The organism is Klebsiella sp. CSG-1, from assembly GCF_056521145.1.
Map to the genome: position 1 here is coordinate 398,643 of NZ_JBWNLD010000001.1, position 461,373 is coordinate 860,015.

Below are 461,373 nucleotides of genomic sequence, written 5' to 3' on the forward strand. Positions count from 1 at the left end.
CGCCCGCGCAATACGCGCCACGCGGCGACCGATATTGCCATAGCCAATCAGCCCCAGGGTTTTGTTGCGCAGCTCGCTGCCTTTAAACACTTCATAGGGACTCTCCGGGCTCACGTCCCACACCACATCGCGGCGCAGTCCGCTCTGAGTAGCCTGGGTGGCGTTCTCAGCACGGGTAAATTCACCGCGTTTCAGCGCCGCATGGGACTGCGGAATATGCCGCGCCAGGCTCAGCATCAGCCCGATGGTCAGCTCCGCCGCAGCGTCCGCATTGCGCCCCGGCGTATAGAGCACGCGGATACCGCGGGCCTGAGCGGCTTTGGTGTCAATGTTCACCGGATTGGCGCGGGTGCAGGCGATGACCTGCAGTCGCGGGCAGGCGGCGATCACCTCTTGCGTCACATCGTCATAGCTGGTGACCAGAACATCGGCATCATGCGCCAGCTCAATCAGCTGGCCCGCGCTCAGTTTCGGTTTGCCCAGCGCCCAGCCTGCCACCAGCAGCTCGCCGAGTTGCTGAAAGGCTGTGAGATCGCCGGAATGTTCGGCGGTAAAAACGATTTTCATGAATGTTGTTCCTGAGAAAGACGGTGGAGGGCATCCTGTCGGGCCTGCCAGACGGGCAGCATCTGCTCGCGCAGCAGCCGGTAAACCGGGTACAGGGCAGCGTAGCGGGCGTGGGCCTGCGGATCGGGCTGATAGCGGGTCTGCTCCAGCGTTGGATAGTGCGCCAGCGCGCCGACGCTACGGGCCGCCAGAATCGCCGCCCCGCGAGCGCTGAGTTCATTAAAGGTGCTGGAAACCACCGTGCGCCCGCTACAGTCGGCAATAATTTGTAGCCAGGTCGCCGAGGCCGCGCCGCCGCCGGTCAGGTACAGTTCGCCGCCCTGCGGGTAGCCCTGAAGCGAGTCGACGATGGCGTAAGCCAGTCCTTCAAACACCGCCCGCTGCAGCTCCGCGCGGGTCGTGTGCTGGCTGATGCCAAAATACCCGGCCCGCGCATCGGGGCTGAAAAACGGCGCGCGTTCGCCGTTGAGATAGGGTTGCCAGAAGACGCCGCCGCTGCCCGGTTCAACATCGGCGATAGACTGCTCCAGCAACTGGAGGTCCGGCGTCAGGGAAATATGCTGTTGCAGCCAGTCAATATTCGGCGTGCCGGCCTGCATCGGGAAGAGATTGATAAAGCTCCCCGACTCGGTGTGGGTGACATAGCGTGTCCCCTCATTCACCGCCTGGCGACCGTGGCAGACAATCCCGGTACAGCAGGTGGTACCGAGAATGGTGTAGATATCGCCATCGTTGACCGCTCCGCAGCCCAGCGCGGCGCTGCACACGTCGAGCGCCCCGGCGGCCACCGGCGTGGCGGCGGGGAGTCCGGTGAGGGCGGCGACCTCATCGCGCAGCGTGCCGGCCGGCGCATCGGGGGCCAGCCGCGGCGGGAACAGGTGCTGAAGATCGGCCAGCCCCATTTCGTTAAGCACCACCTCCGACAGCTCGCCGCTGTGCTGATTGAGCAGCGAGGTACTGGCGTCGGTAAAATCCAGCGCCGCCACCCCGGTTAAGCGAAAACGCACCCAGTCTTTGGCGAAAAACAGATAGTGAGCCTGCGCCAGCCGCTCCGGTTGATAGTGCCGCAGCCAGCTCAGCTGCATGCTGGTATTGCACGGTTGCAGGTGAGTGCCGGTGTCAGAAAAAAAGCGCCGGTCGAAGCCCGGACGGCGTAATAGCTCGCTCATCAGCTCGCGGCTGCGGGTGTCGCTCCACAGGATCCCCGGGCCAACCGGTTCGCCCTCGGCATCGCTCAGCCAGACGCCTTCGCCCTGCCCGGCAAGGCCGATCGCCCGCAGACGTCCGGTCTTCAGCTCCGGCTGTCGGGCAATTTGTTGCAAAATGGCCATCACCGACTGCCACAGCTGCGCCATATCCTGCTCGGCATGACCGTTCGCCGACAGGCGCGGGCCGGTACTCTCCGCCGCGCTGGCTCGAGCCTGAAAGTGCTCATCAAACAGCACCGCCTTAACGCGCGAGGTGCCGATATCGATTCCGAGATAAAAATCCATGCCTGACCCGTTAGTGGAGTGAAATTTAGTCGCGCTCGTAGCGGCGGCGCATCAGCTCGCACTCGAACAGAAACTCCAGACCTTCCAGCTGACGGCGGGCCTCGTTAATATCTTTGCCCCAGCAGGTCAGGCCGTGGCCGCGCAGCAGGAAGCCATAGCGCAGCGGGTTGGTCTGCGCATAATCTTCAATGCGCGCCGCCAGGGCGTCGATATCCTGGTCGTTATCGAAAATCGCCACCGGTACGGTATCGAGATGGCTGTGCTGGCCGGTCAGGGTTTTCTGCATCTCATAGCCCTGCAGCGCCAGGGTGGCGCTTTTTTCAATCCGTGACAGTACGGTGGCGTTGACGGTATGGACGTGCAGCACGACGTTCGCTTCCGGGAACAGACGATACACCAGGGTATGCAGACCGGTTTCAGCAGAAGGTTTACGCCCGGAAGGCGCTTTATTGCTGGCGATCTCGACCTGCAGGAAATCTTCCGTCGTCAGGCTGCCTTTATCGCGTCCCGACTCGCTAAGCCAGCACCAGGTCTCATCCTGACGCACCGACATATTGCCGCCGGTTGCCGGCGCCCAGCCTTTCGCGCCGATCCAATGACAGGTGGTGACCAGTTGCGCGAGTCTTTCTTGCCACATAGCAGTTCCTTAGTTTAGCGATGTTAATTTGAGAACCTTTACGGGCAGGCATTATTGCTGCAGGCAGTCTGGACACGGACAGCGCGGAACACCCGGAACGTACAGGAAGTACGTGAGGAGTATTCGCTACGCTCACCCTTCGGGCCGCCATCAAAGGCGTTCAAAACTCTACGCATTTGTGTGAGCACTGCCCGGGTCCAAAATGGCCCATAAAATAGCCTGTCCAAAGGTTCTTTAGCCGTCTAAATGGCTATTCACCCGATACTAACACCGCTAGCTTAAGTGAACAATATTTCAGGAAAGGCTTACATTGATAATGGTTATATCAGAAATGCATATGAAATTACTGTTTTTAACAATGATATAACCGGAGGTTTTCATGAAGCCCCTATTACCGACTATCCGGGTTCAAAAAGACGGGGGATCGTTCTGTAGGAAAGAAGTGCGATGCGCCTGCAGAAACCGGGCGCAAAATGCGTAGAGACGATTATGCCCGACAAGATCGTGATTTGCGGGATGGCAGGCATGGCAACCCCGCGCCGCCAGTCCCTGTCTGATTGTTGATAAAGTGCGCGTCTCGGGCATTGCCCGGTGGCGGCTGACGCCTTACCGGGCCTACGAGATCCGCCCTTCATATCAAGCCCGCAGCCCGTCAGAGCAATTCCAGCCCCCAATCTGCTCCGTAGGTCGGGTAAGGCGCCAGCCGCCACCCGACAAAATCGCAAACAGCCTCAAGCCCGCAACCCGTCAGAGCAATTCCGGCCCCAATCCGCCCCCGTAGTTCGGGTAAACCGCCAGCCGCCACCCGACAAAATCGCGAACAGCCTCAAGCCCGGACCCCGTCAGAGCAATCCCGGCCCCAATCCGCCCCGTAGGTCGGGTAAGGCGCCAGCCGCCACCCGACAAAATCGCGAACAGCCTCAAGCCCGCAACCCGTCAGAGCAATTCCGGCCCCCAATCCGCCCCCGTAGGTCGGGTAAGGCGCCAGCCGCCACCCGACAAAATCGCGAACAGCATCAACCCCGGACCCCGTCAGAGCAATTCCGGCCCCCAATCCGCCCCGTAGGTCGGGTAAGGCGCCAGCCGCCACCCGACAGAAATGCGGGCACAATCGCTAAATCTCAGCGCCTGCCTGCGTAATCTGTCAGCCGCTGCCCCATCGCGGGGCAAAACTTTGCACCGTGCACACTCTTCTGGCAACCATCGGCTGATAAACGACTTTTTATGTGCACACTGCCCATCACATTGTGTCACCCCTGCCTTGATTTTGTTGGCATATCTCTTGCTACCTCTCTGCCATCGCCATTCGGATAGCCACTCAGAGGTTCCACAATGTCAAACAGCAATGATTTTCCGCTCGTCGAAGCGCCCGCCTCCGGGCGTAAGGGCCTGTTTTCGATCTCCATGGTTTTGTTCAGCTTTACCTTTTTTACCGGCACGATGTTCGCCGGTGGCAAACTAGGCGTCTCTTTTTCCATCGTCAATCTCCTGTGGATTGCGGCGATCGGTAACTTTCTGCTGGCTCTGTATGCCGCCTCCCTCGGCTGGATTGCCGCACGCAGCGGGCTGAATACCGTTCTGATGGGACGTTTTTGTTTCGGTGAAATCGGCAGCAAGCTCGCCGATTTTATTCTCGGCTTCGCCGAACTGGGCTGGTACGCCTGGGGTACTGCGACGATCGCCATCTCGCTGGTCAAAATCCTCGCTCTGCCCGCCGCCATGACCATCCCGCTGATGATCCTGTTCGGTATCCTGTTCTGCGTCACCGCGCTGGTGGGCTACAAAGGGCTGGATGCGCTGTCACGCGTGTCGGTGCCGCTGATGTTCATTCTGCTGGTGGTCTCGATGTACCTTGCCGCCCACCACGCCGGCGGCTGGCAGGCAATGACCAAAATCGAACCGGGCGAGACCATGACCTGGTCGGCGGCGATCACTATGGTCTTCGGCACCTTCGCCAGCGGCGCGACCCAGGCGACCAACTGGACGCGGCTGGCCAACTCCAGCCGCACCGCTATCGTCGCCAGCATGAGCAGTTTCCTTATCGGTAACGGGCTGATGATTGTGGCCGGCGCCTGGTGCGCCATCGTCTACCAGCAGGCCGATATTGTGGAAGTGCTGATTTTGCAGGGGCTGTCGGTCGCCGCGGTGGTGATGCTGTGTCTCAACCTGCTGACCATTCAGGGGCCGACGATTTATAACGTCTCGGCGGCCGCCTGCCATCTGCTGCGCAGCGAGCGCCGCCGCACTCTGACCGTGGTCGCCGCCGGCGTCGGTATTCTGCTGGCCATTGGCGGGATGTATGAAATGCTGATCCCTTTCCTGGTGCTGCTGGGCAGCATTATTCCGCCCATCGGCGGCGTTATCCTCGCCGACTACTGGTTTTATCGCGGCGGCCGCTATCCGCTGCTGCACACCGCCCGCTTACCACGCTTTAACTGGCTGGGGCTTAGCGCCTACGCCGTGGGTGCGGTGGTGGCTTACCTGTCGCCGTGGATCGCCCCGCTGGTTGGCATTACCGTTTCTGCGCTGGTCTATATCGCGCTGACACGTCTGAGCAAACGTCAGCCCACCGCTGATTCGGTCGCGGAGCAGTAGTCATGAGCCTGACGGTCAGCGAAATCCTCGCCCTCGAGGGACTCTCCGCCCTGTGCCTGCGCGCGGGTCAACAGGGACTACAGCTGGCGGTGCGCTGGTACTACGTGGCGGAAAATGAAAACATCGCCGAATGGATCATGGGCGGGGAGCTGGTGTTTATCACCGGGATCAACCATCCCCGCGATGAAGACAATCTGATCCATTTGCTGATGGAAGGTAAGCAGCGCGGGATCGCCGGGATGGTGATCCTCACCGGTGACCAATATATTCAGGCGATCCCGCCGCGCCTGATCGCGCTGGCCGACGAGCTGGGTATTCCGCTGATTGAACAGCCCTATCTACTGAAGATGGTGATTGTGACCGAACGCATCGGTACCGCGCTGGTGCGCAGCGAGAATGCCCTGCAATCGCAGCGCGATATTCTGCTACAGCTGTTAACCGGCGACTATCCCGACCTGCAAATCCTGCATCAACGCGCGCTCCACCAGCAGCTGGATTTTACCCGCCCGCTGCGGGTGGCGGCGCTGCGCCTTGAAGGAATCCAGCGCCTGTTTCGCCAGCTTCCGCCGGAGCAGGCCGAAGCCTGGCTCCAGCAGGCCCGCCGCACCGTGCGCCAGCGCCTGCAGCAGCAGCTCAATCAGCAGGGCAACCCCTTTCCGCTGGTCGAACGCAGCAATATGTTTCTCTTCCTGCTCCCGGATGAAGAAGGCGAGTTTTATCAGCAGAAAAAGTGGCTCCAGGCGTGGCTGCATGCGCTGGCGGAAGGCGACGACGGGTTATCGCTGCTGTGCGGTCTTTCGGCGCCGGTGCAGCAGCTGCAGGGATATCCGCGCGCGCTGTCGCAGGCGCGTCAGGCGCTGGACCTCAGCGATAGCCTGCGTCCAGCCCAGCGCATCAGCGACTACCAGCAGCTGGGCTTTATCAAGCTGCTCTCCGCCGTCAGCGATCCCACCCTGCTGAGCGATTTTATGCACGACACCCTCGGCTGCCTGATCGAACCCGATCGCAAAAGCCCATGGCTGTTGCTGGAGACGCTGGAAACGCTGCTGCAGGAGAGCGGTAACGTGGTCAGGGCCGCCGAGCGGCTGGGCATTCATCGCAACACGCTGCATCAGCGTATTCAACGTATTGAAAAGCTGACTCGCAATCCGGTCAGCCATCCGCAATTTCATCTCAACGCCTCGGTCGCCCTGGCTATCTGGCGTATGTCGCAAAACCATTTACGGGAACAACCATGAAAATTATCAACGCGCGTCTGCGCCATCAAGAAGCGCTCTATACCCTTGAGTTACAGGACTGTCTGATTAACAGCATCACCCCGCAGGCCGCTGCGCAGGCGGCTGAAGCCAGCGATATCGACGCACAGCAAAAGCTGGTTATCCCGCCGTTCGTCGAGCCGCATATCCACCTCGATGCCACCCTGACGGCGGGCGAGCCGGAGTGGAATATGAGCGGTACGCTGTTCGAGGGGATCGCCCGCTGGAGCCAGCGTAAAGAGAGCGTCACCGTTGAAGATACGCGCCAGCGGGCGCTGAAAACTATCGGTATGCTGCGCGATAACGGCGTACAGCACGTGCGCACCCACATCGATGTCACCGACCCCTCCCTGACGGCGCTTGAAGCGATGCTGAGGGTGAAAAAAGAGGCGGCCCATCTTATCGACCTGCAGATCGTCGCCTTTCCGCAGGAGGGCATTGAGTCCTTCCCCGGCGGACGCGAACTGATGACCCGCGCCATTGAAATGGGCGCCGACGTGGTGGGCGGCATTCCGCACTACGAAAACACCCGTGATAAGGGCGTCAGCTCTCTGAGCTTTTTGATGGACCTGGCCCAGCGCCACGGCTGCCTGGTGGACGTGCACTGCGATGAAACCGACGACCCGCAGTCGCGCTTCCTCGAAGTGCTGGCGGAAGAGGCCCGGGTTCGCGGCATGGGCGCACAGGTCACCGCCAGCCATACCTGCGCGATGGGCTCCTACGATAACGCCTACTGCTCGAAACTGTTCCGCCTGCTCAAGGCCTCCGGCATCAACTTTATCTCCTGCCCGACGGAAAGCATTCACCTGCAGGGGCGCTTCGACAGTTGGCCGAAACGCCGCGGCGTGACGCGGGTGGCGGAGCTGGACCGCGCCGGGATCAACGTCTGTTTTGCTCAGGACTCGATTCAGGATCCGTGGTACCCGCTGGGCAACGGCAACATCATGCGCATTCTCGACGCCGGCCTGCATATCTGCCATATGCTGGGCTATGAAGATTTGCAGCGCTGCCTCGATCTCATTACCGACAATAGCGCCCGCACGCTGTGTCTCGGCGACAACTACGGCATTGCCGAAGGTCGCCCGGCAAACCTGCTGATCCTTGATGCGCAAAACGACTATGATGCGCTGCGCCGCCAGGCCAAAGTGCTGACCTCCATTCGTCACGGCAAGATCATTTTGCAGCGCCAGGCGGAACAGATTCACTACCCGGTATAAGCGTGACGTTGACGCGGTACGCATCCCGCGTCAACCCGCTGCTCGCGCAGGGATTTATGTGATACCTTCTTACTACTTTTTTGTGCCGGCCATGGGCTCCATGCGTCGGCATGGGCTCACTAAGAACAACCCGTACCCTGACACTATGAGCGAAAAAAAATGGATTAAGGCTGAGGATGTTGCCCGACTCGCCGGCGTCTCCCGTTCCGCGGTTTCCCGCACCTTTACGCCCGGCGCATCGGTGGCGGAAAAAACCCGGCAGAAGGTCCTCGCCGCGGCGGAAACGCTGGGCTATCAGGTCAATATCATCGCCCGCGCGATGAATACCGGCAGCAGCAACTTTATCGGCATCGTCACCGCCGGGTTTGATAACCCGTTCCGCAGCAAGCTATTGTCGCCGCTGGTCCACCAACTGGCGCTCAACGGGTTTATGCCGCTGCTGATGAACGCCGACGATCCGCAGCAGCTCGCCCCGTCGCTCAAGCAGCTGCTGAGCTATCACGTCGCAGGAGTCATTATCACCTCCGGAGCGCCGCCGCTGTCGCTGGCGGAGGAGTATCTGGAGCGGAAAATCCCGGTGACGCTGATCAACCGCCACGCCGATCTGGCCGGCTGCGATCGCGTATGCAGCGACAACGCGCAGGGGGCGAAGCTGGTGGCCGACCTGTTTGTTCAGCGCCAGTGGCGACAGGCCGGGTTTATCGGTGAAAGTCTGGATAACTTCAGCACCCGACAGCGCTACGACGCGTTCGTTGCCCATACGCAAGGCATAGACGTTGCCGCGCACTTCTGCGAAAGCAGCGGCTATCAGGCGGGCTTTAGCGCCGCCAGGCAGCTGCTTGCCGCGCATCCGCAGCTGCAGGCGCTGTTCTGCGCCACCGATATGCTGGCGCTCGGCGCGCTGGACGGTCTGCGGGCCGACAATCCTGCCGCTCCGCTACCTGCCATTATCGGCTTTGATGATATCCCGCAGGCGGACTGGCAGCCCTACCAGCTGACCACCGTGCAGCAGAATACCGCCCTGCTCGCCCACCATGCGGTGGATTTGCTGGTCACGAGGATCGCTAAATTCAACCTGCCGTCACGTCATCGCGAAGTGCCGGTGAAATTGATTGTTCGTCAGAGCACAAAATGAAATATTCATTTTATTCCAGAACGATCACAGAATAATTTTTTTAATCCATCCACACTCACTTCGCCCTTCGGGGCTGTTTTTTTTACGCACAATGCACACGTGTGCAAAAAGGAGAGTAAGCATGAAATACCTGGAATCAGATGCGCTGCAGGCCCGCTATCGCCTGGCCTGCGAGCTGGCGCAAGCCGGTGCTGAACTGGCATTCGAATACTACCAGCAGCGTGACCGGCTGGCGGTAGATCATAAAGGCGACGACCTGCAGGACGTGGTTAGCGTCGCCGATAAGCGGGTCGAGGAGTTTGTTAAACAGCGCATTATCAGCGCCTTTCCGCAGGATGGTTTTCTCGGCGAGGAAAGCGGAACACAGATGCCTGACGCCCGCGTGCTGTGGGTTGTCGACCCTATCGACGGCACCAGCTGTTTTCTTAACGGCCTGCACACCTGGTGCCTGTCGATGGCCATCGTCGCCGACGGCGAACCGGTTATCGGCGTGGTGTACGACCCCAACCATCGCGAGCTGTTCCACGCCCTGAAAGGCCAGGGCGCATGGCTCAACGATGCGCCCATCGCCCCGCATCCGGCGGCGACGGTCAAAGAGGGAGTGATGGGCGTCGGGACCTCGCACCGCGTGACGCCGGCGATCTTTCTGCCCTTTCTCGATGCGCTGCTGAGCGATGGCGGCATGTTTATCCGCAACGGCTCCGGGGCGCTGATGAGTGCCTGGGCGGCGGCAGGCAGGCTCATCGGTTACTACGAACCGCATATGAACCCATGGGACGCGCTGCCGGGGCTGGTGCTGATGCGCGAAGCCGGCGGCCTGAGCAATGACTATCTGGCGGAGGATGGGATTCGTCATGGCAACCCGCTGCTGCTGGCCAGCAAGAGGCTCTATCCACAATTAAAAACCATGCTTTGTCACCCATTACCTTAACCGTATCGGGTCAGGCTTTATCTGATTATGTACTCTACACAACGACAACATACCCTAAATAATTCGAGTTGCAGAAAGGCGGCAAGTGCGTGACAAATTCGTCGGGAACGAATTTGACCAGCCGAAGGCTGGCCTCCGGTGAGAGGCAGGAGCCTCTCATTAATCCCCAGCAGCTTACTCTGGTAAGTAACTGGGATGAGCGAACGCAGCCAACGCATCTGCAACTTGAAGTATGACGGGTTAAACCTCACGGACGAACCACACTAATCAGTCAGGCCTCCGACCTTCGGAGATACCATTATGTCTGGAAGAATTATCGCATTTTTTCGCGCTTCTCCGCCCAAGGCAGGCGTGCAGTTCGATGAACAACGCTTTCGCCGCGTGCGCTGGCAAACTTTTTTAGCCATGACCGTCGCCTACGTGACCTTTTACGTCTGCCGACTGTCATTTACCGTCGCCAAAAGCGCGCTCGTCGAGCTGGGTATTTCTCCTACCGAGCTGGGAATGATCGGCTCGGCGCTGTTTTTCAGCTACGCCATCGGCAAACTGGTTAATGGCTTCGTTGCCGATCATGCCAATGTGGTTCGCTATATGAGTCTCGGCCTGCTGCTGAGCGCCGGGATGAATCTGATGATGGGGATGACCAGCAATGCCCTGCTGCTGGCGGTTTTCTGGGGAATCAACGGCTGGGCGCAATCGATGGGGGTCGGTCCCTGTGCGGTATCGCTGGCACGCTGGTACGGATATAAAGAGCGCGGCACCTTTTATGGTATCTGGTCAACCGCCCACAACATCGGCGAAGCGCTGACCTACATCGTGATCGCCGCCGTCATTGCGGCCTTTGGCTGGCAAATGGGCTATTTATCAACGGCAGCGCTCGGCGCCGTCGGGGTGGCGCTGTTGCTGCTGTTTATGCGCGATTCACCGCAAAGCTGCGGCTTCCCGTCAATCAACGTGATTCGCGACGAACCGCAGGAAGAGGCGGAGGCCCGCGGCTCGGTGTTTAAAAATCAGCTGCTGGCGCTGCGCAACCCGGCCCTGTGGACGCTGGCGATGGCCTCGGCGTTTATGTATATCGACCGCTACGCGGTGAACTCGTGGGGGATCTTCTTTCTCGAGCAGGATAAAGCCTACTCTACCCTTGAAGCCTCCGGGATTATCGGGGTTAACGCCATCGCGGGTATTGCCGGCACCATTATCGCCGGCATGCTCTCCGACCGCCTCTTCCCGCGTAACCGCAGCGTGATGGCCGGGTTTATCAGCCTGCTCAACACCGCCGGCTTTGCGCTGATGCTCTGGTCGCCGCACGGCTACTACACCGACATTCTGGCGATGATTATCTTCGGCGCCACCATTGGCGCATTGACCTGCTTCCTTGGCGGACTGATTGCGGTCGATATTTCGTCGCGCAAAGCCGCGGGCGCAGCGCTCGGCACCATCGGTATCGCCAGCTACGCGGGGGCGGGACTCGGCGAGTTTCTCACCGGCATCATCATCGATAAAACGTCGATTATCGAAAATGGCAAAACGCTGTACGACTTCAGTACGCTGTCGCTGTTTTGGGTAGGCGCCGGCCTGATGTCCGCGCTATTCTGTTTTACCACCGCTGCGATTGTCTCCAGGCGACACGCGATAGAACGTCAGACCTCATTCTCGTCATAACCCTTTAACCGATAAGGAAGATTTTATGATGCCTGTACGACATCAGGTTTTGCTACGCTTGCTGTTTGCCTGCGCCCTGCCGCTGCTGGCCGCACCGGGGCATGCCGCCGCGCAGTTTGAGCTGGAAAAAGTGGTTGAACTCAGCCGCCACGGCATTCGCCCGCCGACACCGGGCAACCGGGAAGCCATCGACGCCGCGACTCAGCGTTCGTGGCCCCAGTGGACCACCCACGACGGCGAGCTGACCGGCCATGGTTATGCCGCGGTGGTCAATAAAGGGCGCGAAGAGGGCCTGCGCTTTCGCCAGCTCGGCCTGCTGACGGCGGGCTGCCCGGCGAACGGCGAGATTTACGTTCGCGCCAGTCCCTTGCAGCGCACGCGGGCCACCGCCCAGGCGCTGGTGGACGGCGCCTTTCCCGGCTGTGGCGTAGCCATTCATCACGTCAGCGGCGACGCCGATCCGCTGTTTCAGACCGAGAAATTTGCCGCCACGCAAACCGATCCCGCCCGCCAGCTGGCGGCAGTGAAGGAAAAAGCCGGCGATCTGGCACTGCGTCGGCAGGCGCTGGCTCCGGTGATTCAGTTGCTGAAAAATGCGGTCTGCGTGCCCGGCAAGCCCTGTCCGGCGTTCGACCAGCCGTGGCAGGTCGAGCAGAGCAAAAGCGGCAAAACGTCGATTAGCGGACTGAGCGTGATGGCCAATATGGTTGAGACGCTGCGCCTGGGCTGGAGCGAAAACCTGCCTCTCAGCCAGCTGGCGTGGGGCAACATCACCCGCTCCAGCCAGATCACCGCCCTGCTGCCGCTGCTGACGGAGAACTACGATCTGAGCAACGACGTGTTTTATACCGCGCAAAGACGTGGTTCGATTCTGCTCAACGCCATGCTGGAGGGGGTAAAAGAAGGCGCCACGCCTGACGTGCGCTGGCTGCTGCTGGTGGCGCACGATACCAATATCGCCATGGTGCGTACGTTAATGGATTTTAGCTGGCAGTTGCCGGGATACAGCCGCGGCAATATCCCGCCGGGCAGCAGCCTGGTACTGGAACGCTGGCGCGATACCCATAGCGGTAAACGCTACCTGCGCGTCTACTTCCAGGCGCAAAGTCTGGACGATTTACGTCGTCTGCAAATACCGGACAGCCAGCATCCGCTGCTGCGCCAGGAGTGGCGTCAGCCAGGCTGCCAGACGACCGCCGTCGGGACCCTGTGCCCTTACCAGGCGGCGCTGACAACCCTCGGCCGGCATATCGACCCGCACTCTGCTCCGGAGGTCGATATGGTTCTGCCGTGATTGGGCGATCGTGCCCGCACGCTTGTCAGGTGGCGGCTGGCGCCTTACCTGACCTACAAAACCCGATCTGAGCCCGTCCCGAAGGCCCGGTAAGGTGTCAGCCGCCACCGGGCAATTTTACAAGGTGCACTTTACCCATAAACAGAGGGGAATAACTGCGCTTTGACTCAGGCCTTTTTCGGCGCAAACGCCCCGGCCGCCACCTGCTCCGGGGTGACCACGCCGCTATCCAGCACCCAGCCGCTAATTAACGCCGCGGGAGTGACATCAAATGCCGGATTGTAAACGGCGGCATCTTTCGGCGCCCACTGCACCGCGCCAAAGCTGCCGGCGACGCCGGTCACTTCCGCTGCCGCCCGCTGCTCAATCGGAATCGCCTCGCCGTTCGGACAGTGGCTATCGAGTGTGGTTTGCGGTGCCGCCACGTAGAACGGAATAGCGTGATACTTCGCCAGTACCGCCAGGGAATAGGTGCCTATCTTATTCGCCACATCGCCGTTAGCTGCGATACGGTCAGCCCCGACCCATACGGCGTCAACCTGCCCTTTGGCCATCAGGCTGGCGGCCATCGAATCGGTAATCAGCCGATAAGGCACCCCCAGTTCACCCAGCTCCCAGGCGGTCAACCGACCGCCCTGCAGCAGCGGGCGCGTCTCGTCGACCCAGACGTTTTCCACCAGCCCGCGCTGATGGGCCAGCGCAATCACTCCCAGCGCCGTCCCTACGCCCGCCGTGGCCAGACCGCCGGTATTACAATGCGTCAGCAGGCGGCTGCCCGGCTTCACCAGCGCGCTGCCCGCTTCGGCGATGCTGGCGCACAGCTGTTTATCTTCTGCGATCAGGCGCAGCGCTTCCTCTTCCAGCGCCTGGGCATAGTTCTCTTCCGCCAGCGCCAGCTTCATGCGATCGAGATTATTCATCAGATTTACCGCCGTCGGGCGCGCGGCGCGCAGCGTTTCCAGCGCCTGAGCCAGTTCATCCCGGCTGAGGCCGCGCCGGGCCAGCAGCGCCAGCAGCAGACTGGCCGACAGGCCGATTAACGGCGCCCCGCGTACCCGCAGAGCGTGAATATGGTCCACCAGCAACGAAACGTTATCCGCCGCCAGCCAGCGTTTTTCCTGCGGCAATGCCTGCTGATCAAGAATAAAAAGCTGATTTTCGCTTACCCGCAGGCTGGTGGTCTGTAGTGTCTGCATATCGTTAAATCCCTGTTGCGTTGTTGTATCACATTGTGTCAGGATGAAATCCAGAAGTATAGACGTCTGAACGGCTTAATCAGAACTTTTGAGGATCGAGGCAATGTCGCAATACCATACCTTCACCCCCGGCGATGCCGTGGCATACGCACAACAATTTGGCGGCATCGATGACCCGTCGGAGCTGGTGTCCGCGCAGGAAGTGGGGGACGGTAACCTCAACCTGGTCTTTAAGATTTATGATACTCACGGCGTGAGCCGCGTTGTCGTGAAGCAGGCCCTGCCCTACGTTCGCTGCGTAGGGGAATCCTGGCCGCTGACCCTCGACCGCGCTCGTCTCGAGGCGCAAACCCTGGTGGCGCACTACCAGCACGCTCCGCAGCACACGGTGAAAATCCACCACTTCGACCCCGAGCTGGCGGTGATGGTGATGGAGGATCTTTCCGATCATCGTATCTGGCGCGGCGAGCTGATTAACAACGTTTACTATCCGCAGGCCGCCAGCCAGCTGGGAGAATATCTGGCCCAGGCGCTGTTTCATACCAGTGATTTCTACCTCCATCCGCATGAGAAAAAGGCTCAGGTCGCCCGGTTTATCAATCCGGAGATGTGCGAAATCACCGAAGACCTGTTTTTCAACGACCCGTACCAGGTTCACGAACGCAATAACTACCCGGCCGAACTGGAAGCTGAAGTGGCCGCCCTGCGTGACGACGCGTCGCTCAGGCTGGCAGTCGCATCGCTGAAACATCGCTTCTTCTCGCATGCCGAAGCATTGCTACACGGCGATATTCACAGCGGTTCCATTTTTGTTGCCGAGGACAGTTTTAAAGCCATCGATGCGGAGTTCGGTTATTTCGGCCCGATAGGTTTTGATATCGGTACCGCCATCGGCAACCTGCTGCTGAACTACTGCGGCCTGCCGGGGCATCTGGGCATTCGCGATGCGGCCGCGGCTCGCGAACAGCGTCTGCACGATATTCAGTCGCTGTGGAATACGTTTGCCGAACGCTTCCAGTCTCTGGCAGCGGAGAAAACGCGCGATGCGGCGCTGGCCTACCCCGGCTATGCCTGCGCGTTCCTGAAAAAAGTCTGGAACGACGCGATTGGCTTCTGCGGCACCGAGCTGATTCGCCGTAGCATCGGCCTGTCCCACGTCGCCGATATAGAGACGATTCAGGATGAGGCCATGCGCCACGAATGCCTGCGCCACGCGATCGCCCTGGGTAAAGCGCTGATTGTGATTGCTGACCGTATCGATAGCGTCGAAGAGCTGGTGGCGCGAGTGCGCCAGTACAGCTAAGTGCGGCCTGTATGCCGGGTGGCGGCTTACGCCTTACCCGGCCTACGGTCCTGATGCCTTATCCGACAACAGTACTGATGCTTTATCCGACACATCGTCCTGACGCCTTACCCCGCCTACACTCCTGATGCCTTATCCGGCATATCGTCCTGACGCCTTACCCCGCCTACGCTCCTGACGCCTTATCCGACACATCGTCATGACGCCTTATCCGGCCTACACTCCTGATGCCTTATCCGGCATATCGTCCTGACGCCTTACCCCGCCTACGCTCCTGATGCCTTATCCGGCATATCGTCCGGGGTTTTGTAGGCCGGGTAAGCGCAGCGCCACCCGGCAAAAAACCTACCCGAGATACTCAATCACCGACAACCCGCCGTTGTAATCCGTGCTGTAGATAATCCCCTGCGCATCGACAAACACATCGCAGGACTGAATGACCTGCGGGCGACCCGGACGGGTATCCATCATTTTTGCCGGCGCGGCCGGGACCAGCGCCCCGGTCTCCACCGGGCGATAAGGGTTGGAAATATCGTAGGCGCGAACGCCCGCATTCTGGTAAGTGGCAAAAATCAGCGTTGAGCTGATAAAGCTGCCGGGGCGATTCTCATGCAGATTATGCGGACCAAAGTGCGCCCCTTTCGCCACGTAGTCGGCTTCATCCGGCTGCGGGAATGTGGCGATACTCACCGGGTTTGTCGGTTCGCGGATATCAAAAAGCCAGATCAGCTTCTCGCCATCCTGCTGATTATCAAGCACCGCTTCATCCAGCACGACCAGCAGATTTCTGTCCGGCAGCGGCAGCGCCGTATGGGTTCCGCCGCCAAACGGCGGGCTCCAGTTACGATGGCTAATCAGCTTCGGCTGAGTTCTGTCCTTCACGTCGAGCAGCGTCAGGCCACCGTCGCGCCAACTGCCGTAAGCGGTGTCCCCGGAGATAATGGCGTGATGCAACGCGTAGCGCTTGCCCTGCGGCCAGTCCGCCGTCTCCCCTGCCGCCAGGTTCATTCCAGGCAACCACCAGCGTCCGGCCACTTCCGGCTTGCGCGGATCCGCCAGATCGATAGTCAGGAAGATATAATCGCTAAAACCGTCAATCAGCGCGGAAACGTAGGCCCAACGCCCGCCAACGTACCAGATCCGATGAATGCCGATACCGCTGAGTGACAAAAAGCCAATCTCGCGCGGATGCTCCGGACGTGAAATATCAAAAATCCGCAGCCCGGCGCTCCAGCCCTTATCCTGCACGTCGCTCACCGTTTCACCCACCGAACGCGTGTAGTAAACCTTCTCGTCGGCAAAACGGGTGTCGGCAAACAGATCGCGGGCATTAATAACCAGCAGCAGATCATCATGCGCCTGCAAATGCACGTTCCAGGTCCCCGGCGGCGCGGCAATGTAGTTTACCGCTTGCGGACGCGCCGGATCGCGCACATCCACCACCGAAAAACCCTGCGACACCATATGGCCGATATACGCAAAGCCACGGTGCACCATGAGCTGGACGCCGTCCGGGCGTCCTCCCTGATCGCTATGCCCAATCAGCCGCATATTGCGGCTGTAGTCGGGGCGCGGTAATTCAATCACCTTGAGCTCCTTTTGCCGGATGGTGGCGGCGCCTTATCCGACCTGCCAGACCACAGACCCGGTAAGCGCAGCGCCAGCGGGCGTTACTTGTTTTTTGCTTCCAGCGTGGCGAACCACGGGGCGATAAAGTCTTCCGTCTGGCCCCAGCCCGGAATGATTTTACCCAGCGAGGCAACGTTAACTGCCCCCGGCTGCGCCGCCAGCAGCGCCTGCGGAATAGCCGCCGCTTTGAAGTCATAGGTTGCAGGGGTCGGTTCACCGGCAATCTTATTGGCGATCAGGCGCACGTTAGTGGCGCCGATAAGCTTCGGATCCACCGCCACGCTCACCTTCCACGGGCTGCCGGATTCACGCATCAGCTGCAGATCCTGGTTAGAAATATCAATGCTGTAGAGTTTGATTTCGCTGCGACCGTTCTCCTTCAGCGCTTTATAGGCTCCCTGGCTGAACGCATCCCAGGTTCCCCAAATCGCATCGATCTTGCCTTTCGGGTATTTAGCCAGAATCGCACCCACTTTATTGGCGGTATCGCCCTGCACGTCGGACGAGACGGCGCCAATCGACTCCAGCTCTTTAATCCCCGGGTTTTGCTTAAGCAGCGTCTGGTAAGCGGCCTGGCGGCGCTCCATCGGCGGGAAGCCGGCGACCCACAGTTTGATGATGTTGGCTTTGCCGTTGAAGTCTTTCACCAGTTGGCCAAAGGAGAGCTCGGTCAGCGAAGCATCGTCCTGCTGGGTGACGGTGACGCCCGGGATCTCACCGTTGACCGCCGTATCGAATACGGCGACTTTAATTCCGGCATCCACCGCTTTTTTCACCAGCGCGGTCGAGTACGGATCGCGTCCCTGGGAGAGAATAATGCCGTCGTATTTCTGGCTAATCGCCTGGTTAACGAAGTCCTGGAATTTGGCATCATCGCCGTTGCTCAGGAAGGTGCTGATTTTAAAACCGAGCTTTTTACCCTCCTGGATGGCCCCGGAGACAAACTGGGTGGTGTTATCGTCGGATCCAAGATTGCGGATCACCGCGATACGAATCGGGCCGCTATGTTCGGCAATCGCCGCCGGGATCGGCGTCGGGGTTTCAGCAAAGGCCGCCGCAGAGTTGAACAACCCCAATGCGATGAGTGAAAGCGTTATCTTTTTCATGGTGTTTACCCTGTAAAATGTTATGTGCGGCGCTGAAAGTAGGTCAGTGCGAGCGCGCCAGCCAGCACCAGCCCTTTAATAATGTCCATGGCGTAGTACGGCACCGACAGCATCACCAGGCCGTTGGAGAGCACGCCAAGAATCACCGCCCCCACCAGCGTCCCCAGCGCGTTCGGTTTGCCGGAACCCGCCAGCGAAAAGCCAATCCACGCCGCCGCCACCGCATCCATCAGGTAGCCGCTGCCGGCATTAACCTGCGAGGAACCGATGCGCGAGGCCAGTAAAATGCCGCCCAGTCCGGCCAGCAGCGAGGCGATAACATAGGCCGCCACTTTATAGCGGGTGATGCGCAGCCCCGAGAGCCGTGCGGCCTCTGGGTTTCCGCCGATGGCGTACATTCTCCGCCCGTGCGTGGTGAACGAGAGCGCCAGCTGGGCCACCACGGTCACCACCAGCATCACGATCACAATCGTAGGCACCTGTCCCAGCGAACCGAAGGCGGCCGGAATCACGCCTTCCGCCATGTCACCGCTCGGCAATACCATGTTCTCGGTAATCGAGCCGCCGTAGCTGTAGGTCATTGCCACGCCCTGAATCACAAACAGGCTGGCGAGGGTGGCCAGCATGTCGGGAATGCGCAGTACGACAATCAAAAAAGCGTTGAACAGCCCCACCAGCGTACAGAGCGCCAGGGTGACAAGGATCGCCTCGGTAGTGCCGAAGCCGTGCCAGACAAACAGCGAAATCACCAGCGCGTTTGCCAGTGAAGCCGTGGACCCCACCGACAGGTCAAAGCCGCCAATGGTCAACGAAACAGAGACGCCAATCGCAATCACCGTCACGATAGCGATGGAGCGCAAAATGTTGATGATGTTGAACGGGTCGAGGAAGTTGTCCGAGGCGAGGCCAAAAACGGCAATCAGCGCCACCACGGTCAGCAACATGCCCCATTTATAAAGAAAATCAAAAAATCGCTGACGACCCGATGCCGTCGCGTTAACTGCCAGGGCCTTACTCACGCTGCTGCTCCTCCGGTGGAGTAATAAAGAAGTGTCTCTTCCCGGGCCTCAGCGCCCGGAATTTCTGCGACGATACGGCCGTCCCACAACACGCAAATGCGATCGCACAATCCCACCAGCTCAGAGAATTCGCCCGAGGCATAGATAATCCCCTTCCCGTCTCGCGCCAGGCCGTCGATCAAGGTGAACAGGTCGGTTTTGGCTTTCACATCGACGCCCTTGGTCGGCTCGTCGAATATCAAGACGTTGGCGTTGCCGCGCAGCCATTTGCCGATCGCCACTTTCTGCTGGTTACCGCCGGAAAGCCGGCGCAGGGTCTGGGCCGGGCCGGTGGTACGAATCCCGATCCGGGCGATCACCTCTTCCGCCCAGCGCCACGCCTGGCGATGGCCGAACAGGCTCCAGCGCGAAAAGCTGTTATCGGCGCTGACCGCCAGGTTCATGCCGATCGGTTCTTCGATAAAAATGCCCTCTTTGCGTCGCTCTTCCGGCACCAGCGCCAGCCCGCGCAGCACGGAATCTGCCGGGTCGCGAGGCCGCCACGGCTGGCTGTTCAACTCCCCGCGCGTCAGGCGGCTTTTGCTGGCGCCAAACAGCGCTTTGCACAGTTCAGTTTTTCCCGCGCCGGCCAGGCCGGCGATACCAAGAATTTCGCCTTTGCGCAGACGCAGCGAAATATCCTGCAGCAGCCCCTCATCGTGCAGACCGTCAACCTGTAACAGAATCTCTTCGCCGTGCGGCGGACGTTGCGGCGGGAAGATATCGCTCAGCTCATGGCCGAGCATCTTCTCGACGATCTGCTCGCCGCTCAGATCGTTCATCGGGCTGCTTTCAATCAGCTTGCCGTCGCGCAATACCGTCAGGGTGTCGCAAATAGCCTTCAGCTCATGAATACGGTGGGAGATGAACACCACGCCGATCCCCTGCTGTTGCAGGCGGCGCACCACCGTAAACAGGCGCTCACTTTCATGCTGATCCAACGGCGCGGTGGGTTCATCCAGAATCAAAAACCGGCAATGGTGCGACAGCGCGCGGGCCAGCAGAATCTGCTGTTTCTCCGCCAGGGTACAGCTGTCGATGGAGCGACGCACATCGAGCGTAATATCCAGCTGGGCCAGGGCCTCGCGCGCCTGCTCGCGCACTGCGCGCCAGCTAAAGCCCAGCCCCGGCTCCGCCAGACGATCCAGCATAATGTTTTCCGCAATGGACAGGCCGGGCACCAGCGCCACATCGACCTCCTGCTGCACCAGATGAATGCCCAGCTGTTTCGCATCCCGCGGCGAACGAACGCTCACCTGCTGATTATTGATGACAATCTCGCCCTCATAATGGGCGTGCGTTCCGCACAGCACCGCCATCAGCGTCGATTTCCCCGCCCCGTTAGCACCGGTCAGCGCGTGTACCGACCCTCCCCGCAGGGTGAACGCCACATTGCTCAGCGCCCTGAAACCGGAAAAGGCCAGATTAATGTTGTTCATCTCAAGACGATTCGCTGTCATCCGCCGGGACCTTTACGATTAATATTCTGATTTAACGAATTTTTCACAGCCGACCTTGACTGACAACTGCGTAAAAGGCATAAGATAAAACGAAATAATATTAGCCATCCGGATGTCCAGACATAACATCAGGTTAGCGAAACGAAATAAGGACAGCGTTCATGAGCAACAGCGATATCCGCGTGGTACCCGGCCCGGCTAACTATTTTTCCCATAACGGCAGCCTTGCCCACCTGCACGATTTTTACAGCGACGAGCAGCTTGCCCGCGCCATCTGGATCTACGGCGAGCGCGCCATCGCCGGTGCGCAGCCCTTCCTGCCGGAGGCGTTTCATGCCGTCGGCGCCAAAAAAGTGCTGTTTAGCGGGCACTGCAGCGAAAGCGACGTCGTGCAGCTGGTCGCGGAAGCCGGAGATGACCGCGCCGTGGTGATTGGCGTCGGCGGCGGCGCGCTGCTGGATACCGCCAAGGCGGTGGCCCGGCGGCTGGGTCTGCCGGTGGTGGCCATCCCGACCATCGCCGCCACCTGCGCCGCGTGGACCCCGCTGTCGGTGTGGTACAACGACGCCGGGCAGGCGCTGCATTTTGAAATCTTTGATGACGCCAACTTCCTGGTGCTGGTGGAACCGCAAATCATCCTTAACGCGCCGGCGGAATATCTGCTGGCGGGAATCGGCGATACGCTGGCGAAATGGTATGAAGCAGTGGTGCTGGCACCGCAGCCGGAAACGCTGCCGCTGACCGTGCGTCTGGGGATTAACGGCGCGCTGGCCATTCGCGACGTTCTGCTGCAAAGCAGTGAAACCGCGCTGGCGGATCAACAGCGCGGCGAACTGTCGCAGGCGTTCCGCGATGTGACGGATGCCATTATCGCCGGCGGCGGGATGGTCGGCGGCTTAGGTGAGCGCTATACCCGCGTCGCCGCCGCCCATGCGGTGCATAACGGCCTGACGATCCTGCCGCAGACTGATAAATTCCTTCATGGCACCAAGGTTGCCTACGGCATTCTGGTGCAAAGCGCCCTGCTGGGTCAGGACGACGTGCTGGCCCAGTTGATCAACGCCTGGCAGCGTTTCAACCTGCCCACCACCCTGGCGGAACTTGACGTGGATATCCACAACCGCGACGAACTGGAGCGGGTCATTGCCCATACCCTGCGTCCGGTGGAGTCGATCCACTTCCTGCCGGTGGAACTGACGCCGCAAAGCCTGGCCGCCGCGTTTGAGAAAGTGGAAAACTTCCGCAGACAGGTGCATTGACGGACAGGAATCTCGCTCTATACCTAATGATGCATCTCCCACTCACAGTACGAGGTCATCATGCAGATCGAGTTAACGGGTAAAAGAGCGTTGGTTACCGGCGCCAGTCGCGGAATTGGCCGCGCCATTGCGCTGTCGCTGGCGCAGGCGGGCGCCGATGTGGTTATCACTTATGAAAAATCCGCCGATAAAGCACAGGCGGTTGCCGACGAGATTGTGGCACTCGGCCGCCGCGGCGCGGCGATTCAGGCCGACAGCGCGAACGCCCAGGCGATTCAGCAGGCCGTCTCGCGCACGGTCGAGACCCTGGGTGGGCTGGATATTCTGGTAAATAACGCCGGGATTGCCCGCGGCGGCCCGCTGGAGTCGCTGTCGCTGGAAGATATCGACGCGCTGATCAACGTCAATATCCGTGGCGTGGTGATCGCCATCCAGGCAGCGCTGCCGCATCTACCCGCAGGAGGGCGCATTATTAATATCGGCAGTTGCCTCGCCAACCGCGTCGCCTCGCCGGGCATCGCGGTCTACGCCATGACCAAATCTGCGCTCAACTCTCTGACCCGTGGCCTCGCCCGCGATCTCGGGCCGCGCGGTATTACCGTAAACCTGGTGCATCCCGGGCCGACCGATAGCGATATGAACCCGGCGAACGGGGAACAGGCCGATTCGCAGCGTCAGCTTATTGCCGTCGGACATTACGGTCAGCCGGATGACGTTGCCGCCGCAGTGACCTTTCTGGCCAGCCCGGCGGCCGGACAAATCTCCGGCACCGGTCTGGATGTTGATGGGGGACTTAATGCCTGAAGGAAGGGCTTAACAACATTTCGCGCCGCCTTTTCCGCCGTAGCGTGCATCCTGTCGCTCGCGGAAGAACTCTTCATAGGTCATCGGCGTTTGCTCAGGATGCGTCTGGCGAATATGCTCGACATAATTATCGTAATCGGGCACGCCAATCATCATTTTCGCCGCCTGACCCAGATACTTCCCGGCTTTCGAAAGGGTATCAAACATAGTGCTCTCTCATGGTCCCCCTTTCCGGCATGCGGAAAGGGGGTGGGGTTTAATGTGCGCGCTTCGCCTGAGCCGCCATCGGCTGTGCAGCGGTAGGTAACGCCTCATAAGGCGTCTCTTTCGCCGTCGGTTTGTCCTCTTTCAACGCCGCCAGCGCGGTTTTGATGGAGAAGAACGCCAGCACCACCACGACCACCATAAAGAAGATGGTTAATCCCGCATCCAGCCGGTTGTTAAAGACCAGCTGCGCCAGCTGTGATTCGGTGTACTGGGCAGGAATATTGCCGCTATCGATCATCGCCTGGAACTTATTGGCAATCGCCAGGAAGCCGACTTTGGTATCCGGACTGAACGACTTTTGCCAGCCGGCGGTCAGGGTACAAATCAACAGCCAGGCCGTCGGCAGCAGCGCGACCCAGGCATAGCGTTCGCGCTTCATTTTAAACAGTACCACCGCACACAGCATCAATGCCATCCCCGCCAGCATCTGGTTAGCGATACCAAACAGCGGCCACAGCGTGTTAATGCCGCCGAGCGGGTCAACAACCCCTTGATGCAGGAAGTATCCCCATGCCAGCACGCAAAGCCCGGTTGCCAGCAGGTTGGCCGGCAGCGAGTTGGTTTTCTTCAGGCCCGGGCTGAGCACGCCCAGTAAATCCTGCAGCATAAAGCGCGCCGCACGGGTGCCCGCATCTACCGCCGTCAGGATGAACAGGGCTTCAAACAGAATGGCGAAGTGGTACCAGAAGGCGACATCCATCAGACCGCCCAACGAGCCGTGCAGGATGTAGGCCATCCCCACCGCCAGCGTCGGTGCGCCGCCGGCTCGCGAGATGATCGACTGCTCACCCACTTCGCTGGCTATCTGGCGCAGCGTGTCCGGCGTAATGCTAAAGCCCCAGCTGCTGACCACCTGCGCGGCAGAGGCCACCACATCGGTGGTGCCAGCCGGCGCCAGCACCGCCATCGGGCTGTTCATCGCAAAGTAGACGCCCGGATCGATAACGCAGGCCGCCACCAGCGCCATGATGGCGACAAAGGACTCCATCAGCATACCGCCATAGCCGATAAAGCAGGCCTGGCCCTCATTCGCCAGCATCTTAGGCGTGGTTCCGGATGAAATCAGCGCATGGAAGCCGGAGACCGCACCGCAGGCGATGGTAATAAACAGGAACGGGAACATGCTGCCGGACCACACCGGGCCGGTGCCGTCAATAAATTTGGTCAGCGCCGGCATGGTCAGCGTCGGGCGCATAATCAGAATACCAATCGCCAGCCCGACGATGGTGCCGATTTTCAGGAAGGTCGACAGGTAATCACGCGGCGCCAGCAGCAGCCACACCGGAAGAACGGCGGCAATAAAACCATAGCCCACCAGAATCCAGGTCAGCTGTACGCCGGTATAATCAAACCACGGCGCCCAGGTCGGGCTTTCCGCCACCCATCCACCGGAAACAATCGCGAACACCAGCATCACCAGGCCAATCACCGACACTTCGCCGATGCGTCCCGGACGCAGGTAGCGAATGTAGATCCCCATAAAGATCGCCAGCGGAATAGTGAAGGCCACGGTATAGGTGCCCCACGGGCTGTGGGTCAACGCTTTCACCACAATCATCGCCAGTACGGCGAGGATAATCACCATAATCATAAAGCAGGCCACCAGCGCCAGCACTCCGGCGGTTGGCCCCATCTCTTCTTTCACCAGCTCACCGAGAGAACGCCCGTCGCGGCGCGTAGAGACGAACAGCACCATAAAGTCCTGCACCGCGCCGGCCAGCACCACCCCGGCGAGGATCCAGATCATCCCCGGCAGATAGCCCATCTGCGCCGCCAGCACCGGTCCTACCAGCGGCCCCGCACCGGCAATCGCCGCAAAATGATGACCGAACAGCACTTTTTTATCGGTCGGGACATAATCAAGGCCGTCGTTATGCCGTACGGCGGGGGTCATGCGCGTCGGGTCAACCGCCAGCACATTTTTGGCGATGTAGAGACCGTAGAAACGATAGGCGATCAGATAAATGCAGACTGCCGCGACGACAATCCATAACGCATTAATCTGTTCACCTCGGTTTAAGGCGATGTAGCCGAGGGCAAAGGCTCCGACAACCGAGAGCAATGTCCAGATGAGGTATTTCCCTGAATGATTCATCGTTGCGTTCCACCGGTAAGGTAATCAGGATGTTACATTTTGTTTCTAGAACACAACGCCGGGTTTAACAACATTGAAACCGTACAGATGTCGTACAAAGACAGGGATTTATCTCACATTGCTAGCGAGATCACTTCTGGGGGGAAAATGGAATGTATCGTCAGCAAGAAAGCGCTACATGATACGTGGTCAGACAACCCCCGGATCGCGGCGTAAACGCCTGCACCAGGCAACCTTACCGCACCGGCCCGTCGCCCGGCTAAGCATAGCGCCAGCCGGGAGCAGAGCGCCTCAGCCGAGGACCGCGGTCCCCAGTCCCGTAGCCCCGGTAAGCGCAGCGCCACCGGGGAGTCGGCCGCAGAGTATTGCCACACGGAGGCCGCTCCCGGAGATGAAATATTGTGCATTCCCCAGGCGACAAAACCACAGACGGTTGTTAATCCGTAGCCCGGCTAAGGCGTTCACGCCGCCAGCCGGGAAAGCAGAGAGCATAGCCCGGGTCCCGTAGCCCCGGTAAGCGCAGCGCCACCGGGGAGTCGGCCGCAGAGTATTGCCACACGAAGGACGCTCCCGGAGATGAAATATTGCGCCTCCCGGGCGACAAAACCACAGACGGTTGTTAATCCGTAGCCCGGCTAAGGCGTTCACGCCGCCAGCCGGGAAAGCAGGGAGCTTAGCCCGGGTCCCGTAGCCCCGGTAAGCACAGCGCCACCGGGGAGTCGGCCGCAGAGTATTGCCACACGGAGGCCGCTCCCGGAGATGGAATATTGCGCCTCCCGGGCGACAAAATCACAGACGGTTGTTAATCCGTAACCGGCTAAGGCGTTCACGCCGCCAGCCGGGAGCAGAGCGCCTCAGCCGAGGACCGCGGTCCCCAGGCGGCAGGTACAGCAGCGGCGGCCCCGCTCGTCAAACACCGCAATCTCCCAGCTCTGGTTCTGACGCCCGAGGTGCAGAGGGCGACACTCGCCGCGCACGCGACCGCTCGAGACCGCCCGATGGTGGGTTGCATTCAGCTCGGTCCCCACCACGCACTGCCCCTCTTCGGTCATCAGCCAGCCGGCCATCGACCCCAGCGTCTCCGCCAGCGCCGCGGAGGCGCCGCCGTGCAGCAGACCAAACGGTTGATGAGTACGCGCATCAACCGGCATACTCGCCTCCAGCAGCCCTTCTTCCAGTCGGGTGTAGACAATCCCCAGGTGAGCAACCATCGTATTCTCGCTGGTGGCATTAAGCGCCTCCAGCGTCAACTGACGTTTCCAGGCCATTTACGCCCCCAGCGTCGAGCCGCCGTCCACCACGATATCCTGCAGCGTGATATGACTGGCGTGATCGGAAGCGAGGAACAGAATCGTGCTGGCAATCTCCTGCGGACGCGCAATTTTACCCAGCGGGATCCCGAGCTTAAACTGCTCGCCGAAACCGCGGATACGGCGCTGCTCGGCATCCTCACTCACCCACAGCGTGCGTTGCATATCGGTGTCGGTGGAGCCCGGCGAAACCAGGTTGCAGCGTACGCCGCTGCCCGCCAGCTCGAGGCCCACGGTCAGCGCCAGACTTTTCAGCGCCGCCTTTGAGGCGCCGTAGGCGCTCATGCCGATGCGCGGCGTATGCGCGGCATCGGAGGCAACGGTGACAATGGCCCCGCCCTGCTGGCGACGGAACTGGCCCATCGTCTGCTGGAACAGGTTAAACGCGCCGCCGACGTTGACGGCGAAAGTCTGCTGCCATGCCTCCAGACTCAGCTCATCGGTCGCGCCCATGCGCAGAATCCCCGCGGCGTTAACCAGCACATCCAGCCGATCGATGCCTTTCAGCAGATGCCCGCACACCTCGGCCACCTGCTGCGCATTGGCAACATCCAGGGTGTGGGTGGCAAACGGATAGTCATCGCCCTCAAAAGCGAGATCGAAACCGCTCACCCGGGCGCCGGCTTCAACAAACGCCAGCGCCGTTGCATAACCAATCCCTTTACCGGCGCCGGTGACCCAAACGGTTTGCCCCTGAAAATCCAGCGCGGCCATTATTTCACCTCACGGGAGAGCAGCGCCCACCAGGCGTCAATGGTCGGGTTTTTCGCCAGCATCACGAAGTCAATATCGCCGTGCACTTTGCGCCAGCGGGCGGCCAGCGCCATCATACGTACCGAGTCCAGACCGTAGTCGATCAGATTTTCGTCATCCATAGGCTCGTCGGATTCATCGAGCAGCGGCAGCACCAGCGCACGCAGCGCCGTTTTTGATGCCGGCAGCGGCAGCAGCTCTTCGGTCATCACTACGCGGCCACTACGACCGGCAACATATTTCAGCGACATCAGATGTTCTTCACGGCTAAAGTCAGCCAGCGCATCGGCGACGAAGAACGGCTTAATATCGCGCATAAAGGCGTCGGTAGCGGTAGTCATACAGCCGATATGGGCATAGACGCCGGTGATAATCAGCTGATCGCGGCCGCTCTCTTTGAGCATCTCTTCCAGCGGCGAGCGGTGAAACGCACTGTAGCGCCACTTCACCAGTACGGTGTCGTGTTCATCCGGCGCCAGCGCGGCAATCACGCGCTGCTGCTCCGGCGAACGGGTCAGGCCCGGCCCCCACATATCATTAAGCAGGGCGCGATCTTCATCGCTTTGCTCTTTCGGTTGCGCGGTGTAAAACACCGGAATGTTATTCTGTTTGCAGAAATCACGCAGCGCGGCAATATTGGCAACGACTTTCGCCATCATAGCGCTGTCTTCGCCCCAGAAGTTGAGGAAATATTCCTGCATATCGTGGATCAGCAGCGCAGCGCGGGATGGCTCAAAAGCCCAGTTCACTTTGTTCGCCGGGATGTCGCTGGCTTCCGGCAGCGTGTAAGCCTGTAATTTCGGGATGGCCATTCTCTCTTCTCCTTCAGCCCGGCTCGCGTGAAGCCAGCCACTGGCGTAATTGTTTTTTATCGACTTTGCCCACCGGCGTCAGCGGCAGCGCATCCAGGCACTCCACACGGTCCGGCAGTTTAAATTCCGCGACGCCCTGTTCGCGCAGGAAACGGCGTACCGCTACCGCACGCAGCGGCTCTTTCACCACCAGATACGCGCAGCTTTTCTCGCCCAGCAGGCTATCTTCCATGCTGACCAGCGCGGCATGGATCACCGCCGGATGGCGCAGCAGCAGGTTTTCAACTTCCTCCGCCGCGATCTTCTCGCCGCCGCGGTTGATCTGATCTTTTTCACGCCCCTGCACGGTGATGTACCCGTCTTCGTCGATCGAGATCAGATCGCCGGAACAGTAAAAACCGTCGGCATCAAACGCTTCGGCGTTATGCTGTGGACTTTTGTAGTAGCCGCGGAAGGTGTATGGACCCCGGGTCATCAGACGTCCCACCTCGCCACGTGGTAGCGGGTTGCCGTCGGCATCTGCCACCCAGACCTCATCGTCCGGGCACATCGGGCAACCCTGGGTATTGATGATGCGCTCCGGGCTGTCGTTGAGGCGGGTGTAGTTCACCAGCCCTTCCGCCATGCCGAAGACCTGCTGAAGCTGGCAGCCAATCTCCGCCGGAATCCGCGCCGCCAGCGTTGCCGACAGGCGCGCGCCGCCAACCTGCAGCAGCGTCAGCGAACGCAGCTGCGCATTCCCGGCCCCTTCGCGGATCGCCTGTAGCCACAGGCTGACCGCCGGCGGTACCAGTGAAGCGACGTTAATCTGATGTTGTTCAATCAGCGGGAAGCAGAGCGTCGCGCTCGGATCGGCGGCCAGAATCACCCGACCACCGGCGAGGAACACGCCGAGGGAACCCGGCGAGCTCATCGCGTAGTTGTGGGCGGCGGGCAGCGCGTTGAGGTAGCGAGTTTCCGCGCTGATGCCGCAAATTTCGTTACTGCGACGGATGCTGTAGTCGTAGTCGTTATGGGTGCGAGGTATCAGCTTCGGCGTCCCGGTACTGCCGCCGGAGAGCTGGAAAAAGGCCACTTCATCGGCAGGTGTCGGATTCGCGATAAAGTTCTCCGCCGGCCGCGCGATCGCCGCCGCCAGATCGTATTCACCGCAATCGTTGCGCAGCAGCACAACCCGTACTGACGCATGCTGCTCAACAAAGCCATTCAGGAAATGATCATCGGCAAACAGCGCATGCTCGCGATCGGCAATCAGCAGCGCGGGCTCAATTTGCGTCGCGTAGGCATTCAGCTCGCTGCGCTGATGGCTGAACAACGCATTCACCGGCGCCACCCCGATACGCAGCAGCGCAAACAGGGTGATGTAGAATTCGGCGACGTTGCCCAGCTGCACCAGCGCGGTTTCACCGCGCTTCAGCCCCAGACGCTGGAGCGACGAGGCCAGGTTATCCACCTGCTGATTGAACTGACGATAGCTGTGCTGCTTATCACCGTCGATAATGGCGATGGCGTCGCTGTCGGCGTGACGGGTAATCAGGTTGGTTAGCGGCAAATCCTGCCAGTAGCCCTTTTCGCGGTAGCGGGCGGCAAAACTTTCCGGCCAGCGGTTAAATGCAATCATCATTGCCTCTTAATTCAAGCCAAACACATTCAGCATGGTCGTCAGTTTGACGCCGGTTTCACGCCACTCTCCCAGCGGAGAGGAGGCCGGAACAATCCCCGCGCCGGCAAACAGACGCAGCGTACGCTGATGCAGGCGAGCGCAGCGAATCGTCACCACCCATTCGCCGTTACCTTCGTCATCGCACCAGCCAACAATGCCGCCAAACAGCTGGCGGTCGAACGGTTCAAGCTCGGCAATCAGTCGTTTCGCCACCTGATGTGGGAAACCGCTCAGAGCCGGGGTCGGATGCAGCAGGCAGGCCAGCGACATCGCGTTCTCCTGCGCCAGCGCGGTACCTTCAATCGGCGTCGCCAGGTGCCATAGCGTTGGCGTGGTGACCAGCTGTGGGGAATCCGGCAGCGACAGTTCACGGCAGCGCGGCGTCAGCACCGCCTTCATCGCCTGGGTCACCAGTTCGTGCTCGTGGCGATCTTTTCCGGAAGCCAGTAGCTTGTTACCCGCTTCGCGATCCAGTACGTCATCCGGCTGGCGGCGGGCCGAGCCGGCCAGCGGCAGGGAGCTGAAATGATCGCCCTCTTTGCGCAGCAGCAGCTCCGGGCTGGCGCCCAGCAGCACGCCGCCGTCGGAGAGCGGCACGTGGAAGTTAAAGCTGGCAGGGTTCTGCGCGATCAGGCGCTCGAGCAGCGCGCCGCTGTCCACGCGCTCGCGGGTGGTAATATCGATCAGGCGTGACAGGACAACCTTGTCCACTTCCGGCGTCGCGGTCAGCCCGGCGGCCCGCTCAACCATCGCCATAAACGCATCCTGTTGAGGAATCTCCTGACGCTCCACGACATCCATTGGCGTCTGGGCGGTAAAGTAGCGCGCCGACTGCTGTTTACCGGTGCGGGAGAAATTCTCCCAGTTCTCTGGAATAAACAGTTCGGAAGGCTGGTTGGTATCAAACGGGATAGCGCCGACCATCACCGGCTTACGGATCCCGGCAGCCTTCGCGTCAGTGAACGCGGCCGCCATATTCCGCTGAAACTCCCCATCGAGCAGCGCGCCATCGGCGGCAGAGTGGGAAAAACGGCTAAAACAGCCCGCGGTACGAAAACTGCGGTACGGCGACATAAAGAAGAAGCTTTCCGGCAACAGGGTCATTTTTTGTTCCTGTACATCCTCGGCCAGTGACGTTTCCATATCATCCTCCAAAAACGATAAAGATATTACGAATAATTATCATTTATATTTTGGTTGGCTAACCTAAAAGGTATTGCCTGCCATGTCAACCGTACAAACGGCATGTTGTGCGACTTAGGCTTGCATCCGCGCACGACAAAGTTGAAAATGAGACGCATTTATCCCAACTGAATCAGGATGCGAATTCGTGAATTTGTCCACATTATGTCGCCGTACCCTGCTGGCCTGCGGGCTGGTGCTTTTAGGAATTACCTCAGCTCTGGCAGCCGACTGGCCTCGTCAGGTGACCGATAGCCGCGGCGCACATACGCTGGAAAGCAAACCCCTGCGCATCGTCTCCACCAGTGTCACCCTCACCGGATCCTTACTGGCGATTGACGCGCCGGTGGTCGCCAGCGGCGCAACCACGCCGAACAACCGCGTGGCCGACGATCGGGGATTTCTACGTCAGTGGAGCGCCGTCGCGAAAGAACGTAAGCTCGCGCGCCTGTACATCGGCGAACCCAGCGCCGAGGCCGTAGCCGCACAAATGCCGGATCTGATTCTGATTAGCGCTACCGGCGGGGATTCCGCCCTCGCGCTGTATGACCAGCTCTCCACCATCGCTCCAACGCTTATCATTAATTACGATGACAAAAGCTGGCAGGCGCTGTTGACCGAACTGGGGCACATCACCGGCCAGGAAAAGCAGGCGACCGCGCGTATTGCTGAGTTTGATAAGCAGCTCGCCACCCTGAAGCAACAGATGAAACTCCCGCCGCAGCCGGTCAGCGCGCTGGTCTATACCGCCGCCGCCCACAGCGCCAACCTGTGGACGCCGGAATCCGCTCAAGGTCAGATGCTTGAACAGCTGGGCTTTAAACTGGCGACCTTACCCGCCGGTCTGCATGCCAGCCAGAGCCAGGGGAAACGCCATGACATTATCCAGCTGGGCGGCGAAAATTTAGCCGCAGGCCTCAATGGCAACAGCCTGTTCCTGTTCGCCGGTGACGGAAAAGATGCCGATGCGATTTACGCCAACCCACTGCTGGCGCACCTCCCGGCGGTAGAGAACAAACGCGTCTATCCGCTCGGTACAGAAACATTCCGTCTCGATTACTACAGCGCCATGCTGGTACTGCAGCGTCTCGCCACCCTCTTCGGCTAACCTTCATGCCCGGCAGGCGCTGCGCCCTGCCGCCAATCATCGCTCTGTGGCCCGGATAAGGCGTTGACGCCGCTATCCGGGCTAGCGGTTTCAGACCTCGCTGACCGTTTCAGGACGCTGGAAACGACGCAGCTCCCCCAGCAGCCCAATCAGTATTACGCCGACAATCACCAGCACCCAACCGCTGGCGCTCGCCGACGCGACCGGCGTCATTATCGCCCCCAGCCCACCCAGCAACGCGGCGCCAATGGCATCGCCAGTAACGTTCTGCGCGGTCCACAGACCGTTAATCCGCCCGAGCATCGCTTCCGGCGTCTGGGTCTGAATCAGGGTGTACTGCAACAGCGAGCTGATCGCGCTCAGCCAGCCAAACAGCGCCAGACACAGCGCGCCCAATGCCCAGACCGGCATCAGGCTAAATAGCGCGATGGCCACAAATGAGCCGACCGTCGTCATCAGCATCAGAGCGCCCGGTTTTGCCGTTTGCGCCAGCTGACCGCTGGTCAACGCCCCAAACGCTGCCCCCAGCGGAATAGCGGCATATAGCAAGCCAATCTGCGAGGCCGACATCCGCCAGCCGTCGGCCAGCGCCGGATAAAGCACCCGTACCGCGCTCGCCATCGTCAACAGACCGCCCAGCAGAGCAATCCCGCCAATCAGCGGGCTGTTGAAGAGGAACTTCAGCCCCGCCAGCAGCGACTTCAGCGGGTGTTCCCGCGGCTGCGGTGGCGGCGGTAGCAGCGGCAAGCGCAGCAGGGTCAGGGTGGTGATAAAGGTGCCCGCCGCCGCCAGGCCATAGTTCCAGGCTACGCCGCCGGTGGCCAGCAGCAGACCGCCGATCATCGGCGAAATCACCGATCCCAGGCGCACCGTCAGCATGGTGATCGCCCCGGCCTGCATCAGGTTTTCACGCCCGACCAGCGCCGGCGTCGCCGCCAGCAGCGCCGTCACGCCCAGCGAAGCAAAAAAACCGTCCCAGATACCCAGCAGATAGATAGCGATGAGCGATGGCTCAGGCAGCAGCGCGTTGAGGCACAGACCGACAAACCCCACGCCGCAGGTTCCCCGCGCCAGCAGAATCAAACGTTTCCGCTCATAGCGATCCGCCAGCACGCCGCCGACCATCAGGCCAACAAACATTGAGCAGCCGGTCAACGTGACCGAGAGCCCGACCTGCCAGGTGGAGTGGGTCATCATCTGGATTTGTACCGGAATCGCCACGCCCAGCAGGCCAAGCGACAGGATCGAGATAAAACGGGCGATAAAGACGGCGCGAAACGCCGGATGGGTTTGCAGCAGACTGAGGTTCAGCAGCCGGGATTGTCGGTTCATTACAGCGCCTTGTTATTATTTTCCATCAACGCGCGATCGTTCAGGCAGCGTACTTATTGGCTGCACTTCCTTAACCCGGTCATACGGTTAGCGATACTTCCAGGCAAGCGTGCGTTTGCCGCCGCGATGCATTCTGAATGATTTTGCGTATACCATTCTTGTGGGCCGCCATGCTAACATAACTGAATAGAATCGATAACGATAATTACTATCATTATCATGTCAGGGATGTGAATTATGTCGTTTTCTACGACCACGGTGCGCGCCGTTGCCGTACCTGGTCTGTTACTCGTTTTAGCCTTTGCTATCGCTCTCAGCCTGCTGATTGGCGCCAAACCTCTTCCAGTGAGCGTCGTCGTGGAGGCTTTTTCCGGTACCTGTCAGAGCGCCGACTGTACTATCGTGCTGGATGCCCGGCTGCCGCGGACCCTGGCGGGACTACTGGCCGGCGCCGCGCTGGGCCTGGCAGGATCGCTGATGCAGACTCTGACGCGTAATCCCCTTGCCGATCCCGGCATTCTCGGCGTGAACTCCGGCGCCAGCTTCGCGATTGTGCTGGGTGCCGCGCTGTTTGGCATCCACTCCCCGCAGGAACAGCTGCTGATGTCGTTTTGCGGCGCGTTTGGCGCCTCGCTGCTGGTGGCCTTTACCGGCAGTCAGGGCGGCGGTCAGCTCAGTCCGGTACGTCTGACGCTAGCCGGCGTGGCGCTGGCGGCCGTGCTGGAAGGGCTCTCCAACGGCATTGCGCTGCTCAACCCCGATGTTTACGACCAGCTGCGCTTCTGGCAGGCCGGTTCGCTGGATATTCGCACGCTGCAGACGCTGAAAATCGTCCTCCTGCCGGTGGTGATTGCCGCCGCCGTGACGCTGTTGTTAAGCCGGGCGTTGAACAGTCTGAGTCTCGGCAACGATACCGCCACCGCGCTCGGCAGCCGGGTCGCCCGCACTCAGGTTATCGGCCTGCTGGCGATTACCGTGCTCTGCGGTAGTGCCACGGCGGTAGTTGGCCCCATCGCCTTTATCGGCCTGATGATGCCGCATATGTCGCGCTGGCTGGTGGGCGCTGACCATCGCTGGTCGTTGCCGGTCACCTTACTGGCAACCCCTGCTCTGCTGCTGTTTGCCGATGTATTGGGTCGCCTGCTGGTCCCCGGTGAACTGCGAGTATCGGTGGTCAGCGCCTTTATCGGCGCGCCGGTGCTGATTTGGCTGGTGCGCCGTCAGCCGCGCGGAGGTGCAATATGATAGCCCCTTCTCGCCGACTGTTGCTCAGCTGTCTGATTCTGCTGGCTACCAGCCTGCTGGTCTCCCTCTGGGGCCTCGGCAGCGGTCTGGTGCCGTTAAGCGTCGAGCAGGTGCTTTCCGCTCTGCTGGGCGATGCGCCGCGTAATATCACCATGGTGGTCACCGAATGGCGACTGCCGCGGGTGCTGATGGCCCTGCTGATCGGTGCGGGACTTGGCGTCAGCGGCGCCATTTTTCAGTCGCTGATGCGCAACCCGCTGGGCAGCCCCGATGTGATGGGCTTCAACACCGGCGCCTGGAGTGGCGTGCTGGTGGCGATGGTGATGTTCGGCCAGAACCTGACGGCGATTGCGCTGGCGGCAATGACCGGCGGCGTGTTGACCGCGCTGGTGGTCTGGCTGCTGGCCTGGCGCAACGGCATTGAAACGTTTCGCCTGATTATTATCGGCATCGGCGTTCGCGCCATGCTGGTGGCCTTCAATACCTGGCTGCTGCTGCGCGCCTCGCTGGAGACCGCTCTCTCCGCCGGGTTGTGGAATGCCGGCTCGCTCAATGGCCTGACCTGGGGAAAAACCTGGCCCTCCGCGCCGCTGATTGTGCTGATGCTGATAGCGGCGGCACTGCTTGCCCGGCGCATGCGCCTGCTGGAGATGGGCGACGATACCGCCTGCGCGCTCGGCGTGCGGGTAGAACGTTCGCGCCTGCTGATGATGCTGGTGGGCGTGGTACTGACCGCCGCCGCCACCGCGTTAGCCGGACCGATCTCGTTTATCGCCCTGGTCGCGCCGCATATCGCCCGCCGCCTGAGCGGCACCGCGCGCTGGGGATTAACCCAATCGGCGCTCTGCGGCGCGCTGCTGCTGGCGCTGGCTGACTACAGCGCCCAGCGCCTGTTTATGCCTTATCAATTACCGGTGGGAGTGGTGACCGTCAGCCTCGGCGGCATCTATCTCATCGCGCTGTTAATTCAGGAGTCCCGCAAAAAATGACCGCCGAAACGACCCGTTTGCGCGGCGACCAGCTAACCCTGGCGTACGGCAAAAAGACCATCGCCGAATCGCTGAATGTGACCATTCCTGATGGCCATTTCACCGCAATCATTGGCCCTAATGGCTGCGGGAAATCGACGCTGCTGCGAACCCTGAGTCGCCTGATGACGCCGGCCAGCGGCCATGTTTATCTCGACGGTGAGCAGATCCAGCGCTATGCCAGCAAAGAGGTGGCGAAACGCATCGGTCTGCTGGCGCAAAATGCCACCACCCCGGGGGATATTACCGTTCAGGAGCTGGTGGCGCGCGGCCGCTATCCGCATCAGCCGCTGTTTACCCGCTGGCGTAAAGAGGATGATGACGCGGTCAACAGCGCCATGAGGGCGACCGGAATAACCGATCTGGCACGACAAAGCGTCGATACGCTCTCCGGCGGCCAACGGCAGCGGGCCTGGATTGCCATGGTGCTGGCGCAGGAAACGGCCATTATGCTGCTCGATGAGCCCACTACCTGGCTGGATATCAGCCATCAAATCGATCTGCTGGAGCTGCTGAGCGAGCTCAACCGCGAAAAGGGGTATACCCTGGCGGCGGTACTGCACGACCTCAACCAGGCCTGCCGCTACGCAACGCATTTGATTGCCTTGCGCGAGGGTAAAATCATTGCCGAGGGGGCGCCGAAAGAGATTGTCACCGCCGAATTGATCGAGCAGATTTACGGCCTGCGCTGCATGATCATTGACGATCCGGTCGCCCATACGCCGCTGGTCGTACCGCTGGGGCGCCGGTAAATCCCCTCACTGCGGACTTCGCCCGGTGGCGCTACGCTTACCGGGCCTACCGTTCTGTCTCCTTCCGCGAGCTCTGCATCGTCCCGTAGGCCGGGTAAGGCGGCAGCCGCCACCCGGCAATCTTCTCCGGGCTACCCCAAAATCTCCCGCACTACCGGACCATCGGGGCTTCGCCCGGGGGCGCTGCGCTTACCGGGCCTACCGTTCTGTCTCCTTCCGCGGGCTCTGCATCGTCCCGTAGGCCGGGTAAGGCGGCAGCCGCCACCCGGCAATCTTCTCCGGTCTACCCCAAAATCTCCCACACTACCGGACCATCGGGGATTCGCCCGGGAGCGCTACGCTTACCAGACCTACCGTTCTGTCCCCTTCCGCGGGCTCGGCATCGTCCCGTAGGCCGGGTAAGGCGCCACCCGCCACCCGGCAATCTTCCCCGCTGCTACCCCAAAATCTCCCGCACTACCAAACCATCGGGGATTCGCCCGGGGGAGCGCTGCGCTTACCGGGCCTGCCGTTCTGTCTCCTTCCGCGGGCTCGGCATCGTCCCGTAGGCCGGGTAAGGCGGCAGCCGCCACCCGGCAATCTTCCCCGCTGCTACCCCAAAATATCCCACACTACCGGACCATCGGGGATTCGCCCGGGGGCGCTACGCTTACCGGGCCTACCGTTCTGTCTCCTTCCGCGGGCTCTGCATCGTCCCGTAGGCCGGGTAAGGCGGCAGCCGCCACCCGGCAATCTTCTCCGGGCTACCCCAAAATCTCCCGCACTACCGGACCAATCGATTCGAAGGCCTGCGGGGAGATAATATCCACGTGGGCGCAGTTCTGGCTAAAGACCTCCAGCTCACCCACCCACGGTTCCCACGCCGCCTGCGGATCCATCCCCGCCTGGCGCGTTTTTTCAGCCACAAACAGCGTCGCTTTGCCATCAAACTTCGCGCTATGCGCGGTGGTCAGCAGGCGTACCGCATCGGCATAGTTGCCCTCGATGACACGGAACAGTTCGCCGGAAGCCTGCCCCTGCTGGGCGGCAAGGAAGGCCTCTCGTTCACGTTCAATCTCGGCCAGTACCTCCGGGTCCAGACCGTTAGCCTCTTTCTCCGCCCAGTTCTGCGTCTCCGGCGGCCAGGTGTCCAGCAAGCCGAGGAACGCCACCGCTTCGCCGCGCTGACGCAAACGGGCAGCAATGCCCTGCGCCAGCGTCCCGCCGAGGGAATAGCCAAACAGGTAATAGGGCCCGTGCGGCTGCTGCGCCAGCAAGGTCTGCAGATGCTGCTCGCACACTTCATCGAGGTTTGCCGCGCTCATCATCGGCCCTTCCGGTCGCGGCGACTGAATGCCGGTAATCGACCAGCGCGGGCTGAGATAGCGGGCCAGCACGCTGAACTGCCAGGCAAAACCCGATGCCGGATGGAAACAGAACAGCGTTGGTCCGTCGCTGACGCGCAGCGGCAGAATCGCATCAAAGCCCAGGCGCTGCGCTTGCTCATCGCTGAGATCGGACGCCAGCAGCGCGCTCAGTTTCCCCACCGTCGAGGCCACCATCACCTGCCCGGGCGTCACCTGACGTCCCAGCTCGCGGCTAAGCTGCGCCGCCAGGCGCATCGCCAGCAGAGAATGACCGCCGAGGGCGAAGAAATCGGCTTCAATGTCGTTCACTTCGCAGCCCAGCAGCCGGCTGAAGGCCTCCGCGACCGTGGCTTCAATACCCGGCTCCGGCGGACGACCGCCGCGCGCGGTGCCCAACGTCGGCAGCGGCAGCGCTTTGCGATCCAGTTTGCCGTTGGCGCTCAGCGGCAGTTCCGCTAGCTGAATCAACACCACCGGCACCATATGCGGCGGCAGCTGTTCGGCCAGGCGCGTTTTCAGCGCTGCCGTATCCAGCGGCAGGCCGGACTCTGACACCAGGTAGCCGACCAACTGGCGGGCATCGCCACCGGTCGCCGCCGCCTGATTGAAAACGCAGGCGTGGGTTACCGCCAGGGAAACGTCCGCTAGCGCGGACATGACGCGGTCGATTTCGCCCAGCTCAATACGCTGTCCGCGAATTTTCAGCTGGTCATCGCTGCGCCCGAGGTACTCCACCGCGCCGTTATCCAGCCAGCGCGCCACGTCGCCGGTGCGATACATCCGCTCACCGGCGGCAAACGGGTCGGCGATAAAGCGCGAAGCGGTCAGATCCGGGCGGCCCAGATACCCCTGAGCCAACTGTATGCCGGTCAGATATAAATCCCCGGCGACGCCCGGCGGAACCGGCCGCAGAGTGGCATCGAGAATACGCAGCCCGGTATTCCATACCGGCCAGCCGATAGGCACGCTGTTGCCGGTGACCGCCGCCAGCTCCGCCCCGCAGGCCGGATACCAGCTCACATCCACCGCCGCTTCGGTCGGGCCATAGAGGTTATGCAGCGGCGCGCCGGTCAACGCTTCCCACTCGCGGCACAGGTCGGTTGGCAGTGCTTCCCCGCTGCAGAAGACGCGCTTCAGCGTCCGGCAGGTCGTTACGTTTTCAGCATCCAGCGAAGCCACGAACGCCGCCAGCATTGATGGCACAAAGTGGGTGGTGGTCACTCCGTAGCGGGCAAAGAACTGCTGCATCGCCTGCGGATCGCGATGGGCTTCCGGTTCGGCCATCACCAGCTGTGCGCCGGTGATAAACGGCCACCAGAACTCCCATACCGACACATCAAAGCTGCACGGCGTTTTCTGCGCCACCACATCCCCGGCGGTAAGCGGATAGTGATTTTGCATCCACAGCAGACGGTTAACGATCGCGGTTTGCCCGACCATCACCCCTTTCGGGCGCCCGGTGGAGCCGGAGGTAAAGATGATGTACGCCGTCTGCTCCGGCTGTGAGAGCGCCAGCGGCGTGTCATCATCCGCCGCAAGCGGCTGCTGATAACACAGGGTTTCAAGACCCGGAATATCGCTGAAGCGGGCCAGCTGATCTTCTGCAGTAATCAGCAGCGTAGGACGCGCGTCCTCCAGCATCATCCGCAGGCGGTCGTCCGGATACCCGGTATCCAGCGGCAGCCAGGCCGCGCCGGCCTCGACGATGCCGTGCAGCGCGAGGGTGAGGAACACCGAACGCGGCAACGCCACCGCCACGCTGTCGCCGGGCTTAACGCCGCGCTCACGCAGCAGCCGCGCCAGCGCCACCACCTGCTGACGCATCTCCCGATAGCTGAACTGCCGGGTGGCATCCGCCAGCGCCGGGGCATCCGGCGTTTTCGCCGCCTGTTCAGCCACCAGGGCGCTGAGCGTCGTCGTCGGCAGCGCCACGCCGGTATCATTGACCTGCGCCAGCTGCGCCGTCTCGTCGGCCGAAAGCAGATTGGCCTCTGCGCAGCGTAGCGCCGGATCGGCGGCAAACTGGGTCAGCAGCGCGGATAACCGTGCCACGTGAGCGCGCAACGTTGCTTCGTCATAGCGCGCTTTGTTCGCCAGCACCTCCAGCGACAGTCCGCCGGACTCATCCGGAAATAGCGCCAGTTCCAGATCGTTGACCGGACCGGTCGCCAGGGTGTGGGTCACCGCGTCGATACCGTCAATATCGAGAACATAATCAAAAACTTTCACATTGAGCACCGGGCCAAACAGCGGTTCATCGCCCGCCGCTTTGCCGCTATCGCGCACGATTTGTTCAGCATCGTAGCGCTGGTGGCGGCGCATCTTTTTCAGCTGGGCGCTGAGACGCAGCGCCAGCTCCGCCAGGGTTTCTTGCCCATCGATATGTATCGCCAGCGGCAGGACGTTCAGTACCGGACCGGTTGCGGTCAATGCCGCCGATCCCATCCGCCGCATAAAGATAAAGCCCGCCGCATAGTCCATGCGGCTGCATAAACGGCCGAGCCACAGGGTGGTCAGCGCCAACGCCAGATCGGCTCGCTGGCACTGCGGTGCGCCGGCGGCCAGGCGGCTGAACAGACTGGCATCCAGATCCAGCTTCAGACGCCAGATATCGCTACTGGTCGCCCGCCCCGCCAGCGGCGCAGCAGAGAGCGACGCCGGTGACGGCAGGGCTTTGCGCTGTTCCATCCAGAACGCTTTATCGCGCTGCCAGGCCTCACTGCCGTAGTAGCGCTGATACTCTTCAACAACCTCAGCGAAAGGGGTAAATGGCGACGCCGGCGTCGCCTCCCCACGTTGCCAGGCGCGATAAATTGCCGCGATCTGGCGGGTAATAGCGGGGAAACTGAAGCCATCTACCAGCAAATGATGATAACGCTGATACCAGTACCAGCAGTCATCCGCCACGCGCAGCAGCTGGTGACAAACCAGCGGATTGCCGCCATCCACGCGTAAATTCTGCCCGAGGTCGGCCTGCATTATCGCCAGCGCGGCGTCGTGCGGATCGCGCGCCTCGCGCAGATCGCAATAGTCAGGTTCGGCAAAAGCGCGCTGCTCATCGACCCATTGCCAGGCTTCGCCGTTATCTTCGCAAAAGCGCATGCTGAGGGTGTCGGCCTGCGTCAGACCGGTGACGATCGCCCGTCCCAACAGCGCCGGGTCCAGGTTGCCGCGCAGCTCGACATAGTGGGCGACACTCCATGCGCCGGGCAGCGTAGAGAGGCGCTCCGCCATCCAGATCCCAGGCTGCGCCGCGACCAGCGGTAAACGAGTGCTCATGTCCGGCTCCTTGAGGTTGCATAGTGGGCAGGGGTAAGGGTTGACCAGTTCGCCGCCAGCCAGCTGTTGCACGCCTCTAAGGACTGCGGCGGGCATTCCACTACCCAGCCTTGCGGCAGCGCGCAGTGGTGCGGCCACAGGCTGTACTGCTGTTGTTCGTTGCGCAAAATGTAAAACTGCCCTTGCGGATTATCGAAGGGGTTGCTGAATTGCATACCAAACTCCTGTCTTTACTCGCCATCCTCCTGTCGGCTTTCGCCCTGGCTAGCGCCTCGGGGTATGCGGAAGGATGTTGAGTCTGAAGCGCACTTTGTTATTGCGCGCGGCTCAACGGCTGCCAGAGCTGGATGAGCCCAGCCGTCAGCCCACCGCGCCAGCAAAGCGCATCGTGCCCGCCGTCAACCTGACGCCAGAAAATCGTCTGCTGTGTCTGCTGTAGTTGTGTTAAAAGCGCCTGATTGGCGCGAAAAATAAGCGGCTCACGCTCTCCGGCTTCCAGCCAGATTCGCAGCCCGTGGGGGCGGAGCACTCCCTGGCTCAGGCGTTCGATCAGCAGGCCGGTTTGCGCGCCGCCGCGATGCGGCCACCAGTAGGAGCCAGACTGGCTCAGCACGCAGCCAAAGCGCTGCGGCCAGTAGAGCGCGGCAAACATCGCCGCCAGGCCGCCAAAGCTCTGACCGGCGACCACGGTACAATCGGCGCGGTCGCTAAAAGGCGCGATTTGCTGTACCCGAGGCAATAGTTCTTCCTGCACCGCCAGCCAGAAATCGGCGTTACAGGGCAGCTCCCGACTCCGGTGTTCGTTATCGATGACATCAATCAGCAGGTAGACCGCTGGCGGCAGCTTTGCCTCGCGCGTCAGCCCGGCCAGTGCGGACCAAACCGGCATACTCTCGGCCCAGAACTGGCCATCAAGCAGCACCGCCAGCGGACGCTCTGCGGCAACGGCCTCTCCGGTGGTGTAAACCCATATCCGCCGCGTATTACCCAGTCGGGCGCTGTGCCATTCAATGCACACCGGCGGTTGATAAGGCGCATTACGCAGCGACCAGCCCGGTTGTTCCGGTGCCAGCGGCAGCTCCAGCGCCGAAACGGCGTGGCCGCGCCCGCCTTTCCAGCTTTGTGGGTTTAACGGATCGGCTATCGCCCGCGGCAGCAGTCTGCGCCAGCCTTCCCGCAGCAGCGTGCGGTCCGGGCTGCCGCCGTTGAAAATCTCAGGGGCAAAATCGTCATCGCGATCGGAGGGAATAAAGCAGTAGCTGCCGCGCCAGGCGGGAGACAGCGTGGTTTGCCATTGCCAGGCATCGGTGCCGGGCACGCGCTTGAGGGTTTGCGGTACGGCATTTTGATGATGGTCGGTGACGCCGGTGATGTAAATCCACACCCGCTTCGTCAACGAGGTCTCTTCGCTGCCCGCCGGATCCCGCCACCAGAAGGTCACCCGGTAGCTATCGCCAACGGCCTCGGCCTGCGGACCGAAGATCCCCTGCCACCAGTCATCACTTCCTGTCATTAACATTCCGTCATTAACCCTATGTTTACCGTGATTTTTCTCAATAAACGTAATTTTTATTGATAATATTATTGATAACTATTTGCATTTGCAATAGCGTATTACCGCACTTTGGGAAGAGTCACTTCTAATTACACATGTCAGAAAGGGCCATTTGGTCAGCGATGGAATGCCTTCGCCCTCTACTGACCACATTTCTGCCGCCTCCCCTCCCGGTGGGAAGGGGTTCCAGGGGCATGCGGCAACGGAAAGCAGGACGTAAAATGAATAACAAGATCAAATCCTTGACCTTGCTGGTCAATCTGGGAATTTATGGGGTTGCCTTCCCGCTGTGTGCGGAAGAGACCCTCGACAGTAAAAAAGCGGCCACCGAAGAGACGATGGTGGTCACTGCCGCCGAACAAAACCTGCAGGCGCCGGGCGTATCGACGATCACCGCCGAGGAAATTCGTAAACGTCCCCCCGCTCGCGATGTCTCCGAAATTATCCGCACCATGCCGGGCGTTAACCTGACCGGCAACTCCACCAGCGGCCAGCGCGGGAATAACCGCCAGATTGATATCCGCGGCATGGGCCCGGAAAATACCCTGATCCTGATTGATGGCAAACCGGTCACCAGCCGTAACTCCATCCGCCTGGGCTGGCGCGGCGAGCGCGATACCCGCGGCGATACCAACTGGGTCCCACCGGAGCTGATTGAGCGCATTGAAGTCATTCGTGGACCGGCGGCGGTCCGCTACGGCAACGGCGCCGCGGGCGGCGTGGTCAATATCATCACCAAAAAAGGTGATAACGAGTGGCACGGTTCGTGGAACACCTACATGAACGCCCCGGAGCACAAAGATGAAGGCTCCACCAAACGCACCAACTTCAGTCTGAACGGCCCGCTGGGCGGCGATTTCAGCTTCCGCCTGTTGGGCAACCTCGATAAAACCCAGGCCGATGCCTGGGATATCAACCAGGGCCATCAGTCAGAACGTACCGGTATTTACGCCGATACGCTACCGGCCGGCCGTGAAGGGGTAGAGAACAAAAATATCAACGGCGTCGTGCGCTGGGATTTTGCGCCGATGAACTCGCTGGAGTTTGAGGCGGGCTACAGCCGCCAGGGCAACCTGTACGCCGGGGATACGCAGAACACCAATACTAACGATCTGGTGAAAAAGAACTACGGCAAAGAGACCAACCGTCTCTATCGCCAGACCTACTCGGTGACCTGGAACGGCGGCTGGGATAACGGCATCACCACCAGCAACTGGGCGCAGTACGAGCACACCCGCAACTCGCGTAAAGGCGAAGGCCTGGCCGGGGGTACGGAAGGGATTTTCAGCAGCGATCAATTCTCTGATATCGACCTGTCCGACGTGATGCTGCACAGTGAAGTCAGCGTTCCGTTCGACCTGTGGGTCAATCAGAACCTGACGCTGGGTACCGAATGGAACCAGCAGCGGATGAAGGATCTGGCCTCCAACACCCAGACCTTTATGGGCGGCGACATTCCGGGTTCAACCAGCACTGGCCGCAGCCCGTATTCTCAGGCGGAGATCTTCTCGCTGTTTGCCGAAGACAACATCGAGCTGACCGACTCCACCATGCTGACCCCGGCGTTGCGCTTTGACCACCACAGCATTGTGGGGAACAACTGGAGCCCGTCGCTTAACCTGTCCCAGGGGCTCGGGGATGACTTCACCCTGAAAATGGGCATCGGCCGCGCCTATAAAGCGCCAAGCCTGTACCAGACCAACCCGAACTACATTCTGTACAGTAAAGGCCAGGGCTGTTACGCCAGTGCAACCGGCACCGGTTGCTATATGATGGGTAACGAAGACCTGAAAGCGGAAACCAGCATCAACAAAGAGATCGGCCTTGAGTTTAAACGCGACGGCTGGCTGGCCGGGGTGACCTGGTTCCGTAACGACTACCGCAACAAGATTGAAGCCGGCTATGCGCCGATCTCCCAGACCGGTACCGGTAAAGTGAAAACCGATATTTACCAGTGGGAAAACGTACCGAAAGCGGTGGTAGAAGGCCTGGAAGGGACATTGAACGTCCCGGTTAGCGAAACCGTTAACTGGACCAACAACATCACCTATATGCTGCAGAGTAAGAACAAAGAGACCGGCGATCGTCTGTCGATTATTCCGGAGTATACGCTGAACTCAACGCTGAGCTGGCAGATATACCAGGATGTTTCCGTGCAGTCGACCTTCACCTGGTACGGCAAGCAGGAACCGAAGAAGTATAACTACAAAGGTCAGCCGGTAACCGGCAGCGAGAAGAACGAGGTGAGTCCGTACAGCATCCTCGGCCTGAGCGCGACCTGGGACGTCACCAAATACGTCAGCCTGACCGGCGGCGTGGATAACGTCTTCGACAAGCGCCACTGGCGCGCGGGTAATGCCCAGACCACCGGCGGCGATACCGGTTATATGTACGGCGCGGGCGCCGAGACCTATAACGAATCGGGCCGGACCTGGTATATGAGCGTCAACACGCAGTTCTGATTACGCGCCTGAAGACCAGGCCGTTCTCTCCCCCGGAGGACGGCCTGGCTATCTGGCCTCCTGACAGGACCACGACAAAGCTATCCCCTCGCCTGCATCCTGACGTAGGATGACCCTATGCAAACGACACACTCGACTTTTCTTTTTGCCGGCCATCGGCTGCATCAGATTGATTTCGACCCGGCCACCTTTGCGCCTCACGATATCCTGTGGCTCCCCCACCATCAGCAGCTCGAAAATTGCGGCCGGAAACGGCAGATGGAACATCTTGCCGGGCGTATCGCGGCGGCCTGCGCCCTGAAAGCTGTTGGCGTAAAAGGCGTTCCCGGAACAGGTGACCAGCGGCAGCCGCTGTGGCCTGTCCCCTGGTCTGGCAGCATCAGCCACTGCGACACCCGCGCGCTGGCCGTCGTCGCCGCCCGACCGGTTGGTATCGACATCGAAAACGTTCTCACCCCCGCGCTGGCGACGGAGCTGGAGAGCAGTATTATCAGCCCGACCGAACGCGCGGTGCTGAAGGCGAGCGGACTGCCCTTCGAATTGGCTCTGACGCTGGCTTTTTCGGCGAAAGAGAGCGGGTTTAAGGCCCTGCCTCTCGCGCAACAGTCAGGGACAGGATTTATGCACTTTCGGATAACCGACATTCAGGGCGAGGTCGTCACTTTGTGGACTGAGCAGCAGATGTACCAGGTGCATTGGATGGCGGTTGAGCCCTGCGTCATCACGCTTTGCCAAACGCAACACCGGTAATAAAGGAAGAACCCGCGCGGTCAGAGCCGCACGGGGGAAACGCCATGCTGGCTCAACACATCGTTTTCGCGAGGGCGATAATAGCCTGGGCATCAAAACCGTGGTGCTGGCGCATCCAGCCACGATCCGCCGCCGCCGCATATTCGCCATCAGGAATACCCAGCCGTTTCAGCGGAATACCGATACCAGCCTCCGCCATAACCTCTGCGACCAGGCTTCCCAGACCACCGTTCACATTATGCTCTTCAACCGTAATCACCGCGTTGCATCCCTTCAGCGCGGCCAGTAACGCTGGCGTGTCGCAAGGGCGAATCGAAGGTACGCTGACCACCTGCGCCTGAATACCTGATTCTGCCAGCGCTTGGGCAGCCTCGACAATTTCATGCACCGTCGAACCGGTAGCGACCAGCGCCAGATCGTGGCCTTCACGCAGCGTGTTTACGGCTCCGGGGACAAAGCGATAGTTTTCAGCATACAGCTCCGGCAACGCTTTGCCGTCGAGACGAATGTAAACCGGCCCCTGATGTTGCAGGGCGTAGTCGATTATCTGTCGACATTCCCGTGGCGATGACGGCGCATAAATCTCAATGTTGCCGAATCCCCGCATCACCGCAAGGTCATCAATCGCGTGGTGCGTGCTCGCCAACGGGCCATAGCTGGCTCCCGCGTTCAGACCAAATAATTTGACGTTGGTGTTGTTGTAACAGACATCGACTTTGATTTGTTCATTGGCGCGGGAAATCAAAAATGGCGCGGCATTGCAGGTCACCGCCACTTTCCCCCCCAGCGCCAGCCCGGCTGCCATCCCGACCATGCTTTGCTCGGCAATGCCGACGTTAACCAGCCGGTCAGGAAACTGTTTAATAAACGGCGCTATTTTTGCGGTTGATGTTGAGTCGGCGACAACAGGCACCAGATCAACTCCATTTTCTACGGCATCGATAAACGCCTGAACCATCACGTTTGCCAGGTGTTCTGCATTACTCATCTTTCAGTTCCTCCAGCGCCAGCGCAATCTCCTCACCTTTCGGCACCCGGTGGTGCCATTCCGGACGCCCCTGGATAAAGGAGATGCCGGCGCCTTTCGTGGTATTCGCAATAATGACGTTGGGTTTTCCTTCCTGCTTTAATCCTTCAAGCGTCGCGACAACCGAGGCCATATTATTTCCCTGACATTCGGTGACGGTCATACCAAAGGCCTTCCATTTTTCGGCAAGCGGATCGGTATTCATGATTTCGCGGGTTGGACCGGCCAGCTGCAGGTTGTTTTTGTCATTAATAATGATCAGATTATCAAGACCGTAATGTGCTGCGGCCAGTGCGGCCTCCCAGTTACTCCCCTCAGCCAGTTCACCATCGCCGGTGATCAGGAAGACGCGGCGGGCGCTGTGGTTCTTTTTCGCGGCCAACGCCAGTCCCACCGCCACGGGCAAACCGTGTCCTAAAGCCCCGGTATTCAACTCGATGCCCGGCGTCTTCTGGCGAACCGGATGGCCAGGCAGGTGGGAGTTGGCATGCTGATAGGTGCTCAGCCAGTCGACCGGGAAGAATCCCGCCTCGGCCAGCACGCAGTAGTAGCAGCCCACCGCATGACCTTTCGACTGGATATAGATGTCACGCCCTTCATCGGCAATGCGGTCCGGCGCAACGTTCAAAATGCGGAAGTACAGCGCGGTTAAGAGCTCCACCTGCGACAGGTCAGCGCCGGTATGACCGCCGGCAGGGCTGTTGGCGTTCAATCTGATAATGTGGCGGCGTACCGCGCGAGCCTGACGCTCAAGTGCCTGAACATCGTAGTTATAGGGATTCATTTAATACCTCTGAATTTAATTTCAACTTGGAATATTTATTCCTTAAGGGACTAAAAAAACCAGATATCCCCTGGCAGCGCAACGCAGCGCTTTCGCCGCTGCACCAGACTCAGGAACATTCTGCCTCCTCACCATCAGGCATACCTGCGCCTGGATAATTTTTCAGTTGATTCGAAACCACAATGAATATATATTCATATATGATTCTTTATTCAATTATGCAACCACTGTTCTGTTTTTGTCCATAGCTGTTTTAGAGGATTGATAAAAGTTAGAGTCTCATCACACTTAAATGTCTTTTTTTTTCGCGTATGATTACAGGCTCTAACATAATGGCTGCACGTTAATGATTTTCGGGGATATATATGGCTAAGCAGGATGAACAACGGCTATTAGTTAAGATTGCCACTCTTTACTACCTTGAAGGACGCAAGCAGTCCGACATTGCTCAACTTCTCTCGCTTTCTCAGTCATTTGTCTCCCGCGCTATCACCCGCTGCCAAAAAGAAGGGGTGGTCAAAATTAGCGTCGTACAGCCCTCAAATATTTTCCTGAATCTCGAAAAAGGCATTGAGGATCGCTACGGCATCAAGCAGGCCATCGTGGTGGACACCGAAGAGGATGCCAGCGACCACACCATTAAACGCGCCATCGGTTCAGCGGCGGCCCACTATCTTGAAACGCGGCTACGGCCAAAAGATCTGATTGGCGTCTCCTCCTGGAGCTCGACCATTCGGGCCATGGTTGATGAGGTCCACGCGCAGAACCTGAAAGCCAGCGGCGTGATTCAACTGCTGGGCGGTGTGGGTCCTAATGGCAATGTGCAGGCAACGATCCTCACTCAGACGCTGGCGCAACGGCTGAACTGTGAAGCCTGGCTGCTACCTTCGCAAAGCATTGAAGGCTCGGTGGAAGAGAAAAACCGGCTGATTGCCAGCCAGGATGTGGCCGATGTGATTTCACGTTTTGATGAAGTCGATATCGCTATCGTCGGGATTGGTATTCTCGAACCTTCGCAGTTGCTCAAAACATCAGGCAACTATTACCACGAAGATATGCTGCAGGTGCTGGCGGAGCGCGGAGCAGTCGGGGATATTTGCCTGCACTACTACGATAAAAACGGGCAGGCGGTGTTACGTGATGATGAAGATCCTGTTATCGGCATGGCGCTGGAGAAAGTCAAAAAATGCCCCAATGTCGTCGCGCTGGCCGGCGGTAGCGATAAAGTCGCCGCCATCAAGGGCGCCCTCTCCGGCGGTTATATTGACATTTTAATCACCGATTATCCTACCGCCCGGCTGCTCGTCACCGCGTAATCAGCCGCTAAAACATCTTTTCTCATGCCTTTGCGCCCTTCAGGAAGACGCAAAGGCACATCAAATAAATGCTTATATTTCAATTTAATAAATAGTTAAAGCGCCATGTCCCCTCGGCATCCCCTGCACATTTCACGATCCAGATAAGTGTGATTGCCAGCACAATTGATAACTTTCCCTCTGGCCCCAGAGAAACTTTCTGGCTAAGGTATTAAATAAATAATCACTATCGAATATATATTCAGTGATTAAAAAAGTGATAACGAAATGTCACATCATGGCCTGCTAAGCAGCAATGCGATAACGAGGAATGATCGCCCTTCCCTTCGCGCCAGGACGACGTGTGACTCAGGAGACTATCTAATGCTGGCAACACAGAAAGAGTTCATCATTGCGCTCGATGAAGGTACCACGAACGCCAAAGCGGTGGTGCTTGACGGCCATGGCAACGTTATTGTGAAGTTTTCTCAACCGTTAGCTATCCAGACACCGCGCGATGGCTGGGTAGAGCAATCCGGAGAGGCGTTAGTCGAGGCCTCACTGGAGGTGATAGCCAACGCTATCGACCACGTTGGCGCAGAAAACGTGGCGGCATTAGCCATCAGCAACCAACGTGAAACCGCCATCGGCTGGTATCGTCAGAGCGGCAAACCGATTAACGCAGCCATCACCTGGCAATGTACCCGTAGCGCGGGTTTCTGTGAGGCGCTGCGCCGCGATCGTAAAGAATCCCAAATTAAATCCACCACCGGGCTACCGATTGCCCCGCTGTTTTCCGCCTCAAAAATGCGCTGGCTGCTGGAGTCGCTGCCGGAAGGCCGGGCGATGGCAGAGCGCGGCGAGATTTGCCTCGGTACCATCGATAGCTGGCTGCTGTGGAACCTGACGCAAGGCGCAGCATTCCGCTGCGACTACTCCAACGCCGCGCGGACGCAGTTACTTAATTTACATACCGGTCAATGGGATGACGAAATGCTGGCGCTGTTCCAGATCCCTCGCGCCGCGCTGCCTGAGATTAAACCCTCCAGTGGGTTATTCGGTTATACCCGCGGTCTGGCCGCCATTCCTGACGGCATCCCGGTGATGGCGATGGTCGGTGATTCACATGCCGCGCTGTTTGGTCACGCGCTCGGTGAACTGGGCTGCGTTAAGGCCACTTATGGCACGGGATCGTCGGTCATGGCGCCGGTGAAGTCAGCCCAATGCGATATTGCCGCACTGGCCACCACCATCGCCTGGCACGATGGCGACAGCATCATCTATGGCCTGGAAGGCAACATCCCCCATACCGGCGATGCGGTGGCCTGGATGGCTGATAGTACGGGATTAAGCGAGCTCTCCGAGCGCGAACTGGCCCACGAGCTCAATACCCTGCCGGCTTCCGTCGATTCCACGCTGGGCGTCTATTTTGTCCCCGCGCTGACCGGTCTTGGCGCCCCCTGGTGGGACGACAGCGCGCGCGGGGTTATCTGCGGACTCAGCCGCGGCGTCAAGCGCGCCCACCTGATTCGCGCCGCGCTGGAATCCATCACTTATCAGATTGCTGATGTGGTGGTTGCCATGCGCCAGCATGACGACTTCCACCTGACAGCACTGATGGTCGATGGCGGGCCGACAAAAAATGATTGGCTGATGCAATACCAGGCCGATCTGCTGGGTTGCCCGGTGATGCGCAGCGATGTCCCCGAGCTGTCGGCAATTGGCGCGGCCCTGCTGGCCCGTAAAGCGATTCATCCCGGAACGCTGACTGATTTAAGCGCGTTCTTAACCGAACACAGCGAATTTCGCCCCGATATGGCGCGCCATCTGCGTTTACAGAAAAGATGGCAGGAATGGCGCCATGCGGTGGACAGAACATTATGGAAACCGGCCCCGTCCGCCTGACGCCCCACCAGGGATCCTGCTGCGCGACGAACCTGAATCATCAACATAAGGAGAGCTCCGGACCATACAACTGATTTTCAGGCCTTGCGTTGTTTCACCGTACCCGACAATAACAACATAGAGAGAACATTGTCATGAAATTACGTTTAACGTTGTTAACTGCTGCAACCCTGACCGCTTTTTCATTTTCCGCTCAGGCGGTAGAAAAAGGCACCATTATGATTATGGTCAACTCGCTGGATAATCCGTATTACGCCTCTGAAGCCAAAGGCGCCAGTGAAAAAGCCAAACAGCTGGGATATAAAACGACGGTTCTGTCACATGGCGAAGATGTCAAAAAACAGAACGAACTTATTGATACCGCCATTGGTAAAAAAGTTCAGGGTATTATTCTCGATAACGCCGACTCAACCGCCAGCGTCGCCGCCATTGAAAAAGCCAAAACAGCAGGTATTCCCGTGGTATTAATCAACAGGGAAATTCCTGTCGATGATGTGGCACTTGAGCAAATTACGCACAATAACTTCCAGGCGGGTTCGGAAGTCGCCAACGTATTTGTTGAGAAAATGGCGGAGAAAGGAAAATACGCAGAGCTCACCTGCAATCTTGCCGATAATAACTGCGTGACCCGCTCTAAATCTTTCCATCAGGTTATCGACCAGTATCCAGACATGGTCAGCGTCGCCAGACAGGATGCCAAAGGAACGTTAATCGACGGCAAACGCATTATGGACAGCATCCTGCAGGCTCATCCGGACGTTAAAGGGGTGATTTGCGGTAATGGCCCCGTCGCTCTGGGCGCTATCGCCGCGCTAAAAGCAGCGAACCGTACGGACGTGGTGGTGGTCGGCATCGACGGCAGCAATGACGAGCGTGATGCGGTTAAAGCGGGAACCCTACAGGCCACCGTGATGCTGCAGGCCCAGTCCATCGCCGCGCAAGGGGTGACCGACCTCGATAACTTCCTGCAAAAAGGGGTGAAACCGGCGAAACAGCGCGTCATGTTCCGCGGCATCCTGATCACTAAAGATAACGCAGACAAAGTTCAGGACTTCAATATCAAGTCCTGAGTTCGGGTTGTTGCGCCCCTTGCGGGGCGCACAGGAGAGTCTCATGTATAAAAAAACCTGGCTGGCATTGGCCATCGTCGCACTGGGAGGCTGCCGCATTGTCTCTCAGCAAGAGCTGGCCGATCTTAAATCCCCGCCCAATCCGCACATGGCGAATATCGATCGGACGTGGCAGGAGAAAATTGTGCCGCAGGTAGTGGCGCAGGCTCGCTCCACGGAAGCGTTAATGACCGCGCTGCATGCGGCCAAAGATTTCGACAGCGCTTGCAAAACATTGGGTTATCGCGCTCAGGAAGAAAATCCGTGCATTTTCTTCGTCAAGGTTGAAGGCAAGGTCATCAAGCTTGACGCCACCTCGCGCAGCGGAAAAATGACCGTACAGGAGCAAAACGGCAGCGCTATCGTGGTGCAAATTGGCCCGACGCTACGCGGGACCCAGCTACGCGATGGCTATAGCGGTGCCAGTTATGCAGACTTTAACGACCAGGTGCTGTTTGGTGAATACGGTCGGGCCATTAATGAACAGGCCGTAAAAATGATCCACAGCGCACAGCTAAAATCCGGCGAAATGGTTGAGGTCTATGGCGTATTTTCCGCCTGGGATATACCGCAAACCTTCCCTGATATTACACCAGCGAAAATTATTCACCCCGGAGGACAATAAGATGTCAGCGCAAGAAATCGTCACTCCCCAACCAGTCGAAGCTGAAGTTATTATCGAAACCCGCGGATTATCTCGCGTTTACCCAGGCGTTATCGCCTTAGATAACGTCGACTATCGGGTGTATCGAAATAAAGTCAACGTTCTGATCGGAGAAAATGGTGCGGGCAAATCCACCATGATGAAAATGCTTGCCGGTGTCGAAACTCCTTCCTCCGGACAAATTATTCTCGAGGGTTCTCCCGTTTCATTAAACTCGACTCACCAGGCTGAAAAACAGGGTATCAGCATTATTTTCCAGGAGCTGAATTTATTCCCGAATATGAATGTCATGGATAATATTTTCATGGCTAATGAGTTTTTCCAGAAAGGAAGAATCAACGAAAAATACCAATACGAGCTGGCTAAATCACTGCTGGAACGGCTGGAGCTCGATGTTGATCCCTATACCCCGCTTGGCGAACTGGGTATTGGCCATCAGCAGCTGGTCGAAATTGCGCGCGCCCTGTCCAAAGATACTCGCGTATTGATTATGGATGAGCCCACCTCCGCCCTCAGCCAGTCTGAAGTCAAAGTCCTGTTCAATGTTATCGGACAGCTTAAACGGCGCGGCGTCACCATCATTTATATCTCTCATCGTCTGGAAGAACTGATGGAAATTGGCGACCACATTACCATTTTCCGCGATGGCCGTTTTATCAGCGAACGGACCGTCAGCGATGCCAGTATCCCCTGGATCATTGAACAGATGGTCGGCGATAAGAAAAAGCATTTCGACTATCAACCGGCCCCCAAAGGCGAAGCGGTGCTGGCGGTGGACGGTCTGACCGCGCTGCACCATAGCGGCGGTTACAAGCTTAATGATGTGACCTTTACCTTATGTAAAGGGGAAGTCATCGGCATTTACGGCCTGCTGGGCGCCGGGCGTACCGAGCTATTTAAAGGGCTGGTCGGCCTGATGCCGTGCCAGAATGGCAGTATCCATCTCAACGGTGAAAATATCGGCAGGGCCCCTTTTCAGGCCAGACTCAAAAAAGGGCTGGCGCTGGTACCGGAAGACCGACAGGGCGAAGGCGTGGTGCAGATGATGTCCATTCAATCCAATATGACGCTCTCCGATTTCAGTCTTCAGGGGTTTCGCCGCGCCTGGCAATGGCTGAATCCGCATAAAGAGCATGCCAGCGTTAAAGAGATGATTCAGCAGCTTGCCATCAAAGTGAGCGATCCCGAGCTTCCCATCACCTCTCTGAGCGGCGGCAACCAACAAAAAGTGGTGCTGGGGAAGGCGTTAATGACGCAGCCGCAGGTCGTTTTCCTCGATGAACCCACGCGCGGCATCGACGTGGGTGCCAAAACGGACGTGTATCACCTGATTGGCAAAATGGCGCAACAGGGGCTGGCCGTGATGTTCTCCTCCTCAGAGCTGGATGAAGTCATGGCTCTGGCAGATCGTATTTTGGTGATGGCCGATGGCCGTATTACCGCCGACCTACCGCGTCATGCGGTCACCCGCGAAAAATTAATCGCGGCTTCAACACCTCAAGATTAATCAGGCTGGAATCCATCATGAACCAGAAATATATGATCTATATGTACCTGCTGAAGGCCAGAACGTTTATCGCTCTGCTGCTGGTTGTTGCGTTTTTCAGCGTGATGGTACCGAATTTCCTGACTACCTCAAATCTGCTGATCATGACCCAGCATGTGGCCATTACCGGCCTGCTGGCCATCGGGATGACGCTGGTCATTCTGACCGGGGGAATTGACCTTTCAGTCGGTGCCGTGGCCGGGATTTGCGGCATGGTGGCCGGTGCCCTGCTAACCAATGGCCTGCCCTTATGGAACGGTAGCGTCATCTTCTTCAACGTACCGGAAGTTATCTTGTGCGTGGCTGTCTTTGGCGTATTGGTAGGGCTGGTTAATGGCGCCGTGATTACCCGTTTTGGCGTGGCGCCCTTTATTTGTACCCTCGGAATGATGTACGTCGCCCGCGGTTCTGCCCTGCTGTTTAACGACGGCAGCACTTACCCCAATCTCAACGGCATGGAAGCGCTGGGCAACACCGGTTTCTCCACCCTCGGCTCCGGTACCGTCCTGGGAATTTATCTGCCGATCTGGTTGATGATCGCTTTTCTGCTACTGGGATACTGGCTGACCACGAAAACCCCGCTGGGCCGCTATATCTACGCCATCGGAGGCAACGAATCCGCGGCCCGTCTGGCCGGCGTCCCGATTGTTAAGGCCAAAATCTTTGTTTATGCCTTCTCCGGCCTCTGCGCCGCGTTCGTCGGGCTGATAGTCGCCTCACAGCTGCAAACCGCGCACCCGATGACCGGCAACATGTTCGAAATGGATGCGATCGGCGCCACCGTTCTCGGCGGGACTGCGCTGGCGGGCGGCCGGGGCCGGGTGACCGGTTCGATTATTGGCGCCTTCGTGATCGTCTTCCTCGCCGACGGCATGGTGATGATGGGGGTCAGCGATTTCTGGCAGATGGTGATTAAAGGCGTGGTCATTGTCACCGCCGTCGTCGTCGATCAGTTCCAGCAGAAACTACAGAACAAGGTCATTCTCATGCGCCGCCATGAAGAAAAGCTGGCGACGGTTCATCCCAGCGGCGCGGCATCCCGTTAATTCACGCATAGCACCGATTCTTCCGCCGGGCGTCACCGCCCGGCTTCGCTAAAGGGAAAAAAGTATGCACAGAAATTTTGACAATAAAACCATCGTCATTACCGGAGCCTGCCGGGGTATTGGCGCCGGCATCGCCGAACGCTTTGCCCGCGATGGCGCCAGGCTGGTGATGGTCTCTAATGCACCGCGCGTCCATGAAACCGCAGAAACCTTACGCCAGCGTTATCAGGCCGATATTCTGTCGCTGGAGATTGATGTCACCGATGAAGCCCAGGTCCAGTCCCTGTACCAACAGGCCGCAGCCCGCTTCGGCACCATTGATGTTTCAATTCAAAACGCCGGCGTGATCACCATCGATTATTTCGATCGCATGCCAAAAGCCGATTTCGAAAAAGTGCTGGCCGTGAATACAACCGGCGTCTGGCTGTGCTGTCGCGAAGCGGCCAAATATATGGTCAAACAGAACTACGGAAGTTTGATCAATACCTCGTCGGGCCAGGGGCGCCAGGGCTTTATCTACACCCCGCATTACGCCGCCAGCAAAATGGGCGTTATCGGCATTACGCAAAGCCTGGCTCATGAGCTGGCACCGTGGAACATCACCGTCAACGCCTTCTGCCCCGGGATTATCGAAAGTGAAATGTGGGACTACAACGACCGGGTGTGGGGCGAAATCCTCAGCAGTGAACAAAAGCGCTATGGCAAAGGCGAGCTGATGGCGGAATGGGTAGAAGGAATACCGATGAAACGGGCAGGAAAACCGGAAGATGTTGCCGGGCTGGTGGCCTTTCTCGCCTCTGACGATGCGCGCTATCTCACCGGACAGACGATTAACATCGACGGCGGCTTAATTATGTCTTAATGCCCGCCAGGGTTTTGACCACAAGAGTAATCACTATGATCGCAAAAGATTTTGCTCAACAGTTGTTTAACCTGCAGGACCGCGTTGCCTTTGTCACCGGCGCGGGCAGTGGTATTGGCCAGATGATCGCCTACGGGCTCGCCAGCGCGGGCGCGCGCGTCGTCGGTTTTGATTTGCGCGAAGACGGGGGACTGGCCGAAACCGTGAGTCATATTGAAGCGATAGGCGGCGAAGCCTGCTTTTACACCGGGGATGTGCGCCAGCTAAGCGATCTTCGCGCCGGCGTCGCGCTGGCCAAAAGCCGCTTCGGTCGTCTCGATATCGCCGTCAATGCCGCCGGTATCGCCAACGCCAACCCGGCGCTGGAGATGGAGACGGAACAGTGGCAGCGGGTTATTGATATCAACCTCACCGGCGTGTGGAATTCCTGTAAAGCGGAAGCGGAACTGATGCTGGAATCCGGCGGCGGCTCGATTATTAATATTGCCTCGATGTCCGGAATTATCGTTAACCGCGGGCTGGAACAGGCGCATTACAACAGCGCCAAAGCCGGCGTGATTCATCTCTCTAAAAGCCTTGCCATGGAGTGGGTCGGCAAAGGGATTCGCGTCAACTCAATTAGCCCGGGTTACACCGCAACGCCGATGAATACCCGTCCTGAAATGGTCCATCAGACCCGCGAGTTTGAAAACCAGACGCCCATTCAGCGCATGGCAAAAGTTGAAGAGATGGCGGGACCGGCTCTGTTTCTCGCCAGCGACGCCGCCTCATTTTGTACCGGCGTTGATTTGGTCGTTGATGGCGGATTTATCTGCTGGTAAGCGGAGCGTATGGCGACGTTCGTTCGAAAAAAGGCGCCCACGGGGCGCCTTTTTACTCATTCAGCCTTCTGCTCCCTACATCCCCGGAAACATCACGCTGTTCCCCGGCGCTTCCCGGTGCAGGTGAATAAAGTTCAGGTGACGCTCGTACTGATCGAGAATATCGGTGATCACCTGCTCCTTGCTGTAGTCCATCAGGTCATTGCCCTGGCTGCCCTCCAGCAGGAAGGTCTCCAGACGATAGTAGGTTGATTTACCGCTGCGCGCCCGGTAGGTGAAGCCCGGAATCGAATACTGCTGCGGCCAGATCTGATAGACAAAATTCTGTTCATCGCCCATATGCACCAGCAGTTCGAGATGGCCCAGATTATCCCCCTCTTCCGGCGGTAAACTTTTCAGATCCACATAGGCGCCGCGCAATTTAAGCTCCTGCGCCACCTCCTCCATCGCCGGGTAGCACACCGTCTCCATCATCTGGCGCGTATAGCGGGTTCCCGGATAGTTCATCAACCGCGACAGACGCTTCTTCCAGCTCAACCGATCCTGCACGCCGAGCGGGCGCGGGGCGGTATCGCGACTGGCGCTCTCGCGGCGATAGTCTTCGACCTTCAATGATTTATACAACCCCGCCATCACAAAAAAGATCACGAAGCTAAACGGCAGCCCCATGATCACCGTGGTGTTCTGCAGCGCCGAAATCCCGTTGGTCATCAGCATTCCGATGGTCAGCAGACCGATAGCGACCGACCAGAAGATCCGTAGCCAGTTCGGCGCATCGCTGTTGATATCTTTGAGTTTCGAGGTGAAGTTCCCCAGCACCAGCGCCCCTGAGTCAGCGGAGGTCACATAGAACAGTAACCCGGTGATGGTGGCGACCGAGGCGCTGAAGGTAAAGGCCGGGTACTGCGCCAGCAGATTATAGAAGCCGCGCTCCGGATGGGCCATCGCCTCTTCGGCAAAGGCGACATTGCCATGAATAATCTCGTACAGCGCGCTGTTACCGAACACCGACAGCCAGAGTAAGGTGAAGGTAAACGGAATAATCAGCGTCCCCAGCACAAACTGACGAATGGTGCGCCCGCGCGAGATACGCGCCAGGAACAGCCCCACGAACGGTGACCAGGCCACCCACCAGGCCCAGAAAAACAGCGTCCAGTTGTTCATCCACTCGACCGGGCGATCGAAAGCGAAGCTGTTGAGGGTCATGCCCATAAAGCGGTTCACGTAGTCGCCAACGTTCAGCACCAGCGCGTTCATCAGAAACTCGGTATCGCCCATAAACAAGATGAACAGAATCAGCCCCAGCGCCAGCACCACGTTCAGCTCGGAGAGAATACGAATCCCTTTATCGACCCCGGAGGTCACCGAAATCGTGGCGATAATCACCGACAGGACAATCAGCGCCGCTTTCGCCCCCAGCGAATCCGGAATATCAAACAGCACGTTCAGGCCATAATTAAGCTGCACGACCCCGATCCCCAGCGTGGTGGCAATCCCAAAAATTGTCCCGACCACCGCCGCGATATCGACGCTATGGCCAATTGGACCATCGATTTTTTTACCGAAGATGGGATAGAGGGCGGAACGTATGGTGAGCGGCAAATTATAACGATAGCTAAAGTATCCCAGCGCCATGCCCATCAGAGCATACATCGACCAGCCGGTCAGCCCGTAGTGGAACAAGGTCCAGACCATCGACTGGCGCGCGGCCTCCATGGTCTGCCCGGCCCCTTCCGGCGGCTGCATATACTGGGTGACCGGTTCGGCGACCGAGAAGAACATCAGGTCGATACCGATACCGGCGGCAAACAGCATCGCCGCCCAGCTCAGCATGCTGAACTCCGGTTTGGAGTGCTCAGGCCCGAGCTTCACCGAACCGAAGCGCGAGCAGGCAATGCAGACCACAAACACGATATACAGCGTGGCCGCCAGCAAATAATACCAGCCAAAAGTCGTCGAAACCCAGTTCAGGGTACGGCCAATCCAGGCCGCTGAAAAATCGCTGAAGAAGATAGTCATCAGGGAAAACAACAAAATCAGTCCGGCGGAAGTATAAAAAACCACCGGATTGATTTTGTCCTTTTCTCTGCTCGGCGAAAGGTCTGTCATCCAGTATCCCCACTGTTTTTGTAACTATTAAAATCCAAAACCGCAACAATTAAGACACATTTTATATTGAACGTCCAATCAAAAACCGCTTTAATAGATAAACAAATCTGATGAATGGAACCAACGAAATGCCCAAACTGGGGATGCAACCGATACGCCAGCGGCAGCTCATTGACGCGACCCTCGAGGCGATAAACGCGGTGGGAATGCACGATGCCACCATCGCGCAAATTGCCCGACGGGCGGGCGTATCGACCGGCATCATTAGTCACTATTTCAAGGATAAGAACGGTCTGCTGGAAGCGACGATGCGCGATATCACCGGCCAGCTGCGGCTGGCGGTACTGAGCCGTTTGCACGCGCTGCCGGGCGCCAGCGCCGAACGGCGGCTGCGGGCCATCGTGGCGGGTAATTTCGATGACAGCCAGATAAGCAGCGCGGCGATGAAAGCCTGGCTTGCCTTCTGGGCCAGCAGCATGCATCAACCGATGCTCTATCGCCTGCAGCAGGTCAGCAGCCGGCGTCTGCTGTCGAACATCGTCTATGAATTTCAGCGCGAGCTGCCGCGCCAGCAGGCGCAGGAGGCCGGTTATGGCCTCGCCGCCTTAATCGACGGACTGTGGCTACGCGCGGCGCTGAGCGGTAAACCGCTCGACAAAGCCCGCGCCGAAACGCTCGCCGACCATTTCATCAGCCAGTATCTGCCACCGACTTCTCAATAATGGAGGAAACCATGTCCCGAATGGCCGAACAGCAGCTTTATATCCACGGTGGTTACGTCCCTGCCACCAGCGGGAAAACCTTCGAGACCCTCAACCCTGCCACCGGGGAAGTGCTGGCGACAGTCCAGGCCGCGGGTCGCGAAGACGTCGACCGGGCGGTAAAAAGCGCCCAACAGGGGCAAAAGGTGTGGGCGGCGATGAGCGCCATGGCGCGTTCGCGGATCCTGCGTAAAGCGGTGGATATTCTGCGCCAGCGTAACGACGAGCTGGCGCGTCTGGAGACGCTGGATACCGGTAAACCGCTGAGCGAAACTTCCGCTGTCGATATCGTTACCGGCGCCGACGTGCTGGAGTATTACGCCGGCCTGATCCCGGCGCTGGAAGGCAGCCAGATCCCGCTGCGCGACAGTTCATTCATCTATACCCGCCGCGAACCGCTCGGCGTGGTTGCCGGGATCGGCGCGTGGAACTACCCGATCCAGATCGCGCTGTGGAAATCAGCGCCGGCGCTGGCCGCCGGAAACGCGATGATTTTTAAGCCAAGCGAAGTGACCCCGCTGACCGCCCTCAAACTGGCGGAGATCTACCGCGAAGCCGGCCTGCCGGACGGCGTCTTTAACGTCCTGCCGGGGATCGGCGCCGAAACCGGACGGTATCTGACTGAACACCCGGATATCGCCAAAGTCTCGTTCACCGGCGGCGTCGCCAGCGGCAAAAAAGTGATGGCTAACTCCGCCGCTTCGTCGCTGAAGGAAGTCACCATGGAGCTGGGCGGCAAGTCGCCGCTGATCGTCTGCGACGATGCCGACCTCGACCTCGCCGCCGATATCGCGATGATGGCCAACTTCTACAGCTCCGGCCAGGTCTGCACCAACGGCACCCGGGTGTTTATCCCGGCGCGCGCGAAAGCGGCGTTCGAAGAGAAAATCCTCGCCCGCGTGGCGCGAATTCGTCCCGGCGACCTGTTTGATGAAACGACCAACTTCGGCCCGCTGGTGAGCTTCCCGCACCGCGACAACGTCCTGCGCTATATCGAGAGCGGTAAGCAGGAAGGCGCGCGTCTGCTGTGCGGCGGCGGGGTGCTGCAAGGTGACGCCTTCGCCAGCGGCGCGTGGGTGGCCCCGACCGTCTTTAGCGACTGCCATGACGAGATGACCATCGTGCGCGAAGAGATCTTTGGCCCGGTGATGTCGATTCTGACCTATGAAGACGAGGCGGAAGTGATTCGCCGCGCCAACGCCACCGAATACGGTCTGGCGGCAGGCGTGGTCACCCCAGACTTAAATCGCGCCCACCGCGTGATTCATCAGCTTGAAGCCGGGATCTGCTGGATCAACAGCTGGGGCGAATCCCCGGCGGAGATGCCGGTCGGCGGCTATAAGCACTCCGGTATCGGCCGCGAAAACGGCGTGATGACGCTCCAGAGCTACACCCAGGTAAAATCCATCCAGGTTGAGATGGCTCAGTTTCACTCCATATTTTAACCAGGAGGTCATGTTTGCAATTTGACTACATCATTATTGGCGCCGGCTCTGCCGGCAACGTACTGGCGACACGACTGACGGAAGATCCGCACACCACCGTCCTGCTGCTGGAAGCCGGCGGCCCGGATTATCGTTTTGATTTCCGCACCCAGATGCCCGCCGCGCTGGCTTTTCCATTACAGGGCCGACGCTATAACTGGGCCTACGAGACCGAACCTGAGCCGTATATGAATAACCGCCGCATGGAGTGCGGCCGCGGCAAAGGTCTCGGCGGCTCGTCGCTGATTAACGGCATGTGCTACATCCGCGGTAATGCAATGGACCTCGACAACTGGGCCACCGCGCCAGGCCTGGAGAGCTGGAGCTATCTCGACTGCCTGCCCTACTACCGTAAAGCGGAAACCCGCGACATCGGCGCGAATGACTATCACGGCGGCGATGGCCCGGTGAGCGTCGCCACGCCGAAGCAGAATAATAATCCGCTGTTCCATGCGATGGTGGAAGCGGGTGTGCAGGCCGGCTATCCGCGCACCGAGGACCTGAATGGCTATCAGCAGGAAGGGTTCGGGCCGATGGATCGTACCGTCACTCCCCAGGGGCGCCGGGCCAGCACCGCCCGCGGCTATCTTGACCAGGCCCGCGGGCGCCCAAATCTGACGATTCGCACCCATGCGCTGACCGACCATATTATTTTTGCCGGTAAGCGCGCGGTTGGGGTCGAATGGCTGGAGGGCGACAGCACCGCGCCGTCAAAAGCGACGGCCAGTAAAGAAGTACTGCTGTGCGCGGGAGCCATCGCTTCGCCGCAGATCCTGCAACGTTCCGGTGTCGGCAACCCGGATCTGCTACGCCAGTTTGATATCCCGCTGGTTCACGCCCTGCCCGGCGTCGGCGAAAACCTGCAGGACCATCTCGAGATGTATCTGCAGTATGAATGCAAAGAGCCGGTATCGCTCTATCCGGCGCTGCAGTGGTGGAATCAGCCGAAAATCGGTGCCGAATGGCTGTTCGGCGGCACCGGTATCGGCGCCAGCAACCAGTTTGAAGCCGGCGGGTTTATCCGCAGCCGGGAAGAGTTCGCCTGGCCAAATATTCAGTACCACTTCCTGCCGGTGGCGATTAACTACAACGGTTCGAATGCGGTGAAAGAGCACGGCTTCCAGTGCCACGTGGGCTCCATGCGTTCGCCCAGCCGCGGCCACGTGCGCCTGAAATCACGCGACCCGCACGAGCATCCGGCGATTCTGTTCAACTATATGTCCAGCGAGCAGGACTGGCAGGAGTTTCGCGATGCGATACGCATCACTCGCGACATCATGAACCAGCCGGCGCTGGATAAATATCGCGGACGCGAAATCAGCCCCGGCCTTGACTGCCAGAGCGATGCCGAGCTGGATGAGTTCGTGCGTAATCACGCCGAGACCGCTTTCCACCCGTGCGGCACCTGTAAAATGGGCGACGACGAGATGGCAGTAGTGGATGGCGAAGGCCGGGTGCACGGTCTGGAAGGTCTGCGGGTGGTGGATGCGTCAATTATGCCGCAGATCATCACCGGCAACCTCAACGCCACCACCATCATGATTGGCGAGAAAATAGCCGATGCCATTCGCGGCCGCCAGCCGCTGCCGCGCAGCACGGCGCGCTATTATGTGGCCAACGGCGCGCCGGTGCGTCGTCAGGCTGCTGGATAGCAAGCCTGCTCTGGCTCGCGTTCTGACATCTCTGCCGGGCGGCGGCTGACGCCTTGCCCGGCCTACGACAGCGAGTCTGCCCCATAGAACCCGCTCTGCAAACCGGAAGCTATCCCGTAGAACCCGGTTTGCAAACCGACATCAGTCCCGTAGGCCCGCTCTGCAAACCGACATCAGTCCCGTAGGCCCGCGCAAGCGAAGCGCCGCCGGGCAAATCCCGGAGCACCACAAATATAAGGTCCGATAGCAAGCCTGCTCTGGCTAGTGTCCTGACATCTCTGCCGGGCGGCGGCTGACGCCTTGCCCGGCCTACGACAGCGAGTCTGCCCCATAGAACCCGCTCTGCAAACCGGAAGCTATCCCGTAGAATCCGGTTTGCAAACCGACATCAGTCCCGTAGGCCCGCTCTGCAAACCGGCACCAGTCCCGTAGGCCCGCGCAAGCGAAGCGCCGCCGGGCAAATCACCGAGCAACGCAGATAATTCCGGATGCACGCACTTTGTCAGCAGGCTGCAATTAGCGAAAATCCTCCAGCCGCTTCACCTGTCTCCCGTCACCATCAAAATTCTCCGCCGCCAGCCATGCGCGCAGCGCCGCATCACGCTGCGGCCATTCGCTATCAATGATCGACAGCTGGTCGCTATCGCGGGTGCGTCCTTTGCGCACCATTTTTTGCCGCAGACACCCTTCCCAGGTAAAACCCAGACGCTCCGCCGCCCGCCGTGAGGCGATATTCATCGAATCACATTTCCACTCCAGCCGGCGATAGCCCTGCTCGAAAGCGTTTTTCAGCAACAGCCACACTGCTTCCGTACCCAGCGGCGTATTCTTCATCTTCCGCGACCAGGTAACATGGCCGATTTCAACGGTCCCCATTGCCCGATCGATGGCCATATAGCTGACCAACCCAACCGCCCGCTCGGTCCGCAGATCGATAACCGCAAACGGTACCAGCGCATCATCGTTGACTTTACCGGCCACCCAGTGGGTCGTCGCTTCCACGCTTGCCGGGCAGGTGCTGGCCAGCCATGTCCAGTCGCTCTCATCTCCCAACGCGTAGGCGGCGAAAAGATCGGCGGCATGGCGCTGCACCTCCAGCGGCTCAAGCCGACAAAAGCGCCCGCTTAACGGCGTGCGTTTCAGGATCCTGGCCCCCTGCCAGTCTGCGACAACATCATTCACCACCTGACCATATTGATTGATTTCCGGCATGCCCGCACCCCGTTGAATTGTAATGAAATTGTTATATCAAGAAGCGCAGCGGACAGAAAGCGCGCCGCCGCTTTTTTTCATTAATAACCCAGCGCTATGAATTATTCTTTTTATGCATAAGCTTATCCGTATTTTGACTTTACGACTGCGGGGAAGCGGCCTAACGTAGCGAAGCATAAATAATCAAAACAACATTTTTTCAGGGATTGCACATGACCAAAAAACTGCTGTCTTTACTGGTGCTGACCGCACTCTCCGCCGCCGTCCATGCCGCGACGCCGCCCTCCACCCTGGTCGTTGCCCAGGGCCTTGACGACATCGTCAGCCTCGACCCGGCAGAAGCCAATGAGCTTTCCAGTATTCAGACGGTACCAAGCCTCTACCAGCGCCTGGTTCAGCCAGATCGCGACAACCCTGAAAAAATCACCCCGATTCTGGCTGAAAGCTGGCAGGCCGACCCGGCGGCGAAAACCTTGACCATCAAGCTGAAGCCTGATGCCAAATTCGCCTCGGGCAATCCGCTGCGTCCGGAAGATATTATTTTCTCCTATACCCGCGCGGTGACGCTGAATAAGTCCCCCGCTTTTATCCTCAACGTCCTCGGCTGGCAGCCGGACAACATCGCCAGCCAGCTGAAAAAGGTCGATGATCATACGCTGCAGCTGCACTGGACCGCTGACGTCAGTCCGGCGGTAGCGCTGAATATCCTCTCCACGCCGATCGCCTCCATCGTGGATGAAAAGCTGGTGGCGCCGAACGTCAAAGACAACGATTTCGGTAACAGCTGGCTGAAAATGCACTCCGCGGGCAGCGGCGCGTTCAAAATGCGCGTCTATCAACCGCATCAGGCCATCGTGCTGGAGGCCAACGACAGCTCGCCTACCGGTGCGCCGAAGCTGAAAAGCATCATTATTAAAAACGTCCCCGATCCGGCCTCTCGCCGCCTGCTGATTCAACAGGGTGATGCCGATATCGCCCGCGATCTCGGCGCCGATCAGATAGCCGCCCTGCAGGGGAAACCCGGCGTTAACGTGCTGAGCATTCCCTCCGCCGAGCAGAATTACCTGGCCTTCAACACCGGCAACAGCGCGAACCCGCTGCTGAAAAACCCGGCCCTGTGGGAAGCCGCGCGCTGGCTGGTGGACTACGACGGGATCACCAAAGATCTGCTTAAAGGCCAGTATTTTGTGCATCAGAGCTTCCTGCCGGTTGGTCTGCCGGGCGCGCTGGATAATAATCCGTTCAAATTTGACCCGGCAAAGGCCAAAGCGATTCTCGCCAAAGCGGGGATTAAGGACGCGCACTTCACTCTTGATGTCGAGAACAAACCGCCGTTCATTACTATCGCCCAGTCGATGCAGGCCAGCTTTGCCCAGGGCGGCGTGAAGATTGACCTGCTGCCGGCAGCGGGCAGCCAGGTGTATGCCCGCGTGCGTGCCAGGCAGCACCAGGCAGCTATTCGCCTGTGGATCCCGGACTATTTTGACGCCCACTCCAACGCCAGCGCCTTCGCGTGGAATGATGGCAAATCCAGCACCGTCGCCGGTCTGAACGGCTGGCAGATCCCGCAGCTGAATAAAGAAACCCAGGCGGCGGTCGCCGAAGCGGATCCGGCAAAACGCCTCGATCTGTACAAAAAAATGCAGGAAGAGCTGCAGCGCAGTTCGCCGTATGTGTTTGTTGATCAGGGGAAAACGCAGATCGTGGTCCGCGATAACGTCAAAGGCTATCAGCAGGGCCTCAACGCCGATATGGTCTGGTACGATAACGTCACCAAGTAATTTCCCTTGTTGCCGGGTGGCGTTACGCTTACCCGGCACGGGTTCTCGTTTTTTGTAGGCCGGGTCAGGTGAAGCCGCCCCCCGGCATGAAGAGACTTCCCATGCCACATCTTTCCACGCGCGTGCTTCAGGGGCTGCTTACCCTGCTACTCACGCTCTTCGGGCTCTTGCTCGTCACGTTCGCGCTCTCCGCGTTTTCACCTGTCGATCGGGTGCTACAAATCGTCGGCGATCATGCCAGCCAGTCGACCTACGATCAGGTTCGCCACCAGCTCGGACTCGATCGCCCGCTGCCGGTGCAGTTCTGGCACTATCTGGTTAACCTTGCCCACGGCGACCTCGGCACGGCCAGCTCCACCGGCCAGCCGGTGCTGCACGACCTGCTCGCTACCTTTCCCGCCACCCTCGAACTGGCCACCCTGGCGCTGATCGTCGGGGCGCTGTTCGGGGTGATTGCCGGCGTGCTGTGCGCCCGCTACGCCGGTTCCCCGTGGGATCTGGCGGTACGCACCTTGACCTTGATCGGCAACTCGGTTCCCATCTTCTGGCTCGGGCTGCTGATGCTGGCGCTGTTCTATGCCAAATTGCAGTGGACGCCGGGCCCCGGGCGACTGGACGATATCTATCAATATACCGTCGAACCGCGAACCGGCTTCGTGCTGATTGATACCTGGCTCTCCGGCGATAAAGAGGCCTTCAAAAACGCCATCGGCCATCTGCTGCTGCCGGTGCTGCTGCTGGGATACTATTCGCTGGCCAGCATCACCCGCCTGACCCGCTCCGCCTGCCTCAGCGAGATGAACAAAGAGTACATCCTGCTGGCGCGCGCCAAAGGCGCCAGCGAAATGACGATTCTGCTGCGTCATGTGCTCCCCAACATTCGCGGCACTCTGCTGACGGTCATCGCCCTGGCCTGGACCTCGATGCTGGAAGGCGCGGTGTTGACGGAAACCGTCTTCTCGTGGCCGGGAATTGGCCGCTATCTGACTACCGCGCTGTTTGCCGGGGATACCACGGCGATCATGGGCGGTACGCTGCTGATTGGCGCCAGCTTTGTTTTCATTAATAACCTCACCGACCTGCTGGTGCGGTTGACCGACCCGAGGGTGCGCTGATGCCGGCTTATCTGTTTTTGCGTCGTCTGCGTCGCTCCCCCGCCGCCTTTTGCGGGCTGATCGTTATCGCGCTGCTCCTGCTGGTGGCGCTGTTCGCGCCGTGGCTGGCGCCGCTCGATCCCAACTGGCAGGATGCGGCGGCTCGCCTGCAAAGCCCCGATGCCCGGCACTGGCTCGGCACCGACAGCTATGGCCGTGACCTGCTCTCCCGCCTGATTTACGGCGCGCGCCCGGCGCTGGGGCTGGTGGCGTTAGTCACTCTGATTACGCTCCCCGCCGGCCTGCTGGTGGGGATTCTTTCCGGCTATTACGGCGGCTGGCTGGAGCGTATTCTGATGCGGTTTACCGACGTGGTGATGTCAATGCCGCGCCTGATCCTCGCCTTTGCCTTTGTCGCCATGCTGGGGCCTGGGCTGGTCAACGGTGCGCTGGCGCTGGCGCTCACCACCTGGCCCGCCTACGCTCGCCAGGCGCGGAGCGAAATTCAGCGTCTGCGTCATAGCGATTATCTGGCCGCGGCGGAGATGATGGGCATTCGCGGCTGGCGGCTGCTGATAGGCCATATTTTGCCGCTGTGCCTGCCTTCCGCCATCGTGCGTCTGGCGCTGGATTTGGCCGGTATTATTCTCGCCGCCGCCGGACTGGGCTTCCTTGGCCTCGGCGCACGTCCGCCGATGGCGGAATGGGGCGCGATGATCGCCGACGGAATGCAGGTCATTTTCGATCAGTGGTGGATTGCCGCCGCGCCCGGAGCGGTGATCCTGATAGCCAGCCTTGCCTTTAACCTGCTGGGCGACGGCCTGCGCGATGTTCTGGAGCCGCAACATGACTGATACCCGACTCACCGTTCAAGGGCTATGCATCGATTACCCCTCTGCCCGGGTGGTGAATAACGTCAACTTTACGCTCGGCAACGAGCGGCTGGCGCTGGTGGGCGAATCCGGTTCCGGCAAATCGATGACCGCCCGCGCGCTGATGGGGCTGGTGCGTCGTCCGGGCGTGGTCAGCGCAGAAACGCTGAACGTGCTGGGCCACGATCTTCTGACCCTCAACGAACGCCGCTGGCGCGCGCTGCGCGGCAACGATATCGCCATGGTGCTGCAGGATCCGCGCTATGCGCTGAATCCGGTACAGAACATTCAGGCACAGCTGGAAGAGGCATTAACGCTGCATCAGCGCCTGAGCCGCCGCGCGCGACTGGAAGCGGTGAAAGCCGCCGTTGCTGCTGTCGGTCTCGATTTACCCATACTCAGCCGCTACCCCGGCGAACTCTCCGGCGGGATGGGGCAACGGGTGATGATCGCCATTGCGCTGTTGAACAACCCGAAGGTGCTGATTGCCGACGAGCCGACCTCGGCGCTCGATTCCCGCCTGCGCAATCAGATCCTCGAACTGCTGGTGGAACAGTGCGAGCAGCGGCAAATGGCGATGCTGCTGATTAGCCACGATCTGCCGCTGGTGGCGGAGCATTGCCACCGGGTGCTGGTGATGTATCAGGGCGCGCAGGTCGATGAGATGCCCGCCCGCGAGCTGCCTCAGGCCATGCATCCCTACACCCGTACGCTGTGGACCTGTCGTCCCGATGCGAGCACCTACGGCCAGATGCTGCCCACTCTCGACAGAACCCAGGACTTTACGGAGGCGGCGCATGGCAGTCGTTAATCTCGACGCATTACAGGTCATTTTTGCGGAAAAAACGGCGGTTTCCGCCGCCAGTTTCAGCGTTGAGGCCGGGGAAACTTTCAGTCTGATCGGCGCCTCCGGCTGCGGAAAATCGACGATTTTGCGGGTTCTCGCCGGGCTACAGCGCGAGTGGCGCGGCGGCGTTCAGCTGTTTGGCACAGCGATAGCTCCCGGAGTTCGTTTTCAGGGCGAGCTGCGCCGCAACGTGCAGATGGTGTTTCAGGATCCCTATGCCTCTCTGCACCCCAACCATACGCTGTGGCGTACCCTGGCCGAACCGCTGAAAATCCACGGTCTCGACGCCATCCGGCAGCGGGTCGACACCGCGCTGGAACAGGTGGGGCTCCCCGCCGACGCCGCGCGTCGTTATCCGCATCAGCTTTCCGGCGGCCAGCGTCAGCGGGTGGCAATCGCGCGCGCGCTGCTGCTGCGCCCGCAGCTCCTGCTGTTAGATGAGCCCACCTCGGCGCTGGATATGTCGGTGCAGGCGGAAATTCTCAATCTGTTGAACCGATTGAAACAGGAGCACGGTATGACCTATCTGCTGGTCAGCCATGATGCCGATGTGATTGCGCATATGTCGGATCGGGCGGCGTTTATGGCCGAGGGGGTAATTCAGCGCTTCTTCGACCGTGAAGCGCTGATACAGGGCGAACACCGGATGGCGTGATAGCCAGCCAACCGGGAAAATCCCCGGTGGCGCTGCGCTTACCGGGGCTACGGGGTCGTGCGGTCAGGTAGCCCGCATAAGGCGCTGGCGCCGCCAGCCGGGAAAATCCCCGGTGGCGCTGCGCTTACCGGGGCTACGGGGTCGTGCGGTCAGATAGCCCGCATAAGACGCTGGCGCCGCCAGCCGGGAAAATCCCCGCTGGCGCTGCGCTTACCGGGGCTACGGGGTCGTGCGGTCAGGTAGCCCGCATAAGACGCTGGCGCCGCCAGCCGGGAATAAGGTTGGTTTATTTCGCCAGAGTGGCGAAGCGGGCGAATACGCTGTCAAAAATCGCCAGCCCTTTCGCAATCTGCTCAGCGCTGATGGTGCATGGCGGCACCACGTGAATGCGGTTTTCCACCACAAAGGCCAGCAGACCCGCTTCGGTTAACGCCCCCTTAATCGCCGCCATATCCGCCGCGGTTAACGGCGTTTTAGCTTCGCGGTCGCTGACCAGTTCCAGCGCCTGGAACAGGCCACGGCCGCGGACATGACCGATAATCGCATGTTTTTCCGCCAGCGCCTCCAGCCCCGGACGCAGGACGTGATTCCCCATCTGCGCCGCGTTTTCGACGATGTTTTCCTCTTTCATGGCATCGATCGTCGCCACAATCGCCGCCATCGCCAGCGGATGGCCGGAGTAGGTCAGGCCACCGGCAAAGAAATGGTCGTCAAAATAACGGGCAATCGGATCGCTAATCAGCACCCCGCCCGCAGGCACATACCCGGCGTTAACCCCTTTGGCAAAGGTCACCAGATCCGGCACCACGCCATCTTGCTCGAAGGCAAACCAGCTGCCGGTACGGCCAAACCCGGCCATCACCTCATCGAGGATCAGCACAATACCAAACTCATCGGCCAGCGCCCGTACGCCCTGCATATAGCCGTCAGGCGGCACCAGAATACCCGCGGTACCGGGAATCGACTCCAGCAGAATGGCGGCAATCGCGCCAGGGCCTTCACACTCAATGATTCTGCGTAGATGCGCCAGCGCGCGCAGACACTCCTCCTCTTCCGTCACCGCATTAAATTCGCTGCGATAGAGGTAGGGGTTGAAAAAGTGCACGTGGCCGCGGGAGTACTCATTCGGTACGCGGCGCCAGTCGCCGGTGGCGGCAATCGCGCTGCCGGTATTGCCGTGGTATGAACGATAGGCCGACAGCACCTTGTCGCGTCCGGTGTACAGCCGCGCCATGCGAATGGCATTCTCGTTGGCGTCGGCTCCGGCATTGGTAAAGAACACTTTGCTGAAGCCTTCCGGCGCCAGCTCGACGATGCGTTTCGCCGCTTCGCCGCGGGCGAGGTTGGCGGTCGCCGGCGCAATCGTCACCAGCTCCTCCAGCTGCGCTTTCATCGCCGCCAGCACGCGCGGGTGCTGATAGCCGATATTGACGTTAACCAGCTGACTGCTGAAATCAAGGTAGGTTTTGCCTTCATAATCCCACAGTTCACAGCCCCTGGCCCCGGCAATCACCAGCGGGTTGATGTTGCCCTGTACCGACCACGAATGGAAAACATAAGCGCGATCCAGTTGGCGAACGTCATCGTTGCTTACCGTTACATCGTTCTGTATTGCCAGCTTCATACCCTGCCCTCTGATGTCATTGTTGTTCCCCCCATCATTGGTCGCCCGGCGGAAAAAGGGATAGAGCCAGTCGGTCGAAAAAGTTGTGACACCGTGTCACAACGCCACCTGACAACTGGCCCTGTGTGGTCGTGCACGGCGTTTTTATAGTGAGGACAACAATGCGCACAGGAGAGTGAAATGACCACCAACAACGTAGTATTTATTACCGGGGCCACCTCCGGTTTTGGGGAGGCAGCGGCACAGGTGTTTGCCGAGGCGGGCTGGTCGCTGGTGCTGAGCGGGCGTCGCCTGGCGCGCCTGCAAAAATTGTATGACCGGCTGAGCCTGCTGGTGCCGGTACATATTATCGAGCTGGACGTGCGTGACAGCGAGGCCGTTGCCGCCGCGGTGGCAGAGCTGCCTGCCGCCTTTGCCGATATCAAAACGCTGATTAACAACGCCGGGCTGGCGCTGGCGCCGCAGCCGGCGCAGAAGGTGGACCTGCAGGACTGGAAAACGATGATCGACACCAACGTTACCGGTCTGGTTAACGTCACCCACGCGCTGCTGCCGACACTCATTCAGCACGGCGCCGGCGCCAGTATCATCAATGTCGGTTCCATTGCCGGTCAGTGGCCCTATCCAGGCAGCCACGTCTACGGTGCCAGCAAAGCATTTGTGAAGCAGTTCAGCTACAACCTGCGCTGCGATCTACTCGGTACCGGGGTGCGGGTGACCGATCTGGCGCCGGGCATTGCCGAGACCGAATTCACTCTCGTGCGCACTAAAGGCGACCAGGCGGCATCCGATAATCTGTATCGCGGCACCACCCCTCTGAGCGCGCAGGATATCGCCGGGCAGATGTTCTACATCGCCACCCTGCCGGATCATATGAATATCAACCGCGTAGAAGTGATGCCGGTGCGCCAGGCCTGGCAGCCGTTCGCGATTGACCGGGATTGATTGTAGACCAACGCGATTTATCTCCCCCTCCCCGGTGGCGCTGCGCTTACCGGGGCTACCTGTTTCCAGCCGTCTGCGGCCAGGGAAAAGCGCTGACGGCAGCTGTAGTCATTCGGCAACAACAAGACTTAAGCGATGCTCTGGTATCCGCTGAAATCGGCGAAACGGAGGTCGTAAAGCAGGGGCTGGACGCCAGGGACGAGACCAGTAGCATCGAGTTGATGCCGACCGCAGGCTGAGCGCCGGGCGGCCGATTTCTTTGCGCGCAAGCGGGGATTGTAAAGAGGACTCCCCCTGTTTCCGTTGATGTGCCACAAACCTGTTTTGCCGATTGATGACGAACGGAACCATGTACCTTGCTGCCGGAACATCTCCCCGGGTCGCAGCACCAGCGGGGGATTTTCCCGGCTAGCGGCACCAGCGAGTTATGCGGTCTATCCGATCCCACGCCCCACGTAGCCCCGGTAAGCGCAGCGCCACCGGGGAGAGCGGCCGCAGGCGAGCGGGCCCCTCTTATTAGCGGCGGCTCTGCAGAAACTGGCGTACGCGTTCAGAGTCGGGGTTGGTGAAAAATTTCTCCGGCGGCGCTTTCTCAATCAACAACCCTTTTTCGAGAAACACCACTTCATCCGATACCTGGCGGGCAAAGTCCATCTCATGAGTCACCACCACCATGGTGTAGCCCTCCGCCGCCAGCGCCTTCATCACTCCCAACACTTCGTTGACCAGCTCGGGATCCAGCGCCGACGTCGGCTCATCAAACAGAATCACCTCCGGCGACATCGCCAGCGAACGGGCTATCGCCACCCGCTGCTTCTGCCCGCCGGAGAGGGTAATCGGCCAGGCGTCGGCCTTGTGCGCCATCCCGACCTTTTCCAGCTGCTGTATGGCTATTGCAGAGGCTGCATCGCGCTTCATCCCTTTGACGTGGAGCAGCGCTTCGCTGACATTCTGCTGCACGGTCAGGTGCGGCCACAGGTTAAAACTCTGGAACACCATCCCCACCCGCTCACGAATCTTCGACAGCTGGCGGTGGGACATGGCTTTGCCGTTCTGTTCATCAATCCCCAGCCGCTGGCCGCCGATATGAATCTCCCCGCGGTCCGGCTGTTCCAGCCAGTTCATGCAGCGCAGCAGCGTCGATTTACCGGAACCTGACGACCCCAGGATACTGACCACCGACCCCTTTTCGACGGTCAGATTGATGTCTCGCAGAACTTCAATATTATCAAACTGTTTAGAGACGTTTTTAATGCTTACTGCGGTGGTATCAGGCATGACTCATTCCTCTTTTAGCTCCGAGGGCGCTCAGTCGCTTAATCAGCAACTCCAGCAAAATGCTGATCGCCCAGTAGAGTGCAATCGCGACGATAAAAGCGTTAAACGGGATGAACCAGGTCGCCTGCACGCTGTTGGCCGCGGCGGTAATTTCCTGAACGGTGATAATGCTGAGAAAAGCGGTATCCTTCAGGCAAATAATCAGCTGGTTGCCGAGCAGCGGCAGCGCCGATGAGACGATATTCGGCAAAATAATCCGCCGGTATATCTGGTAGCGAGAAAAACCCTGCGCCACCGCGGCCTCGATATATCCGGCGGAGAAGACCCGGCGCTGGCTGCGCAGGATTTCAAAGAAATAGGCGCCGTGGTAGATCATCAGCGCTACCAGACCTGCGCTCCAGGCGTCCATACTGATCCCCACTTCCGGCAGGCCGTAATAGAGCAGATAGGCGAGGATTAAGAACGGAATTGCACGCATCAGGCTGACAAAACCGATAATCACGCGGTTAAGCCAGCGCTTTTGATATTCGGTCAAATAGCACAGCACAATGCCAATGGCTAACCCCACAACGGCGGCCACAATGAATAGCTCAAGAGTGGCAATCAGGCCGGCAATAAAGCTGTCGCGCGCTGACCAGATAATGGCCCACTGATTCATAGATCCTCCTGTTGTTATCGTGCCAGGCGTTTTGCTTTACGTTCCGCCAGTCCCTGCAGCTTCAGCAGCATGCCGATGATCACGACATAAAGCAGACCCGCCGCGAGAATCGGCGACAGGGGCTCATAGGTGACGGATGAGATACGGTTGGTCACGCGGGTCAAATCGACCACGCCGATCACCGCAATCGCCGGGCTGCCTTTAATCAGGAAAGACATTTCGTTCACCAGCGCCGGCAGGCTTTCGATCCACATTTGCGGCAGCATGATGTAGCGAAAATAGGTCCAGCGGCGCATCCCCACGGATTCTGCCGCCTCGCGCTGCTCGCGCGGGAAGGTGCGAAACGCATTGCGCCAGATTTCGGCGTTAAAAGCCGAGGTGTTGAGGGTCAGCGCCACGATTGCCGCCACGTTTTTATCAAGATTAATCCCCACCGTGGGCAGCGAGAGAAACAGAAACAGCACCAGCGTCACCAGCGGCGTGGCGCGCGCCAGGCTGATATAGACCACCAGCAGCTGGTCGACAATCGGGAGACGCAGCATCCTCACCAGCGCGATCAGCAGGCCAATCACCACCCCAAAGGCGATAGCGATAGCCGAAATCCAGAGGGTCGTCCATGCGCCTTCAATCAATAACTGCCAGGAAATTGCATCCATATGGCCCTCCTGTGGATTAAAAACGCGGCGGTAACCCGCCGCAAACTGTTACAAACCAGCCAGTTTATGGAACTGTTCCGGGCTGGTAATCGCTTCCGTCGGGAGGTTATCGTAGGTTTCGCCAAACCATTTTTTCTGCAGCTCCGCAAGCTTGCCGGTTTCACGCATATGGTTGATAAACTTGGTCATGTAGGCCAAAAGCTGCGGGGAGTTTTTCGGAATCGGCCACGCCATATAGCCCGGACCGGACACCGCCAGCCCTTTGGCAAAGACCTTCGGTTTGGCTTTCGCCAGGTCGTTGACTGAAATCACCACGTTAATCACGTAATCGAGGCGCTTATTGGCAAGGTCGGCGTAGGCTTCCGGGTAAGAGGGATACTCCACCACCGGCCCGAGCTTGCCGCCGGTTTTTTCCAGCATTGCTTTCAGCTCAGGCAGTCGCGCCAGCAGCGCGCTGCCCGCCTGGACGCCCACTTTTTTGCCGCTCAGGTCGGCGATGGTATCGAGTGAATTATCCCCGGCGCGTTTTACGAAGTAGTGTTGCGCCGAAGCCCATGGCGGCGTGAAGTCAAAGACCTTCAGACGGTCATCGGTGATCACCGCGCCGGTTAACGCCATATCGTACTGGCCGGTGGAGACCGCCGCTAACAGGCCGGTCCACGGCAAGATGCTCTGGTCGACGTGGAATTTCGCATACTTGCGTAGCTCCTCCAGCATATCTTTGTTAAAACCATCGGCCTGGCCGTTACTCATAAAGTTAAACGGCGCGTAATCATCTTCGGTCGCGACTTTCAGGGTGCCGGATTTTTCAATTTCCGGGAGATCTGCTGCCGCTGCGTGATAAGAGAAAGCCAGTGCCATAACGGCGCCCAGACACATTGAAGCCAACGATTTGTTCATCAATCCACCCCTAATTAATTCGCCAGACGTGTTCATTCCCGAACATGAAAAGGTTTTGCAAAACTTGTGCCGACGGAAGTTCCGTTCCGCGACTGATGAATGCGTTTTTACTGTAGGGAGCGTTTTTGTTTTCCGGATAGAGCCAGTTTCGTTGCGTCCGTGTGTCAGACTTTTTCAGGGTGGTATGGAATTTGCTGCAGGGTAGACAGAGTATTCACCTAAGGAGCCCCGCATGATCCGTCACCTTTTGCACGTCGAGTTCGACCAACGTCGCGGTTTACAGGAACAGGTGCGGGAGACGTTGGTTAACGCCATTTTGAGCGGTATCTTTTCCGCCGACACGCCGCTGCCATCCTGTCGTCAGCTGGCCAGCCAGCTGCGGGTGTCGCGCAATACCACGGCGCTGGTTTTTGAGAGTCTGGTCAGCGAAGGGTATCTCATCAGCCGCCCGCGCAGCGGATACTATCTGCATCCCGACTATCAGCATTCCGCCGCGACGGTTGCCGTGCAGGGTGCACCGGATGACGAGCGTACTGCACCACGCTGGGGCGCACGACTGCAAATCACCCCCAGCCAGCAGGAGTCGATTCTGAAACCCGCCGGCTGGATGAACTATCGCTATCCGTTTATCTATGGCCAGCCGGATACCCGCCAGTTCCCGCTGACCACCTGGCGTTCGGCGGCCAACTGGCTGCACGGCGGCGTGCGCGATCCGGCCTGGGTCGTCGATCATATCGACCAGGACGTCCCGATGCTGATTGAGCAGATCCGCACCCGGGTGCTGCCCAAGCGCGGCATCGCCGCCGCAGCGGATGAGATCCTGATTACGCTCGGCTCGCAGAACGCGCTCTACCTGCTCACCCGCCTGCTGATGTCGTCCAGAACCCGGGTCGGCGTGGAGAATCCCTGCTTCCGCGAAGCGATTAATACCTTCCTGCTGGCAGACGCCGACATCGTGCCGCACCCGGTGGACGAAGAAGGGATCGTGCTCGACGATGCTCCCTGCGATTACTACTACGTCACCCCCGGCCACCAGGTGCCGACGGGGGTGGCGATGAGCCAGGCGCGGCGCAGCCAGCTGCTGGAACATGCGGCCCGCTACGATGCGGTGATCGTTGAAGATGATTACGACTCGGAAAGTAACTTTACCCTCAACCCGCTACCGGCACTGAAAGCCAGCGACCGTAGCGGGCGGGTGATTTACGTCAGCAGCCTGTCGAAGGCGCTCTCTCCCGGCCTGCGGCTGGGATTTATGGTGGCCGACCCGGACCTGATTGATGAAGCCCGCGCGCTGCGGCGGCTGATTTACCGCCACCCGCCCACCAATATTCAGTATCAGATGGCCCATTTTCTCGCCCAGGGGCACTATGAAACCCACCTGCGCCGCTACCACTATGACTCCGCCCAGCGCTGGGAGCGGCTGAATAATGCGCTGCACCGCTACCTGCCGGAGTGCCGAATTATTCCCGGGAGCGAACATGCCAATGCTTTCTGGCTGTCGACACCGAAACAGATCAATACGCAGCAGCTGACCTGGCGTGCCGCCCATGCCGGGGTGCTGATTGAACCCGGCGCGCGCCATTTCCTCAACGCCACCCCGCCGGAAAACTTTTTCCGCATGGGCTTTCACGCCATCAATCCCGATGCGATTGCGCCCGGCGTCGAAGTGCTGTGCCACCAGCTGGCGCAGCTGGAATAGGCAGGCTCCATGGCCTGCCCTCCCCCGGGTAGCGCCGCTTGCGCCTTATCCGGGCTACCATCCCCACCGGTCCGTGGTCTGGGGCAGCACAACGCCGTAGCCCGGCTAAGCGTAGCGCCAGCCGGGGAATTCCGACTCCGGGTTACGCCACCTGCGCGTATTGCAGCATGACCTGCAGCAGCACGTTTGCGCCGGCAGCAACGTGTTCCGGCGAGGCATATTCGATTTCGTTATGGCTAATCCCGTCTTTGCAGGGAATAAAGATCATTCCCGTCGGCGCCAGATAGCTCATATACACCGCATCATGCCCGGCACCGGAGACAATCTCCCGCGATGGATAGCCAAGCTGTGCCGCCGCCTCGGCAATGGCCTGCCGGCAATCGGGATGAAACGGCGCCGCCGGATAGTGGCTGACCTCTTTCAACTGTACCGTCAGCCCGCTCTCCTGCTGCACGCGCGCGATAAAGGCGCGCAGCTGGCGGTCCATATCATCCACTGCCGCGTCGCTGAGATTGCGCATATCAATAGAGAACGTCACCTCACCCGGCACCACGTTGCGACTATTGGGATAGACCTGCACCATCCCGACGGTGCCGCGCCCCTCTTCGCTCCGCCCGGCAATCGCCACCACCTCCTGCATAATCCGCGTCGCCACCTGCAAGGCATCCTGACGCAGACGCATCGGCGTCGGCCCGGCATGTGACTCCTGCCCCGTCACCACGCAATCGTACCAGCGGATCCCCAGCACGCCCTGCACCACGCCGATGATTTTCTCTTCATCTTCAAGGATCGGTCCCTGCTCGATATGGGCTTCAAAGTAGGCGCCGATCGGATGATCGCCGGGAGTCTGGCTGCCGATATAGCCGATACGCGCCAGCTCCTCGCCCACCGTTTTTCCCTGCGCATCCTGCGCGGCATAGATGGTTTCCAGCGGGAATACGCCGGCAAAAACGCCGGACCCCATCATCACCGGCACAAAACGCGAACCTTCTTCATTGGTCCAGAACACCACTTCAATCGGCGCTTCGGTTTCAATATCGAGGTCGTTCAGCGTACGCACGACCTCCAGCGCCGCCAGCACCCCGTAGTTGCCGTCAAATTTCCCGCCGGTAGGCTGAGTATCGATATGGCTGCCGGAGACAATCGGCGGCAGCAGCGGATTGCGCCCTTCCCGGCGCATAAACACGTTACCGATTTTATCAACGGTAACGCTCATCCCCGCCGCTTGCGCCCAGCCGATGACTAAATCTCGTCCCTGTCGGTCGAGATCGGTGAGCGTCAGGCGACAGCAGCCTCCTTTCGGCGTCGCGCCGATTTCCGCCAGCGCCATCAATGAATCCCATAACCGCTCACCGTTAATACGCCAACCCGTTGCCTCGGCAACCGGGGTGAAAATAACCTCACTGCTCATTTTTGTCTCCTTGCGCGAAGGCAACGGCCAACTCCACCAGCAGACGATCGCTGCCGCGCGGCCCTAAAAAAGAGATGCCCAGCGGCAGACCGCCGGCCTGGGCGACCGGCAGCGTCACCTGCGGGCGCCGGGTCATCACCGAAATCAACAATAAATCGTGGGAAAGGCGCCGGGTGGTCTCAATCTCCTCAGCCTGCGCCGTCAACAGCGGCGCGCCGTCGGGCACGGTGGGCAGAACCAGTATCGCGTCGCCCAACAGCGCATCCCACCAGTGGGTAACGTGCTCCCGCCGCTGGCAGGCGGCCTCATACTGCGCCGGCGTCACCGCTTTTCCCCATAAGAAGCGTTCACGCACATCCGGTCCCAACTGCAGGCCATAGCGTTCTATCGTCTCCCCCTGCGCCTGCCAGGCCTCGAATCCCTGAATCTGCCGGAAGGCGAGATAGATCTCATCGATGTCCGGCAGCGGCGCATTCAGCGGCGTGATGGCGCCAAACGCGCGCTCAAGCCGCTGCCGAACGGGCAACAATGCCTGCTGGCTGCGCAACGGCAGGCGGGAAAAGAGGGTGTCATGGCACGCCAGCGCCACGCCGGCAATTGCCGGAGGCTTCGCGTCCAGCAGGCAATCAGCGACCGCCCGAAAGACCTCCGGCGTTTGGGCGAAGAAACCGCAGGTGTCCATCGTGGCGCACAGCGGCTGGCAGCCGTCGAGCGAAATGCGCCCGTGCGTGGGGCGCAGACCAAACAAGCCGCAGTAGCTTGCCGGGGTACGCACCGAACCGCCGGTATCGGTACCCAGCGCAAAATCGCACACGCCGTTCGACACCGCCGACGCCGACCCGGATGACGAGCCGCCGGGAATATGGTTCGGCGCGGCGCCGTTGCGCGGCGTCCCGTAATGCACATTGTGGCCGCTCATCGAGTAGGCCAGCTCGCTGGTGTGGGTTTTACCGATAAAACGTGCGCCGTTATCCAGCAGGCGCTGCACCACCGGAGCAGTGCGGCGTTTAATGCCGGAGAGCGCCAGTAAATGCGGGTTACCGCCGCCGGTGGGATAGCCCGCAACATCAAACAGATCTTTGACGGCAAAGGTCATCCCGCTGAGCGGCCCGCTCAGCGCGTGAGGTACCGGCTGCGGCGGGTAAGGCATAAATGCGTGATTATCATCCTGCATGCGTATCACCTCTTTTATTCGGCCGACCGTTCAGGCATACAGCGCCGGCTTTTCGACGGCCGTCGTCAGTTCTCGCCAGCGATGACAACTCACCACATGACGCTGGCCAACCTGTTCGATCACGGGTTGAGTTTGCGTACAAACGGCTCTCGCATGCGGGCAACGGTCGGCGAACGCGCAGCCCGGCGGCAAGCGGGAAAGATCCGGCGGCGAACCGGGAATGCAGTGCAGCGCGTCGCCTTTTTTTAAGCCGTCTTTGGGACGGCTGCCCAGCAGCACCTGGGTATAGGGATGGCGAGGACGGGACAAAATATCCGTCATCGAGGCCTCTTCGACGATCCGCCCGGCGTACATCACCGCCACCCGGTCGGCTATCTCCACCGCGGCGCCAATATCATGAGTCACAAAGATAATCGCCAGGTCGCGCTGCTTTTGCTGTTCGCGCAGCAGGATCAGAATCTGGATCTGCACCGTGGCGTCCAGCGCGGTCGTCGGTTCATCCGCCAGCAGCAGCTGGGGATTACACGACAGCGCCAGGGCAATCATCGCCCGCTGACGCATCCCGCCGGACATCTCATGCGGATAGGCGTCCAGCCGCCGTTCCGGGCTGGGGATCCGCACCTGGCGCAGCGCTTCCAGCGCCCGTTCTTTTGCCGCCTGACGCGATAGTCCTTCATGGCGACGCAGTCCTTCGACGATCTGCTGACCGACGGTATACACCGGGTCAAACGCCAACAGCGGCTCCTGGAAAATCATCGCGCAGCGGGCGCCGCGATAGGCCCGCAGCCGGGAAGCGCTCATCTTCAGCACCTCCTCATCGCCGACGCGTAGCGTCCCCGAGAGCACGCTGCTTGTTGGCGGATGCAGGCGCATCAGCGCCCTCAACGTGACGCTTTTACCGGACCCCGACTCACCGATCAGCGCCATCACTTCGCCTTTATGGACATCAAAAGAGACGCCGTTAACCGCATTCACCGTCTGGCCATCGCGGCGAAATTCCACCCGCAGATCGCGAATATGGACAAAAGCCTCATGCGACATGACTCACCTCCTGAATGGCGATGTTCTGATGCCAGGGCGACGACGGTTGGGCCATCAGGCAGGCGCTTTGATGCCCCTCGCCGACGCTTTCGAGCTTCGGTTTCACCTCGGAGCACACCGCTCTGGCGTGCGGACAGCGGGTATGAAACCGACAGCCCGCAGGCGGTGATATCGGGCTCGGCGGATCGCCGTTCAGTGGCGAGGTCAGGGTGCGGTTTTGCGGGTCCATCGATGGCATCGAGCTGAGCAATGCGCGGGTATAAGGATGAGCGGAGCGGGTAAACAACTGTTCCGCCGGCCCAATTTCCACCACCTCGCCGAGATACATCACCAGAATGCGATCCGACAACCAGCGCACCACGTGCAGATCGTGGCTGATAAACACATAGGTCAGCTCAAGGGTGCGCTTGAGCTCCTGCAACAGCTGCAGAACCTGCGCTTCTACCGATTTATCCAGCGCCGACACCGCCTCGTCGAGAATCACCAGCCGCGGCTTCATTGCCAGAGCGCGGGCGATGTTGACGCGCTGACGCTGGCCGCCGGAGAGCGCATGTGGATAACGGTGAGCAAAACGTTCGGGTTCGAGGCCAACGTGGGCCAGCAGATAGCGCGCATATTCGCTGGCATCTTTGGCGCTCACTCCGTGTACGCGCTGGCCGAAAGCGATACTCTCCTCCATCGTCATACGCGGATTGAGCGAAGCATAGCTATCCTGAAACACCATCTGTACCTGACGACGATACTCTTTCATCGGCAGGCGCGAGGAGCCCACCGTCAGGCCATCAAAGATCAGCTCGCCGCTGTCCTGATTAAGCAGTTGCATCAGCAGGCGCGCCGTCGTCGATTTGCCGCAGCCGGACTCCCCTACCACGCCCAGCGTTTCACCTTTCATCACCGTAAAGCTGACGTTATCCACCGCCTGCACCACTTCACGGCTTTTTGCGCCACCGGCACGAAAATACTTCAACAGCTGATTGACCTTCAGCAGCGGCTGAGCCGGGCCGCCAAGGTCGATATTGATAAAAGGTTGCATCGTTACTCCTTAATCGCCATCGCCGTGCGCAGGCGGTCAGCGAGGATGTTGAACGAAATGGAGGTGATAAAAATCATCAGTCCCGGCAGGGCCGCCACCCACGGCTGGGTGTAGATGGCCGTGCGTAAGGTGTTGAGCATCAATCCCCATTCTGGCTCCGGCGGCCGCACGCCCAGGCCAAGAAAAGAGAGGCCGGAGGCGAGGATCATGCACACCGAAATCAGGCCGGTGGAGAAGACAAAAATCGGCCCCAGCACGTTGCCGAGGACCTGGACGCGAATAATGGTAAAGGCGCTGGCCCCGGTAGCGCGGGCGGCCTCGATATAGTCCATATGGCGGACCTGGGCGGTGACGCTTTCCGCAATCCGCGCCACCTGCGGCACGAACACCAGCGTCAGCGACAGCAGCGCATTGCCAATCCCCGCCCCCAGCGCGCCGGAGAGCGCAATCGCCAGCAGCACTGAAGGGAAAGCGTAAAACACGTCGACGGTGCGCATAATCAGGGTATTGGTTTTCCCCCCCGTATAGCCGGCGATAATGCCGATGGCGCCGCCGATGAAAAAGGCGAACACCACCGGAACAATGCCCATAAACAGCGACAGCCGGGCGCCGAGAATCAGGCGCGACAGCATATCGCGGCCGAGTTCATCAGAACCCAGTACAAAGCCGTCGCTGCCGATAGGTTTAAGGCGTAAAAACATCGAGGTCTGATAAGGGTCTTTGACTATCAGCCACGGGCCAAACAGCGCCAGCGCCAGCAGCAGCAAAATGATGGCGCCGACGATCAGGCCGCCGGGATCGCGCAGCAGGCGGCGAAACACGCCGCGCCAGTAGCCCTGCCGGGCAGCCAGAACCGGAGAAACCGGCGCCATTTTCGTCGTCGCGGTATCCACCATAGTCAGCTCCTCTTAATTCGCGGATCGAGGGTGGTTTGCAGAATATCCACCAGCAGATTGAGCAGCACAAAGAACAGCGCCAGCACCCAGATAGTTCCCTGTAGCAACGGCAGGTCGCGCTGGAAAATCGCCGTATTCAGCAGCAGACCGGTCCCCGGCCAGGAGAAGACCGTTTCAACGAGAATCGAGCCGCCCATCAAATACCCCACCTGCAGCCCCATCACCGCCAGCGCGGTCGGCGCGGCGTTTTTCACCACGTGGAGGAAGATGCGCGATTCGTTCAGCCCGCGGGCGCGCAGGCCGACGATAAACTCCTGACTAAGAATGTCCGCCACCTGCGAACGCACGGTGCGGGCGATAATCCCGGTCGGGATCACCGACAGCGTAATCGCCGGCAGCAGCATGAACTGCAGATGCTCCCGGTCCCACTGCCAGCCAATCTCGCCAATCGGTCCGCCGCCGGTGGCCGGCAGCAGGGAGAATTTGACGCTGAAGACGATGACCAGCAGCATTCCCAGCCAGTAATGCGGCACGCTGACGCCGAAAACCGACAGCAGTGACGCCAGGCGGTCAACGATGCTGTTACGAAAATAGCCGGCGACAAAACCAAACAGGCTGCCCAGCACAAAGCCGATAATGGTTGCCAGCAGCGCCAGACGCAGCGAATAGCTGACCGCCGTCAGCACTTCGCCCAGCACCGGCCGGCCCGTCGCCACCGACATGCCTAAATCCCCATGCAGCGCCCGCCATAGCCAGTGCACGAACTGCAGCGGCAGCGGTTTATCAAAGCCATAGGCCTGCATTAATGTCTGGCGCAGCGCCTCGGAGGCATCCGGCGGCATCACCGAGACCAGCGGGTCGCCCGGGGCGATCTGCACCAGCATAAAACAGATCAACGCCACGCCGAGCATCGTCGGAATGGCCAGCAGAATGCGGTATAGCAGCGTATTGATCATCTGTTCCCCCTGTGCGGTTACTCTTTCTTACTCACCAGGCTGAGATCGATAAACCAGCTTTGTGGCTGGACCACCCCGGTCACCGCAGGCGATATGGCGCGCGGCCCGACGTCATGGGCGACAAACAGGAACGGCACCTGATCCACCAGCGCCGCGTGCAGCTCTCCGGCGGCTTTATCCATCTCCGCCGGGGTAAAGGCATGCTTCACCGCCGTCGCCAGTTTTTCCGTCTCCGGCGTCGAGAAGTAGCCCCAGTTGGTGGCGACCGGCGGGAAAGCTTTGGCGGTCGAGAAGCGGATCAGGCCGAAGTAAGGATCGTTGACCGCGGCGCTGACGTTGATCGCATCGATCCCCTTCGCCGAGGGATCTTTTGCCCCCAGACGCCAGTTGGTAAACAGGGTGTTCCATTCCGTCACTTTGATATCGACATTGAAGAAGCAGCTTTTCAGGCTCTGCTGGATATATTCATTCATCGGCAGCGGCTGCATCTGCCCGGAGCCGGAAGCGGAAGTCGCCACCGTGACGTGCAGCGGTTTTGCGGCGCTAAATCCGGCCTCGGTCATCAGTTTACGGGCGCTGTCCGGGTCGTATTTGATCTGGAAAGTGGGTTTGCCGTGCCACGGACTGTCGGCTTCATAGACACCGGTCGCTTCGGTCATGTAGCCGCCGAGATAGCTTTTGAGTTCGGCGCGGTTAAGGCACAGGTTGGCGGCTTTGCGCACGCGAATATCTTTCCACGGCGAGCCTTCTGCAAAGGAGAACTGCCACGGCCACAGGTGCGGCTGGGTGTTGGCGTAGATTTTAAACCCCTGGGCTTTAATCTGATCGACCGAATCCGGCGCCGGGGCTTCAATCCAGTCCACCTGTTTTGACAGCAGCGCGGCGGTACGAGCATTGGCCTCCGGCAGCGGGATCAGCACCACTTTATCGACCCGCGGAATGCGCGCTTTATTCCAGTAATCCGGGTTTTTATCGAGAATCAGCTGCTGGCGCGGAACCAGTTTTTCCATTTTAAAGGGACCGCTGCCCACCGCCTGAGCGGCGAACGCCGTCCACGCCTGCTTGCTGCGGGCCGCCGCATCGCCGATGCTGGCCGGCACCGCGTCATACTGTTTTTGCCAGGCCGTCGGCGAGACAATAAACAGGTTGGTGATGTTGTACGGCAGCAGCGCATCCGGCTCGGAGGTGGTCAGCGCGACCGTATATTGATCGATTTTTTCCGCGCCGATCAGCGTCGGCATACGGGACAGCGTGTTGCCAATCTGCCCCGGCGCATATTGCGGCGCAGCTTTGTTCAGCACCTTATCGACGTTCCAGACGATAGCGTCGGCGTTCACCTCGCTGCCATCATGAAACTTCACGCCGGGTCGCAGGGTAAAAATCCAGCGACTTTGATTCTGCGGGTCAACGTGCCACTCCGTCGCCAGACCCGGAACCAGGCCACTGGGCTTTTCGCCCTGCGAAAGATCCCACTCGACCAGGGCATCGTACAGCGGGATACCGGTGAAGCGGTTGCCTTCATATCCTTGATCGGGCTGCCCAAGCGTCAGGGGGATATCGGCGGCGGTCATGGCGATCCGCAGAGTAGAGGCACTGGACTGCAGGGAGGCAAAGAGCGCCAGCGCGCCGCTGACAGCAACGGCAAGATGACGTTTGCGCAAAAGTACGGTGTTATTTAGCATCACATTGTCCCTGTTAAATAAAAGTCGTTATTTAACAGGCAAGATGCATACCAGTTTATCAGTGCGAAAAATAAGTATGAAAGCGCTTATAAAATAAGAGCAACCTATTATATCCAAATGATTTTAATTGAAAAAATAAACAACTCTTATCTTTACGCACCACCAGAGTGAAAGTGGTTGCACAATTGCACCAGCCTGTTTATTGCCGCACGGGCGAAGCCGGATAATCACTTAGCCTCACGTTTTATAAAATAAATTCATCATTTCCGCGCGGTTATCAGCCCGCAGCGAACCCATCTATACTTCGTTTATCGCGCTAATCAGGGAGTCACCATGCCGCTACCCGACTTTCACCGCTCCGCCCCCTTCACCCTCGGGATTGAACTGGAGCTTCAGGTGGTCAATCCGCCTGGCTACGACCTGAGCCAGGACTCCTCGCTGCTTATCGACGACGTGAAGAGCGGGCTGAGCGTCGGTGAGGCTAAACATGACATCACCGAAAGCATGCTGGAAATCGCCACCGGAGTTTGTCGCGATATCCACCAGGCCTCGACGCAGCTGGGCGCCATCCAGCAAGCGGTTTTACGCGCGGCCGCCCGGCACCATCTGCAAATCTGCGGCGGCGGCACCCACCCTTTCCAGACCTGGCAGCGCCAGCAAATCAGCGATAATCCGCGCTATCTGAAAACCGTGGAGCACTTCGGCTATCTGGCGCAGCAGGCCACGATATTCGGCCAGCACGTCCATGTTGGCTGCCAGAACGGCGATGATGCGATTTATCTTTTGCATGGGCTGTCGCGCTTCGTTCCGCATTGTATTGCGCTGAACGCGGCCTCGCCGTGGCTCGACGGTGCCGACAGCGGTTTTGCCTGTTCGCGTCTGAATCTGTTCGCCGCGTATCCTGACAACGGACCGATGCCGTGGGTCAACAGCTGGCAGGAGTTTACCCGCCTGTTCCGGCGTCTCAGCTATACCAGCATGATCGACAGTATGAAGGATCTGCACTGGGATATTCGCCCCAGCCCCCGTTTTGGCACCGTCGAAGTACGGGTGATGGATACCCCGCTCACTCTCGCGCAGGCCATCAATGCCGCCGGATTCATCCAGACTCTCGCCTGCTGGCTGCTGACGGAGAGGCCGTTTAAACCGCACCCCGATGACTATCTGCTGTACCCTTTTAACCGCTACCAGGCCTGTCGCTACGGGCTGGAGGGCATTAATACCGATGTGCACAGCGGCGAGCAGCGCCAGCTTCGCGAGGAGATTTTACAGCTGATCCCCCGCCTCATGCCCTACGCCGATCGCCTCAATGCCGCCAGCGCCCTTGAGGCGATCGGGCGCCAGCTGCAGCAGGAGAAGAGCGAAGCCCGGCAGATGCGTGAGTTTGTCGCCGGCGGCGGCTCGCTGATCGGTCTGGTGCAAAAGCACTGCGAAATCTGGGCGGCATAGTCCGGCAAAAAGGTATACTGCGGCCAATATTGATTTCGCCGCCCCGCCTCTTCCTGCGGCATACCTGGAACGTTCTCATGACTTTTCGCCTCCTGCCGCTGCTGCCAGCGCTGCTGCTTCCCCTCTCCGCGTTGGCCAGCGGAAAATGCACCCTCACCGACCCGTCGCTGACGCTACAAAGCTATAGCGTCAATCCGCAGCGCGAGCGCATCGCGATGTACTGGAAAAAAACGGATGGCGAGGCCTTCGGATCGCTGCGGGCGCTGCTGGCGGATATCAATCAGGATGGGCGCGTGCAGATGGCGATGAACGGCGGTATTTACGCCAGGAGCTACGCGCCGCTGGGGCTGTATATCGAAAAGGGGGTGCAGAAGGTTCCGCTTAATCGCGCTTCCGGCGGCGGCAACTTTTTTATCCGCCCCGGCGGGGTGTTTTATCTGCAAGGCGAGCGGGCGAGAATCGTCAGTATCGACAAATTTAAGCCGACGCCGGGTATTGATTACGCCGTACAGTCCGGCCCAATGCTGATTGAAAACGGCACAATAAACTGGCGCCTGAAGCCGTCTGCCGGCTCACGCAAGCTGCGCAATGGCGTCGGTATCACCCGGCAGGGCCAGGTGATTTTTATGCTCAGCGATCGCGAAACCAACTTCTACGATTTCGCCTGCTACGCGCAGTCAAAGCTCAACGTGCGGCAGATGCTCTATCTCGACGGCACCATTTCAAAGATGTACCGACAAGGCGGCAGCATACCGTGGCAGTATCACCCGTTCGTCACCATGATTGCGGTGGAGACGAAACAGTAAATGAACCCGGCCCGGTCAGAGCCCCGGGCCGCGGCGTCAACGTCTGACTCCGGACCGCACAACGCCAGCCACGGAGCGCCTACATCCGGCGATGGCCCCACTCGCGTAAACGCTGGAACAGCACGAACAGCGACGGAATAAACACAATCCCGATCGCCGTCGCCACCAGCATGCCGCTGAACACCGTGGTGCCGATAATCCGGCGACTCTGCGCCCCGGCGCCGGTGGCCAGCATCATCGGCATAATACCGATAATAAAGGAGACGGCGGTCATCAACACCGCCCGAAAACGCCGGGTGGCCCCCTCGCGGGCAGCATCCACAACCGACATCCCCTCTTCCCGTCGGGCCCGGGCAAACTCGACGATTAATATCGCGTTTTTCGCCGCCAGCGCGATTAACAACACCAGCCCTATCTGCACATACACATCGTTGGCATAGCCGGCTATCCATAGCCACAGCAGCGCCCCGGCGATAGCGAACAGCACCGACAGCATCACGCTGGCCGGCAGCGTCCAGCTTTCATACTGGGCGACGAGGAACAACCACGCCATCGCCACCGCCGCCAGGACTATCCAGATGGCCTGGTTGCCGGTCTGCTGCTCCTGCCAGGAGATGCCGCTCCACGCGTAATCATACCCCTGCGGCAAATTCGTCAGCAGAATGTGCTCCATCACCGCCATCGCCGTGCGGCTGCTGACGCCCTGCGCCGCGGAGCCGCTCACCGACACTGACGGGAACTGGTTGTACTGCTGAATAAACGGCGCGCCGACGGTGGGGGTCACGGTCACCAGATTACTCAGTCGAATCCGCTCGCCGTGATGACTTCGCACGTACAGCTCGCCGATCTGTTCCGCCCGCTCGCGCCACTGCATCTCGTTTTGCACCACCACCGGGTAGACGCGATTGTTGATGCTGAAATCTCCGGCGCGCGTCCCGCCAAACGCCGTTTGCAGACTATTGAAGATCCGCGATACCGGCACATCCAGCCGCGACGCCTGGTCACGGTCGACCTTGAGCGTCAGCTGCGGCACGTTGCTACTCCAGGTGGTAAACACCTGGCTCAGCTGCGGATGCTGGTTCGCCATCCGCAGCACCTGCCGCGTTACCTGCTCCAGCTCGGCTGAGGATTGCCCGGCCTGTGCCAGGATGCGTAAATTGAACCCGGACGCATTGCCCAGTCCCGGCAACGTGGGCGGCGCAAAGGCCATAATGGTCGCCTCCGGCAGGCCCATCAGCTGCCCCTGCAATTTGCCCATCACCTCATTCAGCGGCGGCCGCTGATGCCACTCTTTCAGCATCACCGAGATAAAGCCGCCGTTGGAGGCGCTGGTACCGTTGAGAATATTAAAGCCGGACACCTGAATCACATCCTCAACCGCAGAATTGGCCAGCAGCAGCTCGCGCGCCTGGGCCATCACCGCTTCGGTACGCTCCAGCGACGCCGCCTCCGGCAGCTGTACGCTGGCAAAGAAATAGCCCTGATCCTCCTGCGGCAGAAAGCCTTTCGGCATCTGGCTAAAGCTGAAGGCCACCAGACCGGCGGCGGCGAGCGTCGCCACCAGCGCCAGCCACAGACGACGGTTCATCCATTCGACCAGCGCACCGTAGCCGTCACGCAGCGTCGCCAGGGCGCGGTTAAAAGCCCGCCAGATGGCGGCAGGCTGCGCGGGACGCGGGCGCAGCAGCAGCGCGCACAGCGCAGGCGTCAGGGTGAGCGCGACGATGCTCGACACCGTCACCGCCGTCGACAGCGTGACGGCAAACTGGCGATACAGCTCACCGACAATCCCCGGCAGGAGCGCCACCGGAACAAACACCGCCAGCAGCACCAGCGTTGTGGCGATCACCGGCCCGGCGATTTGCCGTAGCGCCAGCGCGGTCGCCTCCGTGCGCCCCACGCCTTCGGCGAGATGGGTTTCCACGCTCTCGACCACCACGATGGCATCATCGACCACCATGGTCAGGGCGAGAATAATGGCGAATAAACTCAGCGTATTGGCGCTATAGCCCAGCAGATAAAGCACGGCAAAGCTGCCAATCAGCGACACCGGGATCGCCAGAGTGACAATCAGCGTGGCCCGCCAGCTTTGCAGAAACAGCGATACCACCGCCACCACCGCCAGCAGGGTCAGCGCCAGCGAAACGCCAATCTCTTTAATCGTCGCCGCCACAAAGCGCGTCGTATCGAACTTCACCTCCCAGGTCAGATCCGCCGGAAAGCGGCTGTGCAGGCGGGTCAGTTCGGCGCGCACCGCATTGGCGACCTGCAGGGCGTTGGCGGTTGGCGTCGGATAGATACCGAGATAGGCGGAGTCTTTGCCGTTCAGCTGCGCGCCGGAACTGTAGCTACGCGCCCCCAGTTCAATAGTGGCCACTTCGGCGAGGCGAACCAGCTGACCGTGTTCCCCGCTGCGGATCGCTATCTGGCTGAAGCTTTCCGCATCGCTCAAGCGGCCGATGCCGTTGATGGTCAGCGTCTGCTGCTGACCGTTGAACACCGGCGGCGTGCCTACCTGCCCCGCCGCCCCCTGCACGTTCTGCTCCCGCAGCGCCTGAGCGATATCGTCGGTCGTCACATTCAGCGCGTTCATGCGATCGGGGCGCAGCCAGACGCGCATGCTGTAATCACGGGCGCCGAACATCTGCACTTCGCCGACGCCCGGCAGACGGGCCAGCGCCTCGCGCACCTGGGTGCTGGCGTAATTGCTGACGAACAGCGGAGAGAGCGTCTCCAGCGGCGAGTACAGGCTGACGCCCATCAGCAGGTTGCTCGCCCGCTTGCGCACCTGTACGCCGTTCTGCTGTGCATCGACGGGGAGTTGCGCCACCGCCTGCGATACCCGGTTTTGCACGTCAATCGCCGCCAAATCGGCATCGGTGCCTGCCGCAAAGGTCAGGCTCAGGCTGTAGCTACCGTCATCGGAACTGGTGGACTCCATATACAACATATGGTCAACGCCGTTGAGCTGGGTCTCCAGCGGCGCAGCGATAGCCTCGGCGACGTCCGCCGCGCTGGCCCCCGGCCAGCTGGCGCTGACGTTGACCACCGGCGGCGTAATCTGCGGATATTGCTCCACCGGAATCAGCTTCAGCGATACCGCGCCGATAAAGGTCAGCAGCAGCGCGATCACCATCGCAAAACGCGGGCGACGAATAAAAAACGTCAGCATCCCTTCTCCTTCCTTATTTCAGCAACTGAACGGCTGCGCCGTCATGCAGACGCTGCGCGCCGTCGGTCACCACGCGCTCGCCCGCTTGCAGACCGTTCGCCACAACAAACTGCTGCCCCTGCTGGCCGCCCGATGTCAAACGGCGCAGCGCAACGGTGTTACGTTCCGTCACCACCCAGCTATAAAACCCCTGCGCATCCTGCTGGACGGCGGCAACCGGGATCATCAGACTCTCCTGCGCCTGTCGCGGGCGAAGAATGACCGGCACGTTGCCGCCCGGCAGCAGGCGATGCTGCGGATTGGCGAATTCGGCGCGCAGCACTACGCTGGCGGTGCGGGTATCAATCCGGTTATCGACCGAGGTCAACACCCCGTCTTCCCGCCTGCCGTCGGGTTCAATCTGCGCCAGCCACGCCTGCTTCAGCGCGCCGATATCGGCATGCTGCCCGGCTTTACTGTAAAAGGCGGCTTCATCTAAGGCGAAAGAGACGCGAATCGGGTCGAGCTGGACGATATCCACCAGCATGCCGCTGGTCGGCCCCACCAGGCTGCCGACGTGAAAGCGGCTGTGGCCAATGCGTCCGCTGACCGGGGAGTCGATGCGCGTATACTCCAGCGTAATTTGCTGCGTGGTGACGCGCGCCTTCGCCTGCTCCACGGCGGCGGCGGCCACATCGCGCTGCATCCGGGCGTTATCGACATCGTTGCGGCTGATGGAGTGATTGTTTTTCAGCTGTTGATAGCGGGTCAGCAGCTGCTGGGCCTGACGCAGCGAAGCCTGCGCGCTTTTCAGCTCGGCCTCGGCCAGCGCCAGCGCAGCCCGGGGTTGGGCATCATCGAGGGTGAACAGCCGATCGCCTTTCCTGACGTACTGCCCGTCCTGAAAGTGGCGCTGCACAATGGTTCCCTCCGTGCGCGCGCGGATCTCCACGTCATGAATCGCTTCAATACGGCCGGGAAGCGGACGTTCAGCCACATGCGGCAGCAGCTGAACGACGGTCGCGCGTACCGGGATGGCGGGCGCGGCGGTGGCCGTCAGGGCGCAGCCTGCCAGGCCAAAGGTCAGGAAGACCAAGCGCAAAATGTTTCTCATCAGGATTCCTTGCTGGCGGTGCGGCGTCCCTCCCCTGAACGGAGAGGGACGCCGGGCGGATCAGGCGGTTTTACGTAACGGGCGGGTCAGACGCTTCTCGACTTCCACCACCAGGAACATCACGATGGCAATCGCCAGGGTGATAAACCAGTAGCGCAGCGGCAGCGACTCGGTGCCAAACATCGTCTGCATAAACGGCAGGTAGATAATCGCCAGCTGCAGGAGCAGCAGCACGCCGCTGACCAGCCAGATGCCTTTGTTGCGCAGCAGGCCGGTATTTAATGAGAAGCCCTCGCTGCGGCGGCAGTTAATCATGTACACCCACTGCGCGGTCACCAGCATCTGTAACAGCACGGTGCGGATAAACTCGGCGCTATGGCCGCGCGGCGCCAGCCAGGCTTCAAGAATAAAGGCGGCGACGGCAATCATGGTTCCGACGAAGGCGACGCGCCAGATGGCAAAGCCATCCATGACGTGCTGGCCGGTTTTTCGCGGCGGACGGTTCATGACGTTGCGCTCCGCGGCTTCGAAAGCGAGACCGAAAGAGAGCGTGGCGGAGGTCGCCATGTTCATCCACAGAATCAACACCGGCGTCAGCGGAATAATGTTCCCCGCCAGCAGAGCAATGATAATCAGCAGCCCCTGCGCCAGGTTAGTGGGCATAATAAACAGAATCGTTTTCTTCAGGTTGTCGTAGACGCGACGCCCCTCTTTCACCGAGCTGGCAATGGTGGCGAAGTTGTCGTCCGTCAGCACCATGTCGGCCGCCTCTTTGGTGACTTCAGTGCCTTTGATCCCCATCGCAATACCGACGTCGGCCTGACGCAGCGCCGGGGCATCGTTTACGCCGTCACCGGTCATGCCGACGACTTCACCGGTATCCTGCAGCGCTTTGACCAGCCGCAGCTTATGCTCCGGACTGGTACGGGCAAAAATGTCGTACTCCACGGCGGCTTTCGCCAGTTCGCCATCATCCATGTGCTCCAGCTGATAGCCGGTCATCGCCTGATGGCTGTTGGTGATCCCCAGCATCTGGCCGATGCTCATTGCCGTCTGCGGGTGATCGCCGGTGATCATTTTCACGCGGATCCCTGCGGTCTGGCAGGCGTGAATCGCATCAATGGCCTCCGGACGTGGCGGATCCATCATCCCGGCGATGCCGAGGAATACCAGGCCCTCGCGCAGATCGTCGTGGGTCAGCGTCGTGCTGCCGGCCCGCGCCGGTTTACAGGCGGCGGCAACCATGCGCAGCCCCTGGCTGGCGAAGCGAGAGATCTCATCCTCCCAGTACTGGCGATCGAACGGCGCCGTGCCCTGCCTGGTCATCTGCTCGCGGCACATCGCGAAAATCACATCCGGGGCGCCGGTGATCAGCACGCGCTCAGCGGTGTCGATTCTCTGCTGCGTCGCCATGTACTTATACTGTGAATCAAACGGAATTTTGGCAATCAGCTGCGTCGCAACCGACGGCAGCTTTGCCTTTGCCGCCAGCACTTTTAACGCCCCTTCGGTCGGTCCGCCGGTGATGCCCCACAGGCCGCGCGCATCCTGCACCAGTTGGCTATCGTTGCACAGGTCAATGGTGCGCAGATACGTTTCCAGCACGCTTCCGGCATGAACCTGTACCGGCTCATCGCTGCCTTCCAGATAGATATTGCCCTGTGGCTCATAGCTGTCCCCCTCAACCCGGTAGCAGCAGTCGGCCGTGATAATCGCTTTGACCGTCATTTCATTCATGGTCAGCGTTCCGGTTTTATCCGAACAGACCACGGTCATCGCGCCCAGCGTTTCTACCGTCGGGAGCTTGCGAATAATGGCGTGTTTGCGCGCCATCGCCTGCACCCCGAGGGAGAGAATGATCGAGATAATCGCCGGCAGACCTTCCGGGACCGCCGCGACGGCCAGGCTAATCAGGGAGAGCAGCAGCTCCCCCATGGGGATATCACGCAGGGCCAGGCTGAAGACGAACAGCGCCGCCATCATGGCGAGGATAATGACGAAAATGGCTTTACCCAGCTTATCCATCTGCACCAGCAGCGGCGTGCGATGCTTCTCGATACCGGCCATCATCTGGTTGATGTGCCCAAGCTCCGTATCCTGCCCGGTCGCCGTCACGACGCCGACGCCACCGCCGGCGCTGATGGTAGTACCGGAAAACACCATGTTGGTCCGGTCGCCCAGCGGCAGCTCGCCTTGTAGCGCATCGGTGATTTTATCCACCACCGTTGATTCGCCGGTCAGGATCGCCTCTTCTACGCGCAGGTTATGGGTTTCGATAAGGCGCATATCCGCCGGAACGCGGTCACCCGCCCGCAGAATAACGATATCTCCCGGCACCAGGTCGCGAGTGGGCAGGGTTTCGTGTTTACCATTGCGCTGCACCCGGGCGTTGCTGGAGAGCATATTGCGGATCCCCTGCAGGGATTTCTCGGCGTTGCTCTCCTGCACGTGGCCGATCAGGGCGTTAATGACCGTGACGCCGAGGATAACCAGGGTATCTACCCAGTGCCCCATCACCGCCGTCAGCGCCGCCGCGGCCAGCAGGACGAAAATCAGCACGTCGTTAAAGTGGGCCAGGAAACGCAGCCAGGCCGGCTTGCTTTTCTTTTCCGGCAGCGCGTTAGGGCCAAAGGAGGCCAGGCGCTCCGCAGCCTCGGCGGAGCGCAATCCCTCGGCGCGACTGTTTTTCTGCGCCAGTACCTGTTCAACGGTCTGCCGGTAGGCTGGCTGCGGTGCAGTGTCTCCCGCAGGAGGCGAATTATGGGGGTGATAGATTTTGGTCAAATTAAATTTTCCTTATAAATTCCGTTATTCGGAAAGCCTGAAATCATTTCTGGCCAATGAATAAATATGATTTTATATAGCGCGATAAAAGTTGATCCAGGACAATTTACAACCCCTCGCAAAATTTAAAATCCGTGATAAGTTAATTCTTCAAACAACTATTACAGAATATTAATAAACATATATTAAACGAGGTCAATTATGTTTGGAATCTACCGCGGACGCCGCCTGGCGCTGTACATTCTGCTGGCTATCATTATTGCCACGCTGGTGGGATATAGCACCTATAGTTTTGTAAAGTACACGCTTTAGCAGTGACATTAATTGACATTTAAATGCCATTAATTTAATTACAAATAATACCAACAATATTAACAGAAGGAATAAAAAGCATAATATTAGTGCTACGCATAATGGCGTAAAACAATCACTCAGGAAAGTATATTGCGTAAAATGTCATTTTACCTGACAATATGTTTTTTAACTGATGATTAACAAGTAATGAAACATCCGCTCGAAACGCTGATCGCCGCCGCAGGCATTTTATTGTTGGCCCTGATCTCTTGTTTACTGCTGCCAGCGCCATCCCTTGGGTTAACGCTGGCGCAAAAACTGGTCGATACCTTCCATCTGATGGATCTCAACCAGTTTTATACCCTGCTCTTTTGCCTGTGGTTCTTAGCGCTGGGCACGGTAGAATATGTGGTGTTGCGCTGGGTCTGGCGCCGCTGGTTTTCCCTTGAGCGCTAACCCGGTAAAGTCACGCATTCCCACCACCAGCGCCTCGCACCAGGCGGCATAATCATGGCCGCTTGATGAGGGATGGAAGCTAACGCGATAGCCTTTATCGCGTAGCGCCTGTTCAAATGCGAGGGTATTGCTGTAGATTCCGCCATCAGCTCCCGAGGTTTCAAACCGGCCCGCCTGGAGCCAGAAACGTAGCGGATAGCGCGGCGACTGCTGATACTGGCGCGTCAGCCAGCCGGCTTCCTCGCCTTTGGGCGCCCACCAGTAAGAGCCCGACAGGCTGAGAACATTGGCAAACAGCCGCGGATAGCGCAGCGCGACCCACGATGCGGCCAGGCCACCGTAGCTGGAGCCGGCGACAACGGTTTTTTGGCGGATGGCATCCAGCCCCTGTTGTCGCAGCCAGGGCAGCAGCTCATGGGCCATAAAATCGGCAAAGAAGGGATTGGGCGGCAGCTCTTTCGCCCGCCGCGAGTGATCGAGACTATCAATAAATACCACGTTGATCGGCGGCAACGCATGGCTGGCGATCAGGCTGTCCAGCACGTTGGCAAAGCGGTATTCATCCTGGTAGGTTTTGCCATCAAACAACATCAGCGTCCAGCGCGCGGGCTGCGGCAGGCGCGGGCGGTAGATCATCACTTCCCGGGTATTATGCAAAAAATCGCTGCGCAGCTGATGGCGGGTCAAGGTGCCATAGCGCAGCGGCTGCGCCATCCGCTGCGGCGTGCAGTAGCGCGCCGGATTGAGCGCCAGCAGCGAATAGCGGTTCCAGCGATCGCTGGCGCGGTTGACGCTGTGCGGGTTCAGCGGATCGGCCTGAGCGCTGACCAGAATCGCACGCCGCTGCTCGTGTCCGACGCCGTCGACCTGCGGGACATCCGGCGCCAGCTTATATTGCATCAGCGTATCTGCCGGTACCACGTAGCTGCGAAACCAGACATCGGAATGGCCAAGCCGAAACAGCGGATCGTGATCGCCCGCCGGGGATCCCAGCAGGAAGACGTTTTTTCTCGCCCCGCGCCACAGGAAGGTGACGCGCTGGTGTCCGGCATCCACCGGTTCGACCATCGGCGTCCCTTCCTGTTCGCGCTCCTGCCAGAAACGCGCCGTAGAACCGCCCGCCGCCAGTTCCTGCATCAGCTGCTGCAAACGAGGACTGACGGGATCCAGTGCCTGGGTTTTCGCCAGCGCGGTGGTCTCCTTCATCCGCCAGCGGAAACGCCAGCGGGCGCCTTCTTCGCCGTGGAGCACCAGCGCAGAAGCGCGGTTCACCGGCAGGGAGAACAGCAGCGTTTGCTCGCCATCCGGCGGCCCTCCCGCCAGCAGCGTGCGCAGCCGACGGTTATTTTCATCCAGCAGGCGGGCATCCGTTACCCCGGAAATCGTCGCCGAGACGTAGTTTTCCCCTAGCGTCGGCAGATCAAAACAGACTTCGCCGCTGGCATCGAATTTTCCCTGCAGCTCTCCCTGCCGCGAAGAAGATTCGCAGTTCATTGCCACCGCCGGTAGCGCACTCATACCGATCAGCAGACCACCCCATGCCATTTTCATCGCCCGATTTATCCCTGTAAAAATTTGTTACTAACGCTAATGCAAATGGTAATGATTTGCAATAACATCAATTCCGCTCGTTCAGGCCATTAGATTTTTCTGATGGGGGAAAGGGATGATTATGGCAATTTCAACCAAGGACATAGCGAAAAAAATGTTTAAATATAATAAGATAACTAAACTCTGGGTCACGGGTCTTGCCGTGGCAACACTCGCCGGGCAGGCGCTGGCGGAGGAGACGCTGGTGGTCACCGCCAGCAGTAGCGAAGATCCCACGGCTCCGGTCAAAGGTATCGTGGCGACGAAAACCCTTTCCGCCACGAAAACCGCCGCCGGGCTGGTGAAAACCCCGCAGTCGGTCTCGGTCATCACCCGCGATCAGATGGCGGCGCTGGACGTGACGTCGGTGTCACAGGCTCTGCGCTATAGCGCCGGGGTGTTCACCGAGTATCGCGGGTCGTCCAACCGCAATGACGAAGTCTTCGTGCGCGGCTTCAGCTATGTACCGAAGTATCTCGACGGCCTGAGCTATGGCGCCACCGCTTCGTCGCAAACCGGCACGATGGATCCGTGGCTGCTGGAGCGCGTCGAGCTGGTACGCGGCCCGGCCTCGGTGCTGTTTGGCCAGGTCAACCCCGGCGGGCTTATCAGCATGACCAGCAAGCGTCCCACCAGCCAGCCGGTGCATGAAATCCAGTTCCGTACCGGCAACGACAATCTGGCGGAAGGCGCGTTTGATCTTGGCGGGCCGTTAAGCGACGACGGCCACCTGCTCTATCGCCTCAACGGTATCGCCCGCAGCCAGAACAGCCAGGTCGAGGATTATAAAGAGACGCGCGTCGCCATTGCGCCGGCGCTGACGTGGTATCCCAACGATGCTACTCGCTTCACGTTGCTGACCAGCTATCAAAAAGATCCCGACGCCGGTTATCGCAACTTTCTGCCGCGCTACGGCACCGTCAACAACGTCGATGGCAGCTATATTCCGCGCGACTTTAACGTCAGCGACCCCAGCTACAATCAATCCTGGCGCGAACAGACGCTAATCGGTTATGAATTTGAGCATCAGCTCAACGATATGCTGACCCTACGGCAGAACGCGCGCTATGGGACGATAAAGCAGAAATATCGCTATCTGGTCTATTCCAGCAGTGAAGCCAATAGCTCCGTGCTCTCGCGCCGCGCCCAGCATGAGGAGCGGCAAACCGATGAGTTCGGTATTGATAACCAGCTTGAGGCGCAGTTCGCGACCGGTCAACTGGCGCACACCGTTCTCAGCGGCCTGGACTACAAAACCAGCAAGGATAAGCAGTACCTCGGTCGCGCCGGCGGTTCGCAGTACGATCTCGACTGGCGTGCCCCGGTCTATGGTGTAAAGGTCGATGAAAGCACCTTCCGTACCGCCAGCGATGAACAGCAGAATCTCGATCAGGTTGGCCTCTACCTGCAGGATCAGCTGAGCCTGGAAAACTGGGAGCTGCTGCTTTCCGGCCGCTATGACTGGGCGGAAGTGCGTACCACCGACTTTACCGACAGCAGTCGCAGCCAGAAAAACGACAGCAAGTTTACCTGGCGTACCGGTCTGCTGTACGCCTTTGACTTTGGCCTGTCGCCCTATATCAGCTACAGCACCTCCTTCGAGCCCAACCTGCAAACCAACCGGGCGCCGGGCGTCGCTCCGTTCGATCCCAGCGAAGGGAAACAGCTGGAAGTGGGCGTGAAATATCAGCCTACGCCGACGGCGTTGATGACTCTGGCGATGTATAACCTGACCCAAAGCAACGTCGCGACCTGGAACAGCGCGGCGGGATGGTATGAGAACAGCGGCAAGGTCCGCTCGAAGGGGGTGGAAGCCGAAGCGCACGCCACCTTCTTTGATAACCTCAACCTGATTGCTTCATACACCTGGACCGATGCGGAAACCGTGAATACCACCGTCGCCGGCACCGAAGGGAAAACCCCGGCGCGTATTCCGACCCATATGGCCTCGGCGTTCACCAGCTACACCCTGCCCAATGGCGCGCTAAAAAGCCTGACCGCTGGGGTTGGCGTGCGTTATATCGGCACCAGCTACGGCGATGCGAAAAACACCTTCAAGGTACCGGCGGTGGATCTGTATGACGCGATGGTCAGCTATGAGTTAGGCGAATTGAGCTCGAGCCTGAAAGGGGCGAAAGCGCAGTTCAACATCAACAATATTGCCGACACCAAATATGTTGCCTCGTGCGCCGGCGATAGCGCCTGTTTCTATGGCGTGGGTCGTACGGTTACGATGACGGTAAACTACGCCTGGTAGAAAGACAAAAACGCGTCCGCCGGTTTCCCCGACGGACGCGCCTCAGTGGGCGCGATTGTGATTCTCTTTACGGTAGGCACCCGGCGGCTGATGAAAGGTGCGGGTGAAAATGCGGGTAAACGTCTGCTGAGAATCAAAGCCGTATTTCAGGCAAATATCATAAACCCGCTGATCGGTATCGCGCAGATCGCGCGCCGCCAGCCGCAGTTTACGTTCGCGGATATAGCGCCCCAGACTCTCCCCTTTGTACTGCAAAAAGAGTCGTTGCAGATGCCATTTCGAATAACCAGAGTGGCGAGCAATATCATCAATACGCAGCGGCTGATGCAAATTGTCATCAATCCACCCAACGATAGTCTCAATCACCTGAGCGGAAATAGTCATAAGTCCTCTCCTCTTGAATCAAACCCGTATTTATCGCCACCAGCGATTAAATGATTGCGTCTTATCGGCAACCCAAACCGGCTCGCCAAGCATCGGCGTTAACAACCGCCACGGTCGTTGCTCGCTGGCCGCAGCCAGCCGCTTATAGGGATCGTCCCAGCTGTGTTTCGCCAGCACGAAGCGCCCCGCATGTCCCGGCAACACCGCGCGCGTACGGAGATCGTCGGCGGCCTGGGCGGTCTCGTCAGGCATCATGTGAATGTATTTCCAGTCCTGGTCGTACTGACCGTTCTCCATAATCGCCAGATCCACGGCGCCAAACTGTTCGCCGATGGCTTTGAAGTGCGGGCCGTAACCGCTATCGCCGCTGTAGTAAATCTTCTGCTGCGGCGTGACGAACATAAAGCTGGCCCACAGAGTCTGATTACGCTTCAGCCCCCGACCGGAGAAATGACGGGCCGGCAGGACATGCACGGTCAGTTCGTCGCTGATCTGCACCGCCTGATTCCAGTCCGCTTCGCTGATGATGGCGCTCTCCATGCCCCAGTAGCGCAGATGCGATCCCACGCCGAGCGGCGTCACCACGCGCTTGATTTTTGGCATCAGCGCTTTGATGGTGGCGTAATCCAGATGGTCGTAGTGATCGTGCGAAATAATCAGCAGGTCTATCTCCGGCATACGCTCTGCACGCCACGGATAGTCACCCGGGAAAGCTTTATTAATAAATGAGAACGGCGCGGCATAGTCGCTGAAGACCGGGTCGATCAGGATGCGTTTCCCCGCCAGTTGCAAATACCAGGAGGAGTGGCCGAGCCACACCATCGTATCCTGCCCGAGAGGCAGGCTGGCGAGATCGGTATTGACCAGCGGCAGCGGCTGCGCGGGACGGGCATTTTCGCGTTTAGTCACCAGAAACTCCCACCAGGCGGCCAGCATATTTTTCTGCCCGGTGAAGCCCGGCGTGGGGAGCTGATTATGAAACTGGCCATCGCGATAGTGCGGCGACTGTTCCACCAGACTGAGCTGCGCACCCTGCGGCGCCCGGCCAAACCCGGCATTTAAGACAAACGGCAAAGCGGTTGCTGAGGCTAATAACATAATGGCGACCACGCTGAAAGTGACACGGTTCATAACCTGACCAGATGAAACTCCCTATTATGAGAGTTTAGTGATATAACTTGATTATGAGTGAGTAAGCACTCATTATTAAGATGAATATGAAAGTCGTCAAGACGATTTTCAATTTTTTAACATCCACCGTTGCAGTGCCCTGACATGGCATGTTTAGATCGGGGTTTGATTTCGCGTGAGGTAAAATGTAGTGGCTCGTCCTAAGAGTGAAGATAAAAAACAAGCGTTGCTGGAGGCCGCAACGGCCGCCTTTGCCCAGTCGGGTGTCGCCGCCTCAACGTCGGCCATTGCCCGTAGCGCCGGAGTTGCCGAGGGGACGCTGTTCCGCTATTTCGCCACCAAGGATGAGTTACTCAACGAACTGTACCTCTCTATCAAATCGGGTTTAGTTAAAGCGATGGTTTCCGGACTGACGCCAAACGAAAAACGGCCGAAAGAGAACGCCCGCAATATCTGGGACGGCTATATCGACTGGAGTATTCGCCACCCGATGGAGCACAAGGCGATTCGCCGGATGGCGCTCAGCGAACGCATCACCGATGAAACCCGAACCCGCGTAAGAGAGATGTTTCCCGAGCTCAACGAAATGTGCCAGCTGTCGGTCAAGCCGGTCTTTCTGAGCGATGCCTACAGCGCCTTTGGCGACGCCCTGTTTCTGTCGCTGGCGGAAACCACTATCGAATTTGCCAGCCACGATCCGCAGCGCGCCCCCGAGCTGATCGCCCTCGGTTTTGAGACCATGTGGCAGGCGCTTCACGAGAACGACGCCTGATGGACCGCGCTTCGCTGCACGCCAGCGCCCACCGGATTGCGCTCGCCTATCCGTTTACCGAACACTGCTGGCCGTTCGGCCCCGAGTATGATGTGTTCAAAGTTGGCGGGCGCATTTTTATGCTCACCATGACCATTCGCGGTCGGGCGCTGGTGAATCTGAAAGCCGATCCGCAAAAATCCCTGCTCAATCGAGAGATTTACCGCAGTATTGAGCCGGGATATCACATGAACAAAAAACACTGGATTACCGTCGTTCCTGGCGAAGATATCAGCGAGAGTCTGCTGGCCGAACTTATCGATGATTCCTGGAATCAGGTGGTGAATAAACTGGCAAAAAAAGATCGGCTGCGGCTACGTCCGGCGGGATTTTCAGGCTAGCGCGATAAGTGTTATCGCATTTTTGTCTCTTATCATTTCCCCGCCTTCGCTGTACTCTTCTCCCACTAAACGCCCCGTAAGGGGCTGTAAACTCGAATTATCTTGAGCATAAACCGTGAGGAAGAGTTATGGATATCGTCTCCGTTGCCTTAAAGCGCCACTCCACGAAAGCCTTCGATGCCACAAAAAAACTGACTGCTGAAGAAGCCGAAAAGCTGAAAACGTTGCTGCAATACAGCCCGTCAAGCACCAACTCTCAGCCGTGGCACTTTATCGTTGCCAGCACGGATGAAGGGAAAGCCCGCGTGGCGAAAGCCGCCAGCGGCACCTATGTTTTCAACGAACGTAAAATTCTTGATGCTTCTCATGTCGTGGTTTTCTGTGCCAAAACGGCCATGGACGACGCCTGGCTGGAGCGCGTGGTGGACCAGGAAGAGGCCGACGGACGCTTCGCCACCCCGGAAGCCAAAGCCGCTAACCACAAAGGCCGCCTTTTCTTTGCCGATATGCACCGCAAAGATCTGCATGACGATAACCACTGGATGGCGAAGCAGGTTTACCTCAACGTCGGCAACTTCCTGCTCGGTGTCGCAGCGATGGGGCTGGATGCGGTGCCGATCGAAGGCGTCGATTTCACGATCCTCGATGCGGAGTTCGACCTGAAAGCGCAGGGCTATACCAGCCTGGTGGTTGTTCCGGTCGGCCACCACAGCGTAGAAGATTTCAACGCCGGGCTGCCGAAATCGCGCCTGCCGCAGGCAACGACCATCACCGAGATTTAATCTTCCCGCGCACGCCGCTCGCCGGCGTGCCAGATTCGTTCGGCATAGCGGCCAATCACCGCCAGCGAAACGGCCAGAATCAGGAAGAACACCACCTTGTGCATCCCGTCCCAGAAAAACTCGAAGAAACGCGTATAGAGATTGATAGCCAGGAAGGTCAGGCCAAAACCGCGCAGCATTCCGTCATCCGTTTTCAGACTGATATAAATACAGATGCCCGCCGCGACGCCGAATAGCAGCGCCCACGGCAGCTGCTGCAGCGGTGAAATACTGTACCAGGCGTCGAGATCCCGATAGCCAAAAATCGACAGAATCCACAGCGCAATAAACAGATACGTCAGGCCCATGGCCTTACTGACGGTAAACAGCCGGCGCTGAAGCAGCCACTTTTGCAGCATAAAACAGAGCGCCAGCAGCACGCCGCCAAACAGCACAAAACGAATCGGATAGTTCATGCCCAGCCAATAGGCCCCCCACCCCGACACGTAGCCGGTTTCCGCGCCGAACCAGTTGCCCAGCGCCAGCAGGAAGAACAGCCACACCAGCCCGGAACGGGCCGCCAGGCCGATAGCGCCATAGATAGCGCAGCCGACCAGAAACAGTGGCGCAATATGGCCGCTGCCGTCATCCAGCCGCTCGCCGAGCTGCCACAGCGCCAGCGCGGTAAACACCACGCCGACAAACAGAATCGCCTCGGTACTGTAGTGCCAGTAGGCGGCCCGCCGCTGGCGGCGGAATCCCCACAGGTAGCAAACCAGCGCCACCGCCGCAGGCAGCGCAATCCGCGCCAGCGCCGAGTCGCTGAACAGGCTCACCAGCCAGGCGATCAGTTCGCTATCGGCAAGCATGCTGCCCAGCGCGATCAGCAGGCAGGCCAGCGCCGTCCAGAAGGCGTAGCGGCTCAGGCGCTGCCAGTCAAAGGCGCTCACGCGCAAGGTGGCCGCCAGCCGCTGGTTTTCCGCGTGACTCAACGCCCCCGCGGCCTGCCATTCGTCCAGCGCGCGCTGAATCACCCGCTGTTGTTTCCTGGTCACGTTCATCTGCGTTCCCTGTCGTTATGAGTAGAGAGAATCCTGTTTATCCAGCCACGCCAGCGCCTGCTCGCCGGCTTCGTCCATCGGCAGGTACACCAGCAGCCGTGAGCCATTACGCGGGGCGGAATACCAGTACATCTGCTGCAGACTAAAGCGCCCGAGCTGAGGATGGTTGAAATTCTTCACCTGATTTTCCACGCCGCGAACGTCATAGCGCTGATGCCACAGCGTTTCAAACTCGGCGGAGGCGGCAAAAAAGCGCGCCAGCTTATTTTCCCACAGCGGGTCGCCCCGGTGTTCGGCCATGGCCGCGCGGAAATAGGAGACAAACGTCGGCAGCACATCGCGGTTCTCGATGCGGCTACGCCAGGTGTCGTGGGTGAGATAGAGATAAATACAGTTACGGTTTTCTTCGGGGAGCGCGGCAAAATCGACGCCCATCAGCCGACAAAAACTGTCGTTCCACGCCACGATATCGAAATTGGGTTTCTGGATACTGGCCGGCTGCGGCATCAGGCTATCGAGCATTCGCCGGGTCCCCGGAGCAATCCCCTCGCATATGCTCACCTGCGTCGTTTCCGGCGGCGTTAGCCCGGCGAGCACGAACAGATGGCGCGTCTCCAGCGGGCTGCACTGCAGCGCATTCGCGACGCCCATCAGCACCGATTCCGACGGATTGACCTCCCGTCCCTGCTCCAGCCAGGTGTACCAGGTCACGCCGACATCGGCCAGCATCGCGACCTCTTCCCGACGCAGCCCCGGCGTGCGTCGCCGGCCCACTCGCGGCAGGCCGAGACGCTGCGGGTCAAGGCTTTCACGCCGGGAGCGCAGAAAGGCGCCCAGCTGCTTACGGCTATCGTCGGGCGCTATCGGCACCGTTTCACGTTGCGGCATTCCCGTCATATTGACTCCAGCATGGTAGTACCAATACCAGTATAGACAGGAACTGGTACCCGTTTAATTTATCGGTAATGCTACGGCTATCCGCTGAATGACGCAATGGAGAGATCCGATGAATTCGTCTGCTGTTTCACCCGGCCGCGCCGGTTTACTGCTTCTGTTGACCGGCCAGATGCTGCCGCTGATCGACACCTCAATTACCAACGTGGCGCTGGACTCCATTACTCATTCACTGGATGCCAGCGCCACCCAGCTGGAGCTGATCGTCGCCCTCTACGGCGTCTCTTTTGCGGTGTGCCTGGCGATGGGCAGCAAGCTGGGCGATAACTACGGCCGCCGCCGTCTGTTTATGTGGGGGGTCGCGCTTTTTGGCCTCGCCTCTTTGCTGTGCGGCATGGCCAACTCCATCGGCGGACTGCTGGCGGCCCGCACGCTGCAAGGCGCAGGCGCGGCGCTGATCGTGCCGCAAATCCTCACCACCCTGCATGTGACGTTGAAAGGCAGCGCCCATGCGCGCGCGATCAGTCTGTATGGCGGGATTGGCGGGATTGCTTTTATCGTCGGGCAGATGGGCGGCGGCTGGCTGGTCTCGGCGGATATCGCCGGCCTGGGCTGGCGCAACGCGTTCTTTATCAATGTCCCGATCTGCCTGCTGGTGCTGGCGTTTAGCCGCCGTTATGTCCCGGAAACCCGCCGCGAAGCCCATTCGGCTATCGACTGGCAGGGCACCTTCAGCCTGGCGCTGATCCTCTGCTGCCTGCTGTTTCCGATGGCGCTGGGGCCGGAACTTCACTGGCCGTGGACGCTCCAGCTTTTGCTGGTGGCCATACTGCCGCTGTTGGCCTGGATGCGGACCAGCGCGTTGCGTAAGCAGCAGCGCGGCGAACAGCCGCTGCTGCCGCCCCGGCTGCTGAAGCTCACCAGTATTCGCTTTGGCATGGCTATCGCCCTGCTGTTCTTCAGCGCCTGGTCCGGCTTCATGTTCTGCATGGCGCTGACCATGCAGGCCGGTCTCGGCATGGCGCCATGGCAGTCAGGCAACAGCTTTATTGCCCTCGGCGTGGCCTATTTTGTCTCCGCGCTGTACGCGCCGAGGCTAATTGCCCGCTTCAGCATGGGACGCATTCTGCTGATTGGGCTGGCGGTGCAGATAGCCGGCCTGCTGCTGCTGATGGCCACCTTCGGTCACTTCGGCGCGCAAACCTCGTCGCTGGCGATGGTGCCCTCTACCGCGCTTATCGGCTATGGCCAGGCGCTGATCGTTAACAGTTTTTATCGCATTGGCATGCGCGATATCAGCGCCAGCGATGCCGGTGCCGGGAGCGCCATTCTCAGCACCCTGCAACAGGCGACGCTGGGATTAGGTCCGGCAATTCTCGGCTCGCTGTTTTTAACCCTCGCCCGAGGCGGCGGCACCTATCCGCAGGCGCTGATCGATTTCCTGGCCGTGGAGGTGGCAATGATGCTGCTCTTAGGCGCGATTGCCCTGTGGCTGCGCCATCATCTCAATATTCGTCCGGTGGCGACCGCCTCATAATTCAAAATGGCATGACGCCTGATTTGCATAATATACATCCAGCGGTCATCATTACCGCTGGATGTACAGGAGACGTTATGCAGGAATTAATCTCACACATTGCCGCATTAGGCATCGAAATTACCCCCACCACTTCGCTCATTATTATCTTCGGCATTATTTTACTGACGGCCATTGTCGTTCATTTTATTTTGCATAAAGGCGTGCTGCGCGCCTTCGAAAAACGCGCGCAGGCCAGCAGCCATTTGTGGCTGCAAATCATCACCCAGAACAAACTGTTTCACCGGTTGGCCTTTACCCTGCAAGGGATTATCGTCAATGTGCAGGCGGTTTTGTGGCTGCAAAAAGGCAGTGAAGCCGCCAATATATTAACCACCTGCGCCCAGCTGTGGGTCATGATCTATGCCCTGCTGTCTTTCTTTTCGCTGCTCGATGTGGTCTTCAATTTATCGCAGAAATTCGCCACCGCATCCCAGCTGCCGCTGAAGGGGATATTCCAGGGCATTAAGCTGGTCAGCGCGATTATTATTGGCATCCTGGTTATCTCATTACTGATAGGCCAGTCGCCGGCGATATTGATCAGCGGCCTCGGCGCCATGGCCGCGGTACTGATGCTGGTATTTAAAGACCCGATCCTTGGCCTGGTTGCCGGCATTCAGCTTTCCGCCAACGACATGCTGAAGCTCGGTGACTGGCTGGAAATGCCGAAATACGGCGCCGACGGCGCGGTCATTGATATTGGCCTTACCACGGTGAAAGTGCGCAACTGGGACAATACCATCACCACGATCCCCACCTGGTCGCTGGTATCCGACTCCTTTAAAAACTGGAGCGGGATGTCCGCCTCCGGCGGGCGCCGCATTAAACGCAGCCTGAATATTGATACCACCAGTATCCATTTTCTCGATGAGCAGGAGCAGCAGCGCTTAATTCAGGCCCGGCTGCTTAAGCCCTATATGGACTCGCGTTATCAGGAAATTAGCGAGTGGAACCAACAAAACGCCGCCGACCATTCGGTGCTGAACCTGCGCAAGATGACCAATATCGGCACCTTTCGCGCCTATTTACAGGAGTATCTGCGCAACCACCCGCGACTGCGCAAAGATATGACGATGATGGTGCGCCAGCTGGCGCCGGACGCCAACGGCCTGCCGATTGAGATCTACTGCTTCACCAGCACCGTAGTATGGGCAGAATATGAAAGCATCCAGGCTGATATTTTCGACCATATTTTCGCCGTGGTTGACGAATTCGGGCTGCGTATTCACCAGTCACCGACCGGCAACGATATTCGTTCGCTGGCGGCGGCACATCACGGGTAATACTCAGGCACTGGCGCGGGCAATGATGCGCCAGTCCATCATCACCCGTTCGGCGGTGGCATCCGGGTTGTCGATTTTCTTCAGCAGCAGGGTCACCGCCGTGCGGCCAATGTCGCGCGACGGCTGTTCCACGGTGGTCAGCTGCGGCGAGACCATCTCCGCCAGCTCCGTGCCATCAAACCCCATGACCGCAATATCGTCCGGAACCCGCAGTCCGGCCTGCGCAATCGCGCGCAGGGCGCCTGCCGCCAGCGAGTCGGCGACGGCAAATACCGCATCCGGCCGCTCTTTGGAGGCCAGCAGCGTTTCCATTGCCGCTTTACCGGCGGCAGCGCTGAGGTCGCTGGCATAGGCCACCTGCTGCCAGGCGAGCTCACGCACATGGAGCACGTTTTTATAGCCGCGCTCGCGCAGACGGGCATAGCGATAGCTCAGATCGTGGTTAATCAGGGCAATGCGCCGATAACCGCTCTCCGCCAGCCGCGACACCGCCCCCTGCGCCGCATCGATGTCGTTTATGCCGACGCAGGAGATACTGCCGGCATCGGCATACTCGGCGCACTGCACCCACGGCGCATCGCCGATCATCATCGTCAGTTCCGGTAGGCTGGAGAGCGCGTTCATCGTAATAATCCCGTCGACCACTTTCCCCGACAGCAGCCGCAGCCCGGAAGTCGAGCGCGCCAGATCGGACCCGGAATTACACAGTAATATACGGTAGCCGTGCTGTTCCGCCTCCTCTTCGATGCCCTTCACCACTTCCGCACAAAACGGGTTCGCAATATTCGACACCATCACCAGAATCATGTAGCTCCGTGCCGTCCGCAGCTGGCGGGCCAGCAGGTTAGGCTGATAGTTGCTCTCTTTAATCGCCTGCAGCACGCGTTCGCGGTTCTTCGGTTTGACGGTATCGCTGTTATTCAGCACCCGCGATACGGTTGCCACTGAGACACCCGCCAGACGGGCGATTTTCTGAATTGACATAAAGGCGGCACTTCCTGGGATAAGGGGGATAATGCGCAGGCTACCATAAACGGGCCGTCGGTGTGCAGCGGGAGCGCGCGCAAGCCCGCTGATGCCCCTGCATATCGCCATGGAAAACTATTAATTATCAGGGCTATTTTCCCCGGGCGTTAAGCGCGATGATTTTGCGGGTAAAATAAACACCGCGCTCGGGCGCCGAAAATTATAAAAGCTTATTATCAATACGTTAGGGATGATGTCATCAATGAAGATTCAAGTCGCACTGCTTGTCCTCGGCGGATCTCTCGCCGCCCTCACCGGCTGCACCGCCTCAAAATCATCGCCGGAGCGCCACGCGTACTATTTTGTCGCCCATCGTTCTGATTTTGTCGGCGGTAATTTTGCCGTAAATCGTCAGGAAAATTACCGCTTAAATCTGCCGACCTTCACCGGGATGTATAACCGCGGCAAACAGGACCGGACCGCCGGCGTCAGCGAAAGCGATGCCCGACGCAACGCCGATGCCATTAAGCAACAGGTCGCGAAGGGTACCCGGTCACAACACACCTTTACCGGTAATGCCAGCGATAGCTGGAATAATGACATGGAGAATAAGGACGCGGTGCTGTTCGGCAACGAGCTTTCCGCCGCCTATCTGGACGGGTATCTTGGCGTGAAATAAGCCATTGCGCGCCACCGACGTGGCGCACAACCTGCCGGCTATCGCCTGACGCTGACCCAGCGCTGCTGCCGATGGCTTTGCAAAATCGCCTCAACGATATACATCACATCCGCCCCTTCATAAAATGAGGCGAAACGCCGCTCGTCGGCGGCCGGCATCTTCCCGGCGCGTACCGCCTGATAGAAGCTCAACATCATATTCTTGAAAGCGTCCGGCCACCCCTCATTATGCCCGCCGGGGAAGTGGGCGCTGGCGGCGACGTCCGGCTGCATCAGGCTCGGATCATCGCTGAGCAGCTGATTTGGCTGCGCGCGCTGGCCAATCCACAGCCGCTGCGGAAGTTCCTGATCCCACGCCAGCGAACAGCGGCTGCCGTTAATTTCAACCGCCAGGCGGTTCTTTCTCCCGGCGCTGACCTGCGAAACGGTAAAACAGCCTTTGCTGCCGTCATCAAAGCGAAACAGCACGGACCCCATATCTTCCGTATCCACCTCGCGCACCTCAAAACGCTGAGATTCACCCGTCTGGCTGAAGGTGGACTCGCCGGAAACGGCCGCGTGGCGCGTCGGCCAGACGATAGAAAGATCCGCCATGACCTCGGTGATGCGCCTGCCGGTCATAAACTGCACCGTGTCGCACCAATGGGAGCCGATATCCGCCACCGCCCGCGAGGCGCCGCCCAGCGCCGATTCCACCCGCCAGTTGTAGTCACTTTGCTGCACCATCCAGTCCTGCAGATAGCTGCCGTGCGCCGAAAACAGCCGCCCGACCTGTCCGGCACGCATCATGCTGGCGGCCTGCTGGACCATCGCGAACTGGCGATAAACAAAGCTTACGCCGTGCACCACCCCCGCCTTCTCCGCCAGCGCGACCAGTTCGCGCGCCTCATACGGAAGCATGCACAGCGGTTTTTCCGAGAACAGATGCAGCCCGGCGCGCAGCGCCTGGCGGTTAATCTCCGCATGCAGGTGGTTCGGCGTGCAGTTATGTACCACCTGTAAGCCGGGATGTGCCAGCAGCGCCTCAACCTGACCATAAGCCTGCGCTACATTGAGCTGCCGCGCTTTTTGCTGCGCCTGCGCCAGATTGCTGTCGCACAGCGCCACCACCTCGATGTCGCCGACCCGGCGCAGCGCTTCAATATGCGCCGGACCAATAAATCCTGTCCCAATAATGCCGACCTGAATCATGCTTGCCCCTCGCGACCGCTGGCAAAATCATCAAACGCCCGTTCGGAGACGGGAATAATATGGCGGCGGATAAATTCGCTGCCCTCGCGCGCGCCGGCCTCCGCCTCCTTCAGGCAGCACTCCCACTCCAGCACCGCCCAGCCGTCAAAGTCGTATTCGGTCAGCTTGCTGAAAATGCTCTTGAAATCAATTTGCCCATCCCCGGGCGAGCGAAAGCGCCCCGCCCGCTGCAGCCAGGGCTGATATCCCCCGTATACCCCGCTGCGGCCGTCGCGACGAAACTCGGCATCTTTGACATGAAAGGCTTTGATCCGCGAATGGTAGATATCGATATACGCCAGGTAGTCCATCTGCTGGAGGTGCAAATGGCTGGGATCGTAGAGCATATTGCAGCGCGGATGGTTATCTACCCGCTGCAGAAAGCGTTCAAAGGTCACGCCATCGTGCAGGTCCTCACCCGGATGAATTTCATAGCAAAGGTCGATCCCCTGCTCATCGTAGAGATCGAGGAGCGGACGCCAGCGCCGCGCCAGTTCATCAAACGCCTCATCAATCCGTGACGGATTATGCGGCGGCCAGGGGTAAAACAGCGGCCACGCCAGCGATCCGGAAAATGTCGCGTGGGCCTGCAGGCCTAAGCGCGCCGATGCCACCGCCGCCTGGCGCACTTTTTCCACCGCCCACTGCTGGCGCGCCTGCGGATTTCCGCGCAGCGCGGCGGGAGCAAAGGCGTCGAACGCTTGGTCATAGGCCGGATGAACCGCCACCAGCTGCCCTTCCAGATGGGTTGAGAGCTCGCTGATGGTCAGGCCATGTTCCGCCAGCCGCCCGCGAATGTCGTCGCAGTAGGTCTGGCTCGTCGCCGCCCGTTCAACATCAAAAATAGCCGGATGATTACACGGGATCTGTAGCGCCTGATAGCCCAGTCCGGCGGCCCAGGCGGCGATCCCGTCCAGGGTGTTAAACGGCGCCTGGGCGCCGATAAACTGTGCCAGAAAAATCCCCGGTCCCTTCATCGTTTTCATACCCCCTCCTGATAGTTAGTGCTGTTCTTTCTCACGGTACTGGAAAGAGAAAAGGAAAATCAGCGCGATAACCGCCGCGGCCACCGCCGGGATCCACCAGAAGGTGACCCACGCCTGCGGCACGCTCTGCCCGGCCACCAGCTGGTTATACAGCGCGCCGGAAATTTGCGATCCCAGCAGCATCCCGATGCCGTAGGTGAACATGACGATCATGCTTTGCGCCTGGCCTTTGACCTTCTCCCCCGCCACGCGGTCGGTATAGATAAAGCCGACAACAAAAAAGAAGTCGTAGCACACGCCGTGCAGCAGGATGCCGAGATAGAGCAGGAAGCGCCCCTCTTCACTCACCCCAAGGGCAAAGAAGGCATAGCGCACAAACCACGCCGCCATCCCGACCAGCAGCATGTACTTGACCCCGAGGCGGCGAAACAGCAGCGGGATCACCAGCATAAACGCGATTTCCGACATCTGCCCAAATGACATCGCGGTGCTGACATCCGCCACGCCGGCATCCGCCAGATAGGAGGCGGTGTAGGCATAGTAGGTACCCAGCGGAATCGAGATCAGCGTGGCGCAGAGTGAGAAAATAAAGAAATGGCGCGTCTTGAGCAGCGCAAACGCATCGGCGCAGAGCAGGTCGCGAAACTTCAGCGGAATGCCTTTCGCCGCTGCCGGCGTATGTGGCAAAGTCAGGCTGTAGAGGGCCAGTAAGACCGAACACAGCGCCGCCAGATTAAAGATAGCCGTGGTATCGGAAATTCCGCTCACGCCAATACAAATCCCGGCAATAATCCAGCCGATGGTGCCAAAGACGCGGACCACCGGGAAGGTTTTATCGACATTATTCAGGCTGTGGAAAGCGATATTGTTGGTCAGCGCCAGCGTCGGCATATAGCACAGCGTATAGCCAAACAGCAGGCCGATAAGCAGCGCGCCATTGTGCGCGACCAGCGCCTGGGGAACGAACCACAGGATTGCGGCCCCCGCCAGATGCATCACCGCCATCACTTTCTGCGAAGCAAAGAAGCGATCGACCAGCATCCCCAGCACAAACGGCGATAAAATCGAGGCGATAGGCCCGGCAGAGAACGCATCGCCAATCAGCAGCGCCATATCGTAGCGCGTCATCACCAGCCCCAGGGTCACCGACCAGCTTCCCCAGATAAAGAACTGCATAAACATCATTAGCGCCAGGCGCGGCACCAGAAACCGGTGCTGTACGCCAACGCTTTCACGCCCTTCCGTCGTTGATACCATTTTGTCCGCCCTCAAAAAGTAATCGATTACAAAACGTCACCAGATGGAAAGTAATCGATTACAAAAAGAAGATCCTGCGCAAAATACGCTAAGCGCGAAGACGATCACAATAATAGGCAGATCGCCCCGGCGAACGCCGGGGCAAGGAGGCATTACGCCGGACGGCGCAGCAGCTTAAAGACCATAAACAGGAACAGGATCCATACCGGCAGCAGAATGGCCGACAGGCGCATGCCGTCGATGGTGCACATCAGCACCAGAATCAGCGCGAGGAAGGCAATACAGAGGTAGTTGCCGCCCGGCGCCAGCAGCGCTTTGAACTTCGGCTCCCGCCCTTTTCGGCGCTGGGCCGCGCGGAACTTGAGGTGCGCCATGCAGATCATTATCCAGTTCAGCAGCAGCGTTGCCACCACCAGCGCCATCAGCAGACCCAGCGCTTTCTGCGGCAGCAGATAGTTCAGCAGCACCACCAGCGAGGTAATGACCCCGGAGAGGATCAGTGAATTGACCGGCACGCCGCGTTTGCTGACGCGAGCCAGAAACTTCGGCGCATTGCCCTGGACCGACAGACCGAACAGCATGCGGCTGTTGGAGTAAACGCCGCTGTTGTAGACCGACAGCGATGCCACCAGAATGACGAAATTCAGCGCAGAAGCTACGACGTTACTGTCAAGATTATGAAAAATCATCACAAACGGACTGCTGTCGGACTTAATTTCCACCCACGGATAGAGCGCCAGCAGCACCACCAGCGAACCGATATAAAACAGCAGAATACGGTACACCACCTGGTTGACCGCTTTCGGAATGCTCTTTTGCGGATTTTGCGCTTCGGCGGCGGTAATACCAATCAGCTCCAGACCGCCGAAAGAGAACATAATCACCGCCAGGGACATCACCAGGCCATGCCAGCCGGTGGCGAAGAAACCACCGTGGCGCCACAGGTTATCAAATCCGGCTTTGCTGCCGCCGTGGCCGCCAAACAGCATCCACAGGCCAAAGCCAATCATGCCGATAATCGCCAGCACTTTAATTAAGGCAAACCAGAACTCCGCCTCGCCATACAGGCGAACGTTAACGAGGTTAACGGCATTGATGATGACAAAGAAGGCCGCCGCCCAGACCCAGGTCGGCACATCCGGAAGCCAGTACTGCATATAGATACCGGCGGCGGTGAGCTCAGCCATCCCCACCAGCACAAACATCACCCAGTAGTTCCAGCCGGAGAGAAAACCGGCAAACGGACCCCAGTATTTATATGCGAAGTGGGCAAAGGAGCCGGAGACGGGCTCTTCGACCACCATTTCGCCAAGCTGGCGCATGATCAGAAAAGCGACGATCCCGGCGACGGCATAGCCGATCAGGACCGCCGGGCCGGCCATCTGAATCGCCGGTCCGATACCGAGAAACAGGCCGGTACCGATAGCGCCGCCGAGGGCAATGAGCTGAATATGTCGGTTCTGTAAACCGCGATGAAGCGTCGGGCCGCTCTCCGCTGTGGCATCTGACTGCGTTGACGTGTCTTTCACGTCTTTCCCCTGTGAGTTTTTATGAAGGGGCACCTTTTAACACTTCTGCTCGCCCGACTTCAAGCTGCAGATGCGTTGATTGCGCGGCAATGGATGGTGACGGGCGGCGAAAAAGGGATAAACAGAAGGGGCGAGCGGCGTTGGCCCGCCCCGGATTTTACCATCAGAAATCGTAGCTCATCGATACCTTAACGGTACGAGGCTGCCCCTGGAACAGATAGGTGCCGGTATCATCAATACCTGACCAGTAGTTCTCATTGGTCACGTTATCCACCCCGGCACGCAGGACCATCTGGTTTTGATTCTGATTCAGCGCCAGACGGTAGCGTACGCCCAAATCGAGGGTCGTATAGCTGTCGAGCTTTTTGCTGTTCGCCGCGTCGGCATACTGTGAACCGGTGTGGTTCACCCGCGCGGTGGCCGTCAGCCCGTCAACCGGCTTGATGTCATACTCCGCACCTAACACCGCGTAGAAGCGAGAAACGCCGATGGCATCTTTACCCTCGTTGATACCCTGCGCCGTTTTGGTTTGCTTCGGATCCAGCCACTGCACGCTGCCGTTCAGGCGCAGGCCCAGCGTCGGCTCGCCGAAGACGTTCAGTTCGGCACCGCGGTTACGCTGCTCGCCATCCAGACCGTAGTAGCCGTTAGCATCGGAGATGGCGTTAGGCTTTTTAATTTCAAACAGCGCCAGCGACCCCCCCAGGGTGCCATAATCAATTTTCACCCCCACCTCATCCTGTTTTGAATGAGCGATCCCGGTACTCTGCCCGGCATTTGTCGCGGTATTCGGCGCCACGCTCCCCGGCTGCAGCGCCTCGGTGTGGTTGGCATACAGCGACAGCGTCTCCCACGGCTTGTAGACCAGACCGACCGTCGGCGTCCAGCGGCTCTGGGTATAGCGGGAAGAGGTATCTTCCAGACCGGTTTGATTACTGTAGTTACGCACCACCACTTTCTGATGACGCGCGGCGGCGGTAAGCAGAAGGCTGTTATCAAAGAAACCTAGCGTGTCGCTCAGCAGCCAACCCTGGGTACGGCTGCGTGAGGTGGTGAGCGGGTCGAAGTAGTTGCCGCCAAAATAAGCGTTATTCGGCATCGCCACATCATGGTTGTCATAGATATTGGTGGTCGGGTTTTTCGCCGACATACGCCACGCGGTGGCATCGGTTCTGACCTGGGCGGCATAGCCGACGTTGACCTGATGAGAGATAACACCGGTGTTGAAATTACCCCGCACACCGCCCATTCCGCTGATCGAGTCGATGATGCGGTTGGTATCCAGACGCCCGACGGTCGCATCGCCGTTCTCGTCAACCAGCTTCGGCGCGCTGTAGGTGCCGGTTTCATGCGAGTGCTGGCCGCCGAGGGCGCTGTACAGCGTCCAGCTGTTGGTCAGGTCATACTCGGCTTTGGCCATACCGAATTCGCTTTCGATATCGCTATAGCCCCACTTCTGGCTGTAGTTTTTGCTGTTATCCGGCAGCGCAGGAACAAAATCGATGCCGCTGATATTGATTCCCATCGTTCCGCCATGGAACGTCTTTTTCTGATAGCCGAAATCAAGAGAGGAGCGGAAACGGTCGCCGCGATAATCCAGCCCCAGCGACGCCAGCGTCGTGCGGCGCTTGTCATTATCAACCGCACCCTCACCTTCGTGGTGAACCAGGTTCACCCGGGCGCCAAACTGATTATCCTCGCCAAAGCGACGACCAAGGTCGAGGCTGCCGCCGACCTGAGAATCGGCGGTATAGTCCACGCCAACGCGGGTGGTCGGTATATCATCCGCACGTTTCGGTTCGAGGTTGATCATCCCGCCGACGCCGCTGCTGGCGACGCCATTGAGCAGACCGTTAGCCCCTTTGAAGACTTCAACGCGCTCCAGCATCTGGGTATCCATCACCTGACGCGGCACCACGCCCGCCAGACCGCCCATGGTCATATCATCGCCATCCAGCTTAAACCCGCGAATGCGATAGGTTTCGGCAAAGTTACCGTAGCCCTGCACCGCCTGAACGCCGGCGTCATTACTGACCACGTCGGCGATAGTTTGCGCCTGCTGATCCTGAATCAGTTTCGAGGTATAGCCGATAACGTTAAACGGCACGTCCATCGCTTTTTGTTCGCCAAGCATACCAATACGGCCGCCGTGGGCAATTTGTCCGTCAAGGAAGGCCGGTACCACCAGGTCGCCGCCGGCTTTAAAATCGCTGCCTTCGGTCGCCTGAACGAGCATAACCTCTTCGTTTTTGGGGCTATCCGCGGTGTTGTCTGCTGCCGCAGCGCTATGGGTAATGGCGCCAATGGTTAACGCCAGCAGCGTTTTGCGCAGCGGGAATGGGGAAGACGTGATGTGCATAATGAGTCCGTGATGAAGATAAATGAAACAAATGGCCCGCTGCCGGGCCAGAATTTTTTATTGCGCGTTCAGGTCGATGCGGACAACGCTGTCCGGACCTTTGGTGGAGTGATCTTTGTTGAACGGTTGTTTAACGGTCACAAACAGCGTCTGCCCCTCGGCATCGAGCAGCAGGCTGTTTGGATTCGCAGAGATATCCCACTGTTTTTTCAGCGCATAAGTGGTGCCATCGAGGCTGATAACCTTGCCGGATTCACGCTGGGAGATATAAATTTCATTGCGTTTCGGGTTGAACAGCACCGCCAAAGAGTCACCCACCTCCAGCTGCTTAATCACTTTGCCGCTGTGAATATCCAGCACCAGGGTGGTTTTCGCCTTCGAGTTATCGGTCACAAACAGGCGCCCGGTCTCGCTGTCTTCGGCGATGTTCAGCAGCAGAGCCGGTTTGTCGCCCAGCGGTTTCCAGCGCTGTTCAATCCGGTTGCTGCGCGGATTAATCACCAGGATCTCGCCGCTGCCGTTGGCGGCGTACAGGCGACCGGTTTGCGGAGAATAGTGCAGGCCAGTCATCCACTTGCCGGTATTTTTAATCCGCGTTTTCAGCTTCAGAGTGGTCGCGTCAACGACCCAGATTTGCGCCGGGTCGGCGACGGCGCCGACGTACAGGGTATTGCCCAACAGCAGGATCTGCCGCGCGCCGTAGGGCATCCCTTTCTCATTACGCTCGCTAAACAGCAGGCGTTTTTTGACCTTCCCGGTCGCGGTGTCGATGGCGCTGATGCCGCCGTCTAGCGAATGAGTAACGAACAGCGTTTTGCCGTCCGGCGTCATCTGTACGGCAAAGTTTTTCAGGTCGGTATGGCTCAGGCCGATGGTTTTCAGCGTTTTCGGGTCAAGCCTGTAGACAGCGCCGCCCTGCACATCTTTAAACCCTTCGGCGCTGGCCACGTACAACGCATCGCCCTGCGGGCTGAGCGCCATTTCGTACAGCCCCTCAGCCAGTTCACGTTTGAGCGGCTGTATGACGGTAACGGCGTTTTTCTCGGCGACCGGCGGGGTTACCCTCGTGGAAGGGGGGGTGGCGCAGCCGCTTAAGACGGCAGAAATGACCAGAGCTAATACCGGGATGGTGTATTTCATCATTGAAATCCTTAACAAAATCAATAAACCGGTGGTAGCTCTGCGCCGATATTATGTTGTTCCGGCATAGCAAGTCTGAACCCCACCCTACGCCTTCGCTGTTTCCTTGTGAGCGACTCACTGGCGCAGGTTAGTCCATTCTTAGCCTGCAAACAAAAAGAAGAATGAGAACTATACTCATTATCTTGTAGCGTGCAAGTCTAATCACGACCGACCCGCGCAAAAGCGATAATCGGCTGAAAACAAGGCATTCTTATGTGGGGGAGCGGCTCTCACGAGCGGGGGGAGAGAACAACAGACCCCGCGCGCTGACCGTGCGGGGTAAGGGGAAGAAGCGGGCCGCCGCCTGCCAATCGCACGGCCCGATATACGCTCACCGCAGAACAATAGCGGCCGGTGACGGCAGATTAATAGCGCACCATCACCGATTTTAGTTCGGTGTAATCATCGATAAAGGCGCTGCCGAACTCGCGGCCAATCCCCGACCCTTTCATGCCGCCAAACGGCACCGCCGGGTCGAGGAATGTGTGCATATTCACCCAGACAATTCCGGCGTTAATCGCGTCGGAATAGCGCAGCGCCTTGCGGATATTCTCCGACCAGACGCTGGCGGCCAGGCCAAACGGCGAAGCGTTAATGCGGGACAGCGCCTCCTCTTCGCTTTGGTAGCCAATAAAACTGCATACCGGACCGAAGGTCTCTTCCTGCATCAGCGTGCTGTTTTCGCTCCGGACCTTCACCGCCGTCGGTAAGACAAAATAGCCGTCGCCGGGCAGCGCTTCGCCGCCGCAGACAATGGTGTCGCCCTCTTCCCGCGCTTTCTCAATCAGCTGCAGCACCTTCTCAAACTGCGCCCGATTGGCCAGCGGCCCCATCAGCGTCTGCTCATCCAGCGGTGAGCCGGGGCGCAGCGCAGACAGGCGCTGCTTCAGTATTTCCAGCACCGCATCCAGCTTGCCCTGCGGCAGATAAAAACGCTCGGCGGCGGCGCAAATTTGCCCCTGATTCAGGTAGCCCGCTTCAATAATGCCGTCCGTCATCGCCTCGGGGGTGAGATCGTCGAGAAACAGCGCGGCGTTTTTGCCCCCCAGTTCGAGGGTGACGCGTTTTCCGGCGCCGGTCGCCGCCTGCTGGACTTTCTCGCCGGTCGCCACCGAACCGGTGAAGCTGACCTTCGCGCAGGCCGGGTGGGCAATCAAGCGCTGGGCGATTTCACCGCCCGCGCCGTTCACCACGTTAATCACCCCGTCCGGGATCCCCGCCTCTTTCGCCAGCTCATCAACCCGCAGCAGCGTCAGCGGCGTATACTCGCTCGGCTTAATCACGATGGTACAGCCGCACACCAGCGCCGCCGCCAGCTTCCAGATGGCGATCATTATCGAAAAGTTCCACGGCACGATCCCAACCACCACGCCAACCGGCTGACGACGGGTAAAGGCCGTGTACTGCTCTCCCGCCATCGACGGGAGCGAGACATCCAGCGTTTCGCCGGTGACCTTGCCCGCCCAGCCGGCAAAGTAGCGCAGGAACGCCACCGACTGATCCAGCTCAAGCATTCGCGCCAGGCCGATGGTTTTCCCGGAGCACAGGCTCTCCAGCTGCGCCAGCTCCTCACGGTGGCTGGCCAGAAGATCGGCCAGCCTGAGCAGCAGCGTGCCGCGCTGCAGTGTCGGCATCGCGCGCCAGGAGTCAAACGCCTGGCTGGCGCTGGCCATCGCCAAATCCGCCTGCCCGACATCCGCCGCCGTCACTTCGGCAATCGCTTTGCCGGTGGCGGGGTTTATCACCGCCAGCGTCGGTCCGTTGCCGGGCACAGCCTCTCCGGCAATAAACTGCCCGTGCGGTTGGCGTAAAAAAGCTGCTACTTCAGCAAGTAAGGTCACGTCGCTCATCGGTGGCATCCGTTTTTTCAGGAAATGTTCCTCATCACATCACGCCGGAAACAGGCTGCCTATCGTTCTAAAGAACGTCATTCTTTCGGACGATATTCAGCGCCCCGCCGCCGTGCTGTGATGGGGGTCTTAGCCAGGCGAGACAGACAGGGTAACGCTATGAATATCAAAATCGATGCGCTGAACTACTACGGCGCCACCAAAAAATATCAGCTGCATTTTCCGGCGCTGCAGGATGATATTGCCGCCGACGTGGTGATCATCGGCGGCGGCTTTTCCGGTATCAACACTGCGCTGGAACTGGCCGAACAGGGCATCACCAACGTGGTCGTACTCGAAGCCCGTCATTTAGGCTACGGCGGCACCGGTCGCAACGGCGGCCAGGTCATGGCCGGCATTGGTCACGATATCGAAGCGGTGAAAAAACACGTGGGCAAAGAGGGGCTGGAGACGCTGTTTAAAATCTCGAACCTTGGCGCAGGCATCATTCGCGAACGGATTAAGAAATACAATATCGATGCCGACTTTGTTCCGGGCTACGGTTATCTGGCCTATAACCAGCGTCAGTTGAAGACCCTGCGCCAGTGGGAAAAAGAGTTTAAGGCCGCCACTCCGGATGAGGATATCGCGCTCTATACCGGCAGCGATGTGCAGCAAATTGTCGGCTCCGACGTCTACTGCGGCGCGCTCAAGCATATGGGCGGCGGGCAGATCCACTCCCTGAATATGCTGCTGGGCTCGGCAAAAGCGGCGCATTCATTAGGGGTGAAAATTTTCGAATCCTCTCCGGTCGTTGAGGTGAATTATGGCAAAGAGGTGAGGGTTCGCACGGCGATGGGCAGCGTGAAGGCGGCTAAACTGCTGTGGGCCTGCGACAGCTTCCTCAATAATCTGGAGCCGGAGATCTATAACAAGACGCTGGTCACCTACTCTTATCAGGTCTCAACGGAACCCCTTTCCGATGAGCTGATCGAACGCATCAGCCCGCTGCGCGGCGCCTTCAGCGATATTCGCCCGGTCATCAACTACTACCGTATTACGCGGGAAAACCGCCTGCTGTTCGGCAGCGCCACGCGCTACCTTGAATATACGCCGAACGATTTTGCCGCCTGGAATCGTACGCTGCTGGCGGAAGTGTTCCCCTATCTTAAGGATGTCAAAATCGACTTCGCCTGGGGCGGCCCGATGGCCTGTAGCGCGAACCTGTTCCCGCAAATCGGCACTCTGCGCGACCACAATAACGTTTTCTACGTTCAGGGTTATTCCGGGTTTGGCGTCACCCCCTCGCATATCGTGTGCAAAATTCTCGCCGAAGGAATTAACGGCGGCTCAGATCGTTACCGCCTGATGAGCAGTATTCCTCACGCAACAATCCACGGTCGTGACAGCCTGCGTCTGCTGCTGGTCAGCGCCGGAAAACTCATGCATCAAACCGCCGGTTACTGGAAAGGCCGGAGTTAACCAGGAGAACATCATGCAAGCATTTAAACTCGATCAACCGGTTCCTGAACTGCAACCTATCGGCAGCGTCAGCCTGCTGGGGGCAACGCCGACCGAAGGCGATCCGCAGGTGGCGGGGGCTATGGTTTACGGCGAACCGCAGGACGCCTTTACCTGCGGTCTGTTTTCATCCACGCAGGGGAGTTTCACCATGACCTACCCGTTTACCGAACACGCCACCGTGCTGGAAGGCGAAGTTGAGCTGACCGTGTCGGGCGGCGAGCCGCAGCGCTTCGCGCCGGGCGACAGTTGGTTCGTCAAGCAGGGCACCGAAGTGGAGTGGAAAATCCTCACCCCACGCTTCGTCAAACACTACCTGGCGAACGTCGAAAGCCGCTAACCCACGCAGACAATCCCCGGTGCCCGGCGGTGGGGATTGTATTCATGCACCTGGTCACAGATTCAACCGCCGTTCTCCACCTTCAGGACGATATTCATTGAGCCGGATGCCAACCTAAATTATGACTATCCGGAATGGCTATTCACTTCCAGCCACTCCCTGCCCTTACCTATCTTGTGCAGAGGTTGACTATGTTCAGTAAAAGACTCGCCGGCCATCTCGAACGCGGCGTCGTCGGCTTTCCAACTACCCTCGCCAGCTCCGTCGGACTGATTATGGCCAGCCCGGTGATCCTGACCGTGACCAGCGGTTTTGGCATGGGCGGCGATACCTTCGCGCTGGCGGTACTGCTGGCGTTTATCATGATGCAGGCACAGGTCACCACCTTTGCCGAAGCGGCGACGCTGATCCCCACTACCGGCTCGGTATATGACTATATCGCCTGCGGGATGGGGCGCTTTTTCGCCATTACCGGCGCGCTGTGCGCCTATCTGATCGTGCATATTTTTGCCGGCACCGCGGAAACCATCCTGGCCGGGGTGATGGCGCTGGTGAACTTTGAGTCCATCAGCAGCCAGATGGCCGTCCACCAGAATACCTGGATGGTCGGCGTCGGGATGGTGGTGGTGTTCGGCCTGCTGAACGCCATTGGCGTCGAGATCTTCGGAAAGGTCGAAGTCGTACTGACCTTCGGGATGTGGAGCACGCTGACCATCTTCGGCCTGTGCGGGATTTTTATGGCGCCGGTGACCCATCTCTCCGGCTGGTTCGGCACGCCGCTGAATGTCAGCGATCTTTCAGGTCTGTTCGGCTATATCGGCATGGCGATGTTTATGTTCGTCGGCTGTGAACTGGTGACCCCCATGGCCCCGGAAATTAAACAAGCGCACCGGACCATTCCTCGCGCGATGGCGCTCGGCCTGCTGGGCGTCGCAAGCTGCATGTTTATCTATGGCGCGGCCATTAACCGTCAGGTAGAGAACGTGATGCTGGACGCGGCCAACAACGTCCATCTGCTGGATACGCCGATGGCTATTCCGGCCTTCGCTGAACGGGTGATGGGTCACGCGGGACAGTACTGGCTGGGCGTCGGCCTGCTGCTGGCGGGCTGCGCAACCATTAATACTCTGATGGCCGCCGTACCGCGGATTATCTACGGCATGGCGCTGGATGGCGCGCTCCCGCGCTTCCTGACCTGGCTGCACCCTCGCTTCAAGACGCCGGTTATCGCCATTGCCATTGGCGTGGCGATTCCCTGCCTGCACGCCTGGTATCTGAACGGCAATATCGATCGTATCGTGCCGCTGATCCTCGCCGCCGTCTGCGCCTGGGGCGTCGCCTATCTGCTGGTGACCCTCTCGGTGGTACTGCTGCGTATTCGTCGTCCGGATCTGCCCCGCGCCTACCGCTCGCCGTGGTTCCCGCTGCCGCAGATTATCTCCAGCGTCGGGATTATTATCGCCATCATCAATATCACCCCGCCGGGGATGGACAGCCGCGAAGTGCTGGTGCCATTCGGCATCATGCTCGGCCTGACCGCCGCCTATGCCCTTTTCTGGACGGTGTGCGTCCAGCGGGTCAACCCGTTCCGTCCAGTGCCGGTTGAAGAGGTGGTGGAACGCGCGATTGGCAACTATGAGAAACAGAACCAAGGGGAGATGACGCCAGATGCCCTCCGTCCCCTCATTTAGTACGCCGCTGATGAATGCGGTGCAGCGCGATCTGGCCGGCTGGGATAGCGAAAAGCTCAGCGAGCGCAGCGCGGTGCTGCACCTGAACGCCACCACCGATGTCATCTTCAGCGTTCGCCAGAAACGGCTGTTTATGGCCAGCATTCACAGCTGCGAATTTGTCGTCGAGGGGCCGGTCACCCGGCCCGCTCAGGGGAGAATTCGCGCCCATCAATCCGGCTGGCTTAAACGCCAGCCGGTGACCTTTCGGGCGGCAAAACCGGCCGCCGACCTCGCTCATTACCTCAACCGTTTTCCGCGTTTACAGCAGACACTGAGCGAACTGGACTATCGCCGCTTCTCCTTAACCATCGATAACCAGCGCTGGCGCTGCTGCATTGAGCCGTGGGCCGCCAGCGAAGTGGTCTGCAAAATGCCGCCGCTGCGCCGCTATCTGCGCCTCGAAAAACACCAGCGGATGCTGCTGTTGAGCGTTATGAATATGCTGTATCAGGCGATCGGTCAGTGGATGGCGCAGACGGCGACAGAGAAGTGACATCAAAGAGACAGTGAAAAAGAGCACCGCACAGGAGAGCGCTTCTCCGCCTTCATAGCGGAGAAGCGAACGGACATTACTTCAGCCCAAACCGGTGCGCCAGTTCATCAATCGCCTGACGCTGAAAGCGGGTAAAGGCTTCACGCGGTTGCTGTTGCTGAATAAACGCCAGCAGCGGATCCTCAACCTCGGTTTTCACACCGCTCAACGCCTCCATCACCGCCAGCCCGCAGAACGGTACATAGGATTCGGCATAGCCCCCTTCATGAACCAGCACCAGCTTACCGCCGCACAGGCGATCGGCGGCCTCCTGCACCCGTTCGGTCATGGCGCGGAAACTATCGCTGTGGAGCAGCATTCGCGCCAGCGGATCCATCGCGTTGGCATCGTAACCGCAGGCGACGATAATCAGCTCCGGTTCAAAGCGCGCCAGCGCCGGCAGAACGATCGTTTCCAGCGCATAGCGCCAGCCGTCGTCCCCCGCGCCGGCCATCAGCGGAACATTGATGTTGTAACCTTCGCCGGCGCCGGTGCCGCGCTCTTCCTCTCCGGCATAGCCTGGCGGAAAACAGCCGTCCTGGTGCAGCGAGATAGTCAGCACATCGTCACGATGCAGATAGATATGTTGCGTACCGTTACCGTGGTGCACATCCCAGTCGAGGATCGCCACTTTACCCAGCCCGAACCGCGCCTTCGCCCGCTCCACGGCAATGGGAATGTTGGCAAGAAAACAGAAGCCCATCGATTGTTCCGGCAGGCAGTGGTGACCCGGCGGCCGCGACAGAGAGTAGGCATTATCCAGCTCGCCGCTCAGCACCGCCTCTACCGCGGCACAGGCCAGTCCGGCAGAAAGGCAGGCGATTTCATAGCTGCCCGGTCCCAGCGGCGCCTCTTTGCCCAGCAGACCGCCGCCGCTATCGCTGATCGCCTTAAAGCGCTCCAGATAATGGGCCGGGTGAATGCGGCGCAGATCCTCCTCGCTGGCGGCCGCGCCGCCGCGTAGCTGAAGCTGCGAAGTCAGCCCCGCGACATCCATCAGGTTTTTCATCCGACGTTTGGTTTCCGGCGATTCCGCATGGCCCCCCCCTGCCGGAGGCTGTACCCAGCCACCGACCGGTAGCGTCACCGCATGCAGGCCGGTACTGTGCCAGAAACAACGTTCATCAAAGAAGAAACCGGTTTTTCTTTTCACTCTATCCTCCCGTTGGCTCACTCTTTCCGGCGGACGATGCCGCCAGAATTAATCCTGCTGAGATCAGCGCGCAGCCGCCTGCCGCCGCAAGCAGCGCATCGGCGCTGGAAAAACGTTGTAGCAGCGCCCCGGCCAGCGCCGGACCGGCCGCCATTCCGCCGCCAATCACCAGATTGATGCTGTTCATCAGGCGACCGTTGTTATCCAGCCCGGCAACGCGCGCGAGAATAAAAGGCAGAACAAAGGTCCAGGTGAATTTGAACAGCAGCGCGGCCAGCGCGAAGCGCACCAGCAGCGGATGGCTGACCAGCAGCACGATGCTGAGGATCAGCAGACCGTAGCCCAGCCAGACCGCTATCCGGTCCGGACGCCGCGTGCCGCGCAAAGCCGCCCCGCCCGCGCCGATAATGCCGAATACCGTCGCGGCCGCCAGCACCATACCAATTTGCGCGGCGGTCAATCCCGCCGCGCTGCCGATGGTGCCGATAAAGGTCCACACCGCGCTGAGGCTGATATAAAACGTCAGCACCGCCAGCACGGCTAATAGCTTACGCAGCGGGGCGACCGACGGCCGCAGGCGGGAGGCGGACATCGGCTGAAAACGTTGGGGAAAAGCCGGGACCAGCGGCAGACAGCAGAGCATGATAGCGGCGAGGATCAGGTACACCACCTTCAGGCCAAAGCTGGCAAACAGCGCGGGTAACACCAGCAGTCCCACCATTCCCAGCAGCAGCTGTCCCAGCACCCAGAAGGCATACACCCGGGAAGGATTGGCCGTCCCGGCCGCACAGCTGATACACAGAATCATCAGGGTGCCCCCCGCCAGCGAGGCGATGAAGCGGGCGATCAGCAGCGTTTCGTACTGACTGACCGCCGCCGAAACAAGATTGGCGACGAGAAATACCGCGCAGGCGCACAGGGCCACGCGGCGCCAGTTCAGACGACTCATCCACCACCATGCCGGCAGTGTCGCCAGGCTCATGGCGCCGAGTTCGGCGGAGAAAAGATAGCCAATCTCCGCCGGCGTCAGCTGCCATTCGCTGGCCAGCTGCGCCGCGACCGCTGGCGCGGTCATCAGAATCCCCGGCGCAACGGCAGCGAAAATGACGATGGCCGCCAGCAGGCGGGCGGTAAAAACCAGCCCTGACGGCTGGGATAAAGGCTTTTCAGCAACAGGCATACTCGACATCGTGGTGCGTGCTCCAGTCAAAAAAGTCTCCCCCCGGGCAGCAGTCCAGGGAGTGATACCGTCAGGCATCAGGAAAACGCCGCGGTCGGCGGCGCGCGCGGGATGCGATGAGTCAGATTACAGATGCAGCGTGCGCTGAGCGGATGGCATCCAGGTTCGGGAAACGAGCTCGGTACGATTGACCACTTCGGTCTTGGCAAAAATATTGCGTAAGTGGGTTTTCACCGTGGAGAGAGAAATATCCAGCTGACGGGCAATTAGCTTATTACTGGCCCCTTCACGGACCATGCCCACAATTTCACGCTCTTTCGCCGTCAGCATCGCCGGCAGGTCATCCTCTTCCCGGAGACAATCGTGGATTGCCAGCTCCACCAGCGGCAGCACCGCCTGGGCGCGCAGACGCTCTTCGCTGGAGAAAGCGACGTCGCGCATTAGGGAGATGCCGGCAATAATCCGTCGGTCGCGGCGAATAAAGACCTCCGTCATGTCGCGAACATTATTCGGCAACATAAACTCATGATAGTAATGACGGTTACGGTCACAGACGCCTGGCGTCATCGCCGCCATGGTAATCGCCTGATGGCTAAAGCGGGACGGCAGCAGCGGATCTAACGGCTGAAAACACTCCAGATATTGCTGGTGCGTATTCGCAGAAATATTATGCAAAATATAGTGTTCTGGTTTTAAACGATGATTAACCCGATAAAACACCGCCGACGACAGTGGAATTAACTGTGAAATAGTCTGTAAACAACGGGCAATTATCGCATCATTACGACTGGCTTTTAATAAAGCAGACATGATCCCCTCCCGTCGAGGTGAAAGTGCGTGAAACGCGGATGACCAACGATACAGGAAGCATACATTTCACATTTAAGTAACACAATCATTAACATATTAACAATGTGATATTGGTTGCAAAATTTTATTTAATGCATTGTTATTTAATACATTATTATTCCACATATCGTTGAGTTATCGACATAACATTAAAACATAAACAAAAGTTATTAACTTTATTCGCGGGCGTCGCACGGTTCACATTCTCACGCTTTTCAGCGCCAATCTCGTCCTTTAGAACGAGTGTCTTTTTAAACGACTCCTCTATACCTGATAAATATCACTCAGGTCATTTTCATCAGGCGCTTAACTTTGCAGGGAAGCGCAGGTTTTTCTGCTGCCCAAACAGGGCCGCAGGCAGAAAGAATTAGCCGGGGACCGAGTACGGCCTCGCGCCAGAATGGCCAATAAAATAACCTCACCGGACAGGATCAAAACGATGCTGAATATCGCCGCATTACGCCAGCAGCAAATTCCGCTGGCTATGGAGCCCCGGGCAACGGTGCCCTTTCATCTTTTGATCAAACCCATTGGCCCGGCCTGCAACCTCGCCTGCCGCTACTGTTATTACCCGCAGGGCGAGACCCCGGTGCGGAAAATGGACGATGCGACGCTGGAGTCGTTTATCCGCCGCTATATTGCCGCCCAGCCCGCCGGCGCCCGGGAGATTAATTTCGTCTGGCAAGGCGGCGAACCGCTGCTGGCCGGACTGCGCTTTTATCAGAAGGCGCTGGCGCTGCAGCAGCGCTATGCCCCCGCGGGCGTCACCATCAGCAACAGCCTGCAAACCAACGCCACGCTCATCAACGATGCGTGGTGCCGCCTGTTCCGTGAACATCATTTCACGGTCGGCGTCAGTCTGGAAGGCAGTGAAACGCTGCAAAACCACCACCGTCCGGATAAACGCGGCCAGGCCAGCTACCCAGCGGCGCTGCGCGGTATCGCCCTGCTGCACCGGCATCAGGTGGAATTTAATTTACTGGTGGTGGTCCACGACGAGATGACCCGGCACGCCGCTTCTGTTTACGACCACGTCGTGAGCCTTGGCGCCCGCTACCTGCAGTTTCAGCCGCTGATGAGCGAGGGCGATGCCCAGGCGCAGGGCTATCGGCTCAGCGCCGATAACTGGGGGCGCTTTATGGTCGCTATCTGGCGCCAGTGGCGTAAACGCGGCGATATCGGGCGGGTTTTTGTGATGAATATTGAGCAGGCGTGGGGGCAATATTTTACCCACACCAGCGCCACCTGCGTCCATGCCGCCCGCTGCGGCAGCAACCTGGTGATGGAGCCCGACGGCCGTCTCTACGCCTGCGATCACCTGATTAACGACCGGCATCATCTCGGCCAGCTCGACGACCGCCCGCTGGCTCAGGCGGTGGATAGCGCGACCCGTCTGCCCTTCGGCAGCGAAAAAAGCCGACGCCGGGAGTGCCAGCAGTGCGCGGTAAAAATCGTCTGCCAGGGCGGCTGTCCGGCCCATCTTAACGACGCAGGCTACAACCGGCTGTGCGCTGGCTACTTCCATTTTTTTAGCGAAATTCTTGCTCCGCTGCGCCCCTACTCCCGCGATCTGAAGGGGCTGCGCGCCTGGCGCGCCCGCTTTATCGACAGCCGGGTGACGCGCTAACCGATATTTTTCCATGGTCGCGCCGCCTTCATCTTCGGGCGCGATGCATCCCCGAGCCTGAACAGGAGACCCGGTAGTGAATAAAAAAACAGTGGCCGCCGCGCTGAGCATGATCCTCTCCGGCGCAGCGCACAGCGCGCAAACCGAGCGCCCCAACATCATCGTGATTATCGCCGACGATATGGGGTATTCCGATATCAGCCCCTTCGGCGGCGAAATCCCGACGCCTAACCTGCAGGCGATGGCCGAACAGGGCGTGCGCATGAGCCAGTACTACACGTCGCCGATGTCAGCCCCTGCCCGTTCGATGCTGTTGACCGGGAATACTAACCAGCAGGCCGGCATGGGCGGAATGTGGTGGTATGACAGTACCCTTGGCAAAGAGGGGTATGAACTGCGCCTCACCGATCGCGTCACCACTATGGCCGAACGATTTAAAGATGCCGGTTATAACACGCTGATGACCGGGAAATGGCACCTCGGCTTTGTGCCCGGGGCCACGCCAAAGGATCGCGGCTTTCGCCACTCGTTCGCCTTTATGGGCGGCGGCACCAGCCATTTTGACGATGCGATACCGCTGGGTACCGTCGAAGCCTTCCACACCTACTACACCCGCGACGGCCAGCGGGTTTCGCTCCCCGCCGACTTTTACTCCAGCGAGGCCTACGCCGCCCAGATGAACCAGTGGATCAAAGAGACACCGCCGCAACAGCCGGTTTTTGCCTGGCTGGCCTTTACCGCCCCCCACGACCCGCTGCAGGCGCCGGATGAATGGATTGCCCGTTTTAAAGGTCAGTACGAGCAAGGTTATGGCGAGGTTTATCGCCAGCGAATTGCCCGCCTGAAGGCGTCAGGGATCCTCCATGACGACACGCCGCTCCCTGGGTTGGATCTCGATAAAGAGTGGGCGGCGTTGACGCCGGAGCAGCAAAAATACACCGCGAAAGTGATGCAGGTATACGCCGCGATGATCGCCAACATGGATGCGCAGATCGGTACGGTGATGGAAACGTTGAAGCAAACCGGGCGTGATAAAAATACCCTGCTGATCTTTTTAACCGATAACGGCGCCAACCCGGCAGAAGGCTTTTACTACGAATCCGAACCCACGTTCTGGCAGCAGTTCGACAATCGCTACGAGAATATTGGCCGCAAAGGTTCGTTCGTCTCCTACGGTCCGCACTGGGCGAACGTCAGCAACGCCCCGTACGCGCGCTACCACAAAACCACCAGCGGCCAGGGCGGCATCAATACCGACTTTATGATTGCCGGGCCCGGGATTGTCCATCGCGGCAAAATCGACGCCACCACCATGGCGGTGTATGACGTCGCGCCCACCCTCTATGAGTTCGCCGGTATCGATGCCACCAAAGCGCTGGCGAAAAAACCGGTCCTGCCGATGGTCGGCGTCAGCTTTAAACGCTATCTGACCGGCGAAACCTTACAGCCGCCGCGCTCCCGCTACGGCGTCGAGCTGCATAACCAGGCGGCCTGGATTGACGGCGACTGGAAGCTGCGGCGGCTAGTAAAAACCTTCCCGCAGGCGGGGGACGCGCCGTGGGGACTGTTCAATCTTAAGCAGGACCCGCTGGAAACCCATGATCTCGCCACGCAATATCCACAGCGGGTGCAGACCATGAGTCAGGATTACGCGGCGTTTGCCGGACGCACCATGGTGGTTCACGCCGATGGCAAAGCCATCGACTATGTCGGCATCGACGCGAAAACCGGCCGCTACCTCGCGGTGGATCCGCAGACCATGAAACCCGTTGCCGCGCCGCAGGCGATACCGGCGCCGCAGCACGATTGATTCATCCGGCGCTCGTTCTTTCGGGCGATAGCCGGGAGCGCATCCCCTTTCTAAGGTACAAAGCAGGCGTTCTGGGAGAGAAACAATGAGTAGAGTGGTAGTGATTACCGGCGGCGGCACCGGGATTGGCGCCGCCTGTGCACGACTGATGGCGGCGGCGGGCGAGACGGTGTTCATTACCGGTCGCCGTCTCGCTCCTTTGCAAGCGCTGGCGGAAGAGACCGGCGCCGTGGCGCTGGCTGGCGATGCCGCCAACGGCGATGAGTGGCAGGCTCATCTGCTGCCGACGATTCTCGAACGCGCGGGCCATATCGACGTTTTAATCTGTAGCGCGGGCGGCATGGGCAACAGCGCCGTCGTGGAGACCAGCGACCGGCAGTGGCGTGCGGCGCTGGAAAGCAATCTCAACAGCGCGTTTGCCAGCGTCCGCGCCTGCCTGCCATCGCTGATTGCCCGGCGCGGCAACGTGCTGTTTGTCGCCTCAATCGCCTCCCTCGCCGCCGGGCCGCAGGCCTGCGGTTACGTCACCGCCAAGCATGCAGTGATTGGCCTGATGCGTTCGGTCGCGCGGGACTATGGCCCACAAGGGGTACGCGCCAACGCCATTTGCCCCGGCTGGGTGACCACGCCGATGGCCGATGAGGAGATGCAGCCGCTGATGGACGCGCAGGGTATCAGCCTTGAGCAGGCCTATCAGCAGGTGTGTCGCGACGTCCCGCTGCGCCGCCCGGCCAGCGCGCAGGAGATTGCGCTCGCCTGCCAGTTCCTCTGTTCCCCGCAGGCGTCGATTATCAGCGGTGCGACGCTGGTTGCCGACGGCGGCGCCAGTGCGGTTGATGTCCCGACGCTGGCGTTTGCTTAACGTTCTTACACAACAAGGATCTCACATGACTTCAGAAGCCGTATTTATTCAGGTCGGCGCGCTCGCGGACGGCTTTGCGCCTCACGGCAACGTCCTGCCGGTGGCCTCTTTGCCTGACGGCAAGTCCCTGACCTTTTATTTGGCCGATGGCGCCCGTCATCAGTTGACGATGGCCGATACCCACACCCTGCTGTGGGACGGCCAGCCCGTTTCCGGGCGCGTGACCGCCATTCGCCCCGATGTGCTGTTTATCGATTTTCTCGATCCCGGCAAGGAGAACGCCAGCATCAGCGCGGTGTGCAACCTGGCGCAAAATAACGCCACCCTGGTCTACGGTCAGCTACCGACGGAGCAAGCCGCACGCCTCGATGCGTTCAGCCGCGTCGAGCAGGGTCTGCCGCTGACGGCAGTCGAAGTCCACTTCCATTTTGCCCGTCTGAACCGCGAGCCGGGGCCGCTGCCGACCTTCACCCGCGCGCTGGTGGGGATGCGTAACCAGTACACCTACAGCCCGACCGAACGCTACGAGCATATTTATCTCAACGATAACTTCTATGCCTGGCAGTGTCTGGACGGTGTCGAGAAAGGTCTGGCGGATGTCGATCGCTGTCACTATGTGCAGGTGGCCGACGATCTGACGCTGTTCGTCTGGCGCGAGAAAATCATTCCGACGCTGGGCGTGATCCTTATCGATCTGCAGCAGATGCGCACCGACGGCAAGATTCTCGGCTATCAGGGAAGTGATTTTGCCGCGCTGAGCAATTTCCCGGTCGGGGCCAGCGCGCAGATTCTGAATGTGACGAACCCTTCGTCCTGAGCGTAACGCCGGAGCCCGACGGCTCCGGCACACGCCTCCGTCAGGCGCTGGCAATCTCCAGCCGCGCCAGCTGGGCGGCATTCAGCGTCAGCTGAGCGGCACGAGCAAAGCTCTCGACCTGGGCCACGCTGGTGGCGCTGGCAATCGGCGCGGTCACCCCTTCCCGGCCCATCAGCCAGGCCAGCGCCACTTCGCCAGGTTTCGCATGGTGCTGAGCGGCAACCTCTTCGAGGGTATCGATTATGCGCATTCCGCGCGGATTAAGGTATTTCCCGATGCCGCTGCCGCGCTGGCTTTGCGCCAGATCGGACGATTGACGGTATTTACCGGTCAGGAAGCCGGAGGCGAGGCTGTAGTAGGTGACGACGCCTATTTCCCGGCTGATGCACAGGTCGCACAGCGCCCCCTCAAAAGCGGAGCGGTGATAGAGGTTGTATTCCGGTTGCAGCACCTGCCAGGCCGGCAGCCCCTCTTTCCGCGCCACTTCCAGCGCCGAGGAAAGCTGCTGGGCATCCAGGTTAGAAGCCCCCGTCGCGCGGATTTTCCCCGCCTGCTGCAGCGCGTGAAAAGCGCTCAGCGTCTCGGCAATGGGGGTTTCCGGGTCCGGCCAGTGGGCGAAATAGAGATCGATATAATCGGTGTTCAGACGGCGCAGCGAGTTTTCCACGGCCTGCTGGATCCAGGCTTTCTTCAACCCTTTTTGCCCGGGTAACCCTAAATCAGAGCCCACTTTGGTGAAGATTTTTACCTTATCACGCATCCCCGGACGCGCCTGTAGCCAGCGGCCAATCAGGGTTTCCGACTCACCGCCCTGATTGCCATCCGCCCAGCGGGAGTAGACATCGGCGGTATCAATGGCGTCAAAGCCGTGGTCGACAAAAGCATCAAGAATGGCAAAACTGGTTTTTTCATCGCAGGTCCAGCCAAACACGTTGCCGCCGAAGACCAGCGGCGCGATGGAAAATCCGGTTTTACCCAATGGACGTGTATTCATGCCGTTCACTCCTTATCGCTTATATTCTGCATCCTTCGCCAGGCCGCAAGGGGCGGGAAAGAACCATGAGTGGAGAGTCAGAAAAGGAATCTTGCGGCGGGCCCATCCGTGCCCGCCGGACGCATCACAACATTATGTCCCGGAATAGACGTCAAAGCTAAAATATTTACCCGACAGTTTTTTATAGGTTCCGTCGGCGAGAATCTGCGCGATCGCGCGGTTAATTTCCTGACGCAGCGCGTCATCCTCTTTACGCAGACCAATCGCCGCGCCAGCGCCGAACAGCTTATTATCCTGCAAACTTCCGCCGACAAAGGCGAAATCTTTACCCTGCGGCTGCTGCAGGAAGCTGTAGTCCGCCATCATTCCGGAGAGCACCGCGCCATCAATACGCCCGGATTCCAGATCCCGCACCACGCTGTCAGCGCCCTGATAGGCCACGATATTAATTCCCGCCGGACGCCAGTGCTGATTGACGTACGTCTCCTGCGCCGAGCCCTGCTCCACGCCGATCGTTTTGCCTTTGAGCTGCTCCGGCGTATTGCCGGTCAGCGTATTTTTGCGCGCCACGAGGAACACCGGGCCGTTATACAGCTTGTCGCTAAAGCCAATCTGCTCTTTGCGTTTCTCGGTCATATACATGCCGGAGAGAATCGCATCGAATTTACGCGCCTTCAGCGCCGGAATAATGCCGTCGAAATTGCTTTCCACCCACACGCATTTCGCCTGCAGCTGCTGGCAGATGGCGTTGCCTAAATCAATATCGAACCCCGCCAGCTTGCCCTGCGGGTCTTTCCATTCAAACGGCGCAAAAGTGGGATCGACGCCAAAACGAATTTCTTTTTGTTCTGCGGCCAGCGTCGATGCGGACGCCATCAGCGCGACCCACAGCAGTAGTGATTTTTTCATTATTTACGAGCTCCAGAGATCAACGGCAGTGTGTTTCAACTAACCGGGCGAAAAACGACGCCCCGGTGGTAATAATGTCATCGTTAAAGTCATAGCCAGGGTTATGCACCATGCAGCCGCCTTTATCGCCCTTCTCGCCGTTACCCAGCAGGAAATAGCAGCCCGGACGCGCCTGCAGCATAAAGGCAAAATCCTCGCTGGCGTTCATCGGTGAAATGGATTCCAGCACCTGCTCGTTGCCAAAGACTTCCGTCGCTAATGCTTTGGCGAATGCGGTCTCCTCCACGCTATTGGTCAGCACCGGGTAGGAGTCGTAGACCTCAATCTCGCTGGTAGCGCCGTAGCTTTTGGCGGTAAATTCGGTGATGTCGTGAATCCGTTTAATCAGCAGGTCGCGTACTTCCTGCTTCATCGCCCGCACGGTCAGTTCCATCACCGCGCTTTCCGGGATCACGTTGGAGGCGATGCCCGACTGGAAGGTGCCGACGGTGACAACGGCGGTTTCCCCCGGCGGCACGTTACGAGCGACAATACTTTGCAGGGCCATCACCAGCGCCGAGCCGGCGAGAATGGGATCGACCGCGCGCTCCGGGTGGGCGCCGTGGCCGCCGTAGCCGTGAATGGTTATCTTGACGGTATCCGCCGACGCCATAAAGTTGCCGGCGTAGAAGCCCAGCTTGCCGACCGGCAGCCCCGGCATATTGTGCAGCGCAAACACGCAATCGCAGGGGAAGCGCTCAAACAGCCCGTCTTTTATCATCAGGTCTGCGCCGCCAATCGCCTCTTCCGCTGGCTGGAAAATCACATGCACCGTGCCGTTAAACTGGCAGGCCGGCGAGGCAATATATTTTGCCGCCGCCAGCAGAATAGTGGTGTGACCGTCGTGGCCGCAGGCGTGCATTTTCCCCGCAACGGTGCTGGCCCAGGGTAATTCCGTGGTTTCAAAAATAGGCAGGGCGTCCATATCGGCGCGCAGCCCAATCGTGCGCGCTGAATGCCCTTTCGTTAGCGATCCCACCAGCCCGGTTTTCCCCAGCTCGCGGGTCACCGCATAACCCCACTCCGCCAGTTTTTCCGCTACCAGTTCGCTGGTATTAAACTCTTCCAGACTTAATTCCGGATGGGCGTGTAAATAATGCCGGATCGCAATCATTTCTTCTTCAGCTGCTTTAATTTCTGGAATCACAAAATTGCTCATGCCGGTCTCCGGGAAATAAAAAATAGATATTCTGCTTCATTCAGGCTTCAGGTAAACGGTTGTCGAAAAGTGGGGGGCCAGAACCCCAAAACGTGAAGTATGAAGAATAAACTCAGACTCAATAACTTATCTGGATAAGCGTTTAATGCAAGCAAGATTTCTGATTTCCGGCGTGCGCTTCATCTCGTTTACTAATGATTATTCAGAAGGTTACCGGTAATGTGAAAAAAAGTGGGACGTTCAACAGAATGTAAAAAAGGCCAGCACCACTCTGCTAATAAACCTTATTATAATAGTGATTAAGACCATAAATAAGGCAAAATTTAAATATAAACTTTTAACTATTGGATTATTACCGCGTTTTTATTCTACGATCGCCACGCTTAAATCAGCTTATTAAATACCTGCAGATTTCCTCAGGCGGCGCCATGTTGTGGGCAGCAAGCTCGCCGGTAGCGCACGCAGCGCAATCACCCGGGCATCCCTGAAGATGATTCGCGACGCCTCCTCTGGAACCAACGGAAAAATAAACGCGCGCCATAAGATGGACGCAGAATAGCGTAGAACTCAAACATGAAATATCAGGCTCTTTTCCTGGCGTCAGCGCTGGCGCTGGCCGGCTGTAGCGCCCAGGGTGATACCGCCAGCCAGCAGCGCGCCAGTATCCAAAAAATACGCAGCGAAACGCTGAGCAAACTCTATTCGCTCTACCCGGAAGCCCGTAGCGATATCCAGCACGCCGATGGCTATGCCGTATTTGCCAGCAACAGCAGCAAAATTCTGGTATTAGGATTTGGCAGCGGCTACGGCGTGGTTAGAGACCTGCGCACCGGCAAAGATACCTATATGAAAATGGCCCAGGGCGGCGCGGGGCTGGGGATGGGCGTGAAGCAGCAGCGTACCGTACTGGTGTTCCACGATAAAGCGGCACTTCATACCTTTATTACCCAGGGCTATATGGTCGGCGCAGACGCTAATGCCGCGGCGAAATATGATGATAAAGGTGTCGCGCCGGTCGCTGCCTCAGCAAGCGGCGTTGCCAAAGATACCTCTTCGCTGCCGTCGAAAGTGAACGTTTATGAAATTACCGAGAAAGGGCTGGCCGCTCAGGCGATGCTCAATGGCTATAAGTACTGGCCGGATGAGGAGCTGAATAAAAGATAGACCTCACGGAATAAACAGGTCACCCGGCGGTAATCCCCTCTCCCTGAGCGGGAGAGGGTTTGCCGTGGGCCGATTCGCCCCCGCGGCATCGGTGCGACATTAATGTGAAAGGACGCCGTTCACCAGAATAGACGTAATGATGCCGGTGGCCGCCGCAATCAGGACATAGTTGCCGTTAATATACGACCAGTGCTGCCCCTGCGGAGGCGGCGGCAGGCCGCGATCGTTCCAGTTGCTGACCCGATAATCATTACCGCGGTAACGCTCCGGCGCAGGCTGCCCCTTACGGAAGTCATGCCCGTTCCACGCAAAGTGGTCTTGTTCATGGCGTTCCTGATGCGACTTTCCTTGCGCATGATTATTGCCGCGATTGTCGCCGGGGTTGTTACGTTCCGGGCCGCGATTATCCGCGCCCTGGCGATGGCTGTCGCCGTTGCCCTGAGGACCATTATTACCCGGTCCCTGCTGGCGATTACCGTCCGGACTACCGTGACCAGAACCGTTTTGCCACACCTGCTGTTGGCCTGGGTTGCCGTTGCCGTTCGGGCCGTCGGCCCAGGCTAACGAGCTTAATGCGCAGGACAACATAACGGCCAGAGAAATCATTTTTTTCATCGTACACCTCCTGATATGCCTCCTTTTTACCGTCGGAATGTGGAGAAAAAGTGAGTATCAGGATATCCAGGACAATTCCTGGCATTCTCGTTTCGCGTCATCACCGCGAGGGGCATCACCGTAGCGTCATATCCATCGCCGCAGATGGGGCGCAAAAAAAAGGCCGCTTTCGCGACCTTATGTTATGCAACGCTACCGGGATTATTCGGTGACTTTATTTTTCAGCTCTTCCGCACCCTGCTTGGTTTTATCCCAGCCTTTTTCGGTGGCGGCTTTAGTCTTATTCCAGCCTTTTTCCGTCCCTTCTTTGGTCTTATCCCAACCCTTCTCCGTTCCTTCTTTGGTCTTATTCCAGGTTTTTTGAGCGCCTTCGCTCACCTGGCTGCCTACGCTGTCGCTTTTACCTTGCGCCGCGTGTTCGGATTTCAGCTTCTGCTCTTCGCCCTCGTTCTGGGCCTGGTGCAGTTTTTCTTTCGCCGTGTTCGCCCCTTCATGGGCCGCCGCGACGGTATCATCAGTTGCGTGTGTTGTCGCAGCAAAAACAGGGGCTGCTACCAGAATCGCAGATAACGCAATCATTGCTTTTTTCATCATTTCCTCTCTAACGTGCTTAATGTTATGAGTCATCAACAGCATGGCATAACATTCCGCTCATGACTTTAGGGATAGTTCTTAAAACCAGATCCTCCCGTTTATCCCCATTTTCAGACCAACCGTTCCTCAGACGCCTGCTACCGCCAGAGAGCGAGACGGAGGCCATCTGCCTGCGGCGCCAGCCAGGCATCGGGGGTGAAGGAACCCGGTCCCGCTTACCGACGGACAAAAACAGCGCGCCGGCCGCGCCGTTTTTTTGCCCTGCTTCTCACTTTATCTATTGCAGCGTTTCGTTCATCAGCGGGCTATGCTTAAATAAGCTAAACCGGTTTAATTAAGTTTAGCATTGAGGTGGAAACAGTATGAATGCAAAAGTATGGGTGCTTGGGGATGCGGTAGTGGATCTGCTGCCGGAAAGCGGCGGTCGCCTGTTGCAGTGTCCCGGCGGCGCGCCGGCCAATGTGGCGGTAGGTATCGCCCGCCTGGGTGGCAACAGCGGGTTTATCGGCCGCGTCGGCGACGATCCTTTTGGCCGCTTTATGCAGCACACTCTGCGCGAGGAACAGGTGGATACCCGCTACATGCGCAGCGATCCGCAGCACCGGACCTCTACCGTGGTGGTCGATCTCGACGGCGAGGGAGAAAGAACCTTTACCTTTATGGTTCGCCCCAGCGCGGACCTGTTTTTACAGCCGGAAGACCTTCCGCCCTTCGCCGCCAACGAATGGCTGCACGTCTGCTCCATTGCGCTCAGCGCCGAACCCAGCCGCAGCACCACCTTCGCGGCGATGGAGAGAATAAAATTAGCCGGCGGTCGGGTCAGCTTTGACCCCAATATCCGCGCGGATCTCTGGCAGGACCCGGAGCTGCTGCACGCCTGCCTCGATCGCGCCCTGCGTCTGGCGAACGTGGTAAAACTGTCCGAAGAAGAGCTGGCGTTGATCGCCGGCAAAGAGGATGTAGCCGAAGGGGTAACCGCCCTGACCCAGCGCTATCAGCCTGAGCTACTGCTGGTCACTCAGGGTAAAGCCGGGGTGCTCGCCGCTTTTCAGCAGCAGTGCACCCACTTCTCCGCACAGCCGGTGGTCAGCGTCGATACCACCGGCGCAGGCGATGCGTTTGTCGCCGGACTGCTTGCCAGCCTTGCCGCTAAGGGAATGCCAACGGATCCCGCGGCGCTGGAACCGGCCATCATGCAGGCGCAAACCTGCGGGGCGCTGGCCACTACCGCCAAAGGGGCGATGACCGCCCTTCCCTACCTGCACGATCTTAACCCCTCATTTTGATCCTTTCGGGCTGCCCTCGCAGCCCACTTTGTTGCATCCATCACATTTATTAAATCGGTTTAGCAATTTATATTCCCAGATGTTAAAGGTCATGTTTAACATAGCGCCTAAACCGGTTTTGCAAAAAACACAATAATGTCAATTTTACGTTTGGGATGCGACCTACATGTATAAAAAAAGCACACTCGCGGTTGTTATTACTTTGCTAACCGGCGCGGCCTCAGCTCATGCGCAAACGGACCTCAGCAGTATCGAAGCCCGTTTGATCGCCCTGGAAAAACGCCTGCAGGATGCGGAAAACAGGGCTCAAACCGCGGAAAACCGCGCCGAGTCGGCGGAGAAAAAAGTCCAGCAGCTCACCACGCAGCAGCAAAAAACGCAGGACACGACCCAGCAGGTCGTTCAACGCACCGCTAACCTGGAGAAAAAAGCCGACGAAAAAAGCGGGTTTGAGTTCCACGGCTACGCCCGTTCCGGCGTCATAATGAATGACTCCGCCGCCAGTACCAAATCCGGCGCCTATATGACACCGGCGGGGGAAACCGGCGGAGCCATCGGCCGTCTGGGGAACCAGGCCGACACCTATGTCGAAATGAATCTCGAACATAAGCAGACCCTGGATAACGGGGCAACAACGCGCTTCAAGGTGATGGTGGCCGACGGTCAAACCACCTACAACGACTGGACGGCAAGCAGCAGCGATTTGAACGTGCGCCAGGCCTTCGTTGAGCTGGGCAATCTGCCCACCTTCGAGGGTCCCTTCAAAGGTTCAACCCTGTGGGCCGGGAAACGTTTCGACCGCGACAACTTTGATATTCACTGGGTCGACTCCGACGTGGTATTCCTCGCCGGGACCGGCGGCGGTATCTATGACGTGAAGTGGAACGACAGCCTGCGGAGTAACTTCTCATTATACGGACGCAACTTCGGCGATATTGATGATTCGAGCAATAGCGTGCAGAACTACATCCTCAGCATGAACAACTTCATCGGCCCGGTGCAGGTGATGGTCAGCGGGATGCGGGCGAAAGATAATGACGAGCGTAAAGATACCAACGGTAATCTGGTCAAAGGCGATGCGGCGAATACCGGGGTGCATACGCTGCTCGGTTTGCACAACGACAGCTTTTACGGCCTGCGTGAAGGGCTCAGCAAAACCGCCCTGCTCTATGGCCACGGGCTAGGGGCCGAAGTGAAAGGCGTCGGTTCCGACGGCGGATTGCGCCCGGGAGCAAATACCTGGCGCTTCGCCAGCTACGGCACCACGCCGCTCAGCGAGAACTGGTTTATCGCCCCGGCGGTACTGGCGCAGAGCAGTAAAGATCGCTATGTCGATGGCGACAGCTACCAGTGGGCGACGCTCAACCTGCGTCTGATTCAGGAGATCACTCAAAACTTCGCCCTGGCTTACGAAGGTGCCTACCAGTACATGGATCTCAAACCCGAAGGCTACAACGACCGCCATGCGGTGAACGGTAGCTTCTATAAACTCACCTTCGCCCCCACCTTTAAGGTCGGTAGCATCGGCGATTTCTTCAGCCGCCCGGAGATCCGTCTCTACACCTCGTGGATGGACTGGAGCAAAAAACTGGATAATTACGCCAGCGATGATGCGTTAGGCAGCAGCGGTTTTAAATCCGGCGGCGAATGGTCGTTCGGTATGCAAATGGAAACCTGGTTCTGACGGTTAACGCCTGATGCCAGAAAAACCGGGGCGGCGGCATGCCGGCCCTCGTCCCGGACACAATAACGACGCAGAGACTGCGCCCCCGTAAACCCGGGACCACAACACGAAAATTATTACGCATTCAGAGGGTACTATGGATTTTGAACAGATTTCCCGCTCGCTGCTTCCGCTTCTGGGAGGCAAGGAAAATATCGCCAGCGCCGCGCACTGCGCCACGCGCCTGCGTCTGGTGCTGGTCGATGATGCGCTCGCCGACCAGCAGGCTATCGGCAAAATTGAAGGCGTAAAAGGATGTTTTCGCAACGCCGGACAGATGCAGATTATTTTTGGCACCGGGGTGGTGAACAAAGTGTACGCCGCGTTTATTCAGGCCGCTGGCGTCGGCGAATCCAGCAAGTCGGAAGCCGCCAATATCGCGGCGAAAAAGCTTAATCCGTTCCAACGTATTGCCCGCCTGCTGTCGAATATCTTCGTACCGATTATTCCGGCTATCGTTGCCTCCGGTCTGCTGATGGGCCTGCTCGGCATGGTAAAAACCTACGGCTGGGTCGACCCGAGTAACGCTATCTACATTATCCTGGATATGTGCAGCTCCGCGGCGTTTATTATTCTGCCGATCCTGATTGGCTTTACCGCCGCCCGCGAATTTGGCGGCAACCCTTACCTCGGCGCGACGCTCGGCGGCATTCTGACCCACCCGGCGCTCACCAACGCCTGGGGCGTGGCCGCCGGTTTCCATACCATGAACTTCTTCGGCCTTGAGATTGCGATGATCGGCTATCAGGGTACGGTGTTCCCGGTGCTGCTGGCGGTGTGGTTTATGAGCATTGTTGAGAAGCAGCTGCGCCGCGTGATCCCCGATGCGCTGGACCTGATCCTGACCCCGTTCCTGACGGTGATTATTTCCGGTTTTATCGCCCTGCTGATTATCGGTCCGGCGGGCCGCGCGCTGGGCGACGGCATTTCATTCGTGCTCAGCACGCTGATTACCCACGCCGGCTGGCTGGCCGGACTGCTGTTTGGTGGTCTCTATTCGGTTATCGTGATTACCGGTATTCACCACAGCTTCCACGCTATCGAAGCCGGACTGCTGGGTAACCCGTCCATCGGCGTCAACTTCCTGCTGCCGATTTGGGCGATGGCCAACGTCGCTCAGGGCGGAGCCTGTCTGGCGGTGTGGTTTAAAACCAAAGATGCCAAAATCAAAGCCATTACCCTGCCATCGGCGTTTTCCGCCATGCTGGGCATCACCGAAGCGGCGATTTTTGGTATCAACTTACGCTTTGTGAAACCGTTTATTGCAGCGCTGATCGGCGGCGCGGCGGGCGGCGCGTGGGTGGTCTCCATGCATGTCTACATGACTGCGGTCGGCCTGACGGCCATTCCAGGGATGGCAATCGTGCAGGCCAGTTCACTGCTGAACTACATTATCGGGATGGTCATCGCCTTCGGCGTTGCCTTTGTCGTCTCCCTACTGCTGAAATACAAAACGGACGCGGAATAATGTCACTTCCATCACGCCTGCCTGCGATTTTGCAGGCCGTAATGCAGGGCCAGCCGCGTGCGCTGGCCGATAGCCACTATCCCCGCTGGCACCATGCGCCGGTCACCGGGCTGATGAACGACCCCAACGGCTTTATCGAATTTGCCGGGCGCTACCACCTGTTCTATCAGTGGAATCCGCTCGCCTGCGATCACACCTTCAAGTGCTGGGCGCACTGGAGCTCGGCCGATCTGCTGCACTGGCGGCATGAACCGATTGCGCTGATGCCGGACGAAGAGTATGACCGCAACGGCTGCTACTCCGGCAGCGCGGTGGATAACAACGGGACGCTGACTCTGTGCTACACCGGCAACGTCAAGTTTGCAGACGGCAGCCGGACCGCCTGGCAGTGCCTGGCGACGGAAAATGCCGACGGCACCTTCAGCAAAACCGGCCCGGTCCTGCCGCTGCCGGAGGGCTATACCGGCCACGTGCGCGACCCGAAAGTGTGGCGGCATGAAGACCGCTGGTACATGGTTTTAGGCGCACAGGATCGGCAAAAATGCGGCAAGGTGCTGCTGTTCAGCTCTGCGGACCTCTCCCAATGGACCAACGAAGGCGAAATCGCCGGCGCCGGTATCAACGGACTGCACGATGCCGGTTACATGTGGGAGTGTCCGGACCTGTTCCCGCTTGGCGACCAGCATATTCTGATTTGCTGCCCGCAGGGGATTACCCGCGAGAAAGAGCGCTACCTCAACACTTATCCGGCGGTGTGGATGGCCGGCGGCTTCGACTACGCCAGCGCCGCCTTCACGCACGGCGAGTTGCACGAGCTGGATGCCGGGTTTGAGTTCTACGCCCCGCAAACCATGCAGACAACCGACGGCCGCCGGCTGCTGGTTGGCTGGATGGGCGTCCCGGACGGCGAGGAGATGCGCCAGCCGACGCGGGCCAACGGCTGGATCCACCAGATGACCTGCCTGCGCGAACTGGAGTGGGTGGACGGCAAACTCTATCAGCGCCCGCTGCGCGAACTGAGCGCCCTGCGCGGCGAAGTCCGCGGCTGGCAGGGCAACGTTCTGCCGCTGGCGCCGCTGGAGATAGCCCTCGATACCGCCGGTGACGACGCGTTTAGCCTCGATTTCGGCGGCGCGTTGACCCTCGAGCGCGATACCCGCGGCCTTCGTCTGGCGCGGCGCAGCCTCGCCAGCGACGACATGCTCTATCGCTACTGGCGCGGCGAGGTTCGCTCGCTGCGGATCTTCGTCGACCGGTCGAGCGTGGAGATTTTCATTAACGACGGCGAAGGGGTAATGAGCAGCCGCCTCTTCCCGGACTATCCGGCACAGCTGATTTTCAGCGGCGCGACGCCGGTAACATTCTGCTACTGGTCGCTGGAGCCATGCATGGTAGAATAAGCGTTTTAAATTCAGGCGCATGTTGTCGTGATGAAAACCAAACGCGTTACCATTAAAGATATCGCCGAGCTGGCGGGTGTCTCGAAAGCCACCGCCAGCCTGGTGCTGAACGGTCGTGGCAAAGAGCTACGCGTGGCGCAGGATACCCGCGAGCGCGTGCTGGCGATTGCGCGCGAACAACATTATCAGCCCAGTATTCACGCCCGCTCGCTGCGCGATAACCGCAGCCACACCATCGGTCTGGTGGTGCCTGAAATCACCAACTACGGATTTGCCGTCTTCTCTCATGAGCTGGAAATGCTCTGCCGCGAGGCGGGCGTTCAACTGCTGATCTCCTGTACCGACGAAAACCCCGGCCAGGAAACCATGGTGGTCAATAATATGATTGCCCGCCAGGTTGACGGGCTGATCGTCGCCTCCTGTATGCACAACGACGCCGATTACCTCAAGCTCAGCGAACAGCTGCCGGTGGTGCTGTTTGACCGCTGTCCCAGCGACAGCACGCTGCCGCTGGTGATGACCGACTCCATCAGCCCGACGGCGGATCTGATTTCCCGCATCGCGCCTCAGCATCGCGACGAGTTCTGGTTTCTCGGCGGGCAGCCGCGTCTGTCGCCCTCCCGCGATCGTCTGGCAGGATTTACTCAGGGGCTGGCAAACGCCGGTGTCGAACTGCGTCCCGAGTGGGTGATTAACGGCAACTATCATCCGAGCTCCGGCTACGAGATGTTCGCCGCCCTCTGCGCGCGTCTCGGGCGACCGCCAAAGGCGCTGTTCACCGCCGCCTGCGGTCTGCTGGAAGGGGTGCTGCGCTATATGAGTCAGCACCATTTACTGGATTGCGATATTCATCTGGCGAGCTTTGACGATCACTATCTCTACGATTCGCTGTCGCTGCGTATCGACACCGTCCAGCAGGATAACCGTCAGCTGGCCTGGCACTGCTACGATCTGATAAGCCAGCTGATCGACGGCAACACGCCTGAGCCGCTACGGCGCTACCTGCCCGCGACGCTGCAGATTCGGCATCGTTGAAATAACGCGGCATCGGATGTGTCGAAGCGACGACTTTCGTCGTCTGAGACTGATGACCAACCCGTTTTAAACATCGTGCTCGCATTTTTGCCGGGTGGCGGCTAACGCCTTACCCGGCCTACAAAACCCCTAATATCCGCAGGCTATGCGTTTTCCGTAGACCCGCGCAAGCCACGCGCCGCCGGGCGATTCCGGAAAAGCGCATGTTGTCAGCCATCGGCGACGACTTTCGCCGTCTGAGACTGATGACCAACCCGCTTTAAACATCGTGCTCGCATTTTTGCCGGGTGGCGGCTAGCGCCTTACCCGGCCTACAAAACCCCTAATATCCGCAGGCTATGCGTTTTCCGTAGACCCACGCAAGCCACGCGCCGCCGGGCGATTCCGGAAAAGCGCATGTTGTCAGCCATCGGCGACGACTTTCGTCGTCTGAGACTGATGACCAACCCGTTTTAGACACCGTGCTCGCATTTTTGCCGGGTGGCGGCTAGCGCATTACCCGGCCTACAAAACCCCTAATATCCGCAGGCTATGCGTTTTCCGTAGGCCCACGCAAGCCACGCGCCGCCGGGCTGTTCCGGAAAAGCGCATGTTGTCAGCCATCGGTGACGACTTTCGCCGTCTGAGACTGATGACCAACCCGTTTTAAACATCGTGCTCGCATTTTTGCCGGGTGGCGGCTAGCGCCTTACCCGGCCTACAAAACCCCTAATATCCGCAGGCTATGCGTTTTCCGTAGGCCCGCGCAAGCCACGCGCCGCCGGGCGATTCCGGAAAAGCGCATGTTGTCAGCCATCGGCGACGACTTTCGTCGTAAGGACAAAAAAGGTAATGCGCCCTATGCATAGAACACACTTACGCATCGAGGCCGCTAATCCGCACCAGATGCACGGTGAGCCACAGCAGCTCGTTGCCGCCGAGGGTGATATCGAGCTGGGCCTTAACGTAATCGCGGATCCGCAGCGCGCAGCGGTAAGCGTCCGGATACTCCTTAATCACCTGCACCAGCAGAAAACTGTCCCGCGCGCCGTCCAGCTCCCCCTCCTGTAAACGCTGGAGGAAAAACTGCATATGGATCAGAAAGCGCGAGTAGTTAATCGACCCGGTGTCTATCTGCTGCTTAAAGTGGTACTGCACGAGATTAAAAATATCCTTCAGCATCTTCACCGACTGCATGGTCTGCGCCACGTCGTCGCCCTCGCTCTGGCCGTTAACCAGATGAAACGCGATATTCCCCGCCTCCTCTTCCGGCAGTTCAATCCCGTACTGCTGGCGAATAATCGTCACCGCTTCGCTGGCGACGCGGAACTGCTGCGGATAGAAACGCCTCACTTCCGGCAGCAGACGGTTTTGAATGGCGATCCCTTTGCGGCTGCGCTCAATGGCGAAGGTCAGGTGGTCGGCGAGGGTCAAGAAAATCTGCTCGCGAACCTTGCTGGCAAGCTGCATATTGGCGCGGGAAATAATCATCGCCGCCATTTCGATGACCTCGTCCGGGATGGCGGAGAGCGCCTCGAGATAGCCGCTGCGCGCGCCGAGCGCCTGGGTCACGAATAGCTTCTCAATCTTCTCCGCGGCAATCTCATCCCCGGGTCGGCTGTTGAAGCCAATGCCTTTCCCCATGACGATAACCTCCCTGCTATCGTCATCCATAGAGAGCACCAGGCTATTATTGAGCACCTTCTGAACAATCATCTCTGCGACTCATCGTGGTTGCCGTTTTGCGCGATGACATCCTTATACCACCAGAAGCTGCGTTTGCGGATCCTTTGCAGGCTCTTCAGGTCATCCTCTCCGCGATCGACATAAATAAAACCGTAGCGCTTGGCGTATCCCTGATGGGTGCTGACCACGTCAATCGCCGCCCACGGGCAGTAGCCCATCAGCTCGACGCCGTCGGCAATCGCCAGCCGCATTTGCTCAATATGCGCCTGTAAGAAGGCGATGCGGTAATCGTCATTCACCGTCCCGTCATGCTCGAGCTTATCCGGCGCGCCCATGCCGTTTTCGCTAATCAGAATTGGCAGGCCGTAGCGCTCGCACACTTTGCGCAGCGTCAGGCGCAGCCCCACCGAGTCGACGACCCAGCCGTAGGGGGTTTTGCCAACCCACGGGTTTTCCGCCGGGCGATAAACCCCCTCTTCGCCCAGCATAATTTGCTGGTCACCCGCGCGGGGCGCAACGTCTGCGCCATCGCCCCGACTGGCGGCAATGGTAGCGGTGGAGTAGTAGTTAATGGCGATAAAGTCCGGCCGCCCCTGCTGCAAAATCAGCGCATCTTCTGGCTGCAGTTCCGGCGCGAGGCCGCGGTCCTGCATGTAGGCCCACGCCAGGGCGTTGTAGCGTCCATGCACCGCCACATCCAGAAAGCTCCAGCAGCGCAGCGTCTCCCAGTTATGCGCGGCGATGGCATCCTCCGGTTTACAGCTTTCGGCGTACATCGACGTGGTGTTTATCGCCGGGCCGATGCGCAGCCCGGGGAACTCGCGGTGGCACAGGGCGAAGATCTGCGCCTGGGCCAGCATCATATGATGATTCTGCTGGTACAGCGCCTTCTTATCCGGCAGTTCACGATCGGCGGGCACGCCAATCGCCCCGGGATGGAGGATCATGGTGTTCTGTTCGTTAATGGTCAGCCAGAGCGGGACTTTGGCAGCAAACTCGCTGAACAGCAGCCGGGCATAGCGCACGAACGCCTCCCCGGTTTTGCGGTTCAGCCAGCCGCCTTTGAGCTCCAGCGCCCACGGCAGGTCGAAGTGGTAGAGCGTCACGATGGGAGTGATCCCGTGGCGGGTCAGGGCGTCGATCAGGCGGTGATAAAAGGCCAGCCCGCCCGGATTCACCGGGCCGTCGCCGTCAGGTATCACCCGCGACCAGGCCAGCGAAAAGCGGTAGGCCTTCAGCCCCATTTGCGCCATCAGCGCGACGTCCTCTTCCACGCGATGATAATGGTCGCTGGCGATGCGGAAGTCCGCCGTTCCCGGCGGATGGCTGAGCATGTCGACTACCGACGGTCCTTTACCGTCTTCATTCCACGCGCCCTCAACCTGATAGGCCGAGGTGGACGCGCCCCACAGAAAACCGTCCGGGAACCGGGCCTGCTGTTGATAGATCATGCCTGCGCCTCCTTAGCGGATTGCACCATCAGCGGTTCGCCGTAATCCACCTGCGCGGCGGCGGTGAGGCGCAGAGCGTGCTGTTCATCGCCGTTGACCACAATCACCGGCGTAATCAGGTCATACCCGGCCTGTTCGATGGCGGGAATATCAAAGCGGATCAGCGCCTGTCCCGACTCTACTCTATCGCCGACCTTCAGCGTCGAGCTAAAGTGCTGGCCGTTAAGATTAACGGTATCAATACCGATATGGATCAGCAGCTCAAGACCGCTGTCGCTTCGCAGGCCAACGGCGTGGCAGGAAGGCAGAAACATCATCACCGTGCCGCTAAACGGCGCGCGCAGGACTCCTTCCTCAGGACGAATCGCCAGCCCCTCGCCCAGCAGACCGCCGGAGAAAACGTCATCGTTCACTTCACTGAGCGCCACCACCTGACCGCGCAGCGGGCTTAATACTTCAGTTTCCCCCTCGCTTTTGGCGCTGACCGCAGGCTGCGGCGCCTCGCCCACCTCTTCTTGTTCCTCAGGAACATCTTTGAAGGCGATAAACCAGGTCAGGGTAAAGGTCACCACGATGGAAATCGCGCAGGTCACCAGCGCATGGACGATGTTCATCGGGTTTTCGCCGATAAACGCCGGCAGCGCCGCAAGACCTGGCGAGACAAAGGCGTAGCGCACCAGCCCGCTCACCCCGGCATAGACCCCGGCGCAGCCGCCGCCGATCATCGCGGCAATCAGCACCCGGCGGAACTTGAGCAGCACCCCGTACAGCGCCGGTTCGGTGATCCCCAGCAGCGCGGTAAAGCCCGATGAAGAGGCCAGCTGGCGCAGGTTGCTATTTTTGGTTTTCAGCGCCACGCACAGCGTCGCCGCGCCCATCGCCACGTTTGAGGCCAGCATCCCCGGGCCGTTAATCATCTCGTAACCGCTTTTACTCAGCTGACCGGTGGCGATCGGCGTCATCGCCCACGCGGTACCGGTAATAATCAGGAAGGGCTGCAGGGTGCCCATCAGCATCGGGATCAACCAGCTGGCGTGGCGGTCGATAGCGCCCGCCCCGGCGGCGACCAGGTCGTTAAGCAAAATGCCCGCCGGGCCGACCACCACCAGCGCCAGCGGCGCGGTAATCAGCAGAATCAGCATCGGCTTAACGAAGAATTTGATAATCGATGGCGACACTTTTTCGGCAAAACGCTCCACCCACGACATCAGCCACACGGTCAGAATGATCGGCAGCACCGAACCGGCATAATCGGAAAGCAGGACGTTGATACCGACAAAATCGACCGCTTTACCGGTCGCCAGCATCTGGCCGATGCCCGGATGCAGCAGCACGCCGGCGAGGGTCATCGCCAGAATCGGGTTGCATTCAAACTTCAGCGACGCGCCGTAGGCCAGCAGCACCGGCAGGAAGAAGAAGGCGGCATCGGCAATAATATTCAGCAGCTGATACGTCGAGCTGGTTTCGCTAATCACCCCCGTGAGCTTGAGAATGGCCAACAGCGCTTTAATCATCCCCGCGCCGGTAATCGCCGGGATCACCGGGGTGAAGGTGGTCGAAATGACGCTGATAACCCGCGCGACGATGCCGGTCGGCCTGGCGTTTTTGTCGCCGCTGGTCGGGCTTTTCTTCTCCGGCAGGGCCTTATGGAGCAGGCGATAAACCTGCTGCACCTCATTGCCGATAACAATCTGGAACTGGCCGCCCTTCTCCACCACGCTGATCACGCCGGGGATGGTGCCAATCTGCGCATCGTTAACCCTGGCGCGGTCGTTGAACTCCATGCGTAGCCGGGTCGCGCAATGGGTGAGCATGCGGATATTCTCCGCACCGCCCACCGCGTGGAGGATTTTGTCTGCTGTTTGGTTATAGTTCATAGTGTTCCCTGGTGTTGGGGCAAAAAAAAAGACCAAAACAGAGACGCTCCCCTTGGCGGGAGAGCATTTCTATTTTGGTCTTGCCTGCTTTCGCAGTAGCACGCCATCATAAAAATGGGTTATTTCGGCGGATTATCTAAGCGTCCCTGCTCAATGACAACGGCGACCGGGCAAAAGTGTGAGCTGGATTAAGTAAATTCTTAAGTGAAGATCACCCAAGGGCCTGCTGACGCAGCCAGCTCTGTAAGAGCTTGCCGTTGGGGGTCATCTCGCTATCCTGACGCACGCAGAGGTAGTAATCCCGGCCATCATCTATTGCCGCAGCGAAGATTTTCACCAGCTCGCCGCTCTTCAGATAGGGAGCGATCAGCGGCTCGCGCATCAGCGCACAGCCCAGCCCGGCCTGTACCCCCGCCAGGGTCAGCAGGCCATCTTCAAACAGCGGCCCCGTCGAGCGCGGCGGGCGTTTAACCCCCTGCTGCACAAACCACTGGTTCCATGTCGTGCGCTCCTCGTCGTGCAGCAGCGGCATCTGCAACAGCTGCTCCGGGGTATCAATATGCCCGTGGAGGCGCAAAAAGGCCTGGCTGCATACCGGCACCATTTTGCCGGAAATCAGCTTTTCGCTTTGATAGCCCACCCAGTGACCGTTGCCAAAGCGGATCGACATATCGGAAGCATCGCTAAGGTAGTTGCGGTGGTTGGCGTAAACCACGTTGATTTCGGTATGCGGATTGGCGTGCATGAACGACGGCAGACGGGGAATAAACCAGCCCATACCAAACAGCGGGATCAGGCTGATCGTCACCTGCTGGGTTTGCACCTGATCGACCAGATGTTCGGTGGCCTGGCGCAGCACGTTAAACGCCGCGCGGATCGAGCGATAATACTCCCGCCCCTGCTGGCTGAGGGTCAGCCGCCGCCCCTGACGTTCGGTAAGCGGGATCTGCAAATAGCCTTCCAGCACCTTCAGCTGGTGGCTGACCGCCGAGGGTGATATCGCCAGCTCCTGCGCCGCCAGGGTCACGCTGCCGAGGCGTGCGATCGCCTCGAAGGCGCGCACCGCCCGCAGCGGCGGATCGTTGGCTAACGTACTCTCCGACCAGCTAACCGGCCCCTCTGACTGTTCTGTTTTTTTCATATGTTGATTTTCTTAGCGTATTTCACGACTCGATGCTTTATTTAATTATATTAAAAATCATAAAGATAGTTAAAAACGCATTTATCATAAGAAAGAATATATGCGTATTTTACAATTTAATTCATTTGTTGGATGGTAGCTATTATTTGAGCATCTTGTCGGAAGAACCAGTTGGACACACTCATACAACAAATAATCAACGGGGTCATGCTCGGCAGCATCTACGCCCTGATCGCGCTCGGCTACACCATGGTGTATGGCATTCTGCGCATTATTAACTTTGCCCACGGCGATATTCTGATGGTCGGCGCGTTAACCACCCTCTCCGGGATGAACGCGCTGAATGCCCATTTCCCCAATCTGCCGCCGCTGGCGCAGCTGGGGCTGGCGCTGCTGCTGGCCATGGCGGTGTGCGCCCTGCTGGCGATGGCGATCGAGCGCTTTGCCTACCGCCGCCTGCGCAACGCCCCGCGCCTGGCGCCGCTGATCTCCGGGATCGGCGTCTCGGTACTGCTGCAAACCGTGGCGATGATCGTCTGGTCGCGTAATCCGCTGATGTTCCCGCAGATCCTGCCCATGGATCCGATCGCCGTGACCCACGGCAGCGCAGTGCATCCTCCGGCTCTCGTTACCGTCACCGGTATCGTCACCGTCGCGCTGGCCCTCGCGGTGATGCTCGGCCTGTGGCTGCTGGTGGAGTACACCCGCTTAGGTCGCGGTATGCGCGCGGTAGCGGAAAATCCACGCATCGCCACGCTGATGGGGGTTAACCCCAACGCGATTATCATCCTGACTTTCGCCATCGGCGGCGTATTCGCCGCGCTGGCTGGCGTGATGATGGCCAGCAACTACGGCAGCGCCGGCTTCTCTATGGGCTTTCTGCCCGGCATTAAGGCTTTTACCGCCGCGGTGCTCGGCGGCATCGGTAATATTCGCGGCGCGATGGTCGGCGGCCTGCTACTGGGCCTGATCGAATCCCTGGGGGCCGGCTATCTCGGCGACCTGACCCACGGCGTCTTTGGCAGCAACTACCAGGATATCTTCGCCTTTATGGTACTGATTCTGGTGCTGGTCTTCCGCCCGGCTGGTTTGCTCGGCGAACGCGTCGCGCACCGGGCCTAGGAGAAACATGATGACAACAGCACAACTCGATACGCCCGTCGTCTCCCGCCGCTTCTGGTCCGGGATGACGCTGTTCGTCTGCGCACTGCTGGTAGCGCCGATGGTCGCCAGCCAGCTCGGCGGCAACTACTGGGTGCGGGTCATCGACTTCGCCCTGCTCTATATCATGCTGGCGCTGGGGCTGAATATCGTGGTCGGCTACACCGGTCTGCTGGATATGGGCTTTATCGCTTTTTACGCCGTCGGCGCGTATCTGGCGGCGCTTTTGGCCTCACCGCATCTGCTGGAGGTATTCCCGATTTTAAATAGCTGGTTCCCGGACGGCCTGCACACCTCATGGCTGGTGATTATTCCGCTCGCTGCGCTGGTGGCGGCGGGCTGCGGTATCGTACTGGGCGCGCCAACGCTGAAGCTGCGCGGCGACTATCTGGCGATTGTCACTCTCGGGTTCGGCGAAATTATCCGCATCCTGATGCGTAACCTCGACCGTCCGGTCAACATCACCAACGGCGCAAAAGGCATTTCCGGGGTCGATTCGCTGAATCTGTTCGGGCTGAAATTTAGCGGCGTCTATCACTGGTTTGGTTTTAAAGTCCCGGCGCTGTGGCTGTGGTACTACCTGCTGATGCTGGTGATTGTGGCGATTATTTTCGTCTGCCTGCGGCTACAGCATTCACGCATTGGTCGGGCCTGGCACGCCATCCGCGAAGACGAAGACGTCGCCCGCGCAATGGGCATCAACCTGCGTAACTACAAACTGCTGGCTTTCGCTATCGGCGCTTCATTCGGCGGCGTGGCGGGGGCGCTGTTCGGCGCATTTCAGGGCTTCGTTTCGCCGGAATCCTTCACGCTACAGGAGTCAATTGCGGTACTGGCGATGGTGGTGCTCGGCGGCATGGGCCATATCCCCGGGGTGATCCTCGGCGCGGTGCTGCTGACCGCGCTGCCGGAGCTGCTACGCAGCCAGGCGGCGCCGCTGCAGCAGGCGCTGTTTGGCGAAGTGCTGATTGACCCGGAAGTGCTGCGCCAGCTGTTCTACGGCCTGGCGCTGGTGCTGGTCATGCTGCTGCGCCCTCAGGGTATCTGGCCCGCACGTCATCAGGGAGTCAAAGCATGAGCCTGTTAAGCGTACGCCACATGTCAAAGCGCTTTGGCGGCCTGACGGCGGTCGACAACGTCTCGCTGACCATTAACGAAGGTGAAATCTACGGCCTGATCGGCCCCAACGGCGCAGGGAAAACCACCTGCTTTAACCTGATTACCGGGCTTTACCCGGCGGACAACGGCGAGTTCGCTATCGCCGGCCAGCCCTATTTCCCGAAAAATATCGAGAAGGTCACCGCCGCCGGCATCGCCCGTACCTTCCAGAACGTGCGGCTGTTTAACGACATGTCGGTGCTGGAGAACGTGATGGTCGGCCGCCACGTACGCACCCGCAACGGTCTGTGGGCCGCGCTTACCCGGCATAAACGCGCCCGCGCCGAAGAGGCGCAGACCCGCGAGCTGGCGTGGCACTGGCTGGACTATACCGGCATTGCGCAGTTCGCCCACTACCGCGCCTGCGACCTCGCGTACGGCCACCAGCGGCGACTGGAGATTGCCCGCGCGCTGGCTACCGATCCGCGCCTGCTGGCGCTGGATGAACCGGCGGCCGGGATGAACGCCGCCGAGAAGATGGCCCTTGGCGAACTGCTGCTGCGCATTCGCGATGATGGCAAGACGCTGCTGATGATTGAGCACGACGTCAAGCTGGTGATGGGGATTTGCGATCGCCTGATGGTGCTGGATTACGGCAAAACATTAACCAGCGGCACGCCGGAAACCGTACGCCGCGATCCGGCGGTGATCGCCGCCTGGCTGGGAGGAAACACCCATGTCTGATCTGTTAACCGTGACCGGCCTCAGCGTGCACTACGGCGGCATCCAGGCGGTACGCGACGTCTCATTCAGCGTGCAAGCGGGTGAGCAGGCGACTTTGATCGGCGCCAACGGCGCAGGCAAAAGCTCCACCGTCCGCGCTATTACCGGGCTGGAACCCTTTAGCGGCGAGATTCTTTTCAACGGTAAAGCGGTACGTCGACGCAAAGCGGAGTCGCTGCTGCGCGAAGGGCTGGTGATGGTACCGGAAGGCCGCGGCATCTTTACCCGCATGACGGTGCTGGAAAATCTGCAGATGGGCGCCTGGCTGCGTCGCGATAGCGCGGCGGTCCGGCAGGAGATGGCGGAAATCTTCGCCAACTTCCCGCGCCTGGCGGAACGGCAGCATCAGCTGGCCGGGCTGCTCTCCGGCGGCGAACAGCAGCTGCTGGCGCTGAACCGCGCCCTCCTCAGCCAGCCGCGCCTGCTGATCCTCGACGAGCCCTCGATGGGCCTGGCGCCGCTAATGGTCGAGAACGTTTTTCGCGTGATCGCCACGCTCCGTCAGCGCGGCGTGGCGCTGCTGCTGATTGAGCAGAACGCGCGCCTGGCGCTGGAGGCCACCGACAGCGCGTGGGTGATGGACAGCGGCAGTATTGTGGAACGTGGCGCCTCGCAGGCGCTGCTGGCCGACGACCGTATCGCACAGATTTATTTGGGCGAAGTGCCCGCTTAACACTAACCAGCATCAGGGAAAAACAATGAAAACAGTCAAAATCAGTGCCCTCAGCGCCGCTATTGTGCTCAGCGGCTTTGCCTCATCCGCCGCATGGTCTGCGGCCAGCGAAACCGTGATTATCGGCCTGGCGGGTCCGCTGACCGGCCCTTCTGCGCGTATCGGCAAGGACCTCGAAAACGGCGCGCAGCTGGCGATTGACGATATCAACAAGCAGCACCCGACCATCGGCGGCAAGGCGGTAACCTTTAAGCTGCAATCGGAAGACGACCAGTCCGACCCGCGTACCGCCGTTGCCGTCGCTCAGCGTCTGGTGGATAGCGGCGTCGCCGGCGTCGTCGGCCACTGGAACACCGGCACCAGCATTCCCGCAGCACGGGTTTACCACGATGCAGGCATCGCCCAGGTCGCGCCGGTCGCCACCGGGCACGCCTATACCAGACAGGGCTTCGACACCAGCTTCCGCGTGATGGGCCACGACGATGACGGCGGCCAGTTTGCCGGACAGTATGCGATACAAACCCTGAAAGCGAAACGCATCGCGGTTATCGATGACCGTACCGCCTTTGGTCAGGGGCTGGCGGACGAGTTTATTAAGTCGCTGGACGCACAGGGGATCAAAATCGTCGACCGCCAGTACGTCGATGATAAAACCGTCGACTTCAGCGCCGTGCTGACCGCGATCCGCAGTAAAAACGCCGATCTGATTTTCTTCGGCGGCGTCGATAGCCAGGCCGCCCCGCTGGCGCGCCGTATCAAACAGCTGGGCATGAACGCCACCCTGATGGGCGCCGGCGGTTTTGTCAGCCAGACCTTCCTGCAGCTGGCGCAGAAAGAGGGTAACGGCGTGGTGGCGCTGGAGCCGGGACTGCCGGTCGAACAGATGCCGGGCGGTAAAGCCTTTGAGCAGGCCTACCAGGCGCGCTATCACACCCATATCGAGCTGCATGCCCCGTTCGCCTATGACGCCACCCGCGTGCTGGTGGCGGCGATGGAAAAAGCTGACTCCGTCGATCCGGCCGACTATCTGCCCGCCCTGCGCGCCATTAACTACGCCGGCGTCACCGGACAAATCGCCTTTGATAAAGAGGGCAACCTGAAATCGCCAACCTTTACCGTTTACAAAGTCGTCGACGGCAAATGGCAGCCGCAAACCGTACTCGGCGGCGCAACAACGAAGTAACGCAGTGAGGCAATGTGATGAGTGATAATAATGAGCTGGGCATTCTCGCCCGCCGCAAAATTGAAGCCGAAATTATTAAGCCGATTTATGACATCCTGGTGCGCGAAATAGGTAAAGCTCGCGCCCAGGCGGTCATCGGCGAAGCCATTGAAAACGCTGCGATTGAGGCGGGAAAAGCCTTTGCCAGCAAAGAGCCGGACGGCGCGAACATCCAGAGCTTCGTCGCCCTGCAATATCTGTGGGAAAAAGATAACGCCCTCGAGGTCAAGGTGCTGGACGCCGATGACCAGCAGTATAACTACAACGTCAACCGCTGCCGCTACGCCGAGATGTACCACGAGATGGGCCTCGGCGAAATTGGCCACCTGCTCTCCTGCGCCCGCGACGACAAGTTTATCGTCGGCTACGCGCCGGAGGTAGAGCTGACCCGCACCACCACTATTATGGAGGGCGGAAAGTGCTGCGACTTCCGCTATCGCGTGAAGAAGGACAAGTCATGATAGCCATCAACGCTGAACGTCTGTGGTCAACTCTTAACGAGATGGCGAGGATAGGGGCAACGCCGGCCGGCGGTGTCACCCGCCTGACGCTGAGCGACGAGGACCGCCAGGCGCGCGACCTGCTGCGCCAGTGGGCGCAGGAAGCCGGTTTTCCCTGCGAAGTCGATAGCATGGGCAATATGTTTATCCGCCGCGCCGGAAAAAATCCGCAGCTGGCCCCGGTATTGACCGGTTCGCACGTCGATTCTCAGCCGCTCGGCGGCCGCTATGACGGGATTTACGGCGTGCTCGCCGGGCTGGAGGCGCTACGCACGCTGAATGAACGCGGCATTGAGACCGAGCGCGATATCGTGCTGGTCAACTGGACCAATGAAGAGGGGGCGCGCTTCGCCCCGGCGATGCTGGCATCCGGCGTGTGGGCCGGGCAGTTCAGCGAAGCTTTCGCGCTGACCCGCGAAGATCGCGACGGCATCAGCGTCGGCGCGGCGCTGGAGGCCATCGGCTACCGCGGCGATCGTCCGACGGCCGCATTCCCGGTTCATGCCTGTTATGAGGTCCATATCGAACAGGGGCCGATTCTGGAAGAAGAAGGGGTTGATATCGGCCTCGTCCACGCGGCAATGGGCCAGCGCTGGTTCAACGTCGCGCTGGAGGGTTTTTCCGCCCACGCCGGCACCACGCCGATGGGCAGCCGTCGCGATGCGTTGACCGCTTTCGCCGAACTGGCGCTGGCGGTGGAGCAAATCGGCATCGCTCATCATCCCGACGGACGGGCGACCATCGGCATGGTGCAGGTGATACCGGGATCGCGCAACGTGGTGCCGGGTCGCGTCGAATGCAGCGTGGAATTCCGCCATCCGCAGAGCAGCGCGCTGGAGGCGATGGAGCAGGCATTGCATCGCGCCGCGGCCGAACTGGCCGGGCGCGGCGTCCCGGCCGAAGTTGAACGGATTTTTGACTACGCCCCGATCGCTTTCGACGCGCAGTGTCTGGCGCGCAGCGAGCGGGCGGTTCAGACGCTCGGCTACAGCGCCAGACGCATGGTCTCCGGCGCCGGGCATGATACCTGCTATATCAGCAAGGTCGCGCCCGCCAGCATGATTTTCATCCCCTGCGAGAAGGGAATTAGCCATAACGAGGCGGAGAATATTCTGCCCACCTGGGCAGAAAAAGGGGCGAACGTGCTGCTGCATAGCGTACTGCTCGCCGCCGGAGAAAAGTAAGCGCCCTTCTGTCGGTCGTTCTGGCGCCGCGCGGCGCCAGAACGACCGCTCACCGCCGTAACGGTCTGCCTGCCCCCTCCCGGAAAAGAGGGAACAACATGAATAAACAAATTAAAACAATATCTTACATTATTTATCCACGCGGACAAAAAGCCATTTTCTTCTGGATTATCTGCTAAAATCAGCCAACAGATCGCATACAGCAGGCAAATATGCGGACATAACGGCATCGAATTCCGTTATATTTCAGTTCAATTCCACTCAATGATTTTCGAATCGCGTCTTTTTACTGCTGACGCCAGGGGACGTGTGAAAACGAAAAAGAGACCCTCAGCATCGTCTAATATTCTCCGCTATATCTGGGGATCCGCGCTGGCGACGATTTTTTTAACCACCATTCTCTCCTTCTGGCTGCTTTCCGGCTCATGGGAAACGTGGAAAAGCGCGTATAACAATGTTATCCAGTTCGATATTTTCTACCGGGTACTACAGGTCTCTAATGACCTGGCCGGTGAGCGCGCCTTCGTTAACGAGCTGATATTAAGTTCACCTGAAGATAAAGAGTCGCGCTGGCAGGTGCTGGTCGCTCATCGCGACATCACCGACCGTGACATGCAGAAGATCCCGAAAAACCTACTCTCTCCGGCGCTGATGAGCGAAATGATGCAGCAGCTGGATCATTCCCGGCGCGTTGCCAACGGCTTTCGTACCGAGGTGCTGAGCGACCCGAAGCTCGCCGACCAGGCGATTCACGATATGGGGGTGGCAACGGATTTCTATCATAAGGCGCTGTTCAAGCGCACCAATGAGTTTCTGCTGCTGCAGCCCAGTGCGCTGGGGCCCATTCTGCGCGCGCTGGCGTTGGGCGAGTTGCGCGATGCTGCGGGCCGACTCGGTCCGCAGGTGCTGATTCCGCTGGCCACACACACGCCGATACCGCAAGCCAACCGGGAAGGATTGATTCGCGGTATCGAACGGATTAATACCGCGTGGTGGCTGCTGCAAACGCAGGGAGATGAGGTCGCCTGGCTTCCCCACTTCCAGAGAACGCTGGAAAACACGCTCCGGGACTTTGAACACCAAGGGATTGCGCTAATCAATCGGTTAAGCGCGGAGAGCGACAGCGGTAAGCCCTACAGCGTGAGCGCCGAACAGTTTGCCGTCGCCTATCACGCCAGCCTCGGTTCGTTTGACAATCTCCTGAACACCTATATGACCGGAGTTAAGGAGCACTACACTGCCGTTGAACATCGGGCCTTAAAGAATTTCCTGTTACGGCTGGTCGTGCTTGGGCTGGTGTATGCCCTGACCATTGCGCTGATTTTCTATATTCGCTCTCGCGTTTTACGCCCCATTGTGCGCTTAAATGAGCTCGCCGCGGCGCTAATTGCCGGAAAACAGCTCCATGTCCAAATCGATGACGATACGGCAGAAGAGGTGCAGGGCCTGTTTTCATCCCTGGGTACCCTCGGGAAAAAGCTCCGTGAAGATGCCCGCATCAGCCGCCAGTACCAGCGCCAGTCGGAAGAGGATCCGCTGACCCATCTGTTTAATCGCCGGGCATTTAGCACCCGGGCTGATGCGCTATTAAGTCAGTCCAGCGAGGCGCTTCCGGCCTGGTTAGTGATGCTCGACGTTGACCGCTTTAAGTCGATAAATGATAACTGGGGACACCCAATGGGTGACGAGGTGCTGGTTGCCCTTGCCAAAACCCTGAACAGGTTGAGCCGTCCGGAAGATGTGGTAGGCCGCCTCGGCGGAGAAGAGTTCGCGGTCCTGTTTCTGGCCGCTTCGTCAGACGAAGTCGCCAGCTATACCGCACGGATTCAGCAGGAAATCCGCAAGCTGACCTTCCATACGACTGGCGATATCACCTTTAAGATCACCGCCAGTTTCGGGGTATCCAAAGGCTGGCAGTGCCCGCTGCCGGAGCTGATGTCGCGGGCCGATAGCGAGCTGTATCACGCCAAGAACAGCGGGCGTGACCGGATTTGCGGTCTCTCCTGAGTTCACCGGCGCCAGCGTACCTTGCCATTTTCATCATGCTGTCGTTTAACAGCGCGAAGAGATAACCCTGATATCGCTTCAGGGTTATCTCTTCATTCGCTTAGTGCTTCTTACGGTTACGGCGCATGTCTATCGTCACCGCCGCAACAATAATAATCCCTTTGATAATATCCTGAACGTAAGCATCGACGCCGACGAAGGTGAAGCCGCTTTTGATTAAGCCGAGGATCATCGCACCAATCAGTGTGCCGGTGATGCGGCCGACGCCGCCCATCAGGCTGCTGCCGCCGATAACGGCCGCTGCGATAGCGTCCAGTTCGTAGGACATCCCCATACTGGACTGCCCGCTGCTGACGCGCGCCGCCAGCACAACCCCGGCCAGCCCCGACAGCGCGCCGGCGATGGTGTAGACGATAACCAGATACTTATTCACATTGATGCCGGACACTTTTGCCGAGGTCATGTTGCCGCCGATGGCGTAAACATATTTCCCGTAGCGAGTGTGTTTCAGCGCAATGTGAAACAGAGCGGCAATCACGAAGAAAATAATCACCGGCATCGCCCCCTGACCAATCGACGTAAAGCTGTCGGACAAGAAGCTGATGGGATTTCCCTGGGTGTAATATTGCGCCAGGCCGCGGGCGGAGACCATCATCCCGAGGGTGGCGATAAACGGTGGGATCCCGGTACGGGTGACCAAAAAGCCGTTGGTTAATCCGCAGATCAGCCCGACGCCAATTCCGGCGCAAATGGGAATGACCGCCGGCAGGTTAACCAGCGACGGGAACATCGGCGACAGGCTATCCGAGGTTTGCGCCAGGCTTGCCGCTACCACCGCGGCAAGGGCAATGACCGATCCGGAGGAGAGGTCAATCCCGGTGGTGATAATGACCTGCGTGACGCCGACGGCGATAATCCCGATAATGGCGACCTGCAGGACAATCAACACCAGGCGGTTAGTGTTCATCAGGAAAGACTGGTCGCGGACAAACCAGCCGGCAATTTCAAATGTCAGGGCGATGACCACCATAACAATAAAGATACCGGTATCTTTCGGTAATTTATGCCGTAAATTACCGAAGAAAGAGGATCGCTCATTTGCAGCTGTTGCGGTCAGTTTCATATTGCTCATTCTCTACACCTCAGTGGGATGCCAACGACAAAATGGTTTCCTGATCGGCCTCGTCTTTGTCGAGGATGCCGGTAATACGTCCTTCGTGCATGACCATAACGCGATCGCTCATGCCCAGAATTTCCGGCAGTTCAGAAGAGACCATAATCACTGCGACGCCACGGTTCGCCAGTTCGCTAATCAGATGATAAATTTCAGCCTTCGCCCCCACGTCAATCCCGCGAGTTGGTTCATCAAGAATTAATATTTTGGGCTGCGCTAAAAGCCAGCGGGCAATTAAGACCTTTTGCTGATTACCGCCGCTCAGGTTATTAATAATCTGATCCATGGTCGGGGTTTTAATATTCAGACGCCGGATCTGTTCCATACAGTCTTCCGCCATCTTCATATGTTTGACAAACCCGCTCTTGCCGATATATTCCGGCATATTGACGATGCTCATGTTTTCCATCACCGAAAGCACGAGGAACAGTCCGGACTTTTTGCGGTCTTCGGTCAGCAGCGCCATCCCTTTTTCGATGGCCACGGAAGGCGAGTCGATCGTCACCGGCTGGCCGTCAATCAGGACTTCGCCACTGTCAAAGCGCTCCATCCCGAACAGGCTCTCCATCACTTCGCTGCGCCCGGCGCCGACCAGGCCCGCAACGCCGAGAATTTCACCGCGACGGACGCTGAAATTCACCTCCTCGAAATAGCCTTTGCGCGACAGATTGCGGACCGTCAATACCTCTTCGCCAATCGTATTATTGAATTTCGGGAACAGCTGAGTTAATTCGCGGCCCACCATCTGGGTAATAAGCGACTGACGAGTAAATTCGCCCGTCTGCCGACTGCCCACCCAGGTCCCGTCGCGAAAGACGCTAATTTCATCGGTAATCGCGAAAATCTCATCCATCTTGTGGCTGATATAAATAATGGCTTTACCCTGCTCGCGTAAATCGCGAATGATGGTGAACAGGTGAGCCACTTCACTTTCCGTCAGCGCCGAGGTGGGTTCATCCATAATGACAATATCCGCGTTCCACGATACCGCTTTGGCTATTTCCACCATTTGCTGGGCGGCAATGCTAAGATCGCCCACCAGGCGGTCGGCGGATAAACGGATATTCAGTTTATTGAGCAGTGTCTGAGTCTGGCGGGCCAACTGTCGATGATCGACAAAGCCGTATTTCATCGGCTCGCGCCCCAGCCAGATATTTTCTGCCACCGTCATATGCGGCACCAGGTTCAGCTCCTGATGGATCATGGAGATCCCCGCGCGCAGCGCATCCATCGTATCCTGGAACTGCACCGGTTCGCCCTTCACCCGGATCGCGCCCTTATCGGGACGGTAAATCCCGATAAGGCACTTCATTAACGTCGACTTTCCCGCGCCATTTTCCCCCATCAGGGCGTGCACCGTCCCCGGGCGCACGCGTAATGAGACATTATCGAGCGCCTTCACGCCAGGAAAGAACTTACTGATACCTTCGGCTTCAAGTGCAAAAGCGTTCATACATCCCCCTCCGTACCGCTGAGCCAGAAATGATTATTTTTGATTACGGCTGACAAATTCAGACATATTCTCTTTGGTAATCAGCTGGTAAGGGACATCGATGACTTTTTCGACTTTTTCCCCGTTAGCCAGTTTGACGGCCGCATCCACCGCCCCTTCCCCCTGCCCTTTAGCATCCTGGAAAATGGTGGCGATCATCTTGCCGTTTTTCAGCATCTGCAGAGCGTCAGGGGTCCCATCGACACCGGCAATCAGAATGTGCTTCGGGTTGCTTCCCAGCGCCTGCAGCGCGCCAATCGCCATTTCATCGTTATTGGAGGCGATCGCCTGAATATCTTCCCCGCTGGTCATCCAGTTACTCACCACATCCACGGCATCGTTACGCATGAATTTCGCCGTCTGCTTCTGGACGATCTTGATATCCGGGTATTTCGCGACGACTTCTTCCACGCCTTTGGTGCGATCGCGGGTTGACTCGTTCGCCAGGTCACCCAGCAGAATCGCCACGTTGCCTTTGCCGTTCATCGCCTTCGCCAGCGCTTCCATCTGCAGACGGCCGGCCAGTACCGAATCCGAACCAACGTAGGCCATTTTGTCGGTCAGCGTAATCTGCGGGCGGCGGTTCACGAAGACCAGCGGAATGCCGGCTTTGGTCGCCTGATCGATAATCGGCTTCACGGCATTGGTATCGACCGGGTTGACGATGATGGCATCGACGCCCTGACCAATAAAGTTTTGCACCTGCTGCAGCTGCTGCGCGACATCACCCTTGGCATCCTCAACCTGCGATTTCACCCCCTCTTTTTGCATCTCTTTTTGCATGGCGGTACGCAGGATAGTCAGGAAGTTGTCGTCGAAAAGCGCCATGGAAACGCCGACGGAGAGATCTTTTGCCATCACCGCAGCGGGCAACATACAGACTAACAAAGAGGCAACAATCGTTTTCTTGATGTTCATAGTTGTTCCTTGGGGTTCAGTGATATGCCAGTTCATTGAGATGAAATGAAAAATTCATTTCGTAAATGCGTCTTGCTGCTAGCTGCCGGATCGCCGGCCAAAAGTCTCGCTTCTGACCGCGCTGTTTTTGCACATGTTTAGCAAAACCACCTAATCCAGTGGTTTTTTAGTGAATTATTAAAACAGCAGTTCATAAATCATACGATTTATCACCCGGTCAATTTCAGACGTTTTGTTTCATTAACAACTCACATGAAACTTTTATAATTAAATAACTGAAATGAAAATTTTAAAACTACCTGGCAACAAAACTTTGACAGATATCTAACATTGCGGCATAAACGCGCAAAAAATGAGAGGCGCTCAGCAGTTTGCAGACAAGTCACCGGCCTGACGCTGGCAATCCGCCAGAGAAGATTTTCCGCCTTAAAAAGAGGGGGATTTGAAACGTCAGCGGCATTTTCCGACGTCTGAGATCGCGCGAGCGCTTGTTATTGCCCATGGTCGCGGCATGACGGGGGCGATAAAAGAGGCGCTAAAGGCCCGCCCGCAGAGGATGAAATATATTGCGGGCACGGGGCAGCATGGCGGGTGGATGACCAAAATCACATCCAGCACGATCGGATGAGGGGTGTCGATGGGGAGATGGTTGAAACCGGGTCATTGCACTCGGCCCCGGCCACCAAAACGCAAAATAGTGACAAAGGCCGCCCCTCACGTGGCCGCAGCATAACGTGAGAACGGCGGCTCTATACAGGCAAAGCTAGTCCGTGACTTTCAAAGCCAGCTCATAGGCACTGGTTTTTCCTTCATCGCGTGCGCCGCCCATCTGATACACGCGGACGGTATATTTTCCGTTGGTTGCCAGGCGCTGCTCAAAAGCACCTTCTGTCATCGAGCCATTAAAAATGGTTTCGTTCGCGGGGTTGATCACGTTGAAATAAGGATGAGGCCATTTGCTCTTCAGGGTGACGTGCATTAGCTGACCCGCTTTTGCCACCAGCGTGTAATCTTTCACATCGGCGCCGCTCAGGGCATTTGTAATGGTGGTTCCGCTGGTGCCTTTATCGAAATGAACCGGGATCGTGTTTATCTTATAACCCGCCATGACAGATAATGGTGCCAATAAACAACCTGCACAGATCAAGCTACCAACAATTAACTTTAAATTTTTCATTTAATTAACACCTTATGTTTTTATATCTGGTGTTATAGCACATAAGGTATTCCAGAAAAATTTCAGGAAATAGATTGAAACGATTTCACCGTCATCTCGCGATGAAGTAAATCACTATAGATAGCGGTTAATATCCCACCGGGGCGAAACTCTTTCTTTATCCACTGCGTCACCTGTCCACTGGCCGCGTGCTGGGTCGCCAGCAGCATTCCTGAATCCTGGCGAGGGTTATGAATCTGGCGGGTAATCAGCCGGTTTTCCGCCATGGCCTCACGAACCATATAATCCGGCAGAAAACCAATGCCTTCACCGAGGATCTGGCACTGGCATTTGGTATTAAAGTCCGGCACCAGAATCGCCTCCTGCCCGTGCAGTAACCAACCCACTTTCTTATTAATCGTGCTGGCGGTGTCCTCCACCATAATATTGGGGTAAAGCCGTAGCTGGCTTTCTGCTATCGGTTCCGGCATAAACGCCAGCGGATGATCCGGAGCAATGGCGAAGACCCAACGAATGGCGCCAATTTCAGTGTAGTCAATGCCGCCACCGTCGAGCAGCGTATCCGGTGCGCCAATCGCGATATTAGCCTGCTGATTAATCATCGAATCCCAGACGCCGTTATACACCTCCGTGGTAACGGTAATTTGGCAGGTTGGAAACTGTTTTTTGAGCACCTGCAACAGACGCGCCGTATGTCGCGGCGTATAAAGCAGCTGGTTGATGCAGATACGGACCCGGGCCTCAATGCCCTGGGCGATGGTATCGATGCTGCGCTTGATGGCGTGGAAATCATTGAGTAAATCCGTGGCCTTACGGAAAAGATAGTAGCCGGACTCCGTCAGCTCGATGCTACGGGTATTGCGGGTAAACAGCACCACGTCCAGCCCCGTTTCCATGCGCTTGATGGTGTAGCTGATGGCTGATGTCGTTAGCCCCAGCTCGTCTGCAGCTTTGCTGAAACTACCAAAGCGCGCCGCCGTGGTAAACGCCAGCAGATTTTCTTCAGTAAAAATTGAGTTCATTCGCCCGCTCCTGCTTTCGTCAACCGCCCATTAGCCCTACCCTGCAATCGACTCTATTTCCTGTCCCTGTCATCGGGCAATCATTTTTGAATATCTTTTAACACCATGCGCAGGGTCCGCCCGCGCGGGCCGCGAAATTCTCCGCGGCGCCATGGTTCAACGCGGGCTTTTTGAGGTTGCCTCGCTCAGTTTTCGACCGGTATATTCGGAAATCAGCCCTACGCCGTTGCCGGCCAAAAAACCCAGCAGCGTCACCGGCCAGTTCATCCCGGAGGCGAAAAACAGCGTCATGCCAAGAAAACCGCCGGGAATAAACGCGGTGAGGGAAAAGCGCCCTTGCCAGACAATCACCGCGGAGAACGGCACCGTGGTGATAACGCTGGCCCAGAAGGATGACATTCCGGTGGCCGCAGTAAGTCCACCCGCAGCCATTGCCGCCAGAAATGCCCAGACGACGCCGGTGTAGTTAACAAAAAGACTCTTCACAAACCCCTCTTTACCGCCGCCTGCCGCATAAAAACTGCAAAAGGCGACAAAGCCGATCGTGCCCAGCAATCCCCAGCTCGGATCAAGCCCAACCTGCGAGGAGATCAGCTGCCAGATCCCGGCACAAAGGCCGACAGTAATCCCCGTTGCGGTGAGTCCGTTCATCTCTTCCCCCTCGTGATATTGGTCGTGGAAATGGGTTTCGTTCGGGAACTATATAGAAATAATCCCTTCTTGAATTACGGGAAATCGCATGCAAGAAACAAACATTGCACTGCCGCACAGTCTGCATCCATTATTAAAAAATATTCAACAATCAGTGGGGTTATCGCGAATAAAATTTAAGCGGGTTCTTTTATCTATTTTTGGTTGCTATGCTCAAGCCATCAAATAGTTTCAGCCGCAACAACAGGAGCAAGATGATGACCACGGAAAATATTAGTGCTGAATATCTTTTGGCCGCGGAGCAAGGTGATGTCGAACAATTAAAAGCCTGTTTAGCGCGCGGCGTCGATATTAATGTCAGCAATCGCCAGGGGCGAACCGCTATTACTCTGGCCAGCCTGAATAAACATTATGCCTGCGTTTCTGTACTCATTGCCGCTGGTGTCGATATTGATAAGCAGGACCAGACCTGTTTTAACCCGTTCTTACTGAGCTGCCTGAATAATGACGTCGAGCTGCTGCGCTTAATTTTGCCAGCTAAACCTGACCTTGCGCGTTTAAGCCGTTTCGGCGGCGTCGGTCTGACGCCGGCCTGCGAAAAAGGCCATCTTGAGATCGTTAAAATTCTGCTGACCGAAACCGATATTAACGTCAACCACACCAACTTTGTCGGCTGGACACCGCTGCTGGAAGCGATTGTCTTAAACGACGGCGGCGCAACGCAGCAAGCGATCGTTAAGCTGCTGCTGAACCACGGCGCCAATCCACATATGACCGATAAATATGGCAAATCGCCGCTGGAACTGGCATGGGATAAGGGCTTTGCTGAAATCGCCCACCTGCTGGTCGCCGCCGGTGCCTGAAGAAGGAGAATTGCCATCGACACCACCTCACGGCGGTGTGTGCAAGCGCTAACTGCGGATGAGAGCTTTCTCACTCAACGCGGCGGCGGACGGGTCGAGCAGGTCTTCTCGCGTGCGGTCAACCTGCTGATCCCCGATAAGCCAGGGCTCCTGACGCTGCTGTGCGCCGCATATGACAACGCGCCCAACAGCTGTAGGTTAGCACTCACCTACTTTGACAACCTGTTCCGGCCAGGGGAAAGCGTCCGGTTCACCGATTCAGGGATTTACATTGGCCATGATAAATGGATAGACATCCACCGCTGTGAGCGCTGGCAAATGCCAGGGGCCGTATTAAGCGCGGCAGCATTTACCCGGATAGCCTGGCGACGATGGCAAAACATTATCATTGAGCAACTGCATGAGGACGACACGTTATTTCTTTATCGCGGTGACAATCCGTTTTATAAAGCGATGGGGCGAGAATTACAGCATCGACGGGAAATATTATTTAATGCGCTTCGGCAAAATAAAAACATCAGTGCCGCCATTGCTAATATGCTCGGCCTGGGTATTGGCCTGACGCCCTCGGCGGATGATTACCTGGTAGGACTTAGCGTTATTTTATTTATTCATGGACACCCGGCCAATCAATACCGGAATGAATTTTTAGCGGCGCTGCAATGTGCCAGGCATAACACCACGCCGCTCAGCGCGATTACGCTGGAGGCAGCGATTAATCAGCGCTATCGCGAAAGTATCGCCGGGTTGATAAATATCATAATTAATCAACCCACAATCTTTTCTATTGAGGCAATTGCCGATATTAAAAATATTGGCTCAAGTTCCGGCAGCGACATGCTATTGGGCATGGCGGATGCCTGCGCGCTGAGCCAAACGTATGGAGGGAATTATGTCAGTTAAAATAGTCGTGAAGAAGAATACCTATTTTGATTCCGTCTCATTAATGTCGATATCCACCCGCGCCAATAAGATCGACGGCGTAGAGCAGGCATTTGTAGCGATGGCGACCGAAATGAACAAAGGGGTTCTGCATAACCTGGGACTGCTGACGCCGCAGCTGGAAGCGGCGAAAAACGGCGACCTGATGATCGTCATAAATGGCAAAGACGGCGCCGATAACGAGCAAATTCTGGCCGAGATCGAAGCGCTATTTAGCAAAAAAGCGGAAAGCGGCCAGCACGAAGCGCGCTATGCCACCCTCGCCAGCGCTAAAAAGCATCTTCCGGACAGCAATATGGCGGTTATCTCAGTCAACGGTCTGTTCGCCGCCCGCGAAGCACGACAGGCGTTACAAAGCGGCCTCAACGTGATGCTGTTTTCCGATAACGTCTCTCTCGAGGACGAACTGGCGCTGAAACAGCTGGCCCACGAGAAAGGTCTGCTGCTGATGGGGCCAGACTGCGGGACCGCCATCATTAACGGCACCGGTCTGTGCTTCGCGAATGCGGTACGTCGCGGCAACATTGGTATTATCGGCGCCTCTGGCACCGGTAGCCAGGAGCTGAGCGTGCGTATTCACGAGTTCGGCGGCGGCGTATCGCAGCTTATCGGTACCGGCGGTCGCGACCTGAGTGAAAAAATCGGCGGCATGATGATGCTCGATGCCCTTCAGATGCTGGAAGCGGATCCGCAAACGGAAATTATCGCCCTCGTCTCCAAGCCGCCTGCCCCGACAGTGGCGAAAAAAGTGCTGGAGCGCGCCCGCGCCTGCCGTAAACCGGTGGTCGTGTGCTTCCTGGGCCGCGCCGAACCAGCGGCCGACGAGCAAGGTCTGCAGTTTGCCCGCGGCACCAGAGCAGCGGCGCTGAAGGCGGTACTGCTGAGCGGCGTTAAGCAAGAAAATCTCGATTTACCCCCGCTGAACCCGGCATTGATTGCTGACGTGCGTGCGCAGCTCGCACCGCAGCAGAAATACATTCGCGGCCTGTTCTGCGGCGGTACTCTGTGCGACGAAACCATGTTCGCCGTCCTGGAAAAACACGCCGAAGTTTACAGCAACATTCAGCCGGATCCGGCTTATCGCCTGAGCGATATCAACCACAGCATCAAGCACACCTTCCTCGATTTCGGCGATGACGACTTCACCAATGGTAAGCCACACCCGATGATCGACCCCACCAACCGCATCAGCCGCCTGCTGCAGGAAGCGCGCGATCCTGAAGTTGCGGTGATCGTGATGGACTTCGTGCTGGGCTTTGGTTCGCACGACGATCCGGTCGGTTCGACGATCGAGGCGATCAAAGAGGCAAAAGCCATTGCCGCCGCCGATGGCCGTCGGCTGACGATCCTCGCTTACGTTTTAGGCACCGATATCGATACGCCATCACGGGAGCAACAGCGCCTGATGCTTAGCGAGGCAGGCGTCATTCTGGCCAACAGCAGTACCGAGACCGGCCTGCTGGCACGTGAACTTATCTGCAAAGGGGAGAACGCCTGATGAATCAGTCACTATTCAGCCAGCCGCTGAACGTTATTAACGTCGGGATCGCGATGTTCAGCGATGATCTGAAAAAACAGCATACGGCGGTGACTCAGCTCGACTGGACGCCGCCAGGCCAGGGCAATATGCGGGTGGTCAATGCCCTCGACGCGCTTGCCGATTCAGCGCTGGCGGATAAAATCGCCGCCGCCAACCAGCAGGCGCTGGAACGCATTATCCAGTCGCATCCGGTGCTGACGGGCTTCGACCAGGCCATCAACGTGGTGCCTGGGATGACGGAAAAAACCATTCTCCACGCCGGGCCGCCGGTCACGTGGGAAAAGATGTGCGGGGCGATGAAAGGTGCGGTCACCGGCGCGCTGGTATTTGAAGGGCTGGCAAAAGATCTTGCTGATGCCGCCGAACTGGCCGCTTCTGGTGAAATCACCTTCTCACCATGCCACGAGCATGACTGCGTCGGGTCCATGGCCGGCGTCACCTCCGCCTCCATGTTTATGCATATTGTCGAGAACAAAACCTACGGCAACATCGCTTATACCAACATGAGCGAGCAGATGGCGAAGATCCTGCGCATGGGGGCGAACGACCAGAGCGTTATCGACCGTCTGAACTGGATGCGTGACGTCCAGGGACCGATGCTGCGCGACGCCATGAAGGTGATTGGCGAAATCGATCTGCGCCTGATGCTGGCGCAGGCCCTGCATATGGGCGATGAGTGCCACAACCGCAACAATGCCGGCACCACGCTACTGATCCAGGCGCTGACGCCGGGCATTATTCAGGCCGGCTATCCGGTCGAACAACAGCGTGAAGTCTTTGAGTTCGTCGCCAGCAGCGACTATTTCTCCGGCCCGACGTGGATGGCAATGTGTAAAGCCGCGATGGATGCCGCCCATGGCATTGAGTACAGCACCGTTGTTACCACCATGGCGCGTAATGGCGTCGAGTTCGGCCTGCGAGTCAGCGGCTTGCCGGGAGAGTGGTTCACCGGCCCGGCACAGCAGGTTATTGGCCCGATGTTTGCCGGTTATAAGCCGGAGGATTCCGGTCTCGATATCGGCGATAGCGCGATTACCGAAACTTACGGCATTGGCGGGTTCGCTATGGCAACGGCGCCGGCCATCGTCGCACTGGTTGGCGGAACGGTGGACGAGGCCATCGATTTCTCCCGCCAGATGCGTGAGATCACCCTCGGTGAAAACCCGAACGTCACTATCCCGCTGCTCGGGTTTATGGGGGTACCGACCGCTATCGATATTACCCGCGTCGGCAGCAGCGGTATCCTGCCGGTGATCAATACCGCCATCGCCCACAAAGATGCAGGCATCGGTATGATCGGCGCCGGTATCGTCCACCCGCCGTTTGCCTGCTTTGAAAAGGCGATTTTGCGCTGGGTCGAACGTTACGGCGCTTAACAAAATCCCCGGCCGGCGGCGAAAGCGCTCTGGCCGGGCTGCCCGTGCAATAAATCGGATAACAATAACTCCATTACCTTCTGTACCGGGAACCTACACGATGAAAGAACTTGTGGTCGTTGCCATTGGCGGCAACAGTATCATCAAAGATAACGCCAGCCAGTCAATCGAACATCAGGCTGAAGCGGTGAAGGCCGTGGCGGATACGGTGCTGGCCATGCTGGCGTCGGACTACAATCTTGTCCTGACCCACGGCAACGGGCCGCAGGTCGGGCTGGATTTACGCCGCGCTGAAATCGCTCATGAGTGCGAAGGTCTGCCGTTGACGCCGCTGGCCAACTGCGTTGCCGATACCCAGGGTGGAATCGGCTATCTGATTCAGCAGGCGTTAAATAACCGTCTGGCCCACCGCGGCGAACAAAAAGCGGTGACCGTCGTTACTCAGGTCGAAGTAGATAAAAATGACCCCGGCTTTACCCACCCGACGAAACCGATTGGCGCATTTTTTAGCGAAGCCCAGCGCGATGATCTCCGGCAGAGGCATCCGGACTGGCACTTCGTCGAAGATGCCGGGCGTGGCTATCGGCGGGTGGTCGCCTCGCCGGAGCCAAAGCGCATCGTGGAAGCCGAAGCTATTAAAGCGCTGACCCGGCAAGGGTTTGTGGTGATCGGCGCTGGCGGCGGCGGCATCCCGGTAGTCCGCAGCGCGCAGGGGGATTATCAGAGCGTTGATGCGGTGATTGATAAGGATCTCTCAACCGCGCTGCTGGCACGGGAGATTCACGCCGATATTCTGGCTATCACCACCGGCGTTGAAAAAGTGTGCATTCACTTTGGACAACCTCGGCAGCAGGCGCTGGGGACGGTCAATATCAGCGACATGACCCGCTATATGCAGGAAGGCCACTTTCCGGCCGGCAGCATGTTACCCAAAATTGTCGCCAGCCTCGCGTTTTTAAAGCACGGCGGCAAGCGGGTGATTATCACCACCCCAGAGTGCTTACCCGCAGCGCTACGCGGGGAGACCGGCACCCATCTTGTGCACGACTGAGCAAATAAAGAACAAAGAAAAAGGAAGATCCATGAATAAAGACAATAGCCGTCGCGAATTTCTCAGCCAGAGCGGAAAAATGGTCACCGCCGCCGCCCTGTTTGCCGCCGCCGCTCCCGTCGTTTACGCCGGCGAGCGCTCGATATCCACGACGTCCTGCGACAACCACAAGGTCATCAGCCCCGACGACACGCACTACTATCTCGATAATGTCCTGCTGGAAAGCGGTTTTGAGTATGAAAATGGCGTCGTGGTACACACTCGCACCGAGCGGCAAACCCTCGAGATTGCCGACGGTAAAATCATCGCGCTACACAACAATCAGAGCCACCCTGATGCCTCCCTGCCCCGCTATGATGCCGGCGGTAAGCTGATGCTCCCGGCGATGCGCGATATGCATATCCATCTGGATAAAACCTTTTACGGCGGCCCGTGGCGTTCACTCAACCGTCCGGCGGGCACCACGATTCAGGACATGATTAAGCTTGAGCAGAAGCTGCTGCCTGAGCTCCAGCCGTATACCCGCCAGCATGCCGAAAAACTGATCGACCTGCTCCAGTCAAAAGGGTCAACGATAGCCCGCAGTCACTGCAATATCGAACCCACCTCCGGGTTGAAAAACCTCGAAAATCTGCAGGCGGTCCTGGCGCACCGCCAGCCGGGTTTCGCGTGCGAGATTGTCGCTTTTCCGCAGCACGGACTCCTGCTCTCAAAATCAGAACCGCTGGTACGTGAAGCGATGCAGGCCGGCGCGCACTACGTCGGTGGTCTCGACCCGACTAACGTTGATGGAGCGATGGAGAAATCCCTCGATACCCTGTTTCAGATAGCGCTGGATTATAACAAAGGGGTCGATATTCACCTGCACGAAACCAGCCCAGCGGGCGTCGCGGCGATAAACTATATGGTGGAAACCGTAGAGAAAACCCCGGCGCTAAAAGGCAAGCTGACTATCAGTCATGCTTTTGCGCTGGCGACATTGAACGAACAGCAGGTTGATGCCATTGCCAGCCGCATGGCGGCCCAGCAAATCACCATCGCCTCCACCGTGCCGATCGGTACCTTGCACATGCCGCTGCAGCAGCTGCGGGATCAAGGGGTATTTGTAATGACCGGCACCGACAGTGTGATTGACCATTGGTCGCCATACGGCCTGGGCGACATGCTGGAAAAAGCCAATCTCTACGCCCAGCTCTATATCCGCCCCAACGAACAGACCCTTTCGCGTTCGCTGGCAATTGCCACCGGCAACGTACTGCCGCTCAACGATAAAGGCCAGCGCGTCTGGCCGAAAGAGCAGGATGAGGCCAGCTTTGTGCTGGTCGATGCCTCCTGCTCCGCCGAAGCGGTGGCACGCATTTCACCGCGTACCGCGACCTTCCACAAAGGCAAGATGGTGTGGGGCAGCGTCGGCGCCTGAGCATGAGATAATCCCCCCGGCAAAGCGGCGCTTTCGCCCGGCGGCGCTACGCTTGCACGGGCCTACAGGCCAAATGTGGTCAGTAGGCCAAATGCGATCGGTAAGCCGAATACGGTCGGTAGGCTGAATGCAGGCAATAGGCCGAATGTGGGCGGCAGGACGAATACGGTCAGTCGGCCGGGTAAGGCGCAGTGCTTTCGCCCGGCGGCGCTACGCTTGCACGGGCCTACAGGCCGAATGTGGTCAGTAGGCCAAATGCGATCGGTAAGCCGAATACGGTCGGTAGGCTGAATGCAGGCAATAGGCCGAATGTGGGCGGCAGGACGAATACGGTCAGCAGGCCGGGTAAGGCGCCGTGCTTTCGCCCGGCGGCGCTACGCTTGCACGGGCCTACAGGCCGAATGTGGTCGGTAGGCCAAATGCGATCGGTAAGCCGAATACGGTCGGCAGGACGAATACGGTCGGTAGGCCGGGTAAGGCGCAGCCGCCACCCGGCAAATAAATGCAAAACCCCGACAAGCCGGGGTTTTGCATTTGACGAAGCGCGGTTATTTCTGCGGACGCATCGCCGGGAACAAGATCACGTCGCGAATGGTGTGGCTGTTGGTAAACAGCATCACCATCCGGTCAATCCCAATACCCAGACCGGCGGTCGGCGGCAGACCATATTCCAGCGCGGTGACGTAGTCTTCGTCGTAGAACATCGCTTCGTCATCCCCGGCGGCTTTCGCATTCACCTGGTCCTGGAAGCGCTGCGCCTGGTCTTCCGCGTCATTCAGCTCGCTGAAGCCGTTACCGATTTCACGGCCGCCGATAAAGAACTCAAAGCGGTCGGTAATTTCCGGATTCACGTCATTACGGCGCGCCAGCGGAGAGACTTCCGCCGGGTATTCGGTGATAAAGGTCGGCTGAATCAGGTGCGCTTCCGCCACTTCATCAAAGATTTCCGTGACGATACGACCCAGGCCCCAGCTCTTCTCAACGTGAATGCCGATGGACTCCGCAAGGGCTTTCGCTGCGTCGAAGTTATCGAGATCCGCCATCTCAGTCTGCGGACGGTATTTCTTGATAGCCTCACGCATGGTCAGCTTTTCAAACGGTTTGCCGAAGTCGAAGATCTGGTCGCCATATGGGACTTCCGTTTTACCCAACACGGTCTGCGCCAGGGTGCGGAACAGGGATTCGGTCAGTTCGATCAGATCCTTGTAATCCGCATACGCCATATAGAGTTCCATCATGGTGAACTCTGGGTTATGACGTACGGAGATGCCTTCGTTACGGAAGTTACGGTTAATTTCGAACACACGTTCGAAGCCGCCCACAACCAGACGCTTGAGATACAGCTCCGGCGCGATACGCAGGTACATATCCATATCCAGCGCATTGTGATGGGTGATGAACGGACGGGCAGACGCGCCGCCGGGGATCACCTGCATCATCGGGGTTTCGACTTCCATAAAGCCGCGGCCCACCATGAACTGGCGCATCGTCGCGAGGATCTGCGAACGGACTTTAAACGTGCGTCGGGATTCGTCATTGGCGATCAGATCCAGGTAGCGCTGACGATAACGGACTTCCTGATCCTGCAGACCGTGGAATTTGTCCGGCAGCGGGCGCAGCGCTTTGGTCAGCAGACGCAGCTCAGTGCAGTGGATAGAAAGCTCGCCGGTTTGGGTTTTAAACAGCTTACCGCGGGCGGCAATAATGTCGCCAAGGTCCCACTTTTTAAACTGTTCGTTGTAGACGCCTTCCGGCAGATCGTCGCGCGCGACGTACAGCTGAATACGGCCGCCGACGTCCTGCAGAGTGACGAAAGAGGCTTTCCCCATGATGCGACGGGTCATCATACGACCAGCAACAGAGACTTCAACGTTCAAGGAGCTGAGTGCTTCATTATCCTTGTCATCGAATTCAGTGTGCAATTGGTCAGAGGTATGGTCACGACGAAAATCATTCGGGAACGGGATCCCCTGCTCACGAAGCTGAGCCAGCTTTTCACGACGGGCTTTCAGTTCATTATTAAGGTCAATTGCCTCATCGGCACTTTGTGCTTGTTGTTCAGACATGTTGGTTCCTCATAACCCTGCTTTCAAACTTGCTTCGGTAAATTGCGCCAGGCCACTATCCAGCGCAGCCTGGTCAGTGCGGGTCTCTACACCAGTGCGCGGCCGATCGTTGACGTTATTGCCAAAGACCGAACGATAGAATCTTAACGAACCTGACCTTACTTAAGGCTGATCTCACTCAGTGATAGCCAAACTAAAGTTTTTTTCATTGATGGCTTGCCATCTATCCAGAATATCCTCCTCCTGACAGCTAAACGATGCAAGGAGCAGACTGACGCCAGCTCCGGGAAATTCCCCGGTCGCGCTGCGCTGACCGGGACGATGGGTTCGTACCGAGCCGGACGGGCGCTACGCGCCCCCTCCGGGGAGTTCACCGGTTGCGGCGCGGCGCTTGCCGACGCTGCAGGCGGCAGCGAAGGCCAGGATGACAATCACCGTTACGCAGCCCAGCGTCCACTCCCCCATCTGGGAGAAGAAATGCTGATACGCGGCGATTGCCGTTTCGCTGATCTGCGACTCGGTGGTCTGCTGCGCGACGATACCCGCCAGCCAGTTGGCCACCGCTCCGGTCGCCAGCATATAAATCCCGGTCAGCACCCCGGTCACGCCCGGCATATTCAGGCGAGTGATCTGCGCCATCGCCACCGGGTCGATAAACAGCTCGGCAAAGCCCATCAGCGCCAGTCCGCCGACCATCAGCCCCATCGAGGCCTGTCCATCGACGGCGCCATGACGTGCGTTCAGGGCCAGCACAATGAAGCCGCAGCCCATCAGCACCAGGCCAAAAGCAAATTTCAGCCAGACGCGAAGCACCGATCGCGTGCTGCCTTCCGGACGCATCAGCCAGGCCAGCGCCACGCCTGCCGCCATCACGGCGACGGCATTCACCGACTGGAAGAGAGCCGTCGGCACCTCAATGGTGAACAGCCGGCGGTTAACAAAGCGATCGATAAACAGGCTGATAGAGCTGCCGCCCTGCTGCGCCAGAACCCAGAACAGCGTGCCGGTCAGCATCAGCAGTACGATTTGCCACAGCGCGCGACGGTGCTGCGGGGAGTTCACCATAATGCGCGCCACCATTTGGGCGGCGAAGACGCAGACAACAGCCAGCAGATAGCCCGACCAGTTGTTTTCCAGCAGCAGCGTGAAGAACACCGGCGCCACGCAGAGCATAACCACCAGCCAGCCCCAGGTCGGCAGCACAAATTTCACCGCGCACAGCGCCTGTTTGTCGACGCCGCGGGTGTGGCTGAAGTGGCGATGGCCGCTGAGGAAAATCAGCAGCCCGATAAACATGCCGATCCCCGCCAGCGCAAAACCGATATGCCAGCCATACCACTGCGCCGCCAGCCCGCAGGCGATGGGCGCCGCGATCGAGCCGACGTTCCCGGCGGCATACAGCAGCGAGAAACCGCCGTCGCGGCGATGGTCGTCAACGGCGTAGAGCTCGCCCAGCAGGCAGCTGATGTTGGATTTGAACAGGCCGTAGCCGCAGATAATGATCGCCAGCGCGAGGTACAGACTCCAGGTTGCATCAGATTCAACGCCCAGCACGACGTGGCCGAGCGTCATCAACAGCGCGCCGGCAATGACCGCCGTGCGATTGCCGAGCAGGCGGTCGGCAAGCCAGCCGCCGAGAATGGGGGTAACGTACACCAGGGAAGCGTAAGCGCTGAACAGACTGATGGCGTGGCTGTCATCAAAGCCAAGCTGATGGGTGAGGTAGAGGATGAGTAAGGCACGCATGCCGTAAAAGCTGAAATATTCCCAGATTTGGATCGCTACGATGTAATAGATCGCGCGCGGTTGTGAGGGTGTTTTCATGAGGTCTCCTGCAGCGTGAAAAAGGGAAGTGGCACGCCACTTCCCCTGGAGCTTCAATTACTTGTTGTTTTCTTCTTTCAGCACTTTAACGGTGTAGCGACCATCCGCCTGACGATATGCGCCGTGGATATCGGTTTCGAAGCCCGGGTAGTGGGCGCCGATTTCGCACAGCATCTGCAGGAACTCCAGCACCGGACGGCTCTCTTCGGTGATCATTTCACCCGGCATGACCAGCGGAACTCCCGGAGGATACGGCAGGATCATGTTGGCGTTGACGCGGCCCACCATCTCTTCGAGATAGACCTCTTCAGTCTGACCGTGCAGCTCTTTCTGGAACGCGGCGTACGGCGTGATCATCATGGTCGGCAGCACTTCGAAAGCGCGGAACATCAGATCCGGCAGGTTGTGATGCGCAATCAGTTTGTGAATGTTCTGCGCCAGTTCCTGAACACGCATGTTTTCATAGAACTCCGGATCTTCACGATACAGAGACGGCAGCATGTTTTTCACGCGCAGGTTCAGGTCGAAAGCACGTTTAAAGTCGGTCAGCGCGCGCAGCAGGCTCAGCGCTTTGGTTTTGTCGATACCGATGCTGAACAGGAACAGCAGGTTGTACGGACCGGTTTTCTCCACCACGATGCCGTGTTCGTCGAGGTATTTCGCCACGATGCTGGCCGGAATACCGAACTCATCCATGGTACCGTCTTTCTTCATCCCCGGAGTCAGCAGGGTGACTTTGATCGGGTCGAGGTACATGTGTTCGTTATCGATGTTTTTGAAACCGTGCCATGCGCTATCGGAACGCAGCGGCCAGCATTCCGGGCCATCGATATGTTCCGGCTGCCAGACGTCGAAGAACCAGCCTTCGGATTCGCCTTTCAGACGTTTGATCTCTTTACGGAACTTAATAGAACGTTCGATAGAGCCATCGATCAGACGTTTACCGGCATTACCTTTCATCATCGCCGCGGCAGTTTCCGTCGAAGCAACCACGCCGTAGTGCGGAGAGGTGGTGGTGTGCATCATGTAGGCTTCGTTAAAGGTCTCTTCGTTAACATCGCCTTTAACGTGAATCATCGAAGCCTGAGAGAACGCCGCCAGCAGTTTGTGCGTGGACTGGGTTTCATAAATCACTTTCCCTTCCACACGGCCACCGCTCATCCCGCATTTACCGGCATAGATTGGCGAGAAGTTGGTGTAAGGCACCCACGCGGAGTCAAAGTGGATAGATTTCACATCCAGCGTTTTCTTGATGAAGTCGGTGTTATACAGCAGACCATCGTAAGTGGAGTTGGTGATAACCGCGTGCACCGGCCAGGTTGCGTTCGGCGTCTCTTTGACGCGTTTGGCGATAGTGGCGTGCTGGAATTCGCTCTGTGGAATACCGCCGAGGATGCCGTAGGCGTTACGGGTCGGACGGAAGTAAATCGGCGTAATGTCGCTCATCATCATCAGGTGAGTCAGCGATTTGTGGCAGTTACGGTCAATCAGCACGGTGCTGCCGGCAGGCGCAGAGTACATACCGACGATTTTGTTCGCCGTTGAGGTGCCGTTGGTCACCATGTAGCTGCGTTCGGCGTTAAAGACGCGCGCAATATACTCTTCCGCTTCTTTATGCGGGCCGCTGTGGTCCAGCAGGGAACCCAGTTCAGAAACCGAAATCGAGATATCGGATTTCATGGTGTTTGAACCAAAGAAATCATAGAAGATGCTGCCGACCGGGCTTTTCTGGAAGGCGGTACCGCCCATATGGCCTGGAGTACAGAAGGTGTATTTACCTTCACGCACATATTTGAACAGCGCTTTGGTCAGCGGCGGCAGAATGGTATCGATGTATTCATCGGTGTTCTGTTTGATTTTATCGGCGATGTCGTCGGCCGCACCCAGCGCATATTCGAAGAAACGCACCTGCATGCGCAGATCGTTCAGGCTGACGTCCAGCGTGGAGTAGGTGTTAGCGAAAGCGTACAGCGGCATATATTCGTTCAGCTTGCTGATCTCTTCGCACAGTTCAAGATTGTATTTATCCCAGTCGAAGATCACGCCGCACAGACGGGCATTGTTTTCGATCAGTTTCAGTAAATCTTCGCGGTCGTTCGGATAGACAATACGGAAGTCCAGGCGTTCAAGGGCGCGATGCAGTTCACGGATAGGCTCTTCTTTAAAGTAGACGCCCATGTGATTCATGATTGCGATAACGTTCATAGTCGAATCTCCAGATATGGAGAGCCCCTCCCGTCACGTGGTGACAGGTGCAGGAAGGAGCTCCAGGAAAAGGGGTTACGGATTAATGCGCGCTGGCGGCAGAGCTGTCAGTGGTGTCGTTTTCGTGCTGACGCTGATGCATTTTGCGACCGTAGAACATCAGGATAATCAGGCTGACGATAAAGGTACCGGCCAGTTCGAAGGAGCTTGCCCCCATCAGGGCGATGAAGCAGAACGCACAGCCCAGGACGGAGCAAATCAGGCTGACAAGGTTGCGAATGTTAATGCCTTCGAAGCGAATCAGGTCAACGCAGGAGTAGAAGTAAGGCAGCATGGTCAGCAGGACGGCGATACCGGTCAGTTCACCGAACAGGTCAGACGCTTTACCGCCGCTGGAGTTCATCAGGGTAATCAGCACCATCAGCGCGGTCATTTTCACCGCCGCCAGCAGCAGGCCTTTTTTCGGAATACCGTTGTTATCCACTTCACCATACACTTTCGGGAAGTTGCCATCGTTGGCGGCACGAACCCCGGCCTGACCAACCAGCATCATCCAGGAACCCAGAGAAGTCAGGCAGGCAAATGCGGTGAAAGCAGAGACTACCGGCGCAGCCCAGCCGCCAAGAATGGTTGAGGCGCTGATAGCGAACGGCGCGCCGGAGGCAGCCATCTGAGCCGCAGGATACATACCGGCGATAACCTGAGTCGCGGCGATATAAACCACGCCAGCCATCGCGGTTCCCAGCATGGTTGCCAGCGGAACGGTACGTTTCGGGTTTTTCACCATCCCGGTACTGACGGCGGCAGACTCAACGCCGACGAATGCCCACAGGCAGAGCAGAATACTTTTGATTACCGCATGGCTGTCTGGCGTGCTGGACGTGTTCCAGTTTGCCTGATAGGTCGCCGCATCAAACCAGTGCCAGCCGATAACCGCGGTCATCACCACCGGAATTAATACCAGCACCAGGCCAATGGTGGTCAGACGGCTTACCCAGGTACCGCCGAGCATATTCACGAAGGTGAATATCCAGACGATCGCAATACACGCGATACCGGCTGGAATCGGGTTATTCAGAATCGGGAAGAAAGTAGACAAATAAGAAACGGCGGTAATACCGATGGCCAGGTTACCAATCCAGTTGGCATGATAATAAAGGACGCCGGTCTGGAAACCGAATGCGGGAGATATTTCCCCGGCATACGCAATTGGGCCACCCTGCTGTGGGTTCTTGGTTGCCAGTCGGGCATAAACATAAGCCAGAGACATCGCACCAATAATAGAAATAACCCATCCCCAGATAGCAATACCACCGATGCTGGCGAGGTTCGCAGGTAATAATGCAATACCGCTCCCCATCATATTACCAGCGACGACGCCGGTACAGGCAAATAGCCCTATCTTCTTGGCAGAACTCATGTTTGCTTTTCTCCTAAGTTTATTTGGGAGGTACAGATCATGATATAGAACCTTTAATTGACCCGACCAACTGCCAACAAGATTACTGATTCAAAGAAGATAAGTCCTAAAGATAAAGTGAAATAACAACAAACATCAGACAAATGATATTTTGACCTTTTTCAATTAACATATCAGGATGACATGTTGATATCATAAAAAGATAAACATTGTTTAGTTACAGTCACTTGCAAGAAAGATGATGTGTTGAATTTGTGTTGTATTTCGCTATTCCGGCGTTAAATACATATAACAATCAGGGTGCTCATGAGAAACATAAATTTAACCTCACCATACTCAATATCCTGAGTATGGTGAGGGTTTACTTATTCTGAAGAGAGGAAATTATCGAGGTAAGGGACCACCCGGGTGACCGAGGTCTGGAATACTGCATTTTCAATCCAGTAAAAGGTGTTCTCGCCCGGGCGCAAATTAAATGCCGTCAGATAAGCATCCGCAGCTTCCCGGTTCTGCCCTTTCATCTCGTAGACTTTACCCAGCAGCACGTAATTCATCCACGACATCTCGAGGTCGATCCCGGTATTAATCGCGTTATACGCCTCATCGACTTTACCCTGGCCCAACAAATCCACTGTTTTAATTTGGTAAAATACCGCCGTATCTTTGATTCCCGGCATATCACCGACCCGGGTGATTTCAGCGTACAGCGCGTTGAGCTGCTCTTTATTTAACGGCTGCTGCGAATGACGTAATACATCCACCAGCGTTTTTTCCGCATAGGCGTAAGAAAAATCAGGCGAGTCTTTAATCACTTCATCGAGCAGCGCGCTGGCCTTACCTAAGGAGTCAACATCACCGTTCATTAATAACTGATGCGACTCGTAGAAATGCGTCAGCGCCGTGCTGTGCGACGGCTGATACTGTTTCAGCATCGTCTGCATGCGTTCCGACCACGGCTGCTTTAAGGCCTCCGATAAGCTGCTCAGCAGATCGTTTTGAATCGCCAGCTGGTTGTCGCTGGTGATGAAATAACGTTTGTCCATCATCGTTGAACCGTCGGCGTTATCCACCATCTGCACGGACATAAAGCACTGCTGCGCGCGATAGTGGCGCTGGTTGACGAACTCAATCGTCAGCGTTTTACCTGAACTGCTTGGCTCATTAATGTTGTAGTTGGTTTTGTCATGCACCATAAAGGTCGAGAAGGTGTTGAGCGACGTCGTCACCAGGCTGCCCAGGCCCACCGCATACGAGTGCTGCGATGCCCAGTTGGTGCAGGAATTACCTTTCAGCAGATGGATATCGATATCGCGCGGGTTCAGCAGCAAGCGCGCTTTATTCACCGGTGGCCGCGACTCGATCGACGACAGCGCAACCAGCGCCACGCAGGAACCCAGCGCCAGCAGGAACAGGATCCATACCCAGAAGGTAGTAATGCGTCGGCGCTTCTCCGGTTTTACGGCCGGCGTCTGGTCTGGCTCAACCTCGCCGGCAGAGCGCGTCGGGTCGGGCGTCAGTTCAGGCGTCGCAGCGGAGACCGCTGGGGGGATCGCCATCGCGGGCTCTTCCCCCTCTTCCGTACACCAGATGACCGGCACCGTAAGCTTATAACCGCGCTTGGGTACCGTCGCAATATATTCGAGGCTATTATCGTTGCCATCTTTCAACGACTTACGTAGCTCGGAAATACTCTGCGTGACGACGTGGCTGGTGACCACGTTACGTGTCCAGACATTATCAATAAGCTCGTCCCTGCTGAGCACTTCACCAGGGTGACGGGCAAAGAAGACCAATAGATCGATTAAGCGCGGTTCCAGAGTAAGCTGACGCCCCTTCCGGCTGATTTGGTTAACAGAAGGTGTAACCAGCCATTCTCCCACGCGAACAACAGGTTGTTGCATAAAAAAGAGCCCAAAACGAAAAGGGAAAGGCGCGATGATAACACATTTCCCCTCCCTATTTATGATAGGGGTCATTACCTTGATCGCGTTATATCATTCTGCACTTATTTCACTTAGCCAGTTTTTATTTCTAAACAAAACCGGTCATAGTTTATTAACATCTGAATCATTTCTGCAGAAAAAGTGAATACCTGTTCTGCTCTATCGCCTCGATAAGCGCCCGCACGGCCAGGCGATTCAGGATGCTATTCCCCCTGTTCTCTACCGACATGGCCCAGGAACAAGCGGATGATGACGCCCCAATGACCCGCTCATGCGCCGGCACAAGCCACATTGCCGCACCGACAGAGCAGTATTCCGGCCCGCGCAGCGACTGATTTTCCGCAGGACGCCGAACTATTCCGGGAAACATCCGCTTGCGCGGGCGCAGTCAGAGGCATTCTTCGGCGGCGGTAAAGCCGGTTATCCGCACTATCCCGCCGTCGCCGCGCAGTAGCTCCGCGGCCCCGGCTGGGACGAGCGCCTGCGTTCTGGTGGATTAAGCGCGCCCCTGTCGATGCTGCGCCACCGCCTGCTCCAGTGCGCTAATGTCCGGGCTGGAGAGCAGCGGCTGCAGGCTCAACAGCGTCTCTTCCTCTAATTCATAGAGATTCAGCTTCAGCAGTCGCTCCACATCGGGTTCGGGAAAACGATACTTAATAAAGGTAGCCGGATTTCCACCGACGACGCTATACGGCGGAACGTCTTTGGTGACCACCGCTCCCGCCGCCACCACGGCGCCTTCGCCAATTGTGACGCCCGGCATGATCATCGCCCGCATACCAATCCAGCAACCATCTCCGAGCACGGTATCGCCACGATGCTGATAGGCCTCATTCACGCATGACACAAACGGATAGAGGCTGATCCAGTCCATCCGGTGGGTACTGTTGCCGCCCATCAGGATCACCGCTTCTGGCGCGATACAGACAAAATTGCCGATAAAGAGCTTATCGACATGACCTAAGGGCTCCCACCCTTCGCTGACGGGATCGCCGTGCAGGTAGCGCACCACGCAACGTTCAAACCCGCGATCCCAACAGTCGCTATAGTAGCTGTGGCTGCCGCGAATGATCACATTCGGGTTGGTTACCGTCTGGTGCAGGCGTTCGGTGATTGACCAGTGTTTATCGGCCATCGAGGCATTCCTTCTTGCGTTAATATATCCGCTTGCTGACCCGTTATCATAAACCGGAAGAACTCAATACCGGAACAACCACTGCAAGCGTTGCTGGCATCATTATGGCTGACTCAGGGAATATTTTGTTGAGAATAAACTGACAGGAATTATGTTTATTTTCTCGCTACGCCATTATCCATAATTAAACAAAATAGCTCCACCCCGATCATATTCTTAATGATAAAAACGGGCACTTTCCCCACTCTGCCAGGTTTTTCTGTGTCCAGACTTCTTATTCTTACTGTCGTGTTACTGCTGACCTCCTGCGCGGGATATTTTTCGCCGCCGCCAAAAGAGACGAAAGGTGACGACGCCGGCCAGTCGAGTTCGCTCCCTGACTGTCGTAGTCGTCACCACGTTATTATCTGCGACTGGGGGAAAGCGTAACGAATAACCGCTCGCCTGTGGGCAGAGGCGAGCGGTTAGCTTATGGCGCCCGATCGGCTTCCGGCGTAGGAATCGTCGATAAGATCGGCCGGGAACGGCGGCTATAAAAATAGAGTCCGATCAGCAGCAGCGTAAACGGAATGCCAAACCATAGCGTCATGCGGAAGAAATCGGTAAACGCGGTGGAAATCAGCAGCGCCAGCATCAGAGCAGCCCCCAGCAGCGTACTCCAGGGATAACCCCACAAGCGAAATTTCAGCACCGTTTGCCTATGCTGGCGGCGGAAAAACAGGTGCGTGATAAAGATCATCAGCCAGGTGAAACAGGCTCCGTAGACCGAAATAGACATCATCGCGGCAAAGGCCTGCTGCGGGTAGAGCACGCTCAGGACAATAGAGACCATAATGCCGACGCAGGAGATTGCCAACGCATTCACCGGGATCCCGCGAGCGCTGATCCGACCGAACGCGGCCGGCGCCTGCCCGGCACGCGACAGCGAGAACATCATCCGCGTGGTAATATACAGCTGACTGTTCATGGCCGAGAGTGCCGCAATCAGGACGATAAAGTTAAAAATACCGCCGGCATACGGCAAGTGAATCACGTTCATCGCCACCAGGAAGGGGCTTTCGCTGGTGCCGGACTGACGCCACGGCACAATCGCCAGCATCAGCGCAATCGACAGCATATAGAAAATAAACAGGCGCAGGATGGTCCCTTTAAACGCCGACTTCACCGCCACCACCGGGTTTTTCGCCTCTCCTGCCGCCACGGCGATCATTTCAATGCTCAGATAGCTGAAGATAGAAACAATTGTCGCAAACCACATGCCGCGGACCCCAAACGGCATAAACCCACCGCCATCGATAAAATTATGCAGGCCGTAGGTTGGGTTGGCGGAGAAGGCCAGGATCCCCAGACCGATGACGATAAAAGCCACGATTGCCAGAACCTTGATCGTCGATAGCGCATACTCCACCTGCCCGAACCATTTCACGCCAATAACGTTAATCACCATCACCACGGCGGAGAACAGCAGCACCCAGGGCCACACCGGCGTATGCGGGAACCAGAACTGCATATACATTCCAATGGCGGTCACCTCGGTACCCACCGCCAGCACCACGCAGGACCAGTAGGAGTAGCGCACCAGGAAGCCGCACAGCGGACTGAGATAAAACTCGGCATAGTCGCCGAATGAGCCGGGAGTCGGATGCTCTGAGGTCATCTCCGCAAGGCAGCCCATGAGCAGCAGCGCAATCACGCCTCCGGTCAGATAGCTCAGCAGCACCGACGGTCCCGCCATCTGAATGGCGTAGGCGCTCCCCAGAAACAGCCCGGTACCAATCGCGCCGCCGATCGCCAACATCGACATTTGCCCGGCGGTAAGCTGTTTCTTCAACCCGCCCTGGCGCTGTGCAATCTCATCAAAACGCTTGCGATCTTTCATTAGTTCCTGCCTTAGCGACGGGCGGTGGTCACATCGAGAATAGCGGCGGTGACATAATCAATGTTGTCACCATTGAGACCGGGCAGACACATCCGTCCCGGCGCCACCAGATAAATGGCATAGCGCTGGCGCAGCTCGCTCATCTGCCGTTCGTCCAGGCCGGTATAGCTGAACATCCCGCGCTGATCGCGGATGCGCCGGTAATCCAGCTGAGAGCCGCCCTGCTCCAGGCCGGCGGACAGACGCTGGCGCATCTGCTGGATCCTCTGGCGCATGGCCGCCAGCTCTTCCTGCCAGAGCTGACGGAGCTGCGCATCGGCTAGCACCATGTCGACTATCCGGCTGCCGTGGGTCGGCGGACAGGAATAGCTACGGCGTATTAATGTCTTTAAGGCCCCCTGAACGTTAGCGGCGGTCTGCGCGTTGGCGCAACGCACGGTTAATCCCCCTACCCGCTGGCCGTATAAGGCGATATTTTTCGAAAAAGAGTTGGCGACGATAAAATCCAGATCGCTTGCCAGCGCCAGCCTCAGCGCATAGCAGTCCTCCTCCAGCCCGGCGCCAAACCCCTGATAGGCGATATCGAAAAATGGCAGCAGACCCTGCGCCTGAACCACGCCCAGAAGCGTCTGCCACTGGCTCTGGCTCAGATCGGTGCCGGTCGGGTTATGGCAGCATGGATGCAGCAGCACCGCCGTGCCGGCGGGTAGCGTCTGCAGGACCGTCAGCATGTCGGCAAAGCGCAATTCGCCGCGGAGATTGTCAAAATAGGGATAGCTGTTCACCTGCAGTCCTGCGCCGGAAAAAATCGCCTGATGGTTGGCCCAGGTTGGATCAGAGACCCAAATCTCTTTACGCTGTAAAAAGTGAACGAGAAAATCTGCCGCCAGCTTCAACGCCCCTGAACCGCCAACGGTTTGTACCGTCGCCAGCGCAGATTCCGGGGCGGCAGGCCCCAGCAGCAAGGTCTGTATCTGGCTGGCAAAGCTTGCGCTGCCTTCAATCGGCGGATAGCCGTGCGGCTGCTGCTGCGCCAGCAGGCGCCGCTCTGCCTGCTCGACGGCCCGCATCAGCGGAACCTTTCCTCGCTCGTCATAATATAAGCCGATGCCTAAATTCACTTTCCGCGGATTGTGGTCCTGCAAATAGGCTTCCATTAATGACATAATAGGGTCGGGAGTCGACGGTTTAATTTCTGCGAACATAGGTATCCTTAGCCATAATAAATATGACTGGCAGGTGAACATTTATTTTTTTATTTTCAGGCGGTAGCGCTGACGGTAATTTCTATTTTCATTCCCGGCACGACTAATTTATCAACGATCACCGTCGAACGATTTGGATAAGGGGCATTGAAGTAGCGCCGGTAAATATCATCAAGGCGTGCAACATCGTTGACGTCAGTCAGATAAATAATAACCTGGAGAACATTATCGCTGTGGCTCCCTGCCGCCTGTAGCGCCTGGGTGAGATTATCGAAAGTCAGGGCGATCTGCTGTTCCGCCGGGCCGGTTTCAATAGTGCCATCAGCCCGAACCGGTCCATGTGCGGTAAAGAGCATCCCGCCGCCGCGTGTCGCCCAGGAGAACGGCTGACCGATATCCGGAAGGCCGGTATGAATTACGTCTCGCATAAAGGATTCTCGTAGTGATAAAGCTGGCTGAAAAGTGCGCCATCGGTGGCAAACAGCGCGTCAAGAATGGTGTAGTGGTTAGCCCCCGGCAGGGCTATTGCGTCAACCGGCCTCCCCCGCTGTCGCAACCGCTGAGCGTAGTTTTCACTTTGCGCGATGAGCTCGGCTCGCTCGGCGGTGCCGTAAAACAGCGTCAGAGGGGGGATCTTCGTCGCTAAATGACGCAGCGGGCTGAGGTCATTCACCTCCTGGGGCGTCAGCTGCAGTGACCGGTTGACCGCTGTATTCAGCAAAGGCTCAAGCTCATAAATCCCGCTGATTGCCAGTACCGCATCGACACGCGGATGCGCCTGCCAGCAGGTCGCCAGATGGCCGCCTGCGGAGTGCCCACACAGATAAACCGGGCTACACAGACCCGGCTGGCGACCAATGGCGTCCAGCGCCGCCCCAATCTGGCGGTGGATCGTCGTTAACGTCGCCTGCGGCGCTAACGTATATTCCAGCAACATCACATCAAACCCACGGGCCAGCGGCCCGACAGTAATAAAGGCAAAATCCTCTTTATTACAGGATTGCCAGTACCCGCCATGAATAAATATTATCGTGCCCATTTTTCTGGCGGCAGAAATAAACCAGTCAATACCTTCCCGTGGATGTTCACCATAAGAAAAAGTCATCATATTTTCGCCGCACTGGTACGCTTGCTGACTTCGTCGCTGAAAGTCAGCCAGTATTTCCGCCTCATTATCTACGGTTGTGCTGTTATCATAACTCCCGACGCTGAGTTTCATATATTAAACTTTGTTTATTATTTAAGATGTGGCTTAACTATTAGCAATGAGAAAATATGTTGTCAAGCTTGCACAAAGTGGAATGCGTGAGAGTTAATAGAAATTAAATCTCAGAGCTAATAAGTTTTACCAGTGAAACTTTTATCGGGAAATGCGCGTGCGAAAATGATGACGGTCAAGGATTGGCGCTCACCTGTCCACGCATTCGTCGGCTTCTTCCCCCTTCCTGCCCAGCGTACTGTGACCGAGCCAACGTCCTGAGAAACCACTGAAGGGACAAACTGTACAAACATCGGGAAAAGTTCATACTCAACGCTATAAGTGAGCCAATACTTTTGATATTAAACTGGTCGTCGCCGAGTCAGGTCTCAGAACTTATAAAAAGGAATACAGACCAATGAAATACAAATTAGTCAAGCAGGTTGTCCATGATGATGTGTTAAGAAACAGCTTCATTAATTTGGCAATTAAGACCTTCGATCTCTCTTTTAAAGAGTGGTACAAGAAAGGCTACTGGACCGAGTCCTATATTCCTTATGCGTTTGTTGATCATAATAAAGTGATTGCCAATGCGTCGGCTAACATTATCGATCTCATGTGGCAGGGAGAACCCAGGCGCTATATCCAGATTGGGACCGTGATGACCGCCACCGATCATCGCGAAAAGGGCCTGGCCAGCCAACTGATTAACCATATTCTGACTGACTGGCAGGAGCAGGCCGACGGTATTTTTCTCTTCGCTAACTCCACAACCGTTGATTTCTATCCTAAATTCGGCTTTGAACAAACCGACGAATACCAGTACGCCCTGCCGGTTACGCCCGTTGCCGGGGATTTTCGCAAGCTGGATATGGATAAAGAGAGCGATGTGAATATCCTCAAATACTATTATCAGAAAGCCAACCCGTTCTCCCGCCTTTCGGCACACAATAACTTCGGTCTGTTGATGTTCTACTGTTCGGCGTTTATGAAGCACTTCGTCTATTACTCGGAGAAAAATAATGCCGTGGCGATCGCCATGCAAAACGATCATGCATTGCTCTGTTTTGATATTTTCTGTGACAGCGCGAGTTCGATGACCAGCATCGTGAATGAACTTGCGGCGCAACATACCCGGCAGGTTATTTTAGGCTTTACTCCCAGGGAAGACCGGGCAGGTGAATATGAAAAAATTGAAATTGATGATTTTCTTTTCATCTATACGGCAAAAGAAAATATCTTTAAGGAGCGTAAGCTGATGTTCCCGACGCTCTCGCATGCCTGAGTCTCCCAGCCATATTGCGACTGGCGCAAGCCCGTACCGAGGCTGAAGCCCAGGCGGCAACCACCTCTCCCGCGATGACCCCACCGGGGCGTGGCGGAAGAGGTGAAAACATTATTTAGTGACGATAAACAGAGACTTGCAGCGCGGACACAATAATGTTACCCCTTTTTTAATTTTGTTCACCGGCTGCCGTGATTTATGCCCGCATTGCGGGCAGGTTACCGTGGTATCAGAGGTGGAACTCAAGCGCTTCACTGCGTTGTCGAAGAATGACATAGACCTTTACCCGCTGAATGAATGTGGTCTATCATACCACCAACTGATTAAAAAACACACAACATCAGGGCGCACGGGGAAATGACCAGGGTGAGGAATTTATCGCGGTTTAATCCGCTATTTACGTGATGACATCGCGTCATGCTTAAATCAGGATGCCTCATTGCCGATTTTCTGTTCATCCCTCGCGATGGTGTTACTCGATCGTCAGATATTATTAACTGCATCAATATAAAGGAAGTTTTACTTATTTTCCGGAAGGCGTCCCGCTTGCGGCAGACTCGGTATGAGGTATCATGATGCGCAGCTTCAGGTGTTTTCACTAAAAACAGCACGATCGCCCTATTAAATGCAGAAATCCCGATAAAAATAAGATAAATAGTATAAGTCTTAAATTACCTCTTATATGATGAATGAGATATGGTAATGTTCATTCATATCGAATGATTACAGATAAACAAGAGATAAGAAATGACTGAAAACTCAACAATTCACGCTCAAAATTGTCGTACCGATATCGGGATTGGGAAACAGGTCACGGCCAGCGTAAAAGGTTACGTCGATGGCCATCTTTATATGATTGACATCACCGTTCATCCTGTTGAGATCACATTTGATTTTGGCGAAGAAAAAATTATGCGCGGGTCTTATTTTAGCTCTAAGAATCAGGAGATGGTATGGGCGGCGGAAAGAAAAGAGCTGACCATCTCCGATGAAAAAGGATCTTTCACGATAGCCTTTTAGTGTTCAGGTTCAATGTCGATAAAACGTGCCGTCGCTATGCCCTGAGCCAATACGGCCCGCTTCAATTAAAATTTCATCAATAACATCTTCCAGGCACGCTGAACCATGATTCTCACAAATCATATGAACCTGTTTCAATATTTCTTCCTGGGACATCTCTCCGCGTAAAGCGGAGGTCAGCATCACCGATGCCCAGCGCCGAACTTCCGGGTGCGTAATCATACATCTTTACCTCAAATAGCAACACACGCCTTTAAATTATAGGTGCTCACCGAACATTCACCCATTAAATGATGCTGTCGCCCCTGTCGGCGCGGCATAGAGGTTGACTCATCCTGCCGCAGCCGACCGCTCATCGCTGCGCTATGACAACAGTTTTACCGCCGCGTTTTGAATCTCGGCCGATGTTAAATCGCGATCGGAGGCAACATGCACAATGCGATGATCGCCGGTCAAGGAAGGAAATTCAGCAGACATGATCTGCAGCTGTTTTTGTTCACCGTTAGGATACTCACGTAATATTGTTGTTACCCCCGGCACTATTTTCGCGACAACTGCCGGTAATGCATTGAAAAAAACAATAACTTTCTTCATGAGTCTACCACCTGGCTGAAAGCATAATGATGACTATGCCATGCATTGTGTGATGAAAAAGAAAAGGCCCCGTCCGGGGCCCTTTCTTTATTTCCGACACGCCATTGTCGCCGTGCCGCTGGAAATGTAAGGAGCAATATTATCAAATGTAATCATTGATGTTTTACAAAAGATACATTTTGCGCCAAAGGGATTTTTTTCCGTCACATCGTAATTCGATGTTCTGTATTGTGACCCATGACAACATGGGCATCTGAAATGAATGTATTCAATCATAATGTTAACCTTGATGTGTGACAACATTCACTACCGCAGGGACTAGAGGTTATACTCTGGTGAAAACTCATCTGTGGTTTTCAAGGATAGTGCAGAAATCACCGTGCTGAACAGCAGGCCAAGAATACGCTTTCTTTGCGACCGTTCTCTGTATGATTAATCTGAGGTTTTCACCAGCTTAATCATGACTTATTTTAGTGATTGTCTAAGATATGTTGTTCGTTTTTTTAATTTGCCCTTGGGCATATCTGGTCTGCAAAAAAACTTATCGAAGAGAAAAATACCCAAAAGGAGATATCAGATGATAAATGCGATGAGAAAATTCCAGGAACTGTTGCAGATAATTTTTAAGACTCAAACCGTTGAAACCATTAACGCATGTAAATCAGCAATTGGCAAGCATTATTTTTTACAGCTTTTTAACAGTATTTTTTTGCCCGTAAAACTATGCAAATACTGACTATAACTGACAACTTTATCAGTAGCTTATTCCTGCTGGCGCCCCATGTTACACTTATTTTGTGGTATTCTGTCTCTCCCGGAGATTTTTGCTATGAGATCGGAAGACACCCTTGACTGGTACCCAGCCCAGCTCCCGCCCGTTAAAATCATTCTGGGCAATGCCGTGCTTGAAGTCGGAAAGCTTGGCCGCCCGATCAACGCCAGAACGCTACGTGAGTATCTGCAGGTGCTTCAGCGCACGCAAAAGAGCCGCGATGATAAAATTGCCCTGCAAACCGCAATCGACGTTTTGTCGGATAATCAACGCGTAAACGGAAAATTATAATGGCCACGGCGGCGGCTGCACCGCTATCGGGCTCGTTATCCCTTTCAATAACTTAAGTTTTTTTTAAATATTCTCTGAAGAGAATTAATTTGTATCTTTCACCTGTAAAAAGGTGCATCGTCGTAGTTGGCCCACAATGATATGCAGAGTCATTTGCCTGAGCCAACGTCAGAGTTAGCAACTCGCGCCGAACGCGTCCTTCGAGGTTTCAACATGAAAGCGGCAAACACTTTTTTTTGCCATCCATCCCAGCTACCGACGGTCAGAGCGATTATCGGGGACGCTGTGCTTGAAATTATCAGCAGCGGTGCGCCTGTGGGTGCAGCCGGACTGCTGGCGCTGCTGAAAAGCCCGGGAGCCAGGAAGAACTGGTCCGATGAAGGCCCCCTCTTGCAGATTGCGATTGATGCTCTGGAAGAGAGCTTATCGATTGATTTTAAAAAAATATAACCAACACTGATTAACTACACCGAAGGTCACACTATGTTTATGACACTATTTATTTATCTCGGAATTATCGGTTCCGTCGCCGCGCTGGCTTTATTTTCCCTGTCGCTGTTATGGATTGCCGTTTCAAATAACCCGGATAACACGGATATATAAACTTCATCGCAATTTAATCTTCCGCTAAAGGCCAGCACCTCGACGCTATCTCTTCCTCAGACATCCTGTTGCATCGCTACCGGCTGCATTGCAGATAGCATAACGACGCATCTCTGGCCAACCGCTCCCTGTCCTGCCCCCGCATGTGGAAAGTCCGGCAACGCCTTTCATCACCGGACCGGGCATGCGTTTATTTTATCCCGCGACGTGAAACGTAATCCCGCGCGGCTTCTCCGGTGTAAATCTGGCGTGGACGGTAAATATTCAGCGGCGACTCATGCATTTCGTTCCAGTGTGCGACCCAACCCAGCGTACGCCCCACCGCGGTCATGACGACAAACATCGACGAAGGTAGACCCATCGCTTTCAGGATCACGGCGGTATAGAAATCGACGCTCGGCGAAAGTCCATTCTCAACAAAGTAGGAATCGTTGAGCGCCACCTCTTCCAGAGCCATTGCCACCTGAAGCAGTCGGTCCGACATTCCCAGCTCCGCCAGCACCTTATGGCAGGTTTCGCGCAGAATGGCCGCCCGGGGATCGAGATATTTGTAGCGCGAGTTGCCAAAGCCCAGTCGGCGGAAAGCCAGAGGATCCCTTTTCACCTTACTGATAAACGCCGGGACCTGTTCGACGCTCTCAATATCCCCCAGCATTTGCATGCTGGCCTCGTTGGCGCCGCCGTGCATCGGCCCCCACATCGACGCCAGACCGGCCGCCACGCAGGCGAAGAGATTAGCCCCGGAGGAGCCGGCCGCACGAACCGTCGTGGTTGATGCACACTGCCCGTGATCGGCATGGAGCACCATAATCTGGTTCAAGGCTTGCTCAATAACCGGATTCACCTGGTACTTTTCCGCTGGAATCGCAAACAGCATATGCAGGAAATTCCCGGCATAAGAGAGATCGTTTCTTGGGTAGACCGCAGGTTGCTCGATAGAAAACTTATAGCTCATCGCCGCGAGGGTGGGCATTTTGGAAAGCAAGCGGGTGGCGGCCAGCGCACGATGCTCGGGGTTTTCGACATCCAGCACATCGTGATAGAACGCGGCCAGTGCGCCCACCATGGCACACATCAGCGCCATCGGATGGGAGTCGCGACGAAATCCGCTGCACATTTTCGCCATCTGTTCGTGCACCAGGGTGTGACGGGTAATTTTTTCCCGGAAGACCTGATAACTCTCCTCATCGGGCGCCTCGCCGTGCAGCATAATGTACGCCACCTCCAGGAATTCACACTGCCTGGCCAGCTGGTCTACCGGATAGCCACGGTGCAGCAGGACGCTATTTTCAGTATCGATATAGGAAATGGCCGACTCACAGCCGGCGGTATTGCTGAAGCCAGGGTCAAAACTGCATATTCCTGAATTCGCGAGCGCGCGGAGATCAATACCGAGGTGACCCAGCGTCCCGGACACCGTATTCAGAGGGATGGCCTCTTGTCCATCCAAAGAAAGTATTAACGGTTTCGTTCCCATCCTGTAAATTCCCCTCAACAGCCAACGCATGATCACCCTGAAGACATTCTTCAGGCCGAATTTCCAACATAGCCAGGGTGATGCGGCTATTCTTTGATATAAACGGTTAAACACGCGATAAAAGCGGGTTTTACCCGGGCTTCCTGTGCTCTAACCTGAATAAGGACTACCGTGTTAGCCAATACGCTTATTTTTGTCGTCGCCGCCATCCATATCTACATTCTGATCCTGGAGATGTTTTTGTGGGAGAGTCCGACCGGGCGCAAAGCATTCGGCCTTAGCGCCAGTTTTGCCCGCGAGACCCGGGTGATGGCAGCCAATCAGGGCCTGTATAACGGTTTTTTGGCCGCGGGTTTGCTGTGGGGACTCTGGAGTCCAGAGAGCGGATTTGAGTTTAAAGCGTTCTTTCTGATCTGCGTGGTGATCGCCGGGCTGTTCGGCGCCGCAACCGCCAGCCGAAAAATACTGTATGTGCAGGCACTTCCGGCAACGGTGGCGCTGATAGCGCTGTACGTCAGCTAATGCAGGCGTCGGAGAAGACCGCCGTCGACTTTGACGGCGGGACGTGAGTCACTCTCCGGGCGGTAAGTGCCGGGATGCCTCCCAGGCCATTGGCGAAAGCACCCATATGCTGGCCACTTTATGGACCCGCGCATCGGACATCGCTGGCCCGATACTCAGCAGCGAAGCCATAAGCCACAACAGATAGACTCCTTTTCTCTTCATCTCGGCGACTCCTCATCGCTGCGCACGGAATCTGGCGCCGGCTTGTGTCGTTCAATAATCGACAGGCAGCCTACCAGTACAACAATAACGGCCCCGAAGATCAGGCTGACGACGTTGGCGCCAAAGCCAAAACCGCCGTTTTCAACCGGCTGTGACAACAGATCGCCGCAGGCGGCACCGAAGGGACGGGTCAGGATATATGCCGCCCAGAAGCAGAACACCGCATTGGCACGGAAAACAAAGAGTGCCGTCGCAATGATTAAAATCCAGCCGCCAAAGAAGGCCGCTGCGCTGTAATAGCCCATGTTCAGCCCTTCAGCCAGACCATCCCCTACGGCTGTCCCCAGCGCAAAAGTAAACAAAATAGCCAACCAGTAGAACCGCTCTCTGACCCGGTTATCGATATGGTGAATGGACAGGGTCTTTTCCCGCGCGTACCACAGAACAAAAGTCACCAGCAGCGCCAGGGCGAAAAAGAGCGAGCTATAGGCTAGCGGTACATGCAAAGCATCGCTTAAATTGTCGGTCACCAGGGTCCCGAAAATGCTGATAAACACCACCGTCAGCCAATAGATCACCGGCTGATAGCGAGTTTCCCGCAGTTGAAAAACCAGAGTGACGAGCAACAGCCCGCCGACCACCCACGAAGTATTCAGCAGACCAAATCCCAAATCCATATTGAGATAATCGGCAGCGGTTTCCCCGACCGTGGTCGACATCATTTTAATTAACCAGAAGACCAGCGTGACCTCAGGCACTTTATTCAGCCACGGCGGCGATATTGTCGACGTATTCATATATCCCCTCTTATTACCTATCTTCTACTGGCACAGACCAGCGTTAACGTAGCGTGCAGACATACACCAATGCGGGCGGCAGATTGCGCATCACCACAATGCGCTGCCAGCGGAAATAGCGGGAAAGCAACGTTTCAGACAATGGGCTGTACTGAAACTGGATAAACAGTCCGTGCGCCGACATCTGTTGGCGGATCTGATTCAGAATGCGCATGCTGATACGCAGCGGAAGCGAGAGCAGCGGCAGGCAGGAAAAGACGATATCGTAGGGATTGATCAGCCTTTCCGCCGATGCGGCCACCACGTTAAGACGGCGATCGTCAATGGCCTGTAGCTGGCCGACGAATCCCGGATTAATTTCGTAGGCATCGAGCATCGCATCGCGGCGCATCCGCGACAGGATCCCTTTTGTTAACACACCGTTAGCCGCGCCCAGCTCGGCAATCGACAGGCTGACGCCCCAGTCAACCTGGTTCATCATCGCGCGACAGAGCGCGGCCGATGAAGGCAGCAGCGCCCCGGTCGTCCTCGGGTCGGCAATAAACTGGCGCAGGTAAGAAGAACCGCGCGTCAACGCGGCTCCGGCAGAATGAGAAAATGGATTGTTATGCATGATTATCACCTGACGGTAGCGGATAATGGATTATCCGCTACCGTGGATGACTCTGGCTCAACGCCCGGATTACAATTTTGTTCGCTTGAGGGGGCTTTCGTTGCGCTCAGGCAGGAGCAATGAAAAACAGCTGCCCCTGTGCGGTGTGCTCGTCACGACTATCCTGCCGCCGTGCAGCTCCGCAATGGTTTTGACCAGCGCCAACCCCAGACCGGTGTTCTCAGCGTTGCTACGGGCGTCATCCAGTCGGTAAAAACGGTCGAAAATATGCGGCAAATGTTCGGGGCTGATGCCTTCGCCATTATCTTCGACGCTGAGCACAATCTGACCATTTTCCCGCCCGGCGCGCAGCACAATTTTACCGCCGGAGGGCGTGTGGCGTAGCGCATTGGACAACAGGTTCGACAGCGCACGCTGCAGATGAATCGGGTCAGCGTAAAAATCCACTTCCCCTTCGCTGATCAGGGTGATGTTCTTCTCCTCCGCCAGCACATCATAGAGGTTTATCTGACGCGCAAACTCCGTCGCACTGGTGAGGTGTTCAAGATGCAGCGGCTCACGGCTGTTATCGGCCCGGGCGAGGAACAGCATCGATGAAATCATTCGCGACAGGCGCTCGCCCTCTTCCACAATGGCCGCCAGCGTGTCCCGGTACTCTTCCGCGCTGCGAGCTTTGCTTTGCGTTACGCTGGCGGCGGAAATCAGATTGTTGATGGGACCACGCAGCTCATGGGCTATATCCGATGAAAAACGGGTCAACTGCGTAAAAGAGGCTTCAAGACGGGTCATCATGCCGTCGAAGGATGCCGACAGCACATTCAGTTCCGACGGCCAGCGCTGGGTCGACAGGCGAGTGTGTAACTCCCCGGCGTGGATATGCTCAATCTCCCGGCTCATGGTGCGCAGCGGCAGTAACCCCCTTCGCGCCAGCCAGTAGCCAAGAGCAGAAAAGAGAACCACCGCCAGCGCCGCGACAATCTGCATTCGTTGCCAGTAGTCTTCAATGATCTCATTGTTTTTTGATACATTCAGCGCCGCCTGGACTCGCCACGGTTGATTATCTTTGAGGATAAATTCCGTTGAGACGATCAGATATTTTTCACTGACGTCGTGGCGGGAATATTTCCACTCGCTGTAGTGGAACTCACTGGACGGGGCCGGAAAATCCTGCTGCGGTACGTGCATATTTTTCGACTGCGCCCAGACCTTACCGTCCGGGCTGATAATACGTAGCGACAGCCGTTCCTGACGAGCGATGAACTCGAATAGCTCCTGCTGCCAGAGATCCTTCGGCCCCTGGCGCTCGCTGATGGTGGTTGCTATCTCCTGTTGAAAACGCAGCGTACTGCGTAGCTCGTCGATATCCTTCTGCCCGAGCTGGTTACGCATCGTCGAGTACAGCAGGCCGGTCACGCTGTACAATACCAGCCCCATGGCAAGGGAGAAGTAGAGCGTCAGTCGCAGCGTTATCGGAAAATTACGCGGAATCAGCATCATTCCTCTCTTCCAGTACGTATCCCGCGCCACGGATGGTATGCAGCAGCTTCACCTCATACCCGTCGTCGATTTTGCTACGCAGGCGGCGGACTGCAACATCAATCACGTTGGTCTCCGGGTCAAAATTCATATCCCACACCTGTTCGGCCAGCACGGTACGCGACAGCACTTCGCCACGGCGGCGCATCAGCAAACTCAGCAGCAGAAACTCCTTTTGCGTCAACTCAATACGTTTACCATTACGCGACGCCCGGTGCTTGAGAAAATCGAGTTGCAGATCGCTTATCTGCAGCACAGCCTCCTCGCTGCTGGCGGCATGAGGTGCGCCACGGCGCATAATTACCCGTACTCTCGCCAGCAGTTCGCTGAAAGAGAAAGGCTTAATCAGGTAATCTTCCGCCCCCAGCTCCAGGCCACATACCCGGTCTTCAACGTCATCACGGGCGGTGAGAAACATCACCGGCGTCAGCTTTCCTGCCTGTCGGGCCAGCTCCAGGATTTTCCAGCCATTCATCCCCGGCAGCATCACGTCGAGAATCGCCAGATTGTAGTCGTTAGTCAGCAAAAAGTGTAAACCGTCCACGCCATCGTGCGCGACATCGACCACAAAGTCGTTCTCCCGCAGCCCCCTGGCGATATAGTCCGCCGCCATCGTTTGATCTTCGACCAGCAGTAGTCTCATTGTGCCTCCGTCTGCGGCGCCAGGGCCGCACTTTTCCGCCCAGTTTTCTCAAAGAGAAGATACAGCACCGGGGTAATAAACAGGGTAATAAATTGCGAAAACACCAGCCCGCCCACCACGGCATTGAGATCGTTTTCCGCAAGCGTTAACGAGATCCCCACCGGGTCAAATTGATGAACGGTAACCAGCGGTAGACTGCTGCCCGGCTGCACCAGACTACCGGGATGTACATTGAGCGCGCCTGTTTTGCCGCTCACCGGAGCATAAATCCGCGTATAGCCCAGCTGCGCTTCGGCACTAAGAATATCTTCCTGCGCCGCCTGCGCCTGGGCCACATATTGTTGGCGGATACTGAGCAAAGTCTCCCAGTCGGAGGCTGAAATGTCGTTCTGCGCCTTCAACGCACGGCCACGCGCCAGATCCCGCTGCGCTTTATCCAGCTGCGATTGCGCCTGCTCCCGGGACGCCTGGTCCCGATGCAGAGTTGCCTGTTGCGTGGAATCCTCGAGAGTAAACAGCAGCTGTCCCTGCCGGACAAATGCCCCTTCCTGAAACGCCACGCGCTTAACCGTTCCGGTAATTTGCGATTGGATATCAACCTGATTAAGCGAGACCACATGCCCTTGCGTCGTCAGACTCAGTGGCAGCGAGGTGAGCTGCGCCGAAGACAAACTCACTAACGGCGGCGGCGCGTTTTTCGGGGAGGCTGATACGGCATTCTGGCGGAAAAAAAACAGATACAGCGCAAGGGGGCCTGCCAGCAGAAGGATGACCGGAAAGGGTCTGATGCGTAATACGTTCATGGCTCTATGCCGTCAGAAAAACAGTCATACCAGTCTACTCACCGCCGCCCGACAAAAAGGCGCCAGCCGAATGACAATTTTGTCATCTGCGTGGCGAAACGCAGCCCCTGATGGTGAGCAAAAATGGATAACGTGAGCGGTTTTTATACCTATTTGATGAATGCAATAGACGCATTAAAAAGTTAATATTAATCCCCGCATCAGAACGGATTCAGGCCGGATGTAATATTTAATCGCCGCAGAGCGAACCTGCAATAACCATCGCATTACCGTTTCAGGCAAGGTTTAAAAAATGAAAAAAATCATAGTAATAATTCTGGTTGCCGCGTTTGGCGTCATGTCGGTTTCTGCAATCGCCTGTCCGAAAGGTACCCATCCGCATGGCGGAACAGGTTCACATCATGCTGGCGGTACCTGTTATTAATCATTATGGCGACCACGGTCGCCATTTTTAATAACGACCATTCTGCGTTCGCTTACTGAAATCGACTCATAAATTAATAAAATTATACCTCTCCCCCAATGCCTCCCCATATATTTTTCTATGGCCTGCCCCTGACTCTTTATCATGCAATTTTTATTCTGGAGGGTTCTCATATAACGGTAATCTTCATTGGCCCCAAATTGCACTCAAATTTACGTACGGGAGAATTTTCTATATACAGACAAAATATGTTGATTCAGTTTCCTCAAAACGTAAAATCCGTTATTTTATTTAAATAGTTAGCAAAAAATTGAACCAACATACGTGATGTTTCAAAAGCAAAATCTCACCGTTAAGCTGTCGAGGCTTACAGATTCTGCTGATGCCATTCTTTGATCATCGCCTTCGAGATCTCTTTCTTGTAGCAGATGGGTGAAGCCCCACCGGCTTTGCTCCAGGCGCTGCGGCGGCCGCATGAGCTTCCGTTGCGTGCCGTATTAAATGGACAGGCGCAGGTGCCGGGATAGGATGCGATAGAGTCGTCGATAATTCTTTGCTTAACCTGGTCATCAGTTAGCTGGTTAGATTTGGCGATGGCCATCTCTGATACAAAAACGAAGACGGCAGCGAGTACGACAGTCGTGACTGATTTTATATTCATTTGGCTCTCTCGAGCGTTAGAGGAACCTCCAGGATATTCACTGAAATGTTAGTCAATATTGATCTTTCGCAATTGCCTGTGATGCTCCATTAAAAATGGTAGGTCAACTACGAGCTTTACCTCAACACTCACAACAGGCGTTATTGACCTGCCCGCGCATTAAAAGCCTGTGCCAGGCCTAATGCCTCACCTCGGGCTATCGTCGTCTCTTTGCCAGTTTCACTCAGGACTAAAAACGATAACACGCCACTCCTGACATACATAGCCAGAACACGCCGTTTCTGCCTGTAAATAAGATATGGGCATTTTATCAGTGGGGGATGATTCTACATGTAACGTTCAAACTGCCACGCTGCGATGGCCACCAGCATGCACAAAACGATGAGAACAACGCCCAGCACCCTGCGTCTCGTATAGAGCGCCACTCCTGCAGAGAGTCCAGTTAATGTCAGCGTGACTGGCCAGCCAGCAATTGCCGTCAGGTAGGCCACAATCAGGTAGTCCTTTATCAATTCACTTTCCTCTAACCAGATTGTCGGGTCGAGCGGGTGGCCGCCTGTTGGTTAATTCAGTCCGGCGTTCCGCTTTCTGTTGTGCGGGAAATGGGAGTGCATAAAGATGGTACGCAGATATGCCCATTTTGCAGCTAACCATTTAACTGAGTATGCGCGACAAATTGACTCGATTTTGCAGAAAATGTCCCAAATATGTCCCACGAAGGAGTATCAGCGACTGGAGAAAGTTGATTATTGCTTGATTTTGAATGGTACGCCCTACAGGGTTCGAACCTGTGACCTACGGCTTAGAAGAAAGTAGAGCGTTAAATAACACACTGTAATCACACATGTTTTCCGCGTTCGCATCCGGTTTTGTGTCGTTTCGTGTCGTTTAAATACATCCCTGTCTTTATCGTGCATTCCTGTCACGCCACATCTACGACACAGCAGCCTCGAGCTGACAGCGACTAAACAACCGCATTGTCCTGGCGCACATCGCAGATAGTAAACGTCACGACACCGATGACAGTAACATCATCAAGGGCTTCACCCTCGATCGCTTCGCCATCTTCGGTAATCAGTGACTTTCCTCTTGGCGTGGCAAGCTCCGTCCCGCCGCCGTGCTGGATCAGAACCTGACTACCATGCTTTGGCTTCAGGGATATATCCAGCACAACGTAACCGCCTTATGAGAAGCGAGAACCAACCGAGGAAAAATCTGCCGGGAGAATTTGTGCAGCTGTCTGTGTGGTTGCGGTTAGATCGTCTTTTCTACATCGATAGAATTTACCAGCACATGCAATCGGGAACGATGCAGAGGTGCCGATATATTTTTGCGTTGGTGCCACCGGTAAGGCTGTGACCACTTCCGTATATGCCACCGCCACCAGATGCCATAGAATCACCTCTTAAATGCTGATGCCACGGCGGGCGTAGTAGTCCTTGAAGTACTCGTAAATTGAATTTATTTCCGTATCAGATAATACACGGTCAAAAATCAATGCTGCGCCGATATCAGATGCCTCAACGACCTCACTTGTAATATTTCGACCAATCCTGTATTTCAGTTCAGGGTTTACAATGGCTTCAAATGTATCTGCCGGGGAATAGTCCACTTTCAGGTAATGCCCGATGACTTTGTCATGCAGCTCCACCGATTTTGAGAACGACAGTGACTTCCGTCCCAGCCTTGCCAGATGTTGTCTCAGATTCAGGTTATGTCGCTCAATGCGCTGAGTGTAACGCTTGCTGATAACGTGCAGCTTTCCCTTCAGGCGTGATTCATACAGCGGCCAGCCATCCGTCATCCATACCACGACCTCAAAGGCCGACAGCACTCCAGTGTGGCCAGAGTGCGTTCACCGAAGACGTGCGCCACAACCGTCCTCCGTATCCTGTCATACGCGTAAAACAACCAGCGCTGGCGTGATTTAGCGCCGACGTAACCCCACTGTTCGTCCATTTCCGCGCAAACAATGACGTCACTGCCCGGTTGTATGCGTGAGTTTACCGACTGCGGCCTGAGTTTTTTAAGTGTCGTAAAATCGTGTTGAGGCCAACGCCCATAATGCGTGCACTGGCGCGACATCCGACGCCATTCATGGCCATATCAATAATTTTCTGGTGTATACGGGCTGAGAGGCGGTGTAAGTGAACTGTAGCTGCCATGTTTTACGGCAGTGAGAGCAGAGATAGCGCTGATGTCCGGCAGTACTTTTACCGTTACGCACCACGCCTTCAGTAGCAGAGCAGGAGGGACCACTGATGGAGATGGAAGCCACGGGAGCACCTCAAAAACACCATCATACACTAAATCAGTAAGTTGGCAGCATTACCCCCACATTTTTTTGTTGCAATGCACACATAAAAAGATAACAATTGGTTACCCCTGTTACTATGTGAGCATATACAACTTGTTCAATTTCGCCATTTGGTTGCGATAGCCAAGGGCGGTAGCGTAGTATTTTACATATAAGCAAAAAATTAATATACAAGCAAGTCAAATGGAAAAGATATTAACGATAGTACGACATAAACCAGGTAGGTTCCGTTTTTTATTAAGAGCATTACATTCTGTTTATAACCAAACATTCAAGGAAGTAAAAGTAGCAATATATTGCATGGGTGCTGAACAGGATCTCTCTAAAGATGAGTATTCGTATATTAACACAATCCAGGAAAAATATAACCTTAGTCTAATACCGTTCAATCAAGATGTATCAGAAATAATTAAAAAAAGTGATTGTGAATATATATGTTTTTTAGATGATGACGATACCTGGGCTCCAGAGTATCTATCTCGCATTTCAAGTACGCTTACAGCGACACGTCTTAAATACCCGTCAATCAATGCCATAGCATGCCACAGTAATAAAGTGGTAGAGGTTGCGGAGAGAAATAGAATAATTATTAACACAACATACCCATGGAATCATTACTTAGCAGTTGGCCCGCTTAGTTTTGATGTAATTCATTACAAGAATAGCCTTCCAATTTCATCATGTTTTTTTGTTAAGAACTCAATATTTAATATTATAAATAAACATAACTTTTCTTCGCCATCTTTCTTTTGGCCCTTCTTAATTGATTATTTATCACAAAATGATCTTTGGATTCTTCCAGAACCTTTAGCATTCTATCATTTTAGAGAAATTACCGATTTCAAGTACGGCAATTTCACAGAGATTAACAGAGAAGAATGTGAGATTGATTATAGATTAATGATTAACAATATGATGAGAGATAGCAAAAACTCTACGCTATTAAACACACTCCTATCAAACCTAACTAATAGCAATATGGTATATAAACTATCCAACATTGAAAACAAATTAAATGAAAGAAAATAAAATGAATATAGAAAAATATGACACGGTAAGCTTTGATATATTTGACACATTAGTTAGCAGGAGAATATATCGCCCAGCAGATCTTTTCTCACTAATGCAAATTGAAATAGCCAATAATTCTAATATTTTATTATCTGGCCATGAAGAAATAATAGATAACTTCGCTGAAATGAGGGTCCAGGCCGAAGTTTCAGCGAGAGCTAAACGAGTCAATAAATTCGGAGGTGAACCAGAAGTTACTATTTTTGAAATATATGATGAAATTAAAGAGTTAAACGTTGGCATCTCAAAAGAAATTATCAACCAACTTATTCAACTGGAAATCAGCACTGAAAAAGCAGTATTATATAAAAATAATTCAGGATATAAACTATTTCAGGCAGCAGTAAAAAATGGCTCGAAAATAATTATAATAAGCGACATGTATTTCCCAACTAGTATTTTAAAGGAATTGTTAATTTCATGCGGCTATAATGTTGATAACATCCCCATATACTCATCAGGAGAAATGCGCGCATCAAAAAATAGCGGGGAATTATATACTCTTATAAAAGAACGTGAGAAACCTCGTCAAAATTCTTGGCTACATGTTGGAGATAATCCTCGTTCTGATATAAGTAATGCTAAAAAACATGGAATCCATACAATTCAAGCGGACTGGTCTGAATACGAGCATGGCACATCTTTTCATTGGAGAGCAAAAGATGTTGTTGGCGAATCATTATATAAAGCTTTATCACTTAAACAAACCTCATCATTTTACACAAAAGATCCATTAACTGAGATTGGTTTTAAAGTATTTGGGCCTTTACTTTTAGGCTATATATCATGGATGTCAAACCAGTTAAAAGTCCATAAAATTGATAAAGCTCTTTTCCTTGCTCGTGACGCACACTTAATTTACAAAATTTATAACAAATACTTTTCAGACGATCAGATAGAAAGCGAATATGTGTATATTTCTCGTGCCTCTTCTTATATGATAGGTATGACAGACTGGCCAATGCATAGAATATGGCATCTTTTTGGCGGTAAAAATAAAAAGAGTCTAAAGAAAATTCTTTCTATAGCTGGATTAGACGCCAAAAAATATATTTCAGATATACACAACGTTGGTTTTCCCAACGAGGAATATATACCTAAACAAGGTGATGAACATAAAGTTCACTGGCTAATAAATAAACTATTTTCTAATATCTTATTAAAAAACACTCAAAATAGAAATGAGTATTCTGGTTATTTTAAAAAAGCTTGTGGTGAACATAAAAATATTGCATTGATAGATGTTGGCTGGATGGGGAATATACAATCCGTTTTCGCTCGCTCACTTAGCGATGGCTGGGCTACTAAGAATATACACGGATTTTATTTGGCAACATTTCATGGTGCAAATGATAACCGCTCAATATACAATAAAATGTTTGGTTGGTTAGCGAACTACGGTATACCTCAAGAAAAATGTGATCTTTTCTTTGCTGGTGGCATTGAACTGATGGAGTTCGCTATGGCTGACAACACAGGCTCCACAATAGGTTATAAAAAGACTGCTGACGGCATTATCCCCGTAAGAGAAAAAAACAGTGATTCTGAGGTTAGCTATTTAAATAAAGCACAGCGACTTCAGTCAGGAATCATTGCTTTTTTCGAATATTTACATCCTTTATTAAATAAAGAAAATATTGATGAGTTAAACAGTACAACACTGTCTGAGCCATTCTTTCAATTAGTCTCTAATCCAACAACCTACCAAATTGAGGCATTGTCGTCACTCACTCATTCAGAATCGGTTGGAGGTAACGCGGAAAGGATTATGCTGGCAAAAAAACTACCTTTAAAAGAAAGGCTGTTCCCCGGTAAAATTTACGCATCAGAATTAGAGACCAGTTACTGGAAAGAGGGCTTCAAAAGATTAAACAGAAAGAAATTTTGGGCAGAATACAACTAATCTAAATCCATTATCTTTAAGAAGATTGATAATACTATAGGTTGTGTGTCGATAGCATCAATCTGCTTAAAAGCAATATCAATCCCCTGGCCGGTAACTCTTGTATACGGTTACCGGACAAAACATACAGCTCACCAGTCAACAACTGGACAGCCGCTAAGCCAAAGAGATTGAACTCACCTCACCGGGGGTATAGACTTGCCTTGATTCACAACAAATTGATTTCTTGAAAGAGATTTCTCTACCTCCCGGTTCCCGACCGTGAGGGATTTTTTTTTGCCAAACGTGCTGATATTCCCCCTTAACCCTTTATTTTATATGGCTATACCATTAGTATGCGCGCCGCTTTGTTATAAGAGGCGAGACAGTAGCAAGCATCATCATTTTGCCCTTCGGTAATACGAAGGGCTTTTTTGTCCTTAACTGATTGTTGGCTCGGTAGGCCATGTGATGCTTTCAGGATCGGAGGTGTCCACGACCTGAAGCGCTTTAATGTAAGCCATCCATTCCGTCAGACTAGCCTTATCGTCGTCGCTGATTGTTCCCAGCAGTAGCTCTGTTTGCCATACTGAGATGGTGTCTTTAGCAAAACTAATTAGCTTGGACCGATAATTTTCAGCAGCCGCTACCTCATCAGATGCCTTTTGTGTTACTGCCGCTGCCGTCATCTCCCAGGAATTGGATTCAGAGTTCCAGGTATAATATTTGTCTGGCCTGGCTTCTGAAATGACCATTACTCCATTTGATAGATACACATGCTTATTCGCATTTACAGCCTCAAACAGTTCAGAGTATTTTTCACTGGTTATTTCTTGCGCATCTGACGGTAGATTGTCGCCATACGTTAATGAATCGTCAAAGAATGATTGAGTTGTTACTGAAAATTTCACTTTAATATCCAATTGCAATATAAGAACCAGACATTGAGGCAGAAGCCTCACGACAAGAAACACCAAAGGTGGCACCCGTATTAGTTTTCGCTAAATTCCAGGCTATCTCCTGAGCGCCTGCGCCTGGTACATCAGAAGATCCTCCCGTAATAACCTGAAGAACTCCCGTTGGGAACGTAATCGGCCATGTAACATAAATCGACGAGTTTTCATAAACATTATCGGTACCGGCAGACGATGAGGTTTTCCCGGTGAACGTCCCCCACTGTAAAATCAAAGTGGAGGAATTACCGCTGACTGAAATAGGGATTTTGATATATCCACTACTGGACAACACGCCAGTAGCAAGGTCGGATTTTTCTGCCAATGCCGTATCGATACCAAGATTCGAGAGGGCCTGAGCAATTGCCTCTGAACCATCCGCCGCAATATCAGCAAACGGGTTTGAGCGGCTGAGAAACATTTTTGTCAGCGCCTGTAATACCTGTGTCGAATCATCTGGGTCTAGATCCATCCCGGAACTCTCAACAACATTCACCAGTTCAGTCTGAATCACGTTAAACCACGCAGCAACAAGCCGTGTTGGCGAAATACCACCAGCAACATTGCCGTCGGTAAACAATCCATCAAGCGCTGTTGACGGCTCAACATCACTAATTTTGAGCATGGAATATCCTCACTTCATTAAGCGATAGTTTTCAGAAAAAGAGGGTTGGCTGTTACTGGGCGTAGCCGAACAGCAGATTAAGGTGTGAAGGCGCTATTTTGCTAAGTGTGCATTCGAGTTGTTTATTGCCCCAGGCACGCAAAGGATCGCCGCAATAAGCCTGACCCGCTACGGTATATTTGATTGTCGTTTCAGGGGCAGTAATTAACCACGTAAACGGCCATTCATCACCGTTCAGCGCATCTCCACACACTGACATTCCGGCCATTGCCGGGCGAAACTGCGTTATCTTGATGGTATATCCCAGCGCTTCGGCAACACCGATATAGTAGGCCCGGTTCAGGCCGCCGTTACTGATAAATTTTGCCACCACCGCGCGCTGTCGATCGCCAATACTGCTTATTTCGCCGATAGAGCAGTCATCAGGTAATCCCAGCGTACTTTCCCATTCCGGAAGCATCATTGTTGCCGTAGACGGGAAAGCCCCGGTAATCAGCCCCTGAGCACTCGAATCAGATCGGGCGAACGCTCTCCCCAGCGCTTTCAGTACGGCATACTGCACGCTACCTTTTTCGCGTGGCCATGCGCGCCCGTTTGGTAACAGGGAATGTAAACTCTGTGCATAATCATCCTGTGAATACAGGCTCATGAGAATATCACCTCCCCGAGAACAGGAAGCTCCCCGATGGCCAGCACAATATTATCTGCCGGCTGCTCAAGCGAATACCCTGTTGTGCCGCTTACGGAGCTGATTACCCGGTTGAGATCTGACAGATAAATTTTCCCCGTTCCGTCCGGGTTACCTTCATCAAAAAACAGGTCATTGATGGCATCTTTGATAGCCTGCACAACGGTGCTGTCAGCACTATGTATACCCGCTATATCAAAGTTAACTTCGCGCCGGATTGGTGAACACACATAGACAATCGCGGTATCCGTCTGAAGAGGATAAATGTAATCAGCCACCCGTCCCTGATCCCCGGTGGCTTTTATCGCTCCCCATTCTTCCAGTTGTGAAACACCGTCAGTCCCTACAGGGAAGCCATTATTGGTGGTATCACTCCCGTCACACATAATATAAACACCAACGGTGCCAGCCCCCATTATCCGGCGCTTAACCCAGGCACGGGTTACCCCGGAAACCGCTAGTGCCCATTTTTTATAATCGGCATCACTTCCGCCCTGCAGTGGGTTCTGGTAAGCCAGCAGGCCGCGGCTACGGAAGTCTTCCTCACCCTCGATATCGGCACCACCACTGGCCGCTTCAATCAGCGTCAGAGTGGTATTCACACCAGAAACATTCGCATCGAGGGTTAACAGCGTCCCGGCATCAGCATTTCCTGATGCGCCACCTCCGCTAACATCATCACTAATATCGGGAAGCACCGCCGTCACCGATACACTTCCGGTACCATCAGCACCAATTTTTAATTCAGCATCAGTGGTGTACTGGTATCCATCTGAACGATTCAGGACTGACCCGGATGCCAGAATTGCCCCGACGGTTCCGTTCGCCAGGCAAGCGCTCGATCTGGCGGCACTGGCAGATTTTCGGTAAACCTGTTTCAGCGCCATCCAGCCGGCAAGGTGTTCCCCGGTTGCCGTAAATGGGTTCGTTTGCAGGGCAATATAATCCAGGTAGGCATAGTGCAAATGCGCCATACCCGCATCCATATCAGCCAGCACCTTAAGGTTTCCAAACCGTAGCAGCGCGCCGACGCTTTCAAGCTCTGCCTGCATAAACTGGCGATTCTCTTCGCGCAGTTCGCTCAGTGTTTTCCGTTTAAATGGCATTATTCAGTTGCTCCCATAGCCAGAAGAATTTGAATTCCTGCCAGTCCCCTGCCGGTGGCAAATACCGGATGATCAGATTTAGCCTGTCAGGGAATACAATTTCCGATTGCGCCTGTATTTCAGCGGCAATACCATCCGACTTCATCCAGGCCAGAGCCTCTTCGGCGTAATCTTCAGCTCTCATCGCCACTTCGCGCGTCAGTTTTTCACGCCGCAGTAGCCACAGTCTTGAGCCAATATTCAGGTCGCTGTCCAGATCCCCCCACCAGCCGCGGCGGTCAGTTCCTTCATAATCATCATCAGCGCGCGCCAGTCCGTCAGTAAACAAACTGATAATAATGGCCGTATGCATATCATTCTCAGATGTCAGTACGCCGTTACCGGTTTGCCAGTCAGCATGAATGGCATCCACATCCCAGAATGAGGAAATATCACTCATACCTGACTCTCTGTTTTTTCACTGGTAACGGTGCTGTCACCGGACTGAACTTCCTTAACGTCATGGTCATGATCATTGTGAGCGTCGCGTAACGCTTTTAACGTTGTGGCATTCGTCTCGCAGTTATCGATGATGTCACCCGTCACCAGGAGTTTTGGTGTGACCAGCTTTACCTGCTCTGTTGCCGTCGCGGTAATGTTTCTGGCATTGTTGATCTCTACATCTTTGCCTTTTGCATCAATGAAAATTCCCGCCTCGGTCAGATGAATATTCATCCCCTGCTGGTTATAGACTACGGTTTCGCCTGGCTTAAGCCCGGTATACCGGAAGCTTTGATGGTTGGAAGCAATGACGACGGGACTGGAGCGGTCTCCGCCGAGGAAGGCAATGACCACATCCGATCCCGCCGGCAACCCCGATGAAAAACCAAAATCAGAGAGCCGTGGGGCGCTGGCCACTTCCAACGGAGTCTGGTACTGGATTTCCTGTACAGCCCCGCTATCTTTCTGCGTGGTAATACGGCCAATGCCCAGCATGCCGGCTATGCGCGTGGCCGATTTCTTTAAATTTTGATTCATTGGTTTAGTCCGGGTATTTGCTGATAGAAAGCGTACGGCTGGACACTGAAAGCCTCCGGCGGCATCAGATAAAGCCGTGCATGGGTGCCGTCACTGTCTCTGATATAAGTCACCTCAGCGATAAGCATTTCCGTGTCAGGCAGCTGAAGACTGGGGATGTTGACCGGGATGAGAGTGTTTGGCTCCCATAATTTCCCGGACTTATCGCGCCATGAGTCAATCGTCACCGTCAACTGGCGGGAACGGCCATATCGGCGGTTCATCTCCCAGTCAATAGCGCGCTGTGCCTGTTGGGAAGCCATCAGCGTACTTTCAACAATAATGATCCGTTTTCGGTAACGCATACTGGCGGCCTCCGGATCGCGTGCCGTCGCAAGCGTCACAGAGTCATAAGCCGTATCCGGCGAAAATCCTGCTATCGGAGAGATGCTCATCGATACGCCGACGTAATCAGAAAAGCGGTCAGCCATCGAACGGCGGTAATAAGCCTGTTCAATATTTACCCCTTCAGCGATACCGCTGGCTGCGCGCGTTGTCCCCACCCGGGTCAGAAATAAGTTTCCGTCAGGCTGATCGTAATAAAGCAATGCCGACCAGCGGGAAACACGATCAAGAATTTCCTGCGGTGACTCCCCCCAGTTCAGGGAAAATTGTGGGACTTTTACCAGGTCATCAACGTCTGTACTTACCTGAATGTTGTAATGGGACGCGAGGCGGGACGCTATCTCAAGCGCATTGCTGTTATTAATGACGTTATTTGGCCATTCTGCGGAGCAATCCACGAGATCTGCGCACTTGCTACGGCCTGAGGCTCTGACCTCATGGCGCGAACGGGAAATAGCAGGCGACCAGTCATCAACATAACCCGTCACGACCAGATCGCTACCGAGCTTGACCTGACAGGGCATTCCTTCCTTTACCAGTTGCTTCTGGTCGCTGCCCGGAAAATAGTCCATCAGCCCCAGGTCAAAATCGGAGGGGAAACGCTCAATGCCACGGGTCACCCGCACAGAATCCCACCCCTCAATGATTTTCCCGCCCACTGTGAGAGATACGATCTCCTGATCGTTGTCCGTACTCATTGTCTCAACACCTTCATCGTCGTCGGCATAAATGCAGGATGCGGAACGCTGGCCTCCTGTATGAGTTCATTTGCACGCGAGGCATCCTGATAGAGTCGGTTTGCCAGTACCAGAGCAGGAACCGGCGCAGCCGTATTGATTTGCATCAGCTCACTCAGCCCGGATGAAATCTGAGCCATGGCATTCAGGAAAGCAGTTCTCACTCCCATCAGTGCCGAGTAGAGATCGTCATCGCCACGGTCACCCGCCAGTAGTAACGCGGTATCCATTTGCGCGGCTACGCGTTGCGTGATGTCTTCGGCCTCATTACGGCTGGTAGGGTTATAATCGGCGGCAGCATTCGTCATTGCCCCGGTACACAGCACAATGATCAGCGTGTTAATTGTGCCAGCCAGTTGCTGGCTGCTTTCGGAGCGCTGGTATTCGGTACTGGTTGAAGCCGCCAGTTTTTCAAACGCGGCAATTTTGTCACTTACCCCGCCGGCACTGGCCAGTATTCGATTGATCACATCGGCAACGCCCTGAACCAATTCATCGACCGATACAGATTCACTCAGTACAGCGATTGTATCCAGTACACCCTGGCGGTCCATTACGGCCCGGGCGGAAACCTGTTCAGACAACGCCTGATAGTCTTCTGAGTCATCGGCATCACGCTTGCCGTTAATACCCGACGAACTCCCGCCCACGCTCCCCTTGCTGTAACGTCCGTAACGATTATTACCGAACGTAGAATTCAACACGTTGCTGACGTTTGTTACTTCACTGATGGTGTTATCCACCATATTGGTCCAGAACGTCACGGTTCCCTTGATAGTCTGAATCCCCTGCGACACACCACGGATCTCGCTTTTAATTCTTGCGAGAGTACTGGCAACTGCCGTACTGACCAGCTTCAGATAGTTGGTGCCAACGGTATCCCCCGCGGCGGCGCTGTCGGTAACAGCGAAGACCTTTAACCCCGACTCAATTACCATCAGAGTAAATTCAAACGAACGGCCGTTTTCGGCAGAGCCGGAGAGTCGTAAGCCGTTCTCGGGTATGGAAACGGTCATCTCCCCCAGAGTGGGATGGATAAGCGTGCCACTTCCCCTGGTTTCACAGGCATCAATCAATGACTGCCGCTGGGAAATAACATCACCGCCGCCATAAACCAGGCTGTTTTGAACAAGAAAGCCGCGGATAATAAATCGCCGTGTCCCGCGCCCCATATCCTCAATCCAGGCAGTATCACGGTAGGGATATTCATGAACCGCCTGCCGCCGGCCGTGACTGCCTTCCTCGTTCACCACAGCAAAAGGCACGCCCCGAAACGAGCCGGGACGTAGTTGGCTCAACCAGTCCTCGCTTCCGCCTCCCCCCATCAGAGAAGTTATTGCATCCTGGATAATTGCCATCAGGCCTCCTGAATTAAAAAACCGCCAGGGTGGCGGTTTAATAGGGTTAGTAATTCATGGCGGTTGTTATTCTGCCGTTATCCTCGACGTTATAGGTATTCTTCTCACCCTTATCGTTGACCAGGGTGATTTCCAGCTTCATTTTCTGGTCGGCCATCGCCTCTTTGAGAGACCGGGTCAGGTTTTCACTGACCGGATCTCTCCCATTACCGGAAGCTGTCAGGATTGAGGAACTGTCAAACTTGTCCGGTTGTGGTACGAGGATGTTCTCTCTCTGCTGGCTGAGCACACGGCTGTCACGAAGACCAGACCAGCGGGGATCACTGATAGCCGTCTGAATTGCCGCCCGTATCTCATCTTCAGAATATGGCTGTGCCCCATTCTCATGCTGAATCATGGCCGCCATGACTGACTTCAGCACCTCCGGGTTATGCAGATCCATCTGCTGCCGGGGCTGAATACCTGTCGCGGCCGATACTGAATTGATATAGGACTGCGTATCATTTTCTGAGCGTGGCGCATAAGTGTGGATCACGCTGTTAAGCGTGTTATTCCCACGATCGCCATATAACATCAGTTGCCGGGCCATTGCCGCCAGCCCGTCGTTGCTGTTGTCATAAGTGACGAAACCACGATTCACCCCGGTCGCATTAGGCGCTATCCGGAGATTGCCCGGGTTATTATTTCTGAGGCCCAGTGCCTGGTTAGATGGCTGGCTGTAATTCACCTCTCCGCGTGGAGCTGGTGCACCTGCTGGCAGGATGACAGACAAATCATTACGGAGTTGTTCAGCTCTGTCACTGGCGCCATATTGCGCGTCGTAGCGTTTCCGGACGGCATCCGTCATAAAGCCGGCATCCACCGCTCCGCGCTCGCGCCGGGAAAGGGTGTTATACAGCGCCTTATCACCCTGAATGCGGCGTAACTTCCCGGCATCCTTGCTACTGATAAACCCCAGCGCATGCGACAGCCCGGTGAAATCGCCATTCGTGAACAAGTCGGTCACACCTTCAAGACCGTCTTTCACCGAGCCATCGGAAAGCAATTCCTTAAACAGAGAGTTTTTCGAACGGTTTTTCAGCCCATCCCATGCTGCACCCAGCTCATTCATGGAGCCGTTAATCTCGGACAATTGCCGGTTAAGTTCCGGATCAACTGTCAGGCCAAGTTCATCAGATTTAGCCAGCAATGCTTTCATCCGTACGCCTTCACGCATCAGCGCCAGCATTTCCGGCGTCAACCCGAGGGCATCGGAAACCGACTTCTGCTGGTCAGGTCGCAGGCTCGGGAAAACGCGCGCTATCGATTCCAGCGTTCTCAGCGTATCAACGGATCCATCGTTGTTTTTCTGGATCTGAACGCCAATCTGTGACAATGCTCCGAGCACCTGGCTGTTGGCACCGCTGGCGGCCTCCTTCAGGCTTTTAGCCATCCCCTCGATGGAGGAATTTGCACTGTCGCCATCAGCACCCAGTATCCGCATGGCGCCGGACAGGCGGGAAAAATCTTCCACTCGCATACCCGCATTTTTCGCGGCAACATCGAGGTTATAGGCTTCCCTTGAGGCCTCATGGAAACCGTAAGCAATCTGTTTTAGCCCATATCCCGCCGCTCCAACCACACCCAGCGATGCCAGCTTACCGGAGAGCTCACCGACCATCTTCAGCGGCGGCACCATATCCCCGATATACTGCACGTTATCACGGGCATTTTTGGACAGATTTTCGAAGCGGGAAATAAAGCCGTTCAATCCATCGAGAGTCTCCTGTCCTCCTAACTGGAGTCCCTCTTTGGTTTTATCCAGCTTTGGTTCCAGATCACGGATAGCCTCATTGATACGTTCAATGGCTTCCGTCGCCTGGTCGCTGGCCACCAGCTCAAAGTCGAAAGAATTACTCATCGGGTTTGGTATTCCTGAGTTTATTGATACGGGAGGCCTGCGATACCCACCACTTCAGACGGGCATAGGTCATGCCCCATGCCCTGTCTTCTGTCCAGCGGAAATAAAATGTGACGTCAGCGGCCGTTTCCTGCCAGGCGGTCAGGGCTTCCAGGTCAAAAAACCGAGCAAAAACTCCTCACATTTTCGGAAGTCGATAAAATCCATCGGCTGAAGGACACTTTCCCGCGTATCCGCGACCAGCGAGATCAGCAGGCGCATCGCCGCCAGTGAAGTGGACGATGCCTGCTTTTCGTAGAACTGCTCGGCCTGGCTGAGTGTCGGCGCCTTCAGCTCCAGTTGCTCATAGCGTGTTTTTTGCGCCTCATCGACCAGAGGCTTGATGAGGGGAATGACTTTGGTGCGTTCAAGTTCTGCCATCTTAGTTCTCCGTTACGTCCCTGCCTTCCCAGCGAACATCAAACACTGCATCTTCGCTTTCCACTTCCTGAACGTTCACCGTCCATAGCGCGCGACCGATAATAGTCTTTCCGTTCGCCAGCTCGGCAATCACGTTGACGTTCGTCTGTTTGTTAAAACCCAGTACGTTGGTACCGCCGCTGTCGCGAAGACGGGCAGAAATATACGGGGCAACCGGCTTTTCTTTGTAGCCATGCACACCGTCCATGCCTGTCAGCGTGGTACGGTTAACAGTGGAGGTCTGATACTTGAATGAGCCCTCCACCATAACGGTCACCCCGTTTACGGTGACATAAGCAGTACCTGCCAGGCGATTAGTGGTATCTCCAGCCATGTTTTATGCTCCTGTTGACTCAGCCTGCAGGCGGAACTGGTTAAGCAGCGCAAAGATGCGCAGCTGGTTCATAAGCGTTCCCGGCCACAACACATCGACGCGGTTCGGGTTTGTTTTGTTCTGCTCCACGATAATGTTTCTGGCGAAGGCCTCAGCGTCCTGCGCGTAGCCGTTAAAGACCAGCGTCTGGTATTCCGCGATCTGATCGGCCCTGATAATGTTTGGCGTTACAATCGCCGCCCCCGGCGCAAAACGCGTGCCATCTGCGGCCAGCTTCATGCGACCAAATTTACTGGTCACTGCCGTACGGAGATATCGCGTGACAAACATCAGACTGAACAGCGTTTCCACCTGCAGGTAACTGTCGTCTTCGTCGCCATAGCTGTTTTTCTGGTAGGTGATAATCAGGTTTTCAATCATCACCGTTCCGTCATCCCCCACAGTGTAAGTGGAGATGCCGCTGTACAGCAGGTTGTTGCGCTCCGTCAGCTCAAAACGATCCGCCAGGTCCGGTGCCAGCACGCCATAAACGGGCAGACTTTGTAGCGGGCGTCCTGGGTCATTACGCAGACTGGGTGCTGCGGCCCCTGTCAGTGCCGCCGCCCAGATATAACGCGGTGACGGCGAGCGGTACACGCCAAGCAGTGACTCATGCTGGTTATTACGGGTTTCCCCTTTAGTGCCAAGCTCGGCGTAAGTGCCGTTGGTAGTGGTGAATGCGTGGCCATAAAGCTGTTTATCCCATGCCCAGCGCCCGGTTGCATCGTTCAGAAATTCTCTGATGGCGTCCAGTGATGCGGTGTCATCATAAGGGTTGATGACAAAATCAAAGGTCTTATCCTGCAGGTTGCCCAGGGCATCAACAAAATCCGGCGCGCCGGCGCCGCCGGTCATGCCCGTGATGGTGAGTGTCAGGCCCGCGGGCGTCACCTCACCACCCTGAACACCGAGATAATTCAGCCTGATATCAATACCATTGCCCAGCAACCCGGCATTTTTGGCCGTCAGTGTCACGGTATCCGTTGCATCGGCTTTTACAGCAGCTGTCACCGGCAGTTCCGTTTTGCGGGTAATCGCCGCGACCAGCGCAGTGGCAATCTGAGCCGGAGTGTCAGTCGCCAGTACGGTCAGTTGTACGCGAACGCCAGCAATATAAAGAGAGATAACGCCGGTTTCTGCCGCCTGTGTGGCAACCTTGATACTGCCAGTTGCCACTGCCATCGAATCCGCATCATCAGCCAGCGGAAGGATCCAGACCTCCGCAGCAGTATCGTTTTTTTGATACGCCGTCATCATGCCATGCAGCATTGAGCCTTTTCCGGTGAGCTCACCCACCGCATTGGGAGAGGAGACTTTTACCGGGATTTTTTCCTGTGCAGAGCCTGATGCCAGCATCTGACCAATCAGCAGTGTTCGCTGTGTAGCGGTCGCCGTGTTGGCCATGGAGTTATCAAACTCCACATAAAAAAGCGGCACACGTAAATTGCCGGGAACTCGCGAAAATGGAACGGTCATTTAGTTACGCCCTCTTTTTTTGCGGCGTTTTTAACGCCCTTTTCCGGTACCAGGCTGACGTCGCCATCCTTCAGACGGCGGTGCCAGAACGTATTATCAGGTACCTCCGCGCCATCTTTGGGCAAAGGCTCCCCCCTGACAGGGCAGCGAACGCTGAGCCCGTCCTTCGGTTTTACAAACATGATTACTCCTGAAGGTCTATTTTTACGCCCGGCTGCGGCGTACCGTCCGGCATGTTGATGGTGATGTCGATACCCGCCAGCGGTACCGTATCGACCGGATAAAAGTCTTCCGGTCCCTGATAGTGCTCAATATCAATTTCGATAAGCAACTGGCCCATATGCGCTTCGCCATCCGCATCAACATCAATCGTCGAGCGAACCTCCGCATATTTCTGGATGTTCCGGGTTAACTCGTAGCTGTTAATCACCGCCCTTTCTACCTGTTCCCGGAGCTCTTCCAGCGCAACCTCCGCGCGCATGGCGCCATCATCAGTGGTTTCACTGTCGTACTCCTGAACCCGGCCGGTAATCCGAACGGTGGTCAGAGAGGTGAAGGCCGGGACATTTCGCCCCTGCGCCTTTTTGTGATCAAATGGCGTCTGAACAAGCAGCGCGGGGTACAGGTCCGGCGAGGTTGCCCAGTCACGTGGGGAATAAACACGATCGGCGGCAGCCGTTTTATCTTTCAGCGCGGCCACGACCATGTGTCGTATTGCGGAAGCATTCATCGGGTTTTCGCCACATTGAGAACAAGACGCGAGCCGCCATGGCTGTCGGGTTCGACGTTGGACACAACAAATAACTGATTGATGACCTGACCTCCGACCGTTTTGATATACACACGGTCAGATACGGCAGGTTGCGGTTTACCCAACTGACGAAATTCAGCATCACGTACCCCCAGCATCGGGCTGGAGGTGTTAATTTCTGAATCACCATCAAGGTTTTCTGCAACCTGCGCATAGCCACGGTCAAAAATACCGTTAATCGTAAAAGGAGTACCGTTGCGGGGACGGTACTCATGTTCATCGCCAAACACGCCATGGAGCGGACTCAGAAGATGTAAATCCCAGTCCACGCCCATCGGCTCACTCCGTTGTAATTTTCACACCACGCGCAGCAGATAACGCGCGCTGTCGCAGAGCATGGACATCGGCAATTACACCTGCTGCCAGCAGACGCTCGGCATCCTTACCGGAGACCGGAATAAGGGAGTTTTCCCGGTAGACCTCACCGTCATGGCGAATGCAATTCCCTTTCAGCACCACAAACTCAGGCTCCGCGTCTTCTTCCTGGTCATCTTCTTCAGCGGTATCCTCATCATCTGATGGTTCGCCGTGTTTATCGTCATGCTGTTGGGTCTCGTGAACGCTGCCACCTGCATTCAGCTCATCAATATTCAGACCATCATCTGCAGTTCCTTCCGCATTCAGATCATCGCCCAGTACAGTTTTGGTTGTTTTAGCCATATCAGACCACCGTCGCGCAGAGGGATGCATTTACCCGGCTCGGAATAACCAGCGGAGAGGATTGCATCAGAATAAGACGCTGGGCCGGATCTTCTTTCACCCAGGATTTTGGCGCATAGGCCAGAGGACCGTAGTTAAATGCCGGGTCAAGGATAACGCCAAAGGCGCGGGTACCCATCAGATCGGCGCCAGACATAATCACAGCGCCGTCGGGGATCATCGGCTTCTCGACATTATCAAGTGGGTCAATAAACCAGTCGTTATATAACCAGAGGTCAAAGTTACCCCAGCGCCCTTTATAAATAGCGCCCTTCATCGCCTGTGGGCCAGCATTAATCTGGTTACCAAACGGGCTCAGCGCCGGGAACGTGATGGCGTTATCTTTGATGGTGGTATCTAGTCGGAACGCCCGCCATGATTTGCTTGTGAACACCAGATCCGTTGCGACGGAACCGGATTCTTTCAGGAAAAGTGTCTGCCAGATTTCAATATCATCAGAGGGCTGGGTATTGGTGGCACCAGCGGCAACCGTCAGCGGCCACTTATCGGAACCACTCAGGGTAATAGTCAGATCCGGAGAGCGCCCGAAATCCACCACTTTGGTTTCATAGCCTTCCCCGGCAACCGTGACGGTACCGGACACCAGCGCACTCGCCGCCATCCACTCCAGGCGACGGTTGATCATGTCAATCTGATCAGTCATCTCAAACTGCAGGTTCAACATTTCGCGTTCTGCGGCTGTATATTCACCGCCAATACGCTCACCGATCTGACGGCGGATAGGTTTACGCAGGTCCGGCGCCCGCTTGTCTTTGATGTAAGCCGGTTTGAAAGTATTGGTCTGGTATTTACGGGACTCGACCAGCTTGCCCTCCACCAGTGGGGAGACAAATGGCGCCATACGACGCAGGCCGACATCCACGTCAATCGCCACTTCTTCAGTCTCATAAGTCACGACGTTCGGGAAGAAGCGATCAAGCAGCCAGTTCTGACTGGTTTTCAGGTTAGGAACGACCTGCACCAGCACACTGGTATCATAAATATTTTCCATATTCAGTCTCTTGCTAATGCCAGCCGCACGCTGGCATAAATTTTAAATGGGTCGGCGCCTGCCGGTTAAAGCATTCGCCAGGAGAAATGAGGGATACATCAGGAGGTGGTTAAAGGTGCCTGAGTGCTGTCTTTGAGGAAGATGGCCTGCGGGCGTAGTGCTGTTTTCAGTTCCGGTGCAGTCCAGGAATCGTCAAAAATAATATAATTCTGGTTGAACTCCCCCATCAGATACAGACCGCCGGACTGATCGCCATGGGTGGAAGCGTCAACATCATCAACCAGAATAGCTGCCGGTGTCTCGCTACCATCCGTTGCGGTTTTCACACTGGCGGTGTATTTGCCACTGGCGGTAATCATGCCAAGTACAGTGCCACGCTTATACACGCCGCCGGTGATCGTGCCGGTATCAGTGACCAGTTGTAGCGTACCGGCAATCAACTGATCCGGTACAAACGCTGAACTCTTCATGCCAGGCGCAAAGGCATTCTGACCAAATTGATCCATTATTTATCTCCTTTAATGGAGTTGTAGAGGCCGGTCATCTGGGTTACCAGTGCCGATTTACCGCTCTCTTTCTTGCCACTATCCGGATTCAGACGGGCCTGATGGCTGTCCTGCATCCGTTGGTCAAGTGTCCGCTTGCGGGTTGCGGCAGGTCGCGAGGCTGGTGCGGTTGAAGCCAGAACATTGATAGCGGCAGCAGAGCTCATGCCGGTATTGAATGCCAGCGACGCAGCCAGTGACGGATTCGCCGCGGCGTGCTTACTGCCGAAGATACGGGCACAACGTTTACGCTCGGCTGCACGGGCATTTTTCACCGCTTTGCTTTCTTTGCGGTCATCGTCGCCGTCATCTTCGGAATCGTCATCGTCTTCCGCTGCTTCCGGGTCGTCACCGTCATCTTCAGCGTCATCATCACGCTCGTCGTCTTCCGCGTCATCTTCGCGTTCATCGTCCTCGGCATCATCTTCGCGCTCATCCTCTTCCGCGCGACGGCCTTTCGCTTTTTTGGCTTTTTTGTCTTCTTCCTCTTCGGAAGCAGTCGCGCCACGGCCAAGGAGATGAGCAAAACTAAATGTCTTTTTCTTCGCCATTTCAGGCTCCTGTTTTTTCAAGTAAGTTTCTGAACGCAGCATCAGGAGGACATACCTCATCAGCCAGTCCAAGTTCCACACCATCAGCAGCCATAAAACAGGCAGCCTGAGTACTTTTGATAACCTTTGCGCTAATCCCCCGATTTCTGGCGACGGTATTCACAAACAATTCGCCCATGGTGTTGATATCCTGCTGAATAGCCGCCAGCGCTTCATCTGACAGCTCTCTCAGCGGTGACCCCTCTGCCTTACGGGAACCGTAGGTGATGATGGTGACTTTGAGTCCGTCATCTTTAATCCTCTGGGTCCAGTCAAGGTGCATAGTGATCACGCCAACTGAACCCACGCCGCCGGTGCGGGGAACAGAAATCCGGTCCGCCGCACTGGCAATCGCATAGGCGGCGGAATAGGCGCTTTCCGTCAGAATGGCATGGATGGGCTTTTTCCCGCGGGCGCCATAAATGACATCGACCAGATCGAAACATCCGGCGACCTCGCCGCCTGGCGAATCAATATCCAGGCAGATCCCCGCAATATCGGGGTCTTCCATCGCGGTCAGGAAGGCCTGACGAATGCCGTCATAGCCTGTCATGCCACTGTATGGACGCAGGCTGCCCAGCTTCTGCACCAGCGTCCCGCATATCGGGATGACAGCGACGCCCAGCACATTGTCATAACCCGGGTCGATACGGGATCCCCGTTCCCGGTTATCGTCGTACCCATACCAGTCATCATCCATGGCAAGAGAGGATTCGATTTTACTGATGCCAAACCGGTCCATAACGGATGCCATGATGACTTCAGCTTTACTTGGGTGCAGCGCCAGCGGTGTATTAAAAAGGCGCTGGGCCAGATGAGGTAGATTCACTTTTCCTCCGGATCGGTAATTGTCTGGCTGGCGAACTGGTCCGCCTGCGCCCAGCTAGGTAATGGAAGCCCGCGCTTCAGGCAGGACTCGATTTCCCGCTGGCGCTGGTCAAGAATCTCTTCCCAGTCCTCACCCACGTTTTCACCCACTTCAATTTCGAGAGTGGAAAGGCCGGCATCGAGGCCGAGAATGGCGCCTTTTTTCTCTGCCACCGGATCAACCCATCCTCGCCCCGGCCCCATCCAGCGCGCACGGGAATACGCTGCCCGGGCATCAACAAAATCAGGGGCATTATTCGGAAGGGGTAAATCCTCGTTATCGTGAACTTCCTCCACAAAGGCAGTCAGAACCGGCTGAGCGGTACCCATGGAAAAATCATCACGTCGGCGGGTGAGCGTTTTCCATGCCTCCAGCAAGGAAGATCGCGCAGAGCTGTAATTCACATCAGACCAGTCCTGTGTAACCTGCTGAGGAGATAACCCCGTACCGGATGAGAAATTACGTAATACTGCAGACTCGAAAACCTCAAAGTTGCTGTAAGGGCGGGCAGCGTTGACCGTTGTTATTCTCTCCCCTGGATAAAGGATCGGCATGCGGGCGCCATTCTGCAGAGTCAAACGACGATCATTATGAAACTCTGCACGACCATCCTGGTATGCTCCCAATCCCTCTTCGAAGTTTTCCCCCAGCGCGGACTGGATCATTTCGGGGTCGTACGGCGACTCAATATAAGCGGCGAAGATAGCATTCAGAATTGCCGCTTCCAGCTCGCTCTGGTCGTACTTCACCAGCATCTTCAGGCGTTGCACCACCGGAGTCAGAATGCCATTACCCCGATGCTGAGCCCCACGTTCATGGTCAAAGTCGTGCACAACGTGCGGACGCCCCCAGTCGGTTTCCCGCGGTATTCTCCGCCACGTCATCGTTTTGGCGCCACTCCACCAGTCACCGATATGTGCTTCACGTATGTGATAAGCCACAGGTGCGCCGTCAGCATCAATTTCAACGCCGCCGCGGATATTCGGCATATCAAAATTCTGCTGCGGGTTACTGAGTCTGTCGGGATCAACAACCTGCACCGTCGTGGCATAACGCCCCTTACCTGGTCCAAGGCGATCGGTGCGATACTGGAGCACCATCAGGGCATCGCCATCAATCAGCTTGTGGCGAAAGGCCAGACGCAACATTTGTGGAACGGTTAGCTTGCGTTCAACGTCACAATAACGGCCTGTGTCGTATGCCCAGGTTCTCCAGTGGGAAGCGAGTGCTTTTCCGTACTCTTCCGCCCATACTGCGTCAAAACTTTTATTACCTGTCATCATCCGTAATACACGATAGTCAGGCTTCATGATCGGACGGAAATTGGCGCCGACCGCATTATCAAGCAGGCGAGTTATGGCACCATTGGCCCATCCATCATTTCGGACCAGATCGCGCGCACGGGAAACAATACGGTCACGGTAGATATTAATTTCGTTATCCGGTGACCATAGTGCGGGCTGCCAGTTCGCCAGTTGATCGCTGAAGGAATCCGCGGCGTCATATGGCACCCGGCTACCGCCCGTCAACATGCTGGGTTTTGGTGCCTGATAAGGTCTCCCGTCAGGACCAAGGATTTGCACTTTATTCATCAGAATCTGAACCTCACTGGCTTCCGTGGCCGGGCGACAATTCCCAGTTGCGCCTGCAGCAACTGAATCAGCGCCAGCAGGTCGGCGAGAGAGCTTTGCTGATAGGAGACAGAGCGCGTCCCATCACCCTGCGTATAGGAGAATGAGACGCCACGGCTACCGGTAGTCAGATCAATATAAGCCTGCTGCGCTTTCTGCAGAGCGTCTCTGAGCTGCTCATCAGTCATCCCACCAGCAAGTAAGCTCGTGTTTCGGTTAAACATGGTTTTCCTTATTGCGGCAGGAGTTTAGAAATGTTCTTACGCTTAACAGGAGCCGTAGCCTCATCCACGATGGCACCCGGTAATTCGTAATTGATTTTTTCTTCTGGCTCGGCTGGCGCCGGCAGGAACTTATCGGGATCGGCCTGAAGGTTAGCGGCCCGAACATTAAGTTTTAATCCCATATGTTTCAGCCCGCACAACGCGGCATAGCTGTATACGAGACAGTCGAGCGCTTCGTTCGCCCGTCCGGGGGGAAGTTCCCAGACACTGAATCGCTGTCCGGCCACCACTTTGTAAACCAGTCGCTCAGCCAGTAGCTGGTTGAAATATCCGAGGTCACGATCATCCGGGAAGTGCATATAGCCCGCACCGGCAGTACCTAAAGCCGGCGGTTCAAGATGCAAACGACCACGGACAACATCTTTCGCAGAGTTCACGCCAAGAATAATTGGCCTGTAGCTGGCTTTACTTTTCGATGTCGGTCGCTTGGTTGGCCAGACGGGGTTGCGTTTCCCACCCTGCGCAGATTCGCCCTTGATAGCCCAGATGCGGCGCCCAAGGCGATCTTTGCAGAACTCATAAACCTTTTGCGTGTGGTGACCGCCGGAGTCCATACATGCAGCCAGAATATTCAGCCCTCGCCCGTCGCCGCGTCGCCATATCTGTTTCAGGTACGCATCGAGGCGCTTCCACGGCTCCTCAGTTTCCAGATCGCCATAAATGACGTCATGCGCAACTGACCACGATTCCTCGTCCCGGCCCCAGCCTGTGATCGTTATTTCGAATCGGTCATCCTGGGTATCGACGCCCGCAGTTAACAATGCCACGCCATCAGGAACGACGGCCGGGAAGACTTCACGGCGTGCCAGCAGGACATCAACCGGGAGCTGTTTCCCGTGGTTAGGTCGGTGCGGCAACCCCATCTGGGTGTTCCACCAGGCCTGTTCCTTATCTGGATCCCCTTTCGCATCGAGGTATTTCTTTGCAATGTCCGACGGCTTGTCTTTCTGCCAGGGACTAAACAGCTTTGACGCCTGGTACCCGGCGTGGTGATTATCCAGCGCCTCGGCCCCACAGTCCGGGCAAATCGCCCGGTATACGGCATGCCGTTCCGACTCCGACCAGCGCCAGACGACATCAACACAGCCCTCGTCGCCTTCATGCCATTTCTGGTCGTACTCCATTAATGGTGAATGACGGGAACCACAGCATTCAAATGGTTTGGTCTGGTGCCAGCGGATTGTCTGTAATGCCCGCAGGCGCTCACCTTCCGACCAGCCAGCACCACAACATTCACAATGGATCATGGCCAATTTCGTCAGGTGCTTATCACCCTCTTTCGGCCACTGAACATGCTTAAAGAAATCGAGGAACTGTCGGTGACCGCAATGAGGACAAACTACAGAAGCACGCCGCTGATCAGAATCCTCATAGCTGTCTGCAATCCGACTTTCGTCATCAACAGTCGGGGAACAAGCCCGCACAGAAAGCCAGTTAAGGCCAAATGTTGCGGTTCGTTCTTCCGCCAGGGCAATGGGATCACCTTCACGTGTAATCGGGTATTTATCCACCTCATCCGCCAACAGAACACGGATAGGTCGGCGCGCAAGGTTATCAGGGCTGCCGGCGCCAGCCAGCGCCAGAAACCCGCCAGTGAAGGCTTTATACAGAATGGTTTCTTTCGAACTCTTTTGCTTTGAATCACCGATGATGTTACGCAGAACTGGCGTCACACGAACCAACGGGCTGATGCGTTCTTTGGAAAACTGCTCGGCGGCCTCTTCCTTCGGCTGCAGGAGCAAAATCGGGCATGGATCGAGGTGCGCGAAATAGCCGAAAAGATTTTCCAGCAGCGCTGTTTTCATTAACTGGGTACAGCACATCACGGTAATAATGTGGACGCCCGATTCAGTCGCGGCCAGCATCGGGCCGCGTGCAATCTCAACCGTTGATGTTTGCCAGTTCCCGGAGGTGCTGCCAGCTTCTTTCGCCAGCTTCCGGTAGTCATCAGCCCATTGCGGGACGCTGATGCGTGGTGGCGGTGTCCACCCTTTCCGGACACTCAGTTGAAGACGCTCAATCTTCTGCTGGGTTAAACTCTGGTTCTCCGAGGACTGAGATATGTTTGTGGACATGTTCAATCAGCACCTCTGTCATCCTGTCCGCCGGCACATTCAGATCGGCAGCCATCAATGGTGCCACGCGTGAAGGCCAGTTAAGCCATGCATCACGCTGCTGGCGAAAGGCGTTAAACAGAACCTCCTCGGCGATGGCCAATTCAATTGTCTGGCCGCTGTCTTTTTCATACTGGAGCTTTGCCTGCAGGGCCATGTAATTTTCACGGATCCGCGCGGCCTCTTCCCTGGAAAGGTCAGCACCTTCTGTAAGCATTATCTGGCGAACGGTTTCATCAATTTCATCGTCGCCATCATTCCGGGGTGCTGAGGCTTTTTTCTTCTTCGCGTTTGATGCCCGCGGATCTTTTCCATCACGGTTTTTCTTCAGCGCAGCATCGCTCGCTTCAACATCTATCAGGTCGCCATCCATGACGATAAACCGACCAGCTTTAATCCAGCGGCCAATAGTTTTACGGTCAACGCCTGAATGCTGCGCGTACTGACTCTGGTTCATCGTGGACATGGGACATCACCTGGGACATTTTTGGGGTGGGACATTTACCTGGGACATTTTTGCAATGTCCCACATGAATGCCCCACTGGAATAAATGGAATAATCCACGCTGGCTCTGGCATGGCTGGCGATCTCATCAGGTGGGACATGGGACACAAAATAAAAATTTGTAGCTAGGAAAACACTGCGGCGCGCAATGCCCGTGACTTACAAAAGCCTCAGGAAGGACCCATTTTGATAATGGTTATCATTTGAGGGTTATTTTGCCGTTTTGATAGCATCTGCGATAGCACGACTCAATGCAGCAGGCATCAACGCCTCTGCCATAGCCTTCGAGCGGTCCATATACCCCAACACAGGGGTCACAGGAAGTGCATCGCCAAACCTCACCAGCAGCTTAGGGGCGCGCTGTTTCCGCTTTGGTCGGCGAGTACCATTCGCTGAGCGCCGGGCTCGTTTCTTTTTCGCCTTCTTCGGTTTACGCCGTTGCCAGACAGCATCAACACCGTTGACCTCACCAACAAACACATTCGGCTTCGCTTTCAACTGCGACAGCTTGTTGCGCGGCATGTTGCCGTATTTGTTCAGTTTGATGTTCTTTGGATTGAGCAGAGCCTGGCTGTTCAGCTTATGTTCACCGCCGAATTCAAAGGGTTCGAGATATTCAGCGGCGACATCACGCACAAAGACTTTTGCGCGAAGATCGTTCTTGCGGGCCCCTGAAGAACCCACTGCATTGACCGTGAACGGCGTCGGCGATTCCAGCTTCCGACCCAAAGCTACTTTTTGAGCTGCTGCAATCTGACGAACAACGGCTGTCATAGCCTGAGCTGTGGCATAGGGGATTTGCTTCTGCAACATCTGAAGTTGCCGGGATAAATCCTTAATCGTAGCCATAAGCTTGTTCCAGAGTAAGCGAAGTTATCAGGCGCTATTATTGTCTTTCGGTTTCTCCTGAGGAGTACCATAGCGGGCACGCATTTCGCGGCAGGACATAAAAGTAGGCTGAGCACCGTTTGAAGCGATCATCAAAACAATAGGTAAGCCTATGGTGATGATAATCAATAAGCCATTCCAGATGTAATAGAACATCATCGCGCCCTTATCTTCCCGTTAATTTTGTCTGGTGCCACGCGCAGAATTTATATCGCAACATTGCCACTTCTTCTCAGAGTTGCGCCGCCACTTCTCGTCTTTGCGAGCCGTCAAGATGTGGATCACCTCTTTGGTTGACGCCAGATCTATGCTTCTTGTCGGGTAAGCATTATCGAGCCATCTCGTAAGGTGGCTCTGTAATACCCTACTTCACGGTTTCAATAGTCGAGCCGTGGCTGTTGGTGATGTAAATCTGATCGCCCTTGTAAAGGAACTGGTAGCCAACACCACCAAGCTCAGGGATGTCCGGGAAAGCTAGTGAAGGAATACCTGAACAAATAATGGCAATGCAATCAGCCCGGTTTGCTCCAGTACGCTCGACCGTTAGTTGATGCTCATCACCAACTGGTTTCGTCATATCTTGGTCCTCATAGGACATCGGGATATGCTCAATGATGTCAGGCGCCATAACCTCCAGTTCATCAGCAAGAGCAAAAGCCTGACGCCATTGCTCAGAACCAGGACGAGCAACGGTGATTTCTTTTGCCTCATACAATGAAGTGGCGTTGTTAATAATCTGCTTAACGGTAAACATTTTCTTCTCCTGCTTCTGGTAATAAAAAGCCCCGCTATTGCGAGGCATCGTATTTACTTGTATTTGATATTTATTGCCAACGAATCAACCTGGTAATCCGTCGATGTAGCTAAATATAAAACTGGCATCCATCATATTACTTTGATTAAAGCGGCTTCTTTTTATTGCCTCAAACCCTTCCTGCTTACTAGGCCAATTATTGCAACAATCATTCATATTGTTGTTTTTTTCAAACCACAGTTTTTTGAAACTGAACTCTTCAGCAACCTTTTCAAAAGCAACAACTGTTTTCTTCTGAGTTCGTGTAGCAGTGATGATCACGTTGCATCCCATCTCAGCTAACTCTTTGGTAGATTTTTCAACCTGAGAGCCCAAATCCCCCAAAGTGGATATCCCAATCTTAAGTCCATCACGCTCAAATACAGCTATAAGATCCTTTTCTCCACCAGGGTGGGATATTGCTGCCATAAAGGATGCATAGCGATCACTTTGCTCAAACAGTTTTATCAGAAATATTAGCGTTTCACTTTTTCCCCTGTTGCTGGAACCGAATACACCCATCATTAAGTTCATCTTGCAGCACTCCTTACTGTGTCGTCTTCCCTGATATAATACTCATGCTGTGTTGATGCAACAGTTTTTATTAGATATTAGTAGCCTTGTCGGTTTGTTGTGGGCAGTTCACCAGCACTGATTTGTTGTGCGCCAGAATGTCGCGCTTGGTCTGCTTACCCAGCACGTCGATATCGTGGTCGGTCAGGTAGATTACCCTCACCCAGCTGCAGGCCGTATCAACGACTACCGGGGCGGGTAAACTTTTCGCGCAACTCCCGATCAACATCGTCATCGCCCATACGCTTAACGTCTTCCTGTACATCGCTGGCCCCTTTCGTGACTTCAGCACGGCGTTCTGCCGCGGCGACGGTGGCGGCGGCGTTCTCTTCGGTACGCTGCTGATCGGCTTTGGCTTCTGCCTTACTGGTCCCGCGAGCGTGGCCAATACCGAACGCGCCAGCGATAATCGCCAGCAAAGCAGTTGCCAGACCAATAATCATTTCAATGCCCATAGTGACCTCATACCAGTACAGATTTAGCCAGGTTAAACAGCGCTCTGCGTTTATCCAGACCGTTTCGACCACCGTTAATAAGCAGCGTTACACGCTCCACGTCGCCGGAATGAAGCAGGCAACCGTGGGAAACATAAAACCATGCGGCTGAACGCGCTGCGTAATCATCTCGCTCCAGCAGCTCAGGCTGGGTGACAAGTTCAAGCTTCAGCGCCAGTCCGCAGCTGCGATAGTTGCTCAGGCCCGTGACTTGTTTCAGACCGCGACCGCGATATTTCCAGCCATCACCGGCAACCTGATTACCGAGATTCTTTTTTCCCCACTCGCCCCCATACACCAGATTCGCGATTGCTCGCTGATTAGCTGGCTGCGTTGCCGTTCTGCCGAGTGCGGCGGCCTGCTGGGCGGTGATACGGTGTTTACCGAACGTAGGCACAAGGCTATCTGCTGCATAGTTCAGATTTTCCACCAGCCGGGTAAAGCCTCCGGACTCATGTCCCATCTGGGCAATGAACATTGCCTGATCGAGTGGAGCAGTGATGCCAAACTCTTTCATCGCGGCTGCAATATGCGGAAACCAGCGCACAGCTAACCCGGCGCTGATGCCAGCCGCCATTTGAAATTGTGATTGATTCATTAGTGCCTCAGTGCATCAACCAGACGCGCTATATTCCCCCTGAACCAGAGAACCGCGCCGCAGATAAGAATGTTTGCCAGTACCACCAGCCAGTGGGATGACTCGTACAAGCCAAACAGGAAACGGAAAGGGATGCTGGCATAAACCAGCACAGTGAAGTAAGCCATCAGCGATATCATGGGGCGGTGTCTTGACCCGTCGCGCCGATAGAACATCAACGCCCCAACAATTACAGCGCATATCACCGCATTGACGATTGCGCTCGGATCACTTGTTACCATTGCTTGTCCCTCCTCCACGTAAGCGAGAGAGAATCCCAAACAGGCTACCCAGATCCTGACTGTTAACGAACGTCAGCAATTTAATGGCTATGGCTGCAACGATTACAGCACCGAGTGCATCAAGCGGCCTGTCACGGTACCCCGTCCACTTTGAGAAGTAAGACCCCAGCAGAGGAGCACCAATCACACCGAAGATGAATGAAGTTATGAAGTAGCCCACCAGCTTTAGGCGGCTGATATTTACTGCCGTAGCGACATAGAACACTGCCCCAGCGAACGCACCAAATACCACGCCATAATCAATGCCAGTTGCAAGGCCGAACATACTGGCCCCCATCAGCCCGCCAGCAGCTACCGTTGTGCCAGAAACAGGATCGGACATTTAGCCCCCTCTTATTGCTGTGAGTCCTCTCAGAATTGAGGGGAAAAAGAAAAGGCCGCGCATAAGCGCAGCCTCAAATAATTTGTACCTCAGCTTTCCGAGGCGCCTTATTCATGGCGAAAAAAAGCCCGCTCAGAGGAACGGGCAGAAATGTAGGCAATACTGATTCTGTACCGGATCGAGACGCACCTAATAGTCCGAGCTACCGATTTACCAGGAGAGCGCTCATTTTTCCGTTACTACCTTTTAAACATAGCTGGAGAAGCCGAAACGACAACCCCACTACCAAATAGCTTAGTGGCATTGCGTGGTGCCGGGTGCCTCCCGGTGAGCATGCCCCAGTCGGCATGGCCCGCGCTGCATTTACAGGTTCTGTAACTGACTGGTCGCCCCTCCGCATAGGGGGATTCACCACACCAAAAATTTAACATCTGATGAAACTCGTTTCAATGCTCTACGACGATGTGACAGGGGTACTAATGCAATGCAAATAGTCCTACTCTCGGAGCAAGGATAACAACTTTTCCGTACTCTCTTCTGTAAGTTCGAAGTGGATCAATTCTTCGCCATTCTTGAGAATGTAGAGTTCTTTACTCCCTTTATCATCAGTAGTGATATCAAGGGCATAAATATCAGGCTTGCATAGCGTAATGCCGCCTGTCGTAACTAGCGTCTTATTAACGAGGTGACTCATGGGGATACTCTCCGAACTGGATTCTTTACTGGAAAAAATCCCACTGTGGAAAAGGTTAAAAACAGTACCCGACGAAGTGGATCGTCTCAAACAGCAGGTCGCCGAGCTTGAGGCATACATCAAATCCAGCGGTGGGGAGAAATGCCCCAGATGCTCACAGATGAGCTATAGCCTTGACCGAACCGTAGATGACCCCGATTTCATTGGGTTGGGAGTTCAGAGAGACTATTACAAATGCTCCAGCTGTGGGTATGAAACCTTTAAACAGCGCTGAGATTGCAGAAATGACAAAGCCCAAGAGGGTTAGCCTTGGGCCTTTAATTTTTTCTTGCTGCTCAGTTCGCTTTAACGTCCCGAGCCTATCACAATTCAAGCAGTTTCTGGCTCACTTTGCAAGTAAAATCTGTCGCCATTTGTGCCAAATGCATCACACATTGGTGCGTACAGCATCGATTCTGCCAAACTTAGCCATGTATCAACTCTTCGTCTGCATGTCATAAAGCACCAGTCTGGATGCTTTTCATAGAGCTCTTCCGCTATGCGGCGTTTGCTCTTCCGTAACCGGTAATGCTCCACCAGCAGGTGGTATAGCTCTTTGTGACCACCCGTAATGAGGACTGCCCCCAGTACCTTATCAATCAGCAGTCCCTCATCGTCTGTGCAGAAAGCCAGGCCGCTTTTGTTTTTCCCCGCGAGTATTTCACGAAAAAACGCCTCAAGCTCTGGCTTCGAGATGCCAGACTTCTTCATCCGGCGTAATGCTTCGTTGATGGCTGTTTTAGTGACTTTCCCGGAAGCCAGTAACTGGTTAAACATATTTCCACCACTACCGCCGCCGATGTAGGACCACCGGCCCCACATGCGCAGCTTCCCTTGAATCCAGATGGCCTCCAGCGTTTTCAGCCTGACCATTTCACCAGCTTTTCCAACCTCGGACGGGTTAATCATTATGCGTTCTCCACTATGCCAGCACGCCAATTGCCAGCGAACGATCCAGAAATCGAAACAGCAGCTCCAGCTGTGAGCCGTGCTTCTCCTCAAATGCCACGGTGTCAGCGTGCAACTCGTCGTGATGCGCTCTGCAAAGCGGCAACACAAACAGGTCATGCGCTTTTGTTCCCATTCCGCCTTGTCCGTGGCCTATCAGGTGATGGGGATCATCTGCTTGTTTGTTACAGCAGACACACTGCTGAGACTTAACCCAGCGCGTCCAGCTCTCGTTTACCCAGCGGCGGCGCTTTGGTCGCAGCATGAATGATTCCGGCGTTTCAGGATCTACGCGAAGACCGAGAATCTTTTTCTGCACCACTTCGCTCGCCGCTGGCTCCGGCACAATATCGCTCTCCTTCATCACTGGTTGATGCTTTATTTCCGGCAATCGCAGGGCTTTCCGGGCCAGCGATTCAGGGATTACGTGCGCCAGATTGTTTATCACCAGCCACCAGCACAACTCTGGGATCGTCAGTTGATGGTCTTCGTTGAACCCCAGCTGTGAGCGGATGACCGTTATCAGCCAGGATACCAGGTTCTCACGCGCAATGCCTGCCAGCGTCTCTGTGTACTGATCACGCACCAGGTTATCGCAGGCCCAGCAAAGGCGGATGCTGCCAGGCTCATGCCGAAACAGCGTAAAATTTTCGCTGTGCCACGAACCGTGCGGGTACTGGCATTCAAAACGACGCTCCAGCTCGGCCTCCAGCGAGCTGATACCACCCGCGCGCAGAATGACGTCTTTGTTTTCGAAGACTGGCTTCAAAACCGGGTCTTCTGCCAGTGGCTGCGTGGCGGGAGGGATGGCGCCGGTTGCGTAGTCGCTGTATTTTTCCGGTGCAGGCTCAATCAGTACCCGCCCTCTCCTGAACATCGGCATGAGATCAGCACCTGGGCGAAGAAGAACAACGCCCATGCGTGGGGCAATCTCAGGGGTTAGTAGTGCTCTCATATCATCTCCACGTCAGGCAGCTGCACGAAAACGACGGATGGTGATTTCTACTTTCCCTTTCTTCACGATGTTCCCCCACTCCACCAGCATGCGCTTAACCTGACTGTCGTCTTCCCAGACGCCTGTTAGAGTCAGGGCATCGAACAGCGCTTTGTTGTAGTTATCGATATCCCGACGGCGCTGATCCGGCGGATACAACACTATGTGAACCTCGGCCAGATCTGAGGATGGCCGGGGAACGGCCCGCAGTTGCTCAATAATCGCCGCTCTCGCTGCCTGCTGGAACTTGCGCCCTGTCTCGCTTACCAGATGCCTGCCTTTCAGCGGTCCCTTGCTCGGGGCGCGCCAGTAACTATTTACGCTCGGTGGAAATGGTAAAGTCAGTTTCATTTAGCCCCCTTAAAGGATCGCTACAACGTCTTTTGCGACTTCCCGCGTACTGCTTTTGCAGGAGATCGAACGGCGCGCGTTGATGAATTGCAGGTTAAAACCATGCTCCCGGTACAGGTCGAGAACCTTCGGTGCAGATGAGTTAGAAATCACTACCCGAGCCCCACGGTGAAAGGCTGATACGCATTGCTTCGCCAGGTCTACCTGGTTCTCCCAGTTAAAACCACCAGCGGCGTAGGCGGTGAATCCGGTTGTTCCCGGCATCGGTTCGTAAGGCGGATCGCAGTAAACCACATCCCCTTTCCCGGCCAGGCTGATTGTCCGGCGGTAATCAGCCGTCATGAATACGCAGTTATGCGCCATAGCCGCGAAGGCTTTCATCTCATCCATCGGGTAATACGGAGCCTTGTAGCCTCCCCAGCCCACATTGAACTTGTTCGCCTGGTTGTAGCGCATCAGACCATTGAAGCAATGCCGGTTGAGATACAGGAATGCAGCTGCGCGTTCAGTAGCATCCAGCGTCTGAGAGTTGAACTCGGAACGGATCAGCTCATAGCCCTCTGGTGACCGCATGTGCTCGAACATCCAGCGGGCCTTCAATTCCACTTCATCCGGCACGACCGCTAACATCTGATACAGATTAATCAGGTCCGGGTTAACGTCCGCCAGCAGATAATCTGCGTGCTTATCGCTGTTCAGGAATACCGACCCACCACCAACGAATGGCTCTATCAGGCGTTTCCCTGCCGGGATATGCACGAACAGGTCAGCCAGCTGGGTATACTTTCCACCAGCCCATTTCAAAAATGGCTTACTCATGAGCGGAACCCCGCTGGCACTGTATAAACCACATTGGCGAAACTGGATTTGAAACTATCATCCTGCTTAACCCACTTGCCGCCAGTCCAGGCTGGGCGTCCGGCGGCCTCCCATTTTTTGGCCTTGTCGAAATACTCGACGCAGTTCTCGGGAGCAAACAGCGTTTTGGGCCGCAGGTAGTCGCTCATCTTCGGATCCTGAGCCCATTTCGCGTTCAGGTAGTCAACCACCAGCATCAGGTCTTCAGGGCTGTAATCTTCAGCCAGGCGTCCCCGGATATAACCCAGCGTCGTTTTGGTTCGTCCCCCCTTGCCATAGGTCGAGTTGGTTACCCGATTGAAATGATCCAGAACGAGATCTGCCGGATCGGTCTGGTCTGGTTGCAGCGCAACCGGACAAGAGTCTTTACCTGTAATCTCTGTAGTACTCTCTGTTGTATTCTCTGTAAGATCATCGTGCCAATTTGACCTGATGACAGCGGTTCGTTTTGACCCGGTGGAGCGTTTCACAATGACCTCTTCCATCGTGTCATTTTGACCTGATGGAACGGCGCATTTTGACTTCTTCGATTTGGTCACTTTGACCTCATCTAAAAGCTCGCTTTCGTAGTTGATCGTGTAGTAGTTCGTCATGTCGCGCTGGGACTTGTTCAGCTGCTCAACTTTAAGCACGCCCAGGCTCTTCAGCCGGGTGAAGGTGCGCTTCAGAGTGGATTCAGACCAGAACGGGAATTGCTCCAGCCATTGCTCTGTCGTGTTGTAGATCCAGCGTACGCCGTCACGCTCCAGCCCTGAGTTAGTCTCCTGCAGCCAGTAGTTAACCTGCTGCAGCGCAATGGCTTCATTCAGGCCAATGCTGTACGCAAGGTCAGGATTGATGACTATCGGCCTTGATGGCATTAACAGGCTCATAAGACCCCTCTATTTCCCTGAATTTACGTCTGAACTGCTCGAGGGGGCTGAAACACTCGTGCTCGTACCCTTCACGCAGGTATATAACGCGCTGTGTCTGGGGCTCCCAGCGTATGACCCTGACCGGGACACCGTAGTGATCTCTGAACCATCGGTTGAGCTCTCGCATACTTTCTCCGCCTGGCCGTTAAAGTCCCCTACCACCCACTGAGCAAACTGGTAGCAGACAGGCTCGAACCCGCCTGGTACTCTTACCCCATACACGAACTGCACCGGTCCTGCTCCACCAGGAACTGGCCGCGCTACAAGTTGCGACCTGCGGTATTGTGTTGATAAACTGTTCATGCGTTAGTAATCTCCACTGATAACGACACGCCACGACGCCAGGAGCTGCAACTCGCTGGCGTCACTTCTTTTTGCGTGAAAAAAGCGTGATGATTGCGGCAATCTCTTCTTCACGAGCTGCCAGGTGGCGGCGATGATGCACCATGATTTCTTCGGCCTCATGCCTTTCAATAACGCCGTCTTCAAGTGCCTGTTCGATAATCTGATCAACCTGCCCTCTGGCGGCAGAGGTACGCATTGCCCGGCTAAACAAGTCCACGCGATCCAGCTCTTCCAGGTGCGGAACATCCACCAGCAAAGCACCACGACGGCGGGCGAAGTAGTCTGCCAGTAGTGACGTGTTGGAAATGTCTTCCATCGCTTCCAGCTCCGATACTTCAAAAAATCGACAGCCGTTTTTCTCGTAGAGGTTGTTGTTGAACTGCGTCACGGTCATTCCCAGTGCGCCAGCCATTGCTTCGCGCCCACCTGGATATGCTTTGCACATCGCTTTGACGGCTTCTTTGAGGTTTGGCTCTACCATATTGAATTTCCTTTTGTAGTTACTTTCAAGCAGCTGAATCTGTAGCCTTTTGGTAAAGGCTGGCGTCGTACTTCAGCTTGCCTTTCGTAATTCGTTCGATGACGAATGCTTGTTTTTGAGGGATGACTTCACCCCATCGGCACACTGCCGGGTGGGAAATACCAAGAACACTTGCGGTTTTTGATACGCCTCCGAAGTGTTCGATAACTTCTGATTTACGCATGGTTCCTCCTGGTTAACTTACGCCTTAAAGGTAACAAAAGGTACATTAAATAGCAAACAACAGTTACAAGGAATCCATGTAACATTGGTTACATGAAAACAGAGATGAAAGACCGAATAAGATCCCGTCGAGTCCAGCTCGACATAACACAGCAGACCCTAGCTAAACGCTTGGGGGTAAGCCGTGTTTCCGTAACAAAATGGGAGAGCGGCACTACTAAACCTGATGGTGAGAATCTCCATCAGCTGGCGGTGGCGCTGCAGACAACTCCAGAATGGATTCTTTACGGTCGAGGTGAGGAAACGCCGGATGATACAAAAGTTATTCCGTTCCTTAAGCCACCCACGGCAGTTCCTATTATCTCCGCTGTTCAAGCTGGGATGTGGACTGATACTTATGCATGCTCAAGGCTTTCTGATGTGATTTCATGGACGCAAACCACTGCAAACGTTTCTAATGAAGCATTCGGACTGGTAGTTCGCGGGGAGTCTATGACTAACCCTCATGGTCTGCCATCCATCCCAGAAGGATCGATCGTTATTGTTGAACCGCACTATGGTCAATTGGATGACCTTTACGGAAAAATTGTAGTGGCAATACTCGACGGCTCTGCTGAAGCTACCGTTAAAAAGCTGGTATGGGATAGCCCTTTCGCATACTTGATGCCACTTAACCCTGCCTTTAAACCCATCCCGATAGATGGTAATTGCCGGATTGTTGGTAAAGTGGTTCAGATTACCCAAAACATTTAAGTTACTCATTTCTAAAGCCAGATCTCCTTCTGGCTTTTTTTTCAATCCACAGGTAATAAAAAGTACATAGCTCTCTTGACCATATTGGTAACTAAAGGTACATTTAAATCACATCGCGAGTACCTGTAGTTACATACTCTGGTGTGGTAGTGAGCATTACGGCATATGGCACATGTGCCGCAGCGGCCTGAGAGTCCCTTTATCCATGCCTCTCAGAGCAACCGGAATGTGCAAGCTAAGTGTTTAAGGCACGACGTGCGCCCAACCAGCGCGGCGAAAAGGTGTGACGCCCGGGAAGAGTCCGGGACACAACGATGAGGGCATTGACGAGCAAGGCACAGAGTCTGGTTCGATTCCAGACGCCAGGATAGTTCTATATCTGGTGATGGGCAGGGAAAAGGTCCGTTCGATTCGGACACCGGCAGTGCTCTCTTCGTTGTGGCGTGTACAAGCGTACTGCAGCGCCGGTCGACGCAATTTTTAATCCACCCGATAACGTTTTCTTGAGGGTAAACACATGTCTTCATGTTACGCAGTAGTTTTAAACGGTAATACCGAAATTAAATACTTCCCGTTCCACGACTCACGTAGCGCTGACGATGCTGAAGCTATGGCGGATGAGTGGCGCTACAAGGCGATCGACGCTATTGGAGCGGAAGAGTCTTCTCGCTTCCACTTGCGCGTAGTTCGCCCAAAGGTCGTTTTTCAGCTTCCATCCGGAGCCGTGGTGGAGTGTGACCTTGATGACGTAGACATCAACCCGCGAGCCTGCGCCGACCTGGATTACCACCTCTGCGCATTCGGGTTCAATCGTGGTCTTGACTATTGCGGTAACTGGGACTTAGACGGCGCTGAAATTATCGAATACATCGCATAACGGCTTATTTGGCGGCTATCCAGTCTTCCACCAGCCAAACAGGAGGAAGAGGATAATGTTCTGATGGGTAACCGCCCTTTTTACACAAGACACGAGAGCACTACCGAGTGACGGGCCCATAACCCAATCCGCTCGGGCTGATGCAGCAGCTGGTGTTCTCCTGTGTTGTGTGGAGATAACTAACTAATCCTTTGCAGAGGAAACAGAAATGAAATTATCAAAGTTACGTAACGCCATTGTCTATCGGGCTACTTTGCCCAGTATTGAAGCGGTTGAAGGGCACCTGCAGGAATTGCCCTACTCTGAACTTACAGAAACGGAGTTCGCATGTGCTTCCTTCGTCCCTAATCCGATTACCGGCGAGCTGGTTACGCCAATTACTGGCGGTTATGCAATCGTGATTAGCCGCGATGAGAAAATAATCCCCCAGCACGTCGTGATGAAAGAAGCAAATGAGCGTATCCAGCGCATTGAAAATGCATGTGGTCAGAAACTAAAGCGCGCTGACCGTAACAACATTATCCAGGATGCTAAGGTTCAGCTCTGCAAACAGGCATTCATCAAGTCGTCTCTGATCCTGGTCTTGTATAACACTGAAGAAAATCTTCTGATCATTAATTCCGCCAATAAAAATATTGCCAATTTAGTCGGGGCGATGCTGGTTAAAGTGATCGGCTCAGTCAAAACAGTCACGATCAACATCAGTGATATCAAAAACGGCCTGACAACGCGCCTTAAAAACCATCTGGACGGCGAAGAATCAGCCTTTGCCGGGTTTGAGGTCGGTGATTATGTCCAGCTATCCCGCCTGGCAGAACAGAAAGAAGTTATTCGCTACTCTGCGGAACACACTTCCGTTACCAGTGAAATTCTGGAGAGCCTGAACACAGGTTTTATCTTATATAACATGGAATTAAGAGGCTGCGGCGTCTCTTTTCTGCTTACAGATAAGTTCCATTTCCGGCGGATCGATACCAAGGATAATGATTATTCTGATGATGACGACAAAGCCTACCGCTGGCGTCACCAGGCAGGTACGGACATGTTCCAGTTCTGTAAAGTAATTAACCAGCTTTGTGATCTGCTCGCCTACAAAGAGCCCGAAGAACAAAAACAAGCAGCCTGATTAGAACAGCAGCAATTACCCCATTCTCATGGGTTGGGTTGCTGCACCCTAAATTTACGCGTTGCAGCGCGTCAGATGGAGAACAAAAGATGGCTAAGACAGCAAAACAACTGATTAAACAGGCGTACGAAATAGCCAAAACTATGCCACCAGAACAGGCAGCAATCATCAGGGAACTGGCTACCGTCCTCGATGTGTCGAATGTAGCCCTGCGCCAGACACGCGCCGAACGTGACGCCCTTCTCGCAGAGGTCAAATCCTGGGCGAAGGAGTGTGATCGTATTACTGAGCGATATACCAAGAAGCGCATAAATCTGCATGTCCTCGAAGCAATGCGCGATTTGAAAGCAATTTCCCCCACCAGCTTCCGTAACGTGGAGGCTCTCTGATGGCTAAAGACTCAAAGGTTGTATACGGCGCCAGCGGCAAAACGAACGTTTTAACGTTCGAACCTGAAAGCCTGCACCTAGTTACCGACAAAACGCACCCGCTTTACGATGAGCGTATCCACCTGCCTATCAGCGAGGCAATGGTGCTGAACATCATGGACCAGGGCGTTCTTGAGCCGATTATCGTCTGGAAAGACCCGGAGACAGGGCTGTCTTGTGTGGTTGATGGTCGCCAGCGTGTGCGCCATACACTGGAAGCCAACAAGCGACTGTTGAAAGAGGGTAAAGAACCGTTACTGGTTCCAGCAGTCGCTAAACGTGGCTCCGCCGTTCGCATGGCGCAGGCTATGGTAAGTGCTAACGAAATCCGCCAGGCAGATACGCCACTGGGCCGAGCAAAGAAAATGGCTGATGCGCTGGAGCGCGGGCACGACGAGGACGATTTAGCGCTGATGTTTGGCGTGAGTGTCCAGACCGTACGCGCAACTCTGTCACTGCTGGATGCCACCCAGGCTGTTCGCGATGCAGTGGAGTCCGGAACGGTCACCGTTACCCTGGCGCGTCAGCTGGCATCGCTTAAACCTGAAGAGCAGCGGGAGAAGGTCTCTGAAATCGAAGCGGCAACTGCTGGCACAACCGGCCATGAAAAAGCCCGGCGTCAGCGTCAGATCCTCGGTGATGCAAAGCCTCGCCTGAAAACCCGCAAAGAAATTACTAAAGCCCTGGAATCTGCCGAGGGTGAGTATGCGAGCGCACTCCGTTGGGTGCTTGGGGAGGCGGTATGAATATTGATCCTGAGAATTACAGCAAATACACCCTACGTCGGTTCGACGCCTTGTTCGATGTGATCTGCTGGGTGCTGATTGCTGTAGTAACCGTTGGTATCTGCATGTTTATTGAATGGGTAACAGCATGAGTAAATCACTGAACGCACGTTGCATCCGCCGCTGGGAAGTGGAATTCAAACCTTTCTGTGATTCAAAAGTTAACCCCTACTGGCGCAAGCGTGATCTGCGCGGGTATATCCGTGAAGCGGCGCTTACCACCGCCTACAGCATGGTCGAGAGCATGGCTGAACGTAACGCCAAGGTTGACTATGACGGTGAGCCGAACGGATGGACGCCAGAATTTTCGGCATGGTATCGGGAATGCCATGAACAGTACCTGAAAGAAGCGCGGGACTACCTGGACGAAGACGCTACCAACGAAGAAATCGACGAAGAGATTGAGAACGAACTGGAGGCCTGGAATGACTAAGCAAACTGAAAAAATCGTGTTGATGGACAGTGATGAAGCGGCCAGCATCCAGACCTTAACTGGTTGGGTTTCGCGTGATGGTCGATTTTGGGGTGATGACGAGCATATGGCTCGCTGGAGTGGTGCGACGCACCGTAAGTGCAAAAACAAACCCGACGATCACCCTATTCATAGCACTCATAGCTATTGCGAAGAATGCCATCGAGAAAGTCGTCAGGCCAAATTCGCTGCACTTGAGCGCGCCGTGTGGGCTGGCGAGCCTCTCGTTATCTTCGACGACGACACCTATTTTTTTGACGTGGAATCGCTGGTTGATTACTGCTGGGAAAACTCGGTGTTTCCGAGCGAGCTGCAATTACTTATCTGCGAGCCAAACTACCCTCCAGAATTCGACCTGGCACAGCATTGCGAAGAAATTATGCCGGAAGGTGATGATTATTACTGCTTGCCTCAGGCCATGCGTGATGCTGCCGAAGCACTGAATAAGGCCATCAAGGAAAGCTTGCCAGTATCGTGGTCCGGTAGTGACCGCGCGGCCATCGTGTCGGATGACATTCTCAACGAAGAGCAGAAGGCTGACATCACGGCGGAGCGTACAGCATGAAAGAACGCGGAATGATTTTTAACGCTGAGATGGTGAGAGCGCTGCTGAGCGGCCGGAAGACGCAAACCCGGCGGATTATGAAGGTACAGCCGAAATCCAACCAACTTGGCTTGCTTCTTATCACTGACTCAACCAAGCACAGTGACATTGGCAAATACCACTGGGCGGAATCTAACGCTACTGGTAACCACGTGCGTTCAAAGCTCTTCTCGTGCCCGTTTGGTGCTGTAGGCGATCGTATCTGGGTGCGTGAAACGTTCAATTCTTTTTGGGTCACGGATGAAGAAATAGAGGAAATTCAGGAGGACATTTCAAAAGCTGCAGACCTTTGCGACTACAAGGCCGATTATCCTGATAGCAGTCAGCCAGCGGAAGGCTGGACTCCATCTATCCACATGCCGCGCTGGGCCAGCCGCATTCTTCTGGAAATCATCGACGTGCGCGTGGAGCGGCTGAACGCTATCAGCGAAGAGGATGCGCGAGCAGAAGGCATTATTGACGGTGGCTGTCTTAATTGCGGGGAACCTGAGCCATGCGGATGCGCCAATCCAGAGCCTGACGCTACCGATGCTTTTGCCTACCTGTGGCAATCGATCTACGGGCAGGAAAACTGGAATGCTAATCCCTGGGTTTGGGTCATTTCGTTTAAGCGCGTTGAAGGCGGTGCAGCATGAAAAGGGGACGTTATACCAACGAAAAGCCGCGTATTGAGAAAAAAATTAATACCGCTGCTATGAATATTTTGATTTCCCTTATGCCACGCCAATACCGACGGGAAGCATGGTCCCGCGGTGAAGGGATGATTTATTCAAACTGCATGTGGTACCAGACCTGGGAAGTCGTCACCGTTGACTACTGGGGAGAAGCAGATAGCCGAGAAGCGTTTGATATTCTCCACGACCAGCTAATCACTGAAACCACTGATTGGGATGGCATTGGGTATGCGTATGACGCCGAAAACTCAACTGGGGAAGAAATTGATAAAGAGCAGTTTTATTCACCGTGGAGGCTTAGCAACAAAGTTGGCCGGACTGAAATTATTCAGCACTGCCGCCAGTTGGTGAAAGAAGGCGTGAAATGGGAGGATGCCGCATGAGCGCAGAAATCATCGATCAGGCCAACGAGCTGGCAGAGCGCCGGCTGGAAATGACCATCCAGAACATGCGCATCAACCATGCGGCAGTATCAGCTACTCACTGCCGCGACTGCGGGGAAGAGATACCCGAGCGGCGCCGGGAACTGGTGGCGGGCTGCCAGCGCTGCGCTGACTGTCAGGAAGAAGAGGAATTACGCGGTAAGCATCGGAGGTGATATGGCATCTGACAAACCGATAACAGCACAGCAGGCCGCCGATTTGCTCATCGTGTCTGCGCGGGTGATCTACCGCCTGATTGAGTCTGGGGAGCTCGCCGGCCGCAAGGTCGGCAATAAGTACAGAACGACCGAGGCTGCGTGTATTGCATATTTGAAAACCCCGCGCGATCCTGTAATCGCGAACGCGGGTGAACATAAAGGAGAAGTTTTATGTCAATCACCCTCAGGGGCGGCGTGTGGCACTGTCATTTCTTTACGCCGTCAGGAAAAAGAGTTAGGCGATCTCTTGGCACGGGGGACAAAAAGCAGGCTCAGGAGCTCCACGACAAGCTGAAGTCGGAAGCATGGCGGGTTGACCAGATCGGCGATCTGCCCGTCAGAACCTTCGAAGAATGCTGTATCCGGTGGTTGCGAGAAAAGGACCATAAACGATCGCTGGATGATGACAAAACCAAAATTGAGTTTTGGCTGCAGCATTTTTCCGGCCGTGATGTCTCGAAGATAACGGCGGAGGAAGTTCATGAAGCCGTTAACGGGATGATCAACCGTAAGCACCTGCAGGTGTGGGAGAGTAAGCGTGATGCCGCGCTGAGGAAGGGTAAGCCTGTTCCGGAGTACAAACCACGGCAGGTTTCGCAGGCGACGAAGGCGCAACACCTTTCCTTCATTCGATCCCTTCTCAGGGCCGCGGCGAATGACTGGGGCTGGATAAAAACAGCTCCTGTTATCAAAACCCGCAAGCCGATCAGTAAGCGGATACGGTGGCTGACCAGAGAAGAAGCTGAGCGGTTGATCGAGTGCATGCCGGAGAGCATTAAGCCAGTGGTGATATTTGCACTGGCAACCGGCCTGCGCCGCTCAAACATCATCGGGCTTGAGTGGCAGCAGGTCGATATGCAGAGAAAGGTTGCATGGGTAAATCCGGAGAACGCAAAAGCGGGCAAGGCGATTGGCGTAGCTCTGAATGATACCGCATGCAGGGTATTAAGGGATCAGATAGGGAAGCACTCACGCTGGGTGTTCGTTCACACCACGGCAAAACATCGCCCTGATGGAACGCTGACGCCCGCGGTTAGAAAAATGCGCGTGGATGACAATAACGCCTGGCGCGCCGGGTTGAAAAAAGCGGGGATCGAGGATTTCCGTTTTCACGACCTCCGGCACACCTGGGCGAGCTGGCTAATTCAGTCCGGAGTCCCGCTTTCTGTACTGCAGGAAATGGGAGGATGGGAGAGCATCGAGATGGTGCGTCGTTATGCTCACCTGGCGCCGAACCACCTGACCGAACACGCACGGAAAATTGACGCCATTTTTGGCGCTAGCGACACAAATACGACACAAGGAGGAAATCAGGCTGGTTTAAAACTGGCGTAAGTACTTGTTTCTTAATGGCACGCCCTACAGGATTCGAACCTGTGACCTACGGCTTAGAAGGCCGTTGCTCTATCCAGCTGAGCTAAGGGCGCACTGAAATGCGGATGCTTCATGGGGTGAAACCGCCTGGAATTATACGGTCAACGCTCAGTGAGTCAATGCATTTTGCCATGAAACTGCTGCGGCATAACTAACTTGCCTACATATGCGACAAAGGTTGCGCAAAGATCGCCCGACACCTGTTTTCAGCACTTATCTATCATCGACGACAATAACGCGTCCCAATTCCCCATAAATGCCCCCAATATCCCTTTAAACCGCAGTGTCTTTAGCCACAAGTTTTGTCAAAGAGGGATAAAAACTCAAACGAGGACTGACAGCGAGGCTGGCTTCTGACAAAATATCCGCATCCCCCTTTCGTTACGATACAGATGGAATCCTCTCTCTGATGGCAGCAAAAATTATTGACGGTAAAACGATTGCGCAGCAGGTACGCTCTGAGGTTGCGGAAAAAGTGAAGGCCCGCACAGCGGCCGGAAAACGCGCCCCAGGGTTAGCCGTCGTACTGGTCGGCAGCAACCCGGCGTCGCAGATTTATGTCGGCAGCAAGCGCAAAGCGTGTGAAGAGGTGGGATTTGTCTCCCGCTCATACGATCTCCCGGAAACCACCAGCGAAGCGGAATTACTGGAGCTTATTGATACGCTGAATGCCGATACCACTATCGACGGTATTCTGGTACAGCTGCCGCTGCCTGCCGGAATTGATAACGTGAAAGTGCTGGAGCGTATCGCCCCGGACAAAGATGTTGACGGTTTCCACCCTTACAACGTCGGCCGTCTGTGCCAGCGCGCCCCGCGACTGCGCCCGTGTACGCCGCGCGGAATCGTCACTCTGCTCGAGCGTTACAATATCGACACCTACGGCCTGAATGCCGTGGTTATCGGTGCATCGAACATCGTGGGCCGTCCGATGAGCATGGAGCTGCTGCTGGCGGGCTGCACCACTACCGTAACCCACCGCTTTACGCGGAATCTGCGTCAGCATGTCGAAAATGCCGACCTGCTGATTGTTGCGGTCGGTAAACCGGGCTTTATCCCGGGCGAGTGGATCAAAGAAGGCGCCATCGTTGTGGATGTCGGTATTAACCGTCTGGAAAGCGGCAAAGTGGTCGGAGACGTGGTCTTCGAAGATGCCGCGGAACGCGCGTCATACATTACGCCAGTCCCGGGCGGCGTTGGCCCGATGACCGTTGCTACACTGATTCAAAACACGCTACAGGCGTGCGAAGAATATCACGACATTCAGGAGGCCTGAGATGGCGAATTTTTCTCTGGGCAAACACCCACACGTTGAACTGTGCGATCTACTGAAGCTGGAAGGCTGGAGTGAGAGCGGCGCGCAGGCAAAAATCGCGATTGCTGATGGCCTGGTGAAGGTTGACGGCGCGGTAGAAACCCGCAAACGCTGCAAAATCGTCGCCGGTCAGACGGTGAGTTTTGAAGGCCAGAGCGTCACCGTTACTGCCTGATCCTGCTAAATGAATGAACGCCACCTCCAACAGGAGGTGGGCTAAGACTGATAATAAAACGCCCGGCAAGCCGGGCGTTTTTTATCGCTTACTTCCGGCGCCAGGTAGTGCCCTGCGGGCCGTCCTCCAGCACGATCCCCATCTCATTGAGACGATCACGCGCCGCATCCGCAGCGGCCCAGTCTTTCGCTTTACGCGCATCCAGACGCTGCTGAATCAGCTGCTCGATTTCCGCAACTTCACCGTCGTCAGCCTGCGCGCCGCTTTGCAGGAAGACATCCGGCTCCTGCTCCAGCAGCCCCAGCACTCCGGAGAGCTTGCGCATATGGGCGGCCATGGCGTTAGCCGCGGCGACATCTTCCGTCTTCAGGCGGTTCACTTCACGCGCCATATCGAACAGCACGGAATAGGCTTCCGGGGTGTTGAAATCGTCATCCATCGCTTCAATAAAGCGCGCTTCGAAAGCGTCGCCGCCGGCCGGCTCTGCCGATTTGTCGGTTCCGCGCAGCGCGGTATACAGACGCTCCAGCGCAGAACGCGCCTGCTTGAGGTTTTCTTCGCTGTAGTTCAGCTGGCTACGATAGTGGCCGGACATCAGGAAGTAGCGAATGGTCTCCGCATCGTAGTACTTCAGCACGTCGCGCACGGTAAAGAAATTGCCCAGCGATTTTGACATTTTCTCGCGGTCAACCATCACCATCCCGGAGTGCATCCAGTAGTTAACGTATTCCCCGTCATGGGCACAGGTGGACTGGGCGATTTCGTTTTCATGATGCGGGAACATCAGATCCGAACCGCCGCCGTGAATATCAAAATGGTTGCCCAGCTGTTTGCAGTTCATCGCCGAACATTCAATGTGCCAGCCAGGACGACCGTTGCCCCACGGCGACGGCCAGCTCGGCTCGCCCTCTTTCGACATTTTCCACAGCACGAAGTCCATCGGGTTACGCTTGACGTCAACGACATCAACGCGCGCGCCAGCCTGCAGCTGATCCAGATCCTGGCGCGACAGCTGCCCGTAATTCGGATCGGTCGGTACCGAGAACATCACATCACCGTTGTCCGCTACGTACGCATGGCCACGTGCGATCAGTTGTTCGGTGATTTCAATGATCTCGGGAATATGATGGGTGGCGCGAGGCTCCATATCCGGACGCAGAATATTCAGCGCATCGAAATCATTGTGCATTTCGGCAATCATGCGATCGACCAGCGCGACAAAGCTTTCGCCATTCTCATTAGCACGCTTAATGATTTTATCGTCGATATCGGTAATGTTGCGCACGTACTTCAGCTTATAACCGAGAAAACGCAGGTAGCGGGCAACCACGTCAAAAGAGACGAAAGTACGGCCATGGCCGATATGACAGAGATCGTAAACGGTAATTCCACACACGTACATGCCCACTTCCCCGGCATGGATAGGTTTAAACTCTTCTTTTTGGCGCGTCAGTGTATTAAAAATTTTTAACATCGAAGATTCCGTGTAGACGTGTGTGGATATAAGTCGCGTATTCTAACCTTAATTCAACCCCGAAGCAGCACACAATGCAAGGTGATCGAACCCGGCGGTTATGCTATAACAGCCCCCTATGTCACGCCCAACTTTGGGTTTAAGCACCACAATCATCGGAACAGGATGCAAAAATGGTTACTTTCCACACTAATCATGGCGATATCGTCATCAAAACCTTTGACGACAAAGCGCCGGAAACAGTTAAAAACTTCCTGGATTACTGCCGCGAAGGTTTCTACAACAACACCATTTTCCACCGTGTTATCAACGGTTTCATGATCCAGGGCGGCGGCTTTGAGCCAGGCATGGAGCAGAAAACCACCAAATCCCCGATCCAGAACGAAGCCAACAACGGCCTGAAAAACACCCGCGGTACTCTGGCCATGGCCCGTACTCAGGCACCTCACTCCGCCACCGCGCAGTTCTTCATTAACGTTGTCGATAACGACTTCCTGAACTTCTCTGGTGAAAACCTGCAGGGTTGGGGCTACTGCGTATTTGCCGAAGTGGTTGAAGGCATGGACGTGGTCGACAAAATCAAAGCGGTCGCTACCGGCCGCAGCGGCATGCATCAGGATGTGCCGAAAGAAGATGTTGTGATCAAAAGCGTCACCGTCAGCGAGTAATTCGTGGCGACACTTTTTATTGCGGATTTGCATCTGCAAACAGAAGAACCGGCGATCACCGCCGGTTTTCTACGCTTTTTAGCCGGCGAAGCCCGTGAGGCGGACGCGCTGTATATCCTTGGCGATCTGTTTGAAGCCTGGATTGGCGATGACGATCCGAACCCGCTGCATCAGCAAATCGCCTCGGCAATCAACGCATTAACTCAATCAGGCGTGCCCTGCTATTTTGTTCACGGCAACCGCGACTTTCTCGTTGGCCAGCGCTTCGCACGCGCCTGCGGGATGACGCTGCTGGCGGAAGAAAAAGTGCTCGACCTGTACGGCCGTCGGGTCCTGATTATGCATGGCGATACGCTCTGCACCGACGATCCGGGCTATCTGGCTTTTCGTGCCAAAGTCCATACGCCGTGGATTCAGCGTCTGTTCCTTGCCCTGCCGCTGTTTATTCGCCGCCGCATCGCCGCCAGAATGCGCGCCGACAGTAAAGCGGCCAACAGCAGCAAGTCGCTGGAAATAATGGATGTCAATCCGCAGGCGGTGGTCGAAGCGCTGGAGAGGCATCAGGTGCAGTGGCTGATTCACGGTCACACGCATCGTCCTGCCGTCCACCCGCTAGAGGCCAACGGCAAACCGGCGTTTCGCGTGGTCCTCGGCGCCTGGCACAGCGAAGGGTCGATGGTCAAAGTCAGCAAAGACGACGTTGAACTGATCTCATTCCCGTTTTAATTTCCAGCCCATTTTCACCCTATCACCGGTGACGCAACCGTTTTCCTTACCGAAAGATCATGTTATTCTCTGTGGCCTCTAAAGCAGTGTGAAGCACACCCACAGGAGTTTTAAGACGCATGTCTTCCCGCAATAATACGGCGCGTATCGCCATCGTGATGGGGTCCAAAAGCGACTGGGCTACCATGCAGTTTACCGCAGAAATCCTTGATGCCCTGAACGTTCCGTACCATGTTGAAGTGGTCTCCGCACACCGGACGCCCGATAAGCTGTTTAGCTTTGCCGAAGGCGCGGAAAGCAACGGTTATCAGGTGATTATTGCCGGTGCGGGCGGCGCGGCGCATCTGCCGGGCATGATTGCGGCGAAAACCCTGGTGCCGGTGCTCGGTGTGCCGGTCCAAAGCGCGGCGTTAAGCGGCGTAGACAGTCTCTACTCTATTGTTCAGATGCCGCGCGGAATTCCGGTCGGTACACTGGCCATCGGCAAAGCCGGTGCCGCCAACGCGGCTCTGCTGGCGGCGCAGATTCTGGCGCTGCACGACGCTGAACTGCATCAGCGCCTGAGCGCCTGGCGTCAGGCCCAGACCGATGAGGTGCTGGAGAATCCGGATCCGCGGGGTGCGGCATGAAGCAGGTTTGCATCCTTGGCAACGGCCAGCTAGGCCGGATGTTGCGCCAGGCCGGTGAACCGCTGGGTATCGCCGTCTGGCCAGTCGGTCTGGAAGCCGATCCTGAAGCGGTGCCGTTTCAGCAAAGCGTGATCACTGCCGAAATCGAACGTTGGCCGGAAACGGCGCTCACGCGTGAACTGGCGCGCCACCCGGCGTTTGTTAACCGCGATGTGTTCCCGATCATTGCCGACCGTCTGACGCAAAAACAGCTGTTTGATAAGCTGGAGCTCGCCACCGCGCCATGGCAGCTGCTGGCAGATAAAAGCGAGTGGCCGGCGGTATTCGCACGTCTGGGCGAACTGGCTATCGTTAAGCGTCGCGTGGGCGGTTACGACGGTCGCGGCCAATGGCGACTGCGTGAAAACGACATTGCGCAGCTACCGGATGAAAACTATGGCCAATGCATTGTTGAGCAAGGCATCAACTTTTCCGCCGAAGTGTCGCTGGTTGGCGCCCGCGCGCAGGATGGCAGCACGGTGTTCTACCCGCTGACCCGCAACCTGCATCAGGAGGGCATTCTGCGTACCAGCGTCGCCTTCCCGCAGGCCAATGCCCGCCAGCAGGACCAGGCGGAAAGCATGCTTACCGCCATTATGAACGCGCTGAACTACGTGGGCGTGATGGCGATGGAGTGTTTTGTCACCGCTGACGGCCTGCTGATTAACGAGCTGGCGCCACGCGTGCACAACAGCGGTCACTGGACCCAGAACGGGGCCTCGATCAGCCAGTTCGAACTGCATCTGCGGGCGATTACCGGCCTGCCGCTGCCGCCGCCGGTCGTGAACAGCCCTTCGGTGATGATCAACCTGATCGGTACCGATCTGAACTACGACTGGCTGAAGCTGCCGCTGGTGCATCTGCACTGGTACGACAAAGAGGTGCGTCCGGGGCGCAAAGTGGGTCACCTTAACCTGACCGACAGCGATACCGACCGCCTGAGCGCCACGCTGGAAGCGTTAAAACCTATCCTGCCGCCGGAGTACGCCAGCGGTATCTTCTGGGCGCAATCCCAGCTGGCGTAATCCTCCTGACCCCTTCGGGCGAGCAGCGCATCCGCCGCCCGTTCGCCCGAATGAAACCGGCTATTTGCCGGGGAATTGATCTTCGCCCTTCCCCGGCAGACATTCAGGCGCGTAGAATCCCCTCCTTGCTTTAAAGATTTTCTTATTTAAAGACGCTTTCAGTTTGACTTCAGAAGGATGACCCATGAAAAATGGGACCGATTACCGCACTATTCTCACAGCGGACACGCCAATCATTGACGTCCGCGCCCCGATCGAATTCCGCCAAAGCGCACTTCCCGCGGCACTGAACCTGCCGCTGATGGACGACGCCGAGCGCGCCGCCGTCGGCACCTGCTATAAACGCCACGGCGCAGACGCGGCCTTAGCGCTGGGCCATCAGTTAGTCAGCGGCGAGGTGCGGGAAAAGCGTCTCGCCGCATGGCGCGACGCCTGCTTACGTTATCCGCAGGGCTATCTGTGCTGCGCCCGCGGCGGTCAGCGTTCACATATCGTCCAGCAGTGGCTGAAGGAAGCGGGCGTGGATTACCCCCTGATCGTCGGCGGCTATAAGGCGCTGCGCCAGGCCGCCATCCGGCTCACCGAAGAGCTGGTGCAGCGCCCTATCGTGCTGATCGGCGGCTGTACCGGCAACGGCAAGACACAGTTGGTCTGCTCCCGACCCGACGGTATCGATCTGGAGGGGCTCGCCCACCATCGCGGCTCATCGTTCGGCCGCACGCTGCGTGAACAGCACGCCCAGGCAACATTTGAAAACCATCTGGCGGTGGCGATGTTGAAACCAGCCGGGCAGCATCGCCGCTGGGTGCTGGAAGATGAAGGACATATGATCGGCGCAAACCACCTGCCGGAATGCATGCGTGAGCGCATGGCGCAGTCGCCGCTGGCGGTAGTGGAAGACCCGTTTGAGATCCGCCTGGAGCGCCTGCGGGAAGAGTATTTTGACCGTATGCACCGTGATTTTATTGATGCTTTCGGTGAAGAGAAAGGCTGGCAGGAGTACAGCGAGTATCTGCATCACGGTCTGTTTGCCATTCGCCGTCGCCTGGGGCTACAGCGTTTTGCCCAGCTCACGACCCTGCTTGATGAGGCGCTGGCTTCGCAGCAGCGAGGCGCCACGACCGATGCCCATTTTACCTGGCTGGTGCCGCTGCTGAAAGAGTACTACGACCCGATGTATCGCTATCAGCTGAGTAAAAAAGCGGAAAAAATTATCTTTCGCGGCAGCTGGAATGACGTCGCCTCCTGGCTGGCGAAGTAATCAAACGCCCTACTGCCCGGCTTGCGGCGAAAACGCCTTAGCCGGGCTAAAGGTCCGCCGATGGCGGTAAGCCTGCAGCCCCGGTAAGCGCAGCGCCACCGGGGAATATGCCTGTAGCCCCGGTAAGCGCAGCGCCACCGGGGAGTATGCCTGTAGCCCCGGTAAGCGCAGCGCCACCGGGGAGTAAGACTGTAGCCCCGGTAAGCGCAGCGCCACCGGGGAATATGCCTGTAGCCTCGGTAAGCGCAGCGCCACCGGGGAGTATGCCTGTAGCCCCGGTAAGCGCAGCGCCATCGGGGAGTAAGACTGTAGCCTCGGTAAGCGCAGCGCCACCGGGGAGTAAGACTGTAGCCCCGGTAAGCGCAGCGCCACCGGGGAATATGCCTGTAGCCTCGGTAAGCGCAGCGCCACCGGGGAATATGCCTGTAGCCCCGGTAAGCGCAGCGCCACCGGGGAGCCGCAGCCGCTTAGAAGTCGTAGCGCAGACGCACCAGGTTCATATCTCCCAGGTTGTCGGTGCTGGACGTAAAGACGTGCTCATAATCAACGCGGAAACCGTAATCCAGCTGGAAGCTGATCCCCAGTCCGTTATCAATTCGCTGATAGTTACGGCCGTTGACGTACTCCAGGCGGTCGCCCATAAAGTATGGCTGAATCGTTTTCACCGCGTACTGACCAATCGGGAAGGTATAACCGGCGAAGTACTCAATCCCCCAGGCATCCCCGGCGAAATAGTCGTAAACATCGGTTTTTTTGGTGGTCATAAAGTTCTGATACCAACCGCCACCGAAGGAGAAGGTCCAGTTATCCGGCTTCCAGCTCAGCGCCGTACCGAGGATATTCTGATCATAGGTTTTGTTGTCTGCTGTTGACGGGTCGCGCATCTCGGCACGGGTGTAGTTCCACGCGGTCCCCCAGGTCAGGTCCCTGGTGATGTGATAATCCACGCCCACGGAACCGCCGCCTTTACGCTTATAGCGCAGGCCATTGCCCGGCAGATATTCATTATCTTCAAACAAATAAGAGGCATAGAGGTCAACGTCACCCGCCGTTTTCTTATATTTCAGCATATTACGGGAACGGTACGAACCATCGTAGTCGCCGTTGATGCCGTTACCCGGCGCCTGGGCGATCATGTCGTAATCCCAGATATCGGTTTTCGCCCCAACCACATCGTAGTAAATACTGTTTTGCTGACCGTAGGTTAATGTCCCCCAGGTGTCGCTCTTCAGCCCGGTGTACAACATACGGCGGGTCGTATTATTGGCGCCTTCCGCATAGTGGTTATCCCAGTCAAACAATGCCGGAATATTGACCCCCAGCTCGTAATAGCTGATCCAGCTGATATCATCAAACAGATAATAATCAGCGGCGAAGCGGAAACGGGTCCCGCCATCAAAACCATTACGTTTATAAGACCCTTTATCGCCGTCGCCGGACATCATGTTGAACTGCGGACGAATACTCCCGCCGACGGTAAAGTTCAGGCGGCTCAGCGGATCTCCGGCCTGCGGGTCCTGTTTCAGTAACGTAATCTCAGCCTGGGATGCGAAAGAGGTTAACGCCAGTGCTGCGCCGATCGTCATCGCCAGCGTTTTTATTTTATGTGCCATGCTTTTTCCTTGAGTAATAAGCAACCTTATAGTTTCCAGCTGAATATTAACCGTGATTTGGCATGACGTGTTGTTGGGTTTTTAATGTTTAGTGCTCTTAAAAATCAGTGAGTTATCATTTTGTGCGCTTAAAAAATCAGCGATTATCATTTCATCGTTCTGTCATTAAAATGAAGTACTGACGCTCAAACATTATCCATGGAGGAATTATGTCGAAAAAACTACTGCAGCTGCACTTTGCCTTTAACGGCCCCTTCGGCAGCGAGATGTCCCGCCAGCTCGTGGAGCTTGCCGAGTCGATCAATCAGGAGCCGGGGTTTATCTGGAAGGTCTGGACGGAAAGCGAAAAGAACCACGAGGCGGGCGGGATCTATCTTTTCGAGGATGAAGAGACCGCCCTCGCTTACCTCAATAAGCATACCGCGCGCCTGAAATCGCTCGGCGTTGATGAAGTTATCGGCAAAGTTTTCGACGTCAATGAACCGCTCACCGCACTGAACCACGGTCATCTGCAGTAGCGTTCATTTCGCGACGGAGCTCGTATTTTTGCCGGGTGGCGGCCTGACGCCTTACCCGGCCTGTGTTCCTGTATATCAGCAGGCTGCGTTTTCCCGTATGTCCGGGCAAGCGCAGCGTCACCAGACGCTTGCCCGATGACGTCTCCATCCAGTCACTGACTGAACTGGCGAAACAAGGCTTTGCCTTTTAACAAACGCAACCCTAGCCAGCCACCGCATAACGACAGCAGGAGCGCACCACACAGCGGCAACATCACCCACAGTCGCCAGTCCGGCGTCCACGGAAAATCAAAGACTTTGGTTTGCAGCATCGCCAGCGCCACCTCCGCGCCGATGGCCGCCACTACGCCGGAAACCACGCCCAGCAACGCAAACTCCGCCCACAGCGTGGTACGCAACAGCGACTTTCCGGCCCCCAGCGTGCGCCAGACCACCAGCTCCTGATAGCGCTGGCGCATACCGACCTGAACCTGCGCCAGCAGCAGTAAAATGCCGCACGCGGTCACCAGCACCACCATCACCTCCAGCGCCCGACTGACCTGTGTCAATACCTGGCCCACCTGACGGAGAATCGCACCAATATCCAGCAGGCTGACGGTGGGGAATTCGCGATTAAGCTGCGTCAACAGCGTATTGCCGTTATCCCAGCGGAAACTGGTCAGCCAGCTTTGCGGCTGCCCGTCGAGCGCCCCCGGCGGGAAGATAAAGAAGAAGTTTGGCCGCAGGCTCTCCCAGTCAACTTTACGCACGCTGGACACTTTCGCGCTAAAGTCCTGAGTATCCCCGGTAAACGTCACGCTATCGCCAGGCTTGACGCCCAACCGCTGCGCCAGCCCCTCTTCAATCGAGACCTCCCCGGCTTTCGGCGGCCAGCTTCCGGCCACCAGCGGATTATGATCCGGCCGCTCGCTGCGCCAGGTCAGATTCAGCTCACGGTTCAACGCTTCGTCTTTATTGTTCTCCGCCGCCTGACCGTTAATCTGCGTCAGGCGGGCGCGCACAATCGGGTAAAACTCGGTCGCCGTAACATGATGCCCGGCGAGGAACGTTTTCACCGCAGCGACCTGCTCCGGAGCAATGTTGATTAAGAAGTAATTGGGGCTTTCCGGCGGCAGCTGCTGCTGCCAGCGAGCCAGCAGATCGCCGCGCAGCACCAGCAGCAGCGCCAGCAACATAAACGACAGCGAAAATGCCGCCAGCTGACTCAGGGTTGACCACGGCTGGCGCAGCAGACGGTTCACCGCCAGACGCAACGGCAGCGCTTTCAAGGTCAACCGTTTCAACATCCACAGCAGCCCCCAGCCCAACACGCCGCACAGCAGCGCCAGTACCACGGCACCGGCCAGTACCGCCCATAGCAGCGGGCTTCCGCCCATCAGCCACGCCAGCAGAATCACCACCACCGCACACACCAGCGGAATATACAATTTCAGCGGCCAGACGTTGGCAACGACATCCTGACGCAGTACCCGCAGCGGCAGCGTTGCCAGCAACAGGCGATAAGGTCGTAACCCCACCAGCAGCGAAATCACCACCATCGCGCCGATCGCCCACAGCCACGGCCAGCCGCTGGCCGGCGGTAAAGCCACCGGTAGCACCGGTTTTAGCATCAGCAGCAGAATCTGCTCGAGCCCCGCCCCCATCGCGCCGCCGGCCACCGCCGCCAGCGCCAGCAGCATCAGCCACTGGCCGACAATAAGCTTACGCAGCTGCGCGCGTCCGGCGCCAAGAGTTTTCAGGATCGCCACCAGATCGTAGCGGCTGCGGCAGTAATGACTCATCGCCACCGCCACCGCGGCCACCGCCAGCAACAGAGTCAGCAGCGCAGACAGCAGTAAAAACTGCTGCGAGCGTTCCAGTGATTTGCCTAAGGCGCTGTCGTCCTGCTCCAGGCCGATCCAGCGATGTTCAGGCCCCAGCTTCGGCAGGAGCCACTTTTCATAGTCCGCCAGCTGCTGCGGGGTTCCGGCGTACTTATAGCGCCAGGAGACACGGCTGCCGGGCTGTACCGCGCCGGTTTTCGCCACATCGGCGGTGTTCATCATCAGCCGCGGCGCCATCTGGAAAGGGTTGAAGCCGGCATCCGGCTCTTGTAGCACCTCGCCAGCAATACGCAGCGTGGCATCGCCGACATCAAGAGTATCGCCGATTTTTAAGTTCAGCAGCGCCATCAGGCGCGGGGCCAGCAGCACGCTTCCGGCCTGCGGTTTCAGGCCCGGTGGCTGCGTCTCCAGCTTACCGTAAAGCGGATAGGTATCATCCACCGCCTTCACATCCGCCAGCTGCGGCGTATCGCCGGCAAAGGTCATGGTGGCGAAGCTCAGCTGCTCTCCGACGGTGAGTCCGAGCCTGCGCGCCTCGTCAATCCACTCGGCAGGCACCTCACGCGAGCTGCGCAGCGTCCGGTCCCCGGCCATAAATTCGCGACTCTGTTGGCTGAGCCCCTTTTCCATCCGATCGCCGATCGACCCCAGCGCCAGCACGCAGGCCACCGCCAGGCTCAGCGCCAGCCAGACTATCAACAGCGAGGGCGAGCGCCATTCGCGCCAGAACCAGCGGGCAATCATGCTTCCTCCCGCAACAGGCCGTCCACCAGGCGCAGCCGCCGATCGCAGCGCGCCGCCAGCAGCGGATCGTGGGTCACCAGGATCAGGGTGGTACCATGCTCTCGATTAAGGGAAAACAGCAGATCGGCAATTTTGTCGCCGGTATGGCGGTCAAGATTGCCGGTAGGCTCATCGGCAAACAGCAGCTCAGGCCGACCGTTAAACGCGCGGGCGAGCGCCACCCGCTGCTGCTCACCGCCGGAAAGCTGCGCCGGCAGATGATGAAGACGTTTACCCAGACCCAGTTGCTCCAGCAATGCCCGGGCGCTGCCACGGCTTTGGTTATCGGTCTCACCGCGAAGCAGCGCCGGAAGCTCGACGTTTTCCAGAGCATTAAGCGTTGGAATCAGCATAAATGACTGAAAGACAAAGCCGACATGTTTGGCCCGCAGCCGCGCCCTTGCCTCTTCATCCATCGTATGCAGCGGCTGGCCGAGTAAGGAGACCTCACCGCTGCTGCCGTCATCCAGCCCGGCAAGTATCGCCAGCAGGGTCGATTTCCCCGATCCCGACTCGCCAATCAGGGCGATGGTCTGCGCCGGTTTGACAACCAGCTCAACTCCGGTAAGGATGGAAAGCTGATGCTCTCCCTGACCGACGGACTTCTTAAGATGATGAACTTCAAGTATGTTTTCCGCTGGCATTTGCCTTTCCTGTTTCTGATTTTTTTTGCCTGCCGCGCCATGGCCGCAGACAAGCTATTAGTTCTTGGCGATAGCCTGAGCGCCGGTTATCGCATGGCCGCCAGCGCCGCCTGGCCTGCGCTACTCAACGATAAGTGGCAGACCACCACGCCGGTCATCAACGCCAGCATCAGCGGCGACACCTCGCAGCAAGGGCTGGCAAGACTCCCGGCGCTGCTCAAGCAGCATCAGCCGCGCTGGGTGCTGGTCGAACTGGGAGGCAACGACGGGCTACGCGGCTTCCCGCCCCAGCAAACCGAACAAACTCTGCGGACGGTGATTCAGGATATCAAAGCCGCCAACGCTCAGCCGTTGCTGATGCAAATTCGCCTGCCCGCCAACTATGGCCGTCGTTATAATGAAGCCTTTAGCGCCCTGTATCCGGCCCTGGCCAAAGAGTTTGATATTCCTCTGCTGCCCTTTTTTATGGAAGAGGTCTATCTGAAACCCCAGTGGATGCAGGATGATGGCATCCACCCCAATCGCGATGCCCAGCCTTTTATTGCCGACTGGATGGCAACCCGGCTGGCTCCCTTAGTTAATCATGACTCCTGATCTTCAGGCGTCGCTTGCAGGTAAAGTTATGCAAAAATCGGTTTTAGTTACAGGCTGTTCCAGCGGTATTGGTCTTGAAAGCGCCCTCGATTTAAAACGCCAGGGCTTTAACGTCCTGGCCGCCTGCCGTAAAGCGGACGACGTGGCGCGGATGCAGGAGCTCGGGCTGACCGGTATTTTGCTGGACCTCGACGATCCGCAAAGCGTTGAACGCGCCGCTGCGGAGGTCATCGCCCTGACCAATAATCGCCTGTACGGGCTGTTTAATAACGCCGGATACGGCGTCTATGGCCCGCTCGCCACCATTAGCCGTCAACAGATGGAGGCGCAGTTTTCCGCCAACTTTTTTGGCGCACACCAGCTGACGATGTTACTTCTGCCGGCAATGGAGCCGCACGGCGAAGGGCGTATCGTCATGACCTCCTCGGTCATGGGGATCATCTCCAGCCCCGGTCGCGGCGCCTACGCGGCCAGCAAATATGCGCTGGAAGCCTGGTCCGATGCGCTGCGTATGGAGCTGCGCTATAGCGGCATTAAGGTCAGCCTGATTGAGCCCGGTCCCATCAACACCCGTTTTACCACCAACGTCAACCAAACCCAGCGCGATAAGCCGGTGGAGAATCCGGGGATCGCCGCACGCTTTACCCTCGGTCCGGAAGCGGTGGTGGAAAAAGTGCGCCATGCTTTTACCAGCGACAAACCGCAATTACGCTATCCGGTGACGCTTGTCACCCACGCCGTGGCGCTGCTCAAACGCCTGCTGCCGACGCGACTGATGGACAAAATTATCCAGGGCTGAGTTGAAGCTCCGGCTGTCGCCCCCATGTATACCCAAAATCGACTAAAGAGATGCGCTCATGTCAGTACAGAATGTTATCAATATTACCGAAGCTAACCTGCACCAGACGCTGGAGCAATCCGTTACTGCGCCGGTGCTGTTTTATTTCTGGTCAGCGCGCAGCCAGCACTGCGAGCAGCTGACGCCGGTTCTGGAAGGACTGGCTGCGCAATACAACGGGCAGTTTACGCTGGCGAAAGTGGACTGCGATGCTGAGCAGATGCTTGCCTCACAGTTTGGCCTGCGCTCAATCCCGACGGTTTATCTGTTCCAGAACGGCCAGCCGGTAGACGGCTTCGAAGGCCCGCAGCCGGAATCAGCCATCCGTGCGCTGCTGGATAAAGTGCTGCCCCGCGAAGAGGAGCTCAAAGCTCAGCAGGCGCTGGCGCTGATGCAGGAAGAAAAATATCTTGAGGCTCTGCCGCTGCTGAAAGACGCGTGGCAGATGTCGAACCAGGACAGCCAGATTGGCCTGCTGCTGGCGGAGACGCTGATCGCGCTGCAGCGTTCCGACGAAGCCGAAGCGGTGCTGAAAACCGTTCCTATGCAGGATCAGGATACCCGCTATCAGGGGCTGGTCGCGCAGATTGAGCTGCTGAAACAGGCGGCCGATACGCCGGAAATTCAACAGCTGCAGCAGCAGGTTGAACAGCATCCTGAAGATGCCGCGCTGGCCGCTCAGCTCGCGCTGCAGCTGCATCAGGTTGGCCGCAATGAAGAAGCGCTGGCGCTGCTGTTCAGCCATTTGCAGAAGGATTTAGGCGCCGGAGACGGCCAGGTACGCAAGATGTTGCAGGAGATCCTTGCCGCACTGGGTACCGGCGATGCCCTGGCGGCGAAGTACCGCCGTCAGCTCTATTCGCTGCTGTACTAATCCCCTTATCCACGTCAATCCCCCCGGTCGCGCTACGCTTACCGGGGCTACGGGGCGGAAACGCCGCACCTGTTCTCCGAAACGCCCCCGGTCGCGCTGCGCTTACCGGGGCTACGGGGCGAAAACGCCGCACCTGTTCTCCAAAACGCCCCCGTTCGCGCTGCGCTTACCGGGGCTACGGGGGCGAAAACGCCGCACCTGTTCTCCAAAACGCCCCCGTTCGCACTGAGCTTATCGGGGCTACGGGCGGCACTGTCGTGCCGCCATCCGGGGAGCCGTTACGTTTATGAGTGCTTTTTCAACTGCGTCACCACCAGCTGATGGCGGGCGTTAAAGAACTTGCGGTAGGTCAGATAGCCGGCGATGATCGTCGACAGACTGGCGGTAGAGAGCAGCATAAACGTCACCATAATCTGATATTTAATAGCCTTCACCGGATCAATGCCGGCAAAAATCAGCCCTGACATCATGCCGGGCAAACTCACCAGCCCCACCGTTTTAGCCGAATCGATAGTCGGGATCAGCGATGCGCGAATACTGTCGCGAATTAACCCGGCAGCCGCCATTTTCGGCATAGCGCCCAGGCTGAGCTTCTCCTGAATTTGCTGCTGCTCGCTGTTGAAGCGCTGTCCCATATTGTTGTAGCACAGCCCGACCGCCACCATCGCGTTCCCGGCCACCATCCCGGCGATCGGAATCACCTGCATCGGCACAAAAGCAATGGAGCCGGAGAAGACCAGCACCGCCAGCGTCAGTCCGGCGCCGGTCGTAATGGCAATAAATGACGACAGGAAGGCCTTATCAATATATTTGCTGCGCTTTTGCGCGTTCCATGCCGCGTTAAAGCAAATAAACAGCACCATCAGCAGTGTCAGCAGCGCGTGATTGACGTTGAAGATATATTTCAGGACGTAGCCGACAATAATCAGCTGCACCACCGCCCGACAGATACTCCAGACGATATCTTTTTCCAGCGCCAGTTTTTCCCGGTAGCTCACAATAATCGCCACCAGCACCAGCACCATCGAAAGCGCCAGCGATTCGTTGGTAATATTATGCCCGTTCATGAGACACCTCCTGAGCGCTGCCGCCGGCGGGCTGCAACGTGATCACCTCATCAGCATGGGCAATTTCATTGCGATCGTGGGTGACCCACAGCACCGCAATATTTTTTTCCGTCACATAACGATGAATAATATCGTTGACGTTGTGTTTATTACTTTCGTCCAGCGCGCTGGTAATTTCATCAAGCAACAATACCTGGGGCAAAAATTGCAAATTACGGATCAGCGAAACCCGCTGCTTTTCTCCCCCAGAAAGCTCATTGATTGATTTTTCCAGCGTATTTTCCGCAAGACCAAAGCGTTGTAAATCAGCGACCAGCGCCGCAGGATCCGGCTGCTGATGGCGAATCTGCCAGGGAAAAATCAGATTGTCATAGACCGAGTCACCAAACAGCGCCGGGGTCTGCGCGCAGTAGGAGACCTGCTGGCGGTAGGTTTCCGGCGAGAGCGCCGTAATATCCCGATCGGCAAAAAAAATCTGCCCGGAGGTAGGACTCAGCAGCGAGGCGATAATTTTCAGCAAGGTGCTTTTTCCACAGCCGGAAGGCCCGGTAATCAGCTTAAATTCTCCGGCCCGCAGCTGGAGATTTATATTATTAAGAATGACCGTCTCGTCGACCTGAAAGCCAACATTCGCAAGACGCAAAATAGCGTTATTTTCCTTCATTATTGTTCCACTTTTTTCCCACAACCCTGCTAGTTTACTCCAGTTTCCTTTCGCCTGGGTGAGGAGAAAGATATACTCAATTTAAACCTGCGTCATTTTTTCTGGCGCCTCATCAGGCAATAAAACAGGAGGTTTTTTGATGCTGATCTTTATCCCCGTACTCATTTTCGTCGCGCTGGTTATCGTCATGGCGGGCGTTAAAATTGTCCCCCAGGGCTTCCAGTGGACCGTTGAGCGTTTCGGCCGCTACACCATGACGCTGCAACCGGGTTTAAGCCTGGTGGTGCCATTTATGGATCGGATTGGCCGTAAGATTAATATGATGGAACAGGTGCTTGATATTCCCTCCCAGGAGGTTATTTCACGCGATAACGCCAACGTTACTATTGATGCCGTGTGCTTTATTCAGGTCATTGATGCGCCAAAAGCGGCTTATGAGGTCAGCAATTTACAGCAGGCGATCGTCAACCTGACGATGACCAACATTCGTACTGTTCTTGGCTCGATGGAACTTGACGAAATGCTCTCCCAGCGCGACAGCATTAACACCCGCCTGCTGCATATTGTCGACGAAGCGACGAACCCGTGGGGCGTCAAAATTACCCGCGTCGAAATTCGCGACGTGCGCCCGCCGGCTGAACTAATTGCCTCGATGAACGCCCAGATGAAAGCCGAACGAACCAAACGCGCCTATATTCTTGAAGCCGAAGGGATACGCCAGGCCGAAATTCTCAAAGCCGAAGGGGAAAAGCAGTCGCAGATCCTGAAAGCGGAAGGGGAACGCCAGTCGGCATTCTTACAGGCCGAGGCCCGCGAACGTTCTGCGGAAGCGGAAGCCCGCGCGACGCAGATGGTCTCGTCCGCTATCGCCTCCGGCGATATTCAGGCGATTAACTACTTTGTGGCCCAGAAATACACCGATGCGCTGCAGAAAATTGGTTCCGCCAATAACAGCAAAGTGGTGATGATGCCGCTCGATGCCAGCAGCCTGATGGGCTCTATCGCCGGTATCAGCGAGCTTATCAAAGAAGGTTCTGGCGAACGGAAAAAATCATGATCGCGCTCATTCTCGCCCATCCGCATATTTTCTGGCTGAGCCTCGGCGGACTCCTGCTGGCCGCTGAAATGCTGGGCGGCAACGGCTATCTGCTGTGGAGCGGCATCGCCGGCGTAGTCACCGGACTCCTCTCCTGGGGGCTGCCCTTCGGCTGGGAGTGGCAGGGCACGCTGTTCGCCGCGATGACCTTGCTGGCCGCCTGGCTGTGGTCACACTGGCTGCGCAGGCAGGTCGCGCGCCAGAAACCGGCCGACGCGCAGCTCAACCAGCGCGGCAAGCAGCTGGTCGGCCGCGTCTTCATGCTGGAAAGCCCGCTGATCAACGGCCATGGTCACGTACGCGTTGGCGACAGCTCGTGGCCGGTGGTGGCCGATGAGGACCTTGCCGCAGGCAGCCACGTAGAGGTACTGGCCGTCGAAGGTATTACGCTGCGCGTGCGGGCCACCGCGCCACGCCGCTAAGCCTGCGCCTTGCGGTGGCAGCAGCCGGAAAGGTTGTCGATAATTGGACAATCGGCGCCGTCATCGCCGGGACAGGCTTCCGCCAGCGCCAGCAGATGCCTGCGCATATTTTGCAACTCGCTGATATGGCGCTCAATATCCGCAACTTTATCCAGCGTTCTGCGCTTAACGTCCGCACTGTGCCGCGACGGATCGTTAAACAGAAAAATCAGTTCGCGGCACTCCTCAAGATTAAACCCGACCTGCCGCGCCTGGCGCAGTAAGGTCAGTTCATCCAGGTGCCGTTGACTGTAGCTGCGATAGCCGTTTTCACTGCGCAGCGGCGGCGTGACCAGTCCCTTCTCTTCATAAAAGCGAATCGCTTTGCTGGTTAAGCCGGTTTTTTTTGCCACATCGCTGATATTCACGTGTCCTCCGTCTATTGGCGCCTACAGAGCATCATTATAACTCACTTCCCGCCATCGCCTACCGGGCGACGCCTCAGGAAACCTTCTTCCTTTCAGAGTAGCGCGTCCGGGGCATCATTTTCTGTAACAATTGCCTGTTATAAGTGATCGCTTTCGCAATCCTGACTCTTTCATCTTTCAATTCTACGCGGGTAGATCTATTAATCTGCCGAAGAAATATAATATCTACGCGAGTAGAACATGAAGAGTTAAAACCTGCGGCTTTTGTCGACAGCTCACTTCAAGGAGTTCTTATGAACACGCATTCATCCTCTGTTCCCCTGACTGACGGCCAGCAGGCTGCCCAGGAGCGCATGGAAACCCCCGAAGGGCGCCGCGAATTCTGGCGAGCGACGTTTTCCTGCTGGTTAGGCACCACGATGGAATATGCCGATTTTGCGCTCTACGGACTCGCCGCCGGTATTATCTTTGGCGATGTCTTTTTTCCACAGGCCACCCCAGTCATGGCGCTTCTCTCCAGCTTTGCCGCCTATTCCGTTGGTTTTATTGCCCGGCCCATCGGCGCGCTGCTGTTTGGCTGGATAGGCGACCGGCACGGACGCAAAATTGTCATGGTGATCACCATCGGCCTGATGGGATTCTCAACCATGCTAATCGGCTTAATTCCCGGCTACGCCCAGATTGGCGTATGGGCGCCGGTGTGCCTGGTTATTCTGCGATTTACTCAAGGGCTGGGGGCCGGAGCAGAACTCTCAGGCGGCACCGTGATGCTCGGTGAATACGCCCCCGTGAAGCGCCGCGGGCTGGTCTCTTCCATTATCGCTCTCGGCTCCAACAGCGGCACTTTACTCGCCTCTGTGGTCTGGCTCGTTGTCTTACAAATGGACAAAGATGCGTTGCTCAGCTGGGGATGGCGCATCCCTTTCCTCAGCAGCATTCTCATCGCCGCGACGGCGCTGTTCATTCGTCGCCATATCCGTGAAACTCCGGTCTTTGAACGACAAAAAGCGCTGCTCAAGGCCGAACGTGAAAAATCGCTGCGCCGCGGCCAGGCCATGAAACAGCAGGACACCCGTGGCTTCTGGCGACGCACCCGTGCGTTCTGGACAATGGTCGGCTTACGCATCGGCGAAAATGGCCCATCCTACCTCGCCCAGGGTTTTATCATTGGCTATGTCGCCAGGGTTCTGATGGTCGATAAATCGGTCCCGACGGTGGCCGTGTTTATCGCGTCGATTCTGGGATTCGCCATTATTCCGCTGGCGGGCTGGCTTTCCGATCGCTTCGGTCGGCGCATCATCTATCGTTGGTTCTGTCTGTTACTGATCCTCTACGCCTTCCCGGCCTTTATGCTGCTCGACTCCCGTGAGCCGTGGATTGTTATCCCCACCATCATTACCGGTATGGGGCTCGCTTCGCTGGGTATTTTCGGTGTCCAGGCGGCCTGGGGCGTTGAGCTTTTTGGCGTGACTAATCGCTATACCAAAATGGCCTTCGCCAAAGAGCTGGGCTCAATTATGTCGGGCGGTACCGCGCCGCTGGTGGCCTCGGCGCTGCTCTCGTTTTACGGGCACTGGTGGCCTATCGCTGTCTATTTCTCGCTGATGGCCGCCATCGGTCTGGTGACCACCTTTTTCGCTCCGGAGACGCGCGGACGCGATCTCAATTTACCTGAGGACGCAATTTGAGCACGGAGAACGCTGGATGCGCGTTCTTTACCCAAGATTTTTGGGGGACAACACCTTATGCTGTGCGGAAAAGAGAATGCTCTGAACTCAACCAGGTAGGTGCCTCGTGACCCAATCACATTCACAACGCGTAACACGTTCCGATGTCGCAAAGGAGGCGGGAACATCTGTCGCTGTCGTGAGTTACGTTATTAATAACGGTCCACGTCCCGTTGCCGAGGCGACCCGGCAGCGCGTGTTGCAGGCGATCAAGAAAACCGGTTACCGGCCCAATGGTATCGCCCGCGCTCTGGCCTCGGGGAGTACGCAAACTTACGGGCTTGTGGCCCCGGATATCTCAAACCCGTTTATTGCCTCCATGGCGCACGCCCTGCAGCGCGAAGCGTTCGCTGACGGCAAGGTCCTCCTGCTGGGGGATGCGGGTGATAACAGCGGACGGGAGCGTGAACTGATCAACAACATGCTCAATCGCCAGGTTGACGGCCTGATTTATACCAGCGTTGACCGGCACCCGTATATTGAGTTGATTGAAGAGAGCGGCACGCCCTGCGTGATGTTGGATCGCGTCGATGCCGGATTAAACGTCAGCGTTATTCAGGTGGATGAACAGCTGGCGGCCTGGCAGGTGACGAAACATCTTATCGATCACGGCTACCGCGATATCGGCATTATCTGTGGCCCGCGTGAAATGCTCAACACCCAGGATCGTATTCGGGGATGGCAGTTAGCGCTGGAAGAAGCGTCGCTGGCGGTCACTCCTGGCTGGATTTTTTCGACCAACTATACGCGGGCAGGAGGCTATGAGGCGACAAAACGTATGCTGCAGGGTAAGCCTCCGCGCGCGCTGTTCGCCACCAATGAACAACAGGCGATCGGCTGCTTACGCGCGCTGGCAGAGCACGGGCTGCGTGTGCCCCAGGATGTGGCGCTGGTATGCTTTAACGCCACACAAGAATCGGCTTACAACGTCCCTTCCTTAACGGCCGTCCGCCAGCCCGTCGACAAAATGGCCCGGGCGGCGATCGACATGCTGAAAAACTGGGACGGTAAGGTTCGCCGCGTTGAATTTGAGTTTTATTTACGAGTGGGAGAGTCGTGTGGCTGCCAGGGACATGAAGTACAACCTGAGACAAGATGAAAATGAATCCATGCGCGTGATTATCGACTGCGACCCGGGGAACGGCGTTCCGGGTGCCAATATCGATGATGGCCTGGCGCTGGCGCTGGCGATTGCCGCACCGCAAATCACCCTGGAAATGATCACCACCGTGGCAGGCAATACGCCGGTAGAAACCGGCTATGCCGTCGCCAAAGAGCTCGTCCGACAGCTAGATATCCCTGTTTCGGTCTACCGCGGCGCCGCCCGCGCCCTCAGAGAAGACCCGCTGCCGTGGCGCGAAAAACTTGATCATGGCGTCGATCGCGCTGGCTTACGCCAGCTATGGTCGGACGTCCCTGCCCCGCCAACCTGCCAGGCCGTGCAGCCTCTGGCACCACAGGCCATCGGCGAGCTGATCTGCAACCATCCCGGCGAGATAACGCTGATTGCCACCGGACCACTCACCAATGTGGCGATAGCGCTACAGCTCTATCCCGATATCGTTGGTACGGTTAAAAACATCGTGATCATGGGCGGGGTGTTCAACGTTGCGGGCTATATAAAGGACACCAATTTTGGTTTGGATCCTGAAGCGGCACACGCCGTACTCACCAGCGGCGCGCCTGTCACGCTGGTGCCGATGGATGTCACCACGAAAACGCAAATGCTTCATCGCGATCTGGATCGTCTGACTTCGGTAAATAACGGGCTTAGTCGTTATCTGGCCCAGACTGTTCGCCCGTGGATCGCCTACTCAATGCAGACCCGCAACCTGCCCGGATGTTGGATCCATGATGTGTTAACCGTTGCCTGGTTACTTGATCCGACAATGGCGACGACCACAGAAGATTACCTCGACGTCTCCCTGGAAGGCATCACTCGCGGTATGACCTGCCGCTACGGGCGTGACGGCCTGCGCCTGGAGGTGGGGATTCCCGAGCCACAAGGCGCGACAGTACGCATCCTCGAAAGTATCGATAATAACCATCTTCTGGCGCTGCTCGAACACTATATTCACCGTTACCGCGCCTAGCATTCCTGCACAGGCAAGAGGAACAGCACGCGCTGCGCGGGCAGGGTTTTGCGGAGGAAAAATGAATACGTTGGCGCTCATCTTATCTGGCGAGGGAGAATCTGCTTTCATTACGCTATGCAAAATTGGCGTGGCTTTTATTCTCGGCGGAATCATCGGCCTGGAGAGAGAATCAAAAGGTAAGCCGGTTGGCTTTAAAACCTGCGTGATTATTTCCGTAGCCAGCTGCGTCCTGACGATTGTCTCGATCCAGTCGGCGGAGTATTACGCTGAGATCTCCGCCAACATCCGCAGCGATCCGATGCGCCTGGCGGCGCAGATCATCAGCGGCGTCGGATTTCTCGGCGCGGGGGTGATCCTCCACCGCCATGATGATGCGATTTCCGGGCTGACGACAGCGGCAATAGTATGGGCTTCCGCAGGGGTAGGCATTACCAGCGGCGCCGGTTTTTATCTGCATGCTCTTCTCGCCACCGGATTATTCCTGCTGGCGATCAAGCTCAGTTATTTCGTCATTTTTTTACAAACTAAAAATCAGTCACCCGGCAAAGTAAAAATCCGCATTATCCTTGATGAAAAATCCGGCTTAGAAACGCTAATAACGGGTATTACGCAGCAAAAAAATATTATCGAAACCATCACGATCCGTGATTTAAAAAAGGGAAAAATAGAGGTCAACCTCAAGATGGTGGTGAGGAAAAAAATGACCTTACCCGAACTGTACAGCAGCCTTTCTTCTCTGGAACATGTCTGCGCGATTGCGCTGGAACACTAAAAACGCCGCGGCAAATAAACACCTTGACCTTCCCCTTGCTGGAAGGTTTAACCTTTATCACAGTCAGTCATCCCTGTCATAAAGGAGTGTATTATGTCTCAAACCATCGACCTGGCCCTGGACGGTTTGTCCTGCGGTCACTGCGTCAAACGCGTAAAAGAAAGTCTCGAACAGCGCCCGGACGTTGAGCTGGCGGAAGTCACCGTCACCGAAGCGCACGTGACCGGTAGCGCCAGTGCAGAAGCGCTTATCGAAACCATCAAGCAGGCCGGTTACGGCGCAGAGTTAAGCCACCCAAAGGCTAAACCGCTGGCGGAGTCATCAATCCCGTCGGAAGCGCTGACAGCGGTCTCTTCTGAGCTTCCGGCAGCGACGGCTGATGATGAAAGCCAACAGCTGCTGTTAAGCGGCATGAGCTGCGCCAGCTGTGTTTCCCGGGTACAAAACGCGCTGCAAAGCGTACCGGGCGTCACGCAGGCACGGGTAAACCTCGCGGAACGCACTGCGCTGGTTATGGGCAGCGCGTCCGCCGCAGAATTAGTCCAGGCGGTGGAGAAGGCAGGCTACGGCGCCGAAGCGATCGAAGATGACCAGCAACGTCGCGAACGCCAGCAGGAAACCGCTATCGCCACCATGAAACGCTTCCGTTGGCAGGCGATTGTTGCCCTGCTGGTGGGGGTGCCGGTCATGGTCTGGGGAATGATCGGTGACAATATGATGGTCAGCGATGATAACCGTTCCCTGTGGCTGGTTATCGGGCTTGTCACCCTGGCGGTGATGGTCTTCGCCGGCGGCCATTTCTATCGCAGCGCATGGAAAAGCCTGAAAAACGCGACGGCCACCATGGATACACTGGTGGCGCTGGGAACCGGCGTAGCATGGCTCTATTCCATGAGCGTCAACCTGTGGCCACAGTGGTTCCCGATGGAGGCTCGCCATCTCTACTATGAAGCCAGCGCAATGATTATCGGCTTAATTAACCTCGGTCATATGCTGGAAGCCCGCGCCCGTCAGCGTTCCTCAAAAGCGCTGGAAAAACTGCTCGACCTGACGCCACCGTCGGCGCGGGTTGTCAGCGAAGAGGGTGAAAAAAGCGTGCCGCTGGCCGACGTTCAGCCGGGGATGACCCTGCGTCTGACCACCGGCGACCGGGTTCCGGTTGACGGCGTGATAAGCCAGGGCGAAGCCTGGCTGGATGAGGCGATGCTGACCGGCGAACCGATTCCACAACAAAAAACCGATGGCGACACGCTGCATGCCGGTACCGTGGTCCAGGACGGCAGCGTTCTGTTTACCGCCAGCGCCGTCGGCAGCCAGACAACGCTTGCCCGTATCATCCGCATGGTGCGCCAGGCGCAAAGCAGCAAACCGGAAATCGGCCAGCTGGCGGATAAAATCTCCGCCGTATTCGTGCCGGCCGTGGTGGTTATCGCCCTGTTCAGTGCGGCAATCTGGTACTTCTTCGGGCCGGCACCGCAAATTGTCTATACCCTGGTGATCGCCACTACGGTGCTGATTATCGCCTGCCCTTGTGCGCTGGGCCTGGCGACGCCGATGTCGATTATCTCCGGCGTGGGTCGCGCGGCGGAATATGGCGTGCTGGTTCGCGATGCCGATGCGCTGCAGCGCGCCAGCCAGCTCGATACCATCGTTTTTGATAAAACGGGCACCCTGACCGAAGGTAAACCGCAGGTGGTGGCGGTAAAAACCTTTGCCGAGGTTGATGAGCCCACCGCGCTACGTCTTGCGGCGGCACTGGAGCAAGGCTCCAGCCACCCGCTGGCGCGGGCGATCATCGAGAAAGCCGCCGATAGTCAGCTGCCGGTCGTCAACAACTTCCGCACCCTGCGCGGACTCGGCGTCAGCGGCGAGGCAGAAGGCCGTACCCTGCTGCTCGGTAACCAGGCGCTGCTTAATGAGCAAAAGATTGCCACCGCCGCCGTAGAAAGCGAGATTGCCGCCCAGGCATCACAAGGGACAACGCCGGTGCTGCTGGCGATCGATGGCCAGGTCGCCGCACTGTTCGCTATTCGCGACCCGCTGCGTAGCGATAGCGTCGCTGCGCTGGCTCGCCTGCACCGCCAGGGTTATCGTCTGGTGATGCTGACCGGGGATAACCCCACGACCGCTAACGCGATTGCCAAAGAGGCAGGCATCGACGAAGTGATCGCCGGCGTGCTGCCGGACGGCAAAGCTGACGCTATCAAGCGTCTGCAAAGCCAGGGGCATCAGGTGACGATGGTCGGTGACGGCATCAACGACGCGCCGGCGCTGGCCCAGGCCGACGTCGGGATTGCGATGGGCGGCGGGAGCGATGTTGCCATTGAGACGGCGGCCATCACCCTGATGCGCCATAGTCTGAACGGCGTCGCGGATGCGCTGGCGATTTCCAAAGCCACGCTGCGCAACATGAAGCAGAACCTGCTGGGCGCCTTTGTGTACAACTCGCTGGGGATCCCCATCGCCGCCGGAATCTTATGGCCGCTGACCGGAACTCTGCTTAACCCGGTGGTAGCCGGTGCCGCTATGGCGCTCTCTTCCATTACCGTGGTCAGCAACGCCAACCGGCTGCTGCGCTTTAAACCGAAAGACTAGATGTTATGACCCATACGCGCTAGCATGAAGACTTCACACTACGGAGCGCGTATGGGCCTGTTAAACCGAATAAAAATGCTGTGGCGTGCCGCCGTCGGCGCGTCTTATTCCTGGCCCGCACTGGATATTACCCTTCCCGGAGAGCGCTATTTGCATCTGGTCGGCAGTATTCATATGGGCACACGCGACATGTCCCCTCCTCCCGCCAGGCTACTGAAAAAAATTCGTCAGGCCGACGCCCTCATCGTGGAGGCGGATATCACCGGCAACGAAACGCCCTTTGCTGACCTCCCCGCCTGCCCGCCGCTGGCCGAGCGTTTAACCCCGCAGCAGCTCGTCGAGCTGGAGAGTCGGGCCGCGGAACTCAGGCTGTCGACGGCGCCGTTTGACAGCCAGCCGCTCTGGCAGGTGGCGATGGTGTTACAGGCAACGCAGGCTCAGAAGCTGGGGCTGCGTGCGGATTACGGCATTGACTACCAGCTGCTGATGGCCGCGCGTGAGAGCAAGGTGCGGGTGATGGAGCTTGAAGGCACCGACAGCCAGATAGCGCTGCTGCGCGACCTTCCGGACGGCGGACTGGCGCTGCTGGAGGATACGTTGACCCACTGGCGCACCAACGCCCGTCTTTTGCAGGTGATGATCGGCTGGTGGCTGGAGCAGCCGCCCGCCAAAGGCGTCACCACGTTGCCGACAACCTTCAGCCAGTCGCTGTACGATGTGCTCATGCATCAGCGCAATCAGGCGTGGCGCGAGACGCTGCTGGCGCTGCCGCCGGGGCGCTATGTTGTCGCCGTCGGGGCGCTGCATTTATACGGTGAAGGGAATCTGCCTGATATGCTGACGTAAAAAAATGGCCAATATTTCTATTGGCCCGTCAAAGAGGAATTTCATCATTATTATTATCCCGGAATTTGCATTCCGGATCGTTCGATTGTCGCTCAAAGTGACCATCACTGCCAATACTATTGCGCAAGATGGTACTATTTTTTACACATTCAACGGGCGTATGCTGACAGCACCTGAGATCGGTTGGTAAGAAGGATAAGTATGACTCCCGCCGTTAAGTTACTCGAAAAAAACAAAATTGCTTTTAAGATCCACAGCTACGATCACGACCCCAATGAAACCAACTTCGGCGATGAAGTGGTACGCAAGCTGGGGCTGAACGCAGACCAGGTTTATAAGACGCTGCTGGTCGCGGTCAACGGGGATATGAAACATCTGGCCGTGGCGGTGACGCCGGTGGCCGGGCAGCTGGATTTGAAAAAAGTGGCCAAAGCGCTGGGCGCGAAGAAGGTGGACATGGCGGATCCCATGGTCGCCCAGCGTACGACCGGCTATCTGGTCGGCGGCATCAGCCCGCTCGGACAGAAGAAACGGCTACCGACGCTGATTGATGCCCCGGCCCAGGCGTTTAACGCCATTTATATTTCTGGCGGCAAGCGCGGGCTGGACATTGAACTGGCGGCCAGCGATTTAGCGAAGATTCTCGACGCCAAATTCGCCGATATCGCCCGCCGCGATTAATCGCGCCTCAGCGTACAGGGACCTGTAAAACGGGGCTATCCCGAAGGCGGCGCGTCGCGCCTGACCAGGCTACTCATCCCCAGATCGTGGCGAATCCGTAGCCCGGTCAGCGCAGCGCCACCGGGGTTATCCTCACGCGTTACTGCCAGCTCACCTCGCCTTTCGGCTCATAGGCGGCCGCGTCCAGCGGTGAGTTTTTCTGGATATACTCTTTCAGCACTTCGGCATCGATAAAACCGGTATTCACATAACCCGGTTTGGTGTCGATATGCGGATAGCCGTCACCGCCGGTCCCGTTAAAGCTCAACGTTGCCATCCGGTAGGTCTTCGTCGGATCGACCGGTTCGCCTTTGATTTTCAGATCATTCAGCTTACCGTCTTTCGCCACGAAGCTGACGTTGGCAAACTGCGGATAGGCGCCGGAGTCAGGTTTCATCTGCGCCACGGCGGTCAGATATTCCGTCACTTCCTTGCCGCTCATATCGACATACACCAGCACGTTACCGAACGGCTGCACCTTCATGACATCTTTATAGGTAATATCCCCGGCTTCGATGGAGTCACGAATACCGCCGCCGCTCATCACGGCAAAATCGGCATTGCTACGCGCCATTTGCGCCGCCAGCAGCAGGCGTCCCATATTGGTCTGCACGAAACGTACCTTGCTGCGATCGCCTTCAAGATGCCCATTCACGCTGCCAATTTTGACCTGAAGCTGCGCTTTGCCTTTATTCTGGAATGGCGTCAGCAGCGACAGCATCTGCGGGTTTTCCGGGATTTGCGGCGTATAGAGCACGCGTTCGCTCTGGCCGTTATCATAGGTCACCTTCTTCTTCAGATTGACCGGGATCAGCTGATAGTGCACCAGCTTCATCTCGCCGTTGCGGAACTCAAAATCCGCGCGACCGACATATTTCCCCCACTCGTGCGCCTGAACGATCCAGATCCCATTCTGTCTGTCCGGCGCGCACGGCGTGCCCGGTACATAATCGATCTGTTTTTTATTCTCCGAGGCCATACAGACCGGATCCTGCGAATGACCGCCGACGATCATCGCCAGCGATCCTGCCGGCAGACTGCGCGCCATTTCGACATCACCCGGGGCGTTAGAACCATGATTTCCGTTGTCGTAATGGCCCATATGGGTGGTCGCCAGAATCACATCCGGTTTTTCATTCAGCTGCAGCTCCTGGATAACCAGTTTGGCCTCGTCCGCCGGTTTGCGAAATTCAATGTCGGTGAAATATTCCGGGTTACCTATCCTGGCCGTGTCATCGGTGGTCAGGCCAATAACCGCGATTTTTAACCCCCCGCGTTTAAACAGCGCCCAGGGTTTAAACAGGCGCTCGCCGGTGCTTTTTTGGTAGATATTGGCGGAGAGGAACGGAAACTTAGACCACTTCTCCTGCTGGCGCAGTACGCTGAGCGGATTATCAAACTCATGGTTGCCCACTGCCATCGCATCATAACCAATCAGGTTCATGCCGCGAAAATCTGGCTCTGCGTCCTGCAAATCCGACTCCGGCACACCGGTATTTATATCGCCGCCGGACAACAGCAGAACGCTTCCGCCCTCAGCGGCGACCTCTTTGCGGATCCCGTCGACCAGCGTCTTTTGCGCCGCCAGACCATATTCACCGTAATCATTACGCCAGAAATGCCCGTGGTGATCGTTGGTATGCAGGATAGTGATTTTATAGGTTTTATCCTGCTCATAAGCCTGTGCGGATAAGCTTCCCAAAGACAGCGCGGTAAATAGCCCCAGCGCTAGCGCCCGTTTTAAAAAATGCATATTTCTCTCCCTGACTTAATAAACAAGTGCCGAAAGTATAGCGAGTTACGTCGACAGACAAATATGTTTTCCGAATTGAGACTTCCTTCAAACCTTAGGGGCAGGTATGTTAGTCAGATAATAATTCTACCTGCATCCACAATAACGCTCTCAAAGTGAACCTATGGCGACGAATCAGACCGTTCAACCCTTATCCGGCCCCGCTGCTGCGCCGCAAAAAGCACGCACCTCGTTTGGTATTCTGGGCGCCATCAGCCTTTCCCATTTACTGAACGATATGATCCAGTCGCTGATTCTGGCGATTTACCCGCTGCTTCAGTCGGAGTTCTCCCTGACCTTCGTGCAAATCGGGATGATTACCCTGACCTTCCAGCTGGCCTCTTCGCTGCTTCAGCCGGTGGTCGGCTACTGGACCGACAAATACCCGATGCCATGGTCGCTGCCGATCGGCATGTGCTTCACCCTCAGCGGCCTGGTTCTGCTGGCGCTGGCCGGAAGTTTTAGCATGGTGCTGCTTGCCGCCGCGCTGGTGGGTACCGGTTCTTCGGTATTCCATCCGGAATCGTCGCGCGTGGCGCGGATGGCCTCCGGCGGCCGTCATGGACTGGCTCAGTCGCTATTCCAGGTCGGCGGTAACTTTGGCAGTTCTCTGGGTCCACTGCTGGCGGCGGTGATTATCGCGCCATACGGCAAAGGTAACGTCGCGTGGTTCGTCCTGGCCGCGCTGTTGGCCATCGTCGTGCTGTCGCAAATCAGCCGTTGGTATGCCGCACAGCATCGGATGAATAAAGGTAAACCGAAGACCGTCGTCGCCAGTCCGCTGCCGAAAAACAAAGTGATTCTTGCCGTCGGCATCCTGCTGATGCTGATTTTCTCGAAATATTTCTATATGGCGAGCATCAGCAGCTATTACACCTTTTATTTGATGCATAAATTCGGATTATCGATCCAGAATGCGCAGGTTCATCTGTTTATTTTCCTGTTTGCCGTTGCCGCAGGAACGGTGATTGGCGGGCCAGTAGGCGATAAAATTGGGCGTAAATATGTAATTTGGGGCTCGATCCTCGGCGTGGCTCCCTTTACCCTTGTTTTACCCTACGCGACGCTGGAGTGGACGGGGATTTTGACCATGATCATTGGATTTATCCTCGCATCGGCATTTTCGGCAATCCTGGTCTACGCCCAGGAGCTGTTACCGGGACGTATCGGCATGGTTTCTGGTCTGTTTTTCGGTTTCGCATTTGGTATGGGTGGCCTTGGAGCCGCCGTTCTGGGGCTGTTAGCGGACCACACCAGTATCGAGCTGGTTTATAAAATCTGTGCTTTCCTGCCACTTCTCGGCATATTGACGATATTCCTTCCTGACAACCGCCAAAAATCCTGATTATACGGCGGCTAAAGTGAAACTTTGGCCGCCGTAATCCCTTATCCTGTCAGCACTCCCGCTGATTAGCTGCCGTAGTTTTCCGATCTGTGCCTTTTTGCGGGTTAATTCCATTTTTCTGCATAATTCAACAATTATTCATAAACAAAACGGCTAAAACTGTCATAAACTATTACTCGGTTTTTTAGGTTTAGACACCCGCCTCCGGGTTGCCGCAAGGTAGCGCGCGTGAATCTCTGGCGCAGGGATGATTCGGTGAATGCGCGAAGCTAACGCAGAGGCAGCCTGAAGGATGGCGTGTTTAATACTGAAAATGGATTGGCTCACCACATACAAGGAGACGGAATGCACCACGCAACACCGCTTATCACCACCATTGTCGGTGGGCTCGTACTCGCTTTTATCTTCGGCATGATTGCCAATAAGCTGCGCATTTCGCCACTGGTGGGCTACCTGTTAGCAGGCGTGTTATCCGGCCCCTTTACACCTGGCTTCGTTGCCGATACCAAACTGGCGCCGGAGCTGGCTGAACTCGGCGTCATATTGCTGATGTTTGGCGTCGGGCTGCACTTCTCCCTGAAGGATTTGATGGCGGTAAAGTCGATCGCCATTCCCGGCGCGATTGCCCAGATAGCCGTGGCAACGCTGCTGGGTATGGCGCTTTCTGCCGTGTTGGGCTGGTCGCTGATGACCGGCATCGTATTTGGCCTGTGTCTCTCTACCGCCAGTACCGTGGTGCTGCTGCGCGCGTTGGAAGAACGGCAGCTTATTGATAGCCAACGAGGGCAGATCGCCATCGGCTGGCTCATCGTCGAAGATTTAGTAATGGTTCTGACGCTGGTTCTGCTGCCGGCCGTCGCCGGTATGGCGGAGAAAGGCGATGTTGGCCTGGCGTCGCTGGCCGTCGATATGGGGATCACCATCGGGAAAGTGATTGCCTTTATCGCCATTATGATGCTGGTAGGTCGTCGTCTGGTACCGTGGATTATGTCCCGCAGCGCCGCCACCGGCTCCCGCGAACTGTTTACCCTGTCGGTTCTGGCCCTCGCTCTCGGGATCGCCTTCGGTGCGGTTGAGCTGTTCGACGTCTCCTTTGCGCTTGGCGCATTTTTCGCCGGAATGGTCCTGAACGAATCCGAACTCAGCCACCGCGCCGCGCACGACACGCTGCCGCTGCGCGATGCGTTCGCCGTGCTGTTCTTTGTCTCCGTGGGAATGCTGTTTGATCCGATGATCCTGCTGGAGCAACCGCTGGCGGTGCTGGCGACGCTGGCGATCATTATCTTCGGTAAGTCGGTGGTCGCCTTTTTCCTCGTACGGATGTTCGGCCACTCGCCGCGCACCGCGCTGACCATCGCCGCCAGCCTCGCGCAAATCGGTGAGTTCGCCTTTATTCTCGCCGGGCTTGGCATGGCGCTGAACCTGCTGCCGCAGGCCGGACAAAATCTGGTACTGGCCGGGGCGATTATCTCTATCATGCTTAACCCGGTGCTCTTCGCGCTGCTGGAAAAATACCTCGATAAAACCGAAACGCTGGATGAGCAGACCTTCGAAGAAGTGCTCGAAGAAGAGAAGCAAATTCCGGTCGATATTTGCAACCACGCGCTGCTGGTGGGCTTTGGCCGCGTCGGAAGCCTGCTGGGCGAAAAACTGATGGCCCAGGGTATTCCGCTGGTGGTTATCGAAACGTCGCGCACCCGCGTCGATGAGCTGCGCGCGCGCGGTATTCGTGCGGTGCTGGGCAATGCGGCGAATGAAGAGATCATGAATCTGGCGCATCTGGACTGCGCCCGCTGGCTGCTGCTGACCATTCCTAACGGCTATGAGGCCGGGGAAATCGTCGCTGCCGCCCGCGAGAAATGCCCGAATATCGAGATTATCGCCCGGGCGCATTATGATGATGAAGTGGATTACATTACCGAACGCGGCGCAAACCAGGTGGTGATGGGCGAGCGAGAAATCGCCCGCGCGATGTTGCTGCTACTGGAGACGCCGCCGGCGGGTGAAGTGGTTACCGGATAATCCCCTACCATGGCGCCTCTCGGATAGCGAGAGGCGCTCAGCCAGGCCTTGCAACTGTTGCGCTCTCCCCCCTCACGCGGCGCAAGAGGGGAAACGGGCTTAACGCTCCCAGTATGCCTCTTCCAGACTATCTTCTCGCTCCGGCAGGCCACGGGTTAAACGCGGCGAATGCTGGTTCAGCACCTGATAGCTGACGCGGTTCGCGTATTTGCACACCTGCGCCAGCGACGAGTAGGTCAGCCACTTGCACTTGTGTTTACTGGAGTTCGGCACGTTATTCCGGTGGTAGTTATTGGCGGTGATATCGTGCAGCAACGCCGCCAGCGCCCCGTCACCGGCGCCGTTGGTATTCATGATTTTCTCAGGCCCACCCATGTACGGCGCGATATGCGAGTAAATCCGTAGCGGGTTAACGCAATCCTGGTGACGCATCGCCCGGCTGAACTCATACTGGTTGAATTCGGCAATCGCCCCCGGCAGCAGCGGATGCTGAGTTTTACGTTTGGCTTCCTCTTCCGTAAAGCTGGCCATATACAGCCCCGCTGGCCCGGCGGTACACAGTACCAGGTCCACCCACTCCAGCGCCTTATCCGAAGCCAACAGCGGATCGGACAGTCCGGTCAGCGCTTCGGCTTCTTCTTCATTCATCGCCAGAATAGAGACGTTCTCCTTGAGGAACTGCTGCCACCATTCCGGATTATCGGCAATGACGTACTTCGTTCCCAGCGTCAGCACCACCGGTACATCATGCTTTTTGGCATACTCGATGGCTTTCATCGTCGCATCCGGCATCGGCTCGCCAGGCTTGCAGCGCACCAGATACGAAGTCAGCACCAGCGCAGAGGCACCGGCAATCACCTCTTCCGGAATGCTTTCCGGACGCAGCTTATTCATGTGGCCCGGACTGATGGCAAAGGTTCGTTCGCCCGCGTCGCTAATCAGGGTAAAACAGCGGCCAATGGCCCCGTCCACCCCTTGCAGATAGTTCAGGTCAGTACGGCTGGAGGTGTTGCACAGATAGCGATAGGCGTAGCCGCCGATTTCGATATTGCTGCACATGACCCCCAGCAATACCGAGCGGTCATCGGCCAACACCGAATAATTGTGCATGGTATTGCCAATCGTTCCGCCGGCAAACTGGTGGGTAATTAAATTATTCCGTACCAGCTCCTGGTAGAGCGTTTCAGCGACATCATCTTCGATGACCAGCGAATGGCCGGCGCTGAGGCCGTAGCGCACGATAAACGCTTCATCTACTTTGGCTTCGATATCAACCAACGTTTGATCGATGCCGACCACCCACGCAACGTTGGATTCATTTTCCGGCTGCGTTTGTTGCAACAGCGGATCGCGGGCATTAACGGGAAAGTAGTGTTTGGATTTGCGTTTACCGGGAAATTTCATAGTGGCGATTTAATGGCAGTGAACAAGCGGGGAATAATAGCATATTCCCCCTGCCGCACGCGATTAGCGATACGGCGCCGTCAGGTTCACCATCATTTCGATATGCGCACTGTCCGCATTTAGCGCCGGGATATATTCATATTTCTGCCCGCCGGCCTCGAGGAAGACTTCCCGGTTCTGCACCGCAATCTCCTCCAGCGTTTCCAGACAATCCGCAGCAAAGCCCGGGCAGATCACCTGAATATGCTTCACCCCCTTCTCGCCCAACATTTTCAATGTCTCGTCGGTGTAGGGAGTCAGCCACGGCTCACGGCCAAAGCGCGACTGGAAGGTCATCATCGCACGGTCCGGCGAAAGTCCCAGCGCGGAGACCAGCTCGCGGGTGGTATCGCGGCAGCGCTGCGGGTAATCATCGCCTTCCTGGGCAAAGCGCTGCGGTATGCCGTGATAAGAAAGCAGCAGCACATCCGGTTCGCCGTGCACGGCAAACGATGCGCGAACGCTGGCAGCCAGCGCATCGATATAGCTGGCATCATCGGCATAATCACGAATAAAGGAGATACCGGGGATGGCCCGCTTTTTCGCCAGAATTCTCGCCAGCTCATCCCATACTGCCGCCACGGTGGAGCAGGAGTATTGCGGATACAGCGGTAATACGACGATGTGGCCAACATCCTGGGCCAGCAGTTCATCCACCGCACTTTCCAGCGCAGGCGAGCCGTAGCTCATGCCTAAGGCAACCGGCGTATCGGGGAGGCGCGCGGCCAGAGCCTGCTGCTGTCGACGGCTGTAAACCATCAACGGCGAGCCCTCGTCCATCCACACGGACTGATAAAGTTTCGCGACCCGCGGCGCGCGCAGGGGCAGTATCACGCCGCGCAGAAGCGGCCACCACAGCAGACGGGGCGTATCAACCACCCGCTTGTCGCTGAGAAATTGTCGCAGATAGCGCTTCACCGCATCGGGCGTGGGCGCATCGGGAGTGCCTAAGTTGGCTAACAAGATACCTGTTTTCGTCTGATGCATTACCGCCTCTTAACCATTTGAATCGCTGACAATTGTAGCTGAAATGGCGCTAAACGGAACCAATCAGAGAAAAAGGTAGAATGAGAGATGTTCTCATCCCGCCGCGGCAGGATGAGAACCAACGGGATTAACCGAGGATTTTTTCCAGCTCAACGCGCACGTCGGAAACGGCTTTCGTACCGTCAACCTTCGCGTACCGGGTGTTGCCCGCTTCAGCTTCTTTCTGATAGTAACCGATCAGCGGCGCCGTCATCTGATGGTATTCCACCAGACGCTTACGTACGGTCTCTTCCTGGTCATCTTTACGGGTGGTCAGCTCTTCGCCGGTCACGTCGTCTTTGCCTTCAACCTTCGGCGGGTTGAATTTGATGTGGTAAACGCGACCGGAAGCCGTGTGTACGCGACGGCCAATGATACGGTCAACGATCAGTTCGTCCGGTACAGCAAATTCCAGAACGTAATCAACGGCGATGCCCGCTTCTTTCATGGCGTCAGCTTGCGGAATGGTGCGCGGGAAGCCGTCGAGCAGGAAACCGTTACGGCAATCTTCCTGGGTGATACGCTCTTTAACCAGCGCAATCACCAGTTCGTCGGTCACCAGCTTGCCGGCGTCCATAATGTCTTTTGCCTGTTTGCCCAGCTCGGAGCCAGATTTCACCGCAGCGCGCAGCATGTCACCGGTAGAGATTTGCGGAATTCCGTATTTCTCCATGATGAACTGAGCCTGAGTTCCTTTACCCGCGCCCGGAGCGCCAAGCAGAATAATACGCATTACGAAAATCCCCTCAAAAGTCGATTCAATTTTTCAAAAACGCTAAACCATACCACCAGAACGCAGATGGCTCAAGGAAGGCGGAGCGGCTGAAACGGTTAATGGAGGGTTTATTTTGCTTGAAAGGCGGATTTTACGCCATCAGAGGAGGCGTCCACCCCGGCCCGCGCACCGTACGCGCGGGCCGGGGTGGACAAACAACGAAACGATCAGGAAGCCAGCAGCTGGTTCATGCGGCGAATAAACTGGTTAGGATCTTCCAGGGTACCGCGTTCGGCCAGCAGGGCCTGATCGAGCAGCAGCTCAACCCATTCGCCAAACCGGGCCTCATCCTGCGTATCCGCCGTGCGTTTCACCAGCGGGTGAGCCGGGTTCAGTTCGAAAATGTACTTCACTTCCGGTGCAGACTGGCCCGCAGCGGCAAACAGCTTCGCCATCTGGGTGCTCATTTCGTCCGCGTCGGTGGTGACGATAGCCGGCGTATCGGTCAGACGGTGCGTCAGACGAACCTCTTTCACCCGCTCGCCCAGCAGCGTTTTCACGCGCTCAACGAACGGTTCCAGCGCCTTTTCGGCCTCTTTGGTGCTTTCATCGACGTCATCCGCCAGCTTATCCAGCGATTCGTCGGCTTTCGCCACCGACTGGAACGCCTTGCCGTCGAACTCGGTCAGGTAGCTCATCATCCACTCGTCGATGCGGTCAGAGAGCAGCAGAACTTCGATGCCTTTCTTACGCAGCAGCTCGAGGTGCGGGCTGCTCTTCGCCGCGGCGTAGCTGTCCGCGGTGATGTAGTAGATCTTCTCCTGCCCTTCTTTCATGCGGGAGACATACTCTTCCAGCGACACGGTCTGCGCGGCGGAATCGGTATGGGTAGAAGCGAAACGCAGCAGCTTAGCAATCGTCTGCTGATTCGCGCTGTCCTCCGCCGGGCCTTCTTTCAGCACCAGGCCAAACTGTTGCCAGAAGGTCTGATATTTTTCCGCGTCGTCTTTGGCCAGTTTTTCCAGCATCTGCAGCGCGCGTTTGCTCAGCGCGGTGCGCAGGTTGCGGGTCACGCTGCTGTCCTGCAGAATTTCACGCGACACGTTCAGCGGCAGATCGTTGGAGTCGACGAGGCCGCGGACAAAGCGCAGGTAGTTCGGCATGAACTGCTCGGCTTCATCCATGATGAAGACCCGCTGCACGTACAGCTTCAGGCCATGCTTGTGATCGCGGTTCCACATATCCCACGGCGCCTGCGACGGGATGTACAGCAGGCTGGTGTACTCCTGCTTGCCTTCCACGCGGTTGTGGCTCCAGGTCAGCGGGTCGCTGTAGTCGTGGGCAATGTGTTTATAGAATTCGTTATATTCGTCGTCTTTGATTTCCGACTTATTACGGGTCCACAGCGCCTGGGCCTTGTTGATTTTCTCCCAGGAGATTACCGTTTCGCCGTCAACCTCTTCGCGCTTTTCAATCTCTACCGGCAGCGCGATATGATCGGAATATTTGCTGATGATCGAACGCACGCGCCAGTCGTTGAGGAAATCATCTTCACCTTCGCGAAGGTGCAGGGTAATTTCAGTGCCGCGGTCGGCTTTGGTGATATCAGCAACGGTGTAGTCGCCTTCGCCGGCAGATTCCCAGAACACGCCGTTTTCCGCGCTATCACCCGCCGCGCGGGTACGCACGGTGACTTTATCAGCCACGATAAACGCTGAGTAGAAGCCGACACCAAACTGACCAATCAGCTGGCTGTCTTTTGCCTGATCGGAGCCCATTGATTCGAGGAAAGATTTTGTCCCGGATTTGGCAATCGTTCCGAGATGGTCGATCACTTCCTCACGGTTCATCCCGATACCATTATCGGCGATGGTCAGCGTGCGGTTGTCTTTGTCAAAAGAGACGCGCACGCGCAGCTCGCCATCGCCTTCATACAGGTCCGGCTGGGACAGCGCGCGGAAACGCAGCTTGTCGGCCGCATCGGAGGCGTTGGAAATCAGTTCACGCAGGAAAATTTCTTTATTGGAATAAAGAGAATGGATCATCAGGTGCAGAAGCTGTTTAACCTCTGACTGAAAACCACGAGTTTCTTGTCCTTTCATCTAAATCAACCTCAACAATGCCATTGTTAATGGTAAAAAAACCGTTGAAGGGAAGATGGGGACTGAAGGGGAAATTTTCAAGCGGAGGCCCCAAAAAGCGCCTCCGTTTGGTTAAAAACGAATCTTGTGTCGACCGGCAAGGGAGTGCGACAGCGTGGTGCCGTCAACCATCTCCAGCTCGCCGCCTACCGGTACGCCGTGGGCGATACGGCTGGCTTCTACGCCATACTGCGCGCAGAGTTCGGCTATGTAGTTAGCGGTCGCCTCTCCTTCCACCGTCGGGTTGGTGGCGAGGATCACTTCCTGCATTGATTCGTCGCGCAGACGCTGCTCCAGACGATCGAGCCCGATATCATCCGGTCCGATGCCATCAAGCGGCGACAGATGGCCCATCAGGACAAAGTAGCGCCCGGAAAACTGCCCGGTCTGCTCAATGGCGTAGATGTCTGCGGGGCTTTCCACCACGCAGATCTGGCCATTTTCACGGCGGCGCGGATTGCTGCAAATATTGCACACCTCCTGCTCGGTGAAGGTGCGGCAGTCGGCACAGTGGCCGATTTCCGACATCGCGCGCGTCAATGACTGCGCCAGACGCATCCCGCCGCTACGATCGCGCTGAAGTAGCGTAAACGCCATGCGCTGCGCTGACTTCGGGCCAACGCCCGGCAGACAGCGCAATGCTTCCATAAGCTGAGTTAACAGCGGGCTGGTTTGCATCAGAATGGCATCTTAAAGCCAGGCGGCAGCTGCATGCCGGAGGAGACGGAAGCCATCTTCTCTTTCTGGGTCTCTTCAATACGGCGCGCCGCATCGTTGAACGCCGCAGCGACGAGATCTTCCAGCATATCTTTGTCGTCTTCCAGAAGGCTCGGATCAATCTCCACGCGACGGCAGTTATGCGCACCGTTGATGGTCACTTTCACCAGACCTGCGCCGGATTCACCGGTCACTTCCAGCTGCGCGATCTCTTCCTGCATTTTCTGCATTTTGTCTTGCATCTGCTGGGCCTGCTTCATCAGGTTACCCAGGCCGCCTTTTCCACCAAACATAGGCTTCTCTCTCAGTAAGTCATCGTTAAGGATGCTGACCGCAAGTCAAACTTGCAATCAAATGGGGCGAATACTCTCTTCATCCAGATCCGCATCGAAGAACCGGCGCAGCGTCTGAATGTTGTTATCCGCAATAATCGCTTCGCGCGCTTGCGCGAGCTTCTCTTCATAAATTGCCTGCCGCCACTCCAGCGGCGTGCGCATCGCAGGATTATTGTCTTCCACGATGGTCAATTCAACCGGTGAACCGTACAACACGCCGAGCGCTTCGGCCAACTTTTGCTGCGCGCCGGCGGAATTGAGATGCCGCTGGCTCGGACGCAGATGCAGACAGATACGATTACCGTCCTGCTCTTTCCACGCATTCAGCGCCACCTGCTCGACCAGCTTCGGCACCGCCAGCTGATTAACCTCTGCCGCCCAGCCGTCGCGTTCGACCGCTTCCAGCGCCAGTTTTGCCGCCAGCTCCGGCGTTTTTTCATGCTCCAGCGCTTTCTTCAGCGCCTTTGGCGTCGCGACCTCTTCTTTCACCGTTTCGACAATCGTCGTCGCTTTCCAGCGATAGGCTTCTTTTTTGGCCGGAGCCTTTTCCTGTACCGCAGCAACGGCCGGACGAGCCTGCACGCGCTCGGTTATTGAACTCAGTCGCTCCAGCGCAGCGTTATTCACCGGCCGCGCGCGGGATGCGGCTGCCGGTTCACTCTTTTTTGGGGTGGGTGCTCCCTGGCTACGCTGCAGCTGGCTGCGTGCCGCCAGAACCTGACTGGTGGTTTGCGGTAGATTCTGCGGCGGCGGCTGTACCGGCGGAGCAGATACCGGCGCCGCCTGCACAGGCGCGGCCAGCGTTGCCGGTAGCGGCTTCACCTCCGGTTCCGGCAGCTGCGCTTGCGGATGGAATGCCAGCGCACGCAACAGCGTCATTTCCACACCCATGCGCCGATCCGGCGCATACGGCAGCTCTTTGCGGCCAATCAGGAGCGTCTGATAGTACAATTGTATATCGGTGGGCGGCACGGTGCGCGCGAGTTCACGCATACGTAGCTCCACCGCGGCCATATCGGCGCCCAGCGCCGAAGGAGAGAGCTGGACCATCGCAATCCGGTGCAGCAGACTCTGCATTTCAACCAGCAGCGCTTCCCACTCAACGCCGCGGGAGGCCGCTTCGTTAACGCCCGCCATGACGCGTTCGCCATCGGCCGCCACCAGCGCCTCAATCAATGACAGCGCCTGATCGTCGTCGAGCGTGCCGAGCATGGTACTGACCGACTCCGCCGTCAGACGACCATCGCCGCTGGCAATCGCCTGATCGGTCAGGCTTAAGGCATCGCGCAGGCTGCCGTCCGCCGCGCGCGACAGCAGCTGCAGCGCGCGGGACTCAAAGGTAATCTGCTCTTCGCCGAGAATATGCTCAAGCTGATGGCGGATCTGTTCGACATCCAGCGCCTTAAGATGGAACTGCAGACAGCGCGACAGGATCGTCACCGGCAGCTTCTGCGGATCGGTGGTCGCCAGCAGGAATTTGACGTGCGCAGGCGGCTCCTCCAGCGTTTTTAACAACGCGTTGAAGCTGTGGCGCGACAGCATGTGGACTTCATCGATCAGATAGACCTTAAAGCGGCCACGGGCCGGCGCATACTGGACGTTGTCCAGCAGGTCGCGGGTGTCTTCGACTTTGGTACGGGAAGCGGCATCAATCTCAATCAGATCGACAAAGCGCCCCTGCTCTATTTCGCGGCAGTTATCACACACGCCGCACGGCGTGGCGGTAATACCGGTTTCACAGTTCAACCCTTTTGCGAGCAAACGCGCGATGGAGGTTTTCCCCACGCCGCGGGTGCCGGAAAAGAGATAAGCGTGATGAATGCGCCCTAACGATAAGCCGTTCGCCAGTGCGGTCAGCACATGTTCCTGGCCGACGACGTCAGCAAAGGTTTGTGGGCGCCATTTACGGGCTAAGACCTGATAACTCATGGGCTGGCTCTGAAACGCTGGAAGGTGAAATCACGAGGGGGTCATGCTATCACAGCCCCGCTCAATCAGCGAGGCTATGTGGCGGGATTTGCTTAGTGACCCGGGAACGGGACCAGGCTATAGCAGTTGATTCCCAGTTTTTCCAGGCGCTGCTCGCCGCCCAGATCAAACAGATTGATCACAAAGGCGGCGTCGTGCACTTCGCCGCCCAGACGGCGAATCAGCTTCACGGTTGCATCGATGGTGCCGCCGGTCGCCAACAGATCGTCGACGACGAGAACTTTATCGCCTGCGGTGATCGCATCGACGTGAATTTCCAGCTGATCGGTACCGTATTCCAGCTCGTAGCTCTCCGCAATGGTTTCACGCGGCAGCTTGCGCGGTTTACGTACCGGCACAAAACCCACGCCCAGCGCCAGCGCCACCGGAGCGCCAAACAGGAAACCACGCGCCTCGGTGCCCACCACTTTAGTTATGCCGGCGTTTTTATAACGCTCGGCCAGCAGCTCAATGCACAACGCATAGGCTTTCGGGTCTTCGAGCATGCTGGTGACATCGCGGAAAAGAATACCCGGTTTCGGATAGTCCTGAATGCTTTGGATGCTGTTCTTTAGATATTCAAGCTGCTGTGCAGTTGCGGTCATAAGTTTATGCCTGATAAAAACGGTGTTACTCACGGGCAGGCCAAACGGGTCAAAGAAACATTTGATTAACCTTTGACCAGGCGTGCCCGCGCTCGAAAACGCTCGAATTTACTGTCTGTAAGCGACAATTGCAACACTCATTATGGTGCATCAGTGCTTTTGTTGCGTCGCGTCAACAACCGGAATACGCCACATAAATATCAACAGGCAGGCCAGAATCACCAGCAGCATGATGCGAACCCACGTAAGCTTAACCAGCCACAGCGACACGGCGAAGGTCAGCACAATCATCACAATCGCCCGCGGCTTGGCACCAGGCGGCATCGCACGATATTTCTGCCAGTGACGAAGATAACCGCCGAACCAGGAACGATACAGCAGCCAGTGGTGAAAACGCGGTGAAGAGCGGGCAAAACACCAGGCCGCCAGCAAAATAAACGGGGTGGTCGGCAATAAAGGCAAAAAGACGCCCAGCGTCCCCAGCGCTACCGCCAGCCAGCCTATGATGATTAAAATGATACGTGGCATAATGCGAATCGTTATCAAGCAGATATGGCTACTGTAGCACAGTTGTCTATCAGCGTAGGGAGGAGTTATTTGAAAACAGCCCGGCTTTTACACACGCTGGAAAATCAGTTGGCCCAACTGGCCGCGCAGGTTGCGCCGCTGGCGCATCATGCTACGCTCAGCGCCCGCTTCGATCGCCAGCTGTTCCGTACTCGCAGCACGCTGATGCAGGACTGTCTCGAGGAGGCGCAGCAGCACTTTACTGAACTGCGGCAGGCCGTTGAGCAGCAGCAGCTTCCGCAGGTCGCCTGGCTGGCGGAGCGGCTGGTGGCGCAAGTTGCCGCCCTCAGCCGGGAGGCGGCAACCTGGCCACTGCGTAGCTGGGACAGCGCCTCGCCCGGAATAAACCGCTGGCAGCGGCGGCGGCTTCAGCATCAGGAGTACGAACGACGACTGCTGGCGATGCGCAACAATCGCCAGCGTCAGCTGGCGCAGGCGACGACGCTTGAGGAGCAGCAGCGGTTGGCGAAAGAGGTCGATGCCTGCGCCGCGCGTTTAGCACGCTGTCGCGATGCGCTGGAAAAAATAGAAGGCGTGCTGGCACGCTTAACACGCTAAGAAGGAGTCACTATGTCGCTGGAAAACGCCCCGGATGAGGTCAAGCTGGCCGTTGATTTGATTATGCTGCTGGAAGAGAACCAGGTGTCAGCGCAAACCGTGCTGGGGGCGCTGGAGATCATTAAACGTGACTATGAAAACAAACTCAATCGCACCGGGCAGACATCAGGTGAAGCGGATAAACGCTAACCGACGGCGCGTCAGAAACGGGGCGGCGCACTGGCCGCCCCCGCTGAGTCTTACCCGATAGCCGGAGACGGATCGTCTCCTTTGACCTCACGCTTGAGCTCCGTCACTTCATCCCCTTTTTCGTTACGCAGATGGACTTCCAACTGGTTGAAGGCGATGTTGATGTCGTTTTCACGGCACAGGCGGTCGATCGCGCGGTTCAGTTCATCGACGGTATAGCTGCGATCGCGCAGTTCGCGCACATATAAACGCAGCTCATGATCCAACGTGCTGGCGCCGAAGGTGGTAAAGAAGACCGATGGCGCAGGCTCCTGCATCACTTTCGGATGCTCATGTGCCGCCTGCAGCAGTACTTCCTTGACCTTATCCAGATCGGAGCCGTACGCCACGCCGATGCGGATCACCACACGGGTTACAGTATCGGACAGCGACCAGTTGATCAAACGCTCGGTCACAAACGCTTTGTTCGGGATGATCACCTCTTTACGGTCAAAGTCGGTAATGGTCGTGGCGCGAATGCGGATCTTGCTGACGGTACCGGAGAAGGTGCCGATCGTCACCGTATCGCCGATGCGCACCGGGCGTTCGAAGAGGATAATCAGGCCGGAAACGAAGTTACCGAAAATCTCCTGTAAACCAAAGCCCAGACCAACCGACAACGCGGCCGCCAGCCACTGCAGCTTGTCCCACGAGACGCCCAGCGCGCCAAATACCGTCATCGCGCCGATGGCGATAATCGCGTAGTTGAGGATCGAGGTAATGGCGTAGGAGGTCCCCTGGCGCATGTTGAGCCGAGAGAGGATCAGCACTTCCAGCAGACCCGGTAGGTTGCGGATCAACGCCCAGGCGACCATGGACGCGACGATCGCAAACAGCAGGCTTCCCATCGTCACGCTTCTCACCACGCTGGCTCCTGCTTCGGTGCCGTTGTAGTGCCACAAGGTAATACTGTCGAGATAGGCGAATACGGTGATGAGATCGGACCAAATCGCCCAGAACACAACGCCAAACAAGGCGACCATCACCAGCATGGTAATACGCAACGTTTGTTGGTTGACCTGCTCCAGCGCAATTGTCGGCTCTTCCTGCGGTTCAGCCCCTTCAGCCCCCTCTTTGACCATATGCTGGCGACGGGCCAGCGCACGCCGCCAGGCGATACGTCGTGCGGCAACGCTCAGGCCGCGCAAAACGGTCTGGTACAGCAGATTCCACAGCATCACCAGGTAGACGGTTTCAATCCAGCGACCGGCCAGACGCAGGGTGGTATAGAAGTAGCCGGTGGCCGTCAGTACCATCAGCGCGACAGGCACAATCGAGAGAACGGTGACGGTGAGAAGACGCAGGCTGTGCGACTCTTTATCACGCCAGCTCTCACGACACATCGGCCACACCAGTACCGCGATCAGCAGCAGATTGAGGAAGATAACGAACTGCCCCAGCACGTCATCCATCAGATTCAGCGGCGACAGTTCAGAGACCACCGACCAGAAATTCAGCGGCAGCAGCGCCAGGCTGACGCGCACAATTTGCCGACGCCAGTGGCTGGTCAGCTGCGGTGGCATATTAAAGTGGCTTACCGCCACACCGTCTTTTTCCAGCACCTTCCAGCACAGACCAAACACCAGCCAGAACAGCGCCAGTTTTTTACTGTATGCCCACAGCAGTTCGCTGATGTTCAGCTGCATCGTCAGCAGAATCAGCCCTACCGCCAGAATCAGCAGCACGACGGGCAGTGCGCGGATCAGGTCAATCAGAATCGCTTTGGGCGTATGGAGCTGCGTGTCGTTACGCAACTGGCCGACCTGCGAAGCCAGCCGGGCCTGGTAATTACGTAACCACTGCAGGCGCCAGCGAATCAGGCCCGCAATCAGCAGCAGCGGCAGACCGGCAAGGAAAGCAACAAACACCGCCGGCCACGCTTTCTCCCAGTTTACGGTGATTTTCATCGCCTTAAACTGCCCTTTCAACGCTTCCGGGAAGGATTTAATCCAGTCCCAGTCCATCGGTTTGTTGCTATTCACCCAGAAAATCTGCTGGGTCAGGATGGCTTTCAGGTTGCTTGAGACGCTCATTAACTGCTGCTGGTTGATCTGCAGGTTAATCGCCATCATCAGCTGATTGCCGAGCTGCTTGTTAAACTGGTCGAGCAGTTCGCGGCGCATATCCACGACGTCCAGCAGGGCATTATGGACATCAGGGGTCACTTCATTGCTGTGACCTTCTTCCAGTTTGGCGACGAACGCATCGCTCTGGAACAGCGCATCACGTTGCTGGTTGACCTCAAACTGTTCAAGACGCAGATCGGCAATACGGTTGGTCATATCCTCCAGCTCGTCCGCCGACGGTAGCGTCTGCTGCTGCTGGTAAAGGATGCGTGACAGTAACAGGCTCCCTTTGAGGACTGAAATCTGCTCTTTGATATCACGTTCAGATTGCAGCGCCCGATCGAGCCAGTTTTTCACTTTGATATTGCGCTGCACCAGCTGATTGCCGTTCTCGGTCGCCGCAATCAGCTTCTGACTCAGCTGATGGTTAATATCCAGCTCTTGTTTGACCAGCGGGTTGGACTGGATACGCGCCGTCTCATCCGGCGTGACCGCTTCCTGAGCGGTTTTTTCGGTTAGCGTCAGGCGCTTGCTGTTAACCGCTTCCTGCAGCAGCTGCAGCTGATGTTCGAGACGATTGCTGTTGGCGCTGACGTAATCACGTTGCTTTTGCAGCGTATCCTGCAACACGGTGTTGCCTTCGAGGCTCTTGCGCTGCTGCTCAATTTGCGCGTTAAGCAGAGCCTGCTGCGCCAGCAGCAGGCTCTGCTGGCTCGGACGCAGGGCTTCGTCACCCGTGGTGGTGGTGCCGTTCAGGCGGTTGCGTATCTGCTGTAGCTGCTGGGAAGCCGCATACATCGCATTTTGCACGCGTTCCGGCTGGGTTTGCAGGGAGACCAGTTGGCTGTTGTAGGTCGCCAGATCGTTTTGTGCGGTTTGCAGATCGTCCAGCGTCTGGGAGAGACGAGATTCCAGCTGCCGCAAAGAGAGCGTGCTGAGCGTTTTCCGCGTCGCCTCATCATCAGACACCTCGCTTAACGCGTTCAGGCTATCGACCGCCTGACGCATCTTGGCTGGCGCCTGCTCAACCTGTTGCCGCAGCTGAGTCGTTTCCGACTTAATCCGCTCGATTTTATCGAGTGCTTCAAGGGTCTGCACCAGGTCTTGCTGAACCAGCTTGTCCTGTGGCGTCAGTTCCTTTTGCTTATTTAGCGTATTAAGTTGATTCTGAATATCAGATCGGTCAGGGACATCGGCAGCCAGAGCTTGATTCACGCTGAGACAGCCGATAAATAACAACAGTACAATTACAAAAGCGGAAGTGGCATTTCGCCAACGGATAGTATGCAGCATAGTGTTAACATGAGTGGTTGCAATAGCCGGAGAATACCGGGGGTCGTCGCAGACCGCAGAATAGCACTTCTGCCATCGCACGAATAGCGGCGACTATCAGCAAACACTCACCTTTTTTATTTTGCCGGGAGCGTTAATTCTTGACCTCTGAGGGCACCCGGAGCGTAGGGCAAAACTGATACATTTCGAGAAGAATGGCAACATAGTCGCGCGCTTCTTTTTCAAGATCGAATGAATCCGGCGCAAAGAGCCAGTTTTCCATCAGACCGGAGAGATAGCTGCGCATTAAAACCGCCGCCCGGCGGGTTAACAAATTGGCCGGCAGCATGTTGGCCGCAATGCACTCCTTTAGCGTGTGTTCAATACGTTCGTAGCTCTCAAGACATAAGCTGCGCTGCGCTTTCTGAACCACCGCCATCTCACCGACAAACTCACATTTATGGAAGATAATTTCCATCATTAGCCGCCGCCGCTCTTCTGTCACCGTGGCTTCAAGAATATGAACTAAGATCTCCCTGACAACTGACAGTGGATCGTTGGGGAATTTTGCCCGATACTCAACTTCAAGATCGCTAATACTTGCGTCCGACAACACCCATATTTCATTAAATAAATCTGATTTATTCTTGAAATGCCAGTAGATAGCCCCCCTCGTTACCCCGGCAGCTTTTGCAATTGCTGCCAACGAGGTAGATGATACGCCTTGCTGCGAAAACAAACGCAGAGCAACATCCAGAATGTGTTGCCGGGTTTCAAGTGCCTGTTGTTTGGTTTTTCGTGCCATAGGTCGATGAGTTTATAGAGGTTGCGTTTACATACATTTATGAATGTATGTACCATAGCATGACCATAATAGAAACACAGTAGTGGGTTTGTGGTCGTTTGAGCCACTGAACAATTTGAAATTGGACACTCGAGGTTTACATATGAACAAAAACAGAGGGTTAACGCCTCTGGCGGTCGTTCTGATGCTCTCAGGCAGCTTAGCGCTAACAGGATGTGACGACAAACCGGCTCAGCAAGGAGCCCAGCATATGCCGGAAGTCGGTATTGTGACGCTCAAATCCGCACCTCTGCAAATCACCACTGAGCTACCGGGCCGCACCAGCGCCTACCGTGTTGCAGAAGTCCGTCCTCAGGTAAGTGGCATTATTCTGAAACGTAACTTTACGGAAGGTAGTGACATCCAGGCTGGCGTGTCCCTTTATCAGATCGATCCGGCAACTTACCAGGCCAGCTATGAAAGCGCAAAAGGCGACTTAGCCAAAGCACAGGCGGCGGCTAATATCGCGCAGCTGACGGTTAAACGTTATCAGAAACTGCTCGGCACCAAATACATCAGTCAACAGGATTATGATACTGCCGTCGCCGACGCGCAGCAGAGCAACGCTGCGGTTGTGGCCGCGAAAGCCGCTGTGGAAACGGCGCGTATTAACCTGGCTTATACCAAAGTGACTTCACCTATCAGCGGGCGAATTGGTAAATCCGCCGTGACCGAAGGTGCGCTGGTGCAGAATGGTCAGGCTACTGCGCTGGCAACCGTTCAGCAGCTGGACCCTATCTATGTTGATGTGACCCAGTCGAGTAACGATTTCCTGCGTCTTAAACAAGAGCTGGCAAACGGAACGCTGAAACAAGAAAACGGCAAAGCCAAAGTCGAACTGGTTACCAACGATGGGCTGAAGTATCCGCAGGGCGGTACGCTGGAATTCTCTGATGTCACCGTTGACCAGACCACCGGCTCTATCACTTTACGCGCCATCTTCCCGAACCCGGATCACACCCTGTTACCTGGGATGTTCGTCCGCGCGCGTCTGCAGGAAGGGACTAACCCGGATGCACTGCTGGTTCCACAGCAGGGCGTAACCCGCACGCCGCGTGGTGATGCCAGCGTGATGGTTGTCGGTGAAGGCGATAAGGTCGAAGTTCGTCAGGTCACGGCAACGCAGGCGATTGGTGATAAGTGGCTGGTCACCAGCGGAGTGAAATCCGGCGATCGCGTAATTGTCTCCGGACTACAAAAAGTCAAACCAGGCGTGCAGGTTAAAGCGCAGGAAGTAGCCTCTGACGATCAACAGCAAGTTGCCAGCAACGCTCAGTCAGAACAAACCAAGTCTTAACTTAAACAGGAGCCGTTAAGACATGCCTAATTTCTTTATCGATCGCCCCATATTCGCATGGGTGATCGCCATAATCATCATGCTTGCCGGGGGATTGTCGATCCTGAAGCTGCCTGTCGCGCAATATCCAACGATTGCGCCACCGGCGGTCTCGATCACCGCAACCTACCCTGGCGCTGATGCAAAAACGGTGCAGGATACCGTGACGCAGGTTATCGAACAGAACATGAACGGTATCGATAACCTGATGTACATGTCCTCCAACAGTGACTCAACCGGTACGGTACAGATTACCCTGACCTTCCAGTCTGGTACGGATGCGGACATCGCGCAGGTACAGGTGCAGAACAAACTGCAGCTCGCCATGCCGCTGCTGCCGCAGGAAGTACAGCAACAGGGCGTGAGCGTGGAGAAATCCTCCAGCAGCTTCCTGATGGTTGTCGGCGTTATCAACACCAACGGCACCATGACGCAGGAGGATATCTCCGACTACGTTGGCGCCAACATGAAAGATGCGATCAGCCGTACGTCCGGTGTGGGTGACGTTCAGCTGTTTGGTTCCCAGTACGCGATGCGTATCTGGATGGATCCGAACAAACTGAACAACTACCAGCTGACGCCGGTCGATGTGATCAGCGCGATTAAAGCCCAGAACGCCCAGGTAGCAGCCGGTCAGTTAGGCGGTACGCCGCCGGTGAAAGGCCAGCAGCTGAACGCCTCTATCATCGCGCAGACCCGTCTGAAATCCGCTGACGAATTCAGCAATATTCTGCTGAAAGTGAACCAGGACGGTTCGCAAGTTCGTCTGCGTGACGTGGCGAAAGTTGAGCTTGGCGGTGAAAACTATGACATCGTCGCGAAGTTTAATAACCAGCCGGCTTCCGGTCTGGGTATCAAACTGGCAACCGGCGCCAACGCCCTGGATACGGCTAACGCCATTCGCGCCGAGCTGGCGAAAATGGAGCCGTACTTCCCGTCAGGCCTGAAGATTGTTTACCCGTATGACACCACGCCGTTCGTGAAAATCTCGATTCATGAAGTGGTTAAAACGCTGGTCGAAGCGATCATCCTGGTCTTCCTGGTGATGTACTTGTTCCTGCAGAACTTCCGCGCCACGTTGATTCCAACCATCGCGGTACCGGTAGTCTTGCTGGGTACATTCGCCATCCTTGCCATTTTTGGCTTCTCGATAAACACCCTGACCATGTTTGGTATGGTGCTGGCGATAGGCCTGCTCGTCGATGACGCCATCGTGGTGGTGGAAAACGTCGAGCGTGTCATGGCGGAAGAAGGTCTGCCGCCGAAGGAAGCAACCCGTAAATCCATGGGTCAGATTCAGGGCGCACTGGTCGGTATCGCGATGGTGCTTTCTGCGGTATTTATCCCGATGGCCTTCTTCGGGGGTTCAACGGGTGCGATTTATCGTCAGTTCTCCATCACCATCGTTTCGGCGATGGCGCTGTCGGTGCTGGTTGCATTAATCCTGACCCCGGCGCTGTGCGCCACGATGCTGAAACCTATCGCTAAAGGCGGTCATGGCGAGCACAAAGGCTTCTTTGGCTGGTTTAACCGCATGTTCGATAAGAGCACGCACCATTACACCGATAGCGTAGGTAACATTCTGCGTAGTACCGGTCGTTACCTGGTGCTGTATCTGATCATCGTCGTCGGAATGGCCTGGCTGTTTGTCCGTCTGCCGAGCTCGTTCCTGCCCGATGAAGATCAGGGCGTATTCCTGAGCATGGCGCAGCTTCCTGCCGGTGCTACCCAGGAACGTACGCAGAAAGTGCTGGATGAGATGACGGACTACTACCTCACCAAAGAGAAAGCCAACGTCGAATCCGTGTTCGCCGTTAACGGCTTTGGCTTCGCGGGTCGTGGTCAGAACACCGGTATTGCATTCGTTTCTCTGAAAGACTGGAGCGAACGTCCGGGCAGCGAGAACAAGGTTGAAGCGATTACCGGTCGTGCGATGGCCCGTTTCTCGCAGATTAAAGATGCGATGGTCTTCGCCTTTAACCTGCCGGCTATCGTTGAACTGGGTACCGCAACCGGCTTTGACTTCCAGCTGATCGACCAGGGCGGTCTGGGTCATGAAAAACTGACGCAGGCACGTAACCAGCTGTTTGGTGAAGTGGCGAAGCACCCTGACCTGCTGGTCGGCGTTCGTCCGAACGGCCTGGAAGATACGCCGCAGTTCAAGGTGGATATCGACCAGGAGAAAGCGCAGGCGTTAGGCGTTTCTATCAGCGACATCAATACCACGCTGGGCGCAGCCTGGGGCGGTAGCTACGTCAATGACTTCATCGACCGCGGTCGCGTGAAGAAAGTCTACGTCATGTCCGAAGCGAAATACCGTATGCTGCCGGAAGATATTGGCAACTGGTATGTTCGCGGTAGCGATGGACAGATGGTGCCGTTCTCAGCCTTCTCCACCTCACACTGGGAGTATGGTTCGCCGCGTCTGGAACGCTATAACGGTCTGCCGTCGATGGAGATCCTCGGTCAGGCGGCTCCGGGCAGAAGTACCGGTGAAGCGATGACGATGATGGAAGAGCTGGCCAAAAAACTGCCTACGGGGATTGGCTATGACTGGACCGGTATGTCCTATCAGGAACGTCTGTCCGGTAACCAGGCGCCAGCGCTGTATGCCATCTCGCTGATCGTGGTATTCCTGTGTCTGGCGGCGCTGTATGAAAGTTGGTCGATACCGTTCTCCGTTATGCTGGTTGTCCCACTGGGGGTTATCGGCGCACTGCTGGCGGCAACGTTCCGTGGTCTGACGAACGACGTTTACTTCCAGGTCGGCCTGCTGACCACCATCGGCCTGTCGGCGAAGAACGCGATACTTATCGTAGAATTCGCCAAAGACCTGATGGATAAAGAAGGCAAGGGTCTGATTGAAGCGACCCTGGAAGCGGTACGTATGCGTCTGCGTCCAATCCTGATGACCTCACTGGCGTTTATCCTCGGGGTTATGCCGCTGGTCATTAGCTCCGGCGCAGGTTCCGGCGCGCAGAACGCCGTAGGTACCGGCGTCATGGGCGGTATGGTGACGGCAACGGTTCTGGCTATCTTCTTTGTTCCGGTCTTCTTTGTGGTGGTTCGCCGCCGCTTCGGCAAGAAATCGGAAGACATTGAGCACAGCCATCCGACTGAGCATCATTAATCTCTCCACCGAGGGCCGCGTTAGCGGCCCTTTTTTTCGTCTGCGCCCTGCCCGCTTCAGGATTCGTTGAGGAAATTTTCCGGATAGCGTATATTGAAACGCACGCATTGCTACGGTTTACTTTGCATCCTGATATACAATTTCTGGCGATAAGCTTTTACTTTGTTTTTATCAGATTATTCTTTTCCCGGTTTACCCTTATCTTAACTAAGAATATTCTTACCCCTGGTGTTATCCGGGTTTGAGATCTGGTGCCATAGAAAAGAGCATGCTAAATCAATGATCCATAAGCTTTGCTTTCGTAGAGTCACAACATTGATTGCCCTGGCATAATAAGTTCAGATATTTTTAAGATAAATTAACGGTGATAATTGTAATTTTTCGTAATAGCACGGTGAAATCTTTTTGAGAGTGGATTATAGTTAAAACAACAGGATTACAATGTATGTGTCAGGTCTGTTAGTCGTGTTCATCCCACAACGGTGCTTGTTAGTCGTCGTTTAAACCACTAAAAAGGGGATGCGTTATGGACGAATACTCGCCAAAAAGACATGATATCGCGCAGCTTCGATTTCTTTGCGAAACCCTGTATCATGACTGCCTTGCAAACCTGGAAGAGAGTAACCACGGGTGGGTGAATGACCCGACGTCGGCTATCAATCTTCAACTTAATGAATTGATCGAACACATAGCCACGTTCGCGCTTAATTATAAAATTAAGTATGCTGAGGATAATAAACTGATCGCTCAGCTGGACGAATACCTGGATGACACTTTTATGTTGTTCAGCAGTTATGGCATTAACACGGCCGATCTACAGAAATGGCGCAAATCGGGAAATCGGTTATTCCGATGTTTTGTCAACGCCAGCCGGGAAAATCCGGCAAGTCTTTCTTGTTAGTATTATTACAATCAAAAGGTGAAGTTATGTCTGGTGAACCATTAACCAAAACAGACTATTTGATGCGCTTACGTCGCTGTCAGACAATTGATACGCTGGAACGCGTAATTGAAAAAAACAAATATGAACTTTCAGATAACGAACTGGCTGTATTTTACTCAGCGGCCGATCACCGTCTTGCTGAATTGACCATGAATAAACTCTACGACAAAATCCCGACATCGGTGTGGAAGTTCATTCGCTAATTCATTTCACCTGTCAGTCAGACGGTTAACCGGGTCCTCCCCTGCCTTGGGTATAATTGTGATATTACTCGCATAAGTCACCAAAGTGCGCTCGTGAAACCGGTTTCTTTTTTATACTGTGACGCCTACCTACCTTAATCAGGAAAGCATCATGAGTGAAGAGAAACGTAAAATGATCGCCGGTGAACTGTATCAGGCCGGTGATGCCACGCTACGGGCAGACCGCCTGCGCGCCAGGCAATTGCTGCATCGCTATAACCATTCGGCTCCGGACGAGCGCGAATGGCGGAAAATATGTCTGACGGAACTGTTTGGCCGGGCAAGCGATGCTTATATTGAACCCACTTTCCGCTGTGATTATGGTTACAATATTTTCCTCGGCACCAATTTCTACGCAAACTTTGATTGCGTGATGCTTGATGTCTGTCCGATTCACATCGGTGATAATTGCATGCTGGCGCCCGGCGTCCATATCTATACCGCCACACATCCATTAGATGCCGCCGAACGCAACAGCGGCAAAGAATACGGTAAACCCGTTACTATCGGCCACAATGTGTGGATTGGCGGTCGGGCGGTCATTAATCCCGGGCTGACGATCGGCGATAATGCCGTCATTGCATCCGGTGCCGTAGTCGTGAAAGATGTTCCGGCCAATGCTGTGGTCGGTGGCAACCCGGCACAAATCATTAAGATGCTGACAGCGGAAAAAGCGTAACTGTTATGCTTTTCTGCAACTGATCTGTTACTTTCCCGAGAGATTCCCGCAACATAAAATAGCCTTCAGGCTGAGCCTTAGCAGAATTCGGGGACCAAGATGACAGAAATACAGCAACTGCTGACCAACACGATTGATGAGCTCAATGTGAAAGAGAAGCGCGACAACCGTCCGCGCTTTAGTATCAGTTTTATTCGCAATCATCCGTGGCTGTTCGTAGCAATGTACGCCGCGTTCCTGGCGACGTTCGTGGTCATGCTGACATCGGAAACGTTGGCCGATTCGGTTTGGCTACTGGTGGTTCTGTTCGCCCTGTTAAACGGCTTCTTCTTTTTTGACGTCTACCCGCGCTACCGCTACGAAGATATCGATGTCCTGGATTTTCGCGTTTGCTACAACGGGGAGTGGTACAACACGCGATACGTCCCTCAGCAGCTGATCGAGCGCATTATGCAGTCCCCCCGCGTGGCCGGCGAGCAGAAAACCCAGCTACAAAAAATGGTGGCGACCAAAGGTGAACTCTCGTTCTACGATATCTTCAGCCTCACCCGCGTCGATACCGCTCAATAAGACGATTCAACGTCCGCACCGCAGGGCCAAAATGCGAAGCGGACGTATTGCCATATCCCAGCACCAGCCCGCTTCGCGCGCGTCGAGTATCAAGGTAAAAGCGGCTTAATGCCGCCGGTGCTTGTTGATACTGTCGCGCCTGCTCCACCACCGCCCCATCGTCTATCCCGTCAATGGCCACCGTCAGGTGCAGTCCGCCCTCGCCACCGAGAATAGCAAAAGGTTGCGTCAGCTCCGCCGCCAGCACCTCGTGGAGCTGCTGCTGCCGCCGGCAATACAAGCGCCGCATCGCCGCCAGATGACGCGCATAATGCCCCTCTTCGATAAACAACGCCAGCGCTCGCTGCTCAGCCCGGTGCCCCCCGCGCAGCAGCGATCCCACGAATCCCTGAGCGGCTTGCGCCAGGGCGGGAGGCATCACCACGAAACCAATGCGCAGCGCCGGAAACAGCGTCTTGCTGAAGGTGCCGATATAGACCACCGGCGCCTGCTTCATCATCCCTGACATGGCCGGAACAGGTTCACCGCTGTAGCGAAACTCGCTGTCGTAATCATCTTCAACGATCCATGCATCATGCTGGCGGGCATATTCCAGCAGCGCCAGACGCCTGCCTGCGCTCATCACCGCGCCACAGGGATACTGATGCGAAGGAGAGGTAAAAATCAGCCGTGGCGGCGGGTTATTGTCCAAGTCCGGACGCATCCCTTCACCGTCAACCGGCATCCCTTTTATCTGTAACCCGGCTTTCATAAATACGCTCTTCGCGCCGGGATATCCTGGCTCTTCAACCCATACGGTGTCACCCGCCACGCTCAGCAGATGGGTACACAGGTTGACCCCTTCGAGCGCGCCTTCGGTGATCACGATTTGCCGGGCGTCGCAGCGGATCCCGCGAGATAACGCCAGATGGCGGACAATCGCTTCCCGCAGCGCGAGTTCTCCCGCCGCCTCTCCGTAACCCAGCAGCGCGCTGCCCTCATCACGCAGCACCTTGTCGAGCAGCCGCCGCCAGAGCGGTAAAGGAAAATAGTTAATCGCCGGCGTGCCGGGAGTGAATGCCAGCGTCGGCGAATCGCGACGGGTGCCGGGAGGTAGTGCGAGCAGCCGCTCCGGCAGCGCAATGGTCAGCGGTAGCCCCTCTCGCTCACCGGAGGCGATCAGCGTCGCCACATGCGTTCCCTGACGACTGCGCTGCAGGTAGCCTTCCATGGCCAGCTGCTCTAGCGCCCCGTTGATCGTATTACGCGACAGATTGAGCCGCGTGGCGATAGCTCGTGAACCCGGCAGCCGGCTACCGCCTGCCAGCGCCCCTTGCAAAATCGCCTCGCGCAGCGCGCGATACAGCGTGCGCTGAAGGGTTTCATGACCTCGCCGGGACAAGGTGTGGTCCAGTAGTGTGAAGAAGGCATCATCAGGAATATTCATCGCGGCTCCTCGTGGCACCATCAAAACATACCCTGATGGCTCTTTTTATGGAACCAGTAAAACTTTAGTCTCACTGCATTCCCCCCAGATAAGGAGCCTCCATGCATCAACATAATTCGTTCGGACAACCCGTTGGCCAGGCGCTGCCCGACTGGCAGCCGCGCCCGTTTCCGCAACGTCAAATTCTACAGGGACGTGACTGCCGCCTGGAGCCACTGACTTCCGCTCACGCCAGCGCGCTCTTTGCCGCACATCAGCTGGCCCCGGATACCCGGAGCTGGACGTGGTTATTGCGCGAACCGGACAGCTGCGTGGAGACGTTCAGCACCTGGATAGCCAGCGTGGAAAAGCTCAGCGATCCTCTCCATTTCGCCGTAGTGGATGAACGGACCCAACAGCCCGTCGGCTCCCTGGCGCTGATGCGTATCGATGCCCAAAATGGCGTGATCGAAGTCGGACACGTGCACTTCTCGCCGCTGCTCAGTCGGACCGCAATGGCGACGGAAGCCCAGTGGCTTCTCATGCGCTATGTCTTCGACACGCTCGGCTATCGCCGCTATGAGTGGAAATGTAATAGCCTGAACGAACCTTCGCGCCGGGCGGCGCAACGATTGGGATTTCATTTTGAGGGGCGGTTTCGTCAGGCGTTAGTAATAAAGGGCCACAACCGCGATACCGACTGGTTTTCGATAATCGACAGCGAGTGGCCGCTGATTGATAAGGCGATGCAACGATGGCTGGCCACCGGGAACTTTAGCCCCGATGGTCAGCAGCGTGCCACGCTGGAGAGCTTCCGCGCATCGGCAGTTTAGCGTCTCTTCTTGCGTCCCTGTACGGCTTTAAAGCGAGGATTGCTTTTGCAGATAACGTACAGCCGCCCTTTGCGTTTCACAATCTGACAGTCAGGGTGGCGCTGTTTCGCACTGCGCAACGAGTTGAGTACCTGCATTCTTAGTTCCTTTTAGCATCAATAAAGCCGCCGAAGCGCTGGCGGAAACGTGCAGTGCTGCCTTCGCTGTTGAGGGCTTTCTGCTTACCGGTGTAATACGGGTGCGATTTGGACGACACATCGAGGGTGACATAAGGATAGGTCACCCCATCCAGTTCAATCACGCGCTCGGTCTTGATTGTCGAGCCCACTTTAAAATATTCATTCACGCTGGTGTCATGGAACACAACGGTACGATAATGCGGATGGATATTGTCTTTCATGATAACCTCAATAGATATGTTATAACATAACAATAAGGTTACGCCGCAAAAAGACAAAGATCAACCATGAGAAGCTCGGGGATGAAAAATCGAGCGGCGCAAACCGCCCGTGAGAGATTAAGGATTCAGTTGATGAGCAAGCGCTCGCAGCTGTTCTGCAATGGCCTGTAGGTCTTTCCCCTGCTCCGTTTTTGGCCCGGTGGAATGACGCACTACCAGCCGGGCTGGCAGGATTGAAGAGGTATGCGAGGTTTCGCTATCGCCGCTATCAAGAATACGGCGTACGGCCTCTTTCCCCTGTAAATCCAGATCCAGCGACACGGTCGTCAGCGCCGGGTAGAAGAATGAGCTTTCATACGTATCATCGTAGCCAATTACCGACTTCTCACCGGGAATCGGCACCTGATGCTGGTGAAACGCGCTCAGTACCCCCAGCGCCATCTGGTCATTCCCCACCAGCACCGCCGTAAATTTCGGCGTCTCACGCAGCATCTGCAGCGCGCCCGCATAGCCGCTCTGCGCGTCCCAGTTACCGCGAATCACCGTCACCGGCTGTAGCCCGTACCCTGCCAGCGTCTCTATCCAGCTCTTCAGGCGCAATTTTGCCGAGACGGAGCTTTCCGGCCCGGCCAGCAGCGCAATCTCCCGATGGCCCATTTCATACAGATATTTGACGCTCGCGCGGGTGCCGTCAGCCGGATTAAACGAAACGTTAAACACGGAGCTGTAGGGATCGACATCGAGAAAGAGACAAACGATATCATCGTTGTCAGCCGCGATTTTCTGGGCCTGTTCGGTTTCCAGAGGCACGTTGATGATCACCTTATCAACCAGCTGGGACTTCAGCTCATTGATGGATTCCTGAATACTTTGATTGACGCTCTCATCAATCATAGAAATTAACACCTGATAACCTTCCACATTCGCATAGCGTTTTACCGCTGCGGCGACCTGAGAAGGCGCGTGCAACGACAGTGAAATCGTCACCAGACCGACGGTCCGACTTTGCTTGCCCACCAGCTGTTGAGCCAGGCGGTTAGGGACATACCGCAACAGCTCAATGGATTTCTCCACCTTACGACGCGTGGCCTCGGATACATTAGCAGATTTATTGAGCACCCTGGACACGGTCTGATAGGAGACGCCTGCATGACGCGCGACATCTTCTAAGGTTGCGCTTTTCGACTTCATGGTCCGGTTCCTTATGTTGTTATCCCTGGATTGTAACAGGGGCCATTTAAAAAAACGCGCCCTGCAACGTTACCATGCTAAAAAATGACAATAAAAGTATTACGCTCACAATACATCAAATTGTGAATGGACTCACTAACCGTAACAAATTGCGCCATTTTATTTGCAGTTAATCACACTATCACGATCATTAAATTGCCTGAAATTACGTTTAGGCATTTCATGACATCGTTAATGTGAACGTAATACAAAACAATAAGAGGATAGACATGAACACTACGCTGCGCACAGTCTCTGTTGCGTTGGCCGCCGCGCTGATTTCACCATCCGTGCTCGCGGCTTCCGCCTCTGTTCCTGGAATTGATTTTCATGGTTATATGCGTGCCGGGGTTGGGGTCTCCGGGGATGGCAGTCTGGCCGAATGGCAAAAAAACAAAATTGGTCGTCTGGGTAACGAATCCGATACCTATGGCGAGCTGGAGTTGGGTTCTGAGGTGTATAAGAAGGATGACGTCAGCTTCTATCTCGATAGCATGGTCAGCATGGTCTCTGACGGTTCTAACGATAACGAAACCACCCTCAATGACGACGCGCAGTTTGGCCTGCGTCAGCTGAACCTGCAAATTAAGGGCCTGATCCCCGGCGATCCTAACGCGGTAATTTGGGGCGGCAAGCGCTACTACCAGCGCCACGATCTGCACATCATTGATACCAAATACTGGAACATCTCCGGTTCCGGCGCCGGGATCGAAAACTATAGCTTAGGCCCAGGCGCCGTTTCACTTGCCTGGATCCGCGGTGACGCAAACGACGTCGATTACCGCGTCGATGGCGACAGCAACGTCAATATCAACTATGTCGATCTGCGCTATGCGGGCTGGAAACCGTGGTCCGGCGCCTGGACCGAATTTGGTATCGACTACGCAATGCCTAACACCACCAAAAAACAGGATAGCTACGGTGGGCTGTACGATGCCGATAACGGCGTGATGCTGACCGGTGAAATCAGCCAGGATATGCTGGGCGGCTACAACAAGTTGGTTCTGCAGTATGCAAATAAAGGGCTGGCGCAGAACATGGTCTCCCAGGGCGGCGGTTGGTACGACATGTGGAACTATGTCAACGATGCCACCGGCTATCGCGTGATCAACACCGGTCTGATTCCGATTACCGACAAATTCTCGATTAACCATGTGCTGACCTGGGGCTCCGCCGACGACATCACCGACTATACCAACAAAACGCGCTTACTCTCTCTGGTCGCACGCGGACAGTATCAGTTCACCGAGTATGTCCGTTTGATTGGCGAAGTCGGCGGTTTCTACCAGAAAGACAGCTATAAGAACAATACCGACTACAAACAAGCCGGCGAGAAATACACCATTGCGCTGGGTCTGGCCGATGGCCCGGACTTTATGTCACGCCCGGAATTACGTATTTTTGCCTCCTATCTCAATGATTCCGAGAATGGCAAACCGTTTGAAGATCAAACCGCCAGCAATACGTGGAACTTCGGTGTTCAGGTCGAAGCCTGGTGGTAAAAGTATTTTTGTTATCTGAACGTGTTTTATCTCCAGCTGTAAGGTCGTAATTACCCTCCGGTAATGATTATTGCCATTGTTGCCTTTGTCTTGTTTTCGGGATAACTCTATATGGAGTTATCCCTTTTTATTTATTACTTTTATTTCCGGCTAGTAAAATGCTCATCTAATAGTTGACGCAGGGTGTCAGACTGCTTGCCGAAAATAGCGTGAACCTGTTGCCCGAGAATAATTACGCCCAGCGCCCCTTGCTGCTGTAACGCCTGAGAATCGACAATCGCCAGATTATTAACCGTGACCCGCAAACGCGTAATACAGGCGTCGACATTAACAATATTCCCCTCCCCACCAAACGCCTGAATGAGATCCTGTAGCTGTTGCTTTTCAACATCACTTAACGGCACCGGTTGGCGAGGCTGGGCGAAATAATGCAGAAAGGATTTTAAACTGACCATCATGCACTCCTGATAATATCAAGGTAAAAAAAAGCCTGCTCGCAGGAGCAGGCTCAGATAACGCAGTGATTAGGCTTTACGACTGAGAATACGGCAGTCCCACGCCGTTAAGGTCAACGGCGCGCTAATGGCCGCGCCGGATAGACTGTCCTGATAACCCTGCGGCAGGTTTACGCTGTGCTGCTGCGCGCTGTAGTTCTGCAAGAAAACATAGGTCGTTTCGCCGTCGGTGCGTGCCGTGGCGACCACGCCCGGCGGAAGCTCACTCTCTATCGCCCGCGGTAAGGCCAGCTCCCGGCTGATGACCGCGAAGAGATCGCGCTGGAAAGCCAGGTCGTTGCGTGATGCGACATGCCATGCCTTCCCCTTGCCAAAATGATTCACCGTAACCGCCGGGCGGCCGGCGTAGAAATCATCACGATAGGTTGCCAGCGGTCGGGCGCTTTCGGCATGAATCAGCTCGCACAGATGGCGTACCTGATACGGCCCCTGTAACCCGCCTTCATTGCCTGCCAGCCCCTGAACCAGATTGCGCTCGCCGTCATTCAGACAATCAATCTCCTCCGCCCAAATGCCCAGCAGGTTGCGCAGAGGCCCCGGGAAACCGCCAAGATGACAAAGATCGGACTCATTAACGATTCCCGTCCAGTAGGTAGTCACCAGATGGCCTCCGCCGGCGACAAACGCTTCGGCACGCCCGGCAAAGCCGTCGCGAACCATATACAGCATCGGGGCGATAACCAGCTGGTAGGCGCTCAGGTCACCATCGGCATCGATGATATCGACCGCAATACCCTGCTCCCAGAATGGCCGGTAATGTTCATTAACGGTATTTTCATACTCCATACCGAGATTACGCGGGCCCTGCGCATCATCCAGCGCCCAGCGGTTTTGCTGGTCAAAGATAATTGCCACTTTGGCATCGGTACGACAGCCAACCACGCCAGGCAGGCGACTGAGCATCTCACCCAGCCGGCTCACTTCGCGGCCGACGCGGGTATCCAGATGACCGACGTGGTCAATAACCGCACCGTGGAATTTCTCCACCGAGCCACGGCTCTTACGCCACTGGAAATACTGAACAGAGTCTGCGCCGTGGGCGACAGCCTGCATTGAGGAGAGAATATGCATCCCCGGCTTTTTCAATTTACTGGTCGGCTGCCAGTTGGTGGCGCTCGGCGTTGATTCCATCAACACAAACGGCTTGCCGCCTTTCAGGCTGCGCATCATGTCATGGTACATCGCGGTATAGCAGGCCAGCGTGGTTTCATCTTTGTCGCGATGCCACATCGGATAGCTATCCCAGGAGATGAAATCCAGCGCCTGCGCCAGCTGCCAGTAGTCGTAATCGTAGAAATACTCCATGAAGTTGGTTGTCACCGGCAGGTCAGCATTCGCCGCCTTCAGCGGGGCAATCTCATGGCGGCAGAAGTCGGTGACCTGCGCCGTGTTGAAGCGACGCCAGTCGAGGTTCAGCCCGTGAATGGACACTTCCCCCTGCGGTGCCGGTGATTCAATCTGCGACCAGTCACTGTAGGTGTGGCTCCAGAAGGTGCTCCACCAGGCGTGATTGAGGTTTTCCAGCGTCTGGTAGCGCGCTCTCAGCCAGTCGCGAAACCGCGCCTGACAGCGTTCACAATGGCAATCTCCGCCATATTCGTTGGAAATATGCCAGCCGAGCACCGCCGGATGCTGCGCGTAGCGTTCCGCAAGCAGGCTGTTGATTTTAAAAACCTTCTCCCGATAAACCGGTGACGTCATACAGTGGTTATGCCGTCCGCCGTGCAGCGCCGGTACCCGGTCGCGTCCCACCCGCAGCACCTGCGGATAGGCCTGCGACAGCCAGGCCGGGCGCGCGCCGCTTGGCGTAGCCAGAAACACGTGAATACCGGCGGCAAACAGCTTATCCAGAATGCTGTCCAGCCAGCCAAATTCAAATACGCCTTCCTGAGGTTCAAGTTTGGCCCAGCTGAAAATCCCCACCGACATGACATTGCATTTAGCCTGCTGCATCATGGCAATATCTTGATCGATAATACCGGGATAATTCTCCCACTGCTCCGGGTTATAGTCAGCGCCATGCAATAATGCATTGACCTTCGGACTCAAAGGCGCAAATTTATTCATAATAAACATCCTGAAGTGTAAAACTTAACGATTAATTAAAGACTTTCGCTGAAGGTAATACTTTTCCCTGGCAATCAAACAACGCCTGATTTTCCCGGGCATTACCCTGTTTCCATTCATCGTGGATATATTTCATGCCCGCTGGCGTGGCCCAGGTATTTCCCGGCACGGCAATCCAGGTCGGTTCCCAATAAAAAATACCTTTCCCGCGCTGGTCGGGAACATCGGCAACGGCCTGCATTAAATCGTGAATATAATTATATTGTCCCTGTACCGTGGCCGGATAACCGCCCTCTTTTTCTTCTTTGGCCTGGAAACTGTTTTCTGCGCTATCGCAATTTTCCAGGGTATAGGCATAGGCGGCCTCCACGACTATCACATCTTTGTTATAGCGCCGGCTGATATCATCCATATTCGCTTTCAGCGCACCGATCGGGCCGTTCCAGTAGGTGTACATCGACAGGCCGATGATGTCGTACGGTACGTTGTGCTTGCTGATTTCATCAAACCACCAGCGGAAGGTATCGTTCTTCGTACCTTCAGCCAGATGAAGCATGATTTTCACCTGTTCGCCATTCTTCAGATTCTCTTTCAGACCGTCGATGGCCGCATTCAGCAGACCCGCCAGACGGTCAAATTCGCCGCCGCCCTGCCCCCAGCTTTTGCCTTCCGGCCACAGCATGCCCCCGTTGATCTCATTGCCAATCTGCACCATATCCGGCAGAACGCCTTCCTGCTTAAAGCGGGCGATGGTGTCACGGGTGTAGTCGTGGATAGTCGTTTTCAGCTGCGGATAATCCATTTTTTCCCAGGCCTTCGGCTTGAACTGCTTACCCGGATCAGTCCAGAAATCGCTGTAGTGGAAATCCAGCAGTAGCTTCATGCCCTGCGCTTTTGCCCGCTTCGCCAGCGCCAGCGTTGCCGCCAGATCGTTATCACCGCCGCCGTAGCCCTGACCCTGCGCATCTTTCGGGTCAACCCACAGGCGCAGGCGGACATAGTTCACGCCATCGGCTTTCAAAATGGCGATCGGATCCTGCAGCTGGTTGTTGTGGTTATAAAACTTTGCCCCGTGCTTTTCCGCATCCAGCAGCGTGGAGATATCTGCGCCTTTAATAAAATCCGCAGGCATCGCGCGAAATGCGCGCGTTTGCAGCGCCTCGGCAGCCAGAGCAGAAGGGGAAAAACTGCATGCCAGACAAACAGCAAGCAACGCGGGTGTTAATCTTTTCATGGGGTTATCCTTTTGTACTGCCAGAGGTCAGGCCGGAAACAAAGTATTTTTGTAATGCCAGGTAGAGAATCGCGACCGGAACGGCAATCAGCACCGCGCCTGCCGCGTAGGTGGTGTAGCTGGCGCCCATTTTTTGCGCGACCAGGTTGTACAGGCCGATCGGCAGCGTGTATTTGTCCGGCGTACGCAGGATGGTGCTCGACAAAATAAAATCGCCCAGCGGACCGGTAAATGAAAACAGCGCCACCACCGCGAGAATCGGTTTTGACAGCGGCATGATTATCTCGAAGAAGATACGGAAGCTGCTGGCGCCGTCCATTCTTGCCGACTCATCCAGATCTTTCGGGATCGCGTCGAGATAGCCCTTCATCAGCCAGGTATTCATCGGGATCATGCCGCCAACGTAGATCAGCACCAGCGCCAGATGGCTGTTGATCAGCCCCAGCAGCTGCGAGAGCACGAAGATCGCAATCAGCGCAGAAAACTGCGGGATCATCTGCAACAGCAGGAACAACATCAGCCCGTTCTGCCGCCCTTTAAAGCGAAAGCGGGAAAAGGCGTAGGCGGTAAAACTGACGCTGATTAAAGTCAGCACCATGGTCATGAAGCTGATTTTCATCGAGTTCCAGTACCAGGTCAGGTAGTTCACATTGCCGTTGAACAAGTCGGCATAGTGCTGGAATGACAGGTTCTCCGGAATAATCGAGGTGCTGAGCAGGCTGTTTCCGGCATTCAGCGACGCGCCGACGGTCCAGACCAGCGGATAGATAATCACCACCGAGACCAGGATAACAATCAGCCAGGTGAGTGACAGGCGAATCCACTTTTCGCGTTTAATACTGGGTGATTTAGCCATGTTGCTTCCCTTACGCCATGTCGTCGTTTTTGAAGGATTTGGTGGCGCGGAACTGCCACAGTGCCAGGCCGACGACAAAAATCGACAGCAGGATAGTAATGGTCGCCGCAATGGCATATTGCGAAGACGACATCGTCAGTTTGTAGATCCACGACACCAGAATATCCGTCCCGCCGGCGTTCGAACCGGCGACCGCTGGCCCGCCGTTGTTGAACAGGTAAATGATGTTGAAGTTGTTAAAGTTGAAGGTGTACTGGGTGATAATGATCGGCGCGATCGAGTACAGCACCAGCGGCAGCGTAATGGTCCGCAGGCAGGTAAACGCGCTGGCTCCGTCCATGGTCGCGGCTTCATAAAGGTCGTCAGGAATCGCCTGCAGCACGCCGGTGGTCATGGCGAAGACAAACGGGAAGCCCAGCCAGGTTTGCATCATGATCAGCGCAGTTTTCGTCCAGAACGGATCGGTCAGCCACGCCTTCGGGCCAATGCCGAAGAACGACAGAATCGCGTTGTTGATCACCCCAAACGAGTCGTTAAACATCCCCGCAAACACCAGGATAGTGACAAAACCCGGAACCGCCCACGGCAGGATAAAAATGGTGCGAATCATCGGTTTAAAGCGCAGATCTTTCTGGTTCACCAGGATTGCCAGCAGCACACCGACGGTGCATTGCAGGGTCGTCGCCAGCAGCGTCCACACCACCGTCCACTGCAGCACGTCAAAGAAGGTCGAGCGCCAGATAGAGAGCGTGAAAATATTGATAAAGTTTTTAAAACCCACCCAATCCACCAGCTTCGCCGGCGGCGTGTGGTAGAGGTTGTAGTTGGTGAACGCGATGGCAAAGCCAAAGAGAATCGGGAAGATGACGACGAACACCAGCAGAATAAAGCCGGGGCTGATCATCAGATAGGGAAACCCCTGGTTCAACAGCATCTGATACTGTTTGCGCACGCTGTTCAGCGCCACGCCTTCATCGCGCTTTTTGCCGTTAACCCAGGCATCGCGCAGCGAAAGAGAGTAAATGAGCAGGCCGAAAGCGACGATCAGCACGCTGATGATCCCTTCCGCCAACAGGAAAATGGAGTTATCCCGCGGGACTTCCTCACCCAGGGTGTAGAGCCCCCACAGTCCTTCTTGCAGGAAGTCATAAAAAACGCCCATGAAACTGCTCAGCAGAACCAGGAAGACAAGCCCCTTCAGCCACTGGCGATGATAAAACTGGCCAAAACCCGGCACGACAGCCAGCAGCAGGCCGCACCACGCATGACGACCTGCGCCGCGCGACTCGGCAATATTTTCGCTGGGATTGATAATCACACACCACTCCTTCTGAAAACGGGAGGTCCTCCTCCCGCTTTTTTACATCTATGCCCTGATAATCCGGGTAACAGGTCAGCGGCCAACGCGCCTGTTACCTTACAATGACGGACATCGCGATTACTGGTTGCTGGCCTGCATAGCCTCGATCTGCATCTTGATCTGCTTCTCTGCATTATCGAGCGCCGCCTGCGGCGGCTGTTTGCCGGTCAGGCTGAGCTCCAGCGCCGCGTTCGCCGGCCCCCACACTTCGCCCATTTCCGGGATCCCCGGCATCGCCGTGGCGCGAGCGGATTGCACCGCCACCGCGCTGGCTTTCTCGTCATTCTTGATAAGCGGATCGTCAATCATGGCTTTCAGCGCCGGGATCTCGCCGGTTGCCACATAGCGCGCCTTCACGTACTGAGGCTGGTTGATAAACTCAATAAACTGCTGCGCCAGCGCTTTGTCTTTGCTCCAGGTCGACACCACGTAACCTTTTACGCCAAGGAACGAGCTCATCGGTTTGCCGTCTGGCAGCATCGGCAGCGGCGCGACGCCGTAGTTAATCCCCGCCGCTTCGTACGGCTGGAACGCCCATGGACCGTTGATCACCGCCGCCGCTTTCTTCTCCGTGAATAACGAATCGATGGCATTCAGCCCGTTATCTCCGAGGATCCCCGCCGGGAAGACCTTGTCGCTATAGAATTTTTTCAGGAAGGTAACGGCTTCGACCGCGCCGGGTTTATTCAAACCGACGTCCTGCGGATTAAAACCGCCCTTCTCGTTTTTGCCGAAGATATAGCCGCCCATCGGACCAATCGCGCCCCAGCTGTAATAGATCTGATCGAACTTGGCCAGCAGGCCATATTTGTTCTCCGCCCGCTGCGCTTTCGAATAGTCGAACCACGCCTGCAGGCTATCCAGCGGTTTGTCGATCAGCGCTTTGTTGTAAATCAGCACCAGGGTTTCCACCGCTTTCGGCACGCCATACAGCACGTTATCCATCCGGAAGGCATTAATTGACGCCGGGGTGAATACCTCCTGCTTCGCCCGATCCAGCGTCAGCGGCGACAGCAGCCCCTGCACTACCGCTCCCCCGAGCTGGTCATTGGGGATCACCAGCACATCCGGGCCAATGCCGGCAGGGCCATCAAGGCGCAGCTTTTCCAGCTGTTGTGCATAGGGCATCTCCTGCACGTTGACCTTAACGTCGTACTGTTTTTCAAAATCGCCGATCGCCGCTTTAATCCCGTCGGATTTTTTGATGTCTTCCCAGACGTTCAGCTGACCGGCGGCGTGGACCTGCAGGCTGACAAGCTGCCCGGCAGCCAGAGTCGTGAGGATAAGTGCAGCAAGGATGTTCTTTTTCATTATCAACATCATGTGAAGGTATAACAATTTATTGGTTTTTATTTGATAACTTCATTTATCACTGTGTATGAATCAACTGATAAATGGCGACTTACAACGCTAAATCCAGTTTTTCCTGATTTGTTATACGCTACGCTTTGAAGGCGTATAAAACTACACAAGACTACCAGTTGTGTGATCGTGATTGCAGAAATGAAACATCGATGTAGGGCTCAAAAATACGGGAAGTTATAGTCATTCCATGATTTCAGCGCTGTTGAGCATTGTTGAGCCTGGTTGTTACACGTAATACAAAAAACCGCTGCAACCCTAATCCCAACGGCAAATAACGATTACTAACCCCGGGGAATGTTGATGTCCAATATACGACTGAGGAATGTCACCAAACGGTTTGGTACTACCGTGACGCTGCACCAGGTCAATCTTGATATCGAAGACGGTGAATTTGCAGTCTTTGTCGGGCCATCCGGCTGCGGGAAATCGACCCTGCTGCGGATGATTGCCGGACTTGAGGAGGTCAGCGATGGCGAGGTGCTGATCGGCGATGAGGTGATGAATGATGTGGTGCCCGCCCATCGCGGCGTGGCCATGGTTTTCCAGTCCTATGCGCTCTATCCGCACATGACGGTGGCGGAAAATATGGGCTATGGCCTGAAGGTCAATAAAGTGCCGAAGGACGAAATTCGTCGTCAGGTCGAAATGGTCGCCAAAACGCTACAGCTGACCCATCTGCTGGACCGCAAACCGAAACAGCTCTCCGGCGGCCAGCGTCAGCGTGTGGCAATCGGCCGCGCCATCGTACGTAACCCGCGGGTGTTTATGTTTGATGAGCCGCTCTCGAACCTGGATGCGGAGCTGCGCGTCGAGATGCGTCTGCACATCGCCAAACTGCACCATGAGCTGAAAACCACCATGGTGTATGTCACCCACGATCAGGTGGAAGCGATGACCCTGGCCGATAAAATCGTGGTGATGAACTACGGGAAAGTCGAGCAGATGGGATCGCCGATGTCGCTGTACTACAACCCGGTCAACCGGTTCGTCGCCGGTTTTATCGGCTCTCCGAAAATGAACTTCCTGCCCGCCACGGTCAGCGCCTGGCAGCCGGGTCAGCTCACCGTACAGATGGCGCAGCAGCATAGCCTGACGCTGAATATCACCACCTCGCCGCTGCAACCCGGTGACGCGGTGACGCTGGGGATTCGCCCGGAACACCTGTCGACCGACGTTCGCAGCGGTACGGTAGTGGAGTTTCAGTGTGAAGTGGTTGAACGCCTGGGGAACAACACCTACCTGTTCGGCCAGTGCTATGGCCATGACAACGTGAAAATTCTGCTGCCCGGCGATGTGCACTTCCGCCCGTGGCAGAAAATCGACGTCGCCTTTGACGACCGCTTCTGTATGGTTTTCGATGAAAACGATCTGCGGATCAGCGCCGATATTACTGCGCCAGATGCTCATTAAAAAACATCTGGCTGTCATGATGACGCTGTAAACTGAACCTGGATGCTGATAACGCAAGCTATCGGCATGCCAGCTCCAGCCCTCGTTTTAATCCGCGCCGCTCATTGCCTCGACCGCTGCGGATCATCCACTGTTAGCCCGATATCCGCGCCATGTCGTGATTCGGGCATTTTTTAAATCCAATAATAATTGTCGCTCGTCTGCGACCTTTCTCCGCTATCGGATATACTGATCAAACCCCCAATAACATAAGGATATGCGCATGACGACCAGGAATCTGGTGAGTCTGGTAACCGGGGTATTGATACTCGCCGTCATTGTGCCGATAGCCTTAAGCATCTGGCTGGCGACCAACCAGGCAAAAATACTGTTTTATTCCGAGCTGGATAACTACTCTTCCCGCGTGCTGATGCGCATCCAGCAGGTGGCGAACCAGGCACGAGAAGCGCTGCAGGAAGCCGATGCCCACAGCGCAGCCGCCTGCAGCCCACAGCATCTGCTCGCGATGCGCCGAATCGCCTATACCCACCGCTATGTGCAGGAGGTGCTTTGGCTCAAAGGTTCGGTGCCGCAATGTTCTTCTCTTGAAGATCGCAGTCCCCCAGTCTCCTTTCCTGACCCCGATCACATCACCACCGACGGTTATCGGGCCTGGCTCACTTCAGTCAACGATCTCGGCCTGAAGCGCAAAATGACGGCGCTAGGCAGTAAGAATCATGTCGTGATGATCGATCCCGCCTCATTTATCGATATCATTTCGCCCGGCCAGGAAAATATTCATGCGATTCTGTTTGGCACCAAAGACAAGCAGGTGATTACCAGCAGCGAGCCTCTCAATCCGGTGGTCTGGGAGCAAATCAAGCACCTGGATGGCCAGACGCTCACCGTCGACAACACGGTTTATCGCCTCCATCGTATTCCAGAACTGGGGCTGGCTATCGCCACCTGGTCATCCACGCTACCGCTGCAGGAAAAATTCCGCCACCAGCTGGTGCTGTGGCTTCCCCTCGGCCTGTTTATCAGTCTGCTGACCTCATTTTTGCTACTGCGACTACTGCGCACCTTACGCTCTCCACGCTATGGGATGCTGGATGCGCTGCACTCCGACGCGATTCGGGTCCATTACCAGCCCATCGTCTCGTTGAAGGAGGGCAAAATCGTCGGCGCCGAAGCCCTGGCGCGCTGGCAGCAGCCCGACGGCAGCTTTTTATCGCCGGATATTTTTATTCCGCTTGCCGAAGAGACCGGGCTCATTACCCATTTAACTGAAGATATTGTGCGGAAAATTTTCGCCGAGCTCGGCCCGTGGCTGCACACGCATCCGGAACTCCACATTTCGATTAATCTGTCGGTCGACGATCTGCGCTCACCTACTCTGCCAGCCCTTCTGGCCGATCGGCTACAGCAGTGGGAGATCGCGCCTGCGCAAATTACGCTTGAGCTGACGGAGCGCGGTTTCGTCGATCCCGAAACCACTCTGCCGGTGATCGCCCGCTATCGTCAGGCGGGACACAGCATTTCGATCGATGACTTCGGGACCGGTTATTCCAGCCTCAGCTACCTGCAAAAACTGGATGTCGATACCCTGAAAATTGACAAATCCTTCGTCGATACCCTCGAATATAAGCCGCTGACGCCGCATATCATCAAAATGGCAAAAGCGCTCCACCTGGCTACCATTGCCGAAGGCGTCGAAACAGCAGAACAGCGCGACTGGCTGTGTCGCCACGATGTGCTCTACGCCCAGGGCTGGCTGTACAGCCCGGCATTGCCGAAAGAGCAGTTTATTCTGTGGGCGGAAAATAACCTTAAAGCGCATGCGCTACGCTTAAGGTAAATCCATGAAGGGAGAGCTCCCTGATGCAAAAACATCCCTGGCCTTTACACGATGTGCGCCACTGGCTGGAACCCGGCGCGGTCGTCTTAATCAGCAGCCGCTGGCAGGATCGAAATAATATCATGACCCTTGGCTGGTATACGGTGCTGGAGTTTTCCCCCTCGCTGGTAGGGTGCATGATTTCCGCCGGCAACATCAGTTTCGACATGATTCGCCGCAGCGGGGAGTGCGTTATCAACCTGCCTGACGCCGCCATGGCGGAGACGGTCGCCAGAATCGGGAACTGTGACGGTGACGCGGTAGACAAGTTTGCTGCCTTCCGGCTCACCGCGGAAGCCAGTGAACAGGTGTCCGCGCCGTCAATTGCCGAATGCCACGCCAGTTTTGAATGCCGGCTCTTCGACGATGCGCTGGTGGACAGCTATAACTTCTTTATTTTTGAAGTGGTGGCGGCAAACGTAAAACCGCAGCCCAGGTGGCCACAGACACTGCACTATAGCGGCGGCGGTCTGTTTCGTACCGACGGCGACGTACGCGATTATCGCCACCTGTTTACCAAAGTATCCTGACCACGCCACTGCCGCCCCCTTCCACAGGAAAGGGACGGCGGGACAGATTATTCATCCAGTAACGGCAGGAAGCCGCCGAAAATCATTCGCTTACCATCAAACGGCATGCTATCGCCTAACGCTTTCATCCTTGGGTCGGCCATCATGGTGGCATTCGCCGCATCGCGCACCTCTTTTGACGGATATTCTATCCAGCTGAACACGACCTCTTCGTCGCTCCCGGCTTTCACCGCCATGCGAAAATCGGTGAGCTTACCGTCCGGCACATCGTCTGCCCAGCACTCCACCACCCGTAGCGCACCAAACTCTTTAAACAGCGGTGCGGCCTTTGCTGCCAGCTCGCGATAGGCCTCCTTATTTTTCGCGGGCACGGCAACGACAAAACCATCAACGTACTTCATGAGTATGATCTCCGAAGTGAACAGCGCGACCGGCGAACCCGACCGCATCTGTAAGGCTAAGTTTAGCCCTCATCCCTTATTACGGGATGAAATCAGGAGACCGCCTCACCGGTAGCGGTGACCGTTTTGCGCACCGTCGGCTGGCGAAACCAGGGTAAACACAGCTGGATAAGCGGCCCAATCGTCAGCGCATAAAGCACGGTACCGACGCCAACGGTACCACCCAGCGCCCAGCCGATCGCCAGCACCGATAGTTCAATGACGGTGCGGATCCCCCGCAAAGACCACCCGGTACGGGCATGCAAACCGGTCATCAGTCCATCACGCGGTCCGGGGCCAAAACCGGCGCCAATATACATCCCCGTGGCCAGAGCATTCAGTACGATGGCGCCGATCAGCATCAGGCTGCGCAGCACCAGCGACTCCATTGGCGGCAGGACGGCCAGCGTCGCGTTTGCCGCCAGCCCCAGCACAATCACATTGCTGACCGTTCCCAGACCCGGCATTTGACGCAGCGGGATCCACAACAGCAGCACCGCGGCCCCGGTCAGAATAATCACCGTGCCAAAATCGAGGCCAAACTGCTTACCGACGCCGAGATGAAAAACATCCCACGGATCGGCACCCAGATTGGCATGAACAAACAACGCGGTCGACACGCCGTACAGAACAAGACCGATATAGAGCTGCACTAATCGACGTAACATTTTTTACCTCTGGATGATTGCGGACCTCGCCATCATCAGCAAAAATGGATTGATAATTAATGGCCAGTTTTTTAAAAGTGGATCGCTATGGTTTCTCGTCGCTTCGGTACGCAATCGCTGGTACGCCTGCTGGGCCACTGGCAAGAGTCTTCGACCCGAACGCCGCTCTGGCGCCAGCTGGCGGACGCCCTGCGTCTGCTGATTCTTGATGGTCGCCTGACGCTGGAAACGCGGCTCCCGGGCGAACGGGAGCTGGCCGCGGCCCTGAACGTCAGCCGCACCACCATCGCCAGCGCGCTCGGCCAGCTGCGTGAAGAGGGTTATCTTTACAGTCGTCAGGGAAGCGGTTCGCGTATCGCGCTGCCGGAACGAGCGGACACGGTGACAACAGCGGACTTCCGTCCATCATCGGTCAATCTGGCCACCGCCGCCCTGAGCGCCGGACCAGAGATACACCAGGCCTATCATCAGGCCCTGACGATGCTGCCGCAACATCTGTCCCATACCGGTTACGACCAGCACGGGCTGCCGGTATTGCGGGAGGCGATAGCCCGCCGCTACTGCGAACGGGGTCTTCCAACCCGCAGCGAGGAAGTGATGATTGTGAACGGCGCGTTGAGCGCATTTTCGCTGGTGCTTCGCCTGCTAACCGGGCCAGGCGACCGCGTGGTGATTGACGCGCCGTCCTATCCCATGGCGATCAGCGCCATTCAGGGCGCCTCCTGTCGGCCGGTCGGCGTCGCCCTGCCGCAGCACGGCTGGGACTGCGACGGACTGGCGGCAACCATTGCGCAAACCGCACCGCGGCTGGCCTGGCTGATGCCTGATTTCCACAACCCTACCGGCCGTTGTATGGATAGCGCGACCCGCCAGCGAGTGGCCGATATGGCAGCGCAAACGCGTACGACGCTGGTGGTCGATGAGACAATGGTGGATTTATGGTACAACGCCCCGCCGCCGCCGCCGCTGGCGGCCTTCAACGCCGAGGCACCGGTGATAACAATTGGCTCGGCCGGAAAAAGTTTCTGGGGGGGATTACGTATCGGCTGGATCCGCGCTTCCTCACGCACCATCGCCTCGTTAGTCCAGGCCCGGGATTCACTCGACCTGGGCACTCCGCTGCTTGAACAGCTGGCCTGCAGCTGGCTGTTCGAAAATGATCGGGCCTGGCTCCCGGCGCGTCGAGCAATGCTGGCCACACGCCGTGATATGTGTGGTGCGCTCATGACGGAATACTTTCCCCACTGGCGCTTCACATCACCTGAAGGCGGACTGTCATTTTGGGTGGAATTACCGGGCATGCTGGCGACGCTCTTCTCAGCAAGAGCGGAGAGTATCGGGATTCATATTGGTACCGGAACGCGCTTCGGTCTGGCTGGCGCCTTTGACCGCTACTTGCGTTTACCTTTCACCCTGGACGATGAGGAGTTGCGCAACGCCTTTACGACCCTGCAGCCAGTCTGGGCGGGTCTTACGCAGCAGAATGAAAATACGCGAATGCGTAAAATAATATAATAAAATATCGACGGGCTGGATTCAGCCCGTCAAAAACCATCATCCATGACGCATATGAGATGTTTTTTATAAATTGCACTTCATGATGTCATTGCTATATGTCAGCCCGATGACATCAATGAATAAATTTCATTAATGCTGGCGTGGGATGGGAAAACTTTTTAACGAGATAATAAAACCATCTTCATCTTTTTTTATTTTCGCCCCGGTATCACACCAGTCGGAGGCAATGCGAAAGAACTCATCACTACCGATATTCCAGTTGAGGCGAACATGCTTAACATACCCTGAACGTAACAAGTCGCAGGCTTCGCTATAGTTGCTGGCTGTAGAGAGTTGTTGTTTCATTTTTTCTTCTTCAGAATTTTTCTTAATGCTTTGATTTCTTTAGGGGTTAATGGAGAAGCTTCTTCTTCGGTATGCTGGCTATCGATATCCTCTTCCGAAACCCCCGCCTCACCTGCTGAATCTGCCATTTGAAATGCCAGAAGCAGCAGTTTCTCCGTTGCAGTACCCAGATTCTCGTTATTTACTTCCGCATAATGACGCAGCTTTTCTTTTAACTCCGCATCAATTTTTACGTTCAAAACTACTGTAGTCATCGTCATGCTTCCCGTGCAATAAATTTATCATAATTAATACACGAAGTTAACAAACTGATCCAGACATATATTTTCAGCTGCCGAACAGGCAATAAATGCCCAGAGATAATCTGCCAGTTATTTGTGACATGAAAATGACATTAATATTTCACTATTATTTCAAATTTATGACATATATTTTTAAAGCATAAACCGGGGGTATTTTTAGAGGCGATACTGGCAGGCACGATGATCCTTAAACTATCCGCTATTCTTCGTGCTGGCACGATTCGGGAGCAGAATAATCAGGGAAAAGCAGTCCAACATCCAGGATGCGAAAGCGGTTTTTTTGCTGTGTGCAGGAGCATGAGAAAAACAAAGAAAGAAACAGGGATCCCCAGAATTGGGTGGGGGCCCTGCCAGCTACATCCCGGCACACACGTCGTCTGCTCTGGCTGCTTCCTTCCGGATCTGACCTGGTAAACAGAGTAGCGTTGCGGGAGAACCAACAGAGCCCCCATTGAGAGCGTCGTTATCCAACGCGCAGCCGCATTATCCCTACTGGACCGACGAATTGCAAGCTAACCCCAACCGGATGCTGGTTTATTGTGCAGCGCCGGGCGAAAAGCTTCCTGTACACCCCTGGCAAGACCGGCAACGCTGCGTCGCCTCCACTTGCGACGCTCGCTTCCACGGTCGTGAAACCTGGATAGCCCCGACGCTGTACAGCCACTCGGTCAGCGCTTATTCTGAGCCTTTCCCGGTTTACAGGACGCACGATGGATTCTCACGACACTTTTCCCCGGCGGGTCTGGCAAATTGTGGCCTCAATTCCGCAAGGTTACGTCGCCACCTATGGCGATATAGCACGGCTGGCGGGTTCACCTCGTGCGGCGCGCCAGGTTGGCGGGGTCCTCAAGCGCCTGCCTGAAGGTTCCACGCTTCCCTGGCACCGGGTGGTCAATCGCCACGGCGACATTTCCCTTACTGGCCCGGATTTGCAGCGCCAGCGCCAGGCGCTGCTGGCTGAAGGTGTCCAGGTGTCCGGCAGCGGCCATATCGATCTGCAGCACTATCGCTGGATTTACTGAAGATAAAAAAAATGCCCCTCGGCAGGGGCATAGATGGGTTACTGCGCGGCAGGGGCATCGCTGCTGGCGACCGGTACGGCCGTCTGCTGTACCGGCACCAGAATCAGGTCGGCCCGGTTCCCTCCCCCATTCACCACCGTCTGCACGGTATCGGTGATAAACATCATCTGACCGTTAACCGTAATGGCCGAGCTCAGCAAAATGCGGGCATTCGGTTTGATATCCGCCGGGTTGTACGGCAGGACAAAGTTATACGGCGGCTGCTGGCCTTCGGTGCGAACCGTTTTCTGCGCCAGGACATGCGCCGGTGCATCGGCCAGCGACGCATCCGATAAGGTGACTGTCAGTACCGCATCCGGCGGTAGGGCGACTCTCTGCCGGATCGAGATAGTCCCTGATACATTAGGCTGCTGCTGCGAAGAAGTCAGTGACGCAATGCCATATGGATCGGGGGCAGCCGCCTTATTGGCTGTCGTGGCGCTGTGATTATTCGCGCAGGCGGTCAAAGCGGTTGCAACGGCTAAAGCACTTAACATATAGGCAAATTTCATTATGTTCTCCTTTTCATCCCTTTATTTGCAGGAGTATGTCCTGCCGACTGGCGAGCAGTAACATTGGCATCGTGGATAAGTGTGGCACAGATCTCAGTTCTCTTCCTGCAAATGACCCTTTATTCAGATTATTACACCCATCGGACCACTTGCGATTCCAGGTTATACTTGGCCTCAATACGCACTGCGCAAGGCAGTTATCATTGATTGAGGGTAAATATGAGTCAGGCACTAACCAATCTGCTGGCATTATTGAATCTGGAAAAAATTGAAGAAGGGTTATTCCGCGGGCAGAGTGAAGATCTGGGCTTACGTCAGGTTTTTGGCGGCCAGGTCGTCGGTCAGGCGCTGTACGCGGCGAAAGAAACCGTGCCTGCCGAGCGTCTGATCCATTCATTCCACAGCTATTTCCTGCGCCCTGGCGATAGCCAGAAACCGATTATTTATGACGTCGAAGTACTGCGCGATGGCAACAGCTTCAGCGCCCGTCGGGTGGCGGCCATTCAAAACGGGAAACCCATTTTTTATATGACCGCCTCCTTCCAGGCGCCAGAGCCCGGCTATGAGCACCAGAAATCGATGCCGACCGCCCCTGCGCCGGATGCTCTGCCTTCCGAAACCGATATCGCGCGCAAGCTGGCGCACCTGCTGCCGCCGCAGGCCAGAGATAAGTTCCTCAGCGACAAACCGCTGGAAATCCGCCCGGTTGAGTTTCACAACCCGCTGAAGGGCCACGTTGCAGAACCGACCCGTCAGGTGTGGATCCGCGCCAACGGCGCGGTGCCGGAGGATATTCGCATCCATCAGTACCTGCTGGGCTACGCTTCCGATTTCAATTTCCTGCCGGTGGCGCTCCAGCCACACGGCGTCGGGTTCCTGGAACCGGGGATGCAGGTGGCGACGATCGACCACTCGATGTGGTTCCATCGCCCGTTCAACATTAATGACTGGCTGCTGTACAGCGTTGAGAGCACTTCTGCCTCCAGCGCCCGGGGCTTCGTTCGCGGTGAGTTTTATACTCAGGATGGCACGCTTGTGGCGTCAACGGTGCAGGAAGGGGTCATGCGCAACCGTAACGCGTAAGGAGTTATGCGCGACGGGTAACATCTGATGTTGTCCCTCCTGACGAAAAAAAGCCTCCCGTCGGGAGGCTTTGCTGCTACTGGAGTGACTCAATTTATCAGGCGTTGTAGGCGTTTTCGCCGTGGCTGTTGACGTCCAGACCTTCGCGCTCCTGCTCTTCCGGAACACGCAGACCTACGGTCATATCCGCCACTTTATAACCGATGAAGGCCACAATGCCGGACCAGACGATAGTGATGCCGATACTTTCCAGCTGCACCAGCAGCTGATGGCCCATGGTGACGCCTTCCGCGTAGCCAACGCCGCCCAGAGAGGTTGCGGCAAAGATACCGGTCAGGATACAGCCCACGATACCGCAGACACCGTGTACGCCGAACACATCGCACGGGTCATCAACACGCAACCAGCGTTTGAGAACCGTTACGCCCCACAGACCCGCCAGACCGGAGGCGATACCCACAATCAGTGAGCCGCCTACGCCGATGTAACCACATGCCGGGGTAACGCCAACCAGACCGGCAATCGCCCCGGAACAGGCACCTAACAGAGAAGGTTTACCGCGGGTCGCCCATTCGCCGAAGGTCCAGGCCAGAATAGCCGCGGCGGTCGCTACAACGGTGTTGACGAAAGCCAGCGCGGCAATTTCGTTCGCCGCACTCGCGGAACCGGCGTTAAAGCCAAACCAGCCAACATACAGAATTGCCGTACCGGTGAAGACCATCGGCAGGTTATGCGGTTTGAACGCTTCTTTGCCAAAGCCAACGCGTTTGCCCATCATATAGGCACCAACCAGACCGGCCACGGCGGCGTTGATATGCACCACGGTACCGCCGGCAAAATCCAGCGCGCCGTGCGTCGCCAGCAGACCACCGCCCCATACCATGTGTGCAATCGGCACATAGGAGAGCGTCATCCAGACGACGACGAAAATCAGCACCGCGGAGAACCGAATACGTTCAGCCAGCGCGCCCACGATCAGGCCAACGGTGATGCAGGCGAAGGAGCCCTGGAAAGCGACGTGGATGTACTGATAGAAGGTTCCCATCAGCGCTTTCAGCTCAATGTTTTTCAATAATACCCAGTCGAAGCTGCCGAAGAAGCTGCCGCCGGTACCAAACGCCAGGGTGTAGCCATAAACCACCCACAGCACGCATACCAGCCCAAAGGTGACGATGACCTGGGTCAGCATAGAGAGCACGTTTTTACCGCGAATCAGGCCACCATAGAACAGCGCAATGCCCGGAATGGTCATAAACAGCACCAGCGCGGTGCAAATCATCATAAAGGCGTTGTCGGCTTTATCTGCCACTGCCGGTGCGGCCATCGCCAGCCCCGGAAGCAGTGCCAGCGAACCCAGACCCGTTTTCATTGTTGCTATTTTCATTTTCTCGATCCCCATCACTGTGTGGTCTGGACGTTACAGTGCCGCTTCGTCGGCTTCGCCGGTGCGGATGCGAATAACGCGTTGCAACTCGGCGACGAAAATTTTGCCATCGCCAATTTTTCCGGTGTAGGCCGCTTTACTAATCACATCAACGACCTCATCAAGCTGATCGTCGGCAATCGCGACATCAATCTTCACCTTTGGCAGAAAATTGACGCTGTATTCGGCACCACGGTACAGCTCGGCGTGGCCTTTCTGACGGCCAAACCCTTTTACCTCAGTGACCGTCAGGCCCTGAATGCCGATGGAAGATAACGCTTCACGCACATCTTCCAGTTTGAATGGTTTGATTACCACGGTAACCAGCTTCATAAGTCCCCTCCGCTCTGAATTCGTAATGGCAGCAGCTAACACACAGGGAATAAAGCAAGGGCTATGCCAGAAATGAAAAAGGGCCGCATAGCGGCCCTTTTAACGAAGAAAACAGAAGAACGGTGGCAGAAGATAGCGGAAAAGCGCCGACCACCGCCCAAAACGCACCATTTCAGTGCATAAGGCGTTGCATTTTTGCACCATGCTAAACCGCGCCAGCACGACTGCTTGCTTATAGTGCATCAGGCAATAAGCGACTCTTCCTGCGCGCTGGCAGCCAGCTCTTCACCAGCCAGCTGCAGCTGATACATTTGCCAGTAGCGCCCTTTTGCTGCCAGCAACTGCTGATGATTGCCACGCTCGACGGCCTGACCACGGTGGAGCACCAGGATGGTGTCGGCCTCAACAATCGTCGACAGACGATGCGCAATCACCACCAGCGTGGTGTGCTGACGAACTTTGGCCAGCGCTTGCTGAATCGCCTGTTCGGTGCCGGAATCGATATTCGCCGTCGCTTCATCGAGAATCAAAATCTGCGGGGTATCCACCAGCACCCGCGCCAGCGCCAGCAGCTGCTTCTGTCCCACCGAGAGATTATTCCCCTGCTCGCCCAGCTGCGTATAAATCCCCTCGCTCATCCCGCGCGCCAGTTCTGCCAACTGCACCGACTCCAGCGCCTCCCAGACCTGCGCCTCGCTGATATCGCGACCGAGCGTGACGTTGGCATAAAAGGTATCCGCCAGCACCACCGGATCCTGCTGCACCATGGCGACGCCCTGGCGCAAGGCGCTGTGGCTCAGTGAAGCGAGCGGACGACCGTCGATACGAATTTCCCCTTTGCTCAGCGGGTAGTAGCCCATCATCAGGCTGGCCAGGGTGCTTTTACCGCTGCCGGTATGACCGACCAGCGCCACAAAACCACGGGACGGAATATCCAGGTTAATGTCCTGCAGCACCAGACGATCGCCGCGATAAGCAAAAGAGAGATTCTCAATCGACACCGTGCCGCTGCGCAGCGGCGCACTGTCCTGCCCCCACGCCTGGCGTGGGCGATCCATCAATTCGAAAACGCGCTCGCCGGCGACGACCGCCTGCTGAAGCATCGACTGCTGGGTCGTCAGCTCGATCAGCGGCTCATTCAGGCGCCCCAGGTAGCTGATAAAGGCGTACAGCACCCCGACTTCAATTGTGCCCGCCGAGCTAAATCCGAACAGCATCAGCAGCCCGCAGAGCACCAGGGTTGAGAACAGACTCAGCAGCGGGCGCAACAGGAAACCATCGAGGCGCAGCGTTTGCATCCGCGCCAGATAGTGCGCATAGCTGGCTTCACGCATCCGCTCGCCGAAACGCGCCTGCTGGCGGAACTGCTGGATAACGCCCATGCCGTTGATGACTTCATTAAAGCCGTCGTTGATATCCGCCAGCCAGGCCCGCACCCGACGTACGATCGGCGTGCTGTAGCGCTGATAAATCATCATCACGATCAACACCGCCGGGAAAATCGTCAGCGCCACCAGCGCCATGCGCCAGTCAAGGCTGAACATCGCCACCAGCATAGCGCCAATCAGCGCCGCGCTACGCAGTACCGTCGCCACCACCGTGACGTACAGATCGCGGATCACTTCCGTATCGTTGGTGACGCGAGAGATGAGCTGTCCGACCGGCTGGGTATCAAATTCGCTCAGCGGCTGGCGCAGCGCGGCATCCATCACATCACTGCGCAGCTGCTGCACCACGCCAACGGCGGCGCGATTAAACAGCAGCGACTGGTTATAGTGCAGAGTCGCTGCGAGGATCTGCAGGCCGAGATAGGCCGCGGCAAGACCGCAGACCAGCTTCAGCGGCACGGAGTTCTTCGCCACCATATTATCGATAAAGTAGCTGATCAGCAGTGGACCACTGACCTCGGCGGCCGCGGCAATCCACATCATCACCACCGCAATAATCAGCGGTTTACGCCACGGGGAACCGTAGGCCAGCAGCCGTTTTAAAGTCGGCCAGAGCTCGGAAAAACTACGCATCAGCGGCCTCCTCTTGATCCTGCGGCGCATCGTCCAGCGCCGCTTCCAGCTGTTGATAGCGATACATATCGCGATACCAGCCGGGCTGCGCCACCAGTCCATCGTGACGACCGCGCTGGACAATATGACCATGCTGCATCACCAGAATCTCGCTGGCCTCAGTCAGTGCCGACAGGCGATGGGCGCTGATAATAACCGTTCGCCCCTCTCCCCACTGCCGCAGATTATGCAATATCTGATGCTCGGTCCGGCCATCCACCGCCGACAGCGCATCGTCAAGAATCAGAATCTCCGCTTCCAGCAACAGCGCGCGGGCGATGGAAATGCGCTGTTTTTGCCCGCCGGACAGCATCACGCCGCGTTCGCCGACTTCCGTTTCATATCCCTGCGGCAGGCGCAGAATATCGTCGTGTACGCTGGCCAGCCGCGCAACATGCTCAATTTGCTCCGGCGTCGCATCGGGCCTGCCGAGCGCGATGTTGTTGGCGACGGTGTCGGAAAACAGGAACGGCGTCTGGTTCACGACCGCCAGCCGGGCGCGCCAGCTATCGAGCTGCAGCCGCGTCAGCGGAATATCATGGAAGCGAATATCCCCTTGCGTGACGTCAAAGTGGCGCTGAATCAGCGCCAGAATCGTACTTTTCCCTGCGCCGGTTGGCCCGCAAATGCCCAGCATTTGCCCAGGCTGGAGCACGAAGTTGACCTTCTCCAGCGAGGCCTTATTCGCCTGCGGATAGATAAATTCGCGTACGGCGACGCTAAGCGCACCGCGCCCTTCCGGGGCCAGCTCATGACCATCGTTGACGGTCGGCGCCTCTTCAAGCATCGTGCGGATCCGACTGTAGGCCGCGCTGCCGCGTTCTACGATGTTAAACATCCATGCCAGCGCCAGCATCGGCCAAATCATCAAACCGAGATACATCACAAAGCTGGTCAGTTGGCCAAGGGTCATACTGCCCTGCAGCACCATCCAGCTCCCTCCGCCAATCGCCAGCAGGTTAGCCGTGCCAATCGCAATATAGATAGTCGGATCAAAGCGCGCATCAATGCGCGCCACACGCATGTTTTTCCTGCCGGTATCCGCCGCATCGGCAGCAAACTGCGCCGATTGCCGGTCCTCCAGGCCAAAGGCCTTAATCATGCGAATGCTGGTCAGGCTCTCCTGAGTACGATCGTTCAGGCTGGAGAATGCCGCCTGCGCGACGCGGAAGCGTTCATGGAGCGCATCACCGTTACGCTTGATAACCAGGGCCATCACCGGCATCGGCAACAGCGCCAGCAGAGTGAGCTGCCAGCTGATTTGCGTTGACATCACGATCAACACCGCACAGCCCATTACCATAGAGTCCACCAGCGTCAGCACCCCTTCCCCCGCGGCAAAGACCACCCGATCAACATCGTTGGTGGCGCGCGCGATCAGGTCGCCGGTGCGGTGGCGCAGGTAAAAGGCCGGATGCTGACGGCTGAGCTGACGATAAAAGTCCTCCCGTAGCTCCACCGCCAGCTGATAAGAGGCGCCAAAAAGCAGCACGCGCCAGACGTAGCGCAGCAGATAGACCATCACCGCGATCAGGACTAACGCGCCGATCCACATCCACACCTTCTCCGCGGTGTAATGTTGTCTGGTGACGCCGTCAACCACGATTCCCACCACCTTTGGCGGAATCAGCTGTAAAACGGCGATAATGGCCAGCAGGGCAATCGCACCGAGATAACGGCGCCACTCCCGACGGAAGTACCAGCTAAGTTGAGCAAATAATCGCAAGCAGTTAAATCCTGAGTGTATAAATCGTCGCGGCAAACGCCGTTAATCAATAGGTAAGGCAGTGGTGTATTTTATCTGTTCCATCGCGAAACTCGAAGTGACATCAGACAGCCCGGGTACGCTGTTCACCAACCGTTTATAAAAATCATCGTAGCGTTTCATATCCGCCACCTGCACTCGCAGCAGGTAATCATACTCTCCCGCCATACGCCAGAAGCCGAGGACTTCCGCCATCTGCGTGACTTCGCTGACGAAACGGCAGTACCAGTCGCTACTGTGATGCTGGGTCTTAATCAGCACAAATGCCGTCAGACCAAGCCCAAGCTTTTCGGCATCCAGCAGCGCCACGCGCCCGAGCAGGATCCCCTCATCTTCCAGCCGCTTCAGCCGTTTCCAGCAGGGCGTGGTGGTCAGATTAACGGCATCAGCCAGCGCCTGCAAAGAGAGGGTGCAGTCAGTTTGCAGCAAAGAAAGCAGCTTACGGTCAATTTTATCTAACACAGGGCACCTCTGGAGAAAAATTTTCTCCCTTCATTGTAATTGAAAGGCTAAATAGCAACAATTTTTCCTCACACTTCCGCTAAGCTGGGCACAAAATGACAAACAGGAAATGACGATGAATAGCGCCTGGGTAAAACACGCAATCAGTGAAATCAACGCCGATTATCAGCGTTCCGCCGACACGCACCTTATTCGCCTGGCGCTGCCCGGGTTCCCGGGTATTCAGATCTACCTGAAGGATGAGAGTACCCATCCTACCGGCAGCCTGAAACACCGCCTGGCGCGCTCGCTGTTCCTTTACGGCCTGTGTAACGGCTGGATTAAAGAAGGGACGACGATTATCGAAGCCTCTTCCGGCTCGACGGCGGTTTCTGAAGCCTACTTTGCGCGTCTGCTCGGTCTGCCGTTTATCGCCGTCATGCCTTCCTGTACGGCAAAACGTAAAATTGAGCAGATTGAGTTTTATGGCGGTCGCTGTCACTTCGTCGAGAGCGCGTGCGAAATCTATGCCGCCTCCGAGAGACTGGCTCGCGAACTGAACGGCCATTATATGGATCAGTTTACCTTCGCTGAACGAGCAACGGACTGGCGCGGCAATAACAATATTGCCGACAGCATCTTCCGGCAGATGACCCATGAACCGCATCCGCAGCCCTCATACATCGTGATGAGTGCAGGGACCGGCGGGACATCGGCCACGATTGGCCGCTATATCCGCTGTCAGGGCTATGATACTCAGCTGCTGGTCGTCGATCCGCAAAACTCGGTGTTCCTCGACTACTGGCAGAGCCGCGATGCCGGCCTGCGCAGCCCGGTAGGAAGCAAAATAGAAGGTATCGGTCGTCCGCGCGTCGAGCCATCATTTATTCCTGACGTCGTCGATGAGATGCTGCGGGTGCCGGACGCGGCCAGCGTCGCCACCGCCCTGTGGCTGGAAACGCTGCTTGGTCGCAAAGTCGGCGCCTCCACCGGCACCAATATGTGGGGCGTGCTTGAGCTTGCCGTGCGTATGCGCGCTGAGGGGCGTACCGGTTCTATCGTCACACTGCTGTGCGATAGCGGCGAACGCTATCTGGAAAGCTATTACAACCCGCAGTGGGTCGCGAGTCAGATCGGCGATATCACTCCGTGGCAGGCAAAAATCGCGGCGATGGTGAATACACAATAAAAAAAGCCAGACACCGTGGTGCCTGGCTTGCTGGAAGGGTCTGTTTATTCGGGGGAATAAGGAAGATCGGGATTATCCAGCCAATGAGTTAAAAAATGGGAGACCGCTTCATGGCGGCAGTCTCCAATAACCGGCAAATGCGGCAGTTCCGCTTTGAGCTGCGGCATAGCGTTACCCATAATGACCCCGCGCCCGACGCTACCGAGCATTTCGCGGTCGTTCATGGCGTCGCCAAACGCCATACAATCCTGCATCGACAGGCCCAGATGCTGGCTAAGTACCGCCAGCGCAGCGCCTTTATTACAACCATTCGGCAGCACTTCCAGGCAGTCGAACGCTGAAAAACAAATATGCGCGCGATCCCCGAGTGCTTCAGCCAGCTGAACGTTGAGCCGCTGGAGATCGTCGTGATCGCCGCAGAAGCAGACTTTGGTGACGTTATCCGTCGGCATCCGCCGGGGATCGGAAATCTGATAGCGAAAGCCGCTGAAAATATGCGCTTTCAGCAATTCGGGCATCTCCTGCCCGGTAAACCAGCCACCGTCATTAAAGACGTGCATGCTGGCCGCCGTGTCCCAGCGACGGTGGAGCACCGCTTCGGCGACGCCAGGATCGAGATCGCTGCGATGCAGCTCTTCTCCATCCAGCGCATGAATCCGCGTACCGTTGCCGGTAATTAAGTAGGCATCCAGCGAGAACTCACCGATGACGTGGCGCATTTCCAGCGCATGGCGTCCCGTGGCAAAGGTCAGGGTGATGTCACGATCGCGCAGGCGCTTCAGCGCTGAGAGCGTTGACGTTCCCAGACGATGGTCCGGCAGCAGCAGCGTACCGTCCATATCAAAAGCAGCGAGTCTTGCCATGTGAGCTCCCAAAAGCACGGTGAGTTTTACTTGAGTTCCAGTATTGCCTGAGATATACGGAAGTAATAGTGAATAGATAAATTTTATTGTTCCGGGTTTATAAACCGCACTCGCGCAGGCCCCGAAGGGCCGCTCGGGTAACTGGGGTGAGCAAGCGCATGCGGCACAGAGGCAGCCTTGTCAGGTGGGGTGAATATACACAACATCATTCGGCCCGCATCAAGGCGGCAAGTGCGCGAATCCCCGGGCGCTTACTCCAGTAAGTAGCCGGGGTGAGCAAGCGCAAGCGGCACAGAGGCAGCCTTGTCAGGTGGGGTGAATATACACAACATCATTCAGCCTGCATCAAGGCGACAAGTGCGCAAATCCCCGGGAGCTTACTCCAGTAAGTGACCGGGGTGAGCAAGCGCAAGCGGCACAGAGGCAGCCTTGTCAGGTGGGGTGAATATACACAACATCATTCGGCCTGCATCAAGGCGGCAAGTGCGCGAATCCCCGGGAGCTTACTCCAGTAAGTGACCGGGGTGAGCAAGCGCAAGCGGCACAGGGGCAGCCTTGTCAGGTGGGGTGAATATACACAACATCATTCAGCCTGCATCAAGGCGGCAAGTGCGCGAATCCCCGGGAGCTTACTCCAGTAAGTGACCGGGGTGAGCAAGCGTAGCCAACGCAGAGGCAGGTTGAAGGATGAAGTGTATATGAGATTACTGAACAGGCTGAACCAGTACCAGCGCCTGTGGCTCCCCTCCTCCGGCGCGCCACAGCAGGTGACCGTGAGCGAGCTGGCAGAACGCTGTTTTTGCAGCGAGCGCCATATTCGAACGCTGCTTCGTCAGGCTCAGGAGGCCGGCTGGTTGAGCTGGCAGGCGACTCCCGGGCGCGGAAAACGCGGCACGCTGGTTTTTCACACCGCGCCGGAAGCCTTACGTAATGAGATGATGGAGCTGGCACTGAGTCAAGGCCAGCAGAAAAACGCACTTGAGCTGGCTCAGCTGGCGACGGAAGAGCTGAAGGCGCTGCTTTCGCCTTTTCTTGGCGGTCAGTGGCAAAACAATACGCCGACTTTGCGCATTCCCTACTATCGCCCGCTTGAGGCGCTGCAGCCGGGTTTTTTACCCGGCCGCGCCGAACAACATCTTGCCGGGCAAATTTTTTCCGGTCTGACGCGCTTCGGGGCGCAAAGCAGCGCTCCGGTCGGTGATTTAGCCCATCACTGGCAGGTATCGCCAGACGGCCTGCGCTGGCAGTTTTATATCCGCTCAACGCTGTTCTGGCATAATGGCGATCCGATAGAAACGCCACAGCTTCGGCGGCGGCTGCTGATGTTGCTGGAGCTGCCCGCCCTGCGCACCCTGTTTGCCAACATTAACCGGATCGATGTCACCCATGCGCAGTGTCTGACGATTACGCTGCATCGCCCGGATTACTGGCTACCGTTCCGCCTCGCCAGCGACGGCAGCGTACTGGCGCATCCTGATGAACCAACGGTCGGTAGCGGGCCGTTCCGTCTGAAACTATTCAGTCCGGAGCTGGTGCGGCTGGAGAATCATCCGCGCTATCATCTGAACCATCCGCTGATCCAGGCGGTGGAGTACTGGATAACCCCCCAGCTGTTTGAGCATAATCTGGGCACCAGCTGCCGCCACCCGGTGCAGATTACCATTGGCGATCCGGATAAGCTGGCAAATCTACGTCAGGTCAGCAATAGCATCAGCCTCGGGTTTTGCTATCTGGCGCTGCGGCAAAGCCCTCGCCTCAGCAAAGCTCAGGCGCAGCGTCTGGTATCGCTTATTCACCGCTCTTCACTGCTGAAGACACTTCCGCTTGACGAAGATTTGATTACCCCCAGCAACGAGGTGTTGCCCGGCTGGACCATTCCCCTGGGGCCAGAGAATCAGGATGTTCCTCTGCCTGAACAGCTTACGCTGCTGTATCACCTGCCGGTCGAACTGCACACGATGGCAGAACAGCTTCGCCTACGGCTTGCCGCTCTCGGCTGTGAACTGAAACTCATTTTTCACGACGCCAAAAACTGGCACGGTTGCCAGGAGCTGGCGCAGGCGGATTTGGTCATGGGCGATCGGCTGATCGGCGAAGCCCCGGAATACACACTGGAACAGTGGCTGCGCTGCGATACGATGTGGCCTCATTTATTGACCGGGGCACAGTATGCTCATCTGCAGGCCACCCTCGATGCCGTCCAGGCGCAGCCTGAAGAACGCAGCCGCAACGAAGCGTTGCGCAATGTCTTCAATATCCTGATGGACGATGCCATCATGACGCCGCTATTTAATTACAATTATCGCATCAGCGCCCCACCGGGCGTAAACGGCCTGCAGCTTAACGCCCGAGGCTGGTTTGATTTCGCCAGCGCCTGGCTACCGGCATCGCCGCCGTGATGAAGCTGGTCGCCGCGCCCGTCAGGCGCTACCATATCGCTTTCACTTTGATTGTCAGGAATTGCCATGAAACGCGCCGTAGTTGTCTTCAGCGGAGGACAAGATTCAACGACCTGCCTGGTGCAGGCTCTGCAACAGTACGATGAAGTGCACTGCGTCACTTTTGATTATGGCCAACGCCACCGCGCGGAAATTGACGTCGCTCGCTCTCTGGCGTTAAAGCTGGGCGCCGTTGCCCATAAGGTGCTCGACGTGACGTTGCTTAACGAGCTTGCCGTCAGCAGCCTGACCCGCGATAACATCCCGGTGCCGGACTATGAGCCGGAAGCCAGCGGTATCCCGAATACCTTCGTTCCCGGGCGTAATATCCTGTTTTTAACCCTGACGGCGATTTACGCCTACCAGGTTAAGGCGGAAGCGATCATTACCGGCGTGTGCGAAACCGATTTTTCCGGCTACCCGGACTGCCGTGACGAGTTCGTGAAAGCACTGCACCATGCCGTCAGCCTCGGAATGGCAAAAGATATTCGCTTCGAGACGCCGCTGATGTGGCTTAACAAAGCCGAGACATGGGCTTTAGCCGATTACTGGGGCCAGTTAGCACTGGTGCGCCATGAAACCCTGACCTGCTATAACGGCATTAAAGGCGACGGCTGCGGACAGTGTGCGGCCTGTAACCTACGCGCCAACGGGCTAAGCCAGTACGAGGCCGATCGGCCGGGTATTATGGCAGTGATGAAACACAAAACCGGACTACAGTAACCGGTGGCTTCCCGGTAGCGGCTGAGGCCTTACCGGGCCTGCAAGATCTGCGCATCGCATCAAGCCCGTAGCCGGTCAGCGCAATGCCAGTAACTAGTCCGCAACGAACCGTAGGCCGGGTAAGGCCTCAGCCGACACCCGGCATTTTCTCTATGACCGTTAGCTGAGACAGATGCGCGGCAGCGCATCCGGGACATACTCCTCCGACTGGCCCGTCAGCAAGGCTCCAGCTGAACCAGTTTCTCGCGCAGTTCACCCTCCAGCGGCAGCGCCTTCTGCGTTTTCAGATCGATGCAGACAAAGGTGATTAGCGCATCGGCTACCACCTCGCCGTTAGGGTTAAGGGTTACCACCTGGCTTAACGTTCCGCTTTTTCCGTTCAGCTGTTCCAGTTTGCTGGTGACGGTAAGCACATCGCCTAGTACCGCCGGGCGTCGATAGTTGATATTGATATTTACCACCACAAAAGCGATGTTGCGTGCGGTCATCCAGTGAAAAGCCGGGCTGCTTTCCAGGCCGTCCCAACGCGCCTCTTCGAGAAACTCCAGATAACGCGCATTATTGACGTGCTGATAGACGTCGAGATGATAGCCGCGAACTTTGATTTGTGTCTGCATAGCGCACATGCCTTATCTTGCATTGTTGTATTGAGGTCAGAGGTCACACCACTTAAGTGACCTCTTCATTCTGGCAAATAATAACGACTGTGCAAACTTGTACTGAAAATTTACAGCTTCAGATGTGACAGGTTTCTCTCCACCAGCGAGTGACCCATCCCCGGGACCTGCTTAAGATCGTCAACGGTTTTAAATGGCCCGTACTCTTCGCGATAGCTTACGATAGCCTGCGCTTTCTTCAGACCGACGCCATTCAGAGCCTTTGACAGCTCTTCTGCGCTGGCGCTATTGATACTTACCCTGATGCCATCATTCTCAGTCGTATTTAACGCATCAGGCGCTTTCGCCTGCGGCGTCTGTACGCTCTCTTTTGCCGTCGCCGACGTCTTCCCGCTGGAAGGGGCGGCAAGTACACCCTGATGTCCTGCCGCACAAACCAGTACGGCGGCGGCAATAAGCGTTTTCAATCCACGTTTCATGCTGTTATCTCCTTGTTTGTAGACAGCAAGGTCACAATAGCGAGGGTGGAAAAGGAGTACAAAAGACAAACCGCAGAAATGGAAAAGGCCGCGAAAGCGGCCTTTGAGGATTACATCAGGTTACTGATTTTTGCGAAGCGTCACGAAATTATTGCTGCTGGTCGATAGCATCGCCGAGTTTAATTTTCGCGGACTTACGCAGGTTGCTCATCAGCGCTTCGAAAGCAATCTGAGCATTGTTCTGCGTGATGCCTTGAACCATGGCTTTTTTCTGCGCTTCCGGCATGTCGCCGGCTTTCACTTCATCCAGCGCCAGCAGCACCACGTTGCCTTTGATATCGCTCCCCATACCGTAGACAGGTTTACCCTGCTGCGGCAGCGGCAGAGCAAACGCCGCCTGGCTCAAGGGATCCTGACCGGTACGTGCCAGCGTCTGCGCCGGGCCGAAGCTTAAACCCGCGGCTTTCATCGCCTCGTCACCTTTGCCATCTTTGAGCGCGGCCAGCAGCTTGTCTGCATCCAGCTTCGCCTGCTGTTCAGCTTTGGTATGTTTTACGATATCGATAACCTGTGCTTTCACGTCCGCCAGTGGCTTCACGGCTTCCGCTTTGTGCTCGCTGATACGCAGAACAAATGCGCGATCGCCATCGACGGTGATGATATCGGAGTTGCTGCCCGGCGTACCGTTCTCGCCCACCAGACCGCCGTTGAAGATAGCATCGGAGACCGGTTTAAAGTTCAGCTCTTCTGGCAGATTGTCACGCCCAAACCAGCCGGTTTCGCTGACTTTCACATCCGCAGCCTGTGCGGCGCTGGCCAGCGATTCGTTATCATTGCTGGCTGCATCGCTCACTTTCTGCTGCAGCGCGTAGTAAGCATCCAGCGCTTTTTCCTGCTTCACTTTCGCCGCGATATCATCGCGAACTTCGGCCAGCGGTTTAACCTTCGCCGGCTGAACATCATCAAGACGGACAACCAGGAAACCAACGGAAGATTTGATCACGCCAGAAAGCTGGCCTTTTTCTTTCAGACCGGCATTTTTCAGCTCTGGTACCGTTGCGGCATCGTCCATCCAGCCCATATCGCCACCGTTGCGGGCGGAGATAATGTCGGTAGATTTTTCTTTCGCCAGGGTGGCGAAATCGGTCCCTTTCTTCAGCTCATCCAGAACGGTCTGGGCATCGGCTTCGGTCTTGGTCTGAATCACGCTGTAGCGGTTACGCTGCGGCTGCGTGAACTGATCCTGATGCTGATCATACCAGGACTGGATTTCTTCGTCAGAAGCGTTCTCCTGCATGCCTGCTGCATCCATTTTGATGTAGCTCACGCGGAACTGCTCCGGCGCCATGAAACGAGCCTGGTTTTGCTGGTAGTAAGCGTTGACTTCCTCATCGGTCACCGCCTGCTTCGCCGCCAGTGCGTTGACATCGATGGTGGCTTCACGCACTACGCGTTGCTGGGATACCAGCGCAGCCAGCTGATCGGATTCACCGGACAGCATAAAGTCGGTACCGGCAATCGCATTAATCAGCTGCTGAGTCGTCAGCTGGTTGCGCAGCGCCTGCGCGTACTGATCGGTGGTCATGCCCATTTGATTCACGATACCGCTAAAACGTTCGTTATCAAATTTGCCGTCAGTCTGGAAAGCCTGAGTCTGGAAGATAGCCTGTTTGACTTGAGCATCGCTGACGCTCAGTCCAAGTTCGCGGGCGTACTGGTCAAGCAGCGACTCGTCAATCAGACGGTTCAGCACCTGCTGACGCATGGTTTTCATGTAGTTTTCGTTGGCCGCCAGTTCAGAGAACTGATCGCCAAGCTGCTGCTGCATACGGTTACGTTCGCTGGCAACGGCATTTTCAAACTGTGAGCGACCAATTTCCTGGTCGTTAACTTTCGCGGCATAATTGTTACTGCCGCCAATCAGGTAACCACTCACCCCGGTCAAAATGAACGAGATAATGATGATACCGAAAATAATCTTGAGCACGACGCTATTGGCGGCCGTGCGTAGGTTGTCCATCATGGTGTAACAACGCTCCGCTGTAGATGACTTTAGCTCGCGCAGCATAGCACGTGATGGCTGCCGCGCGTGAGGACCTATTTTGACAAGAAAATGGGGTGATTGTCAGCCCACAAGTGCGTACAAACACACATAAAGTCGGGTTCCGGGCAAATAAAAAAGGCACATCTCGCGATGCGCCCTTGTACTTCGTCACATTCCCTGATGGGAAGCCGATCAGTTTACCGCGTCTTTCAGCGCTTTACCGGCACGGAAACCCGGTACTTTGGCAGCAGCGATGGTAATTTCTTTACCTGTTTGCGGGTTGCGACCAGTACGGGCAGCGCGCTCTTTCACAGCAAAGGTACCAAACCCGACCAGCGCAACGTCATCTCCAGCCTGCAGAGATTCAGTAACAGAAGCAATTAAAGCATCTAACGCACGTCCGGCTGCAGCTTTAGAAATGTCCGCACCCGCAGCAATTTTGTCAATCAGTTGAGATTTATTCACTGTTCTCTTCCTCTCTTTATAATTTATATCGCACCAGAATCCTTCGTGGTGCGACCGCGCAGCAGTTATATCAGGACTGTCATGCCCTTACAACAGAGTTGTAGATGACCCCCTGCCAGCGATCTAAGTTAGCTACACAAAAAAAGGCTGGCAAGTACGAATTTACTTCCCAGCCCCACTTTTCTTAGCGCTATTTGCGCGAAATCACTATTTTGCCGTGACGACCTGCATGCCGAATGGTTCGTTCTGCAACGCAAGTGTCAGAACTTCTTCGATTCGTTTCACCGGATGGATATCTAAATCGGCAATAACGTTATCTGGAATTTCTTCAAGGTCACGTTTATTTTCATCAGGAATCAGAACAGTCTTAATGCCGCCGCGATGTGCCGCCAGCAGTTTTTCCTTCAGACCGCCGATTGGCAGCACCTGACCACGCAGGGTAATTTCCCCCGTCATCGCGACGTCAGCGCGTACCGGATTCCCCGTCAGACAGGAGACCAGCGCGGTACACATCGCGATACCGGCGCTCGGACCGTCTTTCGGCGTCGCCCCTTCCGGAACGTGAACGTGAATATCACGTTTTTCGTAGAAATCCGAATTAATCCCCAGCTTATCCGCACGCGAACGTACCACGGTCAGCGCAGCCTGAATAGACTCCTGCATCACTTCGCCCAGCGAACCAGTATAGGTCAGCTTGCCTTTGCCCGGCACACAGGCGGTTTCGATGGTCAGCAGATCGCCGCCCACTTCCGTCCATGCCAGACCGGTGACCTGGCCGACGCGGTTTTCGCTATCCGCACGACCGTAGTCATAGCGCTGCACGCCAAGGAAATCATGCAGGTTATCGCCATTAATCGTGATGTGCTTCAGTGATTTATCCAGCAGCAGCTGTTTAACCGCCTTACGGCACAGCTTGGAAATTTCACGCTCCAGCCCACGCACGCCCGCTTCACGGGTGTAATAGCGAATAATCCCGACGATCGCGCTGTCCTCTACGGTCAGCTCGCCTTTCTTCAGCGCATTACGCTCAATCTGCTTAGACAGCAGGTGACGTTTGGCGATGTTCAGTTTTTCGTCTTCGGTATAACCGGAAAGACGAATCACTTCCATACGATCCAGCAGCGGCGCCGGAATGTTCATGGAGTTAGAGGTCGCCACAAACATGACATCGCTCAGATCGTAGTCCACTTCCAGATAGTGGTCGTTAAACGCCACGTTCTGTTCAGGATCCAGCACTTCCAGCAGCGCTGAAGCCGGATCGCCGCGCATGTCGGAGGACATTTTGTCGATCTCATCAAGCAGGAACAGCGGGTTTTTGACGCCCACTTTCGCCATTTTCTGGATCAGTTTGCCCGGCATTGAGCCAATATAGGTACGGCGGTGACCGCGGATTTCCGCTTCATCACGCACGCCGCCCAGCGCCATACGCACGTACTTACGTCCGGTCGCTTTAGCGATGGACTGACCCAGCGAGGTTTTACCCACCCCCGGCGGTCCAACCAGGCACAGAATCGGCCCTTTCAGCTTGTTGACACGGCTCTGCACTGCGAGATACTCAAGGATACGATCCTTCACGCGCTCCAGGCCGTAATGGTCGGTATCGAGGATCTCCTGAGCCTGACGCAGATCTTTTTTGACCTTGCTGCGCGCGCTCCACGGCACCTGCACCATCCAGTCGATGTAGCCGCGTACGACGGTCGCTTCTGCCGACATCGGCGACATCATCTTCAGCTTTTGCAGTTCCGCTTCTGTTTTTTCTTTCGCCTCTTTCGGCATTTTTGCCGCGTCGATCTTGCGCTTCAGCGCTTCGTTCTCGTCCGGCGCGTCATCCATCTCGCCAAGCTCTTTCTGGATGGCTTTCATCTGCTCATTCAGATAGTACTCACGCTGAGACTTTTCCATCTGCTTTTTCACGCGGTTGCGAATACGCTTCTCAACCTGCAGCAGATCGATTTCCGATTCCATCATCGCCATCAGATATTCCAGACGTTCGTTAATGTCGGACATCTCGAGGACGGACTGCTTATCTGCCAGCTTCAGCGGCATGTGCGCAGCAATGGTATCAGCCAGACGCGCAGGATCGTCGATGCTGTTGAGCGACGTCAGCACTTCCGGTGGGATTTTCTTGTTCAGCTTGATGTAGCCTTCAAACTGACCGATCGCGGTGCGCACCAGCACTTCCTGCTCGCGTTCGTCGATCGCCGGCGATTCCAGGTACTCCGCTTTCGCTGAAAAATGCTCGCCGTTATCAGACAGTGCAGAAATACGCGCGCGCTGCAGGCCTTCAACCAGCACTTTGACGGTGCCATCAGGCAGCTTCAGCATCTGTAAAATTGACGCCACGGTCCCGACGGTGAAAAGATCATTTACACCCGGCTCATCCGTCGAAGCTTCTTTCTGCGCAACCAGCATGATTTTTTTATCATGGTCCATAGCCGCTTCAAGACAACGGATAGATTTTTCCCGCCCTACAAACAGGGGTATGACCATGTGCGGATAAACCACCACATCGCGCAACGGCAATACGGGGATTTCAATGCGTTCAGAACGCTCAGGATTCATAGAGCTCTCTCTTAGTTTAAAGTCCGCCAGGTAGCCAGCGGCACGACTCGTCATCGCGACGCCGTTAATATGTAATCCAGTATATGGGGATGTATTCCACACATTCAACGGCGGGAATGCAGGAAAAATAAAAGGGGAGATAAAATCCCCCCTTTTTGTTAACTGCTTGAGCAAGTTGGCTAATTATTCACCAGACGCCTGCTGCGCTTCCGGTTTGCCATAGATCAGCAACGGTTTGCTTTGGCCGTCGATAACAGAAGCATCGATGACCACCTTTTCCACGTCTTCCATTGATGGAAGATCGTACATGGTATCGAGCAGCGCGGCTTCAACAATGGAGCGCAGACCACGAGCGCCGGTTTTACGCGCCATCGCTTTTTTGGCGATCGCGTCCAGCGCTTCATCGCGGAACTCCAGTTCAGCGCCTTCCAGGTTGAACAATGCCTGATACTGTTTGGTCAGGGCATTTTTCGGCTCTTTCAGGATCTGAATCAGCGCTTCTTCGCTCAGCTCATTCAGCGTTGCGACAACCGGCAGACGACCGATGAACTCTGGAATCAGACCAAATTTGATCAGATCTTCCGGCTCAACCTGAGACAGCAGCTCGCCTTCGCTCGCTTTGTCAGATTTGGCTTTTACCGTCGCGCCGAAACCAATACCTGAACCGGTTTCAACACGATGGGAAATGACCTTATCCAGACCGGCAAACGCGCCGCCACAGATAAACAGAATCTTGGAGGTATCAACCTGCAAGAACTCCTGCTGCGGATGTTTACGCCCGCCCTGCGGTGGTACCGCGGCAACGGTCCCTTCGATAAGCTTCAGCAGCGCCTGCTGCACGCCTTCACCTGAGACATCGCGGGTAATCGACGGGTTATCCGATTTACGGGAAATTTTGTCGATTTCATCGATGTACACGATTCCGCGCTGCGCTTTTTGTACGTCGTAGTCGCATTTCTGCAACAGCTTCTGAATGATGTTTTCGACGTCTTCACCGACATAACCCGCTTCGGTCAGGGTGGTGGCGTCAGCCATGGTGAACGGCACATCCAGCAGACGCGCCAGCGTTTCCGCCAGCAGCGTTTTACCGGAACCTGTCGGCCCGATCAGCAGAATGTTACTTTTACCCAGCTCAACACCGTTGCTGGTATCACCATTGCGCAGGCGTTTGTAGTGGTTGTATACCGCAACGGCCAGCACTTTTTTCGCCGGCTCCTGACCGATAACGTAATCGTCCAGGTGGTGGCGGATTTCGTGCGGAGTCGGCAGCGCACTGCGTTCACGATGCGGCGCGACTTCTTTAATCTCTTCGCGAATGATGTCGTTACATAAATCAACGCATTCGTCGCAGATATACACGGATGGCCCGGCGATCAGCTTACGCACTTCATGCTGGCTTTTGCCGCAAAAAGAGCAATACAACAGTTTGCCCGAACCATCTTTGCGTTTATCTGTCATGAGTCCAAACCTCTTATTAAGTTCTTTGTGCCGCACACGACGACGCAAATGCCATTCTCAGGCGCAAGTCGCTGATAAGCGTTGTGCCGCCCTACTCCAGACAAGTATAGCGGCCCCCTTGCGCCAGGGGCATCAATTACGATGGGTCAAAATGGAATCGACCAGGCCGTATTCCACCGCTTCGGAGGCTGACAAGAAACGGTCACGCTCGGTGTCGTTCTCAATCTGCGCAAGGGATTGACCCGTATGGTGTGCCATCAGTTCATTCATCCGCCCTTTCACTTTCAGGATCTCGCGGGCGTGAATTTCGATATCCGTCGCCTGACCCTGATAGCCGCCCAGCGGCTGGTGGATCATCACGCGGGAATTCGGCAGGCAGAAACGCTTGCCTTTTGCCCCTGCGGTCAGCAGGAACGCGCCCATCGAAGCCGCCTGGCCCATACAAATGGTGCTCACGTCAGGCTTGATGAACTGCATGGTGTCGTAAATCGACATCCCGGCGGTGATCACCCCGCCCGGAGAGTTAATGTACAGATAAATGTCTTTTTCCGGGTTCTCTGCTTCCAGAAAAAGCATCTGCGCCACGATCAGATTCGCCATGTGGTCTTCCACCTGGCCGGTCAGAAAGATGACGCGTTCCTTGAGCAGACGGGAGTAGATATCAAAAGAACGTTCACCGCGCGAGGTCTGTTCAATGACCATCGGCACCAGGGCCATATGGGGTGCAAAGTTATCTCGTTCGCCACTGTATGACATTTCCGTCTCCTGGATTAATTTTGAATAAACCTGCCGCACTGATTGTAACCTTATGGACGGATTATCAGCCAGAGTCTTCTGTCCGTCATCGTTCAAATTACCTGAATATCGGCCTTACGCCCGCAACCTGAACCACTCCCGACAGATACGCTTCGTCATTATGCATGATTTCACGCGTGCAGTTTCGTCTCCTCGTAGTGGGGACGATGCAACCATAATTCAAGCATAACAAGCTTTTGTCGTAACGCTATCATTGATATCGCGTTTTCGCACTCATCGTGAAGCTATTGCTGCGATAAAAAAAAACCCGCCGCCTCTCGGCAACGGGTTTTACCTGAACTTTAAACCGCGGGGCGAAATTACGCCTGCTGGTTCATCAGTTCATTGAAGGTGGTGGCTTTTTCAGACACTTTTGCTTTTGCCAGAACGGCTTCAACAGCCTGCTCTTCCAGCGCGACGTTACGCATGTTGTCCATCAGTTCGTTGTTTTTGCTGTAGAACTCAACAACTTCTTTCGGATCTTCGTAAGCGGAAGCCATCTCTTCGATCAGGCCTTTAACACGCTCTTCGTCAGCTTTCAGCTCGTTGGTGCGAATGACTTCGCCCAGCAGCAGACCGACAACTACGCGGCGTTTAGCCTGCTCTTCGAACAGTTCGCGCGGCAGTTCCAGAGCCTGCTTCTCATTGCCACCGAAACGCTGAGCAGCCTGACGACGCAGAACGTCGATTTCGCTGTCGATCAGGGCAGCCGGCACGTCGATGTCGTTCGCTTTAACCAGACCTTCGATAGCCTGAGACTTCACGCGGTTACGCACGGCGCCTTTCAGCTCGCGATCCATGTTTTTACGCACTTCAGCGCGCAGACCTTCGACAGAACCATCTTCAACGCCGAAACGTTTGATGAATTCAGCAGTCAGTTCCGGCAGCTCGCGCTCTTCAACTTTCTTCAGGTTGATAACGAACTTAGCCGCTTTACCTTTCAGGTTTTCTGCGTGGTATTCTTCCGGGAAGGTCACATCGATAGTGAACTCTTCGCCCGCTTTGTGGCCTTTAATACCGTCTTCAAAGCCTGGGATCATACGACCCTGGCCCATCGCCAGTACGAAGTCAGACGCTTTGCCGCCTTCGAACTCTTCGCCGTCAACAGAACCGGTGAAGTCGATGGTTACACGGTCTTCTGCATCAACAGCGCCATCTTTGTCTTTCCAGTTAGCCTGCTGCTTACGCAGAGTGTCCAGCATGGTGTCGACGTCAGCTTCGGTCACTTCAACAACCGGTTTTTCAACTTCGATAGTTTCCAGACCCTGCAGAGCAACTGCCGGATAAACTTCGAACTCTACCGCGTAGGTGAAGTCTTCACCCAGCTTGTATTCGCCCGGAACGTAGTTCGGTGCGCCGGCTGGATTGATTTTCTCTTTGATGATCGCGTCAACGAAATGACGGCTCATCAGGTCGCCCAGCACGTCCTGGCGAACGGATGCGCCATAACGCTGAGCAACAACATTCATCGGCACTTTCCCTTTACGGAAGCCGTCAATGCGAACTTTTTTCGCCACGTTGACCAGCTCGCTTTTGACAGCATTCTCGATGCTGTCAGCGGCGATAGTAATCGTTACACGGCGCCCAAGGCCCTGAGTGGTTTCAACTGAAACTTGCATCTTGTTACCTCAAAAAAATCACAGTGCTCGGTCAACTCTGGAAGCGCGTGTACGTTGCTTCGCAGAACCGGGATGCCCTCTTCAATCAGAAACACATTCCCTGTCGCCAGAATCATCCCGAAGACATTCATATAAGACGCGGCATTATAGCGGCATCACTTTTGTGAGTCGAGAACGGTTGTCGCCCACTGCTGCGGCATTTTTCACATTTCCCGCGCAAATTTGCCTTTAAAAGCGCCCACTGCACACATTTTCAGACAAAACAAAACGGCCCGTAGGCCGTTTTTTAATAAATCTTCACGCAACATACTGGAAAAGTTCCCGCGGTTGCAAATACGATTTCTAGGCGATACTTCCCGCACCGCGACAAGGAGGAGATGCAAATACCGTGTCCTGAAGCCCTTCCCACTCTTTAATCGTATAGGTATGCAGCGCCAGCGCATGCACGGTGCTCGACAGCTCCTCAGTCAGCGTACCGTAGATCATACGGTGACGGTTCAGAAAACGCTCGCCGGTGAAACGATCGCTCACCAACACCACTTTAAAATGACTTTCAGAGCCAGCCGGGACATTGTGGCGATAACTTTCATCCACGACTTCGAGATACACGGGGTCGAACGCTGCCCTAAGTTTTGCTTCGATCTGTTCACGTATCATCATGAATTTTCTCCTCCGACAACGCTGAGATGCCGCCATTCCTTTTAAATGTTAGCCGCTTTTACCGCTTCCATTAGGGGAAAACAACAAAAAATTAGCATTGTTCTGATATTTTCATTCAAAAGTATCAAGTTTACTTACTCTCTCCCCCAGAACGTCCGCCTGGATCGCGATAAAAATGGGAGGCGGCGATAAAATGTACAACGCGATGAATTTACATGCGTTGCCACTTCCCCTCGCCGTTGGCGATGTTATGATGGCGGTAATTTTCCTCAATGACCCGAAATAAATTTGCGCGACGGAAAGGCTACAAACGGGAGAGTCCTCAGGCGCTTGCTGAAGCGAGTGACGAGGGCGAACAAGAGCCGCTAACGCAACCGTTGCCTGAAGTATGACGGGTATAACAACACCATGCGCTGAGACCCTGAACATGTTTAAGAAAATTCTTTTCCCGCTGGTCGCGATGTTTATGCTGGCAGGATGCGCGACGCCTCCGACCACCATTGATGTATCGCCGAAAATGAGCCTGCCGCAGCAGGACCCAAGTCTGATGGGCGTCACCGTCAGCATTAACGGTGCGGATCAGCGTCCGGATCAGGCGCTGGCGAAGGTCACCCGCGATAACCAACAGGTTACGCTGACCGCCTCTCGCGATCTGCGCTTCCTGCTGCAGGAAGTGCTGGAAAAACAAATGACCGCGCGCGGTTATATGATTGGGCCGAACGGCGCGGTCGATCTGCAGATCATCGTCAACAAACTGTATGCCGACGTTTCACAGGGCAACGTGCGCTACAACATCGCCACGAAAGCAGATATCGCGATTATCGCCACTGCCGCGAACGGCACCAAAATGACCAAAAACTATCGCGCAAGCTACTCTGTTGAAGGCGCCTTCCAGGCTTCTAACCAGAATATCGCCAATGCAGTGAACAGCGTCCTGACCGATACCATCGCCGATATGGCGCAGGACACCAGCATTCATGATTTCATCAAGCAAAACGCGCGTTGATCGTTCGCAAACCCGGCCTCGCGCCGGGTTTGCGCCATAAGCCATGTCCAACCACTACTTACGCATTTTCCAGCAGCCTAAATCAGCTATTTTGCTGATCCTTGGGTTTGCTTCCGGCCTGCCTCTCGCGCTGACCTCCGGCACGCTCCAGGCGTGGATGACCGTTGAAAATATCGATCTGAAAACGATCGGCTTCTTCTCGCTGGTTGGTCAGGCCTACGTCTTTAAGTTTCTCTGGTCGCCGTTAATGGACCGCTACACGCCGCCGTTTCTTGGCCGGCGCCGCGGCTGGCTGCTGACCACCCAGTTTCTGCTGCTGATCGCCATCGCCGCCATGGGGTTCCTTGAGCCCTCCACCCAGCTCCGCTGGATGGCGGCATTAGCGGTAGTTATCGCCTTCTGCTCCGCATCGCAGGATATCGTTTTCGACGCCTGGAAAACCGATGTGCTGCCGGCAGAGGAGCGTGGCGCAGGCGCGGCCATCAGCGTGCTGGGCTATCGCCTGGGGATGCTGGTCTCCGGCGGTCTGGCGCTGTGGCTGGCCGATCGCTGGCTCGGCTGGCAGGGAATGTACTGGCTGATGGCCGTGCTGCTGATTCCCTGCATTATCGCCACCCTGCTGGCGCCAGAACCGAGCGATGTGATTCCGGTACCGAAAAGCCTCGAACAGGCGGTCGCCGAACCGCTGCGCGATTTCTTCGGACGCAACAACGCCTGGCTGATCCTGCTGCTCATCGTCCTTTATAAGCTCGGCGATGCCTTTGCGATGAGTCTGACCACCACGTTTTTGATTCGTGGCGTCGGTTTTGATGCCGGCGAGGTCGGAATGGTCAATAAAACGCTGGGACTTTTCGCGACGATTGTTGGCGCACTCTACGGCGGCGTATTAATGCAGCGCCTCACCCTGTTTCGCGCCCTGCTGATTTTCGGCGTGCTACAGGGCGTATCCAATGCCGGCTACTGGCTGCTGTCGATTACCGATAAACATCTTTACTCCATGGCGACGGCGGTCTTTTTCGAGAACCTGTGCGGCGGTATGGGCACGGCGGCATTTGTCGCCCTGTTAATGACCCTGTGTAATAAATCGTTTTCCGCCACCCAGTTTGCTTTGCTGTCCGCGCTCTCGGCAGTTGGTCGCGTGTACGTCGGGCCGATTGCCGGCTGGTTCGTCGAAGCTCACGGTTGGCCTACGTTTTATCTGTTCTCCGTCTTTGCCGCCGTCCCGGGGATTGTACTCCTGCTGCTCTGCCGGCAAACCCTGGAGTACACGCAACGCACCGGAAGCTTTATTCCGCGCACGGACTATCCACAGACCTATACGCTGGCGCTGCTGATTCTGGCCGTGGGTTCGCTGATGCTGGGCATATGGCTGCTGTTGCTGATACTTAATGCCCTCGACTTCACCTCGTTTTCCTTCCTGCCCGCGCTGCTGGAAATTGCGGCCATCACCGCCATCGCCGGCGTTTTACTCGGAAGTCTGCTTGATTATCTGGCGTTACGGAAGAGAGCGCTGATTTAACGCATAATCGCGGGGTTATTAGCCGTTGTAATCACTGAACGTAATTATAACGGCTTATTAACGATTTTATATTGTTCATTTTTCATTTGTTGTTTTGTGCGCTTTACATTTTGGGAAGTTATTGACAACTTTTATTCAAAACATTAAATAATTTAACCGATTCAGCAAAAGCGATTTAATATCGCCGCCGAGCAATGTCTGTTATTTGATAATTAATTGTTAATTAGTTGTGTTATTTTTCGAGTGTTTATACTCATTCCCCCATAAGCCCATCCATTCTTATCTCTTTCGTTATAGATCCTGCATATAGCGTGCTTTGCAAGCATCAGCGTCACACTCGGTTACATATGTGACAAAGCGAGCAGAACCCGCTAACACAGAACTGACACAGCCCCAATCATGTTTACAGTAATGCAACCTTCCCGTAAAATGCCCGTACACTTTAAGCGCCACCAGATTCCGTGGAATTGAGGTCGTTCAATGAGACTTAGGAAATACAATAAAAGTTTGGGATGGATGTCATTAATCGCAGGTACTGTATTACTCAGTGGTTGTGATTCTGCACTCCTTGACCCAAAAGGACAGATTGGACTGGAGCAACGTTCTCTGATACTGACGGCCTTTGGCCTGATGATGATTGTCGTTATTCCCGCCGTCTTAATGGCAGTAGGATTTGCCTGGAAGTATCGTGCGAGTAATAAAGATGCGAAGTATAGCCCGAACTGGTCACACTCCAACAAAGTTGAAGCTGTGGTCTGGACGGTTCCTATTCTGATCATCCTGTTCCTGGCCGTTCTGACCTGGAAAACCACTCACGCACTTGAGCCAAGCAAACCGCTTGCTCACGAAGAGAAACCGATCGTCATCGAAGTTGTTTCGATGGACTGGAAATGGTTCTTCATCTATCCGGAACAGGGTATTGCTACCGTCAACGAAATCGCCTTCCCGGCGAACGTACCGGTACACTTCAAAGTGACCTCTAACTCCGTGATGAACTCGTTCTTTATCCCACGTTTAGGCAGCCAGATTTACGCAATGGCCGGGATGCAGACTCAGCTGCACCTCATCGCGAATGAAACTGGCACTTATGACGGTATCTCCGCAAGCTATAGCGGCCCGGGCTTCTCTGGTATGAAGTTCAAAGCTATCGCCACGCCGGATCGTGCAACCTTCGATCAGTGGGTAGCGAAAGCGAAACAGTCGTCGAACACCATGGACTCCATGGCGGCTTTCGACAAACTTGCTGCGCCTAGCGAATACAACAAAGTGGAATACTTCTCTGACGTGAAACCGGATTTGTTTAAAGATGTTGTGAACAAATTTATGTCTCATGGCAAGAGCATGGATATGTCCCAGCCTGAAGGCGAGCACGCAGCGCACGAAGGGATGGAAGGCATGGACATGAGCCACGCGGAAACCGCTCACTAAGGGGCCGAGGAAGAAAACGATGTTCGGAAAACTTACACTGGATGCAGTGCCCTACCACGAACCCATTATTGTGGTTACGGTGGCTGCGATTATCATCGGGGGACTGGCGCTTCTGGCGGCAATCACTTACTTCGGTAAGTGGTCCTACCTTTGGAATGAGTGGCTGACTTCGGTCGACCACAAAAGACTTGGTATCATGTATGTCATCGTAGCAATCGTGATGTTGCTGCGTGGCTTCGCTGACGCCGTTATGATGCGTAGCCAGCAGGTGCTGGCCTCGGCCGGGGAAGCAGGGTTCCTGCCGCCTCACCACTACGATCAGATCTTTACCGCCCACGGCGTTATCATGATCTTCTTCGTAGCGATGCCGTTTGTTATCGGTCTGATGAACCTCGTGGTTCCGCTGCAGATCGGTGCGCGCGACGTTGCCTTCCCGTTCCTCAACAACCTGAGCTTCTGGTTCACCGTTGTCGGCGTAATTCTGGTTAACTTGTCTCTGGGCGTCGGTGAATTCGCACAGACCGGTTGGCTGGCCTATCCGCCGCTGTCGGGAATCGAGTACAGTCCGGGCGTTGGGGTCGATTACTGGATCTGGGCTCTCCAGCTATCCGGTATTGGTACGACGTTAACCGGTATTAACTTCTTCGTGACCATTATCAAGATGCGTGCCCCTGGCATGACGATGTTCAAGATGCCAGTATTTAGCTGGGCATCTCTGTGCGCCAACATCCTGATTATCGCCTCCTTCCCAATCCTGACCGTCACCGTCGCGCTGCTGACCCTGGACCGCTACCTGGGCACCCATTTCTTTACCAACGAGATGGGTGGCAACATGATGATGTACATCAACCTGATTTGGGCCTGGGGCCACCCGGAAGTGTATATCCTGGTGCTGCCGGTATTCGGTGTCTTCTCCGAAATCGCCGCAACCTTCTCGCGTAAGCGTCTGTTTGGCTACACCTCGCTGGTATGGGCAACAGTGTGTATTACCGTTCTGTCGTTCATCGTTTGGCTGCACCACTTCTTCACCATGGGTGCCGGCGCGAACGTCAACGCCTTCTTCGGTATTACTACCATGATTATCGCAATCCCGACCGGGGTTAAGATCTTCAACTGGCTGTTCACCATGTACCAGGGCCGTATCGTCTTCAACTCAGCCATGCTGTGGACTATCGGCTTCATCGTGACCTTCTCTGTTGGTGGTATGACCGGCGTTCTGCTGGCGGTACCGGGCGCGGACTTCGTGCTGCACAACAGTCTGTTCCTGATTGCCCACTTCCATAACGTTATTATCGGCGGTGTGGTATTCGGTTGCTTTGCTGGCCTGACCTACTGGTGGCCGAAAGCCTTTGGCTTCACGCTGAACGAAACCTGGGGCAAACGCGCTTTCTGGTTCTGGATCATCGGCTTCTTCGTCGCATTTATGCCGCTGTACGTACTGGGCTTCATGGGTATGACGCGTCGCCTGAGCCAGCAGATTGACCCGCAGTTCCACCCGATGCTGGTTGTTGCGGCATGCGGTGCGGCGCTGATTGCCTGCGGTATCCTCTGCCAGCTGATTCAGTTCTACGTGTCTATCCGCGATCGCGATCAGAACCGCGACCTGACCGGTGACCCGTGGGGCGGCCGTACTCTGGAGTGGGCAACCTCTTCTCCGCCTCCGTTCTACAACTTCGCTATCGTTCCTGTCGTTCACGAGCGTGACGCGTTCTGGGAAATGAAAGAAAAAGGCGAAGCGTATAAGAAACCGGCTGGCTATGAAGAGATTCATATGCCGAAAAACAGCGGCGCAGGCATCGTTATTGCTGCTTTCGCAACGGTGTTTGGTTTCGCGATGATCTGGCACATCTGGTGGATGGCGATTGCAAGCTTCGTCGGTATCCTGGTGACCTGGATTATTAAGAGCTTTGACGAGGACGTGGATTACTACGTGCCGGTTGCAGTAGTCGAAAAACTGGAAAATCAGCATTTCGATGAGATTAACAAAGCAGGGCTGAAAAATGGCAACTGATACTCTTGCGCATAACGCCCACGCGCATGAACACGGGCACCACGATACAGGGCCGATGAAGGTATTCGGCTTCTGGATCTACCTGATGAGCGACTGCATTATCTTCGCCACCCTGTTTGCTACCTATGCCGTTCTGGTGAACGGCACGGCTGGCGGACCGACCGGTAAAGATATTTTTGAACTGCCGTTCGTTCTGGTTGAAACCGCGCTGCTGCTGTTCAGCTCCATCACCTACGGCATGGCGGCTATCGCCATGTACAAAAACAATAAGAGCCAGGTTGTTTCCTGGCTGGCGCTGACCTTCCTCTTCGGGGCAGGGTTCATCGCGATGGAACTCTATGAATTCCATCATCTGATTGTTGAAGGTATGGGCCCGGATCGCAGCGGCTTCCTGTCAGCGTTCTTCGCGCTGGTCGGAACCCACGGTCTGCACGTCACCTCCGGCCTGATCTGGATGGCGGTGCTGATGGTTCAGGTTTCACGTCGTGGCCTGACCAACACGAACCGCACCCGTATCATGTGCCTGAGCCTGTTCTGGCACTTCCTGGACGTTGTGTGGATCTGCGTGTTCTCGGTTGTTTATCTGATGGGGGCAATGTAATGAGTCATTCTAGCGATCATAACGGCGCTTCTCACGGCAGCGTAAAGAGCTACATGACAGGGTTCGTCCTGTCGATCATTCTGACGGTTATCCCGTTTGCTATGGTTATGAGTGGCTCCGCATCGCATGCGGCTATTCTGGGAACTATCCTGGTCACCGCTGTTGTGCAGATTCTGGTACACCTGGTGTACTTCCTGCACATGAACAGCAAGTCTGACGAAGGTTGGAACCTGACCGCGTTTATCTTCACCGTAATCATCATTGCTATCGTTGTTGTTGGCTCCATCTGGATTATGTGGAACCTGAACTACAACATGATGATGCACTAAGAGCGGCAAGTATGTTTAAGCAATACCTGCAAGTAACGAAACCTGGCATCATTTTTGGCAACCTGATCTCCGTGATCGGCGGTTTCCTGTTGGCCTCCAAGGGCCACATCGACTATCCGCTGTTTGCATGGACGCTCCTTGGGGTGTCCCTGGTGGTCGCCTCGGGTTGTGTATTCAACAACTACATCGACCGTGACATCGATCGTAAGATGGAACGGACGAAAAACCGGGTGCTGGTCAAAGGGCTGATCTCGCCACAAGTTTCGCTGGTATACGCCACCTTGCTGGGTATTGCTGGCTTCATGCTCCTGTGGTTTGGCGCTAACCCTCTGGCCTGCTGGCTGGGGGTGATGGGGTTCGTGGTTTATGTCGGCGTCTACAGCCTGTACATGAAACGCCACTCCGTCTACGGTACGCTGATTGGTTCTCTCTCCGGCGCTGCGCCGCCGGTGATTGGCTACTGCGCGGTGACCGGTAATTTCGATAGCGGCGCGGCGATTCTGCTGGCTATCTTCAGCCTGTGGCAGATGCCTCACTCCTACGCCATCGCGATTTTCCGCTTCAAGGATTATCAGGCGGCGAACATTCCGGTTCTGCCGGTGGTGAAAGGCATTTCCGTGGCGAAGAACCACATTACGCTGTACATCGTGGCCTTTGCTGTCGCCACGCTGATGCTGTCACTGGGTGGCTACGCCGGGTATAAATACCTGGTCGTTGCCGCCGCGGTGAGCGTCTGGTGGCTGGGGATGGCGCTGCGCGGTTACAAAGTGGCGGATGACAAAGTCTGGGCGCGTAAGCTGTTCGTCTTTTCTATCGTCGCCATTACCGCACTGTCGGTGATGATGTCCGTCGACTTTATGGTGCCGGATTCACACAATCTGCTGGCCTACGTCAGATAAGATTGTCGCTCTGACAAACCCCGCTCCGGCGGGGTTTTTTATTGCCCGGAATTACCCCACCAGCATCGCCTGCGCGCTATAGAGCAGATCCAGATGGTCGCGACACAACGCATCCAGCGACGTCCGCGACTGGTGAGAGGTCAGGCTCAGCGCGCCCCAGTACATCCCTTCCCTGTCAGACAGAGGTACCGCCAGCACCAGCATCCCAATTTCAAACTCCTGCTCGATAGTGGCAAACCCCTGGCGCCGCACCAGAGCAATTTTTTCCATCAGCATCGCCACGTCCGTCACCGTATACGGCGTGCGCTGTTCACGCTTGATACGTCGCAGAATCACCTCGCACTCGTCTTCCGGCAGCGAAGCCAGCCAGAGTCGCCCGCCGGCGGTGCAGAATATTGGCACCCGCTCCCCTAACCTCACCGAGGTCGAGTTAAACGGCGTATGTTTGCTGCGCGCGATATACACCAGTTCATCTTCATCAATCACCCCGACCGACGCATGCTCTTCCGTCCGGCTGGCAAGGTACTCAACGATGGGGCGGACCATGCGCGGAAACTGTGCCGAATCGACATAGGCCTGCCCCAGGCGCAGCGCTTTTGGCGTCAGCCAGTAATAGCGCCCGTCGGTCTGTACATAGCGCTCGTGCAGCAACGTCAGCAGAAAACGGCGCGCGGCGCTCTGCGTCAGGCCGCTCATTTTCGCCGCCTGAGGCACGCTGAGTCGGGGAAAATCTTTGGAGAAAAGCTGGATCAAGGCCAGTCCTTTTTGCAGACCGACTATCAAATCGCGCGGATGTATTGTGTTTTGCATATCAGCTCACATTTCTGCAACATTGCCATCGATTCACTGCGATTATCGCAGTGGTGGTGCGATTAACAACCAATACGTCCGAATTCTGCGTTGTTGCTCTCAGGTTCCGCTGAAATACTTTCACAACATTCATTTAACAAATGAGGTTTGAAATGGTCAGTGGATTCACGCAGGTCGTTGCCGTTATCGGCCATCCGATTACGCAGGTTAAATCACCGGAGAACTTCAACCGCTACTTCGCCGACCAGCAGATGGACAGCGTGATGATCCCGGTCGATATCGCCCCGGAAGCGGTGGCGGATTATTTGCTGGCGTTACGCGGATGGCTGAACATGAGCGGCGTACTGGTCACCGTGCCGCACAAACAGCGCGCCGCCACGCTGGTTGACGAATTAACGCCGCGCGCCCGCCATCTCAACGCGGTGAATGTCATTCGCAAACTGGCGGATGGCCGTCTGCAGGGCGATATGCTGGATGGCGTCGGTTTCTCTCTTGCCGCGGCGGCCCACGGTTTTCAGGCTGAAGGGAAGACGGCGCTGCTCTCCGGCTGCGGCGGCGTCGGCAGCGCCATCGCCTGGGGACTGTGTGAAGCCGGCATTCGCCAACTGGCGCTACACGACCAGAATCCGGCCACGTTACAGCTGCTGCATAACCGTCTCGCTACCCATTTCCCTGAGGTTATCCTCACTCCCCTGCCCGACACCCTGAGTGGCATTCATTTGCTGGTAAACGGTTCTCCGGCGGGAATGGCGAATTTCGATCCTCTGCCGCTACCGCCACACTTACTGGAGACTCTCGACGCGGCAACCCACGTCGCCGATGTCGTTACCGCCCCGGCGCTCACGCCGCTGCTGGCTTTCGCGCAGGCGCGCGGCTGCGTAGTACAAACCGGCCCCGAAATGGCGCTGGCGCAGATGAAACTCATGGGGCAATTCATCGGAGCCATCCCCCAGGAACAGGGGGCCGCGGCATGAAAAGCTGGGATGTGATTGTCATCGGCAGCGGCGCCGGCGGGTTCGCCGCCGCGGTCACGGCCTGTTGCAAAGGGCTGTCGGTGCTGATGCTGGAAAAAGCGCCGCAGTTTGGCGGCACCTCGGCGATTTCCGGCGGAGCGGTATGGATCAACGATACCGATCAGGCGCGTGCGCAGGGAAAAAGCGGCGCGGCGGACGCGATCAAAACCTACCTGAAAACGATCATCGGTGAACAGAACTATCGTCCGGACATTGTCGATGCGTTTGTCGCTTCCGGGCGCGAAGCGCTGGCGTTCCTCGAAAAAGAGGGCGCGGTGAAGTACAGTCTGCGCCCCCTGTCACCGGACTATTATCCTGATGAGCCGGGCGCCGTTGATTGCGGACGCGCGCTGGAGGTCGTGGAGTACGACGGACGCCAGCTCGGCGACCGCTTTCGCGACCTGCGCTCTCCCCCGCCGGGGATGCTGTTATTTGGCGGCATGATGGTCAACCGCGTGGATATCCAGCATTTTCTGGAGATGCGCCGCTCGCTGCGCTCGTTATCGCACTGCGCGAAGCTGCTGCTGAGCTACGCGCGCGACCGCATCAGTCACCCGCGCGGCACCCGGCTGGCGATGGGCAACGCCTTAATTGCCCGCATGGCCACCGTAGCGCTGCGCAAAGGCATGACGCTCCGGCTGAACGTCAACGTCCTTTCTCTGGTTGAGCACCAGGGCGCGGTCACCGGCGTCAATATTGAATGTGATGGCCAACAAGAGACCTTACAGGCGCGCTGCGGCGTCGTGCTGGCCGCCGGCGGCTTTGCCGCAGGAGAGCTGGCGGCACGCTACCGGCCGCATACCCGCGAGCATTACTCCATGTCGCCGGCCGGCAATGATGGCGCCGCATTCCGTCTTGCCAGCGCACTCAACGCCTGTGAAGGAGCCGACCTGTCGTCCAATTTTTTCTGGGCGCCGGTCTCAGTACTACGCCACGCCGACGGGCGCGAAGAACGCTTCCCGCACCTGGTCACCGACCGGGCCAAGCCGGGCGTTATCGCCGTGAACCAAAAGGCGGAACGTTTCGTCAACGAATCAAACTCTTACCACCACTTCGCCAGCGCCATGCAAAGCCAGTCCGAAAACGCCCCCTGTTTTCTGATCTGCGATGCCCTGGCGATGAAACGCTACGGCCTCGGTCTTGCGCGGCCCGCGCCGGTGAACAACGATGCGCTGATCGAGGCCGGCTACCTGCACAAAGCGGACTCCCTCGCCCGGCTTGCTCAACAGCTAGGGCTTGACGCACAAGCGCTCGCCGGGACGGTGGCCCGCTACAACCGCGACGCCGCGCAGGGAGAAGATCCGCAATTCGCCAAAGGCGGCAACAGCTATAACCGCGCGATGGGCGATCCGCGCCATCAACCGAACGCCTGCAATGCCCCGCTGCTGAAGGCGCCGTTTTATGCCATCACCCTCTACACCGGTGATTTAGGCACGTCGCGCGGCCTGGTCACCAGCGAAAACGCCCAGGTCCTTAATCAACAACGTCAGCCGATCAGAGGCCTTTATGCCGTTGGTAACGATATGGATTCCATGATGGCGGGCACCTACCCCGGTCCCGGCATTACGCTCGGCCCGGCGCTGACCTTCGGCTATCTCTCTGCCCGCCATATGGCACAACAACCGACCCCATCAACAGGAGAAACACCATGATCTATGAAAAACGCACCTACACCATTAATCCGCTGAAAATGGCCGACTGGCTGGCGCTGTACAAAAGCGATGCTTACGCCGTCCAGACCGAGCATCTCGGTAAGCTGATCGGCTTTTTCTTCACCGAAATCGGCGTGGTGAATCAGGTGGTGCATATCTGGGCTTACGAAAGCCTCGACGATCGCCTGGTACGTCGGGCGCGCATGGCGCAAGACCAACGCTGGCTGACCTTCTCGCGTAAAAACCGCGAACTGGCGGCCGTTGAGCGGCTGGAGTCGGTCCTGCTGCGTCCTGTTGATTTTTCACCACTGCAATAAGGGGACGGAGATGAGCGGGCATAAAAAGGTGGATGTGCTGGTCGTCGGTTCCGGCGCGGCGGGGCTTTCCGCCGCGGTGACCGCCGCCCTCAAGGGCGCCAGCGTCCTGCTGGCCGAGAAAGAGCCGGTCATCGGCGGCACCAGCGCCTGGTCAGGCGGCTGGCTGTGGATACCGCGCAATCCGCTCGCCTGCGAAGAGGGCATTCAGGAGCAAGAGGACGCGCCGCTAACCTATCTGCGGCACGAAATGGGCGGCCAGCCCGCCGATGCCCGCCTGCTCACCTTCCTGCAGCAGGGCCCGGAGATGATCGACTTCTTCCGCCGCCATACGGCGGTGCAATTTCTCTCCGGCAGTAAGATGCCGGATTTTCATATGTCGCCGGGCTATGCCCAGGGGGGACGTTCGGTGACGGCACAACCGTTTGACGGACGCTTGCTTGGCGACTGGTTACATCGTCTGCGCCCGCCGCTGGAAACCATCAGCCTGGCCGGCATGGGCATCGCCGGCGGTAGCGACATGGCGCACTTTTTTAACGCTACCCGCTCCCCGCGATCGGCGTTGTATGCCGCCCGGCGTCTGCTGCGCCACGGCTGGCAACGACTGCGAGCAGGCCGCGGGCAGTATCTGGTTAACGGTAACGCGTTGATGGGCCGCCTGCTGCGTTCGGCGCTCGACGCTGGCGTCAGTATTCAATTGAATGCCCCTGTTGCTCGCCTGCTGACATCATCGAGTGGGGTCAGCGGCGCGATACTGCGCAGCGATGATGGCGATATTGAGGTTCATGCCGGCGCCGTAATCCTCGCCTGCGGCGGCTTTCCACACGATCGCCAACGCCTGGCGCAGCAGGTTCCCCACGCAGCGGACGGCTATGGCCACTTCTCCGCCGCGCCGCCGGGTAATCAGGGGGACGGGATCCGGCTCGGGGAATCGGTCGGCGGTCAGTTCGACGCCTCGCTCAAACACGCCATGGCCTGGGCGCCGGTCTCCCGCGTCACCCTCGCGAGCGGCCTGCAGCTGGCCTTCCCGCACCTGGTTGAACGCGCGAAGCCGGGGTTTATCGCCGTATTGCCCAACGGAAAGCGTTTTACTAATGAAGCCGACTCCTACCACGACTTTATTGCCGCGCTGCTGGCCGCAACGCCTGCGGGAGAGCAGCCGGCAGCGTGGCTGCTGGCCGATAGCCGGACGCTGCGCCGCTATGGCCTGGGCCACGCCCGCCCCTTTCCGTTTTCACCCGCGGCATGGCTGCGCACGGGCTATCTCCGCTCGGCCCCCACGCTGGAGGCGCTGGCGGAACAGTGTGCCATCGATGGCAAGCAGCTGGCGGAGACGGTGGCCCGTTTTAACGACTACGCCGCGCAAGGAGAGGACCCGGAATTTCAGCGCGGCGTCTCGGCCTATAACCGGGCTCAGGGGGATACCAGGCATCCTCATCACCCAACGCTGGGCCCGCTGCGCCACGCGCCCTTTTATGCGGTGCGTATTTTACCGGGGTCGCTGGGCTCTTTTAGCGGACTGAAAACCGATGAACAGGCGCGAGTGCTGGATGCGCGCCAGCAGCCGATCGCTGGCCTCTACGCCATTGGCAATGATATGTCGAGCGTGATGCAGGGGTACTACCCCAGCGGCGGTATTACGCTCGGTCCGGCCATGACCTTTGGCTATCTGGTGGGAAAAACACTGGCCGCCAATATAACAAAAACAGCATCGTAACCGACATCTTACCAGGGACGGCAGTACACATAACAACAATCACCTGCAACTGTACCGGAGTCTTTTATGAACATGCGAACCCTGTCCCTCGCCGCGCTCACCGTGCTCGACGTTCCGCCACCGGAACAGGTGCGGATCGCGGCACAAACCGGCTTTACTCATGTCGGCCTGCGTCTGCTCCCTGCCACGCCGACCGATCCTGATTACGATATGCTCGGCGATACCGCGACCGTTCGCGCAACCCTCTCTGCGCTGATGGAGACCGGTATTCGCGTATCAGATGTCGAAATCGTCCGTCTGACGAGCGACTTTTCGCTTAATGCCCGCCTGGAAAGCTTTCTGGAAACCGCCGCGCGCCTGGGCGCCCGTCAGGTGCTGGTGGCCGGCAACGATAACCACCTGACCCGCAGCGCTGAAAATCTTGCCGCGCTCGCCGAAGCCGGCCGGGGGTATGGCTTAACCCTGAATCTGGAGCCGATGCCGTGGACCCAGCTACGCACTATCGCTGACGCCAGGCGGCTGATTTCCGCCAGCGGGCGGGCGGACATCGGGATTCTGATCGACGCCATCCACTTCTGGCGCGCGGGAGAGTCGCTCTCCAGCCTCGCCGACCTGCCGCCAGCGTGCCTCAACTATATGCAGCTGTGCGACGCCCCGGCGCAGATTCCCGATAACGAACAGGAACTGATCCACCAGGCCCGCGCCGCGCGGAAGGTACCGGGCGAAGGCGGGCTGGATCTGCATGGTCTGATGTCCGCGCTGCCGACAACGCTGCCGGTATCGCTGGAAGTCCCGTTAAGCGGCGCCCAGGGCGCTCTGCCCGCCCTCAACCGCGCGCAGCTGCTGTTCAATGCCGCGCAGTCTTACCTGCGCCCCTGCGCATAAGGAAAACCCTATGACTCAGACCCAACGCCTGGATGTCAGAGAGTTAATCAACGGTAATCCGCTTAGCCGTTTCCAGAAACTGGTGGTTTTCTTAGGCTTTTGCGTGATTGCCCTCGACGGTTTTGATATTGCGATTATGGGGTTTATCGCCCCGACGCTGAAGCATGAATGGGGGGTAACCAACTACGAGCTCGGCTTCGTCATCAGCGCGGCGCTGATTGGCCTAGCGCTGGGGGCGATCCTCTCGGGGCCGCTAGCCGACTGGCTGGGGCGAAAGAAAATCATCGTCAACAGCGTCTTTTTCTTTGGCTTCTGGACCATCGTCACCGCCTTCTCGCAGAACATCGAACAGATGATTTTTTTCCGTTTTATGACCGGACTGGGGCTCGGTGCGGCGATGCCCAATATCGGCACGCTGGTATCGGAGTATGCCCCCGAGCGCCAGCGCTCATTTCTGATTACGGTGATTTTTTGCGGCTTTACCTTTGGCGCCGCGGCAGGCGGCTTTTCTGCCTCGTGGCTAATCCCGCGTTTTGGCTGGCATTCGCTGATGGCGCTCGGCGGGATTCTTCCGCTGCTGTTCGCGCCGTTACTTATCTGGCTGCTGCCGGAGTCGGTGCGCTTTCTGGTGGTTAAACGCGCGCCGGCGACACGTATCCGGGCGATATTACAACGCCTCTATCCGGGGCAAATCGCGGATAACGCTGAATTCACGCTCCCGGCGCAGCCCGTCAACGCCAACGCCATGCGCCTTGTCCTCTCGCGCCACTACCGCCTCGGCTCGCTGATGTTATGGCTGGTCTATTTTATGGGCCTGTTTCTGGTTTATATCCTCGGCAGCTGGCTGCCGACGCTGGTCAAAGAGGTTGGGCTGACCGTCAGTCAGGCGGCGGTGATGACGGCGATTTATCAGGCCGGCGGCACCGTAGGCTCTCTGTTCGCTGGCTGGCTAATGGATCGCATCAATCCCCATCGGGCGTTGGGGCTGATTTATGCCATCGGCGGCCTGTTTACGATGGCCATGGGCTATGCCGCCGCCAGTTTTGCGCTGTTGTGCCTGCTGGCCTTCGTCAGCGGCGCTTGCCTGAACGGCGCGAATACCGGCATGAATGCGCTCTCCGCCCGCTATTATCCGACCCAGGCGCGCGCGACCGGCTCCAGCTGGATGCACGGCGTCGGCCGAATGGGCGCCATCCTCAGCGCCTTTGCCGGCGCGGAAATGATGGCGCTGAATCTCAGCTTCGAAAACGTCTTTTTAATCCTTGGGATCCCGGCGGCATTAACCGTCGTCGGTCTGGTGGTGAAGGGGCTGTTTGCCAGCGATGCCGAAACGTCCTCCCCTTCCCCTTCCCCCACGCTGAGGAGTCTGTCGTGAGCAAAATACGTCTTGCCGTCATTGGCGCGGGCGCCATCGGACGCAAACATATTGCGGTAATTCGCGCTAACCCACGGGTTGAGCTGGTCGCGCTGGCCGATCCTTCACCCCAGGCGCAGGCGCTGGCGCAATCGCTGGATATCCCAGGGTATGACAGCGTTGAAGCCCTGCTGGACGCGGTCCAACCGCAGGGGGTGATTAACGCCACGCCCAATATTCTGCACCTGCCCTGTGCTCTGGCCTGCATCGAACGCGGGATCCCAGTGCTGGTCGAAAAGCCCGTCGCCGACTCGCCGCAACGCGCCCGGGAACTGGTCGATGCCGCTGCTCGCCATCAGGTTGCGGTGCTGGTAGGGCACCACCGGCGGCATAACGCGCTGATCGCCGCGGCGAAGACAGCGATCGATAGCGGCGAACTCGGGCAAATCGTCACCGTCTCCGCGCACTGGGTACTGCAAAAGCCGGATGAGTATTTTGACATTGCCTGGCGACGCGAGCCCGGCGCGGGACCGCTGCTGGTCAATCTGGTCCATGATATTGACCTGATGCGCTATCTGTTTGGCGAAATCGACCAGGTGCAGGCCTTTACCTCCCATGCCGTACGCCGCTTCGCCAATGAAGACAGCGCGGTGGTAAACCTGCGGTTCGCCAGCGGGGCATTAGGTAGCGCGGTACTCACCGATTGCGGCGTAGGCCCGTGGAGCTGGGAGATGAACTCAGGAGAAAATGCGATCTACGCCCATGCGCCGGAAAACTGCTATCTGATTTCCGGTACCGGCGGCGCGCTGGCGATCCCGCAGATGCAGCGGTGGCGCTATGGCGAAGCGCGCGGCTGGCTCCACCCGCTGCTGAGTGACAGGCTTCACGTCGAGGCTATCGATCCCTTCATGCTGCAGCTTGACCACTTTTTGCAGGTCATCACGGGCGAGGAGAAACCGCTGATCGATGCTGCCGATGCGCTGCGCTCACTGGAGATCGTTGCCGCCATTCAGCGGGCGGCAGGCCAGACGACCGGATCCGCATAAACAGATGTCGGCGTAATACCGCATTGCGCCGACTTTCCTGCTATCTTTACTACGGAAGAAAAAGAAAAATAAGTTTCATTTAAACACAAAATGAAATTACATCGCTCGTTAGCTCAGCGGTTTCACCCGCACTATCACACATCCCTGGCCAGAAACACCAATAAAAATAGGGTTAATCATCTCATTTAATACGCTTTTTAGCCAAATCGTCACTTTTCAGAGGCACACTCGACGGTGAGAATAATCTTGATAATTTTTCGATCCCTCTCTCATAAATAAAAATTTAATTTCATATAATATAGAAAATGAAATAAACATTTTTTAAATTTACCTTGTCACTCCTCAGGCGACAGTTTCATCGTCAGGCGTGGCGCCAGGGTCCTGTCCCGCTTCCTGGAGCAGGGAGCGATTTTCATCAGACATCCGTACTTTGTATCAAGGAGAACACCATGTTAAACGGCATGAAACCCCTGTCTCGCTCCCTGCGCTGGGGAATGGTCGGCGGCGGATCCACCAGCCAGATCGGCTACAGCCACCGCTCAGCCGCGCTGCGTGACAATGTCTTTACCTTGCTGGCCGGCGCTTTTGATATTGATGCCGAACGCGGACGTCAGTTTGGTGAACAGCTCGGGATCGCGCCGGGGCGCTGCTATGCCGATTATCAAACGCTGTTCCGCGAAGAGGCGCTGCGCCCTGACGGTATTGAAGTGGTGTCGGTAACCACGCCGAACAATACCCACTTCGCCATTACCAAAGCGGCGCTGGAAGCCGGACTGCACGTTATCTGCGAAAAACCACTTTGCTTTACCGCCGCGGAAGCCCAGGAGCTGCGGGAGCTGAGCATCAAGCATAATAAAATCGTCGGCGTCACCTACGGCTATGCCGGGTATCAGATGATTCAGCAGGCGCGCCAGATGATTGCCGACGGGCTGCTCGGACAGATTCGAATTATCAATATGCAGTTTGCCCACGGTTTTCATAATGAAGCCGTCGAGCTGCAGGCGGAGTCAACCCGCTGGCGCGTTACGCCGAAGTATGCCGGGCCAAGCTACGTGCTGGGCGACCTGGCAACGCATCCGCTCTTTGTGGCCGAAACGATGGCGCCGCACCTCAACATTCGCCGTCTGATGTGTTCCCGCCAGAGTTTCGTTGCATCGCGCGCACCGCTGGAAGATAACGCGTTTGTGCTGATGGAATACGATAACGGCGCCGTGGGCTCAATGTGGACCAGCGCGGTCAATAGCGGCGCCATGCACTCGCAGAAGGTGCGGATCGTTGGTGAGAAAGCCAGCATCGAGTGGTGGGATGAGCATCCTAACCAGCTCAGCTACGAGATACAAGGTGAGCCGGCGCGGGTACTTGAGCGCGGCATGCCCTATCTCAGCGCCGCGGCCCTGGCAGACGATCGTATCGGCGGCGGCCACCCGGAGGGACTGTTTGAAGCGTGGGCAAACCTCTACCGGCGCTATGCGATAGCCATCGATGCGATGGATCGGGGCGATCGCGCGTTTCTGGAGAGCTTCTGGTACCCGGACGTTGAAGCAGGTCTGCACGGCGTCTACTGGGTGGAGCAATGCGTGAAATCCGCCGACGCCGGCAGCCAATGGGTTGACTTTAATTTACAATAAATGCCATCAACCAGTGGGGCCTTCTCCACTGGTTTCTTTGTTTTCCCCGCGTTTACCTCATCATGCAACACAGCGGTAATATCTGTTAAACAAACATTTATTTACGCTTCTGCCTGCCACCACTACACTAGTCGCAGTTTTTAGATTGAGGTGGTAATGAACGACAATAAAATGACGCCAGGTGAACTGCGCGCGACCTGGGGTCTGGGGACCGTATTCTCGCTGCGTATGCTCGGCATGTTTATGGTTCTGCCGGTTTTGACCACCTATGGCATGGCGTTACAGGGCGCCAGCGAAGCGCTGATTGGCCTGGCTATTGGTATCTATGGTCTGGCACAGGCCGTATTCCAGATTCCCTTCGGCCTGCTTTCCGACCGTATTGGTCGTAAACCGCTGATTGTCGGCGGACTGTTAATCTTCGTTATCGGTAGCGTCATCGCCGCGCTCAGCGACTCCATCTGGGGCATCATTCTTGGGCGCGCGCTGCAGGGTTCCGGCGCCATTGCCGCAGCGGTCATGGCGCTCCTCTCCGATTTAACCCGCGAACAGAACCGTACGAAGGCGATGGCCTTTATCGGCGTCAGTTTTGGCGTTACTTTTGCCATCGCCATGGTGCTGGGGCCGATTATTACTCACCAGCTCGGCCTGCATGCGCTGTTCTGGATGATCGCCATCCTCGCGACGATCGGCATCCTGCTGACGCTGTGGGTGGTGCCCAACAGCCATAATCACGTGCTGAACCGTGAATCAGGGATGGTCAAAGGCTGCTTTAGCAAAGTGCTTGCTGAGCCGAAACTACTGAAGCTCAACTTCGGCATTATGTGCCTGCATATCATGCTGATGTCCACCTTTGTTGCCCTGCCTGGGCAGCTGGAAGCCGCCGGTTTCCCCGCCGCCGAGCACTGGAAAATTTACCTGGTCACCATGCTGATTTCGTTTGTTTCGGTGGTGCCGTTTATCATCTATGCCGAAGTGAAGCGCAAGATGAAACACGTGTTCCTGTTCTGCGTCGCGCTGCTGCTGGTGGCCGAAATCGTCCTGTGGGGCGCAGGCGGCTATTTCTGGGAACTGGTCGCCGGCGTTCAGCTGTTCTTCCTCGCCTTTAACCTGCTGGAAGCCCTGCTCCCCTCTTTAATCAGTAAAGAGTCGCCGGCGGGCTATAAAGGTACCGCGATGGGCATCTATTCGACCAGCCAGTTCCTTGGCGTGGCGATTGGCGGCGCGCTGGGAGGCTGGGTAGACGGCTTCTTTGATTCGCAAACCGTATTCTTGCTTGGCGCGCTGCTGGCGATGCTGTGGCTGCTGGTTGCCGGGACGATGAGCGAACCGCCGTACGTCAGCAGCCTGCGGGTTGAAATTCCCGGAGATGTGGTGGCCGATAGCGCGCTGCAGGAGCGTCTGCAGAGCACCGATGGGGTAAAACAGGTTCTGGTGGTGCCCGACGAACGGTCGGTGTATATCAAAATCGACAGCAAGGTGACCAACCGCTTCGAAATTGAGCAGGCCATCAAAGGGGTATAAAAAAAGCGGGGAAATCCCCGCTTTTTTATTGGCCGACCTTTGCAGATGATACGCCAGCAGCCCCGACTTAGTCGCGGAAGTTTTTGAACTGGAACGGCTGTCCCAGGTCGCCACCGCGCACCAGCGCCATCACCGCCTGCAGATCGTCGCGCGCTTTACCGGTGACGCGAATCTCTTCGCCCTGAATTTGCGCCTGCACCTTCAGCTTGCTGTCTTTGATCAGCTTGACGATTTTTTTCTGCGTCGCGCTCTCAATCCCCTGCTTCAGCTTCGCATCGACAAACCAGGTTTTCCCGCTGTGTACGAACTCGTCCGGCACTTCGATAGAACTGCCTTCAATGCCGCGTTTTAACAGCTTCGCACGCAGAATATCCAGCAGCTGGTTAATCTGGAAATCAGATTCGCTGAGGACCTTGATGGTCTCGTTTTTTTCGTTCAGTTCGAAGCTCGCTTCAACGTTACGAAAATCAAAACGCGACTCCACTTCACGGGTCGCATTCTCTACGGCGTTTCGAACTTCCTGAAGATCGACTTCAGAGACAATATCGAAAGATGGCATCTTTTCCTCTCCTTCTGTTTCTTTTGCGTTGCATAATACCCGCAACGCGACATAACTCAACTGGTTATCCCGCAAGCATAGCCGATGTTCCGATGCTCAATGCACGCCAGGCCACCGAGGTGTGGGCTGCAGCCGGCAGCGCAACGAGTATATACTTTAGCTATAAATGCCTGGGGTAGTCGCAGGTGAGGAGGAAGAATGAAAGTAACCGTACTCGGATGCGGTGCGCTGGGGCAGCTATGGCTAACCGCGTTATGCAAACACGGACACGATGTCCAGGGCTGGTTACGCGTCCCACAACCCTTTTGTAGCGTCAATCTGATCGAGACTGACGGGACGATTTTTAATGAGTCGTTAACCGCCAACGATCCTGACTTTCTCGCCAGCAGCGACCTGTTGCTGGTGACGCTAAAAGCCTGGCAGGTCTCCAACGCGGTAAAAAATCTGGCGCAAACTCTCCCCGCCTCGTCGCCGATCCTGCTTATCCATAACGGGATGGGGACCGTCGATGAACTGAAAGGCGTGCAGCAGCCGCTGCTGCTGGGCTCGACAACCCAGGCCGCACGCCGCGACGGCAACGTCATTGTGCACGTCGCCAACGGCACGACGCATATCGGCCCGGCGAAAGACTATCCGCAGGATTACAGCGATCTTGCCGATACCCTGCAAAGCGTCCTGCCGGACGTCGCCTGGCACAATAATATCCGCCCGGCAACGTGGAGCAAGCTGGCGGTTAACTGCGTGATTAACCCGCTGACGGCGCTGAAAGAGTGCCACAACGGCGATTTGCGCGACTATCCGCAGGAAGTTGAGGTCATCTGCCGGGAGGTCGCTGCGGTCATGGAGCGCGAAGGTATTCATACTTCACCGGAAAACCTGTTATTTTATGTCCATCAGGTAATTGAAAGTACGGCAGAAAATATCTCTTCGATGTTGCAGGATATCCGCGCGCAGCGTCGTACGGAAATCGACTATATCACCGGTTTTCTACTGAAGCGCGCCCGCGCTCACGGCCTTGCCGTACCGGAAAACGCCCGTTTGTTTGAACTGGTAAAGCGTAAGGAGAATGAATATGAGCGCGTCGGCACTGATTTGCCTCGCCCCTGGTAGCGAAGAGACCGAAGCGGTCACCACAATGGATTTACTGGTCCGCGGCGGCGTGCAGGTCACCACGGCCAGCGTCGCCAGCGATGGCGGCCTGACTATCGTCTGCTCGCGGGGCGTCAAGCTGCTGGCGGATGCGCCGCTGGTAGAGGTCGCCGACGGCGATTATGACATTATCGTCCTTCCCGGTGGGATAAAAGGCGCGGAGTATTTCCGCGACAGCCCGCTGCTGGTGGAAACGGTCCGCCAGTTTCATCTTTCCGGACGCATTGTCGCCGCCATCTGCGCGGCGGCGGCGACCGTACTGGTGCCGCATAACCTTTTCCCCATCGGCAATATGACCGGTTTTCCGGCCCTTAAGGATCGCATCCCTGAAGAGCAGTGGCAGGACAAGCGCGTGGTCTGGGACCCGCGGGTCAACCTGCTCACCAGCCAGGGGCCAGGAACATCCATTGATTTTGCGCTCAAGATGATCGACCTGCTGGTCGGGCGTGAAAAAGCCCATGAGGTTGCGTCACAGCTGGTGATGGCGGCGGGAATTTATAACTACTACGAAGCCTGATTTGGCGAAACGGTCGCCCGGATAAGGCAGGAGCGCCGCTATCCGGGATGACCGTGATTGTTCGCGGTTTACGGGCGGTAAACCTTCACGTTCTCAAAGCCCTGCTCACGCAGGTACAGCGCCTGCAGACGGCTCATCACGCCGCGTTCGCACCACAGCAGCCAGGTTTTGCTCTGGTCGAGATTGCCGAACTGAGTGCTCAGCTTGTAGAACGGTAATGACACAACGTCAACGCCTTCAACCTTCAGCGGCTTTTCATCCTGTTCGTCTACGGAACGAATATCCAGAATGACGTCGTTCGGGCTAAAGCCGGTCACGGTTTCAACTTCCACCACTTCCTGCTGAGTCTGCTGGGCGATATCGCGAATATCCACGTTATTCGCTTCCGCCACCACTTTATCGAGGATGCTAAAGTCGAAGTTCTCTTCTTCTGCTTCAATCTTCGCCTTCACCGCTTTCACGGTCGGGCTCTTCGAAATCACGCCGCAATACTCCGGCATGGTGCGGGCAAAATCTTCGGTACCGATTTCACGGGCCAGGTCGATGATGTGCTCTTTATCGTGCGAAATCAGCGGACGCAGAATCAGGGTGTCGGAGACATTGTCAATCAGACGCAGGTTGGTCAGAGTCTGGCTGGACACCTGGCCCAGCGCTTCGCCGGTCACCAGCGCCTGCACGCCATAGCGCTCGGCTACTTTCGACGCCGCACGGATCATCATGCGCTTCAGCACCACGCCCATCTGACCATCGTCGACTTTTTCGAGGATCTCCCCCACGACCGGTTCGAAGTTAATCGCCACGAAACGAACGCGGTGCGAGCTGCCGAAGCGGTTCCACAGGTAGTGCGCCACCTGACGAACGCCAATTTCATGCGCCGCGCCGCCAAGATTAAAGAAGCAGTAGTGCACGCGACAACCGCGACGCATCAGCATGTAGCTGGAAACTCCGGAGTCGAAGCCGCCGGAAATCAGCGACAGCACATCTTCCTGAGTGCCGATCGGGAAACCACCGATCCCTTCGTAGCGCCCTTTTACCAGCAGCAGACGATCGTTTTCAATTTCCAGATTGACCGTAATATCCGGGTCAGTCAGCTTCACGCGCGCCGTTTCGATATGCTGGTTCAGGCCACCGCCGACGTAGCGTTCCACTTCGATAGAGGTAAACTCATGCTTGCCGCGACGTTTTACGCGCACGCAGAAGGTTTTGCCTTCCAGCGCTTCACGCCACAGCGGCAACGTTTTCTCAAAAATATCGTGCAGTGAGGTAAACGGGACGTCTTCGACTTCCAGAATATGGTGGATACCCGGGATTCGGGTCAGCGCATCGCGAATAATCGGACGCTGATTTTCGTCTTTCGCGCGAACTTCGATATGATCCCAATGACGAACGACGGCAAGCGTCTCATCATAGTTTTTGAGAACGTTACGAATGTTCCCGGTTAAGATCTTAATGAAGCGCAATCTCACGGATTGGCTTTTGATGGTGATTTCCGGGAACAATTTAATGATAAACTTCATGGCGACAATAGTTCGTTGGCAAGCCCGACGGGGCTTTAAGCAAAAGTTGTACTGCAGTGCACCGCGGTGCCTGCATCCAGGGAGCGCAGTATATCACCATTGAGTACATTGCGCCTCGCATTGCGCGTTTTACATAAAATCATTCAGGATGCTCCCGCGCGACGGGGGCATAACCCACTTGCCAGCCACCCGTTTGCGCGCTTTCGGCAACGATTCCGCGAAAGGATGAGGTGTATATTTGCTTAACCACGTGACTTCGTTACCATATTGGTGTCGCGACATTACAAGAGTCTATATTCACTATGCCAAAGAAAAATGAGGCCCCGGCCAGCTTTGAAACCGCCCTGGGCGAGCTGGAGCAGATTGTTAATCGTCTGGAAAGCGGCGCGCTGCCGTTAGAAGAGGCGCTCAGCGAATTTGAGCGCGGCGTACAGCTGGCGCGTCAGGGGCAGGCCCGATTGCAGCAGGCCGAACAGCGCGTCCAGATTCTGCTGGCCGACAGCGAGGATAGCCCGCTGACGCCGTTGACACCGGATGCTGAATAAATGGACTTCTCGCAACAATTACACGCTTGCGTTGAGCAGGCCAACGACGCGCTACGCCGTTTCCTCGCTCCGCTGCCTTTTCAGAACACTCCACTGGTTGAAGCCATGCAGTACGGCGCACTATTAGGCGGAAAACGCCTGCGTCCGTTCCTCGTCTATGCCACCGGGGAAATGTTCGGCGTCAGCCGGACAACGCTGGACGCGCCGGCCGCCGCCGTCGAATGCATCCATGCTTACTCTCTGATGCATGACGATCTGCCCGCTATGGACGACGACGATCTGCGCCGCGGTCTGCCGACCTGCCACATTAAATTTGGCGAAGCGAACGCAATTCTTGCCGGAGATGCCCTACAAACGCTGGCATTTTCTATACTGAGTGATGCGCCGATGCCTGAAGTGCCGGACAGCGATCGTCTGGCGATGGTTTCGACGCTGGCTCACGCCAGCGGCGTCGCCGGAATGTGCGGCGGACAGGCGCTGGATCTGGAAGCCGAAGGTCATCAGGTTGACCTGCAGGCGCTGGAGCGGATTCATCGCCACAAAACCGGCGCGCTGATCTGCGCCGCGGTGCGCATGGGCGCGCTGAGCGCAGGTGAACGCGGCCGCGCGGCCCTGCCGGCGCTCGATCGCTTTGCGCAAAATATCGGTCTCGCCTTCCAGGTCCAGGATGACATTCTTGACGTGGTAGGGGATACTGCGACCCTTGGCAAACGTCAGGGAGCTGACCAGCAGCTAGGCAAAAGTACCTATCCTGCGCTTCTGGGACTTGAACAAGCGCGTAAAAAAGCGCATGACCTGATTGAAGACGCCCGTCAGTCGCTGAGTGAGCTGGCCGCGCAATCTCTGGATACTACGGCACTGGAAGCGCTCGCGAATTACATAATTCAGCGCGATAAATAAACAATAAGAGTCTCTGATGAGTTTTGATATTGCCAAATACCCGACCCTGGCACTGGTGGATTCCACCCAGGAGTTGCGTTTGTTGCCGAAAGACAGCCTGCCGAAACTGTGCGACGAACTCCGGCGCTACCTGCTGGACAGCGTCAGCCGTTCCAGCGGGCATTTTGCCTCCGGCCTCGGCACGGTCGAACTGACCGTGGCGCTTCACTACGTCTATAACACGCCTTTTGACCGTTTAATTTGGGACGTGGGCCACCAGGCCTACCCGCATAAAATTCTGACCGGGCGCCGCGATAAAATCGGCACCATTCGTCAGAAAGGCGGGCTGCATCCGTTCCCGTGGCGCGGCGAAAGCGAATATGACGTTCTGAGCGTCGGCCACTCATCAACCTCCATTTCTGCGGGTATCGGAGTGGCGATTGCCGCGGCGAAAGAAGACAAACAGCGGCGTGCGGTCTGCGTCATTGGCGACGGTGCCATTACCGCAGGTATGGCGTTTGAGGCGATGAACCATGCGGGCGATATCAAACCCGATCTGCTGGTGGTGCTGAACGACAACGAAATGTCGATCTCCGAAAATGTCGGCGCGCTGAATAATCATCTGGCGCAGCTGCTCTCCGGAAAACTGTACTCTACGCTGCGCGAAGGCGGTAAAAAGGTCTTCTCTGGCGTGCCGCCGATTAAAGAGCTGCTCAAACGTACCGAAGAACATCTCAAAGGAATGGTCGTTCCCGGAACTCTGTTTGAAGAGCTGGGCTTTAACTACATCGGACCGGTGGACGGTCACGATGTACTCGGTCTGGTCAATACGCTGAAAAATATGCGCGACCTGAAAGGGCCGCAGTTCCTGCATATTATGACCAAAAAAGGTCGCGGCTATGAGCCGGCGGAAAAAGACCCGATTACCTTCCACGCGGTGCCGAAATTTGACCATACCAGCGGAGTCCTGCCGAAAAGCAGCGGCGGCCTGCCCTCCTACTCGAAAATTTTTGGCGACTGGCTGTGCGAAACCGCGGCGAAAGACAGCAAGCTGATGGCCGTTACGCCGGCTATGCGCGAAGGCTCGGGCATGGTCGAGTTTTCCAGAAAATACCCTGACCAGTATTTCGATGTGGCGATTGCGGAACAGCACGCGGTGACGTTCGCCGCCGGCCTGGCGATCGGCGACTACAAGCCGGTGGTGGCTATCTACTCTACCTTCCTGCAGCGCGCCTACGATCAGCTGATCCACGATGTCGCTATCCAGAAGCTGCCGGTTCTGTTTGCCATCGACCGCGCGGGAATCGTCGGCGCCGACGGACAAACGCACCAGGGTGCATTCGATCTCTCCTTCCTGCGCTGTATCCCGGATATGGTGATCATGACGCCGAGCGACGAAAACGAGTGCCGTCAGATGCTCTACACCGGCTATCACTACAATGAAGGGCCGAGCGCGGTTCGCTACCCGCGCGGCACCGGCACCGGCGCCACGCTGGAGCCGCTGGCTTCACTGCCGATCGGCAAAGGCGTGGTGAAACGCACGGGCGAAAAGGTGGCGATACTCAACTTCGGCACTCTGCTGCCGGAAGCGGCGCAGGTGGCAGACAAGCTCAACGCCACGCTGGTCGATATGCGTTTTGTCAAACCCCTTGATGATGCGCTTATTTTGCAGCTTGCCGCCGACCACGATGTGCTGGTAACTGTGGAAGAGAATGCCATTATGGGCGGCGCGGGTAGCGGCGTGAATGAGCTGCTGATGGCCCATCGCCGTGTGGTTCCGGTGCTGAATATCGGCCTGCCGGACTTCTTTATTCCCCAGGGAACCCAGGAAGAAGTGCGCGCCGACCTCGGCCTTGATGCCGCCGGTATCGAAGCCAAAATCACCGCCTGGCTGGTCTGAATCCTCTCCGCTAACGGCGCCTGCTATGCTTAAAGGATACCCTTTTTGTTGATAGCAGGAGCCGTTCATGCACTACATCACACCTGAAGCAACCCACCTGCGGGTCTCCCGGCTTTGTCTCGGCTGTATGACCTTTGGCGAGCCGGATCGGGGCAAGCACGCCTGGACCCTGCCTGAAGAGAGCAGCCGACCGCTCATTCAACGTGCGCTGGAAGGCGGCATCAACTTTTTTGATACCGCAAACAGCTACTCAGACGGCAGCAGCGAAGAGATTGTCGGTCGCGCGCTACGCGATTTCGCCCGCCGCGACGAAGTTGTGGTGGCCACGAAGGTATATCACCAGGTCGGGGATCTGCCGGAGGGCCTCTCGCGTGCGCAAATCCTGCGCTCTATCGACGACAGCCTGCGCCGTTTAGGTATGGAATATGTCGATCTGCTGCAGATCCATCGCTGGGATTACAGCACGCCGATTGAAGAGACCCTGGAAGCGCTGAATGAGGTCGTTAAGGCCGGGAAAGCACGTTATATTGGCGCCTCATCGATGCATGCCCGCCAGTTTGCGCAGGCGCTACAGCTTCAGGAGAGCAACGGCTGGGCGCGCTTTGTCACCATGCAGGATCATTACAACCTGATCTATCGTGAAGAAGAGAACGAGATGCTGCCGCTGTGCCATCGTGCTGGCGTATCGGTCATCCCCTGGAGCCCGCTGGCGCGGGGTCGCCTCACCCGTCCGTGGGGCGAAACCACGGCCCGGCTGGTCTCTGATGAGTTTGGTCAATCGCTCTACAGCGCCAGCGATGAAAACGATGCGCAGATTGCACAGAATCTTGCTGAAGTGGCGGAAGAACTCGGTGCCAACCGCGCCCAGGTGGCGCTGGCCTGGCTGCTGAGCAAGCCCGGCGTCGCCGCGCCAATCGTCGGAGCCTCCAGACAGGAGCAGCTCGACGAGCTGCTGGGGGCGGTGGATTTAACGCTGACGCCCGAACAGGTAGAAAAGCTGGAGGCGCCGTACAAGCCGCATCCGATTGTGGGTTTTAAATAAGCGAGCCGCCCGGGCCACAGGCCCGGGCAAACTCACCCCGGGGAGTGAGCTCAGAAAAGACCAATCGGCCAGTGGTGGCCTATCAGATACAGCACGCCGGCGGAGATTACCCCGGCGACAATATCATCGACCATGATCCCCATCCCGCCGTGGATATTGCGGTCAAACCAGCGAATCGGCCACGGTTTCCACATATCAAAAATACGGAAGATAACAAACCCGGCGGCGACCCATTGCCAGTCAAGCGTCGGCAGCGCCATCAAGGTGATCCACATCCCGACAAACTCGTCCCAGACGATGCTCCCGTGGTCGTGCGTGCCCATATCTTTCGCCGTGCGATGGCAGATATAGACCCCGATACAGATGCCCATCATCACCACCAGCGAATAGAGCTGCCAGGGGAGAAAGGTCATCAGATACCAGAACGGAATCGCCGCCAGCGAACCCATTGTGCCAGGCACCACGGGGCTTAACCCGCTGCCAAAACCGGTCGCCAGCAAATGCCAGGGATTCAGCATATTGAGGCGGCTTTTTGCGATATCTTTACTACGCACCAAAGTGATCGTACCCCTGTAAATCCAGCTGGACCGGTTTACCGGATTGCATCAGCTGCAAACCGTCCGCCTCGGCGCTAATCTGTCCAATGCAGGTAAAGCGCGCCCCAAGCTGGCCGATAGCCACATCAAGCGCGCCGCGGTTAAGTTCAGGCACGGTAAAGCACAGTTCGTAGTCTTCACCGCCAGAGAGCGCCCAGCGCAACGCCTGCTCCCTCTCCGCATGGCGCAGCAGCGCATCGGATAACGGCATCGCGTCAAGATCGATCCGCGCGCCGCAGCCGCTGGCCTTCAGAATGTGCCCCAGATCGGAGATAAGACCGTCGGACAGATCGATGGCCGAGCTGGCCAGATCGCGCAGCGCCTGTCCTTGTAACACGCGCGGCATCGGGCGCAAATGGCGCGCCAGCAGGTAGTCGGCGTCAGCCGCTGACTCCACCACCAGACGATCCTGCAAAATGGCCAATCCTGCGGCGCTGTCGCCGGGGGTGCCGGTAACGTATATCCAGTCGCCAGGCTTCGCACCGGAACGCTTCAGAGCACGTCCTGGCGGGACAAAACCGTGAATACCCAGGGTCATCGACAGCGGACCGCGGGTAGTATCACCGCCGATCAGCTGCATATCGTAATAGTTGAGCTGCATGAACAGGCTATCGCTGAACGCTGCCAGCCACGCTTCATCCGCTTCCGGTAGCGTTAACGCCAGCGTCAACCACGCCGGTTCGGCGCCCATCGCCGCGAGATCGCTCAGATTGACCGCCAGCGCCTTGTAAGCCAGATCGGCAGGATCGATATCAGGTAAAAAATGGTTGCCCGCCACCAGGGTGTCGGTGCTGATTGCCAGCGTTTTTTTCTCGGGAATGTTCAGGAGAGCGCAGTCGTCGCCGATGCCGGTTTCCACATCGAGACGCATGCTTTTTACGCGATCAAAATAACGGGCAATCAGGGAAAATTCGCCGCATGCCATACGTTATGCCTCAGCAAAAGAAAAGAATAAGGCCGGACCTTGCGTGGATGACATCCCGCGAGACCCGGCCTGGAGTTTACTTTTTGTTGGGACGAATTGCCGGGGCTGCTTTGTCCAGCACGCCGTTAACAAACTTATGGCTATCTTCGGCGCCGAAGGTTTTCGCCAGTTCGATAGCTTCGTTAATCGCAACTTTGTACGGAACATCGTCACGTTTAGACAGCTCGAACAAGGCGATACGCAGTACCGCTTTCTCCACCTGACCCAGCTCTTCAAGCAGGCGGGACAGGTACGGCTTCATCAGGCCGTCGAGGTATGCGCTGTTAGTCGCCACTCCGGACAGCAGTTCGCGGAAATACAGAACGTCGACATCTTTGACATCCTGTTCCGCCAGGAACTGGTATTCAACATCAGCGATGTCGTTCTGGGACAACTGCCAGGAGTAAAGCGCCTGGACGGCACACTCACGGGCGCGGCGACGAGCAGCAGGTTTCACGGAATTCCCCTTACAAAAAAATTCAGGCCTTGATGGCTTTCAATACGTTAATCATTTCCAGCGCGGTCAGCGCAGCTTCTGCGCCTTTGTTACCGGCTTTGGTACCAGCGCGTTCGATGGCTTGTTCAATGCTTTCTGTCGTCAGAACACCAAAGGCTACCGGGATTTCGCTGTCCTGCGCGACATGTGCGAGGCCATTGCTTGCTCCGCCAGCCACATATTCAAAGTGCGCGGTACCACCACGAATCACCGTACCCAGAGCAATCACTGCGTCATATTTACCGGTTTTAGCCAGCACGCCAGCCGCCAGCGGCAGCTCATACGCGCCTGGAACCCAAACAACGGTAATATTTTCATCTTTTACCTGACCGATGCGCTTGAGTGCGTCAATAGCACCTTCCAGCAGGCTGTCATTGATAAAGTTGTTGAAACGCGCAATGGTGATGGCGACGCGAGCGTCCGGGGTAGCAACGTTAGCTTCAATAATGTTCATACTCTTCCTTCGGGTTCATATAGCCCCGCAAGGGGGGCGGATTCTATCATAATAATTTATACACTTCATCCTTCAAACTGCCTCCGCGTTGGCGGAGCCCGTCGCCCCCGGTCACTTACGGCTGTAAGCCGACGGGGATTCCCGGATTGGCCGCCTCGACGCATCTTGAATGATTTCGCGTAGCGATGCTGTTTTCCCTTGCAAAAGGGAAGATCATGCGCCCACTAAATGCAGGCAAAGATCGGGGCCTACCTGGCGTATCTCGTTGAATTTGAAATGGGGGGCTGCGGCCAGTTTCTCAAGCCCCGGTAGCACGCACAGCCCGCGTGCGTCGCTGCCTAACAGTTTAGGCGCAATATAGACGATAAGCTCGTCCACCAGCCCGGCCTGCAATAATGCGCCGGCGAGCGTCGGCCCCGCTTCCACCCAAATGCTGTTAACCTGCTGTTTGCCAAGCTGCATCATCAGTAACACCAGATCGAGATGGCCGTTATGTTCCGGCACCATCAGCGTTCGCACGCTTTCCGGCCAGCTGCGGTCATCGGCCTGAGTGCGGGCAAACAGCGTCTCTCCCGCCTGCTGCACGATGCGGTGCTCAGGGGTAACGCGATTATGGCTATCGATCACAATACGCAGCGGCTGGCGCAGGTTTTCCTGCGGGTAGCGGGCGCGAATATCGGCATTGAGCTCTTCCCAGCGAACGGTTAATGCCGGATCGTCTGCCAGGACGGTCGCGCTGCTGGTCAGGATCGCATGGCTTTGCGCACGCAGACGCTGCACGTCGCGTCGCGCCTGCGGCGAGGTAATCCACTGGCTTTCGCCGCTGGCCATCGCGGTGCGACCATCCAGAGAAGCGCCCATTTTTAGCTGTATGTAAGGGAAACCGGTGCGCATCCGCTTAAGAAAGCCTTTGTTCAGCGCTTCGGCTTCGCCCATCATCAGGCCGTGGCTGACGTCAATCCCTTCCTGCTGCAGGCGATACAGGCCGCGCCCCGCCACCTGCGGGTTGGGGTCCTGCATGGCGGCCACGACGCGGGAAACGCCCGCGGCAATCAGCGCGTCGCAGCACGGCGGCGTTCGGCCGTGATGACTGCAGGGTTCCAGCGTCACATAGGCAGTAGCGCCCCGGGCTTTTTCGCCGGCCATGCGCAGCGCATGCACTTCCGCATGCGGCTCGCCGGCGCGATAGTGAAAACCTTCGCCGACAATCTCACCGTCCTTGACGATCACACAGCCGACATTCGGATTGGGATGGGTCGTAAAGCGCCCGCGCTGCGCCAGCTTAAGCGCTCGCGCCATGTACATTTCGTCATGCATGGCTTAGTCCTGTAAGCGGGCGATCTCTTCGCCGAACTCTTTGATATCTTCAAAACTGCGATAGACGGAAGCAAAGCGGATATAGGCAACTTTATCGAGCTTTTTCAGCTGCTCCATCACCAGGTTGCCGATCATTTTGCTCGGGACTTCGCGCTCGCCGGTGCCGCGTAAATGGGTTTTGATATGATTGAGCGCCATTTCCACATCATCAGCGCTGACCGGCCGTTTTTCCAGCGCTTTCAGCATTCCGCTGCGCAGCTTATCTTCATTGAAGGGTTCCCGCACATCGTTGCTCTTGACCACACGCGGCATCACCAGCTCTGCCACCTCGAACGTGGTGAAACGTTCGTTACAAACCAGGCACTGCCGACGACGACGCACAGAAGAGCCCTCACCCACCAGACGAGAGTCGATCACTTTGGTATCTACGGCGAAACAGAAAGGGCAATGCATAGCGCGTCCTGACAGGAAGTTAAACTGACAGGTAGTTTACCGCGAAGTGCCCCGACAACAAAGAAAGAGCTTTTGAGACAAAGGATCTATGGCTCGTGGACGGAGACGTTCTACCATGAAGTATCCCCTGAAAACGGAATCCATGACCATGACAAGACGTTATTTGAAGCTGGCAATGCTGACCACTCTGTTCACACTCAGCGCCTGCGCGCAGCAAAGTGAAGTCCGTCAAATGCATGAAAGCGTAAGCACGTTGAGCAAAGAGATGACTCAGCTTAATCAGCAGACGGTGAAAATTACTCAGCAAAACGCGCTGAATGCGAAATCCAGCAGCGGCGTTTATCTTTTGCCCGGCGCCAATACCCCGGCGCGCCTCGAAAGCCAAATCGGCACATTGCGTATGTCGCTGCGTGACATCGCCGCCGACGCCGACGGTACCCGCCTGACGCTGCGTATCCAGGGGGAGTCAAACGACCCGCTGCCGGCGTTTAGCGCCACCGTTGCCTGGGGGCAAATCACCGGCACCACGCAGAATTATCAAGAAGTTAACGTACACGATCGGCTGATTAGCGCCCCCGCCAGCATCCTGGCGCCGAGTGACGTTGATATTCCGCTACGTCTGAACGGCATCACGCCGGAGCAGCTCGGCTTCCTGCGCATTCACGATATTCAGCCCGCAACCGCGCAATAATCGCCTTCACCGGGTGTCGCCGACACCCGGCCCCCCAGCCAAAAATCCATTTACAATTTTTCTAAACAGTTCAGTAAAAATTGACTGTATGGATGAATTTCAGTGGCATTCTGTCAGGAAATGCATAGAATCGTGAACGCAATCGATTACGTATGTTTACGTTATGTGAAACAACACGTATTTTTGTGAGCAATGATTTCTATAATAGACCCCCACAGAAATACGAAATATTTAGCAACGCTTCGGCAACGTTCTTAACGCCTTTTGGCTTAATTTAAACAGTGGCATCATTATGAAAAAAACATTACTGGCAGCAGGCGCCGTACTGGCGCTGTCCACATCGTTCACTGCTGGCGCGGCAGAAAACGATAAACCGCAGTACCTGTCTGATTGGTGGCACCAGAGTGTAAACGTGGTGGGGAGCTACCACACCCGTTTTGGACCGCAAATCCGTAACGATACCTATCTGGAATACGAAGCGTTTGCTAAAAAAGACTGGTTTGATTTCTATGGCTATATCGATGCACCGGTATTCTTTGGCGGCAACAGCACGGCAAAAGGTATCTGGAACAACGGTTCTCCGCTGTTTATGGAAATCGAACCGCGTTTCTCTATCGATAAGCTGACCAACACCGATCTCAGCTTCGGCCCGTTCAAAGAGTGGTATTTCGCCAACAACTATATCTACGATATGGGTCGTAACGATTCTCAGGAGCAGAGCACCTGGTATATGGGTCTGGGTACCGATATCGATACCGGTCTGCCGATGAGCCTGTCTCTGAACGTGTATGCGAAATATCAGTGGCAGAACTATGGCGCATCCAACGAAAACGAATGGGATGGCTACCGTTTCAAAGTGAAATACTTTGTCCCGCTGACCGACCTGTGGGGCGGCTCGCTGAGCTACATCGGCTTCACCAACTTTGACTGGGGTTCCGATCTGGGCGATGACAACTTCTATGACATGAACGGCAAGCACGCGCGCACCAGCAACTCCATCGCCTCCAGCCACATCCTGGCGCTGAACTACGCGCACTGGCACTACTCCGTTGTGGCTCGTTACTGGCATAACGGCGGTCAGTGGGCCGATGATGCGAAGCTGAACTTCGGCGATGGCGACTTCAACGTACGCTCTACCGGCTGGGGTGGTTACTTTGTTGTCGGCTACAACTTCTAATCCAGCCTGATCCCCGACCCGGCGGCTATGCCGTCGGGTCCGTTTCTTCTCCCGGAAGCCGGTTTAGCGCCAGCCAGACGGGAGACATTTCGCTTAACATTTCACCTTGCGTAAAAAATCGCTCAATGAGCGATCGGCACACTCATGAAAGCGCCGCTCCGTCGGGGTGATATCCAGACAGCGGTCAAGGCGGAAGCAGCGGTAATCATCGCGCAGCTCGCACCAGGCAACCAGCATCCAGCGCTCCCCCCAGAAAAACAGCCCCAGCGGCATCACTTCCCGCTGCGTCAACTTCCCCGCTTCGTCACGGTAGTGCAGCGCCAGCACCCGCTGCGTGGATATGGCCTGATGCATGACATCGAAATCGCGTCGGGAATAGTGCTGATTGCCGAAATCCGGGGCAAAAATCCGCGTCTGCTCCGCCTTGCGACGGCTCTCCTCCGGCAGAATCGCCAGCACTTTTTCCTGCGCCGACTCCAGCTCCCGCGACAGCGAATCGCCGCCCCAGGTTTTCAGCAAACGGATAGCCACCATCAGCGCCTCCGACTCACGATTTGTCAGCATCAGCGGCGGCAGATCAAACCCCGACATCAGCCGGTATCCGCTGCCCGCCTCGCCCTCAACCGGAACGCCCGAAAGCGATAAATCGCGAATATCACGGTAGATGGTCCGCTCCGATACGCCGAGCCGCTCCGCCAGCAGGGCGGCCGTTGTCAGCCGCCTGCCTCGCAGAATCTGCACGATTTGAAATAAACGGTCGGCGCGTCGGGTCATTTTCTTTTCACATAAGCTCTGAAGATTAAGCCGGCTGGTGCAGGCCGACGCGGTTCCCTTCACTGTCGGTAAACAGGGCGATAGTCCCGATATCATGCGGCAGCGCCAGCGGGCCAAAAACGCATCGCCCGCCAGCAGAGGCTACCCGGTCAAGCGTGGCGGCAAGATCGTGGGTATGCAAATAGATGATAGCGCCATCCAGCGACGGTGTGATGCCATCAAATTTTGCCAGCGCCCCGCCGGTGGCCGGATCCTGATGTGGGAAAACAGCGAGTTCGGCAACATCCATGCTCTCCCGGCGAAGCGCCACCTGCATGACCGGCTCATAAAACGCGATGGCACGATCCATATCGACGACCGGAATTTCAAACCAGTTAATTACATTATGCATACATCCTCCTGTCCATTGTTTGGGTTCAGGAGGAGTGTATGACAAGGCTCCTGACAGCATACTGTCAGGAGTGTTTTACGCGGATGGCGTTGTGCAAACCAATGCCCGTGCGTTATCAAGCAGCCAGGGACGTAAATAGCCAACGGTATTCGATAGCGGCAGGACCTCCTCCGGCAGGACAATCCCCAGCTGCTGGCGGATATAGGCCCGCCGGGTGACGATGCGCTGCCAGAGCGCCGGCCAGTTCTCCGCCAGCTCCTCACGTAGCGCCTCATCCGCAACCGCTACGGTATCTTCAATACTGGCCCCGGCATAGCCCGCCCGTGAGGGGATGATATCGATTTGCAGCAGCATGCCGCTACGGATACAGGCCTGGGAGTCCGGCCCTATGGGAGAACACAGCCACTCTTCGTCGGCGACCAGATGGCCGGGGTTCAAATGCCAGTGATACTCTGCTTGCGGTAACACCCGCTCGATCAGCGCATACATCTCACCGCCGCGCATACCGATACGCAGATTCTCCAGCCAGCTGACCACCGCCCGGAAATAGGGCTTCGCCACCACATCGAGGTAGTCCGCCACCTCCGGTGCCAGCTCCGTTTCATCGCCGACCACGTAGGCTGCCCGGCTGCTTAAGCCGCCTTTAAACCCGGTGGTGAGCGAAAACTTATCGCCGCGACGGATAGCCTTATCGCCAGGATAGAGACGGGCATCGGCGAAGCGATCGCCGGTAGCGGCAATCATTACCACGCTGTTGGGCTGGCCTTCTGCTGCCAGCAGCGCGCCGATCTGTTTTTCCGTTTTTCCCGGCGCGATGGCATTCAAAGCCGTGAGGATCGCCGTCGACGCCAGATTGGCGCCATATTCATAGTGCGCCAGCTCATTAGCAGAATTTACCGTTCTCACACCGCCATCTGGCGCGATAAATATTGCCGTGGCATTGGCCACAGCCGCCTGCCGCCCCGCAGCCTGCCGAATCGCGTCAACGATAAAAGCAGGCAGATCGAACATCTGTGAGCGGTCGTCAGCGCTGCCGGTAAACAGCTTCCAGCCTACCAGGCCCAGCGTTCTCCCGCTGCGTATACCGGCATCCTGCAGCAGCTGAGGCAGACTCTTTTCATTGCTCATTGGCTGATTCGGCAACGAGAACCACGGCGCATGGACCACCCGGTTTTCCAGCCGGGCAAAGGCCGCCAGCTTGAGGTTTTCATTACCCAGCACCAGCACCGCCTCCCCTTCGCGATGCAATACCAGCAAGGCTTCTTCAAAACGAGGGATAAAGCCGGTGAGATATTCGAAGTTCCCGCCGTGCTCTTTATCGGCATACACGATCAGCGTGTCGTAGCCATGCTGGTGCATTTGCGCAAGCACCCTGGCTTTACGCTGGCGTAGGGTTTCATCACTGAGCGTCACGGAAGGCACATCGTGCCAGACGGTGGGCTGGGCGACGGCAGAAAGGACTATGGCGGGCATGGGGAATCTCCATCTCATTAAGCGCTAAGAGTGGAGAGTAGCGAAATTTGGCCGGACTGTAATAAAAAAATCCCGGCCTTGCGACCGGGATTGCTTTATCTGAACGCGCCGGATTTACGGCAGAATTGACGGCTGATCCGCCCCTTCTTTTTCGACCTTCTGCTGCAGCATATGCTCACGCTTCATGCCCAGCTTCAGCGCCAGTGCGGACGCAACGTAGATAGATGAGGCCGTACCGATGGAGACACCGATCAGCATGGTCAGCGAGAAGCCTTCCAGTACCGGGCCACCAAAGAGATACAGCATCAGGATCACCACCAATGTGGTTCCGGAGGTGATCAAGGTACGATGCAGCGTCTGGGTCAACGACACGTTGAAGATCTCATACGGCGTACCGCGGCGGATCTTACGGAAGTTTTCACGGATACGGTCAGATACCACGATGCTGTCGTTCAGCGAGTAGCCGATAACCGACATCAGCGAGGCAACGATGGTCAGGTCAATCTCGATATGGAACAGCGAGAGGATACCCATCGTAATGACCACGTCGTGCGCCAGGGCGATAACTACCCCGGCGGCAAGACGCCACTCGAAACGGAAACCAACGTACACCAGGATACAGATTAACGCCGCCAGCAGCGCCAACGCGCCGCTTTGCGCCAGGTCAGCCCCGACGCTCGGCCCCACGAACTCGATTCGCTTAACCGTCGCCGACTGGCTGGTCGATTCGTTAATCACGCTAACGACCTTGCTGCCCAGCTCCTGACTGATGTTGGCATCATGTACCGGCGGCATACGTACCATAATGTCGCGGCTGCTGCCGAAGTTCTGCACCTGCGGCTCTTCAAAACCCGCCTTCTGCAGCGCCTGGCGCATCTGATCCAGTTCGGCCGGTTTTTCGAGGGTAATTTCGATTACCGTACCGCCGGTGAAATCCAGACCCCAGTTAAATCCGCGCACGCCCATCACGACAATGGCGGCAATCAGCAGAAAACCTGAAATGCCGAAAGCCCAGTAGTCCCAGCGCATAAAGTCATAGACTTTACGGCCGTGGTTCAATTGTTCAACAGTATATTCCTGTGCCACAACGCACTCCTCAGATAGACAGCTTTTTAACGCGCTTGCCGCCGTACAGCAGGTTCACGATGGCACGGGTGCCGACGATAGCGGTAAACATCGAGGTTGCCACACCGATACCGGTGGTAATCGCAAACCCTTTAATTGCACCGGTACCGACCGCGTACAGGATGATAACTTTGATCAACGTCGTAATGTTCGCATCGAAGATCGAGCTGAATGCGCCCCGGTAACCTTCATCAATCGCCTGCTGAACGGAACGTCCGTTGCTCAACTCTTCTTTAATACGTTCGTTGATCAGTACGTTAGCATCGACCGCTACCGCCAGGGTTAACACAATACCCGCAATCCCCGGCATACTCAGCGTGGCCCCAGGAAGCAGGGACATGATACCGACGATCAGGACCAGGTTAGCCACCAGCGCAGAGGTCGCGATCAGACCGAATTTCTTATAGAAGAAAATCATGAACAGGATAGAGACCACCAGACCGGCCAGACACGCTTCCAGACCCTGTTTGATGTTCTGCATACCCAGAGTCGGGCCGATGGTACGTTCTTCAACGATCTGAATCGGCGCAATCAGCGCACCCGCACGCAGCAGCAGAGAGAGCTGACGCGCTTCATTTGGGTTGCTGATACCGGTAATACGGAAGCTGTTACCCAGGCGAGACTGGATGTTGGCGATGTTAATCACCTCTTCCTCTTTCACCAGAATGGCACGACCGTTAGCATCTTTCTTACCGCTGTCTTTATACTCCACGAACAGGGTCGCCATCGGTTTACCAATGTTGTCCTTGGTGAAGTTAGACATGATGTTACCACCTGCGCTGTCCAGCGAGATGTTAACCTGCGGCTGGTTGAACTCGTCCATGCTGGAAGTGGAGTCGGTGATATGGTCACCGGTCAGAATCACGCGCTTGTACAGCACAACCGGCCGGCCTTCACGGGTATCTTTCACTTCAGAGTCGCCAGGGACACGGCCGGAAGCGGCGGCGGCACTGTCAACGTTGCTGTTAACCAGACGGAACTCCAGCGTCGCCGTGGCGCCAAGAATTTCTTTCGCCCGAGCGGTATCCTGAATACCCGGCAGTTCAACCACGATACGGTCGGCGCCCTGACGCTGTACCAGCGGCTCGGCAACACCCAGTTGGTTAACACGGTTACGCAGAATGTTGATGTTCTGCTGCACGGCGTATTCGCGGGCTTCTTTCAGGCGCTCATCGGTCATCACCGCTTTCAGGCCGGTAGCGCCCTGCGTGGAGATAACCAGATCGCGGTGACGCGGGCTCAGCCAGGAGATGGCCTGATCGCGTGCGGCGCTATCGCGAAAAGCGATGCTCAGACCATAATTGTCTTCCTTACGCACGGTGGAGTAAGGGATGCCTTTTTCACGCAGCTCGCTGCGCAGGCTGTCGATATTTTGTTCCTGCAGTTTTCCCAGCGCGGTGTCCATATCCACTTCCATCAGGAAGTGTACGCCGCCGCGCAGGTCAAGACCCAGCTTCATCGGCTCGGCATGGATAGCCGCTAACCAGCGAGGAGTCGCCGGAGCTAAGTTCAGCGCCACGACGTATTTATCACCTAACACGTCCACCAGCACTTCACGTGCGCGCAGCTGGACATCGGTGGTGTCGAAGCGCGCAAGGATTGCGCCCTCTTCCAGTGCCACAGACTTAGCGGTAATTTTTTCTTCTTGTAACGTTTTCTGGACCTGGATCAGCGTTTGCTCACTGGCGGCGACACCGCGCGCGCCAGTGATTTGAACGGCCGGATCCTCACCATACAGGTTGGGGAGCGCATACATCAGGCCGACGATAATAACGACGACCAGCATGATGTACTTCCACAAAGGATAACGGTTTAACACGGCAGTTCCCTTAGGGAAAAGTGGATTACAGTGCCTTCATGGTGCCTTTCGGCAGAACGGCAGCTACGAAGTCACGTTTGATAACCACTTCAGTGGTGTCGTTCAGCGCGATAGCAATGTATCCGCTTTCAGCAACTTTCGTGACGCGACCAACCAGGCCGCCATTCGTCAGCACTTCATCGCCCTTGGCGATAGAGTTCATCAGGTTTTTATGTTCTTTGGTGCGCTTCTGCTGTGGGCGCAGGATCATGAAATAGAAAATCAGACCGAACACCACCAGCATCAGAATCAGAGACATCGGGCTACCCTGCGCCGCGCCACCGGTTGCTGCTACCGCATCAGAAATAAAAAAGCTCATTCAAATTCCCTCATTATTAAAATTAATCAACGTTCAAAGGAGGAACAGGTCGCCCCTGACGTTGGTAAAAATCGGTCACGAAGCTCTCTAATTTACCCTCTTCGATAGCCTTACGTAAACCAGCCATTAAACGCTGATAGTAGCGAAGGTTATGAATGGTATTGAGGCGCGCGCCCAATATTTCGTTGCAACGATCGAGATGATGCAAGTAAGCGCGTGAATAATTGCGACATGTATAGCAATCACACTCGGCATCCAGCGGCGCGGTGTCGCTTTTATGCTTCGCATTACGAATCTTCACCACGCCATCGGTGACGAACAGGTGGCCGTTGCGCGCGTTGCGCGTGGGCATGACGCAGTCGAACATGTCGATACCGCGACGCACCCCTTCAACCAGATCTTCTGGCTTGCCGACGCCCATCAGATAGCGCGGTTTGTCGGCCGGGATCTGCGGGCAAACGTGCTCCAGGATACGGTGCATGTCTTCCTTCGGCTCACCGACAGCCAAACCGCCGACAGCGTAGCCATCAAAGCCGATATCTACCAGACCTTTAACGGAGATATCACGTAAATCTTCGTAAACGCTGCCCTGGATAATGCCAAACAGCGCATTTTTATTGCCAAGAGAGTCAAAACGGTCGCGGCTGCGCTGCGCCCAGCGCAGAGACATTTCCATCGAGCGCTTAGCGTAATCCCAGTCCGCCGGATACGGCGTACATTCGTCGAAGATCATCACGATATCGGAACCGAGATCGTACTGAATCTCCATCGATTTTTCCGGATCGAGGAAAATGGGGTCGCCATTAATTGGGTTGCGGAAGTGGACGCCCTGCTCGGTAATTTTGCGGATATCGCCCAGGCTGAACACCTGGAAACCGCCGGAATCGGTCAGGATGGGTCCTTTCCACTGCATAAAATCATGCAGGTCACCGTGCAGCTTCATGATTTCCTGGCCCGGACGTAACCACAGGTGGAACGTGTTGCCGAGGATAATTTGCGCGCCGGTGGCTTCAACTTCTTCCGGCGTCATCCCTTTTACGGTGCCGTAGGTACCAACGGGCATAAAGGCTGGCGTTTCAACCACGCCGCGATCAAACACCAGGCGGCCGCGGCGGGCGCGTCCGTCGGTCGTATCCAGTTCAAATTTCATTTTAACTCCTGCGTCAGAAAAACAGTCTGACGTTAAACACTCATGTCGCGGAGTTATTCCCCGACACGCTCAAAAATAGCCTGCGGATTGTACGTGATAAACATCGCGTCCCCGTAGCTAAAAAAGCGATATTTTTGTTCTACCGCAGCCTTATAGGCATTCATGGTGTGCTGATAGCCAGCAAAGGCTGAAACCAGCATAATCAGAGTCGATTCAGGGAGATGGAAGTTGGTCACCAGCGCATCAACCGCTTTGTACTGATACCCCTGATAGATAAAAATCTGCGTGTCGCCGAAAAATGGCTCAATCAGGTCGTTTTTCGCCGCCTGCGCCGCGCTCTCCAGCGAACGTACGGAGGTGGTGCCCACCGCGATGACCCGGTTGCCGCGCGCTTTCGCCGCCAGCACCGCATCAACGACCTCCTGCGGCACTTCGGCGTACTCGGAGTGCATGATGTGATCTTCAATGGTCTCCACGCGCACCGGCTGGAAAGTCCCCGCGCCAACGTGCAGCGTCACAAACGCCATTTCAATCCCTTTCTCGCGCAGCTTCTCCAGCATCATATCGTCAAAGTGCAGGCCTGCGGTCGGCGCGGCCACAGCCCCCGGCCTGGTGCTGTATACGGTTTGATACAGTTCGCGGTCGGCGTCTTCGTCCGGACGATCGATATACGGCGGCAGCGGCATATGGCCGATGCTGTTGAGGATATCCAGTACCGGACGTTCGTCGTTAAATTCGACTTCAAACAGCGCGTCGTGACGTGCCACCATCGTGGCGTTGATGCTTTCATCATCGCCCAGCAGCAGCTCCGCTCCCGGCTTCGGCGCTTTAGATGCGCGAATATGTGCCAGAATACGTTTGTCATCAAGCATGCGCTCGACCAGCACTTCAATCTTGCCGCCGCTGGCTTTTCGGCCAAACAGGCGCGCCGGGATCACGCGGGTATTGTTAAAGACCAGCAGATCGCCCGGGTTAAGTTTGTCGAGTAAATCAGTGAAAGTCCCATGCGTCAGCGCTCCCGTCGGACCGTCTAACGACAGCAGGCGACAGCGACTGCGCTCCGGCTGCGGGTAGTGGGCGATCAGGGATTCGGGTAGTTCAAAGGAAAAATCGGTAACGCGCATGACGGTGGCTCAGACTAAATAAAGAGGCGGGTAGTCTAGTGCCGGGGCGTCCTCCCTGCAACCTTTACCCCTCTGGATGAATAACATAATCTATACACAAAACCATTCAAGATGCATCGACGCGGCAGCTGAATGCGTCCCCGGGAGCAGACAGGTGTCTATGACCGGGTGAGTGATAAATCTGTCAGGAACAGATTTGAACGCCGCGGAGTGGCGGCCCGCGAGGGCGAGGCTCAAAGATGAGCCGGGTAGCTGAAGCCAACAAAGAGGCAGTTTGAAGGATAAAAGGTCTATGAATTTTCTTGCACACCTGCACTTAGCCCATCTCGCCGACAGTTCCCTGCCCGGCAATCTTCTGGCCGATTTCGTTCGCGGCAATCCCCAGTCGGACTTCCCGGCCGACATTGTCGACGGCATTTTTATGCACCGGCGCATCGATGTCATGACCGATAATCTGCCGGAAGTAAAAGCAGCGCGCGACTGGTTTCGTCCGCAGACCCGCCGCGTGGCGCCCATTACGCTGGATGTGATGTGGGATCACTTCCTGTCGCATCACTGGGCGCGCATTTCACCCGATATGCCGCTCAATGAGTTTGTCCGCTATGCCCAGGCACAGGTAACGCCGGTGTTACCCGATTCGCCGCCGCGTTTCGTGAATCTCAATGCCTATTTGTGGTCGGAGCGCTGGCTTGAACGCTATGAAGATATGGACTTTATTCAGAGCGTCCTCAACGGCATGGCCAGCCGTCGTCCGCGCCTTGATGCCCTGCGCGACTCCTGGCAGGATCTGGATACGCACTACGATAAACTCGAGCAGCAGTTCTGGCATTTTTATCCGCGAATGATGGCGCAGGCCGCCAGGCGCGAACTATAAAGATTGCGCTTTCTCACAGAAAGGCTATCCTGAACAACGTTTTCCGATATAAATTGATAGGTAAAACCTATCTCATTGATTGTCAACGTCACGTTGAGTTCGCATGAACCAGTCCCTATACTTGCCCGCGTTGCGTTCCAATTAACCTTATTATTAACAGGAGAATCATATGGTTCTGGTCACTCGTCAGGCTCCGGATTTTACCGCAGCAGCTGTTTTAGGTAACGGCGAAATCGTTGAGAAATTCAACTTCAAACAACACACCAACGGTAAAGCGACCGTCCTGTTCTTCTGGCCGATGGACTTCACCTTCGTTTGCCCGTCTGAGCTGATCGCTTTTGACAAACGTTACGAAGAATTCCAGAAACGCGGCGTAGAAGTTGTTGGCGTCTCCTTCGACTCTGAATTCGTTCACAACGCATGGCGTAACACCCCGGTAGACCAGGGCGGTATCGGTCCGGTTAAATACGCGATGGTTGCTGATATCAAACGTGAAATCCAGAAAGCTTACGGTATCGAACACCCGGACGAAGGCGTGGCGCTGCGCGGCTCCTTCCTGATCGACGCTAACGGCGTCGTTCGCCACCAGGTAGTAAACGATCTGCCGCTGGGTCGTAACATCGACGAAATGCTGCGTATGGTTGACGCGCTGCAGTTCCACGAAGAGCACGGTGAAGTTTGCCCGGCACAGTGGGAAAAAGGAAAAGAAGGTATGGCGGCTTCTCCGGAAGGCGTTGCTAAATACCTGACCGAGAACGTGTCCAGCCTGTAATCGGCCCATGTTCAGAAAAAGGCTCGCGCATGCGGGCCTTTTTTATCTTCTGCCGCAGCACATGTTGCGCTCGCGCGCGCAGTCGCCGCCCCCTCATGCTTTCCAGACGGCTTTTTTGTTATCAAACTCAAGCTTTGGTAAAAAACTGCCATGATATTTGTGATACGCGAAGCACTTCTAAAAAATAATTCTCTCTTATTTTTGTTCTGTCCCGCCTGATATTTTTTTAAAATTCCATACTCCAATTATAACCAATTGATAATTAACATAATAATAAATGTTATTTTCCCTTAAAAAATAACGCAAAGATCATTCCACTGTGATCAACTTCAAGGTTTAAAAATTCAAATGTGACCTGAACCATGATTTCCTGCGTTCTATTTCGTCATGATTTAACTCAGAAAATAAATGCGTTAAGGATTGGATTATGGAAATCATTTTTGATCGCCGGTTAATCGCACTTGATCAGAACATTACCAGCGCCAGTCAGGCTATCGAATTATCCGGGACGCTGCTGGCCCGCCAGCAAATTTGTCGCCCCGAATACATCACCGCGATGCTCGACGTCTATAAGGATTTTGGTCCCGCCATTGTTATTGATAGCGGGCTGGCGATGCCCCACGCACGCCCCGAAAAGGGGGCCATCCGCACCGGTTTTTCTTTAATCACCACCCGCCAGCCGCTTCACTTTGGTCACGAGGAGTTTGACCCGGTGAGCGTCATTATCGGTATCGCCGGCGCCGATGCCGATAACCATATAAAAATGATCCAGATAATCGCCGCACTGATTGAATCAGATATTGTGTCGTTCCTTCGCGAAGAGCATGACATCAATGCCGTATTCAATTTCATCCACAATAAAATGGAGTCGTCATTATGTTAGTTATCAGAACAGTTTGTGGTAACGGGATTGGCAGTTCATTAATGGCCGCAAGCAATGTCAAAAAAATATGTGATGAATTAGGGATCAAAGCTGACGTCGCCTCCGTTGATTTTGCCAATGCCGTAGGAGAGAAAGCCGATCTCTATATCACCATCAAAGAATTAGCCAATCAGTTCCCTGCACATTGTCAGGTCGCCATCATTCGCAGCTATGTACATAAAGCAAAAATTGCTGAAGATATTACCGACGCCCTGACAAAAATTGCTGCGACTCATTCTTAATCATTATTAAGGACACGATCATGCAGGCTATACTCACCTTCTTATCAGAAATATTCAGCCAACCCGCATTTCTGATGGGGATTATCGCATTTGTCGGTTTAGTGGCACTGCGCTCCCCCGGAAATAAACTTCTCACCGGTACCTTAAAGCCCATCCTCGGTTATTTAATGCTCAGCGCCGGCGCTGGGGTTATCGTTGCCAACCTCAATCCGCTCGGCGGAATTATCGAAGCCGGATTTAATATTCGCGGCGTTATTCCTAACAACGAGGCTATTGTTTCCGTCGCCCAGAAGGTACTGGGCGTGGAAACCATGAGTATATTGCTGTTAGGTTTTATTTTTAACCTGCTGATTGCCCGCTGCACTAAGTATAAATATATCTTCCTTACCGGTCACCACTCTTTCTTCCTCGCCTGTCTGTTCTCGGCGGTACTGCAGGCGGCAGAATTCCGCGGCTGGATGCTGGTATTGATTGGCGGATTCTTACTCGGCTCCTGGTCGGCGATCTCTCCGGCTATTGGCCAACGCTATACCAAGCAGGTCACCGAAGATGGCGGCATTGCGATGGGGCACTTTGGCTCGCTGGGGTATTACATCTCCGCATGGATCGCCAGCAAAACCGGCAACCCGGCGAACTCTTTCGCCGATACCGAAATCTCTGAGAAATGGGGCTTTTTGCGTGATACCACGGTCACTACCGGGATCGTGATGTTCGTTATCTACTTTGTCTGTAGCGCCGTGGCCGGCACCGAATACCTGCGGACAATCACTGACCAGAACATGCTGATCTTCTCTATCCTGACCGGCCTGCAGTTTGCCGTCGGCGTCGCCATCGTCTACAACGGCGTGCGTCTGATCCTTGGCGATCTGGTACCGGCATTCCAGGGGATTAGCCAGAAGCTGATTCCCGATTCGATTCCGGCCGTTGACTGCGCGGTGTTCTTTACGTTTAGCCCAACGGCGGTGGTCGTCGGTTTTATCAGCTCCTTTATCGGCGGTCTGGTCGGGATGCTGCTGCTGGGCGCCTTCGGCATGGCGCTGATCATTCCCGGTATGGTGCCGCATTTCTTCTGCGGCGGGACCTCCGGCGTTTTCGCCGACAAGCTGGGCGGCAAGCGGGGCTGCGTCATTGCCTCGTTCATTGGCGGCATCTTCCTCGCCTTCCTGCCGGCGATGTTGCTACCGGCTTTAGGCAGCCTGGGCTTTGAGAACAGTACCTTTGCCGATTTCGATTTCGCGGTATGGGGCATCATTATCGGTAATGCGTTTACCCAGTTTGGCCAGATAACCATCTATTTGATTTGCCTCGCCCTGCTCATCGCGCTGCTGGTGCCTTTCTGCTTCCGCTCAGTGCGCGTGGTAGGAGATACGCTCAGCTACGAAGCGCTCACGGCGAATAAGAAAAATGAATAGGGTTTCATTTTTCCCTGCGGGAAGCATGCTTCCCGCAGCTGACGACATTATCAGGAGTAGTTATGGCTATATTGTCCATAGGTTTTTCATGTTTTGATCAGTTCTTCTTTCTGAATGAGTGGCCGCAGGAAAACACCAAAAACTTCTGCCACGACTTTATTGAAAGCGGCGGCGGTCCGGCGGCAAATGCCGCATGGCTGCTGGGATTATGGGGCGAGGATGTCTATTACATCGGTCATCTAAATGCGGATATTTACGGTCAGCGTATCGTCGATGAATTTGCTCAGGCCGGAGTCGATACCAGCCACATCGTCTTTTCCGATGAGATGATCACCCCGCTGGCGTCGGTGCTGGTTAACCGTTTAACGGGCTCGCGAACCATTATTACCCGTAAAATGCAAACGCCACCTTCGCTGACCTACGATCAAAAACTGAAACTTGACGATCTCGCACAGCGCCTTATTGCTTCAGAAGAGCCGGTTACTCTGTTAATTGATGGTCACGAAGCCGAAATCAGCGAGTATTTAATTAAAAAACTCCCCTCGGCTCGCGTGGTCATGGATGGCGGTTCGTTACGCGCCAGTAATATCAAACTGGCGGCCTGGACAGATTATTTCGTCGTCAGCGAACATTTCGCCAGAGACTATATGAGCTACCGTGCGCTGAGCACAGAGAAAGAGCTAAAAACAGCGCTTCTCGAACTGAATAAAATCTGCCGGGGCGAGGCTTTTATTACTCTTGGAGAAAAAGGCTGTGCCTTTTTAAAGAGCGGGATGCTGCATATTGTTCCCGCCTGGCAATGTCAGGCCGTCGATACGACCGGCGCCGGCGATGTTTTTCATGGTGCTTTCACTTACGGCGTTCATTATTCATGGCATATCGATAATATTATTCTTTTTGCCAGCCTGACCGCCGCAATCTCTATTGAGAAAAAAGGTGTTCGTGAATCCATGCCGGATCTTGCCGTTGTTCATAACGCATTAAATAGCTACGAAAGAAACTTAACGCAGTATTTTGATGAATAATTAATTCCGAGGTGATTATGTTAGTTTCTATGAAGGACATGCTTCAGCATGCCCTACGGGACGGTTATGCCGTAGGGCAGTTCAATATTAATAATCTGGAATGGGTTGGCGCCGTATTAAGCACCGGGCAACAGCTCCGCTCCCCCATTATTTTGGGCGTTTCCGGCGGCACGGTAAAACATATGCTGGGCCTGAAATGCATTCACGACATCGTGGTGAATGCGATGGACTATCTACAGATTGATATTCCGGTCGCCTTGCATCTCGATCACGGGACCACGCGCGAGGCCTGTGAAGCGGCCATTGAAGCTGGCTTTAGCTCAATTATGTTTGATGGCTCCCATTTGCCGTTTGCGGAAAACCTGGCGATCACCCGCCATCTGGTCGACCTGGCGCACAGCAGAGGCATCTCCGTCGAAGCCGAGCTGGGAACCATTGCCGGCAGTGAAGATGGCATCGTGAATTCTGAGGTTATCTATGCCGATCCGCAGGAGTGTTTTACCCTGGTCAGCGAAACGCAGGTAGACTGCCTCGCCGCCGCGCTCGGTTCTACGCACGGGCTTTATAAAGGGAAGGCTAAACTCGGCTTTGCCGAAATGAAAGCCATATCAGAGCTGGTCAAGGTGCCGCTGGTACTTCACGGCGGGACCGGCATTGCTGACGACGATATACGCAAAGCGATTGCCTGCGGTACGGCAAAAATTAACGTCAACACCGAGAATATGTACGCCTGGTGTGAAGCCGTGAAAGCGCTGTTTGCCGCCGATAACGGCCACGATATTAACGATCCGCGCAAAGTTATCCAGCAAGGCTTGCTGCCCGTACGCGAGATGGTTGCCCGCCGGATCCAGCTATTTGGCTCTCAGAACCGAGGCTAAGTCCGGCATTATCATTGATGCTCAAGCAGATGGTTGCGCTACGCGCTCCCCCGGCGATCTGGCCTGAGGAGCGCGTAAACCTGGAAGAGGCTAAAACGCGAAGCAGGAACAGCCCATCACGCCCCAGAACGCCTGTTCGTCCGACACCGGCACCGACGACTTACGGGCAATATCATGCTGATGACCGTGTACCCCGCAGCTGCCGCAGCACTGGTGCATCTGTACTATCGCCCCGATTTTCGCCGCCGCAGGCGGAGCGGAACGATAGTGGCCCGGCACCTTAACCACCGGAGACCACTCCGGCAGAACAGGAATCGGCGGCGGCGCCAGCGGCGAGAAATGCCCTGCGGCATAAACCACTTTGCCATCGACCACCGTCAGCACCGACTCAATGCCTTTGATCTCCTCTTCCGGCACGCTGAAATAGTCTTTGGACAGCACCACCAGATCGGCCAGCTGATCTTTCTCAATACGCCCTTTTTTGCCCTGTTCACTGGAGAACCAGGCGCTGCCCGCGGTCCACAGTTCCAGCGCCACCTCGCGCGGCAGACGGTTACTCTCGTCATACATCGCCATGCCGCCCACGGTACGCCCGGAGACCAGCCAGTAGAGCGCGGTCCACGGGTTGTAGCTTGCGACACGCGTCGCATCGGTCCCCAGCCCCACCGGCACGTCCAGCTCCAGCATTTTCGCCACCGGCGGCGTATGCTTGACCGCATCTTTGCCATAGCGATCGACAAAATATTCGCCCTGAAAAGCCATTCGGTGCTGCACCGCGATACCGCCGCCGAGCGCCTTCACGCGTTCAATATTCCGCTCGGTAATGGTCTCCGCATGGTCAAAGAACCAGTGCAGGCCGTTAAACGGAATATCGCGATTCACCTTCTCAAAAACATCCAGCATCCGGCTGATGGATTCATCATAGGTCGCATGCAGGCGGAACGGCCAGCGGTGCTCCACCAGATGGCGTACTACCCGCTCCAGCTCATCTTCCATCCCTTGCGGCAGATCCGGACGCGGCTGCAGGAAATCTTCAAAATCCGCCGCCGAGAAGACCAGCATTTCGCCGGCGCCGTTGGCACGGAAAAAGTCGGTCCCCTGCCCCGGTTTCAGCATATCGGTCCAGCGTTCGAAATCATCCAGCTCCTGTTTTGGCCGCTGGGTAAACAGGTTATAGGCAATACGCACGGTCATCTGCTCTTGCGCATGCAGCTGTTCAATAATTTCATAATCTTCCGGATAGTTCTGGAAACCGCCCCCGGCATCGATCGCGCTGGTGAGGCCAAGCCGGTTCAGCTCACGCATAAACTGACGCGTCGAATTGACCTGCAGCTCCAGCGGCAGCTTCGGCCCTTTCGCCAGGGTCGCATAGAGAATCATCGCGTTAGGTTTGGCGATCAGCATCCCGGTGGGGTTACCGTGGCTGTCGCGCACGATTTCACCGCCGGCCGGATCCGGCGTCTCTTTGATGTAACCCACGGCCTTCAGCGCCGCACGGTTCAGCAGCGCGCGATCGTAGAGATGGAGGACAAATACCGGCGTATCCGGCGCCGCCTCGTTCAACTCCTCGAGGGTGGGCATACGCCGTTCGGCGAACTGAAATTCACTCCAGCCGCCGACAACGCGCACCCACTGCGGAGACGGCGTGCGATCGGCCTGATCTTTCAGCATGCGCAGCGCGTCGGCCAGCGACGGAACCCCCTCCCAGCGCAACTCGAGATTATAATTCAGCCCGCCGCGGATCAGGTGCAGGTGGGAATCGTTCAGACCGGGGATCACCGTATGACCTTGTAGATCAACTATCTGTGTCCCTTGCGCAGCAAAACTCATGATCCGATCGCTGCTACCGGTGGCGAGGATCTTGCCGTTGGCGATGGCGATCGCCTCGGTCAACGGATTAGTGCGGTCGAGTGTATGAATTCGGCCGTTGGTAAGGATCAGTGTGGCAGTTTGCGACATAACGCTCTCCTTCAGGAGGCTGACTCAGTTTTTCTTTAACCAGCCAGCAAACAGACGGGTCACGATGGGCATCCAGAACCAGACCACCAGCGCGACCACACAGGCATCATTTATCAAATGCAGCAGCAGGCTTCCCCGCAATGAGGGAAGGAACATCCCGGTCAGCCACGGCACCAGGTTAGTGCTGGGAAAGATCACCAGCAGCGTAATCAGAAACTGCTTCCAGCGCAGCGGCTGGCGTACGTTCGCCGCCGGTGGAGTGAACCAGAAGGCCGGCTCGGTCCGCACTTCCGTGCGATCGCCTTCATTGAGCAGCGGCGCAATTTCCGCGACCAGTTCGCGACGCGTTTCTGACTGCGTCCAGGCATAGAGGTGTTCAATGGTGTCAAAACGAATAATGACGCTCCATAAATTCTGCCCGGCGGTCGGGCGAATCACGTTAGCGCCCAGATGGCCGGGAAACTCTGCCGCGACAGGCATAATTTTACCTAACCATTGCTCATAGCGTTCCCCGTGTTCAGGGTCGAGCGTATGGCTTATTACCAGGGTCACCGATTTCTGTTGCGTCATGACCGGGCTCCTTGCTGCGGAGAAGGGCGGGATTTCCCCCCTTCTCCATCAATGACAATACACAAAATCATTCATGCTGCGTCGAAGCGGCAAGCTTGTACGCCCCCGGTCACTGACATGAGCCAGCGACCGGGGCGGGCAAACGAAGGCCACACAGAGACAGCCTGAAGGACGAAGTGTATTCAGGCTTTACGTTCCGGCGCGCCGTGTACCATGGTATAGGCATAATCCACGCCCATCCCGTAAGCGCCACTGTGTTCGCGAACCAGATCCATGACCGCGTCATACGTCTCTTTGCGTGACCAGTCGCGCTGGTATTCCAGCAATACCTGCTGCCAGGTAACCGGAACAGCGCCGGCCTGCACCATGCGATCAATTGACCGTTCATGGGCGTCAACGGAGGTGCCGCCGGAGGTGTCGGTAACCACGTAGACTTCAAACCCCTCTTCCAAAGCCATCAGCGCCGGGAAGGTCAGGCACACTTCGGTCCACAGCGCAGAAATAATCAATTTTTTGCGTCCGGTGGCTTTGACCGCCTTAACAAAAGCGGCATCTTCCCAGGAGTTCATCGACGTACGTTCAATCGGTTTAACCTGCGGATGGACCGCCAGTAATTCTGGCCAGATATAGCCGCTAAAACTTTTGGTCTCAACGGAAGTATAAATAACCGGAACATTAAAAATCTTGCCGGCTTTCGCCAGGGCAACGGTGTTGTTTTTCAGCGTCTGACGGTCAATATTGGCAACGCCAAACGACATCTGCGGCTGATGGTCAATAAAGATTAGGGCAGAGTTGGTTGGATCGATCAGTTCCCGAATAGACATGACATACCTTCTTAATCAATAAGTTAAAGAGATATAAAACAAGTTACTGTGGGTCTGAATCGTGAAGGATAAAGCATGCTGAGTATAGTCAGTTATTTCTAACGAGTTATTAAAGAAATTCTCCGTGCTATTGCTAAATGTATAAGCTACGGGCGATAAATTTCAGACGTATGAAGGCGGAAAGAGAGGAAGATAATGGGGTAAAAATATAAAAACCTGGCTGTCTGGTTAGCAATGCTTATCAAAAATTTACGCGAAAGGGTTCTAAATTATTCACTGGCATTGACCATCCGGCTTCGGTAAAACTGAGTCACCCTTGTTAACCGGTAAGTAATGGATGCGCTTAAACCTTGATGTTCTGCTGATTCTGGACGCGTTAGATACCCACGGGTCTTTCGCCACCGCCGCAGAGTCGTTGTATAAGACCCCTGCCGCCTTGAGCTATATGATCCAGAAGCTGGAAAGCGATCTGGATATCACTCTGCTGGATCGCAGCGGTCATCGGGCGAAATTTACCGATACCGGCCGAATGGTGCTGGAAAAGGGTCGTTTGCTGCTCAACGCCGCAAAAGATCTGGAAAAACAGGCCGTCCAGCTGGAAGCCGGCTGGGAGCGGGATCTGGATATCGCGCTCGATGCCTCTTTCCCTTTTGAACGTCTGCTGCCGCTGATCGACGCTTTTTACGCGCAAAACCCGCAAACCCGGCTCAACTTTACCCACCATACGCTGGCCGGCTCCTGGGAAGAGCTGACCCGCAACGGCGCAGATATTATTCTCGGCGCCATCAACGAACCGCCCACCTCCGCCGAATGGTCGTGGAAAATGGTCGGCGCGCTGGATAATGTCTTCGTTGTCGCCCCCGCTCACCCGCTCGCCGAAGCGACGCAGCCGCTCAACAACAAGCAGCTGAGCCTGCATCGCGCGGTGGTGATTAGCGACAGCGCCCGCTATTGCCATCCGCTCAACAGCAACCTCCTCGCTGAACAGCCGCAAATTCGCGTCGACGATTTTGCCAGCAAGGTGGCGCTGCTGCGCGCCGGGCTGGGCTGCGGTTTTTTACCTCGCCATATCGCACAGCCGTGGCTGGAGAACGGGGAGCTGATAGAAAAGCCGGTTCTCTCCTGCCGCGAGAAAGATCTCACCTATATCGCCTGGCGCAGCGATAACGACGGCCTCGCCCAGCGCTGGTGGCGGGAGGCGATTCTCCGCGACCCGTTCCTGAACCAGCTCTACTCCTGACGGCTGAACCAGACGCTGGCGGAAATAGCGGGCAGGCTCAGCACGCCATCATGCAACGTACCGGCGCCCTCTTGCACCTGCCATGCGCCAACGTCCAGCAGCGGCGAATCCTCGACAACCACTTCGCAGGCTTCGCCGCGGTTGATGGCCACCAGCACGCGCAGCTGCTTATACACACGAGCAAATACCACCACGTTCTCTTCGGCATAAATGACCTGGCAGCCGCCGTATCGCAGTGCCTTATTGGCTTTGCGCAGCTTCGCCATCCGCTTATACAGCCCCAGCAGCACGGTATCCTGCAGGGCGGGATCCCACGGGAAGGGTTTACGACAGAAGGGATCGTTGTTGCCATCGACGCCCACTTCATCGCCGTAGTAGATGCAGGGTACGCCCGGCCAGCAAAACAGCCACACGACCGCCAGCGGCAGGCGTGCGACATCTCTGCCCAGCAGCGACTTAAATCGCGCGGTATCGTGACTGTCCAGCTGGTTAAACATCCGCAGCTGCTGCTGATGCGACAGCCCGGCGCGATAGTTATCCATCCAGGCGACGCAGGTCTGCGCGTCAATCTTCTGCGGATCGTAAGAGATATCGGTATTGGCGAGGAATCCCCACAGCGGGAAGGTAAAACCGCGGTAGTTCATGGCGGCATCTTCAGCGTCCGCCTGGAGCCACTGGCGGGCGTCACCAAAATGCTCGCCGAAGACAAAGGATTCGGGCTGCGTCTGCTTCGCCGCCGCGGTAATACCGGCAATATGGCGCAGGTTGTTGTGCGCCCCGCCGCCTTCACCCAGCATATGCACCACGTCCAGCCGCCAGCCGTCCATGCTCCACGGCGCTTTCAGCCAGTGGCGGACAATACTGTCTTCTCCGGCGTAGATTTCATTCACCAGGCTTGCGGACTGATAATCCAGCTTAGGCAGGCTGGCGTAGCCCAGCCAGCTATGCGCTTCCCCTTCGGGAGAGATGGTAAACCAGTCGCGCCACGGCGAATCGGCATGGTGACACGCCCCGCTGCTGCCGCGCTGGTGGCGGTCGAACCAGGCGTGCGAATCGCCGGTATGGTTAAACACACCGTCAAGAATCAGGCGCATCCCTTCGCGCTGCGTGTTGTGGCGCAGACGCAGCAGCGCGCCGTCGCCGCCGAATTGCGGATCGACGCGGCGATAATCTTCGGTATCGTATTTATGCACGCTGGGGGCGACAAATACCGGGTTCAGATAGAGCGCAGTCACGCCAAGCTGCTTGAGATACGGCAGTTTCTCGCTGATGCCGTCAAGATCGCCGCCATAGAAGGTGGAACCGCCCGCTTCGCCGGTTAACGGCTCATCCCACGATTTCCGGACAATGTCGCGCCCGGCGGCGTGATGATGATAGACCCGATCCTGTTCCGCTTCTCGCGTCTCGCTGCGCGCAAAACGGTCAGGGAAAATTTGATAAAAGACCTGATCGGCCACCCACTGCGGGCCGCTATCCGGCAGATCGACGGCGAACTGCTCCAGCCTCGCCGGCGGAAAACGGTTAAAGCCCTGCGGCGTGAACCAGCGCTGACGATCCGCCCACAGTAGCTTAAAACTGTAGCGCCGACGCGGCTGGCCGCTGGCAAGATTGATTTCGCCCCGCCACGCAACAACGCCCGGATGCGGTTCCTGGCGCAGTCGGTGCATTGGCAGCGAGAGCTCTTCATTATCTTCTTCCGCACGCAACGTCACCCGCTGCGGCAGATCGTCGCCGCTGAGCCATAAAGTGATAAAGAGTCGTTCCTGCTGCTCCTTGATAAACGGAGCCACAGGCAGGTGCCATGCCTTCAACATCGTCATTCCTCTCTCTTTAGAATGGGCACACCTTGCCACAGCCCACAGGCGGATGACTCATCATCACAGGAATTATTGGGGGAGGATAATGGGGGTGGAGAGCGCGCCTGCCAAACCGGGCAGGCGCGGGGGAAGCGTTACTGTGCCTGCGCCAGCTGGCGGTCGCGGCGAGTTTTCCACTGCCAGCCAGCCAGCAGCAGCACAATCCAGGCGAAACCGACGTACAGCGAGATACGGGTGTCCGGATGGTAGCCAATCAGCGCAATAATAAAGACGAGGAACACCAGACCCACGGCAGTCGTGGCGACGCCACCCGGTACCTTAAACTTCAGCGCTTTCGCCTCTTCCGGCGACAGGCGACGGCGGAAGGCAATCTGCGACAGCAGGATCATGATCCACACCCAGACGGTGGCGAAGGTGGCCAGTGACGCAATCACCAGGAAGACGTTTTCCGGCATGATGTAGTTAAGATAGACCGCAAACAGCAGCGCAACGGTCATCACCATCACCGTCACCCACGGGATCCCGCGACGCGAAGTCCTGGCGAAAATCTTCGGCGCGCTGCCCTGCTCGGCCATGCCGTGCAGCATACGTCCGACGCCGAAGACGTCGCTGTTAATCGCCGACAGCGAGGCGGTCAGCACCACAAAGTTAAGGATGCTGGCGGCAAACGCAATGCCCATATGCTGGAAGGTCAGAACGAACGGGCTGCCGTCAGTGCCCACCTGATTCCACGGATAAATGGACATAATCACGAACAGCGTGCCGACATAGAACACCAGAATGCGCATCGGGACCGAGTTAATCGCGCGCGGAATGGATTTCTCCGGGTCTTTCGCTTCACCGGCGGTGATGCCGATGATCTCTATCCCGCCGTAGGCGAACATTACCATCTGCAGCGACATCACCATTCCCAGCCAGCCGTTGCTGAAGAAGCCGCCGTTGCTCCACAGATTATGGATGCCGGTAGGCTGTCCGCCGTTGCCGATCCCCCAGATAATGATGCCGAAACCGGCAAGAATCATGATGATGATGGTGGCAACTTTAAAGAACGAGAACCAGAACTCCAGCTCGCCGAAGACCTTAACGCTCATCAGGTTGACGGCGCAGATAATCAGCACCACGCTGAGCACCCATATCCAGTGCGGTACCGTCGGAAACCAGACGCCCATATAAATCCCGAAAGCCGTCACGTCGGCAATCGCGACAATCAGAATTTCAAAGCAGTAGGTCCAGCCGGTGATATAGCCCGCCAGCGGGCCGAGATAATCCTGCGCATAGCGGGAAAATGAGCTGGCGGCAGGGTTATGTACCGACATTTCTCCCAGCGCACGCATAATGATGTACGCGGCCGCGCCGCCGATAATATAGGCCAGCAGGACGCTCGGGCCCGCCATTTTAATGGCGTCAGCTGAACCATAGAACAGGCCGGTACCAATTGCGGATCCCAGCGCCATAAAGCGGATATGCCGGGTACTTAGCCCGCGCTTAAGTTTGTTACTACTTTCCATCGTATTCCATGCCGTTTTTCTCTTCAGACCTTCGCCGGAGCAGGCCGCAAAAGAGGATTACCTGAAAAACAAAAAACCACGGGACCCAAAGTCCCGTGGCTTAACACTGATTAAAACCGTCGGTTAATGCGCGCTGGAGGTCACCTGACGTCCTGCCGCACGGTCCCAGATCACCGCCAGAACCACCATCACGGCGGTAGGCATCAGCCAGGCAAGACCCTGCTCAGCCAGCGGCAGACGCGAGGTCCAGGCCGGTAACATCTCCGCGAACGCCGACGATTTAATGCCGTCAATGATACCAAACATCAGGCTGATAAACATGGCCGGCGCAATGACGCGGGACGAATTATGCCACCAGTTGCGGGTAAAGCTTAAGACCACCAGGGCGATACATGGCGGATAGATAGCCGTCAGCACCGGAATCGAAATCTGAATCAGATGGCTCAGCCCCAGGTTGGAGACCGCCATCGAGAAAATGCCGAGGATAAATACCAGCGCGCGATAGGATAATGGCAGGTACTGCGCGAAGAACTCCGCACAGGCGCAGGTCAAGCCCACCGCGGTCACCAGACAAGCGATGAAAATCAGCGCCGCCAGCATAAAGCTCCCCGCGCCACCGAAGGTGTGCTGGACATAGGCATGCAGAATCGCCGCGCCGTTAGCGGATTGATCCACCAGTGTCGCGCTATCAGACCCGAGGCGGAACAGCGCCAGATACAGCAGCGTCAGCCCCACGCCGGCCATCAGTCCGGCCCAGACGGTGTAGCGAGTCAGCAGGCGCGCTTCCGTTACGCCGCGAGAGCGCGCGGCGTTAACAATGACGATACCGAACACCATGGCACCCAGCGTATCCATGGTCAGATAGCCGTTAACGAAACCGTTCGAGAACGGCGCGGTGCGGTAAGCTTCCAGCGCATTGCTGATCGAGCCAGCCGGCCAGATAATTGCCGCAACGGACAAAATGATCAGCGCAATAATTTTCAGCGGTGCAAGGAAATTCCCCACCGTATCCAGCAGTTTGCCCGGATAGAGCGAGACCAGGATCACCAGCGCAAAATAGATCACGCTGTAAATCATCAGCGGCATCGCGCCGTCGCCGGTCAGCGGGGCAATCCCGACTTCAAAAGAGACCGTTGCGGTACGCGGCGTCGCAAACAGCGGGCCAACGGCCAGGTAACAGACCACCGCCAGCAGGATGCCGGCCACTTTGCCAATCGGCGTACTCAGGCTTTCCACGCCGCCGCCGACTTTCGCCAGCGCCACAACCGTCAGCACCGGTAAACCCACGGCGGTAATCAGAAAGCCAATAGCGGCGGTCCAGACGTGTTCACCGGCCTGTAAACCCACCATCGGAGGGAAGATAATGTTGCCTGCGCCAACGAACAACGCGAAGGTCATAAAGCCCAACGCGATAATGTCGCGAGATTTTAACTGATGGGTCATAAATTCATTACTGCCTGTGGATGTGGTGTTGTTAACAAACGGAAAATACCGTGTCTTCCCCTGAGGGAGGATACAGCGGTGGTTGCCGGAAAAATCAGCGGGATATGCTCCCGAACACGCGTGGGAAAGAATTGTTTTTTGAATTACCACGCAAAAACAGTCTGTCTGCGACTGCATGGGGGGCAATTTAAACGCTTATAACGTTTTAATGCAAGGCGGGATCGCAAAAGCAGATGATTATGCTAAGTCTATTTTTATGAGCGGGATTATTGACCATATCTAAGGAAAACCTCCGGCTAATCATGCGAACAAAAAAGCAGCAGGCGTTCATTAATTACGCGGCTAAAAAGTGACTGCAAACGAAAATGACCAGCCGAAGCTGGTCATTGGCAAGTCATGTTGACAAGGGCGCGTTCAGGCGCTTTTTTTGGCAATTAAACGTTCCGGGAGTAAGAAACTAAAACGCGTCCCTTTACCTACCGTACTCTCAATTTCCAGGCGACTGTCGTGATGATTTACCGCATGTTTGACAATCGCCAGCCCAAGACCGCTGCCGCCGGTTTGCCGCGAACGCGCCTTATCCACGCGATAGAAGCGCTCGGTCAGACGCGGAATGTGCTCGGGCGCAATCCCCGGACCGTTATCCTCGACGCTGAACAACGCGCCATGCGGCGCCCGTTGCCAGCTGACGGTAATCTCCGTCCCCGCTGGCGTATGGTTAATCGCGTTATACACCAGATTGGACATCGCGCTTCGCAGCTGCTCTTCGTTGCCCAGCACCAGCAGCGTCTCATCGACGTGGAAGTGGAGCGTCTGCTTCTGCTGGCTGAGCGTCTGGGCTTCTCGCTCCACCACCCGCAGCATCATCGGCACGTCGATTTTGTCATTCATGGCCAGCGTCGGCGCCGCTTCAATCCGCGACAGCGTCAGCAGCTGCTTGACTAACCCCTCCATGCGCTGGGTTTGCTCGCGCATCGTGTGCAGCGCTTTTTCGCGCGTCATCCCTTCCAGCACCTGCTCCTGCATCATCTCCAGATAGCCCTGCAGTACCGTTAACGGCGTGCGAAGCTCATGGCTGACGTTGGCAAAAAAGTTGCGCCGCGCGCCTTCCAGCTGGTGCATCTGCGTCACATCGCGCGCCACCATCAGCCACTGTTTGTCGCTGTAGGGCATGACGCGGATCTCCAGATGACGAGCAGTATTGAGGACCAGATTGAGCGGCTTTGAGAAATCCCTGTTTTTGAGGTAGTGAGCAAATTCAGGGTAGCGCAGGAGGTTAAGAATATTTTGTCCACTGTCGTCCGGCCAGCGCAGATTGAGGATCTGCTGAGCCAGACCATTACACCAGAAGATGGCCCCCTCCTCCGTCGTCAGCACCACCGCATCGGGCAACGACTCCGCCCCGCTACGAAAGCGTTTGATCAGACTGCCCAGTTCGCGTCGGCGCTTTTTATTGCGCATCTGCATCTGGTGAAGGCCGTAGAGCAGCGGTTCCCAGCTGCCGCTTCCCGGCGGTGGCGTCATGCTACGGTCGACCCATAGCCACCATGAAAGACGTAATAAATTCCAGAAATGCCAGATGAGAAGTCCGGTTACTGCCGCCAGCAAAAACCACGGCAGATAACCCACCACCGCCCCAAGAATCAGGGCCGGGATACAACATAAGAAAAGCTCAAGCGCCAGCCTTTTCCATGACAGCCGTTCCAGCACGGTTCACACTCCTGTCGAGATTCAGAAACGGGCGGAGAAACGATATCCCGTGCCGCGGACCGTTTGTACCATCCGGTCATGGCCGCTATGTTCCAGCGCTTTACGCAGACGGCGAATATGCACATCCACCGTTCTGTCTTCTACATACACGTTCGTCCCCCAGACGTGATTCAGCAGCTGTTCGCGGCTGTAGACGCGTTCCGGGTGAGTCATAAAGAAGTGTAGCAATTTAAACTCCGTCGGCCCCATGTCCAGCGGACTTTCTCCGGTCATCACCCGATGGGAGGAAGGGTCAAGGCTAAGCCCTTGCATTTCAATCACTTCTTCCACAGCCATCGGCGAAATACGGCGCATCACCGCTTTGATTCGCGCCACCAGCTCTTTCGGTGAAAAAGGCTTAGTGATGTAATCATCGGCGCCGGTTTCCAGACCACGTACACGATCCTCTTCTTCACCGCGGGCGGTGAGCATGACGACCGGGATATCGCGGGTCATCGCCTCACGCTTGAGCAGCTTGATAAACTGGAGACCCGATCCGCCCGGCAGCATCCAGTCGAGGAGAATCAAATCAGGCCAGGGTTCATTGAGTTGATTCACCGCACTGTCATAATCTTCCGCCTCGACGGGCTGAAAGCCGTTTTGCTCAAGAACAAAGCAGACCATTTCGCGGATCGGAGCTTCATCTTCAACGACCAGAATTCTTCTCGCCATTATTTACCCTGTATTTTTTAGCCATCAGTATAGAGTGCGGCGCCATTATGCGTCAGTTTTGTGACAGATTTATGAAGAAAATGACCGTCATATGATAGCGGATTTTGAATAATGACAAGGAGTAACAATCGATCCTGCAGGCGTTAAAGGGGCAACCTGCCGGATGACAGGTATATAATGCGCCCATGCTTTTTCGCCAGGGAATACTTATGCGCATCATCCACACCTCTGACTGGCACCTTGGCCAGAATTTTTACAGCAAGAGCCGCGCCGCCGAACACTCGGCCTTTCTCAACTGGCTGCTGACCAGCGCGCAGGCGCACGAGGTCGATGCCATTATTGTCGCCGGCGACATCTTTGATACCGGCTCGCCGCCAAGCTACGCTCGCGAGCTGTATAACCGCTTTGTGGTTCAGCTTCAGCAGACCGGCTGCCAGCTGGTGGTACTGGCGGGCAACCACGATTCGGTGGCGACGCTGAATGAATCCCGCGATATTCTGGCCTTTCTGAAAACCACGGTGGTGGCCAGCGCCGGCCATGCCCCCTTTATTCTGCCGCAGCGCGACGGCACCCCCGGCGCCATATTTTGCCCGGTCCCCTTCCTGCGCCCGCGCGAGCTGGTCACCAGCCAGGCCGGACACTCCAGCGGCGAAAAACAGCAGCTGCTGTTGAACGCCATCAGCGACTATTATCAGCAGCAGTACGAAGCGGCCTGCGCCCTGCGCGACGATCGTCCGCTGCCGATCGTCGCCAGCGGCCACCTGACCACCGTCGGCGCCAGCAAAAGCGATGCGGTGCGCGAGATCTACATCGGCACGCTGGAGGCATTTCCCGCCAGCCATTTTCCCCCCGTTGATTATATTGCCCTCGGCCATATTCACCGGGCGCAAAAGATTGGCGGCAGCGAACATATTCGCTACAGCGGCTCCCCCATCGCCCTCAGCTTTGATGAGACAGGAAAAAGCAAAAGCGTCAATCTGGTGACCTTCACCGACGGGCAGCTGACGGAGGTGCTTCCTCTGACGGTGCCGGTGACGCAGCCGCTGGCGGTGCTGAAAGGCGATTTCTCCAGCATCAGCGAACATCTCACCCAGTGGCGGGACGCCCCTCAGGAGCCGGTCGTCTGGCTGGATATTGAAATTACCAGTGACGAATATCTCCATGATATTCAGCGCAAAATTCAGGCTCAGACCGAAGATCTGCCGGTGGAAGTGCTGCTGGTTCGCCGCAGCCGCGCCCAACGTGAACGCATCCTGGCGGGCGAGCGGCGGGAGACGCTGAGCGAACTGCAGGTCGAGGAGGTGTTTGAACGCCGCCTGGCGCAGGAAACGCTGGAAGAGGCGCAGCAGCTGCGCCTGACGCAGCTGTTCAACGAAACGCTGCATAGTCTGAATGGTGAGGAGCACCTGTGAAAATTCTGAGTTTGCGCCTGAAAAATATCAACTCGTTAAAAGGCGAATGGAAAATCGACTTCACCGCAGAACCGTTCGCCAGCAACGGGCTGTTTGCCATCACCGGCCCCACCGGCGCCGGGAAAACCACTCTGCTGGACGCTATCTGCCTCGCGCTGTATCACGAAACGCCGCGTCTGAGCAGCGTCTCGCAATCGCAAAACGATCTGATGACCCGCGATACCGCCGAATGTCTGGCGGAAGTGGAATTTGAGGTCAAAGGGACCGCCTATCGCGCCTTCTGGAGCCAGAACCGCGCCCGCAATCAGCCGGAGGGCAACCTGCAGGCCCCGCGCGTTGAACTGGCGCGCTGCGACGATGGGCAGATCCTCGCCGATAAAGTCAAAGATAAACTCGAACTTACCGCTTCGCTCACCGGACTGGATTACGGTCGCTTTACCCGCTCAATGCTGCTTTCGCAAGGCCAGTTCGCCGCGTTCCTCAATGCCAAACCGAAAGAACGCGCTGAGCTGCTGGAAGAGCTGACCGGCACCGAAATCTACGGTCAAATTTCAGCACAGGTGTTTGAAAAGCATAAACTTGCCCGCAATGAACTGGAGAAACTTCAGGCCCAGGCGTCCGGCGTTCTGCTGCTGAGCGATGAGCAACAGCAGGCGTTACAGCAAAGTTTGCAAGCACTTACTGATGAAGAGCGTCTACAGCTCGCTGAGCAAACCCGCCTGCAGGCGACGCAGCAGTGGCTGCTGCGCCAGCAGGAGCTCAGCGCGGAAGCCTCGCAGTCGCAGATCCGGCTACAGGAGGCGCAGCAGGCGCTGGAGCAGGCCCAGCCGCAGCTCGCGGCGCTGCTCAACGCGCAGCCGGCAGAGCAGCTGCGTCCGCTGTGGACCCGGCAGCAGGAGCAAAGCGCCGAGCTGGCGCAAACCCACCGCCAGGTGGAGGAAGTGAATACTCGCTTACAGGACAGGCTGCGGCTGCGCGCCGGGATTCGCCTTGCCGCCAGCCGGCAGATGACGCGCTTACAGGATGCCCATCACGCCCTCAACCTGTGGCTTAAAGAACACGATAGCTATCGCCAGTGGGGAAACTCGCTGGCGGGCTGGCGGGCCGTCTTCCAGCAGCAGGCGCGCGATGCCCAACAGCAGAACGCCGTGCAGCAGAGCCTGGCGGAAACCACTCGCAAGCTTTCGGAGCTGCCGCCTGCGGCGCTGACGCTGGATGCCGACCAGGTTACCGCCAGCCTGGCGCAGCACGCCGCCGCTCGCCCGCTGCGCCAGCAGCTTTCGACGCTGCACAGTCGCCTGTTGCCGCTTCGTCAGCGTCAGCAGCAGTTGCAAACCGCGGAGCAGGCCCGCCGCGAGGAGCAGGAAAAGCTGGAAACAACCCTGGCCCAGCGCCGGCTGGCATACAAAGAAAAACATCAGCAATTCAGCGATGTGAAGGCTATTTGTGAGCTGGAAGCGCGCATTGTCGGGCTGGAGGAAGAGCGCGCTCGCCTGCAGCCCGGGAGCCCTTGTCCACTGTGCGGTTCCAGCGAACACCCGGCGGTCGCGCAATACCGGGCGCTGGAACCCGGCGTGAATCAGGCCCGCCGGGATAGTCTGGAGCGTGAAGTCAAACAGCTGACGGAAGAAGGCGCCCAGCTACGCGGTCAGCTTGAGGCACTGCTTAAACAACAGGTTAAAGAGAAAGAAGAGCTGGACTCACTCCTCCAGCAGGAGCAAGCGCTCACCTCGCAATGGCAGACAACCATCAGCGGACTCCATTGCGAACTGCAGCCGCAGGATGATATTCCCGGCTGGCTGGCGGCCCAGCAGGAGAGCGAACAGCAGCTGTATCAGCACCAGCAGCGACTGGCCTGGCAGGCCCAGCAGCAGGCGGGCGAGCAACAGCTCAGGCAGCTCCAGCAGGAGCAGGAACAACGGCGCGCGCAGCTGGAGGCGGAACTCTCGCCCTTCGCGCTCAGCGTTCCGCAGGCCGATCGGACGGCGGAGTGGCTGGCGCAGCGGGAAGCAGAGAGCCGCCTGTGGCAGGAAAAACAGAACCAATTTGTTGCGCTTCAGGAGCAGCTTCAACAGCTGACGCCGCTGCTGGATACGCTTCCGCAGACAGAGCCGGAGTCCCTTCCGCCAGCGGACGAGATAGCCGATCCGGCGCCGCTGACGGGCTGGCGTCAGGTGCACGACGACTGTCTGGCATTGCAAAGCCAGTGGCGGACGCTGAGCCAGCAGGAGAGCCAGCAGCAGGAAGCGCTGCGGGAGACGCAAACCCGGTTCGCTGCCGCACTCTCCAGCAGCCCGTTTGCCGACCAGCAGGCCTTTCTCGCTGCCATGCTCGACGAAGAGACGCGCCAGCGGCTGGAGCGGCTTAAACAGACGCTGGAAAATGCGGTACAGCAAAATAACGCCCTGGCGCTGCGCGCCCGCGATGCGCTTGCCCGGCATCAGCAGCAACCGCCGGCAGACGTCGACCTCACCCAACCGCTGGAGCAGGTCCAGGCCCGTCTGCTCCAGCTGGCGCCGCAGCTGCGGGAAAACAGCGCCCGCCAGGGAGAGATCCGCCAACAGCTGAAACAGAACGCCGGGAACCAGCAACGCCAGCAGACATTGCATCAGGAGATCGCGCTGGCCGGGCAGCAGCTCGAGGACTGGGCATGGCTTAATGCGCTGATCGGTTCTAAAGAGGGCGATAAGTTCCGTAAATTCGCCCAGGGGCTAACGCTGGATAACCTGGTCTGGCTGGCGAACCATCAGCTCAATCGCCTGCACGGGCGCTACCAGCTTCAGCGCAAGGCCAGCGAAGCACTGGAGCTGGAAGTGGTTGATACCTGGCAGGCGGATGCGGTACGCGATACCCGAACCCTCTCCGGCGGTGAAAGCTTCCTTGTCAGCCTGGCGCTGGCGCTGGCGCTGTCCGATCTGGTGAGCCACAAAACGCGCATCGATTCACTGTTTCTTGATGAAGGGTTCGGCACGCTCGATAGCGAAACGCTCGATACTGCGCTGGATGCGCTCGACGCCCTGAATGCCAGCGGCAAGGTGATCGGCGTGATAAGCCACGTTGAAGCAATGAAAGAGCGGATTCCGGTGCAGATCAAAGTTAAGAAAATCAACGGCCTTGGCTACAGCCGGCTGGATAAAATGTTTTCCGTCGAGTAACCCCCAGCGATTCCTCCGCTGAAGACCTTTCCCTTAGGGGAAAGGTCGCCCTTCCCCCGGCGCATTATTCCTGCCGCCACTTCACGAATTATCTTGATCACGCACGAATATGCATGTTAATTTCATTTCTCTTTCCTTAATGAGAATAAACAGGCATAGACATGACGTTTCAGGCACCAAAAAACGGAAAAATCGATTAACACCGTCATTCGTGCACAAACACGCAGGTCAACATACCCGACAGGTACGCGCCAGGTAAAAGCGCCTTTCCGGATATCCATCGGGTTTCCCGTCTTCCCGCTCATATATTAAGAAGGTCTTAGAGATGAAAAGTTGTCTTATTCTGGTTGCGGGCCCCGTCCGCAGCGGTACCAATAATCACCCGGAACTGATTGCTGCCAACCTGGACGCCATGGCACAGGTTGCGCTGAGTATTTATCGTAAAGGGCATATTCCTGTTATTGGCGAGTGGCTCGCTTTACCTATTGCCAAAGCCGCAGGTTCAAAAGAAACAGGCGATCCGATCAGCGAAGAGTTTTTATATCCCGTCGCGCATCGTTTGATTAGCCGCTGCGACGCGATTTTGCGTATACCGGGGGAGTCCCGGGGTGCCGATCTTGATGTCGAGGAAGGGAAAAAAAGGGGGCTGCCGATTTATTATCGCCTCGACGAGATCCCCGTTCTGTAATTCCCCCCGTTGCACCTGCTGAGCAGGGCAACGGGGTCACGCTGCTTTACAGCGGCCACAGCCAGGCCGCGCCGCGCACGCCGCTGGAGTCGCCGTGTACGGCTTTTCGAATCGGCGTCTCGCACTCCCCGCCGAATACCCATGGTTTTACCAGCTCAGGCACCGTCTGGTAGAGGCGTTCAACGTTGCTCATGCCGCCGCCGAGGACTATCACATCCGGATCGAGGATATTGACCACGTGGGCCAGCGACTTCGCCAGACGCATCTCGTAACGCTTCAGCGCCTGTTCGGCCAACGGATCCTGCTCGCCAACCCGCTGCATAATCGCATTGCCCGTTAGCGACTGGCCGCTCAGACGCTGGTAATCCGTGGCAAAACCGGTACCGGAGATAAAGGTTTCGATACATCCCTGCTTACCGCAATAGCACGGCACTTCGGCGCGATAGCGCAGTTCATCCTCATCCATCCACGGTAGCGGGTTATGCCCCCACTCCCCGGCAGTACCGTTGCCGCCAATGTGGGAACGGCCATTTATCGCCACTCCCGCGCCGCATCCGGTGCCGATAATCACCGCAAACACGGTCTGCGCCCCGGCGGCGGCGCCGTCTACCGCTTCGGAAACCGCCAGGCAGTTGGCATCATTCGCCAGGCGTACTTCGCGATTTAAGCGCTGGCTCAGATCGTTATCAAACGGCTGACCGTTGAGCCAGGTAGAATTGGCATTTTTCACTACCCCGGTATAGGGTGAAATCGACCCCGGGATCCCGACGCCAACGCTGCCGCGCTGCCCGGTGGCCTGCTCCGCCATCCCGACCAGCGTCGCGATATTCTCTATCGTTTGCCGGTAATCCTCTCGTGGAGTCGGCAAACGGTGGCGAAATAACTGCTCTCCCTGGTCACTCAGAGCAATGACTTCTGTTTTTGTGCCGCCCAGATCAATACCAATACGCACTGTAAGCTCCTCTCCCCGATTAACAATGCAAGCATAGCGACAATTCGCTATCATGCCCGCTGGATTTAACGACAACGCCGTGGAAATTATCATGCTGTGGTTCAAAAATTTAATGGTTTACCGTCTCAGCCGCGAGATTTCATTGCGTGCCGAGGAGATGGAAAAACAGCTGGCCGGGCTGACATTTACCCCTTGTGGTAGCCAGGATATGGCGAAGACCGGCTGGGTATCGCCGATGGGTTCGCACAGCGATGCGCTGACGCATACCGCAAATGGCCAGATCGTGATCTGCGCACGCAAAGAAGAGAAGATCCTGCCGTCACCGGTGATCAAACAGGCGCTGGAGGCGAAGATCCTCAAGCTGGAAGCCGATCAGGGCCGTAAGCTGAAAAAAACCGAGAAAGATTCGCTGAAAGACGAAGTGCTGCACTCGCTGCTGCCGCGCGCCTTCAGCCGTTTCAGCCAGACAATGATGTGGATCGACACCGTCAACGGGCTGATCATGGTCGACTGCGCCAGCGCCAAGAAAGCGGAAGATACGCTGGCGCTGCTGCGTAAAACCTTAGGTTCTCTGCCGGTCGTTCCGCTGGCGCTGGAAAACCCGATCGAGCTGACGTTGACCGAATGGGTCCGCTCCGGGACCGTTGCTCAAGGTTTCCAGCTGCTGGATGAAGCCGAACTGAAAGCCATGCTTGAAGACGGCGGCGTCATTCGGGCGAAGAAACAGGATCTGGTCAGCGATGAAATCGCCGTGCATATTGAAGCCGGGAAAGTCGTCACCAAACTGGCGCTCGACTGGCAGCAGCGTATTCAGTTCCTGATGTGCGATGATGGTTCAATCAAACGTCTGAAGTTCTGCGACGAACTGCGTGACCAGAATGAAGATATTGACCGGGAAGATTTCGCTCAGCGTTTTGACGCCGACTTTATTCTGATGACCGGCGAACTGGCGGCATTGATTCAGAATCTGGTGGAAGCTCTGGGCGGAGAAGCACAGCGCTAATCAGCGCCGGGTGCGCCCGACAAAGCGGGCAACATGCCTTCCTGCCGCAGCAGGAAGGCGATGAATCACAGATAGCGGCACAGATAAGAGGTTGGCTCAGCCACCTGCAGATGAAACTCGCTGTTGCCTGGGACATTGAACACTTCACCGGCGGCATACACTTTCCACTCGGTTTCCCCCGGCAGCAGAACATTCAGCGCACCGCTCACCACCGTCATCTCTTCCGGCTGCGCGGTACCAAAGGTATATTCCCCTTCTGCCATCACCCCGACGCTCGCGCGACCGGTGCTGCTGCTGGTGAAGCCAATCGATTTCACTTTTCCGTCGAAGTATTCATTGCTTTGAAGCATAAACAAGCCCTTATGATCTTTTGTTGAAGCCTCAATATAGGGGGCGCTCCTTGCCCCTGTCACGCAAAATTAATCTATCGGACCATGTTAAACTAATAGTTCTGCAGCCAACCGGGAAACCAGCACATTTGACAGCAGAACCGGCACATCCAGCGCTTTTTGCAATACGTCGCGATGATGCTGGTGGTAACCCAGGCAGTCCAGCACCAGCACATCGGCGCCCTGCTCCAGCAGCGCCCGTCCGGCGCTCAATAAATCACTATCGCTGCCGCTTATCGGGTTGGCTAACGCATAGTAAGGCGCGTTATCTAACGCAAGCCACTTTTGCCGCTGCATGGGCAGCACCTCCTCAACGGGAACGATAACCCCGACCTGATGACCGTCAACAATCGACGCCACCAGCGGCGGAATAATCCGCTGCGGCTCCAGTAAAATGGCATTGCGCGCCGTGAGGCCGCTGAGCATTTCGGAACTCAAAAACAGAATGACATCATATTCTTGCCTGTCGAGCATCGCGATAATATGCTTTAAATCACGCTCGACCTTCTGGCGCGAAACCTCGGCCGGCTGGTTGTCATTCAATAACGTCAGCAGGCATTCATCGCCGGAATCAACAGCATAATCTTCCATAACGTCTTCACGCGTCATTTTGCCTAACAGGCTAATATGAGTGATCTGCTCTTCCCTGATATGTTCGGTTAAAAGCGGCAAAACTTCAGCCACCGGTACCACGCCAACGGTTAAAATTGCCATCGTTGTACTCATATCACGTACCTTTTCACTACCACTGCTTCAGCACAGGCTTACTGCACACCACTTCGCCCCCCTGTTGACTAAAAATCAACCGTCCAGAAGCGTAGCAGCTTACCGCCGCCGTTGAATGTAAAGATTGATGTGACCTCAGGCGCGTGCCTGAAAAATCCGTACCTTAGGGAATCATCAGCAGGGCTGATGAATTAAAAATGTGATGGAGGCCCGGTATTACTCTGCGTAAAGAGAATTCCGGGCGGGCGAGATTATGATTTATCCGGGTCTTCGTAGCGCTGTTTCGCGTCCAGCGCTTCCTGCTCGGTGGGGTGTTCACTGATCAGTGAATCGGGCGTCGGGAAATCGGCACGCAGCTGATACCAGGTCTCCCCCTGACCTGCGGGCCCTTTCGCAACGGCAACGATACGCGCTTCTCTCGGATATGGAGGTTGGGTTGGCATAGCTCTTCCTTCTTCGGCGATCAGAGCTATTAAGTATAGGGGCCCCTGCGTCGTTTACCGTCAGTAAAGTCTTAACTCGCCGCGCGGCCGGCTACCCTTACTCCCTTGCGGTCTCGGCGCATTGAGCCTCTTGCGGCGCAGAGACATTCTGCAACGTCGCCAGAATTTGTCCGACGACGTCATCCGGCGTCGCGGTGGCATCGATAATATGATGCGCGGTTGCGCGATACAGCGCTTCCCGCTGCGCCAGCACTTCGCCGACTTCATCGCGTACCGGTTTGCCGGTCAGCGTCGGCCGCTGCTCGGTTTTCGGATACGCTTCAAGGCGGGCGATCAGCGCCGAAACCGGCACCTGCAGGTAAATTACCACGCCGTTTTCGCGCATGAACTGGCGGTTAACTTCAGCCAGAATAATGCCGCCGCCGGTCGCAACCACCGTTTCCGGCCGCGTGGCCGCTTTCAGCGCCTCTGATTCCAGCTCACGAAAACGCGCCCAGCCCTCCTGCTCAACAATAGTCGCGACCGTACGCTGCTCGCGCTCCTGCAGCGCATGATCGGTATCGGTGAACTGGTAATGACGCGCCCGCGCCAGCGCATGGCCGATTGTCGTTTTACCGCAGCCGCGCGGCCCGATGAGAAAGATTGGCAATGTCATTACCGAAGACCCCCTGGTTCCGCATATCGCGGGAAAATGAATACGAAGAGTAAGCAATGGCACCGGCAAAATCGCCGGCAATAATCGTAAAACAAACGTTACATCGCTCTAACAAAACCTGTTCACCACAGATGGCAAAAGGATTTATCGCGTAAACCTATCATTGCATTAAGTGTTATTCCAGATTTACTTATTCAAAAAGGTTATTTTTCAGCCGCTGGCTGGCGTAAACGGTAACACATTTATGCATAGCTTTACGCATCAACATATTTACAACATGGCGCGTTCAGTCGCACTCTGACGCTAAACGACCAGTATGACAGAGGAAAGTACCATGCAATCTGAAGAACAACGCCTTATTGATGGACTGTTTTCCCGCCTGAAAGAGGCCGGGACGCAGAGCGCTTCGCGCGATGCCAGCGCCGAGGAGCGGATTGCGCAACACATGAAAGAGCAGCCCGCCGCGCCCTATTACATGGCGCAAACGATACTGATCCAGGAAGCCGCCATCAAGCAGCTCAACGATCGTATCAAGGCGCTGGAAAGCCAGGTGACGCAACTACAGGCGGCAAAACCGAGCAGCGGCGGGTTCCTCTCCGGCTTGTTTGGCGGCGGTCAGAGCCGCGGCTCCGACCCCATTCCCGGGGCCGAACAATATGGCCGCCCTCAGGCCAGCGCGCAACCGCAGTATGCGCCGCAAATGCCGCAGCAAAACTATGCGCCGCAGGCGGCGCGCAGCGGCGGCGGCTTTATGGCCGGCGCGTTACAAACGGCGGCAGGTGTGGCAGGCGGCGTGGTGCTGGGCAACATGCTGACCAATATGTTCAGCGGCTCGCATCCGCAGGAAATCGTCAATATTATTGAAGAAAAACCGCAGCCTGACCTTAACCAGACGCAGGAACTGTCCGCCGCGGACGATCCGTTCCGTCAGGACGATAATCAGTTCCTCGCGGATAACAACACCTGGAACTCTGACTTCGACGCGGGTATGGGTAACGACGACGATTTCGGCGGCGATGACGACAGCTGGGTTTAACCCTGCGGGCGTTTTGTCTCTGACAGCCACTTCTCCAGCGCGGCGGCGAATTGTTGCCGATCGCGCTGCGACAAACTATCCGGGCCGCCGGTTTGTACGCCGCTGGCCCGCATCGTTTCCATAAAATCACGCATCGTCAGACGTTCGCGAATGGTCGCATCGCTGTAGCGCTCGCCGCGCGGATTTAAGGCTGCAGCGCCCTTGGCCAGAACTTCCGCCGCCAGCGGAATATCGGCGGTAATCACCAGGTCGCCCGGTTCACAGAGGCGGACGATTTCGTTATCGGCCACATCAAACCCCTGCGGCACGCGCAGCGTGCGGATCACCCGCGATGGCGGCACCCGCAGCGGCTGGTTGGCAACCAGCGTCAGCGAGGTCTGCGTACGCTCGGCGGCGCGGAATAAAATCTCTTTAATGACGTTCGGACACGCGTCCGCATCAACCCAAATAGCCATTCCGGCTCCTGTCGACGAAAAAGGGAGCCATCATTGTCACCTGCTTTTGTCCCCCGGGGAAGCGCTGGAGTGATAAGCTAGAGAACTCACGACAAAATAAGCAAAGGGGAACGGTGATGGAGAAGAAAATTGGCTTTATCGGCTGCGGGAATATGGGTAAGGCCATTCTGGGCGGTCTGATCGCCAGCGGACAGGTGCAGCCTGGGCAAATTTGGGTCTACACCCCGTCGCCGGACAAAGTGGCGGCCCTGCACGACCAGTACGGCATCAATGCCGCGCAGAGCGCACAGGAAGTCGCTCAGGTCGCCGATATCATTTTCGGCGCGGTCAAGCCGGGGATCATGATTAAAGTGCTCAGCGAAGTCGCCTCCAGCCTGAATAAAGACTCGCTGGTTATCTCAATTGCCGCTGGCGTCACCCTCGATCAGCTGGCACGGGCGCTGGGCCACGATCGCAAGATCGTCCGCGCGATGCCGAACACCCCGTCGCTGGTTAACGCCGGGATGACCTCAGTGACGCCTAACGCGCTGGTGACCAGCGAAGAGGTCGCCGAAACGCTGACGATTTTCCGCTGCTTCGGCCAGGCTGAAATTATCGCTGAGCCGATGATCCACCCGGTGGTGGGCGTGAGCGGTTCCGCGCCGGCCTACGTCTTCATGTTTATTGAAGCGATGGCGGACGCTGCCGTTCTCGGCGGTATGCCACGCGCTCAGGCCTACAAATTTGCCGCTCAGGCGGTGATGGGGTCGGCAAAGATGGTGCTGGAAAGCGGGGAACATCCGGGGACGCTGAAAGATATGGTCTGCTCGCCAGGCGGCACCACCATCGAAGCCGTGCGGGTACTGGAAGAGAAAGGGTTCCGCTCTGCGGTCATCGAGGCCATGGTCAAATGCATGGAAAAATCAGAGAAGCTCAGCCGCTCCTGATCCCCGCCTCATGTTGATATCGGGTGAGGAGTCTCCTCACCCGTTTTTACGCCGTCTGCTTCGACAGAGGCACGCTTATCCCTGTTTCTTCAGGCAGGCGCTCATAAACTTATTACGATCGTCCCCTTTCAGAGACTGCTGAGTCGCCTGAGCGTTGCACTCGCGCATTTTTTGCTGCTGAGGCGTCAGCCCCTTACTTTCCGGCGCCGGCGCATCTTTCTTGAGGCACTGACTCATAAACGCTTTACGCTCGTCCCCTTTCAGCGTTTTCGACGAGGCCTCTTTGTTGCAGGTCGTCATTTTTTGCTGCTGGGGCGTGGGCGTTTTTTCCGCGGCATTCACCGCCGTCACAAAGATAAGACCAAAAAGCAGGGTTACCAACAATGTTATTTTCATCACACCATCCTTTTGTCAGTCAATCTCTGTAAGTCTGGTCGCTGATGGGAAAAAAACCAGCCGATGACCACAATTCGCCATCGGCAGCGGCTTATTTCAGACCCAGCGCGGCTTTCATGGTGTAGAACAGATCGGTCTGATCGGTTAACCCCACCACGTTTGCGGCATGCGGACCGTAGGCGGCAATGCGCAGCTGCGTGCCGGTATGTTCCATCGACTCCTCTTCCGAGTTGCCGTAGCTCATGACCATCACCGAGCCGTCTTTGGTCGTCAGCGCCTGAGTCAGGCCCGGAGCTTTGGAATCGGCCGGAATAATCTGGCTGGAGTGCGCGTGGTCAGCGGTGACAACGACCAGCGTGTTACCCTCTTTTTTGGCAAACTCCAGCGCTTTTTGTACCGCTTCATCAAGGTCGACGGTTTCGCCAATCTGACCGCACGGGTTCGCCGCATGATCCTGTTTATCGATAGAGGCGCCCTCAACCTGCAGGAAGAATCCTTTCTCGTTGCTGCTCAGAAGACCGATCGCTTTCTCGGTCATCTGCGCCAGCGTCGGAACGGAAGCGTCACGTTTGCTGTTCGGAGTGCAGGTTATCGCCGGCTTATCAATATTCCCGTGGTAAGAGGCTTTCGGCCCTTCCCAACGCACCGGCATGTTGCCGTCGGCGAAAAGGCCCAGCAGCGGTTTGCCCTGGTTAGCTTCGCTGACTGCGGCCAGCGAGCTGGCATCGGTGACAATCTGGTAGCCGCGGGCAATGGCCTGTTCATGCAGCGTTTTGCCCTGCCATTCGCCGGCCGTCGCGGTTTCGGCGAACGTTTTTGCCCCGCCGCCTAAGGTCACGTCCGCGCGGGCATTCAGCAGCTGCTCGGTAATTGAGCCTTTACCGCCCTTTTCCAGCGCGTTGCCGGGACATTTTTCGCTGGTGACGCTCGGGCCGTAGCATTTACGCGAAGTCACGTGTGCAACCAGCGCCGCAGGCGTGGCATCCTGCAGTTCTGCCGTGGAGACGTTGCCAGTGGCAAACCCTGCGGCTTTCGCCAGCTCGAGGATAGTCTGATGATCTTTTTCATGAATATCGACCCCCAGCGCGCCGTTGTAGCTTTTTACGCCGGTTGTCCAGGCGGTAGCGGACGCGGCGGAATCGGTGACGTAATCCGGTTTGCCGGTTTTCTTATCCAGAGAATAATGCGTGTACTGACCGGTCAGCGGCAGCGCATCAATACCCTTAAAGAAACCGCCGGCGCCTTCGGCATAATTGCGCGCCGCCGTAATTTCAGAATCGCCCATCCCGTCGCCAATCAGCAAAATAATATTTTTTGCGGGTTTGTTGATTAACGAGGCCTGCAGCGCGGCAGTTTGATCGCCGCTTAAACGGCGCGCGCCGCCGGGCGTCGTGATATCACCCTGAGCGGCACGATTTTCCAGAACCGGGGCAGCCGTAGTTTCTGCATGAATAACCGGGGAGCCCAGCAGAGGTAACAGGGCAATAACGAGGGCATTTAATTTCACTTTTGTCGTCTCCATGTAAAAATACTTAAAAAACAAAACGAGGGAGACTTTATAAAAGCGAGATGACAGTAAAATGACAGCATCCATGTCCTGTCAAAAGAACTAACTACGCGGATGCCGCAACAGCTTTTTTATATATTGCTGCAACAGCTGAGCATCGCGATCGTCCACCAGCGGACCGGGGCTTGCCTGCTCAATAGCGTGCTCAATATCGTTAATTAATGCCTGCTGCGCATCCTGCGCCATATGGCGAAGCAGCGCCGTCACGACAACTTCCAGCGCCTCAACCTGCACCGTCAGTTCCTTTGCTTCTTCCTCCTTTTGCGCCAGGTTTACCAGTAGTTCAGCAATGAGATTCTTCACAGCACTGTATCCTTATGCGGGTTCCATTATTTGCTAGTTATGTCATACATTCGCCTTCGGATACCAGTATTATTTTTTAAAAATGATTGTTTGTCTCGCAATATAATAAGCGAAACGTTTTGCTCATTCGACGATCGCCACCAGGAATAAACTCAAGGCGAGAACAATACTTTTCATAACTAAATTCAATAGATAATAATAAAAAAGAATATTGCTATTCCGGTAATAATTATAACGTATCGCCATAATATATCTGATAGGCCAAATTCACGCTATCTGGCGCGTCTTTCCCCGCCAGACGGGCAATCAGGATTTCACTCGCCGTTTTACCGATGTCATAACGAGGAGTAATGACGCTGGCGATTTTTTGCAGCCGCGCGCGACCAATTTCCAGCCCGTGGAAGCCAGCAATCGCTATCTCCTGCGGCACCGCAATCCCCTGCGCCTGACACTCCAGCAGCACGCCGACCGCCAGATCGTCATTGGTACAAAAAATCGCGTCAATATCCGGGTGCGATTGCTGCATTTGCAGGAACATCTGACGGCCCAGCGCCACCGAGGAGATGGTACGCGGCGTGATGTGATACGCCTTCAGGCCACAGGCCGCCACCGCCTGTTCAGTCCCACGGAAACGACTCAGATCGCGGGGATCGTCCATCGAACCAAAAAAGGCGATTTTTCGTTTGCCGCTTTCGAGAAACGCATGAGCCATATCCCAGCCGGCTTTCTCGTTATCAAACCCCACCTGGATATCGAGCGGCTGCCCGCCGATGTCCATCAGCTCCGCTACCGGGATGCCGCTGGCGCGGACATACTGGATCATGCGGTCAGTGTGCTGCTTACCGGTGAGAATCAGCCCATCGATATTGTAGGAGAGCAAATTGAGCACTTCGCGCTCTTCACGCTGCGGATCGTAGCCGTAATTGGCGATCAGGGTCTGATACTGGTGGGCGGAAGTGACGGATTCAATGCCGGCGAGCACATCGGCGAATATCTGGTTGCGAAAGGAGGGAATCAGCACGCCGATGGTTTTACTGCGAGCATTGAGCAGGATTTCCGGCGCCCGGTTAGGAATATAGTTGTTCTCTTCCATGACCTTAGCGATCAATTCACGGCTACGCTGCGATACCTGGCCCGGGTCTCGTAAATAACGGCTGACCGTCATTTTATTAAGTCCGGCCAGGTTCGCGATATCCTGTAATGTCATCCGGTTGTTTTTCATCGGGTTCTCTGCGACAAACGACTCATATGCTCGCAGAGAACCTTACCACAGCCGCTTCGATTCTGTTAACCCGCAAGCTTTTTTGTCGTCATCAGCGCAGAAGTTCGATCGTCGTTGGCCCGCACGTTGTACATCAGCACCACCGATGCCAGCAGCGCGATGGCCATAAAGGTGTACGACGCGCCAGGCCCGCCCATGATGCCATTGAGGTAGCCCACCAGCCAGGCGCCAAGGAAAGCACCGAGCGCGCCGAAGCTATTAATTAACCCCATCGACACCCCCGATACGTTGCGCGGCAGCAGCTCCGGGATCAGCGCGAAGAAGGGGCCATATGGCGCATACATGCAGGCGGCGGCGAGAACCAGCAGCCCGTAGGAGAACCAGAAAGACTGATTGCCGATCATCCAGGAACCGAAGAACGCCACGGCGGCAATCAGCAACAGCGGCCAGATGAACAGTTTACGATTCTGGAATTTATCCGACAGCCAGGAGACCGTCAGCATCAGACAAATCGCCGCCAGATAGGGAACCGCCGCCAGCCAGCCGACGGCGACGATATCCATCTGCGCGGCATTTTTCAGAATCGACGGCATCCACATCATGAAACCATAAACCCCGATACTCCACAGCGCATGGACAGCGCACAGCATGATCACGTTGCGTGAACGCAGCGCCTCGCCATAGTTGCGCACCGGTTTGATATGGCTCTGTTCGCTATCCATCGCCTGTTGCAGAACCTGTTTCTCCTGCGCATTCAGCCAGGAGACCTCCGACGGTTTATCTCGCACCAGAATCCACCAGCAGATAGCCCATAGCACCGCCGGAATGCCTTCGATAATAAACATTTCCCGCCAGCCCCAGGACTGAATCAGGTAGCCGGAGACAATCGACATCCACAATACCGTCACCGGGTTGCCAAGAATCAGGAAGGTATTGGCGCGTGAACGCTCGGTTTTGGTAAACCAGTTGCTGATATAAATCAGCATCGCCGGCATCACCGCCGCCTCGACGATCCCGAGCGTAAAGCGAATAACCATTAACATCGGAATATTGCTGACAAACCCGGTGGCCGCCGCGCAAAAGCCCCATAATACCAGGCTGAAGAAAATCATTTTTCGCACGCTGCGTTTTACGGCGTACATGGCACCGGGAACCTGGAAAAAGAAATAGCCCAGGAAGAAGAGAGCACCAATAAGCGATGCCGTTCCTTTGGTAATTCCTAAATCACTTTCAATACCGGCAGCGGCGGCGAAACCATAATTCGCACGATCGAGATACGCCAGACTATAGGTAATAAAAATTACCGGCATTAAATACCACCAGCGACGCGCTGGTAATTTCGTGAGCATTTGCATATGCCATCCTCAGATAAAGTGCATAATCAAACGGGGTTCATTATTTTATATCTTCATCAGCTTTCTGGCGGCCGGAGTGCGGCCGCTAAAAGGCGACGCACGACTCACACGGCGGCAAGCATCCCGCCATCAACAAACAACAGATGTCCATTCACAAAATTAGCCGCCGGGGAGGCCAGATAGACCGCGGCGCCAATTAATTCTTCCGGTTTTCCCCAGCGCGCGGCGGGGGTTCTTTGATAGAGCCAAGCAGAAAAATCCCGATCGTTAACTAATGCCGCGGTCATTTCTGTGGCAAAATAACCCGGCGCAATACCATTAACCTGAATATTATATTCGGCCAGCTCGACACACATTCCACGCGTCAGCATTTTGACCGCCCCTTTTGATGCGGCATACGGTGTAATAGTCTTACGACCTAATTCACTCTGCATTGAACAAATATTAATTATTTTCCCGGAACGGCGCCTCATCATAAATTTAGCCACCTGCTGAGAAACAAGGAAAACTCCTTTCTGGTTAACCTCAATAACCTGGTCCCACTCATCCTCAGGAAATTCGGTGAAGGGATAACGACGCTGGATCCCGGCGTTGTTAATCAAAATATCAATCGCCCCGATCTGCGCCTCAATCCGCGCAACGGCCTGCTCAACCTCGGCGCTGCGGGTGACATCAAAAGCCACGCCCGTCGCACGATAGCCCTGCGCACGCAGCGCCTGTGCCGCGGCATCCGCTTTCTGCTGCGTGCGGTCATTGATAATAATCTCGGCCCCATACTCCGCCAGGCCTTCCGCCAGCAGATAGCCAATACCTCTGGCGGAGCCGGTGATCAGCGCGCGCTTGCCGGATAAATCAAATAAATTTTTCATAAAAACTCTTTTTCATGTGCTGTTATGCGTAACTGTATACGCGTAACAGTTGTATTTTAAAGAGGGAAAAGAAGAGAAATGATCAATTTGTGATCAGTGCGACATTTGCCGGCGATGGGCGGAAGGGAGAGATCTGAACGCGGCATTTACGCGCAGGCGTAAATGCCGGGAGACAGGCACTAGGCGGCGGTACGGCGACTGCGTTGCAGCATCACGGCCAGCTGCCAAAGGTTAATCAGCACGATAACGGCGGTGGCAATAAAGACCCAGCGAAAACCGGCCATTGCCGATACCGAAGCGCCGATCAGCGGCCCGACCACATTTCCCAGGTACATAAACGACTGGTTATAACCGAAAATACGTCCGGTCACCTTATCGCTGCTGTATTTGAGCAGCAGAGTCTGTACCGCCGGCAGCATTGCGCCATCGGCAAAGCCCAGCAGGAAACGCAAGACGCCCAGCTGCAGCGGGGTGGTGACGAACGACATGGCGAAAAACATTACCACCGCGCAGCACAAGGTGGCCAGCAAGATGCGCGAGGTTCCGATGCGATCGCCAAGTTTGCCTAAACGCGGCGCGGAGATCAGCGCGGAAACCCCGGGCACGGCGGCAATCATCCCGGCGAGAAAGGCGATATTGTTGCTGTCCGGCGCCATTGACTTGATAAACAACGCCAGTATCGGACCAATAGAGCCATTGCACAGTTGAATGACCAGGGTTGTGAAAAACAGGCTAATCACCAGTCCCGGATAAGGTAGCGACGCCAGCACTTCCCTGCCGCTTAAGCGATCGGCCTTGCTGGTCTGCGGCCGGACACCCTCTTTAATGAGAAATAGCGTGACGAGAAAACTGACCGTCAGCAGAATCGCGGTGATAAAAAAGACCGCCCGCAGCCCAACATGGTCGGCCAGAAAGCCGCCCAGCAGCGGCCCGCCGATAACTCCGCTGATTTGCGCCGTCGATAGCGTACTGAGCGCCCAGCCGCTGCGTTCCCGTGGCACCTGAGAGGCCACCAGCGCCATCGCGTTCGGAATATAGCCTGAGGTCAACCCCATCACCGCACGCAGGATAAACAGCTGCCAGACGTTGGTGGCGAAGGCCTGAAGCAGAATGGCAATCGCCATACCCAGGGAGGCGCGCAGCAGCATCAGCTTGCGCCCTTTCCGATCGGCCAGACTGCCCCACATGGGGGAGACAATAGCCGACACCAGGAAGGTGACGCTGAACGTCAGCCCCGACCACATCGATAAAGCCTCGTGAGACGTCACGCCGAGCTGGGAAACATAAAGCGGCAAAAAAGGCAGAATTTGACTGATCGCCAGGCCGGTGAAAAAGCAACCAAACCAGACGGAGATGAGATTGACCTTCCAGGATTCCATAACTACACGTATTCATTAATTTTTTGTGAATTATTACCTAGCTTAGCAATTTCCACTCATCGACGTATTACCAGAGATGCGCTGAGCCCGAGTTTAGTGTTTTATCGCTCGATTAAATTTTTTATCGAAGATTATCAGGACCAACCGCCGCCCCTTCAGCGCGTTCTGCTGACCTGCAGGGTGCACTGGATGGCAATCGAACAGCTTTTAGCCTGCCGCTTTCCGGGAGCAACATTCTGGCAGCCATGCGCGCATTGCACATGCTATGTTATGTGCTTTGTTGTCATCAGGATGGAAGTTGAAATGGCTAAGATGAGGGTTGGGATCGTTTTTGGCGGTAAGTCGGCAGAACATGAAGTGTCGCTGCAATCGGCGAAAAATATCGTTGAAGCAATTGATAAAACACGCTTTGATGTCGTTCTGCTCGGCATTGATAAACAGGGACTCTGGCATATCAACGATGCCGGAAACTATCTGTTAAACCCGCAGGATCCTGCCCGTATTGCCCTGCGTCCTTCCGACGTCACGCTGGCGCAAATTCCCGGCCGTGACGCGCAGCAGCTGATCGACGCCGACAGCGGCCAACCGCTGGCCGCCATCGATGTGATTTTCCCGATTGTCCACGGTACCCTCGGGGAAGACGGCTCGCTGCAGGGGATGCTGCGCATGGCTAACCTGCCCTTCGTCGGCTCCGACGTCCTCGGGTCCGCCGCCTGCATGGACAAAGACGTCACCAAGCGCCTGCTGCGTGATGCCGGACTGGCGATTGCCCCGTTCATCACCCTGACCCGCGCCAATCGCCAGCAGTTCAGCTTTACGCAGGTAAAAGACAAACTCGGCCTGCCGCTGTTTGTCAAACCGGCCAACCAGGGGTCTTCGGTAGGCGTCAGCAAAGTCAACACCGAAGAGCAGTACCAGCAGGCGGTCGCGCTGGCCTTTGAATTCGATCATAAAGTGGTGGTGGAACAAGGGATTAAAGGACGGGAAATTGAGTGTGCGGTGCTGGGGAACGATCATCCTCAGGCCAGTACCTGCGGCGAAATCGTCCTGAACAGCGAATTCTACGCCTACGATACCAAGTACATCGACGATCAGGGGGCGAAAGTGGTGGTTCCTGCGGCCATTGCCAGTGATATCAACGATAAAATCCGCGATGTTGCCATTCAGGCCTACCAGACGCTGGGCTGCAGCGGCATGGCGCGCGTTGATGTTTTCCTGACGGAAGACAATGAGGTTATCATTAACGAAATCAATACGCTGCCAGGTTTTACCAACATCAGTATGTATCCGAAGCTGTGGCAGGCCAGCGGCCTGGACTACACCAGCCTGATCAGCCGCCTGATTGAACTGGCGCTGGAGCGCCATGCGGCAGACCGCGCGCTGAAGACATCCATGAACTGATGCTCTTTCCCCGGGTGACGGCGCGTGGCGCCTTACCCGGGCTATCTGAGGCGCAGCGCCTCAAGCCCGGCCCATCTTCCCGCCACGGAGAACGCGTGCGGCCTAGGCTTCCTCCACCCCGGTCTGACGGCGGCGGATAATCTTTCCGGCAATCCAGAAGCTAATCACCCAGGTCACCAGCCCGACGGCATAGGATTGCCAGCCTTGCGTTTCAAAGCCCAGCAGCCCCACCACGCCGTTCAGAATAAAAATTAATCCCAGCGCAAACGCGTAGTAATGCCAGTCACGGCGGATTTTTTCAGTGAGTTTCATAGCCCCTCCGACAACAAAAAAAGCATCTTCGCACAGCCGGAATCCGCGGTCTGTAGCCCCGGGAAGAATTATCACACATTGGGATATCGCTCTAAGTTCTGCACAATGATCCGCCCCCGCGCCGGACAGAAAACAGGAATATTCCTGGTCGTAAATTACCAGCAATCTGATACTGAGAAACCCTTCCCGCTGCCAGAATAATCGCTATGCCGCGATGCAAAACCAGCAGGTCAGTCAAGTTCGGAGGGTAAGATGGCTGAGTTCGCCTTTTCAAAATCACTTATTGCCGCTAAAAAAAGAAGCGCCATCACCCGCAGCAATATTGCCTATGCCCTGTTTGTGCTGTTCTGTTTCTGGGCCGGCGCGCAGATGTTAAGTATGCTGGTACATGCCCCCGGCGTTTTCGAGCACCTGATGCAAATCCAGGACAACAGCTCGCCGCGAATTAAGATTGGGCTGGCGGTGGGGACCCTGTTTGGTCTGATCCCCTTCCTGTTCGGCGGCCTGTTGATCGGAACGCTGGGGCTTATCCTGCGCTGGAGCGATAATCGCTAGCGGCGCGCCATACAGCTGGCCCGCCGCTCATCAACGCGTTTCGCAAACCAGGCTGTGGTCAGATTGCGCGTAATTTTAGGGCTCTCAAGCTGAATCCCCGGCAGTATCTCTCGCGGCAGCGCTTTGCCTGCTTTCTTATCCGCCAGACGGAAAACCTGCTGGTACAGTTCGGTTTTTTCAAACGCCAGGCTGTCGCCTTTTTTCAACTGTCGGTGGATGTCATCATCGCTCATCGCCAGCTTCCCGGCTAAACGGCGTACCGCCAGCTCCGTCGTCCCTGCATCATCGCTATCATAACGAATTAAATCACCGTCCAGCGCCAGCTTCACGCCGCTCGCTTTACTGACGGCATTCTGAAACGCAGCATTGCGGCTGGCGTACCAGCCAGCGTTAAAGTCAGCAAAACGGTACAGCGGCACGCTGTAGTTCGCCGGATAGTTGAGCAGGTGCCAGGTACCAAACCACAGGCCGCCGCGCAGGCTGAACACTTCCTGGCGCACGGTGCCGTTGATTTTCCACGGATAGCCATCGGTATGCTGTTCGGCAAAAGCAATACTCACCTGCATCGGGCCACCGGTATGCACCGGGTTGAGTGAACCGAATAACTTCTGCCCCATAGGCACCATGCCGATAAAATCGTCAAACACGGCGCTAAGCTGCTTTTCCGTTTTCACGTTGTCCAGCCGCTCGCTGTAGCTTTTGCCGTTGGGTGACGGAATTTTCAGCGCCGTATGCACAAGGAAAACCGGGATATGCATCTTCTCGGCCCGGCGGTCTATCTCTTGCCAGGCGATTTTGCTCAGCCCCGGCACCACCGGATCGGATTGATAGTTGGACTCCTGCTGCGCGACCGCCAGCACCGAACAGACGTTCTCTTCCGTCGGCGCCAGCTTCTGACTTTCGAAGGTTTTGGCAATCGCCTGCGCCCATTCGTCCCTGTCCTTCACGCTGGCGGGCATTTTTTGCCTGACCACGGCGGCAACGTCAACGGGCTTTTCGCCCTCTTTCAGTACCGGCGCCGTGTTGCTGGTACAGGCGCTCAGAACCCCCCCAGCCAGCAGCGTCAGGGCGCAGGAAACTCGACGTGGTACCGCGGCTGCCCTGCACTTTCCTTGTCTCTGTATCATCCTTCAGTCTGCCTCTGCTATGGGTAGGGATCGGTAATCAGTTTAGCGTCTGGGTAACGGGCTGCAGCTCTTTACCATCAAGTTCGCGTTCAAAACTACGCAGACGTTTGTAGATGGACATCAGTTCCACCAGCGTCGTCCACGAGCTAATCAGATACTGGAACGAGCCGCGTACCTGGCCGAACACGTTGGTAATCTGCGTCATCAGGCCCAGCGTAATCGTACCGGCAACGATCGACGGAAACAGCAGGAACAAACCGAAAACGTTATCCACCTGCAGATAAAGAATGCGGGCGATGTTGAAATACATGTAGTGGAAATAGAGGCGGAAATAGTTGCGACGAACGGCGCTAAACAGCTCGCGCACCGTTGGCGGCGTGGCGCGGGATTCATCATCTTCGCCATACACCAGCTCTTTACGATATGCCGCTTCCACGCGCTGGTTTTTAAATTCCAGCCCCGGCAGTTTGATCCCCACGACCGCCAGCAAACCGGTCCCCATCAGGGACCACACCACCGCTGCAATCACCAGGCCATACGGCAGATGGCCCACAATCGGCAGATCCGGCACGTGTTCAGACAACGTAACCAGCACCGGCAGGAAGGCAATCAGCGTCATGACGGCGTTGATAAAACTCACGCCCATATCCTCAAGGGTGGAGGCAAAGCGCATGGTATCTTCCTGCACACGCTGAGCGGCACCTTCGATGTGGCGCAGGTGATGCCAGTGGGCCATATAGTGTTCGTTCATCGCCGTACGCCAGCGGAAAACGTAGTGGCTGACGAAGAAGTTGTTCATCACGCCAATAATCACCGCGATCACCGCAATGCCAAGGAACACGCCAATTTCCTGATAGAACTGGTTAATACTGACTTTATGCGGCGTGGCCAACGCGGTCTGGATCAGATCGTAGAACGGCGCATACCAGGCGTTGATCGCCACCCCAACTTCAACCAGAAACCAGGTGACGAAGATGATCAAAGAGGTGCCGAGAATTGACCAGTATTGCCAGCGGTGCGGGCTGTAGGTAAACCAAAACAGCGCAAAAACGCCCACGCAGAAAACGTAGTAGGCATAAAACACCAGATAGTTCAGCGACCAGAATCGCGCAGCGCTGATGGCAACATTTTGTGATGCCCCGGTTAAACGCAGCAGCCAGTCGCCACCGCCCGCCTGCCAAAAGATCACTGCAAGCAGCGACCAGACAAAGGCAGAAAGAAAAAACGGCCCCGGTTTGGGGAAAAAAGATTTAAACATCATCTACTCCTGCTAACTTCTTTATCGTTCTGGCTATGCTGTGTACCACGAAGACGCCCGCCGCATCACTGTAGCAGCCTGGGGAGGGCGGTCGGATGATGAGACCAAATATCAGCAGCTTAGTTCGTCTGCCATTCGGCCAGAATTGTTTCTACGGATTTCACGCGGACAGGATTTCCGGGTACGGTTAGCGTACGCCAGACATCGTTGTAGTGGTCAATCAGCGTTACGGCCTGCGCAGCCGGACGGTTCGCCGTGGTGTGCGCATCCTCAGCCACGGTGATGGCATAGCCGCGGCTGGCGCCATTTTTGATGGTGGTATCGACACAGTAATCGGTCGCGCAGCCGCAAATCACGAACTGGTGGATTTGCTGCTCGCTCAGTACCTGCTCAAGACATGTTTTATAGAACGCATCGCAGGCGGTTTTCGTGACATAGAGGGCGTCTGCGGGGGGTTCCAGCTCCGCCAGCAGCGCAAAGCCTTCGTTCCCTTCTTCCAGACCGCCGTCCTCGGCATGCTGAATAAAAATCACGCGATCCGCGGCGCGAATCAGACGGTTAATATGCGCGACGCAGCGTTCGCGCTCAATACGCGGCGTCGCAAAGACGCTATTTTGCATATCTACTACCATCACCACTCGTTGAGCCGCCATATTTCTCTCTCGTCACCCGATACATCAAACGCTCATCATACGCGCCCACCGGGGAAAGCGGATATCCGAAAGCATAAAAAAGTCCTTTTTACGCACGGTTACGTTTTTCTGCTAAATATTGTCGTTATTCCACTTCGTTCAGCCGCGCTTCGTAGTATAAATATGCCCTATATCTCCTCTTATCATTATGGATACCCCAGTTGAAACGTAGTCTGCTTATTTTTGCTGCGCTGTGTGCGGCGTCATGGACATCGGTCCAGGCAGCTCAACCGATCGTTGACCCGGAATTTGCCGCCAATGTAGTCGATCGTTACGCCAACCATATCTATTACGGTAGCGGTGCCACCGGCATGGCGCTGGTTGTTATTGATGGCAACCAGCGCGTGTTTCGCAGCTTTGGCGAAACGCGTCCGGGCAACAATGAGCATCCGCAGCTGGATTCGGTTATCCGCATTGCTTCGCTGAGTAAACTGATGACCAGCGAGATGCTGGTAAAAATGCTCGATCAGGGCGTCGTGAAGCTCAACGACCCGCTCAGTAAATACGCGCCGCCGGGTGCCCGGGTGCCGACGTATCAAGGCACGCCGATTACGTTGGTCAACCTGGCGACCCATACCAGCGCGCTGCCGCGCGAACAGCCCGGTGGTGCGCCGCATCGTCCGGTCTTCGTCTGGCCAACACGCCAGGATCGCTGGTCGTGGTTGTCGACAGCATCGCTGAAAGCAGCCCCGGGGTCGCAGGCCGCCTACTCCAACCTCGCGTTTGATCTGCTGGCAGACGCCCTCTCTACGGCTGCCGGGAAACCCTATCCGCAGCTATTTGAAGAGCAAATCACCCGGCCGCTGGGTATGAAAGACACCACCTTTACACCCTCACCGGATCAGTGCCGCCGTCTGATGGTCGCCGAGAAAGGCGCCAGCCCGTGCAACAATACGCTGGCAGCGATCGGCAGCGGCGGCGTCTACTCGACGCCGGGCGATATGATGCGCTGGATGCAGCAGTTCCTTTCCTCCGATTTCTACACCCGCGGGCAGCAGGCTGACCGTATGCAGACGTTGATTTATCAACGTAGCCAGCTAACACGGGTTATCGGTATGGATGTACCGGGCAAAGCTGACGCCCTGGGTCTTGGTTGGGTCTATATGAAGCCGAAAAATGGCCAACCGGGGATTATTCAAAAGACCGGCGGCGGCGGCGGATTCATTACCTATATGGCCATGAACCCGCAGGCCAATATCGGCGCTTTTGTGGTGGTCACCCGTTCATCGCTGACCCGCTTTAGTAATATGAGCAACGGTATTAACGATCTGGTCAGCGAACTCAGCGGCGGACAGCCGGCGTCAATCCCGGAGTCCTGATCGTCATCACGGTATGGGTTCCAGGGTAACGTGGGCATAATGCTTCCTTTGGCGAAACATCTCACCGGAATTTCGGTTAGACTTGTTGTTTTCATTTCACAAAATCAGGCAAACCATGACAGATTTAATCACTCGCCCCCGCCGTTTGCGTCAATCCGCTGCGCTGCGCGCCATGTTTGAAGAGACAACACTGAGTTTGAACGACCTGGTGTTGCCGATCTTTGTTGAAGAAGAAATCGACGATTACAAAGCCATCGAGGCCATGCCTGGCGTGATGCGCATTCCAGAAAAATACCTGGCGCGGGAAATCGAGCGTATCGCCAACGCCGGTATCCGCTCGGTGATGACCTTCGGTATTTCGCACCACACCGACGCGACCGGCAGCGATGCCTGGAATGAGAACGGCCTGGTGGCGCGTATGTCACGCATCAGTAAGGATGCCGTACCGGAGATGATTGTCATGTCCGATACCTGCTTCTGTGAATACACCTCACACGGCCACTGCGGCGTATTATGCGATCACGGCGTCGACAACGACGCTACCCTGGTGAACCTTGGCAAACAGGCGGTGGTTGCCGCTGCGGCAGGCGCCGATTTTATTGCCCCCTCTGCGGCAATGGATGGTCAGGTGCAGGCGATTCGCCAGGCGCTGGACGCCGCCGGTTTTACCCGGACGGCCATCATGTCCTACTCCACCAAGTTTGCCTCTTCATTCTATGGCCCGTTCCGCGAAGCGGCCGGTACCGCGCTGAAAGGCGATCGTAAAACCTATCAGATGAGCCCGATGAACCGCCGTGAAGCCATTCGCGAATCCTTGCTGGATGAAGCCCAGGGCGCAGATTGCCTGATGGTCAAACCGGCCGGTGCCTATCTTGATATTCTGCGCGATATCCGCGAGCGCAGCGATCTGCCCCTCGGCGCCTACCAGGTGAGCGGCGAATACGCGATGATCAAATTTGCCGCTCAGGCCGGCGCTATCGACGAAGAAAAAGTGGTGCTGGAAAGCCTGGGCGCCATTAAGCGCGCCGGTGCCGATCTGATCTTCAGCTACTTCGCCCTCGATCTGGCTGAAAAGAAAATCCTGCGTTAATTCCCAGTCATTCCCCCGGTGGCGCTACGCTTACCGGGGCTCCGGTAACCCGGGCCAGCCGCCAGCCGCAGCCCGGGGCAATGGACTTGCGCCAGTCCCAAATCTTCACTCAACTGTAATCTGAGCGACATCTGCACCTTCTACTGTCTGGGCAGGACGGAGGAGGAAGCGCTATGTTTAGTCTCGACAATGTACTCGACGACCTGTGGCCTCAGGCGAGGCCTGCCCCCTGGCAAAAAAAACTACTCAAAAAATTACTCCATGAGGAGGAGTTTCAACAATTTGCCGCTCGCCATCGCCACCTGAAAGGGCTTGATACGGTCGAACAGGTGCTTGAACATCTCAATATCCGCTGCGCAATTCCGGCGCACGATCTGGAACAAATCCCTGAACACGGTCCGCTGGTGATCGTCGCTAACCACCCCACCGGCACGCTTGACGGCCTTGCGCTACTCTATGCCGTTTCCCGCGTGCGCCGCGATGTCAAAGTGGTGACTAACCGCCTGTTAACCCATCTTGAACCGCTGAGCTCGCTGTTTATTCCCGTTGATAATATCAACGGCCGTACCGCCAAAACTGCGCTGCAACAGATGGATCACCAGTTGCAGAACGGCGGCGTACTGATCTTTTTCCCGGCGGGAGAAGTCTCGCGCCTGACGCGCCGGGGGATCCGCGATAAAAAATGGCACTCTGGCTTTATCAAACTGGCAACCAGGTACCGCGCCCCGCTGCTCCCGGTATGGATCCGGGCGCACAACAGCGCGCTGTTTTACGCCAGCACTCTGCTCTCCGACAATCTTCCTCTGCTGCTGCTGATGCAGCAAATGTTCCGCCGGCGTAACAGCAGCCTGCCGATCGCTATCGGCCAACAAATTGCCTGGTCCTCGTGGTACAGCGCGCAAACGTCTACGCGCGAACTGGCGGATCGCGTCTATCGCCACGTTGAGCGACTGGGCAAAGGGATGCCGGGGGTGTTTAAAACGGAAAGCGCAATTGCGCGTCCCGAGGATCGCGCCCTGCTTAAGCGCGAACTCAGCCAGGCGGAGTGCCTTGGGCGCACGGCAGATGGCAAAGTCATCTATCTGTGGCAGCGCGGCGGCAAGGAAGATGCGCCGCTGCTGCGCGAGCTGGGTCGCCTGCGCGAGATTGCCTTTCGCGCGGTCGGCGAAGGCAGCGGCAAACGCCGCGATGTCGACGGCTATGATGACGATTACCTGCACCTGATTCTGTGGGACGAAGAGGACCTGGAAATCGTCGGTGCCTATCGCTTTATGCCTACCGCCATGCAGCTGGAAAAACGCGGCCTGGAAGGGATCTATAGCTACAGCCTGTTTCACTACGATGCGCGGATGGAGGATATCCTCACCCACGGGATTGAACTGGGTCGGAGCTTTATTCAGCCGCGCTACTGGGGGCGTCGCGGGCTGGATTATCTGTGGTGCGGCATCGGGGCCTGGCTGGCGCGCTACCCGCACTATCGCTATCTGTTCGGCCCGGTCTCCATTTCCGGTGGCCTGCCGCCCGCGGCTCGCGATCTGTTGGTGGCATTCTACCGTCTGTGGTTCCCGGCGACGCATCCGCTGGCGGAATCCCGTCGCCCGTATCCTGCCTCACTGCCGGATGTGCTGGCGCAGTTTGGCGGGGAAGATTACAACGACGACCTGGCGCGGTTGAAATCCCTGCTCGGCAACCTCGGCTGCGCGATCCCGCCGCTGTATAAGCAGTACTCGGAAGTCTGCGAGCCGGGCGGCGTGCAGTTTATCGATTTCGGCAGCGACCCGGATTTCAACAACTGCGTGGATGGTCTGGTGCTGGTGGATTTGACCTATCTGAAGGCCAACCGCTATCAGCGCTATATTGGGGTACATCTGGACGCGCAAAAATCGGCATAAAAGCCTTTCCCGGCTTGCGGCGCGCTGCGTCTTAGCCGGGCTACAAGCTAATGTTGATTATCCTGCCCGATAATAGGGCTTATCCCCGAGAATCGTCGCCCGATGCATAATGCGCCGCTGCGGCAGGTAATCGGCGTTGGCGTAGTGCTGGGTGACGCGGTTATCCCAAATCGCCACGTCGTTCGGCTGCCAGCGCCAGCGTACCTGAAACTCCGGCTTCGTGACGTGGGCGAACAGGAAGCCGAGCAGCGCCTCGCTCTCTTTTTCCGTCACGTCGACAATGCGGGTGGTGAACCCCTCATTGACAAACAGCGCCTGTTTGCCGGTCACCGGATGGGTACGCACCACCGGGTGTAGCAGCGGCGGATTTTTGGCGACCGCCTCCAGCCAGCGCTGATGCTCCTCTTCGCTTTTGCGATATTTATACTCCTGGAACGATTTACGGAAATCATGCTCCGCGCGCAGGCCGCTTAACAGCTGGCGCAAAGGCTCAGAGAGCGCCTCATACGCCGCAATGCCGCTGGTCCACAGAGTATCGCCGCCGGTTGAAGGCAGCTCTTTTGCCGCGAGGATCGCCCCGGCAGGCGGCGTCGCAATAAAGGTAACATCGGTGTGCCAGTTATCGTTATCCGGCGGATTATCGTCGTGGGTATCGAGAACGATAATCTCATCAACGCCCGGCGCATGGGGATAAACCGGATGAATATGCAGGTCGCCAAAGCGCAGGGCAAGATCCCGCTGCTGCTCGGGGGTGATGTTCTGCTCGCGCAGGAACACCACCTGATGGCGCAGCACCGCGTGATACAGCTGCTCAAACTGGTTGTCGCTCAGCGGGCGGGTAATATCGACGCCGGAAACCTGCGCGCCAATATAGGGGCCCAGCGGGGTAATGCTTAAACGTTCGCTCATTGTACTTCTCCATGCCAGGGCGTCAGGCGCCGCTGCAACGCGCGCAGCCCCAGTTCCAGTAAAAAGGCGATGATCGCAATCACCGCGATGCCGGCCAGCACCACATCGGTGGCGAGAAACTCACCGGCGGACTGCACCATAAAACCTAATCCGCGGGTGGCGGCAATCAGTTCAGCGGCCACCAGCGTTGACCAGCCCACCCCGAGCCCGATACGCAGGCCGGTGAGAATTTCCGGTAATGCGCCGGGCAAAATCACCAGCCACAGCACCTGCGCCCGGCTGGCGCCTAATACCTGCGCGGCGCGAATCCGTACCTGCTGGGCGCTTTTCACTCCTGCCAGCGTCGACATCACCACTGGCGCAAAAATCGCGAGATAAATCAGCAATATTTTTGGCGTTTCGCCAATGCCGAACCAAATGATCACCAGCGGCAACCAGGCCAGCGGCGGCACCGGTCGATACAGTTCGATCAGCGGATCGAGAATCCCGCGGATCGTCGGGCTCAGGCCCATAGCGATCCCGACCGGCACGCCAAGGATCGTCGCCGCGACCAGGGCGATCGCGATCCGCGTCAGGCTCGCCGCCAGATGTTGCCAGAGCGTGGCATCCATAAAGCCCTGCGGACCGGCAATGGCGATCAGTTTCTGTAATACCTGCTGCGGCGGCGGAAGAAACAGCGGGCTAATCAGCTGCAGGGCCGTCACGCCCCACCAGACAACCAGCAGCACCGCCAGCGTGACGAAACTCAGCGTCAGCTGGCGGGAGAGCGGCCAGCGCCACTTCAGCGTCCGCGGCTGTGGTTTGTCATTAATCACCACGCTCATGAGAAGGCCTCCCGTTGTTCAAATACCCGGCTCAGGACATATTCACGCTGTGCGATAAACTGCGGGTCAGATTTAATGCTGCGGCAGGACTCGCCGGCGATAAAGCGGCGACCAAAATTCAGCGGCAGCCGCTCCAGCACCCGGCCCGGCCCCGGCGATAGCAGCACCAGTTCGGTGGCCATAAATACGGCCTCTTCAATGTCATGCGTAATCAGCAGTACCTGCTTGCCGGTCTCGTGCCACAGGTTAAGCAGCAGGGTTTGCATCTGCTCGCGGGTGAAGGCATCCAGCGCGCCAAACGGCTCGTCCAGCAACAGTAGCTGCGGGTTTGCCGCCAGCGCTCTGGCAATGCCGACCCGCTGGCGCTGGCCGCCGGAGAGCTGCCAGATAAAGCGCTTTTCCGCCCCTTCGAGTCCCACTTTCTTCAGCATCCGCGCCGCGGTTTCCCGGCGCGCGGCTTTATCCACACCCGCCAGCTGGAGTCCCAGCGCGACGTTATCCTGTACGTTGCGCCAGGGCAGCAGCCCTTCATGCTGAAAGACCACGCCGCGCTCGGCGCCCGGCCCTTCTACCCGCTGGCCTTCGAGGGTGATGCTGCCGTGCTGATAAGGCACGAATCCGGCAATCAGGTTCAGCAGCGTGGTTTTACCGCAGCCGGAGGGCCCCAGGACCACCAGCAGTTCGCCGCTGTCCAGCGTCAGGTTGATATCCGCCAGCGCCGGTTTACCGCCGTAGTCGGCGGAAAGATGCGAGATTTGCAGCATCGTGGCCTCCTTTACTTCACAAAACGGTCGGTTACGTACTGGCTGTAGTCGGTGCCGGCCGTCGGGACTTTACCCTGCTCTTTGAGGAACCTGGCGGTGTCGACGATCGCTTTATTCACCGGACCATTCAGCTCCTGAGCCTGCTGGACGGCGGTCAGATAGGTATTGCCTTTTACCAGCCCCGGAACATCGGCATCCGGCACGCCGCTCAGGCGCGACAGCTTGCTGATATTATCCGCCTGCTTCAGCCACGCATCCGGGTTGGCAATGTACGGTTGCTGGGCATCGATCGCGCTTTTGGCAAAGGCTTTCACAATCTCAGGGTGTTTCTCGGCAAAATCTTTGCGTACCACCCAGACATCCAGCGTCGGCGCGCCCCACTCCCCCACCTGGGATGAGTCGGTCAGCACTTTGCCCTCTTTTTCCAGTTCGTTCACCGCCGGAGCCCAGACGTAGGCGCCGTCAATGTCTCCGCGCTGCCAGGCGGCAATAATCGCCGGCGGCTGCAGGTTGATAATCTGCACCTGGCCCGGCTTAATGCCCCAGTGTTTGAGCGCCGACAGCAGGCTGTAATGGGTTGTGGAGATAAACGGTACCGCAATGCGTTTACCGATCAGGTCCTGCGGTTTGCTGATGCTCTTCTTCACTACCAGCGCTTCAGAGTTTCCGAGCTTTGACGCCAGCAGGAACACTTCAATCGGCACCTGCTGCGTGGCGGCAACCGCCAGCGGGCTGGAACCGAGGTTGCCGATTTGTACATCGCCGGAAGCCAGCGCCCGCACGATGCTCGAGCCACTATCGAATTTTCGCCAGTCAACGGTTGCGCCGCTCGCTTTGGCAAAGGTGTTGTCCGCCTGGGCGACTTTCGCCGGCTCTGCGGAAGTCTGATACGCCACGGTGACGTTGACCGCCTGGGCCTGGAATGCCGCCAGTGCCAGTGCGGTAATAAGTGTGATACGCGATGATAGTGCCATAGTGTCTGCTTCCCGTTGTTGTTATGGGTGCAGTATTTCCGGCGCGATGCATTTGATGAAGTAATTAAAAATTCTTGCTAAGAACAAAGCGTTTTTAGAAAAAAAACGGCAATGGTTAGCTATTTCACTCATTACGGATAGCCTTCCCAGCCGGATGACGGCGCAAGCGCCTTATCCGGTCTATAGCACCCGGCAAATTATTAAGATTTCGTTACATTCGTTACATATCCGCACCCCGGTGATTGCCAGCGCAGCGGCGGCAGGCATCATACGATCATGATTCGCTAAGAGAGTATGAACATGATTCGTGTAGTGCTGGTCGATGACCATGTGGTGGTGCGTTCCGGTTTTGCGCAGCTACTCAGTCTCGAAGAGGATCTCGACATCGTTGGCCAGTTCAGCAGCGCGGCGGAAGCCTGGCCGGCGTTATTACGCGACGACGTCAACGTGGCGGTCATGGATATCGCTATGCCGGATGAAAACGGGCTGAGTCTGCTCAAGCGCCTGCGCACGCAAAAACCGCAGTTTCGCGCCATTATTCTCAGCATTTATGACACCCCGACTTTTGTACAGAGCGCGCTCGATGCAGGCGCCAGCGGCTATCTGACCAAGCGCTGCGGCCCGGAAGAGTTAGTTCAGGCGGTCCGCTCTGTCGGCATGGGCGGACACTACCTGTGCGCCGATGCGCTGCGGGCGCTGCGCGGCGGGGAACAACCGGCGAGGGTGCTGGAAGGACTCACCCCGCGTGAACGTGAAGTGTTTGATTTACTGGTCAAAGGCGATAGCGTAAAAGAAATTGCCTTCAAACTCGATCTCAGCCACAAAACGGTGCATGTCCATCGCGCCAACGTGCTGGGCAAATTGCACTGCCAAAGCACGATCGAACTGGTGCACTTCGCTCTCGACCACCAGCTGCTGGCAGGGCATTAATGTCGCGCAGCCTTCGCCACGGGGTCATTTCGCTGTTCATTGTGCTGGCCTGGGGAAGCGGCTGGCTGATGCTGTGGACGCTCGGCTTTTATCTGACCCATAACGGCCAGCAGGCGGCGCTGTTCCTGCCGCACGGCGTCTATCTGGCGCTGCTGATCCTGCTTTCGCGCCGTTACTGGCCCGCGCTGGTGATCCCCCCGCTGCTGATACTGCTCTGGCTGCGCAGCGAACAGCTGCTGAACGGCTATATTCTGCTGGCCGCGCCGTTGATTAGCCTGCTCCCTGCCGCTCTCGCCCAACAGTGCTGGCATCGTTTTCCCCTCTACTGGCAGCGGCTGACGCTGCTGCTGGCCACGGTGACCGCCAGCGCATTACTCAACACTGCCCTGCTCTCGTCGTTTGTCAAAAGTCCGGCGATGATGCTCGGCCTGGCCTCGTTTACCGGCGGCGTGCTGCTGACGCCGTTTGTCTATCTGATTTTTGAATTCCTGCGCCAGCAGCACCGCTACCACCTGCTGGGGCTGGATACCAACAATCCGCCCTTGCGCACTTCGTTAATCATCTGGTGCAGCCTGTTCTTTATTATCGGCATCGGCACCCAGATGGTGCTGTCGCCGGAAATCGAGCGCCTGCTGTTAATTATGGTGTTTCTGCCCAACGTGGTCATGGCGTGGAAGTTCGGCTGGCAGGGCGGCGTCCTCTCCGGCCTGCTGGGCAGCATGATGATCACCATCGCCCGCCAGGTTGGCGTCGGATTCAGCAATCTGGTGGAGCTGGAAATTTTTCTGGCGACTCAGGCGCTGCTCGGCATCGGGCTGGGCATTGCCATCAGCCGCCAGCAGCACCTGGCGCAAAACCTGCATCACTATCGCCAGCGGCTGGAAACGGAGCTGGCGGCGCGACGGGCGCTGACCGAAAAGCTGATCCACACCGAAGAAGACACCCGCAAAAGCCTGGCGCGCGAACTGCACGACGAAATCGGCCAGAACATCACCGCTATTCAGATCCAGTCGCAGCTGGTGAAACGGGCGCGCGATCCGGCGCAAACCCAGGCCGCCGCCAGCCAGATTAACGAGCTCGCGCGGCGTATACACCACTCCACCCGCCAGCTGCTGCGCCAGCTGCGCCCCCCGGCACTGGACGAACTGTCGTTTAAAGAGGCGCTACACCATCTGCTCAATGAGTTTGCCTTTGCCGAGCGCGGTATCCGCTGCCATTTTGACTATCAGCTTACCGCCACCCCGGCGAGCGAAACGGTGCGTTTTACCCTCTATCGGTTGCTGCAGGAGTTGCTCAATAACGTCTGTAAACACGCCGATGCCAGCGAGGTCGCCATTACCCTGTTTCAGCAGGGAGAGTGGCTGCGCCTGGAAGTGAAGGATAACGGTATCGGTATCAGCCCGGACAAAATTACCGGATTCGGTATTCAGGGCATGCGCGAGCGGGTCAGCGCCCTGGGCGGCGAGCTGACGCTGGAATCGCAGCGCGGAACGTGGGTAATTGTTAACCTGCCCACAAATTTGCAACAAACGGCCTGCTAACCAGGAAAAAGTCTTAGCCACTCCGGACTTTCTCTCATCCCTTTTCAAGTTCACTTCTCTATAACCTAAATAATTCGAGTTGCAGGAAGGTAGCAAGTGAGCAACAAATTCGTCGGGAACGAATTTGACCAGCCGAAGGCTGGCCTCCGGTGAGAGGCAGGAGTTTCTCATTAATCCCCAGGAGCTTACATAAGTAAGTGACTGGGGTGAGTAAGTGCAGCTAACGCACATGCAACTTGAAGTATGACGATTATATAGTCAGCAAAACGGAGACGGCTATGTACGCACGCTCAGCAACTGACATCAACCAACATTACCGGACGCTGCGTCCACAGCTGCTGATGTACATGGTGATCGGCTATGCCGCGTTTTACCTGACGCGCAAAAGCGTCAACTACGTGCTGCCAGCGCTGCAAACGGATCTGGGGCTGGATAAAGGCGATATCGGCCTGCTGGGGTCGCTGTTTTACCTGACCTATGGCCTGTCGAAGTTTACCGCCGGGCTGTGGCACGACTGCCACGGGCAGCGCTGGTTTATGGGCGTTGGCCTGTTCACTACCGGCCTGCTGAACGTGGTCTTCGCCTTTGGCGAGTCGCTGACGCTGCTGCTGGCGGTCTGGTCGCTGAACGGATTTTTCCAGGGCTGGGGCTGGCCCCCCTGCGCCCGCCTGCTGACCCACTGGTATTCGCGCAACGAACGCGGTTTCTGGTGGGGGTGCTGGAATATGTCGATCAATATCGGTGGGGCGATTATCCCTCTGATTAGCGCCTTTGCCGCCCACTGGTGGGGCTGGCAGTCGGCGATGCTGACACCGGGGATTATCAGCATGGCGTTGGGGATCTGGTTAACGCTGCAGCTGAAAGGGACGCCTCAGGAAGAGGGACTGCCGTCAGTTGGCGCCTGGCGTCAGGATCCGCTGGAGCTGCGCCAGGAGCAGCAAAGCCCGCCGATGGGGCTATGGCAGATGTTGCGTACCACGATGTTGCAGAACTCAATGATCTGGCTGCTGGGCGTCTCTTACGTGCTGGTCTACCTGATCCGCATTGCGCTCAACGACTGGGGCAACATCTGGCTGACGGAGAGCCACGGCGTCAATTTGCTCAGCGCCAATGCCACGGTCATGTTGTTTGAAGCGGGCGGACTGCTTGGCGCGCTGTTCGCCGGTTGGGGCTCGGATCTGCTGTTCAGCGGCCAGCGGGCGCCGATGATTTTGCTGTTCACGCTGGGACTGATGGTCTCCGTCGCCGCCCTCTGGCTGGCCCCGGTGCATCACTACGCGCTGCTGGCGGTCTGTTTCTTTACGGTGGGCTTCTTCGTTTTTGGCCCGCAAATGTTGATTGGCCTCGCCGCGGTGGAGTGCGGACACAAAGCGGCGGCGGGTTCGATTACGGGTTTTCTCGGCCTGTTCGCCTATCTGGGGGCAGCGCTGGCGGGCTGGCCTCTGTCGCTGGTCATTGAACGCTACGGCTGGCCGGGCATGTTCAGTTTGCTTTCGGTCGCCGCGGTACTGATGGGTTTATTACTGATGCCGCTGCTGATGGCGAGCATGACTACCTCTGCTGCTCAAAGGATAAAATAATGAAAAAAACGCTGGTCACTACCCTGATTGCTTCCGGCATTGCGCTGGCGACGCTAAGCGGCGCGGCGCACGCCAAAGGTCGACTGGTGGTCTATTGCAGCGCCACCAACGAAATGTGTGAAGCCGAAACCAAAGCCTTCGGCGACAAATATGATGTCAAAACCTCGTTTATTCGCAACGGTTCCGGCAGCACGCTGGCGAAGGTCGATGCCGAGAAGAAAAACCCGCAGGCCGATGTCTGGTACGGCGGTACCCTCGATCCGCAGTCCCAGGCCGGTGAAATGGGCCTGCTGCAACCCTATAAGTCGCCGAATCTTACGCAGGTGATGGAGCAGTTCCGCGATCCGGCGAAGCTGAAAGGCAACTACTCTTCGGCGGTGTACGTCGGCATCCTCGGCTTCGGCGTCAATACCCAGCGCCTGAAAGAGAAAAATCTGCCGGTGCCAAAATGCTGGAAGGATCTGACCAAACCGGAATACAAAGGCGAAATCCAGATCGCCGACCCGCAAAGCTCCGGCACCGCCTATACCGCGCTGGCGACCTTCGCCCAGCTGTGGGGAGAAGATCAGGCCTTTGATTACCTGAAACAGCTCAACGCCAACGTCTCTCAGTACACCAAATCCGGTATCGCCCCGGCGCGTAACGCCGCCCGCGGTGAAACGGCCATTGGCATCGGCTTCCTGCACGACTACTCGCTGGAAAAAGAACAGGGCGCACCGCTGGAGCTGATCTCGCCTTGCGAAGGCACCGGCTATGAAATTGGCGGCGTCAGCATTCTGAAGGGCGCGCGCAACCTCGACAACGCCAAACTGTTTGTCGACTGGGTGCTGTCGAAAGAGGCCCAGGAGCTGGCGTGGAAAAAAGGCAAGTCTTATCAGATCCTGACCAACACCACCGCCGAAACCTCGCCGAACTCGCTGAAGCTCGACGACCTGAAGCTCATCAACTACGACATGGATAAATACGGCTCAACGGACGTGCGTAAAGCGCTGATCAATAAATGGGTCAGCGAAGTGAAGATGGGCAAATAAGCCCACTCTTGCGGTTAATGCCGGGCGGCGGCTTCGCCTGACCCGGCCTTCAACTTCCTCAACACCGGAACCGCTATGTCACACACACTTGCACTCCATCCCGTGAAAAAACGGGATGCGATATTCCTTTGGGTTTTATTCGGCTGGCTGGCGTTCGCCCTGCTGCCGAGCTGGAGCCTGGATTACGGTCTGCTGGAGTCCACGAGCGATGAAATCCTCGCGGCCTACGGCTGGTCACAGTTCAATATCAGCTGGCTCTGGTATCTGTTGCCGAGCCTGCTGCTGATTCGTCCCTGGCAGGAAGCCGCGCGGGAGCAGCGCAGCCGCCACTACCTCGACGCGGGCTGGGCGTTATTATGCATGGCGTTTATCGTCATCAGCGCCACCGTTGAAGGTCGTGGGTTAGGCTACGCCACCATCGTGCTGTTTGCCGCGCTGGGCGCCATCATGACGCTGGCGCTCACCCGCCTTGAATGGCTGGGCGGCGACCGCTTTGTGATTGGTTCGCTGGTCACCATCGTGGCGTTAATTGGCGTCTTTATCGTCTGGCCGAGCATCGCTATTTTCATCCCGATGTTCACCAACGACGCCGGCGAGTTTGCCCCGCTGGCGTTTATGACCGTGCTGTCGCAGGCGCATATTGTCCAGGTGATCCTCAACTCCATCGCCCTGTCGATTGCGGTAGGCATCGGTTGCACTTTCTTCGGTCTGGTACTGGCGATTTACACCACCCGCATCGCCAGGCGCAGCGCCGTTATTGGTCGTATCTTCTCGATTCTGCCCATCGTCACCCCGCCGTTCGTCGTCGGCCTCGGCGTAACCCTGATGATGGGCCGTTCCGGCTATGTCACCGAGTTTATGGTGGAGTGGTTCGGCTTAACCAACACCAACTGGCTGTACGGGTTTACCGGCATCTGGCTGGCGCAGGTGCTGGCCTTCACTCCCATGGCGTTTATGATCCTCGACGGGGCGATTAAGACTATCCATCCGTCGCTGGAGGAGGCGTCGTACACCCTGCGCGCCAGCCGCTGGCAGACCTTTAACGGCGTCTTCGTCCCGCTGCTGAAACCGGCGCTGGCGAACGCGTTTTTAATCGTCATCGTCCAGTCGCTGGCCGACTTCAGCAACCCGCTGGTGCTCGGCGGCAACTTCGACGTGCTGGCAACGCAGATCTACTTCTACATCACCGGTTCGCAGCTCGATTATCAGGCGGCGAGCACGCTGGGCGCGTTCCTGCTGCTGTTCTCCCTGCTGGTGTTCTGTATTCAGTATATGTGGATCGGCAAGCGCTCCTACGTCACGGTCTCCGGTAAGTCCTATCGCGGCGACGTGCAGCCGCTGCCGGTGACCCTGGTGTGGAGCGTGATCGCCATTCTGGCGGTGTGGGTAGCCTTCAACGCCCTGCTCTACGGCAGCATTTTCTACGGCAGCTTTACCGTCAACTGGGGCGTGGACTACACCCTGACGCTGGATAATTTTATCAAGTTGTTCGGCCAGGGAATGAGCGACGGGGCGTGGCCTTCGCTGCTCGACACCCTGCTGTACGCCGGGATCGCCGCGCCGATTACCGCCGCTTTCGGCCTGCTGATCGCCTGGGTTGTGGTGCGCCAGCAGTTTAAAGGTAAAAAGACCATCGAGTTCACCACCATGCTGTGCTTCGCGGTGCCGGGCACCGTGGCGGGCGTCTCCTATATTCTCGCCTTTAACAGCGCGCCGGTGTACCTCACCGGAACGGCGGCGATTGTGATTATGTCGATGGTGATGCGTAACGTGCCGGTTGGCATTCGGGCAGGCATTGCCGGTTTAGGCCAGATCGACAAATCGCTGGATGAAGCCTCGCTCAGCCTGCGCGCCGGAAGCCTACGCACCATTACGCATATTCTGCTGCCGCTGCTGCGCCCGGCGATCCTCTCGGCGCTGATCTACAGCTTTGTGCGCGCCATTACCACCGTCAGCGCCATTGTGTTCCTCGTGACCCCGGACACCCGCGTCGCGACCGCCTATATCCTCAACCGGGTGGAAGACGGCGAATACGGCGTGGCGATCGCCTACGGTTCGATTCTGATCGTAGTGATGCTGGCGATTATTTTCATCTTTGACTGGCTGATCGGGGAAGCGCGTATCTCCCGGTCAAAAGCCAAAAACCAGGCATAATGGAGCGCACTATGAGTCAGAAAAATTTTGTTGAGCTGCGCAATGTCACCAAGCAATTCGGCAGCAACAGGGTTATCGACAATATCAATCTCACCATTCCGCAGGGGCAAATGGTGACGCTGCTCGGCCCTTCCGGCTGCGGCAAAACGACCATTCTGCGCCTGGTGGCCGGGCTGGAAAAACCGAGCGAAGGGCAGATTTTCATTGATGGCGAGGACGTTACCCATCGCTCGATTCAGCAGCGCGACATCTGCATGGTGTTTCAGTCTTACGCCCTGTTTCCGCACATGTCGCTGGGGGATAACGTCGGCTACGGTCTGAAGATGCTTGGCGTGTCGCGCAGCGACGTGAAAGCGCGGGTGAAAGAGGCCCTGGCGATGGTGGATCTGGAAGGATTTGAAGACCGCTATGTCGATCAGATCTCCGGCGGTCAGCAGCAGCGCGTGGCGCTGGCGCGCGCCCTGATCCTCAAGCCGAAGGTGCTGCTGTTTGACGAACCGCTGAGCAACCTCGACGCCAACCTCAGGCGCAGCATGCGCGATAAGATCCGCGAGCTGCAAAAGCAGTTTGATATCACCTCGCTGTACGTGACCCACGATCAGAGCGAAGCCTTTGCGGTTTCCGATACCGTGCTGGTGATGAACAAGGGCCATATCATGCAGATCGGCTCGCCGCAGGATCTTTACCGCCAGCCCGCGTCGCGCTTTATGGCGAGCTTTATGGGCGACGCCAACCTGTTCCCGGCCGCCTTCAGCGAGGATTTTGTCGATATTTATGGCTATCGGCTGCCGAGACCGCTGCATTTCGCCGCCGAGGGCGAAGGCAGCGTCGGCGTACGTCCGGAGGCGATTACCCTGAGCGATCGCGGCGAGGAGAGCCAGCGCTGTACCATCCGCCACGTGGCCTATATGGGGCCGCAGTATGAGGTGACGGTGGAGTGGCACGGGCAGGAAATCTTGCTGCAGGTGAATGCGACGCGGCTACAGCCGGATGTCGGCGAGCAGTATTACCTCGAAATCCACCCATACGGGATGTTTGTATTAGCCGATGCGGCGTAACTGACGCCGGGTGGCGGCTTACGCCTTACCCGGCCTACGGTTCGTGTACTACGGCTCGTGTACCTTGTAGGCCGGGTAAGCGCAGCGCCCCCGGCCCAAGGTTTTGCAACCCGATTACCTTGAAATCCACCCGTAGCGGATGCTTGTGCTGGCCGATGCGGCGTAACTGATGCCGGGTGGCGGCTTACGCCTTACCCGGCCTACGGTTCGTGTACTACGGCTCGTGTACCTTGCAGGCTGGGTAAGCACAGCGCCCCCGGCCCAAGGTTTTGCAACCCGATAACCTTGAAATCCACCTGTAGCGGATGCTTGTGCTGGCCGATGCGGCGTAACTGATGCCGGGTGGCGGCTTACGCCTTACCCGGCCTACGGTTCGTGTACCTTGCAGGTCGGGTAAGCACAGCACCACCGTGCCTGGAGGTCGGATACCTTGTAGGCTGGGTAAGCGCAGCGCCCCCGCACCTGGAGGTCGGATACCTTGTAGGCCGGGTAAGCGCAGCGCCACCCGGCAGCCACTCAGCGCTGCGCGTTCAACTCCGCAATATCCTTCGGCGTCGTCCGGCAGCAGCCGCCAATCAGCTTCGCCCCTGCGGCCTGCCACTGCGGCAAGTAACCCGCCAGGGTGGCGCAGGCTTCACCATGGTGATGCCAGGTTTTGGTCACCGGGTCATAATGCTCACCGGAGTTAGGGTAAACCACCAGCGGCAGCGCCGTCAGGCTATGCAGATGCTCCAGCGCGGCGGTGGTGTCTTCCAGCGCGATACAGTTAATTCCCAGCGCCACAATCTGCGGGTAGTTCGCCAGTATGGAAATCACTTCCCGCAGCGGGGTTCCGTCGCTGAGATGCTGCGCATCGCGCAGGGTAAACGAGAACCACGCCCGCGCACGAGGATAGGTACTCAACAGCTCCACCAGCGCCTTAATCTCGGTAAAGTTGGGCATGGTTTCGCAGGCCAGCAGATCGGCCCCGGCGTCGAGCAGCGCTTCCACCCGCGGGCGGTGGAACGCCTGAAACTCTTCGCGGCTCCGGACATAATCGCCACGATACTCCGAACCGTCCGCCAGGAACGCGCCGTACGGCCCGACCGAACCGGCAACCAGCAGCGTGCCCGCCTGCGGGTTCTCCGCCAGATACGCTTCCCGCGCCTTCCGCGCCAGTTCAACGCTTTTACCGATCAGCGCCTTCGACTGCGCTTCATCCAGCCCGCGGGCGGCAAACCCCGCCGGGGTAGCCTGATAGCTGGCGGTAATAGCGACCTGCGCGCCGGCGCGAAAGTAATCCAGATGGACTTCGCGGATAAGTTCCGGGTTGTCGACCAGCACTTTCGCCGACCACAGGCTGTCGGCGAGATTGCAGCCGCGCGCTTCCAGCTCCGTCGCCATCGCGCCGTCCAGCAAGATAAAGGGCCGGGTGTCCAGGATGGCGGTTAACGGATTATTCTGCGACATGTTGAGGCTCCTGGGTCAATGCCCGTGAACGAGTCAGATAGTACGCACCATAACACAGGGCGACGAACGGAATCCCGCACCACAGCGCAATTCTCTGGCTGGGGTCAAAGGCAAGACCAACGCAGGCCACCAGACACAAAATAAAGCCCAGCACCGGCACCAGCGGGTACCACGGAGCGCGATAGTGCAGTTCGCTCAGCGCTTTCCCCTGCTGGAGGTGGCGGCGACGGAACATAAAGTGCGATGCGCAGATGCTTAGCCAGACCGCCACCACCGCAAAGCCGGAGATAGCCGACAGCGCGACAAAGACCGTATCCGGCGCCACCACGCTGGAAAACAGCGCCAGTACGCCGCCCAGCATACTGACCGACAGGGCGATCAGCGGCACGCCGTTGTTGTTCACTTTGGCAAAACAGGCCGGTAGCGTCTTTTCATTCGACAGCGACCACAGCATCCGCCCGGAAGCATACAGCCCGGAGTTCGCCGCCGAGAGAATGGCCGTGAGGATCACAAAGTTAAAAATATCCGCCGCATAGGGGATCCCCACCTTTTCGAACACCAGCACAAACGGGCTTTTTTCCACCCCCGCCTGCTGCATCGGGATCAGCGCCGCCAGCACAAAAACGGTGCCGATAAAAAAGATAATCAGTCGCGCGATGGTCGTGCGGATAGCGACCGGGATGACCTGATGCGGATTTTGCGTCTCACCGGCGGCAATCCCGATAAGCTCAGTACCGGAGAAGGCGAAATTCACCGCCACCATGGTCATCAGAATCGGCAATCCACCGTGGGGGAACCAACCTTCGGCGGTGATGTTGTGCAGACCCGGCGCCGGTGAACCATCCTGCATAGGAATAAAGCCAAAGATGGCGGCACCGCCAAGAATAATAAAGGCAATGATGGTGACGACTTTCACCAGCGAAAACCAGAATTCACCTTCGGCGAAGAAGCGTGTGGAGATGACGTTAAGGCCAAAGATCAGCGCGCAAAACAGTACGCACCAGATCCACACCGGCACCTGCGGAAACCAGTACTGCATGCAAAACCCGGCGGCGGTAAAACTTGAACCCAGCGCCACCGTCCAGGTCAGCCAGTAGAGCCACGCCACGGTATAACCGGTCGCCGGACCGAGATAGCGTGCGGCATAAACGTGAAAAGCGCCGGTTTCCGGCATCGCTACCGACAGCTCGCCCAGACACTGCATCACCAGCCAGACCACCAGCGCGCCAATCAGATAGGCCAGCAGCGTACCCGCGGCGCCGGTGGTGGAGATGATATAACCGGTATTAAAAAATAACCCTGTGCCAATGACGCCACCCAGCGACAGCATAATCAGATGGCGTGTCTTCATGGTGCGCTTTAACTGCCCACCTTGTTGTTGTGTTGTTTGCATATTACCTTCTAAACGTATGGACATCTAAACATCCAAAGAAGGTCTGTTATACCCTGCCGATGGCGAAAAAGCAAAGCGTGCTGCACCATCCCGTCGCGCGATTGCCCCGCCTCTTGCCCCATTTTTGTTCATCCTGTGCCGCCGGGTGAAGCGCTGACGCCAGCCCTGTCCTGGCATCTTCTTTGCAGCGTCCTGCGTATCTTCATCTGGCGAGGCAGCGAATATGACAGGGCACACCACGACATTAAAAAGAACGCTCGGCAGTTTCCGTTTATGGGGGATCGCCGTCGGGCTGGTCATCTCCGGTGAATATTTTGGCTGGAGCTACGGCTGGTCACAGGCCGGGACCCTGGGCTTTATGATTGTGGCGCTGGCGATTGCCGCCATGTACTGCGCCTTTATCTTTAGCTTTACCGAGCTGACCACCGCCATTCCGCATGCGGGCGGGCCATTCGCTTACGCCTACCGCGCATTCGGTCCGACCGGTGGCTTTATTGCCGGTTTCGCCACCCTGATTGAGTTTGTCTTTGCCCCTCCGGCGATTGCTATGGCGATCGGCGCCTATCTTAACGTCCAGTTCCCGGCGCTGGACCCCAAATGGGTCGCCTGCGGCGCCTACGTTATCTTTATGACGCTGAACATCCTCGGCGTCGGCATTGCCGCCACCTTCGAACTGATCGTCACCCTGCTGGCGATTTTCGAACTGCTGGTGTTTATGGGCGTGGTGGCGCCGGGCTTCTCATGGAGCCACTTTACCGCCAACGGCTGGGCAGGCGCAGAGAGTTTCAGCGGCCTGGCGCTGCCGGGCATGTTTGCCGCGATTCCCTTTGCTATCTGGTTCTTTCTGGCCATTGAAGGCGCATCGATGGCGGCCGAAGAGGCAAAAGACCCGCAGCGTACCATCCCACGCGCGCTGGGCGGCGGTATTCTGACCCTCACCGTGCTGGCCATTGGCGTGATGGTGTTTGCCGGCGGCGTTGGCGACTGGCGCACCCTGGCCAACATCAACGACCCGCTGCCGCAGGCGATGAAAATGGTGGTCGGCACCAGCAGCGGCTGGCTGCATATGCTGGTGTGGCTGGGTCTGTTCGGTCTGGTGGCCTCGTTTCACGGCATCATCATGGGCTATTCCCGGCAGATCTACTCGCTGGCGCGGGCGGGCTATCTCCCTGCCGGTCTTGCCACCCTCAACCGTCGAACCCGCACGCCGCATCTGGCGATCCTCGCCGGCGGCGTGGTTGGCGTGGCCGCGATTTTCTCCGACTCGCTGATTACCATCAGCGGGATGCCGCTGACCGCCTGTATCGTCACCATGTCGGTATTTGGCGCTATTGTTATGTATATCACCTCGATGGCGGCGCTGTTTAAGCTGCGCCGCAGCGAGCCAAATTTGATTCGTCCGTTCCGCGCGCCGCTCTACCCGTGGGCACCGGCGTTCGCCCTGGCGATGGCGGTACTCTGTCTGGTGGCGATGGTCTGGTACAACCCGCTGCTGGCGCTGATTTTCGCAGCGATGATGCTGGGAGGCTATCTGTGGTTTCGCAAAACCGCCTCCTCCCGCGAACGCGCGCCGGCGGACCCACAGCTGCGCATTGTCTCCTGAGGAGGCGGCATGTATAAAACCACGCTATCGGGCCAGGTCTGGCGCTTTGATAGTCTGAAAACGCTGATGGCGAAAGCGTCGCCGGCGCGATCCGGCGATGCGCTGGCGGGCGTGATCGCCGATAGCGCCGAGGAGCGTATGGCGGCAAAAATCGCGCTGGCGGATGTCCCGCTGAGCGAAATTCTGGCCAATCCTCTCATCCCCTATGAACAGGATGAGGTCACCCGGCTGATTATCGACACCCACGATAGCGGTGGATTCGCCGCTATTCGCCACCTGACGGTCGGGGATTTTCGCGACTGGCTGCTGGATGACGCCACCGATACCGCCACCCTACAACGAGTCGCGCGGGCGATAACGCCGGAAATGGCGGCGGCAGTGAGCAAACTGATGCGCAATCAGGATCTGATCCTCGCCGCCAGCAAGTGCCAGGTCATAACTCGTTTTCGCAATACGATCGGGCTACCGGGACATCTTAGCGTGCGCCTGCAGCCTAATCACCCGACGGATGACATGAAGGGCATTGCTGCCAGTATGCTTGACGGCCTGCTGTACGGCGCGGGCGATGCGGTGATCGGCATTAACCCGGCAAGCGACAGTCTGCCGGTGCTGGCGCAGCTCAACCATATGCTCGACGATATTATTCAGCGCTTCGCCATCCCCACCCAGTCCTGCATTCTGACCCACGTCACCAACACCCTGCAGCTGATTGAGCGCGGCGCGCCGGTCGATCTGGTGTTCCAGTCGGTGGCAGGGACCGAGGCGGCCAACAGCGGTTTTGGTATTAATCTGGCCTTACTGCAGGAAGCGCGTGAGGCGGCGCTAAGCCTTAATCGCGGCACCCTCGGCAACAACGTGATGTATTTCGAGACCGGCCAGGGCAGCGCGCTTTCCGCCAACGCCCATCACGGCGTCGATCAGCAGACCTGCGAAGCGCGCGCCTATGCCGTTGCCCGCCATTTTGATCCGCTGCTGGTCAATACGGTGGTCGGTTTTATCGGCCCGGAGTATCTCTACGACGGTAAGCAGATCATCCGCGCCGGTCTGGAGGATCACTTCTGCGGCAAGCTGATGGGGCTGCCGATCGGCTGCGACGTCTGCTACACCAACCACGCCGAAGCGGATCAGGATGATATGGATACGCTGCTGACCCTGCTGTGTACCGCCGGACTGACTTTCTTAATCGGCGTGCCGGGCGCGGACGATATTATGCTCAACTATCAGAGCACCTCCTTTCACGATGCGCTGTACGCCCGTCGTCTGCTTGGCCTGAAACACGCCCCCGAGTTTGCCGCCTGGCTGACAAAAATGCGCATTATCGATCCGGATGGCACCCTGCGTTTGACCGATGCCCGCCATCCGCTGCTGTCCGTCCTGCCGCAAGGAGAACCGGTATGAATCCCCCCGACGCCTGGAACCCGCTGCGTGAATTTACCGATGCGCGCATTGCGCTGGGGCGCAGCGGCGCCAGCCTGCCCACGCGCGAAGTACTCAACTTTGGTCTGGCTCATGCCAGAGCCCGGGACGCGATTCACCGGCCGTTTGACAGCGAACAGCTGGAACCGGAGCTGGCGGCAATGGGGCTCTCCTCGCTCACGGTCCACAGCGCCGCCGGCGATCGGCATATTTACCTTAACCGTCCGGATCTCGGGCGCCGACTGGATGAGGCCAGCCGCGCCGATCTCGCCGCCAGCGGCGTGCGGCCGGCGGACCTGCTGCTGGTGATTGGCGACGGGCTCTCCTCGTATGCCGTGCATCGTCAGGCTCTGCCGCTGATTCGCGCGCTGCTGCCCTATCTGCACACGCTGGGCATCAGCCTTGCGCCGGTCGTGCTTGCCCATCAGTCCCGAGTGGCGTTAGGGGATGATATTGGCGAAACGCTGAAGGCCAGGGCGGTGGCGATATTAATCGGCGAGCGGCCGGGGCTCTCTTCACCGGATAGCCTTGGCGTCTATCTGACCTGGCAACCGCATCGTCAACGGCTGGAGTCGGAGCGTAACTGTATTTCGAATATTCGCCCGGACGGGCTGAGCTATGATGCCGCCGCCTTTAAGCTGGCGTGGCTGCTGGAGCAGGCTTTTTTACGTCGTCTGACCGGCGTACGTCTTAAGGATGAGAGCGATAACCCGGCGCTGCATGGCAGGGTAAAACCGCTGGGGATGCAACAGATTTAAAGCCGCTGGAGGCTGCGGCATGGCATCCCGCTCGCCGCAACCTCCAGCAGCCTCGCGCTACACAAAGCACACCTCGTTCCAGTAGGCTTCACGCGTCCAGCGTCGCTCAGTATGTCTTATCATGACGGAACCACCGTGTTTCAACATTGCCGATATCCACGCCGTAAAGGCTGGCGACTGGCAATATTGCCTCCATCATTCGTTGGGTATCCTGCTGCCCGGCTTCACCGTTAGATAAAAAAGCCAGCCAGCGCGTTAATCGTTGCCATAGTGCTACTTTCATTTTTCCTCCGTCGGGAAGCGATTTGCCTGACCGTATTTCAACCACAGATGGCGCAAGCCTGGAAATATCAATTCCGGGTTTTCAATCCCGGAAGGCGCATATCGCCCCGCCGGTCACGTCGGGGAATACCCATGCATTCTCTAAGTTCTTTTTTGATATAGATAAGAACTTTTTCTTCTTTGCCGGAGACGGTCGGTTTGTGGGAGCGTGATAAGCACAAAACAAAAACAGGGATTCAGGGGAAATAATCATGCGCATTGCAAAAACGAAAATCGCGCTGGCGCTGGGCATTCTGGCGCTGACCGCACAGGCTCAGGCAGACCAGCTGGCGGATATCAAAGCCGCCGGCGTGGTGAAAGTCGCCACCTTCGACGCCAACCCGCCGTTTGGTTCCGTCGACCCGAAAACCCACCAGCTGGTGGGTTATGATGTCGATTTCGCCCAGGCGCTGGCAAAATCGCTTGGGGTAAAACTGGAGCTGGTAGCCACCAATCCGGCCAACCGGATTCCGCTGCTGCAATCCGGGAAGGCCGACCTGATCGTCGCCGATATCACCATCACCCCGGAACGCGCACAGGTCATTGATTTTTCTACACCGTATTTTGTCACCGGCCAGCAGTTCCTCGTCCCGGCAAAATCAGCGGACCAGCTCGACAGCTACAGCAAAGCGCGGATCGGCGCGGTCAAAGGCACTACCGGCGAACAGGCGCTGCATCAGCGTTTCCCGCAGTCGCGCGTGCTCTCCTATGACGATATTCCGCTGGCGCTGACCGCCCTGCGTAACGGCAACGTCCAGGCCATCACCCAGGACAGCACCATTCTCGCTGGCCTGCTGGCAGAGGCGCCGGACAAAGCTAACTTTAAAATCATCCCCGATTTGCTGAGCAAAGAGGAGATCGGCGTTGGCGTCAAGAAAGGCGAACCGGCGCTGCTGAAAGCGGTCAATGACGAGCTGGTCAAGCTGGAAAAATCGGGCCAGGCCGCCAAAATCTATGATGTCTGGTTTGGCCCTGCCACCAAAACTCCACAGCCGCGTGCGTTTACCATAGAAGCTAAATAATATGTTATCGGGTCTGTTTTCACGCTCCGCGGCTTCGTCCGCGGATTTTTCGCATTTGCAGCGCGCCAGTATAGAATTTCGCCAGGCGGCAAAACGCTACGGCGACCATCAGGTGCTCAACGGCATCAATCTGCAGGTCGAACCCGGGGAAGTAGTGGCGATCCTCGGGCCGTCAGGATCGGGGAAATCAACGCTGATCCGCCTGATCAATCAGCTCGAATCCCTCAGCGCAGGCGAGATTCTGATCGACGGCAAACCCACTCGCCATCTTACGGACAGTGCGCTGCGTCAGCTACGCAGCCGCGTGGGTTTTGTTTTCCAGCAGTTCAACCTCTATGCCCATCTGACGGCGCAGGAAAATATCACCCTGGCGCTGGAGCGCGTGCACGGCTGGGAAAAAACCGCCGCGCATGAACGCGCGTTGGCGCTGCTGCAACAGGTCGGGCTGGAGGATAAAGCCCGCCAGATGCCGTCCCAGCTCTCCGGCGGCCAGCAGCAGCGCGTGGCCATTGCCCGCGCCCTCGCCTCGTCGCCGCAAATTATTCTTTTCGATGAACCCACCTCGGCGCTCGATCCGGAAATGATCGGCGAAGTGTTGCTGGTCATGAAGAAGCTGGCGCACAGCGGCATTACCATGGTGGTCGTGACGCATGAGATGCAGTTCGCGCGCGAAATTGCCGACCGGGTGGTGTTTATCGACGGCGGCGATATTCTCGAAGTGGCGCCGCCGGCGGACTTTTTCGCCCGGCCACAGCACGACCGCACGCGGCGTTTTCTGCAAAAGGTGCTCAATCCGCTGCACCAGGAGAGTCTCGAGTGAACCCGGTTCTCGACTGGCACGGCGTCCTGAGCGGGCAGCCGCTGCAGTGGATCATCTCCGGCTTTCTGACCACTGTGTGGGTCAGCGTCGCCGGAATAATACTGGCGACCGTGCTGGCCGTTGTGCTACTGGCGCTGCGCTTAGGCGGCGGTAAAGCGGGCCGCGGGCTGGTGGCCTGCTGGGTCTCGCTGTTTCGCAATACGCCGCTGCTGGTACAGCTGCTGTTCTGGTATTTCGCCGCCTGGAACCTGCTGCCGCTGGCGGCGCGGGATTTCATCAATGCCGACCACGCGTGGTCCATTCTGCCGGGTAACGTCTGGTGGCTAACCCCGGAGTTTATCTGCTCGATGTGGGGACTGGGGGTGTTTACCTCGGCGTTTCTGGTAGAAGAGATCGCCTCCGGGCTGCGCGCCGTCAGCCACGGTCAGCGCGAAGCCGCTCTTGCGCAAGGTTTTACGCCATGGGGCGAACTGCGTCATATTCTGCTGCCGCAGGGGCTGGCGAACGCCTGGCAACCGATCATCGGCCAGTATCTGAACCTGATGAAGCTCTCGTCGCTGGCCAGCGGCATCGGCTTTGCCGAACTGACCTACCAGGTACGACAAATCGAAAGCTATAACGCCCACGCGCTGGAGGCCTTCGCCGTCGGCACGGTGCTGTATCTGGCGCTTGGGGTGGTGATGGGGATGGCGCTGGCGCGTCTTGGCCCGGGCAAAACCCAGCACAGGAGCGCGCAGCATGAACGCTAATCTGGCGGTGATCGCCGATAACCTCGATTACCTGCTGTGGGGACGGCTGGCGGATGGCATTCCCGGCGGCGTGGCGTTGACCCTGATGATGGCGATCGGCGCCGCGGCGCTGGCGCTTCCTCTCGGCATTCTGCTGGCAGGCGCCGCCTGGCGTTATGGCGGGCTGGTGCGCCGACTGCTGTTCCTGTGGGCGGAGCTGATTCGCGGTATTCCGCTTATTTTCGTCATTTTTTGGCTGTGGTATCTGCTGCCGATGCTCACCGGGAGCGACCTGCCGGGGGCGGTGACGGTCACCCTGGCGCTGGCGTGGTTTACCGCCGCCTCGGTGATGCATTCGGTGCTGGCGGGGCTGCAGTCATTGTCCGCCGGGCAGTTTGAAGCGGCGCGAACCCAGGGATTTTCTGCCGGGCAAGCGCTGCGTTTCATCCTGCTGCCGCAGGCGCTGCGCAACGTGCAGCCGTCGCTGGTGGGGATTTTTATCAACCTGCTGAAAGACACCTCTCTGGCGTTTATCGTCAACGTGCCGGAGCTCACCACCGTCGCCGGCCAGGTGAACAACCGGGTGCAGATCTACCCGCTGGCGATTTTCGTTTTCACCGGCGCGGTCTATTATCTGCTGTGCTGCGGCCTGAGCCTGCTGGCAAACCGCCGCTTTACCAGGCGTAACGCTGACAGGCGCTACGCAGGCGGGTAAGAAACTGCTGCGCGTTCGCGGTCAATGCCGATTTCTGCGACCACACGGCGCAATACTGCGCCGCCGGCAGCGAGGAAACCGGCAGGGTCACCAGCTTATCCCCGAGCTGGAGCGGGTGACTCATGGCCCGGGCGACAATGGTCAGATAATCCGATTCCAGCACCATGTTGAGGCCGGTGATCACCGAGTCCGTACGCAGCGGGGTGATCGCCACCTGGCGATAAAAATGAATCAGCTCGTTTTGCAGCTGCTGGTAGTAGCCCATCGGCGACTCCGGCAGCAACCATTTCGCCCGCCGTAAGGCCATCAAATCGCTTTCATTCGCCAGCGGATGCCCTTTACGCGCCACCACGCAGAACGGCGCGGTAAACAGCGGCTCGATCATCACCCCTTCCGGCGGCCGCATCGGGTCCACCGAACCGATCGCCAGATCGATTTCGCCGCTGCGCACCCCGGGCAACAGGGAAGAGAGCTGCCCCTCTTTTAGCGTCAGCAGCATCTGCGGCAACGCCTGCTTAAACCCCTCCGCCACCGCCGGAAACACCGTCAGCGCGATCAGCGATGAAAAGCCTATCGTCAGGCGGCCGTGGGTCACCTGATTAATTTGTTCAACCTCGTCCGCCGCCCGGCGCAACTCCTCCAGCACCCACTCCGCGCGCTGCGAAAACGCGCTGCCCGCTTCGGTGAGCGTGATCCCCTCTTTGCTGCGCAGCAAAAGTTGCGTGCCGAGGGTCTGCTCCAGCTCACGCAACGTCCGGCTGAGCGCCGGCTGCGACTGGCCCAGTTCTCGTGCCGCCGAACGGATGCTGCCGCTGCGCGCCACCTGCCTTAGCGCCTGCAGATGGCTCACTTTTGGGAGATATTTCACCGCCAGCCCCTATCAGAAAAAAGCATCACCTATAGAAAAATTATATCTTCCCGCCGTTGCAGTAAAGCCCCAGGATGCGGATGGGGTCTCCCGCACACACAACACACTCATGAGACAAAAGGCGGAAACAAAAATGAAAAGTCAGTCTCAAATGATCTTCTTGCTGTTTATTGGCTACGTCTTCGTTTATATCGATAAAACCGTCACCGGCTTCGCGCTGCTGCCGATCGAAAAAGAATTTGGCCTCAACGCCGAACAGCTGGGCTACATCACCGGTATCTTTTTCCTCGCCTACTCCCTGTTCCAGGTCCCGGCGGGCTGGTTGAACGACCGGATTGGCTATAAAACGATGCTGGTACTGTCGCTGTCGGCGCTGGGGATTTTCGCCCTCTGCTTCGGCGCGCTGGGCCTCAGCTTCGGTCTGCTGCTGCTGTTTCGCTTTCTCTCAGGGGTGGGCCATTCCGGCTACCCCTGCTCATGCGCAAAAGCGGTCGTCAGTAATTTCAGCGTCGAAAACCGCACCTTCGCCCAGTCAGTTCTCCTCTCCTCGGCCGGGCTGGCGATGACTATCGGGCCGATTATCGCGGTGAACGCCCTGTCGCTGCTGGGCTGGCACCGCTCCTTTGCCGCTCTCGGAGCGCTGGTTTGCGTCACTGCCGCCCTTATTGCCTGGCGGGTACCGCGCCGCCCGCCGGCTCCCGCAGCGGCGAAGAAGGCAGCCGCCGGCGGCGCGCTGTGGCGTAACCCGACGGTTATCCTGCTGTTTATCTCTATATTCTGCGTCAACATTCCCAGCTACGGCCTGATGGCGTGGCTGCCGAAATTCTTCGTCCAAAGCATGGGGATGTCGCTGTCAGCTTCAGGCTATGTGGTGGCCGCCGGCGGTCTCGGGATCTGGGTTTCATCGCTGGGAACCGGCTGGCTGGTGGGGAAATATTTTCTTCATCGTGAACCGCTGGTGATCGCCGTCAGCGCCCTGCTTAGCGCCGCCGCCATTTTCGCGATTTTTCATGCCGGGACGGCGCTGACCGCCAGCCTGCTGCTGTTCGTCGGCGAGATATTTTTAATGGCCACGTTCGTTACCGCTTTTACCCTGCCGATGAAGCGGCTGCCGGAGAACATCATGGGCTCGGCTATCGGCCTGATTAATACCGGCGGCACCCTTGGCGGCTTTGTTTCGCCGATCGTGATTGGCTATCTGGTGGCGAAAACCCACAGCTATGCCAGCGCGTTCCTGTTTCTGTCACTGGCGATGGTCTGCTCGGCGCTAGCGGTGCTGCCGCTGATGAAACGCAAAACCGTCGCCGGCCTGCCCGTTGCTGATTGAAGGAGAATCTGATGAATCACGCCACCGAACTGCTGATTTCCGCCGCCGCCGAAGAGGCGCTGCGCTGGCGTCGCCACATCCACGCCCACCCGGACCTCTCTTTCCAGGAGAAGCCGACCGCCGATTACATCGCCCGCGAGCTGGCGTCATTTGCCGGGCTGGAGATTAGCCGCCCGCTGGATAATAGCGTGATTGCCGTGCTACGCGGCCCGCATCCGGGGCCGACGTGGGCGCTGCGCGCCGACATTGATGCCCTGCCGCTGCAGGAGGAGAGCGGCGAAAGCTTCTGCTCCACCGTGCCTGGCGTGATGCACGCCTGCGGCCACGACGCCCATACGGCGATGCTGATGGGGGCGGCAAAAGTGCTGTGCCAGCAGCGCGATAACCTGCACGGCAGCATTAAATTTATTTTCCAGCCGGCGGAAGAAGTACCGCCGGGCGGCGCGCGGGAGCTGGTGGAGCTGGGGGTGGTCGACGACGTGGAGCATATTTTCGGTCTGCACGTCTTCCCCACCAGCCCGGTCGGCACCCTGACGCTGAAAGAAGGCGTCTACGTCGCCTCCAGCGACAACTTCGATATCACCATTCGTGGCAAAGGCGGTCATGGCTCAATGCCGCAGCACTGTATCGACCCGGTTACCATCGGTGCGGAAATGGTCGGGGCATTGCAGCAGATCGTAGCGCGCAATATCGATCCGGGTACGGCGCCGGTATTGACCATCGCCACCTTCCAGGCCGGTGACAGCTACAACGTCATCCCTGACAGCGCCCGCCTGGCCGGCACGCTGCGTACCCATAACCAACAGGTCCGCGAAGCGGTGCCGCAGCTGATGTCGCGCATCATTGACGGGATTGCCGCCGCCCACGGCGCGAGCTGCGACATTCGCTGGCAGCAGGGTTACGTCGTCGGTCACAACCACGACAGCACCAACGCCATCGCCCGCGCCGCCATCGAACGCCACTTCCCGGCGGGGACCCTGAAGCTGGAGGATCGAGCGCTGTTTGGCAGCGAAGACTTCTCCTCCTATCAGGAAAAGGTTCCCGGTACCTTCCTGTTTATCGGCTGCGGTAACAAGGAAAAAGGGGCCGTCTGGAACGTGCATAATCCGCATTTCCGCATCGACGAAGATGCCCTGGCCATCGGTATCAAAACCCACATAGCGCTGGTCAGCCCGTTGCTGAATGACGAATAAAGGGCTTTTTGCGCATCTGGCGCGCTGCGCCAGATGCGGCTTCCACCGCTTTTCCCCCACGCTATCGCCGGCGCAATAATCTCGCCATTCACCGTTTTTTCGTCTTACCGTCATCTAACGATCACATAAAACGCCATTAATAGTGCCCAGTTTAATGATGAATCTGGACGCTCTTATGAATAGTTCTCTTGCCGCGGTAACCGACACCGATTATCCGCATTTTGGTCAGCCGAATACCGCCCGGCAGCGGAAAGTCTTAAGCGTGCGCAACCTGAATAAGTCTTACAGTGCGCAGCAAACCGTACTCGATAACATCAGTTTCGATCTCCATGCCGGCGAACTGGTGGGGGTGATCGGCCGTTCTGGTGCCGGTAAGTCGACCCTGCTGCATGTGCTGAACGGCACCCACAGCGCCACCGGTGGTGAGATCCTCAGCTACCCGGAAGTGGGCATGCCGCACGATGTGGCGAAGCTAAAAGGCCGCGCGCTGAACGCCTGGCGCAGCAAGTGCGGCATGATTTTCCAGGACTTCTGCCTGGTGCCGCGTCTTGACGTGTTAACCAACGTGCTGCTGGGCCGACTGAGCCAGACTTCAACGCTGAAATCCCTGTTTAAGATCTTCCCTGACGCCGACCGGGCGCGCGCCATCTCGCTGCTGGAGTGGATGAATATGCTGCCGCATGCCCTGCAGCGGGCCGAAAATCTCTCCGGCGGGCAGATGCAGCGCGTGGCGATTTGTCGCGCGCTAATGCAGAACCCCGGTATTTTGCTGGCCGATGAGCCGGTCGCCTCTCTCGATCCGAAAAACACACAGCGCATCATGAACGTACTGCGCGAAATCAGCGAACAGGGCATCAGCGTGATGGTGAACCTGCACTCGGTGGAACTGGTGAAAGAGTATTGCACGCGGGTTATTGGCGTAGCGAAGGGCAACATTATTTTTGACGACCATCCCTTACAGCTGACTCAGGATATTCTGCATCAGCTGTACGGGGATGAAATTAGCCAATTGCATTAATTTCCACTCACACGGACAAGATAATGAAACAATACATCACTGGTGCAGTTCGTATATCCGCCGCGGTCGCGGGAATGATGATGGCATGGCAGGCAGGCGCTGCGGAGCAGCCAAAAGAATTAAACCTGGGGATCCTGGGGGGCCAGAACGCCACCCAGCAAATTGGTGATAACCAGTGTGTAAAACAGTTTCTCGACAAAGAGCTGAACGTCGATACCAAATTACGCAACTCCTCTGACTATTCCGGCGTTATTCAGGGTCTGCTGGGCGGTAAAGTCGACGTCGTGCTGAGTATGTCGCCTTCGTCTTACGCTTCGGTTTATATCAATAACCCGAAAGCGGTGGATATTGTCGGTATCGCCGTGGATGATAAAGATCAGTCCCGCGGCTACCACTCGGTGGTGATTGTCAAAGCCGACAGCCCGTATAAATCGTTAGACGATCTGAAAGGCAAAGCCTTCGGCTTCGCCGATCCGGACTCCACTTCCGGCTATCTGATCCCGAACCACGCCTTCAAACAGAAATTCGGCGGCACTTCAGATAACAAATACAACAACTTCTTCTCCAGCGTGACCTTCTCTGGCGGTCACGAGCAGGACATCCTGGGCGTGCTGAACGGCCAGTTCGCGGGGGCGGTCACCTGGACTTCGATGGTCGGCGACTACAACAGCGGCTATAGCGTCGGTGCCTTCAACCGCCTGATTCGTATGGATCACCCGGATCTGATGAAGCAGATCCGCATCATCTGGCAATCGCCGCTGATCCCCAACGGGCCGATCCTGGTCAGCAACGCGCTGCCGGCTGACTTTAAAGCCAAAGTCATCAGCGCGATCAAAAAGCTGGATACCGACGAGCATGCCTGCTTTGTGAAAGCCATGGGCGGTACTCAGCATATCGGCCCGGGCAGCGTGGCTGACTTCCAGCAGATTATCGATATGAAACGCGAGCTGGTCAGCGCCCGTTAATCCCGCCCCAACGCCGCCTCCGCGTAGGCCCGCGTGAGGCGGCGGCATACTGAAGACCCATCGACGTATGAATATGCCGAATACCGAATTTGAACGTTATTACCAGCAGGTACGAGCGCGACAAAAGCGCGATACCTTTAGCTGGTCTGTGCTCCTGCTGGTACTTTATTTCGCCGCCGGCAGCGCCGCGGAATTTAATCTCTTCACTATCTGGCGCTCTCTGCCGAATTTTCTCGATTACATGTTTGAGACGCTGCCGACGCTCCACGTCAGCGCTCTGTTCGCCGATGTCCACACCAAAGGCTCGCTGGCCTACTGGGGCTATCGTCTGCCGATTCAACTGCCGCTGATCTGGGAAACATTACAGCTGGCGCTGGCTTCCACGCTGATTGCGGTGGTCATTGCGACGCTGCTGGCGTTCCTCGCCGCTAATAACGCCTGGTCACCGCCGCCGCTGCGTTTCGCCATCCGCGTGGTGGTGGCATTTTTACGCACCATGCCGGAGCTGGCGTGGGCGGTGATTTTCGTGATGGCCTTCGGCATCGGCGCCATTCCCGGATTTCTGGCCCTGATGCTGCATACCATCGGCAGCCTGACCAAGCTGTTTTACGAAGCGGTGGAAAGCGCGCAGGACAAACCGGTACGCGGCCTGATGGCCTGCGGGGCTTCACCGATCCAGCGCATTCGCTTCGCGCTGTGGCCGCAGGTCAAACCGATTTTTCTCTCCTACGGCTTTATGCGTCTGGAGATTAACTTTCGCTCGTCAACCATTCTTGGGCTGGTGGGCGCCGGCGGGATCGGTCAGGAACTGATGACCAACATCAAGCTGGATCGTTACGATCAGGTCAGCATCACGCTGCTGCTGATCATCATCGTGGTGTCGCTGCTGGATATGCTGTCCGGCCGCCTGCGACAGTGGGTTCTTGAGGGCAAAAAATGAATCTATGGCAAAGCCAACCGGATGTCGCCGCCAGCCGCCGCCAGCATCGACAACTGTATCAAGCCCAGGGGCGCTATTTGCGCTTCGTCGGTCTGCTGACGCTGGCGGGCTTACTTTACTACGTCTGGTTTTTTAGCCAGTTTGGCATCAGCGGCGAACAGCTCACCAGCGGCCTGCAGCAAATTAGCCGCTATCTGCTGCGGATGTTCGTCTGGCACGATTTTTTCAACTGGCCGTTTGCCTACTACTTCACGCAAATCGGCATCACTCTGGCGATTGTCTTCGTCGGGACTCTGACCGCCACGGTGATTGCGCTACTGCTCTCTTTCCTCGCGGCACGTAACATTATGCGCGGGTTGATTCCCGGATTTATCGCTCTGTTGATGCGCCGTCTGTTTGACGTGCTGCGCGGCATTGATATGGCCATCTGGGGGCTGATTTTTGTCCGCGCCGTGGGCCTCGGGCCGCTGGCCGGGGTGCTGGCGATTATTATGCAGGATACCGGACTGCTTGGGCGGCTGTATGCCGAAGGACATGAGGCGGTTGACCGCTCACCGGGGCGCGGGCTGACCGCCGTGGGCGCCAACGGCTTGCAGAAGCACCGCTTCGGCATTTTTACCCAGTCTTTCCCGACGTTTCTGGCGCTGAGCCTGTATCAGATTGAGTCGAATACCCGCTCCGCCGCAGTGTTAGGCTTCGTCGGCGCCGGCGGTATCGGCCTGATTTATGCGGAAAACATGCGCCTGTGGAACTGGGACGTGGTGATGTTTATCACCCTGCTGCTGGTGATCGTGGTCATGGCGATGGATACGCTCTCGGCGTGGTTACGCCGCCGCTATATTGGCGGCAACGTGGTGCCCTTGTTCAAAGCGGAGTAACCCGTTCCCCGGTCGCGCTGCGTTTACCGGGGCTACGGCTTCTGCGGTCGCGGGGACCTGCTCAGAGCCGCCATTCCAGCACCGGCCAGTTGTGGCTGGCATTCACCGCCGCCAGCTGCGGACACGGGTTAACCAGCCGGACATGGTCAGCATGCAGACACAGCGGCAGATCATTTATCGAATCGGTATAGAAGGTCACCTCGCCGCTCTCGTGCGGCCAGGCTTTCTGCCACGCCGCCAGCCGCACGACCTTTCCCTGCTGGTAGCTTGGCGTACCGGCAATCACTCCGCTATAGCCGCCGTCGGCCATCTCCACGTCGATACCTAACGCCTGCTCAATCCCCAACGCCGAGGCCACCGCCTGCACCAGCAGGCTAACCGAGGCCGAAATCACCAGCATCTGTTCGCCTTGCGCCCGCAGGGTTTGCAGCAGATCCCACGCCTGCGGATAGACGCGCGGCATAATATCCTGCTGCACGCAGCGCGCCACCAGCGCATCGACCTCCGCCTTCGGCACGCCGATGAGCGGCGCCTGGATTAAGGCAACGTAGTCGGCGATATTCATTTCGCCGCGATCGTAATCGTCCATCAGCATCGCCTCCCGCGCCAGATACGCCGGATCGCTCACCCACCCTTCCCGCACCAGGAACCGGCTCCATACCGTGCTGCTGTCGCCCTTAATCAAGGTATTATCCAGATCGAAAATCGTCAGATTTTTGGACATTGTTCATTTTCCCTAATCAGCAAAATTGGCTCGCCAGAGCATGCTTAACCAAGATGACAGGAGAATGACTCGCCTGCGCACCGGACAAAGGGTAGCAAAAAGAGAGGAAAAACGGGTCAGATTAGCGGATCGGCGGCGATATGCCGCGCACCGTGGCGGCATAAATGTCGCCCTTCGGCTATCCCTGAAAGATCATCACCAGCAGTACCGCTATCAGCAACAGCGGGTAAATCCGCGCGTGCCAGCGATCCGGCAGACGTGTCAGCCAACGGGCAGCTAACCGCAGCCCCAGCCAGCTCCCGGCGACCAGCAACGCCGCGGCCGACAGCCAGATATGGCCCAAAAATCCTGCCGGCAGCCCTGCGGGCGACACGCCGCTCATCGCCACCCACGTGGCGGTAGCGCTCGCCGACAGCGGCAGCGTCAGCAAATTGGCCGTGGCCGCCGCTTCCGGCATCGTCGCGCCACGACGACGCATTAACGGAACGGTCATGACGCTTCCGCCGACGCCAAGAAACGACGCAATCAGGCCAATCACACCGCCCGTCGTCAGCTCGCGCGCGGCAACCGGCGCAGAACGCCGGACGCCAGGGGCCATAAAACCCGGACGAAAATAGCAGTCGAGAATGGTCACCAGCAGATAGCCGACGAACAGCCAGCGAAGCCACCGCCCGTTCGCCGAGAGCGCCAGCAACGCCCCGGCGATCCCCCCGAGGGCAATGCCCACGAACATCATCCGCAGAGGACGCCAGCGCAGCGTTCCACCGCGAAGATGGCGCCAGGTTGCCAGCAGCGCAGCACAAAGCATCACCAGCGCAGAGGTGGCTACCGCAATGTGCATCGCCTGCCCGCCGACATCGCTCTGCGCGCCCCACACTGCGGTCACCAGAAACGAGATCAGCGGTACGGTGACAAAACCGCCGCCAAAACCAAACAGCCAGGTCGTGACGCCACACGCTACACCGCAGATAAAAAGCCAGCCTATCATTCGATTCTCCTCCGTTCAGAGTCATCACGATATAGAATAGCGGCATGGCTGACTTACGATTAAAAGCCATCATCTTACGATTTTCAGCCAGAAGGATGTGTCATGCGCAATATTGCGGTGAACGATGTCGATGACCTCCCGCGCCGGGTGCTGGCGCTGGGCAGCGATTACCCGGCGAATACGCAGCTGGAGCGCCACAGCCATCGCCGGGCGCAGTTTCTCTATGCCATGAACGGACTGATGAAGGTGGAGACGGATGACGGGCAGTGGCTGGTTCCCCCCTACAGCGGCGTGTGGATCCCGGCCGCCCGTCCGCATCGGGTACTGATGCCGGGGGTCAGCACCCACAGCCTGTACATCGAACCGGATGCGGCGCCGCGTGCCGGAGAACGCTGCGAGGTGTTGCAGGTCTCTCCCCTGTTACATCAGCTGCTGCTGAGCGCCTGCCAGCTACCGCTGCTTTACCACGAAGACGGACATGATGGCGCATTAATCGAACTGGTTTTGCATGAGCTGAAAGCCGCCTCTCCGCTACCGATGTTTACCCCACTTCCGCAAAGTGCGCCGCTGGTTGCGCTGTGCAGCGACTTTCTGCGCCAGCCGGATATTCACAGCACGCCGGAACAGTGGGCCGCCAGGCTGAATAAAAGCGCCCGGACTTTTCATCGCCTGTTTCGCCAGCAGACCGGCATGGCATTTCGCGACTGGCGCCAGCAGGCCTGCGTGATGTACGCCCTGACGGCGCTGCGGGAAGGCAGAACCATTACCGACGTGGCGCTCAGCCTGGGATATGAACATCCGGCGGCCTTTACCAGCATGTTTCGTAAAACGATCGGCCAGGCGCCCACCGCGTTTGTCCGCCAGATGAACGGCGGCCCGGTCTGACGCCGTAGCCGCGCCCTAT

General features: G+C 56.7%; 435 protein-coding genes, 1 tRNA gene, 1 other RNA gene, 3 pseudogenes and 1 other annotated feature (1 of these 441 cut by a window edge). Of the genes and pseudogenes, 200 read left to right on the top strand and 240 right to left on the bottom strand.

Annotation, left to right across the window (positions count from 1 at the left end; translation table 11 throughout):
• The 3 genes in view from AC007G_RS01990 to AC007G_RS02000 are tightly spaced (at most 25 nt apart) and all read right to left on the bottom strand, a layout consistent with a single transcriptional unit that may run on beyond the window.
• Positions 1-567, bottom strand: partial view of a 2-hydroxyacid dehydrogenase gene (locus tag AC007G_RS01990; RefSeq protein ID WP_046852955.1) — the 5' portion only. It extends 462 nt beyond the left edge of the window; 567 of the gene's 1,029 nt are visible here — the first part of the coding sequence; the start codon lies at positions 565-567; the stop codon falls past the left edge of the window.
• On the bottom strand, positions 564-2,060 hold the full coding sequence (locus AC007G_RS01995) for an FGGY-family carbohydrate kinase (RefSeq protein WP_032688917.1): 1,497 nt from the start codon (positions 2,058-2,060) through the stop codon (positions 564-566). Before AC007G_RS01995 ends, AC007G_RS01990 begins: the two co-directional genes overlap by 4 nt.
• Positions 2,061-2,085: 25 nt before the next feature.
• Positions 2,086-2,697: a methylthioribulose 1-phosphate dehydratase gene (locus AC007G_RS02000; RefSeq protein WP_032688919.1), complete on the bottom strand. Its 612-nt coding sequence runs from the start codon at positions 2,695-2,697 to the stop codon at positions 2,086-2,088.
• 1,332 nt (positions 2,698-4,029) lie between these two features.
• Here AC007G_RS02000 and codB point away from each other — a divergent pair.
• The 7 genes from codB (at position 4,030) to AC007G_RS02035 (ending at position 12,787) form a co-directional block, all read left to right on the top strand.
• A complete protein-coding gene (gene codB, locus AC007G_RS02005; RefSeq protein WP_099973501.1) occupies positions 4,030-5,292 on the top strand; it encodes a cytosine permease in 1,263 nt (420 codons plus the stop codon).
• 2 nt (positions 5,293-5,294) lie between these two features.
• A complete protein-coding gene (locus AC007G_RS02010; RefSeq protein ID WP_142630176.1) occupies positions 5,295-6,530 on the top strand; it encodes a PucR family transcriptional regulator in 1,236 nt (411 codons plus the stop codon).
• Positions 6,527-7,765: a cytosine deaminase gene (codA, locus tag AC007G_RS02015; RefSeq protein ID WP_142630178.1), complete on the top strand. Its 1,239-nt coding sequence runs from the start codon at positions 6,527-6,529 to the stop codon at positions 7,763-7,765. Before AC007G_RS02010 ends, codA begins: the two co-directional genes overlap by 4 nt.
• Positions 7,766-7,910: 145 nt before the next feature.
• Positions 7,911-8,900 carry a LacI family DNA-binding transcriptional regulator gene (locus AC007G_RS02020; RefSeq protein WP_064793140.1) on the top strand — a complete coding sequence of 330 codons (990 nt, stop codon included), beginning with the start codon at positions 7,911-7,913 and terminating at the stop codon, positions 8,898-8,900.
• Positions 8,901-9,021: 121 nt separating this feature from the next.
• Complete coding sequence (locus AC007G_RS02025) at positions 9,022-9,831, top strand: inositol monophosphatase family protein (RefSeq protein ID WP_099001241.1); 810 nt, start codon at positions 9,022-9,024, stop codon at positions 9,829-9,831.
• 300 nt (positions 9,832-10,131) lie between these two features.
• Positions 10,132-11,493 (top strand): MFS transporter, encoded by a 1,362-nt coding sequence (locus AC007G_RS02030; RefSeq protein ID WP_142630180.1) that lies wholly within the window; start codon positions 10,132-10,134, stop codon positions 11,491-11,493.
• A gap of 25 nt (positions 11,494-11,518) precedes the next feature.
• Complete coding sequence (locus AC007G_RS02035; protein WP_133959642.1) at positions 11,519-12,787, top strand: histidine-type phosphatase; 1,269 nt, start codon at positions 11,519-11,521, stop codon at positions 12,785-12,787.
• Positions 12,788-12,954: 167 nt separating this feature from the next.
• Here AC007G_RS02035 and mtnA read toward each other — a convergent pair whose 3' ends face one another.
• On the bottom strand, positions 12,955-13,983 hold the full coding sequence (mtnA, locus tag AC007G_RS02040; protein ID WP_032688931.1) for an S-methyl-5-thioribose-1-phosphate isomerase: 1,029 nt from the start codon (positions 13,981-13,983) through the stop codon (positions 12,955-12,957).
• Between the two features lie 103 nt (positions 13,984-14,086).
• Between mtnA and mtnK the strand changes: the two genes are divergently transcribed.
• Positions 14,087-15,286 carry an S-methyl-5-thioribose kinase gene (mtnK, locus tag AC007G_RS02045; protein WP_032688932.1) on the top strand — a complete coding sequence of 400 codons (1,200 nt, stop codon included), beginning with the start codon at positions 14,087-14,089 and terminating at the stop codon, positions 15,284-15,286.
• A 345-nt stretch (positions 15,287-15,631) separates the two neighbouring features.
• Here the strand turns inward: mtnK and AC007G_RS02050 are convergent, their stop codons facing one another.
• The 4 genes from AC007G_RS02050 to AC007G_RS02065 all read right to left on the bottom strand — a co-directional run bounded on the left by AC007G_RS02050 (position 15,632) and on the right by AC007G_RS02065 (position 20,539).
• Positions 15,632-16,873 carry an LVIVD repeat-containing protein gene (locus tag AC007G_RS02050; RefSeq protein ID WP_131064032.1) on the bottom strand — a complete coding sequence of 414 codons (1,242 nt, stop codon included), beginning with the start codon at positions 16,871-16,873 and terminating at the stop codon, positions 15,632-15,634.
• An 83-nt stretch (positions 16,874-16,956) separates the two neighbouring features.
• The gene (locus AC007G_RS02055) at positions 16,957-18,021 is read right to left on the bottom strand and encodes a sugar ABC transporter substrate-binding protein (protein ID WP_032688934.1); all 1,065 of its coding nucleotides are present in this window, start codon (positions 18,019-18,021) and stop codon (positions 16,957-16,959) included.
• A gap of 20 nt (positions 18,022-18,041) precedes the next feature.
• Positions 18,042-19,040 (bottom strand): ABC transporter permease, encoded by a 999-nt coding sequence (locus AC007G_RS02060; protein ID WP_032688935.1) that lies wholly within the window; start codon positions 19,038-19,040, stop codon positions 18,042-18,044.
• Positions 19,037-20,539 (bottom strand): sugar ABC transporter ATP-binding protein, encoded by a 1,503-nt coding sequence (locus tag AC007G_RS02065; protein ID WP_479466530.1) that lies wholly within the window; start codon positions 20,537-20,539, stop codon positions 19,037-19,039. Before AC007G_RS02065 ends, AC007G_RS02060 begins: the two co-directional genes overlap by 4 nt.
• Before the next feature lie 161 nt (positions 20,540-20,700).
• Between AC007G_RS02065 and AC007G_RS02070 the strand changes: the two genes are divergently transcribed.
• Both AC007G_RS02070 and AC007G_RS02075 read left to right on the top strand, forming a co-directional pair.
• Complete coding sequence (locus AC007G_RS02070; RefSeq protein WP_142630184.1) at positions 20,701-21,798, top strand: oxidoreductase; 1,098 nt, start codon at positions 20,701-20,703, stop codon at positions 21,796-21,798.
• Between the two features lie 60 nt (positions 21,799-21,858).
• Entirely contained in the window at positions 21,859-22,602 is a 744-nt protein-coding gene (locus tag AC007G_RS02075) for an SDR family NAD(P)-dependent oxidoreductase (protein WP_049268203.1), read from the top strand.
• Positions 22,603-22,611: 9 nt separating this feature from the next.
• Here AC007G_RS02075 and AC007G_RS02080 read toward each other — a convergent pair whose 3' ends face one another.
• The 7 genes from AC007G_RS02080 to entC form a co-directional block, all read right to left on the bottom strand.
• Positions 22,612-22,809 (bottom strand): YbdD/YjiX family protein, encoded by a 198-nt coding sequence (locus tag AC007G_RS02080; protein ID WP_032688939.1) that lies wholly within the window; start codon positions 22,807-22,809, stop codon positions 22,612-22,614.
• Between the two features lie 49 nt (positions 22,810-22,858).
• Positions 22,859-24,964 (bottom strand): pyruvate/proton symporter CstA, encoded by a 2,106-nt coding sequence (cstA, locus tag AC007G_RS02085; protein ID WP_032688941.1) that lies wholly within the window; start codon positions 24,962-24,964, stop codon positions 22,859-22,861.
• Between the two features lie 854 nt (positions 24,965-25,818).
• Positions 25,819-26,232: a proofreading thioesterase EntH gene (entH, locus tag AC007G_RS02090; RefSeq protein ID WP_032688942.1), complete on the bottom strand. Its 414-nt coding sequence runs from the start codon at positions 26,230-26,232 to the stop codon at positions 25,819-25,821.
• The gene (gene entA / locus AC007G_RS02095) at positions 26,233-26,988 is read right to left on the bottom strand and encodes a 2,3-dihydro-2,3-dihydroxybenzoate dehydrogenase EntA (protein ID WP_032688943.1); all 756 of its coding nucleotides are present in this window, start codon (positions 26,986-26,988) and stop codon (positions 26,233-26,235) included.
• Positions 26,988-27,839, bottom strand: a complete 852-nt coding sequence (gene entB / locus AC007G_RS02100; protein ID WP_032688945.1) for an enterobactin biosynthesis bifunctional isochorismatase/aryl carrier protein EntB — start codon at positions 27,837-27,839, stop codon at positions 26,988-26,990. The genes entA and entB overlap by 1 nt, the downstream gene beginning before the upstream one ends.
• Before the next feature lie 13 nt (positions 27,840-27,852).
• On the bottom strand, positions 27,853-29,460 hold the full coding sequence (gene entE / locus AC007G_RS02105) for a (2,3-dihydroxybenzoyl)adenylate synthase EntE (protein WP_032700594.1): 1,608 nt from the start codon (positions 29,458-29,460) through the stop codon (positions 27,853-27,855).
• Between the two features lie 9 nt (positions 29,461-29,469).
• On the bottom strand, positions 29,470-30,645 hold the full coding sequence (entC, locus tag AC007G_RS02110) for an isochorismate synthase EntC (protein WP_142630186.1): 1,176 nt from the start codon (positions 30,643-30,645) through the stop codon (positions 29,470-29,472).
• Between the two features lie 187 nt (positions 30,646-30,832).
• On the opposite strand from entC, the gene fepB reads away from it, so the two are divergent.
• Positions 30,833-31,792, top strand: a complete 960-nt coding sequence (gene fepB, locus AC007G_RS02115; RefSeq protein ID WP_032688949.1) for a Fe2+-enterobactin ABC transporter substrate-binding protein — start codon at positions 30,833-30,835, stop codon at positions 31,790-31,792.
• A gap of 90 nt (positions 31,793-31,882) precedes the next feature.
• Here the strand turns inward: fepB and entS are convergent, their stop codons facing one another.
• A complete protein-coding gene (gene entS / locus AC007G_RS02120) occupies positions 31,883-33,124 on the bottom strand; it encodes an enterobactin transporter EntS (protein ID WP_099001244.1) in 1,242 nt (413 codons plus the stop codon).
• 237 nt (positions 33,125-33,361) lie between these two features.
• Here entS and fepD point away from each other — a divergent pair, with 237 nt between their 5' ends.
• The 3 genes from fepD to fepC are packed head-to-tail and all read left to right on the top strand — an operon-like array spanning position 33,362 to position 36,149.
• Positions 33,362-34,369 carry a Fe(3+)-siderophore ABC transporter permease gene (fepD, locus tag AC007G_RS02125; RefSeq protein ID WP_032700595.1) on the top strand — a complete coding sequence of 336 codons (1,008 nt, stop codon included), beginning with the start codon at positions 33,362-33,364 and terminating at the stop codon, positions 34,367-34,369.
• Positions 34,366-35,358 carry an iron-enterobactin ABC transporter permease gene (fepG, locus tag AC007G_RS02130; RefSeq protein ID WP_032700596.1) on the top strand — a complete coding sequence of 331 codons (993 nt, stop codon included), beginning with the start codon at positions 34,366-34,368 and terminating at the stop codon, positions 35,356-35,358. The genes fepD and fepG overlap by 4 nt, the downstream gene beginning before the upstream one ends.
• Positions 35,355-36,149, top strand: coding sequence for an iron-enterobactin ABC transporter ATP-binding protein (gene fepC, locus AC007G_RS02135; protein WP_004859346.1), 795 nt, complete (start codon positions 35,355-35,357; stop codon positions 36,147-36,149). Before fepG ends, fepC begins: the two co-directional genes overlap by 4 nt.
• Positions 36,150-36,892: 743 nt before the next feature.
• Here fepC and entF read toward each other — a convergent pair.
• From entF to fes, 3 genes are all read right to left on the bottom strand, one after another.
• Complete coding sequence (gene entF / locus AC007G_RS02140; RefSeq protein ID WP_142630188.1) at positions 36,893-40,774, bottom strand: enterobactin non-ribosomal peptide synthetase EntF; 3,882 nt, start codon at positions 40,772-40,774, stop codon at positions 36,893-36,895.
• On the bottom strand, positions 40,771-40,989 hold the full coding sequence (locus tag AC007G_RS02145; RefSeq protein WP_032688956.1) for an MbtH family protein: 219 nt from the start codon (positions 40,987-40,989) through the stop codon (positions 40,771-40,773). The genes entF and AC007G_RS02145 overlap by 4 nt, the downstream gene beginning before the upstream one ends.
• Before the next feature lie 98 nt (positions 40,990-41,087).
• Positions 41,088-42,332 (bottom strand): enterochelin esterase, encoded by a 1,245-nt coding sequence (gene fes / locus AC007G_RS02150; RefSeq protein ID WP_223849391.1) that lies wholly within the window; start codon positions 42,330-42,332, stop codon positions 41,088-41,090.
• 218 nt (positions 42,333-42,550) lie between these two features.
• Here fes and AC007G_RS02155 point away from each other — a divergent pair, with 218 nt between their 5' ends.
• Entirely contained in the window at positions 42,551-44,791 is a 2,241-nt protein-coding gene (locus AC007G_RS02155) for a TonB-dependent siderophore receptor (RefSeq protein ID WP_032700598.1), read from the top strand.
• A 117-nt stretch (positions 44,792-44,908) separates the two neighbouring features.
• On the top strand, positions 44,909-45,541 hold the full coding sequence (gene entD / locus AC007G_RS02160; protein WP_032688961.1) for an enterobactin synthase subunit EntD: 633 nt from the start codon (positions 44,909-44,911) through the stop codon (positions 45,539-45,541).
• 52 nt (positions 45,542-45,593) lie between these two features.
• Here the strand turns inward: entD and AC007G_RS02165 are convergent, their stop codons facing one another.
• Together AC007G_RS02165 and AC007G_RS02170 are read right to left on the bottom strand one after the other, a co-directional pair.
• On the bottom strand, positions 45,594-46,529 hold the full coding sequence (locus tag AC007G_RS02165; RefSeq protein ID WP_032688963.1) for a transketolase family protein: 936 nt from the start codon (positions 46,527-46,529) through the stop codon (positions 45,594-45,596).
• Positions 46,522-47,352 carry a transketolase gene (locus AC007G_RS02170; protein WP_032688965.1) on the bottom strand — a complete coding sequence of 277 codons (831 nt, stop codon included), beginning with the start codon at positions 47,350-47,352 and terminating at the stop codon, positions 46,522-46,524. The genes AC007G_RS02165 and AC007G_RS02170 overlap by 8 nt, the downstream gene beginning before the upstream one ends.
• A gap of 365 nt (positions 47,353-47,717) precedes the next feature.
• Here AC007G_RS02170 and AC007G_RS02175 point away from each other — a divergent pair, with 365 nt between their 5' ends.
• The 8 genes from AC007G_RS02175 (at position 47,718) to AC007G_RS02210 (ending at position 56,600) form a co-directional block, all read left to right on the top strand.
• Positions 47,718-48,668, top strand: coding sequence for a sugar-binding transcriptional regulator (locus tag AC007G_RS02175; RefSeq protein ID WP_032688967.1), 951 nt, complete (start codon positions 47,718-47,720; stop codon positions 48,666-48,668).
• 363 nt (positions 48,669-49,031) lie between these two features.
• The gene (locus tag AC007G_RS02180; protein ID WP_032688969.1) at positions 49,032-50,552 is read left to right on the top strand and encodes an FGGY family carbohydrate kinase; all 1,521 of its coding nucleotides are present in this window, start codon (positions 49,032-49,034) and stop codon (positions 50,550-50,552) included.
• A gap of 134 nt (positions 50,553-50,686) precedes the next feature.
• Complete coding sequence (locus AC007G_RS02185) at positions 50,687-51,622, top strand: D-ribose ABC transporter substrate-binding protein (RefSeq protein WP_032688971.1); 936 nt, start codon at positions 50,687-50,689, stop codon at positions 51,620-51,622.
• Positions 51,623-51,665: 43 nt separating this feature from the next.
• Entirely contained in the window at positions 51,666-52,286 is a 621-nt protein-coding gene (locus tag AC007G_RS02190; RefSeq protein WP_046852967.1) for a DUF2291 family protein, read from the top strand.
• 1 nt (position 52,287) lies between these two features.
• Positions 52,288-53,832 (top strand): sugar ABC transporter ATP-binding protein, encoded by a 1,545-nt coding sequence (locus AC007G_RS02195; protein ID WP_004859306.1) that lies wholly within the window; start codon positions 52,288-52,290, stop codon positions 53,830-53,832.
• 17 nt (positions 53,833-53,849) lie between these two features.
• On the top strand, positions 53,850-54,917 hold the full coding sequence (locus AC007G_RS02200) for an ABC transporter permease (protein ID WP_032688974.1): 1,068 nt from the start codon (positions 53,850-53,852) through the stop codon (positions 54,915-54,917).
• A gap of 64 nt (positions 54,918-54,981) precedes the next feature.
• Positions 54,982-55,779, top strand: coding sequence for an SDR family oxidoreductase (locus AC007G_RS02205; RefSeq protein WP_032696439.1), 798 nt, complete (start codon positions 54,982-54,984; stop codon positions 55,777-55,779).
• A 35-nt stretch (positions 55,780-55,814) separates the two neighbouring features.
• On the top strand, positions 55,815-56,600 hold the full coding sequence (locus AC007G_RS02210; RefSeq protein WP_032688977.1) for an SDR family oxidoreductase: 786 nt from the start codon (positions 55,815-55,817) through the stop codon (positions 56,598-56,600).
• Between the two features lie 75 nt (positions 56,601-56,675).
• Here AC007G_RS02210 and AC007G_RS02215 read toward each other — a convergent pair whose 3' ends face one another.
• Positions 56,676-58,709 carry a choline transporter gene (locus AC007G_RS02215; RefSeq protein WP_032688979.1) on the bottom strand — a complete coding sequence of 678 codons (2,034 nt, stop codon included), beginning with the start codon at positions 58,707-58,709 and terminating at the stop codon, positions 56,676-56,678.
• Between the two features lie 128 nt (positions 58,710-58,837).
• On the opposite strand from AC007G_RS02215, the gene betI reads away from it, so the two are divergent.
• Genes betI through betA form a run of 3 tightly spaced genes read left to right on the top strand, consistent with a single transcriptional unit; the run spans position 58,838 to position 62,606 of the window.
• A complete protein-coding gene (gene betI / locus AC007G_RS02220) occupies positions 58,838-59,431 on the top strand; it encodes a transcriptional regulator BetI (protein WP_032688981.1) in 594 nt (197 codons plus the stop codon).
• Between the two features lie 11 nt (positions 59,432-59,442).
• Positions 59,443-60,915 carry a betaine-aldehyde dehydrogenase gene (betB, locus tag AC007G_RS02225; RefSeq protein WP_064793146.1) on the top strand — a complete coding sequence of 491 codons (1,473 nt, stop codon included), beginning with the start codon at positions 59,443-59,445 and terminating at the stop codon, positions 60,913-60,915.
• A 14-nt stretch (positions 60,916-60,929) separates the two neighbouring features.
• Positions 60,930-62,606 (top strand): choline dehydrogenase, encoded by a 1,677-nt coding sequence (gene betA / locus AC007G_RS02230; protein ID WP_032696442.1) that lies wholly within the window; start codon positions 60,930-60,932, stop codon positions 62,604-62,606.
• A gap of 516 nt (positions 62,607-63,122) precedes the next feature.
• Here the strand turns inward: betA and AC007G_RS02235 are convergent.
• Complete coding sequence (locus tag AC007G_RS02235) at positions 63,123-63,818, bottom strand: GNAT family N-acetyltransferase (RefSeq protein WP_032688986.1); 696 nt, start codon at positions 63,816-63,818, stop codon at positions 63,123-63,125.
• Positions 63,819-64,030: 212 nt separating this feature from the next.
• Between AC007G_RS02235 and AC007G_RS02240 the strand changes: the two genes are divergently transcribed.
• The 5 genes from AC007G_RS02240 to AC007G_RS02260 all read left to right on the top strand — a co-directional run bounded on the left by AC007G_RS02240 (position 64,031) and on the right by AC007G_RS02260 (position 69,067).
• The gene (locus AC007G_RS02240; RefSeq protein WP_032688987.1) at positions 64,031-65,599 is read left to right on the top strand and encodes an ABC transporter substrate-binding protein; all 1,569 of its coding nucleotides are present in this window, start codon (positions 64,031-64,033) and stop codon (positions 65,597-65,599) included.
• Positions 65,600-65,700: 101 nt separating this feature from the next.
• Complete coding sequence (locus tag AC007G_RS02245) at positions 65,701-66,714, top strand: ABC transporter permease (RefSeq protein ID WP_004859271.1); 1,014 nt, start codon at positions 65,701-65,703, stop codon at positions 66,712-66,714.
• Positions 66,714-67,547: an ABC transporter permease gene (locus tag AC007G_RS02250; RefSeq protein ID WP_032688988.1), complete on the top strand. Its 834-nt coding sequence runs from the start codon at positions 66,714-66,716 to the stop codon at positions 67,545-67,547. The genes AC007G_RS02245 and AC007G_RS02250 overlap by 1 nt, the downstream gene beginning before the upstream one ends.
• Positions 67,540-68,376, top strand: a complete 837-nt coding sequence (locus tag AC007G_RS02255) for an ABC transporter ATP-binding protein (RefSeq protein ID WP_064793148.1) — start codon at positions 67,540-67,542, stop codon at positions 68,374-68,376. The genes AC007G_RS02250 and AC007G_RS02255 overlap by 8 nt, the downstream gene beginning before the upstream one ends.
• Positions 68,363-69,067: an ABC transporter ATP-binding protein gene (locus tag AC007G_RS02260; protein WP_046852972.1), complete on the top strand. Its 705-nt coding sequence runs from the start codon at positions 68,363-68,365 to the stop codon at positions 69,065-69,067. Before AC007G_RS02255 ends, AC007G_RS02260 begins: the two co-directional genes overlap by 14 nt.
• 286 nt (positions 69,068-69,353) lie before the next feature.
• On the opposite strand, the gene AC007G_RS02265 is transcribed toward AC007G_RS02260, so the two are convergent.
• Complete coding sequence (locus tag AC007G_RS02265) at positions 69,354-70,691, bottom strand: aspartate aminotransferase family protein (RefSeq protein WP_032689004.1); 1,338 nt, start codon at positions 70,689-70,691, stop codon at positions 69,354-69,356.
• 180 nt (positions 70,692-70,871) lie between these two features.
• Between AC007G_RS02265 and AC007G_RS02270 the strand changes: the two genes are divergently transcribed.
• Positions 70,872-71,636, top strand: a complete 765-nt coding sequence (locus tag AC007G_RS02270; RefSeq protein ID WP_004859254.1) for an SDR family NAD(P)-dependent oxidoreductase — start codon at positions 70,872-70,874, stop codon at positions 71,634-71,636.
• A gap of 516 nt (positions 71,637-72,152) precedes the next feature.
• Here the strand turns inward: AC007G_RS02270 and AC007G_RS02275 are convergent.
• Genes AC007G_RS02275 through AC007G_RS02290 form a run of 4 tightly spaced genes read right to left on the bottom strand, consistent with a single transcriptional unit; the run spans position 72,153 to position 75,128 of the window.
• Complete coding sequence (locus AC007G_RS02275) at positions 72,153-72,914, bottom strand: amino acid ABC transporter ATP-binding protein (protein ID WP_032689006.1); 762 nt, start codon at positions 72,912-72,914, stop codon at positions 72,153-72,155.
• Positions 72,907-73,572 (bottom strand): amino acid ABC transporter permease, encoded by a 666-nt coding sequence (locus AC007G_RS02280; protein ID WP_032689007.1) that lies wholly within the window; start codon positions 73,570-73,572, stop codon positions 72,907-72,909. Before AC007G_RS02280 ends, AC007G_RS02275 begins: the two co-directional genes overlap by 8 nt.
• A 14-nt stretch (positions 73,573-73,586) precedes the next feature.
• A complete protein-coding gene (locus AC007G_RS02285) occupies positions 73,587-74,228 on the bottom strand; it encodes an amino acid ABC transporter permease (RefSeq protein WP_032689008.1) in 642 nt (213 codons plus the stop codon).
• Positions 74,229-74,276: 48 nt separating this feature from the next.
• The gene (locus tag AC007G_RS02290) at positions 74,277-75,128 is read right to left on the bottom strand and encodes a transporter substrate-binding domain-containing protein (protein ID WP_032689009.1); all 852 of its coding nucleotides are present in this window, start codon (positions 75,126-75,128) and stop codon (positions 74,277-74,279) included.
• Between the two features lie 232 nt (positions 75,129-75,360).
• Here AC007G_RS02290 and pdxR (AC007G_RS02295) point away from each other — a divergent pair, with 232 nt between their 5' ends.
• Positions 75,361-76,827, top strand: a complete 1,467-nt coding sequence (gene pdxR, locus AC007G_RS02295; protein WP_142630192.1) for a MocR-like pyridoxine biosynthesis transcription factor PdxR — start codon at positions 75,361-75,363, stop codon at positions 76,825-76,827.
• 142 nt (positions 76,828-76,969) lie between these two features.
• Here the strand turns inward: pdxR (AC007G_RS02295) and AC007G_RS02300 are convergent, their stop codons facing one another.
• From AC007G_RS02300 to AC007G_RS02330, 7 genes are read right to left on the bottom strand one after another with little or no spacing between them, the layout of a single operon-like run.
• A complete protein-coding gene (locus AC007G_RS02300; RefSeq protein WP_142630194.1) occupies positions 76,970-78,238 on the bottom strand; it encodes a Zn-dependent hydrolase in 1,269 nt (422 codons plus the stop codon).
• The gene (locus AC007G_RS02305) at positions 78,228-79,412 is read right to left on the bottom strand and encodes an amidase (RefSeq protein WP_032689012.1); all 1,185 of its coding nucleotides are present in this window, start codon (positions 79,410-79,412) and stop codon (positions 78,228-78,230) included. Before AC007G_RS02305 ends, AC007G_RS02300 begins: the two co-directional genes overlap by 11 nt.
• A 30-nt stretch (positions 79,413-79,442) precedes the next feature.
• Entirely contained in the window at positions 79,443-80,453 is a 1,011-nt protein-coding gene (locus AC007G_RS02310; RefSeq protein ID WP_142630196.1) for an ABC transporter ATP-binding protein, read from the bottom strand.
• Positions 80,443-81,486 carry an ABC transporter ATP-binding protein gene (locus AC007G_RS02315; protein ID WP_032689015.1) on the bottom strand — a complete coding sequence of 348 codons (1,044 nt, stop codon included), beginning with the start codon at positions 81,484-81,486 and terminating at the stop codon, positions 80,443-80,445. The genes AC007G_RS02310 and AC007G_RS02315 overlap by 11 nt, the downstream gene beginning before the upstream one ends.
• Before the next feature lie 2 nt (positions 81,487-81,488).
• Complete coding sequence (locus tag AC007G_RS02320) at positions 81,489-82,382, bottom strand: ABC transporter permease (RefSeq protein WP_032689017.1); 894 nt, start codon at positions 82,380-82,382, stop codon at positions 81,489-81,491.
• Positions 82,383-82,384: 2 nt separating this feature from the next.
• A complete protein-coding gene (locus AC007G_RS02325) occupies positions 82,385-83,338 on the bottom strand; it encodes an ABC transporter permease (protein WP_004859222.1) in 954 nt (317 codons plus the stop codon).
• A 17-nt stretch (positions 83,339-83,355) separates the two neighbouring features.
• On the bottom strand, positions 83,356-85,020 hold the full coding sequence (locus AC007G_RS02330) for an ABC transporter substrate-binding protein (RefSeq protein ID WP_032696449.1): 1,665 nt from the start codon (positions 85,018-85,020) through the stop codon (positions 83,356-83,358).
• A gap of 333 nt (positions 85,021-85,353) precedes the next feature.
• Here AC007G_RS02330 and AC007G_RS02335 point away from each other — a divergent pair, with 333 nt between their 5' ends.
• Positions 85,354-86,469 carry a YbdK family carboxylate-amine ligase gene (locus AC007G_RS02335; RefSeq protein ID WP_142630198.1) on the top strand — a complete coding sequence of 372 codons (1,116 nt, stop codon included), beginning with the start codon at positions 85,354-85,356 and terminating at the stop codon, positions 86,467-86,469.
• Positions 86,470-86,546: 77 nt separating this feature from the next.
• On the top strand, positions 86,547-87,275 hold the full coding sequence (locus AC007G_RS02340) for a phosphodiester glycosidase family protein (RefSeq protein WP_032696451.1): 729 nt from the start codon (positions 86,547-86,549) through the stop codon (positions 87,273-87,275).
• Between the two features lie 79 nt (positions 87,276-87,354).
• Here the strand turns inward: AC007G_RS02340 and AC007G_RS02345 are convergent, their stop codons facing one another.
• From AC007G_RS02345 to AC007G_RS02355, 3 genes are read right to left on the bottom strand one after another with little or no spacing between them, the layout of a single operon-like run.
• Positions 87,355-90,447: an efflux RND transporter permease subunit gene (locus AC007G_RS02345; protein ID WP_142630200.1), complete on the bottom strand. Its 3,093-nt coding sequence runs from the start codon at positions 90,445-90,447 to the stop codon at positions 87,355-87,357.
• A 13-nt stretch (positions 90,448-90,460) separates the two neighbouring features.
• Positions 90,461-91,540: an efflux RND transporter periplasmic adaptor subunit gene (locus AC007G_RS02350; RefSeq protein ID WP_032696453.1), complete on the bottom strand. Its 1,080-nt coding sequence runs from the start codon at positions 91,538-91,540 to the stop codon at positions 90,461-90,463.
• Positions 91,541-91,600: 60 nt separating this feature from the next.
• Positions 91,601-94,324 carry a cation-transporting P-type ATPase gene (locus tag AC007G_RS02355; RefSeq protein ID WP_046852980.1) on the bottom strand — a complete coding sequence of 908 codons (2,724 nt, stop codon included), beginning with the start codon at positions 94,322-94,324 and terminating at the stop codon, positions 91,601-91,603.
• Positions 94,325-94,825: 501 nt separating this feature from the next.
• Between AC007G_RS02355 and AC007G_RS02360 the strand changes: the two genes are divergently transcribed.
• Complete coding sequence (locus tag AC007G_RS02360) at positions 94,826-95,074, top strand: DUF1158 domain-containing protein (protein ID WP_032689025.1); 249 nt, start codon at positions 94,826-94,828, stop codon at positions 95,072-95,074.
• Here the strand turns inward: AC007G_RS02360 and AC007G_RS02365 are convergent.
• A complete protein-coding gene (locus tag AC007G_RS02365; protein ID WP_032700613.1) occupies positions 95,003-96,625 on the bottom strand; it encodes an alpha/beta hydrolase-fold protein in 1,623 nt (540 codons plus the stop codon). The two genes, AC007G_RS02360 and AC007G_RS02365, sit on opposite strands and share 72 nt — an antisense overlap.
• 154 nt (positions 96,626-96,779) lie before the next feature.
• Between AC007G_RS02365 and AC007G_RS02370 the strand changes: the two genes are divergently transcribed.
• Positions 96,780-98,921 (top strand): TonB-dependent siderophore receptor, encoded by a 2,142-nt coding sequence (locus AC007G_RS02370; protein WP_032689164.1) that lies wholly within the window; start codon positions 96,780-96,782, stop codon positions 98,919-98,921.
• A 42-nt stretch (positions 98,922-98,963) separates the two neighbouring features.
• Here AC007G_RS02370 and AC007G_RS02375 read toward each other — a convergent pair whose 3' ends face one another.
• Together AC007G_RS02375 and AC007G_RS02380 are read right to left on the bottom strand one after the other, a co-directional pair.
• The gene (locus AC007G_RS02375) at positions 98,964-99,305 is read right to left on the bottom strand and encodes a RamA family antibiotic efflux transcriptional regulator (RefSeq protein WP_004859189.1); all 342 of its coding nucleotides are present in this window, start codon (positions 99,303-99,305) and stop codon (positions 98,964-98,966) included.
• Between the two features lie 30 nt (positions 99,306-99,335).
• Positions 99,336-100,436, bottom strand: coding sequence for an MBL fold metallo-hydrolase (locus AC007G_RS02380; protein WP_032689029.1), 1,101 nt, complete (start codon positions 100,434-100,436; stop codon positions 99,336-99,338).
• Between the two features lie 190 nt (positions 100,437-100,626).
• Here AC007G_RS02380 and AC007G_RS02385 point away from each other — a divergent pair, with 190 nt between their 5' ends.
• The 3 genes from AC007G_RS02385 (at position 100,627) to nfsB (ending at position 102,370) form a co-directional block, all read left to right on the top strand.
• Positions 100,627-101,208 carry a TetR/AcrR family transcriptional regulator gene (locus tag AC007G_RS02385; RefSeq protein ID WP_032689030.1) on the top strand — a complete coding sequence of 194 codons (582 nt, stop codon included), beginning with the start codon at positions 100,627-100,629 and terminating at the stop codon, positions 101,206-101,208.
• The gene (locus AC007G_RS02390) at positions 101,208-101,588 is read left to right on the top strand and encodes an MmcQ/YjbR family DNA-binding protein (protein ID WP_032689032.1); all 381 of its coding nucleotides are present in this window, start codon (positions 101,208-101,210) and stop codon (positions 101,586-101,588) included. Before AC007G_RS02385 ends, AC007G_RS02390 begins: the two co-directional genes overlap by 1 nt.
• Before the next feature lie 128 nt (positions 101,589-101,716).
• Complete coding sequence (gene nfsB, locus AC007G_RS02395; protein ID WP_032689034.1) at positions 101,717-102,370, top strand: oxygen-insensitive NAD(P)H nitroreductase; 654 nt, start codon at positions 101,717-101,719, stop codon at positions 102,368-102,370.
• Here nfsB and AC007G_RS02400 read toward each other — a convergent pair.
• Positions 102,367-103,410 carry a hypothetical protein gene (locus tag AC007G_RS02400; RefSeq protein ID WP_049265965.1) on the bottom strand — a complete coding sequence of 348 codons (1,044 nt, stop codon included), beginning with the start codon at positions 103,408-103,410 and terminating at the stop codon, positions 102,367-102,369. The two genes, nfsB and AC007G_RS02400, sit on opposite strands and share 4 nt — an antisense overlap.
• Positions 103,411-103,425: 15 nt before the next feature.
• Positions 103,426-104,307 (bottom strand): helix-turn-helix transcriptional regulator, encoded by an 882-nt coding sequence (locus tag AC007G_RS02405; RefSeq protein WP_032689038.1) that lies wholly within the window; start codon positions 104,305-104,307, stop codon positions 103,426-103,428.
• A gap of 109 nt (positions 104,308-104,416) precedes the next feature.
• Here AC007G_RS02405 and AC007G_RS02410 point away from each other — a divergent pair, with 109 nt between their 5' ends.
• Both AC007G_RS02410 and AC007G_RS02415 read left to right on the top strand, forming a co-directional pair.
• Positions 104,417-105,841 carry an MFS transporter gene (locus tag AC007G_RS02410; RefSeq protein WP_032696459.1) on the top strand — a complete coding sequence of 475 codons (1,425 nt, stop codon included), beginning with the start codon at positions 104,417-104,419 and terminating at the stop codon, positions 105,839-105,841.
• A 77-nt stretch (positions 105,842-105,918) separates the two neighbouring features.
• Positions 105,919-107,163: a mechanosensitive ion channel family protein gene (locus tag AC007G_RS02415; RefSeq protein WP_032689040.1), complete on the top strand. Its 1,245-nt coding sequence runs from the start codon at positions 105,919-105,921 to the stop codon at positions 107,161-107,163.
• Between the two features lie 3 nt (positions 107,164-107,166).
• Here the strand turns inward: AC007G_RS02415 and AC007G_RS02420 are convergent, their stop codons facing one another.
• Entirely contained in the window at positions 107,167-108,147 is a 981-nt protein-coding gene (locus AC007G_RS02420; protein ID WP_032689042.1) for a LacI family DNA-binding transcriptional regulator, read from the bottom strand.
• 244 nt (positions 108,148-108,391) lie between these two features.
• On the opposite strand from AC007G_RS02420, the gene AC007G_RS02425 reads away from it, so the two are divergent.
• Positions 108,392-108,808, top strand: coding sequence for an Exc2 family lipoprotein (locus tag AC007G_RS02425; RefSeq protein ID WP_032689043.1), 417 nt, complete (start codon positions 108,392-108,394; stop codon positions 108,806-108,808).
• Between the two features lie 38 nt (positions 108,809-108,846).
• On the opposite strand, the gene AC007G_RS02430 is transcribed toward AC007G_RS02425, so the two are convergent.
• The 7 genes from AC007G_RS02430 to AC007G_RS02460 all read right to left on the bottom strand — a co-directional run bounded on the left by AC007G_RS02430 (position 108,847) and on the right by AC007G_RS02460 (position 119,209).
• Positions 108,847-109,998, bottom strand: coding sequence for a Gfo/Idh/MocA family protein (locus AC007G_RS02430; RefSeq protein ID WP_142630204.1), 1,152 nt, complete (start codon positions 109,996-109,998; stop codon positions 108,847-108,849).
• Complete coding sequence (locus AC007G_RS02435; RefSeq protein ID WP_032689045.1) at positions 109,995-111,023, bottom strand: sugar phosphate isomerase/epimerase family protein; 1,029 nt, start codon at positions 111,021-111,023, stop codon at positions 109,995-109,997. Before AC007G_RS02435 ends, AC007G_RS02430 begins: the two co-directional genes overlap by 4 nt.
• Before the next feature lie 15 nt (positions 111,024-111,038).
• Positions 111,039-112,280: an MFS transporter gene (locus AC007G_RS02440; protein WP_032696461.1), complete on the bottom strand. Its 1,242-nt coding sequence runs from the start codon at positions 112,278-112,280 to the stop codon at positions 111,039-111,041.
• Between the two features lie 152 nt (positions 112,281-112,432).
• Positions 112,433-113,809, bottom strand: coding sequence for a phenylalanine transporter (gene pheP, locus AC007G_RS02445; protein ID WP_142630206.1), 1,377 nt, complete (start codon positions 113,807-113,809; stop codon positions 112,433-112,435).
• 163 nt (positions 113,810-113,972) lie between these two features.
• Positions 113,973-116,168, bottom strand: a complete 2,196-nt coding sequence (locus AC007G_RS02450; RefSeq protein ID WP_142630207.1) for a TonB-dependent receptor — start codon at positions 116,166-116,168, stop codon at positions 113,973-113,975.
• Positions 116,169-116,225: 57 nt separating this feature from the next.
• Positions 116,226-117,308 (bottom strand): YncE family protein, encoded by a 1,083-nt coding sequence (locus AC007G_RS02455; protein WP_475698036.1) that lies wholly within the window; start codon positions 117,306-117,308, stop codon positions 116,226-116,228.
• 407 nt (positions 117,309-117,715) lie between these two features.
• The gene (locus AC007G_RS02460; RefSeq protein WP_479466531.1) at positions 117,716-119,209 is read right to left on the bottom strand and encodes an aldehyde dehydrogenase family protein; all 1,494 of its coding nucleotides are present in this window, start codon (positions 119,207-119,209) and stop codon (positions 117,716-117,718) included.
• A 150-nt stretch (positions 119,210-119,359) separates the two neighbouring features.
• Here AC007G_RS02460 and AC007G_RS02465 point away from each other — a divergent pair, with 150 nt between their 5' ends.
• From AC007G_RS02465 to AC007G_RS02480, 4 genes are all read left to right on the top strand, one after another.
• On the top strand, positions 119,360-120,661 hold the full coding sequence (locus AC007G_RS02465; protein WP_032689053.1) for an NAD(P)/FAD-dependent oxidoreductase: 1,302 nt from the start codon (positions 119,360-119,362) through the stop codon (positions 120,659-120,661).
• Between the two features lie 13 nt (positions 120,662-120,674).
• Entirely contained in the window at positions 120,675-121,040 is a 366-nt protein-coding gene (locus AC007G_RS02470) for a cupin domain-containing protein (RefSeq protein WP_032689054.1), read from the top strand.
• A 191-nt stretch (positions 121,041-121,231) separates the two neighbouring features.
• On the top strand, positions 121,232-122,731 hold the full coding sequence (locus AC007G_RS02475) for an APC family permease (RefSeq protein ID WP_032700620.1): 1,500 nt from the start codon (positions 121,232-121,234) through the stop codon (positions 122,729-122,731).
• The gene (locus tag AC007G_RS02480; RefSeq protein ID WP_049265949.1) at positions 122,709-123,266 is read left to right on the top strand and encodes a DUF3156 family protein; all 558 of its coding nucleotides are present in this window, start codon (positions 122,709-122,711) and stop codon (positions 123,264-123,266) included. The genes AC007G_RS02475 and AC007G_RS02480 overlap by 23 nt, the downstream gene beginning before the upstream one ends.
• A 76-nt stretch (positions 123,267-123,342) precedes the next feature.
• On the opposite strand, the gene AC007G_RS02485 is transcribed toward AC007G_RS02480, so the two are convergent.
• The 3 genes from AC007G_RS02485 to AC007G_RS02495 all read right to left on the bottom strand — a co-directional run bounded on the left by AC007G_RS02485 (position 123,343) and on the right by AC007G_RS02495 (position 126,448).
• Positions 123,343-124,458, bottom strand: coding sequence for a class II histone deacetylase (locus tag AC007G_RS02485; protein ID WP_142630209.1), 1,116 nt, complete (start codon positions 124,456-124,458; stop codon positions 123,343-123,345).
• Between the two features lies 1 nt (position 124,459).
• The gene (locus AC007G_RS02490; RefSeq protein ID WP_046852989.1) at positions 124,460-125,647 is read right to left on the bottom strand and encodes an MFS transporter; all 1,188 of its coding nucleotides are present in this window, start codon (positions 125,645-125,647) and stop codon (positions 124,460-124,462) included.
• Between the two features lie 117 nt (positions 125,648-125,764).
• Positions 125,765-126,448 (bottom strand): helix-turn-helix transcriptional regulator, encoded by a 684-nt coding sequence (locus AC007G_RS02495; RefSeq protein WP_032689061.1) that lies wholly within the window; start codon positions 126,446-126,448, stop codon positions 125,765-125,767.
• A 478-nt stretch (positions 126,449-126,926) separates the two neighbouring features.
• Here AC007G_RS02495 and AC007G_RS02500 point away from each other — a divergent pair, with 478 nt between their 5' ends.
• From AC007G_RS02500 to AC007G_RS02515, 4 genes are all read left to right on the top strand, one after another.
• Positions 126,927-128,114: an anaerobic sulfatase maturase gene (locus AC007G_RS02500; protein WP_032700624.1), complete on the top strand. Its 1,188-nt coding sequence runs from the start codon at positions 126,927-126,929 to the stop codon at positions 128,112-128,114.
• Positions 128,115-128,190: 76 nt separating this feature from the next.
• The gene (locus AC007G_RS02505) at positions 128,191-129,924 is read left to right on the top strand and encodes an arylsulfatase (protein WP_064384198.1); all 1,734 of its coding nucleotides are present in this window, start codon (positions 128,191-128,193) and stop codon (positions 129,922-129,924) included.
• 85 nt (positions 129,925-130,009) lie between these two features.
• The gene (locus AC007G_RS02510; RefSeq protein ID WP_142630211.1) at positions 130,010-130,786 is read left to right on the top strand and encodes an SDR family NAD(P)-dependent oxidoreductase; all 777 of its coding nucleotides are present in this window, start codon (positions 130,010-130,012) and stop codon (positions 130,784-130,786) included.
• Between the two features lie 25 nt (positions 130,787-130,811).
• On the top strand, positions 130,812-131,603 hold the full coding sequence (locus AC007G_RS02515) for a MoaF C-terminal domain-containing protein (RefSeq protein ID WP_047664286.1): 792 nt from the start codon (positions 130,812-130,814) through the stop codon (positions 131,601-131,603).
• Positions 131,604-131,643: 40 nt separating this feature from the next.
• On the opposite strand, the gene AC007G_RS02520 is transcribed toward AC007G_RS02515, so the two are convergent.
• The 3 genes from AC007G_RS02520 to AC007G_RS02530 form a co-directional block, all read right to left on the bottom strand.
• Positions 131,644-132,597: an aldo/keto reductase gene (locus AC007G_RS02520; protein ID WP_142630213.1), complete on the bottom strand. Its 954-nt coding sequence runs from the start codon at positions 132,595-132,597 to the stop codon at positions 131,644-131,646.
• Between the two features lie 132 nt (positions 132,598-132,729).
• On the bottom strand, positions 132,730-133,506 hold the full coding sequence (locus AC007G_RS02525) for an ABC transporter substrate-binding protein (protein ID WP_032689073.1): 777 nt from the start codon (positions 133,504-133,506) through the stop codon (positions 132,730-132,732).
• 19 nt (positions 133,507-133,525) lie between these two features.
• The gene (locus AC007G_RS02530) at positions 133,526-134,704 is read right to left on the bottom strand and encodes a M20 aminoacylase family protein (RefSeq protein WP_032689075.1); all 1,179 of its coding nucleotides are present in this window, start codon (positions 134,702-134,704) and stop codon (positions 133,526-133,528) included.
• Positions 134,705-135,277: 573 nt separating this feature from the next.
• On the opposite strand from AC007G_RS02530, the gene AC007G_RS02535 reads away from it, so the two are divergent.
• Positions 135,278-135,868, top strand: a complete 591-nt coding sequence (locus AC007G_RS02535; RefSeq protein WP_032689076.1) for a lipid-binding SYLF domain-containing protein — start codon at positions 135,278-135,280, stop codon at positions 135,866-135,868.
• Between the two features lie 99 nt (positions 135,869-135,967).
• Here the strand turns inward: AC007G_RS02535 and AC007G_RS02540 are convergent, their stop codons facing one another.
• Both AC007G_RS02540 and AC007G_RS02545 read right to left on the bottom strand, forming a co-directional pair.
• Positions 135,968-136,483 (bottom strand): RcnB family protein, encoded by a 516-nt coding sequence (locus AC007G_RS02540; protein WP_032689077.1) that lies wholly within the window; start codon positions 136,481-136,483, stop codon positions 135,968-135,970.
• Between the two features lie 201 nt (positions 136,484-136,684).
• Positions 136,685-137,074: a hypothetical protein gene (locus AC007G_RS02545; RefSeq protein WP_032689078.1), complete on the bottom strand. Its 390-nt coding sequence runs from the start codon at positions 137,072-137,074 to the stop codon at positions 136,685-136,687.
• 365 nt (positions 137,075-137,439) lie between these two features.
• Between AC007G_RS02545 and AC007G_RS02550 the strand changes: the two genes are divergently transcribed.
• The 5 genes from AC007G_RS02550 (at position 137,440) to AC007G_RS02570 (ending at position 143,989) form a co-directional block, all read left to right on the top strand.
• The gene (locus tag AC007G_RS02550; protein ID WP_049265933.1) at positions 137,440-138,363 is read left to right on the top strand and encodes an aminoimidazole riboside kinase; all 924 of its coding nucleotides are present in this window, start codon (positions 137,440-137,442) and stop codon (positions 138,361-138,363) included.
• Between the two features lie 166 nt (positions 138,364-138,529).
• Positions 138,530-140,047, top strand: coding sequence for a carbohydrate porin (locus AC007G_RS02555; protein WP_142630215.1), 1,518 nt, complete (start codon positions 138,530-138,532; stop codon positions 140,045-140,047).
• A gap of 136 nt (positions 140,048-140,183) precedes the next feature.
• Positions 140,184-141,554, top strand: coding sequence for a sucrose-specific PTS transporter subunit IIBC (locus AC007G_RS02560; RefSeq protein WP_032689082.1), 1,371 nt, complete (start codon positions 140,184-140,186; stop codon positions 141,552-141,554).
• Positions 141,554-142,954, top strand: a complete 1,401-nt coding sequence (locus AC007G_RS02565; RefSeq protein WP_046852994.1) for a sucrose-6-phosphate hydrolase — start codon at positions 141,554-141,556, stop codon at positions 142,952-142,954. The genes AC007G_RS02560 and AC007G_RS02565 overlap by 1 nt, the downstream gene beginning before the upstream one ends.
• Before the next feature lie 30 nt (positions 142,955-142,984).
• Positions 142,985-143,989, top strand: coding sequence for a LacI family DNA-binding transcriptional regulator (locus AC007G_RS02570; RefSeq protein ID WP_032696477.1), 1,005 nt, complete (start codon positions 142,985-142,987; stop codon positions 143,987-143,989).
• Between the two features lie 855 nt (positions 143,990-144,844).
• On the opposite strand, the gene licT is transcribed toward AC007G_RS02570, so the two are convergent.
• From licT to AC007G_RS02590, 4 genes are all read right to left on the bottom strand, one after another.
• Complete coding sequence (gene licT, locus AC007G_RS02575) at positions 144,845-145,684, bottom strand: BglG family transcription antiterminator LicT (RefSeq protein WP_032689086.1); 840 nt, start codon at positions 145,682-145,684, stop codon at positions 144,845-144,847.
• The gene (locus AC007G_RS02580; RefSeq protein WP_142630413.1) at positions 145,681-147,105 is read right to left on the bottom strand and encodes a glycoside hydrolase family 1 protein; all 1,425 of its coding nucleotides are present in this window, start codon (positions 147,103-147,105) and stop codon (positions 145,681-145,683) included. Before AC007G_RS02580 ends, licT begins: the two co-directional genes overlap by 4 nt.
• Positions 147,102-148,982: a beta-glucoside-specific PTS transporter subunit IIABC gene (locus tag AC007G_RS02585; protein ID WP_032689090.1), complete on the bottom strand. Its 1,881-nt coding sequence runs from the start codon at positions 148,980-148,982 to the stop codon at positions 147,102-147,104. Before AC007G_RS02585 ends, AC007G_RS02580 begins: the two co-directional genes overlap by 4 nt.
• A 211-nt stretch (positions 148,983-149,193) precedes the next feature.
• Positions 149,194-150,123: a LysR substrate-binding domain-containing protein gene (locus AC007G_RS02590; RefSeq protein ID WP_032689091.1), complete on the bottom strand. Its 930-nt coding sequence runs from the start codon at positions 150,121-150,123 to the stop codon at positions 149,194-149,196.
• Positions 150,124-150,294: 171 nt separating this feature from the next.
• On the opposite strand from AC007G_RS02590, the gene AC007G_RS02595 reads away from it, so the two are divergent.
• The 8 genes from AC007G_RS02595 (at position 150,295) to AC007G_RS02630 (ending at position 158,751) form a co-directional block, all read left to right on the top strand.
• A complete protein-coding gene (locus AC007G_RS02595) occupies positions 150,295-151,245 on the top strand; it encodes a branched-chain amino acid ABC transporter permease (protein WP_142630415.1) in 951 nt (316 codons plus the stop codon).
• 10 nt (positions 151,246-151,255) lie between these two features.
• Complete coding sequence (locus tag AC007G_RS02600) at positions 151,256-152,362, top strand: branched-chain amino acid ABC transporter permease (RefSeq protein ID WP_032696481.1); 1,107 nt, start codon at positions 151,256-151,258, stop codon at positions 152,360-152,362.
• Entirely contained in the window at positions 152,359-153,126 is a 768-nt protein-coding gene (locus AC007G_RS02605) for an ABC transporter ATP-binding protein (RefSeq protein WP_142630416.1), read from the top strand. The genes AC007G_RS02600 and AC007G_RS02605 overlap by 4 nt, the downstream gene beginning before the upstream one ends.
• A complete protein-coding gene (locus AC007G_RS02610) occupies positions 153,119-153,838 on the top strand; it encodes an ABC transporter ATP-binding protein (RefSeq protein ID WP_032700631.1) in 720 nt (239 codons plus the stop codon). Before AC007G_RS02605 ends, AC007G_RS02610 begins: the two co-directional genes overlap by 8 nt.
• A gap of 25 nt (positions 153,839-153,863) precedes the next feature.
• Complete coding sequence (locus tag AC007G_RS02615) at positions 153,864-155,021, top strand: branched-chain amino acid ABC transporter substrate-binding protein (protein ID WP_142630418.1); 1,158 nt, start codon at positions 153,864-153,866, stop codon at positions 155,019-155,021.
• A gap of 17 nt (positions 155,022-155,038) precedes the next feature.
• A complete protein-coding gene (locus AC007G_RS02620) occupies positions 155,039-155,521 on the top strand; it encodes an L-2-amino-thiazoline-4-carboxylic acid hydrolase (protein WP_032689103.1) in 483 nt (160 codons plus the stop codon).
• Positions 155,518-156,744, top strand: coding sequence for a Zn-dependent hydrolase (locus tag AC007G_RS02625; protein ID WP_032696484.1), 1,227 nt, complete (start codon positions 155,518-155,520; stop codon positions 156,742-156,744). The genes AC007G_RS02620 and AC007G_RS02625 overlap by 4 nt, the downstream gene beginning before the upstream one ends.
• 309 nt (positions 156,745-157,053) lie before the next feature.
• Positions 157,054-158,751, top strand: a complete 1,698-nt coding sequence (locus AC007G_RS02630) for a GGDEF domain-containing protein (protein ID WP_479466532.1) — start codon at positions 157,054-157,056, stop codon at positions 158,749-158,751.
• Positions 158,752-158,851: 100 nt separating this feature from the next.
• Here AC007G_RS02630 and AC007G_RS02635 read toward each other — a convergent pair whose 3' ends face one another.
• The 6 genes from AC007G_RS02635 to AC007G_RS02660 form a co-directional block, all read right to left on the bottom strand.
• Complete coding sequence (locus AC007G_RS02635) at positions 158,852-159,874, bottom strand: ABC transporter permease (protein ID WP_172619965.1); 1,023 nt, start codon at positions 159,872-159,874, stop codon at positions 158,852-158,854.
• Between the two features lie 19 nt (positions 159,875-159,893).
• Positions 159,894-161,378 (bottom strand): sugar ABC transporter ATP-binding protein, encoded by a 1,485-nt coding sequence (locus AC007G_RS02640; RefSeq protein ID WP_032689108.1) that lies wholly within the window; start codon positions 161,376-161,378, stop codon positions 159,894-159,896.
• A 33-nt stretch (positions 161,379-161,411) separates the two neighbouring features.
• Positions 161,412-162,335 (bottom strand): sugar ABC transporter substrate-binding protein, encoded by a 924-nt coding sequence (locus AC007G_RS02645; protein WP_004858977.1) that lies wholly within the window; start codon positions 162,333-162,335, stop codon positions 161,412-161,414.
• A 763-nt stretch (positions 162,336-163,098) separates the two neighbouring features.
• Positions 163,099-163,512 carry a DNA breaking-rejoining protein gene (locus tag AC007G_RS02650; protein WP_032689111.1) on the bottom strand — a complete coding sequence of 138 codons (414 nt, stop codon included), beginning with the start codon at positions 163,510-163,512 and terminating at the stop codon, positions 163,099-163,101.
• A 62-nt stretch (positions 163,513-163,574) separates the two neighbouring features.
• Positions 163,575-164,534, bottom strand: a complete 960-nt coding sequence (locus AC007G_RS02655; RefSeq protein ID WP_032696486.1) for a LysR substrate-binding domain-containing protein — start codon at positions 164,532-164,534, stop codon at positions 163,575-163,577.
• A 156-nt stretch (positions 164,535-164,690) separates the two neighbouring features.
• Positions 164,691-165,185 carry a DUF1097 domain-containing protein gene (locus AC007G_RS02660; RefSeq protein WP_032689114.1) on the bottom strand — a complete coding sequence of 165 codons (495 nt, stop codon included), beginning with the start codon at positions 165,183-165,185 and terminating at the stop codon, positions 164,691-164,693.
• 257 nt (positions 165,186-165,442) lie between these two features.
• Between AC007G_RS02660 and AC007G_RS02665 the strand changes: the two genes are divergently transcribed.
• The 6 genes from AC007G_RS02665 (at position 165,443) to AC007G_RS02690 (ending at position 172,377) form a co-directional block, all read left to right on the top strand.
• Positions 165,443-166,048: an ankyrin repeat domain-containing protein gene (locus AC007G_RS02665; RefSeq protein WP_032700633.1), complete on the top strand. Its 606-nt coding sequence runs from the start codon at positions 165,443-165,445 to the stop codon at positions 166,046-166,048.
• 39 nt (positions 166,049-166,087) lie between these two features.
• Positions 166,088-166,951, top strand: coding sequence for an oxamate carbamoyltransferase subunit AllH family protein (locus tag AC007G_RS02670; protein ID WP_032689117.1), 864 nt, complete (start codon positions 166,088-166,090; stop codon positions 166,949-166,951).
• Entirely contained in the window at positions 166,941-168,488 is a 1,548-nt protein-coding gene (fdrA, locus tag AC007G_RS02675; RefSeq protein ID WP_131055811.1) for an acyl-CoA synthetase FdrA, read from the top strand. Before AC007G_RS02670 ends, fdrA begins: the two co-directional genes overlap by 11 nt.
• On the top strand, positions 168,488-169,906 hold the full coding sequence (locus AC007G_RS02680; protein WP_032700636.1) for a YlbE family protein: 1,419 nt from the start codon (positions 168,488-168,490) through the stop codon (positions 169,904-169,906). The genes fdrA and AC007G_RS02680 overlap by 1 nt, the downstream gene beginning before the upstream one ends.
• A gap of 100 nt (positions 169,907-170,006) precedes the next feature.
• Positions 170,007-170,957 (top strand): carbamate kinase family protein, encoded by a 951-nt coding sequence (locus AC007G_RS02685; protein WP_032700637.1) that lies wholly within the window; start codon positions 170,007-170,009, stop codon positions 170,955-170,957.
• A 31-nt stretch (positions 170,958-170,988) separates the two neighbouring features.
• Positions 170,989-172,377 (top strand): amidohydrolase family protein, encoded by a 1,389-nt coding sequence (locus AC007G_RS02690; RefSeq protein WP_032700638.1) that lies wholly within the window; start codon positions 170,989-170,991, stop codon positions 172,375-172,377.
• Positions 172,378-172,925: 548 nt separating this feature from the next.
• Here AC007G_RS02690 and lysS read toward each other — a convergent pair.
• The 5 genes from lysS to cadC form a co-directional block, all read right to left on the bottom strand.
• On the bottom strand, positions 172,926-174,443 hold the full coding sequence (gene lysS, locus AC007G_RS02695) for a lysine--tRNA ligase (RefSeq protein WP_032689122.1): 1,518 nt from the start codon (positions 174,441-174,443) through the stop codon (positions 172,926-172,928).
• 348 nt (positions 174,444-174,791) lie between these two features.
• Entirely contained in the window at positions 174,792-176,267 is a 1,476-nt protein-coding gene (dtpD, locus tag AC007G_RS02700; protein WP_131055813.1) for a dipeptide permease DtpD, read from the bottom strand.
• Positions 176,268-176,324: 57 nt separating this feature from the next.
• Positions 176,325-178,472 carry a lysine decarboxylase CadA gene (gene cadA / locus AC007G_RS02705; RefSeq protein WP_004858936.1) on the bottom strand — a complete coding sequence of 716 codons (2,148 nt, stop codon included), beginning with the start codon at positions 178,470-178,472 and terminating at the stop codon, positions 176,325-176,327.
• Between the two features lie 82 nt (positions 178,473-178,554).
• On the bottom strand, positions 178,555-179,892 hold the full coding sequence (cadB, locus tag AC007G_RS02710; protein WP_004858934.1) for a cadaverine/lysine antiporter: 1,338 nt from the start codon (positions 179,890-179,892) through the stop codon (positions 178,555-178,557).
• Positions 179,893-180,257: 365 nt separating this feature from the next.
• Positions 180,258-181,793 (bottom strand): lysine decarboxylation/transport transcriptional activator CadC, encoded by a 1,536-nt coding sequence (gene cadC, locus AC007G_RS02715; protein WP_131055815.1) that lies wholly within the window; start codon positions 181,791-181,793, stop codon positions 180,258-180,260.
• A 242-nt stretch (positions 181,794-182,035) separates the two neighbouring features.
• Between cadC and AC007G_RS02720 the strand changes: the two genes are divergently transcribed.
• The gene (locus tag AC007G_RS02720; protein WP_479466533.1) at positions 182,036-182,170 is read left to right on the top strand and encodes a hypothetical protein; all 135 of its coding nucleotides are present in this window, start codon (positions 182,036-182,038) and stop codon (positions 182,168-182,170) included.
• A 161-nt stretch (positions 182,171-182,331) separates the two neighbouring features.
• Here AC007G_RS02720 and AC007G_RS02725 read toward each other — a convergent pair whose 3' ends face one another.
• Complete coding sequence (locus AC007G_RS02725; RefSeq protein ID WP_032689128.1) at positions 182,332-182,970, bottom strand: CatB-related O-acetyltransferase; 639 nt, start codon at positions 182,968-182,970, stop codon at positions 182,332-182,334.
• 261 nt (positions 182,971-183,231) lie between these two features.
• On the opposite strand from AC007G_RS02725, the gene AC007G_RS02730 reads away from it, so the two are divergent.
• The gene (locus tag AC007G_RS02730; protein WP_155274645.1) at positions 183,232-183,399 is read left to right on the top strand and encodes a hypothetical protein; all 168 of its coding nucleotides are present in this window, start codon (positions 183,232-183,234) and stop codon (positions 183,397-183,399) included.
• Between the two features lie 40 nt (positions 183,400-183,439).
• Here the strand turns inward: AC007G_RS02730 and AC007G_RS02735 are convergent, their stop codons facing one another.
• From AC007G_RS02735 to AC007G_RS02750, 4 genes are read right to left on the bottom strand one after another with little or no spacing between them, the layout of a single operon-like run.
• On the bottom strand, positions 183,440-184,849 hold the full coding sequence (locus AC007G_RS02735; protein WP_032696496.1) for an amino acid permease: 1,410 nt from the start codon (positions 184,847-184,849) through the stop codon (positions 183,440-183,442).
• Positions 184,850-184,860: 11 nt separating this feature from the next.
• The gene (locus tag AC007G_RS02740; protein WP_142630422.1) at positions 184,861-186,054 is read right to left on the bottom strand and encodes an amino acid aminotransferase; all 1,194 of its coding nucleotides are present in this window, start codon (positions 186,052-186,054) and stop codon (positions 184,861-184,863) included.
• Positions 186,055-186,110: 56 nt separating this feature from the next.
• Positions 186,111-186,482: a RidA family protein gene (locus tag AC007G_RS02745; protein ID WP_032689134.1), complete on the bottom strand. Its 372-nt coding sequence runs from the start codon at positions 186,480-186,482 to the stop codon at positions 186,111-186,113.
• Complete coding sequence (locus tag AC007G_RS02750) at positions 186,470-187,273, bottom strand: alpha/beta hydrolase (RefSeq protein ID WP_142630424.1); 804 nt, start codon at positions 187,271-187,273, stop codon at positions 186,470-186,472. The genes AC007G_RS02745 and AC007G_RS02750 overlap by 13 nt, the downstream gene beginning before the upstream one ends.
• 397 nt (positions 187,274-187,670) lie before the next feature.
• Between AC007G_RS02750 and AC007G_RS02755 the strand changes: the two genes are divergently transcribed.
• Complete coding sequence (locus AC007G_RS02755; protein WP_032689137.1) at positions 187,671-188,537, top strand: GNAT family N-acetyltransferase; 867 nt, start codon at positions 187,671-187,673, stop codon at positions 188,535-188,537.
• A 111-nt stretch (positions 188,538-188,648) separates the two neighbouring features.
• Here AC007G_RS02755 and AC007G_RS02760 read toward each other — a convergent pair whose 3' ends face one another.
• The gene (locus AC007G_RS02760; RefSeq protein WP_213084089.1) at positions 188,649-188,813 is read right to left on the bottom strand and encodes a YnfU family zinc-binding protein; all 165 of its coding nucleotides are present in this window, start codon (positions 188,811-188,813) and stop codon (positions 188,649-188,651) included.
• 471 nt (positions 188,814-189,284) lie between these two features.
• Between AC007G_RS02760 and AC007G_RS02765 the strand changes: the two genes are divergently transcribed.
• On the top strand, positions 189,285-189,557 hold the full coding sequence (locus tag AC007G_RS02765) for a hypothetical protein (RefSeq protein ID WP_004858909.1): 273 nt from the start codon (positions 189,285-189,287) through the stop codon (positions 189,555-189,557).
• A gap of 9 nt (positions 189,558-189,566) precedes the next feature.
• On the opposite strand, the gene AC007G_RS02770 is transcribed toward AC007G_RS02765, so the two are convergent.
• The 3 genes from AC007G_RS02770 to ymcF all read right to left on the bottom strand — a co-directional run bounded on the left by AC007G_RS02770 (position 189,567) and on the right by ymcF (position 190,427).
• The gene (locus AC007G_RS02770; protein WP_004858906.1) at positions 189,567-189,779 is read right to left on the bottom strand and encodes a hypothetical protein; all 213 of its coding nucleotides are present in this window, start codon (positions 189,777-189,779) and stop codon (positions 189,567-189,569) included.
• A 141-nt stretch (positions 189,780-189,920) separates the two neighbouring features.
• Entirely contained in the window at positions 189,921-190,151 is a 231-nt protein-coding gene (locus tag AC007G_RS02775) for a hypothetical protein (RefSeq protein WP_032689141.1), read from the bottom strand.
• An 87-nt stretch (positions 190,152-190,238) separates the two neighbouring features.
• On the bottom strand, positions 190,239-190,427 hold the full coding sequence (gene ymcF, locus AC007G_RS02780; RefSeq protein ID WP_072000024.1) for a cold shock small protein YmcF: 189 nt from the start codon (positions 190,425-190,427) through the stop codon (positions 190,239-190,241).
• Between the two features lie 553 nt (positions 190,428-190,980).
• Between ymcF and AC007G_RS02785 the strand changes: the two genes are divergently transcribed.
• From AC007G_RS02785 to AC007G_RS02795, 3 genes are all read left to right on the top strand, one after another.
• Positions 190,981-191,214, top strand: coding sequence for a hypothetical protein (locus tag AC007G_RS02785; protein ID WP_032689144.1), 234 nt, complete (start codon positions 190,981-190,983; stop codon positions 191,212-191,214).
• 213 nt (positions 191,215-191,427) lie between these two features.
• Positions 191,428-191,664, top strand: coding sequence for a hypothetical protein (locus AC007G_RS02790; protein ID WP_032689145.1), 237 nt, complete (start codon positions 191,428-191,430; stop codon positions 191,662-191,664).
• Between the two features lie 39 nt (positions 191,665-191,703).
• The gene (locus tag AC007G_RS02795) at positions 191,704-191,817 is read left to right on the top strand and encodes a YnaM/YnfT family protein (RefSeq protein ID WP_350340430.1); all 114 of its coding nucleotides are present in this window, start codon (positions 191,704-191,706) and stop codon (positions 191,815-191,817) included.
• Positions 191,818-192,007: 190 nt separating this feature from the next.
• Here the strand turns inward: AC007G_RS02795 and AC007G_RS02800 are convergent, their stop codons facing one another.
• Positions 192,008-193,294, bottom strand: a complete 1,287-nt coding sequence (locus AC007G_RS02800) for a citrate synthase (RefSeq protein ID WP_032689146.1) — start codon at positions 193,292-193,294, stop codon at positions 192,008-192,010.
• Between the two features lie 171 nt (positions 193,295-193,465).
• On the opposite strand from AC007G_RS02800, the gene AC007G_RS02805 reads away from it, so the two are divergent.
• Positions 193,466-193,816 carry a DUF1304 domain-containing protein gene (locus AC007G_RS02805; protein WP_032689148.1) on the top strand — a complete coding sequence of 117 codons (351 nt, stop codon included), beginning with the start codon at positions 193,466-193,468 and terminating at the stop codon, positions 193,814-193,816.
• A 48-nt stretch (positions 193,817-193,864) separates the two neighbouring features.
• Here the strand turns inward: AC007G_RS02805 and AC007G_RS02810 are convergent, their stop codons facing one another.
• The 8 genes from AC007G_RS02810 to AC007G_RS02845 all read right to left on the bottom strand — a co-directional run bounded on the left by AC007G_RS02810 (position 193,865) and on the right by AC007G_RS02845 (position 200,009).
• Positions 193,865-194,020 (bottom strand): hypothetical protein, encoded by a 156-nt coding sequence (locus AC007G_RS02810; RefSeq protein ID WP_155274647.1) that lies wholly within the window; start codon positions 194,018-194,020, stop codon positions 193,865-193,867.
• A complete protein-coding gene (locus AC007G_RS02815; RefSeq protein ID WP_142630426.1) occupies positions 194,017-194,817 on the bottom strand; it encodes a COG4705 family protein in 801 nt (266 codons plus the stop codon). Before AC007G_RS02815 ends, AC007G_RS02810 begins: the two co-directional genes overlap by 4 nt.
• 43 nt (positions 194,818-194,860) lie before the next feature.
• Entirely contained in the window at positions 194,861-195,430 is a 570-nt protein-coding gene (locus AC007G_RS02820; protein WP_046853005.1) for a class I SAM-dependent methyltransferase, read from the bottom strand.
• Positions 195,431-195,499: 69 nt separating this feature from the next.
• On the bottom strand, positions 195,500-196,927 hold the full coding sequence (locus AC007G_RS02825) for a heavy metal sensor histidine kinase (RefSeq protein WP_227699615.1): 1,428 nt from the start codon (positions 196,925-196,927) through the stop codon (positions 195,500-195,502).
• Positions 196,908-197,609 carry a heavy metal response regulator transcription factor gene (locus AC007G_RS02830; RefSeq protein ID WP_142630428.1) on the bottom strand — a complete coding sequence of 234 codons (702 nt, stop codon included), beginning with the start codon at positions 197,607-197,609 and terminating at the stop codon, positions 196,908-196,910. The genes AC007G_RS02825 and AC007G_RS02830 overlap by 20 nt, the downstream gene beginning before the upstream one ends.
• Complete coding sequence (locus AC007G_RS02835) at positions 197,606-198,412, bottom strand: efflux RND transporter periplasmic adaptor subunit (RefSeq protein ID WP_260612542.1); 807 nt, start codon at positions 198,410-198,412, stop codon at positions 197,606-197,608. Before AC007G_RS02835 ends, AC007G_RS02830 begins: the two co-directional genes overlap by 4 nt.
• A gap of 791 nt (positions 198,413-199,203) precedes the next feature.
• Complete coding sequence (locus AC007G_RS02840) at positions 199,204-199,497, bottom strand: hypothetical protein (RefSeq protein ID WP_032689152.1); 294 nt, start codon at positions 199,495-199,497, stop codon at positions 199,204-199,206.
• A gap of 326 nt (positions 199,498-199,823) precedes the next feature.
• Positions 199,824-200,009, bottom strand: a complete 186-nt coding sequence (locus tag AC007G_RS02845) for a hypothetical protein (protein ID WP_032689153.1) — start codon at positions 200,007-200,009, stop codon at positions 199,824-199,826.
• A 42-nt stretch (positions 200,010-200,051) separates the two neighbouring features.
• On the opposite strand from AC007G_RS02845, the pseudogene AC007G_RS02850 reads away from it, so the two are divergent.
• Positions 200,052-200,243: pseudogene (locus tag AC007G_RS02850) on the top strand (integrase); the annotation flags it as partial.
• Between the two features lie 218 nt (positions 200,244-200,461).
• Here the strand turns inward: AC007G_RS02850 and AC007G_RS02855 are convergent.
• Together AC007G_RS02855 and AC007G_RS02860 are read right to left on the bottom strand one after the other, a co-directional pair.
• A pseudogene (locus tag AC007G_RS02855) lies at positions 200,462-200,680 on the bottom strand (hypothetical protein); the annotation flags it as partial.
• Positions 200,681-201,100: 420 nt separating this feature from the next.
• Positions 201,101-201,775, bottom strand: a pseudogene (locus AC007G_RS02860) (IS1 family transposase); the annotation flags it as partial.
• A 222-nt stretch (positions 201,776-201,997) separates the two neighbouring features.
• Here AC007G_RS02860 and AC007G_RS02865 point away from each other — a divergent pair.
• Together AC007G_RS02865 and AC007G_RS02870 are read left to right on the top strand one after the other, a co-directional pair.
• Complete coding sequence (locus tag AC007G_RS02865) at positions 201,998-202,843, top strand: glycosyltransferase family A protein (protein WP_479466534.1); 846 nt, start codon at positions 201,998-202,000, stop codon at positions 202,841-202,843.
• A 1-nt stretch (position 202,844) separates the two neighbouring features.
• A complete protein-coding gene (locus AC007G_RS02870) occupies positions 202,845-204,788 on the top strand; it encodes an HAD family hydrolase (protein WP_159212021.1) in 1,944 nt (647 codons plus the stop codon).
• Between the two features lie 419 nt (positions 204,789-205,207).
• Here the strand turns inward: AC007G_RS02870 and AC007G_RS02875 are convergent, their stop codons facing one another.
• From AC007G_RS02875 to AC007G_RS03075, 41 genes are all read right to left on the bottom strand, one after another.
• Positions 205,208-205,696: a tail fiber assembly protein gene (locus AC007G_RS02875; protein WP_226957004.1), complete on the bottom strand. Its 489-nt coding sequence runs from the start codon at positions 205,694-205,696 to the stop codon at positions 205,208-205,210.
• Positions 205,680-206,345 (bottom strand): gp53-like domain-containing protein, encoded by a 666-nt coding sequence (locus tag AC007G_RS02880; protein WP_194444919.1) that lies wholly within the window; start codon positions 206,343-206,345, stop codon positions 205,680-205,682. The genes AC007G_RS02875 and AC007G_RS02880 overlap by 17 nt, the downstream gene beginning before the upstream one ends.
• Positions 206,346-206,397: 52 nt before the next feature.
• A complete protein-coding gene (locus tag AC007G_RS02885) occupies positions 206,398-206,994 on the bottom strand; it encodes a YmfQ family protein (RefSeq protein WP_025713554.1) in 597 nt (198 codons plus the stop codon).
• Positions 206,991-208,139 (bottom strand): baseplate J/gp47 family protein, encoded by a 1,149-nt coding sequence (locus AC007G_RS02890; protein ID WP_479466535.1) that lies wholly within the window; start codon positions 208,137-208,139, stop codon positions 206,991-206,993. Before AC007G_RS02890 ends, AC007G_RS02885 begins: the two co-directional genes overlap by 4 nt.
• Positions 208,129-208,578: a phage GP46 family protein gene (locus tag AC007G_RS02895; RefSeq protein ID WP_065954092.1), complete on the bottom strand. Its 450-nt coding sequence runs from the start codon at positions 208,576-208,578 to the stop codon at positions 208,129-208,131. Before AC007G_RS02895 ends, AC007G_RS02890 begins: the two co-directional genes overlap by 11 nt.
• The gene (locus AC007G_RS02900) at positions 208,575-209,156 is read right to left on the bottom strand and encodes a phage baseplate assembly protein domain-containing protein (protein ID WP_094089153.1); all 582 of its coding nucleotides are present in this window, start codon (positions 209,154-209,156) and stop codon (positions 208,575-208,577) included. Before AC007G_RS02900 ends, AC007G_RS02895 begins: the two co-directional genes overlap by 4 nt.
• A complete protein-coding gene (locus AC007G_RS02905; RefSeq protein WP_047719068.1) occupies positions 209,153-210,238 on the bottom strand; it encodes a phage baseplate assembly protein in 1,086 nt (361 codons plus the stop codon). The genes AC007G_RS02900 and AC007G_RS02905 overlap by 4 nt, the downstream gene beginning before the upstream one ends.
• Positions 210,235-211,635, bottom strand: a complete 1,401-nt coding sequence (locus AC007G_RS02910) for a DNA circularization protein (RefSeq protein WP_194444917.1) — start codon at positions 211,633-211,635, stop codon at positions 210,235-210,237. Before AC007G_RS02910 ends, AC007G_RS02905 begins: the two co-directional genes overlap by 4 nt.
• 46 nt (positions 211,636-211,681) lie before the next feature.
• Positions 211,682-213,535, bottom strand: a complete 1,854-nt coding sequence (locus AC007G_RS02915; RefSeq protein ID WP_194444916.1) for a hypothetical protein — start codon at positions 213,533-213,535, stop codon at positions 211,682-211,684.
• Between the two features lie 141 nt (positions 213,536-213,676).
• Positions 213,677-213,955, bottom strand: coding sequence for a phage tail assembly protein (locus AC007G_RS02920; RefSeq protein WP_047719073.1), 279 nt, complete (start codon positions 213,953-213,955; stop codon positions 213,677-213,679).
• A gap of 1 nt (position 213,956) precedes the next feature.
• Positions 213,957-214,328 (bottom strand): phage tail tube protein, encoded by a 372-nt coding sequence (locus AC007G_RS02925; RefSeq protein ID WP_000896639.1) that lies wholly within the window; start codon positions 214,326-214,328, stop codon positions 213,957-213,959.
• Positions 214,329-214,331: 3 nt separating this feature from the next.
• Positions 214,332-215,843 carry a phage tail sheath subtilisin-like domain-containing protein gene (locus AC007G_RS02930; protein ID WP_479466536.1) on the bottom strand — a complete coding sequence of 504 codons (1,512 nt, stop codon included), beginning with the start codon at positions 215,841-215,843 and terminating at the stop codon, positions 214,332-214,334.
• Complete coding sequence (locus AC007G_RS02935) at positions 215,840-216,025, bottom strand: DUF2635 domain-containing protein (protein WP_047719076.1); 186 nt, start codon at positions 216,023-216,025, stop codon at positions 215,840-215,842. Before AC007G_RS02935 ends, AC007G_RS02930 begins: the two co-directional genes overlap by 4 nt.
• Positions 216,026-216,027: 2 nt before the next feature.
• Entirely contained in the window at positions 216,028-216,573 is a 546-nt protein-coding gene (locus AC007G_RS02940) for a hypothetical protein (RefSeq protein WP_047719077.1), read from the bottom strand.
• Positions 216,570-216,929, bottom strand: coding sequence for a head-tail joining protein (locus AC007G_RS02945; protein ID WP_049267342.1), 360 nt, complete (start codon positions 216,927-216,929; stop codon positions 216,570-216,572). The genes AC007G_RS02940 and AC007G_RS02945 overlap by 4 nt, the downstream gene beginning before the upstream one ends.
• Positions 216,930-216,933: 4 nt before the next feature.
• Positions 216,934-217,314, bottom strand: a complete 381-nt coding sequence (locus tag AC007G_RS02950; RefSeq protein WP_223362246.1) for a hypothetical protein — start codon at positions 217,312-217,314, stop codon at positions 216,934-216,936.
• Position 217,315: 1 nt separating this feature from the next.
• Positions 217,316-218,365, bottom strand: a complete 1,050-nt coding sequence (locus tag AC007G_RS02955; RefSeq protein WP_021543308.1) for a major capsid protein — start codon at positions 218,363-218,365, stop codon at positions 217,316-217,318.
• Between the two features lie 98 nt (positions 218,366-218,463).
• A complete protein-coding gene (locus tag AC007G_RS02960) occupies positions 218,464-218,871 on the bottom strand; it encodes a head decoration protein (protein ID WP_049268199.1) in 408 nt (135 codons plus the stop codon).
• On the bottom strand, positions 218,871-219,461 hold the full coding sequence (locus tag AC007G_RS02965) for a hypothetical protein (protein ID WP_194444915.1): 591 nt from the start codon (positions 219,459-219,461) through the stop codon (positions 218,871-218,873). The genes AC007G_RS02960 and AC007G_RS02965 overlap by 1 nt, the downstream gene beginning before the upstream one ends.
• Before the next feature lies 1 nt (position 219,462).
• Positions 219,463-220,329 carry a S49 family peptidase gene (locus AC007G_RS02970; RefSeq protein WP_194444914.1) on the bottom strand — a complete coding sequence of 289 codons (867 nt, stop codon included), beginning with the start codon at positions 220,327-220,329 and terminating at the stop codon, positions 219,463-219,465.
• Entirely contained in the window at positions 220,326-221,960 is a 1,635-nt protein-coding gene (locus AC007G_RS02975) for a phage portal protein (RefSeq protein ID WP_047719086.1), read from the bottom strand. The genes AC007G_RS02970 and AC007G_RS02975 overlap by 4 nt, the downstream gene beginning before the upstream one ends.
• Positions 221,960-222,223: a gpW family head-tail joining protein gene (gene gpW / locus AC007G_RS02980; protein ID WP_000483310.1), complete on the bottom strand. Its 264-nt coding sequence runs from the start codon at positions 222,221-222,223 to the stop codon at positions 221,960-221,962. The genes AC007G_RS02975 and gpW overlap by 1 nt, the downstream gene beginning before the upstream one ends.
• Positions 222,224-222,231: 8 nt before the next feature.
• Positions 222,232-224,358, bottom strand: coding sequence for a phage terminase large subunit family protein (locus AC007G_RS02985; protein WP_194444913.1), 2,127 nt, complete (start codon positions 224,356-224,358; stop codon positions 222,232-222,234).
• Complete coding sequence (locus AC007G_RS02990) at positions 224,300-224,863, bottom strand: hypothetical protein (protein WP_058836975.1); 564 nt, start codon at positions 224,861-224,863, stop codon at positions 224,300-224,302. The genes AC007G_RS02985 and AC007G_RS02990 overlap by 59 nt, the downstream gene beginning before the upstream one ends.
• A 249-nt stretch (positions 224,864-225,112) precedes the next feature.
• Positions 225,113-225,751 (bottom strand): hypothetical protein, encoded by a 639-nt coding sequence (locus AC007G_RS02995; protein WP_479466537.1) that lies wholly within the window; start codon positions 225,749-225,751, stop codon positions 225,113-225,115.
• A 27-nt stretch (positions 225,752-225,778) separates the two neighbouring features.
• Positions 225,779-225,949 (bottom strand): hypothetical protein, encoded by a 171-nt coding sequence (locus tag AC007G_RS03000; RefSeq protein WP_159174252.1) that lies wholly within the window; start codon positions 225,947-225,949, stop codon positions 225,779-225,781.
• Between the two features lie 205 nt (positions 225,950-226,154).
• A complete protein-coding gene (locus AC007G_RS03005; RefSeq protein WP_194444910.1) occupies positions 226,155-226,544 on the bottom strand; it encodes a hypothetical protein in 390 nt (129 codons plus the stop codon).
• 84 nt (positions 226,545-226,628) lie between these two features.
• Complete coding sequence (locus tag AC007G_RS03010; protein ID WP_479466538.1) at positions 226,629-227,117, bottom strand: hypothetical protein; 489 nt, start codon at positions 227,115-227,117, stop codon at positions 226,629-226,631.
• A gap of 70 nt (positions 227,118-227,187) precedes the next feature.
• Positions 227,188-227,385: a hypothetical protein gene (locus tag AC007G_RS03015; protein ID WP_479466539.1), complete on the bottom strand. Its 198-nt coding sequence runs from the start codon at positions 227,383-227,385 to the stop codon at positions 227,188-227,190.
• On the bottom strand, positions 227,336-227,611 hold the full coding sequence (locus tag AC007G_RS03020) for a hypothetical protein (protein WP_049268189.1): 276 nt from the start codon (positions 227,609-227,611) through the stop codon (positions 227,336-227,338). Before AC007G_RS03020 ends, AC007G_RS03015 begins: the two co-directional genes overlap by 50 nt.
• A gap of 7 nt (positions 227,612-227,618) precedes the next feature.
• Complete coding sequence (locus AC007G_RS03025; protein ID WP_049268187.1) at positions 227,619-228,248, bottom strand: glycoside hydrolase family 19 protein; 630 nt, start codon at positions 228,246-228,248, stop codon at positions 227,619-227,621.
• The gene (locus AC007G_RS03030; RefSeq protein WP_019705280.1) at positions 228,248-228,529 is read right to left on the bottom strand and encodes a phage holin family protein; all 282 of its coding nucleotides are present in this window, start codon (positions 228,527-228,529) and stop codon (positions 228,248-228,250) included. The genes AC007G_RS03025 and AC007G_RS03030 overlap by 1 nt, the downstream gene beginning before the upstream one ends.
• Positions 228,516-228,911, bottom strand: coding sequence for a phage holin family protein (locus AC007G_RS03035; protein WP_023304727.1), 396 nt, complete (start codon positions 228,909-228,911; stop codon positions 228,516-228,518). Before AC007G_RS03035 ends, AC007G_RS03030 begins: the two co-directional genes overlap by 14 nt.
• Before the next feature lie 1,063 nt (positions 228,912-229,974).
• A complete protein-coding gene (locus AC007G_RS03040; protein WP_004899672.1) occupies positions 229,975-230,553 on the bottom strand; it encodes a DUF1133 family protein in 579 nt (192 codons plus the stop codon).
• A 13-nt stretch (positions 230,554-230,566) separates the two neighbouring features.
• Positions 230,567-231,547 carry a DUF968 domain-containing protein gene (locus tag AC007G_RS03045; protein WP_065808870.1) on the bottom strand — a complete coding sequence of 327 codons (981 nt, stop codon included), beginning with the start codon at positions 231,545-231,547 and terminating at the stop codon, positions 230,567-230,569.
• A 12-nt stretch (positions 231,548-231,559) separates the two neighbouring features.
• Complete coding sequence (locus AC007G_RS03050) at positions 231,560-231,937, bottom strand: RusA family crossover junction endodeoxyribonuclease (RefSeq protein WP_000779146.1); 378 nt, start codon at positions 231,935-231,937, stop codon at positions 231,560-231,562.
• A 9-nt stretch (positions 231,938-231,946) separates the two neighbouring features.
• Positions 231,947-232,756 (bottom strand): DNA adenine methylase, encoded by an 810-nt coding sequence (locus AC007G_RS03055; protein ID WP_049264676.1) that lies wholly within the window; start codon positions 232,754-232,756, stop codon positions 231,947-231,949.
• A complete protein-coding gene (locus tag AC007G_RS03060; protein WP_049264674.1) occupies positions 232,753-233,667 on the bottom strand; it encodes a conserved phage C-terminal domain-containing protein in 915 nt (304 codons plus the stop codon). Before AC007G_RS03060 ends, AC007G_RS03055 begins: the two co-directional genes overlap by 4 nt.
• The gene (locus AC007G_RS03065; protein ID WP_071994923.1) at positions 233,624-233,836 is read right to left on the bottom strand and encodes a DUF4222 domain-containing protein; all 213 of its coding nucleotides are present in this window, start codon (positions 233,834-233,836) and stop codon (positions 233,624-233,626) included. Before AC007G_RS03065 ends, AC007G_RS03060 begins: the two co-directional genes overlap by 44 nt.
• A gap of 237 nt (positions 233,837-234,073) precedes the next feature.
• Entirely contained in the window at positions 234,074-234,535 is a 462-nt protein-coding gene (locus AC007G_RS03070) for a YmfL family putative regulatory protein (RefSeq protein WP_004213338.1), read from the bottom strand.
• 25 nt (positions 234,536-234,560) lie between these two features.
• Positions 234,561-234,758 (bottom strand): Cro/CI family transcriptional regulator, encoded by a 198-nt coding sequence (locus AC007G_RS03075; RefSeq protein WP_016530206.1) that lies wholly within the window; start codon positions 234,756-234,758, stop codon positions 234,561-234,563.
• A gap of 92 nt (positions 234,759-234,850) precedes the next feature.
• Between AC007G_RS03075 and AC007G_RS03080 the strand changes: the two genes are divergently transcribed.
• The 13 genes from AC007G_RS03080 (at position 234,851) to AC007G_RS03140 (ending at position 242,451) form a co-directional block, all read left to right on the top strand.
• Positions 234,851-235,510, top strand: coding sequence for a LexA family protein (locus AC007G_RS03080; RefSeq protein WP_016530207.1), 660 nt, complete (start codon positions 234,851-234,853; stop codon positions 235,508-235,510).
• Between the two features lie 517 nt (positions 235,511-236,027).
• The gene (locus tag AC007G_RS03085; RefSeq protein ID WP_023317569.1) at positions 236,028-236,387 is read left to right on the top strand and encodes a hypothetical protein; all 360 of its coding nucleotides are present in this window, start codon (positions 236,028-236,030) and stop codon (positions 236,385-236,387) included.
• Between the two features lie 208 nt (positions 236,388-236,595).
• A complete protein-coding gene (gene rdgC, locus AC007G_RS03090; RefSeq protein WP_479466540.1) occupies positions 236,596-237,513 on the top strand; it encodes a recombination-associated protein RdgC in 918 nt (305 codons plus the stop codon).
• 89 nt (positions 237,514-237,602) lie between these two features.
• Complete coding sequence (locus AC007G_RS03095) at positions 237,603-237,902, top strand: hypothetical protein (protein WP_049264666.1); 300 nt, start codon at positions 237,603-237,605, stop codon at positions 237,900-237,902.
• The gene (locus AC007G_RS03100) at positions 237,902-238,687 is read left to right on the top strand and encodes a ParB/RepB/Spo0J family partition protein (protein WP_049264665.1); all 786 of its coding nucleotides are present in this window, start codon (positions 237,902-237,904) and stop codon (positions 238,685-238,687) included. Before AC007G_RS03095 ends, AC007G_RS03100 begins: the two co-directional genes overlap by 1 nt.
• Positions 238,684-238,818 (top strand): hypothetical protein, encoded by a 135-nt coding sequence (locus AC007G_RS03105; RefSeq protein WP_255074147.1) that lies wholly within the window; start codon positions 238,684-238,686, stop codon positions 238,816-238,818. Before AC007G_RS03100 ends, AC007G_RS03105 begins: the two co-directional genes overlap by 4 nt.
• Entirely contained in the window at positions 238,815-239,159 is a 345-nt protein-coding gene (locus tag AC007G_RS03110) for a hypothetical protein (RefSeq protein WP_159211877.1), read from the top strand. The genes AC007G_RS03105 and AC007G_RS03110 overlap by 4 nt, the downstream gene beginning before the upstream one ends.
• Positions 239,152-239,763 (top strand): hypothetical protein, encoded by a 612-nt coding sequence (locus AC007G_RS03115; RefSeq protein WP_159211876.1) that lies wholly within the window; start codon positions 239,152-239,154, stop codon positions 239,761-239,763. Before AC007G_RS03110 ends, AC007G_RS03115 begins: the two co-directional genes overlap by 8 nt.
• The gene (locus tag AC007G_RS03120) at positions 239,760-240,437 is read left to right on the top strand and encodes a hypothetical protein (protein WP_049264661.1); all 678 of its coding nucleotides are present in this window, start codon (positions 239,760-239,762) and stop codon (positions 240,435-240,437) included. The genes AC007G_RS03115 and AC007G_RS03120 overlap by 4 nt, the downstream gene beginning before the upstream one ends.
• Positions 240,434-240,859, top strand: a complete 426-nt coding sequence (locus tag AC007G_RS03125) for a hypothetical protein (RefSeq protein WP_159211875.1) — start codon at positions 240,434-240,436, stop codon at positions 240,857-240,859. Before AC007G_RS03120 ends, AC007G_RS03125 begins: the two co-directional genes overlap by 4 nt.
• The gene (locus tag AC007G_RS03130; protein WP_009483816.1) at positions 240,856-241,074 is read left to right on the top strand and encodes a TraR/DksA family transcriptional regulator; all 219 of its coding nucleotides are present in this window, start codon (positions 240,856-240,858) and stop codon (positions 241,072-241,074) included. The genes AC007G_RS03125 and AC007G_RS03130 overlap by 4 nt, the downstream gene beginning before the upstream one ends.
• 1 nt (position 241,075) lies before the next feature.
• Complete coding sequence (locus AC007G_RS03135) at positions 241,076-241,411, top strand: helix-turn-helix domain-containing protein (protein ID WP_004151317.1); 336 nt, start codon at positions 241,076-241,078, stop codon at positions 241,409-241,411.
• Positions 241,294-242,451, top strand: a complete 1,158-nt coding sequence (locus AC007G_RS03140; RefSeq protein ID WP_227648298.1) for a tyrosine-type recombinase/integrase — start codon at positions 241,294-241,296, stop codon at positions 242,449-242,451. Before AC007G_RS03135 ends, AC007G_RS03140 begins: the two co-directional genes overlap by 118 nt.
• Positions 242,452-242,466: 15 nt before the next feature.
• On the opposite strand, the gene AC007G_RS03145 is transcribed toward AC007G_RS03140, so the two are convergent.
• A tRNA-Arg gene (locus AC007G_RS03145) sits at positions 242,467-242,543 on the bottom strand.
• Between the two features lie 356 nt (positions 242,544-242,899).
• Here AC007G_RS03145 and folD point away from each other — a divergent pair.
• Together folD and ybcJ are read left to right on the top strand one after the other, a co-directional pair.
• Positions 242,900-243,766, top strand: coding sequence for a bifunctional methylenetetrahydrofolate dehydrogenase/methenyltetrahydrofolate cyclohydrolase FolD (gene folD / locus AC007G_RS03150; RefSeq protein WP_004858880.1), 867 nt, complete (start codon positions 242,900-242,902; stop codon positions 243,764-243,766).
• Between the two features lies 1 nt (position 243,767).
• Positions 243,768-243,980 carry a ribosome-associated protein YbcJ gene (ybcJ, locus tag AC007G_RS03155; protein WP_004858878.1) on the top strand — a complete coding sequence of 71 codons (213 nt, stop codon included), beginning with the start codon at positions 243,768-243,770 and terminating at the stop codon, positions 243,978-243,980.
• Between the two features lie 88 nt (positions 243,981-244,068).
• Here ybcJ and cysS read toward each other — a convergent pair whose 3' ends face one another.
• On the bottom strand, positions 244,069-245,454 hold the full coding sequence (cysS, locus tag AC007G_RS03160; protein ID WP_032689155.1) for a cysteine--tRNA ligase: 1,386 nt from the start codon (positions 245,452-245,454) through the stop codon (positions 244,069-244,071).
• Between the two features lie 173 nt (positions 245,455-245,627).
• Between cysS and ppiB the strand changes: the two genes are divergently transcribed.
• The 5 genes from ppiB to mnmH all read left to right on the top strand — a co-directional run bounded on the left by ppiB (position 245,628) and on the right by mnmH (position 249,802).
• Positions 245,628-246,122 (top strand): peptidylprolyl isomerase B, encoded by a 495-nt coding sequence (gene ppiB, locus AC007G_RS03165; protein ID WP_004858873.1) that lies wholly within the window; start codon positions 245,628-245,630, stop codon positions 246,120-246,122.
• 3 nt (positions 246,123-246,125) lie between these two features.
• Positions 246,126-246,848 carry a UDP-2,3-diacylglucosamine diphosphatase gene (gene lpxH, locus AC007G_RS03170; protein ID WP_032700649.1) on the top strand — a complete coding sequence of 241 codons (723 nt, stop codon included), beginning with the start codon at positions 246,126-246,128 and terminating at the stop codon, positions 246,846-246,848.
• A gap of 119 nt (positions 246,849-246,967) precedes the next feature.
• Positions 246,968-247,477, top strand: coding sequence for a 5-(carboxyamino)imidazole ribonucleotide mutase (gene purE, locus AC007G_RS03175; protein ID WP_085396673.1), 510 nt, complete (start codon positions 246,968-246,970; stop codon positions 247,475-247,477).
• Positions 247,474-248,541 carry a 5-(carboxyamino)imidazole ribonucleotide synthase gene (purK, locus tag AC007G_RS03180; RefSeq protein ID WP_032689161.1) on the top strand — a complete coding sequence of 356 codons (1,068 nt, stop codon included), beginning with the start codon at positions 247,474-247,476 and terminating at the stop codon, positions 248,539-248,541. The genes purE and purK overlap by 4 nt, the downstream gene beginning before the upstream one ends.
• A gap of 184 nt (positions 248,542-248,725) precedes the next feature.
• Complete coding sequence (gene mnmH, locus AC007G_RS03185) at positions 248,726-249,802, top strand: tRNA 2-selenouridine(34) synthase MnmH (protein WP_479466541.1); 1,077 nt, start codon at positions 248,726-248,728, stop codon at positions 249,800-249,802.
• A 9-nt stretch (positions 249,803-249,811) separates the two neighbouring features.
• Here the strand turns inward: mnmH and AC007G_RS03190 are convergent, their stop codons facing one another.
• Entirely contained in the window at positions 249,812-250,252 is a 441-nt protein-coding gene (locus AC007G_RS03190; RefSeq protein ID WP_142630434.1) for a hypothetical protein, read from the bottom strand.
• Positions 250,253-250,269: 17 nt separating this feature from the next.
• On the bottom strand, positions 250,270-251,415 hold the full coding sequence (locus AC007G_RS03195; protein WP_032689174.1) for a porin: 1,146 nt from the start codon (positions 251,413-251,415) through the stop codon (positions 250,270-250,272).
• 209 nt (positions 251,416-251,624) lie between these two features.
• On the opposite strand from AC007G_RS03195, the gene AC007G_RS03200 reads away from it, so the two are divergent.
• Positions 251,625-251,933 carry a monooxygenase gene (locus AC007G_RS03200; protein WP_004858861.1) on the top strand — a complete coding sequence of 103 codons (309 nt, stop codon included), beginning with the start codon at positions 251,625-251,627 and terminating at the stop codon, positions 251,931-251,933.
• 152 nt (positions 251,934-252,085) lie between these two features.
• Here AC007G_RS03200 and ybbP read toward each other — a convergent pair whose 3' ends face one another.
• Positions 252,086-254,500: a putative ABC transporter permease subunit YbbP gene (gene ybbP / locus AC007G_RS03205; protein WP_142630436.1), complete on the bottom strand. Its 2,415-nt coding sequence runs from the start codon at positions 254,498-254,500 to the stop codon at positions 252,086-252,088.
• Positions 254,497-255,183 carry a putative ABC transporter ATP-binding protein YbbA gene (ybbA, locus tag AC007G_RS03210; protein WP_032689236.1) on the bottom strand — a complete coding sequence of 229 codons (687 nt, stop codon included), beginning with the start codon at positions 255,181-255,183 and terminating at the stop codon, positions 254,497-254,499. Before ybbA ends, ybbP begins: the two co-directional genes overlap by 4 nt.
• On the opposite strand from ybbA, the gene tesA reads away from it, so the two are divergent.
• From tesA to AC007G_RS03225, 3 genes are read left to right on the top strand one after another with little or no spacing between them, the layout of a single operon-like run.
• Complete coding sequence (tesA, locus tag AC007G_RS03215; RefSeq protein ID WP_032689237.1) at positions 255,154-255,777, top strand: multifunctional acyl-CoA thioesterase I/protease I/lysophospholipase L1; 624 nt, start codon at positions 255,154-255,156, stop codon at positions 255,775-255,777. The genes ybbA and tesA overlap by 30 nt on opposite strands.
• Positions 255,767-256,576 (top strand): SDR family oxidoreductase, encoded by an 810-nt coding sequence (locus AC007G_RS03220; RefSeq protein ID WP_162180125.1) that lies wholly within the window; start codon positions 255,767-255,769, stop codon positions 256,574-256,576. The genes tesA and AC007G_RS03220 overlap by 11 nt, the downstream gene beginning before the upstream one ends.
• 58 nt (positions 256,577-256,634) lie before the next feature.
• A complete protein-coding gene (locus AC007G_RS03225; RefSeq protein WP_032689178.1) occupies positions 256,635-257,489 on the top strand; it encodes a co-chaperone YbbN in 855 nt (284 codons plus the stop codon).
• A gap of 284 nt (positions 257,490-257,773) precedes the next feature.
• Here AC007G_RS03225 and fetB read toward each other — a convergent pair whose 3' ends face one another.
• Together fetB and fetA are read right to left on the bottom strand one after the other, a co-directional pair.
• A complete protein-coding gene (fetB, locus tag AC007G_RS03230; protein WP_142630438.1) occupies positions 257,774-258,556 on the bottom strand; it encodes an iron efflux ABC transporter permease subunit FetB in 783 nt (260 codons plus the stop codon).
• Positions 258,543-259,220, bottom strand: coding sequence for an iron efflux ABC transporter ATP-binding subunit FetA (gene fetA / locus AC007G_RS03235; protein WP_032689180.1), 678 nt, complete (start codon positions 259,218-259,220; stop codon positions 258,543-258,545). The genes fetB and fetA overlap by 14 nt, the downstream gene beginning before the upstream one ends.
• A 139-nt stretch (positions 259,221-259,359) precedes the next feature.
• On the opposite strand from fetA, the gene AC007G_RS03240 reads away from it, so the two are divergent.
• Entirely contained in the window at positions 259,360-260,277 is a 918-nt protein-coding gene (locus AC007G_RS03240) for an SPFH domain-containing protein (RefSeq protein WP_032689181.1), read from the top strand.
• A complete protein-coding gene (locus AC007G_RS03245; RefSeq protein ID WP_032689182.1) occupies positions 260,274-260,738 on the top strand; it encodes an NfeD family protein in 465 nt (154 codons plus the stop codon). Before AC007G_RS03240 ends, AC007G_RS03245 begins: the two co-directional genes overlap by 4 nt.
• On the opposite strand, the gene cueR is transcribed toward AC007G_RS03245, so the two are convergent.
• Positions 260,735-261,145, bottom strand: coding sequence for a Cu(I)-responsive transcriptional regulator (gene cueR, locus AC007G_RS03250; RefSeq protein ID WP_032689183.1), 411 nt, complete (start codon positions 261,143-261,145; stop codon positions 260,735-260,737). The two genes, AC007G_RS03245 and cueR, sit on opposite strands and share 4 nt — an antisense overlap.
• 293 nt (positions 261,146-261,438) lie before the next feature.
• On the opposite strand from cueR, the gene AC007G_RS03255 reads away from it, so the two are divergent.
• The 7 genes from AC007G_RS03255 to ybaK all read left to right on the top strand — a co-directional run bounded on the left by AC007G_RS03255 (position 261,439) and on the right by ybaK (position 269,862).
• Entirely contained in the window at positions 261,439-262,833 is a 1,395-nt protein-coding gene (locus AC007G_RS03255; protein ID WP_142630440.1) for an MFS transporter, read from the top strand.
• Positions 262,834-262,939: 106 nt separating this feature from the next.
• Complete coding sequence (locus AC007G_RS03260) at positions 262,940-263,971, top strand: LacI family DNA-binding transcriptional regulator (protein WP_032696511.1); 1,032 nt, start codon at positions 262,940-262,942, stop codon at positions 263,969-263,971.
• Positions 263,946-264,965, top strand: a complete 1,020-nt coding sequence (locus tag AC007G_RS03265; protein WP_047664245.1) for a nucleoside hydrolase — start codon at positions 263,946-263,948, stop codon at positions 264,963-264,965. Before AC007G_RS03260 ends, AC007G_RS03265 begins: the two co-directional genes overlap by 26 nt.
• A gap of 61 nt (positions 264,966-265,026) precedes the next feature.
• Positions 265,027-265,740 (top strand): MgtC/SapB family protein, encoded by a 714-nt coding sequence (locus tag AC007G_RS03270; protein ID WP_032696513.1) that lies wholly within the window; start codon positions 265,027-265,029, stop codon positions 265,738-265,740.
• Positions 265,741-265,833: 93 nt separating this feature from the next.
• Complete coding sequence (gene copA / locus AC007G_RS03275; RefSeq protein ID WP_142630442.1) at positions 265,834-268,335, top strand: copper-exporting P-type ATPase CopA; 2,502 nt, start codon at positions 265,834-265,836, stop codon at positions 268,333-268,335.
• Positions 268,336-268,386: 51 nt separating this feature from the next.
• On the top strand, positions 268,387-269,181 hold the full coding sequence (locus AC007G_RS03280) for a TraB/GumN family protein (RefSeq protein WP_142630443.1): 795 nt from the start codon (positions 268,387-268,389) through the stop codon (positions 269,179-269,181).
• A gap of 201 nt (positions 269,182-269,382) precedes the next feature.
• Complete coding sequence (gene ybaK, locus AC007G_RS03285; protein ID WP_004858826.1) at positions 269,383-269,862, top strand: Cys-tRNA(Pro)/Cys-tRNA(Cys) deacylase YbaK; 480 nt, start codon at positions 269,383-269,385, stop codon at positions 269,860-269,862.
• Between the two features lie 139 nt (positions 269,863-270,001).
• Here ybaK and ushA read toward each other — a convergent pair whose 3' ends face one another.
• Positions 270,002-271,654 (bottom strand): bifunctional UDP-sugar hydrolase/5'-nucleotidase UshA, encoded by a 1,653-nt coding sequence (gene ushA, locus AC007G_RS03290; protein WP_032700676.1) that lies wholly within the window; start codon positions 271,652-271,654, stop codon positions 270,002-270,004.
• A gap of 163 nt (positions 271,655-271,817) precedes the next feature.
• Between ushA and AC007G_RS03295 the strand changes: the two genes are divergently transcribed.
• Both AC007G_RS03295 and ybaL read left to right on the top strand, forming a co-directional pair.
• Positions 271,818-273,038: an MFS transporter gene (locus AC007G_RS03295; protein ID WP_047664242.1), complete on the top strand. Its 1,221-nt coding sequence runs from the start codon at positions 271,818-271,820 to the stop codon at positions 273,036-273,038.
• A 345-nt stretch (positions 273,039-273,383) separates the two neighbouring features.
• Complete coding sequence (ybaL, locus tag AC007G_RS03300) at positions 273,384-275,060, top strand: YbaL family putative K(+) efflux transporter (protein WP_032696516.1); 1,677 nt, start codon at positions 273,384-273,386, stop codon at positions 275,058-275,060.
• A gap of 99 nt (positions 275,061-275,159) precedes the next feature.
• Here ybaL and AC007G_RS03305 read toward each other — a convergent pair whose 3' ends face one another.
• The 9 genes from AC007G_RS03305 to AC007G_RS03345 form a co-directional block, all read right to left on the bottom strand.
• On the bottom strand, positions 275,160-276,464 hold the full coding sequence (locus AC007G_RS03305) for an inosine/guanosine kinase (protein WP_032689194.1): 1,305 nt from the start codon (positions 276,462-276,464) through the stop codon (positions 275,160-275,162).
• A 63-nt stretch (positions 276,465-276,527) separates the two neighbouring features.
• Positions 276,528-277,490 (bottom strand): ferrochelatase, encoded by a 963-nt coding sequence (gene hemH, locus AC007G_RS03310; RefSeq protein WP_032696517.1) that lies wholly within the window; start codon positions 277,488-277,490, stop codon positions 276,528-276,530.
• A 127-nt stretch (positions 277,491-277,617) separates the two neighbouring features.
• Positions 277,618-278,262: an adenylate kinase gene (gene adk / locus AC007G_RS03315; RefSeq protein ID WP_142630446.1), complete on the bottom strand. Its 645-nt coding sequence runs from the start codon at positions 278,260-278,262 to the stop codon at positions 277,618-277,620.
• A 209-nt stretch (positions 278,263-278,471) separates the two neighbouring features.
• On the bottom strand, positions 278,472-280,346 hold the full coding sequence (gene htpG, locus AC007G_RS03320) for a molecular chaperone HtpG (protein ID WP_032700678.1): 1,875 nt from the start codon (positions 280,344-280,346) through the stop codon (positions 278,472-278,474).
• Between the two features lie 111 nt (positions 280,347-280,457).
• A complete protein-coding gene (gene recR / locus AC007G_RS03325; RefSeq protein WP_004858810.1) occupies positions 280,458-281,063 on the bottom strand; it encodes a recombination mediator RecR in 606 nt (201 codons plus the stop codon).
• A complete protein-coding gene (locus AC007G_RS03330) occupies positions 281,063-281,395 on the bottom strand; it encodes a YbaB/EbfC family nucleoid-associated protein (protein ID WP_004858807.1) in 333 nt (110 codons plus the stop codon). Before AC007G_RS03330 ends, recR begins: the two co-directional genes overlap by 1 nt.
• Positions 281,396-281,452: 57 nt before the next feature.
• Positions 281,453-283,366 carry a DNA polymerase III subunit gamma/tau gene (gene dnaX / locus AC007G_RS03335; protein ID WP_479466542.1) on the bottom strand — a complete coding sequence of 638 codons (1,914 nt, stop codon included), beginning with the start codon at positions 283,364-283,366 and terminating at the stop codon, positions 281,453-281,455.
• Positions 282,059-282,123, bottom strand: a sequence feature (DnaX frameshifting element). (Overlaps the previous gene by 65 nt.)
• A gap of 92 nt (positions 283,367-283,458) precedes the next feature.
• Positions 283,459-284,010, bottom strand: a complete 552-nt coding sequence (gene apt, locus AC007G_RS03340; protein WP_032689198.1) for an adenine phosphoribosyltransferase — start codon at positions 284,008-284,010, stop codon at positions 283,459-283,461.
• Positions 284,011-284,160: 150 nt separating this feature from the next.
• A complete protein-coding gene (locus tag AC007G_RS03345) occupies positions 284,161-284,538 on the bottom strand; it encodes a DUF454 family protein (protein WP_142630448.1) in 378 nt (125 codons plus the stop codon).
• Between the two features lie 69 nt (positions 284,539-284,607).
• Here AC007G_RS03345 and priC point away from each other — a divergent pair, with 69 nt between their 5' ends.
• A complete protein-coding gene (priC, locus tag AC007G_RS03350) occupies positions 284,608-285,135 on the top strand; it encodes a primosomal replication protein N'' (protein WP_049264628.1) in 528 nt (175 codons plus the stop codon).
• A gap of 12 nt (positions 285,136-285,147) precedes the next feature.
• Complete coding sequence (gene rsmS / locus AC007G_RS03355) at positions 285,148-285,324, top strand: pleiotropic regulatory protein RsmS (protein ID WP_049264627.1); 177 nt, start codon at positions 285,148-285,150, stop codon at positions 285,322-285,324.
• A gap of 50 nt (positions 285,325-285,374) precedes the next feature.
• On the opposite strand, the gene mscK is transcribed toward rsmS, so the two are convergent.
• On the bottom strand, positions 285,375-288,722 hold the full coding sequence (gene mscK / locus AC007G_RS03360) for a mechanosensitive channel MscK (protein ID WP_032696520.1): 3,348 nt from the start codon (positions 288,720-288,722) through the stop codon (positions 285,375-285,377).
• 133 nt (positions 288,723-288,855) lie between these two features.
• On the bottom strand, positions 288,856-289,506 hold the full coding sequence (gene acrR / locus AC007G_RS03365; RefSeq protein WP_142630449.1) for a multidrug efflux transporter transcriptional repressor AcrR: 651 nt from the start codon (positions 289,504-289,506) through the stop codon (positions 288,856-288,858).
• Between the two features lie 142 nt (positions 289,507-289,648).
• Here acrR and acrA point away from each other — a divergent pair, with 142 nt between their 5' ends.
• The 5 genes from acrA (at position 289,649) to maa (ending at position 295,875) form a co-directional block, all read left to right on the top strand.
• Positions 289,649-290,842, top strand: coding sequence for a multidrug efflux RND transporter periplasmic adaptor subunit AcrA (acrA, locus tag AC007G_RS03370; RefSeq protein WP_032689203.1), 1,194 nt, complete (start codon positions 289,649-289,651; stop codon positions 290,840-290,842).
• A 22-nt stretch (positions 290,843-290,864) separates the two neighbouring features.
• Positions 290,865-294,011, top strand: coding sequence for a multidrug efflux RND transporter permease subunit AcrB (gene acrB, locus AC007G_RS03375; RefSeq protein WP_032689204.1), 3,147 nt, complete (start codon positions 290,865-290,867; stop codon positions 294,009-294,011).
• A 526-nt stretch (positions 294,012-294,537) separates the two neighbouring features.
• Positions 294,538-294,912: an Hha toxicity modulator TomB gene (gene tomB, locus AC007G_RS03380; protein ID WP_004858785.1), complete on the top strand. Its 375-nt coding sequence runs from the start codon at positions 294,538-294,540 to the stop codon at positions 294,910-294,912.
• Between the two features lie 26 nt (positions 294,913-294,938).
• The gene (locus tag AC007G_RS03385) at positions 294,939-295,157 is read left to right on the top strand and encodes an HHA domain-containing protein (RefSeq protein WP_004858783.1); all 219 of its coding nucleotides are present in this window, start codon (positions 294,939-294,941) and stop codon (positions 295,155-295,157) included.
• Positions 295,158-295,308: 151 nt separating this feature from the next.
• Positions 295,309-295,875, top strand: coding sequence for a maltose O-acetyltransferase (maa, locus tag AC007G_RS03390; protein ID WP_032689205.1), 567 nt, complete (start codon positions 295,309-295,311; stop codon positions 295,873-295,875).
• Here the strand turns inward: maa and AC007G_RS03395 are convergent.
• Complete coding sequence (locus tag AC007G_RS03395; RefSeq protein ID WP_223306663.1) at positions 295,847-295,981, bottom strand: hypothetical protein; 135 nt, start codon at positions 295,979-295,981, stop codon at positions 295,847-295,849. The two genes, maa and AC007G_RS03395, sit on opposite strands and share 29 nt — an antisense overlap.
• On the opposite strand from AC007G_RS03395, the gene AC007G_RS03400 reads away from it, so the two are divergent.
• Positions 295,975-296,445, top strand: coding sequence for a YlaC family protein (locus AC007G_RS03400; RefSeq protein WP_004858780.1), 471 nt, complete (start codon positions 295,975-295,977; stop codon positions 296,443-296,445). The genes AC007G_RS03395 and AC007G_RS03400 overlap by 7 nt on opposite strands.
• Here AC007G_RS03400 and pdxR (AC007G_RS03405) read toward each other — a convergent pair.
• Complete coding sequence (gene pdxR, locus AC007G_RS03405; RefSeq protein WP_131063994.1) at positions 296,420-297,871, bottom strand: MocR-like pyridoxine biosynthesis transcription factor PdxR; 1,452 nt, start codon at positions 297,869-297,871, stop codon at positions 296,420-296,422. The genes AC007G_RS03400 and pdxR (AC007G_RS03405) overlap by 26 nt on opposite strands.
• A gap of 101 nt (positions 297,872-297,972) precedes the next feature.
• Between pdxR (AC007G_RS03405) and AC007G_RS03410 the strand changes: the two genes are divergently transcribed.
• Positions 297,973-298,683: a GNAT family N-acetyltransferase gene (locus AC007G_RS03410; RefSeq protein WP_032700681.1), complete on the top strand. Its 711-nt coding sequence runs from the start codon at positions 297,973-297,975 to the stop codon at positions 298,681-298,683.
• On the opposite strand, the gene ykgO is transcribed toward AC007G_RS03410, so the two are convergent.
• The 3 genes from ykgO to AC007G_RS03425 form a co-directional block, all read right to left on the bottom strand.
• Positions 298,680-298,820 carry a type B 50S ribosomal protein L36 gene (gene ykgO / locus AC007G_RS03415; RefSeq protein WP_003859006.1) on the bottom strand — a complete coding sequence of 47 codons (141 nt, stop codon included), beginning with the start codon at positions 298,818-298,820 and terminating at the stop codon, positions 298,680-298,682. The genes AC007G_RS03410 and ykgO overlap by 4 nt on opposite strands.
• A 2-nt stretch (positions 298,821-298,822) precedes the next feature.
• On the bottom strand, positions 298,823-299,083 hold the full coding sequence (locus tag AC007G_RS03420; protein WP_032689208.1) for a type B 50S ribosomal protein L31: 261 nt from the start codon (positions 299,081-299,083) through the stop codon (positions 298,823-298,825).
• A gap of 117 nt (positions 299,084-299,200) precedes the next feature.
• Positions 299,201-300,274 carry a LacI family DNA-binding transcriptional regulator gene (locus AC007G_RS03425; RefSeq protein ID WP_032689209.1) on the bottom strand — a complete coding sequence of 358 codons (1,074 nt, stop codon included), beginning with the start codon at positions 300,272-300,274 and terminating at the stop codon, positions 299,201-299,203.
• Between the two features lie 269 nt (positions 300,275-300,543).
• On the opposite strand from AC007G_RS03425, the gene AC007G_RS03430 reads away from it, so the two are divergent.
• A complete protein-coding gene (locus AC007G_RS03430; RefSeq protein WP_032689210.1) occupies positions 300,544-301,815 on the top strand; it encodes a maltoporin in 1,272 nt (423 codons plus the stop codon).
• A 140-nt stretch (positions 301,816-301,955) separates the two neighbouring features.
• Here the strand turns inward: AC007G_RS03430 and AC007G_RS03435 are convergent, their stop codons facing one another.
• From AC007G_RS03435 to AC007G_RS03460, 6 genes are all read right to left on the bottom strand, one after another.
• Positions 301,956-302,270 (bottom strand): PTS sugar transporter subunit IIB, encoded by a 315-nt coding sequence (locus AC007G_RS03435; RefSeq protein ID WP_004858774.1) that lies wholly within the window; start codon positions 302,268-302,270, stop codon positions 301,956-301,958.
• Between the two features lie 69 nt (positions 302,271-302,339).
• Positions 302,340-304,397 (bottom strand): beta-galactosidase, encoded by a 2,058-nt coding sequence (locus AC007G_RS03440; RefSeq protein WP_032700682.1) that lies wholly within the window; start codon positions 304,395-304,397, stop codon positions 302,340-302,342.
• 31 nt (positions 304,398-304,428) lie between these two features.
• Complete coding sequence (locus AC007G_RS03445; protein WP_142630451.1) at positions 304,429-305,631, bottom strand: glycoside hydrolase family 53 protein; 1,203 nt, start codon at positions 305,629-305,631, stop codon at positions 304,429-304,431.
• A gap of 4 nt (positions 305,632-305,635) precedes the next feature.
• Positions 305,636-306,487 carry a sugar ABC transporter permease gene (locus tag AC007G_RS03450; protein ID WP_004858771.1) on the bottom strand — a complete coding sequence of 284 codons (852 nt, stop codon included), beginning with the start codon at positions 306,485-306,487 and terminating at the stop codon, positions 305,636-305,638.
• 10 nt (positions 306,488-306,497) lie between these two features.
• Positions 306,498-307,805, bottom strand: a complete 1,308-nt coding sequence (locus AC007G_RS03455; protein ID WP_142630453.1) for a carbohydrate ABC transporter permease — start codon at positions 307,803-307,805, stop codon at positions 306,498-306,500.
• 120 nt (positions 307,806-307,925) lie between these two features.
• Complete coding sequence (locus AC007G_RS03460) at positions 307,926-309,158, bottom strand: maltodextrin ABC transporter substrate-binding protein (RefSeq protein ID WP_085396665.1); 1,233 nt, start codon at positions 309,156-309,158, stop codon at positions 307,926-307,928.
• Between the two features lie 354 nt (positions 309,159-309,512).
• On the opposite strand from AC007G_RS03460, the gene AC007G_RS03465 reads away from it, so the two are divergent.
• The 3 genes from AC007G_RS03465 to AC007G_RS03475 all read left to right on the top strand — a co-directional run bounded on the left by AC007G_RS03465 (position 309,513) and on the right by AC007G_RS03475 (position 313,028).
• A complete protein-coding gene (locus tag AC007G_RS03465) occupies positions 309,513-310,622 on the top strand; it encodes an ABC transporter ATP-binding protein (RefSeq protein ID WP_032689215.1) in 1,110 nt (369 codons plus the stop codon).
• A gap of 262 nt (positions 310,623-310,884) precedes the next feature.
• A complete protein-coding gene (locus AC007G_RS03470) occupies positions 310,885-312,459 on the top strand; it encodes an EAL domain-containing protein (RefSeq protein WP_032700684.1) in 1,575 nt (524 codons plus the stop codon).
• 23 nt (positions 312,460-312,482) lie between these two features.
• The gene (locus AC007G_RS03475; protein ID WP_032689217.1) at positions 312,483-313,028 is read left to right on the top strand and encodes a flavin reductase family protein; all 546 of its coding nucleotides are present in this window, start codon (positions 312,483-312,485) and stop codon (positions 313,026-313,028) included.
• Positions 313,029-313,075: 47 nt separating this feature from the next.
• On the opposite strand, the gene AC007G_RS03480 is transcribed toward AC007G_RS03475, so the two are convergent.
• Positions 313,076-313,429 carry a DUF1428 domain-containing protein gene (locus tag AC007G_RS03480; protein ID WP_032689238.1) on the bottom strand — a complete coding sequence of 118 codons (354 nt, stop codon included), beginning with the start codon at positions 313,427-313,429 and terminating at the stop codon, positions 313,076-313,078.
• 92 nt (positions 313,430-313,521) lie between these two features.
• The gene (gene yczE, locus AC007G_RS03485) at positions 313,522-314,136 is read right to left on the bottom strand and encodes a membrane protein YczE (RefSeq protein ID WP_032689218.1); all 615 of its coding nucleotides are present in this window, start codon (positions 314,134-314,136) and stop codon (positions 313,522-313,524) included.
• Between the two features lie 87 nt (positions 314,137-314,223).
• Between yczE and yczR the strand changes: the two genes are divergently transcribed.
• Positions 314,224-315,651, top strand: coding sequence for a MocR-like transcription factor YczR (gene yczR / locus AC007G_RS03490; RefSeq protein WP_032689219.1), 1,428 nt, complete (start codon positions 314,224-314,226; stop codon positions 315,649-315,651).
• A 132-nt stretch (positions 315,652-315,783) separates the two neighbouring features.
• Here the strand turns inward: yczR and AC007G_RS03495 are convergent, their stop codons facing one another.
• The 3 genes from AC007G_RS03495 to ffs all read right to left on the bottom strand — a co-directional run bounded on the left by AC007G_RS03495 (position 315,784) and on the right by ffs (position 316,743).
• On the bottom strand, positions 315,784-315,999 hold the full coding sequence (locus AC007G_RS03495) for a hypothetical protein (protein ID WP_004858752.1): 216 nt from the start codon (positions 315,997-315,999) through the stop codon (positions 315,784-315,786).
• Positions 315,996-316,253 carry a hypothetical protein gene (locus AC007G_RS03500; protein ID WP_032696529.1) on the bottom strand — a complete coding sequence of 86 codons (258 nt, stop codon included), beginning with the start codon at positions 316,251-316,253 and terminating at the stop codon, positions 315,996-315,998. Before AC007G_RS03500 ends, AC007G_RS03495 begins: the two co-directional genes overlap by 4 nt.
• Before the next feature lie 393 nt (positions 316,254-316,646).
• An RNA gene (gene ffs, locus AC007G_RS03505) (signal recognition particle sRNA small type) lies at positions 316,647-316,743 on the bottom strand.
• Between the two features lie 268 nt (positions 316,744-317,011).
• On the opposite strand from ffs, the gene AC007G_RS03510 reads away from it, so the two are divergent.
• The gene (locus tag AC007G_RS03510; RefSeq protein ID WP_032689224.1) at positions 317,012-317,323 is read left to right on the top strand and encodes an MGMT family protein; all 312 of its coding nucleotides are present in this window, start codon (positions 317,012-317,014) and stop codon (positions 317,321-317,323) included.
• A gap of 38 nt (positions 317,324-317,361) precedes the next feature.
• Here the strand turns inward: AC007G_RS03510 and AC007G_RS03515 are convergent, their stop codons facing one another.
• Positions 317,362-317,874 carry a YbaY family lipoprotein gene (locus AC007G_RS03515; protein WP_032689225.1) on the bottom strand — a complete coding sequence of 171 codons (513 nt, stop codon included), beginning with the start codon at positions 317,872-317,874 and terminating at the stop codon, positions 317,362-317,364.
• Between the two features lie 219 nt (positions 317,875-318,093).
• On the opposite strand from AC007G_RS03515, the gene tesB reads away from it, so the two are divergent.
• Positions 318,094-318,957, top strand: coding sequence for an acyl-CoA thioesterase II (tesB, locus tag AC007G_RS03520; RefSeq protein WP_032696530.1), 864 nt, complete (start codon positions 318,094-318,096; stop codon positions 318,955-318,957).
• Positions 318,958-319,054: 97 nt separating this feature from the next.
• Here the strand turns inward: tesB and amtB are convergent, their stop codons facing one another.
• From amtB to AC007G_RS03545, 5 genes are all read right to left on the bottom strand, one after another.
• Positions 319,055-320,341 carry an ammonium transporter AmtB gene (amtB, locus tag AC007G_RS03525; protein WP_032689240.1) on the bottom strand — a complete coding sequence of 429 codons (1,287 nt, stop codon included), beginning with the start codon at positions 320,339-320,341 and terminating at the stop codon, positions 319,055-319,057.
• 33 nt (positions 320,342-320,374) lie between these two features.
• Positions 320,375-320,713 carry a P-II family nitrogen regulator gene (glnK, locus tag AC007G_RS03530; protein WP_004858743.1) on the bottom strand — a complete coding sequence of 113 codons (339 nt, stop codon included), beginning with the start codon at positions 320,711-320,713 and terminating at the stop codon, positions 320,375-320,377.
• Between the two features lie 242 nt (positions 320,714-320,955).
• Positions 320,956-322,734 carry a SmdB family multidrug efflux ABC transporter permease/ATP-binding protein gene (locus tag AC007G_RS03535; RefSeq protein WP_004858742.1) on the bottom strand — a complete coding sequence of 593 codons (1,779 nt, stop codon included), beginning with the start codon at positions 322,732-322,734 and terminating at the stop codon, positions 320,956-320,958.
• Positions 322,727-324,499 (bottom strand): SmdA family multidrug ABC transporter permease/ATP-binding protein, encoded by a 1,773-nt coding sequence (locus AC007G_RS03540; protein WP_032700685.1) that lies wholly within the window; start codon positions 324,497-324,499, stop codon positions 322,727-322,729. The genes AC007G_RS03535 and AC007G_RS03540 overlap by 8 nt, the downstream gene beginning before the upstream one ends.
• A gap of 42 nt (positions 324,500-324,541) precedes the next feature.
• Entirely contained in the window at positions 324,542-325,000 is a 459-nt protein-coding gene (locus tag AC007G_RS03545; protein WP_004858739.1) for an Lrp/AsnC family transcriptional regulator, read from the bottom strand.
• A 115-nt stretch (positions 325,001-325,115) separates the two neighbouring features.
• Between AC007G_RS03545 and AC007G_RS03550 the strand changes: the two genes are divergently transcribed.
• Positions 325,116-326,168, top strand: coding sequence for a PLP-dependent cysteine synthase family protein (locus AC007G_RS03550; protein ID WP_032689228.1), 1,053 nt, complete (start codon positions 325,116-325,118; stop codon positions 326,166-326,168).
• A 44-nt stretch (positions 326,169-326,212) separates the two neighbouring features.
• Here the strand turns inward: AC007G_RS03550 and cof are convergent, their stop codons facing one another.
• Complete coding sequence (cof, locus tag AC007G_RS03555) at positions 326,213-327,031, bottom strand: HMP-PP phosphatase (protein ID WP_032689229.1); 819 nt, start codon at positions 327,029-327,031, stop codon at positions 326,213-326,215.
• A gap of 698 nt (positions 327,032-327,729) precedes the next feature.
• Here cof and AC007G_RS03560 point away from each other — a divergent pair.
• Complete coding sequence (locus tag AC007G_RS03560) at positions 327,730-329,430, top strand: SgrR family transcriptional regulator (RefSeq protein WP_136894442.1); 1,701 nt, start codon at positions 327,730-327,732, stop codon at positions 329,428-329,430.
• 66 nt (positions 329,431-329,496) lie between these two features.
• Positions 329,497-330,192, top strand: coding sequence for a 7-cyano-7-deazaguanine synthase QueC (gene queC, locus AC007G_RS03565; protein WP_032689231.1), 696 nt, complete (start codon positions 329,497-329,499; stop codon positions 330,190-330,192).
• Positions 330,193-330,407: 215 nt separating this feature from the next.
• Here the strand turns inward: queC and AC007G_RS03570 are convergent, their stop codons facing one another.
• The 9 genes from AC007G_RS03570 to bolA form a co-directional block, all read right to left on the bottom strand.
• A complete protein-coding gene (locus AC007G_RS03570) occupies positions 330,408-330,809 on the bottom strand; it encodes a YbgC/FadM family acyl-CoA thioesterase (protein ID WP_032689232.1) in 402 nt (133 codons plus the stop codon).
• Between the two features lie 110 nt (positions 330,810-330,919).
• On the bottom strand, positions 330,920-331,288 hold the full coding sequence (locus AC007G_RS03575) for a helix-hairpin-helix domain-containing protein (protein WP_032689233.1): 369 nt from the start codon (positions 331,286-331,288) through the stop codon (positions 330,920-330,922).
• Between the two features lie 148 nt (positions 331,289-331,436).
• Positions 331,437-333,311, bottom strand: coding sequence for a peptidylprolyl isomerase (ppiD, locus tag AC007G_RS03580; RefSeq protein WP_032696538.1), 1,875 nt, complete (start codon positions 333,309-333,311; stop codon positions 331,437-331,439).
• A gap of 213 nt (positions 333,312-333,524) precedes the next feature.
• A complete protein-coding gene (hupB, locus tag AC007G_RS03585; protein ID WP_002444653.1) occupies positions 333,525-333,797 on the bottom strand; it encodes a nucleoid-associated protein HU-beta in 273 nt (90 codons plus the stop codon).
• Between the two features lie 207 nt (positions 333,798-334,004).
• Positions 334,005-336,359, bottom strand: a complete 2,355-nt coding sequence (gene lon / locus AC007G_RS03590; protein ID WP_004858717.1) for an endopeptidase La — start codon at positions 336,357-336,359, stop codon at positions 334,005-334,007.
• 183 nt (positions 336,360-336,542) lie between these two features.
• Complete coding sequence (clpX, locus tag AC007G_RS03595; protein WP_004858716.1) at positions 336,543-337,817, bottom strand: ATP-dependent protease ATP-binding subunit ClpX; 1,275 nt, start codon at positions 337,815-337,817, stop codon at positions 336,543-336,545.
• A gap of 132 nt (positions 337,818-337,949) precedes the next feature.
• Positions 337,950-338,573: an ATP-dependent Clp endopeptidase proteolytic subunit ClpP gene (clpP, locus tag AC007G_RS03600; protein ID WP_004858713.1), complete on the bottom strand. Its 624-nt coding sequence runs from the start codon at positions 338,571-338,573 to the stop codon at positions 337,950-337,952.
• A 359-nt stretch (positions 338,574-338,932) separates the two neighbouring features.
• Positions 338,933-340,231, bottom strand: coding sequence for a trigger factor (gene tig / locus AC007G_RS03605; protein WP_479466543.1), 1,299 nt, complete (start codon positions 340,229-340,231; stop codon positions 338,933-338,935).
• Positions 340,232-340,573: 342 nt separating this feature from the next.
• Entirely contained in the window at positions 340,574-340,891 is a 318-nt protein-coding gene (gene bolA, locus AC007G_RS03610; protein WP_015585028.1) for a transcriptional regulator BolA, read from the bottom strand.
• Between the two features lie 427 nt (positions 340,892-341,318).
• On the opposite strand from bolA, the gene AC007G_RS03615 reads away from it, so the two are divergent.
• From AC007G_RS03615 to cyoE, 7 genes are all read left to right on the top strand, one after another.
• Entirely contained in the window at positions 341,319-341,897 is a 579-nt protein-coding gene (locus tag AC007G_RS03615) for a lipoprotein (protein WP_004858708.1), read from the top strand.
• 43 nt (positions 341,898-341,940) lie between these two features.
• Positions 341,941-343,416, top strand: a complete 1,476-nt coding sequence (gene ampG, locus AC007G_RS03620) for a muropeptide MFS transporter AmpG (RefSeq protein WP_032689243.1) — start codon at positions 341,941-341,943, stop codon at positions 343,414-343,416.
• A 480-nt stretch (positions 343,417-343,896) separates the two neighbouring features.
• Entirely contained in the window at positions 343,897-344,844 is a 948-nt protein-coding gene (gene cyoA, locus AC007G_RS03625) for a cytochrome o ubiquinol oxidase subunit II (RefSeq protein ID WP_004858705.1), read from the top strand.
• 19 nt (positions 344,845-344,863) lie between these two features.
• A complete protein-coding gene (gene cyoB, locus AC007G_RS03630) occupies positions 344,864-346,855 on the top strand; it encodes a cytochrome o ubiquinol oxidase subunit I (RefSeq protein WP_032689244.1) in 1,992 nt (663 codons plus the stop codon).
• Positions 346,845-347,456 (top strand): cytochrome o ubiquinol oxidase subunit III, encoded by a 612-nt coding sequence (locus AC007G_RS03635; RefSeq protein ID WP_004129790.1) that lies wholly within the window; start codon positions 346,845-346,847, stop codon positions 347,454-347,456. The genes cyoB and AC007G_RS03635 overlap by 11 nt, the downstream gene beginning before the upstream one ends.
• Positions 347,456-347,785, top strand: coding sequence for a cytochrome o ubiquinol oxidase subunit IV (locus AC007G_RS03640; protein ID WP_004858696.1), 330 nt, complete (start codon positions 347,456-347,458; stop codon positions 347,783-347,785). Before AC007G_RS03635 ends, AC007G_RS03640 begins: the two co-directional genes overlap by 1 nt.
• An 11-nt stretch (positions 347,786-347,796) precedes the next feature.
• Positions 347,797-348,684, top strand: coding sequence for a heme o synthase (gene cyoE, locus AC007G_RS03645; RefSeq protein ID WP_004858694.1), 888 nt, complete (start codon positions 347,797-347,799; stop codon positions 348,682-348,684).
• Positions 348,685-348,735: 51 nt separating this feature from the next.
• Here cyoE and AC007G_RS03650 read toward each other — a convergent pair whose 3' ends face one another.
• Positions 348,736-349,494, bottom strand: coding sequence for an IclR family transcriptional regulator domain-containing protein (locus AC007G_RS03650; RefSeq protein WP_032696541.1), 759 nt, complete (start codon positions 349,492-349,494; stop codon positions 348,736-348,738).
• Positions 349,495-349,646: 152 nt separating this feature from the next.
• On the opposite strand from AC007G_RS03650, the gene AC007G_RS03655 reads away from it, so the two are divergent.
• The 9 genes from AC007G_RS03655 to AC007G_RS03695 all read left to right on the top strand — a co-directional run bounded on the left by AC007G_RS03655 (position 349,647) and on the right by AC007G_RS03695 (position 360,624).
• Positions 349,647-350,468, top strand: coding sequence for a shikimate dehydrogenase family protein (locus AC007G_RS03655; protein ID WP_180888694.1), 822 nt, complete (start codon positions 349,647-349,649; stop codon positions 350,466-350,468).
• The gene (locus AC007G_RS03660) at positions 350,465-352,159 is read left to right on the top strand and encodes an FAD-dependent oxidoreductase (protein WP_479466544.1); all 1,695 of its coding nucleotides are present in this window, start codon (positions 350,465-350,467) and stop codon (positions 352,157-352,159) included. The genes AC007G_RS03655 and AC007G_RS03660 overlap by 4 nt, the downstream gene beginning before the upstream one ends.
• Positions 352,156-352,476 carry an NIPSNAP family protein gene (locus AC007G_RS03665; protein WP_032689247.1) on the top strand — a complete coding sequence of 107 codons (321 nt, stop codon included), beginning with the start codon at positions 352,156-352,158 and terminating at the stop codon, positions 352,474-352,476. Before AC007G_RS03660 ends, AC007G_RS03665 begins: the two co-directional genes overlap by 4 nt.
• A gap of 10 nt (positions 352,477-352,486) precedes the next feature.
• On the top strand, positions 352,487-354,190 hold the full coding sequence (locus tag AC007G_RS03670; protein WP_142630459.1) for an FAD-dependent oxidoreductase: 1,704 nt from the start codon (positions 352,487-352,489) through the stop codon (positions 354,188-354,190).
• 66 nt (positions 354,191-354,256) lie between these two features.
• Complete coding sequence (locus AC007G_RS03675; RefSeq protein ID WP_142630461.1) at positions 354,257-355,075, top strand: sugar phosphate isomerase/epimerase family protein; 819 nt, start codon at positions 354,257-354,259, stop codon at positions 355,073-355,075.
• Positions 355,076-355,085: 10 nt separating this feature from the next.
• Positions 355,086-356,450, top strand: coding sequence for an MFS transporter (locus AC007G_RS03680; protein WP_142630463.1), 1,365 nt, complete (start codon positions 355,086-355,088; stop codon positions 356,448-356,450).
• Complete coding sequence (locus tag AC007G_RS03685; RefSeq protein WP_142630465.1) at positions 356,447-357,475, top strand: Gfo/Idh/MocA family protein; 1,029 nt, start codon at positions 356,447-356,449, stop codon at positions 357,473-357,475. Before AC007G_RS03680 ends, AC007G_RS03685 begins: the two co-directional genes overlap by 4 nt.
• Positions 357,476-357,924: 449 nt before the next feature.
• Positions 357,925-359,103: a Gfo/Idh/MocA family protein gene (locus AC007G_RS03690; protein WP_032689252.1), complete on the top strand. Its 1,179-nt coding sequence runs from the start codon at positions 357,925-357,927 to the stop codon at positions 359,101-359,103.
• Positions 359,104-359,259: 156 nt separating this feature from the next.
• Entirely contained in the window at positions 359,260-360,624 is a 1,365-nt protein-coding gene (locus tag AC007G_RS03695) for an MFS transporter (protein WP_032696549.1), read from the top strand.
• Between the two features lie 67 nt (positions 360,625-360,691).
• Here AC007G_RS03695 and AC007G_RS03700 read toward each other — a convergent pair whose 3' ends face one another.
• Positions 360,692-361,183 (bottom strand): YajQ family cyclic di-GMP-binding protein, encoded by a 492-nt coding sequence (locus tag AC007G_RS03700; protein WP_004858653.1) that lies wholly within the window; start codon positions 361,181-361,183, stop codon positions 360,692-360,694.
• A 198-nt stretch (positions 361,184-361,381) separates the two neighbouring features.
• Between AC007G_RS03700 and panE the strand changes: the two genes are divergently transcribed.
• Together panE and yajL are read left to right on the top strand one after the other, a co-directional pair.
• Positions 361,382-362,293 (top strand): 2-dehydropantoate 2-reductase, encoded by a 912-nt coding sequence (gene panE, locus AC007G_RS03705; protein WP_032696550.1) that lies wholly within the window; start codon positions 361,382-361,384, stop codon positions 362,291-362,293.
• On the top strand, positions 362,256-362,849 hold the full coding sequence (yajL, locus tag AC007G_RS03710; RefSeq protein WP_032696551.1) for a protein deglycase YajL: 594 nt from the start codon (positions 362,256-362,258) through the stop codon (positions 362,847-362,849). The genes panE and yajL overlap by 38 nt, the downstream gene beginning before the upstream one ends.
• A 68-nt stretch (positions 362,850-362,917) precedes the next feature.
• On the opposite strand, the gene thiI is transcribed toward yajL, so the two are convergent.
• A complete protein-coding gene (gene thiI / locus AC007G_RS03715) occupies positions 362,918-364,366 on the bottom strand; it encodes a tRNA uracil 4-sulfurtransferase ThiI (protein WP_032689256.1) in 1,449 nt (482 codons plus the stop codon).
• Positions 364,367-364,668: 302 nt separating this feature from the next.
• Here thiI and xseB point away from each other — a divergent pair, with 302 nt between their 5' ends.
• From xseB to AC007G_RS03735, 4 genes are all read left to right on the top strand, one after another.
• Positions 364,669-364,911, top strand: coding sequence for an exodeoxyribonuclease VII small subunit (gene xseB / locus AC007G_RS03720; protein WP_032689257.1), 243 nt, complete (start codon positions 364,669-364,671; stop codon positions 364,909-364,911).
• A complete protein-coding gene (gene ispA, locus AC007G_RS03725) occupies positions 364,912-365,811 on the top strand; it encodes a (2E,6E)-farnesyl diphosphate synthase (protein WP_032689258.1) in 900 nt (299 codons plus the stop codon).
• Positions 365,812-365,827: 16 nt separating this feature from the next.
• Positions 365,828-367,690 (top strand): 1-deoxy-D-xylulose-5-phosphate synthase, encoded by a 1,863-nt coding sequence (dxs, locus tag AC007G_RS03730; RefSeq protein ID WP_032689259.1) that lies wholly within the window; start codon positions 365,828-365,830, stop codon positions 367,688-367,690.
• 67 nt (positions 367,691-367,757) lie between these two features.
• Complete coding sequence (locus AC007G_RS03735; protein ID WP_046853029.1) at positions 367,758-368,732, top strand: aldo/keto reductase; 975 nt, start codon at positions 367,758-367,760, stop codon at positions 368,730-368,732.
• Between the two features lie 50 nt (positions 368,733-368,782).
• Here AC007G_RS03735 and pgpA read toward each other — a convergent pair whose 3' ends face one another.
• From pgpA to nrdR, 6 genes are all read right to left on the bottom strand, one after another.
• The gene (gene pgpA, locus AC007G_RS03740; protein ID WP_032696553.1) at positions 368,783-369,289 is read right to left on the bottom strand and encodes a phosphatidylglycerophosphatase A; all 507 of its coding nucleotides are present in this window, start codon (positions 369,287-369,289) and stop codon (positions 368,783-368,785) included.
• Positions 369,279-370,253 carry a thiamine-phosphate kinase gene (gene thiL / locus AC007G_RS03745; protein ID WP_032689262.1) on the bottom strand — a complete coding sequence of 325 codons (975 nt, stop codon included), beginning with the start codon at positions 370,251-370,253 and terminating at the stop codon, positions 369,279-369,281. The genes pgpA and thiL overlap by 11 nt, the downstream gene beginning before the upstream one ends.
• Positions 370,254-370,329: 76 nt before the next feature.
• Positions 370,330-370,749 (bottom strand): transcription antitermination factor NusB, encoded by a 420-nt coding sequence (gene nusB, locus AC007G_RS03750; RefSeq protein WP_004858621.1) that lies wholly within the window; start codon positions 370,747-370,749, stop codon positions 370,330-370,332.
• Positions 370,750-370,771: 22 nt separating this feature from the next.
• Entirely contained in the window at positions 370,772-371,242 is a 471-nt protein-coding gene (gene ribH / locus AC007G_RS03755; protein ID WP_004858618.1) for a 6,7-dimethyl-8-ribityllumazine synthase, read from the bottom strand.
• Between the two features lie 213 nt (positions 371,243-371,455).
• On the bottom strand, positions 371,456-372,559 hold the full coding sequence (ribD, locus tag AC007G_RS03760; protein WP_142630467.1) for a bifunctional diaminohydroxyphosphoribosylaminopyrimidine deaminase/5-amino-6-(5-phosphoribosylamino)uracil reductase RibD: 1,104 nt from the start codon (positions 372,557-372,559) through the stop codon (positions 371,456-371,458).
• 3 nt (positions 372,560-372,562) lie between these two features.
• Positions 372,563-373,012: a transcriptional regulator NrdR gene (gene nrdR, locus AC007G_RS03765; RefSeq protein WP_004858609.1), complete on the bottom strand. Its 450-nt coding sequence runs from the start codon at positions 373,010-373,012 to the stop codon at positions 372,563-372,565.
• A gap of 148 nt (positions 373,013-373,160) precedes the next feature.
• Here nrdR and AC007G_RS03770 point away from each other — a divergent pair, with 148 nt between their 5' ends.
• Positions 373,161-373,703, top strand: coding sequence for a SadB/YajI family lipoprotein (locus AC007G_RS03770; protein ID WP_032696628.1), 543 nt, complete (start codon positions 373,161-373,163; stop codon positions 373,701-373,703).
• A gap of 292 nt (positions 373,704-373,995) precedes the next feature.
• On the top strand, positions 373,996-374,880 hold the full coding sequence (locus tag AC007G_RS03775) for a nucleoside-specific channel-forming protein Tsx (RefSeq protein WP_032689264.1): 885 nt from the start codon (positions 373,996-373,998) through the stop codon (positions 374,878-374,880).
• Positions 374,881-374,973: 93 nt separating this feature from the next.
• Here the strand turns inward: AC007G_RS03775 and AC007G_RS03780 are convergent, their stop codons facing one another.
• The 8 genes from AC007G_RS03780 to queA all read right to left on the bottom strand — a co-directional run bounded on the left by AC007G_RS03780 (position 374,974) and on the right by queA (position 383,094).
• A complete protein-coding gene (locus tag AC007G_RS03780) occupies positions 374,974-375,654 on the bottom strand; it encodes a helix-turn-helix transcriptional regulator (RefSeq protein ID WP_046853030.1) in 681 nt (226 codons plus the stop codon).
• A 25-nt stretch (positions 375,655-375,679) separates the two neighbouring features.
• A complete protein-coding gene (locus tag AC007G_RS03785) occupies positions 375,680-376,045 on the bottom strand; it encodes a VOC family protein (protein ID WP_032689266.1) in 366 nt (121 codons plus the stop codon).
• Between the two features lie 75 nt (positions 376,046-376,120).
• The gene (locus AC007G_RS03790) at positions 376,121-377,518 is read right to left on the bottom strand and encodes a M24 family metallopeptidase (protein ID WP_064793180.1); all 1,398 of its coding nucleotides are present in this window, start codon (positions 377,516-377,518) and stop codon (positions 376,121-376,123) included.
• Positions 377,519-377,632: 114 nt separating this feature from the next.
• A complete protein-coding gene (gene secF / locus AC007G_RS03795) occupies positions 377,633-378,604 on the bottom strand; it encodes a protein translocase subunit SecF (RefSeq protein ID WP_032689268.1) in 972 nt (323 codons plus the stop codon).
• A gap of 10 nt (positions 378,605-378,614) precedes the next feature.
• Positions 378,615-380,462 carry a protein translocase subunit SecD gene (gene secD / locus AC007G_RS03800; protein WP_015585040.1) on the bottom strand — a complete coding sequence of 616 codons (1,848 nt, stop codon included), beginning with the start codon at positions 380,460-380,462 and terminating at the stop codon, positions 378,615-378,617.
• 25 nt (positions 380,463-380,487) lie between these two features.
• Entirely contained in the window at positions 380,488-380,820 is a 333-nt protein-coding gene (yajC, locus tag AC007G_RS03805; protein ID WP_004099423.1) for a preprotein translocase subunit YajC, read from the bottom strand.
• Positions 380,821-380,842: 22 nt separating this feature from the next.
• A complete protein-coding gene (gene tgt / locus AC007G_RS03810; protein ID WP_032689269.1) occupies positions 380,843-381,970 on the bottom strand; it encodes a tRNA guanosine(34) transglycosylase Tgt in 1,128 nt (375 codons plus the stop codon).
• Positions 381,971-382,023: 53 nt separating this feature from the next.
• The gene (queA, locus tag AC007G_RS03815) at positions 382,024-383,094 is read right to left on the bottom strand and encodes a tRNA preQ1(34) S-adenosylmethionine ribosyltransferase-isomerase QueA (RefSeq protein ID WP_032689270.1); all 1,071 of its coding nucleotides are present in this window, start codon (positions 383,092-383,094) and stop codon (positions 382,024-382,026) included.
• A 292-nt stretch (positions 383,095-383,386) separates the two neighbouring features.
• On the opposite strand from queA, the gene acpH reads away from it, so the two are divergent.
• From acpH to fba, 7 genes are all read left to right on the top strand, one after another.
• Positions 383,387-383,968 carry an ACP phosphodiesterase gene (gene acpH, locus AC007G_RS03820; RefSeq protein ID WP_064384244.1) on the top strand — a complete coding sequence of 194 codons (582 nt, stop codon included), beginning with the start codon at positions 383,387-383,389 and terminating at the stop codon, positions 383,966-383,968.
• Between the two features lie 169 nt (positions 383,969-384,137).
• Entirely contained in the window at positions 384,138-384,740 is a 603-nt protein-coding gene (locus AC007G_RS03825; RefSeq protein WP_004858569.1) for a peroxiredoxin, read from the top strand.
• 427 nt (positions 384,741-385,167) lie between these two features.
• Positions 385,168-385,623 carry a PTS sugar transporter subunit IIA gene (locus AC007G_RS03830; RefSeq protein ID WP_032696557.1) on the top strand — a complete coding sequence of 152 codons (456 nt, stop codon included), beginning with the start codon at positions 385,168-385,170 and terminating at the stop codon, positions 385,621-385,623.
• Positions 385,617-385,904: a PTS sugar transporter subunit IIB gene (locus AC007G_RS03835; RefSeq protein WP_004858566.1), complete on the top strand. Its 288-nt coding sequence runs from the start codon at positions 385,617-385,619 to the stop codon at positions 385,902-385,904. The genes AC007G_RS03830 and AC007G_RS03835 overlap by 7 nt, the downstream gene beginning before the upstream one ends.
• 20 nt (positions 385,905-385,924) lie before the next feature.
• Positions 385,925-387,316, top strand: coding sequence for a PTS ascorbate transporter subunit IIC (locus AC007G_RS03840; RefSeq protein ID WP_004858563.1), 1,392 nt, complete (start codon positions 385,925-385,927; stop codon positions 387,314-387,316).
• A gap of 62 nt (positions 387,317-387,378) precedes the next feature.
• Positions 387,379-388,341 (top strand): carbohydrate kinase family protein, encoded by a 963-nt coding sequence (locus AC007G_RS03845; protein WP_032700700.1) that lies wholly within the window; start codon positions 387,379-387,381, stop codon positions 388,339-388,341.
• A 17-nt stretch (positions 388,342-388,358) separates the two neighbouring features.
• Positions 388,359-389,219: a class II fructose-1,6-bisphosphate aldolase gene (gene fba, locus AC007G_RS03850; protein ID WP_032689274.1), complete on the top strand. Its 861-nt coding sequence runs from the start codon at positions 388,359-388,361 to the stop codon at positions 389,217-389,219.
• A gap of 90 nt (positions 389,220-389,309) precedes the next feature.
• Here the strand turns inward: fba and AC007G_RS03855 are convergent, their stop codons facing one another.
• From AC007G_RS03855 to AC007G_RS03865, 3 genes are all read right to left on the bottom strand, one after another.
• Positions 389,310-391,178 (bottom strand): amidohydrolase, encoded by a 1,869-nt coding sequence (locus tag AC007G_RS03855; RefSeq protein WP_479466545.1) that lies wholly within the window; start codon positions 391,176-391,178, stop codon positions 389,310-389,312.
• A gap of 24 nt (positions 391,179-391,202) precedes the next feature.
• A complete protein-coding gene (locus AC007G_RS03860) occupies positions 391,203-391,748 on the bottom strand; it encodes an antibiotic biosynthesis monooxygenase (protein ID WP_032689276.1) in 546 nt (181 codons plus the stop codon).
• A gap of 182 nt (positions 391,749-391,930) precedes the next feature.
• Positions 391,931-392,572 (bottom strand): hydrolase, encoded by a 642-nt coding sequence (locus tag AC007G_RS03865; RefSeq protein WP_032689277.1) that lies wholly within the window; start codon positions 392,570-392,572, stop codon positions 391,931-391,933.
• 337 nt (positions 392,573-392,909) lie between these two features.
• Here AC007G_RS03865 and AC007G_RS03870 point away from each other — a divergent pair, with 337 nt between their 5' ends.
• On the top strand, positions 392,910-393,812 hold the full coding sequence (locus tag AC007G_RS03870; protein ID WP_032696560.1) for a LysR substrate-binding domain-containing protein: 903 nt from the start codon (positions 392,910-392,912) through the stop codon (positions 393,810-393,812).
• On the opposite strand, the gene malZ is transcribed toward AC007G_RS03870, so the two are convergent.
• From malZ to phoB, 5 genes are all read right to left on the bottom strand, one after another.
• A complete protein-coding gene (gene malZ, locus AC007G_RS03875; protein ID WP_047664183.1) occupies positions 393,803-395,626 on the bottom strand; it encodes a maltodextrin glucosidase in 1,824 nt (607 codons plus the stop codon). The two genes, AC007G_RS03870 and malZ, sit on opposite strands and share 10 nt — an antisense overlap.
• A gap of 137 nt (positions 395,627-395,763) precedes the next feature.
• Positions 395,764-397,137, bottom strand: a complete 1,374-nt coding sequence (proY, locus tag AC007G_RS03880) for a proline-specific permease ProY (protein WP_032689280.1) — start codon at positions 397,135-397,137, stop codon at positions 395,764-395,766.
• Positions 397,138-397,260: 123 nt separating this feature from the next.
• A complete protein-coding gene (gene brnQ, locus AC007G_RS03885) occupies positions 397,261-398,580 on the bottom strand; it encodes a branched-chain amino acid transporter carrier protein BrnQ (protein WP_032689281.1) in 1,320 nt (439 codons plus the stop codon).
• A gap of 414 nt (positions 398,581-398,994) precedes the next feature.
• A complete protein-coding gene (gene phoR / locus AC007G_RS03890; RefSeq protein WP_032696562.1) occupies positions 398,995-400,290 on the bottom strand; it encodes a phosphate regulon sensor histidine kinase PhoR in 1,296 nt (431 codons plus the stop codon).
• Between the two features lie 21 nt (positions 400,291-400,311).
• Positions 400,312-401,001, bottom strand: a complete 690-nt coding sequence (gene phoB / locus AC007G_RS03895; protein ID WP_004204861.1) for a phosphate response regulator transcription factor PhoB — start codon at positions 400,999-401,001, stop codon at positions 400,312-400,314.
• Between the two features lie 209 nt (positions 401,002-401,210).
• Here phoB and sbcD point away from each other — a divergent pair, with 209 nt between their 5' ends.
• From sbcD to AC007G_RS03910, 3 genes are all read left to right on the top strand, one after another.
• On the top strand, positions 401,211-402,413 hold the full coding sequence (gene sbcD, locus AC007G_RS03900; protein WP_479466546.1) for an exonuclease subunit SbcD: 1,203 nt from the start codon (positions 401,211-401,213) through the stop codon (positions 402,411-402,413).
• Positions 402,410-405,568, top strand: coding sequence for an exonuclease subunit SbcC (sbcC, locus tag AC007G_RS03905; RefSeq protein WP_142630472.1), 3,159 nt, complete (start codon positions 402,410-402,412; stop codon positions 405,566-405,568). The genes sbcD and sbcC overlap by 4 nt, the downstream gene beginning before the upstream one ends.
• 325 nt (positions 405,569-405,893) lie before the next feature.
• Positions 405,894-406,256, top strand: a complete 363-nt coding sequence (locus AC007G_RS03910; RefSeq protein ID WP_032689285.1) for an NUDIX hydrolase — start codon at positions 405,894-405,896, stop codon at positions 406,254-406,256.
• 46 nt (positions 406,257-406,302) lie between these two features.
• Here AC007G_RS03910 and mak read toward each other — a convergent pair whose 3' ends face one another.
• A complete protein-coding gene (gene mak / locus AC007G_RS03915; RefSeq protein WP_032689286.1) occupies positions 406,303-407,208 on the bottom strand; it encodes a fructokinase in 906 nt (301 codons plus the stop codon).
• Positions 407,209-407,299: 91 nt separating this feature from the next.
• On the opposite strand from mak, the gene rdgC (AC007G_RS03920) reads away from it, so the two are divergent.
• Positions 407,300-408,211, top strand: a complete 912-nt coding sequence (rdgC, locus tag AC007G_RS03920) for a recombination-associated protein RdgC (protein WP_032689287.1) — start codon at positions 407,300-407,302, stop codon at positions 408,209-408,211.
• A 65-nt stretch (positions 408,212-408,276) separates the two neighbouring features.
• Here rdgC (AC007G_RS03920) and ppnP read toward each other — a convergent pair whose 3' ends face one another.
• The 4 genes from ppnP to aroL all read right to left on the bottom strand — a co-directional run bounded on the left by ppnP (position 408,277) and on the right by aroL (position 410,424).
• Entirely contained in the window at positions 408,277-408,561 is a 285-nt protein-coding gene (gene ppnP / locus AC007G_RS03925; protein WP_002890284.1) for a pyrimidine/purine nucleoside phosphorylase, read from the bottom strand.
• A gap of 87 nt (positions 408,562-408,648) precedes the next feature.
• Entirely contained in the window at positions 408,649-409,326 is a 678-nt protein-coding gene (locus AC007G_RS03930; protein WP_142630474.1) for an AroM family protein, read from the bottom strand.
• 251 nt (positions 409,327-409,577) lie between these two features.
• The gene (locus AC007G_RS03935; RefSeq protein WP_004858514.1) at positions 409,578-409,769 is read right to left on the bottom strand and encodes a YaiA family protein; all 192 of its coding nucleotides are present in this window, start codon (positions 409,767-409,769) and stop codon (positions 409,578-409,580) included.
• Between the two features lie 97 nt (positions 409,770-409,866).
• Positions 409,867-410,424: a shikimate kinase AroL gene (aroL, locus tag AC007G_RS03940; RefSeq protein ID WP_032689289.1), complete on the bottom strand. Its 558-nt coding sequence runs from the start codon at positions 410,422-410,424 to the stop codon at positions 409,867-409,869.
• A 334-nt stretch (positions 410,425-410,758) separates the two neighbouring features.
• On the opposite strand from aroL, the gene AC007G_RS03945 reads away from it, so the two are divergent.
• Complete coding sequence (locus AC007G_RS03945) at positions 410,759-411,460, top strand: DUF2076 domain-containing protein (RefSeq protein WP_142630476.1); 702 nt, start codon at positions 410,759-410,761, stop codon at positions 411,458-411,460.
• Here the strand turns inward: AC007G_RS03945 and AC007G_RS03950 are convergent.
• On the bottom strand, positions 411,457-411,915 hold the full coding sequence (locus tag AC007G_RS03950; protein WP_032689291.1) for a YaiI/YqxD family protein: 459 nt from the start codon (positions 411,913-411,915) through the stop codon (positions 411,457-411,459). The genes AC007G_RS03945 and AC007G_RS03950 overlap by 4 nt on opposite strands.
• 116 nt (positions 411,916-412,031) lie before the next feature.
• Between AC007G_RS03950 and proC the strand changes: the two genes are divergently transcribed.
• Positions 412,032-412,841: a pyrroline-5-carboxylate reductase gene (gene proC / locus AC007G_RS03955; RefSeq protein ID WP_032689292.1), complete on the top strand. Its 810-nt coding sequence runs from the start codon at positions 412,032-412,034 to the stop codon at positions 412,839-412,841.
• 75 nt (positions 412,842-412,916) lie between these two features.
• On the opposite strand, the gene psiF is transcribed toward proC, so the two are convergent.
• The 7 genes from psiF to AC007G_RS03990 form a co-directional block, all read right to left on the bottom strand.
• On the bottom strand, positions 412,917-413,237 hold the full coding sequence (gene psiF / locus AC007G_RS03960) for a phosphate starvation-inducible protein PsiF (protein WP_032689293.1): 321 nt from the start codon (positions 413,235-413,237) through the stop codon (positions 412,917-412,919).
• A gap of 91 nt (positions 413,238-413,328) precedes the next feature.
• On the bottom strand, positions 413,329-414,759 hold the full coding sequence (gene phoA / locus AC007G_RS03965; RefSeq protein WP_032689323.1) for an alkaline phosphatase: 1,431 nt from the start codon (positions 414,757-414,759) through the stop codon (positions 413,329-413,331).
• 87 nt (positions 414,760-414,846) lie between these two features.
• On the bottom strand, positions 414,847-415,107 hold the full coding sequence (gene iraP, locus AC007G_RS03970) for an anti-adapter protein IraP (protein WP_004858488.1): 261 nt from the start codon (positions 415,105-415,107) through the stop codon (positions 414,847-414,849).
• A 229-nt stretch (positions 415,108-415,336) separates the two neighbouring features.
• Positions 415,337-416,329, bottom strand: coding sequence for a DNA-binding transcriptional regulator IdnR (gene idnR / locus AC007G_RS03975; protein WP_032689294.1), 993 nt, complete (start codon positions 416,327-416,329; stop codon positions 415,337-415,339).
• Positions 416,330-416,394: 65 nt separating this feature from the next.
• Positions 416,395-417,684, bottom strand: a complete 1,290-nt coding sequence (locus AC007G_RS03980) for an MFS transporter (protein ID WP_142630478.1) — start codon at positions 417,682-417,684, stop codon at positions 416,395-416,397.
• 104 nt (positions 417,685-417,788) lie between these two features.
• Entirely contained in the window at positions 417,789-418,553 is a 765-nt protein-coding gene (gene idnO / locus AC007G_RS03985; RefSeq protein ID WP_032689296.1) for a gluconate 5-dehydrogenase, read from the bottom strand.
• A 179-nt stretch (positions 418,554-418,732) separates the two neighbouring features.
• Complete coding sequence (locus tag AC007G_RS03990; RefSeq protein WP_004858477.1) at positions 418,733-419,932, bottom strand: multidrug efflux MFS transporter; 1,200 nt, start codon at positions 419,930-419,932, stop codon at positions 418,733-418,735.
• 303 nt (positions 419,933-420,235) lie between these two features.
• On the opposite strand from AC007G_RS03990, the gene ddlA reads away from it, so the two are divergent.
• Positions 420,236-421,333, top strand: coding sequence for a D-alanine--D-alanine ligase (gene ddlA, locus AC007G_RS03995; RefSeq protein WP_032689298.1), 1,098 nt, complete (start codon positions 420,236-420,238; stop codon positions 421,331-421,333).
• A 102-nt stretch (positions 421,334-421,435) separates the two neighbouring features.
• On the opposite strand, the gene AC007G_RS04000 is transcribed toward ddlA, so the two are convergent.
• Positions 421,436-421,645, bottom strand: coding sequence for a DUF2754 family protein (locus AC007G_RS04000; RefSeq protein ID WP_004858472.1), 210 nt, complete (start codon positions 421,643-421,645; stop codon positions 421,436-421,438).
• A 252-nt stretch (positions 421,646-421,897) separates the two neighbouring features.
• Between AC007G_RS04000 and AC007G_RS04005 the strand changes: the two genes are divergently transcribed.
• The gene (locus AC007G_RS04005; RefSeq protein WP_032696570.1) at positions 421,898-422,200 is read left to right on the top strand and encodes a DUF2755 family protein; all 303 of its coding nucleotides are present in this window, start codon (positions 421,898-421,900) and stop codon (positions 422,198-422,200) included.
• Here AC007G_RS04005 and AC007G_RS04010 read toward each other — a convergent pair.
• From AC007G_RS04010 to AC007G_RS04020, 3 genes are all read right to left on the bottom strand, one after another.
• The gene (locus AC007G_RS04010) at positions 422,197-423,327 is read right to left on the bottom strand and encodes a DUF1615 domain-containing protein (RefSeq protein ID WP_032689299.1); all 1,131 of its coding nucleotides are present in this window, start codon (positions 423,325-423,327) and stop codon (positions 422,197-422,199) included. The two genes, AC007G_RS04005 and AC007G_RS04010, sit on opposite strands and share 4 nt — an antisense overlap.
• Before the next feature lie 37 nt (positions 423,328-423,364).
• Entirely contained in the window at positions 423,365-424,585 is a 1,221-nt protein-coding gene (gene sbmA, locus AC007G_RS04015; protein ID WP_032689300.1) for a peptide antibiotic transporter SbmA, read from the bottom strand.
• A 119-nt stretch (positions 424,586-424,704) separates the two neighbouring features.
• Positions 424,705-425,217, bottom strand: a complete 513-nt coding sequence (locus AC007G_RS04020) for an isochorismatase family protein (RefSeq protein WP_479466548.1) — start codon at positions 425,215-425,217, stop codon at positions 424,705-424,707.
• A 221-nt stretch (positions 425,218-425,438) separates the two neighbouring features.
• On the opposite strand from AC007G_RS04020, the gene ampH reads away from it, so the two are divergent.
• The 3 genes from ampH to olsF all read left to right on the top strand — a co-directional run bounded on the left by ampH (position 425,439) and on the right by olsF (position 429,578).
• Positions 425,439-426,596, top strand: a complete 1,158-nt coding sequence (gene ampH / locus AC007G_RS04025) for a D-alanyl-D-alanine-carboxypeptidase/endopeptidase AmpH (protein ID WP_032689302.1) — start codon at positions 425,439-425,441, stop codon at positions 426,594-426,596.
• 115 nt (positions 426,597-426,711) lie between these two features.
• Positions 426,712-427,686: a porphobilinogen synthase gene (gene hemB / locus AC007G_RS04030; protein ID WP_004858446.1), complete on the top strand. Its 975-nt coding sequence runs from the start codon at positions 426,712-426,714 to the stop codon at positions 427,684-427,686.
• Positions 427,687-427,859: 173 nt separating this feature from the next.
• A complete protein-coding gene (olsF, locus tag AC007G_RS04035; protein WP_132467215.1) occupies positions 427,860-429,578 on the top strand; it encodes a bifunctional ornithine lipid synthase OlsF in 1,719 nt (572 codons plus the stop codon).
• Between the two features lie 57 nt (positions 429,579-429,635).
• Here olsF and tauD read toward each other — a convergent pair whose 3' ends face one another.
• The 4 genes from tauD to tauA are packed head-to-tail and all read right to left on the bottom strand — an operon-like array spanning position 429,636 to position 433,049.
• Complete coding sequence (tauD, locus tag AC007G_RS04040; RefSeq protein ID WP_032696575.1) at positions 429,636-430,487, bottom strand: taurine dioxygenase; 852 nt, start codon at positions 430,485-430,487, stop codon at positions 429,636-429,638.
• Positions 430,484-431,311 (bottom strand): taurine ABC transporter permease TauC, encoded by an 828-nt coding sequence (tauC, locus tag AC007G_RS04045; protein ID WP_142630482.1) that lies wholly within the window; start codon positions 431,309-431,311, stop codon positions 430,484-430,486. The genes tauD and tauC overlap by 4 nt, the downstream gene beginning before the upstream one ends.
• Positions 431,308-432,075, bottom strand: coding sequence for a taurine ABC transporter ATP-binding subunit (gene tauB, locus AC007G_RS04050; RefSeq protein ID WP_032689307.1), 768 nt, complete (start codon positions 432,073-432,075; stop codon positions 431,308-431,310). Before tauB ends, tauC begins: the two co-directional genes overlap by 4 nt.
• An 11-nt stretch (positions 432,076-432,086) precedes the next feature.
• Positions 432,087-433,049, bottom strand: a complete 963-nt coding sequence (tauA, locus tag AC007G_RS04055) for a taurine ABC transporter substrate-binding protein (RefSeq protein ID WP_064384253.1) — start codon at positions 433,047-433,049, stop codon at positions 432,087-432,089.
• A 300-nt stretch (positions 433,050-433,349) separates the two neighbouring features.
• On the opposite strand from tauA, the gene AC007G_RS04060 reads away from it, so the two are divergent.
• From AC007G_RS04060 to fbpC, 6 genes are all read left to right on the top strand, one after another.
• Positions 433,350-433,979, top strand: a complete 630-nt coding sequence (locus AC007G_RS04060; RefSeq protein WP_032696630.1) for a response regulator transcription factor — start codon at positions 433,350-433,352, stop codon at positions 433,977-433,979.
• A complete protein-coding gene (locus tag AC007G_RS04065) occupies positions 433,979-435,520 on the top strand; it encodes an MASE1 domain-containing sensor histidine kinase (protein WP_032689309.1) in 1,542 nt (513 codons plus the stop codon). The genes AC007G_RS04060 and AC007G_RS04065 overlap by 1 nt, the downstream gene beginning before the upstream one ends.
• A gap of 254 nt (positions 435,521-435,774) precedes the next feature.
• On the top strand, positions 435,775-437,100 hold the full coding sequence (gene uhpC / locus AC007G_RS04070; RefSeq protein WP_255379241.1) for an MFS transporter family glucose-6-phosphate receptor UhpC: 1,326 nt from the start codon (positions 435,775-435,777) through the stop codon (positions 437,098-437,100).
• Positions 437,100-438,131: an ABC transporter substrate-binding protein gene (locus AC007G_RS04075; RefSeq protein WP_032696577.1), complete on the top strand. Its 1,032-nt coding sequence runs from the start codon at positions 437,100-437,102 to the stop codon at positions 438,129-438,131. Before uhpC ends, AC007G_RS04075 begins: the two co-directional genes overlap by 1 nt.
• Positions 438,132-438,206: 75 nt before the next feature.
• Positions 438,207-440,285 (top strand): ABC transporter permease, encoded by a 2,079-nt coding sequence (locus tag AC007G_RS04080; protein ID WP_032696578.1) that lies wholly within the window; start codon positions 438,207-438,209, stop codon positions 440,283-440,285.
• An 11-nt stretch (positions 440,286-440,296) separates the two neighbouring features.
• Positions 440,297-441,343 carry a ferric ABC transporter ATP-binding protein gene (gene fbpC, locus AC007G_RS04085; RefSeq protein ID WP_032696579.1) on the top strand — a complete coding sequence of 349 codons (1,047 nt, stop codon included), beginning with the start codon at positions 440,297-440,299 and terminating at the stop codon, positions 441,341-441,343.
• A 516-nt stretch (positions 441,344-441,859) separates the two neighbouring features.
• Here the strand turns inward: fbpC and mmuM are convergent.
• Positions 441,860-442,792 carry a homocysteine S-methyltransferase gene (mmuM, locus tag AC007G_RS04090; protein WP_046853044.1) on the bottom strand — a complete coding sequence of 311 codons (933 nt, stop codon included), beginning with the start codon at positions 442,790-442,792 and terminating at the stop codon, positions 441,860-441,862.
• Positions 442,779-444,185, bottom strand: coding sequence for an S-methylmethionine permease (mmuP, locus tag AC007G_RS04095; protein WP_032689315.1), 1,407 nt, complete (start codon positions 444,183-444,185; stop codon positions 442,779-442,781). The genes mmuM and mmuP overlap by 14 nt, the downstream gene beginning before the upstream one ends.
• 223 nt (positions 444,186-444,408) lie before the next feature.
• Here mmuP and eat point away from each other — a divergent pair, with 223 nt between their 5' ends.
• Genes eat through eutC form a run of 3 tightly spaced genes read left to right on the top strand, consistent with a single transcriptional unit; the run spans position 444,409 to position 447,962 of the window.
• On the top strand, positions 444,409-445,788 hold the full coding sequence (eat, locus tag AC007G_RS04100; protein ID WP_032689316.1) for an ethanolamine permease: 1,380 nt from the start codon (positions 444,409-444,411) through the stop codon (positions 445,786-445,788).
• A 9-nt stretch (positions 445,789-445,797) separates the two neighbouring features.
• Positions 445,798-447,186, top strand: coding sequence for an ethanolamine ammonia-lyase subunit EutB (locus AC007G_RS04105; RefSeq protein ID WP_032689317.1), 1,389 nt, complete (start codon positions 445,798-445,800; stop codon positions 447,184-447,186).
• Positions 447,183-447,962 carry an ethanolamine ammonia-lyase subunit EutC gene (eutC, locus tag AC007G_RS04110; protein WP_032689318.1) on the top strand — a complete coding sequence of 260 codons (780 nt, stop codon included), beginning with the start codon at positions 447,183-447,185 and terminating at the stop codon, positions 447,960-447,962. Before AC007G_RS04105 ends, eutC begins: the two co-directional genes overlap by 4 nt.
• Before the next feature lie 106 nt (positions 447,963-448,068).
• On the opposite strand, the gene AC007G_RS04115 is transcribed toward eutC, so the two are convergent.
• Entirely contained in the window at positions 448,069-448,245 is a 177-nt protein-coding gene (locus AC007G_RS04115) for a hypothetical protein (RefSeq protein ID WP_015585065.1), read from the bottom strand.
• Between the two features lie 250 nt (positions 448,246-448,495).
• Here AC007G_RS04115 and AC007G_RS04120 point away from each other — a divergent pair, with 250 nt between their 5' ends.
• From AC007G_RS04120 to AC007G_RS04135, 4 genes are read left to right on the top strand one after another with little or no spacing between them, the layout of a single operon-like run.
• Complete coding sequence (locus tag AC007G_RS04120) at positions 448,496-449,305, top strand: ABC transporter substrate-binding protein (RefSeq protein WP_032696582.1); 810 nt, start codon at positions 448,496-448,498, stop codon at positions 449,303-449,305.
• A 1-nt stretch (position 449,306) separates the two neighbouring features.
• Positions 449,307-450,125: an amino acid ABC transporter ATP-binding protein gene (locus tag AC007G_RS04125; RefSeq protein ID WP_032696583.1), complete on the top strand. Its 819-nt coding sequence runs from the start codon at positions 449,307-449,309 to the stop codon at positions 450,123-450,125.
• Positions 450,122-450,874, top strand: coding sequence for an amino acid ABC transporter permease (locus tag AC007G_RS04130; RefSeq protein ID WP_142630484.1), 753 nt, complete (start codon positions 450,122-450,124; stop codon positions 450,872-450,874). Before AC007G_RS04125 ends, AC007G_RS04130 begins: the two co-directional genes overlap by 4 nt.
• Entirely contained in the window at positions 450,864-451,568 is a 705-nt protein-coding gene (locus AC007G_RS04135) for an amino acid ABC transporter permease (protein WP_032689326.1), read from the top strand. Before AC007G_RS04130 ends, AC007G_RS04135 begins: the two co-directional genes overlap by 11 nt.
• Here the strand turns inward: AC007G_RS04135 and AC007G_RS04140 are convergent.
• The gene (locus AC007G_RS04140) at positions 451,528-452,436 is read right to left on the bottom strand and encodes a LysR substrate-binding domain-containing protein (protein ID WP_032689327.1); all 909 of its coding nucleotides are present in this window, start codon (positions 452,434-452,436) and stop codon (positions 451,528-451,530) included. The two genes, AC007G_RS04135 and AC007G_RS04140, sit on opposite strands and share 41 nt — an antisense overlap.
• A 133-nt stretch (positions 452,437-452,569) precedes the next feature.
• On the opposite strand from AC007G_RS04140, the gene AC007G_RS04145 reads away from it, so the two are divergent.
• The 6 genes from AC007G_RS04145 to phnE (AC007G_RS04170) all read left to right on the top strand — a co-directional run bounded on the left by AC007G_RS04145 (position 452,570) and on the right by phnE (AC007G_RS04170) (position 458,757).
• Positions 452,570-453,763, top strand: coding sequence for an MFS transporter (locus AC007G_RS04145; RefSeq protein ID WP_032700716.1), 1,194 nt, complete (start codon positions 452,570-452,572; stop codon positions 453,761-453,763).
• 11 nt (positions 453,764-453,774) lie between these two features.
• A complete protein-coding gene (locus tag AC007G_RS04150) occupies positions 453,775-454,956 on the top strand; it encodes an amidohydrolase (protein ID WP_142630488.1) in 1,182 nt (393 codons plus the stop codon).
• Between the two features lie 175 nt (positions 454,957-455,131).
• On the top strand, positions 455,132-455,974 hold the full coding sequence (gene phnC, locus AC007G_RS04155) for a phosphonate ABC transporter ATP-binding protein (RefSeq protein WP_032689391.1): 843 nt from the start codon (positions 455,132-455,134) through the stop codon (positions 455,972-455,974).
• Positions 455,975-455,997: 23 nt separating this feature from the next.
• Positions 455,998-456,939 (top strand): phosphonate ABC transporter substrate-binding protein, encoded by a 942-nt coding sequence (gene phnD / locus AC007G_RS04160; protein ID WP_032689329.1) that lies wholly within the window; start codon positions 455,998-456,000, stop codon positions 456,937-456,939.
• A 67-nt stretch (positions 456,940-457,006) separates the two neighbouring features.
• A complete protein-coding gene (gene phnE, locus AC007G_RS04165; protein WP_032689330.1) occupies positions 457,007-457,879 on the top strand; it encodes a phosphonate ABC transporter, permease protein PhnE in 873 nt (290 codons plus the stop codon).
• Positions 457,876-458,757 (top strand): phosphonate ABC transporter, permease protein PhnE, encoded by an 882-nt coding sequence (gene phnE, locus AC007G_RS04170; RefSeq protein WP_032696587.1) that lies wholly within the window; start codon positions 457,876-457,878, stop codon positions 458,755-458,757. Before phnE (AC007G_RS04165) ends, phnE (AC007G_RS04170) begins: the two co-directional genes overlap by 4 nt.
• A 61-nt stretch (positions 458,758-458,818) precedes the next feature.
• Here the strand turns inward: phnE (AC007G_RS04170) and AC007G_RS04175 are convergent, their stop codons facing one another.
• Both AC007G_RS04175 and AC007G_RS04180 read right to left on the bottom strand, forming a co-directional pair.
• Positions 458,819-459,481: an HAD family hydrolase gene (locus AC007G_RS04175; protein WP_032696588.1), complete on the bottom strand. Its 663-nt coding sequence runs from the start codon at positions 459,479-459,481 to the stop codon at positions 458,819-458,821.
• A gap of 178 nt (positions 459,482-459,659) precedes the next feature.
• A complete protein-coding gene (locus tag AC007G_RS04180; RefSeq protein WP_142630490.1) occupies positions 459,660-460,469 on the bottom strand; it encodes a sulfite exporter TauE/SafE family protein in 810 nt (269 codons plus the stop codon).
• A gap of 102 nt (positions 460,470-460,571) precedes the next feature.
• On the opposite strand from AC007G_RS04180, the gene AC007G_RS04185 reads away from it, so the two are divergent.
• Positions 460,572-461,354 (top strand): AraC family transcriptional regulator, encoded by a 783-nt coding sequence (locus tag AC007G_RS04185; RefSeq protein ID WP_142630492.1) that lies wholly within the window; start codon positions 460,572-460,574, stop codon positions 461,352-461,354.
• Positions 461,355-461,373: the final 19 nt, after the last annotated feature.

Coding starts and splice junctions, on each gene's coding strand:
- AC007G_RS01995 (WP_032688917.1), bottom strand. CDS start 2,060: ATGGATTTTTATCTCGGAATCGATATCGGCACCTCGCGCGTTAAGGCG.
- AC007G_RS02000 (WP_032688919.1), bottom strand. CDS start 2,697: ATGTGGCAAGAAAGACTCGCGCAACTGGTCACCACCTGTCATTGGATC.
- codB (WP_099973501.1), top strand. CDS start 4,030: ATGTCAAACAGCAATGATTTTCCGCTCGTCGAAGCGCCCGCCTCCGGG.
- AC007G_RS02010 (WP_142630176.1), top strand. CDS start 5,295: ATGAGCCTGACGGTCAGCGAAATCCTCGCCCTCGAGGGACTCTCCGCC.
- codA (WP_142630178.1), top strand. CDS start 6,527: ATGAAAATTATCAACGCGCGTCTGCGCCATCAAGAAGCGCTCTATACC.
- AC007G_RS02020 (WP_064793140.1), top strand. CDS start 7,911: ATGAGCGAAAAAAAATGGATTAAGGCTGAGGATGTTGCCCGACTCGCC.
- AC007G_RS02025 (WP_099001241.1), top strand. CDS start 9,022: ATGAAATACCTGGAATCAGATGCGCTGCAGGCCCGCTATCGCCTGGCC.
- AC007G_RS02030 (WP_142630180.1), top strand. CDS start 10,132: ATGTCTGGAAGAATTATCGCATTTTTTCGCGCTTCTCCGCCCAAGGCA.
- AC007G_RS02035 (WP_133959642.1), top strand. CDS start 11,519: ATGATGCCTGTACGACATCAGGTTTTGCTACGCTTGCTGTTTGCCTGC.
- mtnA (WP_032688931.1), bottom strand. CDS start 13,983: ATGCAGACACTACAGACCACCAGCCTGCGGGTAAGCGAAAATCAGCTT.
- mtnK (WP_032688932.1), top strand. CDS start 14,087: ATGTCGCAATACCATACCTTCACCCCCGGCGATGCCGTGGCATACGCA.
- AC007G_RS02055 (WP_032688934.1), bottom strand. CDS start 18,021: ATGAAAAAGATAACGCTTTCACTCATCGCATTGGGGTTGTTCAACTCT.
- AC007G_RS02065 (WP_479466530.1), bottom strand. CDS start 20,539: ATGACAGCGAATCGTCTTGAGATGAACAACATTAATCTGGCCTTTTCC.
- AC007G_RS02070 (WP_142630184.1), top strand. CDS start 20,701: ATGAGCAACAGCGATATCCGCGTGGTACCCGGCCCGGCTAACTATTTT.
- AC007G_RS02075 (WP_049268203.1), top strand. CDS start 21,859: ATGCAGATCGAGTTAACGGGTAAAAGAGCGTTGGTTACCGGCGCCAGT.
- AC007G_RS02080 (WP_032688939.1), bottom strand. CDS start 22,809: ATGTTTGATACCCTTTCGAAAGCCGGGAAGTATCTGGGTCAGGCGGCG.
- cstA (WP_032688941.1), bottom strand. CDS start 24,964: ATGAATCATTCAGGGAAATACCTCATCTGGACATTGCTCTCGGTTGTC.
- entH (WP_032688942.1), bottom strand. CDS start 26,232: ATGGCCTGGAAACGTCAGTTGACGCTGGAGGCGCTTAATGCCACCAGC.
- entA (WP_032688943.1), bottom strand. CDS start 26,988: ATGGCCGCGCTGGATTTTCAGGGGCAAACCGTTTGGGTCACCGGCGCC.
- entB (WP_032688945.1), bottom strand. CDS start 27,839: ATGGCCATCCCGAAATTACAGGCTTACACGCTGCCGGAAGCCAGCGAC.
- entE (WP_032700594.1), bottom strand. CDS start 29,460: ATGATTGCATTTAACCGCTGGCCGGAAAGTTTTGCCGCCCGCTACCGC.
- entC (WP_142630186.1), bottom strand. CDS start 30,645: ATGGAAACGTCACTGGCCGAGGATGTACAGGAACAAAAAATGACCCTG.
- entS (WP_099001244.1), bottom strand. CDS start 33,124: ATGAACCGACAATCCCGGCTGCTGAACCTCAGTCTGCTGCAAACCCAT.
- fepD (WP_032700595.1), top strand. CDS start 33,362: ATGTCGTTTTCTACGACCACGGTGCGCGCCGTTGCCGTACCTGGTCTG.
- fepG (WP_032700596.1), top strand. CDS start 34,366: ATGATAGCCCCTTCTCGCCGACTGTTGCTCAGCTGTCTGATTCTGCTG.
- fepC (WP_004859346.1), top strand. CDS start 35,355: ATGACCGCCGAAACGACCCGTTTGCGCGGCGACCAGCTAACCCTGGCG.
- entF (WP_142630188.1), bottom strand. CDS start 40,774: ATGAGCACTCGTTTACCGCTGGTCGCGGCGCAGCCTGGGATCTGGATG.
- AC007G_RS02145 (WP_032688956.1), bottom strand. CDS start 40,989: ATGCAATTCAGCAACCCCTTCGATAATCCGCAAGGGCAGTTTTACATT.
- AC007G_RS02155 (WP_032700598.1), top strand. CDS start 42,551: ATGAATAACAAGATCAAATCCTTGACCTTGCTGGTCAATCTGGGAATT.
- entD (WP_032688961.1), top strand. CDS start 44,909: ATGCAAACGACACACTCGACTTTTCTTTTTGCCGGCCATCGGCTGCAT.
- AC007G_RS02165 (WP_032688963.1), bottom strand. CDS start 46,529: ATGAGTAATGCAGAACACCTGGCAAACGTGATGGTTCAGGCGTTTATC.
- AC007G_RS02170 (WP_032688965.1), bottom strand. CDS start 47,352: ATGAATCCCTATAACTACGATGTTCAGGCACTTGAGCGTCAGGCTCGC.
- AC007G_RS02175 (WP_032688967.1), top strand. CDS start 47,718: ATGGCTAAGCAGGATGAACAACGGCTATTAGTTAAGATTGCCACTCTT.
- AC007G_RS02180 (WP_032688969.1), top strand. CDS start 49,032: ATGCTGGCAACACAGAAAGAGTTCATCATTGCGCTCGATGAAGGTACC.
- AC007G_RS02185 (WP_032688971.1), top strand. CDS start 50,687: ATGAAATTACGTTTAACGTTGTTAACTGCTGCAACCCTGACCGCTTTT.
- AC007G_RS02190 (WP_046852967.1), top strand. CDS start 51,666: ATGTATAAAAAAACCTGGCTGGCATTGGCCATCGTCGCACTGGGAGGC.
- AC007G_RS02195 (WP_004859306.1), top strand. CDS start 52,288: ATGTCAGCGCAAGAAATCGTCACTCCCCAACCAGTCGAAGCTGAAGTT.
- AC007G_RS02200 (WP_032688974.1), top strand. CDS start 53,850: ATGAACCAGAAATATATGATCTATATGTACCTGCTGAAGGCCAGAACG.
- AC007G_RS02205 (WP_032696439.1), top strand. CDS start 54,982: ATGCACAGAAATTTTGACAATAAAACCATCGTCATTACCGGAGCCTGC.
- AC007G_RS02210 (WP_032688977.1), top strand. CDS start 55,815: ATGATCGCAAAAGATTTTGCTCAACAGTTGTTTAACCTGCAGGACCGC.
- AC007G_RS02215 (WP_032688979.1), bottom strand. CDS start 58,709: ATGACAGACCTTTCGCCGAGCAGAGAAAAGGACAAAATCAATCCGGTG.
- betI (WP_032688981.1), top strand. CDS start 58,838: ATGCCCAAACTGGGGATGCAACCGATACGCCAGCGGCAGCTCATTGAC.
- betB (WP_064793146.1), top strand. CDS start 59,443: ATGTCCCGAATGGCCGAACAGCAGCTTTATATCCACGGTGGTTACGTC.
- AC007G_RS02235 (WP_032688986.1), bottom strand. CDS start 63,818: ATGCCGGAAATCAATCAATATGGTCAGGTGGTGAATGATGTTGTCGCA.
- AC007G_RS02240 (WP_032688987.1), top strand. CDS start 64,031: ATGACCAAAAAACTGCTGTCTTTACTGGTGCTGACCGCACTCTCCGCC.
- AC007G_RS02245 (WP_004859271.1), top strand. CDS start 65,701: ATGCCACATCTTTCCACGCGCGTGCTTCAGGGGCTGCTTACCCTGCTA.
- AC007G_RS02250 (WP_032688988.1), top strand. CDS start 66,714: ATGCCGGCTTATCTGTTTTTGCGTCGTCTGCGTCGCTCCCCCGCCGCC.
- AC007G_RS02255 (WP_064793148.1), top strand. CDS start 67,540: ATGACTGATACCCGACTCACCGTTCAAGGGCTATGCATCGATTACCCC.
- AC007G_RS02260 (WP_046852972.1), top strand. CDS start 68,363: ATGGCAGTCGTTAATCTCGACGCATTACAGGTCATTTTTGCGGAAAAA.
- AC007G_RS02265 (WP_032689004.1), bottom strand. CDS start 70,691: ATGAAGCTGGCAATACAGAACGATGTAACGGTAAGCAACGATGACGTT.
- AC007G_RS02270 (WP_004859254.1), top strand. CDS start 70,872: ATGACCACCAACAACGTAGTATTTATTACCGGGGCCACCTCCGGTTTT.
- AC007G_RS02275 (WP_032689006.1), bottom strand. CDS start 72,914: ATGCCTGATACCACCGCAGTAAGCATTAAAAACGTCTCTAAACAGTTT.
- AC007G_RS02280 (WP_032689007.1), bottom strand. CDS start 73,572: ATGAATCAGTGGGCCATTATCTGGTCAGCGCGCGACAGCTTTATTGCC.
- AC007G_RS02285 (WP_032689008.1), bottom strand. CDS start 74,228: ATGGATGCAATTTCCTGGCAGTTATTGATTGAAGGCGCATGGACGACC.
- AC007G_RS02290 (WP_032689009.1), bottom strand. CDS start 75,128: ATGAACAAATCGTTGGCTTCAATGTGTCTGGGCGCCGTTATGGCACTG.
- pdxR (WP_142630192.1), top strand. CDS start 75,361: ATGATCCGTCACCTTTTGCACGTCGAGTTCGACCAACGTCGCGGTTTA.
- AC007G_RS02300 (WP_142630194.1), bottom strand. CDS start 78,238: ATGAGCAGTGAGGTTATTTTCACCCCGGTTGCCGAGGCAACGGGTTGG.
- AC007G_RS02305 (WP_032689012.1), bottom strand. CDS start 79,412: ATGCAGGATGATAATCACGCATTTATGCCTTACCCGCCGCAGCCGGTA.
- AC007G_RS02310 (WP_142630196.1), bottom strand. CDS start 80,453: ATGTCGCATGAGGCTTTTGTCCATATTCGCGATCTGCGGGTGGAATTT.
- AC007G_RS02315 (WP_032689015.1), bottom strand. CDS start 81,486: ATGCAACCTTTTATCAATATCGACCTTGGCGGCCCGGCTCAGCCGCTG.
- AC007G_RS02320 (WP_032689017.1), bottom strand. CDS start 82,382: ATGGTGGATACCGCGACGACGAAAATGGCGCCGGTTTCTCCGGTTCTG.
- AC007G_RS02325 (WP_004859222.1), bottom strand. CDS start 83,338: ATGATCAATACGCTGCTATACCGCATTCTGCTGGCCATTCCGACGATG.
- AC007G_RS02330 (WP_032696449.1), bottom strand. CDS start 85,020: ATGCTAAATAACACCGTACTTTTGCGCAAACGTCATCTTGCCGTTGCT.
- AC007G_RS02335 (WP_142630198.1), top strand. CDS start 85,354: ATGCCGCTACCCGACTTTCACCGCTCCGCCCCCTTCACCCTCGGGATT.
- AC007G_RS02340 (WP_032696451.1), top strand. CDS start 86,547: ATGACTTTTCGCCTCCTGCCGCTGCTGCCAGCGCTGCTGCTTCCCCTC.
- AC007G_RS02345 (WP_142630200.1), bottom strand. CDS start 90,447: ATGCTGACGTTTTTTATTCGTCGCCCGCGTTTTGCGATGGTGATCGCG.
- AC007G_RS02350 (WP_032696453.1), bottom strand. CDS start 91,540: ATGAGAAACATTTTGCGCTTGGTCTTCCTGACCTTTGGCCTGGCAGGC.
- AC007G_RS02360 (WP_032689025.1), top strand. CDS start 94,826: ATGAAACATCCGCTCGAAACGCTGATCGCCGCCGCAGGCATTTTATTG.
- AC007G_RS02365 (WP_032700613.1), bottom strand. CDS start 96,625: ATGAAAATGGCATGGGGTGGTCTGCTGATCGGTATGAGTGCGCTACCG.
- AC007G_RS02370 (WP_032689164.1), top strand. CDS start 96,780: ATGTTTAAATATAATAAGATAACTAAACTCTGGGTCACGGGTCTTGCC.
- AC007G_RS02375 (WP_004859189.1), bottom strand. CDS start 99,305: ATGACTATTTCCGCTCAGGTGATTGAGACTATCGTTGGGTGGATTGAT.
- AC007G_RS02380 (WP_032689029.1), bottom strand. CDS start 100,436: ATGAACCGTGTCACTTTCAGCGTGGTCGCCATTATGTTATTAGCCTCA.
- AC007G_RS02390 (WP_032689032.1), top strand. CDS start 101,208: ATGGACCGCGCTTCGCTGCACGCCAGCGCCCACCGGATTGCGCTCGCC.
- nfsB (WP_032689034.1), top strand. CDS start 101,717: ATGGATATCGTCTCCGTTGCCTTAAAGCGCCACTCCACGAAAGCCTTC.
- AC007G_RS02400 (WP_049265965.1), bottom strand. CDS start 103,410: ATGAACGTGACCAGGAAACAACAGCGGGTGATTCAGCGCGCGCTGGAC.
- AC007G_RS02405 (WP_032689038.1), bottom strand. CDS start 104,307: ATGACGGGAATGCCGCAACGTGAAACGGTGCCGATAGCGCCCGACGAT.
- AC007G_RS02410 (WP_032696459.1), top strand. CDS start 104,417: ATGAATTCGTCTGCTGTTTCACCCGGCCGCGCCGGTTTACTGCTTCTG.
- AC007G_RS02415 (WP_032689040.1), top strand. CDS start 105,919: ATGCAGGAATTAATCTCACACATTGCCGCATTAGGCATCGAAATTACC.
- AC007G_RS02420 (WP_032689042.1), bottom strand. CDS start 108,147: ATGTCAATTCAGAAAATCGCCCGTCTGGCGGGTGTCTCAGTGGCAACC.
- AC007G_RS02425 (WP_032689043.1), top strand. CDS start 108,392: ATGAAGATTCAAGTCGCACTGCTTGTCCTCGGCGGATCTCTCGCCGCC.
- AC007G_RS02430 (WP_142630204.1), bottom strand. CDS start 109,998: ATGATTCAGGTCGGCATTATTGGGACAGGATTTATTGGTCCGGCGCAT.
- AC007G_RS02435 (WP_032689045.1), bottom strand. CDS start 111,023: ATGAAAACGATGAAGGGACCGGGGATTTTTCTGGCACAGTTTATCGGC.
- AC007G_RS02440 (WP_032696461.1), bottom strand. CDS start 112,280: ATGGTATCAACGACGGAAGGGCGTGAAAGCGTTGGCGTACAGCACCGG.
- AC007G_RS02450 (WP_142630207.1), bottom strand. CDS start 116,168: ATGCACATCACGTCTTCCCCATTCCCGCTGCGCAAAACGCTGCTGGCG.
- AC007G_RS02455 (WP_475698036.1), bottom strand. CDS start 117,308: ATGAAATACACCATCCCGGTATTAGCTCTGGTCATTTCTGCCGTCTTA.
- AC007G_RS02460 (WP_479466531.1), bottom strand. CDS start 119,209: ATGCCACCGATGAGCGACGTGACCTTACTTGCTGAAGTAGCAGCTTTT.
- AC007G_RS02465 (WP_032689053.1), top strand. CDS start 119,360: ATGAATATCAAAATCGATGCGCTGAACTACTACGGCGCCACCAAAAAA.
- AC007G_RS02470 (WP_032689054.1), top strand. CDS start 120,675: ATGCAAGCATTTAAACTCGATCAACCGGTTCCTGAACTGCAACCTATC.
- AC007G_RS02475 (WP_032700620.1), top strand. CDS start 121,232: ATGTTCAGTAAAAGACTCGCCGGCCATCTCGAACGCGGCGTCGTCGGC.
- AC007G_RS02480 (WP_049265949.1), top strand. CDS start 122,709: ATGCCCTCCGTCCCCTCATTTAGTACGCCGCTGATGAATGCGGTGCAG.
- AC007G_RS02490 (WP_046852989.1), bottom strand. CDS start 125,647: ATGTCGAGTATGCCTGTTGCTGAAAAGCCTTTATCCCAGCCGTCAGGG.
- AC007G_RS02495 (WP_032689061.1), bottom strand. CDS start 126,448: ATGTCTGCTTTATTAAAAGCCAGTCGTAATGATGCGATAATTGCCCGT.
- AC007G_RS02500 (WP_032700624.1), top strand. CDS start 126,927: ATGCTGAATATCGCCGCATTACGCCAGCAGCAAATTCCGCTGGCTATG.
- AC007G_RS02510 (WP_142630211.1), top strand. CDS start 130,010: ATGAGTAGAGTGGTAGTGATTACCGGCGGCGGCACCGGGATTGGCGCC.
- AC007G_RS02515 (WP_047664286.1), top strand. CDS start 130,812: ATGACTTCAGAAGCCGTATTTATTCAGGTCGGCGCGCTCGCGGACGGC.
- AC007G_RS02520 (WP_142630213.1), bottom strand. CDS start 132,597: ATGAATACACGTCCATTGGGTAAAACCGGATTTTCCATCGCGCCGCTG.
- AC007G_RS02525 (WP_032689073.1), bottom strand. CDS start 133,506: ATGAAAAAATCACTACTGCTGTGGGTCGCGCTGATGGCGTCCGCATCG.
- AC007G_RS02530 (WP_032689075.1), bottom strand. CDS start 134,704: ATGAGCAATTTTGTGATTCCAGAAATTAAAGCAGCTGAAGAAGAAATG.
- AC007G_RS02535 (WP_032689076.1), top strand. CDS start 135,278: ATGAAATATCAGGCTCTTTTCCTGGCGTCAGCGCTGGCGCTGGCCGGC.
- AC007G_RS02540 (WP_032689077.1), bottom strand. CDS start 136,483: ATGAAAAAAATGATTTCTCTGGCCGTTATGTTGTCCTGCGCATTAAGC.
- AC007G_RS02545 (WP_032689078.1), bottom strand. CDS start 137,074: ATGAAAAAAGCAATGATTGCGTTATCTGCGATTCTGGTAGCAGCCCCT.
- AC007G_RS02550 (WP_049265933.1), top strand. CDS start 137,440: ATGAATGCAAAAGTATGGGTGCTTGGGGATGCGGTAGTGGATCTGCTG.
- AC007G_RS02555 (WP_142630215.1), top strand. CDS start 138,530: ATGTATAAAAAAAGCACACTCGCGGTTGTTATTACTTTGCTAACCGGC.
- AC007G_RS02560 (WP_032689082.1), top strand. CDS start 140,184: ATGGATTTTGAACAGATTTCCCGCTCGCTGCTTCCGCTTCTGGGAGGC.
- AC007G_RS02565 (WP_046852994.1), top strand. CDS start 141,554: ATGTCACTTCCATCACGCCTGCCTGCGATTTTGCAGGCCGTAATGCAG.
- AC007G_RS02570 (WP_032696477.1), top strand. CDS start 142,985: ATGAAAACCAAACGCGTTACCATTAAAGATATCGCCGAGCTGGCGGGT.
- licT (WP_032689086.1), bottom strand. CDS start 145,684: ATGATTGTTCAGAAGGTGCTCAATAATAGCCTGGTGCTCTCTATGGAT.
- AC007G_RS02580 (WP_142630413.1), bottom strand. CDS start 147,105: ATGATCTATCAACAGCAGGCCCGGTTCCCGGACGGTTTTCTGTGGGGC.
- AC007G_RS02585 (WP_032689090.1), bottom strand. CDS start 148,982: ATGAACTATAACCAAACAGCAGACAAAATCCTCCACGCGGTGGGCGGT.
- AC007G_RS02590 (WP_032689091.1), bottom strand. CDS start 150,123: ATGAAAAAAACAGAACAGTCAGAGGGGCCGGTTAGCTGGTCGGAGAGT.
- AC007G_RS02600 (WP_032696481.1), top strand. CDS start 151,256: ATGACAACAGCACAACTCGATACGCCCGTCGTCTCCCGCCGCTTCTGG.
- AC007G_RS02605 (WP_142630416.1), top strand. CDS start 152,359: ATGAGCCTGTTAAGCGTACGCCACATGTCAAAGCGCTTTGGCGGCCTG.
- AC007G_RS02610 (WP_032700631.1), top strand. CDS start 153,119: ATGTCTGATCTGTTAACCGTGACCGGCCTCAGCGTGCACTACGGCGGC.
- AC007G_RS02615 (WP_142630418.1), top strand. CDS start 153,864: ATGAAAACAGTCAAAATCAGTGCCCTCAGCGCCGCTATTGTGCTCAGC.
- AC007G_RS02620 (WP_032689103.1), top strand. CDS start 155,039: ATGAGTGATAATAATGAGCTGGGCATTCTCGCCCGCCGCAAAATTGAA.
- AC007G_RS02625 (WP_032696484.1), top strand. CDS start 155,518: ATGATAGCCATCAACGCTGAACGTCTGTGGTCAACTCTTAACGAGATG.
- AC007G_RS02635 (WP_172619965.1), bottom strand. CDS start 159,874: ATGAAACTGACCGCAACAGCTGCAAATGAGCGATCCTCTTTCTTCGGT.
- AC007G_RS02640 (WP_032689108.1), bottom strand. CDS start 161,378: ATGAACGCTTTTGCACTTGAAGCCGAAGGTATCAGTAAGTTCTTTCCT.
- AC007G_RS02645 (WP_004858977.1), bottom strand. CDS start 162,335: ATGAACATCAAGAAAACGATTGTTGCCTCTTTGTTAGTCTGTATGTTG.
- AC007G_RS02650 (WP_032689111.1), bottom strand. CDS start 163,512: ATGAAAAATTTAAAGTTAATTGTTGGTAGCTTGATCTGTGCAGGTTGT.
- AC007G_RS02655 (WP_032696486.1), bottom strand. CDS start 164,534: ATGAACTCAATTTTTACTGAAGAAAATCTGCTGGCGTTTACCACGGCG.
- AC007G_RS02660 (WP_032689114.1), bottom strand. CDS start 165,185: ATGAACGGACTCACCGCAACGGGGATTACTGTCGGCCTTTGTGCCGGG.
- AC007G_RS02665 (WP_032700633.1), top strand. CDS start 165,443: ATGACCACGGAAAATATTAGTGCTGAATATCTTTTGGCCGCGGAGCAA.
- fdrA (WP_131055811.1), top strand. CDS start 166,941: ATGTCAGTTAAAATAGTCGTGAAGAAGAATACCTATTTTGATTCCGTC.
- AC007G_RS02680 (WP_032700636.1), top strand. CDS start 168,488: ATGAATCAGTCACTATTCAGCCAGCCGCTGAACGTTATTAACGTCGGG.
- AC007G_RS02685 (WP_032700637.1), top strand. CDS start 170,007: ATGAAAGAACTTGTGGTCGTTGCCATTGGCGGCAACAGTATCATCAAA.
- AC007G_RS02690 (WP_032700638.1), top strand. CDS start 170,989: ATGAATAAAGACAATAGCCGTCGCGAATTTCTCAGCCAGAGCGGAAAA.
- lysS (WP_032689122.1), bottom strand. CDS start 174,443: ATGTCTGAACAACAAGCACAAAGTGCCGATGAGGCAATTGACCTTAAT.
- dtpD (WP_131055813.1), bottom strand. CDS start 176,267: ATGAAAACACCCTCACAACCGCGCGCGATCTATTACATCGTAGCGATC.
- cadA (WP_004858936.1), bottom strand. CDS start 178,472: ATGAACGTTATCGCAATCATGAATCACATGGGCGTCTACTTTAAAGAA.
- cadB (WP_004858934.1), bottom strand. CDS start 179,892: ATGAGTTCTGCCAAGAAGATAGGGCTATTTGCCTGTACCGGCGTCGTC.
- cadC (WP_131055815.1), bottom strand. CDS start 181,793: ATGCAACAACCTGTTGTTCGCGTGGGAGAATGGCTGGTTACACCTTCT.
- AC007G_RS02720 (WP_479466533.1), top strand. CDS start 182,036: ATGCTATTCCCCCTGTTCTCTACCGACATGGCCCAGGAACAAGCGGAT.
- AC007G_RS02725 (WP_032689128.1), bottom strand. CDS start 182,970: ATGGCCGATAAACACTGGTCAATCACCGAACGCCTGCACCAGACGGTA.
- AC007G_RS02735 (WP_032696496.1), bottom strand. CDS start 184,849: ATGAAAGATCGCAAGCGTTTTGATGAGATTGCACAGCGCCAGGGCGGG.
- AC007G_RS02740 (WP_142630422.1), bottom strand. CDS start 186,054: ATGTTCGCAGAAATTAAACCGTCGACTCCCGACCCTATTATGTCATTA.
- AC007G_RS02745 (WP_032689134.1), bottom strand. CDS start 186,482: ATGCGAGACGTAATTCATACCGGCCTTCCGGATATCGGTCAGCCGTTC.
- AC007G_RS02750 (WP_142630424.1), bottom strand. CDS start 187,273: ATGAAACTCAGCGTCGGGAGTTATGATAACAGCACAACCGTAGATAAT.
- AC007G_RS02755 (WP_032689137.1), top strand. CDS start 187,671: ATGAAATACAAATTAGTCAAGCAGGTTGTCCATGATGATGTGTTAAGA.
- AC007G_RS02760 (WP_213084089.1), bottom strand. CDS start 188,813: ATGTCATTCTTCGACAACGCAGTGAAGCGCTTGAGTTCCACCTCTGAT.
- AC007G_RS02765 (WP_004858909.1), top strand. CDS start 189,285: ATGACTGAAAACTCAACAATTCACGCTCAAAATTGTCGTACCGATATC.
- AC007G_RS02770 (WP_004858906.1), bottom strand. CDS start 189,779: ATGATTACGCACCCGGAAGTTCGGCGCTGGGCATCGGTGATGCTGACC.
- AC007G_RS02775 (WP_032689141.1), bottom strand. CDS start 190,151: ATGAAGAAAGTTATTGTTTTTTTCAATGCATTACCGGCAGTTGTCGCG.
- ymcF (WP_072000024.1), bottom strand. CDS start 190,427: ATGATTGAATACATTCATTTCAGATGCCCATGTTGTCATGGGTCACAA.
- AC007G_RS02785 (WP_032689144.1), top strand. CDS start 190,981: ATGAGATCGGAAGACACCCTTGACTGGTACCCAGCCCAGCTCCCGCCC.
- AC007G_RS02790 (WP_032689145.1), top strand. CDS start 191,428: ATGAAAGCGGCAAACACTTTTTTTTGCCATCCATCCCAGCTACCGACG.
- AC007G_RS02795 (WP_350340430.1), top strand. CDS start 191,704: ATGACACTATTTATTTATCTCGGAATTATCGGTTCCGTCGCCGCGCTG.
- AC007G_RS02800 (WP_032689146.1), bottom strand. CDS start 193,294: ATGGGAACGAAACCGTTAATACTTTCTTTGGATGGACAAGAGGCCATC.
- AC007G_RS02810 (WP_155274647.1), bottom strand. CDS start 194,020: ATGAAGAGAAAAGGAGTCTATCTGTTGTGGCTTATGGCTTCGCTGCTG.
- AC007G_RS02815 (WP_142630426.1), bottom strand. CDS start 194,817: ATGAATACGTCGACAATATCGCCGCCGTGGCTGAATAAAGTGCCTGAG.
- AC007G_RS02820 (WP_046853005.1), bottom strand. CDS start 195,430: ATGCATAACAATCCATTTTCTCATTCTGCCGGAGCCGCGTTGACGCGC.
- AC007G_RS02825 (WP_227699615.1), bottom strand. CDS start 196,927: ATGATGCTGATTCCGCGTAATTTTCCGATAACGCTGCGACTGACGCTC.
- AC007G_RS02830 (WP_142630428.1), bottom strand. CDS start 197,609: ATGAGACTACTGCTGGTCGAAGATCAAACGATGGCGGCGGACTATATC.
- AC007G_RS02835 (WP_260612542.1), bottom strand. CDS start 198,412: ATGAACGTATTACGCATCAGACCCTTTCCGGTCATCCTTCTGCTGGCA.
- AC007G_RS02840 (WP_032689152.1), bottom strand. CDS start 199,497: ATGAATATAAAATCAGTCACGACTGTCGTACTCGCTGCCGTCTTCGTT.
- AC007G_RS02865 (WP_479466534.1), top strand. CDS start 201,998: ATGGAAAAGATATTAACGATAGTACGACATAAACCAGGTAGGTTCCGT.
- AC007G_RS02870 (WP_159212021.1), top strand. CDS start 202,845: ATGAATATAGAAAAATATGACACGGTAAGCTTTGATATATTTGACACA.
- AC007G_RS02880 (WP_194444919.1), bottom strand. CDS start 206,345: ATGCTCAAAATTAGTGATGTTGAGCCGTCAACAGCGCTTGATGGATTG.
- AC007G_RS02885 (WP_025713554.1), bottom strand. CDS start 206,994: ATGAGCCTGTATTCACAGGATGATTATGCACAGAGTTTACATTCCCTG.
- AC007G_RS02890 (WP_479466535.1), bottom strand. CDS start 208,139: ATGCCATTTAAACGGAAAACACTGAGCGAACTGCGCGAAGAGAATCGC.
- AC007G_RS02895 (WP_065954092.1), bottom strand. CDS start 208,578: ATGAGTGATATTTCCTCATTCTGGGATGTGGATGCCATTCATGCTGAC.
- AC007G_RS02900 (WP_094089153.1), bottom strand. CDS start 209,156: ATGAATCAAAATTTAAAGAAATCGGCCACGCGCATAGCCGGCATGCTG.
- AC007G_RS02905 (WP_047719068.1), bottom strand. CDS start 210,238: ATGAGTACGGACAACGATCAGGAGATCGTATCTCTCACAGTGGGCGGG.
- AC007G_RS02910 (WP_194444917.1), bottom strand. CDS start 211,635: ATGGCAATTATCCAGGATGCAATAACTTCTCTGATGGGGGGAGGCGGA.
- AC007G_RS02915 (WP_194444916.1), bottom strand. CDS start 213,535: ATGAGTAATTCTTTCGACTTTGAGCTGGTGGCCAGCGACCAGGCGACG.
- AC007G_RS02920 (WP_047719073.1), bottom strand. CDS start 213,955: ATGGCAGAACTTGAACGCACCAAAGTCATTCCCCTCATCAAGCCTCTG.
- AC007G_RS02925 (WP_000896639.1), bottom strand. CDS start 214,328: ATGGCTGGAGATACCACTAATCGCCTGGCAGGTACTGCTTATGTCACC.
- AC007G_RS02930 (WP_479466536.1), bottom strand. CDS start 215,843: ATGACCGTTCCATTTTCGCGAGTTCCCGGCAATTTACGTGTGCCGCTT.
- AC007G_RS02935 (WP_047719076.1), bottom strand. CDS start 216,025: ATGTTTGTAAAACCGAAGGACGGGCTCAGCGTTCGCTGCCCTGTCAGG.
- AC007G_RS02940 (WP_047719077.1), bottom strand. CDS start 216,573: ATGAATGCTTCCGCAATACGACACATGGTCGTGGCCGCGCTGAAAGAT.
- AC007G_RS02945 (WP_049267342.1), bottom strand. CDS start 216,929: ATGGGCGTGGACTGGGATTTACATCTTCTGAGTCCGCTCCATGGCGTG.
- AC007G_RS02950 (WP_223362246.1), bottom strand. CDS start 217,314: ATGGCTAAAACAACCAAAACTGTACTGGGCGATGATCTGAATGCGGAA.
- AC007G_RS02955 (WP_021543308.1), bottom strand. CDS start 218,365: ATGGAAAATATTTATGATACCAGTGTGCTGGTGCAGGTCGTTCCTAAC.
- AC007G_RS02960 (WP_049268199.1), bottom strand. CDS start 218,871: ATGGATCAATTTGGTCAGAATGCCTTTGCGCCTGGCATGAAGAGTTCA.
- AC007G_RS02965 (WP_194444915.1), bottom strand. CDS start 219,461: ATGGCGAAGAAAAAGACATTTAGTTTTGCTCATCTCCTTGGCCGTGGC.
- AC007G_RS02975 (WP_047719086.1), bottom strand. CDS start 221,960: ATGAATAAAGTGCAAATCCTTGGTCCTGACGGGAGACCTTATCAGGCA.
- gpW (WP_000483310.1), bottom strand. CDS start 222,223: ATGTTTAACCGAAACACGAGCTTACTTGCTGGTGGGATGACTGATGAG.
- AC007G_RS02985 (WP_194444913.1), bottom strand. CDS start 224,358: ATGTCCACAAACATATCTCAGTCCTCGGAGAACCAGAGTTTAACCCAG.
- AC007G_RS02990 (WP_058836975.1), bottom strand. CDS start 224,863: ATGTCCACGATGAACCAGAGTCAGTACGCGCAGCATTCAGGCGTTGAC.
- AC007G_RS02995 (WP_479466537.1), bottom strand. CDS start 225,751: ATGGCTACGATTAAGGATTTATCCCGGCAACTTCAGATGTTGCAGAAG.
- AC007G_RS03000 (WP_159174252.1), bottom strand. CDS start 225,949: ATGATGTTCTATTACATCTGGAATGGCTTATTGATTATCATCACCATA.
- AC007G_RS03005 (WP_194444910.1), bottom strand. CDS start 226,544: ATGTTTACCGTTAAGCAGATTATTAACAACGCCACTTCATTGTATGAG.
- AC007G_RS03010 (WP_479466538.1), bottom strand. CDS start 227,117: ATGAACTTAATGATGGGTGTATTCGGTTCCAGCAACAGGGGAAAAAGT.
- AC007G_RS03015 (WP_479466539.1), bottom strand. CDS start 227,385: ATGTTGATCGGGAGTTGCGCGAAAAGTTTACCCGCCCCGGTAGTCGTT.
- AC007G_RS03020 (WP_049268189.1), bottom strand. CDS start 227,611: ATGGGCATTGAAATGATTATTGGTCTGGCAACTGCTTTGCTGGCGATT.
- AC007G_RS03025 (WP_049268187.1), bottom strand. CDS start 228,248: ATGAATCAATCACAATTTCAAATGGCGGCTGGCATCAGCGCCGGGTTA.
- AC007G_RS03030 (WP_019705280.1), bottom strand. CDS start 228,529: ATGGTAACAAGTGATCCGAGCGCAATCGTCAATGCGGTGATATGCGCT.
- AC007G_RS03035 (WP_023304727.1), bottom strand. CDS start 228,911: ATGTCCGATCCTGTTTCTGGCACAACGGTAGCTGCTGGCGGGCTGATG.
- AC007G_RS03040 (WP_004899672.1), bottom strand. CDS start 230,553: ATGATTAACCCGTCCGAGGTTGGAAAAGCTGGTGAAATGGTCAGGCTG.
- AC007G_RS03045 (WP_065808870.1), bottom strand. CDS start 231,547: ATGAGAGCACTACTAACCCCTGAGATTGCCCCACGCATGGGCGTTGTT.
- AC007G_RS03050 (WP_000779146.1), bottom strand. CDS start 231,937: ATGAAACTGACTTTACCATTTCCACCGAGCGTAAATAGTTACTGGCGC.
- AC007G_RS03055 (WP_049264676.1), bottom strand. CDS start 232,756: ATGAGTAAGCCATTTTTGAAATGGGCTGGTGGAAAGTATACCCAGCTG.
- AC007G_RS03060 (WP_049264674.1), bottom strand. CDS start 233,667: ATGAGCCTGTTAATGCCATCAAGGCCGATAGTCATCAATCCTGACCTT.
- AC007G_RS03065 (WP_071994923.1), bottom strand. CDS start 233,836: ATGCGAGAGCTCAACCGATGGTTCAGAGATCACTACGGTGTCCCGGTC.
- AC007G_RS03070 (WP_004213338.1), bottom strand. CDS start 234,535: ATGGTAGAGCCAAACCTCAAAGAAGCCGTCAAAGCGATGTGCAAAGCA.
- AC007G_RS03075 (WP_016530206.1), bottom strand. CDS start 234,758: ATGCGTAAATCAGAAGTTATCGAACACTTCGGAGGCGTATCAAAAACC.
- AC007G_RS03080 (WP_016530207.1), top strand. CDS start 234,851: ATGAAAACAGAGATGAAAGACCGAATAAGATCCCGTCGAGTCCAGCTC.
- AC007G_RS03085 (WP_023317569.1), top strand. CDS start 236,028: ATGTCTTCATGTTACGCAGTAGTTTTAAACGGTAATACCGAAATTAAA.
- rdgC (WP_479466540.1), top strand. CDS start 236,596: ATGAAATTATCAAAGTTACGTAACGCCATTGTCTATCGGGCTACTTTG.
- AC007G_RS03095 (WP_049264666.1), top strand. CDS start 237,603: ATGGCTAAGACAGCAAAACAACTGATTAAACAGGCGTACGAAATAGCC.
- AC007G_RS03100 (WP_049264665.1), top strand. CDS start 237,902: ATGGCTAAAGACTCAAAGGTTGTATACGGCGCCAGCGGCAAAACGAAC.
- AC007G_RS03105 (WP_255074147.1), top strand. CDS start 238,684: ATGAATATTGATCCTGAGAATTACAGCAAATACACCCTACGTCGGTTC.
- AC007G_RS03110 (WP_159211877.1), top strand. CDS start 238,815: ATGAGTAAATCACTGAACGCACGTTGCATCCGCCGCTGGGAAGTGGAA.
- AC007G_RS03115 (WP_159211876.1), top strand. CDS start 239,152: ATGACTAAGCAAACTGAAAAAATCGTGTTGATGGACAGTGATGAAGCG.
- AC007G_RS03120 (WP_049264661.1), top strand. CDS start 239,760: ATGAAAGAACGCGGAATGATTTTTAACGCTGAGATGGTGAGAGCGCTG.
- AC007G_RS03125 (WP_159211875.1), top strand. CDS start 240,434: ATGAAAAGGGGACGTTATACCAACGAAAAGCCGCGTATTGAGAAAAAA.
- AC007G_RS03130 (WP_009483816.1), top strand. CDS start 240,856: ATGAGCGCAGAAATCATCGATCAGGCCAACGAGCTGGCAGAGCGCCGG.
- AC007G_RS03135 (WP_004151317.1), top strand. CDS start 241,076: ATGGCATCTGACAAACCGATAACAGCACAGCAGGCCGCCGATTTGCTC.
- folD (WP_004858880.1), top strand. CDS start 242,900: ATGGCAGCAAAAATTATTGACGGTAAAACGATTGCGCAGCAGGTACGC.
- ybcJ (WP_004858878.1), top strand. CDS start 243,768: ATGGCGAATTTTTCTCTGGGCAAACACCCACACGTTGAACTGTGCGAT.
- cysS (WP_032689155.1), bottom strand. CDS start 245,454: ATGTTAAAAATTTTTAATACACTGACGCGCCAAAAAGAAGAGTTTAAA.
- ppiB (WP_004858873.1), top strand. CDS start 245,628: ATGGTTACTTTCCACACTAATCATGGCGATATCGTCATCAAAACCTTT.
- purE (WP_085396673.1), top strand. CDS start 246,968: ATGTCTTCCCGCAATAATACGGCGCGTATCGCCATCGTGATGGGGTCC.
- purK (WP_032689161.1), top strand. CDS start 247,474: ATGAAGCAGGTTTGCATCCTTGGCAACGGCCAGCTAGGCCGGATGTTG.
- mnmH (WP_479466541.1), top strand. CDS start 248,726: ATGAAAAATGGGACCGATTACCGCACTATTCTCACAGCGGACACGCCA.
- AC007G_RS03195 (WP_032689174.1), bottom strand. CDS start 251,415: ATGGCACATAAAATAAAAACGCTGGCGATGACGATCGGCGCAGCACTG.
- AC007G_RS03200 (WP_004858861.1), top strand. CDS start 251,625: ATGTCGAAAAAACTACTGCAGCTGCACTTTGCCTTTAACGGCCCCTTC.
- ybbP (WP_142630436.1), bottom strand. CDS start 254,500: ATGATTGCCCGCTGGTTCTGGCGCGAATGGCGCTCGCCCTCGCTGTTG.
- tesA (WP_032689237.1), top strand. CDS start 255,154: ATGAACTTCAAGTATGTTTTCCGCTGGCATTTGCCTTTCCTGTTTCTG.
- ybbA (WP_032689236.1), bottom strand. CDS start 255,183: ATGCCAGCGGAAAACATACTTGAAGTTCATCATCTTAAGAAGTCCGTC.
- AC007G_RS03220 (WP_162180125.1), top strand. CDS start 255,767: ATGACTCCTGATCTTCAGGCGTCGCTTGCAGGTAAAGTTATGCAAAAA.
- AC007G_RS03225 (WP_032689178.1), top strand. CDS start 256,635: ATGTCAGTACAGAATGTTATCAATATTACCGAAGCTAACCTGCACCAG.
- fetB (WP_142630438.1), bottom strand. CDS start 258,556: ATGAACGGGCATAATATTACCAACGAATCGCTGGCGCTTTCGATGGTG.
- fetA (WP_032689180.1), bottom strand. CDS start 259,220: ATGAAGGAAAATAACGCTATTTTGCGTCTTGCGAATGTTGGCTTTCAG.
- AC007G_RS03240 (WP_032689181.1), top strand. CDS start 259,360: ATGCTGATCTTTATCCCCGTACTCATTTTCGTCGCGCTGGTTATCGTC.
- AC007G_RS03245 (WP_032689182.1), top strand. CDS start 260,274: ATGATCGCGCTCATTCTCGCCCATCCGCATATTTTCTGGCTGAGCCTC.
- AC007G_RS03255 (WP_142630440.1), top strand. CDS start 261,439: ATGAACACGCATTCATCCTCTGTTCCCCTGACTGACGGCCAGCAGGCT.
- AC007G_RS03265 (WP_047664245.1), top strand. CDS start 263,946: ATGAAGTACAACCTGAGACAAGATGAAAATGAATCCATGCGCGTGATT.
- AC007G_RS03270 (WP_032696513.1), top strand. CDS start 265,027: ATGAATACGTTGGCGCTCATCTTATCTGGCGAGGGAGAATCTGCTTTC.
- copA (WP_142630442.1), top strand. CDS start 265,834: ATGTCTCAAACCATCGACCTGGCCCTGGACGGTTTGTCCTGCGGTCAC.
- AC007G_RS03280 (WP_142630443.1), top strand. CDS start 268,387: ATGGGCCTGTTAAACCGAATAAAAATGCTGTGGCGTGCCGCCGTCGGC.
- ybaK (WP_004858826.1), top strand. CDS start 269,383: ATGACTCCCGCCGTTAAGTTACTCGAAAAAAACAAAATTGCTTTTAAG.
- ushA (WP_032700676.1), bottom strand. CDS start 271,654: ATGCATTTTTTAAAACGGGCGCTAGCGCTGGGGCTATTTACCGCGCTG.
- AC007G_RS03295 (WP_047664242.1), top strand. CDS start 271,818: ATGGCGACGAATCAGACCGTTCAACCCTTATCCGGCCCCGCTGCTGCG.
- ybaL (WP_032696516.1), top strand. CDS start 273,384: ATGCACCACGCAACACCGCTTATCACCACCATTGTCGGTGGGCTCGTA.
- AC007G_RS03305 (WP_032689194.1), bottom strand. CDS start 276,464: ATGAAATTTCCCGGTAAACGCAAATCCAAACACTACTTTCCCGTTAAT.
- hemH (WP_032696517.1), bottom strand. CDS start 277,490: ATGCATCAGACGAAAACAGGTATCTTGTTAGCCAACTTAGGCACTCCC.
- adk (WP_142630446.1), bottom strand. CDS start 278,262: ATGCGTATTATTCTGCTTGGCGCTCCGGGCGCGGGTAAAGGAACTCAG.
- htpG (WP_032700678.1), bottom strand. CDS start 280,346: ATGAAAGGACAAGAAACTCGTGGTTTTCAGTCAGAGGTTAAACAGCTT.
- recR (WP_004858810.1), bottom strand. CDS start 281,063: ATGCAAACCAGCCCGCTGTTAACTCAGCTTATGGAAGCATTGCGCTGT.
- AC007G_RS03330 (WP_004858807.1), bottom strand. CDS start 281,395: ATGTTTGGTGGAAAAGGCGGCCTGGGTAACCTGATGAAGCAGGCCCAG.
- dnaX (WP_479466542.1), bottom strand. CDS start 283,366: ATGAGTTATCAGGTCTTAGCCCGTAAATGGCGCCCACAAACCTTTGCT.
- apt (WP_032689198.1), bottom strand. CDS start 284,010: ATGACCGCAACTGCACAGCAGCTTGAATATCTAAAGAACAGCATCCAA.
- AC007G_RS03345 (WP_142630448.1), bottom strand. CDS start 284,538: ATGCCACGTATCATTTTAATCATCATAGGCTGGCTGGCGGTAGCGCTG.
- rsmS (WP_049264627.1), top strand. CDS start 285,148: ATGTCGCTGGAAAACGCCCCGGATGAGGTCAAGCTGGCCGTTGATTTG.
- mscK (WP_032696520.1), bottom strand. CDS start 288,722: ATGCTGCATACTATCCGTTGGCGAAATGCCACTTCCGCTTTTGTAATT.
- acrR (WP_142630449.1), bottom strand. CDS start 289,506: ATGGCACGAAAAACCAAACAACAGGCACTTGAAACCCGGCAACACATT.
- acrA (WP_032689203.1), top strand. CDS start 289,649: ATGAACAAAAACAGAGGGTTAACGCCTCTGGCGGTCGTTCTGATGCTC.
- acrB (WP_032689204.1), top strand. CDS start 290,865: ATGCCTAATTTCTTTATCGATCGCCCCATATTCGCATGGGTGATCGCC.
- tomB (WP_004858785.1), top strand. CDS start 294,538: ATGGACGAATACTCGCCAAAAAGACATGATATCGCGCAGCTTCGATTT.
- AC007G_RS03385 (WP_004858783.1), top strand. CDS start 294,939: ATGTCTGGTGAACCATTAACCAAAACAGACTATTTGATGCGCTTACGT.
- maa (WP_032689205.1), top strand. CDS start 295,309: ATGAGTGAAGAGAAACGTAAAATGATCGCCGGTGAACTGTATCAGGCC.
- AC007G_RS03400 (WP_004858780.1), top strand. CDS start 295,975: ATGACAGAAATACAGCAACTGCTGACCAACACGATTGATGAGCTCAAT.
- pdxR (WP_131063994.1), bottom strand. CDS start 297,871: ATGAATATTCCTGATGATGCCTTCTTCACACTACTGGACCACACCTTG.
- AC007G_RS03410 (WP_032700681.1), top strand. CDS start 297,973: ATGCATCAACATAATTCGTTCGGACAACCCGTTGGCCAGGCGCTGCCC.
- ykgO (WP_003859006.1), bottom strand. CDS start 298,820: ATGCAGGTACTCAACTCGTTGCGCAGTGCGAAACAGCGCCACCCTGAC.
- AC007G_RS03420 (WP_032689208.1), bottom strand. CDS start 299,083: ATGAAAGACAATATCCATCCGCATTATCGTACCGTTGTGTTCCATGAC.
- AC007G_RS03425 (WP_032689209.1), bottom strand. CDS start 300,274: ATGAAGTCGAAAAGCGCAACCTTAGAAGATGTCGCGCGTCATGCAGGC.
- AC007G_RS03430 (WP_032689210.1), top strand. CDS start 300,544: ATGAACACTACGCTGCGCACAGTCTCTGTTGCGTTGGCCGCCGCGCTG.
- AC007G_RS03435 (WP_004858774.1), bottom strand. CDS start 302,270: ATGGTCAGTTTAAAATCCTTTCTGCATTATTTCGCCCAGCCTCGCCAA.
- AC007G_RS03440 (WP_032700682.1), bottom strand. CDS start 304,397: ATGAATAAATTTGCGCCTTTGAGTCCGAAGGTCAATGCATTATTGCAT.
- AC007G_RS03445 (WP_142630451.1), bottom strand. CDS start 305,631: ATGAAAAGATTAACACCCGCGTTGCTTGCTGTTTGTCTGGCATGCAGT.
- AC007G_RS03450 (WP_004858771.1), bottom strand. CDS start 306,487: ATGGCTAAATCACCCAGTATTAAACGCGAAAAGTGGATTCGCCTGTCA.
- AC007G_RS03460 (WP_085396665.1), bottom strand. CDS start 309,158: ATGAAAAAGAACATCCTTGCTGCACTTATCCTCACGACTCTGGCTGCC.
- AC007G_RS03465 (WP_032689215.1), top strand. CDS start 309,513: ATGTCCAATATACGACTGAGGAATGTCACCAAACGGTTTGGTACTACC.
- AC007G_RS03470 (WP_032700684.1), top strand. CDS start 310,885: ATGACGACCAGGAATCTGGTGAGTCTGGTAACCGGGGTATTGATACTC.
- AC007G_RS03475 (WP_032689217.1), top strand. CDS start 312,483: ATGCAAAAACATCCCTGGCCTTTACACGATGTGCGCCACTGGCTGGAA.
- AC007G_RS03480 (WP_032689238.1), bottom strand. CDS start 313,429: ATGAAGTACGTTGATGGTTTTGTCGTTGCCGTGCCCGCGAAAAATAAG.
- yczE (WP_032689218.1), bottom strand. CDS start 314,136: ATGTTACGTCGATTAGTGCAGCTCTATATCGGTCTTGTTCTGTACGGC.
- yczR (WP_032689219.1), top strand. CDS start 314,224: ATGGTTTCTCGTCGCTTCGGTACGCAATCGCTGGTACGCCTGCTGGGC.
- AC007G_RS03495 (WP_004858752.1), bottom strand. CDS start 315,999: ATGAAACAACAACTCTCTACAGCCAGCAACTATAGCGAAGCCTGCGAC.
- AC007G_RS03500 (WP_032696529.1), bottom strand. CDS start 316,253: ATGACTACAGTAGTTTTGAACGTAAAAATTGATGCGGAGTTAAAAGAA.
- AC007G_RS03510 (WP_032689224.1), top strand. CDS start 317,012: ATGGATTCTCACGACACTTTTCCCCGGCGGGTCTGGCAAATTGTGGCC.
- AC007G_RS03515 (WP_032689225.1), bottom strand. CDS start 317,874: ATGAAATTTGCCTATATGTTAAGTGCTTTAGCCGTTGCAACCGCTTTG.
- tesB (WP_032696530.1), top strand. CDS start 318,094: ATGAGTCAGGCACTAACCAATCTGCTGGCATTATTGAATCTGGAAAAA.
- amtB (WP_032689240.1), bottom strand. CDS start 320,341: ATGAAAATAGCAACAATGAAAACGGGTCTGGGTTCGCTGGCACTGCTT.
- glnK (WP_004858743.1), bottom strand. CDS start 320,713: ATGAAGCTGGTTACCGTGGTAATCAAACCATTCAAACTGGAAGATGTG.
- AC007G_RS03535 (WP_004858742.1), bottom strand. CDS start 322,734: ATGCGTAGTTTTTCCGAGCTCTGGCCGACTTTAAAACGGCTGCTGGCC.
- AC007G_RS03550 (WP_032689228.1), top strand. CDS start 325,116: ATGAATAGCGCCTGGGTAAAACACGCAATCAGTGAAATCAACGCCGAT.
- cof (WP_032689229.1), bottom strand. CDS start 327,031: ATGGCAAGACTCGCTGCTTTTGATATGGACGGTACGCTGCTGCTGCCG.
- AC007G_RS03560 (WP_136894442.1), top strand. CDS start 327,730: ATGAGATTACTGAACAGGCTGAACCAGTACCAGCGCCTGTGGCTCCCC.
- queC (WP_032689231.1), top strand. CDS start 329,497: ATGAAACGCGCCGTAGTTGTCTTCAGCGGAGGACAAGATTCAACGACC.
- AC007G_RS03570 (WP_032689232.1), bottom strand. CDS start 330,809: ATGCAGACACAAATCAAAGTTCGCGGCTATCATCTCGACGTCTATCAG.
- AC007G_RS03575 (WP_032689233.1), bottom strand. CDS start 331,288: ATGAAACGTGGATTGAAAACGCTTATTGCCGCCGCCGTACTGGTTTGT.
- ppiD (WP_032696538.1), bottom strand. CDS start 333,311: ATGATGGACAACCTACGCACGGCCGCCAATAGCGTCGTGCTCAAGATT.
- lon (WP_004858717.1), bottom strand. CDS start 336,359: ATGAATCCTGAGCGTTCTGAACGCATTGAAATCCCCGTATTGCCGTTG.
- clpX (WP_004858716.1), bottom strand. CDS start 337,817: ATGACAGATAAACGCAAAGATGGTTCGGGCAAACTGTTGTATTGCTCT.
- clpP (WP_004858713.1), bottom strand. CDS start 338,573: ATGTCATACAGTGGCGAACGAGATAACTTTGCACCCCATATGGCCCTG.
- tig (WP_479466543.1), bottom strand. CDS start 340,231: ATGCAAGTTTCAGTTGAAACCACTCAGGGCCTTGGGCGCCGTGTAACG.
- bolA (WP_015585028.1), bottom strand. CDS start 340,891: ATGATGATACGTGAACAGATCGAAGCAAAACTTAGGGCAGCGTTCGAC.
- AC007G_RS03615 (WP_004858708.1), top strand. CDS start 341,319: ATGTTTAAGAAAATTCTTTTCCCGCTGGTCGCGATGTTTATGCTGGCA.
- ampG (WP_032689243.1), top strand. CDS start 341,941: ATGTCCAACCACTACTTACGCATTTTCCAGCAGCCTAAATCAGCTATT.
- cyoA (WP_004858705.1), top strand. CDS start 343,897: ATGAGACTTAGGAAATACAATAAAAGTTTGGGATGGATGTCATTAATC.
- cyoB (WP_032689244.1), top strand. CDS start 344,864: ATGTTCGGAAAACTTACACTGGATGCAGTGCCCTACCACGAACCCATT.
- AC007G_RS03635 (WP_004129790.1), top strand. CDS start 346,845: ATGGCAACTGATACTCTTGCGCATAACGCCCACGCGCATGAACACGGG.
- AC007G_RS03640 (WP_004858696.1), top strand. CDS start 347,456: ATGAGTCATTCTAGCGATCATAACGGCGCTTCTCACGGCAGCGTAAAG.
- cyoE (WP_004858694.1), top strand. CDS start 347,797: ATGTTTAAGCAATACCTGCAAGTAACGAAACCTGGCATCATTTTTGGC.
- AC007G_RS03650 (WP_032696541.1), bottom strand. CDS start 349,494: ATGCAAAACACAATACATCCGCGCGATTTGATAGTCGGTCTGCAAAAA.
- AC007G_RS03655 (WP_180888694.1), top strand. CDS start 349,647: ATGGTCAGTGGATTCACGCAGGTCGTTGCCGTTATCGGCCATCCGATT.
- AC007G_RS03660 (WP_479466544.1), top strand. CDS start 350,465: ATGAAAAGCTGGGATGTGATTGTCATCGGCAGCGGCGCCGGCGGGTTC.
- AC007G_RS03665 (WP_032689247.1), top strand. CDS start 352,156: ATGATCTATGAAAAACGCACCTACACCATTAATCCGCTGAAAATGGCC.
- AC007G_RS03670 (WP_142630459.1), top strand. CDS start 352,487: ATGAGCGGGCATAAAAAGGTGGATGTGCTGGTCGTCGGTTCCGGCGCG.
- AC007G_RS03675 (WP_142630461.1), top strand. CDS start 354,257: ATGAACATGCGAACCCTGTCCCTCGCCGCGCTCACCGTGCTCGACGTT.
- AC007G_RS03680 (WP_142630463.1), top strand. CDS start 355,086: ATGACTCAGACCCAACGCCTGGATGTCAGAGAGTTAATCAACGGTAAT.
- AC007G_RS03690 (WP_032689252.1), top strand. CDS start 357,925: ATGTTAAACGGCATGAAACCCCTGTCTCGCTCCCTGCGCTGGGGAATG.
- AC007G_RS03695 (WP_032696549.1), top strand. CDS start 359,260: ATGAACGACAATAAAATGACGCCAGGTGAACTGCGCGCGACCTGGGGT.
- AC007G_RS03700 (WP_004858653.1), bottom strand. CDS start 361,183: ATGCCATCTTTCGATATTGTCTCTGAAGTCGATCTTCAGGAAGTTCGA.
- panE (WP_032696550.1), top strand. CDS start 361,382: ATGAAAGTAACCGTACTCGGATGCGGTGCGCTGGGGCAGCTATGGCTA.
- yajL (WP_032696551.1), top strand. CDS start 362,256: ATGAGCGCGTCGGCACTGATTTGCCTCGCCCCTGGTAGCGAAGAGACC.
- thiI (WP_032689256.1), bottom strand. CDS start 364,366: ATGAAGTTTATCATTAAATTGTTCCCGGAAATCACCATCAAAAGCCAA.
- xseB (WP_032689257.1), top strand. CDS start 364,669: ATGCCAAAGAAAAATGAGGCCCCGGCCAGCTTTGAAACCGCCCTGGGC.
- ispA (WP_032689258.1), top strand. CDS start 364,912: ATGGACTTCTCGCAACAATTACACGCTTGCGTTGAGCAGGCCAACGAC.
- dxs (WP_032689259.1), top strand. CDS start 365,828: ATGAGTTTTGATATTGCCAAATACCCGACCCTGGCACTGGTGGATTCC.
- AC007G_RS03735 (WP_046853029.1), top strand. CDS start 367,758: ATGCACTACATCACACCTGAAGCAACCCACCTGCGGGTCTCCCGGCTT.
- thiL (WP_032689262.1), bottom strand. CDS start 370,253: ATGGCATGCGGCGAATTTTCCCTGATTGCCCGTTATTTTGATCGCGTA.
- ribH (WP_004858618.1), bottom strand. CDS start 371,242: ATGAACATTATTGAAGCTAACGTTGCTACCCCGGACGCTCGCGTCGCC.
- ribD (WP_142630467.1), bottom strand. CDS start 372,559: ATGCATGACGAAATGTACATGGCGCGAGCGCTTAAGCTGGCGCAGCGC.
- nrdR (WP_004858609.1), bottom strand. CDS start 373,012: ATGCATTGCCCTTTCTGTTTCGCCGTAGATACCAAAGTGATCGACTCT.
- AC007G_RS03770 (WP_032696628.1), top strand. CDS start 373,161: ATGACAAGACGTTATTTGAAGCTGGCAATGCTGACCACTCTGTTCACA.
- AC007G_RS03775 (WP_032689264.1), top strand. CDS start 373,996: ATGAAAAAAACATTACTGGCAGCAGGCGCCGTACTGGCGCTGTCCACA.
- AC007G_RS03780 (WP_046853030.1), bottom strand. CDS start 375,654: ATGACCCGACGCGCCGACCGTTTATTTCAAATCGTGCAGATTCTGCGA.
- AC007G_RS03785 (WP_032689266.1), bottom strand. CDS start 376,045: ATGCATAATGTAATTAACTGGTTTGAAATTCCGGTCGTCGATATGGAT.
- AC007G_RS03790 (WP_064793180.1), bottom strand. CDS start 377,518: ATGCCCGCCATAGTCCTTTCTGCCGTCGCCCAGCCCACCGTCTGGCAC.
- yajC (WP_004099423.1), bottom strand. CDS start 380,820: ATGAGCTTTTTTATTTCTGATGCGGTAGCAGCAACCGGTGGCGCGGCG.
- tgt (WP_032689269.1), bottom strand. CDS start 381,970: ATGAAATTTGAACTGGATACGACCGACGGACGCGCCCGCCGCGGCCGC.
- queA (WP_032689270.1), bottom strand. CDS start 383,094: ATGCGCGTTACCGATTTTTCCTTTGAACTACCCGAATCCCTGATCGCC.
- acpH (WP_064384244.1), top strand. CDS start 383,387: ATGAATTTTCTTGCACACCTGCACTTAGCCCATCTCGCCGACAGTTCC.
- AC007G_RS03825 (WP_004858569.1), top strand. CDS start 384,138: ATGGTTCTGGTCACTCGTCAGGCTCCGGATTTTACCGCAGCAGCTGTT.
- AC007G_RS03830 (WP_032696557.1), top strand. CDS start 385,168: ATGGAAATCATTTTTGATCGCCGGTTAATCGCACTTGATCAGAACATT.
- AC007G_RS03835 (WP_004858566.1), top strand. CDS start 385,617: ATGTTAGTTATCAGAACAGTTTGTGGTAACGGGATTGGCAGTTCATTA.
- AC007G_RS03840 (WP_004858563.1), top strand. CDS start 385,925: ATGCAGGCTATACTCACCTTCTTATCAGAAATATTCAGCCAACCCGCA.
- AC007G_RS03845 (WP_032700700.1), top strand. CDS start 387,379: ATGGCTATATTGTCCATAGGTTTTTCATGTTTTGATCAGTTCTTCTTT.
- fba (WP_032689274.1), top strand. CDS start 388,359: ATGTTAGTTTCTATGAAGGACATGCTTCAGCATGCCCTACGGGACGGT.
- AC007G_RS03855 (WP_479466545.1), bottom strand. CDS start 391,178: ATGTCGCAAACTGCCACACTGATCCTTACCAACGGCCGAATTCATACA.
- AC007G_RS03860 (WP_032689276.1), bottom strand. CDS start 391,748: ATGACGCAACAGAAATCGGTGACCCTGGTAATAAGCCATACGCTCGAC.
- AC007G_RS03865 (WP_032689277.1), bottom strand. CDS start 392,572: ATGTCTATTCGGGAACTGATCGATCCAACCAACTCTGCCCTAATCTTT.
- AC007G_RS03870 (WP_032696560.1), top strand. CDS start 392,910: ATGCGCTTAAACCTTGATGTTCTGCTGATTCTGGACGCGTTAGATACC.
- malZ (WP_047664183.1), bottom strand. CDS start 395,626: ATGTTGAAGGCATGGCACCTGCCTGTGGCTCCGTTTATCAAGGAGCAG.
- proY (WP_032689280.1), bottom strand. CDS start 397,137: ATGGAAAGTAGTAACAAACTTAAGCGCGGGCTAAGTACCCGGCATATC.
- brnQ (WP_032689281.1), bottom strand. CDS start 398,580: ATGACCCATCAGTTAAAATCTCGCGACATTATCGCGTTGGGCTTTATG.
- phoB (WP_004204861.1), bottom strand. CDS start 401,001: ATGGCGAGAAGAATTCTGGTCGTTGAAGATGAAGCTCCGATCCGCGAA.
- sbcD (WP_479466546.1), top strand. CDS start 401,211: ATGCGCATCATCCACACCTCTGACTGGCACCTTGGCCAGAATTTTTAC.
- AC007G_RS03910 (WP_032689285.1), top strand. CDS start 405,894: ATGAAAAGTTGTCTTATTCTGGTTGCGGGCCCCGTCCGCAGCGGTACC.
- rdgC (WP_032689287.1), top strand. CDS start 407,300: ATGCTGTGGTTCAAAAATTTAATGGTTTACCGTCTCAGCCGCGAGATT.
- ppnP (WP_002890284.1), bottom strand. CDS start 408,561: ATGCTTCAAAGCAATGAATACTTCGACGGAAAAGTGAAATCGATTGGC.
- AC007G_RS03930 (WP_142630474.1), bottom strand. CDS start 409,326: ATGAGTACAACGATGGCAATTTTAACCGTTGGCGTGGTACCGGTGGCT.
- AC007G_RS03935 (WP_004858514.1), bottom strand. CDS start 409,769: ATGCCAACCCAACCTCCATATCCGAGAGAAGCGCGTATCGTTGCCGTT.
- aroL (WP_032689289.1), bottom strand. CDS start 410,424: ATGACATTGCCAATCTTTCTCATCGGGCCGCGCGGCTGCGGTAAAACG.
- AC007G_RS03945 (WP_142630476.1), top strand. CDS start 410,759: ATGCAATCTGAAGAACAACGCCTTATTGATGGACTGTTTTCCCGCCTG.
- AC007G_RS03950 (WP_032689291.1), bottom strand. CDS start 411,915: ATGGCTATTTGGGTTGATGCGGACGCGTGTCCGAACGTCATTAAAGAG.
- proC (WP_032689292.1), top strand. CDS start 412,032: ATGGAGAAGAAAATTGGCTTTATCGGCTGCGGGAATATGGGTAAGGCC.
- psiF (WP_032689293.1), bottom strand. CDS start 413,237: ATGAAAATAACATTGTTGGTAACCCTGCTTTTTGGTCTTATCTTTGTG.
- phoA (WP_032689323.1), bottom strand. CDS start 414,759: ATGGAGACGACAAAAGTGAAATTAAATGCCCTCGTTATTGCCCTGTTA.
- idnR (WP_032689294.1), bottom strand. CDS start 416,329: ATGAAAAACAACCGGATGACATTACAGGATATCGCGAACCTGGCCGGA.
- AC007G_RS03980 (WP_142630478.1), bottom strand. CDS start 417,684: ATGCAAATGCTCACGAAATTACCAGCGCGTCGCTGGTGGTATTTAATG.
- idnO (WP_032689296.1), bottom strand. CDS start 418,553: ATGAAAAATTTATTTGATTTATCCGGCAAGCGCGCGCTGATCACCGGC.
- AC007G_RS03990 (WP_004858477.1), bottom strand. CDS start 419,932: ATGGAATCCTGGAAGGTCAATCTCATCTCCGTCTGGTTTGGTTGCTTT.
- ddlA (WP_032689298.1), top strand. CDS start 420,236: ATGGCTAAGATGAGGGTTGGGATCGTTTTTGGCGGTAAGTCGGCAGAA.
- AC007G_RS04000 (WP_004858472.1), bottom strand. CDS start 421,645: ATGAAACTCACTGAAAAAATCCGCCGTGACTGGCATTACTACGCGTTT.
- AC007G_RS04005 (WP_032696570.1), top strand. CDS start 421,898: ATGGCTGAGTTCGCCTTTTCAAAATCACTTATTGCCGCTAAAAAAAGA.
- AC007G_RS04010 (WP_032689299.1), bottom strand. CDS start 423,327: ATGATACAGAGACAAGGAAAGTGCAGGGCAGCCGCGGTACCACGTCGA.
- sbmA (WP_032689300.1), bottom strand. CDS start 424,585: ATGTTTAAATCTTTTTTCCCCAAACCGGGGCCGTTTTTTCTTTCTGCC.
- AC007G_RS04020 (WP_479466548.1), bottom strand. CDS start 425,217: ATGGTAGTAGATATGCAAAATAGCGTCTTTGCGACGCCGCGTATTGAG.
- hemB (WP_004858446.1), top strand. CDS start 426,712: ATGACAGATTTAATCACTCGCCCCCGCCGTTTGCGTCAATCCGCTGCG.
- olsF (WP_132467215.1), top strand. CDS start 427,860: ATGTTTAGTCTCGACAATGTACTCGACGACCTGTGGCCTCAGGCGAGG.
- tauD (WP_032696575.1), bottom strand. CDS start 430,487: ATGAGCGAACGTTTAAGCATTACCCCGCTGGGCCCCTATATTGGCGCG.
- tauC (WP_142630482.1), bottom strand. CDS start 431,311: ATGAGCGTGGTGATTAATGACAAACCACAGCCGCGGACGCTGAAGTGG.
- tauB (WP_032689307.1), bottom strand. CDS start 432,075: ATGCTGCAAATCTCGCATCTTTCCGCCGACTACGGCGGTAAACCGGCG.
- tauA (WP_064384253.1), bottom strand. CDS start 433,049: ATGGCACTATCATCGCGTATCACACTTATTACCGCACTGGCACTGGCG.
- AC007G_RS04060 (WP_032696630.1), top strand. CDS start 433,350: ATGATTCGTGTAGTGCTGGTCGATGACCATGTGGTGGTGCGTTCCGGT.
- AC007G_RS04065 (WP_032689309.1), top strand. CDS start 433,979: ATGTCGCGCAGCCTTCGCCACGGGGTCATTTCGCTGTTCATTGTGCTG.
- AC007G_RS04075 (WP_032696577.1), top strand. CDS start 437,100: ATGAAAAAAACGCTGGTCACTACCCTGATTGCTTCCGGCATTGCGCTG.
- AC007G_RS04080 (WP_032696578.1), top strand. CDS start 438,207: ATGTCACACACACTTGCACTCCATCCCGTGAAAAAACGGGATGCGATA.
- fbpC (WP_032696579.1), top strand. CDS start 440,297: ATGAGTCAGAAAAATTTTGTTGAGCTGCGCAATGTCACCAAGCAATTC.
- mmuM (WP_046853044.1), bottom strand. CDS start 442,792: ATGTCGCAGAATAATCCGTTAACCGCCATCCTGGACACCCGGCCCTTT.
- mmuP (WP_032689315.1), bottom strand. CDS start 444,185: ATGCAAACAACACAACAACAAGGTGGGCAGTTAAAGCGCACCATGAAG.
- eat (WP_032689316.1), top strand. CDS start 444,409: ATGACAGGGCACACCACGACATTAAAAAGAACGCTCGGCAGTTTCCGT.
- AC007G_RS04105 (WP_032689317.1), top strand. CDS start 445,798: ATGTATAAAACCACGCTATCGGGCCAGGTCTGGCGCTTTGATAGTCTG.
- eutC (WP_032689318.1), top strand. CDS start 447,183: ATGAATCCCCCCGACGCCTGGAACCCGCTGCGTGAATTTACCGATGCG.
- AC007G_RS04115 (WP_015585065.1), bottom strand. CDS start 448,245: ATGAAAGTAGCACTATGGCAACGATTAACGCGCTGGCTGGCTTTTTTA.
- AC007G_RS04120 (WP_032696582.1), top strand. CDS start 448,496: ATGCGCATTGCAAAAACGAAAATCGCGCTGGCGCTGGGCATTCTGGCG.
- AC007G_RS04125 (WP_032696583.1), top strand. CDS start 449,307: ATGTTATCGGGTCTGTTTTCACGCTCCGCGGCTTCGTCCGCGGATTTT.
- AC007G_RS04135 (WP_032689326.1), top strand. CDS start 450,864: ATGAACGCTAATCTGGCGGTGATCGCCGATAACCTCGATTACCTGCTG.
- AC007G_RS04145 (WP_032700716.1), top strand. CDS start 452,570: ATGAAAAGTCAGTCTCAAATGATCTTCTTGCTGTTTATTGGCTACGTC.
- AC007G_RS04150 (WP_142630488.1), top strand. CDS start 453,775: ATGAATCACGCCACCGAACTGCTGATTTCCGCCGCCGCCGAAGAGGCG.
- phnC (WP_032689391.1), top strand. CDS start 455,132: ATGAATAGTTCTCTTGCCGCGGTAACCGACACCGATTATCCGCATTTT.
- phnD (WP_032689329.1), top strand. CDS start 455,998: ATGAAACAATACATCACTGGTGCAGTTCGTATATCCGCCGCGGTCGCG.
- phnE (WP_032689330.1), top strand. CDS start 457,007: ATGAATATGCCGAATACCGAATTTGAACGTTATTACCAGCAGGTACGA.
- phnE (WP_032696587.1), top strand. CDS start 457,876: ATGAATCTATGGCAAAGCCAACCGGATGTCGCCGCCAGCCGCCGCCAG.
- AC007G_RS04175 (WP_032696588.1), bottom strand. CDS start 459,481: ATGTCCAAAAATCTGACGATTTTCGATCTGGATAATACCTTGATTAAG.
- AC007G_RS04180 (WP_142630490.1), bottom strand. CDS start 460,469: ATGATAGGCTGGCTTTTTATCTGCGGTGTAGCGTGTGGCGTCACGACC.
- AC007G_RS04185 (WP_142630492.1), top strand. CDS start 460,572: ATGCGCAATATTGCGGTGAACGATGTCGATGACCTCCCGCGCCGGGTG.